At 68.0% G+C, this 457,378-nt stretch carries 395 protein-coding genes and 7 pseudogenes (2 of these 402 cut by a window edge); 212 read left to right on the top strand and 190 right to left on the bottom strand.

The window, feature by feature from the left end:
* Positions 1–102: the end of a transposase gene (locus tag JQX13_RS32485; protein ID WP_203412312.1), read on the top strand. It extends 429 nt beyond the left edge of the window; the window shows 102 of its 531 coding nt (coding positions 430–531); the start codon falls outside the window, past its left edge; its stop codon occupies positions 100–102.
* Positions 90–221, top strand: a complete 132-nt coding sequence (locus JQX13_RS55600; RefSeq protein ID WP_275424885.1) for a hypothetical protein — start codon at positions 90–92, stop codon at positions 219–221. The genes JQX13_RS32485 and JQX13_RS55600 overlap by 13 nt, the downstream gene beginning before the upstream one ends.
* A 142-nt stretch (positions 222–363) precedes the next feature.
* Here the strand turns inward: JQX13_RS55600 and JQX13_RS32480 are convergent, their stop codons facing one another.
* The 7 genes from JQX13_RS32480 to istA form a co-directional block, all read right to left on the bottom strand.
* Positions 364–1,002, bottom strand: coding sequence for an ATP-binding protein (locus JQX13_RS32480; RefSeq protein WP_239013990.1), 639 nt, complete (start codon positions 1,000–1,002; stop codon positions 364–366).
* Complete coding sequence (locus tag JQX13_RS32475) at positions 999–1,484, bottom strand: hypothetical protein (RefSeq protein ID WP_203403354.1); 486 nt, start codon at positions 1,482–1,484, stop codon at positions 999–1,001. The genes JQX13_RS32480 and JQX13_RS32475 overlap by 4 nt, the downstream gene beginning before the upstream one ends.
* A 190-nt stretch (positions 1,485–1,674) precedes the next feature.
* A complete protein-coding gene (locus tag JQX13_RS55595; RefSeq protein WP_275424884.1) occupies positions 1,675–1,806 on the bottom strand; it encodes a hypothetical protein in 132 nt (43 codons plus the stop codon).
* The gene (locus tag JQX13_RS32470; RefSeq protein ID WP_239013989.1) at positions 1,794–2,174 is read right to left on the bottom strand and encodes a hypothetical protein; all 381 of its coding nucleotides are present in this window, start codon (positions 2,172–2,174) and stop codon (positions 1,794–1,796) included. The genes JQX13_RS55595 and JQX13_RS32470 overlap by 13 nt, the downstream gene beginning before the upstream one ends.
* Positions 2,162–2,680 carry a transposase gene (locus JQX13_RS32465; RefSeq protein WP_203403353.1) on the bottom strand — a complete coding sequence of 173 codons (519 nt, stop codon included), beginning with the start codon at positions 2,678–2,680 and terminating at the stop codon, positions 2,162–2,164. The genes JQX13_RS32470 and JQX13_RS32465 overlap by 13 nt, the downstream gene beginning before the upstream one ends.
* A complete protein-coding gene (locus JQX13_RS32460; RefSeq protein WP_203403352.1) occupies positions 2,620–3,111 on the bottom strand; it encodes a transposase in 492 nt (163 codons plus the stop codon). Before JQX13_RS32460 ends, JQX13_RS32465 begins: the two co-directional genes overlap by 61 nt.
* Complete coding sequence (gene istA, locus JQX13_RS32455; RefSeq protein ID WP_203403351.1) at positions 3,063–4,232, bottom strand: IS21 family transposase; 1,170 nt, start codon at positions 4,230–4,232, stop codon at positions 3,063–3,065. The genes JQX13_RS32460 and istA overlap by 49 nt, the downstream gene beginning before the upstream one ends.
* A gap of 770 nt (positions 4,233–5,002) precedes the next feature.
* On the opposite strand from istA, the gene JQX13_RS32450 reads away from it, so the two are divergent.
* Positions 5,003–5,536: a DUF2381 family protein gene (locus JQX13_RS32450; RefSeq protein ID WP_203403350.1), complete on the top strand. Its 534-nt coding sequence runs from the start codon at positions 5,003–5,005 to the stop codon at positions 5,534–5,536.
* A gap of 28 nt (positions 5,537–5,564) precedes the next feature.
* Here JQX13_RS32450 and JQX13_RS54605 read toward each other — a convergent pair whose 3' ends face one another.
* Genes JQX13_RS54605 through JQX13_RS32440 form a run of 3 tightly spaced genes read right to left on the bottom strand, consistent with a single transcriptional unit; the run spans position 5,565 to position 7,362 of the window.
* Complete coding sequence (locus JQX13_RS54605) at positions 5,565–5,693, bottom strand: DUF5953 family protein (RefSeq protein ID WP_239013988.1); 129 nt, start codon at positions 5,691–5,693, stop codon at positions 5,565–5,567.
* Position 5,694: 1 nt separating this feature from the next.
* Positions 5,695–6,324: an ankyrin repeat domain-containing protein gene (locus JQX13_RS32445; protein WP_203403349.1), complete on the bottom strand. Its 630-nt coding sequence runs from the start codon at positions 6,322–6,324 to the stop codon at positions 5,695–5,697.
* A 3-nt stretch (positions 6,325–6,327) separates the two neighbouring features.
* On the bottom strand, positions 6,328–7,362 hold the full coding sequence (locus JQX13_RS32440; RefSeq protein WP_203403348.1) for a hypothetical protein: 1,035 nt from the start codon (positions 7,360–7,362) through the stop codon (positions 6,328–6,330).
* Between the two features lie 1,546 nt (positions 7,363–8,908).
* Here JQX13_RS32440 and JQX13_RS32435 point away from each other — a divergent pair.
* The 3 genes from JQX13_RS32435 to JQX13_RS32425 are packed head-to-tail and all read left to right on the top strand — an operon-like array spanning position 8,909 to position 12,240.
* Complete coding sequence (locus JQX13_RS32435) at positions 8,909–9,550, top strand: hypothetical protein (protein ID WP_203403347.1); 642 nt, start codon at positions 8,909–8,911, stop codon at positions 9,548–9,550.
* On the top strand, positions 9,537–10,757 hold the full coding sequence (locus JQX13_RS32430; RefSeq protein WP_203403346.1) for an XRE family transcriptional regulator: 1,221 nt from the start codon (positions 9,537–9,539) through the stop codon (positions 10,755–10,757). The genes JQX13_RS32435 and JQX13_RS32430 overlap by 14 nt, the downstream gene beginning before the upstream one ends.
* 40 nt (positions 10,758–10,797) lie before the next feature.
* Positions 10,798–12,240, top strand: coding sequence for a toll/interleukin-1 receptor domain-containing protein (locus JQX13_RS32425; protein ID WP_203403345.1), 1,443 nt, complete (start codon positions 10,798–10,800; stop codon positions 12,238–12,240).
* An 89-nt stretch (positions 12,241–12,329) separates the two neighbouring features.
* On the opposite strand, the gene JQX13_RS32420 is transcribed toward JQX13_RS32425, so the two are convergent.
* Complete coding sequence (locus tag JQX13_RS32420) at positions 12,330–12,683, bottom strand: hypothetical protein (RefSeq protein ID WP_203403344.1); 354 nt, start codon at positions 12,681–12,683, stop codon at positions 12,330–12,332.
* A gap of 173 nt (positions 12,684–12,856) precedes the next feature.
* Between JQX13_RS32420 and JQX13_RS32415 the strand changes: the two genes are divergently transcribed.
* The 8 genes from JQX13_RS32415 to JQX13_RS32380 all read left to right on the top strand — a co-directional run bounded on the left by JQX13_RS32415 (position 12,857) and on the right by JQX13_RS32380 (position 19,728).
* The gene (locus JQX13_RS32415) at positions 12,857–13,618 is read left to right on the top strand and encodes a hypothetical protein (protein WP_203403343.1); all 762 of its coding nucleotides are present in this window, start codon (positions 12,857–12,859) and stop codon (positions 13,616–13,618) included.
* A 406-nt stretch (positions 13,619–14,024) separates the two neighbouring features.
* Complete coding sequence (locus JQX13_RS54600; RefSeq protein ID WP_239013987.1) at positions 14,025–14,633, top strand: hypothetical protein; 609 nt, start codon at positions 14,025–14,027, stop codon at positions 14,631–14,633.
* Complete coding sequence (locus JQX13_RS32405) at positions 14,630–15,418, top strand: hypothetical protein (RefSeq protein WP_203403342.1); 789 nt, start codon at positions 14,630–14,632, stop codon at positions 15,416–15,418. The genes JQX13_RS54600 and JQX13_RS32405 overlap by 4 nt, the downstream gene beginning before the upstream one ends.
* Before the next feature lie 171 nt (positions 15,419–15,589).
* Positions 15,590–15,754 carry a hypothetical protein gene (locus JQX13_RS32400; protein WP_203403341.1) on the top strand — a complete coding sequence of 55 codons (165 nt, stop codon included), beginning with the start codon at positions 15,590–15,592 and terminating at the stop codon, positions 15,752–15,754.
* An 88-nt stretch (positions 15,755–15,842) separates the two neighbouring features.
* Entirely contained in the window at positions 15,843–17,072 is a 1,230-nt protein-coding gene (locus JQX13_RS32395) for a hypothetical protein (RefSeq protein ID WP_203403340.1), read from the top strand.
* Between the two features lie 902 nt (positions 17,073–17,974).
* On the top strand, positions 17,975–18,142 hold the full coding sequence (locus JQX13_RS32390) for a hypothetical protein (RefSeq protein WP_203403339.1): 168 nt from the start codon (positions 17,975–17,977) through the stop codon (positions 18,140–18,142).
* Between the two features lie 321 nt (positions 18,143–18,463).
* Positions 18,464–19,198: a SitI6 family double-CXXCG motif immunity protein gene (gene sitI6, locus JQX13_RS32385; RefSeq protein WP_203403338.1), complete on the top strand. Its 735-nt coding sequence runs from the start codon at positions 18,464–18,466 to the stop codon at positions 19,196–19,198.
* Positions 19,195–19,728 carry a hypothetical protein gene (locus JQX13_RS32380; RefSeq protein WP_203403337.1) on the top strand — a complete coding sequence of 178 codons (534 nt, stop codon included), beginning with the start codon at positions 19,195–19,197 and terminating at the stop codon, positions 19,726–19,728. The genes sitI6 and JQX13_RS32380 overlap by 4 nt, the downstream gene beginning before the upstream one ends.
* A gap of 90 nt (positions 19,729–19,818) precedes the next feature.
* Here the strand turns inward: JQX13_RS32380 and JQX13_RS32375 are convergent, their stop codons facing one another.
* The 3 genes from JQX13_RS32375 to JQX13_RS32365 form a co-directional block, all read right to left on the bottom strand.
* The gene (locus JQX13_RS32375) at positions 19,819–20,109 is read right to left on the bottom strand and encodes a hypothetical protein (protein WP_203403336.1); all 291 of its coding nucleotides are present in this window, start codon (positions 20,107–20,109) and stop codon (positions 19,819–19,821) included.
* 161 nt (positions 20,110–20,270) lie between these two features.
* Positions 20,271–20,960 (bottom strand): glutathione S-transferase family protein, encoded by a 690-nt coding sequence (locus tag JQX13_RS32370; protein ID WP_203403335.1) that lies wholly within the window; start codon positions 20,958–20,960, stop codon positions 20,271–20,273.
* Positions 20,961–21,216: 256 nt separating this feature from the next.
* Positions 21,217–21,684: an OsmC family protein gene (locus tag JQX13_RS32365; protein WP_203403334.1), complete on the bottom strand. Its 468-nt coding sequence runs from the start codon at positions 21,682–21,684 to the stop codon at positions 21,217–21,219.
* Positions 21,685–21,876: 192 nt separating this feature from the next.
* Here JQX13_RS32365 and JQX13_RS32360 point away from each other — a divergent pair, with 192 nt between their 5' ends.
* The 3 genes from JQX13_RS32360 to JQX13_RS55990 are packed head-to-tail and all read left to right on the top strand — an operon-like array spanning position 21,877 to position 24,224.
* Positions 21,877–22,113: a hypothetical protein gene (locus JQX13_RS32360; protein WP_203403333.1), complete on the top strand. Its 237-nt coding sequence runs from the start codon at positions 21,877–21,879 to the stop codon at positions 22,111–22,113.
* Complete coding sequence (locus JQX13_RS32355) at positions 22,110–22,931, top strand: ferritin-like domain-containing protein (RefSeq protein WP_203403332.1); 822 nt, start codon at positions 22,110–22,112, stop codon at positions 22,929–22,931. The genes JQX13_RS32360 and JQX13_RS32355 overlap by 4 nt, the downstream gene beginning before the upstream one ends.
* Before the next feature lie 6 nt (positions 22,932–22,937).
* Positions 22,938–24,224, top strand: a complete 1,287-nt coding sequence (locus JQX13_RS55990; RefSeq protein WP_343211027.1) for an HTTM domain-containing protein — start codon at positions 22,938–22,940, stop codon at positions 24,222–24,224.
* Positions 24,225–24,323: 99 nt separating this feature from the next.
* Here the strand turns inward: JQX13_RS55990 and JQX13_RS55985 are convergent.
* A pseudogene (locus JQX13_RS55985) lies at positions 24,324–24,671 on the bottom strand (serine hydrolase domain-containing protein); the annotation flags it as partial.
* Positions 24,672–24,843: 172 nt separating this feature from the next.
* On the opposite strand from JQX13_RS55985, the gene JQX13_RS32345 reads away from it, so the two are divergent.
* The 5 genes from JQX13_RS32345 to JQX13_RS56545 all read left to right on the top strand — a co-directional run bounded on the left by JQX13_RS32345 (position 24,844) and on the right by JQX13_RS56545 (position 26,351).
* A complete protein-coding gene (locus JQX13_RS32345) occupies positions 24,844–25,197 on the top strand; it encodes a putative quinol monooxygenase (protein ID WP_203403330.1) in 354 nt (117 codons plus the stop codon).
* Positions 25,198–25,270: 73 nt separating this feature from the next.
* Entirely contained in the window at positions 25,271–25,402 is a 132-nt protein-coding gene (locus tag JQX13_RS55590; protein ID WP_275424883.1) for a hypothetical protein, read from the top strand.
* A 1-nt stretch (position 25,403) separates the two neighbouring features.
* Positions 25,404–26,093 (top strand): hypothetical protein, encoded by a 690-nt coding sequence (locus JQX13_RS32340; protein WP_239013985.1) that lies wholly within the window; start codon positions 25,404–25,406, stop codon positions 26,091–26,093.
* Positions 26,075–26,230, top strand: a complete 156-nt coding sequence (locus JQX13_RS32335) for a hypothetical protein (protein ID WP_203412634.1) — start codon at positions 26,075–26,077, stop codon at positions 26,228–26,230. Before JQX13_RS32340 ends, JQX13_RS32335 begins: the two co-directional genes overlap by 19 nt.
* Before the next feature lie 37 nt (positions 26,231–26,267).
* Entirely contained in the window at positions 26,268–26,351 is an 84-nt protein-coding gene (locus JQX13_RS56545; protein WP_430384223.1) for a hypothetical protein, read from the top strand.
* 310 nt (positions 26,352–26,661) lie between these two features.
* Here JQX13_RS56545 and JQX13_RS32325 read toward each other — a convergent pair whose 3' ends face one another.
* From JQX13_RS32325 to JQX13_RS32280, 10 genes are all read right to left on the bottom strand, one after another.
* The gene (locus tag JQX13_RS32325; RefSeq protein ID WP_239013984.1) at positions 26,662–27,594 is read right to left on the bottom strand and encodes a hypothetical protein; all 933 of its coding nucleotides are present in this window, start codon (positions 27,592–27,594) and stop codon (positions 26,662–26,664) included.
* Positions 27,595–28,091: 497 nt separating this feature from the next.
* The gene (locus JQX13_RS32320; RefSeq protein WP_203403329.1) at positions 28,092–28,856 is read right to left on the bottom strand and encodes a triple tyrosine motif-containing protein; all 765 of its coding nucleotides are present in this window, start codon (positions 28,854–28,856) and stop codon (positions 28,092–28,094) included.
* A complete protein-coding gene (locus JQX13_RS32315; RefSeq protein WP_203403328.1) occupies positions 28,787–29,737 on the bottom strand; it encodes a hypothetical protein in 951 nt (316 codons plus the stop codon). Before JQX13_RS32315 ends, JQX13_RS32320 begins: the two co-directional genes overlap by 70 nt.
* A gap of 175 nt (positions 29,738–29,912) precedes the next feature.
* On the bottom strand, positions 29,913–31,583 hold the full coding sequence (locus tag JQX13_RS32310; protein ID WP_203403327.1) for a tetratricopeptide repeat protein: 1,671 nt from the start codon (positions 31,581–31,583) through the stop codon (positions 29,913–29,915).
* A gap of 64 nt (positions 31,584–31,647) precedes the next feature.
* Entirely contained in the window at positions 31,648–31,854 is a 207-nt protein-coding gene (locus tag JQX13_RS32305) for a hypothetical protein (protein WP_203403326.1), read from the bottom strand.
* Complete coding sequence (locus tag JQX13_RS32300; protein WP_203403325.1) at positions 31,844–32,470, bottom strand: hypothetical protein; 627 nt, start codon at positions 32,468–32,470, stop codon at positions 31,844–31,846. Before JQX13_RS32300 ends, JQX13_RS32305 begins: the two co-directional genes overlap by 11 nt.
* A 58-nt stretch (positions 32,471–32,528) precedes the next feature.
* Complete coding sequence (locus JQX13_RS32295) at positions 32,529–33,155, bottom strand: hypothetical protein (RefSeq protein WP_203403324.1); 627 nt, start codon at positions 33,153–33,155, stop codon at positions 32,529–32,531.
* A gap of 58 nt (positions 33,156–33,213) precedes the next feature.
* Positions 33,214–33,840: a hypothetical protein gene (locus JQX13_RS32290; protein ID WP_203403323.1), complete on the bottom strand. Its 627-nt coding sequence runs from the start codon at positions 33,838–33,840 to the stop codon at positions 33,214–33,216.
* The gene (locus tag JQX13_RS32285; RefSeq protein WP_203403322.1) at positions 33,837–36,788 is read right to left on the bottom strand and encodes an HET-C-related protein; all 2,952 of its coding nucleotides are present in this window, start codon (positions 36,786–36,788) and stop codon (positions 33,837–33,839) included. Before JQX13_RS32285 ends, JQX13_RS32290 begins: the two co-directional genes overlap by 4 nt.
* 475 nt (positions 36,789–37,263) lie before the next feature.
* Positions 37,264–38,109: an MBL fold metallo-hydrolase gene (locus JQX13_RS32280; protein WP_203403321.1), complete on the bottom strand. Its 846-nt coding sequence runs from the start codon at positions 38,107–38,109 to the stop codon at positions 37,264–37,266.
* 119 nt (positions 38,110–38,228) lie between these two features.
* Between JQX13_RS32280 and JQX13_RS32275 the strand changes: the two genes are divergently transcribed.
* Entirely contained in the window at positions 38,229–39,074 is an 846-nt protein-coding gene (locus tag JQX13_RS32275; RefSeq protein WP_203403320.1) for a LysR family transcriptional regulator, read from the top strand.
* 110 nt (positions 39,075–39,184) lie between these two features.
* Here JQX13_RS32275 and JQX13_RS32270 read toward each other — a convergent pair whose 3' ends face one another.
* The 3 genes from JQX13_RS32270 to JQX13_RS32260 all read right to left on the bottom strand — a co-directional run bounded on the left by JQX13_RS32270 (position 39,185) and on the right by JQX13_RS32260 (position 42,917).
* Positions 39,185–39,694: a DUF2165 family protein gene (locus tag JQX13_RS32270; protein ID WP_203403319.1), complete on the bottom strand. Its 510-nt coding sequence runs from the start codon at positions 39,692–39,694 to the stop codon at positions 39,185–39,187.
* 67 nt (positions 39,695–39,761) lie between these two features.
* Positions 39,762–39,914 carry a hypothetical protein gene (locus JQX13_RS32265; RefSeq protein WP_203403318.1) on the bottom strand — a complete coding sequence of 51 codons (153 nt, stop codon included), beginning with the start codon at positions 39,912–39,914 and terminating at the stop codon, positions 39,762–39,764.
* A 210-nt stretch (positions 39,915–40,124) separates the two neighbouring features.
* Entirely contained in the window at positions 40,125–42,917 is a 2,793-nt protein-coding gene (locus JQX13_RS32260; protein ID WP_203403317.1) for a GH92 family glycosyl hydrolase, read from the bottom strand.
* Between the two features lie 343 nt (positions 42,918–43,260).
* Between JQX13_RS32260 and JQX13_RS32255 the strand changes: the two genes are divergently transcribed.
* On the top strand, positions 43,261–44,823 hold the full coding sequence (locus JQX13_RS32255; RefSeq protein ID WP_203403316.1) for a hypothetical protein: 1,563 nt from the start codon (positions 43,261–43,263) through the stop codon (positions 44,821–44,823).
* A gap of 171 nt (positions 44,824–44,994) precedes the next feature.
* On the opposite strand, the gene JQX13_RS32250 is transcribed toward JQX13_RS32255, so the two are convergent.
* Genes JQX13_RS32250 through JQX13_RS32240 form a run of 3 tightly spaced genes read right to left on the bottom strand, consistent with a single transcriptional unit; the run spans position 44,995 to position 48,601 of the window.
* Positions 44,995–46,548, bottom strand: coding sequence for a hypothetical protein (locus tag JQX13_RS32250; protein ID WP_203403315.1), 1,554 nt, complete (start codon positions 46,546–46,548; stop codon positions 44,995–44,997).
* Between the two features lie 9 nt (positions 46,549–46,557).
* Positions 46,558–47,241: a hypothetical protein gene (locus JQX13_RS32245; protein ID WP_203403314.1), complete on the bottom strand. Its 684-nt coding sequence runs from the start codon at positions 47,239–47,241 to the stop codon at positions 46,558–46,560.
* Positions 47,231–48,601 (bottom strand): hypothetical protein, encoded by a 1,371-nt coding sequence (locus JQX13_RS32240; protein WP_239013983.1) that lies wholly within the window; start codon positions 48,599–48,601, stop codon positions 47,231–47,233. Before JQX13_RS32240 ends, JQX13_RS32245 begins: the two co-directional genes overlap by 11 nt.
* A gap of 379 nt (positions 48,602–48,980) precedes the next feature.
* Between JQX13_RS32240 and JQX13_RS32235 the strand changes: the two genes are divergently transcribed.
* The 4 genes from JQX13_RS32235 to JQX13_RS32220 are packed head-to-tail and all read left to right on the top strand — an operon-like array spanning position 48,981 to position 52,807.
* Complete coding sequence (locus JQX13_RS32235) at positions 48,981–49,520, top strand: RNA polymerase sigma factor (RefSeq protein ID WP_239013982.1); 540 nt, start codon at positions 48,981–48,983, stop codon at positions 49,518–49,520.
* Positions 49,517–50,269, top strand: a complete 753-nt coding sequence (locus JQX13_RS32230; protein WP_203403312.1) for an ACP synthase — start codon at positions 49,517–49,519, stop codon at positions 50,267–50,269. Before JQX13_RS32235 ends, JQX13_RS32230 begins: the two co-directional genes overlap by 4 nt.
* Entirely contained in the window at positions 50,266–51,867 is a 1,602-nt protein-coding gene (locus JQX13_RS32225) for a caspase family protein (protein ID WP_203403311.1), read from the top strand. Before JQX13_RS32230 ends, JQX13_RS32225 begins: the two co-directional genes overlap by 4 nt.
* 10 nt (positions 51,868–51,877) lie before the next feature.
* Positions 51,878–52,807, top strand: coding sequence for a hypothetical protein (locus JQX13_RS32220; RefSeq protein WP_203403310.1), 930 nt, complete (start codon positions 51,878–51,880; stop codon positions 52,805–52,807).
* A gap of 93 nt (positions 52,808–52,900) precedes the next feature.
* On the opposite strand, the gene JQX13_RS32215 is transcribed toward JQX13_RS32220, so the two are convergent.
* Entirely contained in the window at positions 52,901–54,787 is a 1,887-nt protein-coding gene (locus JQX13_RS32215; RefSeq protein ID WP_239013981.1) for a PKD domain-containing protein, read from the bottom strand.
* A gap of 373 nt (positions 54,788–55,160) precedes the next feature.
* Here JQX13_RS32215 and JQX13_RS32210 point away from each other — a divergent pair, with 373 nt between their 5' ends.
* On the top strand, positions 55,161–56,054 hold the full coding sequence (locus JQX13_RS32210) for an alpha/beta fold hydrolase (protein WP_203403308.1): 894 nt from the start codon (positions 55,161–55,163) through the stop codon (positions 56,052–56,054).
* A 39-nt stretch (positions 56,055–56,093) separates the two neighbouring features.
* Here JQX13_RS32210 and JQX13_RS32205 read toward each other — a convergent pair whose 3' ends face one another.
* From JQX13_RS32205 to JQX13_RS32190, 4 genes are all read right to left on the bottom strand, one after another.
* On the bottom strand, positions 56,094–56,234 hold the full coding sequence (locus JQX13_RS32205; protein ID WP_203403307.1) for an alpha/beta fold hydrolase: 141 nt from the start codon (positions 56,232–56,234) through the stop codon (positions 56,094–56,096).
* A 145-nt stretch (positions 56,235–56,379) separates the two neighbouring features.
* Positions 56,380–56,883 carry a gamma-glutamylcyclotransferase gene (locus JQX13_RS32200; protein WP_203403306.1) on the bottom strand — a complete coding sequence of 168 codons (504 nt, stop codon included), beginning with the start codon at positions 56,881–56,883 and terminating at the stop codon, positions 56,380–56,382.
* A gap of 93 nt (positions 56,884–56,976) precedes the next feature.
* Positions 56,977–57,168: a hypothetical protein gene (locus tag JQX13_RS32195; protein WP_203403305.1), complete on the bottom strand. Its 192-nt coding sequence runs from the start codon at positions 57,166–57,168 to the stop codon at positions 56,977–56,979.
* Positions 57,169–57,251: 83 nt separating this feature from the next.
* Positions 57,252–59,351, bottom strand: a complete 2,100-nt coding sequence (locus tag JQX13_RS32190) for a catalase (protein WP_430384108.1) — start codon at positions 59,349–59,351, stop codon at positions 57,252–57,254.
* A gap of 212 nt (positions 59,352–59,563) precedes the next feature.
* Between JQX13_RS32190 and JQX13_RS32185 the strand changes: the two genes are divergently transcribed.
* From JQX13_RS32185 to JQX13_RS32175, 3 genes are all read left to right on the top strand, one after another.
* The gene (locus JQX13_RS32185; RefSeq protein WP_203403303.1) at positions 59,564–60,871 is read left to right on the top strand and encodes an ABC1 kinase family protein; all 1,308 of its coding nucleotides are present in this window, start codon (positions 59,564–59,566) and stop codon (positions 60,869–60,871) included.
* 87 nt (positions 60,872–60,958) lie between these two features.
* Positions 60,959–62,242: a hypothetical protein gene (locus JQX13_RS32180; RefSeq protein ID WP_203403302.1), complete on the top strand. Its 1,284-nt coding sequence runs from the start codon at positions 60,959–60,961 to the stop codon at positions 62,240–62,242.
* 98 nt (positions 62,243–62,340) lie between these two features.
* Complete coding sequence (locus tag JQX13_RS32175) at positions 62,341–64,635, top strand: hypothetical protein (protein WP_203403301.1); 2,295 nt, start codon at positions 62,341–62,343, stop codon at positions 64,633–64,635.
* A 16-nt stretch (positions 64,636–64,651) separates the two neighbouring features.
* Here the strand turns inward: JQX13_RS32175 and JQX13_RS32170 are convergent, their stop codons facing one another.
* From JQX13_RS32170 to JQX13_RS32155, 4 genes are all read right to left on the bottom strand, one after another.
* Positions 64,652–65,251 (bottom strand): hypothetical protein, encoded by a 600-nt coding sequence (locus JQX13_RS32170; protein WP_203403300.1) that lies wholly within the window; start codon positions 65,249–65,251, stop codon positions 64,652–64,654.
* 230 nt (positions 65,252–65,481) lie between these two features.
* Positions 65,482–66,642 (bottom strand): N-acetylglucosamine-6-phosphate deacetylase, encoded by a 1,161-nt coding sequence (gene nagA, locus JQX13_RS32165; protein WP_203403299.1) that lies wholly within the window; start codon positions 66,640–66,642, stop codon positions 65,482–65,484.
* Positions 66,642–67,703, bottom strand: a complete 1,062-nt coding sequence (locus tag JQX13_RS32160) for an SIS domain-containing protein (RefSeq protein WP_203403298.1) — start codon at positions 67,701–67,703, stop codon at positions 66,642–66,644. The genes nagA and JQX13_RS32160 overlap by 1 nt, the downstream gene beginning before the upstream one ends.
* 4 nt (positions 67,704–67,707) lie before the next feature.
* Positions 67,708–68,496 carry a GntR family transcriptional regulator gene (locus JQX13_RS32155; protein WP_203403297.1) on the bottom strand — a complete coding sequence of 263 codons (789 nt, stop codon included), beginning with the start codon at positions 68,494–68,496 and terminating at the stop codon, positions 67,708–67,710.
* 241 nt (positions 68,497–68,737) lie between these two features.
* On the opposite strand from JQX13_RS32155, the gene JQX13_RS32150 reads away from it, so the two are divergent.
* The 8 genes from JQX13_RS32150 (at position 68,738) to JQX13_RS32115 (ending at position 82,562) form a co-directional block, all read left to right on the top strand.
* Complete coding sequence (locus tag JQX13_RS32150; protein ID WP_203403296.1) at positions 68,738–69,655, top strand: N-acetylmuramic acid 6-phosphate etherase; 918 nt, start codon at positions 68,738–68,740, stop codon at positions 69,653–69,655.
* The gene (gene ptsP / locus JQX13_RS32145; protein ID WP_203403295.1) at positions 69,643–72,225 is read left to right on the top strand and encodes a phosphoenolpyruvate--protein phosphotransferase; all 2,583 of its coding nucleotides are present in this window, start codon (positions 69,643–69,645) and stop codon (positions 72,223–72,225) included. The genes JQX13_RS32150 and ptsP overlap by 13 nt, the downstream gene beginning before the upstream one ends.
* Before the next feature lie 47 nt (positions 72,226–72,272).
* On the top strand, positions 72,273–74,006 hold the full coding sequence (gene nagE / locus JQX13_RS32140) for an N-acetylglucosamine-specific PTS transporter subunit IIBC (protein ID WP_203403294.1): 1,734 nt from the start codon (positions 72,273–72,275) through the stop codon (positions 74,004–74,006).
* Positions 74,007–74,195: 189 nt separating this feature from the next.
* A complete protein-coding gene (locus JQX13_RS32135; RefSeq protein ID WP_203403293.1) occupies positions 74,196–75,524 on the top strand; it encodes a carbohydrate porin in 1,329 nt (442 codons plus the stop codon).
* Between the two features lie 57 nt (positions 75,525–75,581).
* Positions 75,582–78,326 carry a family 20 glycosylhydrolase gene (locus tag JQX13_RS32130; protein WP_203403292.1) on the top strand — a complete coding sequence of 915 codons (2,745 nt, stop codon included), beginning with the start codon at positions 75,582–75,584 and terminating at the stop codon, positions 78,324–78,326.
* A 345-nt stretch (positions 78,327–78,671) separates the two neighbouring features.
* A complete protein-coding gene (locus JQX13_RS32125) occupies positions 78,672–80,696 on the top strand; it encodes a glycosyl hydrolase family 18 protein (RefSeq protein ID WP_203403291.1) in 2,025 nt (674 codons plus the stop codon).
* Positions 80,697–80,769: 73 nt separating this feature from the next.
* Positions 80,770–81,333, top strand: a complete 564-nt coding sequence (locus JQX13_RS32120; protein WP_203403290.1) for an RNA polymerase sigma factor — start codon at positions 80,770–80,772, stop codon at positions 81,331–81,333.
* Between the two features lie 131 nt (positions 81,334–81,464).
* Positions 81,465–82,562 carry a nucleoside hydrolase gene (locus JQX13_RS32115; RefSeq protein ID WP_203403289.1) on the top strand — a complete coding sequence of 366 codons (1,098 nt, stop codon included), beginning with the start codon at positions 81,465–81,467 and terminating at the stop codon, positions 82,560–82,562.
* Here JQX13_RS32115 and JQX13_RS32110 read toward each other — a convergent pair.
* Positions 82,498–82,896 carry an NUDIX domain-containing protein gene (locus tag JQX13_RS32110; RefSeq protein WP_203403288.1) on the bottom strand — a complete coding sequence of 133 codons (399 nt, stop codon included), beginning with the start codon at positions 82,894–82,896 and terminating at the stop codon, positions 82,498–82,500. The genes JQX13_RS32115 and JQX13_RS32110 overlap by 65 nt on opposite strands.
* Before the next feature lie 3 nt (positions 82,897–82,899).
* Positions 82,900–84,729, bottom strand: a complete 1,830-nt coding sequence (locus tag JQX13_RS32105) for a trypsin-like peptidase domain-containing protein (protein ID WP_203403287.1) — start codon at positions 84,727–84,729, stop codon at positions 82,900–82,902.
* 165 nt (positions 84,730–84,894) lie between these two features.
* On the opposite strand from JQX13_RS32105, the gene JQX13_RS32100 reads away from it, so the two are divergent.
* Complete coding sequence (locus JQX13_RS32100) at positions 84,895–85,224, top strand: hypothetical protein (RefSeq protein WP_203403286.1); 330 nt, start codon at positions 84,895–84,897, stop codon at positions 85,222–85,224.
* A 172-nt stretch (positions 85,225–85,396) separates the two neighbouring features.
* The gene (locus JQX13_RS32095) at positions 85,397–87,562 is read left to right on the top strand and encodes a metallophosphoesterase family protein (protein WP_203403285.1); all 2,166 of its coding nucleotides are present in this window, start codon (positions 85,397–85,399) and stop codon (positions 87,560–87,562) included.
* A 69-nt stretch (positions 87,563–87,631) separates the two neighbouring features.
* Here JQX13_RS32095 and JQX13_RS32090 read toward each other — a convergent pair whose 3' ends face one another.
* Together JQX13_RS32090 and JQX13_RS32085 are read right to left on the bottom strand one after the other, a co-directional pair.
* Positions 87,632–89,005, bottom strand: coding sequence for an MATE family efflux transporter (locus JQX13_RS32090; RefSeq protein ID WP_203403284.1), 1,374 nt, complete (start codon positions 89,003–89,005; stop codon positions 87,632–87,634).
* A gap of 160 nt (positions 89,006–89,165) precedes the next feature.
* Positions 89,166–89,915: a hypothetical protein gene (locus tag JQX13_RS32085; RefSeq protein ID WP_203403283.1), complete on the bottom strand. Its 750-nt coding sequence runs from the start codon at positions 89,913–89,915 to the stop codon at positions 89,166–89,168.
* A gap of 437 nt (positions 89,916–90,352) precedes the next feature.
* Here JQX13_RS32085 and JQX13_RS32080 point away from each other — a divergent pair, with 437 nt between their 5' ends.
* Positions 90,353–91,999 carry a trypsin-like serine peptidase gene (locus JQX13_RS32080; protein WP_203403282.1) on the top strand — a complete coding sequence of 549 codons (1,647 nt, stop codon included), beginning with the start codon at positions 90,353–90,355 and terminating at the stop codon, positions 91,997–91,999.
* Here the strand turns inward: JQX13_RS32080 and JQX13_RS56540 are convergent.
* The 3 genes from JQX13_RS56540 to JQX13_RS32065 all read right to left on the bottom strand — a co-directional run bounded on the left by JQX13_RS56540 (position 91,989) and on the right by JQX13_RS32065 (position 96,970).
* Entirely contained in the window at positions 91,989–92,504 is a 516-nt protein-coding gene (locus JQX13_RS56540) for an alpha/beta hydrolase family protein (protein ID WP_430384222.1), read from the bottom strand. The genes JQX13_RS32080 and JQX13_RS56540 overlap by 11 nt on opposite strands.
* A gap of 124 nt (positions 92,505–92,628) precedes the next feature.
* Complete coding sequence (locus JQX13_RS32070; RefSeq protein ID WP_203403281.1) at positions 92,629–93,381, bottom strand: DJ-1/PfpI family protein; 753 nt, start codon at positions 93,379–93,381, stop codon at positions 92,629–92,631.
* Between the two features lie 646 nt (positions 93,382–94,027).
* Positions 94,028–96,970 carry a TolB family protein gene (locus JQX13_RS32065; protein WP_203403280.1) on the bottom strand — a complete coding sequence of 981 codons (2,943 nt, stop codon included), beginning with the start codon at positions 96,968–96,970 and terminating at the stop codon, positions 94,028–94,030.
* A gap of 158 nt (positions 96,971–97,128) precedes the next feature.
* On the opposite strand from JQX13_RS32065, the gene JQX13_RS32060 reads away from it, so the two are divergent.
* From JQX13_RS32060 to JQX13_RS54595, 9 genes and pseudogenes are all read left to right on the top strand, one after another.
* Positions 97,129–98,607: a sensor histidine kinase gene (locus JQX13_RS32060; RefSeq protein ID WP_239015392.1), complete on the top strand. Its 1,479-nt coding sequence runs from the start codon at positions 97,129–97,131 to the stop codon at positions 98,605–98,607.
* Between the two features lie 4 nt (positions 98,608–98,611).
* Positions 98,612–99,268: a response regulator gene (locus JQX13_RS32055; protein ID WP_203403278.1), complete on the top strand. Its 657-nt coding sequence runs from the start codon at positions 98,612–98,614 to the stop codon at positions 99,266–99,268.
* Between the two features lie 309 nt (positions 99,269–99,577).
* Positions 99,578–99,988 carry a hypothetical protein gene (locus tag JQX13_RS32050; protein ID WP_203403277.1) on the top strand — a complete coding sequence of 137 codons (411 nt, stop codon included), beginning with the start codon at positions 99,578–99,580 and terminating at the stop codon, positions 99,986–99,988.
* Positions 99,975–100,742, top strand: a complete 768-nt coding sequence (locus JQX13_RS32045) for a hypothetical protein (RefSeq protein WP_203403276.1) — start codon at positions 99,975–99,977, stop codon at positions 100,740–100,742. Before JQX13_RS32050 ends, JQX13_RS32045 begins: the two co-directional genes overlap by 14 nt.
* Positions 100,743–101,292: 550 nt before the next feature.
* Entirely contained in the window at positions 101,293–102,006 is a 714-nt protein-coding gene (locus JQX13_RS32040; protein ID WP_203403275.1) for a hypothetical protein, read from the top strand.
* Positions 102,007–102,750: 744 nt separating this feature from the next.
* A complete protein-coding gene (locus JQX13_RS32035) occupies positions 102,751–103,116 on the top strand; it encodes a YciI family protein (protein ID WP_203403274.1) in 366 nt (121 codons plus the stop codon).
* A complete protein-coding gene (locus JQX13_RS32030; protein WP_203403273.1) occupies positions 103,113–104,369 on the top strand; it encodes an RNA polymerase sigma factor in 1,257 nt (418 codons plus the stop codon). The genes JQX13_RS32035 and JQX13_RS32030 overlap by 4 nt, the downstream gene beginning before the upstream one ends.
* A 291-nt stretch (positions 104,370–104,660) precedes the next feature.
* Positions 104,661–104,897: pseudogene (locus JQX13_RS56535) on the top strand (hypothetical protein); the annotation flags it as partial.
* Positions 104,898–105,094: 197 nt separating this feature from the next.
* Positions 105,095–105,703, top strand: coding sequence for a sodium:calcium antiporter (locus JQX13_RS54595; protein ID WP_239013979.1), 609 nt, complete (start codon positions 105,095–105,097; stop codon positions 105,701–105,703).
* 316 nt (positions 105,704–106,019) lie between these two features.
* On the opposite strand, the gene JQX13_RS32015 is transcribed toward JQX13_RS54595, so the two are convergent.
* The 3 genes from JQX13_RS32015 to JQX13_RS32005 form a co-directional block, all read right to left on the bottom strand.
* On the bottom strand, positions 106,020–106,706 hold the full coding sequence (locus JQX13_RS32015) for a hypothetical protein (protein ID WP_203403270.1): 687 nt from the start codon (positions 106,704–106,706) through the stop codon (positions 106,020–106,022).
* A gap of 515 nt (positions 106,707–107,221) precedes the next feature.
* Positions 107,222–107,677, bottom strand: a complete 456-nt coding sequence (locus JQX13_RS54590) for a hypothetical protein (RefSeq protein WP_239013978.1) — start codon at positions 107,675–107,677, stop codon at positions 107,222–107,224.
* Entirely contained in the window at positions 107,661–108,746 is a 1,086-nt protein-coding gene (locus JQX13_RS32005; protein WP_203403269.1) for a hypothetical protein, read from the bottom strand. The genes JQX13_RS54590 and JQX13_RS32005 overlap by 17 nt, the downstream gene beginning before the upstream one ends.
* Positions 108,747–108,958: 212 nt before the next feature.
* Here JQX13_RS32005 and JQX13_RS32000 point away from each other — a divergent pair, with 212 nt between their 5' ends.
* Positions 108,959–110,272 carry an ISAs1 family transposase gene (locus tag JQX13_RS32000; protein WP_203403268.1) on the top strand — a complete coding sequence of 438 codons (1,314 nt, stop codon included), beginning with the start codon at positions 108,959–108,961 and terminating at the stop codon, positions 110,270–110,272.
* A gap of 177 nt (positions 110,273–110,449) precedes the next feature.
* Here the strand turns inward: JQX13_RS32000 and JQX13_RS31995 are convergent, their stop codons facing one another.
* The 3 genes from JQX13_RS31995 to JQX13_RS31985 all read right to left on the bottom strand — a co-directional run bounded on the left by JQX13_RS31995 (position 110,450) and on the right by JQX13_RS31985 (position 115,034).
* The gene (locus JQX13_RS31995) at positions 110,450–111,100 is read right to left on the bottom strand and encodes a hypothetical protein (protein ID WP_203403267.1); all 651 of its coding nucleotides are present in this window, start codon (positions 111,098–111,100) and stop codon (positions 110,450–110,452) included.
* Between the two features lie 538 nt (positions 111,101–111,638).
* Positions 111,639–112,739: an ISL3 family transposase gene (locus tag JQX13_RS31990; RefSeq protein WP_203403266.1), complete on the bottom strand. Its 1,101-nt coding sequence runs from the start codon at positions 112,737–112,739 to the stop codon at positions 111,639–111,641.
* A 555-nt stretch (positions 112,740–113,294) separates the two neighbouring features.
* Positions 113,295–115,034, bottom strand: coding sequence for a tetratricopeptide repeat protein (locus tag JQX13_RS31985; protein ID WP_203403265.1), 1,740 nt, complete (start codon positions 115,032–115,034; stop codon positions 113,295–113,297).
* Between the two features lie 317 nt (positions 115,035–115,351).
* Here JQX13_RS31985 and JQX13_RS31980 point away from each other — a divergent pair, with 317 nt between their 5' ends.
* The 3 genes from JQX13_RS31980 to JQX13_RS31970 all read left to right on the top strand — a co-directional run bounded on the left by JQX13_RS31980 (position 115,352) and on the right by JQX13_RS31970 (position 117,388).
* On the top strand, positions 115,352–115,708 hold the full coding sequence (locus tag JQX13_RS31980; RefSeq protein ID WP_239013977.1) for a sigma factor: 357 nt from the start codon (positions 115,352–115,354) through the stop codon (positions 115,706–115,708).
* Positions 115,709–115,806: 98 nt separating this feature from the next.
* Entirely contained in the window at positions 115,807–116,850 is a 1,044-nt protein-coding gene (locus tag JQX13_RS31975) for a sodium:calcium antiporter (RefSeq protein ID WP_203403264.1), read from the top strand.
* A gap of 217 nt (positions 116,851–117,067) precedes the next feature.
* The gene (locus JQX13_RS31970; RefSeq protein WP_203403263.1) at positions 117,068–117,388 is read left to right on the top strand and encodes a hypothetical protein; all 321 of its coding nucleotides are present in this window, start codon (positions 117,068–117,070) and stop codon (positions 117,386–117,388) included.
* Positions 117,389–117,866: 478 nt separating this feature from the next.
* On the opposite strand, the gene JQX13_RS31965 is transcribed toward JQX13_RS31970, so the two are convergent.
* The gene (locus JQX13_RS31965; protein ID WP_203403262.1) at positions 117,867–118,337 is read right to left on the bottom strand and encodes a winged helix-turn-helix transcriptional regulator; all 471 of its coding nucleotides are present in this window, start codon (positions 118,335–118,337) and stop codon (positions 117,867–117,869) included.
* 60 nt (positions 118,338–118,397) lie between these two features.
* On the opposite strand from JQX13_RS31965, the gene JQX13_RS31960 reads away from it, so the two are divergent.
* Positions 118,398–119,666, top strand: coding sequence for an MFS transporter (locus JQX13_RS31960; protein ID WP_203403261.1), 1,269 nt, complete (start codon positions 118,398–118,400; stop codon positions 119,664–119,666).
* Here JQX13_RS31960 and JQX13_RS31955 read toward each other — a convergent pair.
* Complete coding sequence (locus JQX13_RS31955) at positions 119,573–120,844, bottom strand: tetratricopeptide repeat protein (protein ID WP_203403260.1); 1,272 nt, start codon at positions 120,842–120,844, stop codon at positions 119,573–119,575. The genes JQX13_RS31960 and JQX13_RS31955 overlap by 94 nt on opposite strands.
* Positions 120,845–121,012: 168 nt before the next feature.
* Here JQX13_RS31955 and JQX13_RS31950 point away from each other — a divergent pair, with 168 nt between their 5' ends.
* From JQX13_RS31950 to JQX13_RS31940, 3 genes are all read left to right on the top strand, one after another.
* Entirely contained in the window at positions 121,013–121,300 is a 288-nt protein-coding gene (locus JQX13_RS31950) for a DUF6544 family protein (protein WP_203403259.1), read from the top strand.
* A 154-nt stretch (positions 121,301–121,454) separates the two neighbouring features.
* Entirely contained in the window at positions 121,455–121,766 is a 312-nt protein-coding gene (locus JQX13_RS31945; protein WP_203403258.1) for a hypothetical protein, read from the top strand.
* Between the two features lie 49 nt (positions 121,767–121,815).
* On the top strand, positions 121,816–124,401 hold the full coding sequence (locus tag JQX13_RS31940) for a TonB-dependent receptor (protein ID WP_203403257.1): 2,586 nt from the start codon (positions 121,816–121,818) through the stop codon (positions 124,399–124,401).
* 12 nt (positions 124,402–124,413) lie between these two features.
* Here the strand turns inward: JQX13_RS31940 and JQX13_RS31935 are convergent, their stop codons facing one another.
* A complete protein-coding gene (locus JQX13_RS31935) occupies positions 124,414–125,706 on the bottom strand; it encodes a patatin-like phospholipase family protein (RefSeq protein ID WP_239013976.1) in 1,293 nt (430 codons plus the stop codon).
* Positions 125,707–125,868: 162 nt separating this feature from the next.
* Here JQX13_RS31935 and JQX13_RS31930 point away from each other — a divergent pair, with 162 nt between their 5' ends.
* The 4 genes from JQX13_RS31930 (at position 125,869) to JQX13_RS31915 (ending at position 128,754) form a co-directional block, all read left to right on the top strand.
* On the top strand, positions 125,869–126,093 hold the full coding sequence (locus JQX13_RS31930) for a hypothetical protein (protein ID WP_203403256.1): 225 nt from the start codon (positions 125,869–125,871) through the stop codon (positions 126,091–126,093).
* Positions 126,084–126,248: a hypothetical protein gene (locus JQX13_RS31925; RefSeq protein WP_203403255.1), complete on the top strand. Its 165-nt coding sequence runs from the start codon at positions 126,084–126,086 to the stop codon at positions 126,246–126,248. Before JQX13_RS31930 ends, JQX13_RS31925 begins: the two co-directional genes overlap by 10 nt.
* Positions 126,249–126,346: 98 nt before the next feature.
* On the top strand, positions 126,347–127,213 hold the full coding sequence (locus JQX13_RS31920) for a hypothetical protein (RefSeq protein WP_203403254.1): 867 nt from the start codon (positions 126,347–126,349) through the stop codon (positions 127,211–127,213).
* 80 nt (positions 127,214–127,293) lie between these two features.
* Positions 127,294–128,754: a POT family MFS transporter gene (locus JQX13_RS31915; RefSeq protein ID WP_203403253.1), complete on the top strand. Its 1,461-nt coding sequence runs from the start codon at positions 127,294–127,296 to the stop codon at positions 128,752–128,754.
* A 119-nt stretch (positions 128,755–128,873) separates the two neighbouring features.
* Here JQX13_RS31915 and JQX13_RS31910 read toward each other — a convergent pair whose 3' ends face one another.
* The 4 genes from JQX13_RS31910 to JQX13_RS31895 form a co-directional block, all read right to left on the bottom strand.
* Positions 128,874–130,274, bottom strand: a complete 1,401-nt coding sequence (locus JQX13_RS31910; RefSeq protein WP_203403252.1) for a peptide MFS transporter — start codon at positions 130,272–130,274, stop codon at positions 128,874–128,876.
* A gap of 102 nt (positions 130,275–130,376) precedes the next feature.
* Positions 130,377–133,238: an ATP-binding protein gene (locus tag JQX13_RS31905; protein ID WP_239013975.1), complete on the bottom strand. Its 2,862-nt coding sequence runs from the start codon at positions 133,236–133,238 to the stop codon at positions 130,377–130,379.
* A gap of 62 nt (positions 133,239–133,300) precedes the next feature.
* Positions 133,301–134,092: a class I SAM-dependent methyltransferase gene (locus JQX13_RS31900; RefSeq protein WP_203403251.1), complete on the bottom strand. Its 792-nt coding sequence runs from the start codon at positions 134,090–134,092 to the stop codon at positions 133,301–133,303.
* On the bottom strand, positions 134,089–136,509 hold the full coding sequence (locus JQX13_RS31895) for a PilZ domain-containing protein (protein ID WP_203403250.1): 2,421 nt from the start codon (positions 136,507–136,509) through the stop codon (positions 134,089–134,091). Before JQX13_RS31895 ends, JQX13_RS31900 begins: the two co-directional genes overlap by 4 nt.
* A 374-nt stretch (positions 136,510–136,883) precedes the next feature.
* Between JQX13_RS31895 and nadA the strand changes: the two genes are divergently transcribed.
* From nadA to JQX13_RS31880, 3 genes are all read left to right on the top strand, one after another.
* On the top strand, positions 136,884–137,816 hold the full coding sequence (gene nadA / locus JQX13_RS31890) for a quinolinate synthase NadA (protein WP_203403249.1): 933 nt from the start codon (positions 136,884–136,886) through the stop codon (positions 137,814–137,816).
* A 101-nt stretch (positions 137,817–137,917) separates the two neighbouring features.
* Positions 137,918–138,499 carry a hypothetical protein gene (locus JQX13_RS31885; protein ID WP_203403248.1) on the top strand — a complete coding sequence of 194 codons (582 nt, stop codon included), beginning with the start codon at positions 137,918–137,920 and terminating at the stop codon, positions 138,497–138,499.
* A 51-nt stretch (positions 138,500–138,550) separates the two neighbouring features.
* Entirely contained in the window at positions 138,551–139,351 is an 801-nt protein-coding gene (locus JQX13_RS31880) for a class I SAM-dependent methyltransferase (RefSeq protein WP_203403247.1), read from the top strand.
* Here JQX13_RS31880 and JQX13_RS31875 read toward each other — a convergent pair.
* A complete protein-coding gene (locus tag JQX13_RS31875; protein ID WP_203403246.1) occupies positions 139,344–139,712 on the bottom strand; it encodes a metallothionein in 369 nt (122 codons plus the stop codon). The genes JQX13_RS31880 and JQX13_RS31875 overlap by 8 nt on opposite strands.
* 188 nt (positions 139,713–139,900) lie before the next feature.
* On the opposite strand from JQX13_RS31875, the gene JQX13_RS31870 reads away from it, so the two are divergent.
* Together JQX13_RS31870 and JQX13_RS31865 are read left to right on the top strand one after the other, a co-directional pair.
* Positions 139,901–141,469 (top strand): hypothetical protein, encoded by a 1,569-nt coding sequence (locus tag JQX13_RS31870; RefSeq protein WP_203403245.1) that lies wholly within the window; start codon positions 139,901–139,903, stop codon positions 141,467–141,469.
* A 99-nt stretch (positions 141,470–141,568) separates the two neighbouring features.
* Entirely contained in the window at positions 141,569–142,807 is a 1,239-nt protein-coding gene (locus JQX13_RS31865) for a hypothetical protein (RefSeq protein WP_203403244.1), read from the top strand.
* Positions 142,808–142,825: 18 nt separating this feature from the next.
* On the opposite strand, the gene JQX13_RS31860 is transcribed toward JQX13_RS31865, so the two are convergent.
* Both JQX13_RS31860 and JQX13_RS31855 read right to left on the bottom strand, forming a co-directional pair.
* Positions 142,826–143,626 carry a hypothetical protein gene (locus tag JQX13_RS31860; protein WP_239013973.1) on the bottom strand — a complete coding sequence of 267 codons (801 nt, stop codon included), beginning with the start codon at positions 143,624–143,626 and terminating at the stop codon, positions 142,826–142,828.
* Positions 143,627–143,783: 157 nt separating this feature from the next.
* Positions 143,784–145,949 carry a serine/threonine-protein kinase gene (locus JQX13_RS31855; protein WP_239013972.1) on the bottom strand — a complete coding sequence of 722 codons (2,166 nt, stop codon included), beginning with the start codon at positions 145,947–145,949 and terminating at the stop codon, positions 143,784–143,786.
* Positions 145,950–146,208: 259 nt separating this feature from the next.
* Here JQX13_RS31855 and JQX13_RS31850 point away from each other — a divergent pair, with 259 nt between their 5' ends.
* From JQX13_RS31850 to JQX13_RS31840, 3 genes are all read left to right on the top strand, one after another.
* Entirely contained in the window at positions 146,209–147,030 is an 822-nt protein-coding gene (locus tag JQX13_RS31850) for a glycerophosphodiester phosphodiesterase (protein ID WP_203403242.1), read from the top strand.
* Between the two features lie 12 nt (positions 147,031–147,042).
* The gene (locus tag JQX13_RS31845; protein ID WP_203403241.1) at positions 147,043–147,834 is read left to right on the top strand and encodes a deoxynucleoside kinase; all 792 of its coding nucleotides are present in this window, start codon (positions 147,043–147,045) and stop codon (positions 147,832–147,834) included.
* A gap of 62 nt (positions 147,835–147,896) precedes the next feature.
* Positions 147,897–148,370 (top strand): acyl-CoA thioesterase, encoded by a 474-nt coding sequence (locus tag JQX13_RS31840; RefSeq protein WP_203412300.1) that lies wholly within the window; start codon positions 147,897–147,899, stop codon positions 148,368–148,370.
* A gap of 84 nt (positions 148,371–148,454) precedes the next feature.
* Here JQX13_RS31840 and JQX13_RS31835 read toward each other — a convergent pair whose 3' ends face one another.
* Positions 148,455–149,243, bottom strand: coding sequence for an SDR family oxidoreductase (locus JQX13_RS31835; protein ID WP_203403240.1), 789 nt, complete (start codon positions 149,241–149,243; stop codon positions 148,455–148,457).
* A gap of 213 nt (positions 149,244–149,456) precedes the next feature.
* Positions 149,457–149,840 carry a HesB/IscA family protein gene (locus JQX13_RS31830; protein ID WP_203403239.1) on the bottom strand — a complete coding sequence of 128 codons (384 nt, stop codon included), beginning with the start codon at positions 149,838–149,840 and terminating at the stop codon, positions 149,457–149,459.
* 244 nt (positions 149,841–150,084) lie between these two features.
* Between JQX13_RS31830 and moeB the strand changes: the two genes are divergently transcribed.
* Both moeB and JQX13_RS31820 read left to right on the top strand, forming a co-directional pair.
* On the top strand, positions 150,085–151,245 hold the full coding sequence (gene moeB, locus JQX13_RS31825) for a molybdopterin-synthase adenylyltransferase MoeB (protein ID WP_203403238.1): 1,161 nt from the start codon (positions 150,085–150,087) through the stop codon (positions 151,243–151,245).
* 11 nt (positions 151,246–151,256) lie between these two features.
* Positions 151,257–151,589, top strand: a complete 333-nt coding sequence (locus tag JQX13_RS31820; protein WP_203403237.1) for a rhodanese-like domain-containing protein — start codon at positions 151,257–151,259, stop codon at positions 151,587–151,589.
* A gap of 6 nt (positions 151,590–151,595) precedes the next feature.
* Here JQX13_RS31820 and JQX13_RS31815 read toward each other — a convergent pair whose 3' ends face one another.
* Positions 151,596–153,932, bottom strand: coding sequence for a serine/threonine protein kinase (locus tag JQX13_RS31815; RefSeq protein ID WP_203403236.1), 2,337 nt, complete (start codon positions 153,930–153,932; stop codon positions 151,596–151,598).
* A gap of 93 nt (positions 153,933–154,025) precedes the next feature.
* Between JQX13_RS31815 and JQX13_RS31810 the strand changes: the two genes are divergently transcribed.
* The 6 genes from JQX13_RS31810 (at position 154,026) to JQX13_RS31785 (ending at position 159,972) form a co-directional block, all read left to right on the top strand.
* Positions 154,026–154,691, top strand: coding sequence for a hypothetical protein (locus JQX13_RS31810; RefSeq protein ID WP_203403235.1), 666 nt, complete (start codon positions 154,026–154,028; stop codon positions 154,689–154,691).
* Positions 154,692–154,869: 178 nt separating this feature from the next.
* Positions 154,870–156,051, top strand: coding sequence for a hypothetical protein (locus JQX13_RS31805; protein WP_203403234.1), 1,182 nt, complete (start codon positions 154,870–154,872; stop codon positions 156,049–156,051).
* Positions 156,052–156,066: 15 nt separating this feature from the next.
* The gene (locus tag JQX13_RS31800; RefSeq protein ID WP_203403233.1) at positions 156,067–156,780 is read left to right on the top strand and encodes a VTC domain-containing protein; all 714 of its coding nucleotides are present in this window, start codon (positions 156,067–156,069) and stop codon (positions 156,778–156,780) included.
* A 6-nt stretch (positions 156,781–156,786) separates the two neighbouring features.
* Positions 156,787–158,493, top strand: a complete 1,707-nt coding sequence (gene tmk, locus JQX13_RS31795; protein WP_203403232.1) for a dTMP kinase — start codon at positions 156,787–156,789, stop codon at positions 158,491–158,493.
* Positions 158,494–158,512: 19 nt separating this feature from the next.
* Positions 158,513–159,223, top strand: coding sequence for a DUF4956 domain-containing protein (locus JQX13_RS31790; RefSeq protein ID WP_203403231.1), 711 nt, complete (start codon positions 158,513–158,515; stop codon positions 159,221–159,223).
* Positions 159,220–159,972, top strand: coding sequence for a hypothetical protein (locus JQX13_RS31785; RefSeq protein ID WP_203403230.1), 753 nt, complete (start codon positions 159,220–159,222; stop codon positions 159,970–159,972). The genes JQX13_RS31790 and JQX13_RS31785 overlap by 4 nt, the downstream gene beginning before the upstream one ends.
* A 41-nt stretch (positions 159,973–160,013) precedes the next feature.
* Here JQX13_RS31785 and JQX13_RS31780 read toward each other — a convergent pair whose 3' ends face one another.
* Together JQX13_RS31780 and sitA5 are read right to left on the bottom strand one after the other, a co-directional pair.
* The gene (locus JQX13_RS31780; protein WP_430384221.1) at positions 160,014–160,322 is read right to left on the bottom strand and encodes a DUF2019 domain-containing protein; all 309 of its coding nucleotides are present in this window, start codon (positions 160,320–160,322) and stop codon (positions 160,014–160,016) included.
* A 38-nt stretch (positions 160,323–160,360) separates the two neighbouring features.
* On the bottom strand, positions 160,361–161,749 hold the full coding sequence (gene sitA5, locus JQX13_RS31775; RefSeq protein WP_430384107.1) for a SitA5 family polymorphic toxin: 1,389 nt from the start codon (positions 161,747–161,749) through the stop codon (positions 160,361–160,363).
* A 212-nt stretch (positions 161,750–161,961) separates the two neighbouring features.
* On the opposite strand from sitA5, the gene JQX13_RS31770 reads away from it, so the two are divergent.
* The 7 genes from JQX13_RS31770 to JQX13_RS55585 all read left to right on the top strand — a co-directional run bounded on the left by JQX13_RS31770 (position 161,962) and on the right by JQX13_RS55585 (position 170,237).
* A complete protein-coding gene (locus tag JQX13_RS31770; RefSeq protein WP_203403228.1) occupies positions 161,962–163,395 on the top strand; it encodes a metallophosphoesterase family protein in 1,434 nt (477 codons plus the stop codon).
* Positions 163,396–163,533: 138 nt separating this feature from the next.
* Positions 163,534–164,934 (top strand): RsmB/NOP family class I SAM-dependent RNA methyltransferase, encoded by a 1,401-nt coding sequence (locus JQX13_RS31765; protein ID WP_203403227.1) that lies wholly within the window; start codon positions 163,534–163,536, stop codon positions 164,932–164,934.
* A gap of 67 nt (positions 164,935–165,001) precedes the next feature.
* Entirely contained in the window at positions 165,002–166,768 is a 1,767-nt protein-coding gene (locus JQX13_RS31760; RefSeq protein ID WP_203403226.1) for a M61 family metallopeptidase, read from the top strand.
* A gap of 21 nt (positions 166,769–166,789) precedes the next feature.
* Positions 166,790–168,247: a hypothetical protein gene (locus JQX13_RS31755; RefSeq protein ID WP_203403225.1), complete on the top strand. Its 1,458-nt coding sequence runs from the start codon at positions 166,790–166,792 to the stop codon at positions 168,245–168,247.
* Between the two features lie 44 nt (positions 168,248–168,291).
* The gene (locus JQX13_RS31750) at positions 168,292–168,675 is read left to right on the top strand and encodes a carboxypeptidase-like regulatory domain-containing protein (protein ID WP_203403224.1); all 384 of its coding nucleotides are present in this window, start codon (positions 168,292–168,294) and stop codon (positions 168,673–168,675) included.
* 75 nt (positions 168,676–168,750) lie between these two features.
* Entirely contained in the window at positions 168,751–169,605 is an 855-nt protein-coding gene (locus tag JQX13_RS31745) for a ribonuclease HII (protein WP_203403223.1), read from the top strand.
* 2 nt (positions 169,606–169,607) lie between these two features.
* Positions 169,608–170,237: a hypothetical protein gene (locus JQX13_RS55585; protein ID WP_203403222.1), complete on the top strand. Its 630-nt coding sequence runs from the start codon at positions 169,608–169,610 to the stop codon at positions 170,235–170,237.
* On the opposite strand, the gene JQX13_RS31735 is transcribed toward JQX13_RS55585, so the two are convergent.
* The 3 genes from JQX13_RS31735 to JQX13_RS31725 all read right to left on the bottom strand — a co-directional run bounded on the left by JQX13_RS31735 (position 170,218) and on the right by JQX13_RS31725 (position 173,049).
* Complete coding sequence (locus tag JQX13_RS31735) at positions 170,218–170,898, bottom strand: hypothetical protein (protein WP_203403221.1); 681 nt, start codon at positions 170,896–170,898, stop codon at positions 170,218–170,220. The genes JQX13_RS55585 and JQX13_RS31735 overlap by 20 nt on opposite strands.
* Before the next feature lie 14 nt (positions 170,899–170,912).
* On the bottom strand, positions 170,913–172,721 hold the full coding sequence (locus tag JQX13_RS31730) for a hypothetical protein (RefSeq protein WP_203403219.1): 1,809 nt from the start codon (positions 172,719–172,721) through the stop codon (positions 170,913–170,915).
* A gap of 121 nt (positions 172,722–172,842) precedes the next feature.
* Positions 172,843–173,049, bottom strand: a complete 207-nt coding sequence (locus JQX13_RS31725) for a hypothetical protein (RefSeq protein WP_203403217.1) — start codon at positions 173,047–173,049, stop codon at positions 172,843–172,845.
* Between JQX13_RS31725 and JQX13_RS56530 the strand changes: the two are divergent.
* Together JQX13_RS56530 and JQX13_RS31715 are read left to right on the top strand one after the other, a co-directional pair.
* A pseudogene (locus JQX13_RS56530) lies at positions 172,988–173,398 on the top strand (AHH domain-containing protein); the annotation flags it as partial. The gene JQX13_RS31725 and the pseudogene JQX13_RS56530 overlap by 62 nt on opposite strands.
* A gap of 14 nt (positions 173,399–173,412) precedes the next feature.
* On the top strand, positions 173,413–174,045 hold the full coding sequence (locus JQX13_RS31715; RefSeq protein WP_203403214.1) for a hypothetical protein: 633 nt from the start codon (positions 173,413–173,415) through the stop codon (positions 174,043–174,045).
* Between the two features lie 42 nt (positions 174,046–174,087).
* Here the strand turns inward: JQX13_RS31715 and JQX13_RS31710 are convergent, their stop codons facing one another.
* The 6 genes from JQX13_RS31710 to JQX13_RS31685 all read right to left on the bottom strand — a co-directional run bounded on the left by JQX13_RS31710 (position 174,088) and on the right by JQX13_RS31685 (position 182,294).
* Complete coding sequence (locus JQX13_RS31710; protein WP_203403212.1) at positions 174,088–175,005, bottom strand: DUF2381 family protein; 918 nt, start codon at positions 175,003–175,005, stop codon at positions 174,088–174,090.
* Between the two features lie 101 nt (positions 175,006–175,106).
* Positions 175,107–177,209, bottom strand: a complete 2,103-nt coding sequence (locus tag JQX13_RS31705) for a serine/threonine protein kinase (RefSeq protein WP_203403210.1) — start codon at positions 177,207–177,209, stop codon at positions 175,107–175,109.
* A gap of 70 nt (positions 177,210–177,279) precedes the next feature.
* Positions 177,280–178,143, bottom strand: coding sequence for a DUF3014 domain-containing protein (locus JQX13_RS31700; RefSeq protein ID WP_203403208.1), 864 nt, complete (start codon positions 178,141–178,143; stop codon positions 177,280–177,282).
* 48 nt (positions 178,144–178,191) lie between these two features.
* The gene (locus JQX13_RS31695; protein WP_203403206.1) at positions 178,192–178,725 is read right to left on the bottom strand and encodes an OmpA family protein; all 534 of its coding nucleotides are present in this window, start codon (positions 178,723–178,725) and stop codon (positions 178,192–178,194) included.
* Between the two features lie 88 nt (positions 178,726–178,813).
* Positions 178,814–180,184, bottom strand: coding sequence for a sigma-54-dependent transcriptional regulator (locus tag JQX13_RS31690; RefSeq protein ID WP_203403204.1), 1,371 nt, complete (start codon positions 180,182–180,184; stop codon positions 178,814–178,816).
* Positions 180,174–182,294 (bottom strand): two-component system sensor histidine kinase NtrB, encoded by a 2,121-nt coding sequence (locus tag JQX13_RS31685; RefSeq protein WP_203403202.1) that lies wholly within the window; start codon positions 182,292–182,294, stop codon positions 180,174–180,176. Before JQX13_RS31685 ends, JQX13_RS31690 begins: the two co-directional genes overlap by 11 nt.
* Before the next feature lie 371 nt (positions 182,295–182,665).
* On the opposite strand from JQX13_RS31685, the gene JQX13_RS31680 reads away from it, so the two are divergent.
* Complete coding sequence (locus tag JQX13_RS31680) at positions 182,666–184,099, top strand: sensor histidine kinase (RefSeq protein ID WP_239015390.1); 1,434 nt, start codon at positions 182,666–182,668, stop codon at positions 184,097–184,099.
* A 28-nt stretch (positions 184,100–184,127) separates the two neighbouring features.
* On the opposite strand, the gene mnhG is transcribed toward JQX13_RS31680, so the two are convergent.
* From mnhG to JQX13_RS31635, 9 genes are all read right to left on the bottom strand, one after another.
* A complete protein-coding gene (gene mnhG, locus JQX13_RS31675) occupies positions 184,128–184,502 on the bottom strand; it encodes a monovalent cation/H(+) antiporter subunit G (RefSeq protein WP_203403200.1) in 375 nt (124 codons plus the stop codon).
* Positions 184,499–184,780, bottom strand: a complete 282-nt coding sequence (locus tag JQX13_RS31670) for a monovalent cation/H+ antiporter complex subunit F (RefSeq protein ID WP_203403199.1) — start codon at positions 184,778–184,780, stop codon at positions 184,499–184,501. Before JQX13_RS31670 ends, mnhG begins: the two co-directional genes overlap by 4 nt.
* Positions 184,777–185,250 carry a Na+/H+ antiporter subunit E gene (locus tag JQX13_RS31665; protein WP_203403198.1) on the bottom strand — a complete coding sequence of 158 codons (474 nt, stop codon included), beginning with the start codon at positions 185,248–185,250 and terminating at the stop codon, positions 184,777–184,779. The genes JQX13_RS31670 and JQX13_RS31665 overlap by 4 nt, the downstream gene beginning before the upstream one ends.
* On the bottom strand, positions 185,247–186,731 hold the full coding sequence (locus JQX13_RS31660; RefSeq protein WP_203403197.1) for a proton-conducting transporter membrane subunit: 1,485 nt from the start codon (positions 186,729–186,731) through the stop codon (positions 185,247–185,249). Before JQX13_RS31660 ends, JQX13_RS31665 begins: the two co-directional genes overlap by 4 nt.
* A complete protein-coding gene (locus JQX13_RS31655; protein WP_203403196.1) occupies positions 186,728–187,096 on the bottom strand; it encodes an NADH-quinone oxidoreductase subunit K in 369 nt (122 codons plus the stop codon). The genes JQX13_RS31660 and JQX13_RS31655 overlap by 4 nt, the downstream gene beginning before the upstream one ends.
* 1 nt (position 187,097) lies before the next feature.
* Positions 187,098–187,553, bottom strand: a complete 456-nt coding sequence (locus tag JQX13_RS31650) for a Na+/H+ antiporter subunit B (protein ID WP_203403195.1) — start codon at positions 187,551–187,553, stop codon at positions 187,098–187,100.
* Positions 187,550–189,841 carry a hydrogen gas-evolving membrane-bound hydrogenase subunit E gene (gene mbhE / locus JQX13_RS31645; RefSeq protein ID WP_203403194.1) on the bottom strand — a complete coding sequence of 764 codons (2,292 nt, stop codon included), beginning with the start codon at positions 189,839–189,841 and terminating at the stop codon, positions 187,550–187,552. Before mbhE ends, JQX13_RS31650 begins: the two co-directional genes overlap by 4 nt.
* A gap of 165 nt (positions 189,842–190,006) precedes the next feature.
* A complete protein-coding gene (locus tag JQX13_RS31640) occupies positions 190,007–190,537 on the bottom strand; it encodes a DUF421 domain-containing protein (protein ID WP_203403193.1) in 531 nt (176 codons plus the stop codon).
* Between the two features lie 36 nt (positions 190,538–190,573).
* The gene (locus JQX13_RS31635; protein WP_203403192.1) at positions 190,574–191,869 is read right to left on the bottom strand and encodes a DUF2254 domain-containing protein; all 1,296 of its coding nucleotides are present in this window, start codon (positions 191,867–191,869) and stop codon (positions 190,574–190,576) included.
* Between the two features lie 195 nt (positions 191,870–192,064).
* Here JQX13_RS31635 and JQX13_RS31630 point away from each other — a divergent pair, with 195 nt between their 5' ends.
* Both JQX13_RS31630 and JQX13_RS31625 read left to right on the top strand, forming a co-directional pair.
* Positions 192,065–192,574 (top strand): hypothetical protein, encoded by a 510-nt coding sequence (locus tag JQX13_RS31630; protein WP_203403190.1) that lies wholly within the window; start codon positions 192,065–192,067, stop codon positions 192,572–192,574.
* A gap of 101 nt (positions 192,575–192,675) precedes the next feature.
* Positions 192,676–194,445, top strand: a complete 1,770-nt coding sequence (locus tag JQX13_RS31625) for a sensor histidine kinase (protein WP_203403189.1) — start codon at positions 192,676–192,678, stop codon at positions 194,443–194,445.
* 2 nt (positions 194,446–194,447) lie between these two features.
* On the opposite strand, the gene JQX13_RS31620 is transcribed toward JQX13_RS31625, so the two are convergent.
* The 3 genes from JQX13_RS31620 to JQX13_RS31610 all read right to left on the bottom strand — a co-directional run bounded on the left by JQX13_RS31620 (position 194,448) and on the right by JQX13_RS31610 (position 198,704).
* Positions 194,448–195,602: a mechanosensitive ion channel family protein gene (locus JQX13_RS31620; protein ID WP_203403182.1), complete on the bottom strand. Its 1,155-nt coding sequence runs from the start codon at positions 195,600–195,602 to the stop codon at positions 194,448–194,450.
* Between the two features lie 194 nt (positions 195,603–195,796).
* Positions 195,797–197,479: an alkaline phosphatase family protein gene (locus JQX13_RS31615; RefSeq protein ID WP_203403181.1), complete on the bottom strand. Its 1,683-nt coding sequence runs from the start codon at positions 197,477–197,479 to the stop codon at positions 195,797–195,799.
* 115 nt (positions 197,480–197,594) lie between these two features.
* Positions 197,595–198,704: an AI-2E family transporter gene (locus tag JQX13_RS31610; protein WP_203403180.1), complete on the bottom strand. Its 1,110-nt coding sequence runs from the start codon at positions 198,702–198,704 to the stop codon at positions 197,595–197,597.
* A 236-nt stretch (positions 198,705–198,940) separates the two neighbouring features.
* On the opposite strand from JQX13_RS31610, the gene JQX13_RS31605 reads away from it, so the two are divergent.
* Genes JQX13_RS31605 through JQX13_RS31595 form a run of 3 tightly spaced genes read left to right on the top strand, consistent with a single transcriptional unit; the run spans position 198,941 to position 203,107 of the window.
* Entirely contained in the window at positions 198,941–200,251 is a 1,311-nt protein-coding gene (locus JQX13_RS31605) for a sodium:proton antiporter (protein ID WP_203403179.1), read from the top strand.
* Position 200,252: 1 nt separating this feature from the next.
* Positions 200,253–201,191, top strand: coding sequence for a universal stress protein (locus JQX13_RS31600; RefSeq protein ID WP_203403178.1), 939 nt, complete (start codon positions 200,253–200,255; stop codon positions 201,189–201,191).
* Positions 201,188–203,107: a glycoside hydrolase family 15 protein gene (locus tag JQX13_RS31595; RefSeq protein WP_203403177.1), complete on the top strand. Its 1,920-nt coding sequence runs from the start codon at positions 201,188–201,190 to the stop codon at positions 203,105–203,107. Before JQX13_RS31600 ends, JQX13_RS31595 begins: the two co-directional genes overlap by 4 nt.
* 26 nt (positions 203,108–203,133) lie before the next feature.
* Here the strand turns inward: JQX13_RS31595 and JQX13_RS31590 are convergent, their stop codons facing one another.
* The gene (locus JQX13_RS31590; protein ID WP_203403176.1) at positions 203,134–204,033 is read right to left on the bottom strand and encodes an alpha/beta fold hydrolase; all 900 of its coding nucleotides are present in this window, start codon (positions 204,031–204,033) and stop codon (positions 203,134–203,136) included.
* 141 nt (positions 204,034–204,174) lie between these two features.
* Here JQX13_RS31590 and JQX13_RS31585 point away from each other — a divergent pair, with 141 nt between their 5' ends.
* The 5 genes from JQX13_RS31585 to JQX13_RS31565 all read left to right on the top strand — a co-directional run bounded on the left by JQX13_RS31585 (position 204,175) and on the right by JQX13_RS31565 (position 207,561).
* Positions 204,175–205,269 (top strand): glycoside hydrolase family 76 protein, encoded by a 1,095-nt coding sequence (locus tag JQX13_RS31585; RefSeq protein WP_203403175.1) that lies wholly within the window; start codon positions 204,175–204,177, stop codon positions 205,267–205,269.
* Between the two features lie 210 nt (positions 205,270–205,479).
* A complete protein-coding gene (locus tag JQX13_RS31580; protein ID WP_203403174.1) occupies positions 205,480–205,743 on the top strand; it encodes a hypothetical protein in 264 nt (87 codons plus the stop codon).
* 220 nt (positions 205,744–205,963) lie between these two features.
* The gene (locus JQX13_RS31575; RefSeq protein ID WP_203403173.1) at positions 205,964–206,512 is read left to right on the top strand and encodes a hypothetical protein; all 549 of its coding nucleotides are present in this window, start codon (positions 205,964–205,966) and stop codon (positions 206,510–206,512) included.
* A 26-nt stretch (positions 206,513–206,538) separates the two neighbouring features.
* Positions 206,539–207,036 carry a hypothetical protein gene (locus tag JQX13_RS31570; RefSeq protein WP_203403172.1) on the top strand — a complete coding sequence of 166 codons (498 nt, stop codon included), beginning with the start codon at positions 206,539–206,541 and terminating at the stop codon, positions 207,034–207,036.
* 102 nt (positions 207,037–207,138) lie between these two features.
* Positions 207,139–207,561 carry a hypothetical protein gene (locus JQX13_RS31565; protein ID WP_203403171.1) on the top strand — a complete coding sequence of 141 codons (423 nt, stop codon included), beginning with the start codon at positions 207,139–207,141 and terminating at the stop codon, positions 207,559–207,561.
* Between the two features lie 296 nt (positions 207,562–207,857).
* On the opposite strand, the gene JQX13_RS31560 is transcribed toward JQX13_RS31565, so the two are convergent.
* Positions 207,858–211,139, bottom strand: a complete 3,282-nt coding sequence (locus tag JQX13_RS31560) for a LamG-like jellyroll fold domain-containing protein (RefSeq protein ID WP_239013970.1) — start codon at positions 211,137–211,139, stop codon at positions 207,858–207,860.
* A gap of 232 nt (positions 211,140–211,371) precedes the next feature.
* Between JQX13_RS31560 and JQX13_RS31555 the strand changes: the two genes are divergently transcribed.
* Positions 211,372–212,628 carry a cytochrome P450 gene (locus JQX13_RS31555; RefSeq protein ID WP_203403170.1) on the top strand — a complete coding sequence of 419 codons (1,257 nt, stop codon included), beginning with the start codon at positions 211,372–211,374 and terminating at the stop codon, positions 212,626–212,628.
* A gap of 265 nt (positions 212,629–212,893) precedes the next feature.
* Entirely contained in the window at positions 212,894–214,861 is a 1,968-nt protein-coding gene (locus JQX13_RS31550; protein WP_203403169.1) for a SagB/ThcOx family dehydrogenase, read from the top strand.
* A 192-nt stretch (positions 214,862–215,053) separates the two neighbouring features.
* Here the strand turns inward: JQX13_RS31550 and JQX13_RS31545 are convergent, their stop codons facing one another.
* Both JQX13_RS31545 and JQX13_RS54580 read right to left on the bottom strand, forming a co-directional pair.
* Positions 215,054–217,225, bottom strand: a complete 2,172-nt coding sequence (locus JQX13_RS31545) for a hypothetical protein (RefSeq protein WP_203403168.1) — start codon at positions 217,223–217,225, stop codon at positions 215,054–215,056.
* Positions 217,226–217,420: 195 nt separating this feature from the next.
* On the bottom strand, positions 217,421–217,633 hold the full coding sequence (locus JQX13_RS54580; protein ID WP_239013969.1) for a hypothetical protein: 213 nt from the start codon (positions 217,631–217,633) through the stop codon (positions 217,421–217,423).
* A gap of 872 nt (positions 217,634–218,505) precedes the next feature.
* Here JQX13_RS54580 and JQX13_RS31535 point away from each other — a divergent pair.
* The 3 genes from JQX13_RS31535 to JQX13_RS31525 all read left to right on the top strand — a co-directional run bounded on the left by JQX13_RS31535 (position 218,506) and on the right by JQX13_RS31525 (position 221,522).
* Positions 218,506–219,408: an SDR family oxidoreductase gene (locus JQX13_RS31535; protein ID WP_203403167.1), complete on the top strand. Its 903-nt coding sequence runs from the start codon at positions 218,506–218,508 to the stop codon at positions 219,406–219,408.
* A gap of 78 nt (positions 219,409–219,486) precedes the next feature.
* Positions 219,487–221,154 carry an aminoglycoside phosphotransferase family protein gene (locus JQX13_RS31530; protein WP_203403166.1) on the top strand — a complete coding sequence of 556 codons (1,668 nt, stop codon included), beginning with the start codon at positions 219,487–219,489 and terminating at the stop codon, positions 221,152–221,154.
* The gene (locus tag JQX13_RS31525; protein WP_239013968.1) at positions 221,145–221,522 is read left to right on the top strand and encodes an AraC family ligand binding domain-containing protein; all 378 of its coding nucleotides are present in this window, start codon (positions 221,145–221,147) and stop codon (positions 221,520–221,522) included. Before JQX13_RS31530 ends, JQX13_RS31525 begins: the two co-directional genes overlap by 10 nt.
* An 833-nt stretch (positions 221,523–222,355) precedes the next feature.
* On the opposite strand, the gene JQX13_RS31520 is transcribed toward JQX13_RS31525, so the two are convergent.
* Positions 222,356–223,261 (bottom strand): hypothetical protein, encoded by a 906-nt coding sequence (locus JQX13_RS31520; RefSeq protein ID WP_203403165.1) that lies wholly within the window; start codon positions 223,259–223,261, stop codon positions 222,356–222,358.
* 253 nt (positions 223,262–223,514) lie between these two features.
* On the opposite strand from JQX13_RS31520, the gene JQX13_RS56525 reads away from it, so the two are divergent.
* Positions 223,515–223,988 carry a ferritin-like domain-containing protein gene (locus tag JQX13_RS56525; RefSeq protein WP_239013967.1) on the top strand — a complete coding sequence of 158 codons (474 nt, stop codon included), beginning with the start codon at positions 223,515–223,517 and terminating at the stop codon, positions 223,986–223,988.
* A 1,530-nt stretch (positions 223,989–225,518) separates the two neighbouring features.
* On the opposite strand, the gene JQX13_RS31510 is transcribed toward JQX13_RS56525, so the two are convergent.
* Complete coding sequence (locus tag JQX13_RS31510; protein ID WP_239013966.1) at positions 225,519–226,511, bottom strand: HEAT repeat domain-containing protein; 993 nt, start codon at positions 226,509–226,511, stop codon at positions 225,519–225,521.
* Positions 226,512–226,901: 390 nt separating this feature from the next.
* Between JQX13_RS31510 and JQX13_RS31505 the strand changes: the two genes are divergently transcribed.
* The gene (locus JQX13_RS31505; protein WP_203403164.1) at positions 226,902–227,612 is read left to right on the top strand and encodes an aconitase family protein; all 711 of its coding nucleotides are present in this window, start codon (positions 226,902–226,904) and stop codon (positions 227,610–227,612) included.
* Positions 227,573–228,070, top strand: a complete 498-nt coding sequence (gene leuD / locus JQX13_RS31500; protein WP_203412295.1) for a 3-isopropylmalate dehydratase small subunit — start codon at positions 227,573–227,575, stop codon at positions 228,068–228,070. Before JQX13_RS31505 ends, leuD begins: the two co-directional genes overlap by 40 nt.
* Here leuD and JQX13_RS54570 read toward each other — a convergent pair.
* A pseudogene (locus JQX13_RS54570) lies at positions 228,055–230,057 on the bottom strand (malectin domain-containing carbohydrate-binding protein). The gene leuD and the pseudogene JQX13_RS54570 sit on opposite strands and share 16 nt — an antisense overlap.
* A 139-nt stretch (positions 230,058–230,196) precedes the next feature.
* Positions 230,197–232,050 (bottom strand): DUF885 domain-containing protein, encoded by a 1,854-nt coding sequence (locus tag JQX13_RS31485; RefSeq protein WP_203403162.1) that lies wholly within the window; start codon positions 232,048–232,050, stop codon positions 230,197–230,199.
* 144 nt (positions 232,051–232,194) lie between these two features.
* Here JQX13_RS31485 and JQX13_RS31480 point away from each other — a divergent pair, with 144 nt between their 5' ends.
* Positions 232,195–232,593 (top strand): hypothetical protein, encoded by a 399-nt coding sequence (locus tag JQX13_RS31480; RefSeq protein ID WP_203403161.1) that lies wholly within the window; start codon positions 232,195–232,197, stop codon positions 232,591–232,593.
* 160 nt (positions 232,594–232,753) lie between these two features.
* Here the strand turns inward: JQX13_RS31480 and JQX13_RS31475 are convergent, their stop codons facing one another.
* The 4 genes and pseudogenes from JQX13_RS31475 to JQX13_RS31460 all read right to left on the bottom strand — a co-directional run bounded on the left by JQX13_RS31475 (position 232,754) and on the right by JQX13_RS31460 (position 235,938).
* Positions 232,754–233,971 (bottom strand): carbohydrate-binding domain-containing protein, encoded by a 1,218-nt coding sequence (locus JQX13_RS31475; RefSeq protein WP_203403160.1) that lies wholly within the window; start codon positions 233,969–233,971, stop codon positions 232,754–232,756.
* Between the two features lie 44 nt (positions 233,972–234,015).
* Positions 234,016–235,032, bottom strand: a complete 1,017-nt coding sequence (locus JQX13_RS31470; RefSeq protein WP_203403159.1) for a peptidoglycan DD-metalloendopeptidase family protein — start codon at positions 235,030–235,032, stop codon at positions 234,016–234,018.
* 295 nt (positions 235,033–235,327) lie between these two features.
* Positions 235,328–235,510 (bottom strand): annotated as a pseudogene (locus tag JQX13_RS56520) (DDE-type integrase/transposase/recombinase); the annotation flags it as partial.
* Between the two features lie 200 nt (positions 235,511–235,710).
* Positions 235,711–235,938 carry a hypothetical protein gene (locus JQX13_RS31460; protein WP_203403158.1) on the bottom strand — a complete coding sequence of 76 codons (228 nt, stop codon included), beginning with the start codon at positions 235,936–235,938 and terminating at the stop codon, positions 235,711–235,713.
* 62 nt (positions 235,939–236,000) lie between these two features.
* Here JQX13_RS31460 and JQX13_RS54565 point away from each other — a divergent pair.
* Positions 236,001–236,204 (top strand): annotated as a pseudogene (locus JQX13_RS54565) (helix-turn-helix domain-containing protein); the annotation flags it as partial.
* 77 nt (positions 236,205–236,281) lie between these two features.
* Here the strand turns inward: JQX13_RS54565 and JQX13_RS54560 are convergent.
* Together JQX13_RS54560 and JQX13_RS31450 are read right to left on the bottom strand one after the other, a co-directional pair.
* Positions 236,282–236,485 (bottom strand): hypothetical protein, encoded by a 204-nt coding sequence (locus tag JQX13_RS54560; protein ID WP_239015556.1) that lies wholly within the window; start codon positions 236,483–236,485, stop codon positions 236,282–236,284.
* A 162-nt stretch (positions 236,486–236,647) separates the two neighbouring features.
* The gene (locus JQX13_RS31450; protein WP_203412632.1) at positions 236,648–237,022 is read right to left on the bottom strand and encodes a hypothetical protein; all 375 of its coding nucleotides are present in this window, start codon (positions 237,020–237,022) and stop codon (positions 236,648–236,650) included.
* A 727-nt stretch (positions 237,023–237,749) separates the two neighbouring features.
* Here JQX13_RS31450 and JQX13_RS31445 point away from each other — a divergent pair.
* A complete protein-coding gene (locus JQX13_RS31445) occupies positions 237,750–241,076 on the top strand; it encodes an ELWxxDGT repeat protein (RefSeq protein ID WP_203403157.1) in 3,327 nt (1,108 codons plus the stop codon).
* A 56-nt stretch (positions 241,077–241,132) separates the two neighbouring features.
* On the opposite strand, the gene JQX13_RS31440 is transcribed toward JQX13_RS31445, so the two are convergent.
* Both JQX13_RS31440 and JQX13_RS31435 read right to left on the bottom strand, forming a co-directional pair.
* Positions 241,133–241,351 carry a PPC domain-containing protein gene (locus JQX13_RS31440; RefSeq protein WP_203403156.1) on the bottom strand — a complete coding sequence of 73 codons (219 nt, stop codon included), beginning with the start codon at positions 241,349–241,351 and terminating at the stop codon, positions 241,133–241,135.
* Between the two features lie 4 nt (positions 241,352–241,355).
* Complete coding sequence (locus tag JQX13_RS31435; RefSeq protein WP_203403155.1) at positions 241,356–241,907, bottom strand: hypothetical protein; 552 nt, start codon at positions 241,905–241,907, stop codon at positions 241,356–241,358.
* A 634-nt stretch (positions 241,908–242,541) separates the two neighbouring features.
* Between JQX13_RS31435 and JQX13_RS31430 the strand changes: the two genes are divergently transcribed.
* Positions 242,542–242,892, top strand: coding sequence for a hypothetical protein (locus tag JQX13_RS31430; RefSeq protein ID WP_343211157.1), 351 nt, complete (start codon positions 242,542–242,544; stop codon positions 242,890–242,892).
* Positions 242,893–242,942: 50 nt separating this feature from the next.
* A complete protein-coding gene (locus JQX13_RS31425) occupies positions 242,943–243,458 on the top strand; it encodes a hypothetical protein (protein ID WP_203403154.1) in 516 nt (171 codons plus the stop codon).
* 708 nt (positions 243,459–244,166) lie between these two features.
* On the opposite strand, the gene acs is transcribed toward JQX13_RS31425, so the two are convergent.
* Both acs and JQX13_RS31415 read right to left on the bottom strand, forming a co-directional pair.
* Positions 244,167–246,134: an acetate--CoA ligase gene (gene acs / locus JQX13_RS31420; RefSeq protein ID WP_203403153.1), complete on the bottom strand. Its 1,968-nt coding sequence runs from the start codon at positions 246,132–246,134 to the stop codon at positions 244,167–244,169.
* A gap of 59 nt (positions 246,135–246,193) precedes the next feature.
* Positions 246,194–246,715, bottom strand: a complete 522-nt coding sequence (locus JQX13_RS31415; RefSeq protein WP_239013965.1) for a hypothetical protein — start codon at positions 246,713–246,715, stop codon at positions 246,194–246,196.
* Between the two features lie 73 nt (positions 246,716–246,788).
* Here JQX13_RS31415 and JQX13_RS31410 point away from each other — a divergent pair, with 73 nt between their 5' ends.
* From JQX13_RS31410 to JQX13_RS31400, 3 genes are all read left to right on the top strand, one after another.
* Positions 246,789–247,211 carry an NUDIX domain-containing protein gene (locus JQX13_RS31410; protein ID WP_203403152.1) on the top strand — a complete coding sequence of 141 codons (423 nt, stop codon included), beginning with the start codon at positions 246,789–246,791 and terminating at the stop codon, positions 247,209–247,211.
* 15 nt (positions 247,212–247,226) lie between these two features.
* Positions 247,227–248,396, top strand: coding sequence for a M50 family metallopeptidase (locus JQX13_RS31405; RefSeq protein WP_203403151.1), 1,170 nt, complete (start codon positions 247,227–247,229; stop codon positions 248,394–248,396).
* 95 nt (positions 248,397–248,491) lie between these two features.
* Positions 248,492–249,127 carry a hypothetical protein gene (locus JQX13_RS31400; protein WP_343211024.1) on the top strand — a complete coding sequence of 212 codons (636 nt, stop codon included), beginning with the start codon at positions 248,492–248,494 and terminating at the stop codon, positions 249,125–249,127.
* 16 nt (positions 249,128–249,143) lie between these two features.
* On the opposite strand, the gene JQX13_RS55580 is transcribed toward JQX13_RS31400, so the two are convergent.
* From JQX13_RS55580 to JQX13_RS31375, 5 genes are all read right to left on the bottom strand, one after another.
* Positions 249,144–249,812: a molybdenum cofactor biosynthesis protein gene (locus JQX13_RS55580; RefSeq protein ID WP_203403149.1), complete on the bottom strand. Its 669-nt coding sequence runs from the start codon at positions 249,810–249,812 to the stop codon at positions 249,144–249,146.
* Between the two features lie 9 nt (positions 249,813–249,821).
* Positions 249,822–251,666 carry a PKD domain-containing protein gene (locus JQX13_RS31390; protein ID WP_203403148.1) on the bottom strand — a complete coding sequence of 615 codons (1,845 nt, stop codon included), beginning with the start codon at positions 251,664–251,666 and terminating at the stop codon, positions 249,822–249,824.
* A 7-nt stretch (positions 251,667–251,673) separates the two neighbouring features.
* Positions 251,674–252,393, bottom strand: coding sequence for an MXAN_2562 family outer membrane beta-barrel protein (locus JQX13_RS31385; RefSeq protein ID WP_203403147.1), 720 nt, complete (start codon positions 252,391–252,393; stop codon positions 251,674–251,676).
* Positions 252,390–253,277: an MXAN_2561 family MXYO-CTERM-anchored protein gene (locus JQX13_RS31380; protein ID WP_203403146.1), complete on the bottom strand. Its 888-nt coding sequence runs from the start codon at positions 253,275–253,277 to the stop codon at positions 252,390–252,392. Before JQX13_RS31380 ends, JQX13_RS31385 begins: the two co-directional genes overlap by 4 nt.
* A 127-nt stretch (positions 253,278–253,404) precedes the next feature.
* Positions 253,405–254,433: an aspartate-semialdehyde dehydrogenase gene (locus JQX13_RS31375; RefSeq protein WP_203403145.1), complete on the bottom strand. Its 1,029-nt coding sequence runs from the start codon at positions 254,431–254,433 to the stop codon at positions 253,405–253,407.
* A gap of 198 nt (positions 254,434–254,631) precedes the next feature.
* Here JQX13_RS31375 and JQX13_RS31370 point away from each other — a divergent pair, with 198 nt between their 5' ends.
* The 6 genes from JQX13_RS31370 to JQX13_RS31345 all read left to right on the top strand — a co-directional run bounded on the left by JQX13_RS31370 (position 254,632) and on the right by JQX13_RS31345 (position 261,652).
* On the top strand, positions 254,632–255,159 hold the full coding sequence (locus tag JQX13_RS31370; RefSeq protein WP_239013964.1) for a PDC sensor domain-containing protein: 528 nt from the start codon (positions 254,632–254,634) through the stop codon (positions 255,157–255,159).
* A gap of 4 nt (positions 255,160–255,163) precedes the next feature.
* Positions 255,164–257,062: a methyl-accepting chemotaxis protein gene (locus JQX13_RS31365; RefSeq protein ID WP_203403143.1), complete on the top strand. Its 1,899-nt coding sequence runs from the start codon at positions 255,164–255,166 to the stop codon at positions 257,060–257,062.
* Between the two features lie 135 nt (positions 257,063–257,197).
* Positions 257,198–257,662: a (2Fe-2S)-binding protein gene (locus JQX13_RS31360; RefSeq protein ID WP_203403142.1), complete on the top strand. Its 465-nt coding sequence runs from the start codon at positions 257,198–257,200 to the stop codon at positions 257,660–257,662.
* Positions 257,663–257,664: 2 nt separating this feature from the next.
* Positions 257,665–259,893, top strand: coding sequence for a xanthine dehydrogenase family protein molybdopterin-binding subunit (locus JQX13_RS31355; RefSeq protein ID WP_203403141.1), 2,229 nt, complete (start codon positions 257,665–257,667; stop codon positions 259,891–259,893).
* Positions 259,890–261,035, top strand: a complete 1,146-nt coding sequence (locus JQX13_RS31350) for an XdhC family protein (protein WP_203403140.1) — start codon at positions 259,890–259,892, stop codon at positions 261,033–261,035. The genes JQX13_RS31355 and JQX13_RS31350 overlap by 4 nt, the downstream gene beginning before the upstream one ends.
* Positions 261,032–261,652 carry a nucleotidyltransferase family protein gene (locus JQX13_RS31345; protein WP_203403139.1) on the top strand — a complete coding sequence of 207 codons (621 nt, stop codon included), beginning with the start codon at positions 261,032–261,034 and terminating at the stop codon, positions 261,650–261,652. The genes JQX13_RS31350 and JQX13_RS31345 overlap by 4 nt, the downstream gene beginning before the upstream one ends.
* Here JQX13_RS31345 and tsaB read toward each other — a convergent pair.
* The 5 genes from tsaB to JQX13_RS31320 form a co-directional block, all read right to left on the bottom strand.
* On the bottom strand, positions 261,639–262,373 hold the full coding sequence (gene tsaB / locus JQX13_RS31340) for a tRNA (adenosine(37)-N6)-threonylcarbamoyltransferase complex dimerization subunit type 1 TsaB (protein WP_203403138.1): 735 nt from the start codon (positions 262,371–262,373) through the stop codon (positions 261,639–261,641). The two genes, JQX13_RS31345 and tsaB, sit on opposite strands and share 14 nt — an antisense overlap.
* A gap of 10 nt (positions 262,374–262,383) precedes the next feature.
* Complete coding sequence (locus JQX13_RS31335) at positions 262,384–262,851, bottom strand: septal ring lytic transglycosylase RlpA family protein (protein WP_203403137.1); 468 nt, start codon at positions 262,849–262,851, stop codon at positions 262,384–262,386.
* Positions 262,852–262,860: 9 nt separating this feature from the next.
* On the bottom strand, positions 262,861–264,492 hold the full coding sequence (rseP, locus tag JQX13_RS31330) for an RIP metalloprotease RseP (RefSeq protein ID WP_203403136.1): 1,632 nt from the start codon (positions 264,490–264,492) through the stop codon (positions 262,861–262,863).
* An 82-nt stretch (positions 264,493–264,574) separates the two neighbouring features.
* Positions 264,575–265,402 carry a phosphatidate cytidylyltransferase gene (locus tag JQX13_RS31325; RefSeq protein WP_203403135.1) on the bottom strand — a complete coding sequence of 276 codons (828 nt, stop codon included), beginning with the start codon at positions 265,400–265,402 and terminating at the stop codon, positions 264,575–264,577.
* Positions 265,399–266,196: an isoprenyl transferase gene (locus tag JQX13_RS31320; RefSeq protein WP_203403134.1), complete on the bottom strand. Its 798-nt coding sequence runs from the start codon at positions 266,194–266,196 to the stop codon at positions 265,399–265,401. Before JQX13_RS31320 ends, JQX13_RS31325 begins: the two co-directional genes overlap by 4 nt.
* Before the next feature lie 274 nt (positions 266,197–266,470).
* On the opposite strand from JQX13_RS31320, the gene JQX13_RS31315 reads away from it, so the two are divergent.
* Together JQX13_RS31315 and JQX13_RS31310 are read left to right on the top strand one after the other, a co-directional pair.
* Positions 266,471–267,655, top strand: a complete 1,185-nt coding sequence (locus tag JQX13_RS31315) for a serine/threonine-protein kinase (RefSeq protein WP_203403133.1) — start codon at positions 266,471–266,473, stop codon at positions 267,653–267,655.
* Positions 267,652–268,602: an RluA family pseudouridine synthase gene (locus tag JQX13_RS31310; RefSeq protein ID WP_203403132.1), complete on the top strand. Its 951-nt coding sequence runs from the start codon at positions 267,652–267,654 to the stop codon at positions 268,600–268,602. Before JQX13_RS31315 ends, JQX13_RS31310 begins: the two co-directional genes overlap by 4 nt.
* Position 268,603: 1 nt before the next feature.
* On the opposite strand, the gene JQX13_RS54545 is transcribed toward JQX13_RS31310, so the two are convergent.
* Both JQX13_RS54545 and JQX13_RS31300 read right to left on the bottom strand, forming a co-directional pair.
* A complete protein-coding gene (locus JQX13_RS54545) occupies positions 268,604–268,996 on the bottom strand; it encodes a hypothetical protein (RefSeq protein ID WP_239013963.1) in 393 nt (130 codons plus the stop codon).
* Positions 268,997–270,104: 1,108 nt separating this feature from the next.
* Positions 270,105–270,518: a secondary thiamine-phosphate synthase enzyme YjbQ gene (locus JQX13_RS31300; protein ID WP_203403131.1), complete on the bottom strand. Its 414-nt coding sequence runs from the start codon at positions 270,516–270,518 to the stop codon at positions 270,105–270,107.
* A gap of 39 nt (positions 270,519–270,557) precedes the next feature.
* Here JQX13_RS31300 and JQX13_RS31295 point away from each other — a divergent pair, with 39 nt between their 5' ends.
* Positions 270,558–271,772, top strand: coding sequence for a DNA polymerase IV (locus tag JQX13_RS31295; RefSeq protein WP_203412291.1), 1,215 nt, complete (start codon positions 270,558–270,560; stop codon positions 271,770–271,772).
* A 68-nt stretch (positions 271,773–271,840) separates the two neighbouring features.
* Here the strand turns inward: JQX13_RS31295 and pcnB are convergent, their stop codons facing one another.
* Entirely contained in the window at positions 271,841–273,556 is a 1,716-nt protein-coding gene (gene pcnB, locus JQX13_RS31290; RefSeq protein WP_203412290.1) for a polynucleotide adenylyltransferase PcnB, read from the bottom strand.
* A 76-nt stretch (positions 273,557–273,632) separates the two neighbouring features.
* On the opposite strand from pcnB, the gene JQX13_RS31285 reads away from it, so the two are divergent.
* Together JQX13_RS31285 and yjjX are read left to right on the top strand one after the other, a co-directional pair.
* Positions 273,633–274,652 (top strand): NAD-dependent epimerase/dehydratase family protein, encoded by a 1,020-nt coding sequence (locus JQX13_RS31285; RefSeq protein ID WP_203403130.1) that lies wholly within the window; start codon positions 273,633–273,635, stop codon positions 274,650–274,652.
* Between the two features lie 45 nt (positions 274,653–274,697).
* A complete protein-coding gene (gene yjjX / locus JQX13_RS31280; RefSeq protein ID WP_203403129.1) occupies positions 274,698–275,252 on the top strand; it encodes an inosine/xanthosine triphosphatase in 555 nt (184 codons plus the stop codon).
* Here the strand turns inward: yjjX and JQX13_RS31275 are convergent.
* Both JQX13_RS31275 and JQX13_RS31270 read right to left on the bottom strand, forming a co-directional pair.
* Positions 275,245–275,616, bottom strand: coding sequence for a hypothetical protein (locus tag JQX13_RS31275; RefSeq protein ID WP_203403128.1), 372 nt, complete (start codon positions 275,614–275,616; stop codon positions 275,245–275,247). The two genes, yjjX and JQX13_RS31275, sit on opposite strands and share 8 nt — an antisense overlap.
* A 114-nt stretch (positions 275,617–275,730) precedes the next feature.
* On the bottom strand, positions 275,731–277,563 hold the full coding sequence (locus tag JQX13_RS31270; RefSeq protein ID WP_203403127.1) for a family 43 glycosylhydrolase: 1,833 nt from the start codon (positions 277,561–277,563) through the stop codon (positions 275,731–275,733).
* Between the two features lie 284 nt (positions 277,564–277,847).
* On the opposite strand from JQX13_RS31270, the gene JQX13_RS31265 reads away from it, so the two are divergent.
* The 3 genes from JQX13_RS31265 to JQX13_RS31255 all read left to right on the top strand — a co-directional run bounded on the left by JQX13_RS31265 (position 277,848) and on the right by JQX13_RS31255 (position 281,804).
* Entirely contained in the window at positions 277,848–279,449 is a 1,602-nt protein-coding gene (locus tag JQX13_RS31265) for a family 43 glycosylhydrolase (RefSeq protein WP_203403126.1), read from the top strand.
* A gap of 20 nt (positions 279,450–279,469) precedes the next feature.
* Positions 279,470–280,576, top strand: a complete 1,107-nt coding sequence (gene galK / locus JQX13_RS31260) for a galactokinase (protein WP_203403125.1) — start codon at positions 279,470–279,472, stop codon at positions 280,574–280,576.
* Positions 280,577–280,676: 100 nt separating this feature from the next.
* Positions 280,677–281,804: a UTP--glucose-1-phosphate uridylyltransferase gene (locus tag JQX13_RS31255; RefSeq protein WP_203403124.1), complete on the top strand. Its 1,128-nt coding sequence runs from the start codon at positions 280,677–280,679 to the stop codon at positions 281,802–281,804.
* Position 281,805: 1 nt separating this feature from the next.
* Here JQX13_RS31255 and JQX13_RS31250 read toward each other — a convergent pair whose 3' ends face one another.
* Positions 281,806–283,326 (bottom strand): class I adenylate-forming enzyme family protein, encoded by a 1,521-nt coding sequence (locus tag JQX13_RS31250; protein WP_239013962.1) that lies wholly within the window; start codon positions 283,324–283,326, stop codon positions 281,806–281,808.
* A 148-nt stretch (positions 283,327–283,474) separates the two neighbouring features.
* Between JQX13_RS31250 and JQX13_RS31245 the strand changes: the two genes are divergently transcribed.
* Both JQX13_RS31245 and JQX13_RS31240 read left to right on the top strand, forming a co-directional pair.
* Complete coding sequence (locus JQX13_RS31245; protein WP_239013961.1) at positions 283,475–284,431, top strand: glycoside hydrolase family 43 protein; 957 nt, start codon at positions 283,475–283,477, stop codon at positions 284,429–284,431.
* Positions 284,432–284,787: 356 nt separating this feature from the next.
* The gene (locus JQX13_RS31240; protein WP_203403122.1) at positions 284,788–285,942 is read left to right on the top strand and encodes a hypothetical protein; all 1,155 of its coding nucleotides are present in this window, start codon (positions 284,788–284,790) and stop codon (positions 285,940–285,942) included.
* A 17-nt stretch (positions 285,943–285,959) separates the two neighbouring features.
* Here JQX13_RS31240 and JQX13_RS31235 read toward each other — a convergent pair whose 3' ends face one another.
* Complete coding sequence (locus JQX13_RS31235) at positions 285,960–287,423, bottom strand: FAD-binding protein (protein WP_239013960.1); 1,464 nt, start codon at positions 287,421–287,423, stop codon at positions 285,960–285,962.
* A gap of 368 nt (positions 287,424–287,791) precedes the next feature.
* Between JQX13_RS31235 and JQX13_RS31230 the strand changes: the two genes are divergently transcribed.
* From JQX13_RS31230 to JQX13_RS31215, 4 genes are all read left to right on the top strand, one after another.
* Positions 287,792–288,766, top strand: coding sequence for a hypothetical protein (locus tag JQX13_RS31230; RefSeq protein ID WP_203403121.1), 975 nt, complete (start codon positions 287,792–287,794; stop codon positions 288,764–288,766).
* Positions 288,735–289,253 (top strand): hypothetical protein, encoded by a 519-nt coding sequence (locus JQX13_RS31225; RefSeq protein WP_203403120.1) that lies wholly within the window; start codon positions 288,735–288,737, stop codon positions 289,251–289,253. Before JQX13_RS31230 ends, JQX13_RS31225 begins: the two co-directional genes overlap by 32 nt.
* Positions 289,254–289,431: 178 nt before the next feature.
* A complete protein-coding gene (locus tag JQX13_RS54540) occupies positions 289,432–289,569 on the top strand; it encodes a hypothetical protein (RefSeq protein ID WP_239013959.1) in 138 nt (45 codons plus the stop codon).
* Positions 289,570–289,653: 84 nt separating this feature from the next.
* Positions 289,654–290,616 (top strand): alpha/beta fold hydrolase, encoded by a 963-nt coding sequence (locus tag JQX13_RS31215; RefSeq protein ID WP_203412288.1) that lies wholly within the window; start codon positions 289,654–289,656, stop codon positions 290,614–290,616.
* A gap of 173 nt (positions 290,617–290,789) precedes the next feature.
* Here the strand turns inward: JQX13_RS31215 and JQX13_RS31210 are convergent, their stop codons facing one another.
* The 3 genes from JQX13_RS31210 to JQX13_RS31200 are packed head-to-tail and all read right to left on the bottom strand — an operon-like array spanning position 290,790 to position 293,633.
* Entirely contained in the window at positions 290,790–291,569 is a 780-nt protein-coding gene (locus JQX13_RS31210; protein WP_343211023.1) for a phytanoyl-CoA dioxygenase family protein, read from the bottom strand.
* 12 nt (positions 291,570–291,581) lie between these two features.
* Positions 291,582–292,382 (bottom strand): creatininase family protein, encoded by an 801-nt coding sequence (locus JQX13_RS31205; protein ID WP_239013958.1) that lies wholly within the window; start codon positions 292,380–292,382, stop codon positions 291,582–291,584.
* Positions 292,383–292,394: 12 nt separating this feature from the next.
* The gene (locus JQX13_RS31200) at positions 292,395–293,633 is read right to left on the bottom strand and encodes a GTP cyclohydrolase II (RefSeq protein WP_203403119.1); all 1,239 of its coding nucleotides are present in this window, start codon (positions 293,631–293,633) and stop codon (positions 292,395–292,397) included.
* 366 nt (positions 293,634–293,999) lie between these two features.
* On the opposite strand from JQX13_RS31200, the gene JQX13_RS31195 reads away from it, so the two are divergent.
* Positions 294,000–294,929: a class I SAM-dependent methyltransferase gene (locus JQX13_RS31195; RefSeq protein ID WP_203403118.1), complete on the top strand. Its 930-nt coding sequence runs from the start codon at positions 294,000–294,002 to the stop codon at positions 294,927–294,929.
* Between the two features lie 49 nt (positions 294,930–294,978).
* On the opposite strand, the gene JQX13_RS31190 is transcribed toward JQX13_RS31195, so the two are convergent.
* Complete coding sequence (locus JQX13_RS31190; RefSeq protein ID WP_203403117.1) at positions 294,979–297,567, bottom strand: response regulator; 2,589 nt, start codon at positions 297,565–297,567, stop codon at positions 294,979–294,981.
* 295 nt (positions 297,568–297,862) lie between these two features.
* Between JQX13_RS31190 and JQX13_RS31185 the strand changes: the two genes are divergently transcribed.
* Positions 297,863–298,882 (top strand): serine/threonine-protein kinase, encoded by a 1,020-nt coding sequence (locus JQX13_RS31185; protein ID WP_203403116.1) that lies wholly within the window; start codon positions 297,863–297,865, stop codon positions 298,880–298,882.
* A gap of 3 nt (positions 298,883–298,885) precedes the next feature.
* Here JQX13_RS31185 and JQX13_RS31180 read toward each other — a convergent pair whose 3' ends face one another.
* Positions 298,886–300,067: a sigma 54-interacting transcriptional regulator gene (locus tag JQX13_RS31180; RefSeq protein WP_239015384.1), complete on the bottom strand. Its 1,182-nt coding sequence runs from the start codon at positions 300,065–300,067 to the stop codon at positions 298,886–298,888.
* A 167-nt stretch (positions 300,068–300,234) separates the two neighbouring features.
* Here JQX13_RS31180 and JQX13_RS31175 point away from each other — a divergent pair, with 167 nt between their 5' ends.
* Together JQX13_RS31175 and JQX13_RS31170 are read left to right on the top strand one after the other, a co-directional pair.
* Positions 300,235–301,863 (top strand): serine/threonine-protein kinase, encoded by a 1,629-nt coding sequence (locus JQX13_RS31175; protein WP_203403114.1) that lies wholly within the window; start codon positions 300,235–300,237, stop codon positions 301,861–301,863.
* Entirely contained in the window at positions 301,860–302,807 is a 948-nt protein-coding gene (locus JQX13_RS31170; RefSeq protein WP_203403113.1) for a PEGA domain-containing protein, read from the top strand. Before JQX13_RS31175 ends, JQX13_RS31170 begins: the two co-directional genes overlap by 4 nt.
* A 23-nt stretch (positions 302,808–302,830) precedes the next feature.
* Here the strand turns inward: JQX13_RS31170 and JQX13_RS31165 are convergent, their stop codons facing one another.
* A complete protein-coding gene (locus JQX13_RS31165) occupies positions 302,831–304,249 on the bottom strand; it encodes a glycosyl hydrolase (RefSeq protein WP_203403112.1) in 1,419 nt (472 codons plus the stop codon).
* A gap of 288 nt (positions 304,250–304,537) precedes the next feature.
* Here JQX13_RS31165 and JQX13_RS31160 point away from each other — a divergent pair, with 288 nt between their 5' ends.
* Entirely contained in the window at positions 304,538–305,359 is an 822-nt protein-coding gene (locus tag JQX13_RS31160) for a class I SAM-dependent methyltransferase (protein ID WP_203403111.1), read from the top strand.
* Positions 305,360–305,454: 95 nt separating this feature from the next.
* On the opposite strand, the gene JQX13_RS31155 is transcribed toward JQX13_RS31160, so the two are convergent.
* Positions 305,455–306,441, bottom strand: coding sequence for a hypothetical protein (locus JQX13_RS31155; RefSeq protein WP_203403110.1), 987 nt, complete (start codon positions 306,439–306,441; stop codon positions 305,455–305,457).
* Between the two features lie 542 nt (positions 306,442–306,983).
* Here JQX13_RS31155 and JQX13_RS31150 point away from each other — a divergent pair.
* On the top strand, positions 306,984–308,660 hold the full coding sequence (locus JQX13_RS31150) for a long-chain fatty acid--CoA ligase (RefSeq protein WP_203403109.1): 1,677 nt from the start codon (positions 306,984–306,986) through the stop codon (positions 308,658–308,660).
* A gap of 28 nt (positions 308,661–308,688) precedes the next feature.
* On the opposite strand, the gene JQX13_RS31145 is transcribed toward JQX13_RS31150, so the two are convergent.
* Together JQX13_RS31145 and JQX13_RS31140 are read right to left on the bottom strand one after the other, a co-directional pair.
* The gene (locus JQX13_RS31145) at positions 308,689–309,585 is read right to left on the bottom strand and encodes an NAD-dependent epimerase/dehydratase family protein (RefSeq protein ID WP_203403108.1); all 897 of its coding nucleotides are present in this window, start codon (positions 309,583–309,585) and stop codon (positions 308,689–308,691) included.
* 169 nt (positions 309,586–309,754) lie between these two features.
* Positions 309,755–311,635 carry a serine hydrolase domain-containing protein gene (locus tag JQX13_RS31140; RefSeq protein ID WP_203403107.1) on the bottom strand — a complete coding sequence of 627 codons (1,881 nt, stop codon included), beginning with the start codon at positions 311,633–311,635 and terminating at the stop codon, positions 309,755–309,757.
* A 391-nt stretch (positions 311,636–312,026) separates the two neighbouring features.
* Between JQX13_RS31140 and JQX13_RS31135 the strand changes: the two genes are divergently transcribed.
* From JQX13_RS31135 to JQX13_RS31095, 6 genes are all read left to right on the top strand, one after another.
* Positions 312,027–312,230: a mersacidin/lichenicidin family type 2 lantibiotic gene (locus JQX13_RS31135; protein WP_203403106.1), complete on the top strand. Its 204-nt coding sequence runs from the start codon at positions 312,027–312,029 to the stop codon at positions 312,228–312,230.
* Between the two features lie 124 nt (positions 312,231–312,354).
* A complete protein-coding gene (locus JQX13_RS31130) occupies positions 312,355–315,606 on the top strand; it encodes a type 2 lanthipeptide synthetase LanM family protein (protein WP_203403105.1) in 3,252 nt (1,083 codons plus the stop codon).
* Between the two features lie 20 nt (positions 315,607–315,626).
* Positions 315,627–316,208 carry a hypothetical protein gene (locus tag JQX13_RS31125; protein WP_203403104.1) on the top strand — a complete coding sequence of 194 codons (582 nt, stop codon included), beginning with the start codon at positions 315,627–315,629 and terminating at the stop codon, positions 316,206–316,208.
* Positions 316,205–318,433 carry a peptidase domain-containing ABC transporter gene (locus JQX13_RS31120; RefSeq protein WP_203403103.1) on the top strand — a complete coding sequence of 743 codons (2,229 nt, stop codon included), beginning with the start codon at positions 316,205–316,207 and terminating at the stop codon, positions 318,431–318,433. The genes JQX13_RS31125 and JQX13_RS31120 overlap by 4 nt, the downstream gene beginning before the upstream one ends.
* 158 nt (positions 318,434–318,591) lie before the next feature.
* Positions 318,592–323,391 carry an Ig-like domain-containing protein gene (locus tag JQX13_RS55575; protein WP_275424878.1) on the top strand — a complete coding sequence of 1,600 codons (4,800 nt, stop codon included), beginning with the start codon at positions 318,592–318,594 and terminating at the stop codon, positions 323,389–323,391.
* 58 nt (positions 323,392–323,449) lie between these two features.
* Positions 323,450–324,715 (top strand): dicarboxylate/amino acid:cation symporter, encoded by a 1,266-nt coding sequence (locus JQX13_RS31095; RefSeq protein ID WP_203403102.1) that lies wholly within the window; start codon positions 323,450–323,452, stop codon positions 324,713–324,715.
* A gap of 337 nt (positions 324,716–325,052) precedes the next feature.
* Here JQX13_RS31095 and JQX13_RS31090 read toward each other — a convergent pair whose 3' ends face one another.
* From JQX13_RS31090 to JQX13_RS31055, 8 genes are all read right to left on the bottom strand, one after another.
* Entirely contained in the window at positions 325,053–326,162 is a 1,110-nt protein-coding gene (locus JQX13_RS31090; protein ID WP_203403101.1) for a polyprenyl synthetase family protein, read from the bottom strand.
* Entirely contained in the window at positions 326,159–326,833 is a 675-nt protein-coding gene (locus JQX13_RS31085) for an HAD family hydrolase (protein ID WP_343211022.1), read from the bottom strand. Before JQX13_RS31085 ends, JQX13_RS31090 begins: the two co-directional genes overlap by 4 nt.
* Positions 326,834–327,079: 246 nt before the next feature.
* Positions 327,080–327,862 carry a sugar nucleotide-binding protein gene (locus JQX13_RS31080; protein ID WP_203403099.1) on the bottom strand — a complete coding sequence of 261 codons (783 nt, stop codon included), beginning with the start codon at positions 327,860–327,862 and terminating at the stop codon, positions 327,080–327,082.
* A gap of 32 nt (positions 327,863–327,894) precedes the next feature.
* Entirely contained in the window at positions 327,895–328,932 is a 1,038-nt protein-coding gene (locus tag JQX13_RS31075; RefSeq protein WP_203403098.1) for a phosphatase domain-containing protein, read from the bottom strand.
* Positions 328,929–329,957: a phosphate acyltransferase PlsX gene (gene plsX, locus JQX13_RS31070; RefSeq protein WP_203403097.1), complete on the bottom strand. Its 1,029-nt coding sequence runs from the start codon at positions 329,955–329,957 to the stop codon at positions 328,929–328,931. Before plsX ends, JQX13_RS31075 begins: the two co-directional genes overlap by 4 nt.
* Positions 329,958–330,079: 122 nt before the next feature.
* Positions 330,080–332,092 (bottom strand): adventurous gliding motility protein GltC, encoded by a 2,013-nt coding sequence (gene gltC / locus JQX13_RS31065; protein ID WP_203403096.1) that lies wholly within the window; start codon positions 332,090–332,092, stop codon positions 330,080–330,082.
* A complete protein-coding gene (locus tag JQX13_RS31060; protein WP_203403095.1) occupies positions 332,089–332,898 on the bottom strand; it encodes an outer membrane beta-barrel domain-containing protein in 810 nt (269 codons plus the stop codon). Before JQX13_RS31060 ends, gltC begins: the two co-directional genes overlap by 4 nt.
* Positions 332,895–333,719 carry an outer membrane beta-barrel domain-containing protein gene (locus JQX13_RS31055; protein WP_203403094.1) on the bottom strand — a complete coding sequence of 275 codons (825 nt, stop codon included), beginning with the start codon at positions 333,717–333,719 and terminating at the stop codon, positions 332,895–332,897. Before JQX13_RS31055 ends, JQX13_RS31060 begins: the two co-directional genes overlap by 4 nt.
* 302 nt (positions 333,720–334,021) lie before the next feature.
* On the opposite strand from JQX13_RS31055, the gene cglC reads away from it, so the two are divergent.
* From cglC to ybaK, 5 genes are all read left to right on the top strand, one after another.
* A complete protein-coding gene (cglC, locus tag JQX13_RS31050; protein WP_203403093.1) occupies positions 334,022–334,531 on the top strand; it encodes an adventurous gliding motility lipoprotein CglC in 510 nt (169 codons plus the stop codon).
* Positions 334,532–334,615: 84 nt separating this feature from the next.
* A complete protein-coding gene (locus tag JQX13_RS31045; protein ID WP_203403092.1) occupies positions 334,616–336,016 on the top strand; it encodes a vWA domain-containing protein in 1,401 nt (466 codons plus the stop codon).
* Positions 336,017–336,229: 213 nt separating this feature from the next.
* A complete protein-coding gene (purE, locus tag JQX13_RS31040; protein WP_203412285.1) occupies positions 336,230–336,691 on the top strand; it encodes a 5-(carboxyamino)imidazole ribonucleotide mutase in 462 nt (153 codons plus the stop codon).
* Entirely contained in the window at positions 336,688–337,830 is a 1,143-nt protein-coding gene (gene purK, locus JQX13_RS31035) for a 5-(carboxyamino)imidazole ribonucleotide synthase (protein ID WP_203403091.1), read from the top strand. Before purE ends, purK begins: the two co-directional genes overlap by 4 nt.
* A gap of 4 nt (positions 337,831–337,834) precedes the next feature.
* Positions 337,835–338,311, top strand: coding sequence for a Cys-tRNA(Pro) deacylase (ybaK, locus tag JQX13_RS31030; protein ID WP_203403090.1), 477 nt, complete (start codon positions 337,835–337,837; stop codon positions 338,309–338,311).
* A 4-nt stretch (positions 338,312–338,315) separates the two neighbouring features.
* On the opposite strand, the gene JQX13_RS31025 is transcribed toward ybaK, so the two are convergent.
* The 5 genes from JQX13_RS31025 to JQX13_RS31005 form a co-directional block, all read right to left on the bottom strand.
* Positions 338,316–338,717, bottom strand: coding sequence for an arsenate reductase ArsC (locus tag JQX13_RS31025; RefSeq protein ID WP_203403089.1), 402 nt, complete (start codon positions 338,715–338,717; stop codon positions 338,316–338,318).
* The gene (arsB, locus tag JQX13_RS31020; RefSeq protein WP_203403088.1) at positions 338,714–339,841 is read right to left on the bottom strand and encodes an ACR3 family arsenite efflux transporter; all 1,128 of its coding nucleotides are present in this window, start codon (positions 339,839–339,841) and stop codon (positions 338,714–338,716) included. The genes JQX13_RS31025 and arsB overlap by 4 nt, the downstream gene beginning before the upstream one ends.
* 32 nt (positions 339,842–339,873) lie before the next feature.
* Positions 339,874–340,239, bottom strand: coding sequence for an ArsR/SmtB family transcription factor (locus tag JQX13_RS31015; RefSeq protein WP_203403087.1), 366 nt, complete (start codon positions 340,237–340,239; stop codon positions 339,874–339,876).
* Between the two features lie 68 nt (positions 340,240–340,307).
* Complete coding sequence (locus JQX13_RS31010; RefSeq protein ID WP_239013957.1) at positions 340,308–340,808, bottom strand: DUF192 domain-containing protein; 501 nt, start codon at positions 340,806–340,808, stop codon at positions 340,308–340,310.
* 34 nt (positions 340,809–340,842) lie between these two features.
* Entirely contained in the window at positions 340,843–341,238 is a 396-nt protein-coding gene (locus JQX13_RS31005) for a TIGR02266 family protein (protein ID WP_203412283.1), read from the bottom strand.
* A gap of 25 nt (positions 341,239–341,263) precedes the next feature.
* On the opposite strand from JQX13_RS31005, the gene JQX13_RS31000 reads away from it, so the two are divergent.
* Together JQX13_RS31000 and JQX13_RS30995 are read left to right on the top strand one after the other, a co-directional pair.
* Positions 341,264–343,633, top strand: a complete 2,370-nt coding sequence (locus JQX13_RS31000) for a hypothetical protein (RefSeq protein ID WP_203403086.1) — start codon at positions 341,264–341,266, stop codon at positions 343,631–343,633.
* 92 nt (positions 343,634–343,725) lie between these two features.
* Positions 343,726–344,193: a YybH family protein gene (locus JQX13_RS30995; RefSeq protein ID WP_203403085.1), complete on the top strand. Its 468-nt coding sequence runs from the start codon at positions 343,726–343,728 to the stop codon at positions 344,191–344,193.
* Between the two features lie 24 nt (positions 344,194–344,217).
* Here JQX13_RS30995 and JQX13_RS30990 read toward each other — a convergent pair whose 3' ends face one another.
* Positions 344,218–345,189 (bottom strand): homoserine kinase, encoded by a 972-nt coding sequence (locus tag JQX13_RS30990; RefSeq protein ID WP_203412282.1) that lies wholly within the window; start codon positions 345,187–345,189, stop codon positions 344,218–344,220.
* A 136-nt stretch (positions 345,190–345,325) separates the two neighbouring features.
* Between JQX13_RS30990 and JQX13_RS30985 the strand changes: the two genes are divergently transcribed.
* On the top strand, positions 345,326–346,921 hold the full coding sequence (locus tag JQX13_RS30985; RefSeq protein ID WP_203403084.1) for a tetratricopeptide repeat protein: 1,596 nt from the start codon (positions 345,326–345,328) through the stop codon (positions 346,919–346,921).
* A 72-nt stretch (positions 346,922–346,993) separates the two neighbouring features.
* Here JQX13_RS30985 and JQX13_RS30980 read toward each other — a convergent pair whose 3' ends face one another.
* From JQX13_RS30980 to JQX13_RS30970, 3 genes are read right to left on the bottom strand one after another with little or no spacing between them, the layout of a single operon-like run.
* Positions 346,994–347,485, bottom strand: coding sequence for a hypothetical protein (locus JQX13_RS30980; RefSeq protein ID WP_203403083.1), 492 nt, complete (start codon positions 347,483–347,485; stop codon positions 346,994–346,996).
* Between the two features lie 16 nt (positions 347,486–347,501).
* Positions 347,502–348,842, bottom strand: coding sequence for a cyclic nucleotide-binding domain-containing protein (locus JQX13_RS30975; protein ID WP_203403082.1), 1,341 nt, complete (start codon positions 348,840–348,842; stop codon positions 347,502–347,504).
* A 43-nt stretch (positions 348,843–348,885) separates the two neighbouring features.
* Positions 348,886–350,910, bottom strand: a complete 2,025-nt coding sequence (locus tag JQX13_RS30970; RefSeq protein WP_239013955.1) for an FHA domain-containing protein — start codon at positions 350,908–350,910, stop codon at positions 348,886–348,888.
* Between the two features lie 250 nt (positions 350,911–351,160).
* Here JQX13_RS30970 and JQX13_RS30965 point away from each other — a divergent pair, with 250 nt between their 5' ends.
* The 22 genes from JQX13_RS30965 (at position 351,161) to JQX13_RS30860 (ending at position 376,915) form a co-directional block, all read left to right on the top strand.
* Positions 351,161–353,137, top strand: coding sequence for an alkaline phosphatase PhoX (locus JQX13_RS30965; protein ID WP_203403081.1), 1,977 nt, complete (start codon positions 351,161–351,163; stop codon positions 353,135–353,137).
* A 108-nt stretch (positions 353,138–353,245) separates the two neighbouring features.
* Positions 353,246–355,057, top strand: a complete 1,812-nt coding sequence (locus JQX13_RS30960) for a hypothetical protein (protein ID WP_203403080.1) — start codon at positions 353,246–353,248, stop codon at positions 355,055–355,057.
* 200 nt (positions 355,058–355,257) lie between these two features.
* A complete protein-coding gene (locus JQX13_RS30955; protein WP_203403079.1) occupies positions 355,258–356,106 on the top strand; it encodes an MbnP family copper-binding protein in 849 nt (282 codons plus the stop codon).
* Positions 356,107–356,125: 19 nt separating this feature from the next.
* A complete protein-coding gene (locus JQX13_RS30950) occupies positions 356,126–357,262 on the top strand; it encodes a methanobactin export MATE transporter MbnM (RefSeq protein ID WP_239013954.1) in 1,137 nt (378 codons plus the stop codon).
* A gap of 58 nt (positions 357,263–357,320) precedes the next feature.
* Positions 357,321–358,307: a ParB/RepB/Spo0J family partition protein gene (locus JQX13_RS30945; protein ID WP_203403077.1), complete on the top strand. Its 987-nt coding sequence runs from the start codon at positions 357,321–357,323 to the stop codon at positions 358,305–358,307.
* Between the two features lie 22 nt (positions 358,308–358,329).
* Positions 358,330–359,739 (top strand): sigma-54-dependent transcriptional regulator, encoded by a 1,410-nt coding sequence (locus JQX13_RS30940; RefSeq protein ID WP_203403076.1) that lies wholly within the window; start codon positions 358,330–358,332, stop codon positions 359,737–359,739.
* 192 nt (positions 359,740–359,931) lie between these two features.
* Positions 359,932–360,843 (top strand): type II secretion system protein GspC, encoded by a 912-nt coding sequence (gene gspC, locus JQX13_RS30935; protein WP_203403075.1) that lies wholly within the window; start codon positions 359,932–359,934, stop codon positions 360,841–360,843.
* Between the two features lie 25 nt (positions 360,844–360,868).
* Positions 360,869–363,421 (top strand): type II secretion system secretin GspD, encoded by a 2,553-nt coding sequence (gspD, locus tag JQX13_RS30930; protein ID WP_203403074.1) that lies wholly within the window; start codon positions 360,869–360,871, stop codon positions 363,419–363,421.
* Positions 363,422–363,424: 3 nt separating this feature from the next.
* On the top strand, positions 363,425–365,221 hold the full coding sequence (gspE, locus tag JQX13_RS30925; protein WP_239013953.1) for a type II secretion system ATPase GspE: 1,797 nt from the start codon (positions 363,425–363,427) through the stop codon (positions 365,219–365,221).
* 66 nt (positions 365,222–365,287) lie between these two features.
* Positions 365,288–366,544, top strand: a complete 1,257-nt coding sequence (gspF, locus tag JQX13_RS30920) for a type II secretion system inner membrane protein GspF (RefSeq protein ID WP_203403073.1) — start codon at positions 365,288–365,290, stop codon at positions 366,542–366,544.
* 13 nt (positions 366,545–366,557) lie between these two features.
* Positions 366,558–366,746 carry a hypothetical protein gene (locus tag JQX13_RS30915; RefSeq protein ID WP_203403072.1) on the top strand — a complete coding sequence of 63 codons (189 nt, stop codon included), beginning with the start codon at positions 366,558–366,560 and terminating at the stop codon, positions 366,744–366,746.
* A gap of 39 nt (positions 366,747–366,785) precedes the next feature.
* Positions 366,786–367,199: a type II secretion system major pseudopilin GspG gene (gene gspG / locus JQX13_RS30910; protein WP_203403071.1), complete on the top strand. Its 414-nt coding sequence runs from the start codon at positions 366,786–366,788 to the stop codon at positions 367,197–367,199.
* A 40-nt stretch (positions 367,200–367,239) separates the two neighbouring features.
* Positions 367,240–367,722 (top strand): type II secretion system protein GspG, encoded by a 483-nt coding sequence (locus JQX13_RS30905; protein ID WP_203403070.1) that lies wholly within the window; start codon positions 367,240–367,242, stop codon positions 367,720–367,722.
* Positions 367,719–368,438: a pilus assembly FimT family protein gene (locus JQX13_RS30900; protein WP_203403069.1), complete on the top strand. Its 720-nt coding sequence runs from the start codon at positions 367,719–367,721 to the stop codon at positions 368,436–368,438. The genes JQX13_RS30905 and JQX13_RS30900 overlap by 4 nt, the downstream gene beginning before the upstream one ends.
* On the top strand, positions 368,435–369,277 hold the full coding sequence (locus JQX13_RS30895) for a prepilin-type N-terminal cleavage/methylation domain-containing protein (protein ID WP_203403068.1): 843 nt from the start codon (positions 368,435–368,437) through the stop codon (positions 369,275–369,277). Before JQX13_RS30900 ends, JQX13_RS30895 begins: the two co-directional genes overlap by 4 nt.
* Positions 369,274–369,948, top strand: a complete 675-nt coding sequence (locus JQX13_RS30890) for a type II secretion system protein GspJ (protein WP_203403067.1) — start codon at positions 369,274–369,276, stop codon at positions 369,946–369,948. Before JQX13_RS30895 ends, JQX13_RS30890 begins: the two co-directional genes overlap by 4 nt.
* A gap of 2 nt (positions 369,949–369,950) precedes the next feature.
* Positions 369,951–371,294, top strand: a complete 1,344-nt coding sequence (locus tag JQX13_RS30885) for a general secretion pathway protein GspK (RefSeq protein WP_203412279.1) — start codon at positions 369,951–369,953, stop codon at positions 371,292–371,294.
* A 3-nt stretch (positions 371,295–371,297) separates the two neighbouring features.
* Complete coding sequence (locus JQX13_RS30880) at positions 371,298–372,896, top strand: type II secretion system protein GspL (protein ID WP_203403066.1); 1,599 nt, start codon at positions 371,298–371,300, stop codon at positions 372,894–372,896.
* Between the two features lie 3 nt (positions 372,897–372,899).
* Complete coding sequence (gene gspM, locus JQX13_RS30875; RefSeq protein ID WP_203403065.1) at positions 372,900–373,457, top strand: type II secretion system protein GspM; 558 nt, start codon at positions 372,900–372,902, stop codon at positions 373,455–373,457.
* Positions 373,458–373,459: 2 nt separating this feature from the next.
* Entirely contained in the window at positions 373,460–374,455 is a 996-nt protein-coding gene (gene gspN / locus JQX13_RS30870; RefSeq protein ID WP_203403064.1) for a type II secretion system protein GspN, read from the top strand.
* Positions 374,456–374,669: 214 nt separating this feature from the next.
* Entirely contained in the window at positions 374,670–376,307 is a 1,638-nt protein-coding gene (locus JQX13_RS30865; RefSeq protein ID WP_203403063.1) for a sigma 54-interacting transcriptional regulator, read from the top strand.
* A 98-nt stretch (positions 376,308–376,405) separates the two neighbouring features.
* The gene (locus JQX13_RS30860; RefSeq protein WP_203403062.1) at positions 376,406–376,915 is read left to right on the top strand and encodes an RNA polymerase sigma factor; all 510 of its coding nucleotides are present in this window, start codon (positions 376,406–376,408) and stop codon (positions 376,913–376,915) included.
* 16 nt (positions 376,916–376,931) lie between these two features.
* On the opposite strand, the gene JQX13_RS30855 is transcribed toward JQX13_RS30860, so the two are convergent.
* On the bottom strand, positions 376,932–377,597 hold the full coding sequence (locus tag JQX13_RS30855) for a hypothetical protein (RefSeq protein ID WP_203403061.1): 666 nt from the start codon (positions 377,595–377,597) through the stop codon (positions 376,932–376,934).
* Entirely contained in the window at positions 377,597–379,768 is a 2,172-nt protein-coding gene (locus JQX13_RS30850) for a S46 family peptidase (protein WP_203403060.1), read from the bottom strand. Before JQX13_RS30850 ends, JQX13_RS30855 begins: the two co-directional genes overlap by 1 nt.
* Positions 379,769–379,963: 195 nt before the next feature.
* On the opposite strand from JQX13_RS30850, the gene JQX13_RS30845 reads away from it, so the two are divergent.
* Positions 379,964–380,695 (top strand): M50 family metallopeptidase, encoded by a 732-nt coding sequence (locus JQX13_RS30845; protein ID WP_203403059.1) that lies wholly within the window; start codon positions 379,964–379,966, stop codon positions 380,693–380,695.
* Between the two features lie 3 nt (positions 380,696–380,698).
* On the opposite strand, the gene JQX13_RS30840 is transcribed toward JQX13_RS30845, so the two are convergent.
* Positions 380,699–381,358 carry an MBL fold metallo-hydrolase gene (locus tag JQX13_RS30840; RefSeq protein WP_203403058.1) on the bottom strand — a complete coding sequence of 220 codons (660 nt, stop codon included), beginning with the start codon at positions 381,356–381,358 and terminating at the stop codon, positions 380,699–380,701.
* A 144-nt stretch (positions 381,359–381,502) separates the two neighbouring features.
* Between JQX13_RS30840 and JQX13_RS30835 the strand changes: the two genes are divergently transcribed.
* Complete coding sequence (locus JQX13_RS30835; RefSeq protein ID WP_203403057.1) at positions 381,503–382,180, top strand: hypothetical protein; 678 nt, start codon at positions 381,503–381,505, stop codon at positions 382,178–382,180.
* 18 nt (positions 382,181–382,198) lie between these two features.
* Here JQX13_RS30835 and JQX13_RS30830 read toward each other — a convergent pair whose 3' ends face one another.
* Positions 382,199–382,942: an immunity 52 family protein gene (locus JQX13_RS30830; RefSeq protein ID WP_203403056.1), complete on the bottom strand. Its 744-nt coding sequence runs from the start codon at positions 382,940–382,942 to the stop codon at positions 382,199–382,201.
* Positions 382,939–384,417: a Tox-REase-5 domain-containing protein gene (locus JQX13_RS30825; RefSeq protein ID WP_203403055.1), complete on the bottom strand. Its 1,479-nt coding sequence runs from the start codon at positions 384,415–384,417 to the stop codon at positions 382,939–382,941. Before JQX13_RS30825 ends, JQX13_RS30830 begins: the two co-directional genes overlap by 4 nt.
* A 563-nt stretch (positions 384,418–384,980) precedes the next feature.
* Here JQX13_RS30825 and JQX13_RS30820 point away from each other — a divergent pair.
* The 6 genes from JQX13_RS30820 to rho all read left to right on the top strand — a co-directional run bounded on the left by JQX13_RS30820 (position 384,981) and on the right by rho (position 396,409).
* Positions 384,981–387,371: a DNA gyrase/topoisomerase IV subunit A gene (locus JQX13_RS30820; RefSeq protein WP_203403054.1), complete on the top strand. Its 2,391-nt coding sequence runs from the start codon at positions 384,981–384,983 to the stop codon at positions 387,369–387,371.
* A 12-nt stretch (positions 387,372–387,383) separates the two neighbouring features.
* Positions 387,384–389,321 (top strand): DNA gyrase/topoisomerase IV subunit B, encoded by a 1,938-nt coding sequence (locus JQX13_RS30815; RefSeq protein ID WP_203403053.1) that lies wholly within the window; start codon positions 387,384–387,386, stop codon positions 389,319–389,321.
* Positions 389,322–389,425: 104 nt separating this feature from the next.
* Positions 389,426–390,868 carry a PEGA domain-containing protein gene (locus JQX13_RS30810; protein WP_239013951.1) on the top strand — a complete coding sequence of 481 codons (1,443 nt, stop codon included), beginning with the start codon at positions 389,426–389,428 and terminating at the stop codon, positions 390,866–390,868.
* Between the two features lie 30 nt (positions 390,869–390,898).
* Complete coding sequence (locus JQX13_RS30805; RefSeq protein ID WP_203403052.1) at positions 390,899–392,119, top strand: PEGA domain-containing protein; 1,221 nt, start codon at positions 390,899–390,901, stop codon at positions 392,117–392,119.
* Between the two features lie 50 nt (positions 392,120–392,169).
* Positions 392,170–394,653 (top strand): signal peptide peptidase SppA, encoded by a 2,484-nt coding sequence (sppA, locus tag JQX13_RS30800; protein ID WP_203403051.1) that lies wholly within the window; start codon positions 392,170–392,172, stop codon positions 394,651–394,653.
* A gap of 301 nt (positions 394,654–394,954) precedes the next feature.
* Positions 394,955–396,409: a transcription termination factor Rho gene (rho, locus tag JQX13_RS30795; protein WP_430384106.1), complete on the top strand. Its 1,455-nt coding sequence runs from the start codon at positions 394,955–394,957 to the stop codon at positions 396,407–396,409.
* 25 nt (positions 396,410–396,434) lie between these two features.
* Here the strand turns inward: rho and JQX13_RS30790 are convergent, their stop codons facing one another.
* Positions 396,435–398,042 carry a serine/threonine-protein kinase gene (locus JQX13_RS30790; protein ID WP_239013950.1) on the bottom strand — a complete coding sequence of 536 codons (1,608 nt, stop codon included), beginning with the start codon at positions 398,040–398,042 and terminating at the stop codon, positions 396,435–396,437.
* A gap of 161 nt (positions 398,043–398,203) precedes the next feature.
* On the opposite strand from JQX13_RS30790, the gene JQX13_RS30785 reads away from it, so the two are divergent.
* Positions 398,204–398,575: a glutaredoxin domain-containing protein gene (locus JQX13_RS30785; protein WP_203403049.1), complete on the top strand. Its 372-nt coding sequence runs from the start codon at positions 398,204–398,206 to the stop codon at positions 398,573–398,575.
* Positions 398,576–398,796: 221 nt separating this feature from the next.
* Entirely contained in the window at positions 398,797–399,297 is a 501-nt protein-coding gene (locus JQX13_RS30780) for a CBS domain-containing protein (RefSeq protein ID WP_203403048.1), read from the top strand.
* A gap of 24 nt (positions 399,298–399,321) precedes the next feature.
* Here the strand turns inward: JQX13_RS30780 and JQX13_RS30775 are convergent, their stop codons facing one another.
* From JQX13_RS30775 to JQX13_RS30750, 6 genes are all read right to left on the bottom strand, one after another.
* Positions 399,322–400,503 carry a heparin lyase I family protein gene (locus JQX13_RS30775; RefSeq protein WP_203403047.1) on the bottom strand — a complete coding sequence of 394 codons (1,182 nt, stop codon included), beginning with the start codon at positions 400,501–400,503 and terminating at the stop codon, positions 399,322–399,324.
* Positions 400,504–400,808: 305 nt separating this feature from the next.
* Complete coding sequence (locus JQX13_RS30770) at positions 400,809–403,628, bottom strand: Ig-like domain-containing protein (RefSeq protein ID WP_203403046.1); 2,820 nt, start codon at positions 403,626–403,628, stop codon at positions 400,809–400,811.
* A gap of 139 nt (positions 403,629–403,767) precedes the next feature.
* Entirely contained in the window at positions 403,768–404,511 is a 744-nt protein-coding gene (locus tag JQX13_RS30765; protein WP_203403045.1) for a hypothetical protein, read from the bottom strand.
* A 4-nt stretch (positions 404,512–404,515) separates the two neighbouring features.
* A complete protein-coding gene (locus tag JQX13_RS30760; RefSeq protein ID WP_203403044.1) occupies positions 404,516–406,624 on the bottom strand; it encodes a hypothetical protein in 2,109 nt (702 codons plus the stop codon).
* 310 nt (positions 406,625–406,934) lie between these two features.
* Positions 406,935–407,531 carry a TIGR02265 family protein gene (locus JQX13_RS30755; RefSeq protein ID WP_203403043.1) on the bottom strand — a complete coding sequence of 199 codons (597 nt, stop codon included), beginning with the start codon at positions 407,529–407,531 and terminating at the stop codon, positions 406,935–406,937.
* A gap of 86 nt (positions 407,532–407,617) precedes the next feature.
* Positions 407,618–409,726, bottom strand: a complete 2,109-nt coding sequence (locus JQX13_RS30750) for an ATP-binding domain-containing protein (protein ID WP_203403042.1) — start codon at positions 409,724–409,726, stop codon at positions 407,618–407,620.
* 128 nt (positions 409,727–409,854) lie between these two features.
* On the opposite strand from JQX13_RS30750, the gene JQX13_RS30745 reads away from it, so the two are divergent.
* Complete coding sequence (locus JQX13_RS30745; protein WP_203403041.1) at positions 409,855–410,697, top strand: BsuPI-related putative proteinase inhibitor; 843 nt, start codon at positions 409,855–409,857, stop codon at positions 410,695–410,697.
* Between the two features lie 63 nt (positions 410,698–410,760).
* On the opposite strand, the gene JQX13_RS30740 is transcribed toward JQX13_RS30745, so the two are convergent.
* The gene (locus JQX13_RS30740; protein WP_203403040.1) at positions 410,761–411,339 is read right to left on the bottom strand and encodes a hypothetical protein; all 579 of its coding nucleotides are present in this window, start codon (positions 411,337–411,339) and stop codon (positions 410,761–410,763) included.
* Between the two features lie 156 nt (positions 411,340–411,495).
* On the opposite strand from JQX13_RS30740, the gene JQX13_RS30735 reads away from it, so the two are divergent.
* The 10 genes from JQX13_RS30735 to JQX13_RS30690 all read left to right on the top strand — a co-directional run bounded on the left by JQX13_RS30735 (position 411,496) and on the right by JQX13_RS30690 (position 424,789).
* Entirely contained in the window at positions 411,496–413,145 is a 1,650-nt protein-coding gene (locus tag JQX13_RS30735) for a PQQ-dependent sugar dehydrogenase (protein ID WP_203403039.1), read from the top strand.
* 140 nt (positions 413,146–413,285) lie between these two features.
* Positions 413,286–413,933, top strand: a complete 648-nt coding sequence (locus JQX13_RS30730; RefSeq protein WP_203403038.1) for a YfiR family protein — start codon at positions 413,286–413,288, stop codon at positions 413,931–413,933.
* Complete coding sequence (locus tag JQX13_RS30725; protein WP_203403037.1) at positions 413,930–415,834, top strand: ATP-binding protein; 1,905 nt, start codon at positions 413,930–413,932, stop codon at positions 415,832–415,834. The genes JQX13_RS30730 and JQX13_RS30725 overlap by 4 nt, the downstream gene beginning before the upstream one ends.
* Positions 415,835–415,890: 56 nt before the next feature.
* Positions 415,891–418,080 (top strand): TonB-dependent receptor plug domain-containing protein, encoded by a 2,190-nt coding sequence (locus tag JQX13_RS30720; RefSeq protein ID WP_203403036.1) that lies wholly within the window; start codon positions 415,891–415,893, stop codon positions 418,078–418,080.
* A gap of 59 nt (positions 418,081–418,139) precedes the next feature.
* Positions 418,140–419,027 (top strand): phosphate ABC transporter substrate-binding protein, encoded by an 888-nt coding sequence (locus JQX13_RS30715; protein ID WP_203403035.1) that lies wholly within the window; start codon positions 418,140–418,142, stop codon positions 419,025–419,027.
* Positions 419,028–419,077: 50 nt separating this feature from the next.
* Complete coding sequence (locus tag JQX13_RS30710) at positions 419,078–419,350, top strand: hypothetical protein (RefSeq protein ID WP_203403034.1); 273 nt, start codon at positions 419,078–419,080, stop codon at positions 419,348–419,350.
* A 1-nt stretch (position 419,351) separates the two neighbouring features.
* The gene (locus JQX13_RS30705) at positions 419,352–421,205 is read left to right on the top strand and encodes a DUF4129 domain-containing protein (protein ID WP_203403033.1); all 1,854 of its coding nucleotides are present in this window, start codon (positions 419,352–419,354) and stop codon (positions 421,203–421,205) included.
* On the top strand, positions 421,198–422,490 hold the full coding sequence (locus tag JQX13_RS30700) for a DUF4350 domain-containing protein (RefSeq protein WP_203403032.1): 1,293 nt from the start codon (positions 421,198–421,200) through the stop codon (positions 422,488–422,490). Before JQX13_RS30705 ends, JQX13_RS30700 begins: the two co-directional genes overlap by 8 nt.
* Positions 422,487–423,485, top strand: a complete 999-nt coding sequence (locus JQX13_RS30695) for an AAA family ATPase (RefSeq protein ID WP_203403031.1) — start codon at positions 422,487–422,489, stop codon at positions 423,483–423,485. The genes JQX13_RS30700 and JQX13_RS30695 overlap by 4 nt, the downstream gene beginning before the upstream one ends.
* A complete protein-coding gene (locus JQX13_RS30690; protein WP_203403030.1) occupies positions 423,482–424,789 on the top strand; it encodes a DUF58 domain-containing protein in 1,308 nt (435 codons plus the stop codon). The genes JQX13_RS30695 and JQX13_RS30690 overlap by 4 nt, the downstream gene beginning before the upstream one ends.
* 34 nt (positions 424,790–424,823) lie before the next feature.
* Here the strand turns inward: JQX13_RS30690 and JQX13_RS30685 are convergent, their stop codons facing one another.
* The 6 genes from JQX13_RS30685 to JQX13_RS55570 all read right to left on the bottom strand — a co-directional run bounded on the left by JQX13_RS30685 (position 424,824) and on the right by JQX13_RS55570 (position 430,440).
* Positions 424,824–425,204 (bottom strand): DUF4288 domain-containing protein, encoded by a 381-nt coding sequence (locus JQX13_RS30685; protein ID WP_203403029.1) that lies wholly within the window; start codon positions 425,202–425,204, stop codon positions 424,824–424,826.
* Between the two features lie 16 nt (positions 425,205–425,220).
* A complete protein-coding gene (locus tag JQX13_RS30680; RefSeq protein WP_203403028.1) occupies positions 425,221–425,385 on the bottom strand; it encodes a hypothetical protein in 165 nt (54 codons plus the stop codon).
* Positions 425,386–426,084: 699 nt separating this feature from the next.
* Complete coding sequence (locus tag JQX13_RS30675) at positions 426,085–427,095, bottom strand: stage II sporulation protein M (protein WP_203403027.1); 1,011 nt, start codon at positions 427,093–427,095, stop codon at positions 426,085–426,087.
* Between the two features lie 38 nt (positions 427,096–427,133).
* The gene (locus JQX13_RS30670) at positions 427,134–429,521 is read right to left on the bottom strand and encodes a FecR domain-containing protein (RefSeq protein ID WP_203403026.1); all 2,388 of its coding nucleotides are present in this window, start codon (positions 429,519–429,521) and stop codon (positions 427,134–427,136) included.
* A complete protein-coding gene (locus tag JQX13_RS30665; protein WP_203403025.1) occupies positions 429,499–430,305 on the bottom strand; it encodes a hypothetical protein in 807 nt (268 codons plus the stop codon). Before JQX13_RS30665 ends, JQX13_RS30670 begins: the two co-directional genes overlap by 23 nt.
* A 3-nt stretch (positions 430,306–430,308) precedes the next feature.
* Positions 430,309–430,440 carry a hypothetical protein gene (locus JQX13_RS55570; protein ID WP_275424877.1) on the bottom strand — a complete coding sequence of 44 codons (132 nt, stop codon included), beginning with the start codon at positions 430,438–430,440 and terminating at the stop codon, positions 430,309–430,311.
* Positions 430,441–430,598: 158 nt separating this feature from the next.
* Here JQX13_RS55570 and JQX13_RS30660 point away from each other — a divergent pair, with 158 nt between their 5' ends.
* Positions 430,599–431,300 carry an expansin EXLX1 family cellulose-binding protein gene (locus JQX13_RS30660; RefSeq protein ID WP_203403024.1) on the top strand — a complete coding sequence of 234 codons (702 nt, stop codon included), beginning with the start codon at positions 430,599–430,601 and terminating at the stop codon, positions 431,298–431,300.
* A gap of 412 nt (positions 431,301–431,712) precedes the next feature.
* A pseudogene (locus tag JQX13_RS30655) lies at positions 431,713–431,871 on the top strand (class I tRNA ligase family protein); the annotation flags it as partial.
* Positions 431,872–431,952: 81 nt separating this feature from the next.
* On the opposite strand, the gene JQX13_RS30650 reads toward JQX13_RS30655, so the two are convergent.
* Positions 431,953–432,705, bottom strand: coding sequence for an SDR family oxidoreductase (locus JQX13_RS30650; RefSeq protein ID WP_203403022.1), 753 nt, complete (start codon positions 432,703–432,705; stop codon positions 431,953–431,955).
* A 127-nt stretch (positions 432,706–432,832) separates the two neighbouring features.
* Here JQX13_RS30650 and JQX13_RS30645 point away from each other — a divergent pair, with 127 nt between their 5' ends.
* Both JQX13_RS30645 and JQX13_RS30640 read left to right on the top strand, forming a co-directional pair.
* Complete coding sequence (locus tag JQX13_RS30645) at positions 432,833–433,747, top strand: LysR substrate-binding domain-containing protein (RefSeq protein WP_203403021.1); 915 nt, start codon at positions 432,833–432,835, stop codon at positions 433,745–433,747.
* A 436-nt stretch (positions 433,748–434,183) separates the two neighbouring features.
* A complete protein-coding gene (locus tag JQX13_RS30640; protein WP_203403020.1) occupies positions 434,184–434,981 on the top strand; it encodes an RDD family protein in 798 nt (265 codons plus the stop codon).
* On the opposite strand, the gene JQX13_RS30635 is transcribed toward JQX13_RS30640, so the two are convergent.
* Positions 434,978–435,493: an outer membrane beta-barrel protein gene (locus JQX13_RS30635; RefSeq protein WP_203403019.1), complete on the bottom strand. Its 516-nt coding sequence runs from the start codon at positions 435,491–435,493 to the stop codon at positions 434,978–434,980. The genes JQX13_RS30640 and JQX13_RS30635 overlap by 4 nt on opposite strands.
* Before the next feature lie 112 nt (positions 435,494–435,605).
* Here JQX13_RS30635 and JQX13_RS30630 point away from each other — a divergent pair, with 112 nt between their 5' ends.
* Together JQX13_RS30630 and JQX13_RS30625 are read left to right on the top strand one after the other, a co-directional pair.
* On the top strand, positions 435,606–436,661 hold the full coding sequence (locus JQX13_RS30630; protein WP_203403018.1) for a tetratricopeptide repeat protein: 1,056 nt from the start codon (positions 435,606–435,608) through the stop codon (positions 436,659–436,661).
* A gap of 30 nt (positions 436,662–436,691) precedes the next feature.
* Complete coding sequence (locus tag JQX13_RS30625; protein WP_203403017.1) at positions 436,692–437,795, top strand: FHA domain-containing protein; 1,104 nt, start codon at positions 436,692–436,694, stop codon at positions 437,793–437,795.
* 197 nt (positions 437,796–437,992) lie between these two features.
* Here JQX13_RS30625 and sctV read toward each other — a convergent pair whose 3' ends face one another.
* A complete protein-coding gene (gene sctV, locus JQX13_RS30620) occupies positions 437,993–440,119 on the bottom strand; it encodes a type III secretion system export apparatus subunit SctV (RefSeq protein ID WP_203403016.1) in 2,127 nt (708 codons plus the stop codon).
* A gap of 93 nt (positions 440,120–440,212) precedes the next feature.
* The gene (locus JQX13_RS30615; RefSeq protein ID WP_203403015.1) at positions 440,213–440,686 is read right to left on the bottom strand and encodes a tetratricopeptide repeat protein; all 474 of its coding nucleotides are present in this window, start codon (positions 440,684–440,686) and stop codon (positions 440,213–440,215) included.
* A gap of 200 nt (positions 440,687–440,886) precedes the next feature.
* On the opposite strand from JQX13_RS30615, the gene JQX13_RS30610 reads away from it, so the two are divergent.
* From JQX13_RS30610 to JQX13_RS30590, 5 genes are all read left to right on the top strand, one after another.
* Positions 440,887–441,117, top strand: coding sequence for a hypothetical protein (locus tag JQX13_RS30610; protein ID WP_203403014.1), 231 nt, complete (start codon positions 440,887–440,889; stop codon positions 441,115–441,117).
* A 264-nt stretch (positions 441,118–441,381) separates the two neighbouring features.
* Positions 441,382–441,612 (top strand): hypothetical protein, encoded by a 231-nt coding sequence (locus JQX13_RS30605; RefSeq protein ID WP_203403012.1) that lies wholly within the window; start codon positions 441,382–441,384, stop codon positions 441,610–441,612.
* 250 nt (positions 441,613–441,862) lie between these two features.
* The gene (locus tag JQX13_RS30600) at positions 441,863–442,915 is read left to right on the top strand and encodes a DUF1521 domain-containing protein (protein ID WP_239013949.1); all 1,053 of its coding nucleotides are present in this window, start codon (positions 441,863–441,865) and stop codon (positions 442,913–442,915) included.
* A 48-nt stretch (positions 442,916–442,963) separates the two neighbouring features.
* On the top strand, positions 442,964–443,470 hold the full coding sequence (locus tag JQX13_RS30595; protein WP_203403013.1) for a tetratricopeptide repeat protein: 507 nt from the start codon (positions 442,964–442,966) through the stop codon (positions 443,468–443,470).
* 193 nt (positions 443,471–443,663) lie between these two features.
* Positions 443,664–443,894 carry a hypothetical protein gene (locus JQX13_RS30590; protein WP_203403012.1) on the top strand — a complete coding sequence of 77 codons (231 nt, stop codon included), beginning with the start codon at positions 443,664–443,666 and terminating at the stop codon, positions 443,892–443,894.
* A gap of 181 nt (positions 443,895–444,075) precedes the next feature.
* Here the strand turns inward: JQX13_RS30590 and JQX13_RS30585 are convergent, their stop codons facing one another.
* The gene (locus tag JQX13_RS30585) at positions 444,076–444,594 is read right to left on the bottom strand and encodes a hypothetical protein (RefSeq protein WP_203403011.1); all 519 of its coding nucleotides are present in this window, start codon (positions 444,592–444,594) and stop codon (positions 444,076–444,078) included.
* A gap of 201 nt (positions 444,595–444,795) precedes the next feature.
* Here JQX13_RS30585 and JQX13_RS30580 point away from each other — a divergent pair, with 201 nt between their 5' ends.
* Entirely contained in the window at positions 444,796–445,026 is a 231-nt protein-coding gene (locus tag JQX13_RS30580) for a hypothetical protein (RefSeq protein WP_203403010.1), read from the top strand.
* A gap of 274 nt (positions 445,027–445,300) precedes the next feature.
* On the opposite strand, the gene JQX13_RS30575 is transcribed toward JQX13_RS30580, so the two are convergent.
* The gene (locus tag JQX13_RS30575; RefSeq protein WP_203403009.1) at positions 445,301–445,678 is read right to left on the bottom strand and encodes a hypothetical protein; all 378 of its coding nucleotides are present in this window, start codon (positions 445,676–445,678) and stop codon (positions 445,301–445,303) included.
* Between the two features lie 225 nt (positions 445,679–445,903).
* Here JQX13_RS30575 and JQX13_RS30570 point away from each other — a divergent pair, with 225 nt between their 5' ends.
* A complete protein-coding gene (locus JQX13_RS30570; protein ID WP_203403008.1) occupies positions 445,904–446,134 on the top strand; it encodes a hypothetical protein in 231 nt (76 codons plus the stop codon).
* Between the two features lie 179 nt (positions 446,135–446,313).
* Here JQX13_RS30570 and JQX13_RS30565 read toward each other — a convergent pair whose 3' ends face one another.
* The 15 genes from JQX13_RS30565 to JQX13_RS30495 form a co-directional block, all read right to left on the bottom strand.
* Positions 446,314–446,868, bottom strand: a complete 555-nt coding sequence (locus tag JQX13_RS30565; RefSeq protein ID WP_203403007.1) for a hypothetical protein — start codon at positions 446,866–446,868, stop codon at positions 446,314–446,316.
* A gap of 101 nt (positions 446,869–446,969) precedes the next feature.
* Entirely contained in the window at positions 446,970–447,449 is a 480-nt protein-coding gene (locus tag JQX13_RS30560) for a SycD/LcrH family type III secretion system chaperone (RefSeq protein WP_203403006.1), read from the bottom strand.
* A 4-nt stretch (positions 447,450–447,453) separates the two neighbouring features.
* Complete coding sequence (locus JQX13_RS30555) at positions 447,454–447,930, bottom strand: hypothetical protein (RefSeq protein ID WP_203403005.1); 477 nt, start codon at positions 447,928–447,930, stop codon at positions 447,454–447,456.
* Positions 447,931–447,979: 49 nt separating this feature from the next.
* Complete coding sequence (locus JQX13_RS30550; protein ID WP_203403004.1) at positions 447,980–448,261, bottom strand: EscU/YscU/HrcU family type III secretion system export apparatus switch protein; 282 nt, start codon at positions 448,259–448,261, stop codon at positions 447,980–447,982.
* 33 nt (positions 448,262–448,294) lie between these two features.
* The gene (gene sctU, locus JQX13_RS30545) at positions 448,295–449,359 is read right to left on the bottom strand and encodes a type III secretion system export apparatus subunit SctU (RefSeq protein ID WP_203403003.1); all 1,065 of its coding nucleotides are present in this window, start codon (positions 449,357–449,359) and stop codon (positions 448,295–448,297) included.
* Between the two features lie 15 nt (positions 449,360–449,374).
* Complete coding sequence (locus tag JQX13_RS30540) at positions 449,375–450,193, bottom strand: flagellar biosynthetic protein FliR (RefSeq protein WP_203403002.1); 819 nt, start codon at positions 450,191–450,193, stop codon at positions 449,375–449,377.
* Positions 450,190–450,453, bottom strand: coding sequence for a flagellar biosynthesis protein FliQ (gene fliQ / locus JQX13_RS30535; protein ID WP_203403001.1), 264 nt, complete (start codon positions 450,451–450,453; stop codon positions 450,190–450,192). Before fliQ ends, JQX13_RS30540 begins: the two co-directional genes overlap by 4 nt.
* Positions 450,454–450,460: 7 nt before the next feature.
* On the bottom strand, positions 450,461–451,297 hold the full coding sequence (sctR, locus tag JQX13_RS30530; RefSeq protein WP_203403000.1) for a type III secretion system export apparatus subunit SctR: 837 nt from the start codon (positions 451,295–451,297) through the stop codon (positions 450,461–450,463).
* Between the two features lie 11 nt (positions 451,298–451,308).
* Positions 451,309–451,932, bottom strand: a complete 624-nt coding sequence (locus JQX13_RS30525; protein ID WP_203402999.1) for a flagellar biosynthetic protein FliO — start codon at positions 451,930–451,932, stop codon at positions 451,309–451,311.
* Between the two features lie 158 nt (positions 451,933–452,090).
* Positions 452,091–453,458 carry a type III secretion system cytoplasmic ring protein SctQ gene (gene sctQ / locus JQX13_RS30520; protein ID WP_203402998.1) on the bottom strand — a complete coding sequence of 456 codons (1,368 nt, stop codon included), beginning with the start codon at positions 453,456–453,458 and terminating at the stop codon, positions 452,091–452,093.
* On the bottom strand, positions 453,455–454,360 hold the full coding sequence (locus JQX13_RS30515; RefSeq protein ID WP_203402997.1) for a flagellar hook-length control protein FliK: 906 nt from the start codon (positions 454,358–454,360) through the stop codon (positions 453,455–453,457). Before JQX13_RS30515 ends, sctQ begins: the two co-directional genes overlap by 4 nt.
* Positions 454,361–454,387: 27 nt before the next feature.
* The gene (locus tag JQX13_RS30510) at positions 454,388–454,879 is read right to left on the bottom strand and encodes a flagellar assembly protein FliH (protein ID WP_203402996.1); all 492 of its coding nucleotides are present in this window, start codon (positions 454,877–454,879) and stop codon (positions 454,388–454,390) included.
* 33 nt (positions 454,880–454,912) lie between these two features.
* Positions 454,913–456,223 (bottom strand): type III secretion system ATPase SctN, encoded by a 1,311-nt coding sequence (gene sctN / locus JQX13_RS30505; protein ID WP_203402995.1) that lies wholly within the window; start codon positions 456,221–456,223, stop codon positions 454,913–454,915.
* A gap of 3 nt (positions 456,224–456,226) precedes the next feature.
* The gene (locus JQX13_RS30500) at positions 456,227–456,898 is read right to left on the bottom strand and encodes a FliH/SctL family protein (RefSeq protein ID WP_203402994.1); all 672 of its coding nucleotides are present in this window, start codon (positions 456,896–456,898) and stop codon (positions 456,227–456,229) included.
* A 27-nt stretch (positions 456,899–456,925) separates the two neighbouring features.
* Positions 456,926–457,378, bottom strand: the end of a protein-coding gene (locus JQX13_RS30495; protein ID WP_203402993.1) for a hypothetical protein. 1,128 nt of this gene lie beyond the right edge of the window; 453 of the gene's 1,581 nt are visible here — the last part of the coding sequence; its start codon lies beyond the right edge, outside the window; its stop codon occupies positions 456,926–456,928.

Here is a 457,378-nt window from a genome sequence, read left to right as displayed (position 1 = left end):
GCCCTGGCCTACAACCTGGTGCACGCCGCGCGCGTGCTGATGGAGCAGGCCACGGGCGAGGGCTGGGGCTGCTCCGTGTGCGCGAGCGGGTGCTCAAAGTAGCCGCGCGGGTGCTGTTACACGCCAGAAGAGTGGTGCTGGTCATTGGCCGGGAGTCGGCCAGCCTCTGGCAGAAGCTGTGGACGAAGCTGGGCTCGCTGAGCACAGCGCACATCACGTAGCTGCCTGGAGTCAATTGCAGCTCACGTGTCGCACTCTCCCCACTCCCCTCTCCATCTCCTCCTGCTTGCTACCCGCTGCCCCGGGGCGGGCTTCCTCTGCCTTGTGCCCGATAACTCAACCCAACGCGCTCGACCTCAGCCTTCATGCATGTCTTGAGCCAGTCGTCGCGAATATGGTGGGCTGATTGGTGGTGAGGACGAGGCTGCGTTTCTCATAGCGCAAGTTGACGAGTTGGAAGAGGAGGTCGGCGTTGCGCGCGTCGTAGGAGAGGTAGCCCAGCTCGTCGATGATGAGCAGGCCCACGCGAGCGTAGTGGCGCAGGCGGGACTCCAAGGCGCGGGAAGAGTCGCGCGAGCCGAGGTCGAGTAGCAGCTGGGAGGCGGTGGTGAAGAGGACGGAGTGGCCGGAGCGCAGGGCCTCGTGAGCGAGGTTCTGGGCAATCATCGTCTTGCCCAGGCCCTGGGCGGCGAGCAGCACGACGTTGCGAGCGTCCTGGAGGAAGTCCAGACGCAGCAGACTCTCCACCAGGGGCCTGTCTATGGACTTGGGCCAGCTCCAGTCGAAGTCGGCCATGGGCTTGAAGCGGCCCAGGCGGCTGCGCAGGGTGCGGCGCTCCAGGGAGCGGCGGGCACGCTCGTCGGACTCCAGCTGGACAATCTGCTCCAGCAGCTGGGTGGGAGAGAGGCGGGCCTTGGTGGCGCGAGCGACGAGGTCATCGAGCTCGGCGCTGGTGCGGTGCAGGCCGAGCCCGGAGAGGGAATGAGCCAGGGAGGAAGTCACGGGGAGTCCTTTCGAAAGAGGGCGTCGTAGTCGGAGAGGGAATGGGGCTGGACGCGGGCGGAGCGCACGCGGGGGTCGTCGGGGAGGGAGACAGAGAAGACGGGAGGCAGGTGCTGCTGGCGGCGGGAGTGCTCCAGGAGGTGGGCGACGGACTCGGCGCCAATGGCACCGCGAGAGAGGGCGGTGGACAGGGCGGCCTCGAGAGCCTCGGGGCCATGGGAGTCGAGCAGCTTGAGCAAGCGCGAGGTATGGCCTGCGAGGTGGGCGTTGCGCGAGGCGAGCGCGGCGATGAAGGCGTCGGCGCTGGGGCAGGACTGGCGCAGCCTGTCGCGCCCGCGCAGCTCGTGGGCGTGGCGCTTGTGGGCGGCGAGGGCGGCCAGGTGCTCCTCGCATTCGAGAGTCTTGCCCTTGTCCCAGCAGCGCGTGTGGCGGGCCACCTCCCGGGTGCCATCCAGCAGGCGCACCAGCGAGTCGCTGGCCACCAGGGTGAGCCCACCATATTCGCGACGACTGGCTCAAGACATGCATGAAGGCTGAGGTCGAGCGCGTTGGGTTGAGTTATCGGGCACAAGGCAGAGGAAGCCCGCCCCGGGGCAGCGGGTAGCAAGCAGGAGGAGATGGAGAGGGGAGTGGGGAGAGTGCGACACGTGAGCTGCAATTGACTCCAGGCAGCTACGTGATTTGCGCTGTGCTCAGCGAGCCCAGCTTCGTCCACAGCTTCTGCCAGAGGCTGGCCGACTCCCGGCCAATGACCAGCACCACTCTTCTGGCGTGTAACAGCACCCGCGCGGCTACTTTGAGCACCCGCTCGCGCACACGGAGCAGCCCCAGCCCTCGCCCGTGGCCTGCTCCATCAGCACGCGCGCGGCGTGCACCAGGTTGTAGGCCAGGGCATTGAGCAACAGGCGTACCTCGTTGTTGGCGAAGGCGTCGATGGACACCGCGCGCTGGACGGGCGGCTGCCCCCGGTACTTGGACTTGGGCCGTCTGGCCGAGGAGAGCGCCGGGGCCAGCACGTCCATGAGCTCTCCGAAGTGGCCCTCCGCCGTGCCGCGTTGGCGGTAGTGCTCCAGCAGCGCCTCGGCCGGCATCTGCTCCTTGCTCCAGCTCGTCACCAGCCAGAAGGCGTGCGGGAAGAGCTCGTCCTTCCTCTCCAGCACTACCAACACCACGCGCCGCGCACGGCTCCAGCCCTGCGCCTGGTACTCCCATTCGTACAGGTGGGTGCCCGGCTCCCCTGCGGCACTCCCGAATTCATGAAGCGCGGCAGCGCCGCCTCCCGCTGCAACACGCTGGTGTTGCGCACGCGCGCCACGTAGGGCGTGCCTCGCTCCTCCAGCTTCGCCAGCAGCTTCTCCTCGGGAAAGCCCGCGTCGAAGCGCACCGCCGCCACCTCACACACCTCCTTCTCCACTCGCCCCAGCAACTCGTCGATGAATTCCAGCGCTCCATTGGCGCTGTGCACGTTTCCCTCGCGCAACCTCACGTCCAGCAGGTCTCCCGTCTCGGCCAGACTGGCGACAATCGGGTGGTACATGCGTACTCCGTAGTGCCCGTTGTACGCGCTGCCCTCCTGGTGCCCATGCACCTCCACCGGCAACCCGTCCACGTCCACCGTCACCTGCTTGAGCTTCTGGCCCTTGGGCTGCTGCGCCTCAGCCTCCGCCCCGTCTGCCACACCAGCGCCTCGTGCAGCACCTTCCGGTTTTCCTCTCGCGCCAACATGGCCGTCAGCCGCGACAAGGTGGGCTGTGAGGCCAACCCCTCCGCTCCCCCCTCTTTCCCCCTCAGCGGCACGCTGCTCTTGCTGTCCGACACCGCCAACCTCAACGCCGCGTCCCTCCTGAGCGCGTCCGCGTCGTCGTGGTCTCTCCACCCTTGCCCCAACAGCAGAAGGTCCGTGCGCACCAACTCCCTCAGCGAGTGGGTTATCCGCTTCTCGTCTCGCGTGTCCGTCAACATCTCCCCCAGCCAGCGCGTCAGCCCCAACCGCTCGTCCACCTCCCTCAGCAGCACCGCACCTGCCTCCGACGTCAACCGCTCCGCCCTCGCCTCCAGCTTCACGGAGCCGTTGAACTCCAGCCCGAAGTCGTTGAGGATTTCACCCATGACGCGCCTCCTGCCTTGTGGTGGTGGATGTCTGAACAACACCCCTCTACCACTCGGGAGGTCAGGCGCGTCACCCTCCTTTTCCGGTCATCCTCCTGCACCTCTCGTGAATAAGGCGGGGTGAGAGGTTTTGTCACCAGGGTGTGGGGAATGGAGTAGTCGTTGCCGTCGAAGCGGACGTAGGGCGTCTTGCCGCTGTGCAGGGTGCGCACCACGTCGCAGCTGAAGGCATTCCCTGGCAGGGGAAGCAGTCGGGGCCGCTCCTCCTCCAGGGCCCGGTGCACGCGGCGAGAGGTGTCCTGTGGGAGGGGGCGTGCGTGGGCGGTGTCCTCAATCCAGCGCGACAACTGGGAGTTGAGGTCATCCAGCGAGGAGTAGGTACGTGCGGCGAAGAAGGAGTGGCGCAGGTAGTGGATGGAGCGCTCCACCTTGCCCTTCTCGTTGCCGCGGTAGGGAGCGCAGGGCTTGGGAGCGAAGTGGTAGTGGCCGGCGAATTCCAGCAGCTTGGGGTGGAAGCGGATGTGGTCGCCCACGCGCTCCAACACCACGCTCTTCAAATTGTCATACAGCAGGGAGCGCGGCACCCCGCCCAGCGCCTGGAAGGCCAGGGTGTGGCAGCGCAGGAAGCTCTCCAGGGACTGCTCCAGGACGAAGCGCGCGTAGAGAGCGCGCGACCAGGAGAGCACCAGGACGAAGGCGCACAGGGGGCGCTCGGCCCCGCCAATGCGCAGCCGGCCGAAGTGGGCCCAGTCCACCTGGGCCTGCTCACCCGGCAGCGTGGACAGCCGCAAGTAGGCCTCGGCCGAGGACACCGGCCGGTGCCGGGCCACGTAGCGCCGCACCTGGAGGGCGCTGCCCTGGTAGCCGCGAGCACGGAGCATCTCGTACAAGCGCGTGGCGCGCAGCTTGGGGTGCTGCGCCAGTGTCTGGGCAATCAAATCCCGGTAGGGGTCAAGCATGGTGGGCCTCACCCGGGCGGTGGTGCGCACGAAGCGCTCCACCTCCAGGGCTCCCCTCACGGTGTCGTGGTGCACGCCCAGCTCGGCGGCGATGGTGCCCACCTTCCAGTGCTCGGCGAAGTAGAGGCGGCGGATGCGGGCGCGCTGCTCGTCAGTCACCATGGCGCCCTCCTGGCCCGGGGCCCGGGGCGTGGCTCCCAGGGCCCATGACGGACGAAGTCCGCACGGCATCCGCACACCGCGCAGCGTGCACCGCTCCCGGCACTGGCAGGGGCGCGCACGCTCGCCACAGCGCCCTCGCCAGCCCGTCCCTCGTCCGCCTCGGCACCGGGCACTCGCCCGGTGTCCTTCTCTTCCCCTCTGTCCGCATCAGTCGGCTCCTGGCCGACGCGAAAAGTGGTGGCCTCCAGGGCGACCTCTGGCGTCGGCGGCGCCAAGGTGCCCGCGCCCTCCAGCGGCGGGCTACCCTGATGCGTGACTTTCCGTGCTCGCCGCTCACGGCTCCGGGCCTGGCGCCTGGCCGCGGCCCACCGGCCCGCGAAGCTGCGCGCGTAGCGCCGCCCCGACTCCCGCTGGCTCTGGCGGCGCGCCTGCGCACTACACTCACGCGAGCAGTAGCGCTGGCCCCGGTCGTGCCGACGGCACAGGTAGAAGAGTGCCCGGCAGGTGCCGAGCGCGCACTGCGCCATCCGCAGTGAATCCACGCGTCCCCAGGCTCGAGACGCCTGGAAACTGGACCGCCTCACGGCCTCGTGCGAGCGTGCTCCTCCCGCATCGCGTCCCCGTGATTCGGCCTGAGGGTCCGGAGGTACCAGCTCCGGGCCCTCTTCTTTTTGGCGCCCTCGTCCCGGCCCTCTTCGCTACCTCCACCTACCTCTGCCCGCCAGTTTCAGGCCGCGACGCCCGGCTCGTCCAAATTCCCGCGCTTCTCGGTGATCATCGACAACGTGCTCAAGAGAGAGCGTGACGAAGCACAGGCCGAAGCGCGCCAGTGCCAGGAAGACAAAGCGCGGCTTCTGGCCGAGCGTGGGGAGCCGGGCGGGCTCATGGAGGCCGCGTGGCTGGAAGGGGCCGGGGTCGTGGCGTTCAAGCAGCTTGGCTTTCTGACGAAGCCTCCAGCCAACGCGCTCGGGGTGAAGGGGGCCTGGAGTTACAGCTACACGCCCACGGGCGAGACCCACCCGGCAAGCGTGGCTGTGCGGCTGCTCCTCTTAAACCCCGGCGCCGAGCCCTGGACGCTAGCGGGGGCGGCGCTGGTGGACGCGACAGGGGGACAGGTGGAGCTTGCCCGTTGGCCACTGGCGCCCATCCCCGCGAATAGTGCCGGTGCCTTCGTGGTGGGCTTGGAGGCGGCGCCCGCGCAGCTCGGCTGCCCCTGCACCCTCAAACTGTGGGAGGCAACCGGGCCGCGCACCATCACCCTTGGGAACGTCACGTTCCCCGAGGGCAAAGCGAAGGGGCCCTGAGCAAGGCCAGCGCGAGCCGTGCCGAGCCTCAAGGGGCTGCGCGCCCGCCGATCTCCGGGAAGCGCTCGTAGGCCCGTTTAAGCGCGTCCAGGTGCGCGGGGTTGTCCAGGTCAAGCGGCGCGTCCGTGAGCCTCCCAGTCCCTTGCTCCCCCTCCATCCTATGGGTTGCGGCCTTTCGCTTCTTTCAGCAGTTCGAACGCGGCATCCCATTTCTGAGGGTCGGAGTCATCGCGTGGCGGCAGGCGTTCGCGGGTAGGCCTGCGGGAATCGTCCGGGGCTTCTGGATCCGCGCCTGCGTCGAGAAGCAATTTCATCATCGGGATATCCAACTGCCATATCGCAATCCCGAGCGCGGTGAATCCGAGCAGCCCGCCCCAGTCGTTGATCGTCTTAGTGGCCCCTGCCTCCAGGAGGAGCGAGGCCATGTCCAGATTGCCATCCTCTACGGACGACCGCAGCGGCGTGATTCCGTCGCTGCTGCGCACGTTGGGCTCGGCCCCCGCCTTTACGAGCGCATCGGCTGCTGCCAGTTCGTTTTCGCAGACTGCCACCAACAAGGGAGTCCTGTCCCGCTCGACGTCCCACGCGTTGACATCCGCGCCATGCTTGAGGAGCGCCAAGATGACGTCGAGTTCGCCTCCATCCGCGAGTTCGTAGATGGCCACATGAAGCGGACGCAATCCTGGAGGCTCCGACTGCGGCTCGTTCGGATCGGCCCCCTCGGCCAGCAGTGCCTTGATCCGGGACGTATCGTGCTGCTTGATTGCTGTGAAGAGTTCTTTCGACATGACTCACAGCTCCGACATTGGATGACCCGGGGCGCAATTCTTCGATTCGAGAGCCTTGGCTGCCGCAAGGCCCTTTTCGAGTTCTGTCATGGCTGTGTTGTGGCCCGAGTCGGGCTTGCCTCCAAAGCATTCTTTCTGAATCTCCCACCGCTTCTCCAGAACCTTCCTCATGGCTTCAAGACGCAGTCGGATCTTGGAGCACGGCACCTTGTCCAGCTTCTTTTCACTCTTCGTGTTGCGCTCCCTCGGATTGTAACGGGGGATCTCCCTGAGGAGCTGATCCTTCTCCGCTTCAAGCTTGTCGAGCAGGCTGTTCTTGCAGGTCTGCCCCGGGTAGAGGGGAACCCGCTCGTACTCCTCCTCGCTAGAATAGTTCTTGCCCGTCGCCGGATTGATCCGGGTCCGCCAATGGGGGGGGACTGCGACCGTCGCAACCAGTTCCGAATCAAAGTCCGGCACCGCCTCCTCTGCATCCTGTGGCACAAGCTGCTCCATGAGCCATCGCGACTCCTCCGCCACCTCCCGCAGACGGGCCTCGTACTCCCCTTGAGCGTCCACCCACTCCGGGCGACGGTCGATCTCCGGCCCGGCGGTGCTGGAGGGATAGAGCAGGACGAGGCCCACGAGCAAGGGGCCCACCCGGGGGAGGAATTCAGCCAGCGTCCTGGCGCGTCCCGCCTGCGCGACGCCCTCCGCCCCCCTCACCACCTCGGCGGCTTGCCCGCTCGCTTTCGCGGCGCGCGAGAAGCGCTCGAAGGCCCGTTCCGCTGCGGTGAGCTTGCGGTTCAACTGTTCCCACTGACGCGGCTCGATGTCTTGGCGTGCCCGAGATAGCAGTGCCCTGGCCTTGTCCAGGTCCGCCTTTCCAATCCACGACCGTTCCGGTGTCGGCTCCATCGGCGCGGAAGCGAGCCGGATGCGCGGGCCCGAGGTGGGAGTCGACGCGAAGGCATGGGGCCGTGGCATCGACTGCGGGGCGGGTGCGCTCGCGCAGGCTGAGGCCAGGATCAGAAGTACAAGGCAGGCTCGGAAACGCATGGATACGTCCTCCAATCGAGTCAGGACCTAGAGGGTCCTGGTGGGGCGGCTCGGAGTATGCCTGCGCACCCCGACAACCACGGACGCACGCCAGGGGAGAGGCAAGGGGGCCAGGGTGCCGCAGCCGCAGCTCGGGCCAGGGCGAGCGCCAACACAGCGGGCAGCTCATGCGCAGGCATGGTGCAGGCAACAGGGCGCTAGGTTGCACGCACCCGCCCCCGGGCCGCTGGGAACGGCGAGGCGCGCACCTGGACTGCGCAGGGGGCTCCAGCGGCGCGGCTGCTGACGCTCGGGGCTGGCGGAGGGGAGCGGCACACGGCAGCCGCAGCTCGGGCTTGTGGAGGGCTCTAGCGGGGCGGTTGCTGGGGCTTGGGACGGGTTGACGGGAACGGCACACGGCAGCCGCATCTCGGGGCTGTGGAGGGCTCCAGGGCGGTAACGGTGCCAGCCGGGCGCGCTCTCATGGACAGTACCGCGACAGGCGACCGCTTGCCCGTAGCGGGGGGATACCGGGCATTCAGGCCGCTCGCGCCTCTAATGGCGTCCCCGTCATCGCTCCGGTTGAGCCCTCACAGCCGTTAAGCCGATGCCCCCTGCCGCAGCAGCTCCGGCACAGGACCCCGGCAGCCGGGAGCGAGCTGCACGTTCAGGAGGCCCCGCCAGTCGCACACCGCCCGGCGTGGGGAGGGATGCAGGCGGGGAGGTGGGGCGCATGTGCCCCCAGTGTGCCCCGCCAGCGGGGAAAGGGGTGGAACACGAGGGCACGGGGTGGGACGGGACGGGATGACGAACCCCAGGAGAATCAAGGCGATAGCGGGTAACAGCGCGTCCTGCTTAGGGTTTTCTATCGCCTTGCTCACGGGTTCGAATCCCGCCGCCTCCACATCATCCAGGGGCCGTTAGGTACACCAGCACCCGGCGCCGACCTCCACACCGAGGGCAGGCAAACACATCCAACGCGAAGCTCCTGCGCAGCAGCCCGGCAAGAGCCTACTCGCGACGTGCACTCCTTTTCGGCTCCGCTCTCACCGCTGCCTCAGTCGGAACACTCGCCTCTTCCGGCTTCGGCTCCGCACCCGCTTGAGGGAACACGAGGCAGAAGGTGTCGTTTCCATAGAGGCACACGCGCTGGCGATTCAGCTCGGCGGGCTCCAGAAGCGGTCAAGCCGCAAGATTGCCCCTCGCCCTCCCGCCAAGCATGAGCGGCCGCATCCCTCTCGGGGTCCAACTTCTTGAGGATGAGCAGCAAGAGACCATCGAGCATGCACGGGACCTTCCGTGCCAATTCGACCTTCCGAGTCGTCTAACACCCGGCGGGCCCAAATGGCTCACACAGAGGTAGGCTGAGTGCGCACATTCATTATCGACCCTCTTCCAGAACAGCGCGGTCTCCTCTTGCCTCTAACCCAATGGGGCCATTTTACTGCTTTCGGTGCCCACCTCATGATTGATTCACTTTAGTTCTTGCAAAGAAGCGAGCGGCGATCCATCTTGAGCCCACACGATTGGAGTGGGCGCGTGGTGCGTCCATGGGACGGGGATGTCGATGAGAACGCTGGACGATCTGATGGGCAGTGCGGAGAACCGCAAGCTTTTGCGCAAATTGGTAGACGGTGTCGCGCAGGCGTATGCCGACGCGAGCGACCTTCACCAGCCTGAGGTAGGCAGCGACGCGCGCACTTATGGCATGAGCGTCTACACCTTCGTTTGGCACCGCATCATGGAATCGGGCCTCGTGAAGGTGACGGCGAAGGAGCCGTTCTGGTTCGAGTTCGGCGACCACATGGTGGCCGCTCATCGCGTGACGGGACCGGCCGGCGCAGGTATCAACGCCAGCTTCCCTCGCGACCGCTCCGAGTGGCCCACCACGGTTTCACGGCAGGGCACCTTCGACTTTGAGCCCCAGCCTGGCGTGACGAATAACGTCCTGGTTCTCGCCCACATGGGTAACGAGAAGGAAGGGTTTCTTGAGGTGCACCTGTGCCGTCCCCTCGTGGACGAGCACGGCCACTTGGCGTGCTGGTCGGAAACGGCGCTCCTCTGGAAGCGCGGAGTAGAGGAGCCTAGCCTGCCGGAGGCTGCGGTCTCGCAGCCGGAGGCGAAGCCCCAGGAGGAAACCAAGCCTGTGCCCAACGTCACCCTCAAGAAGCGCAAAGGCAAGAAGGATTCCGGGGATGCTTCCGCATAACGCCCTCTTCTCCATCGCCCACGCATTCAACCCAGAGCAACTAACGCTGGCGCGCGAACTGCGTGGCCTGCTCAAGCACGAACTCGCTGAAAAGGTGGGCAAATCTCCGAGCGCCATCGGGCAGTTTGAGAATGGGCGAGCGCGCCCCGAGCCACAGACGCTCTTCGCACTCAGCCTCGCGTTGGGCTTCCCACCTGGCTTCTTCGCTCGAGAGGCGAAGGCGCCCCCAGTAGTACCCGACCGATGTCAGTTCCGCAGCCAGCGCTCCTCCAGCGTGCGCGAGCAACGTTACGTGCTCGCTCGAGGGGAGCTGCTCAAGGAACTCGTTGCATTGCTTGAGGAAGATGTAGACTTCCCCGAGCCCAAAGTGCCGCATGCACCTGGGCCAGTGCGCAGCATTGAGGATGTCGAAGCATGCGCGGAGATGGCACGTCGCGAGATGGGGCTGAAGGATGGTCCCATCGGTAGCATGGTGAATGAGTTGGAAAATCTCGGGGTAATGGTCATCCCCATGGATGCTGATTGCCGACGCGTGGACGCATTCTCCACGTGGATCGACAAACGACCTTATGTGTTCCTCAACAGCTTCAAGGGTTCCACAAGTCGCGCCAGGTTCGATGCCGCGCACGAACTAGGCCACCTCGTCATGCACCCGGACGTGGTGCCCGGCAGCCCCGAACTTGAGCGCCAAGCGGACCAGTTCGCCAGCGCATTCCTCCTGCCACGCAGTTCCTTCAGTAAGGAATGTCCGCGTCGGCTCAACTTTGACCACCTGCGCGAGTTGAAGGTGCGTTGGAAGGTGTCGCTCGCAGCGTTGCTCTACCGCGGCCGTGAGCTGGGCTTCTTCTCGGAGGCAGCAGTGCGCCGCGCCTACATACAAATGAACCGTCTAGGCATCCGGCGCAACGAGCCTGACGAGCCACCCGTCGAGGTGCCGCATCTCCTTCAAGCGGCACTCAACACCATACTCACAGAAGAGACTACCGAAGGGGAACTCGCTGCGAAGATGGGCCTATCCGTGCAAGAACTACTCGCGCTGGTGGAGGGTCGGGACCTACCAAGCTCCATCACGAGCACCACCACTAGTGTGCTTTCCCGCCTGAACTCCGAGGTGGGACTCCCAACCCAATCAGGCCCAGAGAACCAAGAGGAGCATGTACATGAAGGGAACGATTTCTTCGCGCTCCGTGGAAATCTAAAGGAGTAATCGAGTTCTGAGCCTGCCTCAGTCGGAAAGAAAAATTCCCATGAATGCATCCTCGCCCAAGGTATTCGTCTCATATAGCTGGACATCCCCGGCTCACAAGGAGCGGGTACGCACTCTCGTTGACAGATTGATCGACCACGGAGTGCACGCAATATTCGATGACTATGATGTCAAGGAAGGACAAGACCTAAACGCTTTCATGGAACAAATGGTGCTCGATCCCAGCGTCACTAAAGTCTTGGCCATTTGCGACAAAACGTATTCAGAAAAAGCCAACAATCGCCGTGGCGGTGTCGGCACTGAGTCACAGATCATCTCGGCTGAGGTCTACAAGAAAACCGACCAGAACAAATTCATCGCGCTGGTTTTTGAAACGGCCGAAAATGGCGATCCCTATTTGCCAGTTTTCTTCAAAAGCAGGCTTTACATCGATATGTCCTCTCCCGAAAAGGAGAGCGCGAACTACGAACAATTGATTCGTGCCATATATGAAATTCCTCTACACAAGCGCCCGGCTCTAGGAAAACCTCCAGCATTCTTACTCGAAGATGAGCAGGTGCCCGTCAAAACGAGACATCAACTGCGCGCCGTCAAGGAGGCTGTGCAGAATTCAAAACCCTATGTCAAGGCAACCATTCGCGAGTACTTTGACCGGTTCTCCGAGGCTCTTGAAGACTTCCGCATCAAGGAGCCTTTTGACAAGAGTCTCGACGAACTCGTCAGCGACAACGTCGCCAATTTTCTGCCCCCCCGGGACAACTTCATCGAATTGGTTGATTTCTTGGTGAAGTATACAGACATTGCCGACACCATTCAGGACATTCGAACCTTCTTTGAGGATGCGTCGAAGTATCTTCATCGCCCTCCAACAATGAGTTCCTGGAATGACACATGGTCCGACAATTATCGGTTCATACTTTACGAGCTGTTCCTTTACACTGCAGCCATCCTAATCAAGAACGGCAAGTTCAGCGCACTGAACAGCCTTCTTGCACAAGAGTACTATATCAGCAATGACCACAGGGGTAGTTCTTTTGAAGGATTCGCTTGGTTTCACGGCTACACCAAGCTCCTGCAGGAGGTTCGCAGCCAGAAACTCCAAAGAGCGAGCGTGACGGCAGATCTTCTCAAGGAGCGTGCGACAACAAAGAGCGCTACATTTGACGAGATCATGCAGGCTGATTTTGTCTTGTTCCTTTACAGTCTGCTTCATTCAAACAGTTTTAGGCTTTGGTTTCCATTCAGTCTTGTTTACGCTGGTTACGGTCGGGTATTTCCGCTTTTTTCCAAGGCTGAATCCAAACGCTATTTCACGGACCTCAAGACGATCTTTGGAGTTGCCAGTAAGGAAGAGTTCCTCTCAAAATATCAAGAGGGAGACTCAAGGTACAATCTTGGCGGCAAGATCAAGACTTTCGCCACTATCGGCTCAAGGGACATCAAACAGTTGGGCAACTTTGACAAGCTGGACTCCAGAGCGTAAGGCTTTTTCGCGAAGTCCTTTGTCGCACCTGCCTGATTTGAAGGGCCCACGTTGCTGACGGTGAGGCGTGCGCGCTCAGGCTAGCCGAATCAGCCTGAGTACCGTTTCGCGCTGCCTCTCTCCCTGCCCTGTATCACGCCGGACTTGGCGCCGCTTGAGCCTGGAGGCATCACGAAGGTGCCCAAGAGTTCGAGCAGCACGACTGGCGCGACACACTGCGGGAAGGAAAAGCGCGGAAGCGCGCCGAGAAATCCCCCCCTACCTCCACTGATCCGCAGCCTCCCGCAGAGGGTGTCAGAGGATTCGTACGGCGCATCGCCACCGCAGACCGCCTCCGTGAACCGGAGCCACGGGTAGCTCGTGCCGGTGAAGCCCGCCTCGAAAAGGGGCAGGTTCCGACTCGAATCCTCTGACACCTCCGCCGACACCTCCGCATGGGACACCTCGACTTCCGTGATGCCTCGTCTAGGCGAATCGGTAGTCGGTCGGACATCACCCACCGAGCCGTTTCATGGCCTTGACACCGTCTCCGGGACCCGCTGCCCTCACCTATCCCGTCTGTACAGTGACCCGACATTCAAGGTAGGAGAAAGCACGAGCATTGGGAGGCACGAACATGAGCGACACCCCTGAGTGGAAGGGCGGGCGTATCGGCCAGTACCTCATTGGCGAGCGATACCAGGGTATCCCCTCGGATGAGGGACGCCTCTATGCGGCACACAACATCGAGACGGGAGCCTCGGCGCTGCTCGTGATGCCAGGAAAGGGCGAGGACTGGAGCACGCACATTCCCTGGAGCATACGAGCCCAGTGCTTCACCTCGCCGACCGCCCTCGTACTGGAAGTCGGGAAGGCGCCTCCATCGCAGTCCTCGGTCCTCCACGGATTGACGTTGATGCTCATCCGGCTCTCGGGTGCCATGACTCTCATTGATGACCGTGAGGACGCGCGAGCCCACTTCACGCGAAAGCCCTCCCCCTCGCGCTTCCGCCAACGGGTGATGCACTGGGGACTCGTAGGGGCCGGAGTGGCCCTCGCGGGCTTCGCCCTCCTCCTCTGGCCCCGCCCTACCGGGGATGCGGAGCCGCGACAGGTGTCCGGAGGGGTCGCTCAAGCCGCGCTCGATGAGCCCATCGCATTCACCGATACGCAAGACACCTCATTCCCCAGCATCATCGGATACCCCATGCCGGAGGGGCCCTTCAAAGAACAGAAGCGACCTCCCTGCATCCCCGTAACCGAGACAGAGATTCGAGGCGGCTGTTGGACCCAGCACAAGCTTGACGCGCCCTGCCCTCGCAGCACGGCCGAGCATCAGGGCAAATGCTACATGCCCGTCAAAAAGCCAGACCCACAGCCGCGCTCGATTCTGCCCTGATGACTCGCCAGCAAGCACCAAATCCCTGGAGCATACGCCTGACCAGTCCGCCCTCCCATGGGAGCTGCGGCCCCGCAGGTGTCCGCAGAAGGAGCCAGAGCCCCTGTGTCTCGCAGAGGGTGTCAGAGGATTCGTACAGCGCATCGCCGCCACAGACCGCCTCCGTGAACCGGGGCACGGCCAGCTCGTTGCCGGTGAAGCCCTCCTCAGAAAAGGGGCAGGCTCCGAATCGAATCCCCTGACACCTTCGCCCGGAAGGTGGCGGGTGCGGCGTTGGTGGACTTGAAGGAGGGAAGAGGTGGAGCATGACGCGCGGCAGAGGCACCCATTCCCCCCGAGAGGGTGTCAAAGAATTCGAGCAATGGCCCCACAGGAACACAGGTACTTCTATAGGAGCATCAGAACGATGGTGCGGAAGCTCATGGCGTTGAGCTTATGCCTTCTCCTTGGCTCATGTAGCGCCACCCGGCCGATGGTCGCGGGCTCATCCGGGCCGCGGGACCTGTCCAGGTACGTGCTCGTCATCAAGAATACGGCAGATGGGCAGGCGACCTATGCCTGGAAACCCGCCAAGGACTTCGACCCGACGGAGTACCGGAACCTGGCGAGCGTCCGGACCGACGAGGGTCGCATCGTCCGGGTCTCACTCGATGCGGCGGAATGCGAACGTCAATATGATATTTGTGTTCCGGAGTGCCAGGCCAGCACGAGAATCCATCAGGTCGACAAATACATATACGATACGAGGCAATACGGTCCCTGGCGGACTGGGAAATGGAGCTACTGCAGGACCGCTTGCATGAGGCAACTTGCCAACTGCCTGGGCGAGGCGGGCCGTGAGCCTGTGAAGTTCGAGGCCATCGACACCGCCGTCGATTGGCTCAAGCGCCACCAGGATGAGCTTGCGCTCGGAGCCGTTGTCGTCATTGCGGGGGTGGTTTTCTATGTTGCCGCCTGTAGTGGAGGCATTCTGCTGCTCGCTCCCGCCTTGCTCTTCGCCGAGGTACCACAATGAAGATAGGGGAGATTCTCAACTTCGAGGCTCCACGGCTCATCGGAAGGTACCTGACGGAGCAGACCTCTCCCGAGGAGAGAGAACTGCTCCTGGCGGCGAGAGATGCCGTACTATTCATCTCCGAGTTGGGTCAGGACTACCGCTTCGAGGATTATCGCCGGAGCCCCGACTCCCCTCTCTCCCCCTCTGAGGGGGAAACTTCCATCAAGACGCTCCTGGGTGAAGCGGCGGGGCTCATGGCCCGGATTCGAGGGGAGCTCCACTCACCGGAGGAGAAGGAACTGGCGTCGGTCCTCATCGACGCACTCCACTTCATCGCCTCGACCGGCCAGCACACGGCGTTCGAGGCGTTTCGCCGCGATGCTCTCGCCGCCAGACCGCCGCACATCGTCGCATCGTTCAGGACGCGCGAGGAGGCGGAGGCCTGGCTCGACAATCAGCCCGAGCCGCCGGCTCAAGGACAGGTGTTGGTCGCGGGTGAATACTATCAGTTCTACTATTTCCGCGAGCTGAACCGCCGGGGGCTCCGGCCGCAGTTCACCTTGGAGATGCTCATCCGGCAATTGATGGAGGAGGGGCCTCCTGCCACCGTGGCCTCCTTTGTCTCTCATGAGGAAGCAGAGGACTGGCTGGCGAAGCAGATCGCGCCACCGACGCATGCCTTCATCTCGATTGCCGGGGAGTACCACCTCGCGGTCTTCCACGAGAACATCCACCACCGCGCCATCCATCCCATCTCCATCGTCGAGAGGCTCGAGAAGTGGGAGCGGGAGCAGGGGATGTGAGTAGGGCATTGGTGCTAGAAGACAGCCGGAGGACCCGGAAGGCTCGCCGCTCTGATAGATGGGCGCCCCAGCTTCAGGGGGGAAGACGCGGTGAGCGTCAAGGTAGTTGTCGCGTGAGCGGGCTCAGCCAATGCGCCTCCCGTCCTCCGCAGCCCGGGGAGGGGGCGGCCCTTGTATTTCCGGCGCACCGGGCTGGAGTCGGGCCCCTGTGACGAGGTGGACCCGCCCCAGGCGAAGGGCTTCACCGGTGGAGGCAGGATTGTCTCGCTCCTCGGACGCCCAGCTCATTTCGGGACGCTTCGCGAGCTCTCCATGGTGCGCAAGAGCCTGAACTGACGGAGTGCCACGCTGGCTCGCGACTTGCCCCGTCCGCCCTCGCCGCACGCGAACCTACCGGACATCCGTTGCGGCAGGAGATACGAACATGACCAGCGTAGGTCCAAGACGGAACGATGACACCCTCGTGCTCGGAATGAATCCACACACCCGGGCCGAGGCCGATGCAATCCAGAAGTCCAACCCCACTGCCCGGGTCACCACCATTCAGGACACCCTCCAGAACGATCAGGTGCGAGCCCCGCGCCCGGATGGCGGGATACAGGTCTACGACTTGCGGATGGATGCCGGTATCCAGGCCTTCGTGGCGACCTTGGGGCTGCCGCTCGCACAGAGCCAGCAGGTAGCGGCTGCCATCGCCAGTGGCGGCGAGGATGCACGTGACGAGCTCGCGCAATTGGCGCAGGTGTGGGCCCGGGCGGAGAAGGGTGGTGTCATCCCCTCACGTCTCGTCCTTTCTGGTCACAGTGCTGGCTTCAGCCTTTGGGGCGAGAATGAGGAGGGAAGCTTCAAGAACGGGAATATCGAACGTGACAGCATTGCCCGGCTCGTGGCGGCAATGCCTGCCGCAGCAGCTCGGGTTGAGGATCTGTGCATTGCTGCTTGTTACAACGGAGGCGAAGCCACCATGAATGAGTGGCGCGCTCTCTTTCCCAATCTCAAGACGATGTGGGCATACAACGGCAGTGCTCCCGGTAGCTTCACTGGAGCAACCGTCCACCTTGCCCGGTGGGAGGTGGCAACACGCGGTGATGTGGATGCGCTCGGGCCCAGCCTCGCTAGAGGTCTGCGCAAGGGTGATGCCCTCGCGGTCTGGTCGCGCCGGGATGGTTATCAGGCCTCTATGGGGAGCATGAGTATATCCAACCAGGATGCCCGCTACGCCGCCGGTCGCGCCACGTTCGAGCGCTGTTTTCGAGGTGACGAGGAGGTGCGAGATTCCCAGCATGGTCCGCTGCGGGACTACTACAACACCCTGCAGGAGCTGCTGGGACAGCCGGATGTCCCCGCTTCTGACCGTCCTGCGCTGGAGCGGGCGAGGGATCAGACCCTCCGGCTTCTCTTCTACGGGAAGGTCGCCGTTCGCTTTCAGGAGACGTACCGGTCCAGCATTCGGAGGGGATTCGAGGCGCTGGGCCTGAGCGCCCCCGACTTCTCCCGGCTTGGACGTAAGGAGGCGCTGGCCCTCATCCAATCCTTCGAAGCCGAGCTCTCCCGCCACAATCCCCGCCCCGAGGAGGCCCAGCGATTGTTGCCCCTGCTCACCGAAGGATTGCGAGACCTCCAGCGCTCGCGCATCCCGGAGAACTGGATATGAGGACCCACTCCTGGCACTGGCTTGCTCTGGGGATGTTGGTGTGGCTGGCCTGTGAGGCGCGGCAGCCGACTCCTCCTACGCCTTCGGTGAACACCACCGCTGCTGACTCCAGCGCCGAGCTGGTGCGCCCCGTTCTCGCTCCATTCGATGCGGGGGGACCACCTCCGGCCATGGGTGCGGTCGGACTCGCATCCGAGGAGGCTCGCGCGCGCTGTCACGCGGATATGGACCGTGTTGTCCGCGAGGCGACGCGCTTCCAATCGGCCCGTCAGCGAAGCCGGATGCTGCTCGCCGGGCTTGCGACTGCGTGCGTGGAGGTGCTGCCGCCAGAGCTTCGTCAGGGGGCGGCGGAAGCCGCACCGCTGCGTGGGGACGACCGCTTCCGCCGCCTTCGCGAGGCGGTTCGTGCCTTCGTGCCGGAGGACTGTCTGGCAGCGCCGCTCACGACGGTGGAGACCGTGGTGTCGCGCTGTCCTCTGTCGAAAGAGGTCGATTTGCCGACAGACGTAGATTTCGAGAGGCCGCCTCGCTCTCTTGATGCGGCCAGCTATGTGTTTGCGCTTGTCCTACAGGATCAACTCCACGCACGGGGCGCTTATGACAACAGGGCGCGCCGCTGGGTCGCAGAGTTCGTTCTCCGTAGCGCGTTGGTGGGGGAAGAGGAAGCACGGCGAGCGCATTGAGCGCCCTCCAGGACATCCATGGGGTTGAGCACGGTGGCGGCTTCCCCATCGGGTTGATGCCCTGACTGCGTTCACTTGGGTCGGGCACCGCCTGTGCTGTGGACAGGCTGTTACTCGTCCCCAGTCGCCTTGCGCGGGGCCGTATCGGCCGTCTCCCGGCTCCTGGCCTTCACACTGCGGAGATGGATCGGGCCGCCGCACGGGAATAAGCTGGACCCCATGCGCCCCTCGCTCCTCGAAAAGGGCCTCGTGCTCCTGGTCCTGCTGCTGACCGCCTGCGCGATCTCAGCACCCGCCATGCAGGAGGACGAGATCATCGAGACCGTCTCCTCCTCTTGGGAGGAGGCTCACGCGGACCCGCCCTGCGTGGTCCCGCTATGTAGATGATGAGCGTTGCGCCATCTGGCGTTGCCAGGACGTAGCGGAAGTGGAGGAGGAGAAGGCCCATCTCCTCCTTGCGAGGGGAAACCTCCCGGTGGCCCGCCCTCCCATGGTGTTCCAGCCAGTGCCGCGGCTGCGCCCTCCAACAGACTCCAACGTCTCGACGGAGCTGCGCTCCCCGCGAGGACACACCCAACCGCTGGTGGGGGCACCCCGTGGCGGCGCCCATCTACGCGGATCCCGTCTTCGAGATCCCCTGGCACAACTGGAAGACGCACGACCGACCCTACTATTGCGATTAAGAAAGAAGACGAAGAGCTCCCGCTCATGAACTATTTCCGCATCCAGGAAGACAGGTCCGCGGGTTACACGGGCTCTGTTGACGCCTCGCATCGATGGAAGCTGCCAGGCCTCTACTGCCCCTTATGTCAGGACGCATGGAGCGGCGGCGCCAACGCATACCCTTCGGTTGATTTGACGCCGATAACCGCTCTGGCCGACTTCGAGACCTCCCGGGCCGAACCCATTGAGGAGTATGAACGACTATGCGAGCTGGTACGTCCCCACCTGCCCCCGGGTGCGCAGTTAGAGCCAGGAGCGGGATTCGGACCGCTCGAGGGCAAGGCCCAGGGCCGCTTCGGGCAATTGTTCATGGACTTCGCCGAGGTGCTGCTGATTCAGCGTGAGGCCTTGAACAAGCTCCAAGCCGTGGGGCTCAGAGGACTCAAGGGCTGCCCAACCGCCCTGCGCTTCCGCCAACGTCACTCGCCTGAGTTGCTCGAGCTGGAGCTCCTACCCGCGGGCCGCCTGCACCCCGACTGCCTTCCCCCCAATCCTCAACCCCCCTGTCCCCGTTGTGGTCGCCTGATGCACCCCCTTCCGGATGTCCTGATATTGGACGCCTCCACCCTTCCCGAGCACCTCGACTTGTTCCGGCTGGAGGACTACTGCAACGTCAACATCTGCACCGGACGCTTCGTGGAGGCCTGCCAGCGCTTAGGATTGGATGGCGTTGTCTTCCAGCCCGTGGAAGTGGCAGCGTCACGAGCGTCACAATCATGACGCTCGCCACCCTGCTCGTCTTCGTTCCTGTCCGGGTGTGGGACCGCGGCGGGCCCCTGTCGGTGGCCCGTCACGCTCCCATCACGCCCCGCGTGGGACGGATGCGCAGCACGAGCGGCGGAGGAAGAGACGTGACGGTCGACGAGCGCGAGCGACGCCTGCGGAGCTTCGAGAGCAACGGCGGACGGGACCTCGGCTGGTACGTCGAGAGGGACGGCCGCACGTGGGCGATGCTCACGGACTGCACCTTCGCGGACATGTTCTGGGACACGTACGCGGTGCAGCCGCTCGTGCAGGAGCCGGCGCTGCGCGAGCGGCTGTTCTCGAAGGACTTCTGGCACCTGGGGCCGCTCCCCACCTTCCGCAACCGCGTGACCGACGAGACCCTCGAGGCGCTGCCCGGCGGTCTCTTGCCCACGGAGGCCGACCCGCGCCTCATGGTGCGCGATCTGTACTCGAAGCTGACCCCGAGCCCGTACGAGCACCTCCTGCTCCTACTCCGGCTGGTCCGGCGGCCGCGCATGACCTGAATAAGCGGAAGGCTCCAACTCGAATCCTCTGGCACAGCGGCCCGCCCTGAAAGCTCGGGGCGGGCCGCCGCATGGACAGAACGAGAGGTGCTACCCGCAGTAGCCGCCATCGCCGTACTTGTTGCAGTAGTCGATGCAGATGGAAGGAGCGCCGGGGGTGCGGCACTCGCTGCCGTCGCAACAAATCATGCTGAACCATTGAGCGTGCTTCTTGCCCTCATCGGACTGGCCGCACTTCTTCGCACACTCGTCAGCGGAACCGGTGCACGCGGTGCCGTCGGCGCACGCCATGTACACCTCTCCGTTTCCTTCGGTCGTGGTGCCTCCACAACCCGCCAGCATCCCCGCTGCCATCAACCCTGCGATGATTGCTCTGCGCATACTGTGACGTGTCTCCTTGGGTGGGCACTGCGCGGGCCACGTTAATCGAGGTGGCCTGCCCCAGGTGGAAGGAAATGGACCTCACCGAATCGGCCCGCGCGAATGGGTGCGCGAGGCCGAAGGTGACGCGGGTCCACTACCGCTGACGTGGGCCGCCATGGCTAAGCCGCCAACCGCTGGACGCTGGCTTTGAACTGGGAATCGTATGGGAACCCGGGAGGCAGCACCGCGAGAGCCTCCTTCAACACCTTGATGAAAGCGGGGCGCTTCATGAGGCGGTCAAGATAAGCCGCGGCATTCTTGTGCCGGGACGCGAGGGGTTCCACCAGGTCCGCATAGAACAACGCCGGGGATGCGGCGATGTCCGCCATGGTGAAGATGTCGCCCATCGCCCACGTCTTGTTGGCCATGTCCTTTTCGATCATGTCGTAGGCCGTGGCCAAGACCTTGCGCGCCAGCTCCACGCCGTGGGGGTCGTTTTTTCCGGCCGGCCGGAAGTTATCCGTGATGATCTTGGCCGTCTGGTCCATGACGTAGAAATCGAAGAACCGGTCGCACAGGCGGGTCTGCCGCGCGAGATCCCGATCGGACGGAATCAGCGGCGCCTTTCCCGGATAGTGCTGATCGACGTACTCGATGATGATGCTCGATTCCGGAACGGTGTGATTGCGGCTGGAATCCTGGAGGACGGGGAATTTGCCGATGGGCCACAGGGATTTCAGCTCCGCGGCTTCCTTCTCGTTCCACAGATCGATGGTGCGCGCCGTAAACGGCACGTTGTTCTCGTGCAACGCCAACAGGGCTTTCCAGCAGTAAGACGAAAACGGGTGATAATAGAGAGTGAGTGACATCGGTGCGCTCCTTGATTTTGTAAAGCCGCGAGACGTTGATTTCGACGCCGGAGCATAGGCGGAAATAGGGGCCCTGTTGCCTCAAGGCCCTGGAGCGGAGCGGACATGTGGTGTCGGTCCGGAAGGAGGGGGGCCGCAAGGTCGTCCAGGTGGACACCACGGAGTGGTTGCCCTACGTGCTGCTCGCGCTGCCTGCTGGGGTGGCCCCAGGGACAGGCCGCTGTGGCCTGCGCCTCGGCCTCGACGGGCAGGTGCCCTACGCCCCCTCCGCCACCTCCTCGATGCGCGGCTCCATGCGCACGGCGGAGGTGAGGGACAGGCCGATGAAGCAGTACTTGTGGGCCTTCTCGAACATCTCGCGCACCTTGGCCGCGTCCGTCCCGGGGGCCACGCGGATGGTGGGCGCGAGGCGGATTTCGGTGACGCGCGTCACCCGGCCCTCTGTGCCGAGCACCACCTGCACGTCGTCCACGTAGCCACGCACGTCCAGGCGCACCTTCCTGGCGAGCGACAGGAAGGTGAGCATGTGGCAGGTGGCGAGCGAGGCGCCGAGCAGGTCCTCCGGGTTCCACCGCGTGTCGTCCCCGCCGTAGGGTCCCGCGGCGCTCACCGCGATGTCCGGCTTGCCCGGTGCGGAGGCCACCGCGGCGCGGCTGTGCTCGCCCGTGGCGTAGTCGGTGGTGGTGCCTTCCCAGCGCAGCGAGAGGGGGTAGACATCGGACATGCCCCCCATCTATCAGGCCCCGAGTACGCGCGAAGTGTCGGAACGAGTTTTTGACACCATACAGCCCCATCCAGCCGACAGCACTCGATGGAGGCGATGCGATGGGTGTCACTGAATCGCGGCAGGCTCACCCTCTCGGGAGGCAGTTCGCATACAATCCAGCCTCATCACCCGGAAGAAGGAGAGGAACCCATGGCAGACCTTCCCCAGGGCCGGAGGCCCTCCCGTCGTCCCACCCGTCCCCTGCTGCTCGCCACCGCTGGCATCGCGGTCGTGAAGATGGCCAGTGGGTGCCTCATCTCCGGCAACCTCATGGCTCCACCTCCGTGCGATGACAATCCGGACAACGATCCCTACTGCGAGCCGGTGCCTGACGCTGGCGTGGATGGTGGAACCTCGGATGGCGGTACCGCGGACGGCGGTCGATGAGCACGTCCGTCCTCCCCCTCGTCCCTGGCGAGGAGCTCTTCGAACTGGGGATGCTCGGAGGCAACATCGAGCGCCGGTACCGCAAGCTCCGACCCGAAGTGGAGACGCTCCCGTGGGGGACGCTCCACCCGGAGGACTTCCCCGAGCACCTCGTTCTCGCCGCGCGCAGGGCCTGGACCGAGGCCGCCTTCCAGGAGTACCGCACCGCCGCCGCCTGCACCGCGACGCTGCAGGCGCTCATCGCCGCGCGGGCGCCGCTGGATCTCATCGGCATGGGGTGCCGCTTCCCGCTCGACGAGATGGTCCACGTCGAGCTGTGCGCAAGGCTCGCGTCCGAGCTCGGTGGTGGCATCCCCCTTCTGCATGATCCGCTCGGGATGATTCCACCGCCCCGGCCGGGCCGTGCGCTCGTGCAGGCGGCGGAGCTCGTCGTCCGCTACTTCTGCGTGGGTGAGGCGATCTCCATCCCCCTGCTTCGAGGCACCTGGCGCTCCGCGACGCACCCGCTGGTGAAGGCGGTGCTGGGTCGGATCGTCAAGGACGAGGCCGCGCACGGGCAGTTCGGGTGGGTGTTCCTCGACTGGGCGTTGCCGATGCTGGAGGAGGACGAGCGGGAGGTACTTCGGGATGCGGCGGGGAGGACGATCGCCGCCGTCCGGGAGAACCAGGCACGCATCGCGGCACAGGGGGAGGGAGAGTCCAGCGCGATCCATGCGCTCGGGTGGATGCGGTCCCGGGCGTACCTGGACCTCGCGCGCAGGTCGATGGAGACCGAGGTGCTCGCTCCGCTGCGGGCACGTGGGCTCGAACCTCGCTGACGCGACATGCGCGGGTACCTCACGGGCAGCGCGGTCGACCTGGCGGTGTTCCGCATCACCGTCTTCGTCGTCGTGCTGCTCTCGCGCGATGTGTACGAGGCGCCCGTGTGGGCGCCGACGGCGGAGGCGGTGAGGTCCGCGCCCATCGGCCTCGGGTGGCTCGCGCCCCACCTTCCGCTGTCGTCCACCTGGGCGTGGGTCGCGCTCGGGGTCCTCGTCCCTTCGACGCTTCTCTCCATCCTGGGCCTGTTCACGCGGGCGGCGACGGTGCTCGCGGCGACCTCGTTGGCCTACGTACTCACGGTCCCTCAGTTCGCCGGGACGGTCCTCCACACCCACCATCTCCTGTGGTTCGCCGTGCTGCTCGCGGCGAGCCCCTGCGCGGATGCGCTCTCGGTGGACGCGTGGCTTCGAGCGAGGAGGCACGGCAGCCAGGTTGCTCCGGACGACGCGTTGGGGTACGGGCTCCCCATCCGCATCGCATGGGTCCTCGTCGGGCTCATCTTCCTCTTCCCAGGATTGTGGAAGTGGAGCGCGGGCCTCGACTGGGCACTGGGCGGAGCGCTGCGCGGGCAGCTCTACTGGAAATGGGCCGAATACGGTGGCTGGCGCCCCTGGCTCCGCGTCGACGAGTGGCCGGGCGTGCTCGAGGCCGGAGGTGTCGCGGTGATGCTGTTCGAGCCCCTCGTGCTCGTCGGTGTCCTCGTGCCACGTCTCAGGCCCTGGACGGTTGGCGCGGCGCTGCTCTTCCACGCGGCAACGGCCCTCGTGTTCCGGATCGAGTTCTCCTCGCTCTGGGCCTGCTACACCGTCTTCGTTCCGTGGAGCCGTGTGCTCGCACGCGTCGGGCTCGGCGGCACCACGCTGGGGACACCACGGGCCGGACACGTGCGCCAGTGGATGCCGGCCGCTGTTACAGGAGGCGTGCTCGTGTTGGGCGCATTGGTGTCGGGCGCTGCGGGCATCCGGTCCGGCTTCCCATTCGCGTGCTACCCCACGTTCCACACCAGGGCCCCTGCGGAGATTCCCGCGCTGGAACTCGAGGCGCACGTTGGCGATCGCCTCCTCCGATGGGACCTCGCCTCGGGTGCGTCGCAACGGGCGTGGGGCACCCTGTGGCACCTGGCGCTACGCCCGGAGCCGTCCCGGATTGCCCGCTGGATGGAGGTCGTCCGTGCCCGTCACCCGGAGCTCGCGGCGGCGGGGCGCCTGCGCGTGTTTCGCACCTGGCGCGCCGCGGATCCTCGCGCGTCCGCCGAGGTCCTCCGCCGCGAGCTCATCTGGGAGCATTGAGTAATCACGACATCGCGATTCGAATCCATGACGAACCGGACGACGGCGGTCCGCGTTCATGAGCTCGACCGAGCGCTCGGAGAGGAGACGTCTGCCGCCGTGCTCCCCCTTGTTCAGCATCATCCGAGCGAAGGCGAGGGAGTCGTCGGCCGTCGAGACCAGGCCACCCGCCGCGGACGGGAAGCCCGGCGGGCGGCTGAACCGGCTGTCCTGGCCGGCGGCGTCGAAGACCTCGAACTGCCCCGTCGCGGGATTGCGGTGGTAGCACGTGGGCAGCCGGTCGAGCTTGCCGGCCGGAACGCTGAAGCCGGTGTCCTTCATGCCCAGCGGCTCGAAGAGGCGCTCCCGGAAGAAGTCCTCGAGCGGCTGGCCAGAAGCTCGCGAGAGCAGCACGCCCAGGACGGTGATACCGGTGTCGCACACCCATACCTCGCCCGGCTGATGCATCAGCGGCAGGGAGGCCCTGCGTCACTCCTTCACGGCTCCTCGTCCCCTCTGCACCCCGGGCTTTTACCTCCGACGTAATCGAAATCCCCCGGGTTTGCTGGTCTGGTGCCACCGCATCTGACGGGCCGGCCGGGTGCGGCATCACGGTCCGGGAAATCGATGGAGGGATGTCATGAACGCTTCGGGCAAGGTCGTCTTCGTTGTGTCGCTTCACACCAAGCAGGGCCGCCAGGACGAATTCCTGAGCCTGCTCACACCACTGCTGGATGCAATGCGGCACGAGAAGACCTTCATCAACGCCGTCCTTCATCGTGACGCGGCCGATCCCACCCGGTTCATGATCTACGAAACCTGGGCTGACCTGACCGACGTCACGGAAGTCCAGATGAAGCGGGACTACCGCGCGGCCTACGAGGCCGCTCTGCCGGACCTCCTGCGTGAACCCCGCAAGGTGCAGCTCTGGCAACCCCTGCGCGGGGACTTCGAGGGAGAGCCACGAAATCGGGGCGGACCCATTGGCGGATGACCCGAAGAATGAGGAGCGGCTCTCTATTCAAGGGAGGACCGAACACCTACAGGGTCATCAGGAGTCCCTCATCATGAAGTTCCGTTCCGCTTCGTTGTGCTTCGTGCTGTCGCTTCTCTCCTCCACCTCCGTCTGGGCACAAAACGCACCCGCGACCTGGACGGAGCACTGGTTCGAGCACAACCAGACCGTCTCCCGCGTCTAGCGTGCACGGCTCGCCCGCCTTTCCCCGGTGGGGCGACAGCAAGTGGGCGGAGATCTTCATCTATGACCTCTACCTGGGGATGGGCCGCACCAGTGATGCGAACCGCGCGTACAACGAGAACATCAACAAGGTAGACAACTTTCCCCGCGCCAACACCCACTGGTTCAGGGATTGGTTCTACCCCATCTACAAGAATCACGGCGGCGCTTCGGTGCTCAACCGATTCTTCGTCCTGCTCGCGCAGTACTTCCCGAAGGAAGGAAAGAACTACCCGCGAGATATGAACTGGGGCGAGTTCGTCCACTTCTGGAGCGGCGCGGCGGGCGTCAATCTCAAGACCCAGGCCACCTCCGCCTTCGGATGGCCCGCCGAGTGGGAAGCGCAGTTCGTCCAGGCGCAGCGTGACTTCCCCTTCACCTACGCCAACCCAGACCCCACAGCCGTCTCCGTGTTCCAGGACCACAACCATGGCGGTTACGGGGCGGCCCTGCCCGTGGGGCGTTACACCCTGTCCACCCTGAATGCCTGGGGCGTGCGCAATGACGACATCTCGTCCCTGAAGGTCGCCAGCGGCTACCAGGTCACCCTGACGCCGATGACAACTTCGGCGGCGCCAGCCTCACCAGGACGGCGGACGATGCGTCGCTCGTCGACGACGGCTGGAACGACGTGGTGTCCTCGCTCATCGTGAGCGCGTCCGGGACGTCCAACCCCGGAACCCTCATCCAGGCGGAGAACTACAGCACGATGAGTGGCATCAGTACCGAGGCCAACTCCGACTCGGACGGGGGAACGAACGTGAGCTACATCGATACGGCGGACGGGTGACTGGCAGAACTGGACCACCATCTCCCATACCGTCACCGTGACGGCGGGCACCTATAACGTCGGCGTCTACGCCCAGGCGGGTGGCTGGAACTTCAACTGGTTCCGCATCACCAGGATTTGATGGAAGGATCTCGCAGCCTGCCATGCCGCGCGGCAGAACAACCAACGCCGCACGGCGGCGCTCGCCTTCGGTCAGCCCTCCGCGTCCGACCACGGTGCGTGCAACCGCGACTCGCGATTCCAGAGCTGGCCCCAGCGCCCCCGTCCTCGGCCTCCACCCTGTGCGGCATGCCCGAGTCCACCCACACCACGCTCGAGGACAAGTCCTTCCCCAACATGGTCGTCGATGCGCAGGGCAACCACTGGGTGGCCGATGGTGGCAACAACCGCGTCCTGCGCTTCGATGAGCTCCCGCCCCCCCCAGGTTCTCTTCAGGAGCAGGTGCCGCAGTCCGCCGCGCAGCTGTCACGCGTCGTCCCACTGCCGCACTGCTCGGTCCACTGGCACACCCCGTCCCCGCACCGGAACACCTCCTGGGGCCGCAGCCTCGTGGTGATGGGCAGGTACTGGCGTCCGTTCAGCGTGCAGCTCGTGTAGTACGGCTGGGTGCCCTCTCGCGTGCACAGGCTCTCGCACGTTCCGGCGTACGCCACCGGCGCGCACGCGGATTCGGTGGTGCTGGACATCAGGGCGCAGGCGCGCGGCGAGCTCTCCGTGTCCTCCAGGCCGCTTCCATCCCTTCCCGCGAAGAGGCCCTCGCCCGTGAAGAGATTGCCGAAGAAGCACCCCTCGGGCCGTGAGTACGTCTCCAGCTCCTCCTGGCTGTATTCGAGCTCCACCCCCTCCGTGGTCCGCCCCAGCACGGACAGCGAAACGTGCATCCCGTACTTGTTCACGTGCGCCACCAGGCACGCCGTCATCAACTGCTGCTCCGCCTCCGTCACCGCCTCGCCCCCCGCCCATCCCGGCGTGAGGCCCAGCAGCCCCTCCCAGGTGTAGCTGCGCGTCGTTCTCGGGTCCGTGTATGTGATGCTCTGGCCCTCCCGCACGCCACAGCGCACCATGTACTGCATCAGCGTGTCCTTCTGCTCCGGGTCGCTCTGGAACCACGTCACGAACTCGGCCGTGTTCACCCCGTTCGTGGACAGCCCATTCGTGGACAGCCCATTCGTGGACAGCCCGTTCGTGGACAGCCCGTTCGTGGACAGCCCGTTCGTGGAGATGCCGTTGTCAATCCGGCTCTCATGGGTCTGGATGGCGAGGTCCGGTGGCCCGTGGAGCTCCTGCGCGGGCCCGCAGCCCACCGCCAGCACCTGCGCCGCCAACAACAACTCCAAGGTTCCCTTGCATTGAATTTTCTTCATGATGTTGTACCCCCCTGTCTTCGTGAATACGCGTTGTCGTTACTCCACCGGCCTGGGCGCACGCGTTCTCCCGCAGGAAGCGTGACGGCGCCGTGACGGCTGAGCGCCCTGCCTGGGGAGGGGCAGGCTGGGCGCGACCGGTCGGGCCCTCGGCTGCCCGGGAAATGGGTCGCTGTAATGCCGGACACCGCTCTTCTTCTCCATCCAGTGAGCCCCGCGCTCAGGAGGGAGCAGAAGATGAGTGAGCTCTGGACGAAGCTCGCGAGCTTCAACATCGACTCGGGCGATGAGCAACTGACGTTCGAGAAGCGGCTGGCGAGAGAGAACGGATGGACGCTCGGCTATTCGCGGCGGGTGGTCGAGGAGTACAAGCGGTTCGTCCTCCTCTGCTGCGAGGCAGGTCATCCGTGTACACCCTCCGACCAGGTGGATCAGGCCTGGCATCTGCACCTCACGAACACGCGCTCGTACTGGGAGGAGTTGTGCCAGAAGATTCTTCAACGGCCTCTCCACCACCACCCCACCAACAACTCGTCGCGGATGGCGGCGCGCAGCGGACGCTCGTCGCCGGTGATGGAGACCTTGACGAGGTGCTTTCCATCCGCCAGTTCCCGCGCCGCGCAACCGAGCGCCGTGCCGAGCGGCCCGTCTGTCGCGCGCAGATTGGAGACCCGGTCGCGAGCGGCGGCGATCAGGCCCTCGGCCTTCACGATCGCGCGCTCAATCCTTTCATTGAGCTCGGGGTCGACGACGCGCCTGGCCAGGCTGTCGAACTGAAGCACCAGGCCTTGCACGCCCTGGAGCAGCGTGTCGTGCAGTTCCCGGGCAATCCGCTCCCTTTCGCGGTGGCGCTCTTCCAGTCGCAGCTGAACCTGGTTTTCGATGACGCGGGCCCGCATCCGGTACGCGCTCCAGGCGATGGCCAACAGAGCGACCACGCAGGCAACGGCGAAAGCCTTCGTCTGGACCAGGGTGGGCTCGATGGTGAAGTCCAGCGTGGCGCCGGTTTCGTCCCACACGCCGTCACCGTTGGAGGAGACAACGCGGAAACGATAGTGGCCGTGGGTGAGATTGGCGCAGGTCGCCTCGCGCAGCGAGCCGCCGTCGTGCCACTCGCCGTCCACGCCCTCCAGCCGATAGCGGAAGCGTGCCCGGTCCGCCGCCGCGAGCGTGACCGCGGTGTAGCGCAGCGTCACGCTGCGGGTGCCTTCCGGCAGATGCAGGTCGTCCCCGGCGAAATAGGTACGGGCGTCGGCCCGCACGCTTTGGATCTCGGTACGGGGTGGGCGCTCGTTCCTGAGCAACGCGGCCGGGTCCAGCCACGCGACGCCGCGGTTGGTTGCGAACCACAACCGACCGCGCTGGTCCCGCACCGCCGTAGCAGGCGGTAGTTCAGCGCACCTCCGGGCTGCGAGAACATCCTTTCGATATCGCCGGCCTTCACCTGGACCACGCCCCGCGCGCCGTTCATCCACAGGTCCCCGTCCAACGACTCGACGATGCCGGTGATGAGCCCAAAGGCGATGTCCTGGCTTTCCAGAATCGTTGCGAAGCGCCGGCCGTCGAAACGCGCGATCCCGCTTTCGCCGGCGACCAACAGGTTCTTGTCGGTCGCGTGGATCCTGGTGGCGCGGCCGATCGCCAGCCCATCGCCCGTGCCGTATCGGGTCGGGTGGCCGCCGGACCACCGGACCACTTCGTCTTCGAACGCCAGCCAGACCACGTTGCCGGGACCAGGCGCCATGGCATTGGGGGCGGGGCTGTCGCCGAACCGACTTTCGGGCTGGATGCCCTCGGGTGTGGCGACGAAGATCCCGTGGCCGACGATGGACAGCCACATGCCGTCCTCGCCGTACGGGATGAAGGCCAGCACATGCGTCTCGACGGTGTCGGCGGGGAGCTCGAACTTCCGCAGCGTGTCGCCTACGCGCCGAAACACCTCCCGTCCGCTGAACCACCACAGCGCGCCATCGGCGGCGAAGATGGCCATGTGTGTCGGTAATGGACCGCCGTAGGCGCGAGGTGGGGCGGGAGGGTCCACCACCAGCGCGGTCTGCTGATTGCCCACCATCACCCGGGTATCCAGAACCGCGAGCGTGAAGCCCCCCTGAGACGCTGACGACAGCTCGGGGAGATCATGCAAGCGCTTCTTCTGGAACCTCGCCAGCGGAGGGCGACGAAGGACGACCAGGGACGCATGGAGTCTCGGACAGGCGGCGAAGTATGGCCGATCGCGCGCGGTGCTTCCATTCAGGACCCGGGCGCGAAGTGGTCACTGTCCGTGTTCGGCAAGAACCCGGACTCGCCACCAGTCCCGCTCACTTGCCCTTGCGGAACTGCTCCAGGCAATCGGGCTGGGAGAGCTGCTTGCAAATGCGCGTCAGCAGCTCGCGTGCACCGGGTTGGCCGGGGTCGCCGCGAAGGGACTCGTCCAGCCAGCCCAACGCCAGGGTCGGTTGTTTCACGCGCTGGAACCCGAAGGCCATGACGTAGAGGAGCGCGGGAGTCCGTTTCTCGCGCAGCAGGGCCTTCGTGGCACGGAGCGCGGCCTCCGGATCCGACTCGGCCTGGTGGATGAGCCGCTCGGCGGCAGCGAGCCCCGGATGGAGCGACTCCGCACGTGCGAAGCATGCCTCGGCCCGCTTCGGAAGCTCGAGGTCCAGGTAGTAGTGACCGCAGAACGCAAGCTCCTCCGCCGTCTGCTTCCGCTGGTACGCCTCCATGGCGCGGACCCAATCCTCACGTGAGCGCTTGCGCCGCGCCTCCACGGTGGGTGTCAGCCCGTAGTCCGCTGCCGCCTTCCACGCCTCGGCGGCCTCCTCGGGCTTGCCGAGCGAGCGCAGGAGGAGGCCGTGCAGGAAGTGGCCAGCGGGGTTCTTCTGTGAGTCGGCGAGGCTCGCGCGAATGAACCGCAGCGCCTCCGCGTCCTTGCCTCGCAGGTAGAGCACCAACGCGAGGGTCTCGGGCCCGTTCTTCTTCGAGCCGTGCTCGAGGGCGGTTCGGCACGCCGCCTCGGCCTCCTTCAGCTTGCGCAGATGGAGGAGCGCCCGGCAACGCATGGAGAAGAGAGCGCTCGCTCCCTTCACGTTGCCCCGGCTGTCCTTCAAGGTCACGGTGTCCAGGGAGACCGCATCCAGCGTCCGCAGGGCGCCCCTCTGGTCCCCGAATAGAATCTGGATGTTGCTGAGATTCACCACCGCCTCCAGGTCATCGGGGCTCTCGCGCACCATCTGCGTCAGGAGGGGGAGCTGCGACGGATAGTCCTTGAGCCAGGACAGGAGCCAGACGGAACCGCGGTCCGCGGAGAGAGGCTCCTCGACGGCCTCGCGCAGCTCCTGCATGGAGTGGATTCCAAAGCGGGGGCCGAGCTCGGGGAGGACGCGCTCCACGGAGAGCCCAGCGCCCTTGCCCGACGCCGGACGGCGGCGGCTCCAGGGTTCCGTCATGAAGAAGAAGACCCGGCGCGGGACGCCCGGAGGGCACTCGAAGCTGTAACTCCCCAGACCCGGAGCCCGCACGTCATCCGTGTCCAGCTTGTCGAGCCGGCGCTCATGGCAGACGACGTCCGTCAGCCAGAGGTTGGCTTGTGCCACCCCCCGGACGTGAAGGGGTGCCTCACCCGAAGCCCCGAGTGACACCACCTGCTCCTGACGCGCGGGCGAGAGTCGCGGAAAGAGGCCGACGAGCATCTCGAACGCTCCCGGTGAGGGGGCCGGGGAGAGGAGCTCGCGCTCGAGGAAGGTGCTCGCCTCGTCGAACCGCGACTGGTGAGCCAGCAACCTTGCTGCAAGGAGCCGAGCACCCGGGCAGCCATCGGCGCTCTTGCGTGCGAGCGCGAGCGCCTCGTCGAGCCGCCCTTCGTCCGCGGCGCGCTGGGCCTCGCCGAGCTCCGGCCCACATTCCGCCTTCGCGGGAGGAGAGGTGCCCGCATCCGAGGTATCCGCCGCGAGCGCGGTAGTTCCGAGAAGCGAGAGGACGAGGAGAAACAAGGAATGAGACCGAACGTAAGAGCTTGGCATCGCGCCAAAGGCTACCATGCGTGCCTGGCTTCAATTACTTTTCCCCCTTGGCGACACCGCGCAGCGGCCAGCCCCGGATCACGGTGCCTCGCCTGCGCTGCGCATAAGTGACCCGCAGCATGCGATTGACCCGGTCGATGAGCGCTGGCGTCGCCCCTTCGCGCAGGTGGTACTCCGCCGCCTGCATGATGCCCTGGTTCCGCTCGGCCTCCGCGAATCCCTTGACCCCCTCACCCGCCATCGGGAGTTCCCCCATCCGGTGATGGCTCGTCCATGACGTAAGAAATGGAGAAATCCCTCGGCAGGCGGGCATTGTTGAAGTCGATGCGAATGTAATAGGAGCGCTCCAGGCCCTGCTCGGGTCGAGGGCGGGCATCGAGGTCGTAGCTGTAGATGCTGGACAGGTAGCCGCAGGAGAAGGGTGTCCCCCGCTTGTCGCGGTTGATGTCCTGGACGGAGGCACCGCCATGCACCCAGGCCCCATCGACGAGCAGCCGCCCCCGGAAGAGCGTGCGAGGTAGATGCTCGAAGGCCTCCGTCCCCGGCTCCCTTGGATTGAGAACGACCTCCAGGAATTCGACTTCCCGGCCTCCTGGTGCGGTACCGGCATAGAGCCCCAGATCATCCCAGATGTAGGCGTCGTTGGACCGCTCCACCATGCGGGAGGGCTCGCCGAGCACGGCCTTCCACGTCTCCAACGAGCCGGGCAGCGGCAGAGGCTGGCCGTTGTAGTGCAACGTGGCCCCCTTGACGCTGAGGGTGGGGCCCGAAGGCGCGGCTCCCGCGTCCCCGGTGCTGGAGCCACCTCTGGAGCAGCCGGCCAGCCCCGCCATCAGCAGGAGAAGCAAGATCCTCACGCGAGCGCCTCGGCGGCGGCCGGTGCCAGGAGCTGAGCGGCCCGCTCCCCCCGCCCCCTCACCCGGCATCGGGAGTTCCCCCGTCCGGTGGCGGGTCGTACAGGGCGTACTCGATGGAGAAATCCTCGGGTCGGCGGGCGCTGTTGAAGTCGATACGGATGTAATAGTAGCGATCCGAGTACTGCTCCGGGTTGGGGCGGGTGTCGAAGAAGTAGTGGTAGATGCGCGGCAGGTAACCACGAGAGAAGGCAGTCCCCCGCTTGTCGCGGTCGATCTCCTGGATGGTGGCATCGCCATGCACCCAGGCCCCATCGACGAGCAGCCGCCCCTGGAACGTCGTGCGGGGCAAGTGCTTGAAGACCTCTGCCCCCGGCTCCCTCGGATTGAGGACGACCACCAGATTCAGGATGAGCTGACGTCCCGGAAGGGTGCCGGCATAGAGCCCCAGGTCATCCCAGACGTATGTGTTCTTGGCCCTTTCCACCATGCGAGAGGGCTCGCCGAGCACGGCCTTCCACGTCTCCAACGAGCCGGGCAGCGGCAGAGGCTGGCCATTGTAGCTCAGCGTGGCCCCTTCGATGGTGAGGGTGGGACCTGAAGGCGCCGTTCCCGCGTCCTCGGCACGAGAGCCCCCGCGAGAGCAGCCAGCCAGCCCCGCCATCAGCAGGAGAAGCAGACTCTTCACGAGAGCGCCTCGGCGGCGGCCGGTGCCAGGAGCTGAGCGGCCCGCTCCCACCGCCCCCTCACCCGCCATCGGGAGTTCCCCCGTCCGGTGGCGGGTCGTACAGGACGTACGCGATGGAGAAATCCTCGGGTCGGCGGGCGCTGTTGAAGTCGATACGGATGTAATAGTAGCGATCCGAGTACTGCTCCGGGTTGGGGCGGGTGTCGAAGAAGTAGTGGTAGATGCGCGGCAGGTAACCACGAGAGAAGGAAGTCCCCCGCTTGTCGCGGTTGATCTCCTCTATGGTGGAACCGCCATGCACCCAGGCCCCATCGACGAGCAGCCGCCCCTGGAACGTCGTGCGGGGCAGGTGTTTGAAGACCTTTGCCCCCGGCTCCCTCGGATTGAGGATGACCACCAGATTCAGGATGAGCTGGCGTCCCGGAAGGGTGCCGGCATAGAGCCCCAGGTCATCCCAGACGTATGTGTTCTTGGCCCGTTCCACCATGCGAGAGGGCTCGCCGAGCACGGCCTTCCACGTCTCCAACGAGCCGGGCAGCGGCAGAGGCTGGCCATTGTAGCTCAGCGTGGCCCCTTCGATGGTGAGGGTGGGACCTGAAGGCGCCGTTCCCGCGTCCTCGGCACGGGAGCCCCCGCGGGAGCAACCGAGAATCCCCGCCATCAGCAAGAGAAGCAGGGTCCTCATGCCCGCTCCACCTCCGCCCGGAGCTCAGCGAACCGCACCGCGAGCGCCTCATTGGTCCCGCTGCGCTGCTCGAAGCTCTTCTGGAGCAGGGCGTGCTGCTTCTTCGCGTGATTGTCCTGACTCTCGGTGATGGCCTCCTTGGTGAGACGAGGCAGGGCGGCGGGGTTTTCACGTGCCCACGTGCGGAGCTGCTCCAGCACCCAGGCGCGGCCATCGGTGGCCGAGGACTGCTGGATGTCCTCCGGATGGACCAGGTACTTGAGTCCCGTGCGGACCACGTCATCGGCACTCGCCTGCCCAAACCAGGCCCGCGACATGACCCCTCCCACGTCCATCACCGCTCCCGCGGCGATGTGTGCGGCCGGCACGTGCAGCGGGTGATCATCATGGTCCTTGGAGAGCTGGCTGTGCGTGGGGTTCATGGACTTGGGATCCGCGAGATGCTCGTCCTGAGCTCGGGTGACGGCCTTGGCACGGCTCCGAGCGAAATCCGCCTGCAAGACCCCCAGCCAGAGAGAGAGCGCCTCACCCACACGACAAGCCAGGGTCGCGGCCGTAGGGTACTTCATCTGAAGCTCCTCCAGGTTCTCCAACATGCCCTCGAATCGATTCGTGAATCCACCGGGTATCACGTCGGGGACGTCCTTCATGAGGATGAGGGCGATCTTCGCACCCGAGCTGCGCTCCCCCGCCTTGCATTCCTTGACCGCCTGCATCTTCTCCGCCAGGACATAGAGCAGGCTGACCTGGGTGTCATCACCGCCGAACTTGCCCGTAACGAGCGGGAAACGGGGCGTAGGCGCGGGAACCTTCTGCCACACCCAGGGGCACACGCGGACATGGCCGAGGCGGATGAGTGACAGCTCGAGGAAGTTGCTGTGGGAGAAGAAGTCCTCGAGCGTGTGCAGAGCGGCTCCGAGCCGGCGCATGCCCTCCGGCGTACGCCCGTTCGCGACGGCCGCACGCAGTTCCTGCTCCATGAAGCCCGCGGCGCTCTTCCAGGTGCCGGGAGTGGCGATGTAGTTCAAAAGGCCCGTCTTCATGTTGAGAGCGACTTCCGCAGGTGTCCACCCGGGATGGAAGGCGGGGTCCTTCTTCGTCCCATCCTCGATGCCATGGGGGTTGTCGATGTGCTCCTCGGGCCGGTACAGCCCGAGCTTCTGCGGTGTCACACGGAAGTCGGCATTGTTTCCGAACTCTTCCCGGGCCATGACATCGATGCAGTCGGTGAGTGCCTTCCGGCTGAACGGACTCTGGAGGAGGGTCTTGCTTCCTGGCTCACGCACGAGCTTCGGATCCACCACCTGGGAGATGTCCCGCAGCCAGTTGCCAAAGTAGATGGAAAGCCGCTCATCGTCGTCGAAGAATTCAGAGAGGGCATCCCCGATGGACTGGTGCCCGAAGGAAGTCTTGGGGTCACCGTGGCCGCGGCCAGCGCCGAAGAACTCGGTGGAGCCGGCCGAGTCGTCGACCTCCTGTTGCGCCTCGTTCAGCCACAGGTCCGCCGTGCGCTGGACATCCGAGAAGTCCGCCCTCAGGGGGTGCTCGCTCCCGTCATGCACGGAGGTGGCGAACTCCACTGGAGCCTCCTCGGTCAGCCATTGCGTGTACACCGAGTGGGCGAAACGGGCGCCCTCATCCAGAGGGGCGTCTCCACTGACCTTCGAGTATGTGTTCCGCAGGAGTTGATCCACGTGGTGCCCGAACTCCTCCAGGAGCGCGAGGAGCAGCTTCGAGGCCTCCTCGGGCTTCTCCTCGGCGGCCCGGGCGAACTTCTGCCGGACCTTGATCGTTCGGGCCACGCTGTCATACCCCGCTTCGTGGCCGTGCAGCCCGAGCTCCACCACGCGAATGGGCGGAGGCTCCACCTTACCGTCCAGCAGCTCCCGGCGGAACGCCTCGTAGGCGTCCGCGGGGATGTCCACGCCGAACAGCACGAGCAGCCACGACAGGAAGTCGGGCTTTTCCATGCGCCGGGCCAGGTCCGTCAGCCGTTCCAGTGCGAAACGGCTCTCGAGCCGCTCCACCCGGGGCCGTACCGCTCGCACCCGAATCACATGGCGTAACCCGGTGTCCAGCCCGCCGCGCTCCCAGGGCTTGGGAATGTAGAGGATGCCGGGCTCGTCCGAGTCGTCGAAGACGTAGTTCTTCCCATCCGCCGTCTTCCGGGTGCAGCCCACCGCGTCCTTCAGCGCGGCATTGATGCCGTCCGGATCCGCCCTCCCCCAATTGAAGAGGGCCAGTTCCTTCCAGGAGAGGTCATATTGCTCGGCCACGGACTCCAGCGTCTCGCCCGTGCTCACCTTGTGCCGCTGGACCTTCAGCAGCCGGTTGCGCGTGCCCTCGTCGAGCACGGCCTCCGGTTGGATGGCTTCGAGCGGGCGGCGGGATGGAGTAATCCCCCACCACACCAGGTCGAGCACCTGATTGAGCTTCGCGTCGCCGACCTCGGCACCCACGGAGAACAGCCCCTTGCTCACACGCTTGAGCTCGACCTGGCCCTGAGCGTCGGACTTCACCTTCTGGCGCTTGCCGTCCGGTAGCTTCAGCACCAGCTCCACCCCGGCGACGGGCTCCTCCGTCAGGTCATCCACGAGGTTCAACAGCACGTAGCTGGTCTCCTCGGGAATGGGCTCGGGCTCACGCGCCACGTTGCGGGCCCGCTCTGGAGCGGGCAGGAGTCCCGGAGCCAGGGCGGATCGGGCGTCGCCGGATTTCTGGAGATGCTGCTCCACGAAGAGTGTCAGCACCTGACGATCGTCGATCGGCACCAGGCTGGTGCTCGAACGCAAGGTCGAGCGGGCATGGGACACCAGCCCCGGCTCGTTCGAGAGCCGCCGCAGGACATCATCCACACGCTCGTCCGTCGACTCGAGCGACTCCCACTGCTCGAGGTCGAGGTACCTTGACAACAACCGGTTCAAGGCATCATTGGAAAATCGGTTCATTCCCCCCCCAGCCCCAGCATACCCGGGTCTTCGCCAATCAAAGTCGTGCGGTTGCGGTGTCCTTCGCCAACTTCATCGAGGGCCGCATTCAAGCCCTCGCTGACGCCGGCGCTGCGCCTGCGAGAGATCGCGACGGATTTCCCCCTGTGTCGGGGAGTGCAGTCGCCAAGCTGCGATCTGCCAGTTCTCCCGCATCGATGCTGTGAGTTGGTTCACACTCGCGAAGACGCTGTACCGGCCTTTCATATGATTCCGTCCTGGCGCAGCGGACATGGGAACTGCGAGCAAGGACTCGCGTTCGACTCCAGCTGGTAGGCCGGCGAATCCGACCGGCCTGGCATTCGGGATCGAGCGCCAATAGCCGCATGTGCGCGACACCTCCAGGAGTGTCAGTCAGGGAGGCAGTCACAGGCCCCAGAAGGGCTCCTGGACTTGGGGCACCTTGAAACACGTCAAGGGCCCGAACATCGCGGCGTCACATCCCCATGAGCCTCGCGGTGACCCACTTCTGGAAGCCTGGTGCCCTACTGGCGCCAACCTTCGGGCGCGGATGCGGCAGCGTGTCCGGCCGCTCGAAGTGCATCTCCTCGCCGTCTTCGGGGATGTGCACCTTCGCGAGCAGCCCCTCGGCCTTCATCCGCTCGCGTAGCGCATCGCGCGTGGTCGGGCAGTGGTCGAGCGCTTCCAGGTGATTGAGGACGACCCGTCCGGGCGCGCGCCTGACGAGCGTCACGAGCTCGTCGACCGAGAACAGGATGTCGCCGCCCACCCCCATGTTCGCCGCGCCCGCCGGGGCGATGATGACGTCGGGCTGGAGGCGCTCCACTGCCTCCAGGACTCCGTCCGTGAGCACCGCGTCCGACGTGATGTACACGCTCGGCTCGTCCGGGTGCGCCAGGTAGTAGCCCGACACGGGCCCCATCAGCCACGAGAGCAACCCGCGACCGTGTCGGGCCGGGATGATCTCCACCGCCATCCCGAGCGCGCCATCTTCGAGTTCGTGAACGTCGAGCCTCTTCTTCCCGAGGTTCGGCGCGTCCACGCGGCTCGCCCACACGGGCAGCCCGTGCTCCCGTATCCATCGGAGGCCCGCCGCGTCCAGGTGGTCCGGGTGCTCGTGGGTGATGAGTACGCCCGTCACCTCCTCCAGCAACGCGAACGTGTCGGGCGGCAGTGCGACCAGGGGGTTGGGGCGACGGCCGCCTCCGAAGAACTTGAAGCCCGGGAGCGTCCCCTGCCGGGCGAGCATCGGGTCGACCAGCAGACGGTGCGTTCCCAGGGTCAGGAGGGTCGTGGCGTTGCGCAGGTGGCGGATCTTCATGGGGCACTCCGGTGTGAGGTTGCCCCGGATGAATAGAGACCGCACGAACGGATGGATACCGCTAGATTTGGAAGCCGGGCATCCGTTTTCGCATGGAGGTTCGGGTGGAGTGGGATTTGTTGCGCACGTTCGAGGCGGTCGCTCGCCTCGGTAGCCTGACCGCCGCGTCGAAGGCCCTGGGCTTGAGCCAGTCGACCGTCAGCAGACACCTGGCCCGGCTGGAGGAGAGCGCCGGTTCCCCGTTGCTGCTGCGCGAATCCCCTCCGCGGCTGACGGAGCGCGGGTCCTCGTTGCTGGCGGCGGTGCAGCCCATGGTGGACGCCGCGCTGGCGGCTCGGTCCGCCCTGGAAGACACGCCGGAGCTCCACGGCGAAGTCACCCTGACCACCGTCGGCGAGCTGGTGCGCTGGGAGCTGACCCCCCGCCTGCCGGAGTTCTACCGGGCCTTTCCCCACCTGCGCCTGCGCATCCTGGCGGAGAACCGGATCAGCAGCCTCGCCGCTGGTGAAGCCGACGTGGCGCTCCGGATGTTCCGCCCCGAGCGCGGCGAGCTCGTCGCGCGGAAGGTGCACTCGGTGTCCTACGCGTTCTTCGCGGCCTCCTCTCTCGAGCTCCACCCCGAGGTTCCATGGCTGGGCCTGACGGGCTCGCTCGCCGGGGTCCCCGAACAGCGCCACGCCGAACGCGTCTTCGCCACCCGCCCCCCGAGACTGCTCGTCGAAGACATCGAGTCACTCGGGCTCGCGGTCCAAGCGGGCCTTGGGGTGGCCCTCCTGCCCCGAGGTCTCGCCGCGCGGCTCGCCCATGTGGTGGAAGTTCCTCCTCGGCGGCTCGGAGAGCGGAACAGCGACAGCCTCCCTTCGCGCGACATCTGGATGGTCGTCCATCGCTCGAAGCAGCACGTGCCCAGGGTGCGAGCGCTGATGGAGTGGCTCAAGGGAAACCTGAACGGCGAGCGCCCATGAGCCCCTTGTGCGCCGCGACCGATAACGGGCGCTCGCGGCTGTGCGCTGGTTTGCCCCAGGTAGGCCGAATACCGCCGCACCTCCCGCTGCGCATGACGGTTCCGCGCTGGCTATTCGGCCAACTCTCGCTCTGGAAGCGCCAGCAGGATGGTAGACCCGAGCAGCACCTCCACGATGTCCATGGCCGTCTGCTTGCCGTTCCAGGTCGGTGATTGCCACATGGCAAACCACTCGCTGCCGACGACGATGAAGCCGAAGAAGAAGAGAACGAGACCCACAGCGTAGGCCACGAACCCATATGCCTTGGCCTGGCTGAACGCCCGCGCATCCGCATTCAGTTTCCGGTAGAGCCGGTAAGTCCCAACCCAGGCGAAGGCGGCCAGCGCGGCCTCGGTAAGAATGATCAACCCATAGGCGAGGGTGTGCAGGGCGGGGCTGGTGATGGCGCGCCACATCAGCTTGTTACCCTCGAACGTGGTGTCCATCGACAGGACGTGCTGGACGAACGCGTAGTTGGAGCCGTAATCGGTCAGGTTGCCGAACACCACCACGGAGGCGAAGAGCGCCGTCATCAGCAGGAGCAACATCTTGAGCCAGCGCAAGGCGAGCGTAGTGCTCAACGTTCCTTCCCCTTTCAGTCTCTTGTTCGATTGTGGGGGTTGTTACCACTGAAGACCTCCCTGCACTCTACTTCGTTCCAGCCGGCCGCTGCTCGAGTGGGCGGTCCGCCAGCGCCTCCAGGAACTGTCCCATGTACACGTCGGCTCTCGCTCCGGCGGCAGCCTCCAGCCAGCCCAGGAGGACCAGATGCAGCACCAGGAGCAGGGCCAGGGTAAGCATCCTCTCGGCCACGGCGGCCAAGGCCGTAATCCAACATCGAGTCGGTCAACCCGGATACGTACCTGTTCTGGGACGAGCTCCACCCCACCAGCTACACACCCACGGCATCCTGGCCAACCACGCCTACGACATGCTCGAAGCGGCGACGTCTCCCTGACGCACGGCTCGGAAGAATCCCCGCCGCTCGACGCGAGCAACGGCGGACACGACCTACGGCGCGAAGCTCGGCGGACGATCCGCCTCGCCGCTGCCCCACGACTCGTTGGCCGTGGGGCCCATGACGTACTTCAGCGTGGCGCCCGAGGCGATGTCGGCGAAGCGGACGAAGTTCTTCGTGGTCGCCATGCCGTCGATGGCCAGACTCTGGATGTAGCTCGAGGTCGGGCCGGCCCCCTGGCCCTCGATGGTCAGGACGTTGCCGTTGGCGAGGTGCACCCTGGCTCTGGGGAACCACGGGCCGTTGATCACGAGCACGTCGGTGCCAGGGATGGCCGGGTACATGCCGAGGTAGCTCCAGACGAGCCAGGCCGAGGTCGAGCCCAGGTCGTCGTTGCCGGGCAGACCGCCCGGATTGCCGTTGAACTCCTCGTCGATGATGCGGCGCACGATCGCCTGCGTCTTCCAGGGCCTCTGCGCGAAGTTGTAGATCCACGGCGTGCCGTGCTCGGGCTCGTTGCCGATGTAGAAGTGTGGCCGCTCGGTGCCCGCGTTGAGTTCGGTGAAGAGGTCGTCGAGGCGCTTCTCGGCCTTGGCGTGGCCGCCCATGAGCGTGAACAGGCCCTCGAGGTCGTGCGGAACCATCCAGACGTACTGCGCCGCGTTACCCTCGATGTAGCCGCACTGCGATGACACATCGAGGGGCTGGCAATCCCACGCACCGAGCGTTCCAACCTGAATGGCCGTCTGGATGGAGAGCTTCACGTAGCGGGCATTGCGCGCGGTGAAGTCGTGCCTGGTGATGTTCGCGGTGTTGCCGGTGACCGTGGCGACGGTCTCGAAGGTCATGTTGTCGGTGCTGACGCTGAGCGTGAAGTCCTGGGTGTTCCAGGCGGTCGTCTCACCTCCCGCGCCCGCGTGGTAGAGGACGATCTTGTCGATCGACTGCACGCTGCCCAGGTCGACCTGCCACCACTTGTCGCTGCTGGTGTTGTCGCACCACTTGTCGCTGGAGCCGCCGTTGATCGTGCCGTTCACCGCCTTGGACGGGCTCTCGCTGGCGTTGCACGAATCGCTCGCGGTGGCGGATTGGTTGAGCGCCAGGTTGGTGGCCGGCGCGGCGGCGCCGAAGACCTCCACCTCGTAGATGCGCGAAGCCGTCGCGCCCGGCTGAGGGGCGCCCACGCGCGGCTCGATCAGCTTGTCGGCGGGGTTCCAGCTCTCGGTCCAGTAGTGCGAGCGCGTGAGGTACTCGTCGCGCACCGCGGTCTGGCCGAGCGCGCCAGCGAACCGCGAGATGGCGAAGTCAGCCATCGCGTACTCGAGCGACATGGCCGCGTTGCCGCCCGCGTAGTGGTACGTGAGCCAGTCGGAGAGGTTCCAGCGCTGCGTGTCATACGGGTTGCTCGCCGACTTGAGCATGAGTTGCAGCGCCGCGTCGGTGTCGAAGCCGCGCACGCCCATGGCATAGGCGTTGGCGACGTTCACCGTACCGGGGTCGCCGACCATGACGTTGGTCTCGACATTCTGGTGCGACCAGAAGGGAAGGAGGCCGCCCTGCACGCCGTCCTCGACCATCGAGCGGATGATGTCCGGCGCCTCCGGCGCGATCGCGGCCACGAGGTGCGTCCACGAGCGGATGATGTCCCAGCCGGAGTAGTTCTGGTACACGGTCCAGCCGTCGGCCACGTGCACCGAGAGGTCGAAGCCCAGGTACTGGCCATTCACGTCGCTGGCGACGTTGGGGTTCTGGAAGACGTGGTAGAGCGCGGTGTAGAACTGCTCGAGGTCCGCGTCGCTGCCTCCGGTGAGCTCGACCCGGTTGAGCACCTCGTTCCACCGCTCACGCGCGGCCGTGCGCACGGCGTCGAAGTCCCAGCCAGAGTTCTCGGCCGCCAGGTTGGCCTCGGCGTTGGCGATGCTGACGAAGGAGATGCCGATCTTCATCTGCACGGCCGGGTCGCGGGTCGTGTCGAAGGTCACGAAAGCGCCCGAGCCGGTGCCTTCCGCGGTGGTCTTGCCCGGCGACAGCGTCTTGCCCAGCCAGGTCCCCGAGGACTTGAACGGCCGGTCGAACTGCGCCGCGAAGAAGATGGAGAAGACCTGGCTCGAGCCGCAGAAGCCGCCCGCGACGACGCTGCCGCGGATCTTGTCGTTTCCGACGATCTGCACGGAGCCGATGCGCACGCCGGTCGCGCTGCGGCCGGTGTGGAGGAGAAACTGGGCGACTTCGGAAGCCGGGTAGTGCAGGCGCACCATGCCAGTGCGCGTGGTCGTGGTCAGCTCCACCTCGATGTCGCCGTCGAGCGTGACGCGGTAGTAGCCGGGCGAGGCCGCCTCGGTCTCTTTCTTGTATCCGGTGCGGAAGCTCTCCCAGTTGGCCGCGGGCGACGAGGTGAGCGCGCCGACGCGCGGCAGGAATGGCAGATCCTCGTTGTTGGGGCAGCCCGCGCCGTTGAAGTGGGTCAGGCTGAAGTGCTCGATGAGCGGGTCGCTGTAGCGGTATCCCGAGGGCGAGCCGGTCGGCGAGTCGGGGCTGAGTTGCAGCATGCCGAAGGGCACGGTCGCGCCCGGAAAGGTGCTGCCACCGGCTCCGCCCGGCACCGGGAAGGGCGAGTCGCTGTCATCGGTGCCGATGAACGGGTCGACGTGCCTCGCGAGGTCCTCGATGGGCGGCGGGCCGGCGTCGGGCTGGCCCACACCGGCGTCCGTCTCGACCCCGGAATCGGGAGGGTCAACCCCGGAGTCCGCGCCCCCCGGGCCATCGTCACGGCAACCGGGAGCCAGGAGCGCGAGAAGAAGAAGTGATCCGTACGCAAGAACAGCGCGCTGCAGGGTCTTCGACATGAGCCTCTCCATCGACGCGAACCATGAAAGGGACGACCACGATGCAGTCGCGTCTGATTGGGTTTCATGGAATCCATGCTGTGGGGAGGCATTGTCAAGACTCCGTGTCCAACTGGTCACCACTCCATGTGAACACACACATCCACGGAGGAATTTTCGTCATACAGAGCGGAAACGCGATGAAGGGCATGCTCCGCCCGAGGGGATGCACGAGCAGGTGAAGCCGGATACCTCGAGTTCACGGGCTTGTCCCCCCGGTCACCCTGGTCCGTCGGTACCTTCCCCCGCCCCGCTCATGCCCGCGGTGCATCTGGCTATTTCCCATACTCGTCCCGAGGATCTGATGAACACACGCATTCTTCGTTGTTGGTGGCTGGGAAGTCTCATCGCGGTCATGGGCTGCGGAGCGGAGCCGGTATCCGCCGGGGACTCAGGCGAACACGCCCTGGAGACACGAGCGACGGCCCTGGTGAACGACGGATATTGGGCTGGCGTCAACAAGCCCTTCCCCCTTACCGCGCGGGGGCACGTCGTCGGCATCTGCAGTCACAACACCTACGTGGACAGCATCCTTGGTTCCGCGAGGAGTCTCGAGTCCACGCTCTCGCGCGTTCAGGCCGCCATCGCCGCCGACGCCGACATCATCGAGTTCGACCTCAAGGAGCAGAACGGCCAGGTGTACGTGGACCACGATGACGACGGAGGCACCACCGGCGCGCTGCTCGCGAACGTGCTGGACTCCCCGGCGTTGCAGGCTGACGACGCGGTGCTCTATCTCGAAATCAAGGAGACGAGCTCGCACGCGAGCATCGCGCGCAAGATCCTCGACCTCCTCGATGCCCGCCGGACCTGGTACGCACGCACTGGGCGCCCGGTCGTCATCCGCTCCTTCCACGCCACCCGAGCCAACATCATCGAGACGCAAGCGCTCCTCGGGCAATACCCGGCCATCAGCCCCCACCTCCGGCTCCACGTCCTGTTCTCGGCGAATCAGGCGACGCACGGACTCATCCAGGATGCCTACAGCCGTGGCTGGCACGGTGTCGAGTTCCCCTACGCCGACAAGAACATCCTCTCGAAGATCGCCTACGCGAAGTCCCTGGGGCTGGGCGTCACCCTGTGGACCATCCCGGCCAGTTTCGGCGAAGTCTACCTGTCCAACCTGCGCGAGGAGGTGGACGCCTTCGTGGTGGACTACGACGTCGCCAAGGCACGGGCCGTCGTCTCGGAGAACAACCAGCTCCTCTACCTGAGCGTGTGGAACCAGCCAGCCTCGGGAACGAGCATTCGCTACCACCAGACGAACGCCACCACGTACACGGCCCCCGTCAACGTCGCCGGTGCTCCGAGCACCCTGACGGATGGCACCGGAGAGAACCTCTACGGCACCTCACTCGCCTTCAGCGCGGCCTCCGCCCTGTCGATGCCCTTCTACGACGCGGACACCGCCGCGGGGCAGGGGTACTTCGTGAGCGCCTACGTCAACTTCGATGATCTGCTGACGAGTTGCCCCGGAGGTGCCAGCAGTTGCACCATGGCCCTGGTGAGCAAGTCGGAGAACGGTGCCTTCGCGCTCGAGCTCTTCCGCTCCAGTTCCGGTGCACGGACACTGCGCTTCGGTGTCCACGTGGAGGGAGGCTACCAGTATGCCACCCGCTCGCTGTCCGCGCTCAACGGCACGAATGGCTACCTCATCACCGGCGCATATGACGGGAATGGCCAGGTATGGCTCTGGGTGGACAACTCCACATTCGGCACCACCCAGGCGGGCTCCTTCACCGAGGGGGTCCGCAACTCGGATGTGCCGGTGACGCTCGGTGCGGATCCCCAGGCAGGAGCGAGCCCGCGATTCTTCCTCAGCGGCAAGGTGCAGATGGTGCAGGTGCTCCGCTGGGGCGACCACTAAGCTCCTATCCCCCGAGGCTCCGCCCCATCCTGCTCGACGAGTCGCAGCCGGCCCACCACCGTGCCGGCTGCGAGGCTCGTTCCGGAGGACAGGAAGGCATTGGCGCCGATGCGCGCGCCATCGCCGATCAACGCACCGAATTGGGCGCAGCGTCCCTCCGGTCCCGGGCTCTCAGGTGCGCGCGAAGGCGCTCGCGTCGGGCAGCCCGCTGCCGGAGGTATCGACGCCCATCGCGGTGAGGATGCCCGAGAAGATGTCCGCCTCGTTCGCCTCCATCTTGCCGGGCAGAGGCGCGCCGGTGCGCGGGTCGAAACCGTAGGTCAGCGTGGTCTTCGGATCCACGCCTCCCAACACCGTGTTGCCCCGGACCATCGGCGACAGAATCATGAACCCGTTGTTGAGGTCATGCCCGGTGCCGAACTGCGTGGCCCCTGCCTGTCGTGTGCGCGTGCGCCCGAACTCTGTCGCCATGTAGATCAACGAGCGGTCCCACAGGCTCTCGCCGCTCGAGTCGAAGGGCTCCGACTCGAGCAATTCGATCAGCTTGTCGATCGTGTCCATCATGCGCGACCACATGAAGGCCTGGACCGAGCGGTGCTCATTGTGGCTGAAGTCGTAGGCCAGTGGAGGGTTGGTGAACTGCTTCGATGAACCGTACGCGATGTTGAACGACGGGCCCAGTGTCACCGATACCGATACCCGGTTCTTGATCAGCAGGAAGGCCAGCGCCGCCTGCCCCTCCACGGGATCCGTCATGTAGTTCGGGAACACCGCGCGCAACCGCTCCGCGTCGGGGGAGCTCGAAAGGCCGTATTCCGAGAGCGGCGTCTCTTGCGGATTGTCGGGCATCATGTTGAGGCGGCTGATCAGATCCTGCACCTCCAGCGAGGCCTGCCCCGAGGTGCGCTGCTCGTTCCACAGCTCGAGCGCCGCCGCGTCGTCGAAGGTCTTCCCGAAGACCGACTGGGCATCGAGCGAGTTGCGCACGACCCGGGCCAGGTTCACCACGTCGCGGGAAGGCACGTCCTTGAGGCCCTTCATGCCATCCAGGCCCAGGGGCCAGAACGAGGGGTTGGTCACCACCTCTCCATAGCAGTAGGCGGGCAGGGAGTTGTCGGTGCCGCGCTCGGAGAAGCCCCCGTTGCCCATGTTCACGTTGGGAAGGGGGAAGCCCGCGCCGTACTGGAGGGCCACACACTCCTGCAACGTGCGGCCGCGCCAGGCGGCACTGCCGGTGAGGCTGCGCTTCTGTGCGATGACGTGGTTCACCGACGTGCCCACCGAGGTGGCCACCAGCATGGAGTCCTTGTACTTCTTCACGAAGGGCAACTGGTCCGTCTTCAACTTCATGGGGATGCTGCCCAGAACCTCGGCTTCCACCTTCACGGCACGGAACGGAGAGCCGTCCACGTTCTGCACCTGCGCATCGGCGAAGGTGTTGAGCTTCGCGGCGTCGCCGCCCGCCGCCGTTGTCTCCGAGGCCCGCACCGCCAGCATGCTGTCGACGATGGAGGCGCCTCCCACGGCGCCCACCACGATGAGGAAGCGGGGCTTGCCATCCAGGCGCGCCTGGCGCACGCCCCCGAGTTGCTCGAGTGCCGCCGGGGTGGTGAGCGCGTCCCGGCAACCCGTCAGCAGGGGCCCCATCGCGGAGCCCGCGGCGCACATCGACAAGGCCTTCAAGATTTCCCGGCGCGAGAGCCGTCCATTGTTACGCAGTGACATGACGTTCCCTTAGAAGAAGATGGATTCGGAGGAGGAGAGGACGGCGAAGCAGGACGCGGTCATCCAGTCGCGGCCCGGGGTCTGGCTGCCCATGGACTCAATCTGGGTGGCCAGTTGAGACAGGGCGCCCACCTCGGCCTCCGTGGGATCTCGCAACAGGGTGCGCTGGTAGAGCGAGGTGATGGCGTCGTGGAACGGCGCGCCCTCCCGGTTGGCCAGGCGCCCCTGTGCGTCGAGCTCGAGGCCCTTGAAGAGGACAGCCTCCCCAGGAGTGGTGACGTCGAGCGAGACGCGCCGGGCGCAAGCCGCCAGCGCCACGCGGTCGATGACGTTGGGAGTCGTCGCGCCCGTGACCTTCAGAGGCTCGAAGAGGCCGACGACATACGGATCGACGCCGTTCAGGACCACGTTGTGCACGTTCGTGGTGCAGGCGTACTTGCCCAGCTCGTTGCACACCTGATCCGGCGGCAGGGACAGCGCCGCGGCGAAGTGGGCCGTCAGCTGCTCCGGATTCTTGAAGCGCAGGTTGTTGCGCGAGGAGCGGGCCACGTCACCGTTGGAACCCGTGCCGGCATCGACGGGCGGCGGCGTGCCGGCATCCGGCCCCGAAGGCGAAGACGAAGGCGACGACGGGCACGCGGAGAGGACACAAGCGGAGGACAGCAGCAACACGCGAAGGAAATCAGGGCGCACCGTAGGCCTCCGTGCGGATCAGATCATGAAGCATGCGCTGCACGCGGTACTGGTGCGTGCCCTTGAAGCGCTTCCAGATGGCGACGAACTCGGCGTTCTCCTCGGGGGTCGGGGGATGGCCCACGAGCAGCTTCCAGTAATCGGTGACGGCGGCGATGGCGAAGGCATCGCTGTTGGCGCCGACCTCCGCCCACTCGACGAGGTTGTTCACCTTCTGGCCGAAGAGGTAGCCGGTCTCCGGTGTCTGGGTGATGATCGGAGAGACGTAGGAGAAGTACTTCTCGAGCCGGTTGGGCACGTAGCTCCCCCAGGTGCTGCGCGGCTCATAAATGTAGATACCCTGGTAGTTGCGGAAGGGGTAGGTCAGTGGGTCGAGCGTCGCGTGGCAGGCCGCGCAGGCGGGCGCGGTCACGCCCGCGTTGTCGTAGTCGCGGGGCTCGCCGGAAACGCTGAAGAGGCCCTCCTGTTTGGCGATGTCGAGGCCCAGGTAGGCCCGATAGGCCTGCGACGCGGCGTTGCGTGGCATCGCGCTGAACATCGCGAAGTAGAGGATGCTCCAGTGGGAGGTGATGTTGCCCGCGCGGTGCTGCTCATCCAGGACTTGCGTCGGCAGCGACGGCACCGCCGTGTAGCGGGTGGGGTTGCTCTCCCGGCGCACGTAGTACTTCGCCGTCATCACCTCGCGCGCGTCGTGGTCGTCGATCTGCGTGTAGGCGTAGAGCGCGTAGTCGTCGTAGTAGTCGGCGAGAGGATTGCTCCCTCTGTCCTCCTCGCCAGCCTTGAACGTGCCCAGCGGGCGGATCTTCGGGTGAGCCAGCTTCCACAATTGCCCGTCCTTGCCGCGCCAGAACTCGCTCTGGACGCACCGGTCCAGCTCGGCATCCATCCGGGCGAGCTGGTCGTCACGGCTCAATGCACTGAATTCCTTGAGCTGCGCGTAGGTGGGTGGCACGCCGCAGACGTCGAGCAGCAGGCGCTTGTACGCGAAGCGCGCGTCGTAGCGGCACACGTCGTATTGGGGATTGTTTTCACCCCCCTGGCAGCGGCCGGTGTCCACGGGCACGCTGGTGGCATCGCCCGGGAAGGTGCCGCGCTGGATCTCCACGAGGTTGGACACCCCGTCACCGTCAGCATCCTCCGCCTCGACGGCCTTCAGCGCCGTGGGGAGTGCGTAGGCGAAGTCCGTGTCGGACAACGGGCGTGCCGCGCCGGGAGCCAGGTGGGGCTCCAGCCCGGCGCCGAAGACGTTTCGCTGGGGTGGCGCGACGTGACAGTAGTTGCAGGACGGCTGCTGTCCCGTGCACGCGGGCGCCGAAGGATAGGTGGAGCAGAACACGCCTCCCGCGGGAGGTTTGGCCAACGCCCCCCCCGCAAGGCAGAGGGTGGCTGCCAGAATGAGTCGTCGAAGCACCAGTGCTCCTCATGAGTGGAAGAAGGTTCTGGTGGAGAGACACGCCAACCGCGTTCAAATGAAAAATCGCGATGCCCTTTTTCCAGGAAGCCATGCCCATGAAGATCGGCTTTTCTGTTTCAGGGCCCTGCTGTGTCCCTACGGGTGAACGACCCTCCCCGGGTAGAGCGGCCGGCGCTCACCTTCACGAGCGATGTCCACGGGCTATCGCTGGGAGGAACACGAGTGCTGGGACGCTAGCTTGCCAACCGCCGTATCCTCACTACGCCAACCGACTCCTCGTTGTAAGCTCCGGGCCCCCTATCCCCGCAGCGAGACGAGGCAGTTCGTGGCAGGACCCACCCCACCCGCCTTGAAGGCCATCACCGGAGGGAAGAAGGACCGAAGCGAGTTCCTGCGCGAGCTGTACACGGCGTATGGCGGCAGCGTGTACGGGCGCTGCCGCTACCTGTTGAAGGACGCCACGAAGGCCGAGGACGCGACGCAGGAGGTGTTCGCCCGCGCCATCACCCACGCGGACGAGCTCCGCGCCGGATCCTCGTCGCTGGCGTGGTTGATGAAGATCGCCACCCACCTCTGCCTCAACCAACTGCGCGCGGAGCGGGCCCCCTGGCGGCGCTGGTTCGAGCGGGACGCGCGGGCCCGTCCCGAGGGAGATGGGGGAGAGCAGAAGATGGAGGCGCGGGAGCTGGTGCGGTCGCTTCTCTCCCGGGTGGACCTGGAGACGCAGGCGGCGGTGGTGCACTACTGGGTGGACGGAATGACGCTGGAAGAGGTGGCCGCGATACTGGAGCGCTCGGTACCCACGGTGCGCAAGCGGCTGGAACGATTCGCAGCCTTGACGAACGAGGAGCTGAAGGCCCCATGAGCGGTCACCCGTCGGAATGGACGCTGCGGCGGCTGCACGCCGGAGAGCTTCCCGGCCCGGAGACCCAGCAGGCCCAGGCGCATGTGTCCTCGTGCCCGGAGTGTCACGAGGTGATGAAGGGCCTCGAGGCGGACCAGACCCGCTTCGAGGAGGAGGTTCCCTTCGAGCGATTCGCTGCCGGCGTGGAGCGAGCCATGCGCGAACCGACAGCGGCGCCTTCACGGCCCCGGTTCAATGGCTTGCTGGTCGCGGTGGCGGCCACGGTCCTGCTGGCGGTGGGGGTCCGTCCGCTGCTGTCGCCCTCTCCTTCCCTCAACCGGCTCAAGGGCGGAGCCTCCGCGGAGCTGCGCATCGGCGGCGATGGGCCCCAGCGCGCCGTCCTGCCCGGTGACACCGAGGAGCTCCTGCCGGGCGAGCGGGTACGACTGGGGTACGTGGCGGGGCCCTACCCGTACGTGATGGCGGTGTCCGTGGACGATACCGGCGAGGTGTCGGAGCTCTACTCCGCGCTCGGAATGAGCCTCCCTGTCGAGGCAGGAGCCGGGAGACACTGGCTGCCGGAGAGCGTGCAGTTCACGGGCACGGGCCATGAGCGGGTGGTGCTCGTGCTTTCCGAGAAGCCGTTGAGTGTGGAGATCGTGCAAGCGGCGGCACGGCGGGCCTGGGAGGCCGCGGGAGGCAAGGTGGAGACCATGTCCACGCTGGGCGTGGAGGGCGAGGAGATCCACTGGCTCCTGCGCAAGCCATGAGACGATTGACGGACCCTGCCCGGGTGCTCGTCCTGGGGTTGTTGCTGGCAACGGCCGTGCAGGCACAACCGCTGCGCCGCTTCGCGCTGGTGGCGGGCAACGACGAGGGCGGTGCGAACACCCGGCCCCTGCGCTTCGCGAGGGACGATGCGCGCAAGATGCACGACCTCCTGGTGCGGCTGGGCGGAGTGGAGCCTGGCGATGCGCGGCTGCTGCTGGACGAGACCGCGGAGGACTTCCTCCAGGCGATCTCCAGGCTGGAAGCGCGCGCACGAGAGGCACGGGCCCGGGGTGAACGCACCTCGCTCATCGTCTACTACTCGGGCCATGCGAAGGACGGCTCGCTGCGGATGGGAGACAGCGCGCTGGAGCTGGAGACGCTGAAGCGCCGGCTGACGGCGACGCCCGTGGACATCCGCATCGCCATCCTGGACTCGTGCCGCTCCGGGGCACTCACGCGGACGAAGGGAGCCCGGCGCGCTCCGGCTTTCGCCATCGACACGGACGCCGTGCACGAAAGCCGGGGGCTCGTCATCCTCACCTCCAGCTCGGCGAACGAGGATTCGCAGGAGTCGGACCTGCTGGGCGGCAGCTATTTCTCCCACCACCTGGCCAGCGGGCTGATGGGGGACGCGGACCGTTCCGGGGAGGGCCAGGTGACACTCTTCGAGGCCTACTCCCATGCCTATGCCCGCACCGTGGCGGACACCGCGGACAGCAGCGCCGGTCCCCAGCACCCGACCTTCAGCTACGACCTGGCGGGCCAGGGCGACCTGGTATTGACGGATGTGCGAGGGAGCAACGAGGGGCTGCTGGTGCCTCGCACCGCGCCTGCGGGGGACTATTACTTCGTGAACCCGCGTGGCCTCGTGGTGGCGGAGCTGCACAAGGCCTCGGACTCCGAGCGGAAGCTCGCCCTGGCCCCGGGCACGTATACGGTGAAGCGGAGGATGGCGGACCGGCTGCGCGTGGGCGAGGCCGAGGTCCGGCGCGGGTCCACCACGGTGCTCGACGAGTCGCAGCTGCGGGACACGCCCTTCTCGGATGATCCGGTGAAGGGCGTGCCTTCCCGGTGGCGCGATCCCCGCTCATATTGGACGGTGGGTCTCTCCCTCGGACATCAGGCCTTCTTCGATGCCCCCACCCGCGAGAGCCTCTTCCCCTACACGCCCATGATGGGCCTGGAGGTGAGCCTGCACGACTACTTGCGCGAGGGCTGGAGTTGGACCGTCGACCTGGCCCTCGGCACGAAGAATGCCACGCTGGAGCTCCCCACCCTCTCGGTACCGCGCTACCGCTATTCGCTGCTGACCGTGGGCACCTCGCTGGTGGCCGAGTGGCCCCTGGGCCGCGTGTCTCTCATCATCGGACCCCGGCTCGCCTACAACGCCATGCGCCGAGACTTCGAGGACGCGAGCTTCCCGGATCAAAAGTATGGAGTGCTCACCCCAGGTCTCGTGACCGGCTTTCGCTGGCGGTTCTCGAACCGCTTCGAGTTCAACGGGAGCACCCGCGTCCACTACTTCTTCTACAACGTCGATTCTCAGCGCTCCCTCGGGTACTGGGAGTTCATGATGCAAGTGAAGTACCGCCTCTGAAAGGAAAGACATGATGCGGACCAGGCTTCTCCTTCTGGGCTGCCTCGCCACCGCGTGCGGTGGGAATTTCTCCAACGGCGATCTCGAGTTCCTCAATGCGCTGCCGGCACGAGAGGACCTGTCCGCCAAGCTGCCCGGAGCCGAGAGTTTCGAGAGAATGGGACTGGCCCTGGGTGAGCTCTCCCAGCTCTACGCGAACACCCGCCAGGTCGCGGATGGCTTCAACAAGATGCCCGCCGAAGGGCTCTTCCTCATGGAGGAGCTCCGAAAGGATTCTCCGACGACACGCGCGCCGACGCTCCGAATCTGGGGACCCATGGAAAACCCGAGCCATCCCGGCGTCGAGATGCGACTCAAGATGGAGCGCAAGCCCGAGGGCTTCCAATACAGACTCGAGTTTCGCCCCATGGGTTCGAACGAGGGAGCGTGGTGGCCCATCGCGGAGGGCAGTGCCCAACCGGACGGAGGGCTCCGCAAGGGAAAGGGGACGTTGAGCATCCTCACGGCGGAGATAAGGAACCACGGCATCGACGAGCCCTGGCTCTCGGGCCTGGAGCGGGTGGACATCGACTACCAGACGAGTGCGCCGCCCATGAGCGTGCGGATGGACTTCGTACCGACTGCCACTTCGAGTGAGGCCAGGCAGCGCTACGCCTACCGCGAGCTTCCTGACGGCCTGGGTGAAATGAGGTTCCAGAGTGAGGACATCGACCTCGTCCCCGGTGGACAGAAGGAGAAGGTGGTCGCCCTCAGCCGCTGGACGCGAGACCAGGGGGGCATCGGAATCCTGGAGGCGACAGGCGGAGACGTGCCCGCGGGCTCCACCGCCACCCTGGTCGAATGTTGGGATGCCAGCTTCCGTGTCACCTACAGGAAGAGCGCTACGGACGAGGTGGGCAATGCCTCCGCCTGCCCGGACGTCTCCGCGCTGGGGGATTGATTAATTCCTGTGTGAGGTGGACGGCAGTGACATCCACCTCTGGCATGTCCGGGGCAAGGGGCTCTCGCCCCTGCCGCTGCTGAGACGAACCGCTTAGTGGACCACGACGCGAACGCGACCCAGGTTCTGGACCTTCGCGAAGGGCGTGCTCGTGTCCCCCTCACGCTGGGCTGTCACTCGCAGCGCCGGGAAGTAGGTACCAGGCGTGGTATAGGTGAATGTCGCCGATACCTTCACCGTCCGACTGGGGCTTCCGAAGGGCGATGCCGTGAAGTTGCCAGTGCCGACGAAATCCCACTCGGTGCCCACGACCTTGCCGGCCCCTGGTGGGACCTGGATCTTCGCCACGAAGGTGACGGTCTGGCCGGCGGCGACGTCGATCCGGGCAGCGCCGTTGGCGGTCAGCTCGACGACGGGCTGGATACCTTGGCGCGCCGCGGCGTTCTCCGGCACCCGGATCTGACTGTAGACCACGTCGTAACGGGTCGATCGCGCGGGCGCCACGCCCCTCTCCGCCCAGGCGCTCACGTCCCGAAGTGCCTGCTGGAGGATGCCGTGGTACTGCACGAGACGGGCAGTGCGGGGACCGATATGATCCGCATTGTCGTTGTACCAGAGCCGGAAGTTGTCGTCGTAGCGCGCGCCGAGGGACTCCCTCACCCTCGCGCTGTACCAATCGGCATGCCAGGGGTAGGCGTCGGTGTCGAGCAGGTTGGCGACCACGATGACCTTGCCATGGATCATTCCGGTGTGCGTACCGCCATCGGTCACGCCGCGGGAGATGATCGGGCCAATCTCGATGGGACGCTGAGGGTAGAGCAATGTTCCGTCAGGTGCCCTGAACTGGTTCCAAGCGGAGAAGCCCGGCCGCGTCGGAACCTGGTGCCGATGGTACGAGAGCAGCGCGAGAGACCACCGGTTGTCGATCCGCAGCCTGGCTCCGGTGCCGATGGCGCTCAGCACGCTGGCGGGGTTCCCGCTCCCGAGGGTGAAGACCTTCGTGGCCGGGTCCAGTGAACCCGACAGGGTCCCGACCTTCGTCGTGCCGTCGGCTGCGTAGAGCGTGTAGTCGAGACCGGTTGTCGTCGGGACCGCTGGCACGCTATCGAGGGACAGGCGTGTCGGTACGTTCTGTGCGTTCCGGTTGACCTCGGTGATGGTGGCGATGCGGTCGATCCTGGCGGCACGAAATAGATCGCCGAGGGCCGACTGCTCCGTACCGAGGTACCCCGGCTTGCTCCAGAAGTCGTCGACATACGTGGGATCGCTGCCCCGGATCACATTTCCGAAACCGAGGAGGCCCTGAGGATCGTTCAGACCGAGCACATACGCGAAGTCCTCCCAGGCCCGCAGCGGTATGCCCAGCCTCGTCACCTCGAGCAGCACCGCCCGCTCCACATCATCGAGCCCGGCGTAGGGGTTACCGCTACCACCTGGGCTCACCGCGCTCGCTATCCGCGGTGCCTTGTCCTCCAGCACGAAGCGCGCGAAGGCCCGGATGAAGAAGTCGTTCGGGATGGAGGTCGGCACGCCTGGGATGAACGGCACGGCACCGTCCCACACCTCAGCGCTGTTCTCGATGGCACCGAGGGTCTGGAAGGAGCCACCGCTACCGCCGTAGATGTAGCCATGGATCCGTCTGGACGAACCGTAGTAGCTCGCCGCGACCGTCTTGGAGAACTTCGCCGCGGCCGCGTCGACCCGATAGCCACCGCCGCCGTTCGTCTGCACCGTGTACGCCCCGCTGTCCGCGCCGAAGCTGACGTCCTCGTCGGTGGCGTTCTCGTCCTGGAGCGGGTACACCAGATTGAAGAAGCGGCCCTCCCACTGACTCTTCGGAAAGTAGAAGTTGAACCGCTTATCGGTGCCCTCGAAGTGGCCCGACACCTTGAAATGCGGCACCGGGGTGGTCAAATCGGTCTGGCTGTCGATGACCGGGCGGTTGTACAGCGGGTCGACACAGTCAGCGGAGACCCACATGGGCCCACCGACTTCCCGAGGCTCACACTCCGGCAGTGACGTCGCAGCCGAAGTGCTCAAGCCTCCCGCAGGAGGCATGGCCAACGCGTCCTCCGCGAGGCAAAGGGTAGCTGCCAGAATGAGTTGTCGAAGCACCAGTGCTCCTCATGAGTAAAAGAGGTCTCTGGTGGCGAGACACTCCAACGGCGTTAAAAAGAAAAACCGCGATACGTTTTTTCCAGAACGCCACGCCGATTTCTTCTAACGCCAGCGATTCGTAGGATGCAGTGGGCGGGCCCAGCCGGAGCCGTTACCCTGCGGGCATGATGATCCGACCCTCTGCCAGCTTACTGGAGGATTGAGGCACGCCGCCCGAGACGGTATTCAAGAAGCCATGGCCGAACGGATGATTGTCTCGGGTGAAGTGGAACTGTGGAGCGAAGACCTCGGGGATCCTCGCGACCCCACGCTGTTGCTCATCATGGGGGCCAATGCCTCGGGCGTCTCCTGGCCGGAGGAATTCATCGCGCTGCTTGTGGCCGGCGGTCACCACGTCATCCGCTATGACCACCGCGACACGGGCCGCTCGACGTGCCGGGACTTCACCCGACACCCCTACTCCCTCATCGATCTCGCCCGGGACGCCGTCTCCGTGCTCGACGGCCATGGCGTGCAACGCGCCCACGTCGTGGGGCTGTCCATGGGAGGCACGCTCGGCCAGGTGCTCGCGCTCGACCACCGCGAGCGCCTGCACACGCTGACCGTGATGCTCACCGCCGCGCTGGGCGTGGACTTCGTGGGCAATATGGAGAGGGCCTTCAAGGGACAGCCCACGCTCGATGGGCTGCCCACGCCCGACCCGCGCGTCCTCGCCGTGCTGGCCCGGCGCGCCGAGCCCGTCCGGGACCGGGCCTCCGAGCTGGACCGGCGTGTGACGGAGTGGCGGGCGCTCTCCGGCGACAAGATCCCCTTCGACGTGGACGAGTTCCGGCGCTACGAGGAGCGGGTCATCGCTCATGCGGGGAGCCTCGTCCAGCCGAGTGCTCATGCCCTGGCCACGCCGGTGCCCCTGGCACGCGGCGCCGAGCTGCGTGGCATCACCACGCCCACGCTCGTCATCCAAGGGGGGCAGGATCCGCTCAACCCCCCTCCCCACGGCCGGCACCTCGCCCAATCCATCCCCGGTGCCCGGCTGGTGGAGCTCCCCGACATGGGGCATGCGCTTCCCAGCGCCATCCATCGGCCCCTCGCCGATGCCATTCTCGACCACACCCACCGTTCCGCGTGACACGCCCTGGATGACCCGGTGCGCGCCCATGTCTCCCGTTCAGCCAAGAAAGTCGGACAGGTGGCGCAGGAGCGCATCCGGGCGTTCCTCCGGAATGGCGTGGCCGCATTCGGGAATGATGTGTCCGACGACGTCGTCGGCGATTGGCGCCAACTGGCGATACAAGGCATCGCCGACCACATTTCCTCCCAGTGCGCTCGGTCAGACGCTCGCGGTCAAAGTGGATGCGCTCCGCGGCTGGGCCGAGGAGCACATCGGTGAGGTCGTCCGCGCCCAGCAGAGCTTCGACGCGCGCACGTAGTGCGCACCCTCGCGGCTCCGGCGGCTACAGCAGCAGCGCCAGCTCCGTCACATGCGCGTCGTACTCGCCGGCCTGGGCCAGTGCCTCCGCCAGCCGATGCACGTAGTCGCGGTTCGAACCGCTGGGGCCGTGGGCGGAGCGCACCACCGCCGCGATCTCCTCCAGCGTCGCGGGTCCCAGGTAGTGGGGGTTGGTCGGGCCGGCCACGTAGACCAGGGCCTCCATCTGCGGGGGCTCGCGCGTCTCCAGCTTCACCAGGAGGCGCTCGTACCCACCCTGCTCACGGAAATCCAGGTGGGCCAGCACCTCGTCCACGCGCTCGGTGGCGATCCGGTACGCCACGCCCCAGCAGCGCGCGCCGGACTCGGGCACCAGCGTCACCACCCGCCCGGGCGCCTCCGGCACGCCCCGGTGATCCGTCGAGCCCTGCCAGAAGCGCCGCCCCCAGTCCCTCAGCCACGCCCCACGGCGCTCCTCGTACGGAAAGGAGGGACGGAAGATGAGTGAGCCATAGCCGAAGATCCACATGCCTGCGCGGTCTCGAGGCTCTCGAGGTAGAGCCCGGTGATGATGACGTTGTTCCCCTTGGGAGGGGGAGCCCGGGAGGCCACCCTCAGGACCTCAGAAGTCCTCGGGCTTGGGGGCCTCGTAGGTCACCGCGAAGGGATCGAACTTCTCGTCCTTGCGCTTCTTCTCGCCTGGCTGCGGCTTGAGATAGGGGTCGATCTTCACCCTCAAGCCGAACACCTTCGGGTTCTTCTTCGTCTCTTCCGGCTTCCGTCCGAACTGATCGCCCTTGGGGGAGTCGCTCATGGTCCGTGCATTCTAGCGCACCCGGCCCCGAGCCAGGGTAGGAGGGCGCACCCCCTACCCCGCTCCACCCGGTTCAGCTCACCTCAGGCCGGGATGGTGTGCCTGTCGGCGCGGTCCCAATGCCGGTGCTGCGCGATGGCCGAGACGAACGTGGCGGCGAAGGCGTTGCTCCCCGCCCCCTCCTGGTTCACCACGATGCCCGGCGCGGAGGCGGAGATCCCGCAGGCCTCCAGGAGCTCGGCGCCCTCCTTCGTCGCGGCGATGGCCTTGCAGTGACGGTACGCCTCCTGGACGAAGTGCAGCGCGTCTCCGTCTTTCTTCAGCACCGCCACGCTCGCGGAGCCACCCGGAATGAAGACGGCGTCGTATTCGAGCGAGGCCGTCGTGAGCGCGCTCTTGTCGACCTCCACCTTCCCACCCGCGCCCTTCACCGTGCCGAGGTGCTTGGCGATGACCAGCAGCTTCGCCCCCTCCTTCTCGAGCGCGGCCCGCGCGGCCTCGACCTCGGAGACCTCGACCCCCTCCGCCACGAGCGCCGCGATGCGCCGCGTCTTGATGGAGCTCTTCCTCGTGTTCTCGATGCTGAGGGCCGGTGACTTCTCGATGTTGCCCTTCACCACGGACAGCTTGGGCGCCGGCAGTCCGAGTCCCTCGGCCACCGGTATCGCGAGCTCCCCGTCGATCCTCGCCAGGATCCGCTCCACGACGCGCTGGCGGATCTCCTTCCGTTCCACCTTCCCCAGCTCGAAGAGCAGGGCGGCGATGATGTGCTCCTTCTCGGGCTTCGACATGCTCCGGAAGAACAGCCCGGCCTGGCTGAAGTGGTCCGAGAAGGACTCGCTCCGGGCGCGCGTCTTCTCTCCGGTCACCTTCGCCGGGAAGTGGGTGAAGCCGCCGTTGCTGGCGGCGGAGAGCATCGGGCAGCCCCCGCTGAGCGAGTTCGGGTGGTAGTTGGCCCTGCCGACGTCGATCGTATGCCGCTTGATGCCGTCCTGCTGGTGGTTGTGCACCGGTGCCAGCGGACGGTTGATGGGGATCTCCGCGAAGTTCGGTCCGCCGAGCCGCGAGAGCTGCGTGTCCAGGTACGAGAAGAGGCGGGCCTGCATCAGCGGGTCATCGGTGAAGTCGATCCCCGGCACCACGTTCGCGACGCAGAACGCGACCTGCTCCGTCTCGGCGAAGAAGTTCGTCGGGTTGCGGTTGAGGGTGAGCTTGCCGATGCGGCGGACCGGAACCAGCTCCTCCGGGACGATCTTCGTGGGATCCAACAGCTCGATCCCCAGCTTCTCCACGTCCGACTCCTCGATGATCTGCACCCCGAGCTCGTACTCGGGGTAGTCACCCGCCTCGATGGCCTCCCAGAGGTCGCGCCGGTGGTAGTCGGGATCCTTGCCGGCGAGCTTCTGGGACTCCTCCCAGACGAGCGAGTGCACGCCGAGCAGCGGCTTCCAGTGGAACTTGACGAAGCGCGACACGCCCTTCGCGTTCACCAGCCGGAAGGTGTGCACGCCGAAGCCCTCCATCATGCGGTAGCTTCGCGGCAGCGCCCGGTCGGACATGACCCACATGATCATGTGCGCCGTCTCGGGGACGAGCGAGACGAAGTCCCAGAAGGAGTCATGCGCGGAGGCGGCCTGGGGCATCTCGTGGTGCGGCTCGGGCTTCACCGCGTGCACCACATCCGGGAACTTGATGCCGTCCTGGATGAAGAAGACGGGGATGTTGTTGCCCACCAGGTCGAAGTTGCCCTCCTCCGTGTAGAACTTGACGGCGAAGCCGCGCACGTCCCGCACCGTATCCGCGGACCCGCGCGAGCCCGCCACGGTGGAGAAGCGCACGAAGACGGGCGTCTTCACCGAGGGATCCTGGAGGAAGCGGGCCTTCGTGTACTCGGCCTGCGATTCGTACACCTGGAAGTAGCCGTGAGCGGCCGACCCGCGCGCGTGGACGACCCGCTCGGGAATCCGCTCGTGATCGAAGCGCGTCAGCTTCTCTCGGAAGTGGAAGTCCTCCAGCAGCGTGGGCCCTCGGGTCCCCACGCGAAGCGAATCATCGGTGTGCTCGATGCCGATGCCCTGGTCCGTCGTCATCCGCTGGCCCGTGGGGTCCGAGCGGTCCTTCGCGAGGGCCTCGTCCTTGCTCCGCTCATTGATGCGCAACGATTGCGTGTCGTTCGTGTCCACCGTGCTTCCTCCCGGGCGTACCGCAATGCGCACGGAGCACCGGGGATGCGAGCCATTCGGTGTACCGGGTTCGGTCATTTGAGCATTGGCGAACGGAGCGGCGCCGGGATGTCGCATCCAGGGCAGGTGTGCCCTCGCTCTCACGGCGACCAGCCTGAAGCTTTCGAGACGGCGACATGCCAGAATGACACCTCCCCGTGCATTGAAGGCTCATGAGCGACGATCCCTCCATTCCGAGTGGCAGACTCAAGCGGCTCACCCGTATCGCCGGTATGGCCACCCAGGTGGGCGCCAGCCTCGCCACCGACCGGGTCAAGCGCCTGCTCGGCCGGGAATCCGACGGGCATGCCGTCATGGCCCAACGGGTGCTCGAGACCCTGGGCTCCCTCAAGGGCGCCGCCCTCAAGGCGGGTCAGGCCCTCACCCTCTTCTCCTCACAGCTGCCGCCCGAGGCCCGGGTCATCGTCGGCAAGCTCTTCTCCCAGGCCCCGAAGCTCCCCTTCGCGGAGATCGCCACCGTGCTCCAGGAGGAGCTGGGCGCCCCTCCCTCGGAGATCTTCGCCGAGTTCTCCGAGGAGCCCTTCGCCGCCGCCTCCCTGGGCCAGGTGCACGAGGCCCGGCTGCGGACCGGCGAGCGCGTGGCGGTGAAGGTGCAATACCCGGGCATCGCCGCGGCGCTGGAGGATGACCTCCGCAACCTCGAGTCCCTGCTCAAGAGCGTGGGCATGGGCGGACTCCTGCTCGATGTGAACGAGTACGCGGAGGAGATCCGCCGGGAGCTCTCCGGGGAGCTCGACTACCGGCGCGAGCTCGCGCAGCTCGAGCACTACCGCGGGCTGCTCGCGCCCTGGCCGGACCTGGTGGTGCCCAGGGCCTGGCCGGAGCTGAGCACCGGCCGGGTGCTCACCCTGGAGCGGCTCGAAGGGCCCACGCTGAACGAGCTGGCCCATGAGGTGGATTCGCTCCCGGAAGAGGTCCGCTTCCGCCGCGGCGAGCAGCTGCTGCGCGCCGTCTGCGGGCCGTGGATGCTCCATCGGACCATTCACGCGGACACGCACCCGGGCAACTACCTGGCGCTCCCGGACGGGCGGCTCGGCGTGCTCGACTTCGGCTCGGTGAAGACCGGCTCGGAGCCCTTCTGGCGCTGCACGCTCGTGTGCGCGCGCGCCCTCATGGAGGGCACCTCGCTCGACTGGGTCACCCTCCATGAGCAGGGCGGATTCCACATCGGGCTCTCCCGGGACAAGGCCCAGAAGCTCCTCGAGGAGATCTCCCGCATCGCCGTGACCCCGTTGCAAGAGCCCTACGACTACGCGACCGACACCATCATCGAGAAGCTCTCCGAGCTGAAGCTGCGCCACCCGCTGGATGTCATCCGCATCCGGCCCCCCGCGGAGTCCCTCATGGTCGGCCGGGCCATGGCGGGTCTGCTGCAGAACCTTCGCGCGCTCAAGGTCCGGGGAGACTTCCGCCCCTTCTTCCGTGACACCTTGAACACGGCGCTGCATGGCACGCGCTGAAGAGTAGACAACCGAGCAGGCGCTCTCCTTCCGCCGTCACACGGGGAATCGTCCGGGGAGCGAACGGTTACGATGGCTCCGCGCCCCATGCCATCCCAACGCTCCCGCCTCCCGCTCCTGCTCGCTCTCTTGCTGCCCCTGGGAGCGAGCGCCTTCTCGGTACCGGACCACGAGACGATGACCCGGGTGTCCGTCGACGCGGCACTCGCGGCGGGTGACTTCCCCCAGCTCGCGACCCACCGGGAGGCCGTGGTGGAGGGCAGCCGGGCGGAGGACCTGAACCTCCCCGTCAAATGGGCCGGCTATCACCACTTCTTCCACCCTGGCGTTTCGCTCGACTCCTCCTTCCGTAAGGACTCCGGGGCTCGCGTGCGAGGCCTGTGGCAGGAGGCCGAGGAGGCCGCGAGCAACGGTGACCTGGCGCGGGCCTTCGATCGCGTGGGCCACCTGGTGCACCACATCCAGGACATGGCCGTCCCGATGCACGTGGTGCCGGTGATGCACGGGCTCTCGGATCGCTTCGAGCAGCACTCCGCGGGGCAGTTCTCCCTCGGGAGGGAGATCGCGCCGCTCTCCGGTGAGGAGGCCCAGCTCGCGCTGGCCCGGGAGACGCTGGAGGTGGTGCGCACGGGCTCGCTGAACGTGGAGGGGGGAGCCATCCCCTGGAGCGCGTTCTGGGCCGCGCCCGCCACGAACAAGCCCGGCGCGTTCGGCGGCTACGGTGTGGTGGGCAACGCCTTCGATTCGAAGGAGGTGCGCTGGAAGGGCCGGACGTGGAAGGTGGACCCCTCGGAGTACGACGACTTCGTGGACGCGCGAGTCGAGTCGGCCGTGGCCTACTCCCGCGCCTTCCTCCTCTGGGCCGCGGCGAGGCTCACCGCGCTGGCGGAGGCCCGGAACGTGGCCATGCGGCCGAACTGGAACCCCTCCCCCTCCCTCACCCTGGAGCTCATGGGAGGTGCCGCCACCTCGCTGCGCGGCGCCACCCCGGTGGCGGGTGCGCGAGTCCTGCTTCCCCTTCCCTGGTCCATGGGACTGTCGGCCAGCTACGCGCGGGCCCTGGGCAATCCCCTCCTGGGACGAAGCGGGAGCGTCTGGTCGCTCTCGGTCCTCTCTCCGCCCCTGCTGACGGCGCGGCTCGGCTACCTGGGAGGACTCGATCTGCGCGCCACTGCGGGCGCGGGCCTGTGCGCCCTGAAGGGCTCGCACCATCCGGAGCTGCCGGTCGGGCTGCGTGTCCAGACGCTGATCAATCGAAGGATCTCCCTCAGCGCGGAGGCGCAATACCGGGCCTTCGCGCCCGCCACATCCCCGTGGTCGCACGGCGTCAACTTCACACTGGGAACCGGCTTCACCTGGGGCGACAACTAGGCTTTTCACTCGTTCAGTTCCAAGCCGCTCTGGGTTAGATCTGGCCTGGCATGTGCCGCACTGCATCAACGCTCCTGGATCGGCGCCTCCCCCCCGGAATGGCGGCCCTGGCTCTCCTCTTCACCTGCGTCGCCGCCGCCGCGCCCATCAAGCAGGTCCCCGAAGGTGGACGCGCCATCCCCGTGGTTCAGAAGGGAATCGTGTGCGGCCCGGTGGGCGGAGGATGGTCGCTGTCCTCGGATGGGCGGTCCGTCCGGCCCCCCTCCAGGGACGCCGGGGAGTTCGCGCGCACACTCGATCTCAAGGTCGCGGAAGAGGCCGAGCAGTGCGCGTCGAGCCAGGAGATCGTCACCGTCATCGCCACCGGGGCCTTTCCGAACATCGACGCCGCGGGCACGACCTTCTTCCCGGACGAGGGGCGCATCGAGCTGAAGGGTCAACGCCTCCAGGACGTCCCCGTGGCCTGGTCCGTCCCGGCGAAAGGTGAGCAGGAGGCCGCACGTGAAGGGTTGGACGTCTGCCTCAACCCATCTTCCGGAAACCGGCAGGAGTGCACCGTCCCCCTGACGCCCGGACTCCCCTCGGATGCAACGCTCTACTGGGTTCCACCCCATGGCAGGCGCGGTCCCGAGGTGACGACCTACGACGTCAACGGCACCCTCGTGGCGCCCGAGTCCTTTCAAATCCGTCCCGGCCGCATCGTCCTGACCCGGCCGCTCGTTCAATCCAGTGGTGTGGACCTGTCGAAGGGACCGGGCCGGGTGGCGATCTCCCATCCCGAGGCGGTCGCCTCCGTCGATTGCGCTCCCGCCCGTTGCGAGCTCGCCGATGGCGGCATCGCCATCCGCAACGTCCCGGGCGGGGTGGAGGCCCAGGTCACGCTGCGCCTGCGCCTCGTCCCCCGGGTCCTGCTCGCCCGCGGGGACGCCTTCGACACGGCGGTCTCCGTGACCCTGCCCGTGCTCGCCTGTCCCCTGACGGCCGTGGAGGACACGGTGCTCCGCGACGTCGCGGAGCCGGCGCTCGTGGTCCGTCTGGGCGCGACCTGTGGGCACGATCCCCAGGGCCTGCTCTGGACGGTCAATGGCGAGCGCGTCGAGGTGGGGCGGGTGGTGAAGGTCCCCGACGGCATCTATGTCCTCCTGCGCACGGAGGGTACCTCGGCCCGGCAGCTCACCATCTCGGCGGCGAGCTCCCCCCTGGAGCGGACGGTGGTCGCCTCGACGACCGCGAAGACCCTGCCGCTGCCCTACCCTCGCGCCAACCTCGAGCTGCCGAACCACGGCGCCATCGACTTCATCCCCACCAACCGCCCCGCGCTCGTGCAGGTCGCCGGCAGCGGAGCGCAGGGACGCTTCGCGCTGCACCCCATCGAGGGGGCCTACCGCGTCATCACGAAAGACAACACCACCCTCGTTCGCGGAGACACGACCGCGGGAGGCTTCGTGGCGCTGCGCTTCGGCTACCGGGTGCCCTCGCTGCCCGGGGAGCTCGCGAGCATGGACCTCGCGCTCGTCGACGAGCGCGTCCAACGGGCGGTGCGGGAAGCCAGCGTTCCCACGAACGTGGCCAACCTCATCGAGTTCGTCTGCACGGGCAAGGACGGAGTGGATCAAACCATCGAGCCGAGCAGCCCCTACCGCATCCACTTCTCCATGCGGCACACCTGCCGGGTCATCATCCACCGCGAGCGGCTGTCTCCCGAGGAGGGCATCCAGGAGATCGTCCTGAGGATCAACGTCACGAAACCCGACGGCTCCTCCCGGGGAGAGAGCCACGTCGAGCAGCGGATGCTGCTGCGCCCCGGGGGAGAGGCGCGCGTCATCCCCATTCAGGGCAACCTCGGCCAATACGACCGCATCATGGTGCAGGTCGCCCATGTCGCGGACGAGTCCCGTTACGCCTTGAGCGCGACGGATCGGGCGGGACTGCCCTCGGCGCAATGGACGGCGCTCGTCCAGGGAGGAATCCTGCGGCTCTATGCGACGGGTGCCGTCCCCGCGGGCCTCTACCGTGTGACGAAACCGAGCGGTCAGCTCACGCTCAACTTCGGAGTGCTGTCCCGGCTCGTCCTGCTGAACGATGAGGGCCAGGAGCGGCTGGTGGGAATCGAGATCGGCCTCATGGGACTGGGGCTCATTCCCCAGTCGAGCGACATCCACTTCCCGCCCACGTTGGCCCTCGTTGGCGGGCTCGGGCTGCGTGTGCCGATCGGCACGGGAGCGGCGGTGGGTGTCCAGGCCTGGATCGCCCACGAGTTCCGGGGCGACATCACGCGGAACCTGAAGGCCGGAGAGGATCCAGATACCACCGACCTGCGGGTCCCCTCGAGCAAGTGGTCCTTCATGTTCGGGCCCAGCATCTCGATCGGCAACGTGGGCTTCAATCTGTAGCCCGTGGCGTGTCCGCCTACGCCCGCCAGGTGACGCGGTAGGCGCAGCTCTCTCCCCCGTGCTTGCGGCACGTCCTCGCATCATGGGTGAGCAGGGCGTTGGGCTGGAACCGCTGCGCCATGGCGGTGATGATGCCCCGATCGAAATCACACGGGTACGGCGTGTTGCTCTTGAGGGTGATCTCATTCCTCGTCGGCACGTGCGCGTACTGGTAATGGCCGATGCCCTCTCGCATCTGGCCCGTGCCAGGGTTGAACATGGCCTCGCCGCGCAAGGCGTGATTCATGTGGTAGGCGACGTCGATGCACTTCAGGGCGCTGTGAATGTCAGTCACCGCCGGAGGAAAGACCGCGTGCTTCGGCGTGGTCATCCCCGACTGGAAGAGGAGCGCGGCGCCGAACTCCTTCTCAATCCGCTCGAGCGTGTTCAACCAGCGTTCGAGCGGATACCAGCCTCCGGGTTCGAACTTCACATGCCCGGACTTCTCGGCGGAACCCAGGTTCTCCTCGAGGAGGACCTTGCTCGCGATGAGCGTGAACGAGCCGAACCCATCAATGACGATCTGCAGGTTGGAGCCCAGAACCTGGAATTGCTTGCAATCAATATTGCCCCGCATTGATCACCTTCCTGGCCGGTTTGAATCCCGCTCGGAACGTCAGCGGCACCGGCTACTGCATCACGCGGCGGGAGCATCCACAATGCCCCCACCCCAGATGAGCCATGTCATCGAGCACACGGCGCAGCGTCAGGAGAAGTGTTTGCCCGGGTCGAAGTATCTTTCCAACTCGCGTGGCAACTTCCACCGCGGCCAAAGAGAGAGAACCCCGAGTCACCAGGGGAGCACGGTCAGTACCACTGCTCCTGCCCCCCCACCCACGTGGCGAGCACCGTGAAGTCCGGGCCGAGCAGCGTGAGATCCGAGCGGAAGTCCGGCGCCAGTCGGCCCAGGTGTCCCTCCAACCCGAGGAAGCACGCCGGGTAGAGCGACGCCATGCGCAGGCTCTCCTCGAGAGACAACCCGAGCAGACGCACGCAATTGCGCACCGCCGTGATCATGTCGATGTCGGCGCCCGCCAGTGTTCCGTTCTCCGTCACCAGACGGCCGTCACGGCGCAGGATGGTGTGGCCATAGAGCGAGAACGAGACCGCGTCCGTCCCGACGGGAGGCATGGCGTCGGTGACCAGGAACACCTTGCCGAGCGGCTTGCTCTTCAAGAGCAGTCGCAGCAGCGCGGGATGGACGTGGATGCCATCGGCGATGATGCCGCACCAGGCCTCGGAGTCGAGGCCGACCAGCACCGGCCCCGGTTGGCGGTTGTTCACCGGCGGCATGGCGTTGAACAGGTGCGTGAAGCCACGCACGCCCGCCGTCAGCGCCTCGCGCGTCCGCTCATACGAAGCGGCCGTGTGGCCCGCGGCGAGCACCACGCCCGCCGAGGCGAACCGGCGGAGGGTGGCATCGTCGACACGCTCCGGCGCCAACGTCACCAGGAGACGGCATCCCTTGCCGGCCAACCGCGCCGCCAGGCCCGTCAGGGACTCGAGGTCCCGGGCATCGGGCGCGCGGATGTAGCGCGGCTCATGGACCCCTGGCCGCTCACCGCTGATGAAGGGCCCTTCCAGGTGGATGCCGAGGATTCCACTCGCGGGCCGGGAGATCGCCTCGGTGACGGCCTCACAGGCCCGGAGCATCCCCGCCTGCTCATCGGTGATGAAGGTGGGCAGCATCCCCGTCGTGCCCGAGCGCCGGGTGGCCGCCGCGATGGCGATCGCCGCCTCGGCCGTGGGCGTCTCGTTGAACAGCACGCCGCCAGCGCCGTTGACCTGGGTGTCGATGAAGCCCGGCACGAGCAGCGCGTCCCCGGGCAGCCGCACCACCTCGGCATCGGCCGGCGCGTCCGCCGCCGGGATCACCGCGGTGATGCGTTCGCCCTCGACCACCACCGCGTGGCCCTCGAGAATGCACTCGCCGGTGAAACACCGTGCTCCCTTCAGGACTCTCTTCATCACACTGTCTCCGTCACCTTGCGCAGGTGAGCGGGCGCGTCGGGATCCAGCTTGCGCGCCACCGCCAACCGGTGCACCGCCATGTAGAAGCTCTGGACCTGGCACAGCGGAGCGATCGCGTTCGGCACACCCGACACCGACGGCAGCAGCTCGGCCCCTGGAACCTCGAGCACCGAGCGGACATCCGCGCCCAGCTCCACCATCCGGCGCACCACGCTCCGGGTGCTCTCCGCCGAGCCATCCTCCTGCCCGAGCGCCAGGACGGGGAAGCCAGGGCCCACGAGCGCGAGCGGGCCGTGGCTCACCTCGGCGGTGCTGAAGGCCTCGGCGTGCATCCGGCAGGTCTCCTTGAACTTCAGCGCCATCTCGAGCGCCGCGCCAAGCCCGCTCCCACGTCCGAGCACGAACAGGCTGTGGGCCCCGGAGAGCCGCGCGAGCGCCGGCCACCAGTCCAGGGCACGCGCCTGCTCCAGGGCTTCCGGCAGCCGGGCGACCGCGTCGTGCAATTCCTTGCTCCCCGACCAGTGCGCCGCCAGCTGCAGGAACGCGAGCCCGGAGAGGATGTAGGACTTCGTGGCGGCGACGCTCCGCTCGGGGCCGGCGCACAGCGGAAACGCGAGGTCGCACAGGTCGAAGAGCGGAGAGCTCTCGTTGTTGATGAAACCGACGACCAGGGCCCCTCCCGCGCGAGCCGTCTCCGTGAGCCGCAGGAGATCCGGACTGCGACCCGACTGGGAGACAGCGATGAAGAGGCACTCCTTCAGGTCCAGGTTCGGGGTGTTGTAGACCGACGCCACGCTCGGTCCCACCGAGGCCACGGCCCGGCCCAGCGTGGTTTCGATCAGGTACTTGCCGTAGCTGGCCGCGTGGTCGGAGCTGCCACGCGCGCACGTCACCACGAAACGAGGGGGCCACTGGCGCAGCCGGGCACCCAGCTCGGCGAAGGTGTCCGCGCACTGCTGGATCTGCCGGCGGGCGGCATCCGCCGACTGGGCGGCCTCGAGCGCCATGGCGGGGACGGGAAGACTTCCGGTGCTCACGGACACAGGACCGATGCTCATCGGATCACCTCTTGGGAGTGGCGGGGCCAGCCATGTTCAGTTCAACGATGAAGTCGTAGGAGTCGCCCCGGTACTGAGACCGGACGAACTCCAGGGGCGTGCCGTCCTCGAGCATGGTGCGACGCTCGATGTAGAGGGCCGCCGCGCCCTCCGGCACACCGAGCTGCTCGGCCTGGTCGACCGGCAGCTGGATCGCCGACAGGCGCTGCAGGGCGCGGTAGGGCGTGAACCCCCGGTTCCGGAGCGTCTCGTAGAGAGAGCCCTTCACCTCGTTCGGATCCGGCAGGAAGCGCGTGGGGAGAACCGACAACTCCAGCGCCATGGCCGCGCCGTTGGCCGTGCGGAGCCGCTGCAGGCGGCAGACCGTGGCCCCCGGACTGAGACCGAGCGCCAGCGCCTCCTCGGGCGTCGCCACCGCCACCGTGCGATTGAGCCACACCGAGCCCGCGACCAGCCCCCGCGACCCCATGTCCTCGGAGAAGCCCGTCAGGGTGGACAGGCGCTGCTCCACATAGGGGCTCTGGCCCCGGTTCACGAAGGTGCCGGCCCCCTGCCGTTGCTCGAGGAGCCCCTCGTCCAGCAGCTCCTTCAAGGCCTTGCGGACCGTGACCCGGGAGACGCTGAAGCGTTCCGCCAGCTCTCGCTCGCCCGGCAGTGCGTCACGGTGGCCGAACCTCCCACTGACGATCTGCCCTCGCAGATACCTCGCGAGCTGAAGGTAGAGCGGCAGCGGCAGGTCGCTCGATAGCGCGGCCCTGTCCAGGTCATCGACTCCGCTCGGATGGCTCGACATGTGTTCTCCCCTCTTGCGACCACTAAGATACCAATCTAGGACCACGAATCAAGCCGGAAGAGGGGCTCCCGATTCCAAAATCAGAATCAAACCCTTGAAAATATTGGTATTCTCACGATGCGTCAGAAAGGTTCTAAAAGATCTTCCGGGGTGTCCGTGAATTTTCGTTGAAATCGGGGCCCTTGCTGGTATCTTGCACCAGTCCAATCTAATACCAGCTCGTCCATCGGTAGGGGGCCACATGGCGAAGGATACGGAGGGGGCTGCCCGTCGATTCCAGGGGTTGGATACCTGGGGCACGGGGGAGCTCCTCGAAACGCTGTGGAGTAGCCAGTCGCGAGCGACGGCGGCATGCCTGCCTGTGCTGCCGGTGCTCGGACGCGCCGCGGACGCGGCCATCGAGCGTCTGTCCCGGGGCACCGGGCGGTTGGTCTACGCCGGCGCCGGCTCCGCGGGTGCGCTCGCGGCCCTGGACGCCCTGGAGCTCGGTCCCACCTTCGACTGGCCGGCGACCCGCCTCGCCGTCCTGCTGGCCGGGGGCCTGGATCTGTCACGGGGCCTCGATGGAGGCGCCGAGGACGACGAGGCCGGGGGACGCTCGCGGGTGAGGGAGCTCCGGCCCGGACCGGCGGACGTGGTGGTGGGTGTATCCGCCAGCGGACGCAGCGCCTTCACCGTGGGCATCGTGGACGAGGCCCGGCGTCATGGGGCCCTGACGGTGGCCATCTCCAGCATCGCCGGCTCGCCGCTCATCGAGGCCGCCGAGCACGGAGTGGTCGTCCTGACGGGCGCGGAGGTCATCGCCGGCTCCACCCGCCTGGGTGCCGGGACGGCGCAGAAGGTGCTCCTCAACCTGTTCTCGACGACGGTGATGACCGGGCTCGGCCTCGTCTTCGACAACCTGATGTGCAACGTGCGGCCGGAGAACGCGAAGCTGCGCCAGCGCTGCATCACCATCGTCTCGCGCATCGCCGGTGTCGGGGAGGAGGCCGCCGCGGACGCCCTCGCCCGCCATGGCGACATCAAGCACGCGGTGCTCGGGCTCGCGGGCTGCACCCACGCCCAGGCCGAGGACGTCCTGGCCCGAGCCGGGGGCAACCTGCGCGTCGCGCTCGCGGAAATCGCACCCCAGGGGGGGAACGGCTCATGTCCACGCTGAGGCTCGTCACACCGTTGGAGCAGCACACCATGTCCCAATTGAAGCTCGTCGCGCCGCTCGCGGGTTGGGCCACCCGCCTGGAGGAAGTGCCGGATCCCGCCTTCGCCCAGCGGATGGTGGGGGATGGCATCGCGGTCGACCCGACGTCGGCCGAGCTCCGGGCGCCCTGTGATGGCGTCGTCCTGTCGGTGCATGCCTCCCGCCACGCGTGCACGCTGCGGACCCCGACCGGCGCGGAGATCCTCCTCCACATCGGCATCGACACGGTGGACCTGCGCGGCGAGGGCTTCACGGTCCACGTCCAGGAGGGACAGAACGTCCGGGCCGGGCAGCCGCTGATCACCTTCGACATGGATCTGCTGGCCCGCCGGGCGCGCAGCCTCGTGACGGCCATGGTGGTGACCAATGGCGACGCCCATACCATCACCGGCCGGGTGGAGGATCGCGAGGTCTCGGTCGGCGAGCTGCTGCTGGAAGTCGAGGGCGGTGAGGAGACCCTCCCGGGCGAGGTGAACGGAACGACGGCGGAGCGGCATGTGCGGCTCCTCATCCCCCACGGACTCCACGCGCGTCCCGCCGCCGCCTTCGCCAGGCAGGCCCGGCTCCACCCGGGCCCCGTGAACGTGGGCCACAAGGAGCACACCGTCAACGGCAAGAGCGTGGTGGCGCTCATGAGCCTCAGCGCCCAGCACGGTGCCACGCTGACGGTCACCGTCCGCGGAGATCAGGCCGAGCAGGTGGCCCAGGAGCTGGTCGACCTGGTGACCAGCGGGCTGGGAGATCCGATCCTGCCGCTCGTGGAAGCGCCGGCCTCCCCCGCCGAGCACACCCGAGCGCCCGCCGCCGCGCTCGTGCCCTTCGCCCCCGACACGGAGGTGCTGCTCAAGGGCACCATCGCGGCCCCCGGCATCGCGGTGGGCCGGGCGGTCAGGGTCGTCGAGGAGCAGCCCCAGCTCACCCAGGCGGGTCGCGGCCTCCTCGAGGAGAATCAGCGCCTGACCGAGGCCCTCACGCGCGTGCGCCGGGACATCGAGGCGATGATCTCCCGCGAGGGAAAGGGCAGCGCGGCGCGGACGGAGATCTTCCGCGCCCATCTCGCGCTGCTCGATGATCCGGAGCTCGCCGACGCCGCCACCCAGGAGCTCCAGGCGGGTCACAGCGCCGAGTGGGCGTGGCGGACCGCGGTCGAGAAGCAGGTCCGGGTCCTCCAGGGACTCGAGGATGCGCGCCTGGCGGAGCGGGTCGACGACCTGCGCGACATCGGTCGCCGCGTCATCGCCCTGCTGACGGGCAAGGGCGGCTCGCGCGTCCCGGCCGAGCTGCCGACGGACACGATCCTGGTCGCCGACGAGCTGCTGCCGTCGGACCTGGCGGCGGTTCCCCCTGGCCGTCTGGTCGCGCTCTGCACGGCACACGGTGGTCCCACCTCGCACGTCGCCATCCTGGCGGCCGGCATGGGCATTCCAGCCGTGGTGGCGATGGGCGACGCGGCCCTGCGCGTCCCCGAGGGAGCGCCGCTGATCGTCGACGGAGACCGGGGCGAGGTCCACGTCCATCCCCCCGCCACGGCCCGGGAGGCCACCCTCCACGCCATCGCCGCACGAGCCGCCCGCCGCGAGGCCAACCTGGCGAGGGCGCACGAGGAGTGCCGTACGGCGGATGGCACGCGCATCGAGGTCGTCGCCAACCTGGGACGTCCCGGTGACGCGGCGTCGGCCTTCGCCAAGGGGGCCGAGGGCTGCGGCCTGCTGCGCAGCGAGTTCCTGTTCCTGGATCGCGTCACCGCGCCGAGCGAGGACGAGCAGACCGCCCAGTACCAGGAGATCGCCGACGGCCTGCGGGGCCATCACGTGGTCATCCGCACGCTGGATGTCGGGGGCGACAAGCCGCTGGCATACCTGCCCCTGCCGGAGGAGGAGAATCCGGTGCTCGGCCTGCGGGGAGTGCGGGTTTCGCTGCGGCACCCGGAGCTGCTGCGCACGCAGATCCGCGCCATCCTGAAGGTGAAGCCCACGGGGGTCTGCCGCATCCTCGTCCCGATGATCACCTCCGCCTCCGAGATGCGCGCCGTGCGCGCCGTGGTGGAGGCGGAGCGCCGGGAGCTGGGCATCACCCACCCGGTCCAGCTGGGCGCCATGATCGAGGTGCCGGCCGCCGCCGTCATGTCGGACCGTCTGGCGGCCGAGGCCGACTTCCTCTCCATCGGCACCAATGATCTCACCCAGTACGCGCTCGCCATGGACCGCGGCAACCCGCACGTGGCGGCGCAGCTCGACGGGCTGCACCCGGGCGTCCTGCGGCTGGTGGCCCAGACGGTGGAGGGCGCACGCAAGCATGGCCGCCCGGTGGCGGTGTGCGGCGGCATCGCCTCGGATCCCCGAGCGGCGCCCCTGCTCATCGGTCTGGGCGTCACGGAGCTGTCGGCGACTCCGTCCGTCGTTCCCGACCTCAAAGCCTTCATCCGCACGCTCACCCTGCCCCAGTGCGTGGAGGTCGCGAGGAAAGCCCTGACGTTCGAAATCGGTGACGAAGTGCGCGCGCTCGTGATGCGCACGTGGCCGGGCCTGTAGGGCCCATTTCCCCCCGGAAACCCCCACTCACGTACAGAGAGAGACTCATGGTGAACAACAAGTTCGCTGGAGTACAACAACTCGGGCGCGCCTTGATGTTGCCCATCGCGGTCCTGCCCATCGCCGGACTTCTGCTGCGTCTGGGACAGCCGGACCTGCTGAATATTCCCTTCGTCGCGGCCGCGGGCGACGCCATCTTCTCCAACCTCGGCTTGCTGTTCGCGGTGGGTGTGGCGGTTGGCTTCGCACGGGAGAACCATGGTGCCGCGGGACTCGCGGGCGCCGTTGGATTCTTCATAACGATCAAGGGTGCCGATGCGCTTGTAAATGTACCGCCCGAGGTGATCGAAAACCTCACCGGCGCCGCCAGGGATCTGGCCGTCTCGAGCTACAAGGCGCGCCTGGTGTCCAAGATCAGCATTCCGGTGGGCATCCTGTCCGGACTGATCGCCGGCACCATGTACAACCGCTTCAAGGACATCAAACTGCCGGAATACCTGGCGTTCTTTGGCGGCCGCCGCTTCGTGCCCATCATCACCGGACTGGCCTGTCTGGTGCTCGCGCTGGTGTTTGGATTCGGCTTCCCCATCGTCGAGGCGGGTCTGGATGGCATCAGCCGCTCGGTGTTCGCCGCGGGCAAGTTCGGCCTGTTCCTGTATGGCGTCTTCAACCGCCTGCTGATCGTCACGGGCCTGCATCACATCATCAACAACATGGCCTGGTTCCTGCTGGGCGACTACAACGGCGTGACGGGTGACCTGAAGCGCTTCTTCGCCGGGGATCCGACGGCCGGCGCGATGATGGCGGGCTACTTCCCGGTGATGATGTTCGGTCTGCCGGCGGCCTGCCTCGCCATGTACCACGCCGCGCCCAAGCACAACCGCGCGAAGGTGGGCGGTGTGCTGCTGTCCATGGCGCTGACGTCCTTCCTGACGGGCGTCACCGAGCCGATCGAGTTCGCCTTCATGTTCCTCGCGCCGGCGCTCTACGCGCTGCACGCGGTGTTGACCGGCCTGTCGCTCGTCATCATGGACGCGATGAATGTGAAGCTCGGCTTCGGCTTCTCGGCCGGCCTGTTCGACTACGTGCTGAACTACGGAAAGGCGACCAATCCCCTGCTGCTGCTGCCCATTGGCGGAGCCTACGGCATCGCCTACTACGGCCTGTTCCGCGTCTGCATCGCCCGGTTCGACCTGAAGACGCTCGGCCGGGAGGACGAGGCCGCGGCCTCCACCGAGGCGACCGCCAACGTCGATGGCGTCTCCACCCCCGCCCCCGTGCTGGCCCGGGGCGAGGCATACCTGAAGGCGCTCGGCGGCACCGCCAACGTCCAGGTCGTCGATGCCTGCACCACGCGGCTGAGGCTGACGGTGGCCGATAACGCCCGCGTCGACGAGGCGGCGCTCAAGGCGCTCGGTGCGCGCGGCGTCATCCGCCCGTCGGCCGGCAGCGTCCAGGTCATCATCGGTCCGCTCGCCGACCAGGTGGCGGGCGAGGTCCGGGACGCGATGCGCACGATCCCCGCGACGGCCACCAGGAACGAACCGTCCGTGGCGCGCGCCATGCTGACGGCCCTCGGAGGTGCCGCCAACGTGCGTGAGCTCGGGACCTGCACCACCCGCCTGCGGCTGATCGTCGCCGATGACAAGCTCGTGGACGAGGCGGCGCTCAAGAAGCTCGGCACCCGCGGTGTCGTCAAACCGGCCGCCGGCTCCGTCCAGGTCATCATCGGGCCCACCGCCGAACGGGTGGCCGACGAGATCCGTGCCTTGATGGCCTGACCCATCTCGAAACCCTCCAGATGTGAGACAGCCTGGGGAATGGGGCGACCCATTCCGAGCAGGTCAGGCTGGCTTTGTCTTCAAAGCTCCCCCAACCGCCGTCCCCTCCCCATCGCTGACAGAGGTTCGAACATGAAGTCACACCGCTTCACATCCCTCCTCCGTCCATCTCGTTCGGTTCGTCCGCTGGTGACTGCCCTGTCGCTGCTGTCCGCCATCCCGGCGAGCGCGCAATCCCTGGCGGATCGGCTGGACTTCTCGATGTACGGACGCGTGGGCATCGCCTGGGCGCCGACCTCGGGTGACTTCATCCAGGGCAGGTCGTTGAACCTCACGGGCAACTCCCTGGGCGGCCGCCTCGAGGAGGGTGACTACCTGGAGCCGTCGCTGAAGATCCACCTCCTCAAGCCCTCGGCGGAGGACCTGGCGACGAACCAGGACTCCCCCTATGCCCATGCGGTGATCACGCCGGCGATGTGGGCCAACAATGGCCTGTTCATCGCCCTCACCAGCAACCGGGGCGCCCAGACGCTGACCTTCGAGCTGGGCGAGGCGTACGTGGAGGCGGGGAACCTCCTGGCCCCTGGCCTGAAGTTCTGGGGCGGCGCCCGCTACTACCGCGGCACCAACGTGTACCTGGCGGACTACTGGTACTTCAACAACCTCTCCTCGCAAGGCCTGGGCGTCCAGTACAAGGGGTTGGATGCGGCGGTGCTGCTCCAGACGTCCATCAACGGCTCGCAGTACAACTTCGACGCCAACGGCGACGGGGTGCTGGACGTCCGGCGCCAGCGCACCATCCTGGTGGGCCAGTACAAGCAGCCGTTCGGGGCCGGTCACTACGCCCAGCTGCTGGGAGAGCTCCACGCCCTTCCGCAGACCACGGCCTCGATCCTGGGAGACAGGACCGTCCTGCCCTCCGACATCGGCTGGGTGGCGGGCATCAAGAGCCACCTGAAGTTCGGTAACGACAGCTACAACGAGCTCTCGGTGCGCTACGGCAGCCGCATCGCCAACGGTGGCCAGGCGGGTTCGCCCACGTGGGTGACCTTTGGCGCCCCGGCCGCCAACGGCAAGTACGGCAACGCGCGCAGCCTCGAGGTCGTGGAGCACCTGCTCTACAACGTCAATCCCCTCCTCTCCCTCAACGCGTACGGCACCCTCCACCTGGGCCAGGGCGCGAGCGGAGGGGTGAAGGACCGGTTCACGGACTTCTCCGTGGGCGCCCAGAGCACCGTGTACCTGCACAAGAACTTCCACCTCATGAACGAGGCCAGCTTCCAGGGCGTGCGCGATGCCGACTCGCCCCTCGCGACCGCGGTCAAGCTGTCGCTCGTGCCGACCCTCGTCCCCACCGGGCAGGCCAGCCCCTTCGCCCGGCCGCACCTGCGTCTGTTCTACACCCTCGCGTTCTACAACCAGCAGGCGGTGGACACGCTCCACTCGCCCTATCTGCAGACCGTCGGCGGCAAGTCCATCGGCCACTTCCTGGGCGGCCGCGTGGAGTGGTGGATCTGAACAACACCCGGCAACCCCCACATGAATACGGCACCAGCGACGAACCGGAGAAAGACCATGAAGCGACTCCTCATCTCTCTTCCAGTCATGGCGGTCCTGGCCTCGGGATGCAACAAGGACCCGGAGCCGGACCCGGGCCAGCAGCCCCCTCCCGGCAACGGTCCCACCCAGAAGGTCCCGGCGGAGATCACGGTCCAATGGCAGCCCGTCGACAACACGGTGGGCAGCTGGAAGTTCTTCCGTTCCGAGTTCACCCTCGAGAACCATGGCCCCCAGGAGCTCGGCGGCAGCGGATGGAAGCTCTACTTCAGCTTCGTCCGCCGCATGCTGGACGAGGGCGAGGGCGACGAGACGGGAATTCAGGATCTCGCCTCGCAGGGCGTCAAGATTTCGAAGGGAGACAAGGCCGGCAGCGGCGACTATTACGTGCTCGAGCCCCTGCCCGGCTTCAAACCGATCGCTCCCGGTGAGAAGCGCACGATCAGCGTGCTGTCCCAGGACTGGGCGATCCTGAAGACGGACGCGCCGGCCGGCTTCCACATCACGTTCGAGGGAGACGGGTTCGACCCCAACGTGGCGTTCGCCGTGCTGTCCACGGTGAAGCTCGATGCGTCCGACCCGAAGCAGACCACGCGCTTCGAGGGTGACGTGATGCCGGTCCAGACGCCGGCGCTGCGCTACGGCGAGAACCCGTCCCGCCAGGACCTGGATCTCGCGGGCCGTCTCCTGCCGACCCCGCGCCGGGTCGAGGCCGGAGCGGGCCAGGTGACGCTCCGGAGCGGCGTCGTCATCGGCCATGCGGCGGCCCTGCAGAAGGAGGCCTCCTACCTGACGTCCGCGCTGAAGGACGTGCTCGCCGGCACGGTGTCGATGCAGGCGGCGACCGGAGGCGAGCAGATCCGTCTGAACATCGACGCCAACCTGGACGTCGACGAGGATGGGAAGCCCGATGCGGAGGGCTACGTCCTCGACGTGAAGGACGGCAAGGTGTCCATCACGGGCACGGACGCCGCGGGCGTGTTCTACGGCATCCAGACGCTCCGCCAGCTCGTGCCGGCGGACGCCTACGCCGCCGCGGTGAAGCCCGCCGACCGCCGCGCGGAGATCTCCATCCCGGAGGCGCACATCGCCGACAAGCCCGGCTTCACCTACCGCGGCATGGCGCTCGACGTGGGACGTCACTTCCAGTCCAAGGAGACGGTCAAGAAGCTGCTCGACGTGCTCGCGCACTTCAAGATCAACAAGTTCCACTTCCACCTGACCGATGACGAGGGCTGGCGCCTGGAGATCCCCGGCATCCCCGAGCTGACCAGCTACGGCTCGCGCCGCGGGTTCGACCTGTCCGAGAGCGAGATGCTCCACACGGGGCTGGGCTCCGCGAACGACCTCGACACCGGGGACCAGATCACCCTCAAGCCCGCCCGGCAGGGGACCGGCAACGCCAGGCCGGCCTACCAGGGCTTCGAGCCGGAGACGCTCAACTTCGTGGGAAAGGGGAGCGGGTACTATACGACCAAGGACTTCGAGGAGATCCTCGCCTACGCCACGGAGCGGCACATCGACGTGATTCCGGAGATCGACATGCCGGGTCACGCTCGCGCCGCCGTCCTGGCCATGGAGTACCGCTACCGCAAGTTCAAGGACTCGGATCCCACGAAGGCGGCCGAGTACCGCCTGCTCGATCCCGAGGACACGTCCAAGCACACGAGTGTCCAGATGTATACGGACAACTTCGTCAACCCCTGCATCGAGAGCACCTACACCTTCCTGAACAAGGTCATCCAGGAGGTCAAGGCCCGCTACGCCGCGGTGCCGGGCGCCAGGCTCGTGGCCATCCATGGCGGCGGTGACGAGCTGCCGTCGCTGAGCTCGAACGTGTGGTGGCAGGGTTCTCCGCAGTGCAAGCAGAACCCCACGACCCGCGACATGACGGACATCCAGCTCGCCAACCACTTCTTCACGCGTTGGAATCAGATCATCACCTCGACGGGCGCGGAGATGACGGGTTGGGATGACATCATCCACCATGGTCTGGACCTGGATGGCTTCATCCCCATGCCGTGGAGCAATGTGTGGGGCTGGGGCCGCGAGGACGACGCCTACAAGTTCGCCAACCAGGGCTACAAGGTCATCCTCTCCCACGCGACGAACCTCTACATGGACCTGGCCTACAACAAGGATCCGGATGAGCCGGGTTACTACTGGGCCAACTTCGTCGACGAGAAGAAGACCTTCGAGTACCGGCCGTTCGACATCTACGCCAACGCCACCGAGGATCGCATGGGCAACCCCATCGACCCCAAGGCGCTCGAGGACAAGGTGCGCCTCTCGGAGACGGGCAAGGCGAACATCCTCGGCATGCACGGCCTGCTCTGGGGTGAGAACGTGAAGACGCCCGAGGTGCTCGAGTACCTCGCCTTCCCGAAGATGCTCGGCGTCGCGGAGCGCGCGTGGAACCCGGAGCTGCCGCCGGTGGACCAGATGCCCGCGCTCTGGGCGCGCTTCACCAACACCCTGGGTCAGTATGCACTGCCGCGCCTGGGCGCCTACCGCGCCGTGGACATGCGCGACGAGCTCCCGGACAGCGTGGGGGTGAACTACCGCATTCCCCTGCCCGGCGCGCAGGTCACCGATGGCAAGCTGCACGCGAACGTGCGCTTCCCCGGCCTGGTCATCGAATACTCGACTGACGGAGGGGCGAGCTGGACGACGTATGCGGAACCCACGCCCGTTCAGGGCAAGGTCCTGCTCAGGGCCCGCGCCAGTGATGGACGCAGCAGCCGTACCGCCGAAGTGAACTGATTCCCTGTCACGGGGAAGGAAGACGCGCGCGTGAGTCATTCTGCTCACACGCGCGTCTTTGTTTTTGAAGATGTGTCTTTGTTTCGTACATGACTTCCCGCCTCGATGCTCATTCCTTCTCATGGACCCGCAATCCCAGCATCGGCGTGAAGACACGAAAAATCAACTCAAACAGACTTGACCAGCCTCCGCGTCCTTGCCATTCTCCAATGGCAATCCCGCAAGCCATTGACGTGGAAGAAGACACGAGCAGACTGCTCGAGGAATGACGCCGACAGGAATTTACTGAACGGTGGCTCCGAAAGTGGCGCCCAGAATCATTTCCTTACAATCGGGAGGTCGCGAATGCGCCGTAACAAATGGGCCGTAGGACTGGTCGTCTCCGCCCTATCCGTCGGGTGTGGGCAGGGAGCCATTTCGCCAGAAACGGAGGGCCCTGGAAGCGTGATGAGGGCACCGCTCGAGGCGGCATGGGCACCCAACGTGGCCTACGCCGTGGGAGCGCGAGTCTCCTATGCCGGTCGGATCTACGAGTGCCGCCAGGCGCATACCTCCCTGCCGGGATGGGAGCCGCCCAATGTCGCCGCCCTGTGGCTGGATCTGGGCACCTCCGGCGGAGGCGACACCACCGCCCCCACGGTGAACGTCACCGCCAACTCCACACAGTTCACCGCGGCCGGCACGTTGAACCTGACGGCCAACGCCACGGACAACGTTGGCGTGACGAAGGTGGAGATCTTCGAGAACAACACCCTGGTGGCCTCGAGCTCCTCCTATAGCCGTAGCTTTACCGGGGCCAGCCAGAACGGGACGTATACCTATACGGTGAGGGCCTACGACGCCGCGGGCAACGTGGGCACCAGGACGCTGACCGTCTCGGTGGCCATCCCCGGCACGGGCGACACCACCGCCCCCACGGTGAACGTGAGCGCCAACTCCACACAGTTCACCGCGGCCGGCACGTTGAACCTGACGGCCAGCGCCACGGACAACGTCGGCGTGACGAAGGTGGAGATCTTCGAGAACAGCACCCTGGTGACCTCGAGCTCTTCCTATAGCCGCAGCTTCAGCAGCTCGGCCCAGAACGGGACGTATACCTATACGGTGAAGGCCTACGACGCCGCGGGCAACGTGGGCACCAGGACGCTGACCGTCTCCGTGCAGATCGGAAGCCAGACGCCCGGCGGCAAGCGCATCGTCGCCTACTACACCGCCTGGAGCATCTACGCCCGCAAGTACTTCGTCTCCAACATCCCGGCCAGCAAGCTGACGCACATCAACTACGCCTTCGCCAACATCTCCGAGGATGGCAAGTGCATCCTGGGTGAGAACTACCCGGACATCGACGCGGGCGGCGGCTGGCCTGGCGAGTGGGACCCGGGGCAGCTGCGCGGCAACTTCCGCGCCCTCAAGGAGCTCAAGAAGACGCACCCCCACCTCAAGACCCTCATCTCCGTGGGCGGCTGGAGCTGGTCCAAGTACTTCTCGAAGGTGGCGGCCACCGCGGCGTCCCGCTCGGCCTTCGTGAAGTCCTGCGTGGACATGTACATCAAGGGCCAGTTCCCCGGCGTGGATCCGGTCAACGGCGTCGGCGTCTTCGACGGCATCGACATCGACTGGGAGTACCCCACCGGCGGCGGTCTGCCCGGCAACATCAGCAGCCCCGCGGACAAGGAGAACTACACGCTGCTGATGCAGGAGTTCCGCAATCAGCTCAACGCCGTCTCCGCGCAGACGGGCAAGCCGTACCTGCTCACCATCGCGACGGGCGCCTCGCCGGACCTGCTGGCCAACAAGCAGGAGACGAAGAAGCTGTCGCAGATCCTCGACTGGATCAACGTGATGTCCTACGACTATCACGGCGCCTTCGAGAGCTCGACGAACTTCCAGTCCGCGCTCTACCGCGTCACGGGCGACCCGGCGGCGAGCTCCGGCTTCTACACCGACGGGAGCATCGCCAAGATGCTCGAGCTGGGCGTCACGCCCGACAAGATCGTCGTGGGCGTGCCGTTCTACGGCCGCGGCTGGGGCAGCGTGCCCAACGTGAACAACGGCCTCTTCCAGAGCGGCGCCCCCACCATGGGCACCTGGGATAACGGGGAGTCCGGGCCCACGGGCGTGTTCGACTACAAGGACATCAAGCGCAACTACGAGAACGTCAACGGGTACACCAAGTACTTCCATCCGGAGGCCAGGGAAGCCTACGTGTACAACCCGAACACGAAGATCTGGATTGCCTATGACGATCCGCAGTCCATGAGCGCCAAGGCGGACTACGTCCTGAGCAAGGGATTGGGCGGCGTGATGGCCTGGGAGCTGAGCTCGGATGATGGATCGCTGCTGGACGCGCTGTATTCGAAACTGAAGTAGTGAACCTCTCCGGCCACGCGATGACCTCGCGTGGCCGGAGACCTGGTCAGCAACTCCCACCGCCATGCAAAGAATGACGATGATCCAGGAGCCGCGCCTCCGCGCTGCCATGGAAGGTCGGCGTGATGCGGCCGAAGCATTGATCGCTGAGCTTCTGCCAAGGGTTCGCAACCTGGTCCGGTACTCGGTCCACGGCGAGTCCGAAGTAGATGATATTACCCAGGAAGCCCTGGTCGCCATCCTGCGCGGGCTCCCCACCTATCGCGGAGAGGGGGCGTTCGCCTCCTGGGCCGACCGGGTCGTGGCGCGAGTGACCTTCGCCGCCGCGAGGCGCGCTCGCGCCGAACGATCCCAGCTGGACGTGGATGACGAGTTGGTCGAGCAGAACGCGCTACCCCCGAGCGCCACTCAGCCCGAAGACTGTCTTCTGCGACGCCAGCTCGAGAAGCTGATGGAGCAGCTCTCCGATGAGCAGCGGCGTGCCCTGCTCCTCCACCACGTGATGGGAATGAGTGTCCCGGAGATGGCTGAAGAACTGGAGGTCCCCTTCGAAACGGTCCGCAGCCGGCTCCGTCTGGCGAGAGCCCATCTCCGGGAATTGCTCTCCCGGGACGCCGGTCTGGAAAAGATGATGTAGTGAGAGGGGCCTCAACCCCTCCAACCCTCTCACTCCACGGGCCACCTGGCGCGAGCACTCCCGCTCGTCCTCGGTGGCCCGGCTCTTTTCCAGCGCCGTGGGAGTCCCCATGAGCGGGTAATCTCCCTGGCATGACGAACTCTCGACGTCCCTCTCCGTGGAGCGCCCTGCTGCTATGCCTCACACTGGCCGCATGCCGGCCGCCCGAGACGACGCCTGACCGGCGTACCCCCGTGGTGATCGACACCGACATGGGCTCGGATGACGCCATGGCCATCCTGTTCCTGCTGCGCCGGCCCGACGTGGAGGTGAAGGCCCTCACCGTCACCGGCGCGGGGCTGGCGCATTGTGAGCAGGGCGTGCGCAACGCGCTGCGGTTGCTGGCGCTCGCGAATCACGCGGACATTCCCGTGGCCTGTGGCCGGGAAACACCCCTCCGAGGCACCCATGCCTTCCCGGAGCCCTGGCGCGAGCAGGCGGACACCCTCAACGGCATCCCACTCCCCGAGCCACGCACCTCCGCCTCCGGCTCGACGGCCGTGCAGGTGCTGACCTCCGTCCTGGAGGGCTCCCAACGGAAGGTGACGGTGCTCGCCCTGGGCAACCTCACCAACGTGGCGGAGGCGCTCCAGGCGAAGCCCTCGCTCGCCGAGCGCGTGGAGCGGCTCTACCTGATGGGCGGAGCCGTCACGGTGCCCGGCAACATCGGTGACAGCCCGGGCGTCAACCCGCCCAATCCCCATGGCGAGTGGAACATCTACGTGGACCCCTACGCGGCGGCGCGGGTCTTCGAGGCCATCCCGGTGACGCTGGTTCCGCTCGATGCGACCAACCACGTCCAGGTGACCGAGGCGTTCATCCAGCGGCTCGACGCGGATCGCCAGACACCCGAGGCGGAGTTCGTCTACCGGCTCCTGTCCAGCGACATGGATTACGTCCGCGGTGGCACGTTCTTCTTCTGGGATCCGCTCGCGGCGGCGGCCCTCGCCGTGGAGGGGATCGTCACCTTCGAGCAGAAGACGGTGCGGGTCATCGAGGAGGAAGGCGCGGACAGCGGGCGGACGCAGGAGTCGGAGACCGGGCATCCGGTGTGGGTCGGCGTGTCGGCGGATCGCCAGAAGTTCGAAGCGGCCTTCCTCGACACGCTCAACGGCCGGGTGCACCTCACAGCCGCGCCAACGCCGTCCGGGTCGACAGGGTCAGTGGCTGCGGCAGGGAATCCAACGTGAACCAGCCCACGGCGGACAGGGCCGCCGGTTCACGGTTGCTCGGCTCGCCCCTGACGATGTCGGCCCGGTAGACCGGCGCCACCCAATGGGTGCCGGCGGCCCGGTCGATCTGATCGACGATGCAGAGCAGCTCGTCGATCACGATCTCCACGCCCAGCTCCTCGGCGATCTCCCGAATCACGGCGGCTTCCACCGTCTCGCCGAAATCGACCTTGCCGCCGGGCAGACCCCAATGATCCGCCTCGGGCATGCGTCGGCGCCGCACCAGCAACAGCCGGCGGCGCTCCCCGTCCAGGATGAAGGCTCCCACGCCAATGCGAGGTTGAGCGTCCATGTCCTACTGCCTCCACTCGCGAGGGACCCCCGCGTTCGATGCCTTGCGCTCCAGGTCCGCCAGCCGCTCCCGCGCCCGCTTCAATCGCCGATCGATGTCGTCCAGCGTACTCCGCACGTTGTGCCCCACCGCGTCCTCCTGAGCGTACCTCCGCCGCTCCGCCTCCAGCCGGAGGATGTCGTTCTGCGCCCCCTGGAACGCCGAGCGCCACGACTGCTCCGCCTGCCGATCGTACGCGCTCCCGCCCGCGGGCTCGTTGTTCAGTGAGCGCAGCCCCCTCCCGCTGAAGAAGCGACGCTCCGCCTCCCGGGCCTTCCACACCTCCCGCGCCTTCTCCACCTGCTCCAGCTTCAGCTTCGTGCGCGAGACCTCCGGGCTCCCCTTGACCACCGTCAGCCAGCCCTGCCCCGTCCCCGTCCGCGGGCACGACTCCACCGGCAGCCTCGCCGCCCCCACGTACAGGTGCTCCGTCAGCCCCTTCGACGCCAGCCACCTCAGCCGCCGGGTGTTGTCCTCGTCCTTCGCCGCGTCCATCAGCGGTTTCCACCGCTCGAACGACACCTCCATCGCGCACGTACCCGCATCGGATTGAAGCTCGAAGCGGTGGTTCATCCGCGAGGGCGCCTGCGGAAAGCGCTCCGCCAGGAACACCACCAGCCCCACGCTGGTGCTCTCCTCCAGGCCCAGGAGCGCCGGGGTGTAGGGCTCCAGCCGGAACTGCCGCAGACCTCGCTCCTCCTCCTGCGCCACCTTCTCCTGGAGCGCCGCCCACCGCTGCTCGGACTCGGGCGTCGCCGGCACGGACACCATCTTCTCCGCGTACTGGATGGGCAGAGCCAGCCCGATGCCTTCCGCGTTGGTCACCTTGAGGGAGACCACGCCCACCACCTCGCCGCGCCCGTTGATCAACGGGCCACCGCTGTTGCCAGGGTTGACGGAGGCGTCGAACTGCACGTAGCCCACGCCCAGGTACTCCCGGCCCAGGTGGCTCACCTTGCCCTCGTGCACCGTGAAGGACAGGCCCTTGGGACTGCCGATGAACACCAGCCGGTCTCCCGGCGACAGCTCCGTGGCATCACCCAGGGGCAGCGGCTCGGCTCGCGCGCCCGACACCCGCACCGTCGCCAGGTCCAGGTCCTCGTCGCGCTCCAACGTCTGGCCCAGCACCCGCCGCCCGTCCGACAGCGTCACCTCCATCACCGTGCCCACCGGACACGCCACGTGCGCGTTCGTCAGCACCAGCTCCTCGCCCACGAAGAAGCCCGCCCCCGTGGACCCCTCGCACCGCAGGCTCACCGTGCTCGGCAGCGAGAGCCGTGAGATCTCCTGGGTGGTGAGCATCTTCGGCGGCGCCTCGGCCTCCGTGCCGGCATCGGGGACGGCGGTGGCCTCGACGGTGGCGGCGGGCGTCTCGGGCACCGGTGCCTTCCGTGTGGCCATGACCGCCCCCACCCCGACTCCGATCAGCGCCGCGCCCCCGATCACCGCCGGAACCCAGCCCGGCATCCCCCCGGTGCTCTTCGAGGGCCGCAGCTCCGCGGTGGCGCCCTGCGTGGCCAGCGCCTCCACGACCCGCTGCGCGAAGACCCGGGACACCCCGCGCACCACCCGCCCATCCGCCCGCTCCAACTCCTTGCGCAGCTCGGCGAAGGGTGGAACCGGCGGGCCCAGCGGAGCCAGCGCCCGCGCCAGCTGGAAGCTCCTGCGCTCCTCGGGGTTCCGCTCCTTCAGCACCACGTCGACGAGCAGGCTCGCCCCACAGCGGCACCGGACCCCTTCCCCATCCTCCGGCCGTCCACACCGCAGGCATCGCACTTCCATCGACTGGCTCATGGCGCCCCCTCTTCACACAGGCAGCCCCCACCTAGCACTCCGCCCCTCCCAGAGGAAGACACACGCGGTGAGCCCATCGCCCGCGGCGATCCCAGAAATGAGATACGGCAATCCCAGGGATGGAAAAAAGGCGCGCCACCGGGGGAGAACCGGCGACGAGCCCGAGTGAGCCGGCAGCGCCGCCAGGACCTGCGCAACCCGCGGCGCCTCGACCTCTCGCTGCCCCAGTTCCATGTCTCACCGCGCGGCGGTACCGAGGGAAGCATCGAGCGCAAGACGAAGGTCCGCCGCAACGTGGTGCTCTTCACCCCTCACTACCTCGTGGCGCCCTGGGTGCTGGCGAGCACCGATCTCATCGCCGCGCTGCCGGAGCGGGTGGCACGCCGCTTCGCCGAGGCCTTCCCGCTCACCCTGGTGCCGGTGGAGATTCCCCACGAACCACTGCGCGTGCAGCAGCTCTGGCACCCGCATCGGCAGCAGGACCCCTCGCACTGATGGCTCCGTGAGCAGGCACTCGCCGCCGCGAGAGCGTCACCCGCGGGCTCGTGAACCAGCGACATGCGAGTCACAGATATGTGACCGATATGTAATAAAGAGACCATTCCCCCGATGCAATAACGTGATGTGCCTTGTCGTTTTTGACCAATCACTTTCACGGGGTTCAGACATGGGTATCAAGATGCGATTGCGCCCGACGCATGCTGGCGCGGCGCTGTTGGCGGCACTGTTGTCCTCCTGCGATGACGAGCGCCCCCTTCCGGAGCCGGAAACGCCGAAGCCGGAAGCTCCCGCGGCCATGCCCGCCGTCGCATTCATGACGGATGTCCACTTCGAAAACGTCTATGGCGATTTCAAGAGCGCGCGGTTCGCTGGCATTCCGACCCGGGATGGCAGGAACGCGACCATCCGTACCATGTATGCGCAGCTGACCTCGACCCGCCTGTTCAACGAGAACTACTTCGCCTTCCGCGCCGCACTGGATGACGCGTACGCGAAGGGCGTGCGGCTGGTGGCGCTCCCTGGCGACTTCTCCGACGATGCCCAGCCGATCAACATCAACGGCATCGCCGACATCCTGAATGAGTACCAGGCCAAGGGCATGCGCTTCTTCATCGCGCCCGGCAACCACGATCCCAACGAGCCGTACGACGACGACGAGGCAGGCAAGAACGATTTCCTGACCGCGGACGGCAAGGAACAGAAGGTGTACGCCACCGGCAACGCCGCCTGCAAGGCCAATGACCCGAGCGTGGTCTGCACCAATGAACTGATGGAGCAGGGCTACGAGAAGCTGCTCGGCAAGCTGGGCGATTTCGGCTTCATGCCGAACAAGGCGGACCTGCACTGGGAAACGCCCTTCAGCCAATACAGCAACGGCCAGTACAGCCATGAAGAGGCCGTGGCCCAGGGCGAGCTGAAGAATCGCCAGTTCGAGATCTGCGCCGAGGGCGAGGGTGGCCGCTACAAGGCGGCTGGCGAAGCCGCGCTGGGCAGGCCCTACACCCGGTGCACCCACATCATCGATTCCAGCTACCTGGTGGAGCCAGTGAAGGACCTCTGGCTGCTGTCGATCGACGCCAACGTCTTCGTCCCCAACAGCAAGTTCGACCCCGCCAACCCGACATCCTTCAAGGGGTTCGATGGCGCCGGTAACGCGGGCTGGAACAAGGTATTGACGCACAAGAAGCACCTGCTGGATTGGATCAAGTCGGTGACCGAGCGGGCCAGGGCGCAGGGCAAGCAGCTGATGGCCTTCTCGCACTACCCGACCATGGACTTCTACGCCAACCAGACCCAGGCGATGAAGGCGGTGTTCAAGCCGGGCGCCTTCCAGACCGCCCGTGTACCGGAAGCGGCAACCACGGCGGCGCTGGCCGCCACCGGTCTGCGGCTGCACATCGGCGGCCACATGCACTTCAACGGCACCAACGACTACCAGGACGAGGCCGGCAATTTCCTCGTCAACGTCCAGTCGCCGTCGCTGGCCGTGTATGGCGCGTCCTACAAGATCGTCACCTACAAGGACCCGGACACCGTCGATGTGCAGACCATCGGCTTGAGTTCGGTGCCTCGCTTTGACGAGCTGTTCCCGCTGTACCAGACCGAGTACGACTACCTCCAGGCCAGCACCGCCAGCGGCGACGTGGCCAAGCGCTGGAACCGCGCCATCCTGGACACGAAGTCCTACGGCGAGTTCACGCGCTACTATTTTGGCGAATTGTCGCGCCTGCGCTTCATGGACGAATACTGGCCCTGCGAGATGAAGGAAGCGGCGATGTCCCTGGACGGGAAGCAGATGCTGATCCTGTCGCAGCTGCGGACCCAGGTCACCCTGGCGCAGCTGAAGGACGTGCCAGGCATCGTGCCGATCAGCGCGACCTGCACGGCCAAGGGCACGGCCACCGGAACGGCTGTGGCGGCCAGTCAGCTGAGCGCCGATTGGGCCGAGGCAACCGCCAAGGCCGAGAAGCTCGCCAGCGCCGCGGGCCTGAAGCTGGACGACTTCGCCAAGATCACGGCCTATGAGTTCTACGGGGACTTCCACCGCACCGTGTACGCGGGCGAACTGGCGCTGCGCGACATGGGCGCCGAGCGTGTGCGCCAGTACAAGGTGCTGATGGGCGCGTTCCCGGCCAGCCCGGCGGAGATTCTCGAGATTGGCGACAAGCCCTCGGATCAGAACGCCGTCCACGTGCCGTTCCAGAACCAGTTCAAGCAGGTGTTCGCGATCTTCAAGGGACTCGGTTCGGCCAAGCCGAGCGATCACTTCACGATCGACTTCAAGGGCAAGAAGGTCAGCAACGCCAATGACAGCGCGCTGAGCTTCAATTAATCCCCTTCACTGACAACTGCGGCCATTTCCCCTCTCCCTACGGGAGAGGGAGCAGGCTTTGGAGTCGCCTCAGCCCCCGAGCGCCACCGTGGAGGTCTGCTCCCGCGGACCGACGAGCGAGTGCTTCTCCCAGGCCCGGCTCTTCCAGCGGTACCAGAAGACGAGACCGCGCGTCCACTCGTCCGCCGCGATCGCGAGCCAGATACCGGGCAGTCCCAGCTGGAGCTTGAAGACGAGCAGATAGCCCAGCGGCAGGCTCATACAGACCATGGAGAAGAAGGCCATGTAGACGGTGAACTGCGCATCCCCCGAGGCACGCAGGGCGTTCACCAGGACGAGGTTGAAGGACCGTCCGGACTCCAGCAGCAGGCTCAACAAGATGACCCGTGACGTCAACAGCAGGATATCTCCATTGGCCGTGAACAGGCCGACCAGTGGCTGGCGCACCAGGATGACGATCACGTCCACCAGGACGGTGATCGCCACGGCCCACGTCAAGCTCGCCAGGGCCCGCCGGTAGGCCTCGTCCGGCTGGCGTGCTCCCACCATCCGCCCCACCAGGATCGCCGTCCCCATCCCGATCGCCAGGCTGCACAGGAAGACATACTGGGAGATCGCCATCGCGTACTGCCGGGATGCCAGCGCCGTGGGCCCCAGGAACGTGACGTAGTACAGAAACACCGTCTGGCAGGAGTGATAGGTGACCTGCTCGATGGCAGCGGGGACGCCCACCTTCAGAAGCTTGCGGATGTACTCCCCGGAGAACGTCACGTAGTCACGCGGCACCATCCGCACGTCCATCACCCGGTAGAGCATCCACACGAAGACGACGAGCGCGGTGGCCCGGCTCACCCCCGTGGACACCGCCGCCCCCGTCACCCCCAGCGCCGGCAACCCGAAGTGGCCGAAGATCAGGGCGTAGTTGCACAGCACATGGAGCACGTTCATGCCCAGCGACACGAACATGGATTGCCGCGTGAAGCCGTAGGTGCGGATGAGGGCGGCGACGACGTTGATGAGGGCCTGCAGGAAGATGAACCCGCCCGCGATCCGCATGTACGCCCGCGCGTGGGCCAATACCTGGCCCTCCAGGTTCATGTGGCTCAAGATGAAGTCGCCGAGCAACAGCAGCGTCACGCTCACCACGAGCCCGAGCAGAAGGTTCAGCGTGATGGCCAGGGCGGAGATCCGGGCGGCCTCGGCGCTCCTGCGCGCCCCGAGGTACTGCGCCACGACGATGGAGGCGCCGTGGCTGATGACATTCATGATGAGGATGCACAGGGAAATGTACTGATTGACCACTCCGACCGCGGAGACGGCCTCGTCCGACACGCCGCTGAGCATGAGCGTGTCCGACGTGCCCATCAGCATGAACAACAACAGCTCCAGGAAGATGGGCCAGGTCAGCCGGAACAGTCCCAGGGAGGGTCGCGGTACGTCCATGGCGCCCGGATGTCGCATGTACCGGGCGGGCTGTCGAGCGTCGCGAATCCCTTCTCCGAGGACCGGGTGCGAACAGCCGACGTCATCACTCCGTTCACCTCAGTCACCGCGCGACGCGAGCGCCCCGGCCCTCCATGACGGAGGGCCAGGAGGTGCCGCGTCAGCGGGACTCGGAGCCGCCGTCAGCGTCCACGCTGGTGCCAGGGGGGCGCGGCACCGCGACGGGCAGAAGGCACTGGCCCTGCCAGGCCACCGTCTGCTGTGGGCATGGGCGTTGGGTGACGGAGAGCCAGCAAACACCGGACACCTCCACCTCGAGCCCCGCAGTACAGGGGGCCCGCTTCTGGTTGCGCACCGGCTTCGGAGCATCCCCGGGCCGAACCGGCACGGGGTCCACGTTGACGTCCGTGGCCCAGGCTTCCCTCGTGTCATCCAGCACCTGTTGCTCGGTGACGGCGGCCAACGTCGTCGGCAGGAGGGCCAGTGCGAGCACGGCGACGGCCGCCAACACTCCTCCCAGGCGCCGCCGGGGGCGAGGCTCGTCCGAGTCGGAGAACCCGAGGGCCATGCGCCTCACCCCCTCGCGCAGTTCCTCGAACAGGAACACCAGCGCCTCCACGGAATGCTTATCGGGGGCCACGGACCAGGGGGAATGCTCCACCTCCAGGGCCAGGTAGCTGGGGGAGGCCGAGGACATGCAGCGCACCCGCCAGTCCCTCACCGGCACCGCGTCTTCCTCGTCCCCGGTGGGGAGCTCGAGCACCAGGGCCGTCGCCCCACTCGTCTCGTTCGTGGCCCGGTAGAGCGTCCCGTGGTCGAACTCATCCTGAGGCACCTGCTCGTGGAGCTGGTACGGCCCCAACTTCTTGGAGTCCTCCCAGCCCGGCTCGGACTTCTTCTCCTCCTCCATGCGTGCTCCTCGCTGGCCTCACCACTCATTCGAGGCCCGACGCGCCTGTTTGCACCGGATCCGAAGCCCACTCCAGGAGGTGCACGGTGGCGCGACGGAGTCCTACTACCCAGGGCGTCCACCCTCCGGCACTCCTACGGGCGTGACCAGTATTACAACCATGGAGGCAGCCAACTCGACCTGGCCTGGAGCGCGTTCCTCGAGCCGCTCCCCGCCAACGCGGTCGCGCCTCCGGGCTGGTGATTCCGCCGACGCGTTCGGCAGAATGCATGTCCTTCCCTTGCCGCGGGACCACCTCAGGGTCGAGCAATGGCGCGCGAAGTCGCGCTAATCGTTCAATTCCTCTTACGAATATGGATTTTCTGGGGTATTAATCTTTCTCTTGCCTGCCATGGCAGGTTTTCTTGCCCCCCGAAAAAACAAGAAAGATATCCCCCATGAAACATTTCAAGCACGAGTTCCAGGTGCGCCCCTTCGTGGGCGCGGTGATGTGTACGCTCACGCTCGCGGCGGGCTGCGGCCCGGCGCAGGAGCTGGAAGCGGAGCAGGGCGCGCTCGGAGAGAAGAAGAGCACGGCGGTCTATGGCACGGACGACCGGCTGGACGTCTACGCCCACCCGGATGCCACGCTGCGCGCGCGGGCGCAGCAGTCCACCGTGGCGCTGATGCATACCCCTCTCATCGACGCGACGGACCCCAACCACGTCGTCTTCACCGGCCAGACGCTGGGCGAAGCACGCAACCTCTGCACCACCGAGCGCTTCCGGGATGACCCGCGGGCGGCCTTCTGCACCGGCACGCTCATCGACGATGACCTGGTGCTCACCGCAGCCCACTGTGTCCCCAACCCCGAGGAGTGCGCCAACACCCGCTTCGTCTTCAACTTCTACCGGACCGCGGAGGGCGAGCTGCAGCAGGTCACCACGCAGGACATCTTCCGCTGCACCTCCATCGTGGCGCATGAGCTGGGCTGGTCGAGCCAGGGGAACATGGACTACTCCATCCTGCGCCTGGACCGGCCGGCCACGCCGCGCTTCACCCCGGCACCGGTCCGCAAGGGCAACACCCCGCTGGCCGTCGGGCAGAAGCTGGCCGTCATCGGCAGCAGCAGCGCCATCCCCTTCAAGATCGACTCCGGTGGCACGGTGCGTGACCCGCGCGCGGACTGGCTGGACTTCCTGGTGTCCACCACGGACACCTTCGCGGGCAACTCGGGCTCGGCCGTGTACGAGACGACCAACTACACGGTGGCGAGCATCGTCGTGCGCGGTGACGCGGACTATGTCGCCAACGGCAGCTGCAACGTCGTGAACACGTGCTCCGAGACGGGCTGCGTCGGCGAGCAGAGCACCTACGTCTACAACGCCATCCGCACCTTGTGCGCCGCGACCAACAACGCCAGCCCGCGGCTGTGCGCCGACATGCCGCCGCCCCCGGCCCGCCCGGCCACCTCGTTCACCTACTTCACGGGCGATACCAACAATGCCCAGCAGAACACGACGGACAAGGTGATCAGTCTCTCCGCGGGCGACGTGGTGGAAGTGGGCACCTGCAACCTGGAGGGCGCCTTCGCCACCGGTAACACCTCGCTGCGTCTCATCGACGCGCAGGGCACCGAGATCGCCGCCAACTCGTGTTATATCAAGCACAGGGTGGGGGCCTCCGGCGACTACGCCATTCGCGCCGGCTGCTCCAGCAACGCGACCTGCGGTGGCGCCGTGGTGTGGAAGGTGACCCCGAACGCCAACCTCGTCCGGGGCACGTTCTCTTTCAACCTCACCAATACCAGCAGCGGCACGCGCAACACCGCCAACCAGAACGTGACGCTGTCGTATGGCCAGGTCCTCGAGGTGGGCACCTGCGGCCTGGAGGGCGCCTCTGGCGTCGGTGACACCATCGTGCGGGTGCACGGCTCGTCGGGCCAGGTGGAGGCCGAGAACGACGACGCCTTCGGCACCTGCGGAAGCCTCTCGCACGTCATCCACCACGTGAACGTCTTGGGCGAGAACATGCCGTATCAAATCCGTGTCGGCTGCTTCCGCAACGAGAGCTGCAGCGGGACGGCCTCCTACGTCATCTACTGATGAAGTGAGGACGCGGTGCTCGCCTCCGATGAGGACGTCGGGGGCGAGCCACTCTCCACTCACCCTGCCTCCTGGGGCAGCTCAGCGGACGGAGACCTCGAGGTTGGCGGCCTCGAGCCGCTGCCTCAAGTGAGATGGCGCGAGCCTGGCCATTCAGTGGGAGTTCTATCGGCATGGCTGGGCCCGCGAGCATGATCACCGCGTGTACCGGAAGGTTCGGAGCCGCCGTGGCGGCGACGAGACCGCCCTCGCTATGTCCGCAGAAGCAGATCCGGTTCTGGTCGATGCCGGTTGTCAATGCGAGCGCCCGGAAGGCCGCCGTGGCATCGGCGACGCTGTCGGAGAACGTCGTCCTATCTGCGTTGCCGGAGGAGCCCACCGAGCCCCGAGTGTCGTAGCGCTGCACCGCGTAGCCGTGGCGGGCGAAGAAACTGGCAAGGATTCTGAATGGTTTATGACCACAGACCGTTTCATCCCGATCATTCGCGCCTGAGCCTGAGAGCAGGATGATGGCGGGCAGAGGCCCTGTTCCGGGAGCACGGGACAGGTACCAGCGAGGCGTATGTCCTCGCTGTCGAAGAAGAAGTCCTTCTCGAGAATGGGATCGATCATGCGCTCGAGTACATCATTCAGGGCGCTTCTCGGATGGCTTTCAAGAGATCGAGGACTTCCTGTGAGGCCCTACTGGGATGTCCGGAGTCGAAGGGTGGTTGGGGATCATATTGGACGGCCAGCTGCACTGCCTGGGCCATCGTTTCGCCGGACAGGAGTCCGATCAGGTAGAGAGACATGTCCATGCCCGCGGAGACTCCCGCGCTGGTGATCACCTTTCCGTCCTGGACGTAGCGGCTGTCCTGGTACGAGGCGCCATGGTCCGCCAAGCGTGACTGGAGCTCCCAATGGGTCGTGGCCTTCTTCCCCTCCAGGAGTCCCGCCTCGCCCAGGATCAGCGCGCCTGTACAAACAGAGGTCGTATAACGGCTGGTCTGATGAGCCGTTTTGATCCAGTTCAGGATCACCGGGTCCTTCCTGGCGGCTGCAACGCCCGTTCCTCCTCCCGGAATCACCAGGACATCCGGGTGCTCGAACGCCTCGAGCGTGGAGGTTGGATCCAAGGCGACGAGGGGGTTGCTCGAGGGGACACGGTCCAGTGTCTTGGCGACGAGGCTGACATCGAACTCCGGGTTGTAGGAGTACAACTCCAGCGGACCCACGACATCCAGGGGATCGAACCCTGGGAACAACAGAATCGCGACGGAGATCTTCTGGTTCCGCTCAGCGGAGTGGGCACACGCCACCGGGACAGCCAGGAGCGTGGCGATGACAGCGAGACCGAGTCGAGCCCAGGGGGCGAGTCGTGATGAGAGAAGGGGAGGGTTCATGGTTCGAGCACTTTGCGGCAAGTGCATGTCCATGAACCTGTGGCGAATTGTCGCGCGACATCTGGTTGCAGCGACGAGAAGACCTGGCGACGCAGGCCTTATCCTGGCAGACGCCAGAGACGCAGGGTCAGGCTCATCCCAACGGCTGGAGAAGTCAGCGGGGGCATCGCGCTGAGATAGCCGCGCTCCAATGCTACCACGTACCCCGCAGCGTGCCGCCGCTCCATCTTCCCGGTCAGCCACAAGCCCAGCGTGACCGCCGGGTGATTCGAGGAGCGGAGGCGCCGCCTATGCGTCGGCCGTCTACTGCTGGCCCAGTAGCTCCCCCAACCGCTCCCGTTGCGTGCGCACCCGCTGCTCCAGCACCACCTCTCCACCCTCGCCCAGAATGCACACCTGGCTGTCCCGCTTGTGCACGTCGATGCCGATGTTCTGCGGTCACGTCCGCGCCGCCGCCAAACAGCTCATCCAACCAACGAGCATAGTCATCAGGGCTCTCGATGGGGCGCGTGTAGACACTTCGCCCATGATCGGTGAAGCCGTCGACGGCGTAGACCCTGAACTCCCGGGAGAGTGCCTCGATGTTCGACATCCACTGCAAGGAATTGCCACTCACACCGTGCGCAGTGAAGAGTGACACCCGCGGTCAGTCGAAACTCAGCCCGAACGTGTGCAACGGCTTCAGCCCGTCATCGAACCGGTGAGCGAACTGGTAGTAGAGGCTGACCGGGAAGTATCCGCCGACATTGAGGCGGAAGAACGCGGCCCCGCCGGCAACGCGGTGCCAGTGTCTCCCGGCGTTGTCGACCGCCAGGGCCGCCTGGGCGAAGCCTTCCAGGTCCAGCTCACGGAAGTGCACCGACGGAAGGATGTATGCCAGCGAGGCCCAGCCCTGGTCGATGATCAGCGGCAACCTGTAGCGCACGCCACCGACTGCCGCGTGATTGACGAACAGGGGGAAGTCTTCGTAGCCGCGAAGCTGCTCCACGAAGGCCGCACCCGATGGAAGGAAGATGTCCCGAGGCGTCTGCGGCGGGGCGGCCCCGATGTTGTACAGGCTCATCCCCCGGGAAAACCCTCCGAGCTGAAGGATTTCCTGGCTCGAACCCGGCATGGCACGTGCCGCCACCGTGAGCTCCAACTCATCGCGCCGCAAGAGGGGGAGCGGCAGGTAGACGGTCATCGCCCCGCGCAGATCGAACAGCCCCTCCGTGCTCACCTGGGAGGGGAACGCCGCACCGGACAGGGAGAGGATGAGCCCGCGGCGATTCACATACATGGTGGAATCCACTGCCGTATAGCCCACGGAGAGCCGGGGCCCGGCCAGACGCACGTGCCGGAAGGATTCACTCTCCGTCGCCTCGAGCGTCCGGTCGAGGAACTCCCCCGCGAGCTGCATGTCGATGGAGTTCCACCAGGTCCTCGAAGCGGCGATGCGCGCCGTCCAGTCGAGCAGGCGGCCATCGGTGATCCGGCCGCCGCTCACGTCCAGGTACCACGGCGCGAGCTGGTAGTTGCCATAGCTCAGCGACAGGTTCGTCCGCGTGTTCTCCGAGTCGAAGGTGAACTGGGCGAGGTAGTTGTGGATCCCGAGCCGGTCAGCCCCCTGAAGCCGCGCCATGCCAACGAGGCGGTTCCACCGCACGGAGCCATCCGGTGCCTGCGTGTTCCACAGGCCAAGGAGGGGCAGGTGCATCGTCGGCCGGAACAGCCCGTCCAGCGGCCAGTACGGCTCATCGGAGAGGACCTCCACCTCGGGAGTCGTGTCGCTCGGGGGGGCGCCAGTCGCGCCGAGCACCAGGGACAGCACCGCGGCGTGGATGCCTCCCGGGCCCGAGGCCGTCGGGGGCGGAGGCGGGGGCGTGGAGGTAGGCAGGGCAATCTCGTCCAGCGACCAGCTCAGGCCCTCCCGGTTCAGGAGGAGCACGCGCGACCCGTCGACCGGAGAGGGATCCAGCGCGATCCAGGGCGCATCGCTGAGCCGCTGGATGTGCCGGTTCTCGAGATCGAGCAGATGGACCTGGGAGAGCTCCTCGTGCTCGCGCATGAACACCAGCCGGCGCTCATCCACCCAGCGTGCCCCGAAGTTGAAGCGGCCGTCGGAGGTGACCTGCTCGAGCGCGCCGTCGGGTCCTCGGACGAAGAGATCGAAGCTGCGCCCCGTCCAACGGGAGAAGGAGATGCGGTCGCCCGTGGGCGAATACGCCGGCGTCGCGAGCGACTCCGTCCCGGTGAAGCCCGTCAGGGATGTACGCACCCCGGTCGCGAGATCCATCTTCACGAGGTTGGAGGTATCTCCCTTCACCTCGACATAGACGTACGACGAGCCGTCCGGGTGGACCGCGCCACCGACGCCCTCGAGCCCGTCCCAGACCTGGACCACCTCCCCGGTCCTGGCGTCCACCTTCCAGAGCCGGGCGGTGAAGTCCCCCAGCTCGGAGTAGTCGGCGCTGACGAAGAACAACCAGCGGCCATCGGCGGTGAAGGTCATTCCGCTCACCCCCGAGGGCCCGGCGACGATCCATCGGCGCCCCGGAAGGACGGGCATCAGGGTCCGCTCGAATCGGACCGCCCCCGACCGCTCCCGGATGCGCAGGGTGGCCGGCGCGTCCAGATCGGAGCGGATGATCGCCACCGCGCCATCCGCGGGCGACACGGCGATCCGGGCTTCATTTCCGAGCGAGGCCTCCAGGACGCGCTGCTCCGCGGGGCGCGTGCGCGGGTGGAAGGTTTCGGCGAGCTCCTGGTTGTACTCCTCGAGGAGCCCTTCGATGGTCTTGCCGTACACCTTCGAGAACCGCAGCGTTACCCCGAAGGGGGAGAAGATGGAGTGGCCCTGGACGTCGATCAACTCCCAGAGCTTCTCCTCGCCGTACTTCCGGGCGAGGAAGTCGACGAAGTAGCTCCCGGCGAGGTAGGGCCCGTTGGGGACGTCGCGGGCCCCGAGCAGGTCTCCGGCGCTGATGCGGCCGCCACGATGCTGCAGGAAGGAGCGGTACCACCCGCGCCACATCGGGCTGTTCGGACGCCCCAGTCCCTCCGCGAAGGTGGCTTCGTACCAGGTGGCAAGGCCCTCGCTGAACCAGTTGTCCAGCACGGAGTTGGGCGACCAGATGTTGCCGGCGACGGTGTTGACCGCGCTCCACAATCCATCGGTCTGCTGCAGGTGTACATAGTGAACCGCCTCGTGGCAGGCCATGGCCTCCATGTGCGCCACGGGGACGCCGAGAAACATGATCTGCTCCGCATTCACGGAGGCGCCCAGCACCATGTGCTCGAACAACCCGAGCGCGGCCGATATCACGTACGCGTTGTTGAGCACGGCGGTGGTCAGGTAGACCACCGGTTTGGCTCTCGTGGACTTGCTCCGGGCATGCGCCTGCAGTGGCTTCAGGCACCGCTCCAGCTTTGCCACGAGCCGGTAGGCGTTCTCCTTCTGGTTCGCCACGTAATAGACGTCGAGGTTCGGGGTCTCCAGCTTGCGAACGTCCTCGCGTGCGAAGCGGGTCGTCACGGGCTGCTGGAATCTGGGTCCGGCGCAGCCGAACGCGCCGAGTATCAGGAGACTGAAGAGAAGCAATCGGTTCATGGGGATTTGACCTCTGCTGGCCCGCCGCGCACCCTGCCAGCATCGGCGAGGCCGCACATCGGGCCCTGGCCGGTCCGCAGATCCGTCTGGAGGCGGAGTTCCGCACTGGCCCGGAGATGGTGGGCGGCCCGGCGCTCGCATGGCAGACTCCCGCCGTGATGCGTTCCATCCGTCCATGGCACCGCCTCCAATGGAGGCTGACGCTCGCCTATGCAGGGGCGACGCTCGGGGCCACGGTGTTGCTCTTCTTCGTGCTGCTCATGGGGCTGGGCTACCTCGTGCTCCACACCGATTTACTGGTCATCGGGATGGCGGAGGAAGCGCTGAGGGTCGCGCCGCGGCTGGCACCGGCGATGGAACGGAACCCTCCCGATGTGGCGGCCCTGGAGGGCCAGATCGCTCAGGCGTTCGCTCGGGCCCGGTCGCCCGAGCCTCCCGCGGGTCCACTCGAGGTGAGACTGGAAGTCGCGGGTCCTCGCGAGGGCGTCGCGCGCGTGTTCGACTCCGCCGGAGCCGAGGTGCTGACGCTCTCGGTCGAACAGGGAAGCCAGGTCCGCGGGGTCGCGGCATCGGCGCGCACCGGCGAGGAAACGGTCCTGCTCGAGCGGGCCTTGAGCGGCTCGATCGAACCCGAGCGCCTGGCTTTACGCCGTGAGGACGGCGCCATCTGCTTCGCCGCCCCCATCCGGAGCCAGGGCGGCCGGGTGCTCGGGGCAATCGTCATGCGGCTCGACGCGCCCTTCGGGATGAGCGCTTTCGCCGCGGCCGCGGTGGGGGTGATCGCCTCCAGCGGGGTGGTGCTCGCCCTGCTCAGCGGGCTGGCCAGCTTGCTGTTCGGTGCGTTCATCACGCGCCGGCTCGTCCGCCGTCTTCAGCCGATGATCGAAGCGGCCGGCGCCTGGGCCCGGGGGGATTTCGAGGCAGTGGCCAGGGTGCCGGGAGGGGACGAGCTCGCGGCGCTGGCCGAGCATCTCAACCAGATGGCCGGCGAGCTGAGGACCCTGGTGGCGCTGCGCCAGGAGCTCGCCGCGAGCGAAGAGCGCAACCGCCTCGCGCGCGACCTCCATGACACGGTGAAACAGCGGCTGTTCGCCACCGCGATGCAGCTCGGCGCCGCCCGGACGCTGCTCCCGCGCAATCCGGAGAAGGCCGAGGCCCACCTGGTGCAGGCCAACGAGCTGGTGGGGGGATCGCAGCGCGACTTGATGGCCATCCTGCGGCAGCTTCGGCCCTCCGCCCAACGGGAGCCCTGGACGGAGCAACTGTCCCGCGAGGTGGAGACCTGGTCCAGGCGCACGGGGATCAGCGCCGAGACGCGCCTGTCCGAGGACGCCTTGCCCGCGCCTGTCGCCGAGGCCCTCACCCGGATCATTCAGGAGGGCCTGTCCAACGTCGCGCGCCACAGTGGGGCATCCCGCGCGCGGGTGTCGCTCGAGCGCGCCGGTTCGTCGCGGTACACCCTCGAGATCGAGGACGACGGCCGGGGGCTGTCGGCCCCCCGCTCGGGCGGCATGGGCCTGGACATCATGCGAGAGCGGGCCGAGGCGCTTCCGGGGGGATGTTTTTCACTCGGGTCCGGAGACCGGAAGGGCGTTCGGATCCAGGTGACCTTCAACGCCCAGGCAGACGGGAGCTGAACCCATGTCCTCTTCGATCACCGTCCTCATCATCGATGACCACACTGTCGTCCGGCAGGGCGTGCGTGCACTGCTCGGGGTACAGGAGGACATCGAGGTCGTGGGCGAGGCGAGCTCCGGCGAACAGGCCCTCGAGCTGGCGCGCGAGTATGCACCCGACGTGGCATTGATGGACCTGCTGATGCCCGGCATCGGCGGCATCGAAGCGACACGGCGGCTGAAGGAGGTGAGCCCGCGCACCCAGATCCTGATGCTGACCTCGTACCACGAGGACGAACACATCCTTCCGGCGCTCCGGGCCGGTGCGCTCTCGTACCTCCTCAAGGACGCGAGCGCCGACGAGCTGGTCCTGGCGGTGCGCAAGGCGGCCAGCGGCGAGGCCACCCTCTCTCCGCAGGTCGCGAGCCAGGTCGTTCGCTCGCTGCGCAACCCTGCCCGGGAGCGGGACGTCCGCCCACTTCATTCCGAGCTGAGCGAGCGGGAGCGGGAGGTGCTGTTGCTCGTCGCCGATGGCCTCACCAACACGGACATCGCCCAGCGGCTGGGCATCAGTGAGAAGACGGTGAAGTCCCACGTCAGCAACATCCTCGGAAAGCTCCAGGTGGAAGACCGCACCCAGGCCGCTGCCTTCGCCTGGCGCGAGGGCCTCAAACAGCGCTGAGCCCGTCCCGAGGGTGTGGTGCACCCACGGGGCATCGCTTCCACGTGGTGAATCCGCAGCGCGAGGGCAAGCTCGGCCCCCACGCGAACGAGTGGGATGAGAAGTAGGCTAGCCTACCACCCACGTGTTTGACGGTGCTCGAGCCCTCCTGGTTTCATTCCAGACATGCTGGTCATCCGTGAGGCTCAGCTCGCGGTGCTGACCGCGGCCATCATCGCCTAGGCCGAGGGCAAGCCGGACGAGGTCGCCGTCGCGGGCCCTCCTCGAGAGAGCGGCAAGCATGCGTGGAAGCCACGGGGTGGCGGCTACATGCAGCTCGCCCCTCAGCAGCCCGACCAGCACGGCAGCGACAAGAGCAAGGTGCTGCTCGTGACGCGCCCCAAGGGCAACGTGGACACGCTCGTCAGCCAGGGCCACGAGACAGAGCGGAACGCGGTCGAGGTGACGTACACGCTGCTCGGCCAGCAGGCGAAAGACACGCTGAACGTCAAGGTCCACCGTTTCGGCTGCTCGCGGGTCACCTGGCAGCGGAGCGGGAAGGCCAACCTCCAGGCTGGAGACCAGCTCGCGGTCTGCACGCACCGGGCGACGCCGCAGTGGAACGGAGAAGCCACATGGACCGCTCCTCCGGGCGGTACCGACGTCGGCGTGGTCGACCTTCTCGAGCCGGGCGGCGCACCGGAGAGCCAACGGCCCGTACAGAGCATTGCTGACCGATGAACTCTGGGAATATCTCCGGCCGTTGAAGACGAACAACCACGGAGGGAGTTCCCGCGCATCGAAATCCAAGATGCTCGGTGTCCTGTTCGGGCAAGACACACACGGCGCCACCGTCTGGCTCTACGCGCTGTCGGGCTTCTGGCCAGCCACCGCCGGCTGGTGCGATCCCATCGGACTCGGCAGCAACGACAAGGTCCGGCGAACGATCCCGAGCTTCACGGGCAGTCCCGCCAGCTACATCAAGGCGCAGGTGCCTTTCAATATCAACGCCATGGAGGATGCCTGGGGCAAGCTGGGCCGATGCGCCGCGCCGGCCCTGCTCGCCGAGGCGATGAACAGAAGACTGGTGAAGCCGGAGGCGCTCGAGGGCATCCCCCAAGGCATCCACCTGTTCGCGGTTCCGCTCGGGGACAGCGACGAGGACGTCTTCCTGCTCGACGGCGACGACCCCGCGGTCGTGCGCCACGACGGCGTTCCCTTCCCGAGAAGGAGCAACGGCCGGATACCCTGGAGCGTTGCCGGAAGATCGCCGAGCTCTTCGGGTTCGAGCCCTACTGGTTCTCCAACCCGTACACCTACGTGGCCCGGCGCGGCTCGCTCCTGCTCGTCGCCAAGCAGGCGCCGGGGTTCTTCTTCTCGCTCGGCCTCGCTGGAGAGGACGAGCCCACGTGGGGCGTGGTCTTCCGCACCTTCACGCGGGAGCTGGACCTCGAGCTGTATCGCTGAGATTCCAGCAACTTCCGGCCCCGTTTGAAGAAGTGTCCCCGACGGGATTCGAACCCGTCGGAGTGGACTGCCTACCGGCCCAACTCGCCGCGCAGCTGCCGGATGGCCGCGAGCAGCGGCGGCGGGTGCATCTCGGAGGCTTCTGGTTCGAGGACCATTGGGAGACCCCCGTGGCCACGCTGCGCGCGCGACCGTGCGCCCCGCGGAACGGCTCAACTGACGGTGGCGGGCCTGGGCGCACGCCCACCCATCCGAGGCAAGAAGCACACCTGTGAATCTCTGCCAGCAGGACGCCATTTCTCAGAAGCAAAGAGATTCTCTCCATTCGAGGATCCGCAATGAGTGTCGCCAGCGATATTCGATAATGGGATTGAACGTCCCAAAACCGGACATTCCTCTGCCTCGGGTTCACGGCTTGAGACGTGTCTCACGAGAGACGATGTTCGTGGCACAACGATTGCTATTTCTCCGGGCGCAGTGAGCGCCTGTTGCATTGGGCGCAAGACCTGAGCGGGCTGGTCTCTGCCGTTCAGATGAGCCGTTCCTGAAAACAACGATTGATTTCCATTTGGAGAAACATGAAGAAGAGTCTTTTGATGGGGGTGGTGTCTCTGGGTCTCGCGCTCACGGCGTGTGGTGGGCGGGAGCAGGACTCGTCGTTCCAGGCAGAGGAGTCCGCTGGTGAGGTGGAGCAGCGGGCCGGCACCACGGTTCGCGACTTCAGTGTCGGCATCCAGCTGATCGATCAGGGCTCCGCAGGGGCCACGCAGTATTCATCCTTTGCCTCCGCGGCGACGAGCAGTTGGTCCAACTACGCGTTCGATGGGGACAGCGACAACTCTCTGCAGGACGATCCGGATGGAGCCCGCCTCTATTTGCAGCTGGGCAGCGGAACCATTCCGACGAAGGACTTCCAGATCTGCATCCGGGCGAAGGACGACACCGCCTCCTCCCAGGGAGTCGAGCAGTGCACCCCGTGGGCGAGCGCGGGTGGAGGCTGGTCGGAGTTGGCCTCGGACAACGACTTCTGGGACCCCAACGCCTACCAGATCATCATCAGGACCCAGGCCTGGGTGAACCCCGAGACACTCACCGATTTCCAGCTGGGCCTCCAGGTCGTGGACGAGGTCTGCCCGTGGTACAGCCCGAGCTGCGACGAGTTCGTGGGAGGAACGCCCCAGTTCACCCGGTGGGCGTCCGAAGGCAGCAGCAACACGGAGTTCGCGTTCGACGGCGACGACATGAAGAACCCCGATGGCATCAAGGTGTTTCTGGGGGTAGCGAAGAGCTGAACCGGAGTAGGAGCGTACCCCACGGTCATTTCTGATATTCAAAACCCATCTCCGGCGGAAGAAAGGAGAAGAAATGTCAATGTTTCGCAAGAGGTTGATTCCTGCTGTTGCAGTCCTCAGTGGTCTACTGGGTGCGACAGCTGCATGGGCCCAGCAGTCAGACACGGCCAATGATGGAATCTGCACGCTGACCGTGCGCGATGCCGTCTTCCTGGGCGTGGAGGACGGTTGGCAGAGTCCCAATCACTACAGTGCGCAGCGCCCTGGCTCGGGAGTAGTTGCCACGATCTCCGGTTCGATTCCGTAAGATGACATCCCGGCAGGGGCGTACGTGCTTGAGCCCGTGCGCCCTTGCCACTTGTAGCTGATGGCGCGGTGGCGCAGCGCCCGTGCACACGCCAGGCACACCTCGCCAGGACACACGCTACCGTCAGCGTCCCACGGGCCTCTCCTCCTTCGCGAACCGGCCATTGCCCAGGGACCGCTGTTCGAGGTCGCACGACGCATCGGGACCGGCGAGGAACACGGCAACGCGCCCGGCATCGCTTCTGCTCCTGCACTCCACACTCAACAGGTCCCCCTTCCAGCCTATACTTTTCCGGCCTGGGGCTGAGTTCCACCATGGGTGGAAAGCGGAGCTCGTCAACACCCCCCAAAAAATCATCGGGGAAAAATCGTGGCCATGTCGAATCCGGGCGCCGCCGAACGATAACGTGCATTCACGACGCAAAAGGGAGCCCCATCATGCGCTACGCCTGCCTCATCTACTACAACCCCAAGACGCTCTTCGGCGGAAGCCCCGAGGCCGAAGCGGTCCTCGCCGAGTGCACGACCCATGACGTCAAACTGAAGGAAAGCGGTCACTTCGTGATGGCCGAGGCGCTCGAGCTGCCCGAGTCGGCCATGACCGTGCAGGTGCGCGACGGGAAGATGTCGGCTGTCGATGGCCCCTTCATGGAGACCAAGGAGATTCTGGGCGGCATCATCCTGATCGAGGCGCGCGACCTCAACGAGGCCGCGCGGGTCGCGAGCGGGCATCCGCTGGCGAGGATCGGCTCCGTCGAAGTCCGGCCCGTCGTCGATTTCAGTCAGCCGCGACCGAAACTGTGAGCGCAGCCGACGCACGCGATGCCCTGGAGGTGGCCTACCGCACCGAGAAGCGGCGCGTGCTGGCGACACTGCTCCGCCTTCTGGGCGGGTTCGATGCGGCGGAGGAGGCGCTTCATGAAGCCTTCGCCGCCGCAGCGGACCGGTGGCCGCGCGAAGGAATCCCGGCCAATCCTTATGCCTGGCTGGTTTCGACCGGCCGCTTCAAGGCCGTCGACCGATGGCGCCGGCAGACGCGGCTGGCGAATGCCGGCCCCGAGTTGGCGGCCCTGTCGGCCCCCGCAATGGAGCCGAGCATGCCCGAGCCCGTCCAGGATGACGAACTGCGGCTGATCTTCATCTGCTGCCATCCGGCGCTGCCGCCGGACGCACGCCTGGCGCTGACCCTGCGCGAGGTGGGCGGGCTGACCACCGAGGAGATCGCCCGGGCCTATCTGACCCGCGCGTCCACCATCGCCCAACGCATCGTTCGGGCGAAGGCGAGGATTCGCGACGAGGCCATCCCCTACGAGCTCCCGGGCCGCGCGGAGCTGCCCATGCGGCTGGATAGCGTGCTGCGGGTGCTCTATCTGATCTTCAACGAGGGGTATGCCGCGACCGAGGGACCGAGCCTGATGCGGGCCGACCTCTGCGCCGAGGCGATCCGGCTGGGCAGGCGGGTGGTCGAGCTCCTGGAAGAGCCCGAGGCCCTGGGTCTGCTCGCCCTGATGCTGCTGCACGAGGCACGGCGGGCCGCGCGCGTCGACGCGGCGGGCGACCTCGTCCTGCTGGAGGAGCAAGACCGGTCGCTGTGGGACCGCGGGCGGAGCACCGAAGCCCAAGAGCTGCTCGAACGCGCTTTCGCCCGGCGAAGCGTGGGGCCTTATGTCCTCCAGGCGGCCATTGCGGCTGTTCACACACAGGCGCGGAGTGTCGGTGAAACCGATTGGAACCAGATCGTCGCCCTTTACGATGTGCTGGGCCGGATCGCCGCTTCGCCGGTCGTGGCCCTGAACCGTGCGGTTGCCATTGGCATGCGCGACGGGCCCGAGGCGGGGCTCGCGGCCATCGAGGCGGCGATGACCCCGGGCAGCCTCGACGGCTACCCTCTGGCCCACGCTGCGCGCGCCGACATGCAACGGAGGCTCGGCCTCACCGAGGCGGCGCGCGCCTCCTACCACCGTGCTGTCGAGCTGACGCGCCAGCCCGCCGAACGCCGGTTCCTGCAGGCGCGTCTGGCTCAGCTCCCCGCCAGGCCGGCCGGGGCCGAGGATTAGCGCGGCCTCCGAATGCCGGCCGGTATCCAGCTACGGGTGTTGCCTCGCCAGCACCCGGTCCAGGGCCTCCGCCTCCCGCCGAAAGCGCCACAGAACCGGGGCAGGCCCACGCTCACCAGCGTCGCGCTTCCGCTTCGGTCCAGCCCCAGGTTCGCGGGATTGGACGCGGACTTGTCACCCACCACTGGGGTGATGACCACCGCACACCCCCGAAGCGCGGGGTGCTCAGCAGAGGACGCCCGGCCCGATTCACCGGGCCGGACATGAGTGCGATGGACAGATAGTGCGGCCATGCAGGCATTGCTCTCTGGCCTGTCACTCGTATGGCTGCTCGTGCTCTTCGCCGGCCTGGCCCTGGTGGTGGGGTTCGCCGGCACGCACATGGCGAAGACGGCCGACATACTGGCGGACCGGACGGGGCTGGGTGAGACGCTGATGGGAGCGGTGTTCATCGGGGCGAGCACTTCCCTGTCGGGCATCACCACCTCCATCACCGCGGCCGCGAGCGGGGCCCCCACGATGGCCATCAGCAACACCATCGGAGGCATCGCGGTACAGACGGCCTTCCTCGCCGTGGCGGACCTCACCTCCCGCAACCGCGCCAACCTGCTGGTGCGCTGCGCCTCGCCCTCCGCCCTCTACCAGGGCGTGCTGCAGATGGGCCTGCTCACGCTCGCGCTGCTCGGTGCGCTGGCGCCTCCCTGGCCGTCTGGAGCATCAGCCCCGTGTCGCTCGTGCTGCTGCTCGCCTACCTCTCCGGCCTGCACTTCATGCGAGGCGCGGACGACCGCACCATCCACGACGCGGAGCGCCCGGCGGAGGCGAAGGACGAGGAGGAGACGAGGGAGGAGCCCGACCAGGGTCCCTCCACCGGCCGGTTGTGGGGGGCCTTCGCCCTGGACGCGGCCCTCACCACCTTGGCCGGGTGGGGCATCGGGCAGGTGGGCCTCTCACTCGTCCAACGCACCGGGCTCTCGGAGACGGCCGTGGGGGGGCTGCTCACGGCCATCACCACCTCCCTGCCGGAGTTGGTGACGGTGCTGGGGGCCGTGCGCCGGCGCGCGTACGATCTGGCCACGGGTGACATCCTCGGCGGCAATTGCTTCGACGTGCTCTTCCTGGCCGCGTCCGACGTGGGCTATCGGGACGGCTCCCTCTTCACGCGCTTCACCCCGAAGATGCTGCAGATGTTCCTCCTCACCCACCTCCTCCTCTCCGTGCTGCTGCTCGGCATGCTGCGCTCCCGCCGCAAGCGCATGCGGAGCTGGGCGGGCGAGAGCCTGGCCGTGGTGGTTCTCTACCTGGTGGGAGCGGTGGTGCTGGCGAGCGGGTGAGCCGAGAGGGTGTCAAAGAACTCGAAGCGGGGCTCGAGAACGAGACGCGGCCTGGACGGGTGAGGCTGGCCCGCGGAGTGCCCTGGGCCGCGCGGACCGCACGCAGGGTGAGGGAAGGAGGGGCTGGTGGAGTGGAGGAGAAGAAGACCTCCCGCGTCCCTTCCACGCTTCCACGGTGTTGGTCGGCATCGGCAGGCCCGGAAACGCCGCCTGGATGACCAGGGTGGGTTGCACTCCGACATGAAAGTCAACATCGCCGCTCCTTCCCTGAGGACAAGCGGCGATGCTCCCCCAGACAGGACCTACTCCAGCCGGCTCAGTTCGGCTCCCACACGTCCTCCACCCAGCGGAAGGTCACGCGATCACCACCGGTGAGCCGCTCGGCGAGATTATAGAGCACGTACGAATCGGTGCGGTTTCCGAAGGGCTGAACCTTGGAGAAGATGAATTTCGAGCCCGGGTTCAGCGTGGTCTCGGCCCACTGCGAGTTGGTATTGCATCCAGCCGTCTGCGGCTCGGGCCAGTTGCACCAGGACTGGCCGTTCTGGTTCCACACGGTCCAGAAATCCGCCACGCCGGTGAGCGCCACCTGCTTCCACCACCTCACATTGGGGGCGGACTCCAGCCGGAACTCGATACCGGCCACGGAAGTGGCGTTGTGCTCGATGAACACGTCAATCAAATCCCCATCGGGGAGCAGGACGCGATCCGTCGTCGCGTAACTATCGCAGAAACTACAACCGAACGGATTGGTGTCGGTTGGAGAGGGGCAACGGGACAGATAGTATGCGTTGTTATTGTAGAAGTAACAGTCCCGGCAGCTCATAAAATAGTACGAGGTGCAGATCTGATGGAGCGGCATCGTCCGGGAGAAGTCATCCCAAACGATGGTGTACGGCCGCGAGGCAAGGGCGGAGACGTCCGCCCCCTGCTCCGGAGCGGCCTCCTCCATGACGGCCTCGGCGGCGGACCGGACGGTGTCCGCCGAGGGCTCCGTCTCCAAGGGACCACACCCAACCCCTGCCATCAAGCCGCTGGTCAGTACTGCGGAGGCAATACGATTTCGCATGTACATTTCTGTCTTTCCCCCTCCGTGCCTGGAACAGACACTCCGCGAGGGGCGTCGCCACGGTACAGCGCGGCACGAGCGCACACCGGAGGCATTCCGTGAGCTGCTCCTTCGGTGCGGTGAACCGGCCTTTCATGCATGTGAACGGGCCCGAGCCCAAGTCACCCTTCCTTCCCTCCCTGGCCCTGCCAGGCGGACTGGGGCGCGCTCTCCGCCAGTGAGACGCAAGGGTCGACTTCCAGATCCTGACCCAGGCCATCCCCGGCTCCAACGTGCTGATCACCGCCATCCACGGTGGAGGCATTGAAGCTGGAAGCTCGGAGCTGGCCAAGGCGGTCGCTGGCTCCAACTACAGCGACCTGGGGTGGCTCCCGTGCCGGGGCCAACCTCTTCCTGGAGGCACCCGCCGAGGACTCCTGCCTCGGCGGGTGTTCGTCGCCCTTGGGGCGCTACGGGCCCACCCGGAAGGAGCGCAGTTGGGCGGGGTACATGGACAGGACGAGCTTGCCGTTGACCAACGGCACCACCGCGTCCGTGACCGCGTCCCTCACCGACCCCGAGACAGGCAGGGTGATGGCGACATCGTCCACCTGCCGCACGCCCGTGTTCACGACCGCCAGGTACGTCCCGTTCGCCGGGGTCTTGATCGAGCGGACCACCACCGCGCTGTTCGACGCGGCGCTCGGGACGACCTCGCTCTTCAGCGCCGGCAGGGCCAGGAACGCCTGGTTGAAGGCCCGGACGTACTCGGGGAACCCACGGTTGAAGGACGCGCTCGACAGGTAGCCGATGAAGCGTGGATCCCCATGGGCCACGGCCCGCGCCTCGGCGAGCATGGTGTACGGGCCCGCGTGCTCCACGTCGGTGACGAAGTAGCCGAGCAGCTGATCAGAGCCCTCCGTCATCGTGTTCTCCGTTCAGCGCGGAGTGCCGCACCATCGCGAGACCCGCGCCGCTCCGGAACGCGTTCAGCGCGCCCGGCCGGCCCACGGTGTACGCATGGTTGAAGGTGTACGTCGGGGCCCCCTTCGCATCGTTGACGTAGTTCTGTGGATCGCTCCACGGATCGGCGTGCTGCCACTCCCAGCCCCCCCACGTGCTCCGCGGGAGGCGGAGGGTGTTGAGCTGACGGTCCTCACTCAACGCACGATCGAGGCCCATCACCTTCATTCCCAGGGCGAGCCACGGTGCCGGGTTCTCCGCGATCATGGCGTCACCGTTCGTCGGGTGGGACCGTCCGGGCTCGGTGGCGTCGGAGGTGAAGAGCGTCACCACGTCGTTGCCGACATTCTTCGCGCGCAGGTAGTCCGTCACGCCGTCGATGAAGGCGCGCCGCTCGAGCATCCACCAGTCGTAGTAACGCTGCCGCAACGCGCTGTCCGCCTGGAGCTGGGCCCGGGTGACGCCGACGCCGCCATTCGCCTCGGTCGCGAAGCGCGCGAGCGTGGCGTCGGCGAAGCCGATCGGCATCTGGCTCGACCGGGGTCGCAGCCACACGCCCGCGAACTTCTTGCGCGTCGCGTACTGGACCACCGTGAGGTCCAGCATCTTCTTGAAGTCCGCCAGCGTGTCGGGGTCGGTCAGATCGGCGCGCGAGCCCTCCGCCCAGCTGATGTGCGTGTACGCGTCCGTGCGCGTGAGCGGCAGGGCACGCTTCTGTTTGCCCAGACCGGCGGAGCCAATGCTGCCGGCATACTCGTAGTACTGCATGACGTTGAGCTCGTACCGCTCGAGCATGGTGATCGTGTCGGCCCAAAGCGACCTGAGCGACAGATTGTCGCTCTGGTACACCCAGGTGTTGCCGCCATAGGGCCCCGAGTCCCACCACTGGTTGTGGCCGAACTCCAGCAGGTCCCTCGAGAACGTGTTCATCCCGAGGAACTTCATCAGCCGCGCCTTGTATTCGTACCAGTTCACCCGGTTGCTCACGCCCAGGTACGGACCGGCATCGTGGTTGATGACCCCATCCGCCATCTCCTCGCGGAAGAAGAGGTGGCGCTGCGGCAGGCCCGTGGGGGCAGGCTTGATTCAAAGTCCCACGGGAGAGGTCATCCCACCCGGGCCTACGGCTGAAGTATAGTCCCGCCTACAGGCGCCCACCGGAGGCGAGCAGCCGCGGGCAGATCGCGAGGGGGAGCGCCAGCACAGAGCCGGAGACGGGCCGGACAGGTCCGGGGAGAAGAAGGATGAGTGGGAAGAAAAACCGGGGCGGGAGGACTGGCGGGCCATCCACACCCCAAGCGGGAAACGGGAAGGGGAAGAAGGACGAGCAGGAAACCCCCTCCCGCGTGCAGAGGATGATGGCGAGCCTGGGGCTGACATTCAAGGAGGTAAAGGACCCCCGGGCCCGCCGGGGACAGAGGCACCCGCTGGCGGCGATGTTGATGCTGCTGGTGCAGGCGATTGCGGTGGGGCGGCGGGTGTTGAGGCATGCCGAGGCGCTGGGGGAGGACATGCTGCGCGAAGGCACGGCGCCCGAGGGGCTGAAGCGGCCGGTGTCCGACACGACGTTGGATAGGCTGCTGGGGAAGTTGGAGCCAGAGGGGTTGGAGCAGGAGGTGCACCAGATGGTGCACCGAGGCCTGGAAGTGGGGCTGATACGCCATGAGCTCTTCGCCCGGGGCGTCGTCAGCATTGACGGGAAGGCAGGGGAGAGCACGCCGGGGCAGCCGCCGTGCGAGCCGAGCCACACGACGAAGGATGAGCAGGGGCGGGAGTACTGGTACCCGTACGCGCTGCGCGCCAGTCTCACCAGCAGCGCGGCCCAGCCGGTGCTCGACCAGAAGTTGCTGGAAGGCAAGCAGGGAGAGGCGACGGCGTTCCCGGAGTTGTTCAAACGGGTGGTGGAGAAGTTCGGGCGGCATTTCGAGTACGTGACAGTGGACGCGGGAATGACGAGCGCGGCCAATGCGCGGGTGGTGAGGGAGGCGGGCAAGCACTACCTGATGGCGCTCAAGGAGAACTTCCACCGGCTACATGACAAGGCGTGGGTGGCGCTGGCGGTGGCGCCAGTGAAGGTGCGCACGCGCGAGCGGACGAGCGGGGAGTGGGTGGAGAGGGAGTTGAGGGTGGTGGACAAGCCGCCAGAGGAGGACTTTCCCGGCGCCCAGCAATGGGTATGGGTGAGGCAGACGCGAACCAGAGACGGCGAGCTGCCGAAGGTGGAGACGCGGCTGTTCCTCACCTCCATTCCCACAGGGCAACTGTCCCCGGAGCGGATGCTGACGCTGGTACGCCGGCACTGGGGGATTGAGAACGGGCCCAACTGGACAGCGGACGTGGTGCTGGAGGAGGACAGCGCCTCGCCCAGCCTGCGAGGCAATGCACCCCTGGTGCTCAGCTGGCTGCGTTTGCTGGCCTACAACCTGCTGGCCCTGGTGCGCACGCACCTGCCGACTCGCGACAAACGGCCCCAAAGCTTCGCACGCACCATGGAGGTGCTCTACCAGGGCCTGTTGGGTCTGGCCGTGCTGCCCGAGAGTCTGGCCACACTTGCCTGAGCGCCCGCCAGCTGCTCCCGCTCCGGCCTTCCCGCGCCTCTTCTCCCCTGGCTGTTCGGCCTGTGTACCTTCACTCCTGTCCTTCCACGGCGCCCCTCTTTCAGGCGCCGTCCGGAGGGATGCTCCCTCTTTGCCTGTGAATGTCTGGACTTGCTCTCCGCCTCTTCAAAACCTCTCCTATGGACTTTGGATCAATCCTGGGCCCGTGGGGGGCAGACGGACCTGTGCGTAGTAGTCCGGGGCTGCCGGCGCTTCGTAGAGGCGGATCTTCGCGACCGCGGCGCCACGCGAGAGCGGAGCGTCCTCCGGGCGGAACTGCGCGACGATCACCCAGAGGCCATCGGCTGGCGTCAGGTCGCGGGGGAATTCGGTGTCTCGCGGCCGCTTGATGCTCGGGTAGCGGTCGTGCAGGTGGAAGAGCGACTGCCACGTCTGGAAGGTACCTGTCTGCGGGAGATCGAGCGATTCGGGATTCGGGTTGACGTACGGCGGGAGCAACGCATCGCCCACGGTGTTGCCCGTATGGAAGGCCCGGGTGTACTCCGCGCCATTGTTGGCGATGATCATCGTGCGCGGCACGTCGTCCGGGTACTCCACGGAGAGGACATAGGCCTTGCCCGCGACGAGGCCCTTCCCGTAGCCGACCCGATAGGCGAAGTACTTGCGGCCCGGCGTGTCATTCGGGAGTACGCGGACCGGACGGCCGAGCACGGTCTCGATGCGGCTGGCGTTGGTGGGGAACTCCTGGAAGGCGTGCGGATCGCTGGAGACACCGCAGTTCACCTCGTCGATCAGCTTGAGAGTGCCAAAAGCGGGCGGCGGCAACACGCCCGGCCGCCATCGGCGACGGGGTAGCGCTCCTGGGTGGGCGGAGAGAGGGTGGGCTGATCGTCGAACGCGTCCTCCAGCGGAAACCACGGGGAGCCTGTCGCGGCCCCGGCTCCGGCCACGGGAATCACCTGATCCTCTCCGGCCAGTGACCAGGCCCGGGTGGAGAGAGGAAAGGCCAGCGCGGCCATCCAGCAGAAAGACAGAAGGATGCCGAGGCCTCGGTGCTGCCCAATCATGATGTCACCTCTCAGGAATGGCTCTACGGTACGTCGAGTGGGCAGGACTGTCGACCCGATGCCGTGCGCATGGGGAGGACATGAGCACGGAGGGCGTGCGGCGCCGAGCGAGGGCGACGGGGCTGGAGTCCCCGCGAGAGCTCGAACCATGAATGAGAAGGGAGCACGACCTATGGTGCCAGAAAGCCGCATCCGTGCATGACAGAGCGCCTGGCTCTGCTGCCCTGCTGGCCGGGTGGCAGTTGAATCTGTCGGCGCTCCGGGGGTCCTTCCCAGCCGCCTGCTTCTACCGCGAGGGGCTACGCTGCTGTTGGCAACGGCGGGGTGAACTCCATGCCTCCGCAGCACAGCAGTATCATCGCCCTGAGGGCCCTCGGGCTGCGCAAGCCATAGGCGCGGCGGATGATGGCCCGAATCTTGTTGTTGATTCCCTCTACCACTCCGTTGCTCAGTCCAGTCTCGACGTAGGAGAGAATGCCGTCCTTGTGCCGCTGGACTGTCTTCGCCAGCTTCGCGAAGGGGGCGAGCCTGGAGTGGCTGGCCCATCGACACCACTTGTCCAGGTGCTCCGAGGCCCGCTTGGGCTGCACGTAGTCCATGCCCCGGGCCAGGCTCTCCTTGAGCAGATAGGCTCGGTAGAGCGTCTGGTTCGTCTTCTTCAACTCGCTGAGCTTCTCTCCCTGGCGCACCGTCAGGTTCCACGGATTCTTCAGCAGCGCCCAGCGGCTGTGTTTGAGCGCCTTGCCTTCTTCGCTTCCTGCCTGCTCACGCACCTGCTGCCGGCGCACCGTATCCAGCGCCTCGTTGGCCAGCTTCTGCATGTGGAACCGGTCGAACACCTTGCGCACATGCGGGGCCCGCTCGCTCACCGCCTTGCTGAAGGCCGCCGACAGGTCCATCGTCGCGTGCGTCAACTCCTTCGTCCGCTCCTCTCCCAACTCGTCAAAGAAGGCGTTGAGTGTCTCTTCGTTCTTCCCCTCTCCCACCCAGACGACTCGCGAGCGCAGGTGGTCCACCACCAGGCTCACGTACTTGTGCCCGGCTCTCCAGCCCAGCTCGTCCACTCCAATGACTTGCAGCCCCTCCAGGCGGCCAGGCGACAGGCGCTCCTCGACAATACGCTCGATGATGGTGCCCACCGTGCGCCAGTTGATGCCCAGCAGCCGGCAGATGGAGGACTTGTCCAGGCGTTGGGCCTGCCAGGCCACCAGCTCCTCGAAGGCCCGCGTGAAGCTCGAGTCGTGCGCCGCCCAGGGCACCCGCTCCACTCTCACCCCATGCTCGCGGCAGTGCACTCGGCGCGGGGCGTAATGCAGCCAGAAGATGGTTTGTCCCAGCGCCAGGTGCCGCCACAGGCGCCCAGGCTTCGTGTCGTAGCCGGGCGCCGGACGGCCGCACACCCCCACAGCGCGGCTTGCGTTGGCGCGGACGCACCTCCACCTCCAGTCCTCTGGACGTGAGCCGGGCCCCTCTCACACTCAACCCCTGGATGCGCAACACGCGCCCCAGCACCTCCCGCAGCCTCGGCCCCGCCACGCCCCGCCTCCCCGCCAGCACTCGCAGGGGCGGCACGCACTGCAACTCGGCGACCAGCGCTCTCGCGAGAGTGACAGCCGCTTCTTCCGACTGCCCCTCTCCCATCTCTCACCGGAGACCCTCCGTCCATCCTGTCGCGCCCACCTCAGCTACAGAAGATCCCGACATTTTAACCCCCAGTCCCCCTGGGACGAAACCTTCTCTCCAACTGGAAGAGGAGATGCGTGTTGGATGTGATCGAGCGCCCAAGGCGTACGTGCTCGGATTGCTCGAGGAGGAAGCAAGCTCGCCCCAGCCCGCTCCACGTGCCCCCCGGCGACTTCATGGACCATGGCGCGAAAGTGCGCCGTGGCGGACGAGGGCTGCGGACCAGGAAAGGCGACCTCCACGTGCACGCAGCTGCATCCACTTCGAGACGTTCAGGGCGTCCGGTCCCGGACGATGCGCTCCAACAGGCGGCGGGCGGGCGCGAAATCGGGATTCAAGGCCAACGCCTCCCGCAACTGCTGCTCGGCTTCGCTGACGCGACCCTGGAGCCACAAGAGCTGTCCGAAGCTGGTGCGGACCTCGGGGAGGCGCGGCTCCAGCCGGGCCGCGGTCTCACAAGCCTCGAGTGCGCTCGGCAGTTGCTTCAGGTTCTTGCGCACCAGACAGAGATTGAGCCAGCCGCCCGCATTCTCCGGCTCGAACCGGATCACCTCGCGCAGGACTGATTCCGCCTCGAGCAGCCGTCCTGTCTGGGCGTAGGCCACCGCCAGATCGCTGAGCACTTCGGGGTTGCTCTTCCGGGCAAGCTCCAGGTGCGCAATGGCCTCGGTGGGCATGCCTCTCTTGAGCAGGGCGGAGCCCATTCCCGCCTGCACGGAGGGCTCCTCGGGAGACTTGCTGACGGTGTCACTCCACAGGGTGAGGTTGTCGTACCAGACCCGATTGCGCAGGGCGGTGGCCACGCCCCCTGCCACCACCACCATGGCCAGCCCTCCGAGCAGCCACGGCCTCGCCGTGGGCCGCCAGCGCTCCAACTCCTCGAGCACCCAGCCCACCAGGAGGAGGAAGCCCACCGAGGGCAGATAGAGGTAGCGCTCGGAGAAGGCGTTGACACCGAGCACCGGGATGTAGAGCTGCGGCACCACCGCGAGCAGACACCAGACCAGGGCCACGAACGCCGTGGGGGCCCGGCGCCAGAGGAGGAGCGCCGCGACCACGAGCCCTGCGAGCGCGCCCACGCCCGCAATCAACTGAGGATCCGCGGGCGACGTAATGGGCTTGAAGACATGGACGGCGTTGAGCTCGAGCGGCAGGACGAGTCCGCCGAGGTACTGGGCCAGCAGGGGTAGGATGTTGAGGATCAACCCCCACGTCCCGAGGCTCATGTAATGGAGCGTTCGCGGTGCGCCCGACAGCGCGGGCAGTCGCAGCGCCGCGTAGAGGACGAGCGCCACGAGCAGGGGGGCATAACGGCCCATCCATTGACGGAGGCTCCAGGCCCGGCTGCCCACCACGAAGTCATACACGAACACCATCGCGGGCAGCAGCACCGCGGGTTCCTTGAAGAGCAGTGCGAAGAAGAGCGCGAGGCCCGCGAGGAGGCAGCGTCCGGTCAGTCCGGGCCCGGATGTCATCATCCACCACGCCGCGGCCAGCGCGCCCAGGGTCATGGCCACATCGTTCACGGAGCTGATCCACGCCACGGACTCGGTGTGGATGGGATGGACGGCGAAGAGCAATCCCGCGGCGAGCGCGGCGAGTGGACCGGACTGGCGCCGTGCACAGAAGATCAAGCCCACCAGGTAGACGAGCGCGGAGACGGCCGCATGCCCCACGAGGAGCAGCAGGTGGTAGCCCCAGGGCTGGAGGCCGAAGATGGCGTGGCACAGGAGGAAGGTGACGTGGACGAGAGGCCGGTAGTAGTTGCGGCTCAGGCCCGCACTTGGGATGAAGGCCCACAGGTCGGAGCCGAAGATATCGCCCAGATGCTGGAAGTCCCGGATCCAGGGATTGGACTCGATGAGCAGGAGATCCACCCAGGCGAACCGATTGCCGAGGGTGTTGGCGTAGGCGAGGGCCGCGCAGACACAGACCAGGGCGAGGTGGAGGCGGCGCTGACGAGAGGATGGGGATCCGGGCGGCGAAACCGTCACGGAGGAAGGGGGTGGCATGGACACCCGAGGCACCGTAGCATACCCGGATGGGCGGGGATTCCCGCCTCGAGGAGCATTCCCTCGTCCTCCTGGCGGCTTCCCCGGTGAGCGCTTTCTTCACCGGGAGCCGTGGTTTGCTCCAATCGCGTGGGCGGCGCTTTCTTTCCGAAGAGCATGGCCACCCGTACGCGTTCTGCGTATCGGGGCGAATTCCCTGTTTTGAAGAAGGCCATTCCCGACGACTCGGGAATCCGGCGTGCTGACACAAATCTGTTACGCAGCAAACCTGCCTCCTCGTCCTGCGACGTCGGACAGGCCGAACCGAGAAGCGGCGCGTGCTGGCGACACTGAGCCGCCTTCTGGGCGGGTTCGATGCGGCGGAGGAGGCGCTTCATGAAGCCTTCGCCGCCGCAGCGGACCGGTGGCCGCGCGAAGGAATCCCGGCCAATCCTTATGCCTGGCTGGTTTCGACCGGCCGCTTCAAGGCCGTCGACCGATGGCGCCGGCAGACGCGGCTGACGAATGCCAGCTACGGGTGTTGCCTCGCCAGCACCCGGTCCAGGGCCTCCGCCTCCCGCCGAAAGCGCCACAGAACCGGGGCAGGCCCACGCTCACCAGCGTCGCGCTTCCGCCTCGGTCCAGCCCCAGGTTCGCGGGATTGGACGCGGACTTGTCACCCACCACTGGGGTGATGACCACCGCACACCCCCGAAGCGCGGGGTGCTCAGCAGAGGACGCCCGGCCCGATTCACCGGGCCGGACATGAGTGCGATGGACAGATAGTGCGGCCATGCAGGCATTGCTCTCTGGCCTGTCACTCGTATGGCTGCTCGTGCTCTTCGCCGGCCTGGCCCTGGTGGTGGGGTTCGCTGGCACGCACATGGCGAAGACGGCCGACATACTGGCGGACCGGACGGGGCTGGGTGAGACGCTGATGGGAGCGGTGTTCATCGGGGCGAGCACTTCCCTATCGGGCATCACCACCTCCATCACCGCGGCCGCGAGCGGGGCCCCCACGATGGCCATCAGCAACACCATCGGAGGCATCGCGGTACAGACGGCCTTCCTCGCCGTGGCGGACCTCACCTCCCGCAACCGCGCCAACCTGCTGGTGCGCTGCGCCTCGCCCTCCGCCCTCTACCAGGGCGTGCTGCAGATGGGCCTGCTCACGCTCGCGCTGCTCGGTGCGCTGGCGCCTCCCCTGGCCGTCTGGAGCATCAGCCCCGTGTCGCTCGTGCTGCTGCTCGCCTACCTCTCCGGCCTGCACTTCATGCGAGGCGCGGACGACCGCACCATCCACGACGCGGAGCGCCCGGCGGAGGCGAAGGACGAGGAGGAGACGAGGGAGGAGCCCGACCAGGGTCCCTCCACCGGCCGGTTGTGGGGGGCCTTCGCCCTGGACGCGGCCCTCACCACCTTGGCCGGGTGGGGCATCGGGCAGGTGGGCCTCTCACTCGTCCAACGCACCGGGCTCTCGGAGACGGCCGTGGGGGGGCTGCTCACGGCCATCACCACCTCCCTGCCGGAGTTGGTGACGGTGCTGGGGGCCGTGCGCCGGCGCGCGTACGATCTGGCCACGGGTGACATCCTCGGCGGCAATTGCTTCGACGTGCTCTTCCTGGCCGCGTCCGACGTGGGCTATCGGGACGGCTCCCTCTTCACGCGCTTCACCCCGAAGATGCTGCAGATGTTCCTCCTCACCCACCTCCTCCTCTCCGTGCTGCTGCTCGGCATGCTGCGCTCCCGCCGCAAGCGCATGCGGAGCTGGGCGGGCGAGAGCCTGGCCGTGGTGGTTCTCTACCTGGTGGGAGCGGTGGTGCTGGCGAGCGGGTGAGCCGAGAGGGTGTCAAAGAACTCGAAGCGGGGCTCGAGAACGAGACGCGGCCTGGACGGGTGAGGCTGGCCCGCGGAGTGCCCTGGGCCGCGCGGACCGCACGCAGGGTGAGGGAAGGAGGGACTGGTGGAGCGGTGCGCCCACAGGCGCGCCGAAGGAACCGCATTCCATCCACGGCCTCGCTCCCGAAGATGGGCTGGCTGAGCATGAAAGCCGTATGGAAGGCCCGGGTGTACTCCGCGCCATTGTTGGCGATGATCATCGTGCGCGGCACGTCGTCCGGGTACTCCACGGAGAGGACATAGGCCTTGCCCGCGACGAGGCCCTTCCCGTAGCCGACCCGATAGGCGAAATACTTGCGGCCCGGCGTGTCATTCGGGAGTACGCGGACCGGACGGCCGAGCACGGTTTCGATGCGGCTGGCGTTGGTCGGAAACTGCTGGAAGGCGTGCGGATCGCTGGCGTCGCCGCAGTTCACCTCGTCGATCAGCTCGAGCGAGCGTTGGTGTTGCTCGCTGGGGCCGAGATGATGAGGTAGCGGCGCTTCGGCGTGAGGCCCGTGCCGTTGTAGTCGCGATGCCAGACGTGATCACTGGTCGGATTGGTGGGAGGAATCTTCGTGATGAAGCCAAAGCCGGGCGTGGACTCGGCCCCATCGTCGTTGTCAAAGAGGTTGTCCTTGGAGCTGGACCACCAGTAGGTCAGCGGCGTCTGCGCGGCACGGCCCCACTGACGCCAGAGCGTCCAGGTACCGGTGATCTGAATGTTGGCGAAGCCCGGCCCGAAGTCGACATAGGCCTGACGTCCAGCGAGGAGGGAAATCTCCCGGCCGCCAGCGGCGACGGGGTAATGCTCCTGGGTGGGCGGAGAAAGGGTGGGCTACCAGGCCCGGGTGGAGAGCGGAAAGGCCAGCGCGGCCATCCAGCAGAAAGACAAGAGGATGCCAAGGCCTCGGTGCTGCCGCCCAACTATATCGCAAATTGACTGAATTCGACACCACTTCCATGGATTGAGAATCAGCGACGAGACCGCTTCGAAGACGAAACCGGGAGCTTCTTGACCGTGGTATCCGCCCAACCCAGGGCGCGCCCGCTCCTGGAGCGCAGCTCCAGCCGGCCGACGGGTTCACCCTTTTCGTTATCAACCAACAGGGAGTGGGGCTCGCCGGGCTCGTAGAGATATTCCTCGCCCCACTGGCGCAAGCTCACCACGACAGGAAAGAGGCCACGTCCCTTTTCCGTCAGCACATACTCCTGATAGGCGCTGCCGTCGGAGGCCGGCGCCAGCTCCAGGACTCCCATGGCCACCAGGTTGCGCAGGCGCGTCGCCAAGATTCCCTTCGCCACGCCCAGGCTCTTCTGGAACTCGCCAAAGCGGCGCATGCCGTCGAAGGCATCGCGAATGATCAGAAGAGACCACCAATCGCCGATGATATCCAGCGATCGCGCAACCGGGCAAGCCGCTCCTTCGAGGCTGGTACGCTTCATATCTGGTTCCAAGATAGAACTGGACAGACTCCCGCGCAACTGGTTCGATGATGGAACCCCATGACACAAACCAGGCTGTCACCAGGAGTCGTCCTGCTCTTCGCGGTCGCATGCGGGCTGAGTGTCGCCAACATCTACTACGCGCAACCGCTGCTCGATGTGATGGCGCGAGATCTATCGATCAGCCCCGCGTCCATCGGCATCGTCGTGACCGTGACCCAGATGGGATACGCGCTGGGGCTCATCTTCATCGTGCCGCTGGGCGACCTGCTCGATCGCCGCCGGCTGATCGTCGGTCAAGCCACGCTCTCCGCGATGGCGTTGCTCCTCGTGAGCCAGGCCCCCACGGCGACCGTCCTGCTCGCGGGGATGGTTGTTGTCGGCCTGCTCGCCGTCGTCGTGCAGGTGCTCGTTGCCTTCGCGGCGGCCCTGGCCGAGCCAGCGGAACGTGGGAGGGTCGTCGGCTCGGTCACGAGCGGCGTGGTGATCGGCATCCTCCTGGCTCGATTCGTCTCCGGAGTGCTCGCGGACCTCGGCGGTTGGCGCTCCGTCTACCTCGCGTCGGCGATGCTGACCCTGTTGATGGCGGCGTTGCTGTCCCGGACGCTTCCGCGCCAGGAGAAAGGGAGCGAGGTGCCCTCCTACCCGGCCCTGCTGCGCTCCGTGCTGGTACTGTTCCTCGAGGAGCCGGTCCTCCGCATCCGCGCCGTCATCGGGCTGCTGATCTTCGCCACGTTCAGTACGTTCTGGACCTCGATGGTCCTGCCGCTCAGCGCGCCACCGATTCTGCTATCCCATACGGAGATCGGATTGTTCGGCCTCGCCGGAGTGGCGGGGGCGCTCGCGGCTGGAGGCGCGGGACGCCTGGCCGACCGCGGCCAGGGCCAACGGACGACGGGCCTCTCTCTCGCACTGATGCTGGCGGCCTGGATTCCGATCGTCTTCACCCACGTCTCGTTGGGGGCGCTGATCATCGGGGTCATCGTCCTGGACCTGGCGATACAGGCGGTCCATGTGACCAATCAGAGCATGATCTTCGCGGTGAGGCCGGAGGCCCGCAGCCGGCTCGTCGGCGGTTACATGGTCTTCTATTCCATGGGGAGTGCCAGCGGCTCCATCGCGTCGACGCTGGTCTATTCGTGGGGAGGATGGCTCGGTGTCTGCGCGCTCGGAGCGGCAATCAGCACGGTGGCGCTGCTGTTCTGGGCGGCCACACGACACCTGACGGGAGAAGCTCACTCCGAACGGCACGTCAACTCATCCGAGCGGGGCGCCAGCTCGCGCACCAGCGAGCAGCTCGACGCATCACCCTCCAGGCAGGCGCGCTGAAGGATTCGCATTCCATCCACGACCTCGCTCCCGAAGGTGGGCTGGCTGAGCATGAGCGCCCCGAGCACCCCACAGGCCTTGGCGGAACCCGCCCCACATTGCCGTTGGGACACACGGGAGATGTCTTCCAGGAACTCGCACGCCTGCGTCTCTCCGAACCGGCAGGCGCGCTTCAGGAGCCCCGGAAGCTCGAGTGGCGCTCCGGGAGCGCGCGGCTGGTTCCTGAGCGAATCATAGAGCGCGAGACACCCCATCGCCGCGCCCCGGTCACACGCCTGACGGAAGAGGGCCTGCCGTGAGGCATCGTCCCTCATGCCCTCCTGCATCGAGAGGCTCTCGACGACGAGAAGGCGGCAGGCCTCCGAGGAGCCCAGAGCGCAACCCCGGGAGAAGAGGTCGTCGGCGCGAGGAAGCTCCCCGGCCTCTTCCGCGCCATACCGGAGTGAGATCATCCCCTGGTCCGCACACGCCATGCCGTTGCCCGCCTCACACGCTCGAGCATAGAGCTCGAAGGCCTTGCCCATGTCCTGGGAGACCCCCTGCCCCGCCTGGAACGCGTCCCCCAGGAGCCGACACGCGAGACCGTCTCCCGCGTCGCAGCCCCGCTGCGCGAACAGCGCGATCCACTCCCACTCCGGCTCGCTGCCCCGCCGACGTGCATCCTCGCCGAGCCCGAGGGCCGCGATTCCACACGCGGCACGTGGGTAGGCGTCACATGCGGCCTGGAGCTCCGCCAGGCCCGTGGAGGCGTCCTGGAGAGCCCCTTCACCCAGGAGCGTGAAGAGACCCTTTCGGGCGCAGCCCTCGCCATCTCCCAGTTCACAGGCACGCTGGAACAGGTCGCGCGCGTGGCCCGGCTCCATCCGCCCGAGCGTGGTGCAGCCCTCGGCCACCCCCAGGTCACAGGCCCTGCTGGCGATCTCCGCCCGCGTCCGCAGCTCGCAGGGTGACAGGGGCGTGACATCCCTCAGTGCCCGCAGGGTGTCACGGCAGCTCGTGGCGTCCGAGCACGCCTGCTTCGAGTCCTCCCGCCCCGGGGCGCTGCCCGGATGGAACGAGCCATGGGAAGTCCCGCAACCCGTGAGGACGAACAGGCCCATCGTCAGGGCACTCCCCCACAGCACCGCCTTGATGCATTCCCGATTGGCGTCCACCTGACCTCCTTGGATACGAGCCATGTGGCCTCTCGGTCCAAAGAATCGCTCCAGGCATCTTTCGTGCTCATTGCCCTTTCATGACGAAAGATGACGGCCCATGCACGTCAACGACACCGCGTCCCATCACAGACCCCGATACCTGTCAGCGGTATTTCCGGGCGGGCGGCTTCATCGGGAAAGTGGCAACCCGTGGATGAGCGGAGCGCGAGAGCGGAGCTCACCTACAAAGGCATCACGGTGGGCGGCACCTTCCACTTCAACGACGCCGACGAGATGGTCCGGTTCGACACGAACGACCGGTGGCAGGATGGCGAGCCCCCGAGGAAGATTCCCTGGTCGGCCCACCTCGAGGACTATCGCGTGGCTGGAGGAATCCGGTATGCCACCCGCGTCAGCGCGACCTGGCACGAGCCGGCCGGCGACCTGACCTACGTCACGGGCACGATCGAGTCGCTCGAGTTCAACGTGAAGGACTGACCCGGCGGATTCTCGAGGGAACCCAGCCTCATCGGGAGTCCCGTCTGGCGAATGAGCGCCTGCCCGCTGGTCACCTCCTGGCGCCTGGCGGGCCCCAGACACCTTCTACAGCTTGTAGAGCAGACATACGTGCCAAACCTCACTGGAGGCGAACATGCCCGTCCTGTTTGCGCTCTTCGCGCTTGCCGTCCCGCGTCTGGTGGTGCTCGTCCTATGGTTCTTCACCCATTGGTTCCGCGGCATGTTCGACACGTTGCTCTGGCCGATCCTCGGCTTCCTCTTCCTGCCCACCACGCTGCTCTGGTACTCGGCCGTGCAGCACTGGTTCGGTGGTCAATGGACGCTCTGGCCCATCGTGGGGTTGGTGTTTTCCTTGATGATCGACGTGTGGTCGAAGCACGGACGCGGTAGCCAACCCGAGCCTCCCCGTCGCCAGGGAGTGATGCGGCGCAATTACTCCACCTGAACCCCGCACCTTCATGGCATGTTCTCCTCTCGACAGGGGGAGTCCTGACATGCACCTGAAGCGGATGCACCGGACCACGGGCGTCGTCCTGGTCGCGAGCCTGACATCTGGAGTGGCGGCGCATGCGGACAGCGCCATCGTCGGAACGGTGCTCAACGTCGAGACGAAGGAACCCGTCCCGGACGTGGTCGTGTCCGCGACCTCGCCCAACGTCCAGGGAGAGCAGGTCGTGGTCACGGATCCCGAGGGGCATTATCGCATCCCCGAGCTCCCTCCGGGCGTCTACACCCTGCGGTTCGAGCGAGAGATGTTCGAGACGTCCTCTCGCGCGGAGCTCACGCTGCTCCCGGACCAGACCCTCCAGGTGGATGTGGAGCTCCCTCCGGGTGACACCTCGGACGATTATGGGTGCGGGCCGCCACCCGTCGACGTGGAGTCCTCGGGCACGGGCTTGAGCGTCTACGAGAGAGCCATTCCCTCCATTCCGCTGAACCTGGCCACCGGAAGGTTCAGCGCGACGCGCTCCTTCGAGGGTCTCGCCGGGCTGGACCCTGGCGCACGGAGCGACGCGTATGGCGTGTCCATCAACGGATCCTCGCCTTTCGAGAACGCATACAGGGTGGACGGCCTCTCCACCAACGACCCGATCCGCGGGCTCAACGCCCTTCCGTTGAGCATCGAGTTCATCCAGGAGGTCGACGTCCGCTCCGGCGGCTACATGGCCGAGTACGGCCGCGCCACGGGAGGCATTCTCCATGCGCGGACCCGATCGGGCACCAACGAGCTCCACGGCTCGGTGTTCGGTAATTGGGCTCCGGGAGTCCTGGGAGGAACGCCCACGCCCGTCCACGCCCCCGGCCTGACCATCTCCGGGCGGAACGTGCTCGTGAACCAGGGCGACTTCGGCGCCACCCTGGGGGGCCCGATCCTGAAGGACAGACTGTGGTTCTTCGCCGGTGTGGTTCCGGAGCTCTCCTCCGTGGAGCACACGCGCGAGCTCCATGCCCGCGTGCCCGGCCAGGACGACTCCGTGCGCAGGCTCATCCCTGGCACCTCGCGGACCTTCTTCGCCGACGAGCGCGGCATGCAGGCAATGGGCAAGCTGACATACCGGATCGACCCGAACCACTTCGTGTCCCTGTCCGCCATCACCACGCCCACCCGCTCGGGCGGCACGGACAGGCTCACCGTGGATCCGCTGACCGGAGAGGTCCGGGAGGTCATCAACTCACAACCCCTTGCCCTGGAAACGCGAGAGCTCGCCGGCAACACCACGACAGCGGCCCTTCACTACGCCGGCTCGTCCATGGACCATGGATTGTTTCTCGACGCCAACCTCGGTTGGTCCCTCCAGACGGCCTCCAGCCGGCCCTCCGACAACCCTGGCGCGGGCCCCTCTTCCGGGGAGACGTACGCGGGCCCCGTGACGGGGGTCGAGATCGTTCCGGACGCGGAACGCTACTGCGGTGCCACCCCCGCCGAGCAACTCCAGAATTGCGCCGTCCAGGACTACGACATCGGCGGCACGGGCCGCGTGGACTTCGACAGGGTGGACCGCTACCAGGGCAACGTCCAGGTCACCTGGCCGCTGACGCTCGGGGGCCTTCACCTGCTCAAGGCAGGGGCGGACGCGGAGCACCTCGCCTACGAGCGGGAGCGAGGCGGAGCCGGCGCCAGCTACACCAGCAACCTCCTCGGGGGATTCGTACGGGACAGCTGGACCATCGGGAAAGGCCCGGTCACGCTGAACGCGGGCATCCGTTACGACTCGCAGTGGGTATACACGGAGGAAGGCCGTCTGGCCGTCGCGCTCCGTCACCAGCTCTCACCGCGCGTGGGTCTTCTGGTCGCGGCTCCGCTGCGCAACGGATGGATGAGGCTCTTCGCCCATTACGCGAAGTACCACGGTCAGATGCCGTTCGAGCTGGCGAACCTCGGTGGCCTGGAAGCGCCCGGCGTCTCCGAGCTGGTCCCGACCTCGTCGAGCGAGCTTCTCGCGGGCATCGAGTACGAGGTTCTACGGGACACCCTCCTGAGCGCGACCTACACCCACCGAAGCCTGGACTCGGTCATCGAGAACCTGAGCCGCGACGATGGCAGCTCCTTCTTCCTGGGCAACCCGGGCTCGGGGGCCGCCCGTGATTTTCCGAAGGCGGAGCGCACTCATGACGCGGCGGCGGTCGCGTTGCGCCATGCCTTCTCGGATGGCTGGTTCGCGCAGGCGAGCTACACCTGGTCACGCCTCTATGGGAATCAAGGCGCCCTGTTCCAGAACCCGATGGGGCTCCTGCCCGAAGACCGCACGCATTCCGTCAAGGCTTTCGGCTCCCGGGAGCTCTTTCTCGTCCGCAAGTATCTGTCATTGAACCTCGGCCTGGCCTACCAGGGCCGCTCGGGTACACCGATCGTGCTGCCCCGTGGCGAGACCGGGGAGAGGACCCCGTGGGTCCACTCCATCGATCCCCACCTCGAGGTGCGCTACCGCCTTCGTCGGGACAACGTGGTGTCCTTGTCCCTGGACGTGTTCAACCTGTTCAACTTCCAGGAGGTGACACGCGTGGATGAGCGCCAGGCCCTCCCGCTCCAATACCAGACGCCGCGCAGGGTGCGCTTCGGCCTCCGGTACTCCTTCTGAGTGGCCAGGCGTTCAGGCCGCGCTCGCCGTGGGAGGCCGGGTGGCCATCTCCGCCACCGTCTGCGGCTCGTCCGACCAGAAGCGCAACCACTCCGAGCGCAGCGCCCGGGCATCCTGCCGCCCCAGCTCGATGAGGATGTCCGCGAAGCCACCATCGAAGAGCAGGTAGGACGCCAGGTCCGCCTCGTGCGAGGCATCCCGATCCACCAGCCGGAGGATCGCCTTGTGTGCCAGACCCGAGCTGCGGCGACGGAACTCGGGCGTGCGGACGTACTCGGCGGCCAGCGCGCCGATGTCCCTCGAGGGCCGAACCAGCAGCTCCCGCACGTAGCGCAGCGGTTGGCTGCGGTGGGGCTCCAGCACCCCGCTGAGCGTCTGCGCGAAGCCCGGCCCGTAGGCCAACGTCCCCGCCTCGAGGATGGCGTTGAGCCTCCGCAGCCGGCCCAGGTCCTGGTCCGTGCGGTCCATCATCAGCGTGTTGAGCATCTTGCCCGCGAGGAAGGGCGCGGTCGCGAGGGCCTGCTCACGTTCCTGCTCACTGCTCGACCGCGCTGGTTCCGGCTTCCGCGCGCGGACCGCCTCGTGTCGCAAGGAGACGACGATGACGCGCTGGGCGCCCAGCCGCAGCGCGGGGCTGAGCGGAACGTTCAGCCGCAGCCCTCCGTCCACGTGCAATTGGCCCCGCAGACGCACCGCCGGGAAGACGACCGGAATGGCGGCCGAGGCCAGCGCGTGGGTGGGGCCGATGCGCGCGACCTCGGCCTGGTAGGAGGGATCGTTCCCCCAGGAAGGGATTCCCCCATCGCGACGCTGGACGAACACCGTGGCCCGTCCGCTGCCCACGTGCGTGGTGCTCACCGCGAGCGCCTCGAGGTGGCCCCTGCGCACGTTGCGGCCGATCCCCAACCAGGGAATGCCCCGGCTCACGATGGCCCTCAGCCCACGCGGATCCACCAGCCCGCCGTACTGGATGTCTCGCGGATGGGGCGCCGGCTTGCCCAAAGCCTCACGCAGGATGCGGAAGACGTCTCCCACTCCGAACCGGAGCACCTCCTCCACCTTCATCCCCGTCCAGTGCGCCCGCATGCCCCGGCCCTGGCGGGCTGGCTGGTCGCTCGTCGCGGCGAGGTAGCAGGCATGGAGGGCCCCCACCGAGGTGCCCACCAGGATGTCCAGTCTCAGCTCCCGGCCGAGCTCCGGCTCCAGTTCCTCTCGAAGATAGGAGAGCACCCCGGCCTCGTAGGCCCCTCGTGCGGCACCTCCGCCCAACACCAGACCTGTCTTCAGCCCGGTCATCATGGTCATGGCCCCTCTATGGAGAGTCTACGGCGGATGCCGATGTGACGGCGAGAGACCCTCCGTCCTACTCAGGTCCACAGGAGGCAGGGGATCGACCAGTCCCAGTCCGCGGCGACGCTCCAGCAGGCGGAGTCAGAGGCCGATTCCACGCGGAGAAAAGCGTTCAGCGTGGCCTCGCTCACCAAGGCCGGCGCCAGCGCCGCGGCCATCGTCGCCTCACGCGCGCTGGGGCTCGGGGCCCTCGGCCTCGTCCTCGGAATCGTGGCCTTCTTCGTCGAGCGAGGCACCGGGCTGCTCGCGCACGCCTGGGAGCCCTGGAGCTACGTCGTCTACGCCCTGCTCCCCGCCTACATGTCGGAGAGCAGACGCGCGATCAGGGCGCCGTGGAGCTGACACTCGCCCGGCTCCAGGAGCTCGCCGACAAGGAGCTCGACGGCCAGGTGATGGACGCACTGGATGGGGCGCGCAACAAGCAGGCGATTCTCTGGGGGGCGCTCTTCGTCGGAGGCGTGGCGCTCCCGCCGCTCGTGCTCCTGCTGCTGCGGTAGGCCTCGCGGGGACGGGAGTATCCCGCCAGGACGTGTGTTGATCTTCTCGTCACCCCACCGGACAGGCGTCTCGCCGCCGGTCGCCCGGGAGTAGAACCATGTGGAAATCAGTGGGACTGTTTCTGGCCGTGTCGCTGGTGGGACTCGGCTCCGGTAGCGCCGAGGCCCGCTTCGGCAAGAGATCACGCCCCTCGTCCCAGCCGTCGCCTGGAACACCGAGCAACGGCGGGAGCAGGCCCCACCCCCGCCCGCATAACCCGTACCAGGGCTGGCCGTATGGGGGATATTACGGGTACTACGGCAACCCGTGGGTCCGGTACTACTACGACCCCGCGTGGGCCTGGCCGTACCTGGGTCCTGGCCGTCCGTACTACGGCAGGTATTACGACTTGATGTGGCGCAACCGGCTGGTGCCGCGCCCGAGCGCGCAGGTGGAGAGCGCCGCGCAGCCCCTCCAGGTGGACCTCACGGCGGACGCGGGTTTCGTCGCGCAGGGCTATGCGATGGGGCTGGGGCTGCAGGCGGATGGCAAGCAGCTGGGCTTTGGCATGAAGCTCCACATGTTCAACCTGGCGACGGATGATGGTTCGCCGGGCCGGGATCACATCTCCCTGCTGGCGCTCAAGCCGAGCGTGTTGCTGGTATCGAACGAGAATCTGCGCGTGCGCGTGTCCGGCGGCCTGGACGTGGCCTTCGCTCCGGACGTCACCTTCGTGGGCCCCGGGCTGGGCGCGAGCACGCTGCTGCGGCTGGCGGGTCCGCTGAAGTTGGAGGCGAGCACCAACCTGACGCCCCTGCCCTTCATCCAGCTCAACGGGGACGCGGGACTGGCGGTGGAGCTCGGACCGGTGCGGCTGCGCGGGGGCTACCGCGCCATCTACCTGGACGACCAGGGGCACGTGGACGGCCACCGCAACCGCGAGCTCTTCGCTGGCCCCTACGCCGGCCTGGCGCTGGTCCTCTAGCGGCTCGTGGGTTGTGCCCGGGGCCACCCCTGGGGTAGGCACGACGGTTGGACCCCCTACCGACGAGGAATCCCCCGTCCATGGCCAGCACGCCCGGCGCCACGACCCGCGACCGCTTCCCGCCGCAGATTCCCTTCATCATCGGCAACGAAGCCTGTGAGCGCTTCAGCTTCTACGGGATGAGGAACATCCTCACGGTGTTCCTCATCGACTACCTGCTGCGCAACGCCGTCCCCGACGAGGGCGCCCGCTCCGCCCAGGCCAAGAGCCTGATGCACCTCTTCATGGCGGGCGTGTACTTCTTCCCGTTGATGGGCGGCTACCTCGCGGACCGGTGGCTCGGGAAGTACAAGGTCATCCTCTCGCTGAGCCTGGTGTACTGCCTGGGCCACGCGTGCCTGGCCCTCTTCGAGACGAATCCCACGGGCTTCTACACGGGCCTGGTCCTCATCTCCGTGGGCAGCGGCGGCATCAAGCCGTGCGTGAGCGCCATGGTGGGGGACCAGTTCAACGCGTCCAACAAGCACCTGGTGAAGAAGGTCTTCGCCATCTTCTACTGGACCATCAACTTCGGGTCCTTCTTCGCCTCGCTGCTCATCCCCCTGACGCTCAAGCACCTGGGGCCCGCCGTGGCGTTCGGCATCCCCGGCATCCTGATGTTCATCGCCACCATCATCTTCTGGGCGGGCCGCCGGCACTACGTCGTGGTGCCCCCCACCGGCCCCAACCCCCACTCCTTCCTCAAGGTGGTGGCCTCGGCGCTCCGCCACCGCAAGCCCGGCGCGCACTGGCTCGACGGCGCCACGAAGGAGCACCCCGCCGAGGCCGTGGAGGGCGCCAAGGCCGTCCTCCGCATCAGCACCCTGCTGCTGCCCACCATCCCGTTCTTCTGGATGCTCTTCGACCAGAAGGCCTCCACGTGGGTCATCCAGGCGCGCGCCATGGATCCGCAGGTCGGCCCCGTCACCTTCCAGCCGAGCCAGATGCAGTTCATCAACCCGGCCCTGGTGATGATCCTCATCCCCGTCCTCGTGGGCGTGGTGTACCCCGCATTCCAGCGCTCGGGCTGGGAGCTCACCCCGCTGCGCCGCATGCCGCTGGGGCTCGCCGTGGGCGCGTTCTCGTACGCCATCGCCGGCTACTACCAGGTGCTCATCGAGCAGGGCTCCACGCTCAACATCGCCTGGCAGTTGCTGCCCTACATCGTCCTGACGCTGTCGGAGATCCTCGTCTCCACCACCGGCCTCGAGTTCGCCTACACCCAGGCCCCGCGCGAGATGAAGGGCATCATCCAGAGCCTCTGGCTGCTCACCACCACGCTGGCCAACGTGGCCGTGGCCATCGCCGCCGCGCTCAACGTCTTCACCGGCGCCGGCCAGTTCTTCTTCTACGGAGGCCTGGCGCTCCTGGCCGCCGTGGCCATGGCCCTCATGGCGCGCAACTACCAGGTCCGCGACTACTACCAGGAGGACACCACCGGTCCCGTCCCCGACCGAGCCCAGCCTCCCGCCACGACCGTGGGCGAGCAGAAGGCACTGTAGGTCCGCGGACTGGATGGGTTAAGGCATGAAAAAGGGCCCCGAGCGTCTCCGCCCGGGGCCCTTTCTTCATTCGGGGACGACGACCCCCACCCCGGCCCTCTCCCGGAGGGAGAGGGAGGTCAGGCCACCTGGGGCTTGACCTGCTCCGAATCGGAGGCCGACTGCTCGGCCGCCGCGGGATTCATCTCGTCCGCGCCGTGCATCATCCGCTTGAGCAGCGGCGCCAGGGCCAGCAGTACCGCGCCCGCCACGGCGGTGGCGATGGTGATGGCCAGGAAGAGGTTGAACTCGCCCAGCTGCTCGGCATAGCCGCCGATGAGGCCCGCCAGGTAGTTGGCCACCGCGTTGGCGATGAACCACACGCCCATCAGCAGCGAGGCGAACCGCGTCGGCGCCAGCTTCGTCACCATGGAGAGGCCCACCGGCGACAGGCACAGCTCGCCCGCCGTGTGGAAGAAGTAGGCCGCCACCACCCACATCAGCGCCGCCTTGCCCGCCGCCTCGCTCTGCTTGGAAGCGCCCAGCATGAACACGAAGCCGAACGACACCAGCAGCAGGCCCATGGCCATCTTCGCCGGGATGGAGGGGTCCTTGCTCCGCCGGCCCAGCCCCGTCCACATCTCCGCGAAGATGGGGCCCAGCAGCATGATGAAGAGCGGGTTCACGGCCTGGAACCAGGTGGTGGGCACCTCCCAGCCGAACACGCCCCGGTCCACCTTGGCGTCCGTGTAGAGGTTCATCAGGCCACCGGCCTGCTCGAAGGCCGCCCAGAAGAAGACGACGAAGAGCGCCAGCACGAGGATGACGATGACGCGATCCCTCTCCTCACGGGTGAGGGCCACTGCGGGAGCCTCGGACGCGCCCACCTTGCGCTCCACCGGCCTCGGCGCCAGGCCCACGTTGCCCAGCAGGCGCTTGCCCAGGGCCAGGAAGACGAGCACGCCCAGTCCCATGCCCACGCCCGCGGAGCCAAAGCCATACATCCAGCCGAACTTCTCGCCCAGCGTGCCGCACACCGCCGAGGCCAGGAACGCGCCCACGTTGATGCCGATATAGAAGATGGTGAAGGCACCATCCCGGCGCGGATCACCGGGCGCGTACAGCCCGCCCACCATGGTGGAGATGTTCGGCTTGAAGAAGCCGTTGCCCACCACCAACAGGCCCAGGCCCGTGTAGAAGAGCGACTCCGAGTTGCCAGGCATGGCCAGGACGAACTGGCCCAACATCATCAGGATGCCGCCGAGCGTGACCGACAGCCGCTGCCCCAGGTAACGGTCCGCGAGGAGGCCGCCGAACACGGGCGTGGCGTACACGAGGCCCGTGTAGATGCCGAAGATCTGCAGCGCCTTGGCCTGGCTCCAACCAAACCCGCCCTCGTTGGTGGCGCCCACCATGTAGAGCACCAGCAGGGCGCGCATGCCGTAATAGCTCATGCGCTCCCACATCTCGGTGGTGAACAGCAGGTAAAGGCCCTTGGGATGACCCCGGGTGGGGGCCGGCGCGGCCGTGCTCTGTGCCATGCGAAGGTTTCCTCGCGAGTGGGGAGAAAAGGGGAAAAAAGGCTCCTGGTTCTACCAGAAGCACACCCCACCTGTCAGAACGGTCGCGAGTAGCGGGCGGCCCTACGTGCGCCAATGCGGCTGGATGGGGCGTCCCTCGGAGAGCAGCGGCGGGAGGATGCGATCCGGATCCGCCTCGAGCGGCAGCCGGACCTCCACGCGCGTGCCCTTGCCGTAGTCACTGAAGACACGGATGCGTCCACCCTGACGCAGGACGATGCGCTGGCAGAGCGCCAGCCCCAGGCCCGTCCCCTCGCCCGCGTCCCGGGTGGAGAAGAAGGGCTGGAAGAGCCGCTCCATGTGCTCGGGCTTGATGCCCACGCCGTTGTCGATGATGGACACCACCGCGTCCCCACCGTCGCGCGCCGTGGACACCCTGACGATCCCGTCCGGCCCGATGGCGCGCACCGCGTTGTCCAGCAGGTTCACCCAGACCTGGTTGAGCGAGCCCGGATCGCTCCACACCGGATCCGGGCACTGGTAGTCGCGCTCCACCTTCATGCCGGGGGGCAGCCGCCACGAGAGCGCCTGCACGCTGGCGTCCAGCGAGGCACCCAGGTCCACCGCCACCGCCTTGCTGCCGGTGCGCACGAAGGACAGCAGGCCCTCGGCCAGGCCCCGGATGCGCTGCCCGCACTCCTCGATGAGATCCAACATGGCCACGGCCATGGCTGGATCCGGGGTGCCGCTGGTGAGGCTCTCGCGCAGCGGCTGCAGCGCGTTCATCAGACCGTTGAGGGGGTTGCGCACCTCGTGGGCGAAGCCCGAGGTGAGCAGGCCCGTGGCCGCCAGCCGCTCGTTCTCCGCCGCGCGCACCGCCGCGTCGCGCAGGCGCAGCTGCGCCTCGATGCGCGCCAGCATCTCCCGGGGCGAGAAGGGCTTGCCCAGGTAGTCATTGGCGCCCATGGACAACCCCTCCACCTTCGCGTCCACCTCCTGACGCGCGGTGAGCATGATGATGGGCGTGTCCACCGTCTCCGGAGAGCTGCGCAGCGCCGCCAGCATCTGGATGCCCGACATCACCGGCATCATCACGTCCGAGACGATGAGATCCGGCCGCTCCTTCTGGGCCGTCCGCAGGCCCTCCTCGCCGTTGGTGGCCTCCAGCAGCCGGTAGTAGGGCTTGAGCACGCCGCGCAGGAAGGCGCGGATCTCCGGCTCGTCCTCCACCAGCAGCACGCGCGGAGCATCCGGGCCGGCCTCGGCGTCCGGAGGAGCGGGCAACGCCTCGACGGCGGGCGTGCTCATGGGGCTCTCGGGCTCCAGCATGGCCGCCACGTCCGCCGAGCGGCGCAGCGAGGGACGGTTCACCACCGGCTCGTCGGCGCTGCTCGTGAGCACCTCGTCGCGCACGTGCGCGGTGCCCTTGCGCAGCCACACGTGGAAGTTGGAGCCCTTGCCCAGATCGCTGGACACCTCGATACCGCCCGTGTGCAGCTCCAGCGTCTCCTTCACCAGCGCAAGGCCGATGCCCGTGCCACCGAAGCGCCGCGTGCCGCTCGAGTCCGCCTGGGCGAAGCGGTCGAAGATGACCGAGAGATCCTGCGAGGCGATACCCACGCCCGTGTCGATCACCTCCACGTGCACCCAGGTGTCGTCCTCGCGCAGGCGCACCGTCACCTTGCCCTGGGAGGTGAACTTGAGGGCGTTGGAGATGAGGTTCTGGAAGACGCTCTCGATACGCGCCACGTCCACGTGGACCGGCGTCGTCACCGTGCCCTCCAGCTCGAGCTCCAGTCCCTTCTTGTCCGCCAGCACCTCGAAGGGCACCAGCAGCGAGGAGAGGAAGCCCTGGATGTCCAACGGCTCGTAGCGCAGCTTCGTCTTGCCCGCCTCGAGCTTCGTCAGATCCAACAGGTTGTTGATGAGCCGCAGCAGGCGCGAGGCGCTCCGGTTCATCGTCTCCAGGTGCTGGCGCACGGGAGCATCGAACTCCTCCGGGCCGCGCTGCAGCAGCGAGTCCAGCGTGAGGAGGATGAGCGTGAGCGGCGTGCGCAGCTCGTGGCTCACGTTGTCGAAGAACTCGCTCTTGAGCCGGTCCAGCTCCTTCTGCTTGGCGAGCGCCGCCTCCAGCCGCACGTTGGTCTCGGTCAACTCGCGCGTGCGAGCCACGACCCGGTCCTCCAGCGCGACGTTGATGCGGAACATCTCGTCGTAGCGCTGCTGGAGCTCCTCGAGCGAGCCCATCATGCCCTCGGCCTGCTCGTTGAGCGCCGCGTCCTTGCGGCGCATCTCCCGCCGCAGGTCGATCCAACTGCCCAGCGACACCCCGGCCAGGGACAGCGACGTCACGGTGAAGGCGGGATGGCCCAACCCCAGGATGCTCGCGCCCACCCCGCTGATCGCGCCCAGCACCAGGCCGGTATAGCGGCCCCACACGGGCAGCGGGTCCATCCAGCGCAGGTGGTAGCGGCAGCAGTCGGCGCCGTTCACCTGGCACTGGCTCTCGCTCACGTCGGCCGGGGGCAGGCCCCAGATGGTGGGGAACGAGGCGAACTGGCCCATGCGCAGCTCGCAGATGTGCCGGCCCTGCTCGGGCACGGAGCTGCGGTAGGCCAGCACCATCCGCTCGCGCTCGAGCTGCTCGATCTCGAACTGGCCCACCCGGTTGTAGCTGTAGCTGAGCTCCACCGTCTTGCGGAAGCAGATCTCCAGCGAGCCGAAGGCGCGGACCATGTAGTACGCGAACCCGAGCGCCTCGGGGCCGGCCATGGAGAGACCCGCCTTGCGCATGAACTGGCTGTCGCCCGACTCGGTGACCAGGACGTCGGCCAGCTTCTCCAGGAACGGCAGGGAGATGAAGTTGGTGGGCGTGCGGAGGTAGTCCAGGGACAGGCTGAAGGAGTGCCGGCGGAAGATGTCCGCGAGCCGGGCGGCCCCATAGCGCCGCTCGAAGTAGAGCAGCAGCGTGGACGTCGTGCGCACGCTCACCTCCGGAGCGTTGTCCGGATGCGGCCTCTGCTCACTCTCCTCCACTGCCCTCTGGTTCAAGGACGCGTTCCCTCTGTCACCAGCAGGATCGAGTACTTCAATGCGTCGGGATCCGCCAGCAACTCAAGGTACTTCTGACACATGGCCCGGTAGTCTTCCAGACCACCGAGCAAGGGGGCCACGGCGGGCTCCAGAGCGGAAAAACGTGTTTCCCAGTCCAGATGGGTGGCCGCGTCGGCGGAGCCCGCGATGACGTACTGGGGCAACAGGTGGACGCGGACCTGGGCCAGCCCCAATTGACGCATGGCGTTGAACACCTTGCGGCCCACATGGACATCCAGGCCGACGGTGCGCAGCAGCGCGTCGGTGAAGCGCACACACCAGTCGCGCAGGGGCTCGGGACAGGGCCAGTTGCACATCCCGAAGCCGTCGAACTCGGAGATGACCACCTTGCCACCAGGACGGGTCACTCGGGCGAGCTCCGCGAGCGCGTCCCAGCGCTCTGGCACGTACTGGAGGACGAACTGGCACCAGGTGAAGTCGAACGAGGCGTCCGGCAGCCCCGTGCGGCGCACGTCGCCCGAGACGAAGCGCACGTGGGGGTGGTGCTGGTTGAGCTGCCGGGCCTTCGCCAGCCGCTCCTCGCTGAGGTCCATGCCGGTGACGTGGCCCGTGGGCCCCACCAGCTCCGCGATGAGCTCCGTGATGCCACCTGGACCACACCCGGCGTCCAGCACCCGGGCTCCCCGCTGGAGACCGGCGGCCCCCAGCGCCTCGCGCGCGTTGCCCGACCGCTCCTGGACGAGCAGGCGGCGCGCCTCGTCGCTGGACTCCATGACGTATCTCACTCCACGCTCTCCTCGCCGGCCCAGTCGGGCGCGGGGGCACCCCCGAGCCGTTCGAACACGGAGCGCCACAGCTCACACACCCGGCGGATCATCGAGCGGTGGAAGATCCACTCGGAGAAGCGGCCCAGGTTCTGGAACCCCGCCTCCTCGAGCACTCCGGCCTCTTCATCCTCCACCAGGGCGATGGCGGAGGGCCGACCGCGCTCGCGGGCATGCTCCACGCAGCGCTGGATGAGCGCCTGCGTGGCCGCGCGCGCCTGGGGGTGGGACCGGTTGGGCACGAGCAGCCAGAAGGCGTTCGTCTTCTCGAGGAGGTTGAGCCCCGGGGTGCCCTCCTCGCAGAGGGCCACGGCCAGGGGCATGAACTCCCCATCCACGACGAAGACGCGGCGGCGCCGGTGCAGCCCCTTCGCCCGGAAGCGCTCGCTCAACGCGCTCAGGTCCACCTCGTCCGTGAGCAGATCCTCGCTCAGCACCCGGACGAGCTCCCCGCGGTCGCGCAGGTGCAGCTCGATCCACACGAAGTCGGTGCGCACCCCATCCCGCACGCGCGGCAGCGACGGATCGGGAGTGGGCCGCGCGTCCGTGAGCGGCAGGCGCATGTAGCAGAAATGGCGCAGGAAGCTCAGTCCTGGCGTCTCCAGGGCTCGCGCGAGCCAACCGATGCGGCGGCTCGGCCAGCGGTTGTCCTTGCGCCAGGAGTAGCGGATGAACTCGATGTCCTGCTGCACCTCGCCCAGCTCGACGGCGAGGTTGCTCAATTCGTAGGAGACCTGCTCATTGCGGCGCACACCGGGCCGCACCGCGAGGTGTTGCACGAGCCAGGTGCGCGAGTGGATGCGCAGGCCGGAGATCTGCCCCAGCAGGCCCTTCTCGCTGGTGTAGACGAGCGCGCGCCCCAGGTCCCCCGTGGAATACACCTTGCGGTGGGTGTCCTGGAGGGTGTCCAGCTGCGAGTCGTCCCCGAAGGGGTAGTCCGGATGGAAGCGGTAGCGGGCCTCCTCCATCAGGTGCCAGATGTCCCGGAAGGGAACGTCGCACCCCTCGGAGACGGACTGGCAGCGCGAGGACATGAAGGCCCGCAGGATGGCGTCGCGGGCGGTCTGGGAGAGCCCCGAGAAGCGCGCGCCGGCGCGGAAGGGCCGCAGGCCTCCCGAGAGCCGGCCATCCGAGGGCACCCCGTGGATGGAGCGCACCTCCAGCTGGCATTTCTCGGACGTCCCATCCGGCAGGAGCAGCGAGACGTCGAGCCGCGAGCCCGCGGGGATGATCTCGTTGGAGGCATCGAAGGGGAAGGAGAGCCCGCCGACGCTCAGGTCGAGCGCGGCCCGGGTGGTCTGATGGCCGGAGATGGGGGCCTGGAAGGAGATGAGGAAGCGGTCGTTGGGCCCGGGCTTGAAGCGCGGCAGGCTGCGCCAGTTGCGGATGACGAGCGAGCGCGGCACATGCAACACCATCCTCCCGTCCGGCTCGTTGACGAGCAGGTTGCAGACCCCCGAGTAGCTCTGCCCGCCCATCTCGAAGAACAGGTCCACCTCGTCGCCCGCCCAGCCCTCCAGCATGCCTGAGGACTGGCAACACAGGACGGCCACCCCGTCCACCATGTCCACGACGGGCGCGTCCAGGCGCAGCTGCACGGAGGGGTCGTTCACACGCTGGAGCCAGAGGATGGCCCCGCGCCGCAGCGCCTTGCGCAGCGTGGCCACCACCTCGGACTGGGCCTCCATCGTCACGCCGGGCACCGGCGGCGGCGGGTGCATGGCGGTCGCCCAGGAGATGCCCAGGCGCAGGTGCTCCCCCGACTCGTCGTGCACCAGCAGCGCCCGCTGCACGTGCGCCCAGGGCGTCTTGAAGAGGAGCCGCCCCTCACGCTCGATGCGCAGCGACTCCAGCGCCGAGCCCGGCGGGAAGTGGACCAGGGGGATGCTGCCCGGCAGCAACAGCGTGGCGCCGAAGTTGCCGATCTCCGAGCACCGGGCCTCCTGGGCCTGTTCGTTCAGCGTGAAGTGCACCGAGTACGTCGAGGGAGGCACGGTGATGCTGGCCGAGCCCCGGTGCTGCAGCAGGTGCGAGAGGGTACGACCCAGCTCCGGCCCCGAGAGCGCCTCGTCGAGGACGCTGAAGACATGGCCCTCGGCGGCGCTCTGAATCAACTCGGCCAGCCCCGCGGGGTCGGACTTGGAGCAGATGAAGACACGCAGCGCGTCCGGAGCGGTGTGGGCCACCTGCCTCAGGAAGAGCCGGGCATCGTCCGGGGGGGCGATGATGAGCGCCGGAGCCGCGTTGGCCATCTTGAAGGCCGCCTCGGTCTTGGACTCCACCGCCACCACACGGTACGAGGGAAGGGCCGAGGCCAGCGCGGCCCGCCTGCCCGCGTTCGGGTGTACGACCAGGACGTCTCGAATCGGGACACTCATGTACCCCTCCTCAGCAGGCAGGCCACTCAACAGTACCCGGCGCAAATCGATCGCTCTTCCGGGTGCGGCCCACGTGCCCGTGCCGCCCCTCCCCCTTCCGCTCCTGCCACGAGAAAGCCTTTTCCAACGTCCAGCATCCAGGACACCAGGTGATCGGGCTTCATCCGCAGCCATGCGGTCCCGGGAATATCTTAGCGGGTCCCTGGATGGTTGGCGTCAAGTGTCCTGGCGGGATCTATCCCCTGATGCTTCCCGGCGAACCAGGAGGGCGCTCCCCTGGCCGCATACCCCGAGGTCGGACACCTGCTGGCTTCGGGGCATTCGTCCTTGGCCCCCATGGGACCGGCCGGTTAAATGAGCCAGAAGGAGACGCGATGGGCGCCGAAGTGGACTACGAGCGGGAAATCCAGGAACTAAAGCGGAAACTCAACGCCGTCATCCTCGCCCACTACTACCAGGAGAGCGAGATCCAGGACGTGGCGGACTTCGTCGGGGACAGCCTGGCGCTCGCCCAGGCCGCGGCGAAGACGAAGGCGGACGTCATCGTGTTCTGCGGCGTCCACTTCATGGCGGAGACGGCGAAGATCCTCAATCCGGGCAGGCAGGTGCTGCTGCCGGACCTGAAGGCGGGCTGCTCCCTGTCGGACCGCTGCCCACCGGTGGCCTTCCGGGCCTTCAAGGAGAAGCACCCGGACCACTTCGTGGTGAGCTACGTCAACAGCTCCGCCGCCGTGAAGGCGATGAGCGACGTCATCTGCACCTCCTCCAACGCGGTGAAGATCGTCAACCAGGTCCCCAGGGACCGGCGCATCCTCTTCGCGCCGGACCAGCACCTGGGCCGCTATGTGATGAAGCAGACCGGCCGGGACATGGTGCTGTGGCCGGGCAGCTGCATCGTCCATGAGATATTCAGCGAGAAGCGCCTGGTGCAGCTCAAGGTCCAACACCCCGAGGCGGAGGTGGTGGCGCACCCCGAGTGCGAGGAGCCCGTGCTGCGGCACGCCGACTACATCGGCTCGACCAAGGGGCTGCTGGACCATGTCCTCAAGAGCCCCAAGCGGGAGTTCATCGTGGTGACGGAGGCCGGCATCCTCCACCAGATGAAGCGCGGCGCGCCGGAGAAGACCTTCATCCCCGCCCCACCGGACAATGGTTGCTCCTGCAACGAATGTCCTTATATGCGGCTCAACACGATGGAGAAGCTCTACCGGTGCATGAAGGACCGGACACCGGAGCTGACGTTGCCGGCCGACCTGCAGTCCGCCGCGCTGGCGCCGCTGCAGCGAATGCTGGAATGGTCACAGTGAGGTGGTGACGCACCGCGCCGTCTGTCGCGGTTGCGGCAAATCCGTCATCCCCCCTGATTCGTACCTTGCGCCGGACGCGCACCAGTGCGATTTGGAGCATCGTGGGTTTCCGATTCTTCGCAATCCCTGGCCACCGAGTGGTGGCGCATCCTCAATCACTGCCCTCGGACGAGCGGCTCGAGCCCGAGCTTCCCCCGCTGCAGGAAGCGGTGGAGCGCGCGTTCGCGGGCGCCGAGTTCCGGGACGTCAAGGCCAAGGACCGGGTCCGTGCCCTGCTCCAGGGAGACAAGCCCCCCAGCATGGGCAGCCCCGGTTCGGGTTTTGGTCCCTCGGCCGTCTTCGCCCAGCCTCCCCAGGATCTGCCCGCGCTGCTGCGGCTGGCGGATGAGCTGGAGTCGCTGGCGAAGCGCGAGGCCGGAGAGCGCGCACTCGTCTGGAAGTGCAGCGAGTGCAACGCGCGCTACGCCGTGCCCGTGGCCCTGGCCCGCTCCGTGTCCATCCGCTGCGAGCGCTGCGGCACCCCCGTGGAGCTCAACCCCCAGCGCAGCCTCGGCGAGGAGTCGCTCATCGACCCGTTCCTGGGTGCGGTGAATGGCGCCCGTCGCGAGTTGGCCGCCTTCTTCCGCGAGGCCATGGCCCGCGGCTGGCCCGTGCTGGTGGCCACCGAGGAGAGCGGTTCCTGAGCGAGGAAAGCCGTTCCTGAGGAGCGCTCGCGGCGCTACCCTGTGCCGGGTATGCGACGCGCCATCCTTCAGCAGCTGCGCTGCCCCCGGTGCCGGCGCGGTGGGCTGATGCCCGAGCACGACACCGACGTGCTCGCCTTCGGGCCCCTGCACTGTCCCGAGTGCCATGCGAGCTTCCCGGTAACCGAGGGTGTGGCGGACCTGGTGCAGGAGTCCGCCTCCACGCACCTGGCCCAGCGGGGCATGGAGCAGCGGCTCATCGCCCGCTCCTATGAGCGCTACGTGCGCCCCGCCCTGCAGCGGGCGCTGGCGGCTCCGCCCCTGGACCGGGACAGTGAGTACCTGCTGTACCGCTCCCTGTTGGGCAACCCCGAGGCGCCCATCCTGGACCTGGGCACCGGCACCGGACTGTTCGCCCGGCGTCTGGCACGCGAGCCGGAGCTGCCTCCCGTGGTGGGCCTGGACGTGTCCCGGGCGATGCTCGAGGAGTCCGTGGCCCAGGCGCGCGAGGCCGGCGTGCGGGTGGACTTCCTCCGCGCCGAGGCCCCCTACCTGCCCTTCCGGGATGGTTCGCTGGGCGCGGTGCTGCTGGCCCACTCGCTGCACTTCATCGCGGACATCGGCCGGCTGCTGCTGGAAGTGGGCCGCGTGCTGCGCCCCGGTGGACGCTTCGTGGCCAGCACCTGGCTACCGCCGGGCCGGGCCACCGCGTTCGTCCAGCGCCAGGCCGGTCTCCACCCGCGCGAGGAGGAGGAGCTCCGCGACGCCCTGTCCGCCGTGGGACTGGTGGGCTTCGCCCGGCTGCGGCTGCCGCCCCTGCTGGTGGTGAAGGCGGAGAAGCCGGTCAGATGAAGACGCCCGCCGAGGCGTCGAGGCGCACCTCGCGCAGCTCCCGCGCTCGGCCCTCGGACCGCAACGACGGCACCACGTCCTGACGGGGCTTCTTGCACTTGGGGCACTCGCACGTGCCCTTCTTGCAGGTACAGTCCGCCGCGCTGCCGCACCGGCACTTCGCCGCGTGCAGCTCGCTCGCGCCGTCCTTCTTCGCCGCGGCCGCCTCCGTCGGAGCCGCCTCCGGCCTGCCCGGCTCCACGGGCGCGGGTACGGCATCGGCCTTCCTGGCACGGTGGGCCTCGCACGCGCCTGACTCGCCCGCCGTGAGCAACACGCCGCCCACCGCCACGGCCGCCAACGTCATCCCGATGCGCTTCATCTCCACGTACCTCCCGGGGGACAGGCAGAACACCCGAATCATCTCCCCGGGCTATATCCCAGAGGTTTCCACCTGTCCAAGCAGGGCGGGCCGGCTCCGCGATCCCTCCCCCAGGAGGGCAACCCTGCGAGCACGTTCCTCGGAACGCTCGCGACGAACGGAGGCGCCACGTACAGTCCGGCCCACCCGTGTCCGCGCGAACCGACCGCCTCGTCTACGCCGCCGCCCTCGTGCTGGGGGTGCTGCCCCTGTGGGTGTCCTCGCACCTGCCCATGGTGGACCTGCCACAGCACCTGCACCTCATCTCCGTCCTCCACCGGCTGGATGATCCGACCACCCTCTACCCCCAGCTCTTCGCCGCGCGGCACGAGCTGACGCCCTACCTCGGCTACTACTACGCCGTCAGCGCCCTCAACTGGCTGCTCCCGCTGGACCTCGCCAACCGGCTCTTCCTCTCCGCGTACGTGGTGGGACTGCCCCTGTCGCTCGCCTTCCTGCTGCGAGCCCTCGGGCGCCCCACCTGGCCCTCCCTGCTGTCGCTGCCGCTCGCCTACGGCGACAGCTTCGGGTGGGGCTTCATCAACTACCTCGCCGCGCTGCCGCTGGCCCTGCTGTGCTGCGGCCTCTTCGTCCGCGCCCTCACCGACACCGGCCGGCGCCGCGCCTGGGCCGCCGGGCTCGCCGCGTGCCTCGTCTCCGTCCTGCTCTTCCACGTGCAGGCCTTCGCCTTCCTCGGGCTCGCCCTGCCCTGGCTGCTCCTCACCACCCCCATCCCCGAGGACGCCGACGCGAAGGGACTTCCGTCCCGGCTCCGGCCCCGGGTGCCCGCGCTGCTGGGCGTGGTGCCCGGTGTGGCCCTCTTCCTCTCGTGGGTGGTGCTGCGCCTGGGTCAGCCCGCCGAGGTGGAGACCGGCGCGCCCTGGAAGGCCTGGGGCCCCATGTTGTCGCCGCGGAACCTGTCCTGGAAGAGCTTCGCGCAGAACCGCGCCGAGCTCCTCGAGGTGCTCGCCAACCTCCTGCGGGATGGCTCGGACCGCTGGCCCGTCTACGCCGTGGGCGTGGTGGCCGCGTGCGCCCTGGTGCTCGGCCTGGTGCGCGCGGCGGACACGACCGGCGGCGGGGGACTCGTGGCGCGCCTGCGTCTGCCGGGGCTCGTCGTCCTCGCGCTCGGCTTCTTCTTCCTGCTCCCCTTCGACATCCGCGGCTACATCTACTACCTGAACACCCGTTACGCGCAGCTCGCCGCCGTGCTCGCCGTGGCGAGCGTGCCCGTCACCCTGCCCTCTCTGCGCCGCCCGCTGCTGTGGGCCAGCGCGGGTTGTGCCCTGCTGCTGGCGCTCGTGCTCGGCCGCGGCTTCCGTGCCTTCTCCCGCGAGGCCTCCGAGTGGGATGCCCTCGTGGAAGCCACCGCGCAGAAGCCCCGTGTCATGGGGCTCATCTTCGCCGCGGGCTCGCGCGTGGTGCGCCACCCCGTCTTCCTCCACGGCGCCTCGGAGGTTGCCCGCGCGCGCGGCGGCAGCACCAACTTCAGCTTCGCCCTCACCCCCCACTCCCCGCTGCGCTACCGCGGCACGCCCCCGCCCACCTTCCCCTCCGAGTGGCGGCCCCAGGACTTCGACTACGCCACGCACGGCCCCGCCTACGATCACTTCCTCGTCCGGGGGGTGCACCCCTCGCGCGTCTTCGGCGCCCGGCTCCAGCAGGAGCTGGCCGTGGCCGCCCAGTCCGGCGACAGCTGGCTGGTGCGCCGCCGCTGAACGCTCGGGCCCGCCAAGTGTGGGCCAGTGGTCGTCACCCCGTGCGCTCGGGCTCCTCCGGCCTCACCGCGCCGAGTGAGGTGCATTACATCCCGGCCCATGCCCACCAAGAGCCCCCAGTCCGATCCGCGCACGCTGCTGGACGCTCTGCGCGCAGGAGCGCCGCTGTCCGACTTCCCCGCCGACGCGGTGCGGCACGCCCGCGCGCTCGCGGCCGAGCCCGCCTCCACGCCCGCTGACGTCGAGTCCCTCCCCGAGCCGCTCGCGCTCGCCGTTCTCGAGGGCTCGGTGCTCGCCGGCCAACCCGCCCTCGCCGAGGCGCTCGCGGGCTCCGGGAACAAGGCGCTCGCCAAGGCCGCCAGGAAGGCGCTCTACCGGCTGCGCTCGCGCGGCGTGGCCCTCTCCGAGCCGGCCCGACCCTCCGAGCCCCCGCGTCCGCTCCTCACGGGTCCGGAGCCGCTGCCCGCGCTCCTCACCAGCATCGACGGCACCGGGGAGCGCGTCATCGAGATCGCCCGCCCCCTGCGCGGTGGCGGCGTGGAGGCCGTCCAGTTCCTCTACTCGGACGAGCACGGCGTCACACGCATCCAGGTGACGGAGCTCAACCGGGGCGAGTACCGCCGCGTGGTGAAGCAGGCCACCCATCCCGGCCCCGATGCCGCCGTGGAGGTTCCCCATGCCGAGGCGCTCGAGCGGCTGGCCGCCGCCGTGGGACTCAACGTGCGCACGCGCACCGCCTTTCCCCAGGGACTCGAGGCCGTGCTGCGCCACCTGGGAGTGCAGCCCCGGGACGTGCCGCTCGGGATTCCCCCGCCGGAGCCCGAGGACGAGCGGCTCGCGAACGAGGCCCACAAGCTCCACGAGGAGCCGGAGATGCGCGGCTGGCTGCCGCCCCTGGCCGAGCTGGAGCGGCTGGCCTTCAAGGTGAACGAGCTGGAGTCGAGCCCGCTCGCGCTCACCCCGGCCCAGCGCAACGAAGAGCTCATCCAGGCGACCCACGTCCAGGCGCACGCCTTCTTCGCCGCACCAGAGGTCCGCCAGCTCTACGCCGGCCGGCTGTGGGAGATGGCGCTCCACTTCGAGCGGCTCGGGAAGGAGCACCCGGCCCGGGTGGCCCGCGCCGAGGCCCGGCGGCTCGCGCATGGCCCCACCGAGCCCCCCTCGCGCTTCGCCGAGCGCCTCTACGAGAAGGCCCTGCTCGTCACCATGGCCGAGCGCGTCGCCCCCTCCGAGAGGGAGCAGGCGGAGGCTCAAGCGAGAGCCCGCGCCGCCCAGCAGTCCCGGAGCACCTCGCCGGAGTCGGAGCGACGCAGCCCCGGCGGCATCATCCTCCCCTGAGGCCAGGGGAGGCCCTGCTCAGGCCGACACGCGCGCGCGCAGCAGCAGATCCAGGTTCTCCAGCTCCCAGGCCTGCGCGCGCGAGTAGTCGTGGAAACGCCGCTCGTGCTCGAGGAACTCGGGCGGGTGGATGCAGCGCCGCCCGTCCTCGCCCCGGCGCGTCCGGTACACGTGGTGCAGCATCTCGTGGAAGACGATCCACTCCACGAAGTAGCGCGGCACCACGGGCTGATCCAACGCCGGGTGGATGCGGATGACGCGCGAGTCCGCCGAGTACGAGCCCATCTTGATGCTCTTGCGCGGCCGGGTGACGCGCGGCGCCGGCCCGTAGGTGATGGCGGCGTCGATGCGGCCCCGGAAGTAGCGCTCGTTCAGTCGCTCGAAGATGCGGCCCAGGTCGTGGTGCTGCCCCACCGGCTCCAGCCGCATGCGCTTGCGCATCTGCGCCGGCGACATGCGACGGATGTAGGCCTTGTTGCGATCGATGAACTTGTCCAGCCGGGCGCTGGCCTCGGCGTCCCCATTGCGCACGTAGTCGGCGAGCGCCTGGATGACCTCGTCCGACGAGGTCAGGAACATGTGGTGCAAGCGCAGCCGCCACAGCGCCCGGTGACGCTGGAACGTGAGCATCGTGTGCGTGTTGTCGTGGATCTCCACCGCCACCGGTGCTCGGAGCCGAGTGCGCAATCGGCGCTCGAGCACGCGACGCCACACCTTCAACAACCGATTGGGCTCGGGTGCGGTGGGCAGCTCGCGGGCGATACGGCCCGCCGGCGAGCTCCTCTTCTTGGCCAGGTTCTTCTTCTTCGCGCGCGCCATAGACGGGGGCCGATTCTAGGGGTCCGTCTGACACGTGTAAACGAGATGAGGAGGGCAAATCCCCTGGAATTCCAACGGCTTATATCCACTCCCGCGTACCCTCGCCCACTTGTCCGCTGGAGGGGGAGCCCACCGCATATGTCCCCCTGGAGACCCCTCACCGCCGGGTCTTCTGGGGGCAATCCGCGCGGGTCAGTTTGACGACAAACGGGTTCTGGGCATCCTCGGGAATCGTCAAATCCTTGGTATTCCAAGGGCCTCGGTTGGAGCAGCGGACGTCGACCCGGAAGAACCCGGGTTTCAAGGGCAGGAAGCCGTTGGGTTTCACCTTGCTGGCTCCCACCTTTATCGACATGACCGCCGGGGCCTGGAACTGGACGCGAATCCCGGTGGCGGCCATGGAAGCGGAAGGAGGCTCGGTCAGCCTGGCGGCCAGGCCAGCGGTCGGTACCACTGGAGCCCCGGTTCCAGCCAACGCCGAACCCGCGCTCGTGTCGGTCCCGCTCCCACCCGGTTGGGCCGTGGCGCTCCCCGTCCCCGACTCGGGAGAGGGAGAGCCGGTGCCGGAGCCAGTCCCGGTTCCGGTGGACGCGGGAGGCTCGGCGGGGTGGCCTTCCTCGGAGGAACGGGTCGCCGCCGTGGCTCCAGCGGGCTTGCGTGGAGCGTCCTCCGACATGGGCGAGAGCAGGAACAGCCACGCGGCCGCGCCGGCGACCACGAGGAGCAGCGTCACGCAAGCGACCAGCAGCAGGCGCATGCCGCGCGACCTGCCCGAGGACGTGGGGGCCCGCCCCAACCTGTCGTCGCGAGTGGGCTCGTCATCGTCCGGATCCCTCCTGGGGGCAAGCGTCGTCCCCTTGCGAGGAAGATCCAGCGTCTCCGACACCTCGGCGTCATCCTCATCCGAGACCCCGGAGCGGGTGTCGGGCACGGAGTCCTCGTCACGGAACGCGGATGCGACACGAACGGGCACCCGATCATTCACCGTGGAGCCCGTGCGGGAGCCGGATTGCGAGACCTCGTCATCGTCCTCGTCCATCACCGGGGGCGGGCGGCGGCGATCCAACGAGGCCACGGAGCCAGAGGTGGCCGGCTTGCGCGCGGGCGTGGAGCGGCGCGCCGCCGCGGTGGCACCTCGCGCCGGCCGTTCCTGCAAGGTGGACTCGGCGGAGACGGTGCGGGGAGAGGACCGGGGCGATGCGACCGGAGGCTCCGGCGCACGCCCCATGGGGACGGTGCGGATGGCGGTGGGCTCGTCGTCGTCCTCGTCACCCAGGGCCGCGGCGGCGAGCATGTCGGCCGGACGGGCCATCTCCGTGGCCAGTTCCTCGCCGTCGGGATCCACCGCGGAGGGCAGGTTCTGCCCGCTGGAGCGGCGCGTGGGGCGAGCGGCGAGCCCCGCGGGCTGGGACCCGGAGACCGACTCCTTGCGCCCGTTGGGGATGGGGACGTGGAGGACGGTGCGCTCCTCCTCCTCGCCCAGCAGCCGCGCGATGTAGGCCTGCACGTCATCGCTCTGCCGCATCACGCCCGAGTCCAGCAGCGCCTCCAGGTCCGCCTGCACCTGCGCCGCCCGCTGGTAGCGCTGGTTGCGGTCCTTCACCAGGCACTTCATCACGATGCGCGACAGCTCCTGCGGGTAGTCGTCGCGGATGAGGTGGGGCGGGGAGGGGTTCTCGAAACGGATGGCGTAGAGGATGGCCTCCGTCGTCGGCCGGGCGAAGGGCGAGCGCCCGGTGGTGATTTCATAGAGCATCACCCCCAGCGCGAAGATGTCCGAGCGGTGATCCAACCGCTCCTGCATGACCTGCTCGGGCGACAGGTAGAGGAACTTGCCCTTGATGACGCCCGGCTTGCTGCGCTCGGCGAGGGCCTCGGCCTTGGCGATGCCGAAGTCCACCAGCTTCACCGAGCCGTTGTAGGCCACCATCACGTTCTGCGGGCTGACGTCGCGGTGGATGAGGCCCAGGGGGCGGCCGTCCACGCCCTTGGAGTTGTGGGCGTGCTCGAGGCCCGCGGCCACCTGGGCGCAGATGCGCGAGGCCACCGCGTAGGGCACCGCCGAGGAGAACTTCGCCTCCTCCGCGAGGATGCGTCGCAGGTCCACGCCCTCGACGAACTCCATCGCGATGAAGATGCTCTCGTGGATGCGCCCCAGTTCGAACACCTGGACGATGTTCGGATGGTGGAGCTGCGCGGCGATGCGCGCCTCGTCCAGGAACATCTGGACGAACTCCGGCTCCTCCGACAGGTACGGCAGGATGCGCTTGATGACGAACAGGTCCGGACGCGGAGGCTCCTGCGCCAGGAAGAGCTCCGCCATGCCCCCCATCGCGAGCCGCTTGATGAGGAGGTACTTGCCAAAGGGGGTGGCAATCTGAGGAGAGTTCTCGGAAATGGGAGCCCCCTGAAGTCGCATAGACTTGAATAAAGCCCGAGGTTCTTCCCGAGCTTACCCGGAATTACCACCTGGAAGGTGGGGGTAGAAACCAAAGGTGGGATACCAGACCAGACGCCCTTCCGGCTACCCGCCCGAACCCACTGCGCCGCCATCCTACACGCCCGTGAGGCTCCACCCGACCATGCCGCCCCCCAGACACCCCTACTTCCGCGGCCTTTCTCCCACCCTGCACATCTCCCACCGGGGAGGCTCACTGCTGGCACCGGAGAACACCCTGGCCGCCTTCCGTATGGCGGTGGAGCGCTACCACACCCAGGTGCTGGAGACGGACGTCCACCTCACCCGCGACGGGGAGCTGGTGGTGGCCCACGACGACACCCTGGAGCGGTGCACCGATGGTGTGGGGAACATCGCGGACCACACACTGGCCGAGCTGCAGCGCCTGGACGCCGGCCATCGCTTCACCCCGGACGGGGGCCGCACCTTCCCCTTCCGAGGCCAGGGCGTGCGCATGCCCTCCCTGCGCGAGCTGCTGCGCGCCTTCCCGGCCCTGCGCTTCAACATCGAGGTGAAGCCGGACGTGCCGGGCATCGAGGACGCCTTCTTCCAGGTACTGCGCGAGGAGGGCGCCATGGAGCGCGCGTGCGTGGGCAGCGAGCTGGACTCCGTGGGCGAGCGCCTGGCGCGGGTGATGCCGGACGCCTGCCACTTCTACCCGCGTGACGCGCTGGCCGCCTTCGTGCTGTCGGTGCGGACGGGCGAGCAGCCGCCGGAGGACCCACGCTACACCGTCCTGGACATGCCCCTGTACTTCGGCGACGTGCGCCTGGTGGACGAGGCCCTCCTGCGCGCGGCGGACGCCCACGGCAAGTGGATCAACGTGTGGACGGTGGATGATCCCCAGGAGATGCGCCAGCTCGTCACCGAGGGCGTGGGCGGTATCATGACGGACAGGCCGGACCTGCTCCGCCAGGTCTTGGACGCGCGTCAAAACCCGAGCTAAGCCCCATCCCGCATGCCCCGCTCTCCCCAGCGCAAGCGCGCCCCGAAGGTCGCGACAGCTCCCAACGCCGCACTGACTCCCGCCGCGCCCGAGCCGGCCCTGGGGTCCCTCCCCGCCAACGCTCCGCGCCCCGCGCCCGAGGCCCCCGCGCGCAACACCGTGCGCCGCCTGCGCGCGCCCCGCTCCAAGCGCTTCGTCGCCCTGGCCGGCAACATCGGCGCGGGGAAGACGACGGCCGCGAAGCTCATCAGCCAGTCCTTCGGCTTCGAGCTCTTCGACGAGCCCGTCATCGACAACCGCTTCCTCAAGGACTACTACGCCAACATGGGGCGGTGGTCCTTCACCCTCCAGCTCGAGTTCCTCATCCGGCGCGTCGAGCACCACGAGCTCATCCACTCGGTGAAGAAGAGCTGCGTGCAGGACCGCACGCTCTACGAGGATCCGGAGATCTTCGCCAAGTACCTGCACGGCCTGGGGCACATGACGAACCAGGAGCTGGATTTGTACTTCGAGTACTTCCAGCGCCTGACGCGGACCATCGTGCGGCCGGACAAGGTCATCTGCTTCGACGTGCCCACGGTGGACGTGCTGCTGGGGCGCATCCGCGAGCGCGGCCGCGAAGAGGAGAAGGGGATCCAGAAGGGCTTCCTGCGAGGCCTCAACGGCTACTACGCCACCTTCCCCATGGTGCTGCAGAACAAGTATGGCGTGGACTGCCTGGTGCTCGACGTGACGAACCAGGACATCCGCATCGGCCGGGGACGCGAGGAGTTCCTCGACCGGGTCTCGACCTTCCTCGCTTGAGGTGTGACGTGTCCGAGCAGTCCGAGCTCCCCGCCAAGAGCGCGCGTGAGTCCGAAGTGGTGATGACGCAGATGATCCTCCCCTCGGACGCCAACTCGGTGAACACCGCGTTCGGCGGCAAGGTGATGGAGTGGATCGACGTGTGTGCCGCCATCGCCGCCCAGCGCCACTGCCGACAGGTGGTGGTCACCGCGTCCATGGATGACCTGCACTTCCACGCCCCCATCAAGGTGGGCTGGAACGTGACGCTGCACTCGCGCGTCATCGCCGTGTTCCGCACGTCGATGGAGGTGGGCGTCACGGTGACCGCGGAGAACCCGCTCACCGGGGAGAAGCACCTGACCACCAGCGCCCTGCTCACCTTCGTGGCGCTCACGCAGGATGGCAAGCGGGTGCAGGTGCCCCCCCTGAAGATCGAAACGGAGGAGGAGCGCGCCGCCGTCCGCGAGGCCGAGCAGCGGCGCAAGGAGCGGCTGTCGCGCAAGCCCACGAGCTTCGCCTGGCAGAAGGTCATCAAGCCCGGCGCTGCGGGGTGAGCCACCGCACCGCATCCCCTTCGGGGAAGACGCGCTGACAACCGCGGCCATTTCCCCTCTCCCTTCGGGAGAGGGGACATTGCACTAGACCTTGCGCCAGTCGTCGTTCTTCAGGCCGTGCGCGCCGATGGCGGCCATCAGCTCGAGGCCTCCGTCGATGACGAGCGACGTCCCCGTGATGAACGCCGCCGCCGGAGTGGTGAGGAAGACGACGAGCCCCGCTACCTCTCTCGCATCACCCGGCCGGCCCAACGGATAACCCGGCCGCCTCACGGTGCTCGGGTTCACGTTGTCCTGGTCCGTCATCGGGGTGGAGATCTCCCCCGGCGCAATCGCGTTGACGGTGATCTGGTGCTGGCCCAGCTCCGCGGCCATGACCTTGGTGAGCAGTCCCAGCCCTCCCTTGGCCGCGCAGTACGCCGAGGACCCCATCAGCGGCACGTGCTCATGGACCGAGGTGATGGTGATGATGCGCCCCCCTCGCCCCTGCTTCACCATCCGCCTCGCCGCGCGCTGACAGCAGACGAACGCACCATCCAGGTCCACGCGCAGTGTGTGGCGCCACTCCTCCCAACCCATGTCGAGGAACGCGGTACTGCCACCCGTTCCCGCGTTGTTCACGAAGACGTCGAGCCCTCCGAGCGCATCGGCCAGCTCGTCGATGACGCCTCCGGCCTCCGGCAGCTGGTTCAGGTCCAGCCTGCGCACCTCGGCCCGGCGCCCCTTCGCCCTCACCTGGGCGGCGGTGTCCTCCGCGCCCTTCTGCTCCTCGTGCCACGTGATGCCCACATCGAAGCCCGCCTCGGCGAGCGCCACCGCGGAGGCCTTCCCGATTCCCGAGTCCGACCCCGTGACGATTGCCACACGCGCCATGCTTCCTCCCGGATTCGCGTTGTGGCCGCACCGTAGTCACGGCGCTGGAGAGAGGCCGACGCACGTGCATGTCGTGGGTCCACGTCTCGACAGCTCTGGACCGCTCCGCGCGGAAGTGCACACAGGCCCTTGAAACAGAAAAGGGGTGAGGGGCGCTCTCGGGGAGCGACGACCCTCACCCCGACCCTCTCCCAGAGGGAGAGGGAGGAGTTCTCAAGTCGTGAACGAGGTCCCGCAGCCGCAGGACGACTTCGCGTTCGGGTTGTTGAACTTGAAGCCCGCCCCCGTCACGCTCGACACGAAGTCGATCTCCGTGCCCGCCAGATACTTGTTGCTCAGGGCGTCGGTCGCGATCTTCACGCCGTCCTGCTCCCAGGTCAGGTCGCCCGCCTTCGTCTCGCGCACCAGGTTCAGGTCGTAGCCCAGTCCGCTGCAGCCGGCCGGCACCACGCGAATCGAGAAGAAGTAGCCCTGGAAGCCCTGCTCCTGGACGACCTTCTTCACCTGGGCCACGGCGGCCTCGGTGAGCTTCACCGGGATGGCCGGCGTGCCCTCGGGGGCAGGGGTCGTCTGAGCGGAAGTCGTGGTCGTATCCATGTAGGTCGGTCTCCTTACAGGCGCCTTATAACGCCCCGCGCTGAAATTGCCATCCAGCCCGTCCACCGGCGCAAGCTGTCCCAGACTGAAGGTGTGACCCGTGGGGAAGAAGCGCACGCCCCCCCTGATGTCCTGGGGCGAACCCAGGCGATTCTGGACAATCCGCTTCCGCGCCAGGCCGAACGCCGGGGGGGCGAGCATCGGAAGGGAATTCACCCCGGGCCCGGGTTATACGAGAGCCTCCATGAGCGCCACCTTCCGCGAGCTGCTGTCCGCCACGAAGAAGGAGATCCGCGAGGTCTCCATCGAGGACGTCAAGCGCCTGCTGGACGCGCGCTTGCCCGTGAAGCTCATCGACGTGCGCGAGGGCGACGAGTACGCGGGCGGGCGGCTGCCGGGCGCGGTGCACATCCCCCGCGGCTTCCTCGAGCTGCGCATCGAGGACAAGGCCTCCCGCGACGAGGAGCTCGTCCTCTACTGCGCCGGAGGCACCCGCTCGGCGCTGGCGGCCCACACCCTTCAACAGATGGGCTACACGCGCGTGGCCTCGCTCGCGGGCGGCTTCAACCGCTGGAGCGACGCGCACCTCCCGGTGGAGAAGCCGGTGGTGCTCACCCCCGCCCAGAAGGAGCGCTACCGCCGCCACCTCATCCTCCCCGAGGTGGGTGAGGAGGGTCAGGCGAAGCTGCTGAAAGCCCGGGTGCTGCTGCTGGGCGCCGGTGGCCTGGGCTCGCCGGCCGCGCTCTACCTCGCCGCCGCGGGCGTGGGCACGCTGGGCATCGTCGACGCGGACGTGGTGGACCTGAGCAACCTCCAGCGCCAGGTGCTCCACACCCACGAGCGCGCCGGTCAGCCCAAGGTGGAGAGCGCCCGCGCCACGCTCGAGGCCCTCAACCCCGACGTGAAGGTGATGCCCTTCGCGGAGCGGCTCACCTCGCAGAACGTGCTGCGCATCCTCGAGGGCTTCGACCTCGTCCTCGACGGCGGGGACAACTTCCCCACCCGCTACCTGCTCAACGACGCGTGCGTCATGCAGGGCAAGCCCAACCTCCACGGCTCCATCTTCCGCTTCGAGGGCCAGGTCACCACCTTCGTCCCCGGCCAGGGGCCCTGCTACCGCTGTCTCTACCCCTCCCCACCGCCTCCCGAGCTCGCCCCGTCCTGCGCCGAGGCCGGCGTGCTCGGCGTGCTCCCCGGCATCATCGGCCTCTTCCAGGCCAACGAGGCCCTCAAGCTCCTCCTCGGCGTGGGCGAGCCGCTCGTGGGGCGCCTGCTCACCTTCGACGCGCTCGGCACCCGCTTCCAGGAGCTCAAGCTGCGGCGCGATCCCAAGTGCCCCGTGTGCGCGCCCGGGGCGAAGGTGGAGCTCATCGACTACGAGCGCTTCTGCGCCGCACCCGCCTGAACGGAGACCCCGTGCCCATCCCGGAGATCGACCCCGCCACCCTCGCCGCCCAGCTCTCCGGCCCCCCCGGGTCGCGCCCCGTGCTGCTCGACGTGCGCTTCCCCGAGGAGCACGCCTACGTGGCGCTCCCGGGCTCGGTGCTCATCCCCCTGCCGGAGCTGGACGAGCGCGCCGAGGAGCTCGAGTCCTTCCGCGGCAGGCCCGTCGTCGTCTACTGCCACCACGGCGTGCGCAGCCTGGACGGCACCGCGTACCTGCGCTCGCACGGCCTGGACGCGGTGTCCCTGCGCGGGGGAATCGATCTCTACGCCCGCGCCGTGGACCCGAGCCTGCCCCGCTACTGACGCGCGCTACGGGAGGTACGCCGACACGTCCACCGTCTTCGACTCGGTCTCGCCGGCCTTCACCACCACATCCACCGGTACCGGCTCCTTGAAGGAGGGACCGCGCAGCACCAGGTGGTGCTCCCCCTCGACCAGCTCGTACCGCTGCCTGGGATCGTAGAGGTAGAGCTTCTCCCCCTCCCGGAAGATCTCCGTGCCGGGGAAGGTCTTGTTGGCGGGACGCAGCACCAGCTTGAAGTGACCCTTCTTGAACTCCTCGTGGATCGTCTTCGTCTCGTTGGGCTCGCCGTAGCTGAAGGTGATCTCCTTGTAGATGCCCCGGGCCTTGTTCTCCAGGATGATCGTGTCCTGGAGATGCGCGCCCGCCGCATGCTTCAGCGAGCTGGTCGGCTCCATGGTCATCTGGGTGATGGGCACGGGGCTCCGGCAGGCCTGGCTGTGCTTGACCGAGACCTGGACGGGCTCATTCGTCTGCATGTCGATGTAGATGCCCTGCCCGTCCAGGGCCGTGCTGCCGAGCATGTCCATCAACGACTGGCGGTAGAGGAACCCCACGATCCCCACGGCCAGCACCACGCCCACCTGGAGCAGTGTCTTCAGGGGCAGTGACCGGCCCCCCTTCGCGGGCCTGGCGTTGGGAGTGCTGACCTCGTCGTCCTCCTCCTCGAGCTTCTCCACCTGGGAGGTCCGCCGGCGGGGCGAGGACGAGGCCTCGGGCATCTCCGCGCGGCTGCTGGTGCGCCGCCGCACGGGAGGCTCGGCCTGCTGCTGGGGAGAAGGCGCCATCCCCGTGCGCCGCCGCGGAGGCTCCACGGGCTCCGGAGGCGGAGGCAACATCGTGCGCTCGGGATCCTCGTCGTCCTCCATGGGCCGCGGGCGCGGGTTGACGGCCGCGGCGCCACGGGACAACCGGGGCTGCGCGTCCGCCGACGGCTCGGCCACCCGGGTCCCGGTGCGCCGCGGGACGGCGGGCTCCATGCCCGTGCGCCGCGCGACGGGAGCCTCGGTGTTGGCGCCACGCGTCACGTCCACGCGGCTGGGCGAGCGCCCCACCGCCGTGGAGCCCACGCCCGTGCGGCGCGGCGCCTCCTGGTTCGTGCGGCGGCGATTGGGGACCTCCGTGGCCGGAGGCGCTTCCCACTCCTGCACCTCGGGCACGTTGCCAGGCGGAGGAGCCGACTCGCCGCGCTTGTTGGCGACCCCCGCGCGCGTCCCCGTGCGCCGCTGCTGCGGCATCTCGCCCGGCGGCGCCTCCCAGTTCATCTCGGTGGCGGGGGCGCTGGAGGAACGAGGCTCGACACGTGAGCTGCTCCGCGGCGGCGGAGCGGGCTCCTCGGGCGGAGGCTCCGCCGGCGCGGGCATCGCCGACATCGAGTCCTCGCCCCGGGGCTCCGGATTGCCGCTGCGCCGCTCCTCGTCCAACCGATCCGCGAAGAGCGTCTCCATCAGCTGGGAGATCTGCACCGAGCCCGCCACCCAGCGCTGGCTGACGAGGAACTCCTCCAGGGCGAGCTGGAGCTGGCGCGCATCCCGGTAGCGATCGTCCGCGGCCTTGGCCAGCGCCCTCATCACCACGTCATCCAGCTCCGGCGGCACATCCGCCACCTGCGAGGGCGGGAGGATGTTGCACTCCATCGCGGCCTGCAGCGTGGCCAGCTCCGAATCCCGCTTGAGCGGGCGCGTGCCGGTGAGCAGCTCGTAGAGCACCAGCCCGATGGCGAAGATGTCCGCGCGGTGATCCAACGGCTTGCCCGCGGCCTGCTCCGGAGCCATGTAGGCGAACTTGCCCTTGATGGCGCCCGACTTCGTCGCCGTGGCCTGGTCCGCCGCCTTGGCGATGCCGAAGTCCACCAGCTTCACCGAGCCGTCGAAGCTGATGAGGATGTTCTGCGGCGAGATGTCGCGGTGCACCACCTTCAGGGGCTTGCCCGTCACCTCGTCCACGCGCGTGTGGGCGTAGTAGAGGCCCTCGCACGCCGAGGCCACGATGCGCATGGCCAACGGCAGGGCGATCCACCCCCCGGCGTTGTACGCCTTGCGCATCACCCGCCCGAGGTCCTCGCCGTGGATGAACTCCATGGCGATGAAGTAGGTGCCGTTGGCCTCGCCGAACTCGTACACCTGGGCGATGTTCGGGTGGTTGAACCGGGCGGCGATGCGCGCCTCGTTCCCGAACATGTCCACGAACTCGCCGTCCTCGGCCAGGTGAGGGAGGATCCGCTTCACCACCACGTTCTTGGCGAAACCCTCGATGCCCTTCTGCCGCGCGAGCCACACCTCGGCCATGCCACCGGTGGCGAGCTTCTTGAGGAGCTGATATTTGCCGAAGAGTTGAGGGTTCATCCCGGGTGGCTCGCCGGGGGGAGCAAGCGCGAAGTGGAAGACGTCAGGGCGTTGCATCTTAGGCGACGTACCAGGGCGAGGCAAAGACAGCCCGTGCGAAACCACTGGTTCCCTCTGGTCGCCGGCCTGTTGCTGACCACCGCCGCCGCCGCGGCCTCACGGTTGCCCCTGGGGCCCACGGATCAGATCGAGGTCACGCCCCATGAAGAGGGGCTGGAGCTCTCCTGGTCGGACACCGAGGAGCGCCTCCAGGGGAGCATCCGCCCGACCGTCCCCCGGAAGGGCCAGCCCCTCCACGTCAGCCTCCAGGTGGGCAGCTTCGAGGGCGACCCCTTCGAAGGCCCCCTCATCCTCACCCTGCGTGAAGCGGGCGCCCTCCACGGGCAGAGCCTCACCGTGAAACGGGGCGAGCGCCACTGGGAGGCCACCTTCACGCCCGAGAGCGAGGGACCCTACCTCCTCGATGTGGGCTTCCTGACAACCCGACACAAGGTGCTCCACGCCGCCTTCACGGTGGGCGCCTCCCCGGTGCCCCGGGCGATCGCCTGGGGCGTGCTCGGAGTCGGGTGCCTGGCGCTGATCGGGTACACCGTGCGCGGCCTCCTGAAGGGAGACGCCCAGAAGGAGCGGCCCCTGCCCGCCTCCGCCGAGGAGTCAGTGCCCCCGGCGAGCCCCCCCGTGGACTCCGCTCCCGAGGCGGCCGCTCCCTCTCCCACCGACACGCCCGAGGCTGAAAACAAGCCCCCCGTCGAGCAGTAACTTCGACAGGGCCTCCTTCACCCTCGGGTGGAAAATTCCTTCCTCGTAACGGCCATGTCACGCCCTGGTGGCGGCGGTTTTCGGACGCCAGGGGGGCTGGGCTGTCGGCTCCTGGACTCCCTGCTTCCGGGCACCCCTGTTGCACAACCCTCCCGCGGACTGGGGCGAGGAGGCGAGCATGGGCGCGGGGCAATGGGGCGGACAAGGACGACGGGGACTCCTCGCCACGCTCCTCCTTCTGGGCACGCCCGTGTTGGCGGCGGAGCCAACTCCGGAAGCGGAGCCGGCACCAGAAACGGAAGCGGCTCCCGAAGCGGAGCCCACGGCCGTGGCGGAGCTGACGCCGGGAGCGCAGCTGACGCCGACGGTGGACGCGCCGAAGCCCAAGGAGAAGAAGCCGAAGCCCGGGGCTGGCGCGGTGGCGGAGCCGATCTCCGAGGGAGGCGAGGGCCAGTCCGCTGACGAGAAGACGACGGGCCTGCGGGTCCGCCCCTTCGGGCGCGTCTACGCCCGGGTGAGCGCGGACGAGCGCGATCAATACGAGCGCTCGCTGTCCATCGCCTCGGCGCGCGTGGGCCTGGAAGCGTCGCTGCCACACGTCGACGCGGAGGTGACGGCGGACCTGTCGTCCAAGTCGATCCTCAAGGACGCCTTCGTGCGCGTCGCCGATGGGAAGAAGCGGCTGCGCCTCTACGGTGGCCAGTTCAAGGCTCCCTTCCTGGAGCGCGAGCTCGAGTCCTCCTGGCAGCTGCCGTTGATGCGGCGCGGACTGGTGGCGGACTACCTGGAGGATACACACCATCTGGGCGGCCGCCGGCTCGGACTGATGGGCGAGGCGAGCATCAAGCAGGGCTGGAAACTGAAGGTGTCCGGCGGCGTCTTCCAGGGCGCCAGGGACGAGGACACGGACACGATCAACGGCGAGGACGCCGCGCTGCGGGTGAGCGTGCGTCCCTTCAAGGGCCTCACCATCGGGGCGAGCGGCTACATGACGGAAGTCTTCAAGGGCATTCGCAACTACGCGGTGACGGCGGACGCGGCGCTGCGGTTGGGCGGGTTGGAGCTGTCGGGTGAGTACGTCAACGGGGTGCTGTCGGTGGGGCCCTTCAACGCGCAGTTGGGTCTGGCCAGCTACACGCTGCCGGTGGGCGAGGACGGGTGGGCGGTGCAGCCGGTGGTGGGCGCCGAGACGCTGCAGCTCATCGGCCCGCTGAAGGCGCGCGGCCATGGACTCGTGGGAGGCGTCAACGTCCTCTATTCCGAGCACTTCAAGGCCCAGTTGCAGGCCGAGCACGCGCTGCGCCCCGGGGACGAGGCCGCGGGTCTCGAGTACTCGCTGCAGCTCGCCATGCGCTTCTAGGAACGGAGACCCATCATGCTCCAGTTCGCGGAAGGACAGGTCACCAGGCTCCGCCGGGAGTTCAAGCGGGTGATGGGGATGGACGAGGCGGTGGCCCTGTGCGCGCGGCTCTCCGCGTCGCTGGGCGGCTACCTCTCTCCGCCCACGCGCATCACCTCCGTCTACTTCGACAAGCCGGGCTACCCGCTGGCCCAGCGCTCGCTGCGCACCCCGAATGACTGCCTGAAGGTGCGCACCAAGGAGTACTCGCCGGACGTGGGCGCCGGCGGCGTGGAGCGCGTGGTGCTGGAGGTGAAGCGCGAGCGCAACGGCGTCACGCAGAAGCGCCGGGTGTGGGTGCCGCGTGCGCGGCTCGGCCAGGTCCTGCGGGGTGGCGTGCGACTGCTGCCGCTCATCGCCGGGGGCGGCCTCATTCCGACGCTCGCGGTGACCTACCGGCGGCACGTGTACCAGTGCTCGCAGGCGTGGCGGGTGACGGTGGACCGGGACATCGGCTTCCACCGGATTACCTCGGAGCTGGCGCTCGGCGAGAGGACGCTGAGCGCGGAGCGGTTGGGCGAACCACTGGCCCGGGACGGGCGGGTGGTGGTGGAAGTGAAGCACCTGGGAGAGGAGCTGCCCGAATGGCTCGCGGCACTCAACCCCGGGCGCGAATCGGCGTACAGCAAGTTCGCCGAGGGGATGGCGAGGGTCCACGACTTCGTCGCGGACGGGATTCTGGGGGGCTGAACAACCGTGTTCATCGACTTCGAAGGCATTGACGGCAGCGGCAAGACGACCCTGTCCAACCTCCTGGCGCAGCGGCTGCGGCGGCTCGGCTACCGGGTGGCCCACGCGCGCGAGGGCGGGGAGCTGCGCTCTCCCATCGCCCGGCGCATCCGCGAGCTCACCCGGGACTCGACGCTGCTGGAGATGTCGCCGCGCACCGAGTTCTTCCTCAACCTGGCCCGCGACGCGCAGCAGTTGGAGGAGGTCATCGCCCCCGCGCTGGCCCGTGGCGAGGTGTGCATCAGCGATCGTTACCTCTACTCCCAGCTGGCCCTGAGCGGCGGCGGGCGGGGTCTGCCCCGGCCATCACTCGAGCCGGCGTGCGAGCTGGCCTCGCAGGGGCTGTGGCCGGATCTCGTCATCCTGGTGGACGTGGAGCCGGACCTGGCCCGGCTGCGCAAGCGGCTGGGGAAGAACAAGGGCGAGCGGAGCACGGACTCGGACAGCCGCAAGGGGCTGGCCGGAGCGGGCCTGGCGGTGCGAACGCGCGAGGCCTTCCTCGACATGGCGCGGAGGGATCCGGCGCGCTGGCTCGTCATCGAGAACAATGATCAGCCGCTGCACGTGCTGGAGCAGCGCATCGTCGAGGCGGTGGTGGCACGGCTGGAAGGGCGGGAGCTGCCGGCGCAGCGGATTACGCCGCCCCGCGACACGCCGGTGCGGGTGACGGTGACGGTGGATGACGTGGAGGAGCACTTCTTCCGCCTGCTGGACGACCTGGAGGTGCGCGAGCCCCAGCTCGCGGTGTGGCTGCTGGGCGGCATCCCCGGCTTCGCCGCGCACCAGCGGCGGCTGGGCTTCGTGGAGCGCTTCCCGGGACTCACGGTGCGCAGCCTCACCGGCCTGGACGACGAGCCGGCCTGGGCCCTGCGCGAGCTGCTGGCGGAGGTGGTGCCGCGGGAGGTGGCCACGAGCCTCGGCTCCAGCCCCGTGCCGCAAGCCATGACCCTGCGCGAGCGCCTCTACACGCATGCGCCCACGGAGGTGCTCTCCGGCCTCAAGCGCAACGACTCGCCCGAGGCCTGGGCCCTGCGCGAGCACGCCCTGCGCGAGGGGCGCCTGGGCGAGGTGCTCTGCGGACTGGCGGGGGTGGATGACGAGCCCGCCTGGGAGGCGCGGGAGTTGGGCGTGCGGCGCGGGCTGTACACGGACGTGGCGCGCAGCCTGAGCGGCCTCGGCTCGGTCCGGGCGGACACCCTGCGCCAGAGCCTGCTGTCCCACAACAGGCTGGCGGTGCTGCGCAGCATAAACGGCCTGGACACGCCCTTCGCGCGGGAGCTGCGCGTGGCGCTGGAGGACAAGGCGTTGAAGCTGGTGCTGCGCTCGCTGGCCGGGCTCACCACCGACGAGGCCTATGCCCTGCGCGAGCGCGGCGCTCCGCTGACGAAGGAGGCGCTCGACTCGCTGGACGGTTTGGATGACCCGCGCGCGTGGCGCTTGCGCGAGGCCTTCGTGACGCGATGGCCCGCCACGGCGGTGTCCTCGCTGGAGGGGCTGCCGCTGTGCGAGCGCGCCGAGGCGCTCGTGCTGCGTGCGCTCACGCTGAGCTCCAGCCGCCTGCCGGTGCTGCGCAACGCCTACCGCATCATCGCCGCCGCGCACACGGCCGTGCACCCCTCGGAGCGCATGGCCCAGCGGATGGCCGCGGACGACGCACAACGGCCGATGCTCTGAACCAGAAAGGAACGGGACCATGGAGCCGTTCTTCTCGGAGCTCGCCAACGATGTGTCCTCCGGAGTCTCCCTCCAGGACGCGGGCCTGATGGTGCCGCGCCTGCTGGCGGCGGTGACGCTCGGCACGGTGCTCGCGCTGCGGCCGTGGCGGCTGCTCACCGGCAAGCCGTTGCCCAAGGCGGAGATGATTCAGGCCCAGGTGCTGCTGTGCACCGCGGCGGCCGTCATCACCGCCGTCATCGGCAACAGCATGGCCAAGGCCTTTGGCCTGGTGGGGCTCGGCGGTTTCGTGCGCTTCCGCTCGGGACTGAAGGATCCGCGTGACGCGGCCATCCTCTTCCTGGTGATCGGCCTGGGCATGGCGTGCGGACACGGGAGCCTGGGACTGGCCGCGGTGGGCACCGTCTTCGTCGGCGCGCTGCTGTGGGTGCTGGACTTCTTCGACAAGAAGGAGGTCACCGCGCCGAAGCAGCGGATGCTGGTGTCGGCCCATGCGGATGACCTGGTGGGCGCGGAGGCGTTGCTGAGGAAGGCGCTGGGCGAGCGCAACGTGCTGGTACGCAGCTGCGCACTGGACTTCGACGGGCGGCGGCTGGAGCTCGAGGTGGAGGAGAATGAGCCGGGGATGCTCGCGTCGGCGCTGAGCCACACGGCGGGCGGCCCCCTCCGGGGATTGCGGTGGATGGAGATGCCCTCTTCTGGCAAGGGCGGTTGGGAGGAGCGGAGATGAAGCGTTGGAGATGGGCCGCACTGGTGGCGGTGGGCTGTTGGGTGGGGTGTGGCGAGGGCGGGAGCCTGCCCACGCAGAACCAGGATCCGGCGGCCGTGACGAACCCGGATGGAACGGTGGACATCCCGGACACCCCTCCGGGAGATGGCTCGGGCACACCGGCCACGCTCACGAATCTCTGGCCGCTCACGCAGGGCTCGACGTGGACGTACCGCATCGACGACCCGAAGCTGGGGCGGTTCGAGAAACGGGTGGAGGTGCTGGGAGAGCAGACGGTGCCGGAGACGACCATGACGGCCGTCGCGATGCGCAGCACGCAGCCCCACCTGGAGGAGATTTCCTGGCAGCTCGCGAAGGACGGAGTGGTGTACCGCCTGCGCGAGGAGGACCACAAAGCGGGCGCGCTGGCGCGGGTGACGACCTGGAATCCCGCGGCGATGAAGTCGCTGGACCAGGAGCGGCCCATGGGGTGGAACGTCGAGTCCATCCTCAACGAGCTGACGCGCTATCCGAACAGCTCCCGGGAGGATGACACCGACAAGAAGAAGTACACCTGGAGCGTGGAGGCGGTGAACGACACCGTCACCACCCAGGCGGGCACCTTCGCCAACGCCATCCGCCTGAAGCGCGAGCGCAAGGACAAGAACGAGCCGGCGCGCACGTACTGGCTGGTGCCCGGCGTCGGCAAGGTGAAGGAGACGGGCGAGCGGACGGAGGAGCTCATCTCCTACGACGTGAAGAAGCCCTGAAGCACATGGCCAGGAGGCAGGGGAGCCCTCTCCCCTCCTCCCTATTCGAGATCCAGGGCCCAGGTACCCTCCGCCCAGCGTTTCAGGGCTTCTGACGCTTCGAATGCAGCAAGACCCTCTCCCTTTGCTATCTCCTGAAGCACGGCCTTGGCCTCCGTCGTCCGATGGCGGAGCAGATAAACCGCAGCCATTCCTCGCACATCCATGCGTGGGTGGGAGAGAAGCACGACAAGAGCATCGCGCCCGGCATCGCCGTAGGCGCGCAGCTTCTTGAATGCGGCACTCCTCTGCCTGGCGTGTCTGTTTCCTACTCGAGCGTCTCCTCGAAGTATCGCATCCGTCTGCTCCATGGTGTGGAGACAGAACTGTTTCACCAGCTTTTCGAGCTTTACTTCCAGGCCTTCCAAATGCCCCTCCTGATATTTTCAATGGCCCTCAATCCGAACTGATATTGGGCCTCATAGGACTGGGTGCTGAGCCATTGCCGGACAGTCAGGACATCCGATCCCGTCACACCTTCACGGATCGACGAATAGAGGGCACTCAACTCATCGTGCACGCGCGTTTCCAACGCCATGACATTTTCGGTATTGTGAATGGCCTCTGGGCCAAACCGTTTCACATTGCCTGGGGTCTGCTCGACGATGTGGTGCCATGCCTTGCCCTTTCCCGCCGGACCCAGAGCCTTCTTCAAACCACTGTGGGAGCGCCATGCCCTATGGCCATTGGAGAGCAGCGAGCCCTTGGCTCTCTCGGGGGAAGCACTACCAACACCCTTGGCAGTCATGGCAATGGCGTTGGCTGGCAGCACGACGCGGATCGACCCCTCGGACATAGACACGATGACCCGCTCGGCCTCGGTCGCGGCATCCATCAGACGTACGCCGGTGTTGGCTTCGACCCTTCGCAAGGTCTGCCCGAAGCCCGGTAGCTTCGGCCCCTTGGACATGAGCGACACCGTTCCGCCCAACGCCGCCGTGCCCACCAGGACGAGAATCCGCACGCTGTTGGGGCCGAGGACCTTTCCGAACCGCTCGCCCGCTTCGCGGATCTCCTCGAATGTAGTGGCCCTCGCCGAGTCTTCCGAGAGCTGCCCGTAGGCCTGAATCAGGTCGAAGAACTCCCACCCGAGATAGCCCCACATCAGCACGGCGAACGCGGCGGCCACGCCTTTCGACACGGGTTCCGGCATCACCAACAACGCAAGCCAGCCCGAAAGGGCAACGCTCACCGTCGTCCACAATTGCGTGGAGGACAACATGGCCCGCAGCTCCGCGTCACGTGCATCCAGGGCCGGGCCCACGGCCAGCGCCAGGGCGAGGCTGCGCTTGTCCTCGTCTTGCAGTTGGGGCCCGTCCTCGAACAACGTCAGGCAGTCCCCCGGGGAGCCGCGTCGCTCGCAGAAGCGCCCATACGCCCGCGCCAGCTCCGAGCGCCACGCTTCTCCCCCCAGGGGGGCGGAGGCCAGCGCCACCTTCCGGCCCACGTACAGCGGGGGATGTGAGGTGGCCACTCGCAGAGGCATCTCGAGCACCAGCGCCACCAGGGCCCCTCGAAACTCCTCGTCACCCACCCGCGCCGGCTCGAAGCGCGTGGGCAGGTTGACGAAGAGCGCCTCCTCCTCGACCGTGTTCCCCACCCCCATGCCCACACGAGAGGCAGGAGGCGCACTCGTGGCGCATGCGCTCAGAAGCATCACCAGCGCCAGGGTCAACGCGCCGATACGCGAATGACTCCGAAGGCCTGGGGTACGCAAATGGACGGAGTGCTCGGGCATCAGGCCACCTCTGCGGAGCGGGTACCAGGCAGGCGAGCGCCTCCGCGACAGCCGCGTTCTACCCCGTTCCAGTGGATGCGACTCCTCGGAAGAGGGCCCATCAGGCCCTCGCCTCCCCGCCATCCAGCGGGCGAGCGACCGCGAATGACTGGATGGATGTCCGAAGGTGGACGGTTGCAACCCCGGTCCGAATGGCTCGGACAGGAGGCTCCATGCACCGTCTGTATTCCCTGGCGCTCGGCGCCGCGACCGCCGCGCTCACCCTCACCGCGAGCAGCGCCAGCGCCGCGAGTCTGACCCGTCAGCCCTACCTCCAGAGAGTAGGCCCGGATACCGCCACCATCGCCTTCCGCCTCGATGCCTCGTGCGTCCCCTCGGTCCGCTACGGCACCAACGGCCTCACGGATCAATCCGCCCAGTCGGAGACCGGTAGCCGCAACCACGCCATCGTCCTGAACGGCCTGCAGCCCGGCACCGAGTACACCTACCTCGTGGACGCCTGCGGCGCCCGCACCAACCCCGTGCGCTTCTCCACCGCGCCCGTCCCCGGCACGCGCCGCGTCCACTTCACCGCCGTGGGCGACTTCGGCATGAACAACGCCGACCAGCGCAACGTGGCCAACGCCATGCTCGCCCGCGACCCCGAGCTCTTCCTGATGCTCGGCGACAACGCCTACGACGCGGGCACCGAGGAAGAGTTCCAGAACAACCTCTTCGTGCCCATGGCGCCGCTGCTCTCGCAGGTGCCCTTCTTCGCCGTCCCCGGCAACCACGAGTACGTCACCAACAAGGGCCAGCCCTACTTCGACAACCTCTACCTGCCCACCAGCAAGAGCGGCGGCGAGTACTACTACTCCTTCGACTGGGGCCACGTGCACTTCGTGGCCATCGACTCCAACTGCGCCATCGGCCTGTCCTCGGCGGACCGCTGCACGCTCGCCGCGCAGAAGAAGTGGGTGGAAGAGGACCTGGCCGCCAGCTCCGCGCCCTGGAAGGTCGTCTTCTTCCACCATCCGCCCTGGAGCAGCGGGGATCACGGCTCGCAGCGCCTCATGCAGCGCGAGTTCCCCCCCCTCTTCGAGAAGTACGGGGTGGACCTGGTGCTCACCGGGCACGACCACCACTACGAGCGCACCCACGCCATGCAGGGCACCTCGGTGGCCCCCTCGAACACCCGGCAGCCCGTCTACCTCGTGGTGGGCAGCGGCGGCGCGTCCCTGCGCCCGCTCGAGACCAGCAAGCCCTCCTGGGCCGTGCTGCGCAACGACTCGGACCACGGCTACCTCGACGTGACGGTGCGGGACGGCACCCTCTCCGCCCAGGCCCTGACGCCCTCGGGCAAGGTGATGGACAGCTTCACCCTCACCAAGGAGCTCCCCCCGCTCGAGTCGGAGCCGGCGCCGGAGCAGCCGGGCACGTCCGAGCCCTCGGCCCCCCCGGGAACCGAGCAGCCGGGGACGAGCCAGCCCTCGACCCCCGCGCCGGGCACCGTCACCCAGAACCCCGGGCTGCCCGCCGGCCCGGAGGACTCCGAGAACCTGGATCCGAACATGCAGCCGGGCTGCTCGGCCGGGCCGGCCATGGCGCTCCTGCCCGCGGGCGCGTGGGTGCTCGCCGGAGTCCTGCGCCGCCGTCGCCGCCGCTAGCCGGGAGGCCGGGGGAGAGGGCCGAGGCGCCCTGGAAACGCCAAGGAGCGCCTCCACCCTTGTCATTGAGCGCCCGGGATGCGATTCGCCTGCCTGCCGACAGCGCAGGCCCGCCTCCCGGGCCCCCCGGAGCCTTTCATGAAGAAGAACCCCCGCCCGCCCCCCCGGGCCCCCCAGCCCCGACGAGACTCCCCCGCCGGCGAGGCGTCGCGCGCGCCCCGCCCGGTACGTGAGGACCTCGTCCTCCAGGCGTGCCTCGAGGCCTATGGCTTCGTCCGCCACGAGGGCCGGCTGGCCGACCGGGCCCTCGACTTCACCCTCCGTCACAAGCGCAACCTCTACTCCAACGAGCGCCGCGCCGTGGCCGAGCGGGTGTACGCCCTGCTGCGCCGCCAGCGCACGGTGGACTTCCTCCTCGAGCACGCCCACCGCGGCTTCACCCGCCTGGACAAGACGCGCCAGGACGTGCTGCGCCTGGCCGCCTCGCGCATCCTCCATGGCGAGCCCCCGGACGTGGTGGCGCGCACCTCGGCGCTCACGGGCCAGGACGCGGACGCGCTCGCCGCGCTCCCCACCGCCGCCCGGACGCTGGAGGCCCTCCCACCGGAGAAGCGCTTCCCCATCGCCGCCTCGATTCCGGACTTCCTCGCCACGCGCTTCCGCGAGGTGTTCGGCGCGGACGCCGAGCGCGCCGCCGAGGCGATGAACGAGCGGGCGCCCCTCACCGCGCGCCTCAACGGCTTCAAGGGTGACCGCGAGCAACTGCGCGCCCTGCTGGAGAAGGAGGGCGTGAGCGCCTCCCCCACCCCGCTGTCGCCGCTCGGGCTCATCCTGGACACGCGCACCAACGCCTTCTCGCTGGACGTCTTCCGCGACGGATGGTTCGAGCTCCAGGACGAGGGCAGCCAGCTGCTCGGCATGCTGGTGGACGCGCCTCCCACGCGGGTGGTGGACGCGTGCGCGGGCGCGGGCGGCAAGACGCTGCAGCTCGCCGTGCAGATGAAGAACCGGGGCGACCTGCACGCGCTGGACGTGGACGAGGGCCGCATCGACGAGCTGCGCAAGCGCGCGCGCCGGGCCGGGGTGCACAACGTGCGCACCCAGGTCATCCCCGCCGAGGGCCCCGAGGCGGACGCGGCGCTCGAGCCCCTCAAGGGCAAGGCGGACCGGGTCCTCGTGGACGCGCCGTGCAGTGGCACGGGCACCTTCCGGCGCAAGCCGGACGCGCGCTACCGCCTCACGCCCGAGATGATTCAAGACCACGTGGCACGGCAGAAGCGGCTGCTGGAGCGCTTCTCCCAGATGGTGAAGCCGGGAGGCCGGCTCATCTACGGCACGTGCAGCGTCCTGCGCGAGGAGAACGAGGCCGTGGTGGAGGACTTCCTCGCCCGGCACCCGGACTACTCCGTCCGGCCGGTGGCCGAGGAGCTCGGCGCGGAGCTGGGGGCGAAGGTGGGCCCGGGGCCCTTCCTGCGGCTCGCCCCGCATCTGCACGGCACGGATGGATTCTTCGGGGCCATCCTCGTGCGCGCGAAGTAGCGTCCCAGGGGGGCGGCCCGGCCCGCCCCGTGGGATGATGTCCCCTTCGCCCGATGGAGGGCTCGGAATGACGGAAGCGGTCCACTATCGCGTGTCGATGCTCCGCCCGCACTCGCACCTCTTCGAGGTGGAGGCCACCTTCCCCGCGGGCCCGGACTCGCTGGATGCCGTGCTGCCGGTGTGGACGCCGGGCAGCTACCTGGTGCGCGAGTTCTCGCGGCACGTGCAGAACGTGAGCGCCTCGGGCCCGGGCGGAGAGCCCCTCCAGGTGCGGCGCCAGGACAAGCGCACCTGGCGCGTCCAGGCGCGGGGGCACGCGGTGACGCTGCGCTACCGCGTCTACGCCAACGAGCTCACCGTGCGCACCAGCCACCTGGATGGGAGCCACGGCTACTTCAACGGCGCCACCCTCTTCCTCTACACCGAGGCCACGCGCGGCCTGGAGCACCACGTCACCGTGGAGGCGCCCTCGGGCTGGACGCCCTTCACCGCGCTGGAGCGCCGGGGCGAGGCCTTCGTCGCGAAGGACTACGACGAGCTGGTGGACAGCCCCTTCGAGGTGGGCCCCCACACGCCCCACACCTTCACGGCGGCGGGCGTGCCGCACGAGGTGGTGGTGTGGGGGGACGCGGTGCCGGACGCGGGCCGGCTGTGCTCGGACCTGCAGCGCATCTGCGAGGCCCAGGCGCGGATGTTCGGCGGCCTGCCCCTGAAGCGCTACGTCTTCCTCGTCTACCTCACGGACAAGGGCCGAGGAGGACTGGAGCACAAGGCGTCCACGGCGCTGCTCTTCCCCCGCGCGGGGCTGCACAGCCCTCGAGGCTGGGAGGACTTCCTCACCCTCGTCGCCCACGAGTACTTCCACCTGTGGAACATCAAGCGGGTGAAGCCCCGGGCGCTCGTCCCCTTCGACTACGCCCAGGAGAACTACACCTCGCTGCTGTGGGCCTTCGAGGGGGCGACGTCCTACTACGACAACCGCTTCGTGCTGCACGCGGGGCTGATGAGCGCGAGCCGCTACCTCACGCGCCTGGGCGAGACGCTCTCCACGCTGCACGCCACGCCCGGCCGCAAGACGCAGACGCTCGCCGAGGCCTCCCTGGTGAGCTGGGTGAAGCACTACCGTCCGGACGAGAACTCGCCCAACAGCGCCATCTCCTACTACCTCAAGGGCGAGGTGGTGGCCGCGCTGCTGGACCTGGAGCTGCGCCGCGCCACGGGCGATGCGCGGGGCCTGGATGATCTGATGCGCCTGCTGTGGCGGCGCTACGGTGACGAGTCCGGCGTGCCCGAGGACGGCGTGGAGGCGGCCGCGTCGGAGGTGGCGGGCAGGGACCTGAGCGCCTTCTTCGACCGGGCGGTGCGGAGCACGGAGGAGCTGGACTACTCCGTCTTCTCGCACGTGGGCCTGGAGGTGCGCTTCCGCCCGCGCGAGTCCTCCAGCGACAAGGGAGGCTCTCCCCCACCCCGGGTGAAGGGCGAGGCCCGGCCCAAGGGCTGGCTGGGTGTCACCACCAAGGGGAGCTCCACCCTCGCCGCGGTGCTGGACGGCTCACCCGCGCAGGAGGCGGGGCTGTACGTGGACGACGAATTGGTGGCGCTCGACGGCTGGAAGGTGGACGCGGCGGGGCTCCTGTCCCGCACCGAGGACAGGTCCCCGGGTGACACGGTCCGGCTCACGGTGTTCCGCAGGGACAGGCTGATGGAGGTGCCGGTGACGCTCGGTCAGAAGCCCGCGGACGCGGCGTGGCTCGCCCGGGTGGACAAGCCCACCGACGCGCAGAAGGCGGCGTACCAGTCCTGGCTGGGCACGCCCTGGGAGGATCCGGGATAAGCTCCGCGCTGGATCCCGCCCATGCCGCCGAAACCTCCCGCACGCTGCAAACGCCACTCCTCCGCCCTCGCTGGCTGGCGCTGTGAGGGGTGTGGCGCCGCGCTCTGTCCCGAGTGCGTGGAGGCGAAGCGGATGCAGACGGTGGATCTGCTCGTCTGCCGCGGGTGTGGCGGCCGGGCCGAACTGCTGATCCTCCACCGCGCGGAGCGGGCCTCCTACTCCAACCGGCTGGGCCAGGTGTGGCGCTATCCCTTCACCCGGCACGGCCTGATGTTCGCGGCGGGGCTCGGGGCGGTGCTGGCCCTCGTCGGCTTCATGACGCAGGTCACGTTCATCGGGGCGAGGTTGATCCCCGCCGCCATCGGCGCCGGCCTCTTCTGGGGCAGCTTCTTCACCATCATGCGCTCCACCACGCGCGGTGACGCGGATGTGCCCCTCCCGGACTACGGCGACGTCTTCAACGACTGGCTCCTCCCGGCCCTCAAGGGCGTGCTGGCCACCAGCGTGGTGTGGCTGCCCCTGCTGCTCTACCTGGTGTTCGTCGGCGGCTGGGACGTCATCCAGTACAGGGATCGCCTGCTGAACGATCCCATGTTCTACATGACGGGCAGGTTCCACTCGATTCCGGGCGAGACGCTCCTGGACGATCCCCTCGCGTGGCTGCTGGGACTCACCACCCTCGCCTATCTGCCCATGGCGCTGATGCTGGCCATGACGAGCAACAGCCTGCTGGACATCTTCAACCCCCTCAAGGGCGTGCACGGCATGGTGCGCCTCGGGCGGGACTATGTGGTGGCGCTGGGCGCCCTGCTCACCCTGGGCTGCGTCTACGTCCTCGTCCACCTCGTCAGCTCCAGCCTGCGCGAGGTGGCCTTCGAGCTCCTCGTGTCGCGCTGGCTCGCCCAGGTGCTCGAGTGCCTGGTGCTCTTCGTGATGGCACGCGTGCTCGGACTGCTCCTCTACACGCGGGGAGATGCCCTCGGGTATGGCGCTCCGAGCGACTACCTCACGCCCGTGCTCCCGGACGCGGCGCCGAGCACCGCGCTGAACGTGGGCCCCACCACCCTGCCCCCGGCCCAGGAGCCGGCCACCGCCGGGTCCGCCCCCTCCACCGAGGCCCGGGTGCGGGAGCTCGCCGCGGCGGTGCGGGCCCGCGACATCCCCCAGGCGCTCTCGCTCTACGCCGCGCTGGACTTCCTGCCCAAATCCGCCATCACCCCGGAGGTACACCTCTTCGTCGGACAGGCCGCGGCCTCCCTGGGGAACAACGACCTGGCCGTGCGCGCACTGGAGTCCGCGGCGGACTCGGCCCCGGAGGATCCGCTCGCCCCGCGCGCCCTCGTACTCCTGGCCCGCGTCCTCGGCGAGCGCATGCGGGAGGCGGCACGGGCCCAGGACGTCTACCGCTACATCGTCGACCGGTACCCGGATACGGACGCCTCGCGCTTCGCCCAGACCCGTCTTCCGCCCACCAGTTGACATCCGGCGTTGCCGCCGCGGAGCGCCGTGCGCAATCCCTCCGCATGCTCCAGGCACGCCAGCGGTTCCTCTTTCTGGGCCTCGTGCTCCTCGCCTCGTGTGACGGGGGCCTGCGGGTGAAGCGCGACGGAAATCCCTGCACCGACAACCTCGTCACGCTGCGGGTCGAGGTGGTGGACGCGGCGGGCGGTACGGTCCGCGACGCCATCGTCACGGCCACCAACGTGGACTCCGGACGCACCATCACCAGCACCACGGGTGAGAAGGGCGTCACCACGGCGGTGAACGAGGACATCGGCGAAGGCACCGTGCGGCTGACGGCCACCGCCGGCTCCAAGGTGAGCGCCCCGGCCGAGGTCACCTGGACGTGCGACGAGTGCCACTGCAACCCCACTCCCGACGCCGTCCAGCTCCAGCTCAACCCGTAGACTTCTCGCTCCGAACAGCTGATTGAGCAATCAGCGTTTGTCGGAGGCGCCCCGACTCGCTAGGTTGAGGAGGTCATGTCGAGTGTGGAAGACCTCCTCCGTTGCTCCCTCGTGGAGCTGACCGAGCGCTTCGTTACCCAGGCCCGCTCCGTGCCGGCGGGCCTCCTGGAGGCGCTGGAGGCGGATCCCCGCCAGGGTGCGAAGTCGCTCGCGCGCCGCATCCGGGGCCGACAGGGGAAGAACCGGGCCGAGGGCCAGCGCCTGCGCCACCTGCTGCGCTTCGAGACGGAGCTGTGGGAGCAGGGCCACACGCACGTGGCCGGGGTGGACGAGGCAGGCAGGGGCCCGCTCGCGGGCCCGGTGGTCGCCGCGGCGGCCATCCTCCCGAAGGGCTGGCGGCTGGAGGGGCTGGACGACTCGAAGAAGATCGCCGACGAGGCGCGCCGGGACGAGCTGGCCGAGGCCATCAAACGCGGCGCGGTGGCCTGGGCGGTGGGCCACGCGGACGCGGAGGAGATCGATCGGCTCAACATCCGCCGGGCGAGCCTGCTGGCCATGCACCGGGCGGTACAGGGGCTGGGCATCCAACCGGACTACGTGCTGCTGGACGCCTTCACGATTCCCGAGTGCACCCTGCCCCAGCGCGGCATCATCAGGGGAGACGCGCTCTCGCTGAGCATCGCCGCGGCGTCGGTGCTGGCGAAGACGACGAGGGACAGGTGGATGAAGGAGTTGGACGCCCAATACCCGGGCTACGGCCTGGCCGAGCACAAGGGCTACCCCACGGCCTCGCACGTGCAGGCCATCCGGGAGAAGGGGGTGCTGCCCATCCACCGCCGCAGCTTCGCGCCGGTGAGAGAGGCCCTCGGAGTGAGCGATCCACGACCCGCGGGGTCCATTCAGGGAGAGCTCTTCACGAGGAACGGGTAACGGTGAGCGCGGACAAGGACATCGATGGTTGGTTCGCCGAGCGGGGCATCACCTTGACCGACTCGCGCAACCGCGCCCGAGCCGTCCTGGAGGAGGCGGGACTCACCAGCTCCCGTAAGGTGCGCATCAGCGAGACCAAGCTGCCGAGGGCCGAGCAGCTCGTGGCGGAGCGCTTCTACCGGGTATGCGCCGCGTCCGAGTGCCAGCAGGTGGCGAGGGCGAGCGGGAGGGAGCCGCTGCTGGTGGAGCCGCGCAGCCATTGCGAGCACTGCGGGGGCTCGAACAACCGGCGGGCGGAGGTGGCCTTCCTGGAGGCGTGCAGGCGCCACGGGGTGAGCCGGGTGGTGGTGGTGGGAGGCTCGCCGGCGGTGCGCGAGGAGCTGGAGGACAAGCTCGGCGGGCGCATCGAGCTGCGCATGGTGGACGGCACCGAGCGGCGCACGGCGGGCAAGGCGCAGAGTGACTTGGAGTGGGGAGACCTGGTGCTCGTCTGGGGTGCAACGGAGCTGCACCACAAGGTGAGCAGCCATTACACGACACCGGGCACGCCCCACCGCCACAAGGTGGTGCACGTGGCCCGAAGAGGCGTGGCCGCGCTGCTCGAGGCGGGCATCACCCACCTGAACCGCTGACCTGGGTGCCCATCACCCTGGCGGCCCAGCGGCGCGTCGAGTCATCCACGTTCTTCATCAGCGAGTCGAAGCGCCCCGCGCGCATCAACGCCACCAACGTTTCGTCCCGCGCGAGAATCTCGGCCGCATCCCAAGGGAAGAGAAGCTCCGTCTCTCCCGACTTCTGGTAGCGCGAATCCGCGACCAGAATCTCCAGGTAGCGCGAGTAACTGTCGAAGAACCGGTCCACGTTCGAGGCCACGGGCATCACGTGGGCATCGGGCTCGTAGGTGTCCACTCGGACCACAGGCTGCCTTCCCCACTCATCCGCGAGCCCTGGCACGGTGGCATAGGTATAGATATCGCCACCGAAAACAATCATGGATGCGCCCAGCTCCTCCCACCAATTCTTCCGCCATGACTTGTTGTTTTCCTCCAGCTTATGAACCTGGTCGTCAGAGCGGTCGAGACTCCACCCTTTCCCCATCAAGTCCGTGGCGAAAGCCGCATGCCCCAGACGAGCATAGACACTCGCTAGCACCGGATCGAAGGGAAGCCCCTCCAACAAGCTCCCAGCGCTCAATGGTTCACGAGCCGGCGGCGAGGTCTCCAGCCTCAGATTCAATCTCTGGCATACCTCCATCAGCCGCTCCAATCCGGGCAGTGCCATGGGCTGCTCCATCGTTTCTCTCCCTTCTACTCGAGCCCACGGAACCGACTCCGCAGCTCGCGCAATGCGGCCTCTCTGGCTTCATCTACGGTCTTCAGCATTCCAGGCGAATCAGCAGCGCGGTGGTACCAGGGCTCGAACTGCCTATCAATGGCTTCGGCTGCACGTCTCACATCATCCGCTGTTGGGTTTGGTCTGGCCTTTCGGAACCTACCCCACAAGAAGTTGATTTCCTCATGAACGTACTTCTGCAACATCGCCAGGTTTTCCCCGGCATTGATGTTTTCATCCGGGAAGAGGTGCGCATATTGAAGCGGGCGCCGGTGGTGGATGGGAAGCTCCTTGCCCTCCTTCTCCAAGAGTTCGGCGAACCGAGGGTACAGCTCCGCGTAATACTTGCGAGCCTCTTCTCGAAGCTTTCCTTTCAGGTCAACATCCAACGGTTGCTGGATGGCCTGCTCGAGTCGGACGAAAAAGCCCCGCAGAGCCTTGCGCTCGCTTCGGCTCAGCGCTTGCTCGCCTTCCAGTAGCACCTTCCCCCAGAGCTGTTCGAAGGTCGCCCGCTCCTCTCCCGGCAGGCGCTTGAGCGCGGTGCGCAACCACCCGGCCGCCGCTTCGGGCTCGCGTCCCAGCGCCCGCGTCACCCACTCCAGCCCCTCCGTCGCGAAGAAGCCCAGACCCTTCGCGATGATGCCTCCCACCAACCAGAGGGTCAGTTCCTCCACGCCCCACTGCGCCAGCCAGGCCGAGCCCTCCACCACGCCCTCCCGCCAGCGCAGCAGGACGGATTCATGCATGGACAGATACCAGCTCGGCCCGGTTGGCCGCGGCGGACGATCCACCCGTGCGAACTGAACGCGGCCCCGCGCCTCCACCTCGCCCGGCCGATGCTCGGCATTCAACACCACGTGCACCGTGCGCGCGCCCAGCCCCTCGGTGAAGGGCAGCAACGCCTGGACGAGATGCCCCATCGTCTCGGGCGAGAGCGGCCGTGGGGCGCCTCCTGCCCCCTCGCGAGTACGCCGCACCTCGCGCAATTCCCAACCAGCGAGCCGACCATCCTCCAGCCACACCTCGAGCTCGACCCGCGCACCGCCGCCGGCCGGCACCCGCACGGCGCTCGCCCACTTCCCGGCCGCTTCGTGGAAGGCAAGGAAGGTATCCGCAGGGGTGCCTTGAGTACGCACCGGGAGGGACCTGGCCTCGGGAGGCCGGCCTGACGAGCGCGTGGCGTCGTAGTCCACCACCCAGCGCGTCTCCTCGCGCCGCAGCCGCAGCACCACCTCTCCCGTCCGTCGGCCCACGTAATCGGTGAAGACCTGGCGCAGAATCCGCATCAGGCCCTCCCCGTTCACGGGCCGCCCCGCGCGCCCGCCGCCGCGCGCTTCCTGGTAGCCCACCTGCGTCAGCGCGCCGCCTTCCACCCAGAAGGTGAAGACCAGCACCGCCTCCACTTCCTCCACTCCGCTGCAGAGGCCCACCACCCGCGCCACGGCCCTGTCCACTTCGGCTTCCCGTGCCGCCTCGTCCACCTCCGGGCCACGCCCCTCCCGCTGCGCCGCCTCTACCTGCCGCGCCCGCTCTCCGACCACCGCCCCGCCGAGGGCTTCGACATCCCGCTCCGGGAGCGGACGATTTGGAGAGCGCCTCGAGGACGGAGCTGCCTTCACACCATGGGGCACCAGCGGCCGGTACCGGTAATCCCCTTGGTTGCCCCCCAACGGCGCACCCGTTGCGCAGCCCATCTGGAGCGCGAGCACCACCAGGGCCAGCACGAGCCATGCGAGACGTCGCCAGGATTCCGCCGGGCGCGGCCCAACGAGACGGGTGGACATGCCGCACCTCCCAGCGAACCGCGAGGTCTGGAAACCCTTGGCCTCGGGAGTACAGGAAACGCAAGCACGTCCGTCAACACGTTGAGCGGGAAAGGGTTGGAGGCCGCGACAGAAGAGGCTCTCAGAAGAACGAGACGCCCAGGGTGCCGCTGAAGAGGAACCCCCCGTGCTGGATCAGCGAGATGGCGGTGTCAGTGAGGACATCGGGCGGTTGGCCATCCCGCATCCGGAAGTTGTCCTGGCGCAGCCGCCAGCCCCAACCCACGCGGGTGGAGTTGAGCGACGGCCAGCGCTGGCACTTGCCACGCGGCAAATCGGCTGCGGACATTCCCGCCGAGGACAAGGTGGGCGACATGCTCCAGGAGGCCGTCACCAAGGCCGCGAACGAGTGGGGACCCCACAGGCTCTCGCCAAACGAGAAAGACGCAATAGAGCAGGCCATGAAGAAGGGAGAGTACTGGCTGGCGCGGCTGCTGGAGCGCGAGGCCCGGGGGCGTTTCGTGCACGCCAAGGTGGAGGCACAATTCAAAGGCCGCCTTCGGTTCAATCACCAGGGCGTCGACGTGGTTGATCTGACGAACAACCGCAAGTACGAGATTCTCTCCGGAACGGAGTCGAACCTGGCACGGCACGGCAGGCGTTTGGCGAGCGAGTTCTTCCGGATGCTCACCTTCTAAAAGGGGCGGTGGCCATGGACCGGTTCGGTAACGTCCTCTTCGAGAACACGGAGATTGAAAACGAGCGGCTGGAGTTGATGGACAAGGAGGCGCACTACTTCCTGGGACCCAACCTGACGATGAAGAACTGCACCCTCGTGCTGAAGGTGTCCGCCCGGCGTCTCTTCTTCGATGGAGCGCGCTTCATCAACTGCACCTTCGAGGTGAAGCAGGAGCTGAAGAACCACCAGCAATGGCTGGCGGCGTCGCTGAAGGGCTGTCGGTTCAAGGGGCTGCTGTCGGGGTGCGACTTCGGGCACTGGCCCGAGTACATGAGCCTGCCGGGGTTTCAGCACGGCGCCATCGAGGACTGCGACTTCACTGAGGCCCGGCTGGCAGGGTGTCGGGTTCACGGCTGCGACATCAACACCCTGCGCTTCCCCAAGTGGCCCTGCTTTACCTTCCTGGACCCCATTGGCCGAGCCCCCGAACTACGCAGTGTCAAATGGCCGGGGAGTTTTGGCGACATCGTAGTGGACAACCTGCATACCCACCCGTCGTCCACCAAGGCCTTGACCTATTACGCACCTTCCGCTGCCAGGCGCTTCGAGACAACCCCCGAGGAGCTCCGAGCCGTCGTCGAGAAGTTCGACTGCATCCTCTACTGAGGGGCGGGCCGAGGTCGCGCGGGGCAGCAAGCCCACCACTCCCTACGGAAACGTCACGCCCTCCACGGAAACACTCGGGGGCTCGCCGTCCTGCCAGAGCAACAGTGCGAAGCGGCCCCGGGCCTCCGTCTCTGCCGCCTCGGCTTCCACCACCACGCGCCGCCTTTCCGAGCCAGGGGGGATGGGCTCCAACGGCCATACCCGCAGCACCTTCAGCCGCACACCGCCCTCACCCACCAGTTGCGCCCCCGCCGCGGCCCAGGGTCGCGAGGAGTAGTTCTTCGCCTTCAACTCCACCGCCACCAGGCCCCGGGCGCGATAGCTCATCGTCTCGGTTATCAGGATCGGCTCGCCTGGGCGCTGGGTGAAGTCCTTCTCTCGCAACGCTCGCCGGGCGGTAACACCCTTGTCAGCCAATTGCCCATTGGCAATCAATCCGGTGAGCCCATCCGGCCTCTTTCGCATCCACTCCAGTTCCGCCCGACACTCCTGGGTTTTCGCGCGCTCCTCTTCGACCGCCTGCTTGCAGGCGTCCGCCATGGGTTGCTGGAGCTCCACGTTCACCTGATGCTCGGCCTGGAGGGGATCCACCACCAGCAGGAAGTCCGCGCTCGCGGGGACCACTCCGTCCACGAAGCGCACCTTCAAGCGCAGAATCCTGCCAGCGTTGAGTGAGTTGGAAGGAACGAGCAGGAGTGCATCGTCCAACACGGTCATTCGAGCGAGGAGTCCCTGCTCCTCGAGCTCCACCCCCGCGAGTTTCAAGGGAGAGCCAAAGAGCAACGCGGTGAGGACGCCCGGACTGATGCGCAACTCGGGCACAGCCCTCTGCCCCATCACTCCCAGCACAACGGTGTGGCGCGCATCATCCGCCGTGACAGGTGGGGTGGATGGCTGCGCGGCAGCTACGCCCGCCAGGAGAACAAACAGCGGGACGACAGAGAGGAATAAGGCAGGCATGCGAAACGAAACCTCCAGAGTGGTGGAACATAACAGGGACCTCTGACGTTGGCCCCCGCCACCATTCCCTCCGGACCGCTCACGCTCAGACCTGAATATCTCTACTCGAAGCGCTCCACCGCCATGACGTGCGGGTAGGCGTGTACCTTCGCGGTGTCCGCTCCTTCATCGGGCTCTCGGACGAGACCCCGCCCATAATCGGATCCCCAGCTCCACGCGTCCAGACAGACAGGGATCGAGTCCCCGCCGCCGGGCCTGCGAGCCTGGGTGAAGCGGCCTTGCACCCGCTCCTTGCCAAAGAGGAATGTCCCCGTCAGCACCGTGCCCGCCTCCAACTGACCCAACGGTTCTCCCAACAAGAGCCGGGCTCCCGGTCCCTCTCGCACGGTGACGAAAGATGCTTCACCGATGCCAGGGAACTCCGCTCCGGTCTCGTCTCCGGGGCGGATGCCCAACTGCTTCATGGCTTCCAGGGACCCAGCCGGACATGCCTCGGGTTTGGGATTGGAACGCACCTGGGCACCGGGACAACCGGCGACGGCCGCGCCCACGGCGGCGGACCACAGGACACGGGTGACGGCGTTACGCACCGGACCCCGCTGCTGCTTCTTCTCCTGACTCTTCACGCGCATGCTGTCCTTGGGTTGCATCGCGAAGGCGATGGGCGCGGAGGTTGCGACCCACGCGGGCGCCGCGCCTCCTCCACCTTCGAGCGGACACCACGAAGGCGCCACTTCCTGGCCTGACAAGGCCCAGGTCACCACGGACACGGGTGTCGCGGACACCATGGGAACAGCAGTCACTCCGATTGGCGGAGCATCCACCAGCGATGGAGCGAACGCGGGGTGCAGGTGCGCGGCGGCGAGCAAGGCCACCGCGCCCAGCGACAGCGTGCGGTCCCGCCACGCCCGCGCGAACCAGGGACCCACCGGCGCTCGCGGCGGCACGGGAGCAGTGACCGCGCGTGTCACCCCCTCCTCCGTGAGCGGCGCGGAGGCTGATGGAACCCGCGCCTCCACTTCCTCCGGGAGCGGCTCATCCACCCCTGGCGACGGCATCAGCACCTCCGCCTCCGTGGTCGCGGGCCTGCCGCGCCGGGGTCGTTCACGCTCGAGAGCCGAGAGCCGATGGTGACGCGCCAGGGATTGCTCCAGGTCCACCTTCACCGCCACGTCCCCGTTCTCCTGCTCCCGGGTGGTGGCGTTGTCCGGCGCCCACTCCTCACACAGGGACACCGCCCAGCCCGCGTCCGCTCCGGCCAGCACCGCGCTCAACGCCTCACCCACGGACCTCGCGTCCGGGTAGCGCGCCTCGGGCGCCTTCTCCAGCATGCGCATGCACACGGCCGAGAGCGCCCGGGGCACGCGCGGGTTGCGCTCGTGAGGCGCCACGGGCTCGGAGTGCAGCACCGCGTCCTCCACCTCCTCCTCGCTCTTGCCGTCGAAGGGCCAGACGCCCGTCAGCAGCCAATAGAAGAGGACGCCCAGCGCCCACAGATCGTCACGGACACTCGCCTCGTAGTGCGTGTCCCGCTGACGTTGGCGGCGGAAGCGCCAGGCTTCCGGGGCACGGTAGCGCGTGGTGCCCGGAACGAAGCCTCCCGTCACCTTCAGCGCCCCCGGAAAGGTGCCCACGCCGTAGTCCACCAGCACGGGCCTGCCGTCCCCCTCCCGCACCACCACGTTGTCGTTCTTGACGTCCCGGTGCACCACCCCCACCGAGTGTGCCACCACCAATTGCGCTGCCAGCACCCGCACCGCGCGCGCCACCTCCAGGGCCGTGGGGTTGTGGCGCTCGGCCCAGGTGTCCAGGGGCAGCCCGGGCACGTAGCCCGTGACGATGTAGAGGAAGAGCGGCCCGAAGCCCGGGAAGTGGCCATGGTGGCCATGGCTGTCCACTCCCACCAGTCCCGCGTGGTGCAGCCGCAGCAGCACCTCCAATTCCCGCTGCGCCCACGGCCCCGCGTGAGGCAGGTAGAGCAGCTTCACCGCGAACACGTCGTCGCCGCGCCGGGCCCGGTACACGGTGCCATAGCTGCCCGCCCCCAGCCGTGCCTCCAGGGTGAGGCCGCCCACCACCTCGCCCACCCGCGGAAGGAACTCCTCCCGCGCCCCCTCCCGCGTGAGCCGCCGGAGCAACAACCGCCGCCGTTGCTCGAAAGCCCGCCGCCCCTGCTCCGGACGCTCCACCGTTGCCTGCCACATGCACGCTACCTCCGAGGTGAGGCAGCGTAGCATGACATCCCCGGTCACCGGGTGCGCCGAAGCCTCGAGCTCACTCCTTTCTCCAGGCCCGACCACTCACCTGCGCGGGCTGCTTCGCCTGCTCGGGCAATGACAGGCCCAGCGCGTGGGCGAGCTCCGAGAGCTTCGTCTGCACCTTGCGCATGTTCTCCGGCCCCATCCGCAACAGGTGCTTCTCCGCGCCGCTGAGCGCCTCGAGGCGGGGATCCGCATAGGCGTAGAGGGCACCCTTCGGGGAGACCTCGACCGCCCCGGTGGGCACCGGAACGCTGGTGAGTCTGCCAATGGCCCGGGTGAGTGACTGCTCGAGCGTCCGCCCGGGGGGAGCAATCTCCGCATGCGCCGCATCGAGGAGGGGCTCGAGCTCCAGATACACCCGCTGCACGCCCTGGGTGTTCACCGAGACCAGGGCGCGAGTCACGCCGTCGTAGCGGGCGTAGCTCTCCGGCGCCACCACCGTACGGCCAGCTCGGCGGGTGACCTGGAAACCACCGGTGGGAGCCATGAAGGACAGCTGCTCACGCGGACTCTGCCCTTCGGCCACCGCGCTCGTCGCGGAGACGAAGCGCCGGACCAGGTCCTCGGCGGACAACCAGCGGAGGAACCCGGCGTCACCGGAGAGCCCGCGCAGGAGCTCGCGCACACGCGGGTCGGTGCCCGAGAGCTGGACCTCGGGCCGCGTCACCACCGGGCCTCGTGTGTCGGCCTGTGCGACGGGCTCGGTGCGCCCGGCCGCGGGCGGCGAGGCCTGGCGCCGCAGCAGATACCCGCCGGTCCCTCCCAGGAGCGCGATCAGGAGGACCGCGGCCAGGAGGGTTCTTCGCGAGGCGCGGGAGCTCCCACGGAGAGAAGGCAGGGGGACATTCGTGTTCGGGTCGTGCGAAGGCGTGGTCATGAGGGTTCCTCGGAGGAGTTGTCTGGGATTCGAGCCACGAGAACGGAGTTAGCGCGCACCGGCCTGGGCCTGCTCGGACAGGCGGAAGGAGAACTCGGCGCGGCGGTTCTTCTCCACGCTCTCCTCTTCCGCCGGACGCTCCTCGCCGTACGACACCACGGCGATGCGCTGGCGCTCGACGCCCAGGCGAGCGAGGTAGGTCCGAATGATGTCGGCGCGACGCTGGCCCAGCGCCAGGTTGTACTCGGTGGTCCCCAGCTCGCACGTATGTCCCGACACCGTCACCCGGGAGTCAGGACGCTGGCGCAGTGCACGCGCGAGGCGCTCCAGCCTGTCCTGGGCCTCGGGCGTCAGGGTGGCGGAGTCGAGCGTGAAGTAGATGGGCGCGGCCTCGAGCGCCTCGGACGTTTCGTCAGGGTGGGACCGGGAGTCCTCGGCACGGTTGGCGGTCGAGGCCTCCGGAGTGGTCGCGGCCGGCCGCGCCGCGCTGGTGGGCGTAGGAGTGGTGGAGAGGGATTTGGCCGCGCAGCCCGAGAGACCGAGCGCCAGGAGAAGGGACAGCAGGGTGTGGTGAGGGTTCATGCCCAGACATATGAGCAAGCACCATGCCGCTCTCGCCGCCTCTGGGAACCGCGCGCGTCAGGGCCTCCGGGCTGGCAAAGCGCGCTTCCTAGCGTTGCGAAATGCCGCCGTCCGTGCGTCTCCGGTGGATGGTGGAGACATCAATCCCCAACAACTCCGCCGCACGTGTCTTGTTGCCTCCACAACGAGCAACCACCCAGGCGATGTAGTCGCTCTCCAATTGCCGGAGCGGCACCACCTGCTCCTGCGCCGCCGCCAGCGGATGCGCGTCCTGGGTGCCCGAGGAGGCGTGCAGGCGCAGGAGGGAGAGATCCACGGAGGGCTGGCCGCCAAGCACCACGAGGCGTTCGACGAGGTTCTCCAACTCGCGCACGTTCCCGGGCCACGGCATGCGCACCAGCTCCGCCAGCACTTCCGGAGCCAGCGAGGTGACGGGAGAGCGTGTGTTTCGCGCACGGGCCTGGGCCACGAAGTGCTCGACCAACATCGGAATGTCCTCCCTGCGCTCGCGCAACGGGGGAATCCGGAGTGACACGACATTGAGGCGGTAGAAGAGGTCCGCCCGGAAGCGGCCCTCCTTCACCCGCGCCTCCAGGTCCTGGTGCGTGGCCGCGACGATGCGCACATCCACGTCACGCGCTCCATCCGCTCCGACGGCCCGCACCTCTCCATCCTCGAGCACCCGCAGGAGCTTCGCCTGGAGCTCGGGAGGCATGTCCCCTATCTCATCGAGGAACAGCGTACCGCCGTCGGCCTCGACGAACAGGCCACGGCGCGCCGTGGTGGCGCCGGTGAAGGCGCCCTTCACATGGCCGAAGAGCTCGCTCTCCAGCAGGGCATGGGGCAGCGCGGTGCAGTTGACCGCCACGAAGGGGCCCTGCCGCCGGAGCCCCTCCGAATGGAGTGCCCGGGCCACCAGCTCCTTTCCGCTCCCGCTCTCGCCGCGCACCAGCACCGGTGCATCCGAATGAGCCACCCGCTCGACGAGCTCGTAGAGGGTCCGCATGGGCGCGCTCCGGCCGATCAGCGAGCCCAGGGCACCGCGGTCGACCGCCTGGCGCTTGAGGTTCTGGTGCTCGGCGCGCAGGCGCCGCCCCTCCAACGCGCGCTCGACATGGAGCAGCACCTCATCCAGGCGGAAGGGCTTGGTGAGGTAGTGGTAGGCGCCGCGCTTCATGGCCTCCACCGCGCTCTCCACCGCGCCAAAGGCAGTCATCAGCAGCACCGGGAGCCCGGGGTCCATCTTCAGCGCCGCCGCGAGCACATCCAGCCCGTCGACCTCCTTCATGCGCAGGTCGCACAGCACGACGTCGTAGAGACGGGCACGCAGCTGGGCGATGGCCTCCGCGCCGCTGCCCGCCACATCCACGATGTAGCCGGCATCCGCGAGCGGCTCCTTCAGCATTTCTCCCATCTCCACGTGGTCATCCACCACGAGGATTCGAGCGCTAGACGGCATGTTGTTCCTCCCAACGAGCACCGGCCACCGGCCACCGCACCGTGACGCAGGTGCCTCGGCCCGGCTCGCTGTCAATCTCCACACGGCCACCGTGGTTGCGGACGATCTGCGCCACCATGGTCAGGCCCAGGCCCGTGCCCTGGCCTCGCTTCTTGGTGGTGAAGAAGGGATCGAAGATCTGGTGCAGATGCTCCGGGGCGATGCCGCAGCCGTCATCCTCGACACGCAGCTCGAGCATCCCCTGGGCCTCGGGAGCATCTTCAGGAGCCTGAGAGGCGCGCAGGTGCACGTGGCCTCCGGCGCTGCATGCGTCACAGGCATTGAGGACGAGGTTGAGGAGCACCTGCTGGAGCTGGTCGGCGTCGGCCGCGAGCGCCGGCAGGTGCTCGGGTACCTCGACGTGGAGCCGGACGCGCCTGCGCTCCGCCTCGATGTGCATCAACTCCCGTAGACCGAGCACGAGAGGGCCCAGGAGGACCGCACGTGCTTCCGCGGGCTGGATGCGCGAGAAGTCGAGCAGCTGCCGGATGGTTCGGCTCACCCGGTCGATCTGGTCGATGATGGCGCTGAGGCCACGGCCGTGCGGGTGCTCCGCGCCTCCCAGCTTCCCACGCATGTACTCGGCGCGGCCCCGGATGATGCCCAGGGGCGTACCAATCTCGTGTGCCACGCCCGCGGCGAGGACGCCCACCGTGGCGAGCTTCTCGGCTCGCAGCAGTTGGTCCTCCAGCATGCGCACGTTGCTCAGGTCCTCGAGCACCAGCAGCGTGCGCACCTCTTCGTCGCCGTGCTCCAGCGGGACGGCGTGAACGTTGTACTGGCCCTTCTCTCCGAAGAGGATGAGCACCTCTCCGTGCAGGCTCCGCACACGTCCGTCCTCGCGCGTGGCCGTCACCAGCTCGCCGAGCCGTTGCACCACGGACTCGGGCGCGGAGGGGAACGCCTCGGTGAGCGTGCCTCCGAGGGCGCTGGAGGGCAGGCGGGCGCGGAGGGCCTGATTCACGGCGCTGATGCGGTCATCCGCGCTCAGCGCGAGGACACCCGTGGGGATGTGGTCCAGGATCTTCTGGGTCTTCTCATGCAGGTGCGCCAGGCGCTCGGCATGGCGGCGGCTCTCGCGCAGCGCCACGGCGCGGCGGTTGGCGAGCACGACGTAGGCCCCGAAGGTGACGAGGAAGACGGCCACCAGGAGCGCCGCGAGCGACAGGCGCAGCACCAGGAGCCGCTCGTGAGCGCGCAGCGCCAGCGTGGAGGAGAGCGTGGCCACCGACCAGGACGCTTCGTTGTGCATGCGGATGGGCATGAAGGTGGCCACCACGTCCGCCGACCCCAGGCCGAGGCGATGGGCCTGCCTCTCGTCGAGCATGAGCGTTCCGGATTCCCCTCCGCGCATGCGTGCGACCAGGGCCTGTAGACCCGGCACGAGCTTGCCCGCGCCCTGCCCCAGACGTTGGTACCAGGTGGCGACCTCCGGATCGCTCAGGGGAGAGGGGCGCCCATGGAACCCGAGCAGCAGCAGCCGGGAGTCCTCATCCGCTGTCACCAGGCGCAAGGGCGCGAAGAAGGGTTCGGTATCCACCAGGATGGCCACGGCGCCTCCGCCTCCTGGAGCATCGGCGGGAAGAGAGGTGGCGAAGACCCGCATCCACCGCGAGGAGCCATCCGCGACAGGGGGCGAAGGGACGATGCGCCCCCACGGCGCCTCGAGCGCCTGGCGCGCCGTGTCCGCCAGCGCGGTGGCATGTGAGGCCTCGCGCGGCATGAGCTGCGCCCGGCGGTCCACCAGGGAGAATTGCTCCGCGCCATCCGGCCCGTAGACGGCAATGGCCCTGTACTGGCCCACGGCCTCCAGCAGGGCTCGGAGCTCGCGGCGATGCTCCTCGGTGGAGCCGGGCTGGGCGAGCAGCTCCCCCGCGAACCGCAGGTCATCGCCCAGGTCATCGAGCGCCTCGGAGACTCCGCGTGTGGCCTCCTCGAGCTGGGTGTACCGCTCGCGCCCGAACTGCTCGACCAGCGCCTGCCGATCGCGCTGGATGAACCAGACGGCCCCTCCGGCGACGCTGGCCAGGGCCGAGAGCAGAAGGAGCAGGGGCAAGAAGGGTCGATGCATGGGAGGGTGGCGGGCTCGGCATGGCAGGCGCGCACAGCCAGGCTGAGCGCCCCCTACTCGGTCGGCCGGTCACCCGGGTCGCATGGAAGAGCCCCCGTCGGAATCCGGCGATGGGGGCAACGCAAGTCCAGTGCCAATCGTTCCCGGGCGAGGGCCGGCCAGCAATGCCGGGGCAGCCTCGCACAGCGCCATGTAGGCTGTGGCGCTTTGCCAGGGTGCCATGGCCGCTTGCCCTCCGCGAAAGGTGGGATTGCTCGGAGGGTATGCGCACGGGGAAGCCTCCCTCGGGTAAGAAGTCCCCCTTGCCTGCGGGGCTCGACGCGGTGACCTCCCACCGTGGGGTGACAGCCCGAGGAGGGGCAGAGGGAGTGATGACGCCAAGCCTGCGAGGACAACGTGCCGGAAGTGCCATACTCCTGGGGCTGGTGACACTCGTCACCGCGGGCGCGCTCATCGCCGTGACCACCTGGATGAAGCGTGACAGCGTGTACCTGTGGCAGGCGAGCGAGAGCGTTCGTGCGGCGGCGGAACTGGAGATCGCGCTCCTGCGGCACGGCCGGGAGCGGCGGCTCCTGGAAGTGACGGGTGCCGCCGAGCACCTGCGCGCGATGAAGGAGGCCGAGGCCCAGGCCCGCTTCTGGTTGGAGCAGGCGCGTGGCCACGTGGGCGGAGCGCACGAGGCGCAGCTCCTGGAAGAGCTGCGACGAGAGGTCGAGGTGTATTTCACCTGGGTGCGGACCGGACTGGAGGCGCCCTCCCAACCCAGAGCACCCAAGGCCGAGCCTCTCCGGGACATCGTGGAGCGGACCAAGCGCCTCGTGGACCTCAACGTCACCGATGCGCGCGAGCGCATGGAAGAGGCCCAGACCTGGAACCGGCGGGCCAACATCCTCGGCCTCGTCGCGGTCCTGGGACTGCTCTCGGGCATTGGAGCCGTCCTCTGGGCCGAGCGGCGCTTCGTCTATCGTCCGGTGGCCGCCATCCAGAAGGCCCTCGTGAGCTTCCGGCTCGGAACTTCATGGACGCCGGCGCCCGAGATCGGGGCGGCGGAGCTGCGTGACATCGCCCGTGCCTTCAATGAAATGGTCAGCCGTCTGGAGCGCCAGCGGGAGGCACAGGTGTCCTTCCTGGCGGGGGTGGCCCATGATCTGCGCAACCCCCTCCAGGCCCTGAAGCTGGCCGCGAGCGGAGCGGAGTCGGGGCGGATTCCACCCGAGCGGGCACAGCAGCGCCTCGCCATGGTCGAGCGGCAGGTGGAGCGGCTGGGGCGGATGGTGGACGACCTGCTCGATACGACCCGCATCGAGGCCGGCCAATTGAAGCTCCACCTGGGGGAGCACGACCTGAGCGAACTGGTGCGCGAGGCCGTGGAGCTCCACCGGCCCATGTCCTCCCGGCATGTCCTCGAGCTCCAGGTGCCCGACCAGCCAATCCCCCTGTGCTGTGATGCGACGCGCATCTCCCAGGTACTCAACAACCTGCTGAGCAATGCCATCAAGTACTCGCCCGAAGGGGGGCCGGTGCGCATCCGCGTCGTGCCGGCGGAGGACGGCTACTGCGTCGCGGTGACGGACTCGGGGGTGGGTATCCCTCCCTCGGAAAAGGAGAGCATCTTCGAGCCCTTCCGCCGGGGCTCCTCCACCCGAGGCACCATTCCAGGCGTGGGGCTCGGACTGGCGGTCGCGCGGAAGATCCTGGCGGCACACGGCGGCGCGCTGGACGTCGAGAGCGAACCGGGACGAGGCTCGACGTTCTACGCGAAGCTGCCTGTCACGAGGCAAGCGCCAGACTCGACTCCCTCATGAGGAACCACCGGGAAGGTGGGTGGGGCCCTCACGCGTCATCGGGGAAGGAGCCGCGCCGGGGCTTGCGCGGACCTGGGGGGGAGCGCCCCTTCTCCAGGTCGTTCTCCCGCGTCCGCTCCCACAGGGGCACGCCGGCGCGGAACGCGGCGCGGGCGATGAGCTGGGCCGCCACGGGGGTGATGGCGAAGATGAAGATGAGCGTCAGCAGCACTCGCGCCACCACGCTCAGGCTCCACAGCGCCACCGCGGCCGCGCACAGCAGCCCCCCGACGCCGAACGTTGCCGCCTTGGCCGCCGCCTGCAGGCGCAGGAAGAGGTCCGGCAGACGTACCATTCCCAGCCCCGCCAGCAGCATGAAGGCCGCGCCGAACACCAGGAAGATCGCGGCGATGAGCTCCCTCACTGCTCTCCCTCCTTGCCGCTGAAGAGGTAGCGGGCGATGGCGATGGTGCCCAGCGAGCTGATGATGGCCAGCACCAGCGCCGCGTCCATCAGCACCGGCTCGTGGGTCAGCACCGCGTACACGACGATGGCGCCCGTGAGTTGCAACGCGATGAGGTCCAACGCCACCGCCCGGTCCGGCAGCGACGGCCCGCGCAGGAGCCGGTACAGCGAGAGCAACACCGACAACGCCAGCACCGCCAGCACGATCCGCAGGAGCGCTTCGAACCAGCCACTCATCGCAGCACCTGCAAGAGCGGGCGCTCCAACCGCTCGCGCAAGGAGCGGATGAACTCCTCCCGGGGAGTGGAGAACATCATGTGCACGTACAGCACGCGCCCATCCTCCGAGGCATCCAGCATCAGCGTCCCCGGAGTGAAGGTGATGAGGAGCGCCAGCAGCGTCACCTCCGCGTCCGTGCGCGCCTCCATCTCGTAGGCGTAGACGGCCGGAAAGTTATGCATGGTGGGGGTGAGGATTTCATGGGCGATGCGCAGGTTGGCCACCATCACGTCCCAGAAGACGATGGCCACCAGCCGGACGAGGTAGAGCAGCTTGAGGGCGTAGGGCGAGGCGCCCGGGTGGGGTGTGACGAAGGACAGCAGCACCAGACCCAGCACGAAGCCGATGGCCAGGTTGGTGAGGGTGACCTCGTCCATGACCGAGGCCCAGAGGAAGGCCAGCACCACGTTCCACAGGAAGGTACTCACGTGTCACCTCCGAGGACGGCGTGGATGTACGCGCTCGGCTCGAGCAACTGCGCCGCCGCCGCGTCGGCCAGCAGGTAGAGCGGACGCGCGCCCAGCCCGAGCGCCACCATCAGCAGCGCCAGCACCACGCACGGCCCCAGCAGCGCCGCCGGGCCTGTGCTCCCCCGTGCCTCGTGGGGCGGCTGCTTCCAGAAGGCCTCGCGCCACACCTTCATCATCGAGAAGAGCGTGAGCAGGCCCACCGCGGCGCCCACGCCCGCCACCCACCACGCCTCCTCCCGCAGGGCCGCGCGCAAGAGCGCCATCTTCGCGAAGAAGCCCGACAGCGGCGGCACCCCCGCCAGCGACAGCGCCGGCACCAGGAAGAGCCCGGCCAGCACCGGGTGGCTGCGCGCCAGGCCGCCCATCCTCGCCAGGTCCTGCGTGCCCGTCACCCGCTCGGTGGCCCCGGTGACGAAGAAGAGCGCCGACTTGGCGAAGACGTAGTGCACCCAGTATGCGATGGACGCCGCCAGCGCCACCCGGGAGAACAGCGCCAGCCCCACCAGCAGATATCCGATCTGGCTGATGATGTGGAAGGAGAGCAGCCGGCGGAAGTCGTACTGGGCCACCGCGCCCAGCACGCCCGTCACCATGCTCAGCAGCGCCATCCACAGCAGCACCCGGTGGGTGAGGCCCGGGTCTCCCGTGAAGAGCAAGGTGAAGGTGCGGAAGAGCGCGTAGACACCCACCTTGGTGAGGAGCGCGGAGAAGAGCGTCGTCACCACCACCGGGGGCGTGTGGTACGAGGCGGGCAGCCAGAAGAAGAAGGGGAAGGTGGCCGCCTTCAGCCCGAAGACGACGATGAGCAGCATGGCCGCCGCGGTGGCGAGCGCCGGCTGGGACGTGCCGGGCAGCCGCCGCGCCAGGTCCGCCATGTTCAACGAGCCTCCCACCGCGTAGAGCAGCGCCAGGGCGGTGAGGAAGAGGGCCGAGCCCAACAGGCTGAGCATCATGTACTTGAGGCACGCCTCCAATCGCGCCCTCCCCGCCTCCAGCGTCAGCAGCACGAAGGAGGCGACGAGCATCACCTCGAACCAGACGAAGAGGTTGAAGAGGTCCGCGGTGAGGAAGCCGCCGCACACCCCGGTGAGCATCACCAGCAGCAGCGGGTGGAACGCCCCGGCCTCCAGCCGCGGCTCCAGCGTCCCCGCCCCGTACACCACGCCCGCCACCCCCATCACCCCCGTGAGCAACACCATCAGCGCGCCGAGCAGATCCGCCGCCAGGGTGATGCCCACCGGCGCCTCCCAGCCCCCCACTCGCAGCACCAGCACGCCGCCATGCCACACCTCCCACAGCAGCCACGCGGCCCCCGCCGTGAGGGCACTCGTGGCCACCAGCGCCAGTGCGCGGCGGGGCCAGACCCGTCGCGGCAGCAACAGGCCGAGCGCCGCGGCGAGCGCGGGGATCAGCAGGGGTAGGATGAGGAGCGTGTTCATGTCTCGGGGGACTCGTGGGAGGGGTCCTCGGTGCGCAGCGCCTCGATGTCGTCGCGGCCCACCTCGCGCTCGGTGCGGTGCACCACCCCCAGCAGCAGCGCCAGCATTCCGAAGTTGATGACGATGGCGGTGAGGATGAAGGCCTGGGGCAGCGGGTCCGACAGCGGGCCGGCCAGGGGCGTCCCATCCTCGGGCAACAAGGGAGGCAGGGCCCGCGACACCCCGTTGGCGACGAAGAGGGTGAGGTTGGTGGCATGTCCGAGCAACACCAACCCCAGCGCCAGCCGGACGAGGCTGCGGCGCAGCAGCGAGTAGATGGCGGCCGCGTAGAGCACGCCGGTGACCAGGATGAGCCCCGTCTCCATGTCAGGCCTCCCCCCGCTCGTGATCCTCTTCCGACTCCACTTCCTCCCCTTCCTCGATGGCGAGGATGAAGCCGAGTGTCGCGCCCACCACCACCAGGTACACCCCCAGGTCGAAGAGCAGCGGAGTGCCCAGCTTGACGCGGTGTCCCCAGGGCGCGGGCACTTGTGTCCACAGCCCGGTGAGGAAGGGCCTGCCCTGGGCCATCGGCAGCAGGCCGCTGCCCAGCGACACCAGCAGCCCCAGCGCCAGCAGCGCCACCGGTGACACCCGCACCAGCCGGCGCACCGTCTCCACGTCGTAGGCGATGAGGTAGAGGATGAGGGCGGAGGCCGTCATCAGCCCGCCCACGAAGCCGCCGCCCGGCGCGTTGTGCCCGCGCACCAGCAGCACCAGGGAGAGCAGCAGCAGCACGGGCGTCATCATCCGCGCCACCGTGCGCAACACCACCGGGTTCATACCCGCCTCCTTTGCCGACGTGTCCGGAAGAGGAGCACCACCCCGAGGCTGGCGGTGGCCAACACGGTGACCTCTCCCAACGTGTCGAGTGCCCGGAAATCCACGAGGATGACGTTGACGATGTTCAGCCCATGGGCCTCTGTGGGACTGAGGGCGGTATAGGCCTCGGCCAGCCGCGTGTGGCGGGGCTGCGTGGTGGTGTGCAACAGGGCCCAGGAGATGAGGCCGCCGGCCGCCAGGGAGAGGAGCGCGTCGCGCAGGTGCGAGCGCCCACCGTGGGGCCGCACGGGGAAGCGCGAGAAGACGAGCGCGAAGAGGATGACGGTGAGCGTCTGCACCACCACCTGCGTGAGCGCCAGATCCGGCGCCCCCAGCAGCACGTACACCATGGCCTCTCCCAGCCCCAGCACACCCAGCACCATGAGGGCGGTGAGCACGGATTTCGTCCGCACGGCCACGAGGGCCGTCACCCCCATCAGCACCAGCACCACCGCCTCGTGGACGCGCAGGTCTCCTGGCGCGCGCTCGGGAAGGCCCAGACGGAAGACGATCGGCAGGGCGAGCAGCCCCACCAGGGCGAGCACGGTGACGGAGAGGTAGCGGTGCAGAGAGCCGCTCTGCAGCACCCGCGTCTGGACGTCCGCCAACCTCTTCAGCCCGGAGAGGGACAACGCATACAGCCGCTCCGGCCCCCAGTGCCCGAGACGCAGCGCCACCAGCGTGTGCCGCAGCGGGTCCCGCAGGGCGAAGGCGGCGGCCCCGAGCGCGAGGCTGGCGGCACTCAACCCCAGCGCCGGCGTCAGCCCGTGCCACAGCGCCAGCTTCAGGTGTCCAGCCTCCGGTCCGGCGATGGAACGCGCGGCCCCGGCCAGCAGCGGCTCGATCCACCCCGGTACGAGTCCCAGCACCAGCCCACCCGCCGCCAACAGCAGCGCCGGTCCCCACAGGGCGGGTCCCGCCTCGTGCACCGCGTGCTCCAGTTCGCGCCGCTCGCCCAGGAAGGGGCGCACGCCCACGCGCAGCGCCGTGCCCACCAACAACACGAAGCCCACCGCGACCCCCAGCGCCAACCCCCAGCCCCCCGGCGTGTGCAGGGAGGCCTCGTAGATGAGCTCCTTGCCGATGAAGCCGAAGAGGGGAATCACCCCCGCCATGGACAGCGCCGCCAGCCCCGCGGCGGTGCCGGTGAAGGGCAGCACCTTCCACAACCCACCGAGCCGCGGCAGCTCGCGCGTGCCCGTCTCGTGGTCCACCGCTCCCGCCATCAAGAAGAGGGCTCCCTTGTAGAAGGCATGCGCCGCGAGGTACGCCACCATGGCCTGGGCCGCCTCGGCCGTGCCCAACCCCAGCAGCAGCACCAGCGTGCCCAGCACGCTCACCGTGGCGTAGGCCAGCACCCGCTTCATGTCCGTGTGGCCGAAGGAGAGCAGCGCTCCGCCCACCATGGTCACCAGCCCCACGGCCACCAGCGTGCCCCGCCAGACGGGAGTGCCGCCGAGCACCGGAGACAGGCGCGCCAGGAGGTAGATGCCGGCCTTCACCATGGTGGCCGCGTGCAGGTAGGCGCTGGCGGGAGTGGGCGCCGCCATCGCCCCGGGCAACCAGAAGTGGAAGGGCACCTGGGCGGACTTGGTGAAGGCTCCGCCGAGCACCAGCAGCAGGAGGGGCAAGGCCAGCGGGCCCTCGCGCAGGGCGGGCCCGGCCGCGTGCAGCTCCGAGAGGGTGCTCGTCCCACCCCGCCACCCCATCAGCAGCAGCCCCAGCAGCAGCGCCTGGCCTCCGAGGAACGTCACCAGCAGGGCGCGCAGCGCCGCCTCGCGCGCCTCCTCTTCCTCGCTCTGGAAGCCGACGAGGAAGAAGGAGCTGAGGGTGGTGAGCTCCCAGCAGACGAAGAAGAACAGGGTGTTGTCGGCGAGAACGAGGCCCAGCATCGAGGCCATGAAGAGCAGGAGCCAGCCCTGGAAGCCGCCCAGCCGGGGGTGCTCCTTCAGGTAGTCCCCCGCGTAGACGACGATGAGGGTGCCCAGCCCGGTGATGAGGAGGGCCATGAGCATGCTCAAGCCGTCCGCGCGCAGGGTGAGCGCGATGCCCAGTTCGGGCACCCAGGGGACATGGATGCCAGGCGGCGTGTCCGAGAGGGCGGCCGGCACGAGCGTGGCGAGTCCCACCGTGAGGCCCAGGGGCACCAGGCCCAGGACAAGGCCCGACCCTCTCCGGCTCACGCGGACAACCAGGGGCGCCAGGGGAGCGGCGGCGAAGCCGATGAGGAGGAGAACGAGCAGGGTCATGGAGCGCGACGCGGCGGGACCGCAACCACAGAATGGCCCGTGAGCCACGAGAGGCAACGAATCCAGCACGCACGTGATGAGAGCCCCACACTTGAGGCCGGAACTCCCACGACTCCTATCCGGAAACCATCAAGAACCGTCTGTCCCCGGACGAAACCGCCGCCCTCAGGTCAGGGGTCTCTCCTCGGGGCCTGGCACCCGTACATTGGAAAGGGTCTCGAGTGGCTCGTCGGGCCGGCGCAGGATGGACATCGAGCCGTCCGTCTCGAGCACGACGGCCTCGACGGTGTCGAGCCGCGCCACCCCCTGCTCTCTCAGCACGGCCAGCACCTCCTGCTCGACGACCCGCGCCCGGCGCATGGACCGGGGGAGAAAGCGTCCCTGGTGGAACAGCAGCACGGGCTCGGACTTCACCAGCTGGTTGAACCAGGACACGCGCACCGAGGTCCAGGTGACGAGGAACTGGAGCCCGATGAGCACCGCGAAGGCCAGCAGCCCCTCCGCCAGTGACACGTCCTTGGACAGGAGGATCGTGGCCAGCGTCGAGCCCAGCGCCACCGTCACCACGAAGTCGAAGGCATTGAGCTTGGAGAGGGTGCGATTGCCCGACAGGCGCAGCATGAGCACCAGCGCCACGTAGGCACATACGCCCACGAGCGCCACCCGGCCCAATCCCCGCCAGTTATCGAAGAACATGCGCTTCCTCCTGTGACCAGCGCCCGAGGGGCTGGCTCAATGGGGGCCGTGCCCCTGCGGGTTGGCGCGATGGGCCATGGCGGCTTCTCGTTCGTCCGGGAAGGCACGCTCGACGCTGGCCTCCAGCAGCGAGAGCTGCCGCTCCAGCTCGTCACGCCGGAAGATGGGGGCGACCCGTAGGAGATCCTCCAGCAGGAAGCGCAGGCGCTGAGCGACCTGGAAGGAGCCCTCGCCGTACTTGCGCACCTCGTCCACCGCGAGCCGCACGTAGGAGCTCCAGTCCGGACGCGGGCAGATGAGCCGCAACGTGCCCTCCTCGTCCTTACGCGCGGCGGAGGGAAAGCGCCGGCCCACCAGTCGCCGCAGCAGATCATGCAATTGATCGATCGCCTGGATGGCCGTGGTGGGGTCGTTGGTTCCGGGGGAGAGGGCGCGCTCGGCGATGTCGACGAGCTGGCGGAAACCAAAGGCGGTGTCCTGCTGGAGGGTCCGCTCCGGGCCGATGTTGAGCGACTCCAGCAGGGCCTCCACATCGAGCTCCGAGGCCTCTCCCCAGACCTCGAAGAGCATACTCCCATGGGGGATGAAGTCTCCCACCAGAGGCACCAGGGCGACGGTGACGCCAGCCTCCCGGGCGCACGCGAAGAGCCGCTCCTGGTCCACGGTGACGAGCACTCCGGACGAACCGGGGTACGTCACGAGGAGCGAGGGGTGCCCCTCGGGCCTCTCGGCATGAGAATCCTCCGTGTCCTCGCCCACGCCCTCCGGGTACATCCGCTCCAGGCAGAGGCACGTCTCGTCACGGATGCGGGAGAGGATGACCACGGCGCGGATGGATTGGGCCACGTGGTGGATGTAGAAGATGAAGGTCGCCACGCAGAGCACGGCGAGCACGACCGCGAGCCAGACGGACAACGACGGCACGTGGCGCTCGATGCCCTCCGACGTGCCCCGGATGCTGCGCAGCGCCAGCAGGGCGTAGACGAACGTACTCACGAAGATGCCCAGGGAGAGCTGGCTCTGCCGGTCCCTGAGGAAGGTGCGCAGGACCCGGGGTGAGAACTGGTTGCTGGCCTGTTGGAGCACGAGGATGGTGACGGAGAAGACGAGGCCGGCGAACGTCATCATCGAGGACGACACCGCGGAGAGCACCGAGCGCGCGCCCTCGGGGCCTCCGCGAAAGAGGTACCAGGCGTGACGATCCTGCGGCAGTCGAGCATCGAGCTCCTGGACCGCGAACGAAATGCCGATGGCCGCTGCCACGCATAGCGCGGGGAGCAGCCAGTAACTCATGCCGAGGCGCTCGGCCATCCCTGTGAGCTTCAGCTTCATCGTCGCCCCAATCCTGGACACGACTCAGGGATGAGGGAGTGGGCCGCTCGCTCGGCAGGTCGAGGTTCCAGGAGATGCCGACAGGGAAGCGCACCCGCCAGGGATGGGCTGGCCGCCCGCCCCCAGACTCCCGTCTTGCGCGAAGGAGGTCCTGCCCTCATGTTCTGTTTTAATTCCAGACAATGGGGGATGACGATGACGATGCCACGTATCATGAGGAAGCAGGCGCGACGTTTCGTTCTGGCCGCGGGTCTCCTGGTTGTTCCCGCGCTGTCCATGGCCGCCGACCAGGGCGCCAAGGGTCAGCAGGCCAGGAGCGCTGGCCAGAAGTCCCCGGCGGCAGCCACCCAGGCGAGCCCCATGAACGTCGAGCAGCTCAACGACAACATCGCGCAGCACTCGGGGAAGCAGGTCTCGGTCGCGGGGGAGATCGAGGAGTGGCTCGACGCACGCTCCTTCGTGCTGGAGAGCGGTGGCCTCTTCAATGATGAGATCGCCGTCATCGTGCCGCCCAATGCCAAGGGGGTGGACGCCCAGCGGCTGCGCGAGGATGCGGACATCGTGGTGTCGGGTACCGTGCGCTCGGTTCCGCTCGTCGAGCTGGAGCGCGAGCTGGGATGGGACCTCGACCCCGAGCTCGAAGTGGAATTCGAGGGGACGAAGCACTTCCTGGTGGCCGACCGCATCACGCGCCAGCGCGACTAGCGGATGTCTCCTCGCACCGCCCCGGCGCCAACGGCATCGGGGCGGCGCACACCTTCCGTGAGTGGCTGGCAGCAGGCCTCCCTTGGTAGTACATCCATTGGATGCTCCGTATCCGGTTGCGCGCCAAGTTGATGCTCGGAGTATCCCTGGTCCTGCTGCCACTCCTCGGGTTGCTGCTGTTCGGGCTCGAGGAGAACTACGAGATGCGCCGGACCTCCCTCCTGAACGGCATGCTCCAGACCGCCACGACGTCGGGGCTCCTCATCGATGCGTCGCTCCAGGAGATGATCAGGCTGGCGCAGGCGGTCTCCGCCGAGTCCGCCAGCCATGCGCTGCGGCCGGGCGAACTCCAGGACTTCATCACCCGCCTCGCACGCGAGCGCACCGACCTGGTCAATCTGGCCGTATTCGACGCCTCCGGACGTCCGGTCGCGTCCGCCACTCCCGGGCCCGAGGGGCTCGACATCTCGGACCGCCCCTATTTCCAGGAAGCCATCGAGACGAAGGAGGCGGTGGTCTCGGAGCTCCTCATTGGCAGGACGGTGAAGCGCCCCGTCGTGGTGGTCGCCGCTCCGGTACTCGATGGCAACAAGCAGGCCCGGGGCGTCGTCACCGTGAGCCTGCGGCTCGACCAGCTCGCGCGGAGGATGCTCGAGATTGGCCTGCGGCCCGGGCAGGCCCTCTTCGTCGTCGATCCTCACGGGCGGCTCGTCTTCCACACCTCGCGCCTGGAGGCCACCTGGGAGGAGCGGGAGATCTCCCAGTGGAAGGAAATCCAGGAGGCCCTCGCCGGAGACCCGGTGCTCACGACGGAGTTCAGGGGGCTGTTTCGCGATGACCATCGGATCGCCGCGTTGACTCCCACGCCGCAGCACGGCTGGCTCGTCGGCGTCACCTGGGGCTACCAGGAGGCGTTCGAGGACATGAGCCAGGTTCGCCAGCTGCAACTCGCGGCGTTCTTGACGATCTCCCTCCTGGTCCTCGCGGGTGCCTGGGCGCTGGCCGGCTATCTCAGCGGGAGGGTGTCGCGGGTGGTGGCGCATGCCCGCACCCTCGGGCGTGGCGAGCTCGGCGCGTTGGTTCCGATAGAACCGTCACTCCTGGGCACCGGCGACGAGCTGGACGAGCTCACCGAGGCCTTCAACCACATGGCCAGCGAGCTGAAGGCGGAGCGGGAGCAGCGCGAGACGTTCATCGCGTCCGTCTCCCATGATCTGAAGAACCTCACCACGCCGCTCTCGCTCGCCGCGCGTCTGCTGCGCGATCCCTCGCGCCAGTCGCCCGAGGCCCGGGAGAGGACGCTCACGCGGCTGAGCCACCAGACGACGCGCATCGAGCGGCTCGTGGCGGACCTCCTGGACGCCTCGAGGCTCGATGCCGGCCACTTCAACCTCTTCCATCAGCGGCATGATCTGATGAAGCTGGTGCGGGGCATCCTCGACGAGCAACAGGAGGGCACGAGCACCCATCGGCTGGTGCTCGAGGGGCCCGAGTCATTCGAGCTCGAGGCGGATCCGGAGCGGCTCGCGCAGGTGCTGACGAACCTGGTGAGCAACGGCATCAAGTACAGCCCGGAGGGAGGGGTGGTGTCGGTGACGGTCTCGGAGGCCGAGGGCACCGTCCGAGTCCAGGTGACGGACAACGGAATCGGCCTCCAGCCCCAGGAGCTCGACGAGGTGTTCGAGCCGTACGCGCGCACCGCGGCGGCCCGGAAGATCCGCGGCCTGGGCCTGGGGCTGTACATCTGCCGGGCCATCATCGAGGGCCATGGGGGAACCCTGTGCGCGCGGAGCGAGGGGCGCGGGAAGGGCTCCACGTTCCTGTTCACCCTTCCCACCCGGCCCCGAAGTGGCGGCGCCACCGCCCGGTAGCCTCACTCCCGCCGGCTCCCCGGCACGTCCGTGGGCCGCCCGTCCACCCCGAGGAACTGCACCTGCTGGCGAGGCAGTACGGGGATGATGCGGCCCGCATGGACCGGCTGGCAGAGCTCCACCATCACCCGCTCGGCCAGCAGGCTCTTCCACTTGCGGCGCTGCCTCGCGTGGACGAGGTAACGGATGGTGACGTTCGTCCACGCGTCGGCGAGGGAGACATAGACCTCGGGCCTGTCCGCCACACTCGTCTCCAGCCGGGCCTCGCGCAGCAGCGTCTCGTACTGGCGGGCGGGGCCGGCCATGTCCTCTCCCAGCAGCTCGGTGGCCAGCTGCCGCAGCAGCTCCATCGCGTAGCGCAGGTCCGACTCGTTGGCCACCGGCACGAGGAGCTCGTCCCAGACATAGGGGAAATCCCGGGTGAGGTTGACGATGGTGCCCGTCAGCACCTCGTTGTTGGGAAAGGTGATGAGCCGCCCCGTGGGCTGCTCGGCGTGCACCGCGCCGGGGCGATCCGGGCTGCCCAGCTCCCATACCGTGGTGGAGAGGAAGTCGATGGCGTAGACGTCTCCGAAGACGTCCCCCACCTGGACGCGGTCCCCTACCCGGTAGTAGCCCTGGAAGGAGTTGAGCAGCCAGCCGGTGAAGCTCTCGATGGGCGTCTGGAGGGCCCAGGAGAGCGCGAGGCCCACCAGGCCCACCGAGCCCAGCATCGCGCGAAGGTCCCCCGCCAGCACGCTCACCGCGATGCCGGTGCCCAGCAGCCATACGCAGATGCTCACCAGCGCCGTGCTGGCATCCGCTCGCGCCCAACGCCCCAGCGCCAGGTGCAGCAGGGCCCGGAGCCCTCGCGCCACCAACCAGGTGAGCAACAACGTGCCCAGCACCACGGTGAGCTTGGGAAGCGCATTGAGGAGGCCCTGGCGCAATCCCAGCGCCGTCCGCTGTGCCTCGGCACCCGCCTCTCGCGCCACCTCCTCGGGTTGCACCTGGCGCTGCGGCTCCGCGGGGGGCGTGTCCTCCGTGGCGGTGACTCCGGCATCCTGCGCCAGCGCCTCCTCGGCGGGGCCCACCACCAGCAGCAGCAGGCTCGTCAGCGCCACCGCGATGAGCGAAGCCTTGCGGAAGGCGCGCAGCCGGAAGCGGGCCTGTTGCACGGGTGCCGCGGCGCGGCGTGGCGCCGCTCGTCCGGGACGGAGCTTTCCCCGAGGGCGGCGGCGCGGGGAGCGCCGGGAGGTCTGGAGCCTGGGCGGTCGCATTCACCCCGAGTCTGGGCCTGAGAGGCCGGCCCGGCCCACGGCTTCCGCATGGATCGTCGGCCTCTGGACGTCCCGCCTGCCAGGGGGAGCGCTCAGCGCGTCCCGAGCAGCTCACGCACCAGCGGCGTGACGTGGAGCAGGGAAGGCCTTGGCCCCACCACGGGCTCCACCCGTGCCCGCAGCCGGGCCCCGTCCTCGCCGCGCCGCGCGACGACGAAGGTGACGCGGCTGTCCTGGGCGCTGGGGCTGCCATGCCAGGAGTGGTAGTAGCCCGCGAAGTAGAAGCGCTCGGAGATGGGGCGCTCCAGGCCCGTGCGCGTCAACAGCAGCACGTCTCCGGCCCGGTGCCCCTGGGGGCCCGCACCGAGCTGCTCCATCCTCTCGGCGAGGTTCAACAGGTCGGGCCGTGGATGGGCCCTGAGGTGCTCGGGCAGGGGCACCAGCCGCTCGCCGTCGAACACCTGGAAGGCCGGGGCATCCTCGCCCACGGGGCGGCCCGCGCGGGCGAAGACGAAATCCAACGCGCCCTTCATGTCCGCCGCGCCTTCGCCCGTCCTGTTCGCCCGGTGGAAGGCCCGCGCCACCGGCAGCACGTCCTCCTCCCACCGGGGAGGGCGGCTCCAATCGCACCGCTGACCCGGCTCCGGGCAGGTGGAGCGATCCGCGAGGTACACGTAGGCCATGGCCCCCTGGTAGGCCACCACCGCCTGGAAGTCGCGCGCTCGCGGCTCCACCTCCAGCCGCAGCGGGCGCAACCGGAAGCCCGCGCGCTCGATCACGGTGGTGGGCTCGTCATCGCCCTGGGCGGACAGCGCGTGCCGGTCATCGCCGAGCACGGGCGTATGGCCATGATCCGAGACGAACATCACATACGTGTCCTCGAGCACGCCGGCCTCCGCATAGGCATCCAGCACGCGGCCCACCAGCGGATCGAGCACCTCGCGCACGTAGCGCCGCTGTTGCTCCAGCGGCTCCCCGACCACATGGGTGTACAGGTCCACGCCAGGGAAATAGACGACCTGGAGGCGGGGGACTCCGTGCTGACGGATGATTTCCAGGAGATGCGCCACGGATTCCTGGTCCAGCGTGGCGTAGGTCTCGCGCTCGACATCCGGCGCGCCCACGAGGCCCCGGGCGAAGTCGACGAGCAGGTCCGTGGCGGCGTTCGGCTCCGGGGTGGTGAGGAGATCCGCGCCCCGGTACACGTGCGCGAGGCTGACGAAGGCGCGAACGTCGGCCAGCTCGAAGAGCGTGGGAACCTTCAGGACATCGCCCACGAGCCCCTCCGTGAGCGTGCGCAACACGTCCTGCCTGGCCTGCACGGAGACGGGGGCTGGGGCGTAGAAGCGGACCTCGTCGCGGGCGAACCACTCGTTGCCGGGCACCCCGGTGCGCGCGGGGGGCTGGCCCGTGTAGACGGAGGCCCACGCCGCCACCGTGGTCGAGGGCAGGATGCTCAGCGCCCCGGGGACCGAGAAGCCGTGCGCGTAGAGGTGCTCGCCGCGCTGGGGGCCCAGCAAGGCGTGGATGGAGCCAGAGGTGTGCTCACCCACCGCCTGGCGGAACTCGGTCTCCCCTACCCCGTCGAGCGCGAAGAGGAGCACGCGAGGCCCGGGGGTGAGCGGACGCATCGGCTCGCGCAGCACGCGGTCTCCACCCGTAGCGGCCAGCTTCACGGCCTGATTCAGCGTCTCCTCCGTGGGCGAGCCTGGCCGGAGCAGGAGCCACCACGCGCCCGCGGCCACGAGCAGGACCGCCACGATGCCCACCATCATCCACCCCTTCGCGTGTCCGGAGATCCTCGCTCCCATTCCTCACAGCGAAGCCTACCCGTGGCGCTTGCCACAAGAGAGGAGGCGTCCGGCTGTCGGAGCAAGGACATGAGGGAGCTCAGTGGTGGGCGGGCAGCTGATCATCCAGGTCCTCCGGCTCTTCCGCGGACGTGTCGTCGCTCCGCGGCGGCTCTCGACCCTCGCCGAGGAGGGCCTGACCCCCTGCCGTGAGCGCGGCCAGAAGCGGCACCGCGACGAAGGCTCCCGCGAGGCCCGCCACCAGGGCTCCGGTGGTGACGGCGAGGAGCACCACCGCGGGATGGAGTGGCAGGATGCGGCCCATCACCATGGGCTGGAGGACATTGCCCTCGAGCTGCTGGACGGCCAGCGCGATGCCGAAGGTGATGAGCGCGTCCCGGGTGCCCTGTGTGGCCCAGGCGACCAGCACCGCGACCGCGCCCGCGAACACCGCGCCCACGACGGGCACGAAGGCGCTCAGGAACGTGAGCAACGCGATGGGCAATGCCAGGGGGACTCCGAGGATGAGCAACCCGGCACCGATGCCGACCGCGTCGATGAGTGCCACCACCACCGTCCCACGCACCCATCTTTTCAGGGTCCGCCAGGCCCGGCCCACGGCGGCACCGGCCAGCCGGCGCCTTTCGGGCGAGAGCGGAGACAGGGCCGCGCGCACCAGGGTGCTCCCATCCCGCACGAAGAAGAAGGTGAGGACGAGGGTGAGCAGCATTCCGCTCAGCACGGAAAGAAGCGTGGCGGCCCCCGAGGCGGCACCCAGGGTGAGCGTTCGCGAATGCTGGCGCACCCACTGCTCGGCCCGTCCCCCCAGCTCATCCAGCGAGGGCTGCTCCCCAGGCAGGAACCGCATGAGCGAGCGAGCGAGCGATTGGACCCGCTGGATCAGCGTGTCGGCGTTCGCCGACAACTCGGAGGCCGTCTTCGGGATGATCCACGAGAGGAGTCCCCCGAGGAGCGCCACCGCCAGCAGGACGGCGGCGAGCGCGGCCAGGGAGCGTGGAACACGGTGTCGGGCGAGCCAATCCGCCACGGGGAGGAGAAGACTGGTGAACAGCAGCGCCACGAACACCGACAGGAAGACCAGGGGCAACCTGCTGACGATGTAACCCAGGACGAAGACGAGGCCCGCGATGAGCAGGCACCTCCCGCTGAAGCGCGCTGCTGCCTCCAGATTGGGATGTACCCTGTTCATCCGCTCCTCCTCCTCCTCCTCGGAGTGATGCTGGGCACGGGCCCGGCCACCGAGGAGGGGACCGTGGAGAAGTGGCGGAGAGCCCCTACCCGCCCGCTCCCTGGGGGAACGGAGGGATCAGCCCCTGAGCGAAAAGAGCCCCGCCCCGCTGGCTGGCGAGGGAGGGAGCAGCAGCTCTGACTCGGGCCCGCCCTTTCCCTACCCTCATTGACTACGAGGGTCGAAAAGGATCAGCCATGCGCAAGGTCTTCATCTATTCCATCCTGCTTCTCGGGGGACTGGTGGCGTCGCAGGCGCTTCCAGCGCTCGGGCCAGGTGTCTACGAGCCCCTGGCGCACGTCATCCGGCTGCTCACCATGGTGGGCCTGGCCTTCATCATGATTCACGTCGGGCAGGAGTTCGACCTGGATAAGTCGAACCTGCGCCAGTACGGCTGGGATTACGTGGTGGCCGCCACCGCGGCCACCTTCCCCTGGATTTTCGTCACGCTCTACTTCGTCTTCGTGCTGGCGCCACCGGAGTTCTGGGGACGGTTCGACTATTGGAAGGAGGCGCTGCTCCAGGGACGGTTCGCCGCGCCGACGAGCGCCGGGGTGCTCTTCTCCATGCTGGCCGCGGCGGGCCTGGGGGCGACGTGGGTGTTCCGCAAGGCACGCATCCTCGCCATCTTCGATGACCTCGACACCATCCTCCTCATGGTGCCGCTCACGGTCCTGCTCGTCGGCTTCCGCTGGCAGCTCGCGGGCGTCATCGCCCTCATCGTCCTTCTCCTCTGGGGGGGGTGGAAGTACCTGCACCGCTGGCGCATCCCGTACAGCTGGCCCTGGGTGCTCGGCTATTCGGTATTGCTGGCGCTCGTCTCCGAGCTCATCTACCTCGGGACGGGGTACATGGATCCCGACGCGGCGGTCCACTTCGAGGTCCTCCTGCCCGCCTTCATCCTGGGCTGCATGATCGCCAAACCCGAGCACGGGCTGCACGAGCAGGACGGGCTGGAAGGTGAGCAACCCGGGCCCGATGCGCGCAACGAGCAGCGCGTCGCGACCGTCATCTCGGGTTGCTTCATGGTGCTCGTGGGGCTGTCGATGCCCGCCCTGGGCGGGGCCGGCGCGTCCCGGGAAGCCGCGCAGAGCGTCAGCGCCGTCGCGGGTGGCAGCCCGGGCTGGGGCCTCATCGCCCTCCATGTCCTGGCGGTGACCCTCCTGTCCAACCTGGGAAAGATGTTCCCGGCGCTGTGCTATCGCGACAAGGCGAGCCCGCGCGAACGGGTCGCCCTCGCGGTCGGGCTCTTTCCACGAGGCGAGGTCGGAGCCGGCGTGCTCGTCGTGTCCCTGGGCTATGGCATCAGTGGAACGGCGATGACGGTGGCCCTGCTGTCCCTGGCGCTCAACCTTCTCCTCACGGGCATCTTCATTCTCGCGGTGAAGCGGCTGCTGGCCGCGCCCCACCCCGAGGCCATATCCATCTCCACGAAGGCACCACGTCCACCTCGAGGCCAGACACATCGGCCTCCCAGGAACATTCCCGCGAGCGAAGGAGGGCACTGACATGATGACGCACGAACCGATCACGCCTCGGGGTCATGGGCCAGGAAGAGGACTGGGCCTGCGCCGCGTCCTGGTGGCCACGGACTTCTCCCCCCACTCCGCCTGTGCGCTGGAGCGGGCGCGCCAGCTGCCCCTCCAGGAGGGAGCGGAGCTCCTTCTCGTTCACGCGCTGCCCTCCGAGGCCACCGGCGAAATCCGGCACGGAGAGGAAGAAGCGCTCGCCCGGCACGCCCTCGAGGAGGCGGTGCACCACACCCGGGGGAGGCTCGCGCGGGGCTCATGCGAAGTGCGCGGCCTGCTGGTGAGAGGCAAGCCGCTGGAGGCCATCACCCGGGCGGCACGGGACTTCGGGGCGGAGTTGGTGGTGATAGGGAGGCCCCGCATCCCGGGCTCGCTCCTGGCGCGGCTGCGGGAGCGGATGGCCGGAGGCTTCGTCGAGAGCATCCCCACCGCGCTCCTCGTCGTCGGGCCGCCCCCGGTGGGCCCCTATCAACACCCCCTGATCGCCGTGGAGCTCACGGAGGCGTCCCGGCATGCCGTGGAGGCGGCGCTCCGCCTGTGTCCCAACGCGAGCCGCGTGGCCGTACTGCACGACTACGATACGTCCTACGAGCTCGTCCTCCACCAGGCAGCGCCCTCGCGCATCCCGGAGTTCCAGCGCGAAGCCAGGACACAGGCTTGTGCCGAGCTGCACCGGTTCCTGACTCCGTACCGTGAGGCCGGGGTGCACTTCGACGAGCTCATCGGCTCCGGCGAAGCCAGCACCTCCACTCTGGAGCTCGCCCAGGAGGAGCACGCGGACCTGGTCGTCGTTGGGAGGCACACGCGCTTGGGGTTGGGCCGGCTCGTGCGCCCGCACGTCGCGCGGCAGATCATCAAGGAGAGCACCTGTGACGTGCTCATCCTGGAGCAGGAGGACCTCCCGAGGGAGGCGTCATGAGCCCGTCCGCCGGAGGCTTCCGAGAGCTGAAGCGCGTGGGGGGATTCCTCCCCATCGAGGATCACGGCCTCATCGGGGACGGGAAGGCGTCGGCGCTGATCGGGCGCGATGGCTCCGTCTGCTGGATGTGTGTACCCCGTTTCGACTCGCCACCGCTGTTCTGCGGCCTGCTCGATGAAAAAAGGGGGGGAGCCTTCACCGTCGCACCCGAGGGGCTGGTCGAGTCCCGGCAGGAGTACCTGGAAGACACGGCGGTCCTGGTCACGGAGCTGCGAAGCACGACGGGCCTCGTCCGCATCACGGATGCCCTGCTGCTGCGAGCCGTTGACTTGCGGGAGGATCTACCGGCGCATCGCGGGGAGCTCCTGCGGAAGGTGGAGGTCCTCCATGGCCGTGTGCGGCTGCGCGTGACCTTCCATCCTCGCGGGGATTGCCAGCTGGAGCCGTGGAGGGGCGGACTGCTCGTCCGGCTGGCCGCGCGGCCGGAGGTCGATCTGGTCCTCCGGGCGACGCAGCCGCTATCCGGGAAGGAGTCTTTCTGGGAGCTGGCGGCGGGAGAGCAGGCGGCGCTCCTGATGCAGTGGAACGGGGCGCACCGCCGCCACTGGGATGTTCCGCCCGGGGAACAGCTGGCCGAGACGGTGGAGACGTGGCGCCGGTGGGCCTCGCACATCCGCTACGAGGGTCCCCAGGGAGCGCTGGTCCGGCGCTCCGCCCTCACCCTGAAGCTGCTGGACCACTTCGAGAACGGCGCCATCATCGCCGCGCCCACCTCGTCGCTGCCCGAGACCCTTGGCGGCTCCCGGAATTGGGACTACCGCTACGCGTGGATCCGGGACGCGGCCTTCTCCGTGTACGCGCTCCGGCGCATTGGGATGGGCTCGGAAGCCGCTGGCTTCCTGGGGTGGGTGCTGGAGGCGGTGGAGCGGCACGGGCGCCCCCGAGTGCTCTATGACCTGGATGGCAATCAGCCGCCGCCCGAGCGTATCGACCCGGAGCTGGAAGGCTATCGAGGCTCCGCTCCGGTGCGTTGGGGAAACGCCGCGGCCGAACAGCACCAGCACGACGTCTTCGGAGAAATCCTCGACTGTGCCTATCAGTGGGTCAGCGGCAATGGGACCATCGACGCGGCCCTCTGGTCTCACCTGGCGGCGCTCGCGGACGCGGCCGCGCGGGAGTGGCAAACACCCGACCACGGCATCTGGGAAGTGAGGACGGCGGGACGGCCCTTCACGTATTCGGCGGCGCTCTGCCACGTGGCGCTGGACAGGGCCGCCCGGCTGGCCAGTGACCTCCGGCTCCCGGGTGACATCGAGAGGTGGCGGACATGCGCGGACACGATCGCTCGAGCCATCCAAGAGGAGGCCTGGGACCCGAAAGTGAAGTCCATCACCGAGCATCTCGGCGGAGGGGGATTGGACGCGAGCCTCCTCGCGCTACCCCTCCGCCGGGTCCTCCCCGCGGATAGCCCTTTGATGAGGGCAACCACGGAAGCCATCCACCGGCACCTGGGTGCTGGCAAGGGTCTGCTGTACAGGTACCTGCCACGGGAGTCTCCGGATGGGCTCGAAGGGGACGAGGGTGCCTTCCTCCTCTGCAGTTTCTGGCTCGTGGACAACCTGGCACTGCAGGGACGGCTCGACGAGGCGATGAACCTCTACGACTCCCTGTGCCAGCGAGCCGGACCCCTGGGCCTGCTGCCCGAGCAGATCGACCCCGCCAGCGGGGCCTTTCTTGGCAACTATCCGCAGGCACTGAGCCACGTAGGTCTCATCTCCAGCGGGGTCCTCCTCGAGCGGCTCACGCGTCACGAGCGGTCGCACACCCTCAGCGGGTCCCCCTCGAGCCTGCCCGGTCCCGCGACTCGCCCGGAGGAGAGGGCGACGCGGGACGGCGCCACGAACGCAGGCGGGTGAGCGTCATGCAACTGTTCAATGTCGCGTCATGTGAGCTTGCGCGCCAGGAAGTCGCGCACGATCGGCACGGCTTCCTCGAAGTGCGTTTCCAGAAGCCAGTGACCAGCACCTTCGAGCAGATGCAGCTCGGCATCGGGAATGTCACGCAAATAAGCGCGTGCGGCAGGCGCTGGCATGTAGCCGTCCTCCGGCCCCCAGAGGATCAGCGTGGCGGGATGCTTCTCTCGAAGATAGCGCTGGTAGAGGGGAAACCACTCCAGGTTCTCTTTCAGCTTCTCCATCAACCCCACGGCGACGGCCCGCCGCACCGGTGTGTCCATGAGCGGCCAGTGCAGCTTCCACAGATCGGGCGGAATTCGTTCCGCGAGCCGTGACGAAATCTCTCCGACGAACTCGTCCCGGAAGCCCGCCTCGCTCACGGCGGCCTCCAGCGGCTGACGCGTCTGCGCGCTCGGGTCGTTCCAGAACGCCTTGATGGCTTCGTATTTCGGACCCAGCGCGTCTTCGTAGATGTCGCCATTCTGGATGATGACAGCCTTTATCCGCTCCGGGTGGGCGATGGCATGTCGCAGCCCGATCTGGGAGCCATAATCATGCAGCCAGATGGCATACTCCCGAAGCGCCAGCGCCTCGGTGAACCGCTCGAGGAACCTGGCATACGCATCAAAATCATAGCCGAACCCGGATGGCTCCGGAGTGTCGCTGTAGCCAAACCCTGGAAGGTCGGGTGCGACGGTCCGCCACCGCTCCGACAGCGCCGGCATCAGACGGCGGTACTGATAGGAGGAGCAGGGATAGCCGTGCGGGAGCAACAATACCGGAGCGTGCTCCGGACCGGACTCGCGGTAGAAGATGCTCAGGCCGTCGATCTCGATGCGGCGGTGCAGGACCCGTGATGAAGCCGGGATATCGTCGATGAAAGCCATGCGTGCCTCCCTGGTGTTCGCCTGCCAACGCAACGCTTCGCGCGTCTCCTCTTCTTTTCTTCTTTTTTCGCTCCGAGCTAAAATGGAATAATGGGTTCTACCTCCCGGATACGCAATACCGGATTTCACAGGGGAACCTACATGACCCAGCGGCTCCTGAACCTCCTGGTCGCGACCCTCGTCCTGGCGTACGCACCCGTCTCCATTGCCCTCACCCCCACGGAGAAGAACCTGGCGATCGACTCCTACAACAACGCCTTCTATGTGGCGAACGGAGGGAACGGCTACTACGTGGTCGACACGAACCGCGGCGTGCCTGGCCGGATAGACTTCTGGCGGGTCTGCGAGCAGATCGAGGCGGCCGAGGACGCCTACGACCGGACCAGGAACCCGGCCTACCGCGACCTGGTGTTCTCACTGCTCAACGGGTTGAACAACGTCGTCAGCAGAACCACGGACTTCGCGTCGTGGAACGAGTACAACGACGACATCATGTGGGCGGTCATCGCCCTGACCCGCGGCTACGAGATCACCGGCCATCGCCCGTTCCTCGATCAAGCGCAGTGGCAGTTCAACAAGGTCTGGGATCGCGCCTGGGACAACCAGCTCGGGGGTGGCCTCTGGTGGCGCACGGACAAGCAGACCAAGAATGCTTGCGTGAACGGCCCGGCCGTCATCGCCGCGATGTTGCTCGCCCGGAACACGGTCAACACCGGCTACCGGGCGCAAGCCGACCAGATCTACAACTGGCTCCGTTCGACCCTCTTCAATGCCTCGACCGGTCAGGTCGCCGACCACATCCAGGCCAACGGAACGAAGGTCTGGTGGGCATTCACCTATAACCAGGGAACCTTCGCTGGCGCGTCGACCCTGCTCTATCAGGCGACCGGAAACACGAGCTATCGCGACGCGGGCGGATTGGCGGTGAACTGGACCCGTCGCAACCTGACGGGCCAGCACATCGCGGACATCCTCAACGACGAGTACGATGCCAACGGCGGCCACGGAGATACCGCTGGGTTCAAGGGCATTTTCGTTCGATGGGCGAGCAGGTGGGCGGGCGCGGCCAACGACGCCTCGATCAAGAGCTGGCTGAACTACAACGCGAACACCGCGTGGTCGTACCGGAACTCGTCCGGCGTGATGTGGGGCCAGTGGTGGCGACGAACCCCGGACAACTACGTCACGTCCTGGGAGGCGAGCCCCGGCCTCGCGGTCTCGCAGACCCCGTTCTGAGGCGCCGCGTACACCGAGCCAGCTCGCCGCCCTCCCTCCCCTACCCAATCGGTGCGGCCCGTAAACACCTGGCGTACGGCTGGACAACCCGGAGATGAGCACCTACGCTTCCAGGCCTGCGGCGGACGGAGGGGGGAGGCGTTCGCGAGCAGATGAGCGCAGGCGAGCACGTCCCTCCCATACGTATCAGGCTGGAATGGGAAGTCCGACGTGTTGACCATCCGGAAATCTCAGCTGGAAGCATTTGGCGAAGTGGCGAGGCGGAGCTTCGAGGACAAGATGCTCGAACACCTGGCCGGGTTCTGGGTGTTCGGCCATGGCTGCTTCGAGGATCCACTCCAGCCCTGGATTGCCCAGACCCTGGGGGACACAGCCACGAGCGATCCGGAGGACCGCGCCAGCCTCCTGAAGACCAGGGCCTTCGCCTGGCTCGAGCAACTGCTGGCCCACCAGACCGAGGGAGTGCGGTCATGACCACACCGGGAAAACCCACTCATCCCAACTCCCAGCCCTCGGATTCGACTCCGACCGATGGCACCGCCACGGGTTGCCCGCAGGACATCCTCATCCGCCGCGAGAATGTCCTCTTCGTTGGCTCGGAGTCGGACTACGACAGCTTCTGGCTCAAGATGATGTTCATCGCCGCGGCCTATGTCCTGACCCGCGGAGGGCTTTCGCGTTCTTCTCCCATGGGGTGCCCGGCGCCATCAAACTCAACTTCAATGGTCCCTTCCGTACTCCGGCCATCGACTTCTCGGCCTCCGAGCTCTCCGCCACCCGGAAGGACGCCTTCGTGCCAGATGGTCGCATCTATTCCTACGCCTGCCGGACCGGCGCTTCCAAGATCTGGGAAAGCTTCTCCAGTGATGCGGACGCCGGCATGGAAGGCAGTCTGGCCCAGAAGATGGCCAACCATTACAAGGTCGAGGTTCATGCCTTCCTCCGGCGGAGCTTCTATGGGGGCATATTGCGAGAGAAAAGCACCTCCCTCGCCCTCTCCGAAGCGTTGAAGGAAGCTCGCAAGACGCAGAAGGGGCAGGTCATCGAGCTTCCATCCGAGCACCAGGCCCTTCCCCATCCCGGCCTCGCCGATGGACTCTTCTCGGGTGCCGTCAAGGAAGGCACGAGCGGATACGCGCTCTGGCGCAAGGCGGGTGGTATCGAGCTCCCCAGCACCGGACAGACCCCCAAGGGTCTCAGTGCCGGCATGCACGTGTTCACCCCCAAGTCGTCGCCCTCCTGATGCCAAAGCGCTCCAGATACCCACTCGTGACCGCTGGATTCATCTTCGCGGCGGCAGGAGCCTTCGCGCTCAAGTACGGATTCGAGGCTTCCTACATGATGCAATGCCAGAAACTCACCCCAAAAGAACTCGAGGCGGCGCGCACCCATTTCGACCAACTCCATCGGTATGTCCTGAGTGACAAAGGGCGCTCCTCCGTACAGTTTCAGTTCAACCTGAGTCCCATGGTGGTGGGCGAATCGCTCTTCGCCATCTACTCCAACCGGACGCTGACAACCGTCTACCTCGGGCCCTATCAGCCCCAGCTCACCGTGGAGATCGACGACAACCTCACCTCGGACAAAGGCTACGATCAGCTCGAGTTCCGGCTCCTCCAGCTCGAGAAGATGCAGGGCTGCCAGTGGGTGAACGAGCAGGGCGAGCCCTACTGGCAACCGGGAGCACGGATCGCCATCGAGTTCCTGAGGGCACAGGTGCTCGATGAGAACGAGCTTCCCAAGCGCTTCGACGTCACCATCCGTTGACGGGCTCGACGTGACGGAGCGAGGACATGGTGCTACACCCCCGCGCCCTCATTCCATGTCCACACCCGAGGAATCTCCTCCACCCTCTTCCTGGATGGCGCGATGAACGACGAAGAGTTGCTGAAGAAGGCACTACACGTGGCCAGGGAAGCGGGCCTGCTCCTGCTTCGCAAGCAGGGCTCCGTGCTCCCGTTCGGGCTGACCCTCGACCCGGCGGGAGACAATCCAAGAACCTTTTTTCCCCGGGACCAGCTGCCGCGCGCCTCATGGGACGAGCTGCTCGATGCCACCATCGCGCATCTCGAGCGCGGCATCGGCTCGGGCGGCGTCGGGGCGATCGCACTCGTCACCACGCTCGAATCCGGAAGCGAGTCTGGCATGGGCATCCAGGTCGAGACACGCACCGCCTCGGTGTTCCTGGTGTACCCCTACAGCGGAACCGGGCAGAGCTGGCGTCTCGGGGAGCCCCAGACGGCGGAGGGATTGCTCGTTGGACCCCTCCTGGCGGAGGAGAGAGGGTCCTGAAGGTCAGGATGCGCTCGGCGTCCAGCCTCCGTCGGGCCGCCCAGGCCCGGATGAAGGCACGGTGCGTCTCCGCCTTGGGAGCGCCGATGTCCTCCGGTTCGATCTGTTGCTCGACGAAGAAACAGGCCTGGCGTAGATGCCGAGCATCAGCTTGACGGGCCGCCCGTGCGCGCGCGCCAGGGCGGCCAGGAGGGCGTGCTTGATGTTGCAGGTGCCTCGCCATCGAGGCGAGGAGGGGGCACCGGCCCAGCCCCCCTCCCCTTCTCACATGCGTCGTTGCGTATGCGTCCGGGGCGTCAGCGACGCACCGTGGCGTACAGGTCGCTCACCTCGCTGTCGTCGAGCGCGCGGCCGAAGGCCTTCACCTCGTCGATCGACCCGGCCCAGAAGTCGGTGTCGCGGCCGGCGTACTTCGCGCGCCCGATTGCCAGCGGCCCGCTGCTCACCGCCCCCGGGCCAGCCGGTATGGCAGCCACCCGAAGGCCGTCGACGTACAGCCGCAGCTCGCCGCCGGCCCGGACGCCGACGAGGTGGTACCAGCGGCCGAGCTCCGGCGTCACGGCGTACGTGGCACGGAGCCCCCCGGGCATGCTGAACGCGAACGCGCCATGCCCATACTGCAGGTAGAACGGGTTCTCCGTGCGGCGGCCGTCCTGGCTGACCGCCGTGGCGTAGTTGCCCGGCAGCACGTCGAGCGTCACCCACGCCGAGATCGAGTGGTCGCCGCGGGTGTCCAGCACCGGGCCCGCGGTTTCGGCGAAGTCGCCGTCTCCATCGAAGTGCAGCGCCCGCCCGAGGACTCCGTCCGTCCAGTTGGTGTCCCCGTACAGCATCACGTCGCTGCTCCCTTCGATGTCGTCGCCCAGCGTGCCGCTGCCCTCGTCGAGCGGCCAGTACCCGCGTCCGGGGAACACCGCGTCGTCGCCCGCCGTGGCGCCCGCGGCGATCACCCTCCGGTTGATCTCTCGCACCGGCGCCGGGTCGACCTTCAGCACCCGCCGGTCGTAGGTGTAGAAGCCGTTGAGCTCGTTCTCCAGGTCGGTGATCTGGGTGTAGACCGAGCCGGACAGCTCCGCCCCGGCGGCGGCCAGGTAGAAGGTCTCGGTGTTCTCGACGTACTTCGCGGTCAGCGCCGCCTTGTCCGCCACCCCGCTGTAGATGACGGCCGGCGCGCCCGGCCACATGTGGCCCGGCGTGCGCAGGGTGAACCCGCCGTGCTCGCCGTCCATCGCCGCGCGCGTGGTGTCCGGGTAGGGAGGGTCGTTGTTGGCGTAGTCGTGGTGGTCGATGACGTCACCCTTGCCGGAGTCTCCCTTGGACTCACAGCAGTTCACGCCGCTGTGCGCGTTGACCACCCGCGACGGGTCGGCGGCCTTGACCTGCTCGGCGATCCGGCCGGTCTCCTCCCGGTTCCACTCGCCCCAGCCTTCGTTGAAGACCACCCAGCCCACGATGGACGGCGAGTCGTGCAGCTGCTCCATCATGCGGCGGCCCTCGGTGAGGAACGCCTCCTGTCCCTGCTCGTTCGTGATGGTCCCGGAGACGAAGTCCTGCCACACCAACAGGCCGATCTGGTCCGCGTGGTAGTACCAGCGCGCCGGCTCCACCTTGATGTGCTTGCGGACGGCGTTGAACCCGAGCTCCTTCTGCGCCTGCAGATCCCAGCGCAGGGCCGCGTCGCTGGGCGCGGTGTTGAGCCCGTCGGGCCAGAACCCCTGGTCCAGCATGGCGAGGGAGAAGATCGGCTGGCCGTTGAGCACCAGCTTCGGGAAGCCGCCGACGTCCTGGATGGCCACCGAGCGCATTCCGAAGTAGCTGCCGACGGTGTCGGTGCTCGGCCCATCGGAGAGGGTGACGTCGAGCTCGTAGAGGTACGGGTCGTCTGGCGTCCACAGGTGCGGCTGCGACACGGGCAGCGAGAGCTGGGCGTTGGCCGGACCGGTGACGGTGCCGACCACGTTGCCGTCGGTATCGCGGGCCACGGCGGTGACACTGGCGCCGGACGAGGCCGACGCGGAATGAACCTCGATGGCGAGCGTGCCCGCCTGGACGTCCGGCGTGATCACGAGGTCGTCGATCGCCACGTTGGGCACGGGTTCCAGCCAGACGGTCTGCCAGATGCCCGAGGACGACGTGTAGAAGATGCCGCCCGGACGACGCGATTGCTTTCCGACCGGCTGGTTGGGTCCGGTGGTGTCGGTGACCGCGACGATGAGCTCCTGCTCTCCCGAGCCGCTCAGTGCGTCGGTGATGTCGGCGGAGAACGCGGTGTAGCCACCGATGTGCTCGGCGACCTGCTGGCCGTTGACCCACACCCGCGCGTGGTAGTCCACCGCGCCGAAGTTCAGCCGGAGCCGCTGCCCGGCGCCGATCCGCCAGGACGCGGGCACGGTGAAGAGCTTGCGGTAGAACATGTGGTCCTCATGGCGCTCCAGCCCGGAGAGCTGGGACTCCACCGGGAACGGCACGATGATGCGTTCCGGCAGCGTCCGGCCAAACACCGGCAGCTCGCCCTCGGCCGCGCCAGCGAACTCCCACGGGCCGTTGAGGTTGAGCCACTGGTCGCGGACCTGCTGCGGCCGCGGGTACTCGGGCAGAGGGTTGGCCGGGTCGAGCTGCACGCCCCACTCGGTGCGCAGCCGGTGGGTCGACTCGTTGGTGGCGTCACGGATGAGTTGCGGCACCGCCTCGCCCTCCACGGTCAGGCCGCCCACGCCGTCGTAGGAGACGCGGACGCGCTGGCCGCGCTGGACCGGCTCGGAGAGGGTGACCACCAAGAGGGACGGGTCTTCGGCGGCGACGGCGGCCGAGGCCAGCGGCATCGGGCTGGTGTCGGCCTCCACCGTCAGGTGCGCCACCAGGTCGCCGAGCGCGGTGACCGGCTCGTCGAAGTCGAGCGTCAGCCGGAGCCCGTCCTCACCCACGGTGAGGCCGACCGGGTAGATCTCGAAACCGACCGGCGGGGTGAACGCCGTGGCCGGAACGATCTGCTTGCTGACGGTGGCACTCGACCATCGCAGGAACATGTTCGCGCCGCCGACGTCCTGGAACATCTCCAGCCGGAAGTCGTGTGCCTCGCCCGCGACGAGGTGCACCGGTGCGCTGTGCTGCTCGACGTCCCAATCGCCGACCCAGTGGTCGATGACCGGTTCGCCGTCGATGAACAGCCGGAAGCCATTGTCGCCGATCGCGGAGAACGTGTAGTCGCCGGTCTCCGGCGCGGTGATCCGGCCGGTCCACCGCGCCATGGTGTGCTCGGTGCGGCCGGTCAGCGTCTTGAACATGGCCGACAGACCGGGGAAGTCGATGTTCGGGTCCAGCGCAACCGCGTCGAGATGGGCGAAGTCACGGGCGCCAGGCGCGGACATACGGAAGTACTCGCCCTTGAGACCGTGCACCTCCGCTGGCGGAGTCGAAGCATCCGGAGTCGAAGCGTCCGGAGTCGACCCATCTGGAATCGACGCGTCCGGGGTCGGCGTGTCCGGGGCCGGTGTCGAACAGCCGCTCAGGGGGCTGAGCAGCACGAAGGAGACCAACAGCAGGACCAGGGAGAGCAACCTGGACTCAGGGCGTGACATGGCGTCCCTTCTTGAACTTTCCTGAATTGTCGTTGGTGCGAGGGGGCGGAACAGCTTGGACAGGAAATGACCGAATGTCCATTACGAAAGCCACACACCAGGAGGTGGCAAAGCAGCGCCCCAGGACATCAATGGTGTCAAAGAATTCGAGCGAGACAGTCCGACATGACACATTGCGCCGCGGGCGCGGTGTCAGACGACTTACACCTTCCCGGCCTATCATCGCCCGCGAATGCTCGACCACAACGCGCCCGCTCCAGATGATGTCTCCGCCGACTTCAACCCGCTGGCCCCCGACCAGATAGACAATCCCTATCCGCTCTATGCGCGGCTGCGGCGTGAGCGGCCCGTCTTCCACTGTCCCATGTTCGACCTGTGGGTCGTCACCCGCTACGCGGACATCTCCGAGGTGGAGCTGGACACCGCGCGCTTCTCCTCGGTGGGCGCGCTCGATGCCAGGGCCGAGCCACACCCCGAGGTGCGCAAGGTCCTCGAGCAGGGGTACTCCCAATTCCTTTCCGTCGTGCAGAGCGATCCCCCGGACCACACACGCGTCCGGGCCGTGTTCGGCAAGGCCTTGAGCGCACATCGCATCGCGGCCATGGAGCCAGCCATCCGGGCGACCGCGGATTCGCTCATCGACGGCTTCATCCGCGACGGCCAGGCGGACCTCATCCAGCAGTTCGCCTACGCGCTGCCGGGCTTCATCATCTGCGACCTGCTCGGCGTGCCGCGCTCCGACATGGAGCAGCTCAAGCGCTGGTCCGATGACAAGACGGCGCTGATGTCGGCGACCGCGCCCATCGAACAGCTGGTCCAGTGCGCGCACGGCTTCATCGCGATGGAGCGCTACTTCAAGGAGCAGCTCCACGAGCGGCGGCGCCACCCGCGAGAGGACCTGCTGACGCTCCTCCTGCCCCAGTCCCTGGGCGGCACCGCGCCCATGAGCGAGCAGGAGGCGGTCTGCAACGCCATGGACCTGTTCGCCGCCGGCCACGAGACGACGACGGGCCTCATCGGCAACGGCATGTGGCTGCTGTTCAATGCCCCCGACCAACTGGAGGCCCTGCGGGAGGACCCCAGCCTCCTGCCCAACGCCCTCGAGGAGATGCTGCGCATGGAGGCCCCCATCCGCGGCTTCTTCCGGACGGTGATGGCCGACTCGACGCTCGGTGGAGTGATGCTTCCGAAGGGCGCGCGGGCGTTCATCCTGTACGCCTCCGGCAACCGCGACGAGACGCAGTTCACCGAGCCGGACCGCTTCGACATCCGCCGCGCCGACGCGAAGAAGCACCTGGCCTTCGGCAAGGGCATCCACCACTGCATCGGCGCTCCGCTGGCGAAGCTGGAAGGGCGGATCGCCTTCGAGCAACTGCTGCGGCGGTTGCCCGGCCTGCGGCTGCGCACGGACGTGGCCCCGGTGCTCCGGCCCTACTTCATGCTGCGCGGCTTCGAGCACCTGCCCATCACCTGGGACGTGCCCGCGTAGGCCGCGCCGTCTATTCACCAGCCAACCGTGGCAACGCCGGCATCGAACGAACGCAAATCGATGATGAGGCGTTCATCGAACCTGCAAGCTCATCGCGGTGTGCGCCAATCCGAAGTGGGAGGAGGAACAGGGCCGGGCGAATCGAACCCGAGCGAGCTGCTGGGGCCACCCGAGGGCATTCGACCGCCTGCCCTGGGGTTGCACCACGAGGGCGATTTCGCCACGCGCTAGCGGAGGCTCGGGCACGGGCCTCGAGCGAGGGGGCATGTCCAAGCTCGTCTGGGTGTTCTTACCGATCGCGGCTCTCGCGGCATGGGCCAGTGCGCGTCTTGCGCTCGGACGCGCGCCGTCACGACACGCGCTCAACATTCTCTCGAGCGTGCTGCTGCTGCTCTATTTCGCGGCCACCGCGGGCCTCGGCATCTTCTGGGTGGCCAATCAGCAACTGCCTGTCTTCGACTGGCACTACGTCTTCGGCTACGCCACCGTCGCGCTCGTCGTGCTGCACCTCGCCTACAACCTGCGCGTCGTCGTGGCGTACTTCCGGCGCGTCGCGGCACGGCGAAGGAACCGGGGCTCGGTGTCGCCGCCCAGGCCTCGAAGCGAGGCCGCGAAGGCGGGTGGGCTCGGCCGGCATCCTCGACCCCGACTGGGACGGCTGGCTCTGTGGGGGCTCGGGCTGGCCAGCGCCTTCGTGCTCGGAACCCGTTACGGCGGAGGCGGCCTGGCCGCGGATTGGTCGAGCGCGGAGCCTCGCCCGAGCGGAGAGATCGCGGGGGCCATGGAGGCCATCGAGCGCTTTCACGAGTTCTCATCGCACTCGCGCGTGGGGGTGTTTGCCCGGGCGGCGGGGATCGAGTGGGGAGCGCCGCCCCCCGCCTTCAAGCAGTACGAGGGCAAGCCGGCCGTCACCCTGCCACGCCCGCGAGCCGGGGGGCGTCCTACTCGCGAGGCCGTTGCCTCCACCGCTCCCGCCGAGACGCCGAGCACCGGGATGGACCTCGCGGCCCTCTCCGATGTGCTGTTCTACTCGGCGGGCATCACGCGCGATGAGGGAGCGTTCAAGCTGCGCGCCTCGCCCTCGAGCGGCGCGCTCTTTCCAGCGGAGCTCTACGTGCTCGCGCGAGAGGTCCAGGGGCTTCCTCCTGGCGTCTATCATTATGATCCCGAGCGACACCTGCTCACCCGGCTCAGTGACAGGCGTGTGCGTGCACCCGATGTTGGAGTGCTGGAGACGGGAGCCTTCGACGCAGCCCCCGCCACCCTCGCGGTGACCGCGGTCTTTCGCCGCAGTGGGCACAAGTACCGGGACCGTGCCTACCGCTATGTCGCCGCCGATACGGGGCATCTGCTCGAGAACCTGCGCATCGCCGCTTCCGAGGCAGGGCTCGTGGCGCGCTTCATCCCCCGCTTCGACGAGTCGCGCGTTGCCTCCGTGACCGGCACCGACGGTCTCGAGGAGGGCGCGATGGCACTCGTCTCCCTCGGCGAGCGCGACAGTGGCCCCGCCGCCTCCGCGCTCCTGCTGCCACCCGACGGCGGTGCCTCCGCACGTTACGAAGCGGCGCCCCCGCCCGAAGGCGCCGACAAGGACCTGGGCCCGACGGCACTCGCCCACCGCGCGACCTCCCTTCGGCTCGTCGAGGACACCTCGCCATCACCCGACGCATCCCCCGGAATCGCGCTTCCTTCGCCGGTCGGCTCGGGCATGCCGGTGCGCGACGCCATGGCCGCGAGGCGCAGCCGGAGGAAGTTCTCGGAGGAGCCCGTGTCGCTCGTGGAACTCGGCTCGGTACTCGGAAACGCGCTACGGGCCTCGCCGATCTTCTCCCAGTCCACGCGTGTGTACGTCGTGGCGAATCGGGTCTCGGGACTCGAGCCGGGCGCATACCGGTACGACCCCGCGGCACACGCGCTGACGAAGACGCGCGCGGGAGCGCTCGCCCAGGAGGCCGGGTCGGCGGCCCTGTCGCAGGACGTCATCGGCGGCGCGCCGGTCGTGCTCGTCACCACGTTCGATCGGCAGCTCCTCCAGGAAGAAGGGCCCAGGGGTTACCGGCATGCCTTCTTCGAGGCCGGGATGATCGGCGAGCGCGTCTACCTCGAGGCCGAGGCCCGCGGTCTGGGGGCGTGCAGCGTGGGCGCGTTCTATGACGATGAGGCCGCGCGGCTGCTCGGCGTGCCACCGGCGCGCGAGTGGGTCGCGCACTTCCAGGCGCTTGGCCGCCTCTGATACCCGGGATGACGGGGGCCTCTTCTCCCCGGGTCCTCCCGTGCGAAGCCGCGCAGCTGTTCACCACCGGCGCCACCCTTCCCGTGGACGGGTGGCTGGGCCTTCCGCGGTTGAAGAAAGAAGGGCCGCGACCTCGAGAGTCGCGGCCCTCGTGCTTTCCGGAGCGATATCCGTCAGCCGTGCGGCGCCCGCCTACCGGACCTGGGAGAGATTGAGGGACGTGTTGCTGCCCGACGAGACGATCCGCTGGGACTCGGAGGCGTACGGCGAGGAGTAGCCGTTCTTGTTGTTCCTGTCCTCGTCATCGGTGTTCACCCAGCCCCGGACGATGGCGCGGGCGAAGTCGTTCGGTGCGAAGACGCCATAGCTCTGCTTGAAGTCGGGGAACACCGACATCGTCTGGCTCCCGTACCGGAACATGCAGAAGTACATCCCGGTGTTCCCGTTGCTGTCGCGGAAGTTCGGCGCGACATCGCCCACCATGCTGCTGGCCTGGTTGTTGTCCTCGTTGTCGAAGAACCGGTAGAACTCCGTCGAGCCATTCGGGCACGTCGAGCCGAGCTTCAGGACCGCGTACTCGTAGTTGGTGAGCAACGACGTGACGAGAGGGCGGAACTTCAGGCCGTTCACGCGGCAGAACCGGAACCGCGTGTTGCGATCACTGATCGTGGCGCCGATCCACCCACCCCTGCCGTTGGCGTTGTCGTTGTCCTCGTTGTCCAGGTAGATCTCCACGGGCGCCGTCTGGCCCGGGCAGGAGGCGACCGCCGGGAGGATGCCCACGTCGTAGTTCCCCTTCGGCGTGGAGAACGAGGACACCGCCGAGACACCCTTGAGGCCGTCCTGGTCCGAGCCCAGCAGCTGGAACTCGTAGCGCTGGACCGGATCGAGGTTCGTCAACCGCACGGTATGGGAGGTCGTGAGCGACGCGTCCACCGGGGTGGCGATCCACGGGTTGGGCGTGGACGTGTTGCTCACGAGGCGGTACTGCAGCTGGGTGGTGGTCGCCTTGTTCGTGTTCCAGATGATGACGGCGGTGTAGTCGGTGGAGAAGTACGGGGTGCTCGCCAGGGTGCCCGAGTACTGGATGTCCTGGAGGCGGAAGAGCGTCATCGACGAGTTGTACCCCTTGGCCGCCAGAGCGGAGTCGCTGGCCGCGCTCACGCACGCGCTCACCTGCGCCGGATCCGCCGGGTTGGTGAGGTCGTCGTAGCAGGTCTTCACCGCCTCCTTGAGGTAGACGACGTTGTTCTGCGCCGTGAGCTCGTAGCCCGACAGCCTCGACTGCAGGTCCGCCGAGACGGGGAACTGGGAGGACTTGAGCACGAGGACGCGGTTGAGGAACTGGACCTGCGAGCCGAACTTCTGCCGCAGAGAGTTGCGCGCGGTGGCCACCTCGGCCGGGACCGAGCGCAGCGGAATCTTCGACTCGGGAGGCAGCAGCGCGTTCCACGTCTCGAAGGCGTACTGGCGGTCCGCCGGGTTGCTGCGGATGCCGTTGATGAAGCTCGAGGACTGGGCATAGGTGATGCCGTTGGACATGAGCTGGCCGCAGGCGGCGAGGTTGTCCATGTTGCAGTCCACCGCGGTGCGTCCGTCGCCCGAGCTCGAGCCTCCGAGGAAGCTGCTGAGCGCCGCCACGTCACCGCCCACCTGCAGCGCCTCGACGTGCACCGCCGCCTTGCCGCGGAACCTGCTGGCGTGCGTCTCCACCGAGCTGTTGACGGAGCCCGCGCCCGTGGCGCTCACGTTGACGCTGGCCTCGAAATCCTGCTTGTCCTTCTCGGTGGCGAAGTCGATGCGGTAGAGCAGCATCAGCATGCCGCCCCGCTGCCTCCGCCAGGCGAATTGATCTCCGCAGACCTGGAGGAAGTCCGAGCGGCTCGGCGCCACGTTCCACTGCAGCGTGCTCTGATCGAGCTCCTCCACCTCGAAGTTGTAGTCCGCCACGTAATAGAGCGAGATGGACAGGCTCTTGCTCTCCGCGGAGCGGCTGAAGTTGGCCTTCGCGCTCGCGTCCAGGAGCTTGAAGTGCGCCTTGGCGTCCACCTTGAAGCCCAGCATCTCGGAGGCTTCGTTCTGCAGCATCGCGCTGTCGAGGCGGATGCTCGAGGACTGCAGGGGAATCTTCAGGATGTTGGGCGAGCTGAGGCACTGGGCAGGCAGGTTGCTCTCCGTGACCAGGTTGCGGCCCTGCCCGAGCAACGCGGCGCTCTGGATGTCGGCCGGGTAGATGACCTCCACGGGCTGCCCGGTCTTCCCCAGCTGCTCCGACTCCCGCTGCTCCTGCGCTTCACCACAATTCAACGTCGCCGAGGCCATCACGCCAATGGCCAGGTACCGCATTGCCGACCGGATTCTCATGCTGCCCTTCCCGCTTTCTGAGAAAGAGGCACAACCCGTATCACGAGGATTGGTGGCTCTGGCGGAATTTTTTATTATGCTGAAAAAATCCTATTACCCAGGCTTCTCCCACCTGACCGAATACGAGTTCATGCGGCGCGACCTCCAACTCCACCGGCTCGGCCCACTCCCGCGCGAAGCGCCCCTCCCCCGCTGTCATGTCCCGCGTCCCCGTTGGCGCCAGCGCTTCGTCCAGGTGAACCACCGGAACAGCCGCCGTGCAGGCCCCGGCCACTCCGTGCACCTGTCCACCAGGCCCTCCTTCACTCCATGGGCGAGCACGTAGCGCTGCCGGCCCATCAGCGCCGCATCATCGAGCACCAGCTCCGCTGAGTAACGCCGCGCCCAGAAGCCGCCACTCCAGTCCACCAGCTTCCCACCTTCCTGGAGAGGTTGGCGCGCAGGTGCTGCATGAAGCTGGCGAGCACCGCCCCCCGTGCCCATACCAACCGGTCGCTGAGTCTCGTTCCAGCTCGAGTCCCACGTTTCGAGTCCTTTGACACCTTCTCGCGGAATCCTTTGACACCTTTCCACGGGGCGTTTCGAATTCTTTGACACCTTTCCTCGGGCTCTGGCGTTCTGGCTTTACAAACCTCGAGCAGCCGAGCCTCGAAACGCGCGCCTCAGCCCTCGGGCGCATGCAACGACACGGTGTCCGAGACCACCAGTGGAGCGAATAAACAAACATGCTCAATACAGGTTTCGCGCTCTCTCGCTTTCCAGGAAAGCAATCCCGATCGCGCGCAGCGAAGCAGTACCCCAGACACGCCCCACTGTGCGAAACGACATACATCCGCCCATCTGTTCATGGTGATTGACGAACCGCACCAATTGCGCGAAATTGAAACTCATCGTGACAGGCGGTTCTGGCGGAGCTCATCTCGTCGGGCGAGCGTCCGCACCCACAAGCCAGCGCAGATCTGGCTCAACGGCTTCTGGCGGTGCTGTATGGCTTATCGGAAGAATTCCCTCGATGCACCACACCGCCGACGTCTGGTTGGGAACCGCCAACTGCGAGCTTCCCTCGGAGTGCGCCAGGCCGCCGGCATGGACAGAGGCTGATTCCCCAGGACGGGGACCGGCCTTTTTGATTTTTCGGGCTGTTGTCAGGCTTGACCCAACAGCTCCCATTCATATTTCTCTTTCTCGCATCCCAGCAAAACAAGCGGAGTGGAGCACGAGCGCGTCATCCACGGCCCCGCCTGCTCCAGGAGAAACAAACACCGATGTCTGGAACGCAAATGTCTCGAAAAATCCTTGTCACGGGTGCGAGCGGCATGCTCGGGAGCCACGTGTTGGCGGTGCTCAGCGCGAAGAATGACGTGGTTGGCTGGTCTCACAGCTCGGACCGTGCCCCTCTTCACCGGCTCGACGCGACCAATACCCGGCAGGTCGACCAGTTCTTCCGTACCCACAAGCCAGAGATCTGCGTGCACTGCATCGCGAGTCCCGACGTGCTGGCGTGCGAACGTGATCCCGACATGGCGGACCGGCTGAATGCGCAGAGCACGGAACATGTCGCGAGGGCCTGCACGGAGCATGGGGCGAAGCTCGTCTACATCTCCACGGAGTACGTGTTCGACGGCACCGCGGTGGATGGGTACACCGAAGACAGCCAGCCCCGGCCGCTGCAAACCTACGGAAGAACCAAACTGCGTGGGGAGGAGCACGCCGCCCAGGTTCCCCACCACCTGACGGTCCGCCTTCCCGTCCTCTATGGAGGACCGGTCCAGGGCCGCAAGCCAACATGGATCGAGGCCATGCTCCGGTCCCTGGAGCAAGGCTTGCCCGTGGAGCTCGACGACCACTTCGAGCGACAGCCGACATGGTCATACGACGTGGCCATGGTGCTGGCCCGCGCCATCGACGAGGAGCTCGAAGGCATCCTCCACGTGGCCACCCAGGAAGGCCTCACGAAATTCGCCTGGGGGGTGAAGCTGGCGGAGGCGGCGGGCTTGCAGTCCTCGCTGCTGCGTCCCGCCAACGCGCCGCCCGAGGCCTCGGGACCGCTGAAGCCCGCTCGCCCCTGGCTGCATACACACCGACTGCAGCGGCTGGGAATCCCCCCACCCCCCGGCGTCTCGGAACGTGTCGCCGCCTATCTTCGATCGCTCGGCGGAGAAAGGAAGGTGAGGACCTCCTGAACATTTCGTACGCGACATGACCCCGGCCCGCTGGGGCCACCCGTGACACATCTGTTGTTCTGGCGAAGGGAGACTTGCTTGGAAGTCATCGTGCGCAACACCATGTGCCCGCGACACCCGGACACCCACATCTGCGTGGTGGATCGCATGCGCGAGGCAGTCCTGAATGGAGCCATCAGCCGAATCACGATCCTTTCCGAAGGAAAGGAAACAGGCGCCTGCGAATGCGCTTCGTGGCCGGGGATGGTGAAGCAAACAGTACCCGTGGACGAAGAGGAGCGCTCCCGAACACTGGCCGAGGCGCTGCGGTGTGGCGTCGGCAACGTCCTGATCTTCGACTGCGCCTGCAACATACGGCCGGAGGTCCTGCAGACCTTCGCCAACCTCACCACCGCCACCGTACTGGTGACCGACCCGGTGGATGGCGGCAGGTCGGCGAAGACCGCGGCCGGCCAGGAAGGCCGCCCCTCCTTGCTGTTGGACGGCCTCGGAACCAACGACGCCGGTGGCTACCTCGGGGCGCTCCTCCTGACGGGAGAGGAGCGGCCGGATCTGTGCGCCGCCCTCGAGGAGAGCGACTTCCTGATCTCCTGGCATGGAGCGCTCGCCCGCCTGTCACGCCGCATCCGACTCCGAAGCGCCGTGTTCTCCCGGGACATCCACGGGAACGAAACCGTCGTCGAGAGCAGGCTGGCCGGCGGCTCCTACGCCCGCACGTACCTGAGGCTGCACGCCGCGTCCGGGCGCCGTACCGTCCGCAAGGAGGCGATGGGCGCCGGCCTCGGCAAGCTGACCGAGGAAATCCGATGGCTGCGCGGCCTGGAAGACCCGGCGAGCCGGCACTTTCCGGAGGTGGTCGACTACCGCATCGAACCGTACGGCGTCTCGATGGACCTCGCGTACCACCACCTCCCCACGCTGCGCCGGCTCATCCTCTCTGGAGAGCTCGACGAAGCGGAAGCGGCGAGGTGGGCGTGCCGGGTACTCGCCGTGCTCAAGCGAGACATCCACCCCAGCGGCCAGAGACCCGCGCCCGTAGATTACGTGTGGAGAACCCATCTGCGCCGCATCGAGGAGAGACTCGCGGAGACCGCGAGCGCGCTTCCGGAGCGGCAGGCGCTGTGGACCGCCGACAAGGTGCGAGTGAACGGGGTGTGGCTGAAAAACGTCCACGACCTCGTCTCCACCCTGGCGCGCGACCAGAGGGCGCTGCGCATCCTGACGCCCGACCGGCTGGTGCGTACCCATGGAGACCCGCACTTCGACAACATCCTGATCGACAGGAACAACTACCGCTTCTTCCTGATCGACCCCCGAGGAAACGACGGCTACGACGTGGCGTATGATCTGGGAAAGATCTGGCACTCCGTCAACTCCATGTACGACCTGATTCACGATGGCCACGTGCGGGTCGAGGCGCAGGGTGAAGAGATCAACTACACCTTCACCTCACCGCGGATGGTGGCGTTCTATCGCAGGGTACGGGAGCGCGTTCGCACCTGGCTCACCGCCACCGGGTGGAGCCAGGGCGATCCCTACTGGATGCTCAAGGTGCGATTGGCCGAGGCCGCCCACATGTGCAGCGTCATGCCCTTTCACATCACCCGGGATCGCCAAGACACGGTCGCGATCGCCTGCTACGCACGCGGACTGGAACTGATCAACAGCCTCTACGCGGATCTGACGTCAGCCCCCGACCCGGTGGACCCGTGGACCGAAAGAAAGGATGCAGCCGAATGCGTGTAGTGCATTGTGCGGACGTGGTGCCCGGTCATCGCCCGGATGGGCGGGTCGTTCTGCCCCTGCTCGACCTACCGGTGAACGTTCCGGTGAACCAGACGGCCATTCTGTTCGTCGAGCACCCCGCGCACTTCACCGAGGGAAGACATCACCACCAGTCGCTCCACGAGATCTTCTACTTCCTCGATGCGGCCGACTACTGGGTCAATGGCAAGCTGCTCCACCTTCAGCCCGGAGACCTGCTCGTGCTGGAACCCAATGACGTGCACGGCGCGATGCCGGTGCCACACAAGGTGCGGCTGATTGTCTTTCACGTACCGAAGGTGCCCGGCGACAAGGTCGATGCGCCCGCCGACGCACGTGCGGCCAGCTGACCGGCCAGCGCCCTGGGCCCGACCGGGGCGCTGGCGTAGTGGCCGTGACGAACCTTCGCGATGCTCACCGGTCGACGACGCGGAGCCTTTCTGATGGTGACCCTGGAACACTCGAGTCGAGCGGTGACGTGAAGGCGCCCCGGAGCGCGCGGCCCCTCTTCGACAGCGATGACGAGCGGATGCAGCCGGATCCATCCGTCTGGATGGGAGAGGAAGGCGACCGGCGGCAGCTCGCGCCGCGCCGGCAAGCCCTCTGTCTTGCCCGAGCGCGGGATCTCGTAGACCGCGGATTGACGAGTGGGTTCTGCGCTAGACTGGCGGCCAGGAGCCACGCGCGCGTCAGCCTCTGCCACGTCAGGGAACCACCAACGTCTGCTATTGCTTCGACAACGCGTACCTGGAGTTGCCGTGGGCTGTGGACGGGACGGAGCTGGCGAGTCCCGCCGTCGCTCCGACCCGGCTGGCCGAGCGTGCTGCTCGGCGAAGTACCGGCGCCAGTCCCTTCGGCATCGCCTTGCGCACCGAGCCGTCCGAAGCCCCATTGCCCTTCGCCACCTGGGACTACCGGGCCCCCTTTCTCCCTTCAGGACGGGCGATCTCCGTCGCTCATTCCAGCATGGAGCCGCGCCAGCCCTTCCTGTTCCGCTCCCCCGGCAGTGCCCGGCCCGCTCAGTGGACGGATGGCCGGGCTGGCGAGCGGCAGCGCGGTGCCGGATTGTCTGAGGTTGCCGCCGTGCACCTCGTGATCCCACCGGTCTGGAGCCGGCAGCGGAACTGCGACAGTTGGAGCAGGCGGGGCTCCTCACCCTGGGGACCAGGGACCCTCGGGGGGCTCAGCGGAAGCTCAGCACCTGCTGGCAGGCCTGGGGCAACTCCCGTGAGGAGCCGCCGGAGATGCACGAGATGAAGATCGCCAGGCCGCGCACCTCGGTGCCCGCGAAATACACATCACGCCGTCCGGCGGGGTCGAGCAGGCGCAGGTGCGTGCACTCCGTCCTGACGCCTTCGATGGCACAAGGGATGATTGATTCCACATACGGAACCCGGCCGATGTCCTTGAACGTCTCCACGCCATCCCGCACGAACCGCTTCAGGCGGGAAGCCTCGGGGAGATGAGTCCAATCGAGACGTGAGCCGTCACCGCATTCGATCCGTCCGTCGCCGTCACCCGCCAGGAGCTTGCATCCAGCAGGAGCGGAGAGCTCCCGGCCCGCGAGCGCCGACTCCGGTTGCTTCACGGTGGCCCCTGCCTCGGGTGCGGCCCTCCAGCCGTTGCCCGCGAGCTTCTCCAGCACACGCCCACAGAGCGCCTGCTGTTCCAAGGTCGTCTTGCAGAGGACACGCCGCCCTCCCCTTCCCTCCACCGACAGGACAGCGAACGCCGACTTCTCCTGGTCCTCCGGCGCCTTCGCACTCATGCGCAGGATGCGAGCCTTCCGGCCCGCCAGCGTCGCTGACTCTTCCTCGAATTTCATCCGGCCCGCGGCCTGCCCCTCGAAGATACGGCGACTGTTCTCCCACAGGCTCTCGGCGGAGACTCCCGGGTGGTCGGAGATGATGGCGTTGAAGCTGCTGCACTCGTAGCTCCACCCCTCGTTCCCGAGCGGCTCCGCCGTACATCCGGTGAAAAGGGACTCGGAAGGAGTACTGGGACCGGCATGAGCGGACAGGGAAGGCCCCGCCGTGCACAGAAGAAGGGACAGTCCAAGCTGGAGACGAAGCGAAGAGGCGAGATTCAACGGAACCTGCTTTCCGGAAGGGGTTGGCGCGCGACAGGACGCTGGCCGGCCGGTGTTCCTGACAAGCCCGCGCATGGACCGACCCGGCCGGCACAGGGAAAGACCTTGCGCCGCACGCTTGTTCAGGCCGCCCTCCCAGAAAGGGGCGACAGGGGGCGTGGGCCTGTTGGCTGTGGCGGCTCGAACCTCAACACCACGCGGCCTGAGGGGGCTGTCGCGCCGGGGCCAGGCTCGCTCCTGTCGGGGGCCCCAGGTGCTCCACTATCGCTCTCACCCCTCCTGCTCCCTTCACGTTCGCCAACAGCAGCGCGGGAGGGGGATCCGCCTGGAGCTGGACCTGGAGTTCGGCTCGCAGAAGCGCCTCAACGAGGGCATCGAGAGGTGCCGCTCGCTGGCGGACAACGGCAGCCGCGAGATGCTGGAGACGATCCTCGAGGACACCGAGGAGCACATCGACTGGCGCGAAGCCCAGCTCGAGCTGATGAAGCAGGTAGGCGAGACGAACTCCCTCGCCCAGCAGCTCAAGAAGGAAAGCTGCTCAGGCCGGTTCGGGGCGTCGGCGAGGACAGCCTTGTCTCGGAGCCCCTCGGAAGCTGGAGTTCCTGTCAGGGGGAGCCGGAGCGCTGCACTCCGGCGCCAGGCGACGGAGGTACTCTGGCTGACTCCGGCGGCGCCCTGCCTGACGTGCGGCTCCCCTGCCCGACGCTGGCACGCCGGATGCCGGTGAAGCACGCGCCCCGGAGATCGAGGCGACCGACCAGTCCGCCCGCGTGACGACAGGCCGGGGTTCCATCCCGGCAGGCGCTGAGGCGAAGCGCGAGAGCCAACGGAATCGTTGCGCTCCTCTTCTCCTTCGGAGCGGGAGCGGCCCACCGCCGTCCAACACGCAACTGGCTGGAGCCGAGCTGAATCGCCGGGTCGAGAAGCTGCTGCGACAGATGACGCTCGATGAAAAGGCCGGCCAACTCGCTCAATATTCGTATGACCAGTGCCTGTGGGCTGGTGCGCAATCACGTCCAGGAAGACCGGAAGTCCTCGCACGACCTTCCGGCCTTCACCCACCAACATCGCGGCAACAACTGGACGCGCGCCAGGTGTCCTGGTGCGCATCCATCCCATCTCAGGGCCAGTCCCTACCTGGCGACAACAACCAGCTCATGCGCCGGGAGAGCACAAGATGCTGTTATCCAAGACATCAGTATCATCAGGCGACAGGTCACAAGTACTGATGTACTTGGGCTGGCTCGCGGACCACCCAGACGGGCATGAGAGACCGCAAAGCCGAGCGGGCTCGCTGGCAAGCCTTATACAATTGCTCATGCCTTTGGGCATGAGGAGGGTTGGATCCCTCGGGTCGCAATAGCCAGAACCATAACCCTTGATGTATTCGCCATCAGCACAGCCGCCGCACGAAGAGTAAGACCCACCGGCACCTGGTCTCAGGCCATAACGGGTGAAGGTGGCCCCAGAGCCGCCATCCATAGGGTTGCAATTGGCGGAGAGGTCATATGAGCCGACATAGTGCTTTCCGCTCGCATAGCCGTCGATACCACAGGCAGAAAAGCCGGAGCTCTCTGGGATGGGAGAGCAGATAATCACGTTTCTTTTATTGGAACCCTCGGGGCAGGAAGAAGAGTAGTCGTACCGGCTTACGTAATAACCAGCAGGGCACGCATTGGGTCCGGTCATGCACACGGCCTCGGTGACCGCGGACTCCATGGTCTCCAGGAGAGGAGCATCATCGATCTGCGCATCCTGCTCCTGAACCCCTCCACAAGAGACAGACAGAATCACCAGACCAGCCAACATCAAAGTATTTTTCATACCTACTTTTCACCTTGAGTGAATGCCCTCATGGAACGCCGGAACAAGACATCCTCATCATGAGGAAGGCCTCTCACGATGTCACAGCAACCGCAGGCGCGGGCCACACCATACTGCGTGCACCGGGCCAAGTCTAGCACCGATTCCGGAGCAAGGTGAGCACCCATTCCGGGCCTACCGAACACCTCCTTGACGGGGTGTGAGGGCCTGCTGAGGAGCAGCGCGAAGCGTCAACGGTGCTGGGCAGCAACGGGCCTTTCCGGCATCCCTTCAAGGAGGTGGAGATGGCGGCAGCCGCATCTGACCGGGTAATATAAGTCGCACACCAACCCGGAGCATTCCGCCGAGCCGAACGCTCTACTTACTCCTGCCACGGCCTGCTCATCCGTCACCGATTTTCTCGAGGGCCAGACTCGCCTGCGAGCGAACCTCTTCAATATCGCTTTCTCCAAGTGGCGAAGCACGAGGACAGCACGCCGCCGCAATTTGCCGTTCGTCGTCCTTCTGGAGTGCCTCCAGCGCAGCCTGGTCGCCATGGCGGCCACCAAGCAGCTCTCCGATGACGAATGCCCCCCATCGGATTGGAGCCTTTGTCGAGGTTGGCAATCAGCAACGGCCGGATCTGCTCTCGCTGACTCGACGAAAGGAGCTTCCAGAAATCCCCAATCTCTTTCACGAACTGCCAGGTGTCATCGTGCTTCCAAAATGCCGGATCAGCAAGCAGTGACGTGTATCGATCGAACGCTCCTTCAGGGAATTTGTCGTACCTACGCAGCCCGGACTCAAGCTCCATCAGGAGGCTGAATAACTTGCTTTCGGACCGAGCATGAATTTCTGCCCGAACAGCATCGAGCACATCCGCCGGTTCACGGTCCATCGGTATGTTGCCAAGGTGCTGTGAGTTCCCCTGCATGCTCCATTCGATTGCCCTGGACGCCTCATCGCCCACAGAGCCCATCCATCCCTCAACCGGCGTCCGGTCCATGAGCATTCCTTGAAGCACTGGGATGAGCGGCAGGTAATTGGTCGCCCCGAGTGCATGGGCAGCACAGTACCGGACCTCGGGCGAATCGTCTCTCAATGCCTGCTGAAGAGCATCGACGGCGGCTTTGAACTCCTTGGAATCGGTCTCGACCTTGTCGAACAAGCAGGAGAGGCACTCCGCGGCCTGACCCCGAACCTTGGGGTGCTCCTTCTGGTCCGAGAGAATCTGGATCACGAGATCCCACAAGCAGACGTCTTCATGCCAGCTCAGCGCATAGAGAATACCGTGTCGCACCTCGACACGCTCCTCGCTTGTGAGCAGTTCGAGCAGCCTCGCCGTCGTCGAGCTGTCAGCCGAAAGCAGCTTCGCCGCCAGAACGATGGCTTCGAGCTCCGGTCCTCGGATGTTCCTCAGTGCAGCGTCCCTCTGCTCTTCGGTCAAGGGCTCTCTCACCCATACGCATGTTCCAATCTTCGCCACTCCATGGGAGTGGGCTTGACATTCAATGAAGTTCGGGCGGCCTCAAATGGGGATGCTCCTTATGGCCGTGCCCTGGTCATCAGCGAGGCACTTCGACGATTCCGATTGTACCATCCGCCCAGAGGAGCAAGACGCCCTGCCATCCGAACCACCCTCTTCGCGCGCGCCCATTCCACCCGGGCTATCGCTTTTTCTCATCATCTAAAAAAATCATACATCGCCTTCCAGCACGGGCCGGCTTTCGAAGGCCGACAGGCGCATCCGCCTTCTCTACCTCACGGTAGCGGGCGTCGATCTGCTTGCCGCATGTTACCCGGCCGCGGAACGCGCGCAGGCTCGGAAGTCGAGCACGTGCTGGCCACGCAGACACTCGTCCAGAAGCATCCGAAGAACATGAAGGTGGACGTACGTGGGAGGCTGCCACCCGGGGCCACGGCCAAGGACCTGGCCCTGCACGTCATGCGCTGTCTGGGCACGGCTGGCGGAACCGGCCACGTCATCGAGTATACGGGCCCCGCCATCGAGGCTCTCGACATGGCGGGCCGCATGGACAATGTGGTCCAGCTCAAGGCCTCCGAGGCCGGGCAGCTCGTCACCTGGGGCACGACTCCGGCCACCGCCATACGCCTCGATGACGCACTGCCCGATCCCGCGGCCATCGAGGACCCGACACGCCGAAAGCAGACCGAGCAGATGTTGCGCTATATGGGCCTGTCGCCTGGCCAGAAGCTTCGCGGGGTGCCGGTTGATGTCGTCTTCATCGGCAGTTGCACCAATGCTCGGATCGAGAATCTGCGCGCGGCAGCCGAGATCGTGAAGGGGCGGCATGTGGCCGCGGGCGTTCGCGCCCTGGTGGTGCCCGGTTCAGGCCAGACCAAGGCCATGGCGGAAGCCGAAGGCCTGGCCGAGCTGTTCACCGCGGCCGGATGGGAGTGGCGTGAATCCGGCTGCTCGCTGTGTCTGGGCATGAATGCGCCCTTTCACGACCCTGACGGGCATCGCGGCCGTCCTGCCCTTGCCGGATATCGACACGGACGTTCGATCGTGCCTCCATCCTGGTAACCGGCGCCAACCTTGGATGCGGATCGTCTCGAGAGCATGCGGTCTGGGCACTGGATGACTTCGGTATCCGGAGCATCATCGCGCCAGGCTTTTCCGACATCTTCTACGCCAACGCTGTCAAGAACGGGCTCCTGCCCGCAGTCCTCGAAGAGGAGGATTGCAGGAGATTGATGGCGGAAATCTCCGCCTCCAGGCAGCCGGAGGTCGCCATCGATCTGCCCGAACAGACGATAAGGAGTCCGGCTGGCACCGTCATGAGCTTCAGGATTGGCAGCACGCACAAGCAAGCGCTCCTCGAAGGTCTCGACGAGATCGCCCAAACCCTCTCGTGGCTGGCGGACATCGAGGCTTGGGAGCGCCGGGAAGCGGAGCTCGAGCCCTCCTCACGAAAGGCCCGGATGAGCGCCTGCCCAACCGAGCCCGGTACTGGGAGGATTGAGGATTACGGTTGTCCGTAGCCAGGCGGGACGTAATTCAGTCCAGCGACGCCGGACGGCACGAAGTCGCCACCCGGCGGAGGACCGAGCTTGACGGTGCCACCAATCGGCAAATCAGGCCAGCGCGCCTCGTTGTTGGTGACCTGCACCGCGCAGTCCGAATGATCCACGTCCGGCCAGACCGACTTGCCGAGTGACGCGCCTGGTTTTGGCGTGACGTAGACTTCGGAGAGAGAGACCTGCTCATCCCAGCATCCGCCGGACACCCCGCTGAACCACAACATGTATCCCCCCTTGTCCGGCGGTGAGGGGACCGGCGGATAGACGAGGTTGGTGTCCTGGATGAAGATGGAGCCGATCTCCTCGGGGTCCTCTTTTGTGAAGAACATTCCCTGGTAGTTGCTGGAGCCGGTCAGGCGATGGATGCGCAGCTCCTTGACCCCTCCCCACGGTTGGATCACATCGGCGTGTGAGGATTGGGGCTCGAAGCGCCCCACCAGCCCGTCGACCCGCACATTCTGGATCTGGACGATGGCATCCCGCGCATCGATCGCGATGGCGTCCTTCTCGATACGTCCGCTGTTGTCGATCAACAGGCCCTCGACATGCACGGTGCCTTTCTGCCTCTGAAGGAAGAGGGCCCCAGAGGCGTCGCCCGCTGGTACCGACTGGTGACCACCGATGATGACGATGTTGCGCCCGCCATCCAGGTGCGTCTTGACCAGTTTCTTCTGGTTCGGGAACTTGATGATGTAATCCTTGTTTTCATCGAGCTTGCGATAATCGGTACAGATATCGAGCTGGATGGTCTCCGGATTGGTCAATGACGGCGGAGCCCAGAGAAGCCGGGAGGCGGGAGCGGGAGCGGGAGCGCTTGACGAGAAGTCGATGTAGTTGATGTCACCGACGTGGCCGTTCTCTCCATTGGCATCCATGACGACGCGCATCCACTGCTGACCCGCGCTCAACTGCACGTTTTGGATCGTCACCGTCCGCCACGTGTCCCACCCACCTGTGTTCGGGATGGAGATCGGCCCGGTCTTGTCGACCCCGTTGAACTCGAGATGGAAGGTCCCACCGGTACCCCTGACGCGACCCGTGCCTGCACGGTATAGGTCCCGGTCCGGGTGACGTTCACGGTATAGCCGAGCCACTCCCCTGCGTCCGTCCACCCGACGCCGTACCCTCCGCCTGTATCGGCCACCGTCCGGATGTCGACTCCCTCGGAAGTCCGATAAACGTCACCTTGGTTGTATGACCAGCCGTCGTGGAAGGCCGAACCCTCTCCACCCTTGTCGAAGTGCTCGGCCTCGACCCGGCCCGGGAGTTGAGCCACTCCCGAGTAGGGGGTCGGTGCCGGCAGGATTTCGATGGCGGAGCACTTGGGCTTGTTGACGCTGGCCGTGAAGGATAGCGAGAGACTGCCATCGCAGACGGCGACATCGTAGCGCTTGACCGCCGCGGCCATCGTGCCGACATCCGCGATGATGTCGTAGTCGGACAGGCGGCGCTGGTTCTCGATATCGACGCTGAACACCCGCTTGCCCGGGACATTGGAGTTGGAAGGTCCACCGGGCGCCCCGAACCAGATCTCGGCGAAGTGCAACAGGACCACATAATTGCCATTGGGAACCGGGCTCTCATACTGGAAGCTCCCGAGTTCCTCCTGGGGGATCCGCTCCGTCTTGTAGAGCGTGTCATACTCGGTATACAGGATGTCGGGAATGGACTCGTTTTGCCCGGTGATTCCGCCGATACAAGAGTGATCAGCCGAGTAATGGATTGCGCCAGGTGTGTAGTAGTCCGGCCCGGCGCAATTCACGCGAATCGGGACGGAGGCGCCTCGGCGGACGCGCTTCCGGCCAGGAGTGAAAGCACGCCCACGAACAATGACTGAGCAAACGATGGTAACGATCGCATGAGCCTCTCTTGGAGTCGTTGGTCCACGGTGTGACGCCAGACGGCCGGCCCTGGATGCGGCGACCGCGGCAGGCCTACTCTGGCTCATGCGGCCATGCATGGCTTGTCTGATTCACGCGGTGTCGGTCATTGGACTCGCCGAACGTTGGAATCTCCATAACCAACCAACCCCCGTGCTGGGAGGGACGGGAGGAGGAGCTGCTTCCCTGAAGCCTCCCGCCCCTGCCTCAGTGGGCCGGGGGGGCGCGCTTCGCCGCGATGTACGCCTCCACCTGCTCGCCCAGGACGTCGAGCGGCAGCGAGCCGTTGCCGAGGACGACCTGGTGGAAGTCCCGCACGTCGAAGCTCGGCCCGAGCGCATCCTGGGCCCGGGCGCGCAACGCCAGGATGCGCAGCTCGCCCACCTTGTAGCTCGTCGCCTGCCCGGGCCACACGAGGTAGCGCTCCACTTCCTTGACGATGTCCCGGTCGCTCAGCAGCGTGTTCTTCTTGAAGTACTCGATGGCCTGCTCGCGCGACCAGCGCCTGGCGTGCATGCCAGAGTCCGTGACGAGCCGGGTCGCCCGCCACAGCTCCAGCGACAACTGGCCGAAGCGGGAATAGGGATCCGCGTAGAAGCCCAGCTCCCGCCCGAGCTTCTCGGCGTACAGGCCCCATCCCTCGATATAGGCGCCGTGGAAGCCGAAGCGACGGAACTTCGGCAGGCCCTCGAGCTCCTGCGCGAAGGCGACCTGGAAGTGATGGCCGGGTGCCGCCTCATGGTAGGTGATGCCCTCGATCTGCGGCTTGAGCACCTGATTCATGTCCGCGAGGTTGACGTAGTAGATGCCGGGCCGGGAGCCATCCGGAGCCGGCGAGTTGTAGAAGGCCACCGGCGCCGTCTCCTGCCGCCAGGGCTCGACCGCGCGCACCTCGAGCGCCGCCCGGGGCAGACGGTGGAACAGGCGGGGTGCCTCCCTCATGGCCTGGGCAATGAACCGCCGCGCGTCCTCCAGGTAGGCCTGCTTGCCCTCCTCGGTGTCCGGGTAGTGCGAGCGCGCATCCGCCTTCACGTGGGCGAAGAAGTCCTGGAGCGAGCCCTGGAAGCCCACCTGCTTCTGGACGGCCTCCATCTCGCGGTGGATGCGCTCCACCTCCGCCAGACCCGCCGCGTGAATCTCCTCCGGCGTCATCTCCGTGGTCGTGTAGAAGCGCAGCTGGTCGGCGTAGTAGGCCGCGCCGTCGGGCAGGCTCCACGCTCCGTCATTGCCCTTCGCCTGCCGGCCCACCTCGGCGATCGTCGCGAGGATCGTCTCGTAGCCGCTCTTGAACGGACCCTTCAGGGCCACGCGCGCCTCGTCGAGCAGCCGGGCCTTCACCTCCGCGGGTGCCTCGAGCGCGCCCACCTTCTTCTGGAAGTCCGCCCACACTGCGCTGTCCGCGCCCGTGTCGAACGGCGCGCCGGAGATCACCCGGCGGGCATCGGCCTCGACCGGAGCGAAGACGAACTTCGGCGGGACGATTCCCCGGGCCGCCTGCGCCCGCATCCACTCGGAGATCTCCTTCATGACCCGCGGTACCTCGCGCAGGCGCGACACGTACGCCTGGGCGTCACTCACCGAGCCCACCCGGTGCGCGTTGATGAGGAACACCGGGATGTTCCCGGTCGGGCTCGAGCTGTTGGTGACGGGAAAGGCGTGTGAGTACCACCGCAGCCGCCCCCTGCCCCGGACGACCAGGTCCTCGAAGAGCCGGTAGGACAGGCGCGAGGCGGGGCTCAAGGCGCGCTCATCGAACTCGCGCTTCATCCGGGCGAGCTGCTGCTCGGCGAGCTCCTGCTGCTTGCGTGCCCCCGCCTCGGTGTAGTCGTCGAGCCGATCATAGGACTGCTTCGAACCCTGGTAGGTGAGGCTCTCGGGGCTGAGCGCGAGGCGCTCCTCGTAGGCCGCGTCCAGGAAGGCCAGCAGGCGTTGATCGATCTCGCCGCCGGTCTTCGCGTCCGCCGCGGGGGGCGGGGACGAGATCGTAGCGGAGGAAGGGGTCGCGCACGCACCGAGTGACAGCACGAGCAGCAGCGGCGCGAGGAATCGGGAAGACGGCACGGGCATTCCTTTGAGCGGAGGGAAGGGCCCGTCTATAGCGCGCGGCGCGCGGTGCGAAAACCGCGCAACGGTTGCGGCCCGCACGACCGGGCAGCTGGACGCGTGTATCGTCGCCGACGGCCCCCCTCACCGAAAGTACGTGTCATGAAACGGTACCTGCTGGCGCTCTTCACTCTCGTTGTCCCTGCTCTCGCGGGGTGCGGTGGAACGGATGTCACCTCCGGGCAGGATGCGCTCGCAGAGCGCTCGGATGCCCTCGTCAGCTGCTCGGTGACGTGCTCGACCGTGACCCTCTCCTGTCAGGGTACGGCGTGCTCCGCCTCCGATGGTGCGTATGTCCAGTGTGATGGCGTGTACCAGTACTGCCCGACGAATCCCCCGCCCACGACCTGCTCCCGCGGCGACATGTGCGTGAACCTGAATGGGCAGTCCTGCGCTCCGAATGCCGCCCAGCGGGCCTGCTGCCTCAATGGCGTGAATGATGGCGGCTGCTACTGCGCTCAGGGGACGTGGATGTGCACCATCCCCGTGGAGCCACGTTAGAGGAGCCGCGAGTCCCGCCGCTTCTCGCGCCCAAACCGGCTGGTTCATTTTCCCGCGCTTCTTCATGTTCAGCGACACCGCCGGAGGCGCTGCCGGCGCCGACGCGAAAGAAACCCCCGGCTCGCCTCATGGCGCCCGGGGGTTCCCCTCGGACCGAGCGCTACTTCGCCATCGCACGGATGACGTCGAGAATCAGCCCACGGTAGGACGAATCGTTGGTGTACTCGACCCGCACCGTGTGCGAGCCGGCCGCCCAATTCCCCGTGAGCGTCTTGGTCTGCCAGCTCTCGGAGTCGAAGGAGACGGTGCCCACCACCACACCATCGACCGTGACCCGCCCCTGCGGGTAGGCACTGCCGTAGAAATCGGCCTTGCCACGCAGCTCGAGGGTGTTGAAGGAAGTGGACGCGTTGAGCGTGCCCGCCGAACCACCGTTGGTCCAGAAGACGTACTTGTAACCGCCCGACGCGGTGCTGTCGGAGTAGACGTCGTAGGTGCCGTACTGCCAGGCCATGTCCTCACCCTCGAGCAGCCCTGCCAGGGTGGGGGGCGGGGTGGTGGTGCTGCCGGCCGGGACGTGCTCCTTGATCTGCCTCTCCATGACCAGTCCGAAGTCGCTGCGGGAGTGGCCCAGGCCCGCGATGACATCCAGGGACGTCTGGAAGGCGCGGTCGGTGTACCACGCGTAACCGGCCTTCACCCCGTAGGAGCTCGTGGTGGTGTAGGCGGTGTCCTTGTCCCCGGTGTTCCAGTTCATGTGGACGCGGGTGCGGAATGCCTCCGAGATGGACGCCGTCACCTTGGGGCTGCCTCCGTAGGAGATCGCCACGACCACGCCGTCGGTCATGGTGCGCTGCGCTGCCCCGGACGGCACCCAATACTCGGTCGCGAGCTGCGCGCCCGAGGAGTAGCCGCCGAAGGCCACCCTGTCCGTCTCGATGGGGTACTGGCTCTGCACGCGCTTGACCAGCGCCTCGGCCCACCTGGTGTAGCCGGGCGGGTCGCCCTGGTACCAGCAGGAGCCGTCGCCGTCCGCGCAGGCCTTGTTCGGGGAGAACGGCGTCAGCAGCACCATGTTGTTCCGCTTGGCCACGTTGATGAGGCCGTTGGTCCCGGCCAGCAGATAGGTGCTCCCGGGGTTCTTCAGCCCGTACTCGCCGGACCCGTCCGCATAGACCAGGAGGCCGACCGGCTTGGACCAGTCCAGCCCGGCCGCATACAGGTGGTAGTCAGAGGTGTAGCCGGAAGCGGAGTCGTAGAAGCTGAGGAAGGTGCGATCGGTCAGCGGACCGCCGCTGCCGCCGGTCGACGCGGCCGACGCAGGCGACGCGACCACAACCACCAACGCCAGGAGGAGCTTCGGCAAGACACGGTGCATGAGGTTCATCGTTTCTTCCTTTTAGTCAGGAGGGCCACCTTCTTCTACTGGGAAGTCCAGGTCCCAGAAGTCGCGTTCCAGTAGATCTTCCCACCCTGGAAGTTCTGGACGGTGTTCCCGAGGGAGTCCTTGTATTCATCGCTGGTGGGGTAGCCCAACCAACTGTTCTCGGAACCCATGTTCGCCCAGGTCGTCCGGATCGCCCCGCGAGTGGGGTGCGCTCCCGTGGTGGACGTCCAGTGGATGGAGCCGCCCTGGAAGAGCTGGTAGGAGCCGCCATCCTTGAGCCCCCCCATCTCGTCGCTCCTCGGATACCTCAGGAAGCCGTTCTCGCTCCCCAGCGCGCGCCACTTCGCGGAGATCGCCCCGGTCGTGAAGTAGGCATCCGCGTAGTCGGGCGTCCAATGGATGTAGCCGTCCTGGAACGCCTGATAGCACCCTCCACCCACGAGGCCGCACCGCTCGGGTCCCCTCGGATACCCGAGGACTCCGTTCTCGGAACCGATCGCGCGCCACTTCCTGCTGATGGCCCCTCGGGTTCCCCAGGCTCCGGTGTTGGGAGTCCAGTGGATGAAGCCCTTCTCGAAGACCTGATAGCACCCGCTCTGGATCAGGCCGCACCTCTCGGCGGTGGTCGGCTTCCCGTAGTACGCCTCGCCCCCGTCATCCTGCCACCGCTCGCCAATGGCACCCTTCAGCCCATAGGGCAGCCCCTGGTAGTTCTTACTGGTGATGCTCTGGCCGTAGTAGAAGCCGTTGGGGTACTCGACGGTCGTGAGCGCGCCTCGGGTGGTGAAATCGGAGCAGTAGATGGTGTTGAAGTGGAGGTGGACCCCGGTGGCCGAGCCTGTCGCGCCAGCGCCGCCCAGAAGGTGCCCACGTTCCACGGTCTGACCGCGCCTGACATTGACCGTGTTGAGGTGATTGTACTGGGTGCAGAAGTCGCCACCGTGGTCGATGATGACCTGGTTGCCGTTGATGGACGGAGACGGGTTGCCATCGTAGCCGGCCACCCGCACCACGCCACCGGCCGCTGCCCAGATGGCGTCATTGGTGCTCATCCCAATGTCCATCGCATACCCCAGGTAGGGGTTGCTGCGGTCATGAGGATACTGGGTGACTTTATAGGTCCTCCCACCCGGGAAGGGGAGATACAGGGTCGGCGCGGCGACACTGGACAACGCGCTGAGTCCCATCAAAAGGGAAAGAACGAGACCAGCGTTCGAGACGGCCATTCTGTGCGGATTGCTCATCGGCTCTCCTCGGGAGTGGAACACCCCGTCAGGACGGAAGAACGCGGCGAGCGTCCCACGCGGAGCCGAAAAAAAGTGCCGGGGTGACCCGCGGGCCCGTCAGTCCGTCGGGCCAACCCACCACCTTGCGCGAGAAGAAGTCGAGCACCACGGCCAGATAGAGCCAGCCCTACCTCGTTGCCACGTAGGAGATGTCCGTAGTCCAGGTGCTATTGGGCTGGCCGGGGGAGAAGTTGCGCTCGAGGACGTTGGGGGACACGGGCTGGTCGTGGCGCAAGTCCGTTGTCCGCTCATGCACCTCCGTCACCACCTCGGCCAGGGCCCGGTCCGCCTCTGCCGCTCGAACTCCGGGCACTCCTTCCAAGCGTAGGGCCCTCTTCTTCTTGGCGCCCTTGTCCCGGCCTTCCGCACTCCCCCCACCGACCCCCGCTCGCCAGTTTCAGGCCGCGACGCCCGGCTCGTCCAAATTCCCGCGCTTTTCGGTGATCATCGACAGAGGTCGATGGGCCCCACCTCACGCAGTCCCCGCGCGGAATCCGCCACATCGAGATGGGCCGTCGTGGCACCGCCCAACTCCTGGGCGAGCGCCGCTCCCTTCTCGGGATTCCGCCCCGCGAGGATGAGTTCGACGTCCTTGCTGACCTTCCTGACGTGCCGCGCGATGGTGCTGCCCACGAGCCCGTAACCGCCTGCGATGAGAATGCGTGACTTCATGACGACCTCCTGTCACCCGCTGGTTACCAAAAGTAGGTTACCAGTAGTAATATGGAGGGTGGGTGTCCGGGTCAAACGAACCTCTTCGAGGAAAGCCCAGGACTACCACCCTCCCCGAATTTCTCCGCGCTCGCCGCGAGCGGCCTCACCCCGAATCGACCGAGCGGCGTCGCACTCCCGGACTTCGTCGCGAGGAAGTCGCGGCGCGCGCCGGCGTGAGCGTCACCTGGTACACGTGGCTCGAACAAGGTCGCGGCGGCGTGCCGTCCGACGACGTGCTCGAACGCCTCGCTCGCGCACTCGAGCTCGACGACACGAATCGCGAGATGCTGTTCCTGCTCGCTCACGAGCGTCCACCACCGCGCCGCCACACGCCGCCCGCCGAGGTCACGCCGGTGCTGCAGCGCGTGCTCGACAACCTGCACGTGCCCGCGTTCGTGAAGACGCCGACGGCTACGAGCTGCTGCCGGACGAGTTCCGGCACAAGGAGGCGGGCAACACCTTCACGCTCCGGCTTCCCGGCATCGGAGAGCAGGAAGAGACGCACACCGTCCTCCAGGTGTCATGAGCGCGCTCCATATGGGCTCCACCCTGGCGCGAGCCCAGCCTCTTCACCAGGAGGCAGGGCCGCTGACCGTGATTGCACTGGCGGCCCCGCTGGCAGGCGTGACGTCAGGAAAGCGCCCCCCCCCCCACCGCCCGCGTCCGCTCAGCGCGACGCCCGGGAGGCCGGGCACGCCCCCGCCTCATGCGCACCGCGAGGCGCATTGACGCCGAGGAAATCGAGGATCGAGCGCTGGATGGCCGCCCCCGCTATCGGGTTCGCGGGGTCGACAGACTCGAAGTGCTGGCCTTCCGCGATCCGGACGATGGCCGTCTTGTCGCCCGCCGCCTTCGCCTTCGCCGCGAACTCCTCGACGACCTCGAGCGGGACCGACGTGTCCTTCGTGCCGTTCACGAACACCTGCGGGACGCCGAGTGGCAGGAGCTCCACCGGCGAGCCCTCTTTCATCCGCGCGGCGATCTGCTCCGGGGTTCCGCTCCCGAAGAGTTGGTTGATGGCGTCCGAGTAGCGCGGGACCACCTGAATGAATCGCGCGAGGTCCCCTGGGCCCGCTAGCGCCACCACGCCGCGGATCGGCAGCGGATTGGGCGTGTAGAGGGTCGCGGTCGGAGGCAGCCGGTGACGCGCCGCCAGCCACCTGCGCGTCCGCGGTGCGCTCGATGACGAGACCAGCGTGCAACATCCGGGTGCTGCAAGTGCCGGAGAAGGGGGGCCGCGTCCGCGGGTTGTGGAAGGCGCCTGGAACGATACCCGTGGCGAGGCTCCACACGCACCGAGATGGCGAGCCGCACTCGGCGAACGGGTGCTCGTTGCCCAGGGTGGTGAAGGCCGGCTCCACAAGCACAGATGGTGAACTCCTCCGCGGCCAAGGCCCGTGTTCGGGCTCATCCGCCTGCGCCCCACATCTCCGCCGTTTGACAATCTTTTGAACACCAGCGGGAATGCCACGGGGTGGCCATGGCCGTGCGCGAGCAGCGCATGAGTCCTGGTGGCCAGACATGAAGCTTGGAGGTCCTGACAAAACCAGGGATGCGGCCGGCACGCCCGAGGGCGCAGTTGCTGGTGAAGTGGTTTTGTCAGGGCCCATCACCCCATCGGAGCCCAGCTCCGAAGCCCGGAGAACGACAGCATGAGATGGCACAGCAAACAGGTCCTGGCGATTGGAGCGCTGCTCTCGCTTGGAGGATGTTCAGAGAGTTCCGGGAGTGCGGCCCGGGAGACCGCGGCAGGCTCGCGCCCGGACAAAATGGGCGCAACGCCGCTGGCGTCGACGCTCGTTCGCAATCTCTCGTCCTCCCGGCAGGCGGGGAGCGCCTCCCCCGCGCCCGTGGGAATCCTCGGCAACGAGCTCTTTTTCACGGCCACTGACGGCACGCACGGGACCGAGCTGTGGCGGACGGATGGGACGGAGGCGGGCACCTACCTGCTCCGGGATATTTCGCTGGCCTTCCCCAGCTCCTCCGTGAAGGGGCTCGCGGCCGGCACCCGCCAGCTCTTCTTCATGGCCCGCAGCCCGGAGTCCGGCAGCGAGCTGTGGCGCACGGACGGAACCCAGGCGGGAACGAAGCAGGTGGCGGACCTCACCGCGGGGCCCGCCGACACGCCCCTGCCCTCGGCGGCCGCGACGCTGGGAGACACGCTGCTCTTCAGCCACGGCAAGCCCGGCCAGGGCCAGGAGCTGTGGAGGAGCGACGGCACCGAGGCGGGCACCGTCCTGGTGAAGGACCTCCAGACGGGCTCGGGCAGCTCCGCCCCGGCGGGCCTCCGGCGCTCGGGCGCTTACGTGTATTTCTCCGCCACCACCGAGAACTTCGGCCGGGAGCTGTGGCGCACCGACGGCACCGGGGCGGGCACGGTCCTCGTCAAGGACGCCGCGGCGGCCCAGGACAGCGGCAGCCCCGAGGCGCTCACCGACGTGGGCGGCACCCTCTTCTTCACCGCCCGGACCGCGGCGAACGGCCGCGAGCTGTGGAAGAGCGATGGCAGCGAGGCGGGCACGGTGCTGGTGAAGGACATCGTCGCGGGGAGCGGCAGCCCGAACCTCCAGTCGCTCGTCGCGGTGGGCAGCACCCTCTACTTCCTGGCCGATGATGGAGTGAGCGGCCAGGAGCTGTGGAAGAGCGACGGCACCGAGGCGGGCACGGTGCTGGTGAAGGACATCGTCGCGGGGAGCGGCAGCCCGAGCCTCCAGTCGCTCGTCGCGGTGGGCAGCACCCTCTACTTCCTGGCCGATGATGGAGTGAGCGGCCAGGAGCTGTGGAAGAGCGACGGCACCGAGGCGGGCACGGTGCTGGTGAAGGATCTGCGGCCTGGCGCCGGCAGCGCCCAGCCCTCCGAGCTGACCCCCCATGGAGGCAAGCTCGCCTTCCTGGCGCTGGACGGAGAGGGCCGGACGAAGCTCTTCGTGACGGAGGGAACCGCCGACAGCACCGTGGAGGCGCTGGACGCCGCCACCGAGGTGCCCTCCTCCCTCCAGGGGCTCTCCTCCACGGGCTCCATCCTCTTCTTCGTGGGGCGCGGCAGCCAGGGCACCGAGCTGTGGAAGACGGACGGCGCCCCCGGGAGCCGTGCCGCACTGGTGCGCGACATCTTCCCCAGCACGGACGACTCCCTCCCGGGAGACGCCCTCGCCCCCTTCGTGAGCCTGAACGACGCGGCCTTCTTCTCCGTGAGCCACGCGGACAGCGGCTACGGCCTGTGGAGAACGGACGGCACCCCGGCGGGCACCTTCCAGGTGACCGACTCCTCCCTGTTCACCTCCGCGGCGTGGCTCACCAACGCGGGCGGGACACTCTATTTCAACATCTACACCAGCGCCGGGAACGAGCCCTGGGTGAGCGATGGGACGAGAGCGGGGACGGCGATGTTGAAGGACCTCGTCCCGGGTGCCAACGGCAGCTTCCCCGCGTCGTTCATCAGGGCTGGAAGCGTGACCTTCTTCTCGGCGTTCGAGCCCTCGGCGGGAATCGAGCTGTGGCGGACGGACGGGACGGCTCCTGGCACCTTCCAGGTGAAGGACCTCGAGCCAGGCGCCCAGAGCTCCTACCCCTCCCAGATGGTCGCGGTGGGTGACCGGCTCTTCTTCACGGCCGACACGGCCGCGAGCGGCATCGAGCTGTGGGTGAGCGATGGCACCGAGGCAGGCACCCGGCTGGTGAGGGACCTCAACACCTCCGGCAGCAGCTACCCGAAGTCGCTCATGGCGGTGAACGGGACGCTCTTCTTCTCCGTGTACACCGACTTCTTCGGCCTGGAGCTGTGGAAGAGCGACGGTACCGAGGCGGGCACGGTGCGGGTGGCGGACATCAACCCGGACTGGGGCAACAGCAACCCCCAGCACCTCACCGCGGTGGGCAACACGCTCTACTTCGTGGCGGATGACGGCCGCCATGGCCCGGAGTTGTGGAAGAGCGACGGCACCGCGGAGGGCACCGTCCTGGTGAAAGACCTCCAGCCGGGCGCCATCGGCTCGATGCCACTCGGCATCACCGCGGTGGGTGATCGTGTCTTCTTCGGGGCGGTCACGTCTGGAGAGGGCTTCGAGTTGTGGGTGAGCGACGGGACTTCGGCGGGGACCCTGCGGGTGGCGGACCTGCTGCCGGGGACCGGGTCAGGGCTGAACGTGGACGCGCGCATGCTCGGGCTGCCAACCGCTGGCAGGGTGGTGTTCGCCGCGACCGATGGCGTGCACGGCCTGGAGCCGTGGACGAGCGATGGAACGGCGAAGGGCACCTCGATGCTGGTGGACATCGCGCCGGGGGAGGAGCACTCCAATCCCATGGGCTTCACCCTGGCGGGCAGACAGATCATCTTCTCCGCCAATGATGGGACGACGGGCCGGGAGCCGCACACGGTGTCGTTGGATTTCATCCTCTCCGATCGCGAGCCCCCCACCGTGAGCTGCCCGGCGGATGTTACGGCGGAAGCCACCTCGGCCTCCGGCGCCGAGGTGAGCTACCCGGCGGCGACCGCGACGGATGATCAACCGGCGCCCCCAACCCTCACCTACAGCCAAGCTTCGGGGAGCACCTTCCCGCTGGGCACCACGCAGGTGACGGTGACGGCCAGGGACGCCGCGGACAACGAGGCCACGTGCACCTTCAACGTGAAGGTGCAGGACACCACCGCGCCGGCGCTCACCTGCCCGGGCCCGGTGTCCGCGCAGGCCACCAGCCAGGACGGCGTGCAGGTGACGCTGCCCGCCATCCAGGCAACGGACGCGGTGGGCAGCGTCACGGTGACCACCACCCCTGTCTCGGGGAGCCTCTTCCCCGTGGGCACCACGCAGGTGTCCGTGGTGGCGAAGGACCCGGCCGGCAATCAGGCCACCTGCACCTTCCCGGTGACGGTGAGCGCCGCGACGACCAACCCGGGGGATGGAGGAGGCGGCGGCGGGGGTGATGGTGGCGGAGGTGATGGTGGCGGAGGTGATGGTGGCGGAGGTGATGGTGGCGGCGAGGAGGACGGGAGCGGCTGCGGTTGCGGCGCCACGAGCGCGCCGGGAGCCGGTGCGGCCTGGGCCTCCCTCCTGCTGATGGGGGCCTTCCTCCGGATGCGCCGTCCTCGGGTCTGAGGGCGTCACCAGGACCCCAGTCCGCCTGGGGTCCTGTGACTGCCGGTACCGGGAGGCTACGGCACATTCCAGACGACGGTCCCGCTGCAGTTCCCGCTGTTGTAGCAGCCCATGCGCAGCGTGTACGTGCCGGTCGTGGGGACGGTGTAGCTGATCTGCGATCCCAGCCCGCGGCTATCGTCGTTCGAGGCGACCTCGGCGCCGGAGGGACCGTAGAGGCGGAGGTAGGTATCGCCGCTGAACGCCGCCGCTGCGCCACAGACGCCCAGCGTCACCTGCTCACCAGCGGAGAGGCGCAGCTGCTGCGTCCGGTAGTTCTGTGTGGTGCTCGCCGTATTGCTCGTGATGTACGCGGCCGTCCCGCCGGTTCGCCCCAGGAAGGGCGCGCATGCGCGGCTCCGAGGTGTTGATGGTCCCGACGACGTAGAACGCGTTCTCGCTCACCAGATCGCTCCGCCAGTCGTTGGCCGAGAGGAAGGCCGGGAAGTGGAGGTCGCCGGTGTCCCAGCTCCCATCGGTCTGCCGGATCGTGGTCATGAAGGTCCAGTGCACGAGATCGGGTGACGAGTACAGGCGGACCTCCCATTTCTGGGTGGGAACGTCGACCAGGTGCTCCGAGAGCCCCAGGAAGCCGCCGCTCGTGGAGGCGGCAACGGCGAAGCTGACCGGGTTGCCATCGGAGATCGGCGTCGCGCAGCCGCCAGGGACCTCGTAGAACGCCGCGATGTTGTCCTTGTTGAACCCGGCGGGCAGCGAATCCACCCAGGTGCCGTCGCACCACGTCTTCCTCGTCCCGGGCCGGCCCTGCTCCGAGGCAGGTGAGCGGGCCACCCGGACGCCTCGCCCGTAGGCCGTCCCGGGCGTCCCGTAACCGACCTCGTGATAGAAGACGTAGATGTAATCACCGGCGACGATCGCGCGCGGATGGCGGAGTCCCTCCGTCGCCTTCGCTCCTCCCGAGAGGTACCCGGTGGCCGGTAGACGATGGGCCCCTCGTCGATGTGGGGATGCATGCCCCAGTTATGGGCCTCGTCATCGTACTGCCAGGAGAGGCCGACGAAGCCGTTGTAGGACTGCGAGCAGTCCCCGCCACCGCACAGGGAGCAGGTCCTGCAGGAGATCTCCTGATTGATGGTGTTCTGGACGCACCTGTCCGAGCAACCATCGTTCTTGTTCTCTCCGTGGTTGAAGGCGAGCAGCTTGTTGCCGACGAGGAGCTGGCTGTACGAGCCGTAGTAGTTGCGCGCCCAGGGCTTGCTCCTGTCACGGTCGATGGCCCGCGTGCAGTTCGTCAGGTCGACGCTCTCGGCGAGCGGGTTCTTGTCCGTCGAGCAGAGGTCCGTCCACCCGGCCGTGACCTGCATCAACCGCCAGCTGCAACGTCGGCGAGCGCGGAGGCAGGGCATCCGTCGTGGGCAGGTAGGGGCCGCGCTCGTTCATCCAGCTCTTCGGCTCCGCCTTGCAGGTGACGCCGCACTTCCACTCGCTGGTGCCAGACGGTGCTTTCGTGCAGAGGGAGGGCGGCGTGCACTTCGAGCCGCTGCCGCCACCCACGCAAGACGAGGTGGAGCGCCTGCTGAGGGTGGTGCGCCACCGGGTGCTGCGCCTCCTGGAGAAAAGAGGGGCTATGCCCGCACAAGGGCACGAGGACGCGCTGCGGGCGTATCAGGCGCACTCGCTGCAGCAGCGGCTGCGCTGGACGGAGGTGGACGTGCGGCCCCCGCCCCGAGGGCGTTTGCACCCGCATCCTCGGGTAGTCCGTCGAGGTGACCGACGCGCGGGCCCCCTTTCGGGTCCGCGCGTCGGTGTCGTGTAACAGTTTCGCGCACCCGTGGTGTTGAAGCAGGACACTCTGGGAGCGAAACCATGAACGCACGACACACCACGAAGTCTTCCTTCATCCGCGGCTTCGGCGCGCTGTTCGCCTTGTCCCTGGCGACGGCCTGCCAACCCGATTGGGATGATACCGAGCCCGTCCCCGAGCCCCCGCCCGCGCAGCTCTCTCTGCGAATGGAGCGCGGGGCCGGCTCGCCTCGCTTCTCCTGGGAGGGAGGCAAGCTCCACCGCTTCGAGGTCATCGAGTGCAGTGAGCCCTCGAAACAGGAGGAGGTGGAGACCTGCTCGTGCAGCGGCCACCTCGTGTGGGGACTGGGTGCCGCCGACTCCGAGCCGTTCCACGAGGTGGCTCTCGAGCAGCCCTTCATCGAGTCGCCCGTCGAATACGATGTGAGGCCGGCGAGCGATCGGAAGGGCTATGACGCGCGGCCCCTCGTCGCGGGCAGGACGTATCTGGCGAGGGCCGTGCAGGTCGGTCCCTGCCCCGAGAACGCCGAGAACTGCCAGCGGATGACGGCGCTCGGCTGCCAGCGATTCGTCTGGTGACGAGCGCTCCGGCAGCACCCGTGGCCCCCGCTGACTCCGAGGGCCACGGTGTTGTCCGTTGGACGTCTAGAGGGAGGCGCCCGGCCGGGGTGGCTTGGAGCGCTCCTCTCAATGAATACCGTCGGTTTCCTGGTCTACATCTTCACCGCAGACGAGGCCCGAGCCATGAAGACCCCAGGAGGGAGTTATTCCTGCGGCGCATCGTATTTCGAAAAAGCGCCACACCGCGTGATCTCGCTTGAGGACTTTGCGGATTGAGGTAGCCCTACGCTCAGGTGCGCCAAGCGGTCAGCGAAGGTTTTTGCACGCGCCCGGTTGTCCGCCCACGAGCCCGAGGCTGGGCGAGCTCCAGCGCTCACCGCGAGGCGCGCGTCCTACGAGTCCGGCCTAGACGCTCGCCACGAGCCCCCAGCGCTCACCGCGAGGCCCGTGTCCGGCCTGGAGGCTGGCCACTACCCTAAGGGCTCGCCGCGAGCCCCGGCGCTCACCACGAGTCTCAGCGCTCAACAGGTGGGCCATGTTGCATGTATGTCGCAGGAGTCTGCGGAATGTGCTGGGACAGGCCGGGATGAGACGGGACGCGGCGGGATACCGACTCCCAAGCATTCCGGGCGGTTGCGAGGTAAGGGCGCGATTCTGCTGGGAGTTTCGCACCGCCCGGCGCGGGTTCGATTCCCGCCGCCTCCAATTCGTTGGGAGTGACAGGAGTTACTCCTCGTTGCTGCGCAGCGTCGCGAGGACGTTGAGGTCCTCGAGCGTGGTGACGTCGCCCGTGGTCTGCTTGCCTCCAGCCACGTCGCGCAACAGCCGACGCATGATCTTCCCCGAGCGCGTCTTGGGCAGCCCTTCCGCGAAGCGGATTTCATCCGGCCGGGCGATGGCGCCGATCTCCTTCGTCACGTGCGCGCTCAGTTCCTTCTTGAGCTCCGGCGAGGGCGCGATGCCCTTCTTCAGGGTGACGAAGGCCACCAGCGCGGTGCCCTTGAGCTCGTCCGGGCGGCCCACCACGGCGGCCTCGGAGACGGACTTGTGGGCCACCAGCGCGCTCTCCACCTCGGCCGTGCCCAGGCGGTGGCCCGCCACGTTCACCACGTCGTCCACGCGTCCCATCAGCCAGAAGTAGCCGTCGTTGTCCCGGCGCGCGCCGTCACCGGTGAAGTACTTGCCGGGCAGCTCGCTGAAGTACGTCCGCACGTACCGGTCCGGGTCCCCGTACACGGTGCGCAGCATGGAGGGCCATGGCCTCGTGACGAAGAGCAGGCCGCCCTGGTTCGCCGGCACCGGGTTGCCTTGTCTGTCCAACACCTCGGCGTGGATTCCGGGCAGCGGCAGCGTGGCGCTCCCGGGCTTGGTGGGCGTGGCTCCAGGCAGCGGCGAGAGCATGATGCTGCCCGTCTCCGTCTGCCACCAGGTGTCCACCACGGGGCAGCGTCCGCCGCCGATGACGTCGCGGTACCACATCCATGCCTCGGGGTTGATGGGCTCGCCCACCGAGCCGAGCACCCGCAGCGAGGACAGGTCGTGCCGCTTCGGGTGCTCGTCGCCCAGGCGCATGAAGGCGCGGATGGCCGTGGGCGCCGTGTAGAGGATGGTGATCTTCTCGCGGGCGATCAGCTCCCAGAAGCGGTCCGGCCCCGGGTGGTTGGGCGCGCCCTCGTAGATGATGGTGGTGGCGCCGTTCATCAGCGGGCCATAGACGACGTAGCTGTGTCCCGTCACCCAGCCCACGTCGGCGGTGCACCAATAGATGTCCTCGTCCTTCAGGTCGAACACCCAGCGCGTGGTGAGCGAGGCATTCACCGCGTAGCCGCCCGTGGTGTGCAGCACGCCCTTGGGTTTGCCCGTGCTGCCCGAGGTGTAGAGGATGAACAGCGGGTGCTCGCTCTCCACCCACTCGGGCTCGCAGGTGTCGGACTGCTTCGACACCAGCTCGCTCCACGCCAGCTCCTTGTCGCTCAGCTGCAACGTACCCTGCGTGGTGCGCTGGAACACCACCACGCGCTCCAGGCTGTTCATCTGCGGCATCGCCTTGCGCACGTTCTCCAGCAGCGGCACCACCGCGCCCTTGCGCCAGCCACCGTCCGCGGTGAGGAGCACCCGGGCGCCCGCGTCGTTCATGCGCTCCAGCAGGGCCTCGGCCGAGAAGCCGCCGAACACCACCGAGTGCACCGCGCCAATCCGGGCACACGCCAGCATGGCCACCGCGGCCTCGGGAATCATCGGCAGGTAGATGCCCACCCGGTCTCCCTTGCGCACGCCCAGCGAGCGCAGGCCGTTGGCCAGCCGGTTCACGTCTCGCGCCAGCTCCCCATACGTCACCTTGCGCCGGTCGCCGGGCTCGCCCTCGAAGAGGATGGCCGTCTTGTCCCGGCGCTCGTCCAGGTGCCGGTCCAGGCAGTTGTAGGCCAGGTTGGTGCGGCCCTCGACGAACCACCGCGCGTGCGGCGGCTTCCACTCGAGCACCGTCTGGAAGGGCTCCTTCCAGTACAGCTCCTCGCGCGCACGGGCGCCCCAGTAGGCGTCGGGGTCCCTCTCGGCCTCGTCCCACAGCCGGCGATAGTCCTCCATGCCGCGGATGTGGGCGCGGCTCGCGAACTCCGGCGGGGGCGGGAAGACACGGTTCTCGGCGAGGACGGAGTGAAACTCCTGCGACGGCGGACGAGGCGCTTCAGCCATGGGCTCCTCCAGTGCAACGACGTCAGGAGCCCCGTTCTAGAAGCCTCGCGTGCCCTCCCTCAAGGAGAGGAGTAGCAAGGGGACTTGCCTTTCTCGACGGCCTGATAACGAACCCACAATTGGCAGGCACACCCGGGCTGTTGGATCCGCTGCTCGTAGCGCACACTCAACACGCCGTCGAACTGCCTGTCGCACTGCGTCGTGCCCTCCATGTGCAACTTCAGCTGATCCACGAAGCACCGGGCCTCCTCATCGCCGGGGAGCGAGACGTTGGCCACGCTGCCATCCATCGAGAAGACGTCGTTGTCCGACGCGCTCCCATCGAGGAAGCGCCCCACGAGCAGCGCGTCCTGCAGCCCGTAGCGCATGCGGACGACCTCCCCGAAGATGAGGAGCTCTCCGTCCCAGAGCGCCTCTTCCGGGGAGAAGGCGAGCATGCCGCAATCGTCGCGGATCAGCTCCACGGCCTTGAACTCGTAGAGGCCCACTTTCTGGATGTAGGCACGGGTGCAGCCCATGCCGAAGAGGGTCAGGGCCAGGGCGGACATCAGGAGCGGGCGGAACAGTCGGGTAGCGGCCACGGCATGCAGGCTAGCGCATCCCGGTGCACGAGCGGGGTGCAACGGCGAGGTCAGCGGCTAGACTGGCTCCCCTATGGCCCAGTTCAAGAATCCCGTGCCCACGGTGGACTGCATCATCGAGCTGCCCGGGGACCGCATCGTGCTCGTCCACCGCAAGAACCCGCCCCTGGGCTGGGCGCTGCCCGGTGGGTTCGTGGACGAGGGCGAGCGCCTCGACGTGGCCGCGGTGCGCGAGGTGAAGGAGGAGACGGGGCTGGACGTGGAGTTGGTGGAGCAGTTCTTCACCTACTCGGACCCGAACCGCGACCCGCGCAAGCACACCCTCTCCACCGTCTACATCGGCCGGGCGAAGGGCGAGCCGGTGGGCGCGGATGACGCCGCCGAGGCGAAGGCCTTCCCGGTGGATGCCCTGCCCCGGGAGCTGTGTTTCGACCACGGCACCATCCTCGCCGACTACCTGGCCTACAAGCGGACGGGCCAGCGGCGGAAGCTCTGAGGCGACCACACCCGGATGCACTACCTCCCGCTCCTCCTCGCTCTTGGTCTGCTCGTGGCACTTCACGAGCTGGGACACCTCGTGGCCGCCCGGCTGTTGGGCATCCGGGCAACCCGGTACACGCTCGGCTTCGGGCCGGCCGTTCTCACCTGGCGGCTCCGGGGGACGGACTACGTGCTCGGGGCCGTGCCGCTCGGGGGCTCGGCCCGCATCCACGGGATGAATCCCCATGAGCCAGGTCTGGATCCGGCGGACCCGACGAGCTTCTCGGCGCAGCGCCCCTGGAAGCGGCTGCTGGTGCTGCTGGCGGGGCCGCTGGCCAACTGGCTGTTCGCGCTGGGCATCCTCTTCACGCTCTACACCTCGGGCACCCACGTGGTGGTGCCGCTCACCGTGGGCACCATCACCCCCGGCTCCGAGGCGGCGCGTGCCCAGCTCCTGCCGGGGGACCGCATCGTCGCCGTGGAAGGCAAGCCGCTGGAGAGCTGGGCCGAGCTCGTGGAGCTCATCGCCCAGAGCCCTGGCCGCGAGCTGAAGCTGGGTGTCGAGCGCGGGAGTGAGCCGAGAGAGGTGTCGGTGCGCCCGCGTCCCGATGAGCGGGGCGAGGGCCGCATCGGGGTGAGCCAGCAGTACGTGTACCGCGTCCACGGCCCGGGCCAGGCGCTGCTGCAGGCGCTGGCGCACTCGGGGAACCTGGTGACCGAGGGGACGAAGATGCTCGGCCGCATGCTCGAGGGCCGGCAGGGCCTCGTGCCGATCAACCCGGTGGGGGTGGTGAAGCAGTCCTCGGGCGCGGCGGGAAGTGGCCTGGGCGCCTTCCTGCGCGTGGTGGTGAGCCTCTCGTTGGCGCTCGCCTTCTTCCACCTGCTGCCCCTGCCCTCGCTGGATGGGGGGCGCATGCTCTTCGTGCTCCTCGAGACGGTGAGCCGCCGCAGGGTGCCCGCGCGGGTGGAGACGCTGGTGCACGCGGCGGGCTTCCTCGTGTTGTTGGGAGTGGTGCTGACGGTGGCGTTCGCGGACCTGCGTCGGTACCTGAGCCGTCCCGACACCTCGGACCAGGACGCACCTCCCCTCTCCCCTTCGCAGAAGGTTGGGGTGAGGATCTCCCCCACCGCGCCCGATGCGGGCACCCCGAACACACCGGACGGCGGCCGGGCCCAGATGGCGAACGAGCCCGCTCCCTGAGCGTTCGAACCCGGCCAGACGCCGGCCACCCGAGCAGCCGGACAGTGCCCCCGGACCCGGAAGGCCCTATGCTCCCCCGCGCCATGAGGACCGACGTGAAGAACGAGGGCCTGTTCTGCGAGCTCTACTGGGGCACCACCCTCAACGAGGCCCGGAGCTTCGGCCCCGAGCTGACGCGCGTGCTCGCCGCGCCGGATGAGACGGTGCCCCTGCCCCTCTATGGCTTCACCCTGCCGGAGGAGCCCTTCCTGCTCGCCGAGCGCACCGAGACCGGCTACCGCGTCTTCGTCCCTCCGGCGGCGCGCCTCGAGCGCAGCCGCAACGGCGATGCCTTCGGTCCGGTGCCCGACGCGGAGCTGCGGCGGACGGGGGAGCGGTCCTGGCTCGAGCTCACGCCGGAGGACCGGCTGCGCATCCTCGAGGGAGAGCTCTCCCTGGTGCTGGCGCCCTCCGTGGCCGGCAAGCGCGAGGCGGCCCTGAAGCCGAAGGATCTCGTCTGGCTGGCGATGGGCGCGGCCCTCTTCCTCAGCCTGCCGGTGGGCTTCCTCTTCGCGGGGCCCTCTCCCGAGAAGATGGCCGAGTCCAACGCCCGTGCCCTCGCCGCCGCGCGCGAGCGCGAGCAGGCCGAGCGCAAGCGGCTCGGAGTGGACACGCCCGCGCGCCCCATCACCCAGGAGTCGCAGCCCGACGCGGGCACGAAGGTGCTGCCCGCCAACCTGGGCGTGTACTGAGGCACGGGAGCGGGGCTCAGGGCCCCAGTCCCACCCACACCTCACCGTCCTCGTAGAACTCCTTCTTCCAGATGGGGACGTCCTGCTTGAGCCGCTCGATGGCGTACTCGCACCCGAGGAACGCCTCCTTGCGGTGCGGCGCGGCGGCGGCGATGACCACGGCCAGCTCGCCCGGCTGCAACGTTCCCACCCGGTGCACGATGGCCAGCCGCGTTCCATTGAAGCGCTCGGCCACCTCGGCGCCGATCTCCGCCAGCTTCTTCTCCGCCATGGGCGGATAGGCCTCGTACTCCAGCTTCGTCACGCGCCGGCCCCGCGTCTGGTTGCGCACCGAGCCGGAGAAGGTGACGAGACCCCCGTAGGCCTCACCGGCCACGGCCTCCACCACTTCCTCCAACCGAAGCGGCCGGTCCACCACGCGGAACAGCCCGCCGCTGCCGCCGGCCACGGGAGGAATCAGGGCCAGCTCCGCGCCAGCGGGAACCTCGGCATCCGCCGCGCAGAACTCCTGGTTGACCGCCACCCGGAGGTGCGGAAGCAGGGGCGCGAGCGAGGGGTGACGCGTGGCCAGCACGCGCAACACATCCGCCACGCGAGCACCCGGAGCCAGCTCCAGCGACTCGCGCGAGAGCCCCGTGCGCTCGCGCGCCGCGGCGAAGTACAGGACGGTGAGGGTATCGGACACGGCCCCCTCCTATCGCGATCGGAGCTGGGTGCGCGCCCGGAAACGACCGCCCCCCTGCTCGGGAGCGAAGTCGAGGAAGACGAGCTCGACGGGCGGGAGCTGATCCAACAGCGTCCCCACCAGGGAGCGCGCCACGGGGAGCTGCTGCGACGGCACGCCGGGCACCTCCTGGGGCGCATCCAGCTCGGCGCGCAGCCGGCCCACGTCCACCATGGCGGAGAGGTGGCCGGGCGTGAAGGCCTGGGCATCGAAGCGCTCGCGCAGCGCCGCGCCCACATCCCCCGAGGCGCGGGCCGCCAGCGACTCGCCGCCGTGCATCGTCAGCCGGTCCGCGGAAATGGTGAGCTCCACTGGCTGCTCCATCACCCGCGTGCGCAGGCGCGTGGCGTCCGCGCCCTTGACCACCTCGAAGGGCTGCCCGCGCGCCTGGAGCCGCTTCGTGAGCCAATCCAGCACCGGCTCGGAGCGGACGAGGCCCGCCTGGAAGAGCAGCGTGCCGCGGGGTTCCGGACGCCGGTTGCCCCGGATGAAGTTGCGGTAGAAGGCCGCCGCGTCGAAGTAGGCCAGCAGCGTCAGGTCGCCGCGCAGCGCGCCCAGGAGGCCATCCACCTCGGACGCGTCGAACCCCTCGCCCAGCAGGCGCTGCTGCGTGCGCGCGCGGCGCTCCGAACCGGGCGCTCCGAAGACGAGCTTCGCCAGCTCCTCCGGTGGAATGGACACCATCAACGCGGCGAAGGGCCCCGCGGGCGCCTTCCCCAGCAGCTCCGAGCCGGGTGCGCTCTTGCCATCGAAGAGGGACTGCTCCGAGGCCACCCAGCCCTCCAGGTCCGCCCGGCCCCCGTCGACCTTGAGCGCCGCCCAGAGGCCCCGGATGCCGGAGGAGGCCTCCTCGCCCTCGGCACGCGCGAAGAGGTGGACGTTGCCCGCCCCCACCTTCGAGCGCAGCTCGGTGAGCAGCGGCACCTCGGACAACCCCGGGCCGCTCATGCCGGTGATGCGCGCGCGAATCGCCTCCAACGTCGTCGCGTCCGCGGGCGCTCCACCCACCTGGGCCTGGACCTTCACCACCTGGGCTCGCACCGTCTCCGCGCCGTCCGACTCCTCCGTGTCCGGCACCACCAAGTAGAGGTAGCCCCGGTCCGGGAACAGCAGCAGCGGCGCGCCGCTCTCGCGCTGGAGGTGGACGGAGCCCTCGGGCTCACGCCGCACCACCCCCGCCCCACCCGACTCCAACTCCTTCACCACCGCGTCCAGGGCCGCCTGGGTCTCCGTCACGCCCAGCAGCGCCACCGTGCCCTCGAAGCCGGGCAGGGAGAAGAAGCCCACGCCCTCCTCCGGGTCCACCACCCGGGGCTGCCCACGCAGGTCGCTCAACACCAACGACAGCAGCGGGGCCTCCTCCAACGACCGGCGCGCCTGCGCCTCGCCCATCAGCCGCGCGGAGAAGTCCACCAGGGGCTCTACGTTGCCACGCAGTTGGGGGAAGAAGAGGGCCACCTCCGCGTCGGCGGGGATGGCGCGCAGCACCGGCCGGGGCACCACCGTCACCGTGGCACTGGCCAGCACCTCGTCCTTGTCCTCTTCCAGCGCGCGCACCGTGAAGGTGCCCGCGCGCGGGAAGGCATGGGACACCCGCGCGCCCTTCTGGGGCGGCGTGCCGTCTCCGAAGTCCCAACGCACCTCCGGCGCGCCCCGGGCCTCGGAACCGAAGCCCTCCGGCACGCCGGCCTCCACCGTGCGATCTCCCCCCGCCTCTGGCTTCACCGCCCGCCGACAGCCGGGACCCACCAGGGCCACGGATACCAGGAAGAAGGCTGTCAGCGCTCGAAGGGAGACACGCACATGGGGTTCCATGTACGGCCTAGTAATCCAGCGCCAGACCGAACATCCAGTACGAGTCCGAGAGATTGAGTCCCTGGCCGCCGAAGTTGTTCACTTTCGCGTAGGTGTACTCGGCGAAGAGATAGCTGTGATTCACGCCGAGGTCCGTGTCGAAGTCACGCGCCAGCCGCGGCTCCAGCACGTCCAGCAGGAAGGACACGCCGCCAGACACCTCCCAGCCCAGCTTGCCACCGCTCGCCCTGCCGTCGGGGAGCCTCTCCACGTTTCCACCCTTGGTGCTCCACCATGGAATGTAGACGAGGCCGGGCTTCACGTAGGGAACCAGGGGGAAGCCCCAGCGGAACGCGGGGTAGTCGAACCGGTAGACGCCGCGCACGCGGATGGGCAGCACGTGGAAGCCGGTGCGCTCGGCGGACACGCCCCCCTCGGGCTTCAGGGCGGCGGCGTACTTCTCCGCGTAACCCAGGGACAGGCTCACGCCCGCCGAGCCGATGCCCTGGTAGAAGAAGCGCTGCAGCTCCGCTTCGAAGAGCAGCATGTTCGAGCTGCCGAACACCGCCCCGAATGGATCCTCACCGTTGAGCGAATCCTCCGCTTCCATCTGCGGCCGGTAGCCGCCGAGCCGGAACTCCACGGAGCCGCTGCGAGGCGATTGGTTGGGTACGTCGGAAGGCTCCTGCGCCTCGCCAGGGAGTGCGGTGAGGGCCACCGCGAGGCCGAGGGCTACTGCTCGAGTCATGAACGATTTCTCCTTGAGGACAGCCAGATTCCCAGGACGGCCAGCACCGCACCGCCCGCCAGACCTCCGCCCGTGGCGCTACACCCGCCCGTCTCCGTCCCACCCATCTCCCGGTAATACTCATAGAAACCCAGGCTCCGGGTCGGGGTCCCCTCTCCGGTGGCGAACTGCTCGCTCTCGTTGTCCGCCTCATCGATGGCGTAGGCACGGACCTGGTACGTCACCTCGTTCTCCAGGTTCTCCACCCGGATGGAGCCCGCGTCCACGCCCTGCGTCCTCGAGGTGACCTCGACGTCATCCCGCAACACCACCACCCGCACCCGGTTGGCATCGGCGGGTGCTCTGACGTTGATCCGAAGGGCCCTGTCCAACCCGGCCACCTGGGTGATGGTAGGTGCCTCCGGCCCCTGCGTGTCATAGGTGATCTTCAACGGTGCCTGCACCCTCGTCAGGGTGGAAGAGCAGCTCCCATAGCTGTCCGGACGCGCCGACGCGCACAGCTGCACCGTCTTGGAGACGCCCTGGGCACCGCAGGTCACGCCCCCTTCCCCAGTGGAGAAGATGGGCAGGTCCGACACGGGGAAGGTGGATTGCCCCTGACCGCCCTGGTTGATGATGGTGTCGTACGGGATGGAGGGCAGCGGAGACGTCGCTCCCGTCTGATCTCCCGCCTCGTCCTTGCAGGACGGGTCAACGGTGATCCACAGCGCGAGTGACCCCCGGGCGCAAGGGTAGAAATTGATCGTCCAGTTGAAGGGGACGGTGGATCCGCACTGTTTCGGACCGACGCTCAGGGTGTCCGCCCCGTTGAGGCTCTGGATCTGGATTTGGCCGAACGCCGCGGATGAGACGAGCAGCGCGGCGGTGAGGAGAAGGGTGCGCATGGCGTGCGGGAGGGTAGCAAGCCCGGGGCCAGGAGACACCCGGCCCTCCCTCCCCTGATTTCCGAGCGGGAAACGGAGCCCGCCCGGTCAAATGGGCAAGGGGCGGTCCGGCGGACTTGCCAAATTGTCAGGCGGTGCGCTCGGCGAGCCGCAATCCGGCCTCCACCAGGTTGAGGGCGGCGCCCCGGCCGGCGTTGTCCACGGTGGCGAAGAGGGTGAGCCACTCGGGGGACTGGGGGAAGGAGCGCAGGCGGCCCACGTGGATGGTGGGGTCGGCGGTGACGAGGCTGGGCATGGGATAGATTTTCTCTCCCGGTGAATCCAGCACCTTGAGCGCGGGCGAGCCCTTGAGGGCGGCGCGCGCCTGGTCCACGGAGGCGGGCTTCTTCAGCCGCACGTGGAGGCTCAGTCCATGGCCGTAGAAGGTGGGCACCTGCACGGCGGTGCCAGCCACCACGGGCACCTCACCCTTGGAGGCGAAGAGGCGCGCGGACTCGAGCGTCCAACCGGCCTCCTCCTCCGTCCAGGGCGAGTTGGCCATGAAGGGGCCCACCTGGGGCACCAGGTTGAAGCCCACGCGCTGAGGGAAGACGTGGGACTCGGGCTCGCGGCCGGAGAGGAGCGCCGCCGTCTGTTGCTCCAGCTCGCGCAGGCCCGGGTTGCCCGAGGCGGACACGCCCATGAGGGCCGTCACCTGCACCTGGGCCACGCCGAATCCCTGGCGCAGCGGCTCGAGAATCGTGGCGAGCGCCGTCGTCACCGCCGAGGGCAGGGCCACGATCCGGCCCTTGAAGGAGGCGTTCAACAGCTCGGAGTTGAAGCCGGGGAGCACCAGCGGCACGTTGCCCTCCGCGCGGAAGGCGGAGCTCACGTCCACCACCCAGGCCCCCGCGGCCTGAGCCATCGGCGCCAGCGTGCGCGACGCGTCCGCCGGCGTGGCGAGCAGCACCAGGCCCACTCCCCGGAAGGCCTCGGGGGTGACCGTCTCCACCTCCAGCGTCTCCTCGCCGTACTCCAGCTCCTCGCCCTCGGAGCGCCCCGAGCCCAGCACGGTGAGCTGCTCGGCGGGGAAGTCCCGGTCCAGGAGGTTGGAGATGACCTCGGTGCCCACCACGCCCGTGGCTCCCACCACGGCGATTCGCAGGTTCTCGTTCATGGCGGTCCCTTTACCCCAGCCCCCGGCTCCCGTGGGCCTCACTTGTCATCGACTCCCACTCATGTAGGGTAACATACGACATCACGTCCGCCCCTCGGGCGACCAGCACGGCCGTCCGCATGAGGGGTGAGCAGGAGGGATGAGCCAGGAACGGGCCCACCGCCGGGGATCCGGTAGACTGGGAGGATGTGGACGGTCGTGTCGTTATTGCTGCTCGCGAATCTGCCGCCCGATGGCGCGGCACAGCTCGAGAAGGTGGACAGGCTGATGCCCGAGCTGCGGCGTATGGCCTCGGATCCGGCGGTGGTCCGCGAGGTGAAGAAGCAGAACGCGCAGCGCGTGCCGATGGACACCCTCCAGAAGTTGGACGAGGAGTGGCGCGCGACCCCCGCCCTCACCCCCTTCAAGCGCAAGGTGCTGGACAGCGCGTGCGCGCGCTCCCTCGAGCGCTACCGCAACCGGATGGGCCGGGTGATGGCCGAGTCCTTCGTCATGGACAACCAGGGCGCGCTGGTGGGCGCCACGCGGCGCACCTCCGACTACTGGCAGGGGGACGAGCCGAAGTGGCGCAAGTCCTTCAATGGTGGCCGGGGCGGAGAGCTGCGCGAGAAGCCCTTCTTCGACGAGTCCTCCCAGTCCTACGTCGTCCAGATTTCCCTTCCGGTGAAGGACGGAGCCCGTGTCATCGGCGCCCTCACCGTGTCCGTCTCCCTGCTCGAGCTCTGAAACCATGAACCTCCCCTTCCTGGGTGACCTCAAGCTGCGGGGTCGCATCACCCTGTCCGTGGCGCTGCTGTCGGCCTTCGCCATCCTGTCCGTCACGGGCCTGGGCCTGTCCTTCACGCGGCGCACGCTGTCCAAGCAGATCCACGCCACGCTCGCGGTGGAGGCCGAGGGCCTCAAGAACCTGGTGGAGCGCACCCTGGCCGAGCGCGAGGCGAGCGTGCGCGGGTGGGCCGAGGACTCCATCCTCCGCGGCGCGCTGCTCTTCGACACCTACGAGAAGAGCGATGGGGTGCTCGCGGGCCTGGCCAAACGCCACCCCGCCGTCAGCGGCTTCGTCCTCTTCGACGAGCAGGGCCGCGTCGTCTCCGCCAGCTCGGAGCAGGTGCGCGAGGCCTTCCAGGGCAAGGAGCGCGAGGTGCGCGAGACGGCCTGGTACCGGGCGGCGCGCGAGGGTCACTTCACCGCCGACTCGCTCTCCACGCAGAAGGATCCCATGTTCGATCAGCGGGTGCTGCCCCTGGCCGCGCCGGTGCTCAGTCCGATCAGTGGTGCCCGCATCGGCGTGCTGCTCGCCGCGTACAACTGGAACCAGGTGGGTGACGTGGTGAGATCCGCGGTCCAGCGGGCCCGGGAGCGCGGGCAGGACAGCTTCGGCCTGGAGGTGAAGACCGCGGATGGCGCGCTCCTCTTCGACTCGCGCCCCGCCAACGCCGAGCCCCTGGAGCGTCTCGTGTCCGAGGAGGCCATCAATGGCTCGGACGTGCAGGACGTGGGGGACGGCTGGCACTTCGTGGCCAAGGTGGACGCGCGGGAGGCCTATGCCCCCATGGCGCGGGCGGCCACGGTGGCGCTCGCGCTGCTGGGCCTCTTCCTGGCCCTGTCCATCATGAGCGCGTGGTGGCTGGCGCGCGGCATCACCCGGCCCATCACCGCGCTGAACGCGGCGGTGACGCACGTCGTCCAGGAGGGAGACCTGTCGCACCATGTGGAGGTGGGCTCCCGGGACGAGGTGGGCGAGCTGGCCCGCGCCTTCGCGCGGATGATGGAGAACCTGCGCGACATGACCCTGAGCCTCCAGCAGGGCACGGGCGCGCTCGCCGGAGCCGTGACCGAGCTGAGCCAGGCCTCCGAGGTGCAGGAGCGCAACCTCGCGCGCCAGGCCTCCGCCATCCAGGAGACGCAGGTCACCGCGCAGGAGATCCGCCAGACGTCGCAGATGGCGGCGGATCGCTCGCAGGCCGTGCTGGAGGTGGCCGCCCGGGCCGAGCAGGTGGGCAACGTGGGCGAGTCCACCCTGTCCGCCAGCATCACGGGCCTGCACGAGCTGCACGAGAAGGTGGGCCGTCTGGCCACCACCATCATCTCGCTCGGCGAGCGCACCCAGCAGATCGGCAGCATCGCCCAGACGGTGAAGGACCTGGCGGACCAGTCCAACATGCTGGCGCTCAACGCCGCCATCGAGGCGGTGCGCTCCGGCGAGCACGGCAAGGGCTTCGGCGTGGTGGCGCGTGAGATCCGCGCCCTGGCCGACCAGTCCATCGACTCCACGGACCGTGTGCGAGAGCTGCTGGATGACATCGGACAATCCATCCAGAGCACGGTGGTGATGACGCAGAAGGGTCAGCAGCAGATGCAGGAAGGGCTCTCGCAGATCCGGGCCAGCGGAGAGAGCCTCCGGGAGCTGACCTCCATCGTGCGGGACAACGCCGGGGCGGCCCGGCAGATCGCCGTCGCGGTGAACCAGCAGAACGCGGGCATCTCCCAGATCTTCACCGCGGTGACGGATCTGTCCTCGCTGATGGACGAGACGATGCAGAGCCTGCAATCCACCACGCGGGCCACGCGCACACTGCGCGAGGCGGCCGAGGGCATGGCGGCGGTGGCACGCACGTACCGGGTGTAGTGCGGTTTCTCACCATCCGCGAAAGCCGGGCCGCGAATCAAAAGACCGGGCCGGGAATCCATTCCCCTTATATTTACCCGGTTGGGAATTCCACACTCCGAACGAGGATGAGTTCGTGCTCGGAGGGAGGTCGTAATGGCGCAGACGTTGAAGGTGAACGGCAAGGAAGTAACTGTTGACGTGGACCCAGGGACTCCCCTCCTCTGGGTGCTGCGGGAGAAGCTGGGACTGCTGGGGACGAAGTTCGGATGTGGGCAGGGCCTGTGCGGCGCCTGCACGGTGCACGTCAACGGCGCCGCGACGCGCAGCTGTCTGCTGCCCGTGGTGGCGGTGAGCGGTGAGATCACGACGATCGAGGGCCTGAGCCCCGACAACAGCCACCCCGCCCAGCGCGCGTGGATCGAGGCCGACGCGCCCCAGTGTGGCTACTGCCAGTCCGGACAGGTGATGGCCTGCGCCGCGCTACTCAAGGCCAAGCCCAAGCCCACGGAGGCCGACATCTCGGCCGCCATGACGAACCTGTGCCGCTGCGGCACCTACGGAAAGATCCGCAAGGCCGTGCAGATCGCCGTCAAGCTCAACTCCGAGGGGGAGGTCTGACCATGAAGACCGACCAGGAGAAGAACACCCAGGTGGGTCTCTCGCGCCGCTCGTTCGTCCAGTCGACCGCCGCGACGGTCGCGGGGCTCGTGCTCGGCTTCCACCTCCCCGCCAACCCGATGCGCCGCTCCGAGGCGTTCGCCGCGGAGGCCGAGGGCAAGGTGTCCCCGGAGGCCAGGGAGACGAAGCTCAACACGTGGCTGCGGATCGCGCCGGATGGCGTCATCACCATCTACGTCGCCCGGAGCGAGATGGGCCAGGGCATCTTCACCTCGATGCCCATGATCATCGCCGAGGAGCTCGAGGCGGACTGGAGCAAGATTCGCGTCGAGCCCGCGCCCTCGGGCCCGGAGTTCAACTACACCGGCCAGCCCTTCGAGATCACCGGTGGCAGCATGAGCATCCGCACCACCTGGGACATCCTCCAGCGGATCGGCGCCATCGCGCGCCACATGCTCATCGCCGCCGCCGCCCAGAAGTGGGGCGTCACCGCGGAGAGCTGCCACGCCGAGCAGGGCTTCGTCGTCCACAAGGCGAGCGGTCGCAAGGCCGGCTTCGGTGAGCTCACGGCCGCCGCCGCCGCGCTGCCCGTGGATGCAATTCCGAAGGAGCCGAAGCTCAAGACGCGCGCCGAGTACAAGCTCATCGGCAAGCCGGTGAAGCGGCTCGACACGCCCGCCAAGGTGTCCGGCAAGCCCCTCTTCGGCATCGACGTCGTCGTCCCGGACATGGTGTACGCTGCGGTGCGCCACTCGCCCGTCATCGGCGGGGAGTGCTCGAACTTCGCGGAGCTGGCCAAGGCGATGCCCGCGGGCACCACGCTGGTGAAGACCAGGGGGGCCATCATCGCCGTGGCGGACAGCTGGTGGACGGCGAAGACGGTCATCGGCGGCCTCGAGCCCAAGTGGACGAAGGGCGCCACGACCGGGCAGTCCTCGGAGGCCATCGAGAAGAAGCTCCGCGCGGCCGCCAGCGGAAAGAAGAACCCCGTCGCGGCAACGAAGGGTGAGGCCGACAAGGCGCTGGCCAAGGCGAAGACGAAGCTCGAGGCCGAGTACTCGACGCCCTTCCTCGCCCACACGCCGATGGAGCCCCTCAACTGCACGGCCCACGTCAAGCCGGATGGAATCGAGATCTGGGTGGGAACGCAGTCCCATACCCTCACCAAGCTCCTCGTCTCGAACGCCACGAAGGTGCCGCAGGACAAGATCGTCGTCCACACCACCTACCTCGGCGGAGGCTTCGGCCGGAGGGCGGAGAGCGACGAGGTGATGCAGGCCATCGCGGCCTCGAAGGCGGTCGGCAAGCCCGTCAAGCTCATCTGGTCGCGCGAGGAGGACGTCCAGCACGACTTCTACCGGCCTGCGACCCTCGTGAAGATGAGGGCCGGGCTCGGTGAGGACGGACTGCCCGTGGCCTTCACGGCGAACATCGCCGGCCCCTCCATCATGAAGCGGTGGACGACGTTCGGTGGCGTCGGCAAGAACGGCATCGACATGACGACCATCGAGGGCCTGGCCGACTTCAAGTACGAGTGCCCCAACCAGCACATCCAGGCCGCCATCGTCGACACGGGCGTGCCGGTGGGCTTCTGGCGCTCCGTTGGTAGCTCCCACAACGCCTTCTACGTGGAGAGCTTCATGGACGAGCTGGCGCACGCGGCGAAGCAGGATCCGTACAAGTTCCGCCGCGCCCTCCTCGAGAAGTCGCACCCGCGCTTCGTCAAGGTGCTCGACACCGTGGCCCGGATGTCGAAGTGGGAGACGCCTCCCGCCGAGGGCCGCTTCCGCGGCATCGCCATCGCCGAGAGCTTCGGCAGCATCGTCGGCGAGGTGGCCGAGGTCTCGGTCACGGCGGACGGCCGACTGACGGTCCACAAGGTGTGGGTGGCGGTTGATTGTGGCCGGTACGTCAACCCGGACACCATCGTCGCCCAGATGGAGGGTGGCGTCGTCTACGGGCTCTCCGCCGCGCTGCGCGGGCAGATCACCCTGCGCAATGGCCGCGTCGAGCAGAGCAACTTCCACGACTTCTCGATGCTGGCTCCCTACGAGATGCCGGAGATCGCCGTGGAGATCGTCGAGAGTGGCGAGGCCCCCGGTGGCGTGGGAGAGCCCGGCGTGCCGCCCATCGCCCCGGCCGTGACGAACGCCATCTTCGCCGCGACCGGCAAGCGCCTGCGCACCCTGCCGATCAGCAACCACAAGCTCACGGGAGGTAAGCCCACGTGAGTGTGAGCGAGCTCCTCGCCGTCATGGAGGGAGCCGCCGCAGCCCGCGAGCCGCTCGTGGTCGGGACCCTGGTCCGCACGAGCGGTTCGACGTATCGCCGGGCCGGGGCGCGCCTCCTCATCACGAAGGAGGGAGTGCCCGTCGGGCTGATCAGCGGCGGCTGTCTCGAGCCGCAGATCGCGAAGACGGCGCGCGAGGTGCTCGCCACGGGTGCCTCGCGGCGCCTTCGCTTCGACATGACGGGCGAGAACGACGGGCTCATCGGCTTCGGCCTCGGGTGCCGGGGTGCGCTCGATGTGCTGCTCGAGAAGCTTGAGCCCTGGCGGCTCGATGCCGAGACCCGGCGGCTGCTGTGCGGAATGAACTCCGCCGACGCACCCCGGGCGCTCGTCACCGCCTTCGAGGCCCCTCCCGCCCTCGAAGGTCTTCTCGGCACTGTCCTGGTGAAGGAGGGAGACGCGGATGCCCCCTCCTCCGCCATGGCCCTGCGTGAGGCGGCGCACGGGCTCGCCCGGGAAGCGCTCGCGACGGATCGTCCCCTGGTGCGGACGCTCCAGCTGCCGGAAGGCGGCATCGAGTGCTTCGTGGACCTCGTACCGCCCGCCGTCCACCTCACCATCTACGGCGCGGGTCCGGACGCGGTGCCCCTGGTCTCCATCGCCCGTCAGCTCGACTGGAGGGTGACGGTGGTGGACCACCGGCCGGCGATGTGCGATCCGGCGCGCTTCCCGGGTGCCGAGCGCGTGGTGCACGCGCATCCCGAGAACGTCGTCCCGCACGTGCCCACCGGGCGTCACTCGGCCGTGGTGGTCATGAGCCATAACTACTTCGCCGACCTGCGTCTGCTGCCCGTGCTCCTGAAGCTCGACGTGGCCTACGTCGGGCTGCTCGGCCCCCGACGCCGGGGCGAGCAGCTCCTGCGCGAGATGGCCGATGAGTTCGTTCCGACCCCGGAGCAGCTCGCGCGCCTCTATAGTCCGGTGGGACTGAAGATCGGTGGTGACACCCCGGCGGCCATCGCCCTGTCGATCGCCGCGGAGATCCAGGCCGTGCTGTCCCAGAGCGAAGGCGCCCACCTCCGGCAGCATGACGGGCCCATCCACCTGTCCCAGCCAGAGGAGACGCATAGGAAGAGCGCATGAGCTCCGCGGGCGCCCTCCCCTTCTCGGCCATCGTGCTCGCCGCGGGCGCCTCGTCGCGCCTCGGCACGCCGAAGCAGCTCGTGCGCCTGGAGGGGGAACCGCTCGTGTGCCGAGCCGCGCGCCTGGCGAATGAGAGTGGGGCCCGGAGCGTCATCGTCGTCACCGGAGCCTCCAACGAAGCCGTAGCGGAGGCGCTCGGCGGTGCACGCATCCGGCTCGCGCACAACACCGGGTGGGCCGAGGGGCCGGGCACCTCCATCCGCGCCGGTATCGAGGCCCTGCTCGCCGACACCTCCCGCCCCCGGGACGAGCAGGCCGTGCTCATGTTGTGCGATCAGCCCTTCGTCACGCCGGAGCACCTTCGTGCGCTCGTGGAGCGGGTGACGCGCGGCCACCCGGCCGCCGCCAGCGACTATGGTGGGGAGGGCGGTTTCGGGGTGCCCGCGGCGTTCGCGGCGGAGCTCCTTCCCGAGCTCCTCGCGCTGAGCGGGCACCAGGGAGCCAAACCCGTGCTGATGCGCCACCAGGCGCGACTGGCCCTCGTGCCTTTCACCGAGGGACTCCTCGACGTCGACACCCCGGCGGACCTCGAGCGCCTCGGCCTCAGTCGTCCTTGAGACGCGCGGTGGGCGGAGGCCCGGGCAGCGGGGGGAACTTGGGGTTGCGCTCGGGCTCGGAGGCCCGGACGTAGTGCGGCTCCAGGGCGAAGATCGCCTGCACCGTCTGCTCCTCGGGGAAGCGGACCAGGTACGACAGCGCCACCGCCGAGGGGAAGGAAGGCTCACTCAACAGCCGCGAGGGAGCCACGCCATGACGCTCCAGCGCCGCGCGGTACTCGGGCAGGGCGGGTCCCAGGGCGAGCGCCTCCGGCTCGGCGGCCATGCGCGCGGCCACCTCCTCCGGGTGCATCGCCTCCTCGGGGCCGAGCGCCTCCACGCGCTGTCCCACGCGCCGGTAGGGCCCCAGGTAGAGGTCGTCCTTTCGTGCCACCGCGAGGGCGAAGAGGGGCGAACCCTCGGGGCCCTCCAGTGCCACGGCCGCGAGCGACGAGGCCCCGGCCACCTTGAGTCCCGCCGCGTACGCCAGCCCCTTCACGCAGGACAGGCCAATGCGCAGGCCGGTGAAGGAGCCCGGGCCCAGGCCGATGGCGAGGCCCTCCAGGGACTTGAGCGCCACTCCGTGCCGCGCGAGCAGCTCGCCAACGACGCCGGGCAGCACCTCGCTCTGCTTCTTCGGCGGCCCCACCACCACGTGCTCGAGGACGCGCACGCCCTCCCCTTCCCGCTCCACGAGGGCCAGGGACAATGTGAGGGTGGAGGTGTCGAGCGCGAGGAACATGGGGAGGCTTCTACCCCGCCAGCGGCCCGAAGGGGACGGAGAGCAACGAGACCCGGTCCGCGCAGCGGTAGAGGCGCACCCGGGCCAGGCCCTTGTCCATCATGCCGAGCTTCTTCGCGGCGGCGGTCGACACGTCCACCACGCGTCCCTTGACGAAGGGGCCGCGGTCGTTGACGCGCACCTCCACGGAGCGCCCGTTCTCCATGTTCACCACCCGGAGACACGAACCGAAGGGCAGCTTCTTGTGGGCGGCGGTGAGGTGCTGGGGATTGAACTTCTCACCGCTGGCCGTGGGCCGGCCGGCGAAGCCCGGGCCGTAATACGAGGCGATCCCCTCCTCCAACCATGCTCGGGACTTGGGCGGCTTCTCCGGCCGCACCACCTCGGGTTCCTCTTCGCGCGTGGGCCGGGTGGCTCGCGGCGCACAGCCCGCCAACACTCCCAGCCCCAGGATCAACCCCACGAACAGTCGCCGCATCTCACCTCTTCAGCGAGTCACGTCGTTGTAGAAAGCCATCACCATCAGCGCCACGAGCAACACCAGGCCGACGACGTTGGCCATCTCGCGCACGCGCACCGAGATGGGACGGCGGCGGATGCCCTCCCACAGGGCGGACAGCAGCCCGAAGCCATCGAGGATGGGGATGGGCAGCAGGTTCATCACGCCCAGGTTGATGGAGATGACGGCCATCAGGTGGAGGTAGCTCTCCCAGCCCTGCTCCGCGCTCTTGGAGGCCAGCTGGTACATCATCACGGGCCCGCCCAGCGTCTTCGTGGACATCTGCCCGCTCACGATACGGCCGATGACCGTCACCATCTGCCCGACAATCTTGGGCACGATGACGACGGACTGGCGCAGCGCCTCGGGGATGCTGACCTGCACCGTCACCGTGTCCAGGGGCAGCAGTTCCGCCGCGGAGGGCAGCCAGGGCCTTATGCCCAGCTCGAGCCGGGACAACTCCTGCCCGAGCTCGTCCTTGCTGGTCCGCATCGCCTGGGAGAGCGTCTGCGAGTGCTCCTGCCCATCCGCCGCCGAGCGCCAGGAGAGCTGGAAGGACTGGTCCTTCAGGGTGCTGAGCTCCGCCGCCAGCACGTTGAAGGAGTTCAGCGGCTGACCATTGAAGGAGACGAGCCGATCCCCCGCGCGAATGCCGGCCTTCTCCGCCACGCTGCCGGGGCTGACGGCGACCACGTACAGGTCCGAGGGCTCCACGCCCAGGGCCGCGAAGCCCTCGCCCTCCTGCCTCGGCACCGTCAGCTTGACGACGGAAGGCACCTGCCCCACCACCGCGCCGGCCTCCACGGGCCGCGAGCGCTGGACGGTGAGCTCCAGAGGCCCTTGCGTCTTGGCGACCTGCTCGAGGAAGGCGGCCTCGTCCGGAATGCTCACGCCGTTGATGGACAGGATGCGGTCGAAGGTCTTCAGCCCCGCCTCGGCGGCCGGCGAGCCCGGCGGCACGCCCACCACCGCGGGCTTGCGGGCGGGCTGGATGCCGATCTGCCCCCGCTCCACCGACTCGACGGGGTTGGACTCGATGACCTTGCGCGGCGTCACATTGGCGATGAACTGCGTGCCATCGCGCTCGACGGTGATGGGCAGGGGGCGATCGAAGCGGCCCACGAAGGCGCTGCGCAGATCATCGAAGGTCTGAACCTTCTCCCCATCCACGGCGATGATGCGGTCTCCCGGCCGGATTCCGGCGGCCGCCGCGGGCATGGCCGGATCCACGAAGCCCACCCGGGTGGAGATGGCCTCGTGCGCCCCGACGAAGACGAAGAAGTAGATGATGACGGGGAAGGCCAGGCTGAAGAAGGGCCCGGCCGCCACGATGAGGGCCCGCTTCCAGGGCGTGGCGTTGAGGAAACCCCGCTGCGCGTCCTCGGGGCTCATCTCCTCATAGGGTGAGTCCCCCGCCATCTTCACGTAGCCGCCCAGGGGCAGCATGGCGACCTGGTACTCCGTGTCCCCCTTGGTGAAGCCGAAGAGCTTCGGCCCGAAGCCGATGGAGAACCGGACGACCTTCACCCCGCAGGCCTTGGCCACGAGGAAGTGGCCCAGCTCATGGACGGTGATGAGCACGCCAAGCAGCAGGATGAACAGACCAGGACCTTGAAGCATGGACCCAACACTAACCGTGGGACCCTGGCCCGACAATGCGCTTCCGAGGTCGCGCCCCCGCCGACCGGACAATCGGCGGGCGCTACGGAAGCAGGCCGCGCACGAACGTGACGTAGACGAACACCAGGGGGGCGTTGAAGAGCAGCGCGTCGATGCGATCCAGGATGCCGCCGTGCCCGGGGATGATTCGGCCGGAATCCTTCACCCCATAGGCCCGCTTGAGCATGGACTCGCACAGGTCCCCGATGGGACCGAGGATGCCGCCGAAAATTCCCAGCAGCAGACAGTCGGCCACGGTGAGCACGGGGAAGAAGAAGCCCCGGGCGATGAACATGCCTCCCACCGAGCCCACCAGGCCGCCAGCGAAGCCCTCCCAGGTCTTGTTGGGGCTCACCGCGGGGTAGAGCTTGTGGCGGCCCAGGAAGCGGCCAGCGAAGTAGGCGGCGGTATCGTTGGCCCAGGTGATGACGAGCGCGGCGATGACCCACGCCAGGCCATCCGGCATCAACCGCAGGGCGGACACGGCGGTGAGGCCCACCGAGCCATACAGGAAGCCCGTCACCAGGTGCGCCACCCGGGTGGGCGCCTCCTGCAGCGGGCCCCGGATGAGGTGGTAGGTGAAGGCGAAGAAGAGGAAGAAGGCCGTCACCCAGAAGGCTCCCTCTCCGGTGCGCGCCGGATCCCTCAGCGGCAGGAAGGGCAACACGCCCGCGAGCACCACGCCCACCCAGGCCGCTGGCGACAGCGTCTTCTGGGTGATGGTGTAGTACTCGCTGGCGCAGATGGCCGCGGCCACGCCCAGCAGGCCCGCGCTGTACAGGCCACCCATGAACAGCAGGAAGAGGACGACCGGCAGCAGAATCACCGCCGAGACGATCCGGATGACGAGGTTCTTGTTCTTCTCGTTCACGCCTTGGCCCGCTGGGAGTCCTCCCGCTTGAGTTGCGCGGAGGTGAGTCCGAAGCGCCGTTCGCGTTGCTGGTACTGCGCCAGACAGCGCAGGAAGGCTTCGGTCCGGAAGTCCGGCCACAGGACGTCGCTGAAGCACAGCTCCGCGTACGCCAGCTGCCAGAGGAGGAAATTGGAGATGCGCTGCTCGCCGCTGGTGCGCACCACCAGGTCCACCGGTGGCAGATCGTGCGTCCAGAGGAACGACTCGAAGGTCTTCGTGTCCAGGTGCGCGGGCGTCAGCTCGCCCTTGCTGGCGGCCTCGGCCACCCGGCGCGCCGCCTGCACCAGCTCCTCGCGCCCGCCGTAGGAAAGCGCCAGCGTCAGCACCATCCCCGTGTTGTGCGCCGAGTCCGCCCGGAGCCTATCCAACGGCTCCTTCACGAAGCGCGGCAGCTTGTCCACCTCGCCAATGGCGTTGAGGCGGATGCCGTTCTCGAGGATCTCCGCGCGCTCGCTCTCGAGGTACTCGCGCAGCAGATCCATCAGCGCCGCCACCTCCTCGGCGGGACGGGCCCAGTTCTGCGAGGAGAAGGCATAGAGGGTGAGGGCCTCCACGCCCACCCGGCGGGCACAGCGCGTCACCTCGCGCACACTGTTGGAGCCCTCACGATGTCCTTCTTCCCGGGGCAGGCCGCGCATCTCCGCCCACCGTCCGTTGCCGTCCATGATGATCCCCACGTGGCGCGGCAGGGGTCGTTCCTGGACGAGTCGCTCGAGGGCAGTCAGAGAAGGAGGTGACACAGGGCGTTCCATGAGGCTGCGCAAGATAGAGGCACCACCGGGCTACGTCCACGGGCGTGTACAGGAGTGGTCGTTCCAACGACCCGAGTGGTCGTCGCGGCGGTGGGAACGGCGGCCCCGGGTGCTTGCCTCCCTCCTGGCAATCCCAGTGAGTCCCAGACCTACCCCATTCTTGCTACCCGGCCCCATGAGGAGCTGGAATGCGTCGTGACCACCATCCGACACCCGGGTGTGCCGGGCGTCCGTTTGACCCCGACGCAACAGGGTATCTAGGATCTCCAACTCGATGCGTCCCAACCTCATCGGTCCCTATCGCGTTCTCGAGACGCTTGGAAGTGGAGGCATCGGGACCGTCTACCGGGCCCTGGATGGCAGGAGCAACGAGGCGGTGGCGCTGAAGCTGCTGTCGGGCGGCCCGGCGATGGACTCACGGGCGGCGAAGCGGCTGGTGCGCGAGTTCGAGACCCTGGCGGACCTCTCCCACCCCAACGTGGTGAAGGTCTACGACACCGGGGTGTTCCAGAGCTCCCCGTACCTGGTGATGGAGCTCATCGAGGGCCTGACGCTGCGCGAGTACCTGTCGCTGCGGGGCGAGGAGCTGCTGTCCCAGGCGAGCTCGGCCTCGAGATCCGCCTCGGCGTCGACCTCGGGGACGTTCTCCCGCTCCGGAGCGGCGGCGTCGGCCTCGGCGGAGGGCCCGGCGAGCCGGGAGGCGGCATCGGGCGAGGCGGGCGGCGGGCTGTTCGATCTGTCGGCCTTCGCCGAGGAAGCGCCGAGCGAGGACATGGCGGCGATGCGCTTCGGCAGCTCGGGCTCGGCGGCGCGGCTGCCCGTGCAGATGGAGCCGTGGCTGGGCTCGGACTCGGACGAGCTGGATCCCCTGGACTTCGAGCTGCCCTACGACGTGGCGGGGCCGGGGGCGGAGCCGGTGAAGCGGGAGACGGCGGCGCGGCTGGAGGAGCTGAACCGGCCGGAGCGGGTGGGCCGGCTGAAGGACGCGCTGCTGCAGATCTGCGAGGCGCTGGCGTACATCCACGCGCACGGGCTGGTGCACCGGGACCTGAAGCCGTCCAACATCATGGTGGACGAGGATCGTCAGGTCCGGCTGATGGACTTCGGACTGGCGAAGTTCCTGGCGGACGACGCGGGGATGACGCTGGACGGGCGCATGGTGGGGACGTTCCGCTACATGTCGCCGGAGCAGATCCTCGGCGAGCCGCTGGACGGGAGATCGGACCTCTACAGCCTGGGAGTCATCCTCTACGAGCTGATGACGGGCCGGCCGCCTTTTGACGCGAAGTCGCCGGTCGACTTGTGGCACAAGGTGCTGGAAACCGAGCCCCCACCAGTGTTGGCCATCAACCAGAACGGAGATCCACAGCTGGCCCGGGTGGCCCATCGCCTCATCCGGAAGGAGCCGGACGACCGGTTCCAGACGGCGGAGGAAGTGTACGAGGCACTCTCCGAGTGAACGAGAACGCAACCGGAACGACGCACACGCTGGTGGTGGAGGCGGGGAAGGCGGGACAGCGGGTGGACCTCTTCATTGGAGAGGCGCTGGGGCTGTCGCGAGCGAAGCTGAAGCGGCTGTTCGATTCGGGCGCGGTGAAGGTGGACGGCCGTGCGGCGAAGAAGGGGCTGCTGGTGGCCGTGGGCCAGCGCATCACCGTGGTGGTGCCGGAGGAGCGGCGCGAGGTGGTGCCGGATCCGGAGGCCCCGCTGTCGGTGCTGCACTCGGACGAGGTGCTGGTCTTCGTGGACAAGCCCGCGGGCAGGCCGTCGCACCCCCTGCAGCCGGGAGAGACGGGCACGGTGGCCAACGCGCTGGTGGCGCGCTACCCCGAGTGCGCTCGAGCCTCGGAGGACGAGCGCGAGGGCGGGCTGTGCCACCGGCTGGACATCGAGACGTCCGGGGTGATGGTGGCGGCGCGCACGCGAGAGGCGTGGACGGCGGTGCGCGAGGCGTTCGGCGGACGCGAGGTGGACAAGCGCTACTGGGCCCTGGTGACGGGGCCGCTGGCGGACGACGGGGAGATCGACCTGCCGCTGCGGCACCACCCGAGACACCCGGACCGGGTGGAGCCGGCGCTGGACGGAGGCGAGGGCGCGAGGGATGCGCACTCGGAGTTCCGGGTGCTGGAGCGCGCGGGAGAGTACAGCCTGGTGGAGGTACGCATCTCCACGGGGGTGCTGCACCAGGTCCGCGCGCACCTGGCGGCGGTGGGAGCGCCCATCGTGGGGGACACGCTGTACGGAGGACGCGAGGAGCCGGGATTGAGCCGCTTCTTCCTGCACGCGAAGGCACTGGGAATCACCCACCCGGTGACGAAGAAGCAGGTGCGGGTGGAGAGCCCCCTCCCCTCCGAGCTGCTCGCCGTGCTCGAGCACCACGCCCTCCCGCTCCCGACTCGCCCCTGAGTCAGCGCAGCCAACCCACGTAGCCGGACAATCGCTCGCCGATCTCAATCGGGGGGACGTCGAGCCGGATGCTGGCGGCGACGAGCGCATCCAGGGAAGGGGCCTCCTCGAATCGGGTGCGCTCGACCACGAGCAGTGCATCCCACTCGCAGCGGAATCGCCCTCCCGGGGTTCGCTGGAACGCCGCCGCCAGCACGTACGCATCATCGGGGGAGAAGGCGAGCACCATCAGCCCCATGAGACCCGTGCGCCTGCGTACCTGGGGAGGCTCCTCGCGTGCATCCAGGCGGTAGAGCGAGGGGGGCTGGGAATCGGGCACGACGCACGGGATGGAGCTCGAGCCGCCGGAGTACCCGGTGAAGGTTGTGAGGTAGGCCACCGGCTGTTCATGCATCCAGACCACATGGCGTGCGAGGGACGAGCGGAAATTCGTGGGAGCATCCACCTCCCTTTCATTCAGCAGTGGCGGCTCCTGCAATTCCTCACGCGGCTTCGACGGCAGGAGGAGCCTGTACCCCCCATCGGGTGACACAGAGCCTCGCGCGGTCGCCATGCTTGCTCCGTTCCCGAGCCGCTGGATGAAGAAGCGTCTGGCCTCCCACGGCGCATCGGATGGGGCCTCGCATTCGAGGGAGAAGGAGACCTCCCCCCGCTCGACGGACCAGCCATGAAACTGAAGAAAGCCGAGTCTTGGACTGTCAAACAGGGGCACGTTCTCGCCAGTCGAAACCTCGACGGCATGGATCCTGTCGAGCGGACAATGGCGACGTCCAGGTCCGGGTTTCTCCGGGAAGGACCTCATCACATATGCCACCCGGCTTCCGTCGGAGGACCACAGGAGCGGCCCAGCGAAGGCTCTCTCCTCCGGGCGTCCCCTCTTGCGGAGATCCACCAACAATCGCCGGTCCGACCCGTCCGCGTTCACAACCCAGAGGAGATCCCCCCAGGTGATTTCTCCTCGTCCCATTGGCTCGGCTTGCTCGATATAGGCCACCTGGCGCCCATCGGGAGAGATGGCGACCCCCTCCCAGGCCAACCAACCTCCATGTCCGGAGGACGCGGCGACGCGTCCCCTTCGTGTCAACGCATAGCGTGTGTCGCCTGACGGGGTGCTCACCCACAATTCCGACTGCCGCACCCGCAGCAGCCACGGCCCCTCACCGGTGCGCCCCGGCGCGGGGGCTGGATCCAGGACAGTGGGCTCGAAACCGCCCCCGGCCGTACTCCGGCAGCCGAGCAATGGGACCAGAAGTACCACGGTTACCAGAGGCCACCTGCTCAATCGCTGTTCTCCTCTCATCGATGGCTGCTTGCTCGATCGAGGGCTGCACCTCCGGCGCCTGCTCGTCTCCAGACTCCCAGCAGCCGCTACCGATGAGCCCCGAAAGCAAGACATTTTCCGATCCCAACATTTTCCCGCGAAGGTGGATTGCTCACGACAGTCCATTCTCAAAATCTGGACCTGGGAGAATCGTGACAATGGAGCGCCCCCCTCGCACCGCCTATTCGCCCATCACCTTGACGACCACGCGCTTGCGGCGCTGCCCGTCGAACTCGGCGTAGAACACCTGCTGCCAGGGCCCGAGGTCCAACTTGCCGGCGGTGACGGGGAGGATCACCTGGTGGTGGACGAGCAGGGACTTGAGGTGGGCGTCGCCGTTGTCCTCGCCGGTGCGGTGGTGGCGGTAGTCGGGTCCCTGGGGGGCGAGTTCCTGCAACCACTCCCAGATGTCCTCGTGGAGACCGGACTCATCGTCATTGACGAAGACACCGGCGGTGATGTGCATGGCGGAGACGAGCACCATGCCCTCCTGGATGCCGCTCTTGCGGACAAGCTCGGCGACGGTATCGGTGATACGTACGAGCTCGCGGCGTTCCCGGGTCTGGAAGGTGAGGTATTCAGTCAGGGTCTTCATGCGGAGTGAATGTCAGAGGGGTCCAATACAGTGAATCCGATGCGGGCCATCATCCACGTGGACATGGACGCCTTCTATGCGTCGGTGGAGCAGCGGGACAACCCGGAGCTGCGCGGCAAACCCCTGATTGTTGGCGGGGACGCACGGCGCGGCGTGGTGGTGGCCGCCTCGTACGAGGTGCGCAAGTACGGCGTGCGCAGCGCGATGCCCATGGCGCGGGCGATGAAGCAGGCGCCGCACGCCGTGGTGGTGAAGCCCCGTTTCAGCGCGTACAGCGAGGCGAGCGAGCAGGTGTTCTCCATCTTCGAGCGCTACACGCCGCTGGTGGAGCCCCTGTCGCTGGACGAGGCCTTCCTGGACGTGACGGCGTCGGTGGGCCTCTTCGGAACGCCGGCGGACATGGCCAGGCGGATCCGCAAGGAGATCGCCTCGGAGACGGGCCTGCCCTCATCGGCGGGCATCGCCGCGGTGAAATTCGTGGCGAAGATCGCCTCGGACGTGGCGAAGCCGAACGGTCAGCGGGAGGTGCGGGCGGAGGAGACGGTGGCGTTCCTCGCGGGACTCCCGGTGGGGCGGTTGTGGGGGGTGGGGCCGAAGACGGAGGAGGCGCTGAAACGCGCGGGGCTGGAGACGATCGGCGACGTGGCCCGGCGGGACGTGGCGTGGATGGAGGTGCGGTGGGGCTCGAGCGGGCGTCACTTGTGGGAGCTGGCCCAGGGCATCGACCCCCGGGAGGTGGTGCCGGACCGCGAGGCGAAGAGCGTGGGGGCCGAGGACACGTTCGACGAGGACCTGACGGGGATGGACGCCCTGAGCCCGCACGTGCACTCGCAAGCGCTGCGGGTGGCCCGCCGACTGAGGCGCGCGGGAGTGAAGGGACGGGTGGTGCAGCTCAAGCTGAAGTTCGCGGACTTCACGCTCATCACCCGGAGGACCACCCTGCCCTCTCCGACGGATGACGGACAGACGCTCTACCGGGTGGCGAAGGAGCTCCTGGAGAAGGCCCACGAGGACAAGCCGGTGCGGCTGACCGGGGTCTCGATGCAGGAGTTGGGCTTGGAGGGGGGCGAGCCGCGGCAGCTCGGGTTGTTCACGGAGCCGGAGAAACCGAAGCGGAGCGACAAGCTGAACGCGGCGTTGGATCGGATCGCGGAGCGCTTCGGGTCGAAGGCGGTCACGACGGCGGACATCGCGGGGAGCCCCGAGTCGGCTCCCGACCCGGAGCGGCCCAAGAAGCCCAAGCGTCCCAACTGAGCCCCCTGGAAACATGTGCTGACAACCACGGCCATTTCCCCTCTCCCAGAGGGAGAGGGAACACGAGCTCAGCCCTCGTCGGACTCGGAGTCGCTGTCGGAATCCCCGCCGGACTCGAAATCATCACCCGTCTCACCGGCGTCCCCAGCATCGTCCGAGTCACCCGTGTCCGCGGATTCACTCCCCGAGGACTCCGCGCTACCCGAGGCCGAGGCGGTGGATGCGCCCTCCCCCGCCCCGGTCTTGTTGCGCCCACTCCGACGCCGACGCCGACGCCGCTTGCGCGGAGCCTCGCCACCCTCGGTCGTTCCCCCCTCGGGCTTGGGGGAAGGCACCTCGCCACGCTTCCACGCCTCGAGCGCCTCACGGTGCTGGCCGGTGGCCTCGACGGAGATCTCGAAGACGATGAGCGCGTCGTTGAAGAGCGGGTGGCGGCGGAACGCCCCGGTGCGGCGGCGGCGCTCGCCGGAGAGGGTCCGCTGGGCGATGAGCAGCAGCCGGCAGCGCTCGGCGATGCGGCGGGGCAGCCGGGCGGTCTGGACGAACTCGGAGAGCAGATCCTCGATGCCCTGGGCCACGGAGGGGCGGACCGCGGGGTCCTGGCTCTCCACGATGGGGCCGGCCTGGGCGATGGGGACGAGCAGCGCCGCGAGCAGGATGGCGTCATCCAACTGCTCGCCCGAGGAGACGCGCCTGTCGAGCGCCTCGACGTACGCGTAGAAGGTCTCACGGCCGCGGCGGCCGTTTTCCTTGAAGTACGCGGCCACGGGCGGGAGGAGGATTTTGAGCGCATCCAGCGCTTCGAGCAGCCGCAGGCTGGGAGCGGCCACGCCACCGCGGATGAGGCGGAAGGTCTCCTCCAGCAGACGCGCGGGGGCACAGCGGGGCAGGTCCTCGACGGCGCCCTCCATGGCGGCGTAGGTGCGCGACTCGATGTCCAGGCCCAGCTTGGAGGCGAAGCGCACGGCGCGGAGGATTCGGACGGGGTCCTCACGCATGCGGATCTCCGGGTCGCCGATGGTCCGGATGTAGCGCTCGTCGATGTCGCGCCGGCCGCGCACGTAGTCAATCACCCGGCCCTCGGCGACGTCGTAGAACAGGCCGTTCATGGTGAAGTCGCGGCGACGGGCGTCCTGCTCGGCGGTGCCGAAGACGTTGTCGTGCGTGATGAGGAGATCCTGGGACTCCTCCGCCTCGATCCCCTCCTCGCCATTCTCGGCGCCCGTGTCGGCCCCGGCCTCGGCGCCGTTGCTGGCGTCGAGCTCCGTGGGATTGGCGCGGAAGGTGGAGACCTCGATGATCTTCCCACCCTTGAAGTAGATGTGGGCGAGCCGGAAGCGCCGGCCGATGAGGCGGCAGTTGCGGAAGATGGCGCGCACCTCACCCGGGTGGGCGCTGGTGGCGATGTCGAAGTCCTTGGGGGTGCGGCCCAGCATCAGGTCCCGCACACAGCCGCCCACGAGGTAGGCCTCGTGGCCGTGGGCGTGGAGGCGGTGGATGACCTTGAGGGCGTCCGGGTCGAGCTTGTCGGGGTCTATCTCCGCGGGCTCGCCGGAGGGGGTGGTGTTGGAGAGGTATTCGGTCTCGGAGAGGGTCTCCTCGGGGAGGGTCTCCATGAAGGCGGACATGGGGGTGGGGTTCTCCTCCGCGGGCTCTGGAACCGGCAGCGCCTCGAGGGGGTCCAGGGACCCGGCCTCGGGGATCTCAGCCTCGCGCGCGTCATCGGGCGCAGGCTGGAGCGTCGGTTCACCGGCTGGCGGTGTTTCGGTGGAGTCTCGCGTCATCTCGCGGTTGACGCCCCGTGGGGGGCGCATCTAAGGGCACGACCTATAGCGCATCCTCCCCTGAAGGGAGTAGCAGATGAAGACATTGTTGACGGGGGCAACAGGACTGGTGGGGGCAAACCTCGCCCACCTGCTGTGCCAGCGGGGGGAACGCCCCCGGCTGCTCGTCCGGGAGCGGAGCGACCGCCGGGGACTGCGCGGGCTGGGCTACGACGAGGTGCTCGGCGATGTCCTGGACGCCGAGTCGCTTCGAGGGGCGATGAAAGGGGTGGAGCGGGTCTACCACGTGGCGGGCACCGTCCGGTTCGATCCCTCTACTCGGGAGGACATCTCCCGCATCAACGCCCAGGGGACTCGAAACGTTCTGGAAGCGGCACGCGGGGCAGGAGTGCGGCGGGTCGTGGTGGTGTCGAGCGTGGCGGCGGTCGGACACGGGACGATGACCGAGCCGGCGACCGAGGACGAGCTCTCCAACGACCCGGGAGGCAACCCCTACCACGACGCCGGGCGGGAAGCCGAGCGCCTGGCGCTGGAGGCCTCGGGGCCGATCCTGGAGGTCTTGGCGGGCAATCCGGGCTTCGTGCTGGGTCCGTACGACGTGCGGCCGTCCACGGGGCAGCTGCTGCTCCTCGTGGCGAAGGGCATCGTGGCGGTGTACCCGAGCGGCGGCACCAACGTGGTGAACGCGCAGGACGTGGCGAGGGGGCTGCAACTCATCATGGAGAAGGGCCGCCCGGGGGAGCGCTACATCCTGGGGGGAGAGAACCTCACCTTCCGTGAGCTCCTGACGATCTGCGCGGAGGAGGCGGGGGTGGCGCCACCGAGGATTCCGCTGCCGGACGGGGTGGTGAGGGCGGTGGGGAGGTTCGGGGACGTGGTGGGGAGACTGTCACCGGACCTCTTCGAACACGTGAACACGGCGTTCCTGCGGGCGCTGCCATTGCCGGCATACCACTCGTCGGCGAAGGCGATGAGGGAGCTGGGCTATCAGCCGAGACCGGTGCGCCTGGGTATCCGCGAGGCGCTGCGCTGGTTCCAGGAGGAAGGAATGCTCCCGAGGGACCGCCCCCTCAAGCCCCGAGGCGTCGTCGGTTGACGGCCTCCCGTATCCGTCCCCGTCTTCCATGACCTGGAGCACAACATGTCCTTCCTGATCGCCGTCGGCTCGACGAACCCGGCCAAGACAACGGCCGTGAAAGCCATCTGCGAACGCGCCTACCCGGGGTGCACGGTGGTTCCCATCGACGTGCCCAGCGGAGTGCCCGAGCAGCCCATCGGCCCCGGCCAGACCTCGACGGGAGCGCGCAACCGGGCCCGGGCTGCCCTGGCGGCCGTCGAGGGCGCACGGATGGGGATGGGGCTCGAAGGAGGCGTGGACCCGGACGGGAGCCTCATCAACTGCGTGGCGGTGGTGGAGGCCGGGGGCAGGGAGAACCTCACCTGGGGGGTTCGCTTCCCCCTGCCGCCCGCGGTGGTCGCCCGGGTGCTGGCGGGCGAGGAGCTGGGCCCGGTGATGGACCACGTCACCGGCCGCAACGAGAGCAAGAAGAAGCTGGGGGCGGTGGGCATCCTGACCAACGGCCTCTTCACCCGCGCCGAGATGTGGCAGGGCCCGCTGGCCTGTGCGCTGATGCCCTTCCTGCACCCGGACCTCTACCCGGCGCCAGCGGTCCCTCCCCTGCCCCCCGCTACTTGAAGACGGCCATCCCCATCAGGTGAACGTCTCCGTTCACGCGGACGAGGTCCACGTTCAGAGCGCCATCGCTGACCGCCACGGGATAGGGGCCGTACTTCTTCCAACCGCCGAGCGGCAGGTTGCCCGCGGCACTCTCGACATCGGTGCCCTCCAGCCGGCTCTTGAAGGAGCGGAGGTCATTGTCTTCCCAGGTGTAGAGGTACACCGTGTAGGAGCCGTTGGGCACGGAGTGCAACCGCACCGCGGCCGACGTGCTCCAGATGGAGGAGCGGATCATCGCCGCGCGGTTGGCGTCCGTGGCGGGGTTGAGCGTGACGGCCTGGTTGGCGAAAGCGGTTCCCGTGCCAGACCGAGTGATGGCCATATGTATGACCAAACGCCCCGCGAACACATCCCAATACGCGTACTTACGGACCTCGTAGTCGTTCGAGTACCCATAGGTCCCCGCGTTGAAGCAGAAGGGGTGCTGCTCATAGACCTACTCCTTCAACTCATGGACACGGACGTAGTCGAAGTGGGCGGTGAACCCCGCTCCACTCATCGACACCAGCCCGATCCGGGCCTCCGCCCCCAGCGAATGCGTCCACGTTCCCGCCCGGGTCCAGGCCGAACCATCCCGGCTCGAGTACGCCGTGTAGAGCTCCTCCGAGCCCCGCTGGCGCCTGGCGATCCTCAACCAGACGGTCTCGTCGGCGGGGCCACCGAAGGTCTCGCCGTAACGCGGCTTGTTCTCCGGCCCCACCTCCTTGGCGAACGCGATCTGCCGGGTCTCCCAATACGAGAAGTGGACCAGCTTGACGTAGTGATTGTCATCGCCATGGATGACGAGCCCCGCCTGGATGAAATTGTGGCAGCAGCTCACTGGCGGGAGGTTCAGCCGGAGCCGGGTCTCGACGACATAGTTCCCGGCGGGCGCCGGCCGGGTGAGGACGGACGCCGTGTTGTTGTCCTCGTGGAGATCGGCCGCCTGGGTGTTGATGCGCAGGAACCCCTCCTCCAATCCGAAACCGCTCTCGGCCGGCGGACGGATCCACGTCCACTCCGAGCCGAGCGAGGTCCCCTCGAAATCGTCCGAGGCGATGACGGCGCCCGGCTCCTCCTCCTTCACGGGAGACACCTGATAGCGGCTCTTCTCACCGGGCCGGGCCGCTGGCGCCGGCTGCTCGGTGTCCGATGCCCACGCGCCACCGCGCACGGTCGGCCAACCGTCGATCCAATCCAACGCATCCATCAGCACCTGACGCTTGACGAGAGGGGCGGCCCCGTCCTGCTCCGGCTCGAGGTAGGGATTGTTCCTGTCGATCGCGTGATAGACGAGCCAGTCCTGGCCCCCGAAGTCGGTCAGCACCGCGTTGTGGCCCGGACCTACCCAACGGTTCCCGCTCAGCCCGAGGACGGGCGTTCCACCCACGCGATTGAGCGTGAGGCGGACGCCCTCGCGATCCTCGAACGGGCCCCAAGGAGACCTCGACCGCCCCGCGAAGATGCTGTAGCCCGTGAGTGAACCGACGCAGCAGTCCGTGGACGAGCCCAGCAGATAATAGAAACCGCCGTGTCTGATGATGCTGGCGGCCTCGTAGCGATTGGCGACCGTGACCTCGACCTGGCTGTAGGGGTCGGAGGTCAAACCATCCTCGGAGAGCGTCCGCACGGAGATGCCCCCGTAGTAGCTGCCGTAGTAGATATATTTGTCGCCGTCCTCCTCGACGAGCACCTCGGGGTCATACACCCACCGCTTCGAATTACCGCAGCAGGGCGCCTCGTGCGGCTCCACCACCGGCTTCGAGGCATGCGTCCAGGGCCCCGTTGGGCTGTCGCTGGTGGCAACGCCAATGGCGCTGCCGCCCGCCTTCGTATTCACGATGGTGTAGTACAGGTGGTACTTGTTCCCGAAGTATTCGATCTCCGGTGCCCAGATATTGGACGTGGGCTCCGCCCACTCCGGCCGCTCGGTGAAGGCATCCCCGACATAGGTCCATTCGACGAGGTCGGCCGACTTCAAGGTGGGGATCAGATGCCTCCTGTACCGGCCCTCGGAATCCCTGTCATCGTCGTTCAGGGGATCCATGGTGCAGTACATGTACCAGCCCTCATCACCCGGCTGTTGACCGCGGATGATCGTCGGGTCCGGGCAGTTCTCCACCCGTCCTCCCCCTGGAATGGAAACCTTCAGGGGATTCGTATAGCTCTTGTCATTGAGGGTGGGCGGCGGAGGAGTTTCCGGAGGGGAAGGCGTCTCCGTGCACGCCGCGGCAGCCAACAGTAGCAACACGCCCATCCACCGCCGGGACGAGAACGAACCTCTCCGCATGTGAACTTCCTCCGCTGTCGGGCTGATTGAGACAGCCCGGGGCTCCGGCCTGTCTCCGCTCCTGATGCGTCACGAAAAAATCGCGCATCTCATATAGCCAGGCGGAATGTGTCAAGGATGACATCTCTCTCGCACTTCAGGGAGGGGATACGCGGCGCGTCAAACTTCGCGCACGCGGGCGGCGACTGTCGAAAGGCAGACAAAGCAGGGGCGGTCCTCGTCCTTGACCACTCCACGTCGATCTCCCTACGGTGCGCCCCCCCCGTCGAGGAGCCCTCCCCCCCATGCATTCACGCGGTGTACTCCTGCCCGCAGCCGTGTTGTCCCTGTCCGTACTGGCGGCACTCTCCACGCCGAGCTGTGTCCCTCAGTCGGCACCGCCGCAGCCTCCGCCCCCAGCGCAGCCGCCTCCTCCGCTCGAGGTGACGAACCCGGTCCTGTCCGGCGACTTCGCCGACCCTTCGGTGCTCCGCGTGGGAGAGGACTACTGGGCCGCGGCGACGTCGTCCGAGTGGGCGCCGCACTTCCCGCTGCTGCACTCGAAGGATCTGCTCCACTGGGAGGTGGTGGGCCCGATCTTCCAGACCGCCCCGACCTGGTCGGAGGGCAACTACTGGGCGCCGGAGCTCGCGCAAGACAAGGGCCGCTACTTCGTCTTCTACACGGCGCGTCAAAAGGGCGGACCGCTGTGCGTCGCCGTGGCCACGGCGGAGAAGCCCTCGGGGCCCTATACCGATCACGGTCCGCTGGTCTGCCAGGAGCTCGGCTCCATCGACGGCGCGTTGATCCGCGACGAGAACGACGCGCTCTACCTGGTCTGGAAGGAAGACGGGAACAGCCGAAGCCTGCCGACGCCCATCTGGGCGCAGCCCCTGTCGGAGGACGGCACCCGCCTCATCGGTGAGCGGACGCAGATCCTGATGAACGACTCGCCATGGGAGGGGCAGCTCGTCGAGGGCCCGCACCTCATCAAGCGCAACGGTTGGTTCTACATGTTCTACGCCGGCTCCGCGTGCTGTGGACGCGACTGCAACTATGCCGTGGGCGTGGCGCGCTCGCGCAAGCTGCTCGGGGGATGGGAGAAGAACCCGCTCAATCCCATCATGAAGTCCAACGAGGCCTGGAAGTGCCCGGGGCACGGGAGCGTGGTGACGGATACCCAGGGCCGCGACTACTTCCTGTACCACGCCTACCGCGCCACGGATTTCGTCTACGTCGGCCGGCAGGGCCTGCTGGATGAAATCCAGTGGGCGGAGGATGGCTGGCCCACGATCAACGGGCGCCGGGGGCCTGGAGGCAAGGTGCTGGCGAAGCCCGCTGCCTTCTCCGAGGAATTCACGTCCCCGCCCCTGGCCTCTGGCTGGGTGTGGCCGAATGGACGCCAGCCCACCACGAGCGTCGAGGCGGGTCTGTTGATCCTCGCACCCCCGGCCGACCGGGCGGAGGATCCCCTTGGCGCGGTCTTCGCTCGCGCCACCAACGCGGGCAACTACACGGCCGAGACCGTCCTGGACGTCAGCGGGCTCACGGCCGGGATGGCGGCGGGACTGTCGGCCTTCGGCGATCCCGAGAACGCGCTCGGGATGTACGTCAGGCCGGGCAAGGTGGAGGTGTGGCACCGGGAGCGCAACACCCATGAAGTGATCGCCACCCTCGATGTGCCCACGACCGTGGATGGCAAGCTGCGTCTGCGCATGACGGCGAAGAACGGTCAGGCGTACAGGTTCGCGGTGAGCGCGGAGGGCACCACCTGGACGGAGGTGGGCCCCGAACTGGCGGGCGCGTATCTTCCGCCCTGGGATCGCGGCGTGCGCGTGGCGCTCACCGCGGGCGGCGTCGCGGGTGCTTCCGCCCGGTTCGATTCACTGCGCATCACCCCCAACTGAAGCGCGAGGAGCTCTCGACGATGGACGCAGGAGCGGCCGCTACTTTCGAAGTGCTGTTCGGACACCCCGCCCGTGTCGTGGCGCGAGCGCCGGGCCGGGTGAACCTCATCGGTGAGCACACCGACTACAACGGCGGCTTCGTGCTGCCGATGGCCATCCCCCAGTACACGCAGGTGGAACTGCGGCCTCGTGGGGATCGCACCGTCCGCGCCTTCAGCGTCAACGTGGGGGGCCAGGCGGGAGTACAGGAGTTCGTCCTGGGCCAGGAGACACCGGGGCGCGGCTGGCTCGACTACGTGCAGGGCGTCACCCTCGTCCTGCGGCGCGAGGGCTTCACGTTCGAGGGCTTCGACGTGCGCATCACCTCGCAGGTGCCCGTGGGCAGCGGGCTGTCCTCGAGCGCGGCACTGGGCGTGTGCCTCCTGCGCGGCCTGCGCGAGGCCTTCTCGCTGCCGCTGGAAGACGTCCGGCTGGCGGTGCTGGGACAGAAGGTGGAGAACGACTTCGTCGGCGCGCCGGTGGGGGTGATGGACCCGATGGCCTGTCACCTGGCGGACGGAGGGGCCGCGCTCTTCCTCGATACGCGCAGCCTGGGCCACGAGCGGGTGCCACTGCCCACCGGAGTGGAGCCCGTGGTCATCAACTCGGGGGTGGCGCACAACCACGCGGCGGGCGACTACCGCACCCGCCGGGCCGAGTGCGAGCGCGCGGCGGAACTGTTGGGCGTGCCGCAATTGCGCGACCTGACGGAGGCGGACCTGCCCCGGCTGGCCGCGCTGCCCGAGCCGCTGGGCCGGCGCGCGCGCCACGTGCTGACCGAGAATGCACGCGTGCTGGCCACCGTCGAGGCCCTGCGGACGGGTGACATCGCGGCCCTCGGGCCCCTGATGTACGCCTCGCACGCCTCGCAGCGTGACGACTACCAGGTCTCCGTGCCGGAGATCGACCTGCTGGTGGAACTGGCACTCAACGAGCGGGACGTGCTCGGCGCGCGCCTCACGGGCGGAGGCTTCGGTGGCTCCATCGTGGCGCTGGCGCGCACGGGCACCGGCGCCACCGTGGCACAGCGCATCGCCCAGGCCTACTCGAAACGCTCGGGCCGTACCGCCACGGTCCTGGTGCCCTGAAGACCCTCAGCGCATCCGAATGTCACGAACGCACCGCGCCAGAGCGGTGCGTCGATCCAGCGCATTGCACAGTGCGCGAGGATCGCGGAACCTTGCCGCCATGCCAGACCAACTAGCGGACAAGGAACTCGACAGTCCCCTCTTCGCACGTGACGGATTCGACGCCGCGAGCTTCAGGGAACTGCTCGCCCGATACCAACGCGGTGAACTGGTCGAAGCTCCGCCACTCGCGGGCTCCCTCCAACCACTCCAGGAGGGTGACATCCGCGCGCTCCCCGCCGAGGGGACTCCCGAGTACGAGGGGTACCGGGCTCGTGGTGAGGAGGCGTTCCGACAGGGCCAGGTGGCCGCCCTCGTGGTGGCCGGTGGCGCCGGTACGCGCTTCGGTGGCGCGGTGAAGGCGCTCGTGCCGGTCATCGGAGAGCGGACCTTCCTCGACTTCAAGCTGGAGGAGGCGCGCCGGCTGGGGGCACGTTTCGGGCGCCCGGTGCCCGTGGCGCTGATGACGTCCTTCCTCACCCATGAGGAAATCGCCGCGCACCTGGCGCAGCGGGGCCAGGAAGAGAACGTGTTCCTCTTCCGCCAGCGGATGCTCCCGCGGCTCACGCCGAAGGGGGAGCTGTTCCGGGAAGCGGACGGACAGCTCTCGTTCGCTCCCTCGGGGCATGGGGACGTCTTCCGGGCCCTGCGCGAGAGCGGTGTCGGCGCGGAGCTGCGCAAGCGCGGCGTGCGCTGCGTGTACTTCTCCAACGTGGACAACCTGGCGGCGACGCTCGACCCGGTCGTCATCGGCATGCACCTGAAGGGGGGCGCGGCCATGACGGTGGAGGTGACGCCGCGGAAGAACCCCAGCGGGGCGCTCGACGCGGGCGCGGCACCGGTACGACTGAAGGGTCAGCTCCAGCTCGTCGAGAAGGTGGACCCGACCCAGCATGCGTTCATCTCGACCAACAACATCACCTTCGACCTGGACGCCATCCTCGACAAGGAGATCCCCATCCCCTACCGGGTGGTCTCCAAGAAGGTGGATGACCAGCCCGTGCTCCAGCTCGAGCAGGTGACGGCGGAGGCCAGCAGCCTCACCCGTCCGGACGGTCAGCCGCTCCTCCCTGTCTCCTTCATCGAGGTGAGCAGGACGGACCCCGCGACCAGCCGGTTCGAGCCGGTGAAGGCCCCCGATGACCTTCCGCGCGTGGCGGAGCGTCTCCGGAAGCGCTTCACCACCTGAGTCAGCGGCTGGCCAACAACGCTCGCTTGTTCGGCTTGCCACTCGGCCCGACGGGAACCTCGGCGATGAAGGAGACGGTGCGCGGTACGCAAGCCTGCCCCAACCGGCTCAGCACCAGCGCCCGCAGTTCGCCGGCGTCGGGCCGCGCGCCCGGCTGCGGCACCACGAAGGCGTGCACCGCCTCCCCGGTCTGCTCGTCGGCGGCGCCGACGACGTAGGCCTGGTCGACCCCCGGGTGCTCGGCGAGCACCCGCTCGATGGCACCGGCGTAGTAGACATTCGCGTTGACGATGATCACTTCGCGGGCACGACCCGCGAGGTGCACGTAACCGTCGCCGTCGACGTAGCCCAGGTCGCGGGTGCGAATCCAGCCATCGACGAACACCTCGGCGGACTCCTGAGGATCCGACCAGTAACCGGACGTCTGGTACGGCGTGCGGACGAACAGCTCGCCGACCTCTCCGGGAGGCACGGGGGCACCGTCGGGGCCACGTACCTCCAGCTTCGTCGTGGGCTGAGGACGGCCCACGGAGGACAGGGCTTCCTTCGACGCCAGCGCCTCCCGCGGAGTCAACATCGAGAGCAGACCGGCCTCCGTCTGGCCGTAGCCCTGGAAGACCACCGGGCCGAGCCGCTGCAGGGCATCGGCGAAGCGCTGCGGGCTCAGCGGCGAGCCGGAGACCATGAGGGCGCGCAGGCTGCTCACATCGACCGGGTCCGTCCGCAGGCTGTCGAGCATCTGGTAGAGCCGCGGCACGCTCAGGATGCTGCTGGTGATGCGGTGGCGGGCGATCACCGTCGGGAAGAACGGCCGGAGGTCCATGTCCTCGGGGATGACGAGGGTGCCACCGCGGAACAGCGCCACCAACGCGTAGTCGAGCGCGACCTGGCTGTTCAGCGAGCCGAACAGCACGTGACGACTCATCCCGGCGGCGAGCTCGCGGATGGAGGGGCTCCAGCGGTCGGGGTACGCGGGCCAGTCCGCGCTGATGGCCCTGTACGTCTGGACGGCGCCCTTCGGATTGCCGGTGCTGCCACTGGTGTAGGTGAGCCGGGCGATGTCGTCCGGCCGTCCCTCTGCCCGTAGCTCCGCACCGTCGTCCGCCGCGGCGAGCACATCCGGCAGGCCCGGTGCCGCGCCGAGGCATAGCACCGGCAGGTTTCCGGCCGCCGTACGTACCTCGGTGGTGTTGGTCGCCGGATCGAGGAGCAGGAAGTCGACGCGGTCGCCGAGCAGATGTGCCAGCTGCCCGGAGGTCAGGCCCGGACGAACGCCGGCGATGCGGGCTCCCAGCGCCCACGCCGCGATCATCGCCGCGAAGGTCTCCGGCGTGACGCTGGTGAACACGGCCAGGCCAGTTCCCGGCCCCACACCGGCGGCCCGAAGGCCCGCCGCCACTCGCCGGGTCATGCGCAGGATGTCGGCCGCGGTGACCGTGCGGTTCCCGTGCTCGAACCAGATCCGGTTTCCGTCATTGCGCATCAGGTCAAGCACGGTCTGGGGAAACATGTTGTCGGCCATGAGGAGCACTATGGGATAGCAATCCAGACAGTTCAACGCTCAACCCATGATGAGTCCTTTGACACGGCTGCTGGCAATATCGTCGCCGCTTTTCCTCGCTTTTCCTTGTAGGTTGAGAAGGCTGTTCTCACCCTGAGAGGAGAGACGAATGCGTATCGAGAGCTTCCTACGGGGAATGGCCTTGATGGCCGCCCTGCAGGCCTGCGGCCCACAAGCCGAGCCTGTCGTTCCCGAGCTCAACGGCGCGCTGGCCCAGGACATCGGGCGACTTTCCATCAAGAAAGCCGACCCGAGCGTCATCCGGGTGGGCAGCACCTATATCTCCGCGGAGACGGAGGGTGGACGGCTGTACGTCCGGATGGCGTCCTCCGTGGACGCGTTGGCGAGCGCCGCGCGCCAACAGGTCTGGGGCAACCCCAACAACCTGGCCGAGGTGTGGGCCCCCGAGCTCATCAAGGACGGCACCACCTATTACATCTATTTCACGGCTGGGGCGGGCAGTGCCCACAGGATGTATTACATCCAATCCCAGTCTCCCAATACAAGCTATTCGCGCGAAGTCCTCATGGCCCTCCCGGAGAACAAGTGGGCCATCGATGGCACGGCGTTCATCTACAAGGGACAGCGGTATTTCGTCTGGTCGGGCTGGGTCGGAGACACCAACGGTGAGCAGACCCTGTTCATCGCCAGGATGTCGAGCCCGACCACGGTCACGGGGCCCCGTTACGTCATCGCCCAGCCCCGGGAGTGGTGGGAGAAGGTCGACGTCAATCCCCCGACCCGCGTCGACGAAGGGCCCGAGCCCATCATCGATCCCAACGGGCAACTGCACATCGTGTACTCGGCGAACGGCAGTTGGGACACCAATTACTGCCTCGCGGACCTGCGCCTCAAGGCAGGTGGAGACCCCACGTATGTCTGGGACTGGTACAAGTCCAATGGCTGCCTCTTTGGCGCGAACGGCGGCATCATGATGAGCGGCTGGCATCCCACGCTGTATGCCAAGGGAGTGGGCCATCACTCCTTCGTGCTGCTCGGACGTTCCAGTGGTGGGGGAACATCACGTACACCCGGGGCTCGGAGAGCAACACGGGCTGGAGCCTGAAGTTCTACGAGTAGCGCTCGAGGTCCCTGGCGGTGGAGAGCTCCCTTCATCCTCATGATGAAACCGTGATGATGGAATGAGCCCCTCATGCGGCTCGGGTTCGAGCGATCCCTCAGTGTGGAGCAACGGCCCGTCCAGCATGGACAAGGCACGGGCCGGTCTGGATCCACTCCGTGGAGGGTACTGCTCCCATGACCATGTCGCGGCGTATGGCTGTTTCCGCTCTGCTCTTGATGGCCGGCCTCCTCGCATGCGGACCCCCTCCTGCGCCGGCACGGCTCCACACGGATTCCATCAACATCATTCTCGGGGATGAGAGCTTCGAGGCCAGGTTCGGTCGACCCCCAACGGCGGAGGTGGATGAGGATCTCCGGATCCAGGTCCACCTGGAATACGTGTTGGAGCGGCTGCGGCAGCGCACCACGGCGGCGCTGTCCCCGGCCGCGCGCGCCGCCAGGAAACGGAATCTCGAGTGGCTGGCGGCCTACATCCGACGGGGTGAGTTCCCCCGGAACGATGGCCATCCCGATGCACGGCGCCCCACCTTCATCGACTCGCGGGGACGCATCTGCGCGGTGGGCCATCTCCTCGAGCAGGAGCTTGGCCGGGAAGCCGCCGAAGCCATCGCGGCCGGGTACAAGTACGCCTTCATCCGAGAGATCGACTCACCTCTGCTCGCCGCGTGGGCCGCCACCACGGGGCTCGAGCGGGAAGAACTGGAGATGATCCAGCCGACCTACTCCAGCCCCGAATACGAATACGGGCCCTTCTTCGCCTTGTTGGATCAGCTCGACGCACGAGGCCACGTGGCCCTCTCTTCAGGGCTGTTGTTCGATGGCAGGGGTGACGGTGTTCCCGTCCAGCTCGATCTCTCCCTGACCACCCCGGGTGGAATGACCGATGCGGGCTTCGGGCTCTACACGGCCGTCTCCCTGACGAAGCTCACCGGAGCAGCCAGATCGGCTTCCGCCCTGAGCAACATCGACATCGGATTGTCCTATGTCCGGACGCTTCCTTTCGAGGGTTGGTTCGTGCTGCGGAGTGGGCTGCTCCTTCCCACGGGAGACGAGGATGAGGTGGGCTCCTCACTGAATGGCTCCATGGCGGCGAAGCGGATGACCCAGGCCGTGCTGTTCCAGCCCGGAGCCCTGGGCGGGAGGCTGGGGACTTCACTGCTCCTGCTCCGCTCCTTCTGCGCGTCCTGTTCCCTCCGGCTGGACGCGGGGCTGGATGTGTACTCCGCCTTCTACAAACCCTTGCAACTCTCCCCCCGGTGGGGAGCGGGGTTCGCCTATTCCGCCCACCCATTCGTGGCCACGGTCGAAGTGGCGGGCGCCCGGTACGCGGAGACACCCGCCTCGAAGAGCGAACTCCATCACTCCGTCGGGGGGTCGTTCCGGCTCATCACCGACCGGGGTGATTCGTTACAACCGGGTGTCTCCCTCTCGATACCGCTCGAGGCTCGGATCAAGAGGTGGTTCCTGGGCTTCGACCTGGTCATGCGGTACTGAACTGGCCCTTCACCAGCTCAGAAAATGCCCTGGCCCGGCGTGAGGATGCGGGCCGGGTCGAAGCGCCACTTCGCATACGCGAAGCGCTCCCAGAAGGGGTGCAGGTGGCGGCGCCAGTCGGCACGGCTCAGCGGAACGGCGTCCACGGGGTACAGCTTCCCGCCGAAGGCCGTGAGCCGCTCGAAGATGGCGCGGTTCTTCTGCACGAGGGCCTCCACGTTCTCCGGCGTTGGAGGAATGGCGGTACGCAGCAGCGAGAAGAGAAAGACATGTTGGTCCGAGGGGACGCGGAGAAAGGGCGCCGTGAGCGCCGCGGAGCGGAAGGGATAGAGCAGAATGGGCCCCTGCCCCATGTCCGCCTCGGTGGTCTGGGACAGCACCTCCTCCACGAACGCGGCCGCGGACCGGGCGGGAACGAACATGTCCATCCACGGATGCGGAAACTCCCAGACACCGAGCTGTTGGAGCAGCGCCACCAGCGGTGCGAGCCGGTTGGCGAAGTCGAAGTAGCTGCCGTCCGTCACCTGGAGCGTTCCCGGTTGGAAGCCGAGGCCCGCGAGCAAACGCTCGTCCTGCGGCTCGGCGCCAGGGGTGAAGTACTTCACCACCTCGAGCTGGAAGGCCCAGCCGCCAGCGGAGGAGACGACGGCGCCCTCCACGTAGTCGAAGCGGCCGTCCTCGATGAGCCGCCGCTGGTCTTCCAGGAAGCGGTGGAGGTCTCCGTACAGCGCGGTGTAGGTCCGCGCACGGGGTGGCACCTCGACGAGCCGCACCCGGGCGCGCACGATGATGCCGAACTGGCCCAGCCCCGAGCGCACGGCGTCGAACAGGTATCGCGCGCGTGAGCGCGAGCACCGCACGAGCTCGCCCTCCCCCGTGACGACATCCAACTCCAGCACGTTGTCCACCTGGAGGCCCCAGCGGAACGCCTGTCCGCCAATGCCTCCCACCGACAGCGTCCCACCGATGCTCAACTCGATGTAGTCGGTGAGTGTCGGAGGGCTCCTGCCGGAGGGAAGCGTGGCCTCCAGCAGCTGGCGCCACCGGACACCCGCGTCCACCCAGGCGCTCGACTCGCCAATCTCGTGGATGGTCGAGAGCGCGGACATGTCGATGACGATGCCCGCCGGCACCTGGGACTGGCCATAGGAGCTGTGGCTCTCGCCGAGCCCTCGCGCGGCGGCGATGTGCAGGCCCTGGCAGCGCGCGAAGCGAACCATGGCAACGATGTCCTCCACCGAGCCCGGGACGAGCACGGCCCAGGGCGTGCGGTGGATGATGTGACCGAAGTCCTCCGCGGCCGCGGCGAGCGACGCCGCGTCCATCAGCAGCGCCCCGTCCAGTGGAGGAAGAGGGATGGAGCCGGGCTCCAGCGCGGCGGCCCAGCTCCGGCTCGCGGGGTTGAATGCCACTGCCACCAGCGTACCTTGGAGCAACGTCCTCCGGGAGAAGGCTCGACTCGTCATGAATTCCTCACTCATTCGTGGCGCTCCGCACCCGCGCGTCGCCCGCCAGGAAGGCGCTCATTCTGATCCCGCCTCGTGGAACATGCCAGGACGTCCTCCCCTCCTTCCCGCCTGAGTCCAGGGTACGGAGGTCAACGCGCGCCCTCACCTGCCTGCGCCCCCCCGCTCGGTGGCAAGAGTCTGGTAAGCACGAAGACCACTCTCCCGGGAGAAGCACCGCGCCATCACGTTCGGTCCGAGAGGTCTCGTCGAGGTTCGCATTCAGTCGTTTCATCGGCTCCCTGGGGCTCCTCCTGCTGGGCGCCTGTGGGAGCCCGGAAACGCACCTGGAGAAACCCTTTCCGGAGGAGCCGGGCATCTCGCGCGCGGCGCTGGCGACGACGGTGACGGTCGACACCACGTCGAACGCGGGCACCGTCAACCCGTTCTCATGGGGCGTCGGTGCCCCGGACAAGTACGTCGGCCACTGGCCTGGAAACGAGACACTGAAGCAGCGAATCCGTGACGCGAAGGTGAAGCTCGTCCGGGTCGGTGTCACGCAATGGGGGCAGTACAACGGGAAGGACGTGTACCCGGCCCACGACACCTGGAACTGGACGACCCTCGACGCGCTGCTGAACACCCTCTGGGACTCCGGAGCCGAGCCGCTCATCGTCGTGTGCGGCTTCCCCGGAGGCGTCGACAAGACGCTCAGCTCGACCCAGGTCATCCTCTCCGCCGACTGGGCCGAGTACGGCACCTTCATGGCGGGTCTCGTGCAGCGCTACAACGTCGACAAGGTGTTGGGGGCCGCGAAGCGGGTCCGGTACTTCGAGATGTGGAACCTGGACATCCTGAGCTGGCACAACTACGGCCCCTGGGCCGACTCCACGGCCACGAATGCCCAGCGCATGGCCTGGACGAAGCCCAACTACCAGGATGACGTCATCAAGGTGAAGAACGGCGGCCTCAACGGCGTCCTCACCGGCCCCTCGGGCAAGAAGTACGGTGCCGCCATCACCGAGTACAACATCGCGCAGGGAGACTTCGCGGGCTTCAACGCGAAGTACCACAGCGAGGTCAACGCGACGTGGATGGCCAGCGCCATCATCAACGCGATGAAGGCCAACATCGATCTCTTCACCTTCTACAACCTCGCCGAGGCCGGCGAGAACCACCTGGGGCTGCTGAGCAACACGGACTTCGCTCCGTACAAGCCGTATTTCACCCTGTTCCTCTTCGGCAACTACAACGGGCGACCAGAAGCTGACCACGACGGGCGGAACGGAGAACCTCGAGGCCTTCGCCAGCCGGGCCACGGCGACGGGAAGCACCTACGTCACCGTCGTGAACAAGGATACGGAGGGGAACGCGTATGACGTCACCGTCTCGCTCGCCAACATCGCCAGCGCCACGGGCACCGTGAACGTACGCGTGGTCAACGCGGCGACCACGATGAACCCCACTGCGTACACGACGATTGCCTACACGGGCTCGGCGTTCACCTACAGGGTGCCACCGTACAATGTCGTGTCGTTCGAGCTCATCCCCGCAGCGGGAGGAGGCGAGCTGTTCAAGTCAGGTTTCGAGAGCGTCCAGCCGACGTGGCTCGACACGCTGGACGGCAGCCAGAACGTCAGTGCGCATACGGGAGCGACGAAGGTGGAGTGCTCGCCCCGTCGGGAGTCACCCCACCAGGGCACCTCCGCGCTCATGTACTCGGGCAAGGACAACAGCACGACCGTGTCCTACGCCAATGCCCGCGTCTTCGACGTGAACATCCCCATCACCGCCGCCACCAAACTGAGCTACTGGTACCGGGGCTACATCGACGACATCATCCTCACCAACGGCGCCATGCCGTAGCGCCTTCAAGGGCTGAAGAGCCGTCGACCGGGGCTTCAACCCACCGAGGTCGCGCCCTCGACTTCGCCTTGACCTCCGGCCACTCACGTAACATAGCAAGTCGCATGAAGAGCGACAGTCGGCTCTCCGTTGCACTGCACGTCCTCCTCCATATGGAGGAGATGGGACCCGTGGAGACGTGTACGACGCGCTCGGAACGCCAGCCCTGGTCAGCATCGTCCCTCGTAACGAAAGCCCCGGATATCTCGTCGAGCAGGCCGTCAATCACCCACTCGGCAAGGTGCTCGACGAGGCCGAAGCGCTCCTCACGACGTAGCTTCGAAGCATCTCCATAGCGAACGCGTTCAACGCAACCGTTCTCGCTCCGCGAGGAAGGGACCCGATACCCATGCACGACTCCATGTCTGACATCACACACCGCACCATCAAGACGAACGGCATCCACCTCCACATCGCCGAGGCCGGCGAAGGCCCGCTCGTGCTGCTCCTCCACGGCTGGCCGGAGTCCTGGTATTCCTGGCGCCACCAGCTCCCAGCGCTCGCGGCCGCCGGCTACCACGCCGTCGCTCCCGATGTTCGCGGCTACGGCCGCAGCGACAAGCCGCATGCGATCGAGGCGTACAGCATGAAGAACATGCTCGCCGATTATGTCGGCCTGCTCGATGCCCTCGGGGAGAAGACCGCCGTCGTTGTTGGCCACGATTGGGGCGCGCCAATGGCCTGGGACAGCGCCGCGCTCCACCCGGATCGATACCGTGCTGTCGTCGGCATGAGCGTTCCGTACCTCGGCCGCTCGCACATACCGCCGACGCAGCAATTCAAGGCCATGTACGGAGATAGGTGGTACTACGTCCTCTACTTCCAGGAGCCCGGCGTCGCGGAGGCGGAGTTCGAAGCGGACATTCCGAAGACGATGCGCACGATCCTCACCGGCGTCCCCGGCTTCGATACGATGGCCGAGGCCGTGCGGGCCAAGAAGAAGGGCGACAAGTTCCTCACGGGCCTCGACACCCCCGAAACGCTCCCCGCCTGGCTCACCGAAGACGACCTCGCGTATTTCGCGAAGGAGTTCGCGGGCAGCGGCTTTCGTGGAGGGCTCAACCGTTATCGCAACATGGACCGGGACTGGGAGGAGTTGCCCGAGCTCGCAACGGTCAGAATCGAGCAGCCCGCTCTCTTCATCACTGGAGAAAAGGACCCGGTCCGCGCGATGGCCCCGGTCGATCTCATGAAGTCCCTGGTGCCCAACCTCAAGGAGGTGCTCGTCATCCCTGGCGCTGGTCACTGGATCCAGCAAGAGCGCGCAGCCGAGGTCAACGCGGCGCTGCTGGCCTTCCTGAAGGATCTGCCCGCTCAGCACTGAGGAAGCCGAGCTCTCCCACGTCGCGGCCCTGCCCGAGTCCGGCGTGGGCCTGCTGGTCGTGGCGTCCATGGTGGCGGTCGTGATCGGCATGCTCGCCGCGCTGGGCGCCTACCTGATGACCGGAAGCGAAGACCCCAGCGAGAGGCTCCTCATTCCACTCGCGGAGATGACGTTCAGTGCCCCAACCCGCGCCGGATGGCGAGTTCCACGGGTGACCCGGCTCCATCGTCCCCCTGGACGTTGAACGGCCGCGCGAGAAGCAGCGGCGGCTGGGCCAGGAAGCGTGGCCGTGTTCCCCGGTGCGGCTGAGCGGCATGCACCAGGAAGGGGTGGCAGAGGTAGACGGTGCCCGCCTCACCCGTGGCGAGCGCAAGGGGGCACGCCTCGGTGGTGTTCAGCTTCCCGGCCAGCTCCATGGCCGACAGGCCCGCCTCGCCTTCGGGCTCCAGCAGCCGGGCCACCTGCAGGTGCGAGCCGACGCGGATGCGCGTGGGCGCATCGTCCTCGCCCACGTCGGAGAAGAGGAAGAGCATCAGCAAGGCCCGGCCCCGCGAGGCCACGTTCACCCGCCAGGACAGGTAGGACGTCGGGTCTTCTCCCGGAAAGCTGGCGTCGACATGCCAGCCGTCGTCACCCGGCGGCTCCGGGCTTGGGAAGCGGACGGGGAAGGTGCCAAGGCTGAAGCGGGGATGCCAACGCCCGGGGCCCACCAGCCGATCGAAGGCGGCATGGAGCCGGGGCGTATTCACCGCGAGCCGGAAGGGCTCCTGCCCGTACTCTCCCAGCCGGACGACGGGCCGGGTCCATGTCGCCGGATCCTCCGGGTCGCAGCCCGTGTCACGCCAGAGGAGCGCGCGGCCCTCGTCCGCCAGCGCTCGCGGAAAGGCGTGGTCGAGGCGGACGAAGCCGTCCTCGATGAATCGCTCCACCTGGGCATTCGAGAGTTTCACCATACGTGGTCGTCTTTATATCGCCGCGCGGTACGCGTCGATGAGCACATCGACCCAGGCTTCCAGGTAACGCTCCGCGCGCTCCGGCTCCGACGGGCGGGGATCGCCGACGGTGCCATTCGGAGCGTTCTCACGGAGACTCGGATAGAAGAGTTTGCTGAACCGCTCGGTCGGCTCCACGAAGCCTGGCTCCAGCCGGTCCAGGCGCACGGCGTCTGGCCTCAGGCCGCGAATGATGGACGTCTCGAATTCGCCGGCATGGGCTCCCGAGCACTCCCGCTCCACTCCGTGCGCCTTGCTCGCCCCCAGCAGGACACGCGTCAGCCGAGCATTCTCCGTGAAGACGATGAGCTTCATGGGGGCGCACGCGGCACGCAGCGCGTCCATGCACTCCGCGAGGGGGCCATGGTTCCCTCCATGGGCCGAGAACAGAAACACCCGCTCGAACCCATGCCGTCCGCAGGAGGCGAGCAGGTCCGAGAGGACCGCGCTCAACGTGGCCGTGCTCAGGCTGAGCGTGCCTGGGAACGCCATATGTTCCGTCGAACATCCGAACGGGACGGCCGGACAGGCGATCGCCTCCTCGACGCGTGCACAGAAACGCTCGGCGAGCGCGTCGGCGATCCATGTATCGGTCGCGAACGGCAGATGGGGACCATGCTGCTCGAAGGCGCCGAGGGGAAGGACGGCCGTACGAACACCGCTCGCGAGGAGCCGCTCGAGCTCGGGCCAGGTGAGCCGCTCCAGGCGCCGTTCGGCGGGATTCGATGCACGCGGAAGCGCCTTGTACCCGGCACGCCATCTCTGGTCGGACATCGGTCACTCTTTTCAGGACGCGATCTTGAAGAGGGTTGGAGCCTCGAGCGAGAACCCATGTCGCTCGAATGCGCCGACAAGGTCCCGCCGGATGTCGTCCTCGTCAAGGCTGGTGAAGGCGGGAATGAGCACCTTCCCCGGAACGTGATGCGCGAGGAGCACGAAGAGCGTCTCATCCGCCAGCCGGGAAGCCGTCAACGGCTCGACCTGGAGCCGTGCACCGAGGGTCGAGGCCGTCAGCATCGCGGCATCCCCATCGGCTGAGGGGAACAAGGCGACGCCATACCCATGCTGAACCATTTCGGCGACAACCCTCTTCCATTGTGGCTTGTTGACACCATTGCGGAGCGGAAAGCGTTCGAGCAGCGATTCGCTCTGGATGCGCACGAGCGGCACCCGCCGAGAGCCCTCCGCGGACTTGCCGTACGTGAGCACGACGCGCTCGCAGCCCGCCAGGAGATCGAAGTAGACGTGCGCCCGGAACCACGCGAGCTGGCTCTCGGGACCGACGTGGAGCGGGAGGAGATAGGACGCCATCCGGATGAGGTGTGGGGCCCCCTCGAGCGGCGTGGGGTCGAATGGGAGGACCGGCTCCGGGAGCTCCGCCCCCTTCTTGACGAGCATGCCTCTCGCGAGCGAATGGCCCACGCGTCGCTTCGACGAGAGGTAATGGACATTGAAGGGGCTCGCCTCGCGCTGGATCCGCTCGGCGACCTCGACCGTGATGCCGAGTTCCTCGAGTGCGCGGGTCTTCTCCGGGTTGTTCGTGAGCAGCCGGATGGGCGCGCGCACGCCCAGGAGTTGGAGCGCCAACGCCACCTCGTGGTAGCGGCGATAGTCGGGGTCGAGGCCGAGCGTCTTGTATGCCTCGAAGGTCGTGACCGTATCGCGGCTCGCCTGGACGAGCATGCGATCGCGTGCCTTCGCGGCGTATCCCGCGCCCCGGCCCTCCTGCATCAAGTAGAAGATGATGCCACGCCCCACCTCGGCGATGCGCCCGAGCGCCAGCTCGAGCTGCTCGGCGCAGTCACAGTCGCAGCTCCCGAAGGCTTCGCTCGTGATGCAGGCCGAGTGGATGCGCGCGACCAGCGGCTCCGAGGTCTGGATATCTCCAAGACATACCGCGAGCGAGTAGGTGCGCGTGTAGAGGTTCTGGAAGACATGCACCTGGAAGTCACCGTATCGTGTTTCCAGGAGCTGCTCGCCGACATGGAGCAGCAGGCCGTAGGTGGGGTGCTTACCCTTGAGCATGTTGTTCGTCGAAAGGGCCAGGGGCATGGCTCGGACAATTTGCATCCGCGGTGCCAGCAGCCCATCGCGCAACATCCAAGGCGGGTCCCCGGCTCTTTCCCGACGGGGCCCGGGTTGACGCGTCATACTGGCGTGTACTGGCGTGTACTGGCGTGTCAACGCGGGTCTGACGTGTCACGGCTCCTCATCCCTTGAACTGACGCGTCTGAACGATGAGCATCTCCGGGTGCTCGCCACCAAAAGGCTCACCTCGACCGCCTGGGCCCCAGGCCTGCCAGGGGACCCGGCGGGCGTGCCGGGAAGGCGCGCCAGGCCGAGCGCGTTCGCTTTGGACAGGTGAACGCCTCTCTGACACCCTCTTGCTCCATGCCCCCTACATCCCCCACCCCATGCGCCGCCCCCTGGTGGGTCGAGCGCGCCGAGATCCTCCTGGCGTCGAAGGATGTACGGACGCTGGACCTGGGCGCGCTGTGGGAGCTCTTCGAGCGGTTCTCCTTCGTGCAGGAGAACGTGGAGCCAGACCTGCTCCTTCTCGACGTGCGGGCCCGCCCGGAGCTCCAGGCGCTCTGGGATGCGCTGGAGGTGAGTGCACGCTCGGTGACCGAGGCGCTGGACGCGGCAGGAGATGATGTCGCCCGACAGCTCCGCACGGGAGACCTCGCGCCGGCGCGCTTCCGGGAGCGGTGGGAAGGGCTCGGCTTCACCGAGGCCGCTGGCCGCGCGAGCACGGCGGCGGATGACTGGCTCGAGGGCCTGCTGCGCATCTCACGCATCACCACCGGGCAGAGCCGGCCCCCGTTCGGTCAGGTGAACATGGCCTCGCGGGCCCAGCGCATCTCCGACTTCCTCTCCATCACGAGTCCCGGGCAGCACGACACGATCTACGACCTCGGCTGTGGCAACGGGAAGTTCGCCATCACCGTGGCCGCGAGCTGCTCCGCCCGGGTCAAGGGCGTGGAGTACGGCCAGACGTACGTCGAGTCCGCGCGCCGCACTGGAGAGCGTTTCGGGCTGCCGAACCTGGAGTTCATCCACTCGGATGTCCGCGATGTGGACCTGTCGGATGGCACCGCGTTCTATCTCTACTTCCCCTTCTGGGGGGAGGTGGCGCACGCGGTGGCCCGGATGCTCGGGCACGTCGCGCGGGACCGGGACATCACCGTGTACGCCTCGGGCCCCCGTCACGACTACGGCGAGCACTTCCTCGAGCAGGTGACCCAGGGGGCGCTGTGTCTCGCGCCGCAGCGCCAGGACTTCGCGGACGTGATGGTCCTGCGCAGCGCCGCCTTCGCGTGAAGGGCTGGAGAAAGGGCCCGGCTCCGAGGTGGAGACCGGGCCCCTCGGCTCAAGGCAGGGTCACCGCCTGCTCGAGCGCCTGTTGGATCTGCGGCAGCGCGTAGGGCTTGGGCAGCACCACCACGCCCTCCAACGGTTGCTCTCCCCTGGGCAGCGCCACGTTCCCATGGCCCGAGGCGAGGATGATCTTCATCCCGTTCTTCCTGCCCGCCACCTCTCGCGCCAGGTCCACTCCCGACACGCCCGGCAGTGTCACGTCCGTGAACAACACATCGAAGGTGCTGGCCGCCATGGCGCCCTTGGCCTCTTCGGCGCTCGTGACCGCCAGCACCTCGTGCCCCAGCAAGTCCATCAGCTCGCAGGCCGAGGAGCGCACGTCCTCGTCATCCTCCACCAGCAGCACGCGCAGCCGGCGCGATGCGGGCTCGGGGGCACGCTCGGACGAGCTGGGCGTTGCCGCCGCACGGTGGGGCCCTCGGACCGCCAGCCGCTGCTGACGGTTGTCGAGCAACTGCCGCAGCTTGCGGGCCAGCTCTTCCCGGCTGTAGGGCTTGCTCAGCAGCTGCACTCCCGGGTCGAGCCGTCCGCCATGCACGATGGCGTTCTCCGTGTAACCCGAGGTGAAGAGCACCTCGATGTCCGGGATGAGCGCCCTGGCCTGCTTGGCGAGCTCGGGGCTGCGCACCGGACCGGGCATCACCACGTCGGTGAACAACATGTCGATGGGAACGCCACTCTGGAGGACCACCAGCGCGCTCTGCGCGTCCACGGCCTTGAGCACGCGGTAGCCCAGCTCGCTCACCATCTCCACCACCGTGGCACGCACCTCGGCGTCGTCCTCCACCACCAGGATGGTCTCCGTGCCTCCCTCGATGGGGCCGGTGACGACCTGGGCGTCCGCCGTCTCGGCCTCCATCGCGCGGGGCAGGTAGAGCTTGATGGTCGTGCCGTGCCCCACCTCGCTGTAGAGCTTGATGTGTCCGCCGCTCTGCTTGACGAAGCCGTACACCATGCTCAGGCCCAGACCCGTGCCGCGGCCCTCGGGCTTGGTGGTGAAGAACGGCTCGAAGGCGCGCTCCATCACCTCCGGCGTCATGCCGCTGCCGGTGTCGGAGACGGCCAGCAGCACGTACTGGCCGGGCAGGACCTCGGGGTGCAACCGGCAGTAGTGGTCATCCAGCGTGGCATTGCTGACCTCGATCGTCAGCTTGCCATTGTTGTCCATCGCGTCCCGGGCGTTGATGGCCAGGTTGAGGATGACGTTCTCGAGCTGGTTGGGATCGATGGCCGTGTTCCACAGCCCTCCAGCGGTGGACGTCTCCAGCTGCACGTCCTCGCCCAGCGTGCGGCGCAGCAGCTCGTCCATGCCCCGCACCAGCCGGCTCAGGTTGACGACGAGCGGTTGGAGCGGCTGGCGGCGCGCGAAGGAGAGCAGCTGGGAGGCGAGCTTGGCGCCCCGGTCCACGGCGCGGGCCGCGGTCTGGACGCGGGCCATGGCGCGCTCGTTGTCCCCCAGGTCCCGCTGGAGTAGCTGGAGGTTGCCGGCGATGACCTGGAGCAGGTTGTTGAAGTCGTGCGCCACGCCGCCGGTGAGCTTGCCCACGGCCTCCATCTTCTGGGATTGGCGGAGCTGGGCCTCGGTCCGGCGCCGCTCGGCCTCGCTCTCCTCGAGCGCCCGGGTCCGCTCGCGGACCAGCTCCTCCAGGTGCTCCTGGTAGTGACGCACCTTCGCCTCGGCGAGCGCCTTCTCGGTGACGTCCTGGCCGTAGACGAGGATGGCCTGCACGGGCCCTCCCGGCACGCGGACGGGCCGGTAGTCGAAGTTGATGAACAGGTCCTCGATCGGACCGTCCACCTTCGTGCGGAGGGCGACCTTGAAGTTCCGCATGCTGACCGACTCGCCCTGGTGGAACACCCGCGCGAGCATGTCCAGGATGGCCGTGTTGCCCTGGAGCTCCGGACGCGCCTTGAGCAGCGGCATGCCGACAACGTCCCGGAAGCCGAGGAACGGCAGGTAGTTCTCGTTGACCATCTCGAAGACGTAGTCGGGGCCCCGGAGGACCCCCACGACTCCGGGGAACACCTCGAGCAACTGGCGGAGGTAACGGCGCTCGTCATCCAGGGACTTGTTGGCCTCCTGCAATGTCCCCATCCGAGCGAGCAGGGGAGCGAGCAGGTCCGGGGAGAGGCCCTCCCGTGGCTCCGGTTGTGCCCACTTCGCGATGTCCGAGGAGCGCAGGTCCGTTACGTCCACGGCGTGCTGGAGGATGAAGGCCACGTTGCCCGAGGAATCGAGGAGGGGCTTGTGGGTACAGGTCCAGAGGCGATCCTCGAGCACCGGCCCCGCCTGGGTGGGGCGGGAGATGGGCTGGGCCAGCATCGGGACGAGGTCCGGCATGCGCCGGGCGAGCACCCGCTCGAGGGATTCCCGGAGCCGGCGCGAGCTGTCATCGCCCGGAGAGTGCTCCTGCTGAGGGAGCACCTCGAAGATGCTCCGGCCGATGACCTCGTCGAGCCGCAGCGCGGTGGCCTCCAGGTAGGCCTGATTGGCCGTGACGTACTTCAGCTCCCGGTCCAGCACCATGAGGGGAGAGGGAGCGGCGTCGAACAGCTTCTGGGTATCGAGGGTGTCGGACATAGCGAACGGATGGGGGGGCCCCCGGCACCCTTGCCTGGTGGCGAACCCGAGTGCCGGGAACGGCCAGAATACCGTCATGGGGCGAACGAAAGGCCAGAGAAGAAATCCATTCGGAGCCTCCCAAGGCGCTCGAGTGGCAACTGGTCGACCTTCGCCCCGAGATGGCTGGAAAACGCGGCTGGACCTGCTCCCAGTCCCCTCCGGGTGAATCACGCCCGCCTCCTCCCCTCCCCTCGGGGAGGGCAAGCGCTGGTTCCCCGTCCCCGAATGGCTCGCACGCTATAGTCACCCGCCCATGCAGCAGGGCCCGAGCCTCGATGCCTTCGTCCTCCTCAAGCGCCTGGCCATGGGCGCCATGTCCGAGGTGTTCCTCGCCGAGGCGAAGGGCGAGGTGGGACCGGACCGGCTGGTGGCGCTCAAGCGGATGCGCCCGGAGGTCGCGGGGGACGAAGACTGGGTGCGGCAGTTCCTGGATGAGGCCCACCTCTCCACCCTGCTCAATCATCCATTCCTGGCGCGTCTTCGCACCTTCGGCCAGCAGGACGGCCTGCTGTTCCTCGTGTTCGAGTACGTGCACGGCCTCACCCTGGCGCAGCTCCTGGAGGCACGCCGCACCGCCGGGCTGGGGCCACTGCCCTGGCCCCACGCGGTACGTATTGCCACGTACGTGGCCGAGTGCCTGGGCTACCTGCACACCCTGCGGGGCCGGGAGGGGCAGCCGCTGGGACTCGTCCACCGAGACCTCCATCCCGGCAACATCATGATCGCCGACACCGGAGCGGTGAAGCTGCTCGACTTCGGCATCGCGCGCAGGACCGGGCGGTTGACGGAGACGCAGCCCGGCCGGGTCAAGGCCCGACTGGAGTACGCCACGCCCGAGCAGCTTCGCGAAGCGCCGCTGAATGGCCAGACGGATGTCCATGGACTGGCGCTGACGCTCTACGAGCTGCTCTCGGGCGTGCAGCCCCTGCGGCGGGCCACTCCGGTGCAGACGATGGAAGCCGTGATGAAGGAGGTCCCCCGCGGACTCGGCGCGGTACGTCCCGCCGTGCCCGAGGCGATTCAGCGGAGTGTGACGGCGGCCCTCGCCAAGGAGCCCGCGCAGCGCCCCTCGCTGAGGGAGCTCCGCGCGTCGCTCGACCAGGCCCTGCGCGCCGGCGCCCCGATGGTGGGCCTGCCCGAGCTCGCCGAGCTGGTGTCCCCCTGGCTCCCCGGCTCCGGGCGCCTGCCCTGGAGTCAGGACCGCGCACGGGAGGGAGTCACCGTCACCCGGACCGCCGACGTGTCCCACCCCTCCCAGAGGACGAAGGGCTGACGCTCAGTCGCCCGCCTTCAGCCCGTAGCGGTTGAGCAGTCCGTGGACGTGGCTGCGCGCCAGCCCCGCGGTCCGCGCCACTTCCGAGATGTTGTTGCCACACCGCGCGAGCAACGCCGTCAGGTACTCGCGGGTGAAGGCCTCCACCATGCGCTCCTTGGCCTCCTTGAAGGTCAGGGCGCTCAGGTCCTCGGCCGCGGAGACCGCGCTCACCGGCTGCATGTCCGGCAGCTCCGCGTCCCCCGCGGCGAGGACGCGGTGCACGAAGTTGCGCAGCTCCCGCACGTTGCCCGGCCAGTCATAGGAGATCAGCCGCTGCACCAGCTCGTCCGTGAGCGGGAAGTCCGGCTGGCCGGCCTGCAGGAAGAGGTGGCGCGCCAGCAATGGAATGTCCTCCGAGCGCTCGCGCAGCGCGGGGACTCGCACCGGCACCACCGCCAGCCGGTAGTAGAGGTCCGCCCGGAAGCGCCCCGCGGCCACCTCCGCCTTCAGGTCACGGTGCGTGGCCGCCACCACCCGCACGTCCACTTCCCGCGCGGCGTTGTCCCCCACCCGGCGCACCGTGCCCGACTCCAGCACCCGGAGCAGCTTCGGCTGGAGCTCCAGGGGAAGCTCGCCCACCTCGTCGAGGAAGACGGTGCCACCATGCGCCTGTACCAGGTGCCCCTGGCGCTCGGTATGCGCACCCGTGAAGGCGCCCTTCGCGTGCCCGAACAGCTCGCTCTCGATGAGCGAGGGAACCACCGCTCCGCAGTCCACGATGACGAAGGGCTTGGAGCTCCGGGGCGAGGCCAGGTGGACCGCCTCGGCCAGCAGCTCCTTGCCGGTGCCCGTCTCCCCCAACAGCAACACGGAGAAGGAGGAGCGCGCGGTGCGCTCCAGCACCCCGAAGAGGCGCTGCATCGCGGCGCTCTGCCCCAGCGCGCGTCCGAAGGAGGTGCGCGGCGCGGACTCGGCGCCCTCCTCGGACGGCTCGGGCATGACGAGCAGCGTCGTCTTACCCAGCGTGAAGCGGGCCTCGCCCGCGACGGTGACCTCGTGAATGCGCACCCCCAGGGACCAGGTGCCGTTGCGCGAGCCCACATCCCGAACTCGCACGCCCTCCGGCCGGGCTTGAATCTCCAGGTGGACACGCGACACCGTCGGATCGCTCAGCCGCAGGCCACCCTCCACCTGGGTACCCACCAACAACGTCCCTTCGAGGGGAAGGTCCTGTCGCGCGTCCGGCCCGGTCTCCACCACCACGCGAAAACGCGGGCCGCGCGACGCGGGTCGCCCCTCCGCCAGGGCACCGGGAGAAAGCGGTTCGGTGGAGGAAATACCCATGCGGTATGGCAACATAGGACCCTCGCATGGCTCCCCACAAGCACCCCTCCTCGTGCGCCACCTGCGGGCTGCCCATCCCCCCCCACGAGACCTCCTGCACGGAGTGCACCGCGCTCACCCAGCACGTCGGCGATGAGGGATGGCGCCTGCGTGTGCCGGCGCGACGTCCCTTGAATCCGGGCGACGTGCTGGAGGGCAAGTGGCGGCTGGAGGAATTACTGGGCGCCGGAGGCATGGGTCAGGTGTACCGGGCCCGGGACCTCGCGCTCGAGCGCCCCGTGGCCATCAAGCTGCTTCACGAGGCGTTGTGCGAGGACCCGGAGAGCGTGGCGCGCTTCGAACGGGAAGCGCGGGCGATGGCGCGGTTGGAGCATCCGCACATCACCCCCATCTACGCCGTCGGCCAGGAGGGCGGACGTCCGTTCATCGTGATGAAGCACCTGGAGGGGATGACCCTGGCGCGCTACCTGCGCTCGGTGCCCGGCCCCCTGCCCGTCCCGGAGGTGCTCGCCCTGGCGCGGCAACTGTGCGCCGGGCTGGACTTCATCCACCAGCGCGGCTGCGTCCACCGCGACATCAAGCCGGGGAACATCTTCCTCTCCACCGGTGGGCACGCCACGCTGCTCGACTTCGGCATCCTCTGGGAGCACCGCGGCGAGGAGGCCACCCGAAGCGGCTCGAGACTCGGCACGCCCAGCTACATGGCGCCGGAGCAGGCCCGCGGTGAGCAGGTCGACGGCCGTGCGGATCTGTTCTCCCTGGGGCTGGTGTTGCTGGAGATGTCGACGGGCCTGCCACCGTCGAGCACCTGCCGGCTCCTCGGAGACGGGCCACGGGCCGCGGTACAGGCACTCCGTGAGCAGGCGCCGTGGCTCCCGCTCTCCCTGGCGGAGGTGCTCGTACGGGCCACCGCGATGAACCCTGAGCAACGCCACGAGAGTGCACTCGCGCTGCTCTCGGCGCTCGAGGGGGCGGAGCTCGAGCCCCCTGAATCGAAGCCAACCCCGGCGCCGGTTCCAGGCGTGCGCACGAGCCGCGTGCGGCCCATGTCCCTGGCCGTGCTGGGCGTTGCCAGCGTTGGAGCGCTCCTCTTCGGGAGGCTCGCGCTCCGGAGCACGGACGAGGCACCGGCCGCGCCAGCACCAACGGCTCCGGGCTCCGCGTCGGCGGCCATCATCACACCGCCAGCCTCCGCCACTCCGCATCCGGAGCAGGAGGCCACCACCGCACGAGACTCCGCCACGTCCCCGGCCGCTCCGGACAGCGCGCCCACGGCCGCCCTGGCGCCAGTGCCGGTGGTGACTGCCTCCGCCACGCCGACCTCCGCAACTCCGGCTCCGGCCTCCGCCGTGACGAAATCCCCCCGGACCCGGGCACAGTCCGCACGCGCGGCATCCACCGAGCGAAGCGACACCCGGCAGCGTGCCAGGCAGGGCCGGGGGGAGCTGCGCGTGGTGACGGTGCACGAGGGCCGGAGCGTCTGGGCCAACGTCAGCGTGGACGGCAAGCACCACGGCGCCACACCGGTGTCCCTCGACCTGCCCGGAGGGCGGCACTCCGTGCGCGTGGAACGTAGCGGCTTCGCATCACAGGAACGCCAGGTCGAGGTTTCCCCGGGGACGAAAGCAGTGGTACGCATCGAGCTCCACGAATGAGCGCTCCCCAGTTGGTGATGTCGCTGCTCCTCGCCGCCAGTGCGCCCACCGAGGGCCCCCGCGAGCTGGACGCGGCGCTCCAGGCCTTGTCCGAAGGGGACTTCGAGTCCGCGCTTTCCCATGTGGAAGTGGGGCTTCGGAAGACCCGTGACGAAGCCCACATCGCGCGGCTGCAACTGGTCCGCGGCGAGGCGTACGCGGCACTCCGTCAGTACACGCAGATGGAGGCCGCCTTCGCCCAGGCGCTCGAGTCGGATCCGGACGTGCGCCTGGACCCGGAGCGTGTGCAGCCCACCGTGGTGACACTCTTCGAGCAACTGCGCGAGCGGCTCCGAGGGGAGTTGTCCATCGAAGTCGAGCCATCCGGAGCGGAGCTTCGTCTCGATGGACAGCCGCTCGGACAGGCGCCCTGGCGGGGACCGGTCCCCATCGGAACGCACACGCTGGAAGTGGGCTCGGGGACGACCACGCTCCAGGTCAAGGTACGACCCGGCCGGACGGAGCAGGTGCATATCGTCCTCGCTCCGACCACCCCGGAGGGAACATCCATCTCTGGACTCGCGTTCGGCGCCCAGGCCCGGGCCGTGCTGGGCCTGTCCCCTCTGTCGGGAGTGGGAATGGAAGCCGGTGTGCGGCTGGCGGGCACGTATGTCCATGGCGAGCTCAACGCCACCGCGGGGCGCCGGTTCGGAGCCTCCGCGCGCCTGGGAGCCCAGGCGCCGGAGCTCGTGGGTCCGCTGACCTTCTTCCTCTCCCTCGACGCGTACGCACTGGGAGGGCCGGTCCTGTTCGGCGGCGGGCTGTCCGCCGGAGCCAGCCTTCCCCTCTCCACGCGCGTCGACCTCTTCGTGGAATTGAGCGGACGCTGGCTCCCGGCGAGCGCCTCGTACGGCACCACGCACCTGCTGGGCACGTCCGGATTGCGCTTCACGCCAGGCAGGTAGTCACACCTGCCTGGCGCGGCGGCTCAGAAGAGCTGCTTGTAACGCTCGGCCGAGTTGGGCATGCGGGTGTACGGGTAGAGGATCCAGCGGCGGTTGTCCCTGTCCACGTTGAAGAGGATCTCGTAGAGGACCTTGCCAGCGCCGGTACCACCGTTGACCTTGAAGAAGTTGTGCATCTGCTCGAACCACACGGTGGAGTCACCGTTGTCCGCGTTGCCGGACCACTCGGAGATGGCCAGCGGCAGGCCCACGCTCCTGGCGAACTCGAGGTGCTTCGCCAGACCCTTGGGCGCACCGTAACCATCGGTCTGCTGGATGGAGTTGTTCCAATCCGTGACGGTCGCGACGTAGGGATACTGGTTGTAGTAGTCGACGCTCATCACATCCACGTAGGCGGCACCGGGGAAGGTCTTCCGCCAGTCGATACCCGAGCTCACGGACTCACGGTTGACGCAGAACACCAGCCTGGCGGCCGGGAAGATCTCCTTCTGCAGCGAACGGTAACGCTTCCACGCGGTGATGAAGGACGTCGCGTCGCTCGCGGTGACCTTCCAGGGGTACCAGTTGCCGTTCATCTCATGGGCGAAGCGGATGTAGACCGTGCCCGGGCGGCTGCCCCACTTCCTCTTCAACGTGGTGAGCGACTGGCGCCAACGCGCATCGTAGGCACCGCTCGCCGCCGCGGCCCAGGACTCACCCTTGTCGAAGGCACCCACCGCGATGTCGATGTTCTGCTGCCAGCTGCCATACTCGCCGCCGGGATCCAGCTGCCAGAAGTTCGCGGCATTCAGGTTGTTGTCGGACCAGGTACCGGCGATCTTCACCGCGCTGCCACGCCAGGTGGCGAAAGCACCCGAGGGCACGCCCTGGCCAGAGGCTCCGGAGAGCCAGGGGCCAGAGGTTCCCGTGTCGGGGGTACCGCCGCCGGCCGCGGCCACCGTGAAGGCGATGCCCGTTCCATCACGCCAGACGCTCGAGGTGTCTTCCCAGGTCGGGTAGAGCTCCCAGGTCCCCAGCGGATCGCTCGAGGCGATGACGCGGGTCGCCGTGAGGGTCACGCTCTCGCCCGGCTGAAGGGTGCGGTTGGTGAGGCGCGGCGTCAGATCATAGAAGGGACCACCCGCGTGCGTGCCACCGGGGGCGCGCGAGGTGAGCACGATGTTCTTCGCGGTGACCGCGGTGGTGCCGTTGTTCTTGTAGGTCACCTTCGCGCTCAGGGTCTGACCGCGCTCCAGCGAGACATCCGTGGCGGAGACAGCCTGGGTGATGGTCAAGGCCCCGGAGGTTTCGACGGCACCAACGGACTCACCGTACGTATCGTAGGTCTCCGTGTCCTCCAGGGGCCCACCGCAGGCCGTGGAGAGCGCGAGCACCAGGGCGGTGACGAGTCCGGTGAGATAACCGCGAGAGAAGAAGCGAGGGTTTGTTGCTGATCGAGTCATGAAAAGCCTCATTGAAGAGGTGGGGGGTTGCGCCAGCACGTAGAGCAAGCGATGTGCCGGGCATCCCCATCCAGCTCCACGAGGGGCCCTTCCCTCTAGACGAGCACCGACCGACCTCCCCGGAAAGCAGGCCCTGTTCACTCGACAGGACAGGTCCTGTTCACTCGACAGGACAGGTGGCGCATCCATTCCCACCCGTCGAGAAACATGAACAGGCTTTTCACAATCAATGAGCTTCCAGCGGCTGCTGCATCCTGCTTGGCTCGGGTTCCACCCACAGGAGCACGCATGGAGACGAGCAACCACGCCGCGTACATCGGGTCCATCCCCGAGCACTACCACCGGGGTGCCGGACCCTTCTTCTTCGAACCGTATGCACAGGAGCTCGCCGCGCGCCTCTCGGCCTTCGCGCCGCGGCAGGTGCTCGAGACCGCGTGTGGAACGGGTATCCTCACCCGGCGGCTGCGTGAGGCGTTGGCACCCGAGGCCCGGCTCGTCGCCACCGATCTCAACGAGCCCATGCTCGCGGTCGCCAGACAGACGGTCGGGCCAGACGCCCCCGTGGAGTGGGCCCAACAAGACATGACCCGGCTCCGCTTCGCTGACGGCGAGTTCGATGCCGTGGTCTGCCAGTTCGGTCTGATGTTCGTTCCAGACAAGCCCGCCGCGGCGCGCGAGGCCCTGCGCGTGCTCAGGCCCGGAGGCCAGCTGCTCATGGCCACCTGGCGGTCGCTCGAGCACAACGCGGCGATACGCCTGGCCCACGAGACGGTCTGCGCCCTCTTCCCGAACGAGCAGCCCCGGTTCTACCTGACACAGACGGGATTCGGCGAGCCGGGCGAGATGACCCGGCTGCTCGTCGACGCTGGCTTCGCCGATGTCCGCGCCGAGCCCGTGCAGAAGAGGTCCGTCATCGAGAACACGCGCGAGCTCGCGGTCGGACTCATCGAGGGTTTCCCCATCGTCGACTTCATCAAGGCGCATGACCCGCTGCTGGTATCCGTCGCGATCGGCGCGTTGACGAAGGCCTTGGACAAGCACCTGGGCGAGGCGCCGGTGAAGGTCACGATCGAGGCATTGGTGACCTCGGCGACGGCGCCGGGCGCGTAGCGACACGCCCCTCCCTCGCGCGCCACCACACGGCCCCGCCAGGGTCCACACCTGGCGGGGCCATGAGTCCCCGAGCGAACCCCGGCGTCAGCGACTCACGGAGTCTCGCCCGGCTCCTCGTCCGGAGCGTCCTCGCAGCCGCCCGTGCGGCCATCGCTGGCGGCGTAGAACGGGAAGGTCAGCGCGTCGTTCGACGGGAACCGCGTCCCCCCCTCGGCCAGGAAGTCCTCGATGCGGATCAGCCCGGTGCCGGCCGGATCGTGCAGCAGATCATACGCAACCACCTTCAGGACGTACTGGCCGGGATCCTCGGCGATCGTGCGGATGCATTCGGTGACCGAGCCATCGGCGTTCGGCGTGGTGCTCAGCACCTCGGGAGCGACGTACAGCGGGGCGCCGCCCTCCTGGCTCCAGACGAACTCGAGCGGGTCACCATCCGGGTCACGGACGGTGGCGCAGACGACCTGCCCGGTGCACTGATAGATGAACTTGGAGTCCTCGAAAACCACATCAACCAACTCGGGTGGATGGTTGAGCGCGGAGATGATGTCGCCGGTGCCCCGATCCGGGCCCCAGCACTGGTTGATGAGCAGGACTTCCCTCGTCTGGCCGTCGTTCACCCAGATGCCGGAGGAGGAGGCCGGAGAACAATCCTCGGAGGCCTCGCCCTCGGCGTCGAGCGGCTGGGTGGTGACGTCGTAGCAACCCGCGTCGAGCGTGACGAAGAGATCCGCGAACGCGTGGGACGAATCAGCATCGAAGGGCACGTTCTCCAGGCCAGGCATGCCTCCCCGCAGGCGGATCTCCTCGAGCGGCTTGTCGATGGTGCTGCTGAAGGGCGTGAAGGGCTCGTCGGTGCACTGCCGCCGATCGATCTTGAAGCGAATGGCGGCCACGTCGGTTTCTTCATCGACGCGGAGCGTGAGCGCCATGCCGGTCTGGCCCGCGGGGTGACGGCTGAACTGCTCCTCCGGCGTCGCCGAGGGGCCGCAGGCGATGGGCCCCATCAAGCTCAGCGCAAGCGAGCCCAGGACGGGGTACAACCCGAGGCGCGGCTGCGCCTTGGCGGTATTCACTTTCATGTGTGTTTCTCCATCGGAGATGTGACGACTCCACGAGCGCCGCGGCACCGTGAAGGGAAGGCCCACGAACCGTTGCTTCGCGCCTAGATGTGCCCTGGAAACGACTCGGGCAACTGGCTGCCAGCCCTTCCCCCCCCAAGTCGTATATACATGTCCAATGAGTGATTCCAACCCAGTAAAGACAGACATTCGATTCCGCGCCCCCCCCCCCACTGAGGTCCAACTTTCCTGATGGATTTGCCACGTCCCGCCACGTTCCCGCTCCCCATCGGCATCCGCACCTGGCTGGCGCTCGTCTGGCGGCAGGCCCTCGGTCGGAGGCCGCTCTCGAGCAGGGTCATGCACGCGAGCGACACGCCGTGTGTCCACCAATGAACGAAGAGGGCAACCGGCCAGGCTGCACGGCACCGCTCTCACGCGGCTCCACGCCGCGGTGCGGCAAAGCCACTCAACAGAAGAACCACGCGGAACATGTGGGCTGCTCGTGGGAGCACGGTAGCATCCCAGCACCTTCTTCACCGGTGAACGACGAGGAGACGCGGATGGACAAGATCTGGCTCGAGCACTACCCGCCTGGAGTTCCCGCGGAGATCAATGACCGTCAGTACGACTCACTGACGCACATGCTGGAGGAGTCCTTCAGCACCTTCGCCGAGCGTCCCGCCTTCAAGTGCATGGGCAAGACCCTCACCTACCGTGAGCTCGACACGCTGTCACGCCAGGTCGGCGCGTGGCTGCAATCCCGGGGACTCCCTCGCGGCTCCACCGTGGCCATCATGATGCCCAACGTGTTGCAGTACCCGGTGTGCATCGCCGCGGTCCTGCGCGCGGGCTACGTCGTGGTCAACGTCAATCCGCTCTACACACCGCGCGAGCTGGAGCACCAGCTCAAGGACAGCGGGGCCCAGGCCATCTTCATCCTGGAGAACTTCGCCGCCACCCTCCAACGGGTGCTGGAGCGGACCTCCGTCAAGCACGTGGTGGTCGCCTCCATGGGCGACCTGCTGGGCGGCCTGAAGGGCACCCTCGTCAACTTCGTGGTGCGCAACGTCAAGAAGATGGTGCCCGCCTACAAGCTCCCTGGCGCCGTGAGCTTCAAACAGGTGCTGTCGGAAGGAAAGGCCTCCTCCCTCGCGCCGGTGAAGACGTCACGCGATGACGTCGCCTTCCTCCAGTACACCGGTGGCACGACCGGCGTGGTCAAGGGCGCCACGCTCCTGCACCGCAATGTCATCGCCAATCTGTTGCAGGTCGAGGCGTGGATCCAACCCGCCCTCAAGGGCAAGCAGATCGATCAAATCAATATCATCTGCGCGCTGCCGCTGTACCATATCTTCGCGCTCACCGTCTGCGGGCTGATGGGCATCCGCATGGGGTCCATGAACATCCTCATCCCCAACCCGCGCGACATCCCGGACTTCATCAAGACGTTGTCCCAGCAGCCCTTCCACATCCTGCCGGCGGTCAACACGCTCTACAACGCGCTGGTCAACCACCCCGACTTCGGCAAGCTCGACTTCTCCCACCTGATGGTCTGCAACGGGGGTGGCATGGCGGTGCAGAAGGCCGTGGCGGACAAGTGGTTCGCCATCACCCGGGTTCCCCTCATCGAGGGTTATGGCCTGTCGGAGACCTCACCGGTGGCCACCAGCAACCCGCCCATCGCCACGGAGTACTCCGGCACCATCGGCCTGCCACTGCCCTCCACTGAAATCACCATCCGCGATGACGAGGGCAGGGATCTGCCACTCGGCCAGCCCGGGGAGATCTGCATCCGCGGCCCGCAGGTGATGGCGGGCTACTGGAACCGCCCGGATGAGACGGCCAGGGTCATGTGGCCCGATGGCTTCTTCAAGTCCGGCGACGTCGGCATCATGGACGAGCGCGGCCACGTCCGCATCGTGGACCGCAAGAAGGACATGATCCTGGTCTCCGGCTTCAACGTCTATCCCAATGAAATCGAGGGCGTCGTCGCCGCGCACCCGGGCGTCCTGGAGGTGGCCGCCGTGGGCGTGCCCGACGAACACTCCGGAGAGGTGGTCAAGCTCTTCGTGGTGAAGAAGGACCCCTCCCTCACCGAGGCCCAGCTCCTGGACTTCTGCCGCGAGCAGCTCACCGGCTACAAGCGGCCCAAGCACATCGAGTTCCTCGCCGAGCTGCCCAAGAGCAACGTCGGGAAGATCCTGCGCCGCGAGCTGCGCGAGCGAAAGGTGGCCTGAGCCCCGAAGGCCCAGGCGCCCGCTGGCCCTACCCCTGCCGCGGGAGGGCCGCGAGGATCTCGGCCATGCTCGAATCGAAGACGTCCCGGGGGACGAAGCCCAGCACGCGCTGGGCCTTCTCCGTCGAGTACTGGCCGTGGAAGGACAGGAAACTGGGAGCCTGTTCTGGCGGAACGGAGGGCAGCGGGCGAGTGGCGAAGGCGTCGGTGTACCGGTGAACGGGGATGTCCCCATCGACGAGGGTGAACGCCTGCCCGACCGCCGCGTCCTCGCGTAGCGCCAGGACGACGGCCTCCGTCAGGCTGCTGATGTGGAGGTACCCCAGCCTGCCCTGTCCGTCCCCCACCTGGGGGAACTGGCCCGCGCGGATCTGCGTGGGCAGGTGGGTGCCCCAGGTGGACGTGGGGTGGACGCCCAGAATGGCCCCGGGGCGGAGGATGACGGTCCGCAAGCCCCGGGCAGCCGCGGCCTCCACGGCCCGCTCGGCCTCGGCCTTGGTGACCGAGTAGGCGCGGCCCGTGGTCACCCGGGGCGAGTCCTCGACCACGGTGCTCTGGCCCTGGAGCTCGTACACGGCGATGGTGGAGATGTGCACGAAGCGCTCGCAGTCCGCGGCGAGCGCGGCCGTGGTCAGGCGCTCGGTGAACTCCGTGTTCACCCGCCGCGCCTCGGTGAGGTCATCCGAGCCCGTCGCCGCGCAATGAACCACCCACCGGGCGCCACGCACGGCGGTTTCCAGTATGGCCGCGTCGGTCAGCTCGCCCAGGACGACCTCCGCCCCCATCCGCTCCAGCTCCGGCCGGGCCTCGGGGCGCCGGACCCAGGCCCTCACCCGGAGCCCCTCCGCGAGCAGCCGCTGGGTGACATACGTTCCCACGAATCCGTTGGCCCCCGTGACGAGGGCAGTCGAGCCTTTCAGTTCCATGCGGGGGAAGTTACCGCTTCGCGCCAGAGCCCACCCACCCGGCATCGAAGCGCACCCGCGGAGGTGTCGTGTGCAGCGCATCTCCGCGTTCGGACTCGACGCCGACGGACAGGTCGCCAGCGTCGTCACGCGCTTCGCCGAGCCGCGGCTCGTTCCGTAGCGCCTCGCGCTAGAAACCCCAACGGGGTCCCCAGGCCCGGGACAGGCGGCTCCGCGCGGCCTCGCTTCCGGCGAACGCCGACGTCGCCATGGGTCCCTCTGACTGCATTCGCAGCCGGATACCCCTGACGATGAGATGGGTCGTGCCGTCCACCTGCTCGAAGCGCACGACCTCACCCAGTCCCCGACCCAGGCCGAGCACCACGGCCAGATCATCACCCTCCGGATTCAGAAGACTGACAGCCTGGCCGGATTCGAACATCGGGCTGAAGAGCCTGAGGACCAGGAGGTCTCCCTCCATGCCGAGCTCGGCCTGTTCGATCACCTCCCGAGGCGCCCCCTGGGGCAGGACGTAGCGGCCGAACCGGCCATGCCAGGACTCGGGCACGGGGGCCGGGGTGATCCGCTCCCCCTGCAGCTGGCGGCCGAAGAGGCCGAAGTAACCCGCCATCACGAGATGGCCTTCGATTTCCTCGAAGGAGAGCCACATGTTGGAATCACCGACCACGCCCTTGAAGTATCCCTGCTCGTGCGGCTGCAGCTCCAGACGCATCCCCTGGACGGTGACATTCAGGACGCCGTTCTCGAGACCGACCACCATCGGGCCCACCTGCGTGGCGTAGATACCTTCCAACGCACGGAGTTCCTCCTGCGAACGGTAGACCGGCTGCACCTGGGGTTCCTCGGGGATCGGCGCCACCTCCAGCCCGCTCTTGATCTCGAGAGCGCGCGCGAGCACCTCATGGGCGATGACACCCACCAGCCCATCGGCGTTCTCGGAGTTGGAGAGCACCACCACGCCCAGCCCGTGTTCCGGCAGGAGGGACAGATAGGAGCGGAAGTACTGGGTGGCGCCATCGTGCTCGACCATCCGCACGCTCTGGCCATTCTTCAGGGGGAGCTCATAGAGGTACCAGGGGAGACCGATGCGGTTGTCCATGTCCAGGGGCCTGCCGACGTTCTGCTGCCTCCACATCTCCTGGAGGGAGGCGGGCTTCAGCACGCTCTCGCCGTCGAACCGGCCCTCCGCCAGCAGCATCCGGATGAACCTGCTCATGTCCTCCACCGAGCTGCGAAGGCCGCCAGCGGGGGAGTAGCTCTCCAGAAGATTCACCGGGTAATCACTGACGGGCAGCGCGCCGTAGCCCATCGCCATCTTCGAGGCGACCTGGGAATCCAGCCGGAAGGAGGAGTGCGTCATCCCCAGGGGGCCAAGGATGTATTGGTTCATGTAGGCCGTGAACTCCATCCCCGAGACGGTCTCGATCGCCCGGCCGAGGACCGCGAAGCCCCCATTGGAATAGGCCCAGAGCTTGTCCGGCGGGTTGGCCAGATGGTCTTCCCGGAGGTGCTCCACGCGCTCGGCCAGGGTGAGCGGTGTCTGGGCGTAGGCGCCCACGAGCTGCTGTTCGGGAATGCCCGCGTGGTGGGTCAGGAGGTTGCGAGGGGTGACCGGGCCGGCGTTGGAGAAGCGAGACTGGATGGAGAAGCCCGGGATGAACTGCTCGATGGGCCGGTCCAGCGCGATGCGCTCCTGCTCGGCCAACTGCATGATGGCGGCGCCCGTGAAGACCTTGGCGAGTGAACCGGCCTCGTAGACGGTCTCGGGGGTGGCGGGCGTCCGCTCCGCCACGTTGGCGAAGCCGAAGCCTCGAGACCACACCACCTCCTGACCGTCCACCAGTGCGATGCTCAGTCCGGCGACGTCGGCCTCCGTCATCGCGGTCTTGATCAACAGGCCGAGCTCCGCCTTCAACCTGGAGTAGTCCGCCCTGGGTTGCTCGGGTGGAGTACCGCGGTCATCGCAGGCGGAGCCGAACACGCCAAGCCCGAGCAATGCCGTACAGAAATAGAGCGCCTGCCGGCGCGAGAAGGGGTGTTTGCGATTCATGACGATCTCCCGTGTCACGTGGGTACTTCCAGGAACACGAGGACTGTCGCTGAAGGGCGTGCGGAAGACCTTAGGCCTTGTGTCGTTCAAAGGTCACGGAATGTCACCGGACCTGGGCGGAACGCCCCTTTCCCGGGCCATGGAACCGGGTACGGGCCAGCCTACTCCATGCCTCTGACATGCCTCATTGGGGTGTGACAGCTCCAGCGGCGTGTCTGTCACGACCTCACTGTTTGCAAATATTGTTTCCCGCGGGAACGGCCCACGAGGAGAGGCTGGATTCACGTAAAGACTTGTCAACTTCAGGAAACAGCGGTTATCGTCTCTTTCGTGGCTTTGCCTCCAATCCTGGAAGCGCCAGAGCCACATCACCCACAACAGGAGAACGCAAATGGACATCGTTCGCGCGTGGAAGGATGCGGATTACCGGATGAGCCTGACCCAGGAGCAGCTGGCGCAGCTCCCCGAGAACCCGGTGGGCGCGGTGGAGCTCTCCGATGAGCAGTTGCAGGGCGCTGGTGGCGTTGCCGCCCAGTCCGCCTCGTTCTACTCCTGCCCCACGAAGAGCATCTGCTCGTACTGTGACTGCATCTAGCCGGGCCAGCGCGCCCTCGTTGACAGGATGAACGAAGGTGCGCGCTCCGGGCGGGACGGGTCGAGAGGCCCGTTCCGCCCGGTGTTCATCTATTCAATCGCTCGAGCACCAGGAAGGCCACGCCGTGAGTCCACACCCCATCGATGCCGCGAGTTGGTATCAATCACTCACCCTGCTCGAACGTCTGTCGTTGCTGCGGAAGGCCCCGGGCGTGTCACCGCTCGAGCCAGCCCAGGCGGAGCTCGCCGGCCGCCGCGCCCATCGCTGGCGCACGCAAGCGCCCTTCTCGGAGGCAAACACCCTGCTCCAGGAGCGGCTCGCGCTCGACGGCATCCGCGAGGACGAGTGGCTCCACTTGTTGGGTGAGCCAATCGAGGCCGTCCAGGCCCGCTGCTCCAAGCCCCCGTCCTGGCTGCGCGATTTCGTGTCGGCCTATGAGCAGCCGGCTCCCGGAGGTCTCATTCCGGTCCACGAGCCCCAGAAGCTGCGCGGCAAGAGCAAGGATGCCGCCGGGCTGTTGATTTCCATCCTGCCCCTCATGCGTCAGGCCCGGGATCGCCTCCGCGCGGGACTCCAGGAGATCCGCCGTGCGCACCCCGACGCGCCCTTCGAGAACGAGGCGCTGGAGCGGCTGTTCCTCGCGGGTCTCCAGGGGCCGCTCATCAACAAGATCGACCGCACCCTGGTGCTCGAGATGCACGTTGCCCGCGTCCAGGGCCAGCTCCAGGGCGACACCGCGGAGGAGCGCTACGCAAGCTTCCTCGAGCGCCTGCGCCGGCCCGAGATCGTGCTCGCCCTCTTCCAGGAGTACCCGGTGCTGGCCCGGCAGCTCAGCATCGGCCTGGAGCAATGGGTGACCTACAGCCTCGAGTTCACCCGGCACCTGTGCGCGGATTGGAGCGAGCTCCGGGCGAGGTTCAGCCCGGGGGCGGACCCCGGCGGGCTCGTGAGCCTGGACATCGGCGCGGGCGATCGTCACCGGGGCGGGCGCTCGGTGATCCTCGTCGGGTTCAGTGGGGGGCTCCGGCTGGTCTACAAGCCCAAGGCGCTCGCGGCCGACTCGCACTTCCAGCAGCTCATCACCTGGCTCGACGAGCGGGGCGCGCAGCCAGGGCTGCGGACGATCTCCGTGCTCGATCGGGGCACCTACGGGTGGCTCGAGTTCGTGCCCGCCGAGAGCTGCACCTCGGAGGCCCAGGTGCGGCGCTTCTACGAGCGGCAGGGCGCCATCACGATGTTGCTCTACCTCCTGGGCGCCACCGACTTCCATTACGAGAACATCATCGCCGCGGGCGAGCACCCGGTGTTGATCGACCTGGAGACGCTGTTCCACCCCTACACCGAGAGCTTCTCGGCGACCTCGGCCCATGAGCGGGCCCAGCAGTCGATCGTCGGCTCCGTGCTGCGCTCGGGGCTCCTGCCACAGTGGATCTGGGGAAACAAGGCGGCGCTGGGCATCGAGATCAGTGGCCTCGGAGCCCACAAGGGACAGAAGACCCCGTTCGGGGCGCCCTCCTGGGAGAGCGCGGGCACCGACGGCATGCGCCTCCAGCGGCAGCCCTCCGAGGTGCCCGAGGGCCACAACCGGCCGAAGCTGAACGGCGCGGATGTCCAGCTCCTCGACTACACCGAGGCGATCGTCGCGGGGTTCACGGCGATGTACCAGTGGGTCCTCGAGCACCGCGAGGAGCTCCTCTCTCCGGCGGGCCCGCTCGCGCGGTTCGCGGATGACGAGGTGCGCATCCTCCTGCGCCCCACGCAGCGCTACGGGCAGATCCTCAGCGAGAGCTTCCATCCCGATCTGCTGCGCAACGCGCTCGATCGCGAGCGGCACGTGGACCGCCTCTGGTTCGAGATGGAGCAGAGCCCCGCGCTGCGCAGGGTCATCGCGGCCGAGCGGTCCGACCTGCACAACGGGGACATCCCCATGTTCTTCACGCGGCCGGGCTCGCGCGATCTCTGGACCAGCGACAAGGTGCGGCTCGAGGGGTTCTTCGAGTCCTCGGGCATGGAGGTCGTCGAGCGCACGTTGAAGGGTCTGGGCGAGCCGGATCTCCTCAAGCAGGTGGGGTTCATCCGCGCCTCGCTCGCGACGCTCGACCTGCGGAAGGAGGGCCGGCGCGAACGGCGGACCACCGGCGCGAGCGAGCCCGGAGCCGTCGCGGGCCGCGCCCAGCTCCTGGCGGCGGCGCGTGCCGTGGGAGATCGGCTGGAAGCGCTCGCGGTGAGGGGTGATCAGGATGCCTGCTGGGTCGGGCTGCTGCCCCAGGGACGTGCCTATGCCCTGTCTCCGGTCGACACGAACCTCTATGGAGGCACGGCGGGGATCGCGTTGTTCCTCGGCTATCTCGGGGCCGTGACGGGCGAGGCGCGTTACACGCAGCTCTCGCGGGCCGCGCTGCGCTCCATGCTGCGGCAGGTGGAGCGCAACAGGGACACCCTGACGGGCATTGGCGTCTTCGATGGGTGGGGGTCGGTGCTCTACACCCTGTCCCATCTGGGCACGCTCTGGAACGAGCCGGCGCTCCTGGAGGAGGCCCACGCGGTGGTGGAGCGGCTCCAGCCCCTCATCGAGCGCGATGACGCCTTCGATGTCGTCGCGGGCGCGGCGGGATGCATCGCCAGCCTGCTGAGCCTGAACGCCCGCGCGCCCTCGGCCCGGACGCTCGAGGCGGCGAGGGCGTGTGGGGAGCGACTGGTGGCCAGGGCCCAGCCCATGAAGAAGGGAGTCGCCTGGCCCTCGGCCATGGAGGTCGTCGTCGCCCCGCTCACCGGATTCGCGCACGGCACGGCCGGCATCGCCTGGGCGCTCCTCCAGCTCGCGACCCTCACGGGCGAGGAGCGGTTCCGGTCGCTGGCATTGTCCGCCCTGGCCTACGAGCGCGACTCCTTCGTCCCCGAAGAGGGAAACTGGACCGATTGGCGCAAGGACGAGAACTCGCCCTCGGAGGAGCGGGCCTTCGTGGCGGCCTGGTGCCATGGCGCGCCGGGAATCGGCCTGTCGCGGCTCGGAATGCTGCCCCACCTCGATGACGCGGACACGCGAGCGGAGCTCGACGTCGCGCTGAAGACCACGCTCGCCCGTGGCTTCAGTGACAACCACTCGCTCTGCCACGGCGACCTGGGAGTCCTCGACGTGCTCCTCACCGCCCGCGAGGCCCTGGGAGAGGTGCCCTGGCACGCAGAGGTGGAGCGCCGGGCCGCCAGCGTCCTGGCCAGCATCGAGCGGCAGGGGTGGATCTGCGGGACTCCACGCCGGATCGAAGCACCGGGGCTCATGATGGGAATCGCGGGGATCGGCTACGGTCTCCTGCGGCTGGCCGAGCCCGGGCGTGTCCCCTCGGTGCTCCTGCTCTCGCCTCCCGTGCCCGGCTGAACGACAGGAGGTGATGGCCCGTGGCTGACGCGAATCGTTCCATCTTCCGTGCCGAGGCGCTCCGGCGCCATGCACAGGGTCGCGAGCGCGGTGTCCTGCCGCGCGTGATTGCCCCGAGGACGTTCGTCTTCCTGTGGCTCCTCGCCGGGCTGAGCGGCGCGATGGGCGTGCTGGCCTGGGCCACGGAGGTCCCCGAATATGTCTCGGGCCTCGCCGTCGTCGCGCGTGGGGGCGAAGGCGGGGAGTCCTCGCGGCTCGTCGTCGTCCTTCCGGCGGAAGCGCACCCACGCCTGAGGGTGGGCCAGGAGTTGTTGCTGGAATCAGGTCCGCCCGGAGAGCGCATGGCCCTCGCCCTCACGGCGGTGGAGCCCGGTCTCCTCGGCCCGGAGGCCACGCACGAGCGCTTCGGCCTCCGCCCCGGTGTGGCGCCGCTCGTCACGCGTCCATCGGCCATTGCCCTGGCTGCCTTCGCGCCACCCGGGCGGGAGGTGTCCGCTCGAGAGTACGTGGGCAGTTCCTACTCCGTCCGGGTACGAGTCGGGTCCCGCCGGCTGCTGTCCCGGGTTCCCTTCGTCGGTCCGCTGCTGGGAGCATCCCCGTGAGTGAATCCGTGCTGCGCCGCACCCTGTCCCGCCTGAGGAGAAGGCGTGTCCCGGTGCTCCTCCAGCTCAACGCGCTCGAGTGCGGAGCGGCCTGTCTCGCGATGCTCCTCTCCTACCACGGGCGCCAGACGCGCGTGGCCGAGTGCAGGGATCGGTGCGACCTCGGGCGCGATGGCCTGACCACCCTGGCGATCGTCCAGGCCGCGCGGAGCTTCGGGCTGCGGGTCAAGTCGTATTCGGTCGAGCCCTCGGCGTTCGAATACCTCCGCCTGCCCGCGATCGCGCACTGGCAGTTCAATCACTACGTGGTGGTCGAGCGCTGGTCGCCCAAGGGGGTCGACATCGTCGATCCAGCCGTCGGACGGCGCCGTCTGAGTGCCAGTGAGTTCGACGCGGGGCTCACGGGGTTGGTGCTCACCTTCGAGCCCGGCGTTCAGCTCGAGCCCGCGGGGGCGAAGCCCGCCTTTTCATGGCTCCCGCTGCTGCGCACCCACCTGCGGGAGTCCCCGGGCATCGTGGCCCAGGTGCTCTGTGCGTCCATCGCCTTGCAGGTGCTCGGGCTCGCGCTCCCCCTCTGCTCCAAGTGGGTGGTGGACGACGTCCTCCCGTTCCCCGGCACGAACCTCATGACGCCCCTGGCGATCGGCATGGGGTTGCTGGCCGCGACGCAGCTCGTGCTCGGCTACCTGCGCGCCACGCTGTTGCTCTACCTCCAGGCCCGCGTGGACCTGAAGCTCATGCCGGGACTGCTCGAGCACCTGCTCACCCTGCCCTTCCGCTTCTTCGAGCAGCGCACGAGCGGCGATCTGCTCATGCGGCTGGCGAGCAACGCCATCCTGCGCGACACGCTGACGAGCCAGACCCTGTCGATCGTGCTGGATGGTGGGCTGGTCGTCGGGTACCTGGCCCTGCTGCTCCTGCGCGAGCCCCTCTTCGGGCTCGTCGTGCTCCTGTTCGGCGCGCTCCAGGTGGGGCTGATGCTCGGGAGCGCACGCCGCATGGGGGAGCTGACGTCCCAGGACGTGCTCGCACAGTCCGACACGCAGGGCTACCTCGTGGAGGCGCTCGGCGGCATCTCGACCTTGAAGGCCTCGGGCGCGGAGGATCGCGCGCTGGATCATTTCCTCGACCTGTTCTTCAAGCAGGTCAACGTGTCGCTGCAACGCAACCACCTGTCGGCCCTGCTCGACACGGCGATGACCACGCTGCGCATCTGCGCGCCCCTGGCCATGCTGTGGGTGGGAGCACTGCGGGTGCTCGATGGGTCGATGAGCGTGGGCACGATGCTGGCCTTGAACGCACTGGGGGCCGCCTTCCTCATGCCCCTCAACTCCCTGGTGCAGAACGGCCAGCGCCTCACCCTGCTCGGCGCGCACCTGGAGCGGCTCGCGGACGTGATGCAGGCCCGGCCGGAGCAGACGCTCGAAGCCGTCCGTCCCGCGCCGCGGCTCTCCGGGCGGGTGGAGCTGCGCAACGTCAGCTTCCGTTATGACGCGCGCTCTCCCTGGGTTCTGAAGGATGTCTCGCTCACGATCGAGCCCGGGCAGACCGTGGCGATGGTCGGCCGGACGGGCTGTGGGAAGACCACCCTGGTGAAGCTCCTGCTCGGCCTGTATCCCCCGGTCGAGGGGCAGATCCTCTACGACGGCATCCCGCTCGAGCAGCTCGACTACCGGACCCTGCGCGGCCAGTTCGGCGTGGTGCTGCAGGAGTCGTTCATGTTCAGCGGCTCGATTCGCGACAACATCGCCTTCAGCGATCGGAGCCTGCCGCTCGACAAGGTGATGAAGGCGGCGCGCCTGGCCGCCATCCATGATGACCTCGAGCAACTCCCGATGGGGTATGAGACCCGGCTGGCGGAGGGAGGAGGCGGGCTCTCGGGTGGACAGCGCCAGCGCCTGTCCATCGCGCGCGCCCTGTCCCATGACCCCGCCATCCTGTTCCTCGACGAGGCCACGAGCCACCTCGACGTGAAGACCGAGCGCCTCGTGGAGCAGAACGTCCGATCGCTCGCCTGTACGCGAATCTTGATCGCCCACCGGCTGAGCACCGTGCGGCATGCGGATCAGATCCTCGTGGTGGACCAGGGGACGATCGTCGAGCGCGGCTCGCACGCGGAGTTGCTGGCGAAGGGCGGACACTACGCGGCCCTCGTGCGCAGCCAGGACCCGGAGCTCCCGGAGGCGTCGGAGTCGCCACGGACTCCAGGTGAAGCCGCCGCATAGTTCGGGGGCGGAGACCACGTCCTCACGGACGAGAGAGGGGTGGACCAGAAAACAGGAAACCCAGATAGGCGTGAAGTCCTGGCCAGGGGGGCTGGTCCGGCGGGCATCGAACCTGGGATGATTCGCCGATACACCACCCAACGCCCCTGGGGGTTCCCATGCGCACGCTGCTATGGACCGTGGTTCTTCTTGGCGCATCCTGGCTCGCCTCCGGATGCGAGCAGCGGCAGGAGACCCAGACCCAGGCACCGGAGACACGACGCACCGGGGGAGGACGGCTCCTGCTCGCGCAACCGGCCCGGGCCGTGCAGGACCGCTACGTCATCGTCCTCGAGGACGAGAAGGGACTGGCGAGCACCCCGGCGGACACCCGAAGGAGCATCACGGCCCTGGCGGGGGCACATGGTGCCCAGGTGCGGCGCACGTACACCCACGCACTCAAGGGCTTCACGGCCGCCATGTCGGAGGAGGCCGCGCGGCGCATGAGCGCGGACCCGCGCGTGCGGTACATCGAGCAGGATCGCCTCTTCCGCCAGTCGGGCACGCAGAGCGGCGCCATCTGGGGCCTGGATCGCATCGACCAGAAGGACCTGCCGCTCAATGGCACCTATACCTATGAGTACACGGGCGCCGGGGTGCACGCGTACATCGTCGACACCGGCGTGCTCTCCACCCACGTCGAGTTCAGCGGCCGGATGCGGCCCGGCTTCGACTCCATCGGGGACGGGCTCGGCACGGAGGACTGCCGGGGACATGGAACCCACGTGGCCGGCACGGTGGGCGGCAGCACCGTGGGCGTCGCCAAGGACGTGCTGCTCCATCCGGTGCGCGTCCTCAACTGCGAGGGCGAGGGGACGCTGGAGCAGGTGCTCGCCGGCATCGACTGGATCGCCGCCCATCACGAGAAGCCGGCGGTGGCCAACCTGAGCCTCGGTGGCGAGGCGACCCAGTCGCTCGATGACGCGGTGGCGGCCACCATCGCCGCGGGTGTCACCTTCGTGGTCGCCGCGGGCAATGACGGCTGGGAGGCGTGCTCCACCTCTCCGGCCCGCACGCCGCAAGCCCTCACCGTCGGCGCCACGGATGAGACCGACATGCGGGCCTGGTTCTCCAACTTCGGCTCCTGCGTGGACCTCTTCGCGCCGGGCCAGGGCATCCTCTCGGCCTGGTCCACGGGCGATACGGATACCGAGATCGCCGACGGTACCTCCATGGCGACGCCCCACGTCTCCGGTGCCGTCGCCCTCTTCCTGGAGGGACACCCCACGGCGATGCCCCCCGAGGTCGTCGAGGAGCTCATCGCCCGCTCGATCCCGAATCGCATCACCGAGCCCGGGCTCGGCTCGCCGAACCGGCTGTTGCACTCGGCCTGCATGGGGAAGAACGACGCGGTGCGCCCCAGCGTCTCGCTCACCGCGCCCACGAGCGGTGCCACGCTCGCGGGAAACATCACCCTCACCGCCACGGCATCCGATGACGTGGGCGTCACCCGGGTGGACTTCTATGTCGATGGCCAGGCCATCGGCTCCGACACGACGGCCCCTTACGAGTTCGTCTGGGACAGCAGGAACCACAACAACGGCGCGGTCACCCTCACCGCGCGGGCCTTCGACAATGGGTGCAACAGCACGGCCAGCTCGGTCGAGGTGACGCTCGACAACCCGGGCATCGCGAGCCACGACCCGGTGCTGGGTGTCCCGCGCTGCCGCACCCTGGGCAGCCAGTGCGACTCGATGGACCTGCTCGCGGGTCGAGGCATCACCTTCGGTCCCGAGCAGCACACGCCCAACACCCTGGGTGGCTCCTGCGCGGACGGAGAGGAGGGAATCTACGGGCTGTATCAGTTCGATCCCTCGCTGGAGCGGCTCAAGGTCTCGCGGGCGGATGGGACCCTGTTGGCCCCCGGCAAGGCGGTGACGCTCGAGGCCAGCTTCTGGGCGAGCCTCGATCCCTCCAACGAGCAACTGGACCTGTTCTACGCCGCGGACGCGAACGCGCCGTCGTGGACGTACCTCACCACCCTGAGCCCGTTCTCCAGCGGCTACCAGACGCTGTCGGTCACGTACCTGCTGCCCTCGGGATCCCTGCAGGCCGTGCGCGGCGTCTACCGGACCTACGGCATGCCCATGGCCTGTTCGCCCGGTGGGCTGGATGACCACGACGATCTGGTGTTCCCCGTGGGGACGGACGTGGACGGCACCCCGCCCTCCGCCTCCCTCACCGCTCCGGCTGCCGGCGCCACCCTCAAGGGCACCGTCACCCTCTCCGCCTCCGCCTCCGACAACTTCGGCGTGGCCCGCGTCGACTTCTACAACGGCACCTCCCTGCTGGGCTCCGATGCCACCCCGCCCTTCACCTTCGCCTGGGACACCCGCACCGTTCCCAACGGCACCCACTCCCTGTCCGTCATCGCCTTCGACGCCGTGGGGCTCTCCTCTTCCGCCAGCCCCCCCGTGGACGTCACCGTCGACAATGACTGGACCGCCCCCACGGTGACCCTCACCGCTCCAGCCGCCGGCGCCATCCTCAAGGGCACCGTCACCCTCTCGGCCTCCGCTTCCGACAACGTGGGCGTCACCAAGGTGGAGTTCTACGACGGCTCCTCCCTGCTGGGCTCCGACTCCTCCTCTCCCTATTCCTACTCCTGGAACAGCCGCACCAGCTCCAACGGTCCCCACGCCCTCACCGCCAGGGCCCTGGACGCCGCGGGCAACAGCACCACCTCGGCCGCCGTCACCGTCACCACCGACAACGACTTCACCCCGCCCTCCGTCTCCCTCACCGCTCCCTTCGAGGGCGATACCCTCACCGGCACCGTCACCTTCTCCGCCACCGCCTCCGATGACAGGGCCATGTCCCGAGTGGAGTTCCTCGCCGGCACCGCCGTCGTCTGCTCCGACTCCTCTTCCCCCTACTCCTGCAGCTACAACACCCGCAGCATCCCCAACGGCCCTCGGACCCTCACCGCCAGGGCCGTGGACTCCTCCAGCAACACCGCCCTTTCCGAGCCCATCAACGTCACCTTCGACAACGACCTGACGGCCCCCTCCACCTCCATCACCTCTCCCTCCGCCGGCTCCATCCTCGGCGGCACCGTCCTCCTCGAGGCCTCCGCCTCCGACGACCGGGGCACCGTCTCCAAGGTCGATTTCTACCTGGGCTCCACCCTGCTGGGCTCCGACTCCTCCTCCCCCTTCTCCCTCTCCTGGGACACCACCACCCGCGCCAACGGCTCCTACACCCTCAAGTCCCGCGCCTTCGACTCCTCCGGCAACTCCGCCTACAGCCCCACCGTCTCCGTCACCGTCCACCAACCAGGCACCGCCGAGTACGACGCCACGCTCGGAGCGCCCCGGTGCTCGGAGGTGACGTATCGCTGCGACACCACGACCCTGGTTCGGGGCCGAGCCCATCTCGGCCCCGAGCCCCACCAGCCCAACACCCTGGGTGGTTCCTGCTCGGACGGGACGAGTGGCAGCTTCCACTCCGGCAGTCCTTCGATCGATCGGATCCTGGTGTCTCGGGTGGATGGGACCCCCTTCGCTCCTGGCAAGGAGGTGAAGGTCGACGTCACCGTCTGGGTCGGCTCGACCAGCAATGACCGGCTGGACCTGTTCTACGCCACGGACGCGACCGCGCCGTCGTGGACATACATCACCACCGTGACCCCAACCGGCACGAGCGCACGGGTCCTCTCGACCACGTACCTGCTACCCTCGGGCTCCCTGCAGGCCCTGCGCGCCGTCTACCGAAGTGGAGGGAGCACCACCACGTGCTCCACGGGCACGCTGGATGACCACGACGATCTGGTGTTCCCCGTGGGGACGGACGTGGACGGCACCCCGCCCACCGCCTCCCTCACCGCTCCGGCTGCCGGCGCCACCCTCAAGGGCACCGTCACCCTCTCGGCCTCCGCCTCCGACAACTTCGGCGTGGCCCGCGTCGACTTCTACAACGGCACCTCCCTGCTGGGCTCCGATGCCACCCCGCCCTTCACCTTCGCCTGGAACACCCGCACCGTTCCCAACGGCACCCACTCCCTGTCCGTCATCGCCTTCGACGCCGTGGGGCTCTCCTCTTCCGCCAGCCCCCCCGTGGACGTCACCGTCGACAATGACTGGACCGCCCCCACGGTGGCCCTCACCGCTCCAGCCGCCGGCGCCACCCTCAAGGGCACCATCACCCTCTCCGCCACCGCTTCCGACGACTTGGGCGTCACCAAGGTGGAGTTCTACGACGGCTCCTCCCTGCTGGGCTCCGACTCCTCCTCTCCCTATTCCTACTCCTGGAACAGCCGCACCAGCTCCAACGGTCCCCACGCCCTCACCGCCAGGGCCCTGGACGCCGCGGGCAACAGCACCACCTCGGCCGCCGTCACCGTCACCACCGACAACGACTTCACCCCGCCCTCCGTCTCCCTCACCGCTCCCTTCGAGGGCGATACCCTCACCGGCACCGTCACCTTCTCCGCCACCGCCTCCGATGACAGGGCCATGTCCCGAGTGGAGTTCCTAGCCGGCACCGCCGTCATCTGCTCCGACTCCACCTCTCCCTATTCCTGCAGCTACAACACCCGCGGCCAGCCCAACGGTTCTCGGACCCTCACCGCCAGGGCCGTGGACTCCTCCAGCAACACCGCCCTTTCCGAGCCCATCAACGTCACCTTCGACAACGACCTGACGGCCCCCTCCACCTCCATCACTTCTCCCTCCGCCGGCTCCATCCTCGGCGGCACCGTCCTCCTCGAGGCCTCCGCCTCCGACGACCGGGGCACCGTCTCCAAGGTCGATTTCTACCTGGGCTCCACCCTGCTGGGCTCCGACTCCTCCTCCCCCTTCTCCCTCTCCTGGGACACCACCACCCGCGCCAACGGCTCCTACACCCTCAAGTCCCGCGCCTTCGACTCCTCCGGCAACTCCGCCTACAGCCCCACCGTCTCCATCACGGTGAGCAATTGACACCCGCGCACGAGTAGCCCGCATTGACAACGGGTGGGGGCGACCTTAGACAGCGCCCATGAAGCTGGTGTCCTGGTGGTTCCGCATTCCGTTCTGGCAGCGCGTGCTGGGCGGTTTCGTGCTCGGCGCGCTGGCAGGCTGGGGAATGGGCGAAGCGGCGGGGCCCTGGCTGCAGCCGCTGGGCACGCTGTACGTCAACCTCATCCGGATGATCGCCACGCCGCTGGTGTTCTTCGCGGTCATCCATGCGGTGTCGGCGCTGCACGGGCAGAAGAGCGTGGCGGCGCTGGGCGGCAAGACGTTCCTGTGGTTCGCCGTCACCGCGGCGCTGGCGGTGGGCGTGGGACTGGGCACCGCCGCCCTGCTCCGCCCGGGGCTCGGCGTGGGCACGCTCTTCATGGCCGAGGGCTACAAGCCGCGCGAGGTACCGGGGCCGGTGCAGGTGCTGCTGGGCGTGGTACCGACCAATCCCTTCGCCGCCTTGGCGGAGGGGAAGATCCTCCAGGTCATCTTCTTCGCCGGCCTGCTGGGCTTCGCGCTGGTCAAGCTGGGCGAGAAGACGGCGAGGCTGCGCGCGCTGGTGGGCGAGGCCAGCGAGGCGATGATCCAGGTCACCCGCTTCGTGCTGGAGCTGACCCCGCTCGGGACCTTCGGGCTCATCGCCGCCCTGGTGGGCACCTACGGCTTCGAGCGCCTGCTACCGCTGGGCCGGTTCGTGCTCGCGTTGTACGTGGCCTGCGCGCTGCACCTCGTGTTCGTCTACGGGGGCCTGCTGCTGGCGCACGGGCTCAATCCGCTGCGCTTCTTCCGGGGCGCGGCGCCCGGGATGCAGGTGGCCTTCGTCAGCTCGTCCAGCTTCGCGTCCATGCCCGTGGCCCTGCGCAGCGTCACGCACAACCTCGGGGTGAACCGCGACTACGCGGCCTTCGCGGTGCCGCTGGGCGCCAGCATCAAGATGGACGGCTGCGGCGCCATCTACCCGGCCCTCGCCTCCCTCTTCGTCGCGCAGTACTTCGGCCTGGAGCTGTCGGCGTCGCAGTACTTCATCATCCTGCTGGCCTCGGTGCTCGGCAGCTTCGGCACCGCGGGCGTGCCGGGGACGGCGGTGGTGATGGCCACGGTGGTGCTCAGCTCCGCCGGGCTGCCCCTGGAGGGGCTGGGCTACCTGCTCGCCATCGATCGCATCCTGGACATGATGCGCACCCTGACCAATGTCACCGGCCAGATGCTGGTACCGGTCCTGGTGGCCAGGGAGGAAGGGTTGCTCGACATGGCCGTGTACGACCGGGCCTCCAGCAATGTCGGGTTGGAGGAGGCGCCCTAGCCCGGCCTACCGGGTGAAGTGCAACGCCTCGCCGTAGCTCCAGTCCGCCGTCCACTGCATGTCCTTGTCGGAGAGGAGCTGGCGCAACGTGGCGCTCTCCGTCAGGGAGGTCTCGCCCGAGCGGAAGTTTGTGAGAAGGAGACGAACTCGTCGATGCGACCGGTATCGTCCTGGTGGGCAAAGCACGAGACGTGGACACGCCCCGTGGAATCGCCTCGAGCAGAGCAGAGCTCCAGGGACTCGAACGGCGATTCACACGCCGAGACCAGACCCAGGAGCACCGTGGCCGTCAGAGGTCCCTCGATACGCTTCATGTCCGCTCCCCCTTCAAGGGCCCTCATTCCAAGCGAGGCGTGGGCATGTGGCCCGGCAGTCCGAAGAAGTGCAGTCGGTTGACGAACGCCTGGACCATGTCACGCATGCACGGCCGCAGCGGAGCGGGAGTGGCCTCGACGCAAGCCTCCGCGTCCGCGAGCACCTTCCGCAGAGCGACCGGCAGACCCTGGCGCCGAAGCAACTCCGCCATCCGTTGGTACTCGGCCCGGGTCCGCTGGTGGCAGTGCTCCAGGCCCACCGAGAACTCCTCCTGGGAGACCAGGGGCAGCGCCCGATAGGGGCTCCACAGCGCCTCCAGGGCCTCCCGTGCCGAACCGTCCGCGCGGACCGTGGCCAGCAGCATCTGGGTGACGATCCCCATCTTCAAATCGTCGTTCTCCCCGTCCGCCTCACGCTTCTCCAGGAAGTTCACGATGTCGTCCACGTCCTGCATGAGGTCCCCGAAACGGGTGCACACCTCGCGAGGAATGGGCTCGCGGCCATGGAGCGCCAGCGCCCCGTTGAACGCCTGCGCGATCGCGGGAGCCACCGCGTCGTAGTGGTACTGGAGCCAGCGGGCAAGCACCTCCGGCGAGGTCTCGGGATAGCGGGAGTGGTTTTCCCAGGTCTGCAGCGCGCAGAGCTGCTCGAACAGGTCCGCCACGAGTGGCAGCAGCACCGGCTCCGTCTCGGCGGTCTTCCGGAAGAGGGTGCTCATCAGGAAGCCGGAGAAGGAGGCCGCGGAGGACTCGCCGAACCGCCGGGGGTACGTCATCCGGCCCGAGCGGAAGGGTGTGTGATCCACGGTGTCATCGAGGACGGCCACCAGCTCCATCGCGAGCATGTACCACGGCAGGTAGCGGCGATGCCGGGGAGTGATGCCACCCGCGTGCTCCGCCATGATGAGGTACATCAACGGCAGCAGCATGAACGATGGCTGCGCATGCTCCAGGACTCCGTAGGTGTAGAACTCGCGGACCGCGGACGGGACCGGCAGGGCGCGCAGGGTCGCCCGGGCCTCCTCCAACAGCGGGGCATAACGCGAGCGCACCCGCGAGAAGATGCCCTGGAACTTCCCCGGGAAGAGGACGGGCTGCCCGGAGGAAGGGGGGACAACGGCCTCGTGAATCATGGCGTCCCCTCATGAAGGCGCATGTCCAGCATCGGGGAGAGCGCTTCCAGGCCGCCAAGCGTGGCCGCTCCTCCTCCGCGACCAGATGCCGCGCGATCCAGGAGGAACGCGCGGATGCCCACGGCCCGCGCGCCCTCGACACAGGCCTCCTCGTCATCGACCAGCAGGCACTCGTCCGCGGAGACGCCCAGGGCCGCCAGGGCATGGAGGTAGGCCGCGGGTTCCGGCTTGGACGCCCCGATGACGGGCGCCGCACACGTCACGTCGACCAGGTCGCCCAGCCCCGCGGCCGTCAGTGATGCCTCGATGCTGGCCATGGGGAAATTGGAGAGGACCCCGACCCGGAGGCCCCGCTCGCGCACGGCGAGCAGCGTGGGTCGGGCGTCCGAGAAGGCACGGATCGTCCGCGTGTAATCGAACCGGTGGAACCGCTCGCGCACCCCCGCATCCAGGGACCACTCGTCACAGAGCTCATCCCAGAAGCCCGCGAGGAACTGGCGCTCGGCCTCCACGGTGCGCGGGGTTCCGGTAACGCGGCACCACGAGAACCAGTGCTGGCGCACCGCCTCGAATGGAATCCGAGGCAAGTCACGAAAGAGTTCCAACGCCGGCGCGAAATCAAAATACGTCAGCACACCGTCGCGGTCGAAAATTACGGCATGGATTGACATGTCCCCACCCTTTCTCGTCGTCACGTCACGACGAGAAAAGACATACTTGATGGGGGGGCTCCAGTTCCCTGCTCAAGACACACATCCACCGTGACGAGTAGATGTCATGACCGGTATCACTCATCAAGCCAAGGATTCCTGGACTGAGCCGAAATAACGGTCATGATGGAATTTATTACCCATACAAGAGGAACATGGGCCAACGGTTCCTCGCTGGATGAGAGGCCCCGAGCGAAGGGCCGTCCATCAACCCAGGCCCGGAAGCCGGGCCTTGAGCGAGGGCAGCACCACCCGGTCGTCCATCATGCGCTGGTCGAACACGAAGTGCTCGGTGGGCTCCACCTGCCACCGGCCACCGTGCCGCTCGTTCAGCGCGCGGACGATCTCGTAGTACGTCCACCGCTCGTTCGCGTCGAGCAGGTAGAGCCCCGGCTCCGCCCACGCGAGAGCCAGCAGCGCCCGCACGGTGTCATCCAGGAAGGAGCAGGCGGGAAACCACCGCGTGCTCGCCTCCACCCGGCCCCGCTCGCGCATCTGCGTCTCGAGCGCGGCCAGCATGTTGTTGCCCGAGGGCTGGTCGTCGATCTGCCATCCCAGTCGCGCCACGCGCGCCTCGGGGTTCTGCTGGAAGACCCGCTCCTCGGCGCGCCGCTTCTCGTACCCGTAGCCCTCGGGCGCCTCCGGCACCGAGTCCACCGTGAAGGGCCCGCGCGCCTGGTCCGAGAACACCATCGCCGTGCTGGAGAACACGAAGCGTACGCCCAACTGCCGGGTGATCCACGCGAGCTCGCTCGTCCACTCGTAGTTGACGAGCCACGACTCGTTGGGCCGGCCCGTGGGCCGGGAGGCCGTCGCCAGGTGGAAGAGCACGTCCGGCGCCACCGAGCGCACGAAGCCCTCCATCGCCCAATAGTCATCCACCGGGACCCGGTCGCGCTCCCAGCGGACCACCTCGACACCGAGGCTCCGCAGGTGCTCGCACAACCGGGAGCCGACAGTCCCGTTCGCACCCGTGACGATGGCCTTCATTCCCGTGTCTCCCGCGCACGAGGCGCCAGGGCCTACTGCGTCTTCCGCGCCTTGTGCGTCCGCGGAAGCGCGTGGTGGATGAGCTCCAGGTAGTCCACCGCCTGCACCGGCGGCGGAGGCGGCGGAGTCCCCAGCGCGGCGAGCCGCTTGGTGAACGCCGAGATGATGTCCGGCATCGGCCGCAGCGCCTGCATGAGCGCGTTGGGCCCCTCCAGCGCCTGCACCAGCGCCGCCGCCGCCTGCTGCAGCGGCAGGCCCCGGCGCAGCAGGTCCTGGAACGAGTTGGACAGCGTGATGATGTTGTGTCCCGCCGTCTGCACCATCTCCACCGCGATCTTGATGACCTGCGGGGCCGTCAGGTGGCCATCTGCGAGCAGCACCAGCGCGGCCTGGAAGTAGTTGAAGATGGGCACCACGCGCGGGCCGTAGTTGGCGAAGTGCGCCGGCGGCGTCAGCCGATCCAGGTGGATGAAGATGCGCCGCACCGGATCCGACACGGGAATCTTCTTCCACGCGGCGAGCACCCGCTCGGCCTCGTCCGGGTACACCGCCGCCGCCTCGAGGATCTGCGTGAGCACCCGCTCGTCCACGCGCCCGGCGACCATGTCCGCGAAGAGCGAGTAGATGAAGGCGTCCGCCTCGGCGTCATCCCCGAAGAGAACCTCCTCGGCCTCCACGGGCGCGTTGGCGCGGCTCTCCAGGATGGCGGGCAGCTTGTAGCCGACCTGCCCGCGCAGGGCGCGGAAGCGCCCGCGCATCAGGTTGCCCACGTTGTCCTTGAGGACGAACTCGTCCCACACCACGCCGTCCAGCTTGAGCTTCTCCTCCAGCACCGAGCGCATCTGCTTGGGGCTTCCGGAGACGATGCACAGGCGCGAGTCCCCGTTCTCCGCCAACTCGCGGATGAGCGCGGATGCCCCCGGCACGGCCTGCTTCTCGTGGGCCTTCTGGAAGGCCGTGCGCAGCAGATCCCGCAGCGAGTCGAACTCCGTCTGCAGGTACGTCTTGTCCAGGTCCCAGCGGTAGATGCGGCGCGGGGGCCTGGGGTCGATGCGATCCGGAAGGCTCACCGCGCCAGACCCTGCTGGATGGCCGTGCCGAGCTCATGGGCCACCGCCTTGGCGGCCACCTTGCCGGCGTTGGCGATGGCTTGTGCCTTCGAACGGCCATGGGCCTTGATGAAGATCCGATCGAACCCGAGCACCGGTGCACCCCCGTACTGCTCCCAATCGGTGATGTCCTTGATGCGCTGGATGCCACCGGACAGCATGGCCAGTCCGGCCCGCCAGCGCAGGCTCTCCTTGTACGCGTACTGGGCCAGCTCCACCACCGTCTCGTGCACGCCTTCCAGCATCTTCAGACAGACGTTACCGACGAAGCCGTCCGTCACCACCACGTCCGCCGTGCCCTTGGGGATGTCCACGCCCTCCACGTTCCCGATGAACTGCAGCCCGGAGAGCGCCGCGAGCCTCGAGTGCGCCTCCACCACGTGACGCGGGCCCTTGGTGGACTCGGTGCCGTTGGACAGCAGCGCCACCTTGGGGTTCTCGTTGCGCGAGATGATGCGCGCGTAGGCCGCCCCCATCACCGCGAACGTCACCAGGTCCTCCGCGGTGGCCTCCACCGTGGCGCCCACGTCGAGGATGAGCGAGAACGGGTCCGCCTTGTCGCCGTGACGGGCCCGCGTGGGGTACACCGCCGCGAGCGCCGCGCGCCGCACGCCCGGCAGCAGCTGGAAGTGCCGGGCGCAGGACAGCACGCCCGCGCCCGTGTTACCGGCGGACACGAGCGCATCCGCCTCGCCCTCGGCCACGAGCCGCGCCGCCACCGACACGGACGCGTCGTGCTTGCGCGCCAACGCCTCGGCCGGCTTCTCGTCCATGGCGACGAACTCGGAGGCATGCTGCACCGAGATGCGCTCGCCGTTGTGCCGCGTCTCGGCGAGCGCGTCGTCGATGAGGGCTCTATCCCCCACCAGCAACACGTGGATGTGAGGAGACTCCAACGAGAGCTGCGCGGCCCCCCTGACGACTTCCGCGGGGCCGTGATCGCTCCCCATCACGTCGAACGCAATGGTGACGAGCTTGGTGGCCATGAAGGCAGCATCCTACACGGTTGGGAAAAACGAGAGGGGGCCGGATCCTCTGGGATCCAGCCCCCGACAAGGGCGTGCCGGGAGGCTCCCCCCACGAGGAGGGAGCCACCTGGGGCCCGGGCTCAGTTGGACTCGCTGGCCTGGATGGTCCGGTTGGCCGTGTCGCGCTGAATGCAGCCCTTGGTGAGCGTGTACTGGTAGGTGCCCAGCTCATCGCGCCAGTACTCGCCCTCGTACGGCCAGTAGAGCTGGTCGTCCGCCACGGCGACCGAGTACCGGTACTTCTTCACGATGGAGACCTGGCCGCCGGCCTTGAGCTGCTCCTCGAGGAACTCCTTCTCCTTGGAGACGGTCTCGAACTTGATGCGCAGGCCGTTCGCCAGGAGCTGCTTGAGGCCCACCAGTTCCGTCTCCAGCTTGCCCTTGGCCATGATGCCGGCCTTCTCGATGAGGCTGGTGCGCTGCACCTTGAGGCCCTCGAGCAGCTGCTTGGACAGCTCGGAGTAACGGAAGGTGTCACCCTTCTCGCCGAAGGCGTCCATCTCGCCCTCCAGCTCGAGGATGGACTCGTTCGTCTTCTTCAGATCCTGGTCCGTGAGGGCCAGCCGGAGGATGCGCTCGAGGATGACGTCCGTCTCGCTCTTCTCCAGGCCCTCCTTGTTCTTCTTCTGCACGTCGGAGAGCACGCCGTAGTACTCGCTGGCCTCCATCTGCTTCCTCGTAATCAGCTCGAGCTGATCATGAACGGGCAGGTAGGTGCGCTCGAAGTCCTGGAGGATGAGGCTGGACTCGCGGTAGCGGCAGTTCTCGTAATAGATGACGGCCTTGAGGATCATCGCCTCGGGGAAGTACTCCTCCCGGAAGAAGGGCGAGGACAGGGTGATGAGGTTGCCGAGCGCCTGCTCGTACTGGCCCACGCGGTAGTTGGCCCAGCTGGCCTCGAACATGGACTCCAGCCACTGAGACGTGCCGCGCTCCACCTTGTTGAAATAGAAGAGCGCGTAGCGGTTCTGCTGCATGCCGTAGTGGGTGCGCGCCAGCTGCATGAAGGCCAGCTCGCGCAGCTTCTGGTTCGCGGAGATCTGCTCGGTGTCCAGGCCCGCGTTGGAGCGGGTGACGCGGATGATCTCCTTCATGGCCTCGATGGCGCCCACGGTGTTGATGTCCGTGCGCTTCTCGGCGGCGCTCTTCGCCCGGTTGCCGAAGCGGAAGAAGGACAGACCCTCGAGGTACTTGGCCCGGGGGTAGAACACGTCCGTCTTCGGGATGAGCAGCGCCAGCCGCTTCACCTCGTTGAAGCTCTTGTCCGCGTCCTCCGAGCGGCCCACCTGATCCAACGCCTTGCCACGCACGAAGTGGTAGCGGGCCAGCAGGTAATGGAACTCGCTGCGGAAGCGCTCGGGGAACTCCTGGTTCGCGTAGCGGGCGATCTCATCCAGGATGACGGTCTCGTTCTTCGTCTTGCGGCTGATGAAGAAGAGCCACTCCAGGCTGGTGCGGAAGAACTTCGTCTCCGGACCCACGGCGAGGATCTTCGAGAACTCACCCAGCGACGAGTGGTAGAGCCCCATGCGGTAGAGGGCCTTGGCCAGCACGTAGCGCGCCTCCAGGTGGAGGCCGGCGAGCTTGGAGTCCTGGAGCATCTCGAAGGAGCTCATCGCCGCCTTCTCGTACTCCTCGTTCTTGAAGAGGGAGATGGCGACGTCCAGGCGCTGGCGATCACCGCTCTTGCCGGACACGTCCACCGCGTCGAAGGACATGGTGGGCGCGGCCGGGGGCGGAACGTCCGCCGTCAGATCCAACCCCATGGACGGAGGGGACGAGGCCGGAGCCTCCGCGGCAGCGGGCACAGGCGTGGACGCAGTGCCAGCCGCCGCGCCCGAGTCGGCGGGAGCGGCGACGGAGGACGCGTCACCCGCGGCGCTGGATTCCGAGGAGTCCGAGTCGGACTCGTCCTCGGAGGACTGGGCGGCCGTGGGCTTCTTGCCGCGCGACGACTTGCGCGTGGGCTTCTTCTTCTTCTTCTTGGGCTGGGAGATATCCAGACCCTCGAAGCTCTGAGCGGGCGAGGGCGTCGCCCACGCCAACGAGAGCCCGAGGGTGGCGAGACAGAGGGGCCGGAGCAGACGTTTCATGACTCGGGGTTGGCGGAGGGGAAGAAGAACGACACACCCAGCTCGAACAGCAGCTGGTTGCGCAACGTGGTGGAGGGATTGACGGCCTTCTCGACGTAGATGAGGTCGCGGAACTCGGTGCGCAGCGTCATCCAGCGGTTGAGGAAGAAGCGCATGCCGACACCGACGTTGCCACCGACGGTGAGCTCCGTCGCACCGGGACCGCGGTACTGCACCGCGGTGGCGCCACCGATGCCGTACAGGTCGAAGTGCACGAACTGCTCGGACAGCAGCGACAGCTTGCCGTAGATGGGAGCCCACTGCAGGTCGAGCCCGCCGAGCAGGGTGATCTGCCCGGGCGCATCCCCATCCAGCTCATCGAAGGTGGGCACGCGGCAACCGCGGGTGCCATCACCGCCGAAGGAGCAGATCTGCGCGGCACCAGCGACGGTGGGGATGGAGTAGCCCGCGCGCAGGCTCACGCCCAACGTCTCCGTGGCGTGGTAGGTGAGCGCGCCGCCCAGGATGTACTTGGTGAAGAAGGCATCCTTGACGGAGAGCGTGGCCGAGGGGCTGAGCTCGAAGCGGCCCTTCTTGAGGAAGAGGTGGCCGGAGACGGGACGGACGCGCTCGCGCAGAGGCCCGAGCCGGTCCTTGTCCACCTCCGACACGTCACCGGCCTCCTGCTCGGAGGAGCCGGAGGAGGCGGCGGGGGCGGACGGCTTCGCGGGAGCGGCGGGCGCGGGCGTGGCGGGTGCCGCGTCCTGAGCCAGGGCGGACATGGGCGCCAGACAGAGCGCGAGAAGCAAACGGGTGGCGGTCTTCATTCGGCCTCCCGACCGGTCGACTTCATCGGGAAGAAGAAGGAGATTCCGGCATTGAGGGTCATGAGGTTCTGGGTAGCGCCCTTGCTGGTATTGAGGGGCTGGTCCACGTAGGACGTGTTGATGAGCGCCACGTTGACCGCGAGGTAGTCGCGGGCCACGAAGCGCATGCCGATGCCCAGGTCGGCGGCGAGGCTGGGGCCACGGTCCTCCACCCGGGACATTTCCGTGTTGACCACGCCCATGCCGGCCAGCAGGTAGGCATCGAAGTGGAGGATGTCGTTGAGGAAGGCCACCTTGCCGTAGATCGGGCTCCACTCCACGTCACCCATGGCCGACCACTGCGGCACCGAGTAGAAGATGCGGCTCTGGAAGGTGCGCTTGGCGATGCGCACGTCATCCTCGGGCAGCACCTGCATCGCGGACACACGCGCGGCAATCGAAAGCGTGTCCGCCAGGTAGTACGCCCCACGCACCGCGGCGCCCACCTTCGTGTAGTAGGGGTCGTTCACCGAGAGGGTGATGAGCGGCGTCAGCTCGAAGCGTCCCTTCTTCAGGTACACCTTGCGCTGCACGCTCTTGACGCGGTCGTCGAGCGTCACGTCACGCTCGGCCGGCGTCAGCGGCTCGGCTGGGGGAGCCTCCGCCGTGGACGTCAGCGGTGGTGGCTCCTCCGCGGGCGGCTCCGCGAGGTTCTCGGTCTCTTCCTGGGGCTTTTCATTACCGCTCAGATCGAGTCCGAGCCCCGCGTCTTCCTGGTTCTGGGCAAGTGCCGATGCTGGCGCGATGCACAACGCGAGCACGATGGCCTGGAGGCGATTCACTTCCGGGAGCTCCGTGTCATGGGGGCGTCCGCCAGCCGATTCCGAAAGAACCGGAGGCTGATGCACTTCGAGCATCCTATCCGCCACGCTCGCAAACCATCAACCGATCAAAGCTCGCCTGCTCTCTGTGTATCCGCCGAGGTGTGCCTGAAACCCTCCTTCGTGTATCCACTCGGTATTCTTGCAGAGTGAGCGGTCACGGTTCTCGTGGAGTGAGCATCCGTGCGACCACGGTACCGGTTGGCATGCGAAGCCACTGTGTTACCGTGGCCTCTCACATGCGACTCATGAGGTGCACGTCGATGTCTGCGCGTCTGGCTCTACTGGTGGGTGCCGCCCTGCTGTGCGGCGGGTGCGAGGTTCCTTCCGATATTGGCAAGCCCTGCGTGCTGGTGAAGAAGTCGACCAAGGAGGGCGAGAAGTCCGATCCCGTCACCCTGGAGGACATCGGGGAGGGGGATAAGGACTTCATCTCCTTCGGCGCGTTGGATTGCGAGGAGCTCGTCTGCGTGCGGGATGCGAACTCGCCCATCCAGACCAGCGGCGAGGGCGATGGCCTGCGCGTCCTGGGCTACTGCAGCAAGGCGTGCGTGCCGTCCGACGATGGCGCGCCCCAGATCCAGAGCCCCTGCGCCGTCAACCACCCGGAAGCGTCCGCGGAGGTCAAGGCGAGCATGAGCTGCCGCCCCCTCCTGCTGGATCAGCAGGCCCTGGACTACATGCGCGCGAACAGCCCGGAGGAGTACCGCGCGACGTTCGGGGAGAACTCCTCTCCCTACTTCTGCGCCGCCTCCACCCCGACGGAGAACTGACGCACACCGGGCGCCCGGCGGCGTAGAACTTTTCCGCGCGCCGGACGTGGACAGCGGGGCCCTCACCACAAGGAGCCCTCTGTCATGAACAAGACGGTTGCCTTCGTCTCGCTGGCCGCTGGACTCGCCCTCACCGCTTTGGTGCTGGGCCTGCCCCGGCTGGCGCCGCCCCACCCCGCCAGCCCGGTGCCAACGCCGCGGCCGGCCACCGCGTCCAACGGCTCGTTGACGATGACGAGCCGGTTGTCGCACCCCTACATCACCCCGGGCAGCGCGGATCTCTTCGTCACGGTGGATTTGACCGGCGTGGAAGTCCCTGGCTCCAGGCGCACCCCGGTGAACCTGGCGGTGGTCATCGACCGCTCGGGCTCCATGAGCGGCTACAAGCTGCAACAGGCCAGGCAGGCCGCGCGGCACCTCGTGGGACTGCTGGGCCCGGAGGACCGGCTCGCCATCGTGCACTACGGCTCGGATGTGAAGAGCCTGCCGGCCCTGCCAGCCACTCCCTCCAACCGGGAGCGGATGATCCAGTACATCGAAGGCATCTGGGACGACGGCGGCACCAACATCGGCGCCGGGCTGCACGCGGGCCGCTCGCACGTGACGGCGTCACGGGGCGACTACTCCGTCAACCGCATCATCCTGATGAGCGATGGTCAGGCCACCGAGGGCATCACCGACGACGCGGGCCTCACGGAGGTGGTGAAGGGCATCCGCGCCGAGGGCATTACCGTGAGCGCCATCGGCGTGGGCACGGACTTCAACGAGGACCTGATGCAGGGCTTCGCCGAGTACGGCGCGGGCGCGTACGGCTTCCTGGAGGACGCGGGGCAGCTGGCCACGCTCTTCCAGAAGGACCTGCGGCAGGCCACCACCAGCGTGGCGCGGGGCGTGGAGCTGTCCTTCGAGCTGCCCGAGGGCGTGACGCTGGGTGAGGTGCTGGGCTACCGCGCGCACCAGGAGGGGCGCACGGTGCGGATCCCGCTGCCGGACTTCTCCTCGGGCCAGGTGGAGCGCGTGGTGGCGCGGCTCACGGTGGTGGGCACGAGGCCAGGGAGCGCGGTGGACGTCACGGGGCTGAAGCTGACGTACACGGACCTGCTGAGGAACGCGGGGGTGGAGAGCGCGGCGAGCCTGTCGGCGATGGTGACGGAGCGGCGGGAGGAGGTGCTGGCGCGGCAGGACAAGGACGCCACGGTGTACGCGACGCGGGCGCTGAGCGCGAAGAACCTGAAGCTGGCGGCCCAGGCCCTGCGAGAGGGACGCAGGGAGGAGGCGAAGGGCTACGTGATGCGCAACCAGGCGCTCTTCCACGAGGCGAGCGCGGTGGCGAGCCCCGCAGCGGTGCAGGCGGACCTCGCCGAGCAGCAGGCCGTCCTCCAGGACTACGAGCAGGCGGACGACGATGAGGCGGTGGGGGCGGCGATCAAGCGCACGAAGAGCCGGGCGGCGAAGAGCTTCGGGAAGATCACCTCCACCTACTAAGCCCCCGTGAAAACCCCCTCTCCCTCTGGGAGAGGGCTGGGGTGAGGGTCGTCCCCCTGACCCCTCTCCTGGGATTTCAGGACCCGCCGTACGCTTCCGGTTGACCTACGGAATCCCCCCACCCTATCTCCGCGTTCCTCGCACCTCCTGGAACCACCAGGAGGGCGCATAGGAGGCGAGAGCTTGAGCGCGACACCGTGGGTGGGCGTCATCATGGGGGGCAAGAGCGATCTGGAGCATCTGCGCCCCGGCATCGACGTGCTGAAGGAGCTGGGCATTCCGCATGAGGTGCGGGTGGTGTCCGCCCATCGCACGCCGGACTGGATGATGCAGTACGCGGAGACGGCGGAGGCGAGAGGGCTGTCGGTCATCATCGCGGCGGCGGGGGGCGCGGCCCACCTGCCGGGCATGGTGGCCAGCAAGACGCTGCTGCCGGTGCTCGGCATCCCCATCCCCGCCACGGTGCTCAACGGCTTCGACGCGTTGATGTCCATCGTCCAGATGCCCAAGGGCGTCCCGGTGGGGACCATGGCCATTGGCAAGCCGGGCGCCATCAACGCCGCGCTGCACGCCGCCGCCATCCTGTCGCTCAAGTACCCGGAGATCCGCCCGCGGCTCGCCGCCTGGCGACAGACCCGCACCGACGAGGTGCTCAGAGATCGGGAGATCGAATGAACAAGAGGACCGTCCTGCCGGGTGGAACGCTCGGCATCCTCGGCGGTGGGCAGCTGGGCCGGATGATGGCGCTGTCCGCGCGCACGCTCGGCTATCAGGTGCAGGCCATGGATCCGGACCCCGCGTGCTCGGCCCGCTTCGTGGTGGACCAGTGCTACACGGCCGACTTCGGCAGCGCGGAAGAGGCCGCCCGGCTGGCGCGCGCGTGCGACGTGGTGACGCTGGAGATCGAGAAGATCCCCCTGACCACCCTGCGCGCCGTCGCCCGGCATGCGCCGCTGCGGCCGGGTCCCTCGGTGCTGGAGGTGGTGCAGAACCGCGGACGGCAGCGGGCGTGGCTGGCGAAGCACGGCTTTCCGCAGGGGCCCTGGAAGCAGTCGGACACCGAGGCGGAGCTGGCCGCGGCGGCGACGGAGCTGGGTGGCCGCTGCTTCGTGAAGGTCTGCGAGGGCGGCTACGACGGCCGGGGCCAGTACCAGGTGAAGTCCGCCACCGAGTCGCCCGAGGCGTGGCGCGAGCTGGGCCAGCGCCCGGTGGTGGTGGAGGCCGCGCTGGAGCTGGAGTCCGAGCTCTCCGTGCTGGTGGCGCGCTCGCCCAACGGCGAGGTGGCGGTGTACCCGCCGGCCTACAACCACCACGAGGAGCGGATTCTCGACTGGTCGCTGCTGCCCGGCCAGGTGCCTCCGAAGGTGAGCCAGGAGGCGACGGAGATCGCCCGCGCCATGGCCACGGCGCTCGAGGTCGAGGGCCTGCTGGTGGTGGAGATGTTCCTGTTGAAGGACGGCCGGCTGCTGGTGAACGAGCTGGCGCCGCGCCCGCACAACAGCTTCCACGCCACGGAGGTGGCCTGCCTCACCAGCCAGTTCGAGCAGGCGGTGCGCGCGGTGTGCAACCTGCCGCTGGGCTCGGTGGAGGTGGTCCGGCCGGCGGCCATCGTCAACCTGCTGGGCGACCTGTGGCTGCGCGAGGGCGGACCGAAGTTCGAGTCCGTGCTGGCCATGCCGGGCGTGCGGCTGCACCTGTACGGCAAGCGGGAGGCGCGCAAGGGCCGGAAGATGGGGCACCTGTCCGCCGTGGGCGCCACGCCCGAGGAAGCCCTGGCCCGCATCTCGGCCGCCCGTCAAGCTCTAGGAGCGTGACACCATGAAGACGAACGCGGCACGGCTGTTGGACTCGCTCGGCGTCCGCTACGAGCTGCGCGAGTACGACGTGGATCCGGAGGATCTCTCCGCGGAAACGGTGGCCGCCAAGGTGGGGCTGCCCGCGGAGCAGGTCTTCAAGACGCTCGTGGCGCGCGGGGACCGGACCGGCGTGCTCATGGCCGTGGTGCCCGGCAATGGCGAGTTGGATCTCAAGGCCCTCGCACGACTGAGCGGCGACCGGAAGGTGGACACCGTGCCGCTCAAGGAGCTCCAGCCGCTCACGGGCTACATCCGCGGCGGCGTCACGGCCATCGGGGGCAAGAAGGAGTACCCCGTGTACGTGGACGAGACGCTCGAGCTCTTCGATGTCGTCTCCGTGTCCGCCGGGGTCCGCGGAACGCAGCTCCTCCTCGCGCCCGCGGACTACTTGAAGGTCACCAAGGGCAAGGTGGGGCCCATCTCGCGCGACAAGGCGTAGGCGGCTACTTCGCCCAGCCCTCTCGGGCCAGGAAGGCCGACACGCGCGAGCGCACCTCGTCACGAATCTGTCGCACGCGCTCCACGGGCTTTCCCTTGGGATCCTCCAGGGGCCAGTCGTCGCGCTTCAAGCCCGGCACGTGGGGACAGGCCTCGCCACAACCCATGGTGACGAGCCACTGCGCGTCCTGGGCCAGCTCGTCCGTGAGACGCTGGGGCCTGGCACCCGACAGATCGATGCCCACCTCGGCCATGGCGTCCCGTACCTCCGGGTGCACGCGCTCACCGGGCTGCGTTCCAGCGGACACGGCTCGAGCCTTCGTTCCGTCCGCCAGCGCGTTGAAGAAGGCCGCCGCCATCTGCGAGCGGCCGGCGTTGTGGACACAGGCGAAGATGACCGTCTTCATGCGCTCTCCTGTCGAGGGGATGAACCACCGCCGAAGCGGCGGGGCAGAACGGCGGACTCCGACTCCGGGAAGAAGCGGCGCCGCAGCCACAGCGAGAGGTAGACGAGCGCGATGAGCGCGGGCACCTCGATGAGTGGACCCACCACCCCCGCCAGGGCTTCTCCCGAGGCCATCCCGAACACGCCCACCGCCACGGCGATGGCCAGCTCGAAGTTGTTGCCCGCCGCGGTGAAGGACAACGAGGCCGTCTCCTCGTAGCTGAAGCCCATCTTCCGCGAGAGGAAGAACGCGGAGGTGAACATGATGGCGAAATAGAGGAGCAGCGGGATGGAGATGCGCACCACGTCCAGCGGCAGCCGGGTGATCTTCTCCCCCTGCATCGCGAACATCAGGACGATGGTGTAGAGCAACCCGAGCAGCGCCGTGGGCCCCAGGCGGGGGAGGAACTTCGTCTCGTACCACGCCTCTCCCTTGAGCCGGGTGAGCCCCCAGCGGGTCAGCGCCCCCGCCACCAGCGGCACGCCGAGGAAGATGAGCACGCTCTTCGCGATGCTCCACATGGACACGTCGAACGCCGCCCCCTCCGCCCCGAACCAGCCCGGAATGACCGTGATGAAGAGCCAGCCCAGCACCGAGTAGAAGAGGATCTGGAAGAGCGAGTTGAGCGCCACCAGCACCGCCGCCAGCTCGTTGCTGCCGCAGGCGAGCATGTTCCACACCAGCACCATGGCGATGCAGCGCGCCAGGCCGATGAGGATGAGGCCCGTGCGGTAGTGCGGCAGGTCCGGCAGCAGCAGCCACGCCAGCGCGAACATCAACACCGGACCCACCACCCAGTTGAGGAAGAGCGAGACGCCGAAGAGCCTGCCTCGCGAGCGCAGCCGGCCCAGCTCGCCGTAGCGCACCTTCGCCAGCACCGGGTACATCATCCACAACAGCCCGAGCGCGATGGGCAGCGACACCGTGTCCAGCTTCACCGTGTCCAGTCGCGCGCCCAGGTCGGGAAAGGCCCTCCCCAGGCCGATACCGAGTCCCATGGCGGCGAAGATCCACACCGGGAGGAACCGGTCGATGAACGAGAGCTTCTTGACGACGCTGTCGGAGGAGGCTGCCGCGGAGGTCATGGCGTGAAAGGGGTTCCAGGTAGGGGTTTTCGTCACCGGCACGAGGAGGGGCCTCGCGTCTCGAGGAGGCGCTCCACGTCCTGTTTCAGCACCTCGCGGCGGGAGAACGCGCCCACCAGCGTCTTGAGTTGCTGCTTGCAGAGCTCGTCCAGCTGCGGAGCCAGCCTGTAGTAGACCCAGCTCCCCTCCCGGCGCGGCTCGACGATGCCGGCGGAGCGCAACACCCCGAGCTGGCGCGAGGCATTGGGCTGAGAGAGCCCCAGCGCCGACTCCACGTGACACACGCACAGCTCCCCATGGGAGAGCAGCGCGACGATTCGCAGGCGCGTCTCGTCCCCGAGCGCCTTGAAGAGGCGGGAGGCCTGACGGACGTCCAATGAGGCAATGGCGGCGGACATGACGACATAACGATATTCGAATATCCTGCTGCCGCAACCCCGTCCTCACGAGCGCCGGTCCGTCACCGTCAGGGGATGACCTGGATGGACTCCAGGCCCTCGAACCGCACGGCGCCACCACGCGCGAGGCCCACCGACTGGGACCAGCCGCCGGGCACCTCCAGCACGTAGCGCCCGGGCACTCCCACCGAGCGCGAGACACGGGAGCGCGGCACGGCACGCTCGACGATGCCCACGATCCGCCCCGCCGAGTTGATGAAGATCATGTCCAACGGAATGAGCGTGTTGCGCATCCAGAAGCGCTGCACTTCTTCCAATGGGAAGATGAAGAGCATGCCCTGGCCGGCGGGCAGCTCCGTGCGCCACATCAGTCCACGCTCACGCGCCTCCGGCGTAGCCGCGACCTCCACGTCCACCCGGTGCAGACCCCCCTGGGAGTCCTCGAGCAGCACCCAGGCCCTCGGCAGCGTGGGCCCCACGTCATCCTCCGCGCTCACGTCCTTCACCTTCCTACCCGCCGGCGGGGACTGCCTGTCCCGGGCCTCGGCGGCCTGACAGGACCTCAACACCCGCACGCACCCAGCCCGCGCAACCAGCGCGGACTCACCCCAGGTGGAGCTGCTTGTTGAGCAGCTTCTCCGTGAGCTGCGCTCCAAGACTGTCCGCCATCAACCGCTCCACCACGCCCTCGAAGTCGGCGCGCTGGCGCTCGTCGTTGTAGATGAAGCGGATGCCCATGCCGGGCTCCTCGGCGTCGGCCTTGGACCAGACCACCTCGCCGAGCAACTCGAAGGGCACCTCCCGCTGGGGCACCGTCAACTTGAAGAGGAAGCGCGTCCCGATGGGCAGCGGCTTCTTCGTCTTGATGAAGGTGCCACCCTTCGAGATGTTCTTCGTGTAGTCCGCGAAGAACGAGTTGAGCTTCTTGTAGTCCACCTTCAGCTCGATGGGCGCGCGAGCGTGCTGGCGGAATTCAGCGCCTGTCTTCTGTTCGGCCATGCTGAGGGGAGTATAGGAGAAGGCCATGCGCCAAGTCCTCTTCCGTGCCACCGACCTCCTCCGGCGCCCCCCGGTCCGGGTGCTCGCCGGGGCTCTGGCGGTCGGCGGCTCGGCCCTCGTCTTCCTCCCCCTCTTCGGGGTGCCCGGCTTCGAGCTGGGACTTACCCTCTCCATCGCCGTGGGACTGCTCGGAGGCGGGATCGGCATCGCCGCGGTGCACCAGGAGCGCCGCATGCTCGCCGGGCAGGCCGCCAGGGAGGGGCAATCCTCGCAAGCCCCCCGCCCGGACAGCCCGGCGCGCATGGCCTGGCACGCCCTCGCCCCGGCCCTCCTCATCAACCTGGCCGTCGTGGTGCCCCCCTTCCTCGCCGCCACCCTGTACGCCCTGGTCGGCACCCGGTGCGACCCCTTCGCCCTGGTGGGCTTCTACCCCCTGCTCACCCTCCCCTCCGCGGTGCTGTCCGCCGCCGGGGGGGTCTTCTGTGGATTCGCCACGCGACGCTGGGGCCGGGCCGTCCTCCTCTACGTGGGGCTCATCCTCCTGTCGGGCGTGTTCACCGCCTGGCCCATCGTCTTCGGGCCCCAGGTCTACGCCTTCAACCACTTCCTGGGTCACCTGCCGGGGCCCCTCTATGACGAGTCACTCGCCGTCTCCGGTGGCCTCCTCTGGTTCCGCCTGGAGACGCTGCTCATCTCCCTCGCCTTCCTCGCGCTCACCGCCCTCTGCCTGGACGTCTCCGAGGCCCGCCTGCGCCGTCCCCGGCCGCGCGTCGGCGCGCTCCTCGTGCTCGGCCTTCTGCTCGCCCCCATCGTCCTCATCGAGGCGCATGGCACGGACCTGGGCCTGAGGATGACGGACGACGCCCTCCTGGCGCGGCTCGGCGGCGTGCGCGGCACCGAACACTTCCAGTTCATCTACCCGCGCGGCCTGCCCCGCGAGGACGTGGACCGGATGGTGAGGGACCTCGAGTTCCGTTACGCCCAGCTCTCGCGCTTCCTGGGCGGCGCCCCCGAGGGCCGCATCCGCGTGTGGCTGTACCGCTCGGACGAGGAGAAGCAGGCGCTGGTCGGCGCCGGCCGCACCCAGTTCGCCAAGCCCTGGCGCCAGGAACTCCACATCAACGGAGGGCGCGACTTCCCCCACTCCACCCTCAAGCACGAGCTGGCGCACGTGATGGCCGCCCCCGCGGGCAGCTGGCCCTTCCGCGTCACCACCCGGCTGGGCGTCTACCCGCTCATGGGCGTCATCGAGGGCCTGGCGGTGGCCGCGGACAACCCCGTCCAGGGGGACCTCACGCTCGACGAGTGGGCCGCGGGCATGCGCCGGCAGAAGCTGGCCCCGGACATCCGCAAGCTGGTGGGCCCCGAGGGCTTCTACCAGTCCGCCCCCGCTCGCGCGTACACCCTGGTGGGCTCCTTCCTGCGCCACCTGGCCGACACCTATGGCCCGGAGAAGCTGCGCGTCCTCTACGCCCACGGCGACTTCGAGGCCGCCTACGGCCGCCCGCTGGATGCGCTCGCCACCGAGTGGGAGAAGTACCTGGACTCCCTGCCGCTGGACGAGGCCACCGTGAGCCGCGCCTTCCAGCGCTTCCGCACCGGCAGCCTCTTCTCCCGCGCCTGCGCCCGCGAGGTGGCCCGCCTCCAGGACGAGGCCCGCGACTTCCTCGCGAGCGACCCGCAACAGGCGCTCGAGCTGTACCAGCGCGCCGCCAACCTCCAACCCCAGGAGCCGTCCTTCGTGCTGGGTCAGGCCAGCGCCCTCGACAGGTTGGAGCGGCCGAACGAGGCCTCCCAGGTGCTCGGCAAGCTCGCCGAGCAGGTGAAGGGCCAGCCCTCCCTGGAAGCGGAGGTGGCGCTCGCCCAGTCGGACGTGGTGTCACGACGGGGGAACAAGGAGCAGGCTCGGGCGCTCCTCGACCGGGTCCTCGCGCTCTCTCCCAGCCCGGAGGTGACGCGCACCGCCCAGGTGAAGCTCGCCGCGCTGGACTCCGAGGTCCGCGCCGCCCCCATCCACGCCTACTTCCGGGAGCGCCACGAGGAGCTGCGCCTGCTGCGGCTCGCCAGCGCCCTGGAAACGGCCCCCAAGGATCCCTACCTCCATTACCTGCTCGGCCGGCGCCTGCTGCTGGTGGACGCCCCCGCCGAGGCCCTGCTGCACCTCTCCCACGCCCTGGAAGGCGAGCTGCCCGACGCCATCCGCCGCGAGGCCCTCCGCCTCCGGGTGCAGGCCGCCTATCTGGCAGGGGACTGCGGTGCGGTGCGACACGAGGTGGGAACGCTGCCGGACCAGGGGCCCGCCTTCCGCGCCGTCACCTCCGAGTGGGCCGAACGGTGCGACTTCGAGGACCAGCACTTCGGAGGCCCCCTGGTGCCCCGCGACGCTTTCCGCTAGACGCGCCACACGCCAGGCCGAAGTCCTCATCTCCCGGCATGGGGAATGCAAGTCCCCGTGCGCGGTTGCCCCATCACGGAGACCCCACGACCATGAACGTCCGTCCGTTGCTTGTCTGCGCCCTTCTCGTGCTCGCGGCCTGCGGCCCCCGCTTCATCCCGGGCACGCAGATCACCGACACCGAAGACACCCGCGCCATCCTCCAGCTGATGGAGAACTACCGCTCCGCCATCGAGGCGCGCGATGCGCAGGCCATCCAGCAGCTCGTCTCGAAGTCGTTCCGCGACAACGCCGGCACCGAGGATCCTGCGGACGACCTCACCCATGACACCCTGCCCGAGGCGCTTCCGCCCCTCTTCGCCCGACTGAAATCGCCCCGGGTGGACCTGGAGATTCGCCAGGTGGACGTGAAGCGCAATGGGACCGCCACCGTCATCTACTACTGGAACGCGAGCTTCCAGGCGCCGGGGCTGCTCGACAGGGCGCAGCGCGAGTCCGAGCTGGAGCAGATGGTCCTCCAGAAGGAGGACGGGCAGTGGCGCATCGTCACCGGCATCTGAGCCGCTGAGCCCCGCGGCGCGCGCTCACACACCCGCGAGCGCGCGCAGGCCCTCCGGCCCCATCTGGGCCAGGGCCCTCGCCCGGGCCAGGTAGGTGCGGAAGTCCTTCGGTGCCAATTTGTCAGGCGGCAACCCGGACAGGTGGAAGTCGCGGATGCGGCTGGCGGTGTAACGCACCGCCCCGAAGAGCGCGTGCCCGAAGAGGCTCTCGCGCTCCACCGGCACCAGCGTGCGCTCCACCTGGTAGCCGCGCAGCAGCGCCCGGCACAGCTCCGGCCGGTAGGCGCCCGCGTCGAAGCACCACGCGTTGAGGGTGATGGCCACGTCCAACGCGTAGAAGTCCCGGCACGCCATCTCGAAATCGAAGAGGGCGCTCACCCGGTCCCCCAGCCACTTCACGTTGTCCAGGAAGAGGTCCGCGTGGATGACGCCCCGCGGCTCCAGGCCTCCGCGTGCCGCCTCGGCCCGCTCCAGGTAGCCCTCCAGCTCCCCGGCGATGGCGGACAGCTCCGCGTCCGGGTTGAGCTTCAGCTCCTCCAGCCAGCCACGCACCACCTCCGGGCCATAGGGGTTGGAGCGCGCGCCACTGAAGGACAGGGTGATGCGGTGCAGCTTGCCCAGCTCCAGCCCCAGGGCCTCCAGGTGCTCGGGGGTGAGCTGCGCGCGGGAGAGCTCCTCGCCCACCAGCCACGCGAAGATGGACACCCGGCCCCCCTCCCATTCCAGGAAGGGCGCCCCCTCGCGCGTGGAGACGAGCCGCGGCGAGGGGAAGTGGGACTCGTTGAGCAGGGCCAGCAGCTCCGCCTCGAAGCGTAGATCCTCCGCCGAGCGTACCGTGGTGTGCCGGACGAAGTAGCGCCCCGAGGCCGTCACCAGCCGGTAGTTGGTGTTGATGGACCCCTGGGGAATGCCCGTGAACTCGCGCACCGTCCCCAATCCGTAGGACTCCGAGAGCCGCGTGAAGGCCGCGGCGTCCAGCGTGGTGTAGAGCGCCATGATGATGTCCTCTCCGCGGCACACCTTCCGCCCCGTGCGTTGACGCATCGGGGGACCGTGCCTATCTACGACCGACCCCATCGTCTCATTCATAAACGTCTGAAACCATTCAAATTCTCGTTTGGAGGCACCCTCCATGGCCGCGACGAATGGAAGTCCGGGCGGAGCGCGGGATTGGCGGAGGCGGGAGAGGCTGCCGAGCGCGCTCGTGCAGGTGGGCCTGGTGGCGGTGCTGCTGGCCGGCGCGGTGACGTACGTCGTGCACCGCGGCTCGGTGCGCCAGCAGGTGCAGGCGCGCATGAAGGCCGCGCGGACCCTGGCCCAGCGCGACAACCCGGCGGACCTACGCAAGGCGCTCGCGGAGCTGGAGGCCCTCTTCCAGGTGGACTCGGACGCGCGCGACGCCCAGGCACTGGCGGCGGAGGTGAACCTGCGGCTGTGGCTGGAGCACCGCCAGGCGGACGCGGAGGCCGGCACCCGCGAGCACCTGGCGCGCGCCGAGGCGTTGGACTCGCGCTCGGGCGAGCGCTACGGCACCCGGGCGATGCTCCTGCTGGCGGAGGGCAAGCCCGCCGAGGCGGAGAAGTACCTGGAGGACTTGAAGACGCAGGGCGCCAAGAGTCCCAAGCTGGCGCTGGCCGAGGCCCAGGCGCTGCTGGCACGAGGCAGGCTGCTGGATGCGCGGCAGGCCTTCGCTCGGGCCAGTGAGGCGGCGTGGCGGGAGCCGCGCTACCCCGTGGCCCACGGCGAGGCCCTGCTCGACGAGGGCCTGTACGCCCAGGCCGCCGAGGCATTGAAGAAGGGCATGGCGGCCAACCCGGACCATCTGCGCGCGCGGCTCTCGCTGGCGCTCGCACGGCTGTACCAGGGAACGGGACGCGGCGACGCCGCCCGGCTCGTCTCGGACGTGATGGGGCGCGAGGCCGAGATCACCCCGGCGCTGAAGGCCCGTACCCGCGTGGTCCAGGCCGCGCTGGCGCTGACGGAAGGCAACCCGGACGAGGCCCTGAAGCACGCCGGGGAGGCGCTCGCCGCGTCGCCGGATGAGCACCATGCCCTCTTCATCCGCGCGCGCGCGCTGGCCCTGAAGAAGGAGCCGGGGGCTCGCGCGGCCTTCCAGGAGGCGGTGGCGAAGCGGCGGACGGCGACCCTGCTCTACCTGGACGGCGCACGGGCACTGCAGCAGGCGGGGGATGGCGAGGGCGCGCTGGCGCTGCTGGATGCCTACGAGACCGTCTTCCGCGATGTGCAGGTCCCGGCTCCCGAGGGAAGGACGGTGGGCGCGATGGAGCGCGATGATCGCTACTGGCTGACGCGAGGCCAGGTGCTGCAGGCGCTGGCTCGCGCGGAGGACGCGATGGCGGCGTACGACCGGGCCCTGGCGGTGAAGGGTGTGGAAAGGGCCCGCGCTCAATACGCCAAGGCCGCGCTGCTGATGGCCCGCCAGGACTACGACGCCGCCCGGCCACTGCTGGTGGAGGTGGCTCCCGAGAACGGCATGGGCACCCTCCCCGAGGCCTACGAGGCCCTGGGAGAGCTGCTCTTCGCCAAGGGCGAGTTCTCCACCGGCTGCCAGCACTACTTCTTCGGGCTCACCCGCGCGCGCCAGCAGGGCGAGTCCCTCGAGACGCTCAAGGGGAAGGCCTCGGACGTGGAGAAGCGCCTGGCGGCCGCGGGACAGTCCGCCATGGCCAGGGCGTGGAAGAACGAGGTGGATGCGCTGCTGCGCTAGGGGTCCTCGATACCCTCACCCCGACCCTCTCCCAGGGGGAGAGGGAGGGTGGAGGGAGGGGTGGGACCGGAATCAGAAGAGCTCGGTCGGGCTCAGGGGACGGTGGCTCGCCTGCACCACGCGCCACTCGCCGTCGCTCTGCTTCTCGAACGTGCCTTCGATGAGATAGGCGCTCAGCACGCTCTCCTGCGCCAGGGTCTCCAGCTCCTCCGACTGCGAGCGGCCGAAGATGATCTTCACCTGCACGTCGCCCCGGCTGGGGTTCACCTCGGTCACCTGCAGATCCCTCACGAAGATCCGCACCCAGTTGCCCCTCAGCACCTGACCCAGCAGCACGCCCCTCACCTGCTGCTTGTTCCACCCGTTGTCCGTCTGGAAGTTGTCGGAGACGCCGTCCATCAGCTCGGCCATGTCCTTGCGCTCGGCGGCGTCCGTCATCCGCACCACCTTGCGCGTGATGGCCTCCTTCACCCCGGGCTCCTCCTGGGGCCAGAAGGCCAGCACCGCGCCCGCGGCCAGCAGCCCCAGCACCAACCCCAGCACGTGCCCTCTCGACAACGTCATCGCGTGCTCCCCGGCCTCAGGCCGTCCCCGTTCCGTCGCTCTCCATGAGCAGCTCGTCCGCGTCGAGGATCTCCGCGGGCCGCAGCGCCTCGCCGATCTGCTTCAACCGGCGATCCGACAGCTGCTCCAGGTACTTCTTGATGTGCGGATACGTCTTCACCAGCTCGTGGAAGGCCGCGCGCTCCAGGAAGGCCGCCGCCGTCTTGCGCGTGGACACCACCGTGGCCGTGGCTCGCAGGCCGGTGAGCAGGGAGATCTCCCCCGCCACCTCGCCCTCGCGCAGCACGCCCAGACGCACGGCGCCACCGGCCGGGTCGTCCTTCTGCACCACCAGCTCGCCCGCGAGCACCAGGAAGAGGCCCGGCGAGTGCTCGCCCTCCACCAGCACCTTCTCCCCCGGTTGCAGCGCACGGAAGGCGAAGCGCTGCAGCAGCGCGGCGCGCTCGGACTCGGGCATGGGCTGGAACAGCGGCGAGGTGGCCGTCAGGTTCCGCTCCATGCGCTTGTGCGCGAAGTTGGCCAACACCTGCGGCATCGAGGGGTGGTTCTTGGCCACCGCGTTGAGGTGCTCGCGACGGATCTCGAACACCTCCATGTCCGAGACGGCCGTGATGGTGGCCGAGGGCGGCGCGCCCGTGAGCAGCGACAGCTCGCCGAAGATGGACCCGCCTCCGAGGAAGCCCAGCGTCCGATCCTCTCCCTCCACCCGCCGCGTCACCTCGGCCTTGCCGGCGACGATGACGTGCAGCCGGTCCGAGGCCTCACCCTCGACGCTCACCACCTCCTCGGGCTTGATGGCGCGCAGGCCCATGCGGCCCACCAGATCGATGAAGGCATCGAGCTCCAGGTCCGCGAAGAGCGGTAGGGGCGGCCGGTCGTTCGGGTTGGCGGTACCGCCCGGATCCGGCGCGGCGAGCACCTCGATGGCGCGGTCGCTCAGCTCCTCGCCGGACAGCGACATGATGTCCGTCTCCACCTTGCCGTCGAAGAGCGTCTCCGGCGGCAGCGGCGGAGGCACCGAGGCACGCCCGGCCACGTTGCGCGCCGCGCGTGCGTGCAGGCGCACCAGCGTCTCCCTGAGCCGCTTCTCCTGGGGCGCCAGCTCCAACCCCAGCTTGCAGGCCGCCATGGCGGACAGCAGGTAGTCGCGCCGCAGCAGCCCCTCCGCACAGGCGTGATACACGGTGACCGCCCGCTCACGCTCTCCCAGCTCCGACAGACAGCGCGCGGCCAGCATCCGCGAGCGGTGATCCGCGGGTATCCGGCGCACCGCCTCGGCGAACACCGCGAGCGCCCGCTCGAACTGGCGATCCTCCAGCAGATCCAGCCCGAGTTCCCGCAATGATGACTCGTTCATCCCTCTCCTCCGCGAACCATGGGGGGGTGACCCTACTCCACCTCTATTGATCCAGTGCCTGGAGTTGTGTCTCCGCCCGGGTCTTCAATTCGGAACCCTCGGCCGCCAGCTGTGCAATCAGCCGGAACCTCTCCGCCGAGCCCTCGGGATCCCTGTCCCGCTGGACATAGGCCTGCCGGAACAGCTCCTCCAGCTTGCCCTGGATGGCCTCCAGGCCGTCCTGGACCTTGGAGTCGTCCGGGTTCAGGCGCTGGGCCTCCTTGAAGAAGGTCGCCGCCGAGGCCACGTCGTTGCGCGCCAGGGCGCTCCTGCCCGCGACGACGGCGGACGAGGCGAGCTGCGCATCGAGGGTCTCCCCGATGGACCCCTGGAAGCCCATCTGCCGGTACATCTCCGCCGCCGAGCGCAGCGGGCGTGCCGCGGACTCCAGCGCGTTCGCCCGCATCTTGCGCTGCGCGTCCAGGTAGACGCGCGCGAACTGGGGGATGAGCTTCTTGAGCGACTTCGCCCGGTCGCGGATCTCCTTGTCGTCCGAGTGGGCATCGATGACCCGGTCGCACTCGAGCGCCGCGCGCGAGTAGTCACCCGCGTTGAAGCGGGCCTCCACCGCGCTGAAGGCCTCGGCGATGAACGCCTCGCGCTGCTCCTTCGCCCTGCGGGCGGCGGCCGCCCTGCGGGCCCGCTCCTGGGCCGCGGCATCCTGGGCCATCGCTTCGAGCGCCGCCTGCAGCTCCGCCACCCTGGCCTGGTACGGGGGCTGGAGCTCCAGGGGCAACCGCTGGACGAGCGCCCGGGCCGATTCCACGTCCTGGGCCTCCAGCGCCGCGTCCACCTGCTTCACCAGGTAGGCGATCTCGTCCGCCGCCAGCTCGGCGTCGAGCTTCTCCCGCATCTCCTCCGTGCGCTCCACGGTGCTATGCGGCGTCTGCTCCAACAGCTCGCGCGCCTCGTCGAACTTGTCCTCGCCCGCCAGCTGGCGCACCCGCGCGAACGCCTCCACGAGGGACAGCTCCTTGCGTGCCGCCGCCAGCAAGCCCTCCGTGTCCACGCCCGGGAAGGTGGTGTCCGCCTCCTCCGCCAGCGCCACCGCCTGGGCGTACTCGGCCTGCCGGAAGGCGGCGCGCGCCTGCTGGAGCAGCGCCAGGGCCTTCTCCTGCTTCGGGTTGGGCGGCGGCGGCGGCGGCGGACCCCTGTTGAGGAAGAGCACGCCACCACCAATGAGGGCGAGCAGCAGCACCAGCCCGCCCGCCATCAAGAGCCCCATCGTGTTGCGCTTGGGGGCGTTGCGGCGCGGAATGTCGTGGATGGAGCGGATCTGCGTCCGCTTGTCCTTCTCGGCGTCGGGCGAGGGCTCGCCGCCCTCGGAGCTGGCACCCGCCTCGCTCCCGGCGGCCGCGGCCTCGGCGGCCTTCTTCGCGGCCTCCTCCGCTTCACGGGCCTTGCGCTCGGCCTCCTCCTTCTCCTTGCGCTCCGCCTCCTCGGCCGCGAGGCGCATCTGCTTGATGCGCTCCTGCTCGTCGATGAAACGAATCTTCGTGCGGCCGATGGCGATGACGTCGTCGTGCTTGAGCTTGCAGTCGTCCACGCGCTCGTCGTTCACCCGCGTGCCGTTGCCGCTGACCAGGTCGCGCAGCAGCACTCCGTTCTCGCCGCCGAACACCAGCTCCACGTGGCGGCGCGACACGGACTGATCCAGCAGCACCAGATCGCAGTCCTGACCCCGTCCGATGACCATGCGCACGCCCTTGAAGCGCTTGCGCCGGCCCTTGTCCGGCCCCTCGAGAATCTCCAGCTTCAGGGGCGGACCGGCGCGCGTGGCGTCCGGATTGTCGTCATCGTCCTGATCAGCCGGCAGGTCCTCGTCGCCGTAGGCCCCCTCGTCACCGTAGTCCTCCCCGTCCGGATACGACTCCTCCTCGGAGGCCTCGGGCTCCTCTGGCTCCTGACGAGCGGGACGGCGAACCGCGCTGACGGACTTGATGCGGGTACTGTCGTCCTGCGGAACCGGCATCGAGTCTTCGGCTGGATCGACGGGCTTGCGGGAGGGACGGCGGTTGGGGGGAGGCATGCGGCCCCGCATCTTAGAGACCCCTGGAAACGCGGCCAACCCCGCCGAACGAAAGGCCTTTTCCGGAGTGGAACCAGCCATGTGGGATAAACAACCCTTACACGACATCGACCCCGAATGAGCGCCGATGGGGACGGTCCCGACGCGACGCAATCGTGACCATGTCATCAAGGCAACGCCACATTCAGCCCCCACGATGCGCGCCGCCCAACGTCGCGGGCAACTCCACCTCTCAAGAGGACGTTTCGAAATGGCACGTCGAATTCTGGGCATCGCCACCAGTGCGCTGCTCGTGGGCAGCAGCGCCCTGGTCGGCTGCGAGGGTCAGCAGGGTCCGCAGGGTCCGCAGGGTCCCGCCGGAGCCACCGGTCAGCCGGGTCCGCAGGGCCCGGAGGGTCCCAAGGGCGACACGGGCGCCCCGGGCGCCCCGGGTGAGCAGGGCGAGAGCTTCCGCTGGCTGTCCTTCGCGGACGTTGGCTTCCCGCTCACCAACGCCGACAAGCACCAGGTCCGCACCGCGGGCAAGGTGAACTTCAACGGCCAGGAGCGGAACCTGGGCTTCATCACGCTGCTGCGCAGCGGCCAGGATCGCTCGGGCCACGCTTGTGATCTGAGCAGCGATGCGAACGCCGCCTCGTGCTTCGGGACCATCCCGACGGCCAACGGGACGCCGATGAAGGACGACAGCGGCGTCATCGAGGTCGCCAGCTCGCAGGACTTCGCGTCCCTGATGAAGGTGGGGGACAACACCTTCATGGTGAGCCAGTTCGAGTCGCCGGTCTCCTCGATCTTCGTCACCCGCATCGCCCAGGAGGCGGGCAATGGCGTGGTGTCCGCCACGTCCACCCGCGCCGTCGATCTCTCGCCCGTGGACGGCCTGTGGACCACGTGCGCCGGCTCCACCACGCCGTGGAACACCTACCTGTCCTCGGAGGAGTACCCGCTCGATGCCCGGGCCTACTTCGACATGACGGACTGGCCGGCCTCGAGCGCCTCCAGCTACCGCAACCTCAAGGCCTTCGCGAAGTACTGGGGCATCAACGCCGCGGACGGCCTGCAGTCCGCCGAGTGGCCCACGTTCAACGAGAAGTTCTCTCCGTACTTCCACGGCTTCGCCACGGAGATCACCCTCGACGCGAGCGGCAACCCCACCCTGGCCAAGCACTACGCCATGGGCCGGCACTCGATGGAGCTGTCCTACGTGCTGCCCGACCGCAAGACCGTGCTGCTCACCAGCGACGGCAGCGGCGAGCCGCTCTCCATGTTCGTCGCGGACACCGCGGGCGACCTGAGCGCGGGCACCCTGTACGCGATGCGCATCTACCAGACGAGCCCCCGCGGCACGCAGCTCGTCTCGGGTGACATCGAGTGGGTCAACCTCGGCCACGCCACCGACGCGGAGATCCGCGCCCTGCTGCACCCGGCGCCCGGCACGCCCCGCATCACCTTCTCCGACATCTTCGAGGTCGGCGCGAAGAACAGCTCCGGCGCCTGCCCGGCCGGCTTCGTCCCCACCCTGGGTGAGTGCCTCCTGCTCAAGCCGGGCATGGAGAAGGCCGCCTCCCGCCTCGAGACCCGCCGCTATGCCGCCTACATGGGCGCGTCGGTGGAGATGAACAAGGAAGAGGGCGTCACCTTCGATCCGGACACGAACCGCGTCTACCTGGCCATCAGCGACGTGACGGGCCCGATGGCCAACACCACGGGCGCCGACGATGGCACGCACCTGCAGAGCGCGGTGAACCGCTGTGGCGCGGTGTTCGCCATGGACGTGGGTCCGTGGACCGCCTCGAGCGGCACCACCGTCACCCAGTACGCGCCGCTGAACATCTACCCGCTGGTGCACGGCGTGACGACCAACTACCCGGCCGGCAGCCCGTTCGTGGGCAACACGTGCAGCGTCAACGGCATCGCCAGCCCGGACAACGTCACCTACCTGCCGAAGTACAACACGCTGATCATCGGCGAGGACACCTCCTCGCATCAGAACGACGCCATCTGGGCGTTCAACACCATCACCGGCAAGCTCACCCGCATCATGACCACCCCGTACGGCGCGGAGACCACCTCGCCGTACTGGGTGCCGGACATCAACGGCTTCGGCTACCTGATGGCCGCCGTGCAGCACCCCTACGGTGAGTCCGACGAGGACAAGATCAGCGAGACCGGTGCCACCGGCACCGCGAGCTGGATCGGCGTCTTCGGTCCGTTCCCGGCCCTGAAGTAGCCGGGCAGCCGGCGTCTCGAAGAAGTCACCTGGGCGTAACGCAGCTGGCGCCGTGAGGGGGGTATGCAGTCCACCCCTTCACGGCGTCGCTATTTGGAGTCCGCGGACATGTCGTTACGCACCTGTGCCCTGCTGCTCTCGAGCGTCTTCCTCGCCGCGTGCTCGTGCCAGAAGTCGGAGCCCGGAACCAGGAGCGAGGAGAAGCCCCAGCTCCCCGCCGGGCTCCAGGCCACGGCACCACGGGACGTGCTGTCCCACCCGACTCCCTACATCCCGCCGCAGTGCTACACGAAGACGACGGCGGAGGATGGCCGGGTGCACAACCCCTGCTTCGCCTGCCACCACACGTCCATCGCGCCCAACTACCTCGAGGACGCGGACGTGCAGCTGACGTATGCGTTCCCCGGTCCCGCGCTGCGCAACCCCTGGACGAATCTCTTCGTGGATCGCCGGCGGGCGGTGGCGGCGATGCCGGACGAGGAGATCCTCGCCTACGTGCGCCAGAGCAACTACTTCGCCGAGGACGGCTCGCTGAGGCTGGCCAGGGCGCTCGAGAAGGTGCCGGCGCAGTGGGACGCCAATGGCAACGGCCGGTGGGACGGGTGGACGCCGGACGTCCAGTTCCGGTTCGACGAGCGCGGCTTCGATCGTCTCGCGGACGGGGGCTACACGGGCTGGCGCGCCTTCGGGTACTACCCCTTCCCCGGCACCTTCTGGCCCACCAACGGCTCCTTCGGGGACGTGCTCATCCGCCTGCCCGAGGCCTTCCGCCAGGACGCCAGGGGCCAGTTCGACCTGGCCACCTATGAGCTGAACCTCGCCATCACCGAGGCGCTCCTCGCGCGGCGCGACGTGGAGATCGCCCCCACGGACGAGAAGAAGGTGGGCGTCGACCTGGACGGAGACGGGAAGCAGGGAACGGCCCGCCGGGTGAAGTACGTGTGGATTCCCGGCAAGGGCACGACGCTGCGCTGGGTGGGCGCGGCGCGGGCGCTCCAGGACGCCGGACAGGTGCACCTCGCCGCCGGGCTCTTCCCCGAGGGGACGGAGTTCGCCCACGGCGTGTACTACCTGGACGTGGTGGACGGCAGGCCCACGCTGGCCCGGCGTATGAAGGAGCTGCGCTACATGATCAAGCGCGGCTGGATGACCTACGGCGACCATGAGCGCGCCGCGGCGATCGAGGCCCTGGACGCGGTGAAGAAGCCGGACGAGACGCGCGCCGCGAAGGGCAACATCGAGCTGGGGGTGGGCAACCGCGCCGGGTGGAGCCTGCAGGGCTTCATCGAGGACGCGCACGGCGAGCTGCGCCCGCAGACGCACGAGGAGAACACCTTCTGCATGGGGTGCCACTCGGGCGTGGGTGCCACCGACGACAGCGTCTTCTCCTTCGGCCGCAAGCTGCCCGGCTCCGAGTTCCAGGCCGGCTGGTTCCACTGGTCGCAGCGCGACCTGAAGGGTCTGCGCGAGCCACGCCGGGCGGACGGGCACTACGAGTACACCTACTACCTGGAGCAGAACGGCGCGGGGGACGAGCTGCGCGCCAACACGGAGGTGCTGTCGCGCTTCTTCACCGCGGACGGGAAGCCGCGGCCCGAGGCGCTCGAGGCACTCCACGCGGACATCTCCACGCTGCTGCTGCCGAGCCCCGAGCGCGCGCTCCAGCTGGACAAGGCCTACCGGCTCATCGTCCGCGAGCAGAGCTTCATCCGCGGGAGGGATGCCACCGTGGAGCCCGCGGTGAACGTGCACCGCGACCTGTCCGACTCGAGCGTGGAGCTGATCACGGGCGTCACCGAGCCCCTGACCGGACCGCGCACGGGGAACGTCACCGTCTACCCCGGGCTGCCCGTGAAGAGCGCCGGGCCCGCGCCCAAGACGAGGCTCACGGGCGGACAGGTCACGGCCGGTCCGCACTGACCGGTCCCCTCCCCTCTCGAAGGAGGAACATCGCCCGGGACGTCAAGCGGGAGCGATATGCCCGCGGGCATGAGACGTTCGCATGATGGCCAACAGGCGGCCGTCCCGATGCGACACCATGCCGCACGAGGCAAAATATCCGCTCCTGCTATGGCTGGTGGCACCTGCTCCGCTGGCCACGTCCAGTGCTTCCCGAGGTGATGATGAAGGTCCTGAAGAAGTCGCGCCCGGCCCTGCTCCTGCTCTCCGTGCTTCCCCTCCTCCAGGCGTGTGAGAGGCCCTTCACCGTGGTGAGGTTCAGCGCGCAGGTGGGCGAGCAGCCGCTGCGCTGCGCCACCAGCTACCCCAACATCGGCAAGTCGGGCACCCCCATCGAGCTGATCGACTTCAAGCTCTACGTCCGGGACGTCACGCTCGTGCGGGCCAATGGAGAGAGGCACCCCCTCATCCTGGAGCAGGACGGAACGTGGCAGGTGGACTCCATCGCGATGCTCGACTTCGCGGATGGAACCGGCACCTGCGAGGCCGGCGGCCCCGAGACACGCATGGAGGTGGTGGGCCGGGCACCGGACTTCGATGACTACACCGGCCTGGAGTTCAAGTTGGGGGTGCCCGAGGAGCAGAACCACCTGAACGGCCCCACCCGGCCCCCTCCCCTCAACGTGCCCAAGATGTTCTGGAGCTGGCAGGGGGGCTACAAGTTCCTGGGCCTGGACCTGCGTACGCCCAGGTACGAACAATGGGTCTTCCACCTGGGCGCGTCCGGCTGCACCGGAAGCCCGGCGGAGGGCTACAGCTGCGCCGCCACCAACCAGGCCACGGTGTCCCTGAGCGGCTTCAACCCCACGAACAACCAGGTGGTCCTCGACGTGGCGGCCCTCCTCGCCGACTCGGCTCTGGACCACGTCATCGACAACAAGACGGACTTCGTCGCGGGCTGCATGTCGGGCCGCACGGATCCCGAGTGCCCGGCGCTCTTCGAGAAGGTGGGGCTGGCGGCGGATGGGACGCCGCAGGCCGTGCCCGCGTCGTTCATCCGCGTCCGCTGAGAGCGAAAGGAGTCTCCACGTGTGGACAAGAACCCTGTTGTCGTGGAGCACCGCTGTGCTGTCGGTGCTGCTCCTCTCCGCGTGTGGCGAGGAGAAGAAGCCCTATGCGTGGCAGCTGCCGCCGGGTTTCCCGGAGCCCTTCGTCCCCGAGGACAACCCCATGTCCGAGGAGAAGGTGAAGTTGGGCCGTTTCCTCTTCTACGACACGCGGCTGTCCATCAACGACACCATGTCCTGCGCGAGCTGCCACGAGCAGAAGCGGGCCTTCAGCGACGGCAAGGCGACGCCCACCGGCGCCACGGGGCACCGCGTCGCACGCAACTCGCCCGGCCTGGCCAACGTGGCCTACCTCGCCACGTACACCTGGGCCAATCCCGTGCTCGACACGCTGGAGAAGCAGGCGCTGGTGCCGCTCCTCGGGGAGATACCGCTGGAGCTCGGCATGGGCATGCACCTGGAGGAGGTGCTGCAACGGCTGCGGGAGGACGCGCGCTACCCCACCCTGTTCCGCGAGGCCTTCCCGGACGAGGAACAGCCCATCACCCAGGACAACGTCGTGAAGGCGCTCGCGTCCTTCCAGCGCACGCTGCTGTCGAGCAACTCGCCCTATGACCGCTACCTCCAGGGCGACGTCAACGCCCTGTCCGCCTCCGCCAAACGGGGCATGGAGCTGTTCTTCGGCGAGCGCGCCGAGTGCTACCACTGCCACAGCGGGCCGCACATGACGAACTCCTTCCGCTCGAAGGACACGAAGCTGCCCGAGTGGGAGTTCCAGAACACGGGCCTCTACAACGTGGACGGGCTGGGCGGCTACCCGGGGGACAACACCGGCCTCTACGAGTTCACCGGCCTCGCGAAGGACATGGGGCGTTTCCGGGTGCCCCCCCTGAACAACGTGGCCCTGACGGCGCCCTACATGCACGACGGCAGCATCGCCACCCTGGAGGAGGTGCTGGACTTCTACATGGCCGGAGGGCGCGACGTGACGAGCGGGCCCCACATGGGGGATGGCCGGGCGAACCCCCTGAAGAACGAGTTCGTGCGCCCCTTCGAGCTGAGCGCCGGGGAGCGCGCCGACCTCATCGCCTTCCTGGAGAGCTTCACCGACATGGACTTCGTGAACGATCCGAAGTTCAGCAACCCCTTCGAAGAGTAGTCCTGCAACGGACCGGGCTGATCGCATAGGGTCCCCCTTCCGCGACAAGGGGGAGCCCATGGCAGCGAAGTCACCGCGCAAGAAGGCAGCCACCACCACGACGCGCCGGCCCCGCCGCAAGAAGGCCGAGCCCGCCTCCAAGGGACTCAGTGCCGCCGAGGTGGCGAGCGAGGCCGCTGCTCCTCCCACCGAATTGGTGCAGGGCATCCAGGAGGACGGCGGCCAGGTGCTGAGCGTGTACCGGGATCCGCTCGGCGCACACCCGGTGGTGTTCGCCGTGCTGCCCATCGACAAGGTCGAGCCCACCCCCTACCAGCGCGACGTGTCCGAGCCCCACGTGAAGCGGCTGGCCTCGGCCATGGAGCGGCTGGACCGCTTCCTGGATCCCATCATCGCCATCCGCAAGGAGGGCCGGTACTGGACGCCCAACGGCAACCACCGGCTCCAGGCCTCGAAGCTCCTGGGCGGCAAGTCCATCATGGCCCTGGTGCTGCCCGAGGAGGACGTGGCCTATCAAATCCTCGCGCTCAACACGGAGAAGGCCCACAACCTGAAGGAGCGCTCGCTCGAGGTCATCCGCATGCACCGGGGCCTCACCGGCGCACGCGCCGGACGCGAGTCCGACTTCGCCCACCTCTTCGAGGAGCCCGCCTTCCTCACGCTCGGGGCCGCCTACGAGAAACGGCCGCGCTTCTCCGGGGGCGCCTACCACCCCTTCATCAAGCGGGCGGAGTCCTTCCTCCAGCTGCCCCTGGCCGACGCCCTCCAGGTCCGCGAGGCCCGCGCCGACAAGCTGCTGGAGCTGGACGACGCCGTGGCCACCGTGGTGGATGCCCTCAAGGGCCGTGGGCTGCAGAGCCCCTACCTCAAGAACTTCGTCGTGGCCCGCATCAACTTCCTGCGCTTCAAGAAGGAGGGCCCCGTCGAGTTCGATCCCACCGTGTCCCGGATGATCTCCAGCGCCCGGCGGTTCAACCTGGACAAGGTCAACCGCGAGGACCTGGGCCGGATGAGTGGCCCCCTCCTGGCCGAGGACTCGGAATAGGGATTGCAAGGCAGCCAGCGCCATGACGACACCACCCACCACCGTCCTGGTCGTCGATGACGACCGGGCCAACCTCGACTCGGTCGCGCGCATCTTCCAGCGCGAGGGCCTGGAGACCCTCACCGCCAGCAACGGCACCGAGGCGCTGGAGCTGCTGCGCCGGCCCGAGGTGAGCGTGATGGTGACGGATCTGATGATGCCCGGCATGGACGGGCAGGAGCTGCTCAAGGCCTCGCGCACCATCCGCCCGGACGTGGAGGTGGTGCTGATGACGGCCTACGGCACGGTGGAGACGGCCGTGGCCGCCATGAAGGACGGCGCCTACGACTTCATCACCAAGCCCCTCAAGCGGCACTCGCTGGTGAAGTCGGTGCAGAAGGCGCTGGAGCGGCACGAGCTCGCCGCGGAGAACCGCGTCCTGAAGGCGAAGCTGGCGGAGATGGGCAGCACCGGCGGGCGCACCATGGTCGGCCAGTCCCCCGCCTTCCGGGCGATGATGGACACCATCCGCCAGGCCGCTCCCTCCACGGCCACGGTGCTGCTGCTCGGCGAGTCCGGCACCGGCAAGGAGCTGGCCGCCCGCGCCCTGCACGAGCAGTCCACCCGGGTGAAGGGTCCCTTCGTCGCCATCAACTGTGGCGCCCTCCCCGAGAGCATCCTCGAGGCGGAGCTCTTCGGCGTGGAGCGCGGCGCTTTCACCGGCGCGGTGGCCCGCCGCGAGGGCCGCTTCGAGCGCGCCACCGGCGGCACCCTCTTCCTGGACGAGGTGGGTGAGATGCCCCTGTCCGCGCAGGTGAAGCTCCTGCGCGTGCTCCAGGAGGGCGAGCTCGAGCGCCTGGGTGGCACCCAGACGGTCAAGGTGGACGTCCGCATCGTCGCCGCCACCAACAAGGATCTCCAGCGCGAGGTGGCCGAGGGCCGCTTCCGCGAGGACCTCTATTACCGCCTCAACGTGGTGGAGGTGCGCATCCCCGCGCTCGCCTCGCGCCGCGAGGACATCCCCCTGCTGGCCGACGCCTTCCTGCGCCGCTTCGCCTCCAAGAATGGCAAGGTGCTGCGCGGCTTCTCCCCCGAGGCCCTCACCGTCCTGGAGAATTACGCCTGGCCGGGCAACGTGCGTGAGCTCGAGCATGCCGTGGAGCGCGCCGTGGTGCTCGCCAGGAGCGACATGCTGGAGGTCACCGACCTCCCCGAAACGGTGCGCAAGGGCCCCCAGGGCTCGGCCGGACAACTCGTCATCCCCATCGGCACCCCCATGGAAGAGGTGGAGCGCCGGGTGATCCACGAGACCCTGCGCCACACCAAGGGGGACAAGACCCTCGCCGCCCGCCTGCTGGGCATCGCGGCGCGCACCATCTACCGCAAGCTCGAGCGCGAGGCCTCCGAATCCTCGGGCGGTGGAGACGGCCCCTCGTCCCCCCTGTCCGAGTGACAGCGCGTCAGTCCATCCGCCGGGCCGCTGACATTTTGTCCCACGCCGTCACGCCGACCGCTGCTGCCCCCAGCGGTCTGGCTTATTCCGGAATGATTCCGGGTACTTGGCTGTAAGGCTCGGGCTGCCAGCCCCCCCCAACGGGTGGCACCCCGCTTGCTCAATCCCGAGCAGGCCCTCTCTGGACGCGTGATGGAACTCTTCTTCCGCAAGTACTTCTGGACCGTGAACCTGGTGTTCATCCTGCTCGTGGCCCTGCTGGCGGCGCGCACGGTGAACCTGTTCGTCGAGTCCGCCCTCACTCCCATGCCCTCGGGGGAGGTGTCGGCACGGCAGAAGGCAAAGCCCGTGGAGGCGCTGGCCTCGTTGGATCTCAAGCGCCTGTCGGATCTGACGGGCATCACCCTCCCCGAGCCCGATCCCGTCGTGGCCGAGCCCACCGCCCCCGTCGTGGATCCCAATGCCGCGCCCGTGAAGAGCAGCCTGCGGGTGAAACTGCTCGGCACCCTGGTGGCCAGCGACAAGATGTGGTCCGTGGCCTCGGTGCAGGACATGAACAACCAGCGCTCCACCACATACATGGTGGGCGACCGCATCCAGGACGCCGAGGTCATCGACATCGAGCGCGAGCGCGTCATCGTCCTCAACAACTCCCGCAAGGAGTTCATCGACGGGCACCCCGGTGACGGCGCCGTGGCCTCCTATACCCCCCCGCCGCCGGTGCCCAACGGCCCGCCCGTCCGCGCGCCCAACACCCTGGGCAACGGCATCCGCGCCGTCAGCGAGAACGACTACGAGGTTCCGCGCTCGGAGATCGACCGCACGCTGGCCAACCTCAACGACGTGGCCATGCAGGCGCGCATCGTGCCGGCCTTCAAGGACGGCCAGGCCCAGGGCTTCAAGCTCTTCTCCATCCGCCCGGACTCCATCTACTCGAAGATCGGCGTCCAGAACGGCGACGTCATCAAGCGCATCAACGGCTTCGAACTCAACAGCCCGGAGAAGGCCCTCGAGGTCTACACCAAGCTGAAGGAAGCCTCGCGGATCGAAATCGAGTTGGAGCGCAACGGCTCGAGCATCCGCAAGAACTACACCATCCGCTAACCCACCCGCTGTACCCCGTCCCTCCATGAAGACGCTTCAGTCCTGGTTGCTCCTGCTCTGCCTGGCGATCGCCGCGCCCGCCCTGGCGCAGCGCCGCCCCGGCCCACCCGCACCCGCGGGCACTCCCGCCGAGCGGCAGATCTCCCCGTCCACCAATGGCCCCGAGGCGGGTGGCGCCAGCGTGCGGCCCACGCCCACGTGTGAGGAAGTCCGCCGCCGCGCCCGTTACGGCATCTACTTCGACAAGGTGGACATCGAGAAGCTGGTGCAGACCGTGTCGGACGCGACCTGCAAGACGTTCATCCTCCCGGAGAACGTGCGCGGGAAGATCTCCATCATCGGCCCGGAGAACGGGCGCGTGGAGGTGAACGCGGATCAGTTCTACGCCGCCTTCCTCGCGGCGCTCGACGCCAACGGCCTGGCCGTCTACCAGCACGGGCGCTTCCTGAAGATCGTCGACAAGCGCGCCGCCAAGCAGAACACCATCCCCACGTACGTGGATGGCGAGGACACGCCCTACACCGCCAACGAGCAGATGATCACCAAGCTGTTCCGCATCAAGAACGTGGAGGTGGAGCCCCTCCGCGGCGTGCTGCAGCAGCTGGTGTCCAAGGACGGCGACACCATCCCGTACCCGCCGGACATCATCATCATCAACGACGTGGGCTCCAACGTGCACCGCCTGGAGCGTCTGATCAATCAGCTCGACTCGCGCTCGGCCAGTGACGAGGTGCGCATCATCCAGGTGCAGTACGCCACCGCCGCGGACGTGGCCGCCACGGTGCAGAAGCTCTTCGAGCAGAAGGGTGGCCCCACCGCTCCGGGTGGCCGGACGCCTCGCGGCGCCCCCGCCCCCGCCGTGGTGACGCCGCCCGGTGGCAGCATGGGCGAGACCATGCCCATGGTCGGGGGCGGCGCCGACGGCGGTCCCGGCGGACCGGTCACCTTCTCGCAGATGATCCCCGACGAGCGCACCAACAAGCTCATCGTCGTGGCCAGCCCCGCCGCCTTCGAGCGCATCCAGAGCCTGGTGCGCGAGCTCGACATCCCCACCGCCGGCACCGAGCGCATCAACGTCTACCCGCTGGAGAACGCCAACGCGGAGGAGATCGCCAGCACGCTGCAGACGCTGTCGCAGGGGACCTCCACGGGCGGCCGGCCGCGCACGCCCATTCCGCCTCCCGGCGCGGCCCGCCCCGGCGGGACCACCGGTTCCGCCGAGCTCTTCGCCGGCGAGGTGAAGATCTCCGCGGACAAGGGCACCAACTCGCTCGTCATCATCGCCAGCCAGAGCGACTACCGCAGCCTCGTCCGCGTCATCCGCGAGCTGGACAAGCCGCGGCGCCAGGTGTTCGTCGAGGCCGTCATCATGGAGGTCAACCTGGACCGAAACAGCGAGTTCGGTTTGAACCTCCACAGCGGCTACGCGCTGAGCACGCCGGCGGGTCAGGGCTCGGGCATCATCGGAACCAACCACGGTGGCAGCGGCGTGCCGCCCTCCATCTCGCTGACCAGCCTGGCGGGCATGGGTGGCTTCCTCGCCGGCCTCCAGGGCCCCGTCATCCCCGAGCTGAAGAGCCTGGGCATCGACGTTCCCGCCTTCGGCGTGGTGCTGCAGGCGCTCCAGCAGAGCTCGGACGCCAACGTGCTCTCCACCCCGCACATCCTCACCAGCGACAACGAGGAGGCGGAGATCACCGTGGGCCAGAACGTGCCCTTCCAGTCGGGTTTCACGCCCTCCTCGCTGGGCTCCAGCCTGGGCGGCGTCACGGGCGGCACAGGCACCGGCACCGGCTCACTGCTCGGCGCCCTGGGTGGCCTGGGCAGCCTCTACGCGCCCATCACCCGCCAGAACGTGGAGCTCAAGCTCACCGTCAAGCCGCAGATCAACGAGAGCGACTTCATCCGCCTCACCATCACCGAGCAGACCGAGGAGATCGCCTCGTCGGACCCCGTGCTCGGCCCCACCACCTCCAAGCGCAGCGCCAAGACGACGGTGGTGGCGAAGGATCAGGAGACGGTGGTCATCGGCGGCATCATGCAGGATCGCACCATCGAGTCCGTCTCCAAGGTGCCCATCCTGGGTGACGTGCCCCTGCTCGGTCACCTCTTCCGGGACACCACCCGCCGCAAGACGAAGACGAACCTGCTGCTCTTCCTGACGCCCTACATCATCCGCGAGCAGTCGGACTTCCGGCGCATCTTCGAGCGCAAGATGGCCGAGCGGCAGCAGTTCGTGGAGCAGTTCTACGGCCAGGTGCCCGGCTACGACGTGCCGGTGGACTTCACCCGCAAGAGCGGGCCGCTGAGCCGCATGCGCCGGGTGGTACAGACCGAGGAGCTGAAGTTGGAGAACGGCGGCCCCGGCGTTCCGGGCGAGCGCATCATGCGGCCGGCCAGCCCCTCCCCCGCTCCCTCGCAGTCCGCCCCACGGGGCGGGGAAGTCCCGCCGGCGCAGGAGGGTTCATTGGCTCCAGTGCCGTCGGAGGAGCCGGTCCCCGTGCAGCCTCCGCCTGAGCCTCCTCCCGAGGACCAGGAGCAGTTGCGTATCCAGCCAGACACCGGGGACGAGAGATAGACCATGAGCCTGCTCGCTGATGCCCCACTCGCCAAGCCCGCGGTCGACGCCGCCACCCAGGTCGTCTCCCACGGCCCCGCCTTCCTGTGCGGCCGGCCGCTGGGGGAGATCCTCCGACACACGAGCGGTCTCACCGAGGAGAAGCTCCAGGAGGCGCTCCAGCTCCAGTCGGAGAAGGGCGGCCGGCTGGGCGAAATCCTGGTGGGCCTGAAGGTCATCGGCGAGGAGGACGTGGCCAAGGCGCTCGGCCTCCAGCTCGATCTGCCCTACCTGGCGCGCATCTTCCTCGAGGAGATCGACGCCGAGCTCATCAAGCGGGTGCCCATCAACTTCGCCAAGCAGGCCCGCATCCTTCCCCTCTCCGTGGAGGGGGATGCCGTGGCCCTGGCCGTGGCGGATCCGCTGGACACCACCGTGATGGACCACGCCCGGATGCTGCTGGGCCGGGACGTCAACCCGCGCATCGCGCTCGCCTCCACCATCGTGGACGCCATCAACAGCGTCTATGACCGGGCCACCAACGAGGCCGAGCAGCTCGTGGACGAGCTGGAGGCGCAGGACCTGGACTCGATCGCCCAGGAGATCGACGAGGTCAAGGACCTCATCGACGCGGAGGGTGACGAGGCCCCCATCATCCGGCTCGTCAACTCCGTGCTCTTCCGCGCCGCCAAGGAGCGCGCCAGCGATATCCACATCGAGCCCATGGAGCGCGAGCTCATGGTGCGCTTCCGCGTGGACGGCGTGCTGCAGGAGATCATCAAGCCGCCCAAGCGCTACCAGAGCGCCATCGTCAGCCGCATCAAGGTCATGGGGCAGCTGAACATCGCGGAGAAGCGCCTGCCGCAGGACGGCCGCATCCGCATCAAGCTGGCCGGCCGCGACATCGACATCCGTCTGTCCACCATCCCCACCACGTATGGCGAGCGCATCGTCATGCGCTTGCTCGACAAGAACACCACGCTGTTGGATCTGACCGAGCTGGGCATGGCCGCCCACACGCTGGAGGGCATGGAGCACGTCATCCGCCGCCCGCACGGCATCGTGCTGGTGACGGGCCCCACCGGTAGCGGCAAGACGACCACGCTCTACGGCGCGCTCTCGAAGATCAACACCCCGGACCTCAACATCCTCACCGTCGAGGACCCGGTCGAGTACCAGCTCAAGGGCATTGGCCAGATGGCCATCAACCCGAAGATCGGTCTCACCTTCGCCCAGGGCCTGCGCTCCTTCCTCCGTCAGGACCCGGACGTCATCATGGTCGGCGAAATCCGCGACAAGGAGACGGCGGAAATCGCCATCCAGGCGTCGCTGACGGGCCACCTGGTGTTCTCCACGGTCCACACCAACGACGCGGCCAGCGCCGTCACCCGTCTGGTGGACATGGGCGTGGAGCCCTTCCTCGTGGCCTCCTCGCTCACGGCCATCCTCGCCCAGCGTCTGGTGCGCCGCGTGTGCCCCGACTGCCGGGTGCAGTACACGCCCACCGACGAGGAGCTCAAGGAGATCGGCCTCACCCGCGCGCTGCTCAAGGAGCGCTACGGGCTGGAGAAGATCTACAAGGCCACCGGCTGCCCCTCGTGCAACCAGAACGGCTACCGCGGCCGTACCGGTATCTACGAGCTGCTGCTGGTGGATGACACCGTGCGCCAGCTCGCCCTGAAGAACGTCGACTCGTCCACCATCAAGAAGGCCGCCATGAACAATGGCATGCGCACGCTGCTGGACGACGGCGCGCGCAAGATCGCCCTGGGCGAAACCACCATCGCCGAAGTCCTCAGCATCACCCAGGAAGACCTCTAAAGAAGCCGCGCCCCACCGCTCCCGGAAGGGAGTGGCCCGGGGCGCGGTTCTACTGCGCGACCCACCATGCCAGTCTTCGAGTACAAGGCCCTTGATCAGGCCGGAAAACCCATCCGCGGGATGCTGGAAGCCGACTCGCCGAAGACCTTGCGCTCGCAGCTGCGCAAGGACGGCAAGTTCCTGACGGAAGTCATCGGCCAGGCCGAGGGCGGCCGGGCCGGTGTGCGCAAGGGCGCCAACGCGGCCCAGGCCGACCGCGAGGTGAACTTCTCCAAGCTGACCCGCGGCCGCATCACCACGGACGACATCGCCATCACCACGCGCCAGCTCGCCACGCTGCTGGGCGCGGGCGTGACGCTGGTGGAGTCGCTCACCGCGCTGGTGGACCAGGTCGAGAAGGAGCGGCTGAAGATCATCCTCTCGGACGTGAAGGGCCGGGTGAACGAGGGCTCGTCCCTGGGTGACGCGCTCGCGGTGCACCAGAAGGTCTTCGGCTCGCTCTACGTGAACATGATTCGCGCCGGCGAGCACTCGGGCGCGCTCGATACCGTGCTGATGCGGCTGGCGGACTTCACCGAGAGCCAGTCCAAGCTGCAGCAGAAGGTCATCGGCACGATGACCTACCCCGCCATCATGGTGGTGGTGGGCGTGGGCATCCTCACGATGCTGATGGTGGTCGTCATCCCGAAGGTCACGAAGATCTTCACCACGATGAAGGCCACCCTGCCCATCACCACCCGCATCCTCATCTGGGTGAGCACCTTCCTGCAGGACTGGTGGTTCATCATCTTCCCGGTGGTGGTGGGGACGGTCTTCGCCCTGACGTCCTACTTCCGCAGCCCCAAGGGCAAGCCCGTGTGGGACCGCTGGGCCCTCAAGGCTCCCATCTTCGGCGGCCTCCTGCGCCTGCTGGCCATCTCCCGCTTCGCCCGCACGCTCGCCACGCTCCTCAAGAGCGGCGTGCCGCTGCTCACCGCCATGGACATCACCAAGGCGGTGGTGACCAACTCGGTGCTCTCCGACGTGGTGGAGAAGGCCCGCGACGCCGTCCGGGAGGGCGAGAGCATCGCCGCGCCCCTCAAGCGCTCGGGGGAGTTCCCCCCGCTCGTCTACCACATGGTCTCCATCGGTGAGCGCTCCGGCCAGCTCGAGGACATGCTCCTCTCCGTGGCGGACAGCTACGAGAACCAGGTGAACGTGCGCATCGGCGCCCTCACCTCCATGCTCGAGCCCATCCTCACCGTGTTCATGGGCGTGATCATTGCATTCGTGGCGTTCTCGGTCCTGATGCCGATTCTGCAGGTGAACTCGGCCATCCGGTGACGGAGGCTTCCCGATGAACGACACGCTCGACCGGTGGATCCAGCGCGTCACCCTCGCGGCGCTGCTCGCCCTCGTGGCGACGCTGCTCACCGTGGGGGTGACCCTGTACGCCTCCGACTCCAAGGCCGGCACGGCGGCCGGCGGTACGTCCCAGAGCCAGGACTTCCAGGGCCAGGACATTTTGACAGGAACGACCCGTTAGACACCCGGTGGCTTGCCGAAAAGTCACGAGAGGAACGACATGAGCGACAAGAAGACGAAGCAGCAGCGCCGCCGCCGCGGCATGACCCTCATCGAGATCATGGTCGTCATCACGATCCTCGGTCTCATCATGGCCGCCGTGGGCGTGGCGGTGATTCCGAAGCTCGACGAGGCCAAGCAGGACACGGCCCGGCTGGACATCGCCAACATCCACAACGCGCTGAAGCTCTACTACACGAAGAAGGGCAAGTACCCCGACACGGGCACCGGCCTGCGCGCCCTCGTGGAGACGCAGAACCTGGAGAAGCTCCCCGTGGACCCGTGGGGCCACGAGTACGTGTACATGAACGAGGGTGGCAAGCCCGTCCTCATCTCCTACGGCGCCGACGGCACGCAGGGCGGCGAGGGTCCGGACGCGGACATCTCCTCGCGCGACACCGCGGCCCAGAAGTAGCAAGGAAGCGAACCGGACCCCGCGTCGGGCAGGAACGACCATGACCCTCGAGCACGCACCCACGCAGCAGCAGACCGAAGAGACGGCGCGCCCGTCCCGCGTGGGGCGGCTCCTCGTCGGCATCGTCATCGTCCTGGCCACCGCGGGGGCTTTCGGCATCGCCAGCCTCACGTTCGACAGGACGCTCAGTCCCCTTCAGCGCCAGGCGCGCGCGGAGATCCGCGGACTGGAGGGCTACTTCAAGTCCTACCACCGCATCACGGGGCGCTTCCCCTCCCAGGCGGAGAACTTCTATCCGCTGCTCCAGGTGGGGCTGCTGAAGGAGGTCCCGAACGATCCCTGGGGACGCGCCTACCAGTACCGGATGTCCGACAACGGGAAGGGCTACATCATGTCCTACGGCGCGGATGGCCTGCCCGGCGGGAGCGGAGAGGACGCGGACCTCATCAGCGGCGGCGTGCTGAACAACGCCATCGTGGGGACGCCCGAGCAGCAGGAGGCGGCCAGGGGAGAGCAACCATGAGCACCCTCGCCCAGCGCAGGGCCCGGGAGCGCGGACTGACCCTCATCGAGGTGTCCATCGCGCTCGGCATCGCCGCGGTGCTGTTCGCCGCCGTCACCGTCTCCATTGGCGCCATCACCGGCGCCAAGGCCAAGGCCTCCGCCAGCGAGCTGGCCGGCGTCATCCGCTCGCTGTACGACACCGCCGCGCTCAGCGGGAAGACGTGCCGGCTCGTCTTCGAGCTGCCCGATCCCAAGGCCGAGGAAGGCACCACGCGCTACCGCGCCGAGTGCGCCGCGGCGAACATCACCACCGCGCGCAACCGCGACGACATGCTGCGCGAGGAGAGCCGCGCGCGCGAGGACGACAAGCGCAACGCGGGGCGGAGCGACTCGCGCCGCAACTTCACCCGCGGCGACGACGACATGCCCGGTCTGGACGAGCTCCTCGCCCAGGAGGAGAACCGCGTGGAGGAGGCCGCGCGCTTCTCCGAATTCACCGCCGAGGAGCTCCGGCCGCGCGAGCTGCCCCAGGACGTCTCCGTCTCCGTGTGGACGCGCCACCAGCGCGAGCCCGCCGAACAGGGCGTGGCCTTCCTCTACTTCTTCCCCCAGGGCTTCACGGAGAAGGCCCAGGTCTACGTGCGCCAGGGAGAGAACGTCTGGACGCTCGTGGTGTCACCGCTGACCGGTAAGGTCTCCATCGTGGGCGAGGCCCTGGAGGTGCCCAAATCATGAGACGCACCCGTGGCTTCACCCTGTTGGAGACGGTGGTGGCGCTCGCCATCCTGGCGCTGGCGCTCATGGCCATCTTCGACATCAACTCCGGCGCGGTGGCCAACCACGCCTACGCCAAGAAGCTCACCGTGGCCACGCTCCTGGCCCGCTCGAAGATGACGGACCTGGAGCAGAAGCTCTACGACGAGGGCTTCTCCAACGACGATGACGAGGAGTCCGGCGACTTCTCCCAGGAGGGTTGGGACAACTTCAAGTGGCGGGCGAAGATCATCGCCCCGCAGACGGATGGAGTGTCGCCCGAGCAGCTCGTCGGCGCCATCTTCAACCTGCCCATCGGCGAGGGCGGAGACCTCAGTGGCATCGCCTCCATGTTCGGCGCGGGCGGGGGCAACGACGACAAGAGCGGCCCTTCCCAGACCACCGCCAGCCCCATGGCGGGCGCCATGATGGGCATGGCCCAGCCCATGTTCACGCAGATGGTGCAGCAGATCACCCAGACCGTCCGCGAGGTGCACCTGACCGTCTATTGGCGGGAGGGCACGCAGGTGGAGAGCCTGGACCTGGTCACCCACGTGGTATCGCTGGGCCCCGGCTCGGATCGCAACGGCGGCTTCTCGTCCACTCCCGGTGACAGCAGTGACGTCTCCAACCAGTGGGTGGACCCCGCCACCGGTTTCATCGTGCAGGGCGCCGTACCCGGCCCCAACGGCCAGATGATGCACCCGCAGACGGGCCAGCCGCTGATGCGGCGCTCGGACTGGCTCCAGCAGCGCGGGGGTGGCGCGGGCGGCATGGTACCGGGCGGAGGATTGCCGGGTGGGGGGAGGTTGAGCCGATGAAGCGTCAGGTGCGTCGTGGCTTCACGCTGATGGAGATCATGATCGCCGTGGCCATCACCGCCCTCATGGGCGCGATGGTGGGCATGGCCTTCCAGACGGGCTTCCACGCCAAGGAAGTGGTGGAGGAAGAGGCCGATCACTACCGCATGCTGCGCGCGGCCATGAACCGCATGGCCCGGGAGATCGGCTCGGCGTACGTGAGCGACCGCTACGACGGCCAGCGCTACCGCGATCAGAACGACCGGCCCACCAACTTCATCGGTGAGCAGGACCAGCTCACCTTCACCACCTTCGCCCATCAGCGGCTGTACACGGACGCCAAGGAGTCCGACCAGGCGATCGTGGAGTATTCCGTCCAGTCGTCCTCGGAACGAGGGGCCAACGGTCGCATGGATCTGATGCGCCGCGTGAATCCGAATGTTGAAGGCCGGATGGACCGTGGTGGAACCACGGATGTCCTCTTCGAGGGAGTGAAGCGGCTGGAGTTCGCCTACTGGGACTCCGAGCGCAAGGAGTGGGAGGACGAGTGGGACACCCGCCGGACCGAGCTGAAGTCCAAGCTCCCCACGCGTGTTCGGATCACCCTGGTGACGCTCGACGAGAACGGCAAGGAAGTGAGCTACACCACCCAGACCCGTGTGATGCTGAACACGGAGCTTCCCAGGTACTGATGATGACGAGCCCCAAGCACAGAGAGGCCCGGCGGGCAGGCGCCCGCCGCGATGCCCGGGGAAACCGCCGCCAGCGTGGCGTGGCGCTCATCATCGCGGTGGTGGCGATCACGATCCTCACCGTGGTGGCGACGGAGTTCGCCTACAACACCCGCGTGGACCTGCAGCTGGCGGCCAACCAGCGCGACGAGGTGCAGGCCATGTACATGGCCCGCTCCGGCGTGGCGCTCTCGCGGCTGCTGCTGCGCTTCCAGAAGCAGGTGGACCAGACGCCCATCCCCAATATCGGGGATCTCCTCAAGGGGCTCACCGGAGGCGGTGCGGCGCCTGGCGGCCAGCAGCCGGCCTCCTCGCTCAACATCCAGCTGTGGAAGCTGGCGCGTGTGGACTGCCATATGCTCAAGGGCCTGGTGCCGTCCGGCGGGGCGGATGGCGAGGAGGATGATGCCTCGGCCGCTCCCGTGCTCCATGAGGACGACGACGAGGTGTCGACCGAGCTGTCCCTGGCCCCCGCGAAGCGCTCCTTTGGCAGCTTCTCCGGCTGCTTCCTCGCCACCATCTCCGACGAGGAGGAGAAGCTCAACCTGCACCGCCTCAATGCCGGCAGCGGTGATGCGCTGCCCACCGTGCTGCGGCTGATAGACCTGCTCGAGGACAAGCGCTTCGAGTTCCTGTTCTCGCGCGAGGACGCCAACCGCGTGCGCGTCAACCCGCGGGACGTCATCATCGCCATCAAGGATTGGGTGGACGAGGACAAGATGCAGTCCCAGCTCAACCTCACCAGCGCGGTGGGCCCGTTCGCGGGCGGCTTCGCCGACGAGGGCTCGCCCTACAGCCGCTACGAGCCGCGCTACGAGCCGAAGAACGCCCGCTTCGACAGCCTGGACGAGCTGTACCGGGTGCACGGGGTGAACGACCGCTTCATGGCCGCCTTCCGGGACCGGCTCACCGTGTACCCGGACATCAACTCCAAGCCCAACGTCAACACGGATGATCCGATGATGATGTACATGGCCATCCGGTCGGCGGCGGACCCGGCGCGCCCGGACCCGCGGTTGAATGACCCTGTCTTCGTGCAGGAGCTCATCACCCGCATCCGCGCGGCGCGGGCCTTCAGCTTCTTCGGCACGAGCGTGGCGGACTTCGTGAGCACCATCGAGAGCGCGGGCATCGCCGTCAACCCCCAGCTCAAGGCGAACGTGGCCGGCAACCGGCTGCTGGGCGACAAGAGCACCACCTTCACCATCAAGTCCGTGGGAGAGGCGGGATCGGTCCAGAAGACGATCACCGCCGTGGTCCGGCTCGACGACGCGCTGGGCAAGCTCCTGTATTGGAGAGAGGAATAACGAATGGCCCGGATTCTTGGTCTGGACCTGGGCAGCCACTCCGTGAAGGGGTTGCTGCTCGATGCAACCACGCGAAACTCGGCCGTGAAGGGTTGGGCCGAGGTGCGCCGCGCCCCCGAGGGTGACCGTCAGGAGACGCTGCGCGCGGCGCTGCGCGAGCTGCTGGCGCGCCCGGAGCTGCAGCACGCCGATCAGGTGGTGGTGGCGCTGCCCGGCCCGTCGCTGGCCACGCACCAGCTCGCCCTGCCCTTCACCGATCCCAAGCGCATCGAGGCCACCATCCCCTTCGAGGTGGAGAGCCAGATTCCCTTCGACCTGGGCGACGCCGTCTTCGACTACCAGGTGGCCACGCAGGTGAAGGACAAGGGCAGCGAGCTGCTGGTGGGCGTGGTGCGCCGCGAGGAGCTGACCACGCTGCTCGAGATGCTGAACGAGGCGGGAGTGGACCCGCGCGTGGTGACGCACCCGGGCATCACCTACCAGAACCTGCTGATGCAGCAGCCTGGCCTCTTCGCGGGCCTGGACGCGGAGGCGGTGGCCATCGTGGACATCGGCCACGAGCGCACGACGGTGGCCATTGGCCGCCCGGGGATGGGCGTGGAGTTCGCGCGTACCTTCTCCGGTGGTGGACTGGGCCTCAGCCGCGCGCTGGCCACCGAGTTCCAGACGCCACTGCCGGAAGCGCACCACTGGAAGGAGGCGCACGGAGCGCTGGCGAGCGAGGCCCAGGCCCAGGGGCCGGATGGGGAGCGCGCCGCGGCGGCCTTCGTGCGCGGCCTGCAGCCGGTGCTGCGCGAGCTGCGTCCGTCCTTCAAGGCCTTCACCGCGCGGACCCGCCGGCAGGTGGGCGCCGTGCTGCTGTGCGGTGGCACCGCGCGCATGCCGGGCATCGCCGAGCAGCTGAGCAAGGACCTCGGGGTTCCCGCGCGCGTGCTGGCGCTGCCGCCGGAGTCCTCCGGCGCGGTGTCCGCCTCGGAGCAGCCGCTGGCGATGCAGGCGTATTCGCTCGCGCTGCGCGGCCAGGCCTCGGGCGCCAAGGCGCCGCGCTTCAACCTGCGCCGGGGCGAGTTCGCCTTCAAGGGTGACTACGACTACGTGAAGGACAAGGTGGGGTTGCTGGCCTCGTTCGCCGCCACCCTCCTCCTGCTGCTGATCGCCAGCGGCGTGGTGCGCAACTCCGTGCTGGCGCGCCGCGAAGCCCAGGTGGACGCCGTGCTGTGCGACGTCACCCAGCGCATCCTCGGCTCGTGCGAGAAGAACTACGACATCGCGCTCAACCGCCTCAAGGGCGTGGAGAGCCCGGCCGCGGCGCTGCCGAAGCTGTCGGCCGTCAACCTGCTGGCGGAGATGACGCAGCGGGTGCCGGCGGACGTTCCGGTGACGTTCGACCGTATCGACATCGACCTTGAGCGCATCAGCGTGCGAGGCCTCACGGACAGCTCCAAGCAGATCGACACCATCGCCTCGGCGATCAAGGGCCACCGCTGCTTCAAGGAAGTGAAGGAGGGCAAGGTGGAGAAGACGCGGGATGGCAACAAGGTCTCGTTCCGCCTGGACATACAGGTGCAGTGCCCCGAGCAGCCGCAAGGCGGGGAGGGCTAGGACATGGAAAAGCTTCGAGGACTCCTCAACGACGCGCGAGCCTGGTTCGACCGGCTGACCACCCGCGAGCGCCAGATGGTGCTGGGGACCGGAGGCGCGGTGCTGGCCTTCGTGCTCTTCGTCATCCTCTTCTCCTTCTCCAACAGCGCGAGCAACTACCGCAAGCGCACGGACCAGAAGCTGGCGAAGCTGCGCGAGGTGCAGGCGCTGGCGGCCAGCTACCGCGAGGCCGCCCAGCAGCGGCAGATGGTGGAGCAGCAGCTCACCGGCAGCGACGTGAGGCTGATGAGCTACGTCGAGGAGAAGGCCACCCAGGCGGGGCTGACCGTGCCCAACATGACGCCCAAGAACGACGTGGGCATCGGCGACGGGCAGATCGTCGAGAGCTCGGTGGAGCTGACGTTCACCGACGTGGACCTGCGCAAGCTGCATGACTTCCTGACCATGGTGGAGAGCGGACCGGGCGTGGTGAAGGTGAAGAGCCTGCGCCTCGAGCCGCGCGACGCCACGGAAACCCTGACGGCGTGGACGACCGTCTCCACCTACAAGATGAAGCAATGACCATGGCCGCGGAAACCAAGATCGCCCGCTGGAAGCTCGTCGTTGGCTACGGTGCGTTCTCGCTCGTGGCCTTCGTGTTGTGCCTGTTCCTCACCTTCCCGTACGACACGCTGCGGCGGCGCGCCGTGGACGCGGCGGCGGACGCGGGGTACGCGCTGCGCATCGGCTCGCTGCGGCCGGGGCTGCGCGGGCTGACGGCCACCAACGTGCGCCTCAGCAAGGTGCCCAACGGGATGACGCCCGAGCTGCACGGCATGCTGGCCAGCAACACGGGCATGCTCCCCGGCCCCGAGGAAATGGGAGAGCCGCTCAACATCGACTCGGTGGCGGTGCGTCCCTCGCTGCTGCCCCCGGGCCTGGCCTTCCACGCGAACCTGATGAACGGTTCGCTCAGCGGCAACGTCGGCGGGCTGGGCGATGTGAAGGTGGCGGTGAAGCTGTCGGACCTGGATCCCTCCGCGGGCAACCTCAAGGGCTTCAGCGGAATGGACCTGGCGGGCAAGCTGAACGGCTCGCTCGACCTCACCCTCCCGAAGACCCGCGGCCAGCCCGACCTGAGCCAGGCCAACGGCCAGCTCTCGCTGGACACGAAGGGGCTGCTCATCCAGGGCGGCAACATCACCGTGCCCATGTACGGCCAGCCCACGCCAATGGACCTGCCGAGGATCGCGCTGGGTGACATCGACGCGCGCATCAAGATCGAGAAGGGGCTGGGCACCGTGGAGGCGTTGCAGGCCAAGAGCGAGGACCTGGAGGTCCAGGGCTCGGGCACCGTGAAGTTGGGTCAGCGGCTGGACGTGAGCCAGCCGGACATGGACTTCAAGCTGCGCGCCGAGCCGGAGTTCGTGAAGCGGCTGGGCCTGCTGGGCGCGGGCCTGTCCATCCTGCCCGCGGACAAGACCGACCCGAAGTTCCGCGTGGCGCACCTGGGCGGCTTCTTCAACCGCCCCAACTTCGGCCCCGCCCGCCAGCAGCAGCAGCAACCGCAGTTGCGTTGATCCCCTCCAGCCAGGACCACGAAAGGGGCCTCCGAGACTGACTCGCGGCACCTTCCCCTCTCCCTTCGGGAGAGGGAGCATCAGCCCCCCTCCCCCTGGGAACGCTACTCTCCGGGTCGGGCAGAGGGACTCTACCCTGAAAATCAGTTCCGGGAGTTGCGTGTCGGATACTCCACGGGTTAGGAGTGTCCCGCGACTTCACAGGGAGTGCTCGATGCCGGAGTTGGTTTTCTTTCGTCGGGGCGAGGAGGTGTTGCGGGTGGGTCTGGGACGCGAGCGCATGGTGCTCGGTCGCGGCGAGAAGAGCGACGTCGTCGTCCCCGACCCCGAGGTGAGCCGGCAGCAGGTGGCCCTCGTCTTCGATGGCGAGCAGTGCACCCTGGAGGACCTGTCGGGTAAGGGTACCCAGGTCGCCGGCGCCACCCTGAGCAGGGGTGTGCTCGCGGATGGTTCGGACATCGCGCTCGGTCAGTGGCGCGCCGTGTTCCGGCTCCATGGCAGCGGCCAGTCCGAGGGGCCCACCGAGGTCGGCTCCCGCACGGAGGTCCAGGCCCGTGACTCCGCCTCGCGCTGGCAGCCCGCGCAGGTGCGCATCAAGCAGGGTGCCAACGAGAGCGTCCGCAAGCTCAGCGGTGACGGCGACAGCTTCACCGTGGGCAAGGACCCGTCCTGCGATCTCGTCATCCAGGATCCCTTCATCTCCGGCCGCCACCTCAAGGTGACGCGGCGCGACGGCCACTTCCACGTGGTGGATACCAATTCCACCAACGGCACCTGGATGGGCTCCGTGCGCATCTACGAGGTGCTGGTGGGCCTGCCCACGACACTGCGCCTGGGCGAGACGGACCTCATCCTCGAGCCCATCACCCCGACCCGGAAGGAGCTGTCCTTCCACGGCATCATCGGCAACGACCCGTCCGTGCGGCAGCTCACCGAGCTCATCGAGCGCGTGGCCCCGTCCTCCGCCGCGGTGACCATCCTCGGCGAGTCCGGCACCGGCAAGGAGCTGGTGGCCCGCGCCCTCCACGAGTGCTCCCAGCGCTCCGACAAGCCCTTCATCCCCGTCAACTGCGCCGCCATCTCCAAGGAGCTCATCGAGAGCGAGCTGTTCGGCCATGAGAAGGGCTCGTTCACGGGCGCCACCAACGCGCGCAAGGGAGCCTTCGAGGAGGCCGACGGTGGCACCCTCTTCCTGGACGAGATTGGCGAGCTGCCCCTGGACCTGCAGGCCAAGCTGCTGCGCGCGCTGGAAAGCGGGGAAATCAAGCGCGTGGGTGCCAGCCGTCCCGGCCATGTGGACGTGCGCGTCCTCGCCGCCACCAACCGCGACCTGCTCGCCGCCTCGCGCGAGGGCCGCTTCCGCGAGGACCTGTACTACCGCCTCTGCGTGGTACCCCTCCACCTGCCGCCCCTGCGCAACCGGCGGGGCGACATCCTCTCCCTGGCCGAGCACTTCCTGCGCACCTATTCGCCCCGGGGCCAGACGGTGCGGCTCACGCCCTCCGCCGTGGAGCGGCTCCAGCAGCACACCTGGCCGGGCAACATCCGCGAGCTGCGCAACGTGGTGCACCGCGCCCTGCTGCTGCGCAAGGGCCCCAACATCGACGCCGCCGACATCACCTTCGATCAGGAGGTGAACCGCGAGACGGGCGTGTCCGTGCCGGAGCTGCCTCCGGGCATGACGCTGGAGCAGATGCTCCTCAAGCTCGAGCGGCAGATCGTCGAGGCCGCCCTGCGCCGCTACAACAACAACCGCGAGCGCGTGGCCCGGGAGCTGGGCGTGGCCCGCTCCACCCTCTTCAAACGGCTCAAGGAGTGGGGTCTCACCAAACAGGAAGAGGAGTCGGAGTAGGTGTGACGCGGAGTGAAGCGCGTCCTGATTAGATCCTTTTGGTGGTCCATTCGTTCCAGCTTCCAGACACCCGATGAGGGTGTCGAGGAGGCTCAACCATGGATGCCACGGCTCTTGCCCTTCCCCCATTCGCCGAGCTGTACCGCCAGTACCGCACACGGGCGCTGGCCATCGCACGCCGCATCGTGGGCGACGCGGATGACGCGGAGGACGTGGTGCAGGACGTCTTCACCCGCCTGGCTCAACGCCCCAGCGGATTCGACGGCCGCTCCGCATGTTCCACGTGGTTGCATCGTGTGATGGTGAACAGCAGCATCAACTGGCTGCGCGCCCGCAAGCGCCGCGAGCGGTTGCAGCACGAGCCCGAGGCCCCGGCTTCTCCCGAGGCCCAGGCGGTGGGCACCGAGATGCAGCGCCACTTCGAGGAGGCCCTGGAGAAGGTGAGTGAGCAGCAGCGCCAGGTGCTGTGGCTGCGGGAGATGCGCGGCTACAGCTACCCGGAAATCGCCGCCATGCTGCGCATCCCCGAGGGCACCGTGAAGAGCGCCCTGCACCGGGGCCGCCAGCGGGCCCTGGCCGAGCTGGAGGAGCACGACCTGGAGTCCTGAGCCCGGTCCTCCGGCCTCAGTCCTCCGACTTGGAGCCCACGAAGAAGTCCTCCTTGTCGCGGAACAGGAGGTTGAAGCTCGTCAGTGAGCCGTAGATGCGGGTGATGTAGCTCTGCATCTCCACCTTCTCGGCGTCCGACAGCTTCGGGTGAGCGTTGAGCTTCTGCTCCATCACCCGAAGCTTGTCCCGGACCATGACGATCTTGTGGAAGAAGGTGTCGATGGGGATGTCCTTCCCCTGCACGTCCGGTTTGCCGGGCACCAGCTTGAGGGTGCCGCCCTCCCACTTGTTGGCCAGCGGGGCCTCACCGCCCTCGCCCACCGCCTCCCGGATCAGCTCCATCAACTCCGCGCGCGTCATGTTCAGCTCCAGCCCTTCCAGGTCCACCACTTCGTTCGGATCCCGCTCCCGCCGCCGCACCACCGGCCCCACGCCGCGCACCGACCGCTCGCGCCGCGCCGTCTCCTCGGCCACCTTCGCGGCCACCCCGCGCCGCAGGAACTTGTTGCAGAGAGGTGCCGAGGGCGGAAACAGCCCCCGCTCCGGCTGCAACCGGCACACGCCCACCCAGCCGCGGTGATCCACCGAGTGAGCCGCCCACAGCTTGCAGTTGCCGCACACCTTCTCCTCCGGTCCGAAGACCGGCAGGGGAGGTTGCCCGCTCCCGGCACTCTCCGACATCAGCGGCGCTCCTGGGCCTTGGGCCCCTTGCGGACGCCCAGCTCACGCAGCAGCCCGTCGGCGTCCTCGACCTGATCCAACAACCACAGCACGTAGCGCACATCCACGTTCACGTTGCGCGCCACATCCGGGTTGTAGCCGAAGTCATTGGCCACGTTCTCCCACACGCGGTCGAAATTGACGCCCACCAGCTGCCCCTTGCCGTTCACCGTGGGGCTGCCCGAGTTGCCACCCGTGGTGTCCGCGTCCGCCAGGAAGTTCACCGGCACGTCCTTCAGCCGCTTGTCCATCCAGGGCCCGTACCGCTTCGCGTTGGCCGCGGCGGCCACCTTCTCCGGGACGTTGAAGGGCTCCTGGCCCGTGTGCTTCTCCATCACGCCCGCCAGCGTCGTCTGCGGCGTGTAGAAGGCCCCGTCCCGAGGCGAGTAGCCCTTCACCTTCGCGAACGTCACCCGCAGCGTGCCGTTGGCGTCCGGCGCCACCGGCTTGCCCGCGTGCGCCAGCACCGCCTTGCGCCACTCGGGCATCAGCCGCACGTTCGCGCCCAGGCGGCGGTCCCTCAGCTCGTCCAGCGCCACCATCTCGGTCGCCAGATCGAAGCCCAGCTCCAGCAGCGGATCCTTCCGCGCCCGGAGCTGCGCCTCCGTCTCGCCGGACATCTTCTGCCGCTCCGCCAGATCCAGCACCTTCGAGCCGGCGTACAGGGCGTCGATCTTCGCGGACACCTCCTTCTCCGCGTACGTGCGGCCGAAGTGCTTGTCGATCGCCGCGATGCGCTCGCCCGCGCCGAGCGCCTGCGCCCGCCGCACCAGCGCGAGGAGGGCCCGCTTGTCCGCCGGAGCGAAGAAGTTCTTCTGCTCGCGCTCGAGCCGGTCCTTCAACCGGGGCAGCTCACGGTCCATGTACTCGGGCTCGCGCTCGAGGTCCGGCTTCGCCCGCTCCCGCGCCAGCCGCGCCAGCGTCACCGCCAGGGCCGGCCCCTTCGACCCCCCCTTCAGCACGTCGAGCAGGAACTCGCGCTCGAAGCCCTTCCCCTTCTCCGCCTGCAGGGAGAGCAGCTCCGCGCGGGCCTTCAGCGCGCCCGCGTACTCCTTGCGCTTCTCCGCCCAGGCCACCACCGCCGCCTCGGCCTCGCGCTGCTTCTCCACGATGTGTCCGCGCTTGAGCCCCGCGAGCTGCCCGCCCGCGTTCTTGTAGCGGTTGTGCAGGCCCTTGAGGCTCGAGGCCACGGCGATCTTCCCCGCCGGATCCTTCTCCCCCTCCTCCTCGAGGATGCGGATGAGCTCGCCGTAGACGTCGACGACGCGCGGGTAGTAGCGCGTCTGGCGCTCGGCCATGTCGTCCGCGAGCAGCGCGCGGAAGGTGATGCCGGGGTAGCCCAGCACCATCACGAAGTCGTCCGGCTTCACGCCCTGGGTGGCCAGCGGGAAGAAGAACTCGGCCTTGTAGGGCACGTTCCGCGCGCTGAACTGCGCCGCCGAGCCGTCCGGAGCCGTGTAGGCCCGGAGGATGGCGAAGTCACCGGTGTGGCGCGGCCACATCCAGTTGTCCTCCTCGCCGCCGTACTCACCCACCGCGCGCGGCGGCGCGTACACCAGCCGCACGTCCGCCAGCTCCACCGAGTCGATCAGCACGAACTGCAGCCCGCCGTCGAAGCTCGCCACCTTGCAACGCGTGGCCGGGCGCTGCTCGCACTCGGCGACCAGCTCCTTCTCCTTGCGCTCCATCGCCTTCTGCCGCGCGAGATCATCCGCGCCCGCCGGCACCGCCGCGAACATCTCCTTCGTCACGTCCGTGAAGCTGCGCGGAACCTGGACGCGCGCGCCCTTGCCCGGCAGCTCCTCCTCACGGCCCTTGGCGAGGAAGCCCTGGGTGATGAGATCGCGCTGCGGCGAGCTGTGCTCCTGGATGATGGAGAAGGCACAGTGGTGGTTGGTGATGACCAGGCCCGACTCGGAGATGAAGGCCCCCGAGCAACCACCCACGTTCACCGCGCCCGCCAACAGGCCCGTGCCCCGCTTGGGATCCCACAGCTTCCTGGGAGACACCTGGAGACCCTGGGCCTTCAGCCACGCCGGATCGAGTTCGAGGACCTGCTGGGGGGTCCACTTCCCCTCCCCAGCCAGCGCCGGGGCAGCCATGAGCGACAGGAACAGGAGCGTCTTCTTCATGTTGCCCCTTCCCTATCGCTTCTTCCGCCCGCTGGCGATGGTCTCTGACGAAAGCGGAAGGGCATGACCCGCACTCCAGCCCCCTCCCAGAGGGAGAGGGGGCGTACACGTGGTCCGCCCGCTCCCTCCCCGGCCCTCCCTGGCGCGGAGGGAAGCGCGCGGAACAACCCATGCCCGGACGTGTTTCGGCCCCGCATGCAGACCTCGAGCGGCGCAAAGCTGGACTTCGGCCGGGTGGCCCTTCTCCTCCTGTTCCTGGGCGCGGGCTGGTACTTCTGGGACTCGCCCGTCCTGTGGCCCTTGAAATTGCTGGTGGTGATGGTGCACGAGAGTGGTCACGCGCTCGCCACCCTGCTCGCCGGTGGCGCCGTGGACCGCATCACCCTCTCCGCCAATGACTCCGGAGCCTGTCTGTCCCGGCTGCCCGCCAGCATGATGGCGCAGGTCGCCGTCTTCTCCGCGGGGTACGTGGGCAGCGCGCTCGCGGGTGCCTTCCTGCTGCTCGCCACCTTCCGCTTCCGATTGCGCCGCCTCGTGCTCCTCGTGGCGTGCGTGGGCCTCGCGGTAATGGGCGTGCTGTACGCCGGTGACAGCATCACCCTGGGCTTCTGCCTGGGTACCGCGCTCGCGCTGGGGCTCGCGGCGAAGTACCTCCCGGATGGCGGCGTGGACATGCTCAACCTCCTCCTGGCCGCCTTCACCGCCCTCTACGTGGCCTTCGATCTGCGCTCGGACCTGGGGCACGGCGCCGCGAGCTCCGTCAGCGACGCCTCCCTGCTCGCCAACCTCACCCCCGTGCCCTCGTGGGCCTGGGCCGGGCTCTGGTCGTTCGTCTCGCTCGCGCTGCTCGGGCTCTTCGCCCGTTGGTCCCTGCGCGCCGCGCGCCCCGAGGGCCTGGGCTACTCGCTGACCTCCGGCCGCCGGTAGGGCTCAGCGCCTCGGGCGCATCCGGTAGGCCACGAAGGAGGCCACGTCCGGGAAGGCGAAGTACGGATTGTGCTGGCGCACGTCCGCCATGGCCGCCACCGGCACGTCCGCGTAGTCGTGCCCGGGGAAGAGCCGGGTGCTGTCCGGAACCTTCAGCAGCACCTGTGACAGCGAGCGGTACATCGCCTCCGGGTCTCCCCCTCGCAGGTCGCACCGCCCACAGCCGTTGATGAAGACGGTGTCGCCCGACACCAGCGCATCCTGCGCCAGCAGGCAGTGAGAGCCCGGCGTATGTCCCGGGGTGTGCAGCGCCTGGAAGCCCCGGCGGCCCACCGTGAGCGAGTCACCCGGTCCCAGCGGACGCAGCGCGCCTCCGGCGAGGTTGCGCAGGTCCGCGGAGAAGTCCACCTCGGCACGCTGGGCGTACACCGGCACGTCATGGCGCGAGAGCAGCTCCGGCAGCCCGTTGGTGTGATCGCCGTGGCAGTGCGAGACGAAGGCACCCACCAGGCGCTTGCCATCCTGCGCGAGGGCCTGCTCGATGGCGGGCACGTCCCACGCCGCGTCCACCACCAGCACCTCGTCCGAGTCCTTCGGGCCCACCAGGTACACGAAGTTGTCCATGGGCCCGAGCTTCAACTGGCGCACGTACAGCGATTCCATTGGCATCCTCCGGGCGGGCCTCCGCCCCACTGCGTCCGGCCCCACTCTACGCGTTGCACTCGGGCACGGAACCGCTCTTGAGGTGGAACACCGCTTCGCATTTGAATGTGGACCCTTTTTCCCCCTACCCAAGGAGCCCCCACCTTGAGGACCCCCCTGCTCCCCCTGGCCCTGACCCTGCTCGCCACGAGTGCCGTGGCCAAGGACCGGGCCACCTTCCGCTACACCCCCCCCGCGGACGAGGAGCGCCCCGTGGTCGTGGAAGGGACGGTGGGTCCCCAGGGCAGCGACTTCGCGCTGCGGCTGCGCTTCGACAAGCTCCCCTTCGGACAGGAGTGCGGCATCCGCTGCGCCAACACCACCCTGTTGCTCGACACGGATGCGAGCACCCAATCGGGCCTGAAGCTCTCCGGCAAGGCCCCCGAGAACGGCGCGGACCTGGCCATCATCGTCCAGGGGACGAGGGATCTCTCCGGCACGAAGTCGGACAGCTTCCTGCGAGTGAAGGTCCGGCGGCTCACGACCGAGGCCCGCACCGTGGATGATGGCGAGTTGCTCACCGAGCTCGACAACCGGCGAGATCCCGAGCGCATCCACATCGAGGGCAACACCGTCTACCTGCTCATCGACGCGAGCAGCGACCTGCCCTCGGGCCGCAAGGTGCGCATCGTCTACCACCCGCCCGGCAGCAAGGCGATCCAGGCCACCCTCCCCGGCATGCTCAGCGGCAGTGCGAGCAGCGGCAAGGTGAAGATCTTCCGCCGCGGCTCCTGGGGAACCGCGAAGCAGGGCGGCCAGCGCGTCGGCGTCGAGAACAAGTAGGCGCGGGGGCACGGCCCTTCAGCGAAGCGGGGGACCCAGAATCCCCGCGCGGTCCAGCAGCTCGCCCACGCGCTTCGCCAATGCGACGTGCTCGGGGTTGCTCGCGGTGAACCGCTCGGGAGTGAGGACGACGAGCGTGCCTTTGTCCTCGACCCGCTCCATGCGCACGGGAGCAGGCAGCGGAGGCACCCTCCCCAACTGGTCCGAGTAGTAGGTCACCCAGCCCCACAGCCTCGTGGGCTGGGGCATTGGGATGAGATCCCTGTGCGCGGTGGATGTGGCGATTGCCCATTCCGGCTCCCAGGCCATCGCCATGGCACGCACCATCCCGGAGAGCACGGCCGCAGTCAGCACCCGCTGCGCGTTCGGGCCCTCCTTGTTGTCTGGACCCGAACTGGGAATGGTGAACACGCATGAATTGGAGACAAGCTCCGAATACATCCCCGCACAGATGAGGAAGGAGCTGGCTTCGTAGTCACTGGCGCCATTCCAACCACTGATACGAAAGCCAAGCTCGTCGAACACACGGTCCTTCCCACGACGAAACATCTTCGTCAGAGAGGCCTGGTTCATCTCGATGGGGTGCTTGAGTGCCTCCTTGAGAGACCGCCCTTGCTTGAGCCAATGAGCGAAGTCAGGGGCGACCGAGCGCAATGCAGTGAACAAGACCTCCGCGCGACGCCCACATTCCTCGGGAGACTCCTTTCGAGCTCCCCAGTAGGCCCCTGCGTAGTAGGTCTCGATCAAACCATCCTCCTTCATGGAAGTGATGGGGTATGAACCACCACGATCCCCCGCACACGATTATTCCTGAAGAGTACTCGGATGGCATCAGCCACCTTCGCCTCCGCTACGTGCCACTGGATGGGCGTGCCCTTTGCGGCTTGGAATTGTCGTTGAGCCTGCTCCACCATGTTACGAGCTCCCCTCGTAAACCACGGCTTGGGCTCCAGCTTGTCGGTGAACTTATTGGCGTAACCGGGTCCCTTGGATTCCAGCAGCACACCGTCTTTGAATCCATCGAACCGTACGTTCCGAACGATGTATGACTCATCCACGGACCGGCCGGAAATCTGCTGCTGGTAGCGCGCCGCGCGCCGGCTCATGGACTCCTTGACCGGTGTCCACTGTCCCGGGCCCTTGTTCGCCTGTACGGACGAACCTGCCTTGCCAGAGCCCTGCTGGACCGACTGGTTGGCCATGTGGAGGATCACCGCGGCACCCGGTCCACCGCCGAGCACGCGGACAGCGCGCCCCACAGGGAGAACGACCCGCTCGAGAACCAGCGCGCCATCCGCCGACAGCGACAACGCAGGCAAGGAAAGTGACTCCAAGCCACCGCCCACCGAGGCCACCGTCCGGGTGGTCCCCATCGCGGAGCCATAGGTCGCCAGCACGGTCACGGACAGCCGGGAGAGCGCGCGAATCTGCTCGCCCCGTGTCATCAACCGGAAGCGCGCGAGGAACTCCGGCGAGCGGAGGACGAGCTCCGCCACCCCCCGAGGCATCCGAGAGAGAGCGACGAGCGCATCTCCCGGATGGAGCACCAACCCTCCCAGTGCCAACACCGTGTCGCGGAAGACGTCCTCCGCTCCATCCAGGGAGCGGTTGATGACATCACCGTCGTCGTACACCTCGGCCAGCGGAGGACGACTCCTCACGCGTTCGAGGCGCTCATCCACTGGGAAGAAGGCCCCACTGCGACCATCGTAGAAGGCGCCCACCTCGAAAGGTCCCGCCCTCAGCGCCCCCTCCTTCAACGCCACCGGACCCACGCGCTGCTGGGTCCGCCCACTCAGCGCCCACGCCACGTAGCCGTCGGGTCGCAGCACCGCCAACCCGGCGAAGCGCGCCACGCGCGCGAGGAGGACCGGGCGAGACAGCTCCTCCTCGCCTTCCATGATCTCACGCAGCAGAGACGAGGCCACCAGACGCGGACCGAAGCCGGCCAGGGTCACGGGTCTGGCGAGCAACTCCTCGTACAACTCCGCCCCGTCCTCGGGCGTGAAGTCCGCCGCTCGCGAGGGGAGCTGTTCGGAGTCCTCCAGCCCGGCTCGGAGCAGCAGCATCTCGAAACCGTCCGTCTCGACCAGTCGGCCCTGTACGGAGTGGAGTGGCAACGGCGCCGGGCCTCCACTTCCCTCCATCGACCCCGACGAAGGCAACCCGGTCGCACAGCCAGCGAGCATCACGAGGCCCACCACGAGCCCCCAGGCCCTCACGCGAAGCCGCCACATGCATCGGGAATCCAGGTCAGCGGAGTACGGGGACATGGCATGTCTCCTCGGCAGGAGGTTCGGAGGCCGGTGCCTACGCTACCCCGCCAGTCCGAGGTCCTGCCGGGCAGGCGAACCACCCAGGTCGTGTCAGACCCTCGATGCAGGATGCGCCAATGGCCCTCTCCCCGGGTCCATGCCGTACCGTCATGCCCCCCATGCCCTACCTGAGTGGGCAAGCAGGCCCTTCTCCGCCCTTGCCCGCCTACCCCCCGAGTAGATCCCTTCTCCCCCTACTTCCAGTACGCCCCCGCGCCCACCGGTCGTCCCGGTTCCAACCCAGGCAGGCAAGCGTGAGACCCCCACCCCCGAGGCCCCAACCAGACGGATTTCCTGGCCCGAATCACTGAACATGCGTATAGCCACTCTACCCCCGAGGCTTTGCAACCCCTCGATTTTGTTCCCTTTGACGGATGGCCGTGGTAGTCCCGCCGGTTCATCACTTGCTGGCCCGGGCACGGAGTGCGTGAGCCGCACCCCGCGTTCCATTGGGATACGGACAGCCCTGACCTGAACACATGAGCATGCTCGCACAAGCGGAAAACAAGACGCGCAAGAAGCAGGGAGCCTCGGGTGGTGGTGGCGGTGACGGTGTCGCCTCGGCCTCCGCTGGTGGCGGTGGGGGGGGTGCCACGCCCGCCGCGCTCGCCGACGAGGCCCGCCGGCGCTACCTCAACTACGCTCTGTCCGTCATCACCTCGCGCGCCCTGCCTGACGTGCGTGATGGCCTCAAGCCCGTGCAGCGCCGCATCCTGTACGGCATGTGGAACGACCTGAACCTCACCCACGAGGCGAAGTTCAAGAAGTGCGCCCAGGTCGTCGGCGCCATCATGGGCCCCTACCACCCGCACGGCGACACCGCCATCTACGACGCCCTCGTGCGCATGGCGCAGGACTTCTCCCTGCGCTACCCCCTCGTGGACGGCCACGGCAACTTCGGCTCGCTCGATGGCGACGCCGCCGCCGCCTACCGTTACACCGAGTGCCGCCTGGAGAAGCTCGCCGACGAGCTCCTCAACGAGCTGGGTCAGAAGACGGTCGACTTCCGTCCCAACTACGACGGCACCCGCCAGGAACCCGTCGTCCTGCCCTCGCGCGTTCCCCACCTGTTGATGAACGGCACCACGGGCATCGCCGTGGGCATGGCCACCAACATCCCGCCCCATCACCTGGGCGAGCTGTGCGACGCGCTCACCGCGCTCGTGGATGACGCCAACCTCACCGTCAAGCAGCTCCTCAAGTGGGTCAAGGGTCCGGACTTCCCCACCGGCGGCGAAATCCTCAACTCCCAGAAGGAGCTGCAGGAGATCTACGAGACCGGCCAGGGCAGCGTGCGTCTGCGCGGCGAGTACGAGCTCGAGGACCTCAAGCGCGGCGGCCAGCAGATCGTCATCACCTCCATCCCCTACACGGTCAACAAGTCCACGCTGGTGGCCAAGATTGGGGAAATCGTCCGTGAGCGGAAGCTGCCGCTCGTGGTCGACGTGCGCGACGAGTCCACCAAGGACGTGCGCATCGTGATGGAGCTCAAGAAGGAGGCCAGCCCCGAGCTGGTGATGGCGTACATCTACAAGAACACGCCCCTCCAGACGAACTTCAACGTCAACCTCACCTGCCTGGTGCCCAACCCGGAGAACCGGGAGGTGGGGACGCCCAAGCGCCTGGGCCTCAAGGAGATCCTCCAGTACTTCCTGGACTTCCGCCTCGAGGTCATCAAGCGGCGCATCCAGTACCAGCTCGACGAGCTCAAGAAGCGCGTCCACATCCTCGAGGGCTTCGAGAAGGTCTACGACGCCCTGGACGAGATGATCCGCATCATCCGTGCCTCCGAGGGCAAGCAGGACGCGGCCAAGAAGCTCATCGCGCGCTTCAAGCTGGATGAGCTCCAGGTGGACGCCATCCTGGAGATGAAGCTCTACAAGCTGGCCCGCCTGGAAATCCTCGTGGTCCAGAACGAGCTGAAGGAGAAGCGCAAGCAGATCAAGGAGCTGGAGGCGCTGCTCAAGAGCAACACGCGTCTGTGGGGCACGGTGAAGGACGAGCTGGCCGAGGTGAAGGCCGCCTACGGCATGCAGAAGCGCCGCACCAAGGTGAGCCGCGGCGGCGCCGAGGAGATGACCTTCGACGCCGAGGCCCTCATCGCCGACGAGGACGCCCACGTCGTCATCACCCGCGACGGGTGGATCAAGCGCGTGCGCGAGGTGAAGGATCCCTCCTCCACCCGCCTGCGCGAGGGCGACGCGGTGATGACGGTGCTCGCCGGCAGCCTCAAGGCGAACCTCGTGCTCTTCAGCAACTTCGGCACCGCCTACGTCACCCGCTTCAACGACGTGCCCGCCTCCACGGGCTACGGCGATCCGGTGCAGAAGCTCTTCAAGTTCGACGACGGCGAGCGGATTGTTGGCGCGCTGTCGCTCGACAGCCGCCTGTGGCGCCCGGAGAAGCTGCTGGGTGTCACCAGGCAGGGTCTGGGCATGCGCTTCCCGCTCGCCCCGCACCTGGAGATCTCCACCCGCGCCGGCCGCCGCTACGCCAAGACGGGCGAGGGCGATGAGATCGTCGGCGTGCAGCCGGTGGAGGACAAGGACCTGGTGGCCGTGCTCACCGAGCGCACCTCCGCGCTGGTGTGCAAGGTGGCGGAGATCAACGAGCTGGCCGGCCCGGGCAAGGGCGTCAGCGTCATCAAGGTGGAGGACGGAGACCGGGTGGTGGACTTCCAGGTCGCGCCCCACGGCAACAAGGAGGCGGGCATCGCCTTCGAGACGCAGAAGGGCCGCAAGCTCACCCTGAACCCGGGCCGTTACGAGGTGACGGGCCGCGGCGGCAAGGGCCACGAGATGTCGCGCAAGGACGCGGTGAAGGAGGTGCTGCGCGCGCCTCAGTACATCCCGCTGCCGGAGCAGAAGAAGGAATAGCCGGAGACAGTCATGGCGACGACCAAGAAGACGACCTATACGGGCGCGGACATCCAGGTCCTCGAGGGCCTGGAGCCGGTCCGCAAGCGCCCGGCGATGTACATCGGTGGCACCGACAGCACGGGCTATCACCACCTGCTGTGGGAGATCCTCGACAACTCGGTGGACGAGGTCATCAACGGCTACGCGTCCACCGTGGAAGTCACCCTCCACAAGGACGGCCGCACGGTGACGATCGTGGACGATGGGCGAGGCATCCCCATCGACATCATGCCCAAGTACAAGAAGCCGGCGGTGGAGATCATCCTCACCACGCTGCACGCGGGCGGTAAGTTCGAGCAGGGCAACTACATCCACTCGGGCGGTCTGCACGGCGTGGGTAGCTCGGTGGTGAACGCGCTCGCGCGCAAGCTCGTCGTGGAGATCAAGCGCGACGGCAAGCGCCACGTGCAGACGTACAGCAAGGGCAGGCCCACCAGTACGCTCAAGGTGGAGGGCCCGGCGCGCGGCACCGGCACCTCGATGACCTTCGAGCCCGACCCGGAGATCTTCGGCGAGAAGCTGAAGTTCGACGCGAAGCTCGTGCGCGAGCGGCTCGAGGCGAAGAGCTACCTCCACAAGGGCATGACGGTCGTCTGGAAGGACGAGACGACCAGCCCGCCCGTGAAGGAGGAGTTCAAGCACGATGGCGGCATCGCCGAGTACCTGACCAAGGTGGTGGCCGAGCGGGGCAAGCCGGTGGTGCCGTCGGGCAGCACGGCCATCTTCTACCACTCGCGTGACAACGGGGTGCGCCTGGAGGCCGCGCTGGTGTGGACGGAGGCCACGGACGAGCACATCCGCTCGTACGTCAACGGCATCCCCACGCCGCTGGGCGGTACGCACGAGGCGGGCTTGCGCGGCGCCGTGGTGAAGGCGGTGCGCAACTACATCGAGACGCACGACCTCTCGCCCAAGGGCGTCACGCTCACCGCGGAGGACATCCGCGAGGGCGTCACGGCCATCCTCTCCACGTACGTGGTGGAGCCGCAGTTCCAGGGCCAGACGAAGGGACGTCTCAACAACCCGGAGACCACGGCCCAGGTGGACGGTGTCATCCGCCCCGCGCTGGAGAAGTGGCTCAACGACAACAAGTCCATCGCCGAGTCGGTGGTGGCCCGCATCGTCCTGGCCGCCCGCGCGCGCGAGGCCAGCCGCGCCGCCTCCCAGGCCGTCAGCCGCAAGACGGCCGTCAGCCACCGGCTCAACCTGCCGGGCAAGCTGGCGGACTGCTCCTCCACGGATCCGGCCCAGAGCGAGCTCTTCCTCGTGGAAGGTGACTCCGCAGGTGGTAGCGCCAAGCAGGGCCGGGATCGGCGCACCCAGGCCGTCCTCCCGCTGCGCGGCAAGGTGCTCAACGCCGAGCAGGCCTCCACCGACAAGGTGGTGGGCAACAAGGAGCTCACGGACATCGTCAGCGCCCTGGGCTGCGGCATCGGCAAGGACTTCGACATCACCAAGCTGCGCTACGGCCGCATCTTCCTGATGATGGACGCCGACAGCGACGGCAACCACATCGCCACGCTGCTGCTCACCTTCTTCTACCGGCACCTGCGCCCGCTCATCGAGCAGGGTCACATCTACCTCGCCCAGCCGCCCCTCTTCCGGGTGGACATCGGCAAGGAGACGTACTGGGCGCTCGACGAGGTCCACCGCGACCGCATCATCCGCGAGAAGGTCAAGGGAAACGCCAAGCCCAACGTCATGCGCTTCAAGGGTCTGGGAGAGATGACGCCGGACGAGCTGAAGGAGACCACGCTCGATCCGAAGGTCCGCCAGAGCCTCAAGGTGACCATCGACAACCCGCTCCTCACGGATCAGATCATCAACGACCTGATGGGTCGCGACGTCAGCGCGCGCTTCAAATTCATCATGGAGAGCGCGACCGAGGTCGAGGACCTCGACGTGTAGGACCCCACCGGGGGCGGGCTCCGGGTCCTCCCGGAAGCGCGCCCCTGGTGCCCCTGGCGCGGGGCATGGTGCCCGGCCCCCCGGCTCGGCTAGCATCCCGCCCCGTGAGCCTGAAGACCCCCCTCGCCCTCTCGCTCGCGCTCCTGCTGGGTACGGCCCCCGCTGTCACCGAGGCCGCTTCCCGCCGTGGCGCGCCCACCTCTTCGGCCCGCAGGTCGAAGAAGAAGAAGGCACCCCCCGCGAAGCCCGAGCCCGCTCCGGAGTCCCCGTCCGACCTCGCGGATGAGGCATCGGAAGCACCCTCGGACGCCCCCGTGCAGGCCCGGACGCAGGAGCCCACTCCGGTCGCGCCCGTGGCGCCCACCCCGGCCGAGAAGTCTCCTCCGGCCCTGCCCTCCGCCCGGGCGGGTCGCGTCGCGGTGCTCGCCGTCCCCGTGGACCCGAGCGACTTCGAGACCGCCTCCCGGCTCGAGACCGACCTGCGTGACGCGCTCGGCGCCCGGGCGGACATCCCGTGGGTGGATCCGGCGACCCTCTTTCCGCCGCCGCCGCCCGCCTCCCTCGCGCAGGGGGATGCCCTCTTCGATGAGGGCAAGGGCCTCTACGACAACCTGGATCCGGAGGCCGCGTCGAAGAAGTTCACCGAGGCCGCGGCCTTCTACCAGCGCCACCCGGTGGACACGAAGCCGGAGCGGCTGGCCCGCGCCTACATCTTCCTGGGCGCCTCGCGGCTGCTCAACGGGGAGTCCGCCGGAGCCCAGGAGGCCTTCACCCGCGCGTTGCTCGCGGCCCCCACCGTCCGGCCCCAGTCCGAGCTCTTCGGGCAGGACGTGCATGACGCCTTCGACGCCGCGAAGCAGGCCCTGTCCCGCCTGCCCCGGGGCACGCTCGCCATCGCCTCCGTCCCCACCGGCGCGCGGGTGACGCTGCATGGGGAGCACCTGGGCACCACGCCGTTGAAGGACGTGGAGCTCGCGCCCGGCCCGCATCAGGTGGTGCTCACCCTCCCCGGCCATCTGCCCTTCGGGACCTTCCAGGAGGTGGCGCCCTCCCAGCGCGGCGAGCTGCGCCCCCGGCTGGAGCCCACGCCCGAGCTGGCCTCGGTCCAGGCCCTGGCCGCCGAGGTGTCCTCCTCGTCCAGGTCTCTTGGCTCCAGCAAAGTCCCCCCTGGAGTGGCCCGGATCGCCGAGAAGCTCGGCGCGCGCTACGTGGTGCTCGCGCGGGTGGAGAAGAAGGGCCAGGGCCGCGTCCAGGCCTCACTCCACGCCTGGGACGTGCAGCTCGAGAACCGCCTGCGCGGGGTGGTGTTGAACCCCGAGGACGCGCGCGAGCGACAGGCGGCCGTGGGCCAGGTGCACGACTTCCTCACCGGGAAGCTCGTGCCCGACACGTCCCTGCCCTTCGCGCTGCCCGCGGTGGTGAAGAAGCCCTGGTTCTGGGCGGCGGTGGGCGGCGTGGCGGTGGCCACCACCGCGGGTATCCTGCTGGCCACCCAGCCCAACAAGCCCCTGGGCATCCGGATAGGGAATCCTGGCGCCGGTTGGTAGCGTCCTTTCGAGGTCTCGAGGTCCATTCCCATGAAAGCCCTTGCGCTCATCCTGCTCCCCACCCTCGCGCTGGCCGCCCCTCCCTCCGGGCCCCGGCGCATTGGCTCGCTCCTCGTGCCCATGGATCCCACGGCCGAGGCGAGCGGACCCAAGATGGAGAGTTACATGAACGAGGCCCTGGCCCAGTTCCAGGGCTACACCGTGCGCAAGGCCGAGGACATCTTCGGCCTGCCGGCGGATGACGAGGCACTGCTCGCGCTCAAGCGGGGCAAGCAGGGCTATGAGGAGAGCCTCGCCGCCTTCGAGAAGAAGGACTACGAGGACGCCGAGCGCAAGGTGCGCGCCACCCTCAAGGAGCTGCAGAAGGCCTCCGCGGCGATGAAGGACTCCTGCAATCCGCTGTGCGACGCCACCGCCCTCTACGCCGCGCTGATGCACCTGCGGGGCGACGTGGAGGAGGCGAAGCTGGCGCTGTTGGATCTGATGGCGCTCAACCCCACCTACGAGATGAACACCAAGCGCTTCTCCCGCGAGCTCATCTCGCTCCGGGTGCAGGTGGCCACGAGCGTCAACGCGGCGCTGCGCGGAGGGGTGACGGTGAAGTCCCGCCCGGCCGGAGCGCGCGTCTACATCGACAACGAGTTCAAGGGCTACACCCCGGTGACGGTGTCGACGCTGCCGGTGGGCAAGCACCTGCTGCGGCTGGAGCGCCCCGGTTTCCGTGTGTACGGGCAGGTGCTCGAGATAAGCCCGGACGACGTGGAGGCGAGCACCGCGCTGCAGCCCACGGACGACTACAAGGCCTATGACGCGCGGCTGGACACGGTGGCCTCCGAGATGATGCGCGCGAGCACCCCCACCAGCCCGGCGGTGGCCTCCCTGGGCAAGGCGCTCGGGCTGGAGCGGGGCCTGGTGGGCACGGTGCGCGACATGCCGGACAACAACACCACCGAGCTGGTGCTCGGCCTGTACGACATGGGCACCGGCAAGCGGCTCGGCGCCAAGCGCGTGGTGCTGCAGGGCGACGAGTTCGGTCAGCTCAAGTCGGAGATGAACCGGCTGGTCAATCACCTGATGAACAATGCCGACGGTGGCGCGGAGAAGAAGGTGAAGTCCTCGGATCCGCTGGAGAACTCCCACGGCATGGACGAGTGGAACGCCGAGGACCGCGGCGGCAAGCGGCGCTCCCAGGAGAAGAAGTCCAAGGGCGGAGATCCGTTGGAGGGAGTGAACGGTACCGAAGATTGGTGAGACGCGGCGCTTGTGCGCCGGAGCGCGCTGCCTAGAGTCGGAGGGCCCATATGCGTGCCCTCCCGCTCCTGTTGCTCCTTCCCGGCCTCGCGCTCGCACAGACGGGGCTCATCGTCCAGCCCGCCACGCCACCTCGTGGGGTGACGCTGCCGCCCACCTCCGCCGCGCTGGTGGACGAGGCCACGGCCCTCTCGGTGAACCCCGCCGGCCTGCGCTTCATCGGGCCCGGGCAGCTCTTCTACCTGCACGAGCGCAACCTCGCGCGCGACCAGGTGGGAGACGGGCTCTTCCTGGGTACCTCGCTGCTGGGAGGGCTCGGCGCCGGATTCAGCCTGGAGTGGATGCGCGGGCGCGGACTGCCGGACTACCGGAAGACGTCCTTCGGACTGGCGCTCGGCTCGGGGAAGCTGTCGCTGGGCGTCGGGTACCACAACCTCTCCTCGGACGACGGGGCCCTGGACAGGCTCTCCGGCTTCGACCTGGGCCTCACCCTGCGTCCCTCGCGCTTCCTCTCCGTGGGCGCGGTGGTGCGGGACGTGAACGCGGCCGAGGAGGGGCCCTTCACCCTCCCCCGGAGCTACAACCTGGCTGTGGGCGTGCGCCCCTTCGGCGAGCGCCTGACGCTGGGCGCGGACTACCTCGCCCCGGAGGGCGACTGGGGTGACGGACGCCTCACCTACACGCTGAGGGCCACCGTGCTCCCCGGCCTCGGACTGGGCGCGGGCCTCTCGCACGGCCTCGGCGCGGATCGCTCGCTGGCGCTGCAGCTCGCCGCCACGCTGGACAGCTCGCGCTTCGGCGTCACCTACGCGGGAGGCGGCACCGAGGGTGGCGGGTTGGATCACGTGGTGGCGGTGCGCCTCTCCACCCAGAGGTACCCGGCGCTGCGGCTCGGTGGGGGAGCGGTGGCGCTGGTGGACCTGGATGACCGGCTGGTGGAGCGCGGGAGTCTGGGGCTGATGCTGCTCGGCGTCACCGAGTCGGACCCGTTCCTGCGGTTGATGCGGTGGATGGACGAGGCCACGAAGGACCCACGGCTCGAGGGCGTGCTGCTGAAGGTGTCGGACCTGCCGGGCGTGGACTGGGCCAAGGCGGACGAGCTGCGCCAGGCGATCCTGAAGATGCGCGCGGCCGGCAAGCGCGTGATGACGGTGCTCTACAACGTGGATGACCGGGCCTACTTCGTGGGCTCGGCCGCGGACAAGGTGTACGCACTGCCCTCCTCGTCGCTGCTCGTCAACGGCCTGGCCGGCAGCGTCATCTACCTGGGCGGGACGATGGAGAAGCTGGGCGTCACCTGGGACGTGGCGCGCGTGGGCGAGTACAAGACGGCGCCCGAGCAGTTCACCCGCCGCGACATGAGCCCCGCGGAGCGCGAGACGGTCGAGGCCTACCTGGACGCGCAGACGGAGCACGACGTGCAGGCGGTGACGCAGTCGCGCCGCATCACCCCCGAGCGCCTCCGGGAGGCATGGAGCGTGGGCATCCTCACCTCCAACCGGGCGAAGGAGCTGGGCCTGGTGGACGGGGTGCTGCTCCCCGAGGAGCTGGACGCGAAGCTACGGGCCCTGGCGCCCGGGGCGAGCTACGATCCCTACTACTCGCCGCGGGGAGAGCGGGAGGGGCGCTGGAGCGGGCGCCGCCGCATCGCCGTGGTGCCGGTGCTGGGCACCATCGCCGGAGGCAAGAGCCGCAAGTCTCCGCTGGGCGGCGAGGTCGTCGCTGGCGCCGAGACGGTGGCGCTCGCCCTGGAGCGGGCCCAGAGGGATCCCTCCGTGGTGGCCATCGTGCTGCGGGTGGACTCGGGCGGCGGCGACGTACTGGCCTCGGAGTTGATGTACCGCGCCGTGCTGGAGGCCAAGAAGTACAAGCCCGTCGTCGCCTCCATGGGGGACGTGGCGGCCTCGGGCGGCTACTACACCGCCATGGGCGCGGATGAGATCTGGGCCTCGCCCACCACCCTGACGGGAAGCATCGGCGTCTTCTACATCAAGCCCGCGCTGCGCGGCCTGCTGGGCGACAAGCTGGGGGTGAACGAGGAGATCATCACCCGCGCCCCCATGGCGGCCCTGCTCAACCCGTGGAAACCGTGGACGGAGGCGGAGCAGAAGACGGTGCAGGCCTGGGTGGACTCGGCCTACGACGACTTCATCACCCAGGTGTCCGTCGCGCGGAAGCTGGACAAGGCGAAGGTGGACGCCGTGGCGCGCGGGCGGGTGTGGGCGGGCGTGGCGGCGAAGGAGCACGGCCTGGTGGACTCCCTGGGCGGACTGATGGACGCGGTGGCGTCGGCGCGCAAGCGGGCGGGAGTGCCGGCCCAGGAGGAGTTGGAGCTGACCGTGATGGGCGAGGCGCGCGGGCTGTTCTCCGCCCTGGGCGGGGAGCCGGGTGTGGACGCGAGGCTCCTGCCCTCTCCCGAGCCCGTCCTCCCGCCTGGATTGCAGGCGCTCGTGCGCGACTCGGGCCTGGAATCGGTCCTGTTGCTCGAGCCGGGCCTGAAGGCCGTCCAGCCCTTCACCCTGAGCGTCCGCTGACGTCACGGGGAGGACAAACGGAGATGAAATTCTCCGGGCATCCTCCGTGTCCTCTGTTAGTGTTGTTGGGCGCTTTCCGGTCGGCCACGAGGCCGCCGGGACGCTCCAGGAGCCGGCGGTTCGGTCGGCGGGTGGCTCGTGCCAGGCGCGGGCCGTCCCGAGGATCCCGCGTCGGGCTTCTGTCCCACAGACCGCAGAACCTCGTGCGCCTCCCGCCGGGGAATCCCTCCCTGGGACGCGCCGAATCCCGTAGACCATGAGCGAAACCGATAACCGAGATCCCCGAGACGTCCCGTCCCCCATGGCCGCCCGCGCCGAGGCGCCACCGGACGTGGATGATGGCGATGACGAGGGCGAGGGCGACGAGGGCCCCGACGAGGGCGAGGGCGCTGCCCCCGCGCCGGGACAGCCCTCGGGTGGCCCGCCCGGCCAGGGTGGAGGCCGCCGCCGCCGCCGCCGTCGTCGTCGCAGGGGTGCCCAGGTGCAGTTCACCCCGGACGGACAGGCCTACCGCATGGTGGCCGGTCCCGACGGCCAGCAGCAGCAGGTGTTCCTCACGCCGCAGGAGTTGCAGCAGTACCAGCAACGGATGGCCCAGCAGCAGCAACAGCCGCAGGGTGGCGGTCAGCCGAGGCCCCCGCAGCCGGCGCCCCAGCCATCGCTGGCACCGGTGGAGGGCGTGCTCGACACCGAGGCCAAGGGCCCCAACGCCTTCCTGAGGCAGCTCAAGCGCAACCTGCTGCCCGCGCCGGACGACGCGGAGATTCCGAAGAACCTGGTGCAGAAGCTGCGGCTGCGCCCGGGCCAGTATCTGAACGCCCTCGCGCAGATGAAGGGCCAGAAGGGCATCATCCAGCGCGTGGAGCAGGTGGATGGCCGCCCGCTGGAGCAGATGAGCCGCCTGCCCCACTTCGCGGACCTGACGTCCGTGGACCCGGTGGAGCGCATCAAGCTGGAGAACGGCCACCGCGAGATGGTGACGCGGGTGATGGATCTGATCGCCCCCATCGGCAAGGGTCAGCGCGCGCTCATCGTGGCGCCGCCGAAGACGGGCAAGACGATCATGCTGCAGCGGATTGCCCAGGCGGTGGTGGCCAACCACCCGGAAATCCACCTCATGGTGCTGCTCATCGACGAGCGCCCCGAGGAAGTGACGGACATGCGCCGCAGCATCAAGGCCGAGGTGCTGGCCTCGAGCTCGGACCGGCCCACGGGCGACCACCTGAAGGTGGCCGAGCTGGCGCTGGAGCGGGCGCGGCGTCTGGTGGAGAGCGGCAAGGACGTGATGATCCTCCTGGACTCCATCACGCGGCTGGCGCGCGCCTACAACAAGGAAGTGGACAACTCGGGACGCACGCTGTCGGGCGGCGTGGACAGCCGCGCGCTGGAGCGGCCCAAGCGCATCTTCGGCGCGGCGCGAGCCACCGAGGAGGCCGGCAGCCTCACCATCGTGGGCACGGCGCTCATCGACACCGGCAGCCGCATGGACGAGGTCATCTTCGAGGAGTTCAAGGGCACCGGTAACTCCGAGGTGACGCTGGACCGCTTCCTCGCGGAGAAGCGCATCTTCCCGGCCATCAACATCGGCCAGTCGGGCACGCGCAAGGAGGAGAAGCTCTTCACCCACAAGGAGTACGAGAAGGTGAAGAAGATGCGCCAGATGCTCTTCGCGGTGAAGCCCGTGGAGGCCATGGAGGCGCTCGTCAAGCGGCTCAGCCGCTACACCTACAACGACGAGTTCCTCGAGGAGCTGTGAGGGGTGGATCGGCCGGGCGGTGGACCTACGCCACCCGGCCGATCAGCTCCGCCGACACGAACGTCTGCGTCCCGGTGAGGGCCGAGGGATCCCTCCGGGGCCGGGCCTGCTCCATCACGGAGCCGTGGGCCTCCCACCAGCGCTCGGCATCCTCCTCCGTCCACTTCCCCGCGTCGGCGCAGGCCTCCAGCGCCAGGCGGAGCTCCCGGGCACTGGCGTAGCGGCAGTCGGGATGCTTCGACAGACAGCGCATGAGCACGTCACTGAGATCTCGAGGCACCTCGCGGCCCAGCCGCACGTCCGGTGGCGTGGGAGACGTGTGCAGGTGGTGCGAGCAGATCTCCACCGAGGTGCGGCCCTCGAAGAGGTGGCACCCGGTGAGCAGCGCGTAGCCCACCGCGCCCAGCGAATACAGGTCCGCGCGAACATCCACGCGCCCCGGGGAGGTGATGGCCTCCGGGGCCATGTAGAGCGGCGTGCCGACGACCATGTGTACCCGTTGGGGGGACGTCTCCTCGGAGGCCCCCACCTCCTTCACCAGGCCGAAGTCGAGCACCTTCAGCAGATCCGGCACGCCGCGCCGCCGGCACAGGAACAGGTTGGCCGGCTTGATGTCGCGGTGGAGCAACCCCAACCCATGCGCCTCCTCCAGCGCCCCGCACGCCTGCCGCAGGAGGTGGATGACGCGTGAGGGAGGCTGGGGCCCGGTGGCCAGCAGCAGCCCGTCCAGATCCATGCCCTCCAGGTACTCCATCACGTAATAGAAGAGCCCATCGGCGGTGCGGCCATAGTCGTAGATGGCGATGGTGTTGGGATGGGTGAGCTGGCTGGTGAGCTGGACCTCGCGCTCGAAACGCTCCAGGCCATGACCATCCACGTTGGCGCTCAGCAGCTTGATGGCGGTGCGGCGGCGCAGCAGGGCGTGGCTGGCCAGGTACACCTCGCCCATGGCTCCGGCGCCCAGCAGCTTGATCAACGTATACTGGCCCAGCTTCCGCGCCGCCTGGACCTGCTTGCGCAGGCCGTAGATGACCTGGGAGACCAGGGTGGCCATGGCGACGGCGACCCCGCTCCACAGCACGGCATCGAGCGTGGGCATGGGCGAGCCGCTATGCGACCGGGCCTGCGCCATCACGGCGACGACGGCCCCATCCGGCAGGGCGCCGAGCAGGGAGATCCAGAACGTCCTGCGCACGGAGCCGGGGATGATGACCGCGTGGGAGATGAGCGCGCCGTTGGTGACGAGCAGGAGCGACAGGGGATCCGCGTCGAAGTAGGCATCCAGCTTGAGCAGGACGAGCACGCCCAACAGCCCCGCGGAGTCCAGCCAGGACAGGGTCCGCAGGGAGCGGGGCGTCTCGCGGCACACCTGCCAGAGGACGAGCGACATCAGGGCGCCGACCAGATGGAAGGCGAAGGCAGGCTCCACCAGGGCGTCGGCCCACGGCATACCAACCACGAGGATCGCGCCCAGGGAGGTGAGGACGTAGAAGGCGGAGGCCAGGAAGAACAGCGCCTTGTAGAGCAGCTCGAGCCGCTCCTGGAGGAAGGAGCGGGCCTCATCGGACACGAGCGACGTCGTGTCGAAGGAATGAGGTGAGGCGAGGTGGGGCCTGAGCGGGGAGAGCTCCATCGACCCCTCGTTCTACACCACCCGGACAGCGAGTGGGGATCCCCGGGGCTCCCGGGAATCCACGGAGGGGCGCTCAGCAAAGAGAGACGCGACGCTCGCAAAGCCTGACACGGCAATTTGGATTGCGAGCGCGAGGAGGGGCTCGTTAGGGTGTGCGCCCCATGACAACTCCCCGTCCCCTGCACTCCCAGGACAAGCGTTCCCCCGCCGTGGCCGAGGCCATGGCCAGCTTCCACCGTGACATCGTCGACCAGGTGCGCACCGCCGTCGAGCGTGATGCCGTGGTGGTGGTGGGCATGGCGCGGAACCCCTTCGTCAAGAAGGCGCGCGAGGCCCTGACCCAGGCCGGCATCCCGTTCACCTACCTGGAGTACGGCGGCTACTTCGGCATGTGGAAGCAGCGGCTCGCCATCAAGATGTGGAGCGGCTGGCCCACCTTCCCCCAGGTCTTCGTGCGCGGCGTGCTCATCGGCGGCTTCGATGACATGCGCAAGGCCCTGGAGGATGGCTCCCTGAAGAAGATGCTCGGCTGAGCACACTCGCCCGGTGGTAGGGCGAGCTCCCGAGCATGGAGCTCCCGCACGGGTTGCGCGGGCAACCAGACCCGGACGCAGAGCCTGCGCTCCCTGGCCTCGCGGGCCCCTCGCGAAGGGCGTGGCGCCCCCTTTGCAATGAAAGCTCCCGACCCGACGGCCTCCAGACGCGTGGGCACAGTGGCCAGACGCGCGGAGAGGCCCCGACAAGGAGCACGACCATGCGCGCCACCCCGACGACCGACCTCTCGCTCACCTCCTTCTTCTACGAGGAAGAGAACGAGGCGCTCCCGGCGCCCGCCCTGAGCACGGTGGACGAGGTGATGGCCCGAGAGGTGATTTCCGTCCGCCCGGACACCAGCCTGCAGACGGCCGCCGAGTTGATGCTGGAGCTCGTCATCAGCGGCATGCCCGTGGTGGACGAGAAGGGACAGTTGCTGGGGATGCTGTCCAAGACGGACCTGGTGCGCCACCGGCTCGATGAGGACGGCGAGGCCCGCGTGACGCTGCCTTCCGGCCAGCATGTCCTCGAGGGCACCACCGTGGAGGACGTGATGACCCGGCAGGTGCTCACCGTGCCCGAGGGCGCCTCGCTCGCCGAGGCCGCGAAGATCATGGTCAACGCGGGGGTCCACCGGGTGCCCGTGGTGAACGCGACGGGCGCCCTGGTGGGGCTGGTGACCACGTCGGACATCGTGCGGTGGGTGGCGGGACTGCCGTAGCCGCCACCCCCGCCCGGGCCGGGGCTACTGCACGTCCTGCAGGCTCCGGCCCTGGATCCACCCGTCGTGGTACACCACGCCCTCCTGGGCGATGGAGCTGTTCCGGTACAGGCCCACCTTCAGGTAGTTGGTCTGCCCCGAGTACAGGGTGGCGACGTTGCGCTTGGGCAGGACGAGCTGTCCGTTGTGGTACAGCTCGATGAAGCCGACGCTCGATTTCGCCGACCACTTCACGTGGAAGATGAAGTCCTGCCACTGCCCGCGCACCAGCTTCGTGCTCCACACCACGGTGCTGCCCTGGACGCGCAGGTAGATGGTCTCGCCGTTGACGTAGAACTCCACCGGCGGAGAGCCGCTGTCACCGCTGTGGTGCCACTGGGTGAAGAGCTGCCAGGTGTTCGCGCTCGGGTAGTTCGAGGCGAACATCGTGCTCCAGCGGTAGAAGAACTCGTCGCCCTCCTTCTCGTTCGTCATCCGCACCAGCTCGTTGCGGTTGCCGCTGGAGCTGATGGGGTTGTCGCCCTGACGCACCGTGGCCTTGAGGGCGTAGCCTCCCTGCCGCGTCGGAGAGGCAATCACCTGCAGCCGGTCCGCGCTGACCATCTGCGTCTTGCTCCACTGGGTGCGGTCACCCGTCTCGAAGTCGCCGCGCCACACCACGCCGGAGCCCGTCGAGGAAGCCCCGCACACGCGGGCCTCGGTGATGCTCGCCCAGTCGTTCACGGTGTTGCCGTTGACGGTGATGCGCAGGCGGCGCGCGCTGCGCGCGGTGAAGGCATACGTCTCCGCCGCAGTCGTCGTGCCACTGCTCCTGCCGGAGTAGACCTGCGTATAGCTCATCCCGTCCGAGGAGACGGACATCGTGAAGGTGCTGGCGCGCGTGTTGCCCTGGTGCCACGCGATGGCCGCACCCGAGATGGATTTGACCGAGCCCAGATCATAGTCGATCCACGCGCCCTTGCCGGGGCCGCTCCAGCGCGTGTCGAGCTTGTCGTCCATCGTATTGGTCGCCACGCTGCCCGCACCATCATCACCCGAGGCCAACACCGAGAGCGCGGAGAGGGGGACGCAGTTCTGCACTGTCAGCGAGTCGGAGGCGACTCCCAATGTCTCGGACGGCTCGTTGGAAACCATGTCATCGGGGTTTCCACAGCCAGCACCAGCGAGGACGATCAGCGCTTCGGCCAACAGCAGGGTCTTCTTCAAGTTACGGCTCTCCGGGAAATGAAAGACAGACAGGAAGTGGAACGGTTCTTTTCGAGACGCGGCTCTCCCGTTGCGCCAATCCGGGCCAGGCCCAGATCGGCGAGAGAGTCTTCACCGCGTGTAAGACATTGACTCCTTACCCAGACGTCCGCGAGACACGGGCGTGATGGATGGGTCGAGAGCATCCACCAACTTTGTTTTCCAATCAACACAACGCGTCGACGCTCGCGCGGAGAGCAAGGTGACGAGCGTCGACGGTCGGAGGCCCACCGGAGCGCGTCAGGCCCTCCGGTGGGCGGAACGGCTCAGGGCTGGAACGTGCCCGTGAACGCCGAGGCGTAGTGATAGCTCGGCCCGTTCACGAACGGCAGATCCGGGTTCGCGCCCGGCATGGAGTACGCGTACAGCAGGATCATGTAGGTCCTCCCGGAGACGAGGAAGCCGGGCGGGGGGCGGAACTGGGTCTGCGTCGTGTAGAAGAAGCCCACCTGTCTCCGGGACGTGCCACCGGTGGACGTGGCGGCCAGCTCGTAGAGCCGCACCAGGTAACGGGTCGGGGTGCCCAGAGCCGGCCCCGTCCAGCTCACCAGCGGAGTCGGCCCCACGCCCGAGAGGTTCCCCGTCGCGCTCGCGCCGTTGATGCGCAGGTCGCGGGGTGGGCCCACCTGGGGCACGAGCGTCTGCGTCACCCCATCCATCATCTGAACCTGCGAGTAGGCCGCCGCCTGGTAATAGGCCGTACGGGTCGTGCTTCCATCGGCCCGGGTGAGCGAGAAGGGAACGAGCGCGCTCGCCTGGGCGGTGACGATCCGCTGCCAGTGGCTCGGGTACGGGTTGCCGTACTGCAGGACCACGCGGAAGTCGCCCTGCCCGGGCTCGTAGTTGGTGGCGAGGGCGAGATCCGGGTAGCCATCGTACTGGCCGTACTCCGAGAAGCGCGGCAGGGTCCCAACGTTCACGAGCTCGTCATTCAGCGTCGCGCTGGGATGAGAGGCGAGCGCCAGGGTCTCGAACTGCGACGCGCGGAAATCGAAGGCCTGCCTCGTGGTCGGCAGGGGCCACAGCGTGCCCTTCAACAGGATCGTCCCCGGCCCGGAGGACCCCGCGTCGACACTCCCGCCATCGAACGAGCCGCCATCGAACGAACCACCGTCCGGTCCACCGTCGGTCGAGCCCACGTCGTGGATCTGGGTGCCCAGGCGGGCCTCGTTGATCGCCAGCCCCGAGGAGAGCCCCGCGTCCATGTCGAAGCGGAGCACGTTCTGGGTGACGTAGACGAAATCCCCCTTGGCCGGCTCGATCCGGGCGGGCGCGGCCCCGCAGTTCCCGAGGGACGCTCCGTAGTCGATGTCGTCCATGTAGACCGTGGTGCCCTCCAGGGGCTCCAGGTTCGGCGAGGAGCAGGCCCTCGTGAAGTAGCCGATGCCCGCGCCCGTCGAGTGGAGCTGCAGGTCATCCGAGACCTGCCAGGGGGAGAGCCCATGGAGCTGGATGGCGAGCCGGGTCCCCGCGGACTCCTCCACCACGTCGGGGCGGCCCAGTGTGGCGGCGCTGAGATCGACGTTCCGGCTGTGGGTCCACAGGTAGGTGGCACCGAACTGGAGGAAGTACGGAGTCCGCTCCACGCCGGGAATGAGGAAGGTGCCGTTGGCCTGGCCGGAGCCGGAGCGGTAGACGTAGCTCGAACCATCCAGGGTGGGCACCCACGCGCCGATGACCGTCGTGGACAGGTCGGCCGGAAGCACGATGACCGAGCCATCGGCCTGGACGAAGTGGGTATTGCGTACGCCGCTCACCGCGAACGACCCGCACTTCGCGCTCTCGGTCGGGGCGATGTTGAAGGTGTACCCCACCGAGGCCCCATCCGCGTCCGTGACGGTGCCGGTGATCGCCACGGGCAGGTCGAAGCACACCGGCGCCACCCACTCCACCTCGCTCGAGCCGGCGGTCCACCGGGGCGGCCGGAGCGTCCCGGAGGTCGTGCTCCAGGAGAAGACCACGGGCTTGCCCTCGGGATCGTGCGCGGCGAGGCCCAGCGTCACGGCCTCACCCCCGTTGGCCTCGATGGCGCTCTGCCAGAAGCTGTCGATCCGGGGAGCCACGTTGACACGCGGCGTGGTCCCCACCTGGAGGACGAGGGTGCCCACGCCCTGGCCCCCGCGCCCGTCCGAGGCCGTCACCCGAAAGGCACAACGGCCGGAAGCCGGCACCGCGTTCAAGGTGAAGGACGGGGAGCTCGCCGCCGGGTTGGAGAAGGTGCCCACGCACTCGGTGCTCCAGGAGTAGGACAGGGCATCGCCCTCGGCGTCCACGGCCGTGACGGAGAGCGCCGTCGTCCCGCCTTCCGCCAGGACGGACGGCGTCCCCTGCATGGTGCTGATCCGCGGCCAGGAGTTGAAACCGATCGACACATCGGCGTTCCCGGTGGCCCCATCGAGCTGCACGCTGATGTCGAAGTTGACGGAGACGCTCGTGCCCTTCGCGTCCGTCACGTCCAGTTGGAGCCGCTGCACGCCCTCGGTGGGGGGCGCCGTCCAGGTGGTCGTCGCGGAGGAGGCGGAGCTGAAGAAGCCCGCCGCCGCCGTCCAGGCGTAGCTCAGCGCGTCTCCGTTGGGATCATGCGCGGTGACCCTCAGGCTGACGGAACCGCCCGGGTGCACCGTGGTGGCGGACACCACGACGGAGTCGATCCGCGGTGGCTCGTTCTCGTAGGGAGGCGGGCGCGACACCTGCTGCAGCGTCAGGAGGACGCTCACCGTGGCCCCCGCGCCCACCGAGGTGGGGCTCGAGCTTCCCCGGTAGAGGACCGCCCCGGCCGCGTCGTACGCGAAGGCCTCGAAGACGCGCTCCGTGCCCGAGGGGATGCCGCCGAGGGTTCCCTGCCACGCGCTCCCCGACGGGACCAGCTCGGTCGAGAGGGGCGACGAGATGCCAGGGCCCCGGACCTCGACACGGACCCCCTTCACGTCCGCGCTCGAGAGCTCCTGTGACAGCGTGACCTGGACCTGCGCGCTCCCGCCCTGGTCAACACCCTCCTGCTTTCCACATCCCGTGGCGACGGATACGACCAGCAATACGGCCGCCCACATGGTGGCGGCACGTCTGCTCCCATTCCATGACGACATGAAGCTCTCCCTCCCTTGGACAGACAAACCCTCTGGGGTTTGCCTGTATCAGAGGTTTCACGGGGAGAGCCAGCAAGCGGGGGACTTCAGGACAACCGCCAACTGCTTGCATGTACGCGCCAACAGGAGGTTCGACGCATCACGCCACGGCACGCAACGGGGCCAGCTGATCCTCCGCCATCTGAAGGCAGTCACCCAGGAAGCGGATGTAGGTGGTCAGGGCCCGGGAGCCGATCTCCGCGTAGATGCGCGCGTGGTCGGGCGAGCGGGAGATGGCCTCCTCCAGCATCTTCTCGTTGAGCAGGTTATGGCCCACGTCCACGGCCGCGTGCTCGTTCAGGAAGGTGAGCTTGTCGTACACCTCCTTGCCGAGGACCGCCTCCACCTGCTGCATCACCCGAGGCACGTAGTACACCGCCAGGTAGCCGATCTCCCGCTCGATGGCGATCTGCCCCACCGGGTTCAGCCCCTCGATGGTCTCCTCATGCAGCTGGCGGTACTCCTTCATGGACTCGGTGGGCTTCTGCGTGAGCAGCTCCTCGACGTTCAGCGTGGGCGTGTGCCGCGTGTTCCAGTGCGCCACCAGGGAGCGGGCGTCGTCGATCGTCATCAGGTGGTGGCCCGTTTCACTCTTCGCATGGATGGTGAGCGACTGGCCGAGCTTCTCCATACCCAGCTCGATGCAACGCTGGCCCGTGCGGCGGATCCACCCGTCCACCGGCTCGGTCATGTACGCCCCGCGAGCCATCCACTCGATGAGGAAGCGCTCCAGCACCACGGGCTTGATGGAGGGATCCAGGAGCCGGCGCAGGGAGGAATCGGAATCGAGACGGCTGCGCGCCAGCAGGGTGTGAGGCTCATACAGCTTCTTCAGCAGCTCCATGGTGTTACTCCTTTGCGGCTCGTGATGAAGGTGAACGTCCAAGGGATTGCTCCTGGATGTGCTCCAGGAAGTCGGGAATGTGCGAGGCGGGGATGATCCACAGACAGGGCTGTGCCGAGGGGTCGTCGTGCAGACGGGCCGCGTGCGCGTAGGCGCCGTCGTCCTCGCACAGGTAGACGAAGGCACTGCGCCCCCGGCTCGTGAACCAGCGGCGAGCCTCGTCCAGCAGCGCCACGTAGGCCTCACGCCCCCGCGGAGAGAGCGGGAACAGGCGCGCGGAGTCGAGCAGGCGGAAGAGGTTCGTCCCGGGGTGTCCCAGCTCGAGCACCAGCGCGGCCAGGGGGAGGCCCTGCCGGCGTGCCACGAGGATCCGCCGCTCACGCTCCAGCCCCGCGCCCTGCCAGAGCTGGGACACGCCCCCCATCTCAAGGCGGTCACGGGTGAAGTCCTGTGCCTCGACGTAGCAGGCCGGGCGGGTGCGGGCGATCTCCCTGGCCAACAGGTCCTTCTCCCCCATCGACGCGGGCCCGATGTCCAGGTCCCCCACGGGCAGGCCGCTCGGCTCGTTGCACTCCACGTCCATCATCCGCAGATCCATCACCAGCGACTGCCCGCTCGACTGCATCCGCTGGGCGAAGCGCAGGTGCGTCCGGTGAATCCACGGCACGGTCGACTCGACGTAGGCCATCATCCACCGGAACTCCGAGTCCCCCTGCGAGTGCTCCAGCGTGCGCAGGTAGGTGTCGCGGAGGATCTGCCCCGGTACCGCGGGCGCGTTGGCCGACTTCCCGGGCCTGCGCCCCAGCTGATGGACCAGCCAGGAGTGACGATAGGCCTTGAGCGAGGAGAGCGACGCCTCCACGCCCCGCTCCGAGGGCCACACCGTCTGGCAGAAGAGCTGGGGCAGCTTCCCCGCGCGCAGGCCAAGGTCGATGAAGTCCCGGCGGATCTCCGCGAAGTGCTCGGCCGTCTTGCCCGCCAGGTTGAAGTAACCCGAGGCGGCGTACAAATCCCACAGCGGCTCGAGCAGCGTCTCGCTGGTGCGCGTGGAGGGGCAGAGCGACTGGGAGACGAAGCGCATCCACGGGACCTCGTCCCGCTCCGTGCTCGGCCTCACCTCCAGACCACACACCCTGCGCCCCTCCCGCGAGGCGAACGACACGTACCGCACCTCTCCGCTCAGGGAGATGCGCTCGCCGTCAGCCGTCTCCAGCTCGAGCGGCAGGAAGAGCCCCGGGAAGACCAGGTCCTCTGCATCGACCAGAAGGCCCAATCCGGAGAAGGAGAAGTCGACGACCTCTCGCTCGCGCCGCCCCAACTCCTTCCACAGCGGATGCTCGAAGCAGGCCCGCAGCCCCGCGGGCGCCGGCAACCGGCGGTGCCACCGGTGGCGCACCCGCCGCAAGCGCTCGGGCAGCGGCGTCACCAGCCACTCGCCTCGAGCAACGGGGGATTCCAGGCGCATCCGGTAGGCCGAGTTGTAACCCACCAGCTCGAGCTCGTAGGGCGACTCGCCCCACCCGGAGTCCGGCTCGGCGCAGCGCCAGTACAGCAGGCCCTGCTCCGCGTCCACGCGCTCCAGCGAGACCCGCACCAGCTGTCCCGGCCGGCGCAGCACCCCCTTGTTCGCCATGGCGGAGATCGCCGTGAGGATGGACTGGATGCGCTCGCCGCTGGAGATCTCCTCCTGCACCGGCAGGGGCGAGGCCACGGGCGCGGCGCTGCCCTGGCGCAGCGCGTCCTCCAGCAGGGAGAGGATCTGCCCGCCCTGCTCCCGGGAGATGTCGACGAGCTGGATTGCCAGCGCGCCGCCCGTCACCCCGGCGCCACTCCACCGCGCCTCGCCCGAGAAGGGACCGAGGACCGTCCCGCCCACCTCCAGACCGATGCGCAGCGTCCGCTCGCGCGACAACAGGTCCGGCTCGCACTCGGTCTGGGCCCATACCTCGGTGGGGCTCAACAACGTCGCGCGGCCCAGCACCCGCCCCAGCTCTGGCAGCACCACCTGGATGCCACTCCGACCCTGGAGCGAGTACCCCGAGTATGGACCCGTGACCGATGAAGCCGGGGCTCCCAGCGGACGCGCCATCGGCTTCTTCGTGATCGAATGCATGGATTTCCCCTTCGAGATCCCCAATCCCTTGCATTCAGTAGGAAACACACTCGCTGGATCCACGTCAAGACCCCCGCTGAAAGTGATTGACTTCCGCCGCGTGAATTCCCAGCCCTCCGCTCTCGCACGGCAAACTCCGCAGGACCGCACGTCGAGAGGAATCCCGAAAAACCTTTCACGAAACCAGGAGCCCGAGCCGCCCCTCCGCCAATGTTTTCAAGTCATTGCGGCCACGTCACGCGAACGCGTGCGAGGATTTGAAGTCTCACAGGGCTTCCCACGCTCTTTGAAGCTGGCGGGAAATACGGGACTACCAGCAGATGCGGAGAAGGAAACTGCTGGCGTCCTCGTCCGTCGGGATGGACTCGAATTTCAGCTCATCCGGTCCCCGCCCCAGGGCCGCGGCGGTGCTGGCCACCACCATGCCCGTGTTCCAGGAGATGCCAATCAGGTCCTGCTTGAAGATGAGCTCACCGGAGCAGGGGCTCAGCCGGCGGTAGGAGACGTCACCGAAGTTCACCGCCAGCGAGACCGCGCTCGGGATACCCTCCAGGGTGCGGTGCAGTCCGGACGCGGAGGCCACCAGGGCCCTCATCCGGCCCACGGAGCTCCGGATATAGGCGAGCCCCGCATCCCGCCCGCACTTGTAGAGGGCCTCACCGTAGGTGCCCCCACGAACCACCGCCGTCTGCCCGATGATGTCGAGCATCCCCAGCATCCACGACACCGGATAGCGGTAGCTCTCCACCAGCCGCTCACCATCGGCGATCTGCCGCCGCGCGAGCTCGCCGATGTCCGCGCCGAGCGCATCCGCCGACACGAGCACCGACCCCAGGAACATGCCGGGGACCCGGTGCTCCTGCTTGCACCTGGCCAACCGTGCGAGCAGCTGTGGGCGCTCCTCCATGCCCACATTTTGCCACGGATATTCAAATCTTCTCATACTGATTTAGTCGGGGGTGTGCTCCCGCCGACTCCCCGTCCAAGGGGGCCTCAAACCCCGGCCAGCAGGGGCGAGCGGACACCAGCCGAGACAATCCAGAGCTGATGGGAAGTCCGGGTAATGGCGATGTGCAAACGACGACGCGCCTCGTCATGGGCCGGGTAGGCCCGGGCCGTCGCGTCGGGGATGACGACGTAGTCGAACTCCAGGCCCTTGACGTTGTCCACGTCCGTCACGTCGACACCCGGCTCGAAGGAGAAGTCGCCTTCCAGCACGAGGCGGGCCCAGGACATGTCCGCGACGACGCGGTGGAAGGCCCGCGCCTGGTCGGGACTGCTGGCGATGACCGCGACGGAGGCGTGGGGCTCGCGCTCCAGGAGATCCCTCAGCGCCTCGCCGATGAAGAGGTGCGCCTGGGCCTCGTCCGGGAAGTGGTGCAACCCCACCGGCGCTCCCTCCCGGCCCGCCTGGGGGGCCGCGGTGGTGGCCTGCGAGCCCAACACCTTGCGCGCCAGCTCCGTCACCGGCCTCGGGCAACGGTAGGACACCTGGAGCCGGCAGGTGGCCGCGTCGCGGACGCCGAGCTCCGTGAGCACCGCCGGCCACCCCGCGAAGCTCGTCGAGGTCTGCTGCATCTCGTCTCCAGCGAGCGTGCAGCTCCTCGCCTCGCCGAGCAGCTTGCCCACCACGAACAGCTCGAAGAGGGAGAAATCCTCCACCTCGTCCAGCACGACGTGCACCAGCCGCCCCACGGCGCCCAGGCTCCCACTCTGGGCGCGCAGGAACAGCAGCAGCGGGAGATCCTCCAGGTCCAACGTGCCGGCCAGCTCGTCGGGCGTGTCGCTCTCCAGGGACTTTCCATCGAGCGTCTGGAGGCGGTCCGGATCCACCCCCTCGAGCTCGCGAGAGAGGGGCGTGGCGATCTGCAGCATCGAGTGCCGCACCGTCTCGTCGACGGCCGTGAGCGGGAGATCTCCATTCGAATAGGAGACGACGCCCTCCAGGAAACGCCGCTCCGTGAAGACCTCGGCGAGCCGCTTGCGCAGGCCCGGCAGGGTGGTGGCGGACGACTTGAGCACGCCCAGCCGGGCCGCGAGCGCGCGGCGCAGCGCCGGGTGACGCTTGAGTTTCGCCACCAGTGGAGGCGTGTCCTCCCACAGTTTGATGGCCTTGGCGCCGAACGAGACGCGCGCGGCCGTGGCCGCCCAGTCATCCAACGTCTCGACGGACACCTTCCCCAGGCCGAGCGGCGCGAGCAACCGCCGCGAGAGCCGCGCCAGGCCCTCCTCCGGCACGATGACCTTCATCCGCGACTCGGGGTACTCCGCGTGCTCGTCGAAGGCGATCTTCGCGAGCCGGTGCAGGGCGACCGTCGTCTTCCCGCTGCCCGCGCTCCCCAGGACGAGCAGCGGCTGGTCCGCCGCCACGCTCACGGCCTCGAACTGTTCGGCGTCGAGCAGTGCCGTCACATCGAGCGCCCCCTCGCGCCGGGAAGTGCCCTCCCCTATTCCGAGCTGGCCCGGACGTACCGCCGTCCCCGCTCCACCGCCCTCGAGCTGGGAGGCGGGCCCCGCGCCCATCATCCGCCAGGCACCCTCGGGGGTACGCACGAGCACGAGCGTGCCGGACTGGATGCGGGTCAGCCGCCCGCGCTCGATGACCACCAGCCGCCGCACCTCGACGGTGCCCTCGGACAGCCGCTCGCCGAACCACTCCTCGTAGGCGTCTCCCTCTCCATATCGATAGAAGACCCGGGCCACCGGAGCGAAGCGCCAGTCGATGATGCGCACGTCGGCGGACGCGTCCGCGAAGCTCGTCCGGCCCAGCAGGTAGTCCCGGACACCCGCGGGTCCATCCACGCGCAGGTGCGCGAAGTACGGCGCGTTGATCTCCGGCAATTGGGCCGTCTGCTGACGCTCCAGGAGGGCGCGCGCCTGGTTCATCTGATGGAGCAGGTGCGGGAGGTCCGCCACGGGGGCGGTCGCCGCCTCGTCACGCAGTACCTGCAACTGGGCCACCAGGCCCTGCGACTCCTGCTTGCGACTGCCGCTCCGCTGCCTCGCGGCCTCCACGGAGGCCATCACACGGCCCAGGAGCTCCTCCTCCTCCGCGATGATGAACCGCGCGTGCGCGGGGAGTTCTCCGACAGTGTTGCTCATGATGTGTTCTGCCCGTTTTCTCGGAAAACGATCCAATCCAACGTTGCTGGTGCAAGGAAGGGAGCAACCCCCCTCCTCAACGGAACCCATACCTCATGCGGATTGGAACAACCCGGAATGCATCGTTGATGTCGGTGTGGACCCTCGCCCTGCTCGTGGCCCTCGGAATGGCCACCCCGGCGGCCGCCGCGGACCCCCTGGCCGTTCGCGTCTTCACCGACAAGGGAACCTACGACCGGAACGAGCAGGCCCTGCTCACGCTCGAGGTGAAGAACACCTCCTCGCTGTACGTGAGCGTCTCCTTCGGCAGTGGCCAGCAGTACGACTTCGTGGCGCGCGATGCCAGCGGCGCCACGCTGTGGACCTGGTCGAATGGCAAGACCTTCAGCCCCTACGGCTCCAGCAAGATGCTGGCCCCGGGCGAGACCTGGAGCGTCCAGGAGACCTGGAGCTTCGTCGACGACGCGGGGAGCTCGCTGCTCGATGGCACCTTCTCCATCACGGGAACCTACCTGGGCAACTACCTGGGACGCAGCGGCACCAAGTCGGGCACGCAGGACGTCGTCCTGCAGACCTCGGATCCCCTCGTGGCGACGTTCTCCACCGACAAGACCTCGTACTCGAGGTTCTCGTCCGCCCCCCTGTACCTGACGGTCACCAACGTGGCCGCCTACCCGGTGACGATCGGCTTCCAGAACGGGCAGCTGTACGAGTTCAGCGCCAGGAACTCCAGCGGGCAGGAGGTGTGGACCTGGTCCACCGGGAAGACCTTCGATCCGGCGGCCTCGGAGCTCGTGCTCGCCCCCGGTGAGTCCCTGACGTTCAACGAGTCGTGGTCGTTCAACGACAATAGCGGGGGTAGCGTCGCGGACGGGTACTACACCGTGAGCGGGACCTTCCTGGGCCAGGCCTACGGCGCGGTCGAGCCCAAGGGCGGAGAGAGTCAGATCCGCGTGTACACGCTGTTCTGAGTGAGACGTCGATGACGGAGCGCCCTTCCGTATGGGTTTCATCGGGAGGGCGTCTCCTCGGATTCAGCGGATGAGGCCACCCAGGAGCCCGCCCAGGCCTCCGCCTCCCCCCTGGGAACCACCGCTGTCCGGAGTGTTGCCGCCCCCACCCCCCAGGTTGGCGAGCATCGGCATCACCGTGAGGATGCCGCCCACCAGCTGTGGGTCGAGCCGGGACTTGAGGAAGTTGAGCAGCAGCGGCGCCACCAACGAGGCCTTGCTCGCGTCGAGGTTGAAGCGCTGGAGCAGCGCCACGATGCCCGCCACCTCGCTCGCCTGGCCCATGGCACCGCCGAGCGCGCCCATCAGCCCGCCGCCCCCGGACTGGCCCTGCCCCTGCCCTCCGAGGAGCCCCCCCAGCCCGCCGAGCGCGCCCATCAGCCCGCCACCGGACCCGGACTGCTGGGCCTGCGCGGTCTGCGCCTCCGCCTGCTGCTGCCACCCCTGCATCTCGGGGATGGACTGCCCCATCTGGTCCGCCGCCTGCGGCCCCATCTTCTCCTTCACGGTGCCCTGCACCAGCTTCAGCAACGAGCCGGCGAGGCCCTGCGCCTGATTGGAGTCCACGCCGAGCTGCTGCGAGAGCTGTCCGATGAAGTCCATTGCGTATCTCCTCCCATCCTCGGAAGCGGGGGTTGTACCGGACCTCCCGCCATGTCCCACCGGAAAAGCTCACACTGGAGGGTGGGCGCGTCCGTTGCAGGACGGAAGATCGAGTGCCCGGGAGGAGTAGTATCCAGCGCCGGGAGCTCATCATTCATGAAGACGGCGCTTCACCTCGGGTTGCTGCTCGCCCTCCTTCCACTCCGCGTCCAGGCCCAGACTGGCAAGTACACCCCCAACGGAAGCTGTGACGGCCTGCCTCGAATCGATGTCTCGACACCTCGCGGCGTCTGCGTCGGCGTGGTCGCGGATGGGTTCCGGTTCCCCCGGACGGTGACCCCGCTCGCGGATGGCAGCCTCGCCGTGGTCGACATGGGCGGCTGGGTTCCCCGGAAGGGCTCGCTCTGGCGCCTGACGCCCGACGCCTCCGGGAAGACGTATGTGAAACGCAAGCTGCTCGAGGGACTCGACCGTCCCCATGGCGCGGCCGTCGGCCCCGATGGGTTGCTCTACATCGGGGAGCTCTCCCGGGTGATCCGCTTCGACCCCGGTGCGGCCAACCCCTCCTCCACCGTGGAGACCGTCATCCCGGCGCTCCCCACGGATGGCCGCCATCCGCTGACGGCGCTCGTCTTCGACGAGCGGGGCTACCTGTATGTCAATCGCGGCTCCGCCTCGGACAACTGCGAGCCCATGAAGGGCCATCGCGGCACCGACGGCCGCACCTGCCCCGAGGCGGAAGGGCACTCCGCTCGCGGTGTCATCCGGCGCTATGCCCTGACGGGACCGGGGCGCACCGCCACCACGTGGATGAACCACGCCGTGGGCCTGCGCAACTCCATGGCCATGGCCATCCACCCCGAGTCGGGCCTGTTCGTGCAGGGCGAGAACTCCCGCGACTCCATCAACAGGAGGGACAGGCGTCTGGATGATCGCACCACGCCCCACGAGGAGCTCAACATCATCGTCCCGTACCAGGATTACGGCTGGCCCTATTGCTACGACGACAACGAGGCCAGTCCCGAGTTCAAGGGCTTCGACTGCTCACGCATGCGCAAGCCCGCCCTGCTGTTGCCCGCCCACGTCGCGCCGCTGGGCATGACGTACTACGCCGGCGGCATGTTCCCCGACTGGTACAAGGGCAAGCTGCTCGTCACGTACCACGGGTATCGTGACTTCGGTCAGAAGCTCGTCGCCATCCCCACCGATGCCGCCGGCAGACCCACGGGCGAGCCCTTCGAAATCATCAACGGCTGGTACAAGAAGGGCACCCAACCCATGGGCGCTCCCGTGGGAGTGAGCGTGGGCCGCGACGGCTCCATCTTCCTCGCCGAGGACAAGAACGGCACCGTGCTGCGTCTGTTCTTCGATCCCAGGAAGGGCGACGGCATCCCCACCCCCGGCCTGTCCGTCAAGCCCAGCGCCGAGCCCAACCAGGATGCGCGCTGCCGCGAGCTCGCCACGCGCGATGACTCGTTCTCCCGCATCCAACGCGACATCATCGACCCGCTCTGCACCAGCTGCCACGGCGCCGCCGGAGGCAACGCTGGCAACCTCCGCCTCGCACGCTGTGATGACATCGGCAATGCCCAACGGCTGCTGGCGCCCCGCCCCGGCCACGCCCCCTTCGTCGTCCCCCGCAGCCTCGGCAGCGAGCTCTACCTGCGCCTCGAGGGCACGACGCCCGGGCTCCCCCCCATGCCCGCCGGAGGTTTGAACCCCGAGCTGCTGGCGGAGGTCGCGGAGTGGATCAACGAGGGCGCTCCCATCCCCCGCCAATCCCTGACAACGGCCTCTCCGGAGTAAGCCACTCCACAACAACCACTTTTCACGACTTGTAGTGATTTCCGGAATGCAACAGCAGCCTGCCCCCCTGTGCTGAATCCCCGGCGAGCCCTCATGGAGAATTGAAGTATGGGCGAGCGAGCCTGGCCTGGGGGAGGACCATGCAGCGACAGCAGGGTCTGTGCCACACGGAGACAGGGAAGGAGAGCCGCCGGAGGACCTCCGGGACGTGGCTGAAGACCCTGGGCCTGATGCTCGTGCTGCTCGCCAGCGAGGCCTCGCGAGCCGAGGGACTCCCGCCCACCCTGCGCGCCTCGTTGCTGGTGCGCATCCTCGCCTACGACCGGCGGATGGGCACCCGGCCTCCGCCCCTGACCGTCGCCGTCCTCCATCGCGAGGGCAACCCGGGCTCGGAGCAGTTCGGCCAGGAGTTCACCCGCGCGCTGGAGGTGGCCTCCCGCGGGAGGAGCGTCTCGGGCCAGACCGTGCGGGTCATCCGTGTCGGCTTCCGTGAGCCCTCGCAATTGAGGGAGGAGCTCTCCCGGGCCCGCGTGGTGGCGCTCTACGTCTGCGAGGGGCTCGAGGCCCACACGGGCAGCATCGCCGGGGTGACGCGGCAGCTGTCCATCCTCTCCTTCGCCGGCAGCAGGGCCGAGCTCGACCAGGGCCTGGCCATCGGGCTCAGCCGACAGGGGGATTCGCCCACCATCCTCATCCGCCTCTCGGCGGCCCGCGCGGAGGGCGCGGACCTCGATGCCGGATTGCTCAGCCTGTCCCAGATCGTCGACCCCGCGAGGAGCACCCCATGACGCTCGAGCTTCGTCATCTCTCGCTGAGGGCCCGGCTGGTCATCCTCGTGGTCCTGCTCTTCGCGGCCTTCTCCCTCTTCTTCCTCCTCTTCTTCCCCGCGCGCATGAATGACCTGGCGCGGCGCGGGATGCTCGAGCGGACGCTGGGGATCGCCCGGCTGCTGGCCAACGCCACCGAGCCGGCGCTCGACTTCGGCGACGAGGCCAACGGGCAGCGGCACCTGGAGACACTCGCCTCCAGCCCCGAGGCGATCTTCGGACTGCTGCTGCGCGAGGACGGCACGCCGCTGGCCGCCTGGCACCCGGAGCGCGCGCCGAAACGACTCCTGGACGATCCCCAGGAGGCCTTCATCCGCGGGCAGGAGGTGTTCGCGCGGGTCCACATCCAGACGCGCGGGGGCCAGCGGGGCACGTTGCTCCTGGGCTTCAGTCTCGCCCGGCTGCAGCAGGAGAACCGGCACACGCAGCAGCTCGCCGCGGGCATCTCCGCGCTCATCCTCGCCAGTGGCGTGCTGGCCGCCTTCGCGGTGGGCACGGTGCTGGTGCGGCCGCTCAAGCGCGTCACCGACGTGGCCCTGCGCATCTCCGAGGGCGAGCACGACGCCCGGGGCGAGCTCGACCTCACCCGGCGCGACGAGATGGGCACCCTGGCCTCGGCGTTCTCGCGCATGCTGGACCGGCTCTACGAGCAACGCGCCCTCATCGAGTCCCAGATGAGCGAGCTGCGCAGCGCCCAGGATCAGCTCATCGTCGCCGACCGGCGCACCTCCATGGGGACGCTCGCCGCGGGCGTGGCGCACGAGATCAACAACCCGCTCGCCTACGTCACCGCCAACATCCACTACGTGCTCCAGGAGATACCGCGGCTGCGCCACCTCCCCGAGGAGGACTGGGAAGAGGCGTACAGCGCCCTCACCGAGGCCCGCGAGGGCTGCGCGCGCGTGCAGCACATCGTCCAGAGCCTCAAGTCGTTCTCGGCCGGAGATGACGGCAAGCGCGAGCCCACGGCGCTCACCCACACCCTCGAGAGCGCCATCAACATGGCCAGCAACGAGATCCGCCACCGGGCCCGGCTGGTCCGCGACTACCAGCCCGTTCCACCCGTCGAGGCCAACGAGGTGCGGCTCGCCCAGGTGTTCCTCAACCTGCTCATCAACGCCGCGCATGCCATCGAGCCGGGGGCCTCGGAGCGGAACGAGATCCGTATCTCCACCCGCACGGGCGAGGACGGGAGGGCGCGGGTGTCCATCACCGACACCGGCAGCGGGATGACGCCCGAGGTCCGCGCCCGCCTCTTCACCCCCTTCTTCACCACCAAGCCGGTGGGGGTGGGAACCGGGCTCGGGTTGTCCGTCTGCCAGGGCATCGTCACCCGCCTGGGTGGGCAGATCGAGCTCCAGAGTGAGCCCGGGCACGGGAGCACCTTCACCGTGGTGCTCCCCGCCAGCCCCGCCCCGGTGGGAAGCAGGCCCGGCGAGGAGGCGCCGCCCCCGAAGACGAGGCGGGCGCGCATCCTGGTGGTGGATGACGAGCCCCTGGTGGGGACCGCGCTCCGCAGGGCCCTGGACTGCGACCACGAGGTGCGGGTGACGACGCGCGCGCGCGAGGCGCTGTCCCAGCTACGCCAGGGCCCGCCCTTCGACGTCATCCTGTGCGACCTGATGATGCCGGAGATGACGGGCGTGGAGTTCTACGCGGAGCTCCAGCGGACGGCCCCCGAGCTGGCGGAGATGGTGCTCTTCATCACCGGCGGCGCCTTCACCGAGGTGACACGCGCCTTCCTCGAGCAGCACCAGGCGCGAGCGCTGGAGAAGCCCCTCGACATGCGCGCCCTGCGCGAGCGGCTCCGCGTCCTGCTCGAGTCCCACGCCTCCTCTTCCACCTCCACCTTCATGGGTTGAGCTCCACCATGCCCCGCCTGATTCCCTCCCCCTGTTGCCACGGAGTGCTCCTGGCCGTGGCGCTGTCTTCCGGTCCCGCGCTCGCGTACGACGAGCCCTCCCACGAGGAGGAGGAGTCCGAACCGGAATGGACCCAGTCCCTCTCCCTGGAGGAGTTGCTGCGGGTGGAGCTCTCCGCCCCCTCCAAGCGTCGCCAGCAGGCCCGGGAGGCGCCCGGCGTGGCCACGGTGGTGACGCGCGAGCAGATGCGCCGGTTCGGCTGGACGACGATCGACGACATCCTCTTCAGCCAGCCCGGCTTCTTCCCCGCGCAGGACTTCGAGCGAGCCACGGTGGGCGCTCGCGGACTCTGGGAGGGGTGGAACAACAACCACCTGCTGCTCCTGATGGATGGCGTTCCCATCAACGACAACGAGCTGGCCACCGCGTTCACCTGGGACATCACCCCGCTCTTCCTGGTGAAGAACGTGGAGATCATCCGCGGCCCCGCGTCCGCCCTGTATGGCTCCAGCGCCATCAACGGCGTCATCGCCCTCAACACGCTCTCCTCGACCCACACCCTGGGCGAGGGCGAGCGGCTGGAGATCAACAGCGAGGCCCGGCTGCGCGCCGGCAACCATGGCACCACGGCCGTGGACGCCGTGGCGGTCACCCGCTCCCGGCACGTCTCCGCGGTGCTCGGCTTCCAGCACCAGCGAACGGACGGGTTCTCCTACCTGTCCTATGACGGCTCGAGACGGACCGACGCCACGGGCGCGCTCCAGCGCTTCCGCGTGAACAACCGCCGCGACAGCGACTACCTCTTCGTCAAGCTGGAGCCCCTGAACACCCTGCGGGGACTGTCCGCGCAGTACCACCTCCAGGATTGGAGCTATGGCACCGGCCACGGCTGGCTCTACTGGGTGCCCGACATCGACGGCGCCATGCGGGACCGGCGGCACATCGCCGTGCTGAGCTACCGCTCGGAGCCGGGCAGCCGGCTGGAACAGGAGTACGTACTCAAGTACCAGCGGCACCAGTACGAGAACGAGGTGCGCTACTACCCGAGCGGCGCCGACAACGGGAAGCGCTACTACCCCGCCGGAATGACCGAGGCGATCAGGACCGCCCTGGACGAGCTCTTCGGGCGCGTCCAGCTCTCGGGCTCCCTGGGCGAGCGCATCACCCTGCTCGGCGGCGTGGAGTACGCGGCCACCTTGTATGGAGGGGACGACATGCACTACGCCACCACGGACCTCGGCGACGAGGAGCCGGACGCCCCCGCCACGCAGTCGCCCGTGCAGCTCGGCCCCATCTACGAGCCCCTCTTGAATGAGCCCATGAGCAACATGGGCGCCTACTTCCAGCTCGCCTGGAGCAGGTTGCTGGAGCTCCCCCTCTCGCTGACGGTGGGGCTGCGCTACGACCTGAAGTTCTTCCACTACCGCGAACCCGGGCAGCCCGAGGGGCCCCGCCACTTCAAGTCCTATGATCAGCTCAGCCCCCGGCTCGCGCTGGTGTACGCGCCGAGCCCCGCGCTCGGTTTCAAGTTCCAGGCCGGCCGGGCCTTCCGCGCCCCCTCGGCCGGCGAGCTCCTCGGCTCCAACACCTGGATGTTGGACTCCAACACCGAGACGATCCGCCCCGAGCAGGTCACCACCTTCGAGCTCAACGCGGACTGGAGCATCAACTCCCATCTGAGCTGGCGCAGCACCCTCTTCCACTCGCGCTACGAGAACCTCATCGGCTACGTCCAGGGGAGCCGGCTGGACAACTTCCTCTCCCAGACGAACCTGGGCCTGGAGTCCGAGCTCCTGGCGGAAGTGGACCTGGGAGCGCATGGCCGCCTGTCGGCCTTCGGCAACTACTCCTACGTGCATCTGCTCGATGGGGCGGATTCGAAAGGCGTGCCGGTGGACAACGAAGGGCACCTCACCTGGGCGCCCGCCCACCAGGCCAAGGCCGGTGTGAGCTACCAGCGGGAGCGATTCAGCCTCGCGCTCCAGGGGCGCTACCAGGGCGACGTGTTCCGCCGCGAGGAGGACATGACGGAGCCCCTGTTCCGCACCCTGCGGCCGGCGGTGGTGCCCGCCTGGTTCCGGCTCGATGCCAACGCCCGCTACCAGCTCACCCCGTGGGCCGGCGTCGCGCTCGAGGTGTCCAACCTTCTGGACGCGGAGAGCTACCTCGTGAAGATCCTCGACTTCCCCTTCGACTACCGCATGGAGGACCGGCGCGTCTTCGTGAGCCTGGAAGTCAACCTCTGAGGAACCAGCGTGTATCCTCGCGAGAATCCTCGAACCGGGGTCCCGCCCCAGGTGGTGACATGAGAACGCTGTTCGCCTCGCTCTTCACGCTCGCGCTCATCGCCCTGGCCTCCGGGTGCAGGCGCCCCTCCGGCGCCCATGGAGAGGACGCGGGCACCCCGAGCCTCCCCGTGAAGGGCCCCCAGGGCACCGTGACGGTGAAGGGCTCGGACACCATGGTCATCCTCGGCCAGCGCTGGGCCGAGCAGTACATGAAGGAGCACCCGGGAGCGAAGATCCAGGTGACGGGTGGCGGCTCGGGCACGGGCATCGCGTCGCTCATCAACGGCACCACGGACATCGCCATGTCCAGCCGTCCCATCAAGGACACCGAGAAGCAGCAGGTGCGGCAGCGCCACCCCGAGGGCCCCGTGGAGATCACCGTGGCCAAGGACGGCGTCACCTTCTACGTCCACGAGACCAACCCGGTGGAGGCCCTCTCCATCCCGCAGCTCGAGAGCATCTACCTGGGCGACATCACCAACTGGAAGGACGTGGGCGGCAAGGACGCGCCCATCATCGTCTACTCGCGGGAGAACTCCTCGGGCACCTACGCCTTCGTGAAGGACGAGGTGCTCGGCGGCGAGGACTTCACCGTGCGCGCCCTGACGCTGCCCGGCACCGCGGCCGTGGTGCATTCGATCTCCCAGGAGAAGAACGGCATCGGCTACGGCGGCGCCGCCTTCGCCAAGGGCATCAAGGAATTGAAGGTGAGCAGGGACGCCCAGGGCGAAGCCATCGCCCCCACCGAGCAGAACATCCAGAACGGCACCTATCCCCTGTCGCGCGGGCTCTACTTCTACCTGCCCGGGAAGGCCTCCGGCGTCGCGAAATCCTTCATCGACTACGCCCTGTCGCCCGAGGGACAGCAAATCGTCACCCAGACGGGCTACTTCCCGGTGAAGTAGTGCGCGCGACCCGCTGGCACCCGCGACCCGGGATTTCGTAGGCTGGGCGCATGATTCAGGGCTCGGGCCGCTGCCACTACCACCCGGAGCGCACCGGGCTGGGCATCTGCGTGGAGTGCCGCCGCGTCATCTGCCGCGAGTGCACCACGCAGTTCGAGGGCATCAACCGGTGCGCCAGTTGCCTCGAGAAGCGGCGGAAGGCGCTGGAGGGTCCGGCCGAGCGCCGGGAATGGAGCGTGAGCAACGTGTTGCTGGCCCTGATCGGCGCGGCCCTGGTGTACGGCGGAGTCCTGCTGCTCGCCCAGATGGCGACGGGGCTCTGAGATGGCCGTCTCCGCGCTCGAACTGCGCCCCCGGGGGGCGGTGGCGATCCTGGACGCGGGCCTGCGCGTGTGCGTGCGCAGCTCCGGCGTGTGGGCGCTCACCCTGCCCGGCGGAGCGCTCGTCACCGCGGCCCTGCTCCACCTGACGGACGCGGTGGGCCAGCACCGCCCGCTCGCCCTGCCCGCGCTGTGGTTCACCCTGGCCTGGCTGGCTCGCGGCCTCTTCCAGGGTGCCGCCTGCCACCATGTGCAGGAGCTGGTGCTCGGGAGAGGTTCCGGAGAGCCCACCGCGTGGGCCTCGCTGCGCGCCGCGCTGGCCCGTACGCCGAGCCTCCTGTTCGCCGTGGCGTACCTGTTCACCTTCAACCTGGTGACGCTCGGCGCCTCGCTGGGCTTCGCCTACTTCTTCCTCTCCGCGCACCAGGTGGGCTACGCCGTCGCCCTTCAGGGCCGGGGCAGCCTCCTGGGCCTGTACGGGCAGTGCGCGCGGATGCTCGGCCCGGCACGCGGGAGCGCCACCGCCGTGCGCGTCCTGTTGTGGGTGCAGCTGCTGGTCTTCTTCAACCTGCACATCGCGGCCAACACCCTGCTCTACGTGGGCCGCAAGCTGCTCGGCATCGACCTGACCTTCGCCGAGCGCTTCGCCTCGCTGGACAACACCTCCTGGGTCGTCTTCCTGGTGGCCGTCACCTTCACCCTGCTCGAGCCCCTTCGCGCCGCCACGTCCACGCTGCTGCTGGTGGATGGACGGGTGCGCCAGGAGGGCCTGGATCTGCTCGCGGCGGTGCAGCAGCTCCCCACCCGGAGCGCGGCGCTCGTCCTGTTCGCCTTCCTGGGGACCTGCCTCCTGGGCACACCGGTCCATGCCCAACAGTCCGAGGCGCCCGCGTCCCGAGCGGCCCTGGAGCAGAGGGTGGGGACGTTGGCCGGGCAGTGCGAGCTGGAAGAGCCCACGGTGGCGGAGTGGCGGCGGACCGTCACCTCGCTGAGCCAGACCGAGGCCGTGAAGTTCCAGCGGCTCGTGCGCGACGTGGAGCAGGAGGTGTACGAGAACGAGGACTGCGAGGCCCTGGAGCGGCTCGAGCAGGGCGTCGCGCTGGCGGCCCGGACGGCGGAGCTGGAGAAGCAACAGGCGGATGCCCGTGCGGCCCAGGCGCATGCCCGCGACATCCTCGCGCGGCCCGAGTTCCAGGTGCCCGAGCCCGAGGCCCCCAAGGAGAAGCCGGAGGAGGACGTGGAGCCCCCGGGAGCCTGGCGGCGGTTCATCGAGTGGTTGGCGGAATGGCTCGAGAAGCTCTTCCGGCGTGACGAGACCGCGCCCGCCAGGCCGACGAGCTTCACGGGCGTCAGCGGCCAGCAGGTGGTCAACGTCCTCGTGGTGGTCCTCATCGCCGGAGTGCTGGTGGTGCTCACCCTGCTGCTGCTGCGCGCGCTCCGCGGGGAGAAGAAGGCCGAGGGCACGCAGCTCGAGGTGAGCACGCTGGACGCGAAGACGCTCGCAGACGAGTCGATGAACGCCCTCTCCCGCCCTCCCGAGGGCTGGGCCCACCTCGCCGACGAGCTGGCCGCCCGGGGCGAGTACCGCGAGGCGGTGCGCGGCCTGTACCTCGCCCTGCTCTCGCGCCTGCACCGCGAGGGCGTCATCCACTATGACACCACGCTGAGCAACTGGGACTACCTGCGCCAGTTCCGCAGCCGCCGCGAGTGGCTGCCCTCCTTCCGCGAGCTGACGCTGCGCTTCGACTTCGCCTGGTACGGCAACGTGCCGGTGGGCGCGGAGGGCTACCGCGACTTCCGTGCGCTGTGTGCGCCCATGCTGTCCACGCCCGCCACACAGGAGGCCGCCGGTGCGTGATCGTTTCCCGCTGCTCGTGGTGGGAGGCCTGCTCGTCACCGCGGTGATGGGCTCGTGGCTCGTGCGCGGCGCGGCACGAGGCGGCTTCGCCGATACGCTCTCCACCTGGCGTGCCCAGCCGGATGGGGCTCGCGGCCTCTACCTGCTGGCCGAGGAGAGTGGCCTGCCCGTCACCCGCCGGACGGCGGACCTGCAAATCCTCCAGGACACGGGGACGCTGGTGCTGCTCGCGGTGGAGGTGGAGGGCGCCCAGGAGGAGGATCCGGATCAGACGGCGCTCGCCGCGGAGAAGGACTCGAAGCTGGAGGACGAGGACGTGCCCCGCCACGGCTTCAACCGGCTGCATGTCCCCGAGCTGAGCGACACCGAGACGGAGAAGCTGCTCGAGCACGTCCGGGAGGGACACAACCTCCTCTATGTCCCCTGGGGCTCGAGGGAGAATCCGCTGCTGGACAAGCTCGGGGTGAAGCTCTTCAAGGCGGACACCTCGCTGCCCATGCGCACGCTCGTGCCGCCGCTCTCCAGCCCGTACACGCTGGGCGTGGAGCGCGTGGAGGCGAAGGTGCAGGCCTACCTGGAGCTGCCCGCGGACGCGGTGCCGGTCCTGAAGGACGAGCCGCTGGGCATGACGGTGGCCGCGGTGGTGCCGTACGGCGCGGGCGAGGTGCTGGTGGTGGGCGCGCCGGAGCTGGCGATGAACGAGGCGCTCGGGCGCGCGGACAACGCACGATTCTGGCTGAGCGCCTTGAGCGCGCTGGGCCCGGGCCCCTTCGAGTTCGATGAGCACCACCACGGCTTCACCAACGAGCGCTCGGTGGTGGACTTCGCTCGGCGCTATGGCCTGCACTTCGCGGTGGCGCAGTTGATGCTGGGGTTGTGCCTGTGGGCGGTGGCCCTCAAGCGCTTCGGCCGGCCGCGCCCGCCTCCCGAGTCCACGCGCGTGGGGGCCACGGACGCCCTCTTCGCCATGAGCCGCCTGTACCGCGAGGGCCGCCACTACGGCTTCGCCGCCAACCTCATCACCCGCGGTCTCACCCAGGAGCTCGCCCTGCATGTGGGCCTGCCCGCCCATGCCCCCGCCCAGCAGGTCGCCGAGGGCCTGGCCGCGCGCGGACGGGAGGACCTGGCCAACGGCTTGCGCGCCATCGTCCGCAACGCGGAGGCCGTATCCGCGGAGAAAGACCTGCAACAGCTGGCCACACGCACCGCGACACTGCGCCAGCGCATCCATCCTTCCGGGCCGCCCCCGAGCGCGCCCCTTGCTTCGACACCCGAGGAGCCATGACTTCGTCCACCTTCGCCTCCACCCCGACCTCCGCCAGCCCCGCCGTGGCCGCCGCCCATGCCATCCGGGAGGGCGTGCTCGCCGAGGTGCGCAAGGCCGTCGTCGGCCAGGACGAGCCGCTCGAGTTGATGCTCGTCGGCCTCATCGCCGGAGGCCACGTGCTGCTGGAGGGCGTGCCCGGCGTGGCCAAGACGCTGATGGCCAAGGCGCTCGCGCGCGGCATCAGCGCGGACTTCAAGCGCATCCAGTTCACCCCGGACCTGATGCCCGCGGACATCCTGGGCACCAGCATCTTCGATTTGAAGAGCCAGTCCTTCGTGCTGGTGCGCGGCCCCATCTTCACGGACCTGCTGCTGGCGGATGAAATCAACCGCGCCCCCGCCAAGACGCAGTCCGCGCTGCTGGAGGCCATGCAGGAGCGCGGCGTGTCGCTGGAGGGCCGGCACATGCCCCTGTCGCCGCTCTTCACGGTGTTCGCCACGCAGAACCCGGTGGAGTCCGAGGGCACCTATCCACTGCCCGAGGCGCAGCTGGACCGCTTCCTTCTGAAGATCGACGTGGGCTACCCGGCGCCCGAGGAGGAGGACGCCATCCTCGCGTCGGTGCACCAGGGCTTCGACGCGGGCGACCTGGCGCGGGCGGGCGTGGGGGCGGCGGTGACGAAGGAGGGGCTGCTGGCCGCGCGGGCGGCGCTCAACGAGCTGACGGTGGAGCCTCCGGTGCTCTCGTACATCCGCAAGCTGGTGGCGGCCACGCGCACCTCCAGCCGCATCCGCCTGGGGGCGGGACCTCGCGCGGGCGTGCACCTGCTGCTGGCCGCGAAGGCGCTGGCGGCGTTGCGCGGCCGGGGCTTCGTCACTCCGGATGACGTGCGCTTCCTCGCGGGGCCGGTCCTGAGACACCGCCTGCTGCTGTCGCCGGACGCGGAGCTGGATGGGGCCACGCCCTCGGACGTGCTGCGCGAGGTGGTGCAGTCCGTCGAGGTCCCCCGGTGATTCCCACCGGGCGCCTGTGGGTGCTGCTGTGCCTGCTGGCCGTGCCGATGATGGCGGCGGGATTCTTCCCGGGCCTCGGCGGCGTGGTGCTGGTGCTGGACGCGCTCGCCCTGGGGCTGGCGGCGGTGGACTTCCTGCTGGCCCGCCGGGTGCGCCTGGAGGTGAGCCGGAAGCTGCCGAGCCGGCTGTCCGTGGGCGTGCCCAACAAGGTGGAGTTGCTGCTGGTGCACCGGGGCGGCCAGGCGGTGGACGTGCGCGTGCGTGACGACGTGCCCGAGTCCTTCATCGCCACGCCCGAGGAGGCTCCGCTGCACCTGTCCGCGGACAGCCAGACGCGTTGGGTGTACCGGGTGTCGCCCGCGAAGCGCGGCAAGTTCGGCTTCGGGGACGTGAACGTGCGGGTGCGCGGGCCCCTCGGGCTCGTCTTCCACGAGCGGCGCTTCCCCGCGGCCCAGAACGTGTCGGTGTTCCCGGACCTGCGGGGCGCGAGCCGCCTGCTGCTGTCCGGCGCGGCGTTGGACCTGGTGAACCTGGGCCTGCGGCAGCTGCGCCGGGACGGCCGGGGCAGCGAGTTCGCCCGGTTGAGGGATTACGCACAGGGAGACTCGGTGCGCGAGGTGGACTGGAAGGCCACCGCGCGGCGCACCCGGCCGGTGACGCGGGTGATGGAGTCCGAGCGCTCGCAGTCCATGCTCATCTGCGTGGACGCGGGGCGCTCGATGGCGGCGCAGGTGGACGGGCTCACCAAGCTGGACCACGCCGTCAACGCGGCGCTCTTCCTGGCCTTCGTGGCGGTGCGCAACGGCGACCGGGTGGGGCTGGCGGTGTTCGCGGACGGGGTGAAGGCGTACCTGCCTCCAGCGGCGGGACGCATGCAGTACCGGAAGATATTGGACACGCTCTACTCCACCACGCCGAGCCTCACGTACGTGGACTACCTGGCGCTCTTCAAGGAGCTGAACGTGCGCCTCACGCGACGCAGCCTGCTGTGCGTGTTCACCGACTTCCTCGACGAGGAGCAGGCCTCCACGATGGTGGCGCCCCTGCACCGGCTGGCGCGGAGGCACGTCCCGCTGTGCCTGTCCGTACGGGACACGGCGCTGGCGAACCTGCTGCGCACTCCTCCCGAGGGCGCCGAGCAGGCCTTCCAGCAGGCCGTGGCCAGTGAACTGCTCACGGACCGCGAGGCCCTCAAGGCCAAGGTGAGCGCTGGTGGCGTGCAGATGCTCGACGTGCAGCCGGATGAGCTGAGCCTCGCCGCGGTGAACCGTTACCTCGACATCAAGGCGCGCGGCGTGCTGTAGGCGCCGCATTGACCGACCATCGCGGGGGGGACGCTCATTCCTCGTAGAGCACGTGCACGGGCTCGCCCTTGATCAAGGAATCGAGCTCTTGCCGGCTGGAAACAACCAGGAACGAGTACGTCGCCTCGACACCATCCTCCAGGGTTTCGACCGTGGAGGGACCGGGCTTCTCCGGACTGGCCGCACAGGAGATGAGCTTTCTCACCCCACCAAAAACGAGACGAGCGGGCCGACCACTGACGGTCAAGCTCTCGTCCTCCACACAGTCGATGCGTCCACGCTTCTCTGCTCTTGCAGATGCTTCGTCATCGGTACCAGCATGGATGAGATAGACATTCTCCATCACAGAGAACTCCTCCTGCGGCCCTTCCCTGAGTTCGTAATAGAGCACCACATGTGCGGCGTACCAGGGCATCGTTTTCTCACTTCCATTACGCCTTGCGCTTCTGCTTGTTACGACAACGAAGGAACTTCTGGGCCAGTTGGATCTTCTCGCGCTCTTCTCCTGCCGCTCCGTCATACTGCTCTTGAAGCCACTCACAGGGGTCCGGCCGCTTCCTGGCTTCGCGAACGTACTCGTTCTCCTTGTTCTGCACGCCTCCTTTGGAGCAGAGAACCGTCTGGCTCTTGCAGAAGTCCTCGGATGCATCAGCGCGCTCCCGAGCAGCGCTCCTGGCACCTTCAAGGTTTTGAACACCTGAACGGAGCGCCACTACACTGCGGCTTCGCCCCAACGCTGGCGAGCCAACTCCAGCGTCCGGGCGTTCTCGGGCACCTGACGCAAGAAATGCTCGCGAGCTGCGGGCTCGGGAATGTCGTCGGCCCGGATGCGCACACAGCGCGCAGCCTCGCGCAGGGCCGCATCCCCCGCGCTGACATCCCTCTGCGCATTAGGAAGGGTGCCAGCAGCACACACGCCTCGCGAGCACGGACCTCGGCTTCCTGGAGGGCACCACTCGCCGCATCCAGCTTCGCCAGCATCGCGAGCCCGGAGCACCACCTGAAGGACTGGGGATCCTCCCCCATGTACTCCTGGAGCAGCGTCCGGGCCTCCGCCCAGTGCGAGGGCTCTCGGCTGCTGGCCAACACCAGAGCCAGGTAATGCAGGTTGAAGCCCACCGCGGCATGCTGCTCCGTATGCCGGGCGACGCGCAGAGCCGCGCGCAGTTCCGCCAGGACGGCGGGCACATCCCCCAGCGAGGTCAGGGCCAGCCCCGAGTGGGTCTGAAGTGGGGTTCCGTCAGGTAGAGGAAGAATGCCCTCCAGCAGCGGACCCCGGCGGAGAGGGCTCCGTCTTATCGTTGTCCATGAAGAGTCAGGTCCTTCTTCTCCGCCCCGCGCAACCAGTCCGAGCCCAGATACGCGTAGACGCCCACGCCCACCGTCAAGGCGAAGGATATCTTGAAGGCCACCGACAGCTTCGGCGGGTGGATCTGTGAGATGGTGCCCTCGATGAAGCCCGCGAGCACGAAGAGCGCGAGCGTGCCGAAGAGGAGCTTCACCGCGCGCACGGCCTCCTGGCGCAACGCCAGACCTCGGGGCAGACCCCGAGGCGCCACTTGCCCCCGGGCAATGACGAAGCCCGCCGCGCCCGCGATGCAGATGGCCGTGATCTCCGGAATGCCGTGCGGGAGGATCCACGCCCAGAACCAGCCGGCCAAGCCCTTGGCCGTGTACACCTGCGCGAGCGCGCCCAACATCAACCCGTTGATGAAGAGCATCAACGCAGTGCCCACGCCCACGGTGATGCCCAGGGCGAAGGCGAGGAACGCGACCTCGATGTTGTGGGTGAAGAGGAAGGAAGAGAACGCGGCCTGCTGTTCCACGGACATCCCCTCCCCCGAGGCCTCATCGGCGGCGCGCTGGACGGGATCCAGGCTCAGGTGCTCCCCGGGGACGAGGTAGGGCGCGGCGTCCGGATCCACCATCATGCCCAGGTACCCGAAGCCCACCCCCGCCAGGAAGAGGAGCACCGAGGCCGCGTACATCCGCCACTCCTGACGGAGCAGCGCGGGGAAGCCTCGAGCGACGAAACCCCATACATCCGAGAACCGGGGCCGCTGACCCGGGTAGGTGATGGCGTAGGCCCGGCCCACCAGATCATTGAGGTACTCGCTCACGTCGGCCGAGCCGCTGCGCGCGCGCACCCACAGCAGGTCGCTGGAGACGGCGCGGTACAGCTTGCCCAGCGTGCGAGCCTCCTCCAACTGGAGGGCGCGCAGGCCCGAGCTCTCGGCCTTGTCGAGCAGGGACTCCAGCTGCTGCCAGCGCGGTCGCCGCGCCTCGATGAACTCGGGCATCTCCATGACGCGGCGACTCTAACCCAGTCCGCGAAGGCCGGAGCCTACTGCCGCCGCGCGGGGCGCAGGCCGGACCAGCCGAGGGTCACCTGCCCGCTCCAACCCCCCCAGACGCGAGCGCCGTCCGGACCGAAGCCCCGGCGCACCGAGGTGCCCAGCTCGAACCCGGAGAACATCAAGCGCGCCCCCACACCAGCGGCAAAGGCGAACGGGCCCGGTTCACGGGGCGTGGCATCCACCAGGGCGTCGATTTCGGCTCCGAGTGCCAGCCTCGGAATGGGCAGGAACCAGGCCTGATACGCGCTGTCCCAGGAGGCCCGCGCCTCGCCCGGCCTGAGGGCGTAGCCCTGGCTGGTGGAGAACGCCCACTGCCCCCAACGTGACCCCGCGAGCAGCGCCGGGCGCAGCCTCAGCCCCCGGGCCTCCTCGTCGAATCCGGAGCCCACCAGGGTGCCGTCGAAGGACAGCAGCACACGGAAGGCCGGGTGGTCCGTCAACCGCACCCGTGCCGACAACGAGGCGGACAGAGCTGTCGCGGGCAGCTCACCCGCCACGCCATCGCCGCTCAGCAGCGCCCCGGGACGCATCGCCAGCGCCGTGCCCAGGGCCACGCGCTCGGACACCCGCCCCTCCACGGCGAGGGTGGTGCGCCCGCGAGCGAGGTCCACCCCCGCCGACTCCAGCTCGGGCTGGGCCCGCAGCTCGAAGAGCCAGGCCCGCGGCAGGAAACCCGTGGGCAGCGGAGCCGCCTCCACCATGCCTCCCGAGGGAGCACCCAGCATCGACATGAGCGCGGCCTCCTCCTCGACGGACGCCTCGAGGGGCTCGGGCTCCTCCTCGACCCCGGAGACGGCCGGCTCCCGAGACAGAGGGGCCTGGGCGTTGGCCTGGGCGTTGACCTGCTGGACACGTGTGTCACCCCAGAGGGCTTCCACCGAGGCCACGCGCTCCCCGTCGCGCATCCCGGGCACCGCCCGCGTCAGCAGCGCGCCGTCCGACTGGCGCCGCAGCGGCTCCTCCACCTGGGTGCCATGAAGCCCACGCAGCTTCAGCGCGGCGAAGGGGCCCTCCAACAGCCGGCCCTGCTCATCGAACACCTGGACCTTCACCCGGAACGAGCTGGCCATGGGCTCGAGGTCCACGTCCACGCGGGGCGGCACCACCGTGAGTGTCAGCTTCTCCGGGAGCGCGTCGGGCACTCCGCGCGGCAGCAGCTCCAGCGTGTGCGTACCCACGGCCTCTACGCGTACCGGGTGCGTCGTGGGGGCACCATCGAGGCGGAAGTCCAGCGACTCGGCCCCATCCACCGACACGTCCAACCGCATCGCGCCCCGGAGGCCCTGGGGGCCCACCACGCCGCGCTCCGACTTCACGCGCAGCACCTCCACCTGCCGCACGGCGGACACCCGGCCCACCAGCCCCGAGGCATCCACGGCACGCACCCGCGCGAAGTACCGGCCGGGCGCCAACGCGCGGGCCACGGACTTCAGCGACTCCTGCCCGGCCGGCACTGTCTCCCCGTGCACCCGGTCGTTGAAGCGCTCGTCGCGCGCGAGCTCCACCCGGTAGGACGCCGCTTCCTTCACGGGCGCCCACGCCAGTTCCTCGTCCACGCCCTTCTCGTCCAGCAGCACCCGCACCGGGCGCGCCGGGCCCGCCCACGCCGGCGCCTTGGGAAGTGGGCGCGGCTTCTCGGGGACCTTGCCCTTCTCCACCCGAGTGCCGTGATCCCTGGGAACCTGGACGCTCTGGCCCTGCGCGCGCACCTCGGCCTGGCCGTCGTAGACGGAGACGCGGCTCGTCTGCTGCGCATCCACCCCCACGAGGAGTTCCTTCGAGCGCGCGGCCACCGAGGCCGCCGGCATCTGCACGCCCACGGGCTCGCCGCGCAGCTCCGCCAGCGACACGTTCAGCTCGCCCTGCAACAGCTCCACCGCGCCAGACTTCATCACCGCGTCCGTCGCCTTGGGGGCCTGACCGTAGATGACGACGAGCGCGTTCTCGTTCATCTGCAGCCGCGTCAGGTCCTTGAAGGTCACCTCGGCGCCGGCCTCGCGCAGCGTGTTGACGGAGTCCAGCCGCCACAGGCCCTGGCCGGTGTTCGCCTGGCGCCACTCCACCTTGCCCGCCCGCTTGGCGTTGACCTCGGGTTTGACGAAGGTGAGCCGCGCGTCCGGGTCGCCCTTGATGCGCAGCACCGTGCCCGGCTTCAGCTCGTGCGGCGGCGGCCCCATCTTGTTGAGCGCATGCAGCTTCGCGGAGCCGACCGTCACGTCGCCGAACACCTTGCGCGCCACGCTGCCGCAGGTGTCTCCGGGCTGCACCACATAGACGTCGTCATCGGCGACCTGCTGGGCCCACGAAGGGGCCGGCAGGAACCACACCAGGGCGAGCACCGTGGCGAGCCCTCTAACGCTTGAGCTTCTGAGCACGCGATACCTTCCGGATCAGATCGTTCGGCTCGAGCGGCAGGGGGACGAAGTCGAACAACCCGCCCTCCAGCGCGCCCGTCACCAGGTCCCAGTCATCCGAGGGACCACACAGCAGAACCGGCGGAGAATCCGGACGAGCGGCCAGGGCCTTCGCCCGCGCGAGCGACTCGCGTCCCTCCGCGACGACGAGCAGCGCGCCGAGCTCCCGCAGCGACTCCTCGGCGGAGATCACCCTCGCCTGGAATCCACACGCGGCGAGCGACATCATCAACGTGTTCCCCGCGGCCGACGGGTGCGGCTCGGCCAGCACTGCCACGGGAGCCCCACCCGCCGCGGGGCTCGTCACGGACAGCGCATGCGGTACGAGCCCGCGCTCCGTCTTCTTTCCCTCGCCCCGCCTCCTCGGCGCGGACGCCCACGGCTCGGCGAGCACGGCCAGCAGTTCCTGACGCATGGCCGCCGCATCCGACGGGCGCGCTTCGGACCGGGAGACGAGCTCCGGGGCCGGCACCTCATCCGCCTTCACGGTCGTTACGATCGGGCCGCTCGGGGCGTAGAGCGTGACGAAGTCGATGTTGTCCAGGGCCGCCACCCGGGAGCCCACGAGCGCGAAGCGCGTGGCGTCATCTCCCAACCCGGGTGCGAAGAGGATCTGCCCGACGCCCGCGAGCTCCTGCTCGACACGAGCCAGCGCACCCCGAACGGCCCGCTGTACATCTCCGACGATGGAGCGGTGCAGGTGGCGGACGAGCTCCTGGAGGGCATCCGCGTTGGTGTCCATCATCTTTCAGCCCAGCCCCACCAGCGGAGGCAGCGCACGGGCCAGGATGAGGAGGAACAGGCGCGTGAAGAGCGAGAGGCCTCGCGAAGCCCCCGCGTCGCTGCGAGTCTCCACTCCGGGGATAGGGGTCGCGGCCATTGTCGAATGCCCCATCTAACACTGCCGGTGGTTGCGGAGCGAGCCCTTGACCCGTTCCGCGACCCGCCCGGTTCCCAGGAGAGGAGGCGCTACCGCCCCACGGAAGCGTCAACGCGCTACACTGCCGGGCCCCTTCCGCACTGTGAGGAAATCCGATCATGCGCATCCAGAAGCCCGCTTCTTCCCGATGGCTCGCGGCGGCCCTGCTCCCGTTGCTGGCCGCTTGTGGCCCCACGGATTCTGGTGAGGCCCTGCGCGCGCTCGGCGAGTACCAGGACGGAATCATCACCTTCTACGACGCGACGGGCGCGGGCAACTGCAGCTTCGATCCCAGCCCCCAGAACCTGGACGTGGCGGCGATCAACAAGGGCCAGTACGAGGGCAGCGCGGTGTGCGGTGCGTGCGTGGAGATCGAGGGTCCCAAGGGCAACCTGCGCGTGCGCATCGTGGACTCGTGCCCGGACTGCCCCGACAGGGGCCACCTGGACCTCAGCCGCGAGGCCTTCGCGAAGATCGCCAACCCCATCGACGGCCGCGTGAAGGTGCGCTGGCGCATGGTGACCTGCGACGTGCAGGGCCCCATCCGCTACCATTACAAGGACGGCAGCTCGCAGTGGTGGACCGCCATCCAGGTGCGCAACCACCGCCTGCCCGTGACGAAGCTCGAGTACTGGAAGAACGGCGCCTGGACCCAGGTCAACCGCGAGGACTACAACTACTTCGTCGAGCCCAAGGGCATGGGCACGGGCTCCATCAAGGTGCGGGTGACGGCCTCGGACGGCCAGACGCTCGAGGACACCCTCCCCGCGGTGACGCCCGACGCAACCCACGACGGAGCGGCCCAGTTCAAGGGAGGCTGAAGCAGGTGGACCCCCGGGCGTGGGCTGGCTCTTCGCTCGGCACCACGCCTCGGAGTGACTCCAGGCGCGCTGCGCGGACGGCCTGACTACAACCGCTGGAGCGAGAAGCGCGAGTGGGTCTTCATGCCGCCCATGCCACCCGAGGACTGGTCCAGGGTTTATTGATCAGCAGACGCTCATCCTGATTCAGATCTTCAATCCGCTCTGGTTCATCGCCCTGCCGTGGATTGCGAGTCGGAGTTGGCCGGACCTGGTTCTTCGAACGCAATCCCGCTGCGGTGACGAAAAGCGGCGGCAGCGAACTGCCCCGGGATTTCATCCGGCTCTGGCGTGCGCGCCTTCGTGGACGCCACCGTCGCAGCCAGGGCCGGGCTCTCCTCCTCCAGCCCCGGCTCCGCCTCCGCTCGAGGGAGCCGCCCAGCGCATGGTGGCCCTGGTGAACGCCCTGTCCAACTGGTACCTGCGCCGCAGCCGTGACCGCTTCCGGGCCCCCGGCCTGGAGCAGGGCAAGCAGGACGCGTACTTCACCCTGTACGAGGTGCTCACCACGCTCGCGGCGATGAGCGCCCCTCCGATGAGGAAGTGAGCCTCAACGGCCTGCCCGCGCGTGTGCGCGTCGAGCGCGCCTGAGCCCCCGGGGACACGGCATGGCTCAGACCTGGGCCATGCCGCCGTCGACGAAGAGCTCGATTCCGTTGACGTAGCTGCTGTCATCCGAGGCGAGGAACACCGCCACCTTGGCGATCTCGTCGGGGTCCGCCATCCGGCCCATGGGGATGTTGGCGGCGAACTGCTCGTACGTCGCCTGCGCGAGCTCCTCGCCCCCGGCGAGGGTGTGGAGGCCGGGCGTCCGGGTGGTGCCCGGGCTGAGGACGTTGACGCGGATGGGGCGACCCTTCAGATCGAGGATCCAGTTGCGGGCGAAGCTGCGCAAGGCGGCCTTGGTCGCGCTGTAGACGCTGAACGCCGGAGTGGCCATGGCGCTCGTCGTCGAGCCGTTGATGATGATGGAGGCCCCCTCGCGCAGCAGGGGCAGGGCCTTCTGTACCGTGAACAGGACGCCCTTGACGTTGGTGTTGAAGACGTCGTCGAAGTGCGCCTCCGTGATGGAGCCCAGGGCGGCGAACCCCGCCGTGCCCGCATTGGCGAAGACGATGTCCAGGGAGTCCGCCTTCTGTCTCACCACCTCATAGAGCCGGTCGATGTCGGCCAGTTTGGACACGTCGCCCTGGACCCCCGTGGCCTGGGGACCGATCGCCTTCACCGCGGCGTCCAGCTCCGCCTGCCGACGGCCGGTGATGAAGACCCTGGCGCCCTCGGCGGCGAAACGCTTCGCCGTGGCGAGGCCAATTCCCGAATTCCCCCCCGTCACCACGGCCACCTTGCCCTGCAGCTTGTTGCTCATCGTCGTGTCTCCCTGTCGTCGGCGGAGGAAGTGCATCGCCAACGAGAGGGATCTAATTTGGAACGATTGGCTCGAAAGGTGGATTTCATGGGAACCTGCGTTCTGGAAACGCAACGATGAGGGCTCGATGAGGGACTTGAATGACATGTTCTTCTTCACCGAGGTCGTCGCGAACGGAGGCTTCGCGCCGGCGGGACGGGTGCTGCGGCAGTCCAAATCGAAGCTCAGCCGCCGGGTGGCACGGCTCGAGGAGCGCCTCGGGGTCCGGCTGATCGAACGCTCCTCGCGCCGCTTCCGCGTCACCGACGTCGGGCAGGCCTTCTACGACCACTGCCAGAGCGTGATGGCGGAGGTGAACCGGGCCGAGGCCGTGGTGGCCGCCACCCAGGGCGAGCCGCATGGAACGGTCCGGTTCAACTGTCCCCAGGGCATGATGGATTCCCTGGGATGCCATCTCGTCCGCTTCATGGAGCGCCACCCCCGGGTGAACCTGCAGGTGGTGGCCACCAACCGGCGGGTCGATCTCATCGCCGAGCGCATCGACCTCGCGCTGCGCGTGAGCCCCTCGCTCGACATCGACGCGTCATTCACCGTGCGCAAGCTCACCCAGAGCAACTGCATCCTCGTCGCGGCTCCGGCATGGGCCGACCGCCTCGGCGATGAGCGGAGCGTGGAGCAACTGGCGTCGGTCCCCACCCTGAGCATCAACGAACGGGAAGGGCAGGACACCTGGGCGCTCCTTGGACCCGAGCAGCGGACCTTCACCCTCCACCACATGCCCCGCCTGTCGTGTGGGGATTGCCAGGCCGTCCTGGGAGCGGCGATCGCCGGGCTGGGGGTCGCCCTGTTGCCCGAAGCTCTCTGCGGCCCCGCCCTGCGCTCCGGCCAGCTCGTCCGGGTGTTTCCGGACTGGCACACCCAGGAGGGAATGATCCACCTCGTCTTCACCAGCCGTCGGGGCCTTCCACCCCCGGTGTCCGCGTTGATCGAGTACCTGGCGGAGCATGTTCGGAATCCCTTTTCCATGAGGACGGCGTCCTGAAAGGGAGACACCGGGGCGGCGGTCGGCCATCAACTCCACCCGCCCCCGCGTCCTCCCCGGGCCTGCTGGCGGATGTCGCGGAGGGGTTTCGTGCCTGTCTGGCCCATCCGCTCATCCGCCCGGTGTTGCAGGCGGAGGCCCTCATGTACTTCTTCGGCGGCTTCTTCCTCGCGCTCTACCTGCCCCCTTCTTCCATCGATAGTTCAATTCCACGGCGGAAGCGGAGCCAGCGACGAACACCACCAATGCGGCGGCAAGACTGCGAGCACCACGACACATGAGGATTCCCCCTCCCTGGAGATGACAGCGGGCGAAATCGCCCAGCGCATTCAGCCTCTCAGAGCATGGCGCTCGGGAGGGAGCACCACCGGGAATATTCTCAGAGACACACGCCAACCAAAAGGCACGCGGCGTGACTCTGGCCTAGACTGGAGCCGTGACGGACACGCCTGACACCCTCCTCGACGGGACCCACACCGTGCTCACGCCCGAGTACGTGGAGTTCCGCTTCACGCTGGCGGGCATCTACTCGCGCTTCCTGGCGTGGCTGCTGGACACGCTCATCGTCGTGGTGGGCACGAGCGTGGTCCTCATGGGACTCGCCATGACGATGGGGCTCTTCCCCGGCTTCGCCAGCGCCCTGGGGTTCGTCATCTACTTCCTGGTGGACTGGGGCTACGGCATCGCCCTGGAGACGGCCTGGAGCGGACAGACGGTGGGCAAGCGCGTCATGGGCCTGCGCGTCATCCAGCGCAGCGGGGTGCGCATCGGCTTCTACCACGCGGCGCTGCGCAACCTGGCGCGGCCGGTGGACCGTCTCCCCTTCCTCTATCTGGTGGGCGGGGTGACGGCGCTGCTGTCCGGCTCGCACCAGCGGCTGGGAGACATGCTCGCCGGCACCATCGTCGTGCGCGAGCGCCGCCTCAAGGCGCCCTCGGCCATCGGGGCGGCGGCCGGAGAGGGGCTGTTGGCGGATCCCCTCTTCGTCTCGCGGGTGAAGCGGCTGAGCGCCGAGGCGCGCGAGGTGGTGCTCTCCGCCGCCCTCCGGCGCGAGGAGCTGCGGATGGAGGCCCGCCTGCGCCTCTTCTCCGCGCTCGGCACGAGGCTCCAGGAGCTGCTGGCCATGGAGAAGCCGGCCCACCTCTCGGACGAGAAGTGGACGCTGCTGGTGGCCGCGGCCCTCATTCCCGCCCCCGGCTCGCGGATGGGGACCGGGGCTCGCGCGGTGGCCTAGAAGTAGACGGACGTGCCCGCGGACAGGATGAGCGACGTCTGCACCCGCTCCGTCAGGGACAGGTAGGCGTTGAACTGCGCCCGCGCGCCCAGGCTGATGGAGTCCGACACGAAGAACTCGATGCCGGCGTTGGGCCCCACACCGAAGAAGTTCGAGTCCCCCTGCGGCTTGAAGACGTGCAGGTAGCTCAGGTCCGCGCCGATATAGGGACGGATGTTCTCCTCGAAGATGAGGTAGCGGATGCCCAGTGACGGAGCCAGGCCCACCACGCGCTGCTCGCTGATGGGATCGTACGGGAAGGCGATCTTCGTCAGCGAGACGACCTCGAAGCCACTCTCGATGTAGAGGCTGGCGTCGAGCCCGAGGAACACGGTGTTGTTGAGGCTGGCCGTGTTGTTGAAGTTCATGTAGCCCAGCGACAGGCCCAGGCTTCGGTTGGCGAACTGGGCATGGGCGGGAGCGGCCACGAAGAGGGCCACCGAGAGGCCAAGAGCGTAGAAGAACGAGCGCATGGCGCGGACTCTAGCGTCCCCTGGCGGCGGCTAAACCACCGAAACCGCAAGGATTCCCGCCTTCCGGGGACGTTGATCCGGGTAGGGGGCTTCTCCTACACTCCCGCCGATCATGCCTTCCCTCCGCTCCGCGCTCGTCGTCCCCCTGCTCCTGGCCTCCGGCTGCATCAACACCCCGCCGCCCTCCGACCGGGCCCTGGTCAACAACGAGCTGTGTACCCAGGAGCTGGCCCGGGGCAACTGCAAGCAGGCCGAGGTGTACTGTGACCTGGGGCTCGAGTTCGCACCCCAGTACGCGGACCTGTGGTCCAACAAGGGCCTCATCGCCATGTGCATGGACAACAGGAAGCAGGCCAAGGAGTTCTTCATCAAGGCCATCCGCTTCAACCAGGACCAGGCGACCGCCTACGCGAGCCTCGGCAAGATCTACCTGGACGAGGGTGCCCTCGGGAAGGCGCACGACAGCTTCCAGCGCGCGCTGAAGGTGAACCCGGACTACGTCGAGGCCCGGTACAACCTGGGGCTCACCTTCATCAACATGAAGAAGCTGGACAAGGCAGAGAAGGAGTTCCTCACCCTGCTGGTGATTGATCCCAACAACGCCCAGGTCCACCACGATCTGGGCATCGTCAAATACCAGCAGGGCCTCAAGGAAGAGGCCGCGCAGGAGATGACGAAGTGCGTCCAGCTCGCCCCCAACCTCAACCCGGAGTGGTGGAACGACCTGGGCGCGGTGCTGATGGAGCTCAGCCGCTTCGAGGACGCCCGGCAGGCCTTTGGCAGCTGCGTGGCCCTCCAGAATGATCACCCGCAGTGCCTCAACAACCTGAGCATCGCCCAGCGCAAGGCGGCCCTCACGGACTCGGCCCTCAAGGAGTTCCGCGACACGCAGAGGGCGGAGAACACGCCTCCCGCCCTCTTCGAGCTGGCGCGCAAGTACAAGGAGCAGGGGCTGCTGTCCGAGGAGGAGCGGACCTACAAGGCCTGCCTCAAGCTGGACGGCAAGTACGCCCCCTGCCACTACGGCCTGTTCCAGCTCTACTCGGAAGGCCAGAAGCGCCAGTCCGCGGAGATCGCCTGCAAGAACTTCCTCAAGTACGGCTCGGTGGAGGACTTTCCCTCCGAGATAGAGACGTGCGAGAAGTTCCTCAGCGCGCAGTCGTACTAGCGCCCGCCCACGAACACCCCCGCCATCGCGATGAGCGTCAGGCTTACGGTCAAAGAGAGCAGTACGGCCGGTGCGAAAGCCACCGAGTTCGTCCTCGACGAGTCCATCATCACCCTGGGCCGCGACAAGGGCTGCCAGGTGGTGTTGGCGCAGCAGGCCGTGTCGCGCAGCCACGCCCGCATCACCCAGGAGGGCAACCTCTTCTTCCTGGAGGATCTGGGCAGCGCCTACGGCACCCAGGTGAACGGCAAGCCCCTGCCCAAGGGAGAGAAGCGGCTGCTGCGCAATGGTGACATGATCGTCATCGCCCAGTTCGACATCCGCTTCGACAAGGTGGCGGACCTGCCCCACGACGTGGACTCGCAGAAGACGTCCTTCGTCGCCCGCAACATGGTGAAGGACGTGATGCGGGGCCTGTCCGGTAGCGAGGAGCGCTACCTCCGGGTGATGAACGGCCCGCGCGAGGGCGAGCGCCTGGAGATCAACGACGCCCAGGAATTCGTCATCGGCCGCGACGAGTCAGCGGACGTGGTGTTCCAGGACGATCTCATCTCCCGCCGGCACGTGAAGGTGCGGCGCGACTGGTCCGGCACGCACGTGGAGGACCTGGGCAGCCGCAACGGCATCAAGCTCAACCGCAAGCGGGTGTCGCGCAAGATGCTCCGGGACGGTGACGAGCTGGAGGTGGGCGGAGTCCGCTTCGTCTACGTCTGCCCATCCGAGGCGCCCGAGGAGCAGGCCGAGGTCCTGGCCGCGGAGGTGGCCTCGGCCACGAGCGGCGAGGGCAACACGACGAGCCCGCTGTCGGCCGTGCGCGAGCGCACGTCCTCGACGAAGCGCTCCGCCACCTCCACCGAGAAGCCCCCGGAGCCCGTTCAAGCCGAGGCCCAGGAGGAGCCGGAAGCACCCGCCGAGGAGCCCGCCGCGGAGCCACCGGAGGAGCCGGAAGCACCCGCCGAGGAGCCTCCCGCGGAGCCGCCCATGATGGAAGCGTCCCCGAGGTCCAGCCGCCGCGACGAGTTGGTGGATGAGGCTCCGGAGAAGGACGTGAAGCGCCTCATCCCGCTGGTGGTGCTGGGCGTCATCGGCCTGACGGCGGTGGGAGTGCTGATCGCCCTGTTCGTCGGAGTCTGAAACCAGCTCCCTCTCCCTCTGGGAGAGGGCGGGGGGTGAGGGTATCCGAGCCCGTTCTCCCACCCGTGGCCCCCGGTGAGGACAGGGGATTCAACCCGGGTTCACCCACTACCCTCACCCCGTCCCTCTCCCGGAGGGAGAGGGGAAATGGCCGCGGTCATCAGCGCATGTGCTTCCCAGTGTAGTCCTTCAAGAGGTTAGCGGATGGAGATGCGGGCCACCGGCTGGATGTTGAGGTCCGGGGACAGCTCCTGGAAGCTGACGATGGAGAACGGTGGGTTGAACTCGAACTCGAGCAACTTGCGCACGTAGCGCCGGATGTCCATCGCGGTGAGGATGACGGGGCGCTGCGCGCTGGGCGGCAGGTGGCCACACTCGGACTTGACCGCCTGGACGATCTCCTGGGCGATGTCCGGCTCCAGCGCCAGGTGGGTGCCCGCCGAGGTGCGCTTGATGGAGCTGCGGATGGCCTCCTCGATCTGCGGATCCAACAGGTAGACCACCAGGGTGCCCGTGCCGCGCGCGAACTTGTGGGACACGTAGCGCCGCAGGCTGGAGCGCACGTGCTCGGTGAGCATCACGTTGTCGGCCTCGACCTGACCGTACTCGGCCAGGGCCTGGAGGATGCCGCGCAGGTCGCGGATGGAGATCTCCTCCTCCACCAGGCGCCCGAGGATGTCCGTGAGCTTGAGCACGGTAACGACCTTGGGGACCACTTCCTTGACGATGGCGGGGAAGGCCTTCTCCAGCTGGTCGAGCATCGACTGCGTCTCCTGGACGCCGATGAACTCGCGCGCCTGGCGGCGCAGCACGGCGGCCAGGTGGAGGATGATGTAGCCGGGCACGTCCCAGGTGGTGAGGCCCGCCGCCTCGAGCGTTTCCTTGTGCTGCTCGGGCACCCACGCCGCGGGCTGGCGGGTCGCGGGGTTGAGCGCCTCGAAGCCCTGGATGTTCATCAACCGCAGGCGCTCCACAGTGTCGTTGACGAGCACGTGGCCGATGGTGGCCTGGCCCGTCACCACGGGGACCTCGTTGAGCTGAATCTGGTACGAGCCGGGGGGCAGGTTCGGGTTGCCGCGAGCGCGAACGCCGGGGAAACGCACGCCCAGCTCCACGAAGAGACCATCGCGCATGAAGGGGATGAGCTCGAAGAGGAACTTGCCGTTGTCCTGGCGCGAGTCCACGAAGGGCACCAGGGCGTCGGAGACCTCCAGCACGATGGGCGTGACGACGGGGATGAAGAGCTCGGAGTCCGGGTTGATGGGCTCCTTTGGCTGGGGCTCGGTGGCCGCCGGCGTCTCGCCCGGGGGCGTCTCCCCCGCGGTGAGGCCACCCTCCTCGCCCATCGCGCCCGCCTTGTCCTTCCTCATCATCGTCCAGGCGCCGTAACCGGCTCCGGCCCCGAGGAGGAAGAACGGAATCTTGGGCAGACCGGGGATGAGGCCGAGCACGAAGAGCATGCCCGCGGCGATGGCGATGGCCTTCGGGTAGGCGGTGAGCTGCGAGCCCACGTCCTGGCCGAGGTGGTTGCCCTCCTCATCGCCGCCCACGCGCGTCACGATGATACCGGCGCAGGTGGAGATGAGGATGGCGGGGATCATGCCCACCAGACCGTCACCGATGGTGAGCAGCGTGTACTTCTGCGCCGCGCTCGCGACGTCCATGTCCTTCTGCATCACGCCGATGACGAGACCACCGACGATGTTGATGACGGTGATGATGATGCTGGCGATGGCGTCGCCCTTGACGAACTTCATCGCGCCGTCCATGGCGCCAAAGAGCTGGCTCTCGCGCTCCAGGTCGCGGCGCTTGCGCTTGCCCTCCTCCTGGTCGATGGAGCCCGAGCGCATGTCCGCGTCGATGGACATCTGCTTGCCGGGCATGGCGTCCAGGGTGAAGCGCGCGGCCACCTCGGCCACGCGCTCGCTGCCCTTGGAGATGACGATGAAGTTGACGATGACGAGGATGACGAAGATGACCAGACCGACGACGAAGTTGCCCTGAACCACGAAATGGCCGAAGGCCTCGACCACCTCTCCGGGATCACCCGTCAGCAGGATGAGGCGCGTCGTGGAGATGGTGAGCGCCAGCCGGTACATCGTGGTGATGAGCAACAGCGTCGGGAACACCGACAGCCGCAGCGCCTGCGGCACGTACAGGGAGATCAGCAACAGGACGACGGAGATGCTGATGTTCAAGGTGAGCAGCACGTCCAGCAGCAGCGTGGGCAGCGGGACGATCATCATCCCGATGATGGCCACCACCACGCAGGCGAGGACGATGTCGGAGTACTTGGACAGGAAGCTGTTACTCTGGGCTGACATTGGCGGTTCCGATCCTAGCGGGACCGGGCGCCATTCCCAAGCCTCCCTGCCCGAGCTCCCCTGGATGCCTGGGCTTTCTTCGAATGGGTGCGGCTAGAGGGTCGTCCCACCGTCGGTGGAATCCTGCAGGGCTTCCTCGGCGGCGCTCTGGCGTGCGGCCTCGGCCAGGAGCCGCGCGCGCTCGCTGAGCGGATCCTTGTTCTCTGGATCCAACGCCACCACCCGGGAGAAGTCCTCGGCCGCTTCCAGGAGGCTCCCCAGGCGGAGGTGGACCTCTCCCCGATTGACGAGAGCAGGACAGTCCGTCGGGTTGAGCCGCAGGGCCTCGTTGAAGTGGGCCAGCGCGTCGTCCAGTTCGTCCACGGCCAGGCAGATGGCCCCGAGCGCCGTGCGGTAATAGCCCTCGGTGGGATCATACGCCGCCAGCTCCACGAAGACGGCGCGGGCATCCTCGTAGCGACCCTGCTCGTAGGCCTGGAAGCCCTTCATGGCCCGCTCGATCATCTCGGGCCCGGACAGTGGGCGCTCCTCCTGGGTCGATGCCGTCGCCTTGGACTCGGTCGTCATCCTCGCTACTCCCTCATGCCCCTGCTCGAGCCCCCATGGGTGGATGGGCGGCTGCACTCTACTCCGTGAGCACCGCCAGCACCAGATACCCCGCCAAAGCTTGAATCCTGTGAAAATAATGAGGAAACTTCCTGGGCCTGATCAGCGATGATCAAGGTGTTCCCGCCCCGCAGTCCCCACCGCCTCTCCAGGAGCTCGCCATGTCCGTCAACAATCAGGCCAACGCCGCCCTCGCTTCCGCCCTCGCCCCCAGCGCCAACGGCTTCAGCGCGGCCGAGAAGAACATGCTCAGCCAGCTGAGCGGCCCCGACCGCGCTCGCATGGAGGCCCAGCTCGCCCTCCAGAAGCAGCAGGAGACCGTGGCCTTCATCTCCAACATGATGAAGAAGCTCAACGAGATCGCGATGTCCGTCATCAACAACCTCAAGTAGTCCCTGGCGGCGGCCTCGTGCCCCGCCTTCCAAGCCGGCCCCGCCTGGCCCTCCCCGCTTCTCCGGGAGGCCCCCAGTGCCTGGCCGGCTTTTTCTTTTTCTCCCGCCTCCCCCTCGAGCCTCGGGCCCCGTGCGTTCCCGTGCGCGACCCCCCAAAAAGCGGAGAAAAAAATGGGGGAGGAAACTCCCGGAGCCACGCGGCGATAATCCTTTTGTCAGCAGGTCGCTGTACCCAACCTCGCACCGCCTTCCCAGGAGATCATCATGTCCGTCAACAACCAGGCCAACGCCGCCCTCGCTTCCGCCCTCGCCCCCAGCGCCAACGGCTTCAGCGCGGCCGAGAAGAACATGCTCAGCCAGCTGAGCGGCGCCGACCGCGCTCGCATGGAGGCCCAGCTCGCCCTCCAGAAGCAGCAGGAGACCGTGGCCTTCATCTCCAACATGATGAAGAAGCTCAACGAGATCGCGATGTCCGTCATCAACAACCTCAAGTAGTCCCTGGCGGCGGCCTCGTGCCCCGCCTTCCAAGCCGGCCCCGCCTGGCCCTCCCCGCTTCTCCGGGAGGCCCCCAGTGCCTGGCCGGCTTTTTCTTTTTCCCTCGGGCCCTGGGCTCGCGCTCCGAGGAGCCGCCGCGTAATTCGCCCGAAACTCGGTAATATCTCGCCCACGCAACCCAGGAAGTGGTTCGCAGATAATCCAATCACGAAGCACACATCGCCGCTCCTCTCTCCCTCCTGGAGAACACATGACTGCCATCAACAACCAGACGGCCCGGCTGTCCACTGCGACCAACCTCAACTTCGGCGGCGTGAGCGCGCAGAACCTCGCGACGAACGCGCAGCTCATCGAGTCGACGCTGAACTTGATGAACCAGGCGTTGAACGTGGCCGGCAAGGCGCTCGAGCTGGCGGACCAGATGGGCAAGGCGCAGCCCGGGCAGACGAAGCCCGCCCACGGCAACACCGGGTGCTTCCCCACCGAGAAGCCGAACCCCGTCGAGTCGTATGACCGTGAGGCCAGCCTCAAGGTCGACAAGGACGGGAAGATCACCACGCCGGGCGGCTACGTCATCGAGCAGCTGGGCCAGTTCGAGTGGAAGATCACCGGTCCGGACAAGAAGGAGACCCGCGTGTGGGGCGACCCGCACGTGGAGGAGAGCGACGGCGGCAAGTGGGACTTCAAGAAGAACACGGAGTTCGTGCTCGGCGACGGCACCCGCATCGACGTGACCTGCAAGCCCTACGGCAACGGCGCGACCGTCACCGGCCAGCTGGACATCATCAATGGTGACAGCCACGTGTGCGTCACCGACATCGACAAGGGCAAGGGCAAGGTCGGCCAGGTCACCTTCGACGGTGACGACGCGCTCTTCAAGTTCAACGCCCAGGGGGGGGACCGTGTCACCATGGGCAAGACGTCGGCCGAGTGGAACTTCGAGGACCGGGAGATCATCGGTTCGGAGAACCAGGGCGAGAAGCTGAAGACCCGGAACGAGTTGAACCTGGTTCAGCAGAACTGGAAGACCCTGTTCGACTCCCCGAGCAGCGCCAGCGACACGCTGAAGTCCATCCAGAACAGCTTCGACTCCGTGCAGAAGCTCTTCGACTCCCTGAGCAGCACCCGCTCGCACGGCTTCAACCCGTTCCGCCGGCAGGACGACATCTTCAAGTACGACCGCAACCAGCACCTCGAGGGCATGAAGTCGTCCTTCAAGGCGCTGAGCATCATGCTCCAGACGCTGCAGCGGCAGTTCGAGCTCAGTGGTATGCTGCGCTCCCGCGGCTCGAGCATCGCCTAGCCGCCTCCACCAACGGACGGGGCCGCGAGCCCCGTCCCCGAGGGCTCCATGAGCAGCGACTCTTCCTCGTCCAGTAACGAAAATGCCCAGCGTGAGAAGGAAGCTGGCGAGAAGTTGATTCGCGGGGAGATCACCCTCGGCGAGTTCCTGGGGATGCCCACCCAGGTGCTCTACCGGTGGGCGGAGACCGCGCACAACCTCCTGCAGGCGGGCAGCACGCAGCAGGCGTTGCAGATCTTCCAGGGACTGGTCGCGGCGGCTCCGTACGATAGCGTCTTCCACTGCCAGCTCGCGGCGACGTACATGACCCTGGAGCGGTACGACGAGGCCTTCGAGGAATTCTCGCAGTCGCTCCGCTTCAACGGGAGCAACGTGGACGCACTCGTGGGGCGCGGAGAGATCCACCTGCGCCGCGGGAACGTGCCCGAGGGGCTGGTGGACTTCACCCTGGCAGTCAAGAAGGATCCAGAGCTCAAGCGCCGCTCGACGCAGCGAGCCCGCTCGATGCTGTTGGTCCTCAAGCAGCAGGCGGATCAGGCGAAGTCGGGCAAGTAGCGCTCACCCCATCGAATCGACTCCGACGCCCGGCCGCGCGCAAGCGAGTGCCGGGCGTCTCCATTTCCGCGTCCGGAGCACCCGAAAAAGCGGAGAAAAAATGGGGGAGGAAACTCCCGGAGCCACGCGGCGATAATCCTTTTGTCAGCAGGTCGCTGTACCCAACCTCGCACCGCCTTCCCAGGAGATCACCATGTCCGTCAACAACCAGGCCAACGCCGCCCTCGCTTCCGCCCTCGCCCCCAGCGCCAACGGCTTCAGCGCGGCCGAGAAGAACATGCTCAGCCAGCTGAGCGGCGCCGACCGCGCTCGCATGGAGGCCCAGCTCGCCCTCCAGAAGCAGCAGGAGACCGTGGCCTTCATCTCCAACATGATGAAGAAGCTCAACGAGATCGCGATGTCCGTCATCAACAACCTCAAGTAGTCCCTGGCGGTGGCCTCGCGCCCCGCCTCCAAGCCGGCCTCGCCTGGCCCTCCCCGCTTCTCCGGGAGGCTCCCAGTGCCTGGCCGGCTTTTTCTTTTTCCCACGCGGGCCGGTGGGACCCAGGCCCGAGTGGGAAAAGGGCGGTGCGTTCCGAGCACGGAGCACACCGCCCGCGGGCCTCTCAGCCCTTCACCTTGCCCAGCGAGGGATTCATCATCCAGGTCTTCACGGACTCGAGCTGCGGCTGCTGTTCCTTCGGCTGAGCCGACGCAACGGAGACTTCCCCCGTCAGGGAGCGCGCGCGAGGGGCCGCGCCCGACTCGAAGCTGTCCTTGCCGCTCTTGCCCGCGCCCGGAACCGCGGCCGACGACTTCGCCACGGAACCTGCGTTACCCGAGGCGGAGGAGCTGGGGGCGATGAAGCAGGTATGGACCCAATCGAGGCACTCCATGATGACGGACGGCGTTCGCTGAGCGGACGGATCCTGCGAGAACCGGGCGTAGGCTTCCTGGAGCTCCTGGAAGAGTTGCCTGTCGAGGGACCCTCCGGGCCTGGAGCCTCCCACCAGGGAGTGCATCTTGAGCAGCACCAGCTGAAGGGAGCCCTTGGCCGTCTTCGCGTTACGCTCCAGCTCGGCGATCAGTTGATCCCGCCAGGCGAGCAGATCCGTCGGATTCGCGGGGCGCTTGGGCGTCGACATGAAACGAGCCTCCTATGAAGGTGGGGGAGTCTAGCAGACTGCTCGTCTTCCTCGGAGAGGGCCCGTTCTACTCCTCCTCCCGGAGTTGGGACAAAAAGCGGAAAAAAAATGGGGGAGGAAACTCCCGGAGCCACGCGGCGATAATCCTTTTGTCAGCAGGTCGCTGTACCCAACCTCGCACCGCCTTTTCAGGAGACCGCCATGTCCGTCAACAACCAGGCCAACGCCGCTCTCGCTTCCGCCCTCGCCCCCAGCGCCAACGGCTTCAGCGCGGCCGAGAAGAACATGCTCAACCAGCTGAGCGGCGCCGACCGCGCTCGTATGGAGGCCCAGCTCGCCCTCCAGAAGCAGCAGGAGACCGTGGCCTTCATCTCCAACATGCTCAAGAAGCTCAACGAGATCGCGATGTCCGTCATCAACAACCTCAAGTAGTCCCCTGGCGGCGGCCTCGTGCCCCGCCTCCAAGCCGGCCTCGCCTGGCCCTCCCCGCTTCTCCGGGAGGCTCCCAGTGCCTGGCCGGCTTTTTCTTTTTCTCCCTCCTCCGCCACGTGAGCCTCGAACTCGCGACGCGGGACTCCAGGCGTACCGACCCCGCAAGCACAACAGCCGCTCGCGTCCTCTGCCTCCCCGGTGGAGAGCGAAGACCGTCCGAGCGGCTGCTGGAATGACGTGGCCGCGCTCGACGCACGGCCTGTCCGTCACGTCCCTACTTCCACATGTCCTGCGACAGCTCCTGGGAACGCGACGTCATCTTCTTGAGGAAGTACTCGAACTCCATCTTGCCGAGCACCTCGTGCGTCGAGTGCTTCTTGATGCTCTCGTTGGCGGCCTTCTTGATCTCGGCCTCCGTGGCGTTCGGATTCTGCTTCAGGAACCTGGTCATGTCCTCGGAGACCTTCGCCTTGTAGGCCGCGGTCCGCTCGGGGTTGAGGTACTGCCAGCTGTCGGTGGGCAGCTTGCCCCGCTCGGTGACGTCGTTGTTCAGCTCGGTCTGCCAGGCGTTCGTCGCCTCGGCCGGCGAGAGGGTGGTGGTGTTGGCCACGGACGCGGAGCGGGCGCTGCTGGAACCGTTGATCGCCGTCATGAAATTCGTCCTCCGAAAATTGAGCCTTTGGAGAGATTGTCGCAGAGCCTGGCGAAGTGTTGCGTGCCCTTTTTCGAATCCTGTGGAAACCCGTTCCAGGAGCGGAGAGGCGCCCGAAAAAAGCGGAGAAAAAAGGGGGAGGAAACTCCCGGAGCCACGCGGCGATAATCCTTTTGTCAGCAGGTCGCTGTGCCCAACCTCGCACCGCCTTCCCAGGAGATCGCCATGTCCGTCAACAACCAGGCCAACGCCGCCCTCGCTTCCGCCCTCGCCCCCAGCGCCAACGGCTTCAGCGCGGCCGAGAAGAACATGCTCAGCCAGCTGAGCGGCGCCGACCGCGCTCGTATGGAGGCCCAGCTCGCCCTCCAGAAGCAGCAGGAGACCGTGGCCTTCATCTCCAACATGCTCAAGAAGCTCAACGAGATCGCGATGTCCGTCATCAACAACCTCAAGTAGTCCCTGGCGGTGGCCTCGTGCCCCGCCTCCAAGCCGGCCTCGCCTGGCCCTCCCCGCTTCTCCGGGAGGCTCCCAGTGCCTGGCCGGCTTTTTCTTTTTCCCACGCGGGCCGGTGGGACCCAGGCCCGAGTGGGAAGGGCGGTGCGTTCCGAGCACGGAGCACACCGCCCGCGGGCCTCTCAGCCCTTCACCTTGCCCAGCGAGGGATTCAGCATCCAGCTCTTCATGGACTCGAGCTGCTCCTGCTCCTTCGACTGACCCGGGGGAACGGGGACGTCACCGCCGAGCGAGCGCGCGTGCTGAGCGGAACCCGACTCGAAGCTGTCCTTGCTGGCCGTGCCGGCGGCGGCCGCGGGCTTGGAAGCAGGCGCGGCGGCAGGCGCGGCACCGGCGCCCTGCACGGGGAAGCCACGCGACGCGAGATACGCCTGCATCCACTCCACCGACTCCATGAGGATGGCCGGGCGGGGCTTGGCGAGCGCCTCCGGGTCCTGCGAGTAACGGACGAAGGCGTCCTTGACGTCCTGCAGGGACTGGGGGTCGTAGGGGGCCCCCGGCTTCGTGCTGGCCAGAAGGGTGATCATCTTGCGCAGCACCTGCTGGAGGGTACCAGAGGCCTCCTTCGCGGCCTTCTCCAGCTCGGCAACGATTTGATCGCGCTTGGCGACAAGATCAGCCGGAGCCGCGGGCGGCATTTCGGCGGGCACAGTCAGCTTGTTGTTGGACGTCGACATGAGCAATTCCTCCAAAGGGATACATCGGACGTTACAAGAACTCAGCGTATCCAGAAAGGGCGGTAAACTCCTGTAATACACTCCGCGGTGTCCGGACCGGCTCAGCGGCCCATGAGCGCTTCCACCAGGGCGTTCGCCTTGCGGGCCACCGGGTCGTCTTCCGGGGCCAGGGAGATGGCCCGGCGCAGATCCTCCACGGCCTGGGCCTTCTGGCCCAGGGTCAGCCGCACCTCGGCACGGCCCACGTAGGCCTGCGCATCACGGGCGTCCAGCTTGAGGGCCACGTCGTAGGCTGCCAGTGCACCCTGCGAGTTGCCGGCGGCCATCTCCACCACCCCGAGCGCCTTGGCGAAGTAGGCGTCCGCGGGGTTGATGGCGTAGAGGCCCTGGAAGAGCGTGCGCGCCTCGGCGATCCGGCCCTGATAGTAGAAGAAGTAGGCCGTCTTGGCGATGGCGTACAGCTCCTCGTCCGAATAGCCGCGCACGTCGCGCAGCGTGGCCTTGCCCTCCGCCCAGCGTTGGACCAACGCGGTGAGCTTCGCCTCGTCCTTCGGCGGGTTGTTGCTGTCGGATGCGGCCATGGTGCTAGTACCCCTCGTCCCGCTGCTCCTCGCGCATGCGGCGCTGGATCTCCAGGACCTCGGAGTGGACCTGGCCCACCAGCGCCAGCATCTGCGCCTCGCGCTGCAGCAGGCCCTTGAGGCGCTCCATCCGCTCCGGCGGCGCGTTGATGCGGCCCAGGCTGCGCTCGAGCATCTGCCGCTGCTCACCGTCCGCGCGCCCGGCCACGCTGCCCAGGTACGGCCGGTCCGACATGCCCTCCAGGTCCGCCTCATGCCCCTTGGGGAGCGGAGGCTCGGGCAGGCGGATCTCCTCCGAGGAGTGCGCCGGGCCGATGAAGTCCAGCAGCGCCGCCGAGGCGAGCGCCGGGCTCTTCGGGTTGCCGGCCTTGCGCTTCTTGCGGTCGAACTGGGACGGGTCGACCAGCTTCTCACGGACGGCGCGGGGTCCACCCCAGGGCCAGAGGGGGGCTCTCGGGGGCTGATTGTTGATTTTGGCCATGGTCGGGTCCGAACCTCACTCCAGGTGGGGGGAGCAGTCTACCCCACCCTCAACGTTTGCCGCCTGCCTGCTGCTCGCGCTGCAGCTCGTAGACGAAATTGAGGACCTCCGCGACGGCGTCGTAGAGCTCCTCGGGGACTTCCTGGCCCACGTCGACGCGGTAGAGCGCGTTGGCCAGGGGCACGTTCTTCATGAGCGGGATGTTGTACTGCTTCGCGATCTCCCGGATCTTCTCCGCCTTGAGGCGCAGGCCCTTGGCCACCACGCGCGGCGCGGTGTCCTTGTCCTTGTCGTACTTGAGCGCGATCGCCATCTCGACGTCGTCATTCATGGGAACCTCGCGTCGGCAACGGGAAGCGCGGCCTCACGCACGCGCCGCCGGGTTGGCGTTCTTCAGGCCGTAGACGAAGTTGAGCACCTCGGCGACCGCGTCGTACAGCTCCTCGGGGACTTCCTCGCCCACCTCCACGCGCAGCAGCGCGTGCGCCAGGGGCACGTTGCGCAGCGTGGGCACGTCCCGCTCGCGAGCGATGGCCTTGATGCGCTCGGCCTTGAAGTCCAGGCCCTTCACCAGCACGCGCGGCGCGGTGTCCTTGTCCTTGTCGTACTTGAGCGCCACGGCCACGTGGTCCGGGTTGGTGACGATGACGTCGGCGTCCTTCACGGCCTCCATCTGCGCGCCCTCCAGAATCTCCTGCGCCATCTCCTTGCGCTTGGCCTTCTGGTGCGGATCTCCCTCGCTCTCCTTGTATTCCTTCTTCACGTCCTCCTTCGACATCATCTGGTCCTTCATGTACGACTTGCGCTGCCACCAGACGTCGAAGATGGCGAAGAGGAAGAACACCAGGCCCACGCGCACGGCGAGGCGGAACACCAGCTCGCCCATCACCGCCAGGGCCACCGAGACGTCGCGACGCACCGTCTCCACCACCAGGGGCATGGCATCGCGCACCACGCCGTAGGTCACGTAGGCGGCCACGGAGATCTTCGTCACGTTCTTGAGCAGCTCGACGAGCTGCTTCTTGGAGATGAGGTTCTTCATCCCCTCGATGGGGTTGAGCTTCTCCAGCTTGGGCATCAACGGTTCCATCGTGAACAGCGAGCCCACCAGGAGGAAGTCCACCAGGCCGCCCATGATGGCCACCGCCACCACCACCGGCAACGAGAGCAGGATGACGGTGGACAGGCCCATCGTCATGAGCTGAGAGGTGGCCTCCTGCAGGTTCTCCGGGTGGGCGATGTGATCGAAGCTGAACCGGAAGAGCTCGGTGAGCTTCGACTCCACGTTGGACCACGTCGCCTTGACCACGCCCAGGCCCACCACGAGGCCGAACACGCCCGTCAGGTCCTTGCTCTTCCAGACCTGGCCCTTCTTGCGTGCGTCGTCGAGCTTCTTTTGTGTGGGTTCTTCTGTCTTTTCGCCGGACATGGAGAGGACCTCGGCTCAGCCGAGCAGGCGCACCGCGTGGCGAAGCATGGCCAGCATGGAGGCGAACTCCGCCTGCATCCGCCCCATGATGAGGCCCAGGGAGATGGAGACGACGATGACCGTCACCAGCGGCTTGATGGACATGGAGATGAAGAACACCTGCACCTGGGGCGCCACGCGGTTGATGGCGCCCAGCGCCATGTCCGTCAGGAACGAGGCCAGCAGGGTCGGCGCGGAGAGCGCGAGGGCGATCTTCAACAGGTCCGCGAAGGAGCGGATGAACAGCTCGAAGAAGGACCACTGACCCGAGCTGAAGCGCGGGAAGCCGTCCAGGGGCACGATGGCGAGGCTGTCGGCGAGCGCATTGATGACCAGGTGGTGGCCATTGAGCGTGAGGAAGAGCACCACCGCCAGCTGGATCTTGAGGTTGGAGAAGAGCGAGACCTGCTGGCCGATCTGCGGCACGAAGAGCTGCGCGTTGTTGCTGCCCGACATGGTGTCGGCGATGTTGCCGGCCACCCGCGCCGCCTCGAAGACCATGCTGACGATCGTCGCCAGCGCCACGCCGATGAAGATCTCCTTGAGCAGCAACCCGATGTAGGGCAGCGCGCTGGTGGGGATGGCGCCCATGCGCGAGCTCACCGCCGGGAAGAGCACCGCGGAGAGCGTGACGCCCACGCCCATCTTGATCTCCGTGGGCACCACCTCGCCGCCCAGGAAGGGCGAGAGCACCAGCACCGGCATGATCCGGCACAGGAGCAGGCCCATCGTGAAGATGACGAGCGAGAGGTTGGCCTGCTCCGTCAGCCTGGCGATGACCTCGGAGACGTTCATCGGATGAGGGCCGGGAACTGATCGAAGACGTGGAAGGTGAAGCGCACCAGCTGCATGCCAATCCAGGGGCCGAGGAGCGCCAGGATGCCGAACACGGCGACGAGCTTGGGCGCGAACGAGAGCGTCTGCTCCTGGATCTGCGTGGTGGCCTGGAAGACGGCGACGATCAGACCCACCAACAGGGCCATCAGCACCGGCGGGGCCGAGACGAGGATGACCAGGTAGAGCGCCTGCTGGAGGATGGTGTTGAGCTGGTGCATGTGCGTCTCACAGGTAGCCGATGACCAGGCCCTTGGCGATGAGGTACCAGCCGTCCACGACGACGAAGAGGAGCAGCTTGAAGGGCATGGAGATGGTGGTGGGCGAGAGCATCTGCATGCCCAGCGCCAGCAGGATGTTGGCCACCACCATGTCGATGACGATGAAGGGCACGAAGAGCAGGAAGCCGATCTGGAAGGCCTCCTTCAGTTCGGACACGACGAAGGCGGGGACGATGATCATGAAGTCCCGCTCCGTGAGATCCTTCCGGTCCTCCTCGGAGGCCCGCATCTTCTTGGCCAGGTTGAAGAAGAGCGCGCGGTCCTTCGCGGTGATCTTCTTGTTGAGGAAGTCGCGCAGCGGCTCCTTGGACTTGCTGGCCGCCTCCATCAGCCTGCCCACCGACTCCGAGGACAACAGGCTCGGCCCCCTGGCCAGGATGTCCACCTCCGAGGCCCGGTACATGGCCTGGCCCACCGGGGCCATGATGTAGACGGTGAGGATGATGGCCAGGCCGGTGATGACCTGCGTGGGAGGAATCTGCTGGGTGCCCAGCGCCGAGCGCACGATGGAGAGCACCACGGAGATCTTCACGAAGCTCGTCACCATCATCAACACGAAGGGGACGAGCGACAGCGCGGCCAGCGCCAGCATCAGCACCAGCGGACGCGAGGCGAAGGAGTCGGGGCTCACCGACTCGACGTTCACCGCCGCGTCGACGGAGGTGCCACCCCCCCGCTTGTTGCGTTGGGCGAAGGCGATGAACGGCTCCAGCGCGAAGAACACGGTGAAGAGCCACGGCGAGAGACGGAGGGCGGGGAAGCGAACGTTGGGCGTGAATCTCACGGGTCGTCTCTTCAGGCGCCCGGCGGCCGGGTGCCGCTCGGTTGGGTAGCACCCTGCTGCGTGGCGTCGCGGCGGGCGAGGAGCTTCTTGAGAAAAGGAGAGAGGGGAACCACATTGGCCGGAGGCCGCTCGGAACGGATGCGCTCCACGGCCTCGGTGTCGAGCTTGGACAGCAACTGCAACCCCGCTTCGCCACCACCCACCAGCAGGTACTCGTCCGCGGCCTTCAGCACGAAGAGGGTGCGGCGTTGATCCAACGCCACCCGCTCCACCACCGACACCACCGAGGGCCGCCCCACGGGCATGCCCTGCAGGCCCATCAGCTTGCGCAGGCCCACGTTGAGGGTGAGGTAGATGGAGGCCAGCACCGCGCCGAACAGCAGCAGCGTGCGCGTCAGCATCCACCCGAGGCTCTCGGGCTCCTCCTTCATACCGTCCGTCAGCGAGGGCTCCTCGAAGGAGGACGGCGGCGTCGCGGAGGCGGGGGAAGGAGACGGCTGCGCGGGTGCCACTTCGGCGGCGGCAGGTGGCTGCGCGCCCGGAGCGGGAGCCTGGGCCCGGGCCAGTGGCGCCAACAGAACGCAGGCGCACACCAGCAGGGCTGGACGCGAGGGGAGGACGGGGGACACTGCCATGGTGGGGCGCGAGGCTAGTTCATCGGACAGGCGACCGCCACGGGTCCGCCCTCCCCTGCTCCGCCCCATCGCTTGCCTGCCTGGGTCATCCCACCGCGACACGCGCTGCTCTCCTCGTTGCAATGCCACGGCGGCTCCCCTCGGCCCGGCGGCGGGCCTCAGCCCGCGAGCGAGAGGATCCGCACGCCCAGCTGCCCCTCCATCTCCACCAACTCGCCCCGGGCAATCACCTTGCCATTCACCGACAGGTCCACCGGCTCGCCGGGCGCCCGGCGCAACTCGATGACCTGGCCGGTCCGCAGGGACACCACCTGGTCCGCCGTCACCGGCACCCGGGCCAGCTCCACGGAGATCTGCAGGGGGATGTCACCCAACAGGTCTCCCGAATCCATTCTGTCGTCCACGGCTCCACTCTCCACCAGGGGGTTGCGTCTCTCGGGGTCGGTGAACTCCTCACCGTCCTCTGACTCTCCGGACTCGCCCAGGGCCTCCGCCGCGGCCTCATCCGCCTCGGAAGGCACGCGCCGCTGGAGGAGGGCCTGCTCGCCGAGCACCACCTCGGTGATGCGCGCCTGGTACTGGTCGTTCTCGACGAAGACCTGGGCGTCCAGGTAGCCCTGGCGGCCCAGCCCCAGGCGCAGCCGCGCGGTGCCCTCCTCACCCCGATCCGGCCGGGCCGAGAGCTCGTCCACCAGCACCACGTCCTTCACCCGGAGGCTCGCCAGGTCATGGCTGGAGATCTCCGCGTGGCCGATCTCCGCGCGCAGCCAGGTGCGCACCGACGACAGCCGGCCCAGGTGGGCCCGCATGTCCGCTTGCAACATCGCCCGCCGCTGCTCGGTCACCTGTGCCGGCTCCATCACCTCCAGCACGCCCGAGGGAACGAAGACGCGGACCATCCCTTCCTGGGCGCCGAGCCGGGCCCGGAGGTGCACCACCAGCACCGGTCCCTCCTCGCTCAGCCGCGCCACCGCCTCGTCCACCCCGCGCGCCACGCCCTCCAACCGCAGCTTGGGCTGCCCCGGATCCATCCCTGGAGCCAGTGCCTTGATCGCCTCGAGGATGACGAAGCTCGCCACGCCCTCCTCGATGTCCGTCAGGGGCCGCAGGCCCACCGTCTCACCCGCGCCACCCAGCAGCGTATCCACCGCCGCGTGGGCCAGGGGCAGCTCGAGCTCCAGCACCGCGCGCCCGCGATGCGCACCGGGCACCAGGAAGGACAGGAAGGTGGGCTCGGCCAGGTGACGGCGCAGCTCGGCCGGAGCGAGCACCCGCACCGACTCCTGCGAGAAACCCACCTGCGCGTCGAAGATGTCCTTGAGCCGGGCGCACAGCGCCTCGATCGCCTCCGCCTTCGGCGTCAGCCACCTCATCCGCCCGGCGATCCGCGACTCGTTGAGAGAAACCTTTTCCAGCTTGAAGGTATAGGGCCGCCACGACTTCGCCGACCGCTTCAGCAGCCGGGTGTCCACCACCATGGTCCGTTCTTCATGCCCGCCGGACCCGTCATCCGCCTCGAGACTCATGACTTCGCCTCGACCCTCAGCTCCTCGAGAGTGAGACCCCGTCCGGCCAGCGCGCTCTTGAGACCGTCACGCTGCTCCTCGAGCATCTTCAGCACGTCCCGATCGCCGCCGCTGAAGACGGCCTGGATCTTCCCGTTCTTCGCGGTGAGCTTGATGGACAGGCCGCTGAGCACGTCGTTGCGCAGGTCGATCTGGAACTCCGCGTTACCCGCGGCGTTGGTGCCCACCCGCACCCGCTCGACGATCTTCTGGGCGATCTCGTTGGCGAGGGCGCGCAGCCGCTCCGAGCCCGCGGTGGGCTTGGGCTTGGCCACCGGAACCGGCGCCATCAACGCGGGGTTGAACCGGAAGCTCGCGCCCATCTCCGAGCCGTCCTTCTTGTCCTTGCCGTCTCCATCGCCCTGCTTGCCGCCGCCGTCCGCGTTCGTCTTGAGCGAGCCCCTGCCCTGCAACCGGGCCTGCACGCCATCCGCCGCGTGCTCGCTGTCCTTGCTGAGCGCATCTCCGCGCTCCTCCAGGGCCTCGCGGGTCACCTTGGCATCCGTCGCGCGCGACTCGCGGCGCGTCTGCGTCACGCCCTGGTCCTGCTGCCGGCCCTGGGTCACCTGGCCCTGGCCCTGTCCGGGCTGCGCCGTCTCGGACTTGCCCAGCTGGCGCTGCTGACCGCGCAGCTCTCCCGACTTGCCCTCCTGTTGCAGCCGCGCCAGGACGGACTTGCCCAGGCTCTGCTGCTGGGGCGTCTTGGGCTGCTGAGGCAGCGCGGCCTTCTGCTGCTGCACCAGCCTGGAGAAGGCGGACTCCCCCTCCTGGCGCTGCTTCGCCTTGGACTCCTGGAGTTGCTTCTCCTGGACCAGCCGCTCCGCGGCTCTCTGCGCCTGACGATCGTCTTCGACTCGGCTCATCGCGACACCACCTGGGGGACCCCGAGGTTACTTGCGCTGGCGCATCAGGAACAAGGTGTTCCCGATTTCCTCCTGGTTCAGCTCCTCCTTGGCCTGGCGCTCGGCACGGATCTGCTTCTGCCAGTTCTCCTTGTGCTTCTCGATGGCCTTGAGCTCCTTGGCCGCCTCCGCCATCTCCCGCCGCCGCTGCTCGACCAGCTTCTCGGCGGTCTTGACGACCTCCTTCTGCTGCTCGATTTCCAGCGCGAGCTGCGCCTCCTCGTCCTTGAGGCGCGCCTCGTAGCGGTTCATCATGGTGAAGCTGTTGGGCCCGGTATTGCCCTTGGCCATGATCTGCTGGAGGTAGGCCGTCACCTTCTGCTTGCGCTCGGCCTTGCGGGTCTCGAGCTCCTGCTCCATCCGCTTCAGCTCGGCCTTCTGCTTCTCCAGCGCCTTGACGGCGTCGGAGAAGGCCTGCTCGGCCTCCTCCTTCGCGCGCTCGCGCATCTCGAGCAGGGTCTGCAACCGGTAAGGGGGCATGTCTCCATCCTACCCCGGAATGCCCCCACCCCGTCAGTCCTCGAAGAGGGAGATGAGCTTCTCGACGGTCTCCTCGAAGGGGCTGTTGGAGTGGGTGTCCTGCTTGAGGAAGTCGATGATGGCGTCGTACTTGTCGATGGCGTAGTCCGTCCGGGGGTCCGTCCCGTACTGGTAGGCCCCCAGGAGGATGAGATCGCGCTGCTTCTCGTACGTGGCGAGCGTCTCGCGCAGCTTGCCCGCGGCCTTCTTGTGCTCCTTGGAGACGATGCCGCTCATCACACGGGAGAGGCTGGCCAGCACGTCCATGGCGGGCCACTGATTGCGCTCGCCCAGGGCACGGTTGAGGATGAAGTGGCCGTCGAGAATACCGCGGACTTCGTCGGCGATGGGCTCCTCCATGTCACCGCCGGCCACCAGGCACGTGTAGATGGCGGTGCACTTGCCCTTCTCCGAGTTGCCCGTGCGCTCGAGGATGCGCGGCAGCATGGAGAACACGCTCGGCGGGTAGCCCTGACGCGCCGGGGGCTCACCGATGGCGAGGCCGATTTCACGCTGGGCGCGGGCCAGACGCGTCACCGTGTCGAGCATGAAGAGCACGTTGCCCCCGCGCTCGCGGAAGTACTCGGCGATGGCGGTGGCCACGTAGGCGGCGCGCAGACGCACGAGGCTGGGCTGGTCCGAGGTGGCGCACACCAGCACGGAGCGCTTCATGCCCTCCTCGCCCATGGCGTCCTCGATGAACTCGCGCACTTCGCGGCCACGCTCGCCGATCAGCGCCACCACGCACAGGTCCGCCTGGGTGTTGCGGGCGATCTGCCCCATCAGCGTGGACTTACCAACGCCCGAGCCGGCGAAGAGGCCCACGCGCTGGCCCTCTCCCACCGTGAGCAGTCCGTCGATGCAACGCACGCCCAGCGGCAGGGGCCGCTCGATGCGCTGACGCGTGAAGGGATCCGGGCAGTCGCGATCCACCGACCAGTCGAGCAGGCCGTCGGGGAGCGGCTTGCCGTCCATGGGCTCGCCGATGCCGTTGAGCACGCGGCCCAGCAGCGCCTCCCCGCACTTGATGGCGAGGGGCCTGCCGGTGGGGATGACCTCACTGTCCGGACCGATGCCCTGGAGCTCGCCCAGGGGCATGAGCATGACCTCGTCGCCCTGGAAACCCACGACCTCGGCCTTCACGGCGGCGCGGGTCGCGCCCTTGATGAAGACCAGCTCGCCCACGCGGACGCCGGGCACACTCGCCTTGATGACCAGACCCGTCAGCTCGGTGACGCGGCCGCGCACCCGGTACAGCGGTGCGTCCTTGATGAGCGCGTAGTAGCGCGAGAGATCGAGAGCCATGGCCTACGGAGGGCCCTCCTTCCTGCCCTGATCCGGAAGCAATACGTTCTGGAGCATCTCGAACTGGGTGGGCAGCTGCGCGTCCACCTTGCCGAACTCCGTCTGCACGATGCAGCCCACCGGCGCGACGTCCGGGTCTTCCTTGATGGCCACGTCCACCGCCCGGCCAATGAGCTCCATCAGCTCCGCCTTGCGGGCGCGCAGCACCGCCGCCGACTTGGGATTCACCCGGAGCACCACCGCCCGGGCATTGCGCAGCTCCTCGATGGCCTTGGCGCAGATGTCCGTCAGCAGCGTCGGATCCCGCTCCACGTCGCGGCCGATGATCTTCTCCGCGATCTTGCACGCCAGGGAGATCACGTCCCGCTCCTGCTGGGCCAGGATCTCCCCGGCCTGCATCTTCGCGCGCAGGAGGGTCTCCGTGGCCTGCGCCAGCCCTTCCTGACGGCCCTGCTCGCGAGTCTTCGCCAGGAGCTCCTCGCGCTCCCGCTGGGCCTCCGCGAGGATGCGCTCCTTCTCCCGCTGCGCCTCCTCGATGATGCCCTGGGCGGTCTGCCGGGCATCGAAGACCTCGGCGTTCATCACGCCCGGACGCGGAGGACGCAACACCGGACGATCCCCGCCGGGTAGCGGCTCGGCCCCCGAATCGCCCTTGATCACCTTGCCGATCGCCATGGAAAGCTCCTTGTCAGCGGGAGGATGCTAGCGCGTTCCGCCCCGCGGTCCACGCCCACTCGTGCCCGGCGTCCGAGGCCGTTCGCGCCCCGGGACCCTGGACCCCTCCGGCCGTACCGCCGGCAGATTGGTGCCGGTCCCCAGCACCCTGGGCGGGCGTTCGACCTCGGCCTCGGGCTGGACGCGGGGCACGGCGCTCCGGCTGTGCGTGCGCGCCAACGGAGAGCGGAAGACGCGCGAGCCATCCGCTTCTTCCGCCCCGAGCGGCTCCTGGGCCCGAGGCCGGGGGCCGGCACCCGTCCGCGACGGAACCGGTCCGATACGGGCCCCGGTGGGGTCCGGCTTCACGTCCGCTCCGTCCCGGGCGCTCCGCGGGCTCACCCGGCTCACCCGGGAGGGCGAAGCCTCTGGTGGTGCCTCCTGCTTGCGTCCCCCGTAGTTCGAGCTGGCGCCCGCCCGGCGAGCCTCGCGCTCGGCGAT

Source organism: Archangium violaceum (genome assembly GCF_016859125.1).
GTDB classification, from domain to species: domain Bacteria; phylum Myxococcota; class Myxococcia; order Myxococcales; family Myxococcaceae; genus Archangium; species Archangium violaceum_A.
This window is presented reverse-complemented; position numbering and strand designations above follow the sequence as displayed.

Bases quoted from the DNA above. Each gene is read 5' to 3' on its own strand.
- JQX13_RS31150 (WP_203403109.1), top strand. From the start codon at position 306,984: ATGGACAAGATCTGGCTCGAGCACTACCCGCCTGGAGTTCCCGCGGAG.
- JQX13_RS31985 (WP_203403265.1), bottom strand. From the start codon at position 115,034: ATGCCACCCCCTTCCTCCGTGACGGTTTCGCCGCCCGGATCCCCATCC.
- JQX13_RS31790 (WP_203403231.1), top strand. From the start codon at position 158,513: ATGGAGCCGTTCTTCTCGGAGCTCGCCAACGATGTGTCCTCCGGAGTC.
- nadA (WP_203403249.1), top strand. From the start codon at position 136,884: ATGGGCGCCGAAGTGGACTACGAGCGGGAAATCCAGGAACTAAAGCGG.
- JQX13_RS31320 (WP_203403134.1), bottom strand. From the start codon at position 266,196: ATGGAACGCCCTGTGTCACCTCCTTCTCTGACTGCCCTCGAGCGACTC.
- JQX13_RS31585 (WP_203403175.1), top strand. From the start codon at position 204,175: ATGACCCAGCGGCTCCTGAACCTCCTGGTCGCGACCCTCGTCCTGGCG.
- JQX13_RS31475 (WP_203403160.1), bottom strand. From the start codon at position 233,971: ATGCACCGTGTCTTGCCGAAGCTCCTCCTGGCGTTGGTGGTTGTGGTC.
- gspD (WP_203403074.1), top strand. From the start codon at position 360,869: ATGAAGACGCTTCAGTCCTGGTTGCTCCTGCTCTGCCTGGCGATCGCC.
- JQX13_RS30615 (WP_203403015.1), bottom strand. From the start codon at position 440,686: ATGACGACCGAGTCCAAGGCGACGGCATCGACCCAGGAGGAGCGCCCA.
- JQX13_RS32050 (WP_203403277.1), top strand. From the start codon at position 99,578: ATGCAGCTCGCCCCTCAGCAGCCCGACCAGCACGGCAGCGACAAGAGC.
- JQX13_RS31700 (WP_203403208.1), bottom strand. From the start codon at position 178,143: ATGACCACGCCTTCGCACGACCCGAACACGAATGTCCCCCTGCCTTCT.
- JQX13_RS31245 (WP_239013961.1), top strand. From the start codon at position 283,475: ATGCGTATCGAGAGCTTCCTACGGGGAATGGCCTTGATGGCCGCCCTG.
- JQX13_RS30685 (WP_203403029.1), bottom strand. From the start codon at position 425,204: ATGCCCTGGTACGCCGCACATGTGGTGCTCTATTACGAACTCAGGGAA.
- JQX13_RS31385 (WP_203403147.1), bottom strand. From the start codon at position 252,393: ATGACTCGAGCAGTAGCCCTCGGCCTCGCGGTGGCCCTCACCGCACTC.
- JQX13_RS31200 (WP_203403119.1), bottom strand. From the start codon at position 293,633: ATGCTCAAGGGTAAGCACCCCACCTACGGCCTGCTGCTCCATGTCGGC.
- JQX13_RS30755 (WP_203403043.1), bottom strand. From the start codon at position 407,531: ATGGAGGAGCGCCCACAGCTGCTCGCACGGTTGGCCAGGTGCAAGCAG.
- JQX13_RS31875 (WP_203403246.1), bottom strand. From the start codon at position 139,712: ATGAAGCGCATCGGGATGACGTTGGCGGCCGTGGCGGTGGGCGGCGTG.
- JQX13_RS31850 (WP_203403242.1), top strand. From the start codon at position 146,209: ATGCCGCCCCCCAGACACCCCTACTTCCGCGGCCTTTCTCCCACCCTG.
- JQX13_RS32405 (WP_203403342.1), top strand. From the start codon at position 14,630: ATGAAGATAGGGGAGATTCTCAACTTCGAGGCTCCACGGCTCATCGGA.
- JQX13_RS31095 (WP_203403102.1), top strand. From the start codon at position 323,450: ATGAAGCTGGTGTCCTGGTGGTTCCGCATTCCGTTCTGGCAGCGCGTG.
- tsaB (WP_203403138.1), bottom strand. From the start codon at position 262,373: ATGTTCCTCGCGCTCGACACCTCCACCCTCACATTGTCCCTGGCCCTC.
- JQX13_RS31590 (WP_203403176.1), bottom strand. From the start codon at position 204,033: ATGGCTTTCATCGACGATATCCCGGCTTCATCACGGGTCCTGCACCGC.
- sctV (WP_203403016.1), bottom strand. From the start codon at position 440,119: ATGTCAGCCCAGAGTAACAGCTTCCTGTCCAAGTACTCCGACATCGTC.
- JQX13_RS31690 (WP_203403204.1), bottom strand. From the start codon at position 180,184: ATGCCGTCTAGCGCTCGAATCCTCGTGGTGGATGACCACGTGGAGATG.
- JQX13_RS31630 (WP_203403190.1), top strand. From the start codon at position 192,065: ATGACGATGCCACGTATCATGAGGAAGCAGGCGCGACGTTTCGTTCTG.
- sctU (WP_203403003.1), bottom strand. From the start codon at position 449,359: ATGTCCGGCGAAAAGACAGAAGAACCCACACAAAAGAAGCTCGACGAC.
- galK (WP_203403125.1), top strand. From the start codon at position 279,470: ATGGACGCAGGAGCGGCCGCTACTTTCGAAGTGCTGTTCGGACACCCC.
- JQX13_RS32325 (WP_239013984.1), bottom strand. From the start codon at position 27,594: ATGAAGAAAATTCAATGCAAGGGAACCTTGGAGTTGTTGTTGGCGGCG.
- JQX13_RS32265 (WP_203403318.1), bottom strand. From the start codon at position 39,914: ATGCTTACCCTGGCCCTGCTCCTGGTGCTGCATCTGGTCCTCCTGGGC.
- JQX13_RS32195 (WP_203403305.1), bottom strand. From the start codon at position 57,168: ATGAGCGACTCCCCCAAGGGCGATCAGTTCGGACGGAAGCCGGAAGAG.
- JQX13_RS32090 (WP_203403284.1), bottom strand. From the start codon at position 89,005: ATGGACGTACCGCGACCCTCCCTGGGACTGTTCCGGCTGACCTGGCCC.
- JQX13_RS31975 (WP_203403264.1), top strand. From the start codon at position 115,807: ATGCAGGCATTGCTCTCTGGCCTGTCACTCGTATGGCTGCTCGTGCTC.
- JQX13_RS31895 (WP_203403250.1), bottom strand. From the start codon at position 136,509: ATGAGTGTCCCGATTCGAGACGTCCTGGTCGTACACCCGAACGCGGGC.
- JQX13_RS30730 (WP_203403038.1), top strand. From the start codon at position 413,286: ATGCAGCGACAGCAGGGTCTGTGCCACACGGAGACAGGGAAGGAGAGC.
- sitI6 (WP_203403338.1), top strand. From the start codon at position 18,464: ATGAACTATTTCCGCATCCAGGAAGACAGGTCCGCGGGTTACACGGGC.
- JQX13_RS32175 (WP_203403301.1), top strand. From the start codon at position 62,341: ATGGCGGCCCTGGCTCTCCTCTTCACCTGCGTCGCCGCCGCCGCGCCC.
- JQX13_RS31155 (WP_203403110.1), bottom strand. From the start codon at position 306,441: ATGAAAGTGAATACCGCCAAGGCGCAGCCGCGCCTCGGGTTGTACCCC.
- JQX13_RS31285 (WP_203403130.1), top strand. From the start codon at position 273,633: ATGAAGACATTGTTGACGGGGGCAACAGGACTGGTGGGGGCAAACCTC.
- JQX13_RS31565 (WP_203403171.1), top strand. From the start codon at position 207,139: ATGAACGACGAAGAGTTGCTGAAGAAGGCACTACACGTGGCCAGGGAA.
- JQX13_RS30525 (WP_203402999.1), bottom strand. From the start codon at position 451,932: ATGGCAGTGTCCCCCGTCCTCCCCTCGCGTCCAGCCCTGCTGGTGTGC.
- JQX13_RS31685 (WP_203403202.1), bottom strand. From the start codon at position 182,294: ATGCATCGACCCTTCTTGCCCCTGCTCCTTCTGCTCTCGGCCCTGGCC.
- gspC (WP_203403075.1), top strand. From the start codon at position 359,932: ATGGAACTCTTCTTCCGCAAGTACTTCTGGACCGTGAACCTGGTGTTC.
- JQX13_RS32215 (WP_239013981.1), bottom strand. From the start codon at position 54,787: ATGTGGGTCTCCGCTGACTGTGTCGACCCGCTGTACAACCGCCCGGTC.
- gltC (WP_203403096.1), bottom strand. From the start codon at position 332,092: ATGAAACGTCTGCTCCGGCCCCTCTGTCTCGCCACCCTCGGGCTCTCG.
- JQX13_RS32425 (WP_203403345.1), top strand. From the start codon at position 10,798: ATGAATGCATCCTCGCCCAAGGTATTCGTCTCATATAGCTGGACATCC.
- JQX13_RS32460 (WP_203403352.1), bottom strand. From the start codon at position 3,111: ATGGGTGAAATCCTCAACGACTTCGGGCTGGAGTTCAACGGCTCCGTG.
- JQX13_RS31955 (WP_203403260.1), bottom strand. From the start codon at position 120,844: ATGGCTCGTATCCAAGGAGGTCAGGTGGACGCCAATCGGGAATGCATC.
- JQX13_RS31045 (WP_203403092.1), top strand. From the start codon at position 334,616: ATGAACAAGACGGTTGCCTTCGTCTCGCTGGCCGCTGGACTCGCCCTC.
- JQX13_RS31835 (WP_203403240.1), bottom strand. From the start codon at position 149,243: ATGGCGCGTGTGGCAATCGTCACGGGGTCGGACTCGGGAATCGGGAAG.
- JQX13_RS31410 (WP_203403152.1), top strand. From the start codon at position 246,789: ATGGCCCAGTTCAAGAATCCCGTGCCCACGGTGGACTGCATCATCGAG.
- JQX13_RS30750 (WP_203403042.1), bottom strand. From the start codon at position 409,726: ATGAGCAACACTGTCGGAGAACTCCCCGCGCACGCGCGGTTCATCATC.
- JQX13_RS31390 (WP_203403148.1), bottom strand. From the start codon at position 251,666: ATGGAACCCCATGTGCGTGTCTCCCTTCGAGCGCTGACAGCCTTCTTC.
- JQX13_RS32280 (WP_203403321.1), bottom strand. From the start codon at position 38,109: ATGAAGATCCGCCACCTGCGCAACGCCACGACCCTCCTGACCCTGGGA.
- JQX13_RS32130 (WP_203403292.1), top strand. From the start codon at position 75,582: ATGAAGCGACTCCTCATCTCTCTTCCAGTCATGGCGGTCCTGGCCTCG.
- purK (WP_203403091.1), top strand. From the start codon at position 336,688: ATGAACAAGAGGACCGTCCTGCCGGGTGGAACGCTCGGCATCCTCGGC.
- JQX13_RS30735 (WP_203403039.1), top strand. From the start codon at position 411,496: ATGAAGACGGCGCTTCACCTCGGGTTGCTGCTCGCCCTCCTTCCACTC.
- gspM (WP_203403065.1), top strand. From the start codon at position 372,900: ATGGAAAAGCTTCGAGGACTCCTCAACGACGCGCGAGCCTGGTTCGAC.
- JQX13_RS31655 (WP_203403196.1), bottom strand. From the start codon at position 187,096: ATGGAGACGGGGCTCATCCTGGTCACCGGCGTGCTCTACGCGGCCGCC.
- JQX13_RS32200 (WP_203403306.1), bottom strand. From the start codon at position 56,883: ATGTGGATCTTCGGCTATGGCTCACTCATCTTCCGTCCCTCCTTTCCG.
- JQX13_RS31380 (WP_203403146.1), bottom strand. From the start codon at position 253,277: ATGCGCACCCTTCTCCTCACCGCCGCGCTGCTCGTCTCATCCGCGGCG.
- JQX13_RS31175 (WP_203403114.1), top strand. From the start codon at position 300,235: ATGGCTCCCCACAAGCACCCCTCCTCGTGCGCCACCTGCGGGCTGCCC.
- JQX13_RS31805 (WP_203403234.1), top strand. From the start codon at position 154,870: ATGGGCGCGGGGCAATGGGGCGGACAAGGACGACGGGGACTCCTCGCC.
- JQX13_RS30555 (WP_203403005.1), bottom strand. From the start codon at position 447,930: ATGGCCAAAATCAACAATCAGCCCCCGAGAGCCCCCCTCTGGCCCTGG.
- JQX13_RS31695 (WP_203403206.1), bottom strand. From the start codon at position 178,725: ATGAACCCTCACCACACCCTGCTGTCCCTTCTCCTGGCGCTCGGTCTC.
- JQX13_RS31965 (WP_203403262.1), bottom strand. From the start codon at position 118,337: ATGAAGCGTACCAGCCTCGAAGGAGCGGCTTGCCCGGTTGCGCGATCG.
- purE (WP_203412285.1), top strand. From the start codon at position 336,230: ATGGGGGGCAAGAGCGATCTGGAGCATCTGCGCCCCGGCATCGACGTG.
- JQX13_RS32440 (WP_203403348.1), bottom strand. From the start codon at position 7,362: ATGCGTTTCCGAGCCTGCCTTGTACTTCTGATCCTGGCCTCAGCCTGC.
- JQX13_RS31360 (WP_203403142.1), top strand. From the start codon at position 257,198: ATGGCGCAGACGTTGAAGGTGAACGGCAAGGAAGTAACTGTTGACGTG.
- JQX13_RS30725 (WP_203403037.1), top strand. From the start codon at position 413,930: ATGACGCTCGAGCTTCGTCATCTCTCGCTGAGGGCCCGGCTGGTCATC.
- gspE (WP_239013953.1), top strand. From the start codon at position 363,425: ATGAGCCTGCTCGCTGATGCCCCACTCGCCAAGCCCGCGGTCGACGCC.
- JQX13_RS31600 (WP_203403178.1), top strand. From the start codon at position 200,253: ATGATGACGCACGAACCGATCACGCCTCGGGGTCATGGGCCAGGAAGA.
- JQX13_RS30740 (WP_203403040.1), bottom strand. From the start codon at position 411,339: ATGGACTTCATCGGACAGCTCTCGCAGCAGCTCGGCGTGGACTCCAAT.
- JQX13_RS30820 (WP_203403054.1), top strand. From the start codon at position 384,981: ATGCTCGCACAAGCGGAAAACAAGACGCGCAAGAAGCAGGGAGCCTCG.
- JQX13_RS31560 (WP_239013970.1), bottom strand. From the start codon at position 211,139: ATGTCACGCCCTGAGTCCAGGTTGCTCTCCCTGGTCCTGCTGTTGGTC.
- JQX13_RS31660 (WP_203403197.1), bottom strand. From the start codon at position 186,731: ATGAACACGCTCCTCATCCTACCCCTGCTGATCCCCGCGCTCGCCGCG.
- JQX13_RS31725 (WP_203403217.1), bottom strand. From the start codon at position 173,049: ATGTCCGCAGCCGATTTGCCGCGTGGCAAGTGCCAGCGCTGGCCGTCG.
- JQX13_RS32000 (WP_203403268.1), top strand. From the start codon at position 108,959: ATGAGTGGGAAGAAAAACCGGGGCGGGAGGACTGGCGGGCCATCCACA.
- JQX13_RS55990 (WP_343211027.1), top strand. From the start codon at position 22,938: ATGCGCGGGTACCTCACGGGCAGCGCGGTCGACCTGGCGGTGTTCCGC.
- JQX13_RS54545 (WP_239013963.1), bottom strand. From the start codon at position 268,996: ATGCATGAACAGCCGGTGGCCTACCTCACAACCTTCACCGGGTACTCC.
- ybaK (WP_203403090.1), top strand. From the start codon at position 337,835: ATGAAGACGAACGCGGCACGGCTGTTGGACTCGCTCGGCGTCCGCTAC.
- JQX13_RS30595 (WP_203403013.1), top strand. From the start codon at position 442,964: ATGAGCAGCGACTCTTCCTCGTCCAGTAACGAAAATGCCCAGCGTGAG.
- JQX13_RS31625 (WP_203403189.1), top strand. From the start codon at position 192,676: ATGCTCCGTATCCGGTTGCGCGCCAAGTTGATGCTCGGAGTATCCCTG.
- JQX13_RS30880 (WP_203403066.1), top strand. From the start codon at position 371,298: ATGGCCCGGATTCTTGGTCTGGACCTGGGCAGCCACTCCGTGAAGGGG.
- arsB (WP_203403088.1), bottom strand. From the start codon at position 339,841: ATGACCTCCGCGGCAGCCTCCTCCGACAGCGTCGTCAAGAAGCTCTCG.
- JQX13_RS31595 (WP_203403177.1), top strand. From the start codon at position 201,188: ATGAGCCCGTCCGCCGGAGGCTTCCGAGAGCTGAAGCGCGTGGGGGGA.
- JQX13_RS32390 (WP_203403339.1), top strand. From the start codon at position 17,975: ATGCGCCCCTCGCTCCTCGAAAAGGGCCTCGTGCTCCTGGTCCTGCTG.
- JQX13_RS31910 (WP_203403252.1), bottom strand. From the start codon at position 130,274: ATGGCACAGAGCACGGCCGCGCCGGCCCCCACCCGGGGTCATCCCAAG.
- JQX13_RS30895 (WP_203403068.1), top strand. From the start codon at position 368,435: ATGAGACGCACCCGTGGCTTCACCCTGTTGGAGACGGTGGTGGCGCTC.
- JQX13_RS31710 (WP_203403212.1), bottom strand. From the start codon at position 175,005: ATGCCTGCCTTATTCCTCTCTGTCGTCCCGCTGTTTGTTCTCCTGGCG.
- JQX13_RS31315 (WP_203403133.1), top strand. From the start codon at position 266,471: ATGCGTCCCAACCTCATCGGTCCCTATCGCGTTCTCGAGACGCTTGGA.
- JQX13_RS31265 (WP_203403126.1), top strand. From the start codon at position 277,848: ATGCATTCACGCGGTGTACTCCTGCCCGCAGCCGTGTTGTCCCTGTCC.
- JQX13_RS32155 (WP_203403297.1), bottom strand. From the start codon at position 68,496: ATGTCGAGCCATCCGAGCGGAGTCGATGACCTGGACAGGGCCGCGCTA.
- JQX13_RS55575 (WP_275424878.1), top strand. From the start codon at position 318,592: ATGCGCACGCTGCTATGGACCGTGGTTCTTCTTGGCGCATCCTGGCTC.
- JQX13_RS30805 (WP_203403052.1), top strand. From the start codon at position 390,899: ATGAAAGCCCTTGCGCTCATCCTGCTCCCCACCCTCGCGCTGGCCGCC.
- JQX13_RS32365 (WP_203403334.1), bottom strand. From the start codon at position 21,684: ATGTCCGATGTCTACCCCCTCTCGCTGCGCTGGGAAGGCACCACCACC.
- JQX13_RS30970 (WP_239013955.1), bottom strand. From the start codon at position 350,910: ATGCCTCCCCCCAACCGCCGTCCCTCCCGCAAGCCCGTCGATCCAGCC.
- JQX13_RS31270 (WP_203403127.1), bottom strand. From the start codon at position 277,563: ATGCGGAGAGGTTCGTTCTCGTCCCGGCGGTGGATGGGCGTGTTGCTA.
- JQX13_RS31545 (WP_203403168.1), bottom strand. From the start codon at position 217,225: ATGAGAATCCGGTCGGCAATGCGGTACCTGGCCATTGGCGTGATGGCC.
- JQX13_RS30710 (WP_203403034.1), top strand. From the start codon at position 419,078: ATGATTCAGGGCTCGGGCCGCTGCCACTACCACCCGGAGCGCACCGGG.
- JQX13_RS30675 (WP_203403027.1), bottom strand. From the start codon at position 427,095: ATGGAGATGCCCGAGTTCATCGAGGCGCGGCGACCGCGCTGGCAGCAG.
- JQX13_RS30960 (WP_203403080.1), top strand. From the start codon at position 353,246: ATGTCGTTACGCACCTGTGCCCTGCTGCTCTCGAGCGTCTTCCTCGCC.
- JQX13_RS31670 (WP_203403199.1), bottom strand. From the start codon at position 184,780: ATGAGTGGCTGGTTCGAAGCGCTCCTGCGGATCGTGCTGGCGGTGCTG.
- JQX13_RS31005 (WP_203412283.1), bottom strand. From the start codon at position 341,238: ATGGCCGAACAGAAGACAGGCGCTGAATTCCGCCAGCACGCTCGCGCG.
- JQX13_RS31680 (WP_239015390.1), top strand. From the start codon at position 182,666: ATGACGCCAAGCCTGCGAGGACAACGTGCCGGAAGTGCCATACTCCTG.
- JQX13_RS30990 (WP_203412282.1), bottom strand. From the start codon at position 345,189: ATGGCGCTCTACACCACGCTGGACGCCGCGGCCTTCACGCGGCTCTCG.
- JQX13_RS30825 (WP_203403055.1), bottom strand. From the start codon at position 384,417: ATGTGGCGGCTTCGCGTGAGGGCCTGGGGGCTCGTGGTGGGCCTCGTG.
- JQX13_RS31000 (WP_203403086.1), top strand. From the start codon at position 341,264: ATGCGCCAAGTCCTCTTCCGTGCCACCGACCTCCTCCGGCGCCCCCCG.
- JQX13_RS31255 (WP_203403124.1), top strand. From the start codon at position 280,677: ATGCCAGACCAACTAGCGGACAAGGAACTCGACAGTCCCCTCTTCGCA.
- JQX13_RS54600 (WP_239013987.1), top strand. From the start codon at position 14,025: ATGGTGCGGAAGCTCATGGCGTTGAGCTTATGCCTTCTCCTTGGCTCA.
- JQX13_RS30995 (WP_203403085.1), top strand. From the start codon at position 343,726: ATGAACGTCCGTCCGTTGCTTGTCTGCGCCCTTCTCGTGCTCGCGGCC.
- JQX13_RS30980 (WP_203403083.1), bottom strand. From the start codon at position 347,485: ATGACGTTGTCGAGAGGGCACGTGCTGGGGTTGGTGCTGGGGCTGCTG.
- sctN (WP_203402995.1), bottom strand. From the start codon at position 456,223: ATGGCTCTCGATCTCTCGCGCTACTACGCGCTCATCAAGGACGCACCG.
- JQX13_RS30585 (WP_203403011.1), bottom strand. From the start codon at position 444,594: ATGTCGACGCCCAAGCGCCCCGCGAATCCGACGGATCTGCTCGCCTGG.
- cglC (WP_203403093.1), top strand. From the start codon at position 334,022: ATGTCTGCGCGTCTGGCTCTACTGGTGGGTGCCGCCCTGCTGTGCGGC.
- JQX13_RS30860 (WP_203403062.1), top strand. From the start codon at position 376,406: ATGGATGCCACGGCTCTTGCCCTTCCCCCATTCGCCGAGCTGTACCGC.
- JQX13_RS30975 (WP_203403082.1), bottom strand. From the start codon at position 348,842: ATGAACGAGTCATCATTGCGGGAACTCGGGCTGGATCTGCTGGAGGAT.
- JQX13_RS30780 (WP_203403048.1), top strand. From the start codon at position 398,797: ATGCGCGCCACCCCGACGACCGACCTCTCGCTCACCTCCTTCTTCTAC.
- JQX13_RS32290 (WP_203403323.1), bottom strand. From the start codon at position 33,840: ATGAGGACCCTGCTTCTCTTGCTGATGGCGGGGATTCTCGGTTGCTCC.
- JQX13_RS31730 (WP_203403219.1), bottom strand. From the start codon at position 172,721: ATGTCCACCCGTCTCGTTGGGCCGCGCCCGGCGGAATCCTGGCGACGT.
- JQX13_RS31920 (WP_203403254.1), top strand. From the start codon at position 126,347: ATGTGGAAATCAGTGGGACTGTTTCTGGCCGTGTCGCTGGTGGGACTC.
- JQX13_RS31840 (WP_203412300.1), top strand. From the start codon at position 147,897: ATGACGCAGATGATCCTCCCCTCGGACGCCAACTCGGTGAACACCGCG.
- JQX13_RS32345 (WP_203403330.1), top strand. From the start codon at position 24,844: ATGAACGCTTCGGGCAAGGTCGTCTTCGTTGTGTCGCTTCACACCAAG.
- JQX13_RS31735 (WP_203403221.1), bottom strand. From the start codon at position 170,898: ATGGAGCAGCCCATGGCACTGCCCGGATTGGAGCGGCTGATGGAGGTA.
- JQX13_RS30645 (WP_203403021.1), top strand. From the start codon at position 432,833: ATGAGGGACTTGAATGACATGTTCTTCTTCACCGAGGTCGTCGCGAAC.
- JQX13_RS31880 (WP_203403247.1), top strand. From the start codon at position 138,551: ATGCGACGCGCCATCCTTCAGCAGCTGCGCTGCCCCCGGTGCCGGCGC.
- JQX13_RS31800 (WP_203403233.1), top strand. From the start codon at position 156,067: ATGCTCCAGTTCGCGGAAGGACAGGTCACCAGGCTCCGCCGGGAGTTC.
- JQX13_RS30600 (WP_239013949.1), top strand. From the start codon at position 441,863: ATGACTGCCATCAACAACCAGACGGCCCGGCTGTCCACTGCGACCAAC.
- JQX13_RS32285 (WP_203403322.1), bottom strand. From the start codon at position 36,788: ATGAACCGATTTTCCAATGATGCCTTGAACCGGTTGTTGTCAAGGTAC.
- JQX13_RS31060 (WP_203403095.1), bottom strand. From the start codon at position 332,898: ATGAAGACCGCCACCCGTTTGCTTCTCGCGCTCTGTCTGGCGCCCATG.
- JQX13_RS31195 (WP_203403118.1), top strand. From the start codon at position 294,000: ATGCCCCCTACATCCCCCACCCCATGCGCCGCCCCCTGGTGGGTCGAG.
- JQX13_RS31470 (WP_203403159.1), bottom strand. From the start codon at position 235,032: ATGAGCACCAATGACGCCATCTGGGCAGCGGCCGGTGGCGTGGTGCGG.
- JQX13_RS32220 (WP_203403310.1), top strand. From the start codon at position 51,878: ATGATGCGGACCAGGCTTCTCCTTCTGGGCTGCCTCGCCACCGCGTGC.
- JQX13_RS31605 (WP_203403179.1), top strand. From the start codon at position 198,941: ATGCGCAAGGTCTTCATCTATTCCATCCTGCTTCTCGGGGGACTGGTG.
- JQX13_RS30915 (WP_203403072.1), top strand. From the start codon at position 366,558: ATGAACGACACGCTCGACCGGTGGATCCAGCGCGTCACCCTCGCGGCG.
- JQX13_RS31715 (WP_203403214.1), top strand. From the start codon at position 173,413: ATGGACCGGTTCGGTAACGTCCTCTTCGAGAACACGGAGATTGAAAAC.
- JQX13_RS31170 (WP_203403113.1), top strand. From the start codon at position 301,860: ATGAGCGCTCCCCAGTTGGTGATGTCGCTGCTCCTCGCCGCCAGTGCG.
- JQX13_RS32110 (WP_203403288.1), bottom strand. From the start codon at position 82,896: ATGGACGCTCAACCTCGCATTGGCGTGGGAGCCTTCATCCTGGACGGG.
- fliQ (WP_203403001.1), bottom strand. From the start codon at position 450,453: ATGCACCAGCTCAACACCATCCTCCAGCAGGCGCTCTACCTGGTCATC.
- JQX13_RS32415 (WP_203403343.1), top strand. From the start codon at position 12,857: ATGAGCGACACCCCTGAGTGGAAGGGCGGGCGTATCGGCCAGTACCTC.
- JQX13_RS31375 (WP_203403145.1), bottom strand. From the start codon at position 254,433: ATGAACGAGAACCTGCGAATCGCCGTGGTGGGAGCCACGGGCGTGGTG.
- JQX13_RS30705 (WP_203403033.1), top strand. From the start codon at position 419,352: ATGGCCGTCTCCGCGCTCGAACTGCGCCCCCGGGGGGCGGTGGCGATC.
- JQX13_RS32180 (WP_203403302.1), top strand. From the start codon at position 60,959: ATGCCATCCCAACGCTCCCGCCTCCCGCTCCTGCTCGCTCTCTTGCTG.
- JQX13_RS30790 (WP_239013950.1), bottom strand. From the start codon at position 398,042: ATGGAGCTCTCCCCGCTCAGGCCCCACCTCGCCTCACCTCATTCCTTC.
- JQX13_RS32080 (WP_203403282.1), top strand. From the start codon at position 90,353: ATGAAACATTTCAAGCACGAGTTCCAGGTGCGCCCCTTCGTGGGCGCG.
- JQX13_RS32355 (WP_203403332.1), top strand. From the start codon at position 22,110: ATGAGCACGTCCGTCCTCCCCCTCGTCCCTGGCGAGGAGCTCTTCGAA.
- JQX13_RS31970 (WP_203403263.1), top strand. From the start codon at position 117,068: ATGGAAGGCCCGGGTGTACTCCGCGCCATTGTTGGCGATGATCATCGT.
- JQX13_RS31210 (WP_343211023.1), bottom strand. From the start codon at position 291,569: ATGGTGAAACTCTCGAATGCCCAGGTGGAGCGATTCATCGAGGACGGC.
- JQX13_RS31705 (WP_203403210.1), bottom strand. From the start codon at position 177,209: ATGTGGCAGGCAACGGTGGAGCGTCCGGAGCAGGGGCGGCGGGCTTTC.
- JQX13_RS30840 (WP_203403058.1), bottom strand. From the start codon at position 381,358: ATGGAATCGCTGTACGTGCGCCAGTTGAAGCTCGGGCCCATGGACAAC.
- JQX13_RS54590 (WP_239013978.1), bottom strand. From the start codon at position 107,677: ATGACGGAGGGCTCTGATCAGCTGCTCGGCTACTTCGTCACCGACGTG.
- JQX13_RS32040 (WP_203403275.1), top strand. From the start codon at position 101,293: ATGAAGAAGAGTCTTTTGATGGGGGTGGTGTCTCTGGGTCTCGCGCTC.
- JQX13_RS30695 (WP_203403031.1), top strand. From the start codon at position 422,487: ATGACTTCGTCCACCTTCGCCTCCACCCCGACCTCCGCCAGCCCCGCC.
- JQX13_RS30845 (WP_203403059.1), top strand. From the start codon at position 379,964: ATGCAGACCTCGAGCGGCGCAAAGCTGGACTTCGGCCGGGTGGCCCTT.
- moeB (WP_203403238.1), top strand. From the start codon at position 150,085: ATGAGCGCCACCTTCCGCGAGCTGCTGTCCGCCACGAAGAAGGAGATC.
- JQX13_RS31550 (WP_203403169.1), top strand. From the start codon at position 212,894: ATGTCCAAGCTCGTCTGGGTGTTCTTACCGATCGCGGCTCTCGCGGCA.
- JQX13_RS32370 (WP_203403335.1), bottom strand. From the start codon at position 20,960: ATGTCACTCACTCTCTATTATCACCCGTTTTCGTCTTACTGCTGGAAA.
- JQX13_RS31535 (WP_203403167.1), top strand. From the start codon at position 218,506: ATGTCTCGAAAAATCCTTGTCACGGGTGCGAGCGGCATGCTCGGGAGC.
- JQX13_RS30540 (WP_203403002.1), bottom strand. From the start codon at position 450,193: ATGAACGTCTCCGAGGTCATCGCCAGGCTGACGGAGCAGGCCAACCTC.
- JQX13_RS31615 (WP_203403181.1), bottom strand. From the start codon at position 197,479: ATGATGGTGGGCATCGTGGCGGTCCTGCTCGTGGCCGCGGGCGCGTGG.
- JQX13_RS31425 (WP_203403154.1), top strand. From the start codon at position 242,943: ATGAACGCACGACACACCACGAAGTCTTCCTTCATCCGCGGCTTCGGC.
- acs (WP_203403153.1), bottom strand. From the start codon at position 246,134: ATGGCTGAAGCGCCTCGTCCGCCGTCGCAGGAGTTTCACTCCGTCCTC.
- JQX13_RS30770 (WP_203403046.1), bottom strand. From the start codon at position 403,628: ATGTCGTCATGGAATGGGAGCAGACGTGCCGCCACCATGTGGGCGGCC.
- JQX13_RS32115 (WP_203403289.1), top strand. From the start codon at position 81,465: ATGACGAACTCTCGACGTCCCTCTCCGTGGAGCGCCCTGCTGCTATGC.
- JQX13_RS30665 (WP_203403025.1), bottom strand. From the start codon at position 430,305: ATGATGGACACCAACGCGGATGCCCTCCAGGAGCTCGTCCGCCACCTG.
- JQX13_RS31830 (WP_203403239.1), bottom strand. From the start codon at position 149,840: ATGGATACGACCACGACTTCCGCTCAGACGACCCCTGCCCCCGAGGGC.
- JQX13_RS31215 (WP_203412288.1), top strand. From the start codon at position 289,654: ATGTCTGACATCACACACCGCACCATCAAGACGAACGGCATCCACCTC.
- JQX13_RS31915 (WP_203403253.1), top strand. From the start codon at position 127,294: ATGGCCAGCACGCCCGGCGCCACGACCCGCGACCGCTTCCCGCCGCAG.
- JQX13_RS30745 (WP_203403041.1), top strand. From the start codon at position 409,855: ATGTCGGTGTGGACCCTCGCCCTGCTCGTGGCCCTCGGAATGGCCACC.
- JQX13_RS32055 (WP_203403278.1), top strand. From the start codon at position 98,612: ATGTCCTCTTCGATCACCGTCCTCATCATCGATGACCACACTGTCGTC.
- JQX13_RS31460 (WP_203403158.1), bottom strand. From the start codon at position 235,938: ATGAAGTCACGCATTCTCATCGCAGGCGGTTACGGGCTCGTGGGCAGC.
- JQX13_RS32070 (WP_203403281.1), bottom strand. From the start codon at position 93,381: ATGAACCCTCCCCTTCTCTCATCACGACTCGCCCCCTGGGCTCGACTC.
- JQX13_RS32060 (WP_239015392.1), top strand. From the start codon at position 97,129: ATGCGTTCCATCCGTCCATGGCACCGCCTCCAATGGAGGCTGACGCTC.
- JQX13_RS30715 (WP_203403035.1), top strand. From the start codon at position 418,140: ATGAGAACGCTGTTCGCCTCGCTCTTCACGCTCGCGCTCATCGCCCTG.
- JQX13_RS30635 (WP_203403019.1), bottom strand. From the start codon at position 435,493: ATGCGCTCGTTCTTCTACGCTCTTGGCCTCTCGGTGGCCCTCTTCGTG.
- JQX13_RS32160 (WP_203403298.1), bottom strand. From the start codon at position 67,703: ATGAGCATCGGTCCTGTGTCCGTGAGCACCGGAAGTCTTCCCGTCCCC.
- JQX13_RS32150 (WP_203403296.1), top strand. From the start codon at position 68,738: ATGGCGAAGGATACGGAGGGGGCTGCCCGTCGATTCCAGGGGTTGGAT.
- JQX13_RS30855 (WP_203403061.1), bottom strand. From the start codon at position 377,597: ATGTCGGAGAGTGCCGGGAGCGGGCAACCTCCCCTGCCGGTCTTCGGA.
- JQX13_RS32375 (WP_203403336.1), bottom strand. From the start codon at position 20,109: ATGCGCAGAGCAATCATCGCAGGGTTGATGGCAGCGGGGATGCTGGCG.
- JQX13_RS30760 (WP_203403044.1), bottom strand. From the start codon at position 406,624: ATGCATTCGATCACGAAGAAGCCGATGGCGCGTCCGCTGGGAGCCCCG.
- JQX13_RS31355 (WP_203403141.1), top strand. From the start codon at position 257,665: ATGAAGACCGACCAGGAGAAGAACACCCAGGTGGGTCTCTCGCGCCGC.
- JQX13_RS30605 (WP_203403012.1), top strand. From the start codon at position 441,382: ATGTCCGTCAACAACCAGGCCAACGCCGCCCTCGCTTCCGCCCTCGCC.
- JQX13_RS31080 (WP_203403099.1), bottom strand. From the start codon at position 327,862: ATGAAGGCCATCGTCACGGGTGCGAACGGGACTGTCGGCTCCCGGTTG.
- JQX13_RS31015 (WP_203403087.1), bottom strand. From the start codon at position 340,239: ATGTCCGCCGCCATTGCCTCATTGGACGTCCGTCAGGCCTCCCGCCTC.
- JQX13_RS30815 (WP_203403053.1), top strand. From the start codon at position 387,384: ATGGCGACGACCAAGAAGACGACCTATACGGGCGCGGACATCCAGGTC.
- sitA5 (WP_430384107.1), bottom strand. From the start codon at position 161,749: ATGCCCGAGCACTCCGTCCATTTGCGTACCCCAGGCCTTCGGAGTCAT.
- JQX13_RS31845 (WP_203403241.1), top strand. From the start codon at position 147,043: ATGCCCCGCTCTCCCCAGCGCAAGCGCGCCCCGAAGGTCGCGACAGCT.
- ptsP (WP_203403295.1), top strand. From the start codon at position 69,643: ATGTCCACGCTGAGGCTCGTCACACCGTTGGAGCAGCACACCATGTCC.
- JQX13_RS30500 (WP_203402994.1), bottom strand. From the start codon at position 456,898: ATGGCGATCGGCAAGGTGATCAAGGGCGATTCGGGGGCCGAGCCGCTA.
- JQX13_RS30610 (WP_203403014.1), top strand. From the start codon at position 440,887: ATGTCCGTCAACAATCAGGCCAACGCCGCCCTCGCTTCCGCCCTCGCC.
- JQX13_RS32395 (WP_203403340.1), top strand. From the start codon at position 15,843: ATGACCAGCGTAGGTCCAAGACGGAACGATGACACCCTCGTGCTCGGA.
- JQX13_RS30905 (WP_203403070.1), top strand. From the start codon at position 367,240: ATGACCCTCGAGCACGCACCCACGCAGCAGCAGACCGAAGAGACGGCG.
- rho (WP_430384106.1), top strand. From the start codon at position 394,955: ATGGCCGCCCGCGCCGAGGCGCCACCGGACGTGGATGATGGCGATGAC.
- JQX13_RS30765 (WP_203403045.1), bottom strand. From the start codon at position 404,511: ATGGAGCTGCTGAAGAAGCTGTATGAGCCTCACACCCTGCTGGCGCGC.
- JQX13_RS30785 (WP_203403049.1), top strand. From the start codon at position 398,204: ATGACAACTCCCCGTCCCCTGCACTCCCAGGACAAGCGTTCCCCCGCC.
- JQX13_RS31140 (WP_203403107.1), bottom strand. From the start codon at position 311,635: ATGAATCGCAAACACCCCTTCTCGCGCCGGCAGGCGCTCTATTTCTGT.
- JQX13_RS31445 (WP_203403157.1), top strand. From the start codon at position 237,750: ATGGGCGCAACGCCGCTGGCGTCGACGCTCGTTCGCAATCTCTCGTCC.
- JQX13_RS32085 (WP_203403283.1), bottom strand. From the start codon at position 89,915: ATGGAGGAGGAGAAGAAGTCCGAGCCGGGCTGGGAGGACTCCAAGAAG.
- JQX13_RS32380 (WP_203403337.1), top strand. From the start codon at position 19,195: ATGACGCTCGCCACCCTGCTCGTCTTCGTTCCTGTCCGGGTGTGGGAC.
- mbhE (WP_203403194.1), bottom strand. From the start codon at position 189,841: ATGACCCTGCTCGTTCTCCTCCTCATCGGCTTCGCCGCCGCTCCCCTG.
- rseP (WP_203403136.1), bottom strand. From the start codon at position 264,492: ATGCTTCAAGGTCCTGGTCTGTTCATCCTGCTGCTTGGCGTGCTCATC.
- JQX13_RS31855 (WP_239013972.1), bottom strand. From the start codon at position 145,949: ATGGCGGAGCTCTTCCTGGCGCAGGAGCCTCCGCGTCCGGACCTGTTC.
- JQX13_RS32430 (WP_203403346.1), top strand. From the start codon at position 9,537: ATGCTTCCGCATAACGCCCTCTTCTCCATCGCCCACGCATTCAACCCA.
- JQX13_RS31940 (WP_203403257.1), top strand. From the start codon at position 121,816: ATGCACCTGAAGCGGATGCACCGGACCACGGGCGTCGTCCTGGTCGCG.
- JQX13_RS31755 (WP_203403225.1), top strand. From the start codon at position 166,790: ATGCCGCCGAAACCTCCCGCACGCTGCAAACGCCACTCCTCCGCCCTC.
- JQX13_RS32230 (WP_203403312.1), top strand. From the start codon at position 49,517: ATGAGCGGTCACCCGTCGGAATGGACGCTGCGGCGGCTGCACGCCGGA.
- JQX13_RS30830 (WP_203403056.1), bottom strand. From the start codon at position 382,942: ATGAAGGAGGATGGTTTGATCGAGACCTACTACGCAGGGGCCTACTGG.
- JQX13_RS31480 (WP_203403161.1), top strand. From the start codon at position 232,195: ATGAAACGGTACCTGCTGGCGCTCTTCACTCTCGTTGTCCCTGCTCTC.
- JQX13_RS30900 (WP_203403069.1), top strand. From the start codon at position 367,719: ATGAGCACCCTCGCCCAGCGCAGGGCCCGGGAGCGCGGACTGACCCTC.
- JQX13_RS30650 (WP_203403022.1), bottom strand. From the start codon at position 432,705: ATGAGCAACAAGCTGCAGGGCAAGGTGGCCGTGGTGACGGGGGGGAAT.
- JQX13_RS30940 (WP_203403076.1), top strand. From the start codon at position 358,330: ATGACGACACCACCCACCACCGTCCTGGTCGTCGATGACGACCGGGCC.
- gspF (WP_203403073.1), top strand. From the start codon at position 365,288: ATGCCAGTCTTCGAGTACAAGGCCCTTGATCAGGCCGGAAAACCCATC.
- JQX13_RS31165 (WP_203403112.1), bottom strand. From the start codon at position 304,249: ATGACTCGATCAGCAACAAACCCTCGCTTCTTCTCTCGCGGTTATCTC.
- JQX13_RS31145 (WP_203403108.1), bottom strand. From the start codon at position 309,585: ATGGAACTGAAAGGCTCGACTGCCCTCGTCACGGGGGCCAACGGATTC.
- JQX13_RS31650 (WP_203403195.1), bottom strand. From the start codon at position 187,553: ATGAACCCGGTGGTGTTGCGCACGGTGGCGCGGATGATGACGCCCGTG.
- JQX13_RS30550 (WP_203403004.1), bottom strand. From the start codon at position 448,261: ATGAATGACGACGTCGAGATGGCGATCGCGCTCAAGTACGACAAGGAC.
- JQX13_RS31160 (WP_203403111.1), top strand. From the start codon at position 304,538: ATGGAGACGAGCAACCACGCCGCGTACATCGGGTCCATCCCCGAGCAC.
- JQX13_RS31295 (WP_203412291.1), top strand. From the start codon at position 270,558: ATGCGGGCCATCATCCACGTGGACATGGACGCCTTCTATGCGTCGGTG.
- JQX13_RS31640 (WP_203403193.1), bottom strand. From the start codon at position 190,537: ATGTTCTTCGATAACTGGCGGGGATTGGGCCGGGTGGCGCTCGTGGGC.
- JQX13_RS31250 (WP_239013962.1), bottom strand. From the start codon at position 283,326: ATGGCCGACAACATGTTTCCCCAGACCGTGCTTGACCTGATGCGCAAT.
- JQX13_RS31405 (WP_203403151.1), top strand. From the start codon at position 247,227: ATGCACTACCTCCCGCTCCTCCTCGCTCTTGGTCTGCTCGTGGCACTT.
- JQX13_RS31750 (WP_203403224.1), top strand. From the start codon at position 168,292: ATGCTCCAGGCACGCCAGCGGTTCCTCTTTCTGGGCCTCGTGCTCCTC.
- JQX13_RS32105 (WP_203403287.1), bottom strand. From the start codon at position 84,729: ATGAGCCAGTCGATGGAAGTGCGATGCCTGCGGTGTGGACGGCCGGAG.
- JQX13_RS30865 (WP_203403063.1), top strand. From the start codon at position 374,670: ATGCCGGAGTTGGTTTTCTTTCGTCGGGGCGAGGAGGTGTTGCGGGTG.
- JQX13_RS31760 (WP_203403226.1), top strand. From the start codon at position 165,002: ATGACGGAAGCGGTCCACTATCGCGTGTCGATGCTCCGCCCGCACTCG.
- JQX13_RS30965 (WP_203403081.1), top strand. From the start codon at position 351,161: ATGGCACGTCGAATTCTGGGCATCGCCACCAGTGCGCTGCTCGTGGGC.
- JQX13_RS31365 (WP_203403143.1), top strand. From the start codon at position 255,164: ATGAACCTCCCCTTCCTGGGTGACCTCAAGCTGCGGGGTCGCATCACC.
- JQX13_RS31025 (WP_203403089.1), bottom strand. From the start codon at position 338,717: ATGAAGACGGTCATCTTCGCCTGTGTCCACAACGCCGGCCGCTCGCAG.
- JQX13_RS31090 (WP_203403101.1), bottom strand. From the start codon at position 326,162: ATGATTCACGAGGCCGTTGTCCCCCCTTCCTCCGGGCAGCCCGTCCTC.
- gspG (WP_203403071.1), top strand. From the start codon at position 366,786: ATGAGCGACAAGAAGACGAAGCAGCAGCGCCGCCGCCGCGGCATGACC.
- JQX13_RS31770 (WP_203403228.1), top strand. From the start codon at position 161,962: ATGCACCGTCTGTATTCCCTGGCGCTCGGCGCCGCGACCGCCGCGCTC.
- JQX13_RS31610 (WP_203403180.1), bottom strand. From the start codon at position 198,704: ATGAACAGGGTACATCCCAATCTGGAGGCAGCAGCGCGCTTCAGCGGG.
- JQX13_RS31745 (WP_203403223.1), top strand. From the start codon at position 168,751: ATGTCGAGTGTGGAAGACCTCCTCCGTTGCTCCCTCGTGGAGCTGACC.
- istA (WP_203403351.1), bottom strand. From the start codon at position 4,232: ATGGTGACTGACGAGCAGCGCGCCCGCATCCGCCGCCTCTACTTCGCC.
- JQX13_RS30890 (WP_203403067.1), top strand. From the start codon at position 369,274: ATGAAGCGTCAGGTGCGTCGTGGCTTCACGCTGATGGAGATCATGATC.
- JQX13_RS31780 (WP_430384221.1), bottom strand. From the start codon at position 160,322: ATGGAGCAGACGGATGCGATACTTCGAGGAGACGCTCGAGTAGGAAAC.
- JQX13_RS32250 (WP_203403315.1), bottom strand. From the start codon at position 46,548: ATGTCACTGCGTAACAATGGACGGCTCTCGCGCCGGGAAATCTTGAAG.
- sctQ (WP_203402998.1), bottom strand. From the start codon at position 453,458: ATGAGTCTCGAGGCGGATGACGGGTCCGGCGGGCATGAAGAACGGACC.
- JQX13_RS30560 (WP_203403006.1), bottom strand. From the start codon at position 447,449: ATGGCCGCATCCGACAGCAACAACCCGCCGAAGGACGAGGCGAAGCTC.
- JQX13_RS31635 (WP_203403192.1), bottom strand. From the start codon at position 191,869: ATGAAGCTGAAGCTCACAGGGATGGCCGAGCGCCTCGGCATGAGTTAC.
- JQX13_RS31935 (WP_239013976.1), bottom strand. From the start codon at position 125,706: ATGACCATGATGACCGGGCTGAAGACAGGTCTGGTGTTGGGCGGAGGT.
- JQX13_RS31275 (WP_203403128.1), bottom strand. From the start codon at position 275,616: ATGGCCATCACTCGGTCTGGCACGGGAACCGCTTTCGCCAACCAGGCC.
- JQX13_RS32170 (WP_203403300.1), bottom strand. From the start codon at position 65,251: ATGCGGGGCAATATTGATTGCAAGCAATTCCAGGTTCTGGGCTCCAAC.
- JQX13_RS32260 (WP_203403317.1), bottom strand. From the start codon at position 42,917: ATGTCGAAGACCCTGCAGCGCGCTGTTCTTGCGTACGGATCACTTCTT.
- JQX13_RS31300 (WP_203403131.1), bottom strand. From the start codon at position 270,518: ATGAAGACCCTGACTGAATACCTCACCTTCCAGACCCGGGAACGCCGC.
- JQX13_RS31085 (WP_343211022.1), bottom strand. From the start codon at position 326,833: ATGTCAATCCATGCCGTAATTTTCGACCGCGACGGTGTGCTGACGTAT.
- JQX13_RS31945 (WP_203403258.1), top strand. From the start codon at position 121,455: ATGCCCGTCCTGTTTGCGCTCTTCGCGCTTGCCGTCCCGCGTCTGGTG.
- JQX13_RS32445 (WP_203403349.1), bottom strand. From the start codon at position 6,324: ATGTCGAAAGAACTCTTCACAGCAATCAAGCAGCACGATACGTCCCGG.
- JQX13_RS32005 (WP_203403269.1), bottom strand. From the start codon at position 108,746: ATGGCGGATGGGGTCATCAACCACGATGCCGGTCCGTACCTGGGCGTG.
- JQX13_RS31555 (WP_203403170.1), top strand. From the start codon at position 211,372: ATGCTCGACCACAACGCGCCCGCTCCAGATGATGTCTCCGCCGACTTC.
- JQX13_RS32125 (WP_203403291.1), top strand. From the start codon at position 78,672: ATGCGCCGTAACAAATGGGCCGTAGGACTGGTCGTCTCCGCCCTATCC.
- JQX13_RS32095 (WP_203403285.1), top strand. From the start codon at position 85,397: ATGGGTATCAAGATGCGATTGCGCCCGACGCATGCTGGCGCGGCGCTG.
- JQX13_RS31960 (WP_203403261.1), top strand. From the start codon at position 118,398: ATGACACAAACCAGGCTGTCACCAGGAGTCGTCCTGCTCTTCGCGGTC.
- JQX13_RS32435 (WP_203403347.1), top strand. From the start codon at position 8,909: ATGAGAACGCTGGACGATCTGATGGGCAGTGCGGAGAACCGCAAGCTT.
- JQX13_RS32035 (WP_203403274.1), top strand. From the start codon at position 102,751: ATGCGCTACGCCTGCCTCATCTACTACAACCCCAAGACGCTCTTCGGC.
- JQX13_RS32120 (WP_203403290.1), top strand. From the start codon at position 80,770: ATGACGATGATCCAGGAGCCGCGCCTCCGCGCTGCCATGGAAGGTCGG.
- JQX13_RS54605 (WP_239013988.1), bottom strand. From the start codon at position 5,693: ATGGAGGGGGAGCAAGGGACTGGGAGGCTCACGGACGCGCCGCTTGAC.
- JQX13_RS30945 (WP_203403077.1), top strand. From the start codon at position 357,321: ATGGCAGCGAAGTCACCGCGCAAGAAGGCAGCCACCACCACGACGCGC.
- JQX13_RS31785 (WP_203403230.1), top strand. From the start codon at position 159,220: ATGAAGCGTTGGAGATGGGCCGCACTGGTGGCGGTGGGCTGTTGGGTG.
- gspN (WP_203403064.1), top strand. From the start codon at position 373,460: ATGGCCGCGGAAACCAAGATCGCCCGCTGGAAGCTCGTCGTTGGCTAC.
- JQX13_RS32360 (WP_203403333.1), top strand. From the start codon at position 21,877: ATGGCAGACCTTCCCCAGGGCCGGAGGCCCTCCCGTCGTCCCACCCGT.
- JQX13_RS31135 (WP_203403106.1), top strand. From the start codon at position 312,027: ATGGACATCGTTCGCGCGTGGAAGGATGCGGATTACCGGATGAGCCTG.
- JQX13_RS30955 (WP_203403079.1), top strand. From the start codon at position 355,258: ATGATGAAGGTCCTGAAGAAGTCGCGCCCGGCCCTGCTCCTGCTCTCC.
- JQX13_RS30515 (WP_203402997.1), bottom strand. From the start codon at position 454,360: ATGAGCCGAGTCGAAGACGATCGTCAGGCGCAGAGAGCCGCGGAGCGG.
- JQX13_RS31860 (WP_239013973.1), bottom strand. From the start codon at position 143,626: ATGGCGCGCGCGAAGAAGAAGAACCTGGCCAAGAAGAGGAGCTCGCCG.
- JQX13_RS30985 (WP_203403084.1), top strand. From the start codon at position 345,326: ATGGCCGCGACGAATGGAAGTCCGGGCGGAGCGCGGGATTGGCGGAGG.
- JQX13_RS30580 (WP_203403010.1), top strand. From the start codon at position 444,796: ATGTCCGTCAACAACCAGGCCAACGCCGCTCTCGCTTCCGCCCTCGCC.
- JQX13_RS32185 (WP_203403303.1), top strand. From the start codon at position 59,564: ATGAGCGACGATCCCTCCATTCCGAGTGGCAGACTCAAGCGGCTCACC.
- JQX13_RS30570 (WP_203403008.1), top strand. From the start codon at position 445,904: ATGTCCGTCAACAACCAGGCCAACGCCGCCCTCGCTTCCGCCCTCGCC.
- pcnB (WP_203412290.1), bottom strand. From the start codon at position 273,556: ATGACGCGAGACTCCACCGAAACACCGCCAGCCGGTGAACCGACGCTC.
- JQX13_RS31185 (WP_203403116.1), top strand. From the start codon at position 297,863: ATGCAGCAGGGCCCGAGCCTCGATGCCTTCGTCCTCCTCAAGCGCCTG.
- JQX13_RS30510 (WP_203402996.1), bottom strand. From the start codon at position 454,879: ATGCCCCCTTACCGGTTGCAGACCCTGCTCGAGATGCGCGAGCGCGCG.
- nagA (WP_203403299.1), bottom strand. From the start codon at position 66,642: ATGAAGAGAGTCCTGAAGGGAGCACGGTGTTTCACCGGCGAGTGCATT.
- JQX13_RS31815 (WP_203403236.1), bottom strand. From the start codon at position 153,932: ATGAACCCTCAACTCTTCGGCAAATATCAGCTCCTCAAGAAGCTCGCC.
- JQX13_RS30575 (WP_203403009.1), bottom strand. From the start codon at position 445,678: ATGACGGCGATCAACGGTTCCAGCAGCGCCCGCTCCGCGTCCGTGGCC.
- JQX13_RS30590 (WP_203403012.1), top strand. From the start codon at position 443,664: ATGTCCGTCAACAACCAGGCCAACGCCGCCCTCGCTTCCGCCCTCGCC.
- nagE (WP_203403294.1), top strand. From the start codon at position 72,273: ATGGTGAACAACAAGTTCGCTGGAGTACAACAACTCGGGCGCGCCTTG.
- JQX13_RS30660 (WP_203403024.1), top strand. From the start codon at position 430,599: ATGCGCATCCAGAAGCCCGCTTCTTCCCGATGGCTCGCGGCGGCCCTG.
- JQX13_RS31190 (WP_203403117.1), bottom strand. From the start codon at position 297,567: ATGTCCGACACCCTCGATACCCAGAAGCTGTTCGACGCCGCTCCCTCT.
- JQX13_RS30565 (WP_203403007.1), bottom strand. From the start codon at position 446,868: ATGTCGACGTCCAACAACAAGCTGACTGTGCCCGCCGAAATGCCGCCC.
- plsX (WP_203403097.1), bottom strand. From the start codon at position 329,957: ATGGCCACCAAGCTCGTCACCATTGCGTTCGACGTGATGGGGAGCGAT.
- sppA (WP_203403051.1), top strand. From the start codon at position 392,170: ATGCGTGCCCTCCCGCTCCTGTTGCTCCTTCCCGGCCTCGCGCTCGCA.
- JQX13_RS32255 (WP_203403316.1), top strand. From the start codon at position 43,261: ATGAACACACGCATTCTTCGTTGTTGGTGGCTGGGAAGTCTCATCGCG.
- JQX13_RS30850 (WP_203403060.1), bottom strand. From the start codon at position 379,768: ATGAAGAAGACGCTCCTGTTCCTGTCGCTCATGGCTGCCCCGGCGCTG.
- JQX13_RS30625 (WP_203403017.1), top strand. From the start codon at position 436,692: ATGAGCGTCAGGCTTACGGTCAAAGAGAGCAGTACGGCCGGTGCGAAA.
- JQX13_RS32305 (WP_203403326.1), bottom strand. From the start codon at position 31,854: ATGGCGGGTGAGGGGGTCAAGGGATTCGCGGAGGCCGAGCGGAACCAG.
- JQX13_RS55590 (WP_275424883.1), top strand. From the start codon at position 25,271: ATGAAGTTCCGTTCCGCTTCGTTGTGCTTCGTGCTGTCGCTTCTCTCC.
- JQX13_RS31765 (WP_203403227.1), top strand. From the start codon at position 163,534: ATGAAGAAGAACCCCCGCCCGCCCCCCCGGGCCCCCCAGCCCCGACGA.
- JQX13_RS31865 (WP_203403244.1), top strand. From the start codon at position 141,569: ATGCCCACCAAGAGCCCCCAGTCCGATCCGCGCACGCTGCTGGACGCT.
- JQX13_RS32210 (WP_203403308.1), top strand. From the start codon at position 55,161: ATGGCCGAACGGATGATTGTCTCGGGTGAAGTGGAACTGTGGAGCGAA.
- JQX13_RS55570 (WP_275424877.1), bottom strand. From the start codon at position 430,440: ATGGCCGCGACCCCTATCCCCGGAGTGGAGACTCGCAGCGACGCGGGG.
- JQX13_RS30630 (WP_203403018.1), top strand. From the start codon at position 435,606: ATGCCTTCCCTCCGCTCCGCGCTCGTCGTCCCCCTGCTCCTGGCCTCC.
- JQX13_RS32065 (WP_203403280.1), bottom strand. From the start codon at position 96,970: ATGAACCGATTGCTTCTCTTCAGTCTCCTGATACTCGGCGCGTTCGGC.
- JQX13_RS31235 (WP_239013960.1), bottom strand. From the start codon at position 287,423: ATGAGTGAGGAATTCATGACGAGTCGAGCCTTCTCCCGGAGGACGTTG.
- JQX13_RS32225 (WP_203403311.1), top strand. From the start codon at position 50,266: ATGAGACGATTGACGGACCCTGCCCGGGTGCTCGTCCTGGGGTTGTTG.
- yjjX (WP_203403129.1), top strand. From the start codon at position 274,698: ATGTCCTTCCTGATCGCCGTCGGCTCGACGAACCCGGCCAAGACAACG.
- JQX13_RS31335 (WP_203403137.1), bottom strand. From the start codon at position 262,851: ATGCGGCGACTGTTCGTGGGGTTGATCCTGGGGCTGGGAGTGTTGGCG.
- JQX13_RS31205 (WP_239013958.1), bottom strand. From the start codon at position 292,382: ATGTCCGACCAGAGATGGCGTGCCGGGTACAAGGCGCTTCCGCGTGCA.
- JQX13_RS30885 (WP_203412279.1), top strand. From the start codon at position 369,951: ATGACGAGCCCCAAGCACAGAGAGGCCCGGCGGGCAGGCGCCCGCCGC.
- JQX13_RS31525 (WP_239013968.1), top strand. From the start codon at position 221,145: ATGCGTGTAGTGCATTGTGCGGACGTGGTGCCCGGTCATCGCCCGGAT.
- JQX13_RS31345 (WP_203403139.1), top strand. From the start codon at position 261,032: ATGAGCTCCGCGGGCGCCCTCCCCTTCTCGGCCATCGTGCTCGCCGCG.